Source organism: Acinetobacter sp. TW_SC_4, from assembly GCF_054861205.1.
Map to the genome: position 1 here is coordinate 403,700 of NZ_CM142174.1, position 461,373 is coordinate 865,072.

At 43.1% G+C, this 461,373-nt stretch carries 414 protein-coding genes, 10 tRNA genes, 6 rRNA genes, 1 other RNA gene and 9 pseudogenes (2 of these 440 only partly in view); 264 read left to right on the plus strand and 176 right to left on the minus strand.

What is annotated here, in order from left to right:
* A protein-coding gene (gene serA, locus ACWM1W_RS01865) for a phosphoglycerate dehydrogenase (RefSeq protein ID WP_005233651.1) crosses the window boundary here: on the minus strand, positions 1 to 66 show its 5' portion. Its footprint begins 1,167 nt before the window's first position; the window shows 66 of its 1,233 coding nt (coding positions 1-66); the start codon lies at positions 64 to 66; the stop codon falls past the left edge of the window.
* Between the two features lie 354 nt (positions 67 to 420).
* Here serA and ACWM1W_RS01870 point away from each other — a divergent pair, with 354 nt between their 5' ends.
* The 4 genes from ACWM1W_RS01870 to craA all read left to right on the plus strand — a co-directional run bounded on the left by ACWM1W_RS01870 (position 421) and on the right by craA (position 4,797).
* Positions 421 to 1,830, plus strand: coding sequence for an FAD-binding oxidoreductase (locus ACWM1W_RS01870; RefSeq protein WP_125279697.1), 1,410 nt, complete (start codon positions 421 to 423; stop codon positions 1,828 to 1,830).
* A 142-nt stretch (positions 1,831 to 1,972) separates the two neighbouring features.
* Positions 1,973 to 2,350: a hypothetical protein gene (locus ACWM1W_RS01875; RefSeq protein ID WP_461603296.1), complete on the plus strand. Its 378-nt coding sequence runs from the start codon at positions 1,973 to 1,975 to the stop codon at positions 2,348 to 2,350.
* Between the two features lie 74 nt (positions 2,351 to 2,424).
* Complete coding sequence (locus tag ACWM1W_RS01880) at positions 2,425 to 3,465, plus strand: hypothetical protein (protein WP_312156963.1); 1,041 nt, start codon at positions 2,425 to 2,427, stop codon at positions 3,463 to 3,465.
* Between the two features lie 102 nt (positions 3,466 to 3,567).
* Complete coding sequence (gene craA, locus ACWM1W_RS01885) at positions 3,568 to 4,797, plus strand: chloramphenicol efflux MFS transporter CraA (RefSeq protein WP_461603297.1); 1,230 nt, start codon at positions 3,568 to 3,570, stop codon at positions 4,795 to 4,797.
* 211 nt (positions 4,798 to 5,008) lie between these two features.
* On the opposite strand, the gene ACWM1W_RS01890 is transcribed toward craA, so the two are convergent.
* The 5 genes from ACWM1W_RS01890 to ACWM1W_RS01910 form a co-directional block, all read right to left on the minus strand.
* Positions 5,009 to 5,305 carry a DUF3817 domain-containing protein gene (locus ACWM1W_RS01890; RefSeq protein ID WP_004787034.1) on the minus strand — a complete coding sequence of 99 codons (297 nt, stop codon included), beginning with the start codon at positions 5,303 to 5,305 and terminating at the stop codon, positions 5,009 to 5,011.
* 126 nt (positions 5,306 to 5,431) lie between these two features.
* The gene (yccS, locus tag ACWM1W_RS01895; protein WP_461603298.1) at positions 5,432 to 7,597 is read right to left on the minus strand and encodes a YccS family putative transporter; all 2,166 of its coding nucleotides are present in this window, start codon (positions 7,595 to 7,597) and stop codon (positions 5,432 to 5,434) included.
* 142 nt (positions 7,598 to 7,739) lie between these two features.
* Positions 7,740 to 8,282, minus strand: coding sequence for a superoxide dismutase family protein (sodC, locus tag ACWM1W_RS01900; RefSeq protein WP_034701498.1), 543 nt, complete (start codon positions 8,280 to 8,282; stop codon positions 7,740 to 7,742).
* A gap of 110 nt (positions 8,283 to 8,392) precedes the next feature.
* Entirely contained in the window at positions 8,393 to 9,541 is a 1,149-nt protein-coding gene (locus tag ACWM1W_RS01905; RefSeq protein WP_180130844.1) for an AI-2E family transporter, read from the minus strand.
* Between the two features lie 132 nt (positions 9,542 to 9,673).
* The gene (locus tag ACWM1W_RS01910; protein WP_034169692.1) at positions 9,674 to 10,318 is read right to left on the minus strand and encodes a ParA family protein; all 645 of its coding nucleotides are present in this window, start codon (positions 10,316 to 10,318) and stop codon (positions 9,674 to 9,676) included.
* Between the two features lie 123 nt (positions 10,319 to 10,441).
* Between ACWM1W_RS01910 and ACWM1W_RS01915 the strand changes: the two genes are divergently transcribed.
* Together ACWM1W_RS01915 and ACWM1W_RS01920 are read left to right on the plus strand one after the other, a co-directional pair.
* The gene (locus ACWM1W_RS01915) at positions 10,442 to 10,909 is read left to right on the plus strand and encodes a Holliday junction resolvase-like protein (RefSeq protein WP_004787020.1); all 468 of its coding nucleotides are present in this window, start codon (positions 10,442 to 10,444) and stop codon (positions 10,907 to 10,909) included.
* Positions 10,910 to 10,935: 26 nt separating this feature from the next.
* Complete coding sequence (locus tag ACWM1W_RS01920) at positions 10,936 to 11,520, plus strand: hypothetical protein (protein WP_005233669.1); 585 nt, start codon at positions 10,936 to 10,938, stop codon at positions 11,518 to 11,520.
* Here ACWM1W_RS01920 and ACWM1W_RS01925 read toward each other — a convergent pair.
* A complete protein-coding gene (locus ACWM1W_RS01925; RefSeq protein WP_005233670.1) occupies positions 11,517 to 12,143 on the minus strand; it encodes a class I SAM-dependent methyltransferase in 627 nt (208 codons plus the stop codon). The genes ACWM1W_RS01920 and ACWM1W_RS01925 overlap by 4 nt on opposite strands.
* 180 nt (positions 12,144 to 12,323) lie before the next feature.
* Between ACWM1W_RS01925 and ACWM1W_RS01930 the strand changes: the two genes are divergently transcribed.
* A complete protein-coding gene (locus ACWM1W_RS01930) occupies positions 12,324 to 12,887 on the plus strand; it encodes a hypothetical protein (RefSeq protein ID WP_312087667.1) in 564 nt (187 codons plus the stop codon).
* A 222-nt stretch (positions 12,888 to 13,109) separates the two neighbouring features.
* On the opposite strand, the gene ACWM1W_RS01935 is transcribed toward ACWM1W_RS01930, so the two are convergent.
* The gene (locus tag ACWM1W_RS01935; protein ID WP_034701514.1) at positions 13,110 to 13,442 is read right to left on the minus strand and encodes a HopJ type III effector protein; all 333 of its coding nucleotides are present in this window, start codon (positions 13,440 to 13,442) and stop codon (positions 13,110 to 13,112) included.
* A 166-nt stretch (positions 13,443 to 13,608) separates the two neighbouring features.
* Between ACWM1W_RS01935 and crcB the strand changes: the two genes are divergently transcribed.
* On the plus strand, positions 13,609 to 13,989 hold the full coding sequence (gene crcB, locus ACWM1W_RS01940; RefSeq protein WP_005233680.1) for a fluoride efflux transporter CrcB: 381 nt from the start codon (positions 13,609 to 13,611) through the stop codon (positions 13,987 to 13,989).
* Between the two features lie 76 nt (positions 13,990 to 14,065).
* Here crcB and ACWM1W_RS01945 read toward each other — a convergent pair whose 3' ends face one another.
* Together ACWM1W_RS01945 and ACWM1W_RS01950 are read right to left on the minus strand one after the other, a co-directional pair.
* Positions 14,066 to 14,317, minus strand: coding sequence for a type B 50S ribosomal protein L31 (locus ACWM1W_RS01945; RefSeq protein ID WP_004787006.1), 252 nt, complete (start codon positions 14,315 to 14,317; stop codon positions 14,066 to 14,068).
* Between the two features lie 97 nt (positions 14,318 to 14,414).
* On the minus strand, positions 14,415 to 15,713 hold the full coding sequence (locus ACWM1W_RS01950) for an ABC1 kinase family protein (RefSeq protein ID WP_262735928.1): 1,299 nt from the start codon (positions 15,711 to 15,713) through the stop codon (positions 14,415 to 14,417).
* Positions 15,714 to 16,001: 288 nt separating this feature from the next.
* Between ACWM1W_RS01950 and ACWM1W_RS01955 the strand changes: the two genes are divergently transcribed.
* Positions 16,002 to 16,208, plus strand: coding sequence for a DUF1737 domain-containing protein (locus ACWM1W_RS01955; RefSeq protein WP_034169804.1), 207 nt, complete (start codon positions 16,002 to 16,004; stop codon positions 16,206 to 16,208).
* Between the two features lie 30 nt (positions 16,209 to 16,238).
* Here the strand turns inward: ACWM1W_RS01955 and ACWM1W_RS01960 are convergent, their stop codons facing one another.
* Both ACWM1W_RS01960 and ACWM1W_RS01965 read right to left on the minus strand, forming a co-directional pair.
* Positions 16,239 to 17,537, minus strand: coding sequence for an MATE family efflux transporter (locus tag ACWM1W_RS01960; RefSeq protein ID WP_375725898.1), 1,299 nt, complete (start codon positions 17,535 to 17,537; stop codon positions 16,239 to 16,241).
* Between the two features lie 100 nt (positions 17,538 to 17,637).
* Entirely contained in the window at positions 17,638 to 18,096 is a 459-nt protein-coding gene (locus tag ACWM1W_RS01965) for a DMT family transporter (protein ID WP_375725894.1), read from the minus strand.
* A gap of 126 nt (positions 18,097 to 18,222) precedes the next feature.
* Here ACWM1W_RS01965 and hemW point away from each other — a divergent pair, with 126 nt between their 5' ends.
* Positions 18,223 to 19,377 (plus strand): radical SAM family heme chaperone HemW, encoded by a 1,155-nt coding sequence (gene hemW / locus ACWM1W_RS01970; protein WP_375725893.1) that lies wholly within the window; start codon positions 18,223 to 18,225, stop codon positions 19,375 to 19,377.
* Between the two features lie 168 nt (positions 19,378 to 19,545).
* Here the strand turns inward: hemW and ACWM1W_RS01975 are convergent, their stop codons facing one another.
* The 6 genes from ACWM1W_RS01975 to hemF form a co-directional block, all read right to left on the minus strand.
* Positions 19,546 to 19,767 (minus strand): hypothetical protein, encoded by a 222-nt coding sequence (locus tag ACWM1W_RS01975; RefSeq protein ID WP_375725892.1) that lies wholly within the window; start codon positions 19,765 to 19,767, stop codon positions 19,546 to 19,548.
* Positions 19,768 to 20,148: 381 nt separating this feature from the next.
* Complete coding sequence (locus ACWM1W_RS01980; RefSeq protein ID WP_004786992.1) at positions 20,149 to 20,358, minus strand: cold-shock protein; 210 nt, start codon at positions 20,356 to 20,358, stop codon at positions 20,149 to 20,151.
* 359 nt (positions 20,359 to 20,717) lie between these two features.
* Positions 20,718 to 22,541, minus strand: a complete 1,824-nt coding sequence (locus ACWM1W_RS01985) for an acyl-CoA dehydrogenase C-terminal domain-containing protein (protein WP_005233691.1) — start codon at positions 22,539 to 22,541, stop codon at positions 20,718 to 20,720.
* Between the two features lie 386 nt (positions 22,542 to 22,927).
* Entirely contained in the window at positions 22,928 to 23,716 is a 789-nt protein-coding gene (gene aroE, locus ACWM1W_RS01990; RefSeq protein WP_375725891.1) for a shikimate dehydrogenase, read from the minus strand.
* A gap of 98 nt (positions 23,717 to 23,814) precedes the next feature.
* Positions 23,815 to 24,021, minus strand: a complete 207-nt coding sequence (locus tag ACWM1W_RS01995) for a hypothetical protein (RefSeq protein ID WP_005233693.1) — start codon at positions 24,019 to 24,021, stop codon at positions 23,815 to 23,817.
* 150 nt (positions 24,022 to 24,171) lie between these two features.
* A complete protein-coding gene (gene hemF, locus ACWM1W_RS02000) occupies positions 24,172 to 25,119 on the minus strand; it encodes an oxygen-dependent coproporphyrinogen oxidase (RefSeq protein ID WP_175966167.1) in 948 nt (315 codons plus the stop codon).
* 242 nt (positions 25,120 to 25,361) lie between these two features.
* Between hemF and hemN the strand changes: the two genes are divergently transcribed.
* Positions 25,362 to 26,735 carry an oxygen-independent coproporphyrinogen III oxidase gene (gene hemN / locus ACWM1W_RS02005; protein ID WP_034169681.1) on the plus strand — a complete coding sequence of 458 codons (1,374 nt, stop codon included), beginning with the start codon at positions 25,362 to 25,364 and terminating at the stop codon, positions 26,733 to 26,735.
* A gap of 120 nt (positions 26,736 to 26,855) precedes the next feature.
* On the opposite strand, the gene ribA is transcribed toward hemN, so the two are convergent.
* Positions 26,856 to 27,458, minus strand: a complete 603-nt coding sequence (gene ribA / locus ACWM1W_RS02010; protein ID WP_034169680.1) for a GTP cyclohydrolase II — start codon at positions 27,456 to 27,458, stop codon at positions 26,856 to 26,858.
* Positions 27,459 to 27,769: 311 nt separating this feature from the next.
* Here ribA and dxs point away from each other — a divergent pair, with 311 nt between their 5' ends.
* The 8 genes from dxs (at position 27,770) to ACWM1W_RS02050 (ending at position 36,599) form a co-directional block, all read left to right on the plus strand.
* Positions 27,770 to 29,680: a 1-deoxy-D-xylulose-5-phosphate synthase gene (dxs, locus tag ACWM1W_RS02015; RefSeq protein ID WP_375725890.1), complete on the plus strand. Its 1,911-nt coding sequence runs from the start codon at positions 27,770 to 27,772 to the stop codon at positions 29,678 to 29,680.
* 114 nt (positions 29,681 to 29,794) lie between these two features.
* The gene (locus ACWM1W_RS02020; protein ID WP_034169679.1) at positions 29,795 to 30,625 is read left to right on the plus strand and encodes an inositol monophosphatase family protein; all 831 of its coding nucleotides are present in this window, start codon (positions 29,795 to 29,797) and stop codon (positions 30,623 to 30,625) included.
* Between the two features lie 529 nt (positions 30,626 to 31,154).
* Positions 31,155 to 32,963 carry a DEAD/DEAH box helicase gene (locus tag ACWM1W_RS02025; RefSeq protein WP_375725889.1) on the plus strand — a complete coding sequence of 603 codons (1,809 nt, stop codon included), beginning with the start codon at positions 31,155 to 31,157 and terminating at the stop codon, positions 32,961 to 32,963.
* A gap of 407 nt (positions 32,964 to 33,370) precedes the next feature.
* Positions 33,371 to 34,189 (plus strand): ABC transporter ATP-binding protein, encoded by an 819-nt coding sequence (locus ACWM1W_RS02030; protein WP_034169677.1) that lies wholly within the window; start codon positions 33,371 to 33,373, stop codon positions 34,187 to 34,189.
* Positions 34,186 to 34,965, plus strand: coding sequence for a lipid asymmetry maintenance ABC transporter permease subunit MlaE (gene mlaE / locus ACWM1W_RS02035; protein ID WP_214001882.1), 780 nt, complete (start codon positions 34,186 to 34,188; stop codon positions 34,963 to 34,965). Before ACWM1W_RS02030 ends, mlaE begins: the two co-directional genes overlap by 4 nt.
* Complete coding sequence (gene mlaD / locus ACWM1W_RS02040; RefSeq protein ID WP_375725888.1) at positions 34,965 to 35,642, plus strand: outer membrane lipid asymmetry maintenance protein MlaD; 678 nt, start codon at positions 34,965 to 34,967, stop codon at positions 35,640 to 35,642. The genes mlaE and mlaD overlap by 1 nt, the downstream gene beginning before the upstream one ends.
* Before the next feature lie 18 nt (positions 35,643 to 35,660).
* On the plus strand, positions 35,661 to 36,296 hold the full coding sequence (locus tag ACWM1W_RS02045) for an MlaC/ttg2D family ABC transporter substrate-binding protein (RefSeq protein WP_004786965.1): 636 nt from the start codon (positions 35,661 to 35,663) through the stop codon (positions 36,294 to 36,296).
* A 12-nt stretch (positions 36,297 to 36,308) separates the two neighbouring features.
* Positions 36,309 to 36,599 carry an STAS domain-containing protein gene (locus ACWM1W_RS02050; protein WP_375725887.1) on the plus strand — a complete coding sequence of 97 codons (291 nt, stop codon included), beginning with the start codon at positions 36,309 to 36,311 and terminating at the stop codon, positions 36,597 to 36,599.
* Between the two features lie 345 nt (positions 36,600 to 36,944).
* Here the strand turns inward: ACWM1W_RS02050 and ACWM1W_RS02055 are convergent, their stop codons facing one another.
* Entirely contained in the window at positions 36,945 to 37,958 is a 1,014-nt protein-coding gene (locus ACWM1W_RS02055; RefSeq protein WP_004786961.1) for a CorA family divalent cation transporter, read from the minus strand.
* 152 nt (positions 37,959 to 38,110) lie between these two features.
* Here ACWM1W_RS02055 and ACWM1W_RS02060 point away from each other — a divergent pair, with 152 nt between their 5' ends.
* The gene (locus ACWM1W_RS02060; RefSeq protein WP_034169802.1) at positions 38,111 to 38,701 is read left to right on the plus strand and encodes an LOG family protein; all 591 of its coding nucleotides are present in this window, start codon (positions 38,111 to 38,113) and stop codon (positions 38,699 to 38,701) included.
* 28 nt (positions 38,702 to 38,729) lie between these two features.
* Positions 38,730 to 39,131, plus strand: a complete 402-nt coding sequence (locus ACWM1W_RS02065) for an NUDIX hydrolase (RefSeq protein WP_034169674.1) — start codon at positions 38,730 to 38,732, stop codon at positions 39,129 to 39,131.
* Position 39,132: 1 nt separating this feature from the next.
* On the opposite strand, the gene ACWM1W_RS02070 is transcribed toward ACWM1W_RS02065, so the two are convergent.
* Both ACWM1W_RS02070 and recG read right to left on the minus strand, forming a co-directional pair.
* The gene (locus ACWM1W_RS02070; protein ID WP_034169673.1) at positions 39,133 to 39,768 is read right to left on the minus strand and encodes a ComF family protein; all 636 of its coding nucleotides are present in this window, start codon (positions 39,766 to 39,768) and stop codon (positions 39,133 to 39,135) included.
* Positions 39,755 to 41,800 (minus strand): ATP-dependent DNA helicase RecG, encoded by a 2,046-nt coding sequence (gene recG / locus ACWM1W_RS02075; RefSeq protein ID WP_375725886.1) that lies wholly within the window; start codon positions 41,798 to 41,800, stop codon positions 39,755 to 39,757. The genes ACWM1W_RS02070 and recG overlap by 14 nt, the downstream gene beginning before the upstream one ends.
* A gap of 33 nt (positions 41,801 to 41,833) precedes the next feature.
* Between recG and ACWM1W_RS02080 the strand changes: the two genes are divergently transcribed.
* Positions 41,834 to 42,646 (plus strand): NAD-dependent epimerase/dehydratase family protein, encoded by an 813-nt coding sequence (locus ACWM1W_RS02080; RefSeq protein ID WP_375725885.1) that lies wholly within the window; start codon positions 41,834 to 41,836, stop codon positions 42,644 to 42,646.
* A gap of 161 nt (positions 42,647 to 42,807) precedes the next feature.
* On the opposite strand, the gene plsB is transcribed toward ACWM1W_RS02080, so the two are convergent.
* A complete protein-coding gene (plsB, locus tag ACWM1W_RS02085) occupies positions 42,808 to 45,375 on the minus strand; it encodes a glycerol-3-phosphate 1-O-acyltransferase PlsB (RefSeq protein WP_375725884.1) in 2,568 nt (855 codons plus the stop codon).
* Positions 45,376 to 45,657: 282 nt separating this feature from the next.
* On the opposite strand from plsB, the gene ACWM1W_RS02090 reads away from it, so the two are divergent.
* Both ACWM1W_RS02090 and ACWM1W_RS02095 read left to right on the plus strand, forming a co-directional pair.
* Positions 45,658 to 46,530 carry an acyl-CoA thioesterase gene (locus ACWM1W_RS02090; protein WP_004786947.1) on the plus strand — a complete coding sequence of 291 codons (873 nt, stop codon included), beginning with the start codon at positions 45,658 to 45,660 and terminating at the stop codon, positions 46,528 to 46,530.
* A 142-nt stretch (positions 46,531 to 46,672) separates the two neighbouring features.
* Positions 46,673 to 47,911, plus strand: a complete 1,239-nt coding sequence (locus ACWM1W_RS02095; protein ID WP_375725897.1) for a dicarboxylate/amino acid:cation symporter — start codon at positions 46,673 to 46,675, stop codon at positions 47,909 to 47,911.
* Here ACWM1W_RS02095 and ACWM1W_RS02100 read toward each other — a convergent pair.
* The 7 genes and pseudogenes from ACWM1W_RS02100 to ACWM1W_RS02130 all read right to left on the minus strand — a co-directional run bounded on the left by ACWM1W_RS02100 (position 47,908) and on the right by ACWM1W_RS02130 (position 55,153).
* Positions 47,908 to 48,342: pseudogene (locus tag ACWM1W_RS02100) on the minus strand (VOC family protein). The gene ACWM1W_RS02095 and the pseudogene ACWM1W_RS02100 sit on opposite strands and share 4 nt — an antisense overlap.
* A gap of 97 nt (positions 48,343 to 48,439) precedes the next feature.
* Complete coding sequence (locus ACWM1W_RS02105) at positions 48,440 to 49,384, minus strand: metal-dependent hydrolase (protein ID WP_375725883.1); 945 nt, start codon at positions 49,382 to 49,384, stop codon at positions 48,440 to 48,442.
* A gap of 102 nt (positions 49,385 to 49,486) precedes the next feature.
* Complete coding sequence (yihA, locus tag ACWM1W_RS02110) at positions 49,487 to 50,398, minus strand: ribosome biogenesis GTP-binding protein YihA/YsxC (protein ID WP_375725882.1); 912 nt, start codon at positions 50,396 to 50,398, stop codon at positions 49,487 to 49,489.
* A gap of 93 nt (positions 50,399 to 50,491) precedes the next feature.
* Positions 50,492 to 50,932 (minus strand): RrF2 family transcriptional regulator, encoded by a 441-nt coding sequence (locus ACWM1W_RS02115; RefSeq protein ID WP_175966140.1) that lies wholly within the window; start codon positions 50,930 to 50,932, stop codon positions 50,492 to 50,494.
* 88 nt (positions 50,933 to 51,020) lie between these two features.
* Positions 51,021 to 52,229 (minus strand): NO-inducible flavohemoprotein, encoded by a 1,209-nt coding sequence (gene hmpA / locus ACWM1W_RS02120; protein WP_005233731.1) that lies wholly within the window; start codon positions 52,227 to 52,229, stop codon positions 51,021 to 51,023.
* A 152-nt stretch (positions 52,230 to 52,381) separates the two neighbouring features.
* Positions 52,382 to 53,932 (minus strand): helicase HerA-like domain-containing protein, encoded by a 1,551-nt coding sequence (locus ACWM1W_RS02125; RefSeq protein ID WP_375725881.1) that lies wholly within the window; start codon positions 53,930 to 53,932, stop codon positions 52,382 to 52,384.
* 18 nt (positions 53,933 to 53,950) lie between these two features.
* Entirely contained in the window at positions 53,951 to 55,153 is a 1,203-nt protein-coding gene (locus ACWM1W_RS02130) for a PLP-dependent transferase (protein ID WP_375725880.1), read from the minus strand.
* A gap of 162 nt (positions 55,154 to 55,315) precedes the next feature.
* On the opposite strand from ACWM1W_RS02130, the gene ACWM1W_RS02135 reads away from it, so the two are divergent.
* From ACWM1W_RS02135 to ACWM1W_RS02280, 30 genes and pseudogenes are all read left to right on the plus strand, one after another.
* Positions 55,316 to 56,050 carry a type 1 glutamine amidotransferase gene (locus tag ACWM1W_RS02135; protein WP_034169664.1) on the plus strand — a complete coding sequence of 245 codons (735 nt, stop codon included), beginning with the start codon at positions 55,316 to 55,318 and terminating at the stop codon, positions 56,048 to 56,050.
* Between the two features lie 274 nt (positions 56,051 to 56,324).
* The gene (rpsJ, locus tag ACWM1W_RS02140) at positions 56,325 to 56,636 is read left to right on the plus strand and encodes a 30S ribosomal protein S10 (RefSeq protein WP_000070912.1); all 312 of its coding nucleotides are present in this window, start codon (positions 56,325 to 56,327) and stop codon (positions 56,634 to 56,636) included.
* 60 nt (positions 56,637 to 56,696) lie between these two features.
* Positions 56,697 to 57,335, plus strand: a complete 639-nt coding sequence (rplC, locus tag ACWM1W_RS02145; RefSeq protein WP_005233737.1) for a 50S ribosomal protein L3 — start codon at positions 56,697 to 56,699, stop codon at positions 57,333 to 57,335.
* Positions 57,336 to 57,346: 11 nt separating this feature from the next.
* The gene (gene rplD / locus ACWM1W_RS02150) at positions 57,347 to 57,949 is read left to right on the plus strand and encodes a 50S ribosomal protein L4 (protein WP_004786925.1); all 603 of its coding nucleotides are present in this window, start codon (positions 57,347 to 57,349) and stop codon (positions 57,947 to 57,949) included.
* Positions 57,946 to 58,266, plus strand: a complete 321-nt coding sequence (rplW, locus tag ACWM1W_RS02155; protein WP_004786923.1) for a 50S ribosomal protein L23 — start codon at positions 57,946 to 57,948, stop codon at positions 58,264 to 58,266. The genes rplD and rplW overlap by 4 nt, the downstream gene beginning before the upstream one ends.
* Positions 58,267 to 58,277: 11 nt before the next feature.
* A complete protein-coding gene (rplB, locus tag ACWM1W_RS02160) occupies positions 58,278 to 59,102 on the plus strand; it encodes a 50S ribosomal protein L2 (protein ID WP_005233738.1) in 825 nt (274 codons plus the stop codon).
* Between the two features lie 19 nt (positions 59,103 to 59,121).
* Positions 59,122 to 59,397: a 30S ribosomal protein S19 gene (rpsS, locus tag ACWM1W_RS02165; RefSeq protein WP_004673001.1), complete on the plus strand. Its 276-nt coding sequence runs from the start codon at positions 59,122 to 59,124 to the stop codon at positions 59,395 to 59,397.
* Between the two features lie 11 nt (positions 59,398 to 59,408).
* Positions 59,409 to 59,738, plus strand: coding sequence for a 50S ribosomal protein L22 (gene rplV / locus ACWM1W_RS02170; RefSeq protein ID WP_001982638.1), 330 nt, complete (start codon positions 59,409 to 59,411; stop codon positions 59,736 to 59,738).
* Between the two features lies 1 nt (position 59,739).
* Positions 59,740 to 60,556, plus strand: a pseudogene (gene rpsC / locus ACWM1W_RS02175) (30S ribosomal protein S3).
* A complete protein-coding gene (gene rplP / locus ACWM1W_RS02180) occupies positions 60,496 to 60,909 on the plus strand; it encodes a 50S ribosomal protein L16 (RefSeq protein ID WP_004786917.1) in 414 nt (137 codons plus the stop codon). The pseudogene rpsC and the gene rplP overlap by 61 nt, the downstream one beginning before the upstream one ends.
* The gene (rpmC, locus tag ACWM1W_RS02185; protein WP_004786915.1) at positions 60,909 to 61,106 is read left to right on the plus strand and encodes a 50S ribosomal protein L29; all 198 of its coding nucleotides are present in this window, start codon (positions 60,909 to 60,911) and stop codon (positions 61,104 to 61,106) included. Before rplP ends, rpmC begins: the two co-directional genes overlap by 1 nt.
* A complete protein-coding gene (gene rpsQ, locus ACWM1W_RS02190) occupies positions 61,103 to 61,360 on the plus strand; it encodes a 30S ribosomal protein S17 (RefSeq protein ID WP_004786913.1) in 258 nt (85 codons plus the stop codon). The genes rpmC and rpsQ overlap by 4 nt, the downstream gene beginning before the upstream one ends.
* A gap of 91 nt (positions 61,361 to 61,451) precedes the next feature.
* Positions 61,452 to 61,820: a 50S ribosomal protein L14 gene (gene rplN / locus ACWM1W_RS02195; protein WP_001982634.1), complete on the plus strand. Its 369-nt coding sequence runs from the start codon at positions 61,452 to 61,454 to the stop codon at positions 61,818 to 61,820.
* Between the two features lie 9 nt (positions 61,821 to 61,829).
* Positions 61,830 to 62,147, plus strand: a complete 318-nt coding sequence (rplX, locus tag ACWM1W_RS02200) for a 50S ribosomal protein L24 (RefSeq protein ID WP_004786911.1) — start codon at positions 61,830 to 61,832, stop codon at positions 62,145 to 62,147.
* Between the two features lie 16 nt (positions 62,148 to 62,163).
* A complete protein-coding gene (gene rplE / locus ACWM1W_RS02205; RefSeq protein WP_004786908.1) occupies positions 62,164 to 62,700 on the plus strand; it encodes a 50S ribosomal protein L5 in 537 nt (178 codons plus the stop codon).
* Between the two features lie 9 nt (positions 62,701 to 62,709).
* Entirely contained in the window at positions 62,710 to 63,015 is a 306-nt protein-coding gene (gene rpsN / locus ACWM1W_RS02210) for a 30S ribosomal protein S14 (protein WP_004786907.1), read from the plus strand.
* Positions 63,016 to 63,027: 12 nt separating this feature from the next.
* The gene (gene rpsH, locus ACWM1W_RS02215) at positions 63,028 to 63,423 is read left to right on the plus strand and encodes a 30S ribosomal protein S8 (protein ID WP_004786905.1); all 396 of its coding nucleotides are present in this window, start codon (positions 63,028 to 63,030) and stop codon (positions 63,421 to 63,423) included.
* Positions 63,424 to 63,436: 13 nt separating this feature from the next.
* The gene (gene rplF, locus ACWM1W_RS02220; RefSeq protein ID WP_004786903.1) at positions 63,437 to 63,970 is read left to right on the plus strand and encodes a 50S ribosomal protein L6; all 534 of its coding nucleotides are present in this window, start codon (positions 63,437 to 63,439) and stop codon (positions 63,968 to 63,970) included.
* A 14-nt stretch (positions 63,971 to 63,984) separates the two neighbouring features.
* Positions 63,985 to 64,335 (plus strand): 50S ribosomal protein L18, encoded by a 351-nt coding sequence (gene rplR, locus ACWM1W_RS02225; RefSeq protein ID WP_004281497.1) that lies wholly within the window; start codon positions 63,985 to 63,987, stop codon positions 64,333 to 64,335.
* Between the two features lie 2 nt (positions 64,336 to 64,337).
* Complete coding sequence (rpsE, locus tag ACWM1W_RS02230; protein ID WP_004786901.1) at positions 64,338 to 64,835, plus strand: 30S ribosomal protein S5; 498 nt, start codon at positions 64,338 to 64,340, stop codon at positions 64,833 to 64,835.
* A gap of 6 nt (positions 64,836 to 64,841) precedes the next feature.
* The gene (rpmD, locus tag ACWM1W_RS02235; protein ID WP_004786899.1) at positions 64,842 to 65,018 is read left to right on the plus strand and encodes a 50S ribosomal protein L30; all 177 of its coding nucleotides are present in this window, start codon (positions 64,842 to 64,844) and stop codon (positions 65,016 to 65,018) included.
* Between the two features lie 3 nt (positions 65,019 to 65,021).
* On the plus strand, positions 65,022 to 65,462 hold the full coding sequence (gene rplO, locus ACWM1W_RS02240) for a 50S ribosomal protein L15 (RefSeq protein WP_448765095.1): 441 nt from the start codon (positions 65,022 to 65,024) through the stop codon (positions 65,460 to 65,462).
* Between the two features lie 45 nt (positions 65,463 to 65,507).
* Positions 65,508 to 66,827 carry a preprotein translocase subunit SecY gene (gene secY / locus ACWM1W_RS02245; RefSeq protein ID WP_171505548.1) on the plus strand — a complete coding sequence of 440 codons (1,320 nt, stop codon included), beginning with the start codon at positions 65,508 to 65,510 and terminating at the stop codon, positions 66,825 to 66,827.
* 20 nt (positions 66,828 to 66,847) lie between these two features.
* Complete coding sequence (rpmJ, locus tag ACWM1W_RS02250; protein ID WP_000867907.1) at positions 66,848 to 66,964, plus strand: 50S ribosomal protein L36; 117 nt, start codon at positions 66,848 to 66,850, stop codon at positions 66,962 to 66,964.
* Positions 66,965 to 67,071: 107 nt separating this feature from the next.
* Positions 67,072 to 67,428 carry a 30S ribosomal protein S13 gene (gene rpsM / locus ACWM1W_RS02255; protein WP_004786893.1) on the plus strand — a complete coding sequence of 119 codons (357 nt, stop codon included), beginning with the start codon at positions 67,072 to 67,074 and terminating at the stop codon, positions 67,426 to 67,428.
* Positions 67,429 to 67,447: 19 nt separating this feature from the next.
* A complete protein-coding gene (rpsK, locus tag ACWM1W_RS02260; RefSeq protein WP_001040166.1) occupies positions 67,448 to 67,834 on the plus strand; it encodes a 30S ribosomal protein S11 in 387 nt (128 codons plus the stop codon).
* 12 nt (positions 67,835 to 67,846) lie between these two features.
* Positions 67,847 to 68,473, plus strand: a complete 627-nt coding sequence (rpsD, locus tag ACWM1W_RS02265; protein ID WP_004786890.1) for a 30S ribosomal protein S4 — start codon at positions 67,847 to 67,849, stop codon at positions 68,471 to 68,473.
* 16 nt (positions 68,474 to 68,489) lie between these two features.
* Positions 68,490 to 69,497 carry a DNA-directed RNA polymerase subunit alpha gene (locus ACWM1W_RS02270; RefSeq protein WP_004786889.1) on the plus strand — a complete coding sequence of 336 codons (1,008 nt, stop codon included), beginning with the start codon at positions 68,490 to 68,492 and terminating at the stop codon, positions 69,495 to 69,497.
* 18 nt (positions 69,498 to 69,515) lie between these two features.
* Positions 69,516 to 69,881: a 50S ribosomal protein L17 gene (rplQ, locus tag ACWM1W_RS02275; RefSeq protein ID WP_004786886.1), complete on the plus strand. Its 366-nt coding sequence runs from the start codon at positions 69,516 to 69,518 to the stop codon at positions 69,879 to 69,881.
* A 207-nt stretch (positions 69,882 to 70,088) separates the two neighbouring features.
* On the plus strand, positions 70,089 to 71,579 hold the full coding sequence (locus ACWM1W_RS02280) for a flavin-containing monooxygenase (protein WP_159122625.1): 1,491 nt from the start codon (positions 70,089 to 70,091) through the stop codon (positions 71,577 to 71,579).
* 53 nt (positions 71,580 to 71,632) lie between these two features.
* Here ACWM1W_RS02280 and ACWM1W_RS02285 read toward each other — a convergent pair whose 3' ends face one another.
* Positions 71,633 to 72,805: an acyl-CoA dehydrogenase family protein gene (locus tag ACWM1W_RS02285; RefSeq protein ID WP_313397526.1), complete on the minus strand. Its 1,173-nt coding sequence runs from the start codon at positions 72,803 to 72,805 to the stop codon at positions 71,633 to 71,635.
* 182 nt (positions 72,806 to 72,987) lie between these two features.
* On the opposite strand from ACWM1W_RS02285, the gene ACWM1W_RS02290 reads away from it, so the two are divergent.
* The 5 genes from ACWM1W_RS02290 (at position 72,988) to ACWM1W_RS02310 (ending at position 78,317) form a co-directional block, all read left to right on the plus strand.
* Positions 72,988 to 73,245, plus strand: coding sequence for an FAD assembly factor SdhE (locus ACWM1W_RS02290; RefSeq protein ID WP_005233752.1), 258 nt, complete (start codon positions 72,988 to 72,990; stop codon positions 73,243 to 73,245).
* Entirely contained in the window at positions 73,238 to 73,624 is a 387-nt protein-coding gene (locus tag ACWM1W_RS02295) for a hypothetical protein (protein WP_375725879.1), read from the plus strand. The genes ACWM1W_RS02290 and ACWM1W_RS02295 overlap by 8 nt, the downstream gene beginning before the upstream one ends.
* Before the next feature lie 547 nt (positions 73,625 to 74,171).
* Positions 74,172 to 75,212, plus strand: a complete 1,041-nt coding sequence (locus ACWM1W_RS02300; RefSeq protein WP_034169657.1) for a hypothetical protein — start codon at positions 74,172 to 74,174, stop codon at positions 75,210 to 75,212.
* A 72-nt stretch (positions 75,213 to 75,284) separates the two neighbouring features.
* On the plus strand, positions 75,285 to 75,857 hold the full coding sequence (gene rrtA / locus ACWM1W_RS02305; RefSeq protein ID WP_005233757.1) for a rhombosortase: 573 nt from the start codon (positions 75,285 to 75,287) through the stop codon (positions 75,855 to 75,857).
* A 177-nt stretch (positions 75,858 to 76,034) separates the two neighbouring features.
* Entirely contained in the window at positions 76,035 to 78,317 is a 2,283-nt protein-coding gene (locus ACWM1W_RS02310; RefSeq protein WP_034169656.1) for a TRAP transporter large permease subunit, read from the plus strand.
* Between the two features lie 48 nt (positions 78,318 to 78,365).
* Here ACWM1W_RS02310 and ACWM1W_RS02315 read toward each other — a convergent pair whose 3' ends face one another.
* The 6 genes from ACWM1W_RS02315 to rnr form a co-directional block, all read right to left on the minus strand.
* Positions 78,366 to 79,241: a DMT family transporter gene (locus tag ACWM1W_RS02315; protein WP_034169655.1), complete on the minus strand. Its 876-nt coding sequence runs from the start codon at positions 79,239 to 79,241 to the stop codon at positions 78,366 to 78,368.
* A gap of 60 nt (positions 79,242 to 79,301) precedes the next feature.
* Positions 79,302 to 79,721: a hypothetical protein gene (locus tag ACWM1W_RS02320; protein ID WP_034169654.1), complete on the minus strand. Its 420-nt coding sequence runs from the start codon at positions 79,719 to 79,721 to the stop codon at positions 79,302 to 79,304.
* A 14-nt stretch (positions 79,722 to 79,735) separates the two neighbouring features.
* Positions 79,736 to 79,948, minus strand: a complete 213-nt coding sequence (locus tag ACWM1W_RS02325) for a YheV family putative zinc ribbon protein (protein ID WP_171064841.1) — start codon at positions 79,946 to 79,948, stop codon at positions 79,736 to 79,738.
* A gap of 40 nt (positions 79,949 to 79,988) precedes the next feature.
* Entirely contained in the window at positions 79,989 to 82,028 is a 2,040-nt protein-coding gene (locus ACWM1W_RS02330; RefSeq protein ID WP_375725878.1) for a M3 family metallopeptidase, read from the minus strand.
* An 83-nt stretch (positions 82,029 to 82,111) separates the two neighbouring features.
* Positions 82,112 to 82,390 (minus strand): hypothetical protein, encoded by a 279-nt coding sequence (locus ACWM1W_RS02335; protein ID WP_375725877.1) that lies wholly within the window; start codon positions 82,388 to 82,390, stop codon positions 82,112 to 82,114.
* Positions 82,391 to 82,771: 381 nt separating this feature from the next.
* Positions 82,772 to 85,219, minus strand: a complete 2,448-nt coding sequence (rnr, locus tag ACWM1W_RS02340; RefSeq protein ID WP_375725876.1) for a ribonuclease R — start codon at positions 85,217 to 85,219, stop codon at positions 82,772 to 82,774.
* Between the two features lie 260 nt (positions 85,220 to 85,479).
* Between rnr and ACWM1W_RS02345 the strand changes: the two genes are divergently transcribed.
* The 5 genes and pseudogenes from ACWM1W_RS02345 (at position 85,480) to ACWM1W_RS02365 (ending at position 86,815) form a co-directional block, all read left to right on the plus strand.
* Positions 85,480 to 85,569 (plus strand) — tRNA-Ser (locus ACWM1W_RS02345).
* Between the two features lie 13 nt (positions 85,570 to 85,582).
* A tRNA-Arg gene (locus tag ACWM1W_RS02350) sits at positions 85,583 to 85,659 on the plus strand.
* A 49-nt stretch (positions 85,660 to 85,708) separates the two neighbouring features.
* Positions 85,709 to 85,785, plus strand: a tRNA-Arg gene (locus tag ACWM1W_RS02355).
* Between the two features lie 117 nt (positions 85,786 to 85,902).
* Positions 85,903 to 86,508: pseudogene (locus ACWM1W_RS02360) on the plus strand (dihydrofolate reductase family protein).
* Between the two features lie 230 nt (positions 86,509 to 86,738).
* Positions 86,739 to 86,815, plus strand: a tRNA-Arg gene (locus ACWM1W_RS02365).
* Between the two features lie 101 nt (positions 86,816 to 86,916).
* Here ACWM1W_RS02365 and ACWM1W_RS02370 read toward each other — a convergent pair.
* The gene (locus ACWM1W_RS02370) at positions 86,917 to 88,218 is read right to left on the minus strand and encodes an SRPBCC family protein (RefSeq protein WP_375725875.1); all 1,302 of its coding nucleotides are present in this window, start codon (positions 88,216 to 88,218) and stop codon (positions 86,917 to 86,919) included.
* Positions 88,219 to 88,378: 160 nt separating this feature from the next.
* On the opposite strand from ACWM1W_RS02370, the gene ACWM1W_RS02375 reads away from it, so the two are divergent.
* The 3 genes from ACWM1W_RS02375 to ACWM1W_RS02385 all read left to right on the plus strand — a co-directional run bounded on the left by ACWM1W_RS02375 (position 88,379) and on the right by ACWM1W_RS02385 (position 90,744).
* Positions 88,379 to 88,876 (plus strand): YcxB family protein, encoded by a 498-nt coding sequence (locus ACWM1W_RS02375; protein ID WP_125279712.1) that lies wholly within the window; start codon positions 88,379 to 88,381, stop codon positions 88,874 to 88,876.
* A gap of 26 nt (positions 88,877 to 88,902) precedes the next feature.
* Positions 88,903 to 89,544 carry a fumarylacetoacetate hydrolase family protein gene (locus ACWM1W_RS02380; RefSeq protein ID WP_312309041.1) on the plus strand — a complete coding sequence of 214 codons (642 nt, stop codon included), beginning with the start codon at positions 88,903 to 88,905 and terminating at the stop codon, positions 89,542 to 89,544.
* Positions 89,545 to 89,805: 261 nt separating this feature from the next.
* A complete protein-coding gene (locus ACWM1W_RS02385; protein ID WP_034171606.1) occupies positions 89,806 to 90,744 on the plus strand; it encodes a DMT family transporter in 939 nt (312 codons plus the stop codon).
* Positions 90,745 to 90,871: 127 nt separating this feature from the next.
* Here ACWM1W_RS02385 and ACWM1W_RS02390 read toward each other — a convergent pair whose 3' ends face one another.
* Positions 90,872 to 92,119 (minus strand): YihY family inner membrane protein, encoded by a 1,248-nt coding sequence (locus tag ACWM1W_RS02390; protein WP_034171607.1) that lies wholly within the window; start codon positions 92,117 to 92,119, stop codon positions 90,872 to 90,874.
* A 113-nt stretch (positions 92,120 to 92,232) separates the two neighbouring features.
* Here ACWM1W_RS02390 and wrbA point away from each other — a divergent pair, with 113 nt between their 5' ends.
* Positions 92,233 to 92,829 carry an NAD(P)H:quinone oxidoreductase gene (gene wrbA / locus ACWM1W_RS02395; RefSeq protein WP_005233787.1) on the plus strand — a complete coding sequence of 199 codons (597 nt, stop codon included), beginning with the start codon at positions 92,233 to 92,235 and terminating at the stop codon, positions 92,827 to 92,829.
* 186 nt (positions 92,830 to 93,015) lie between these two features.
* Here wrbA and ACWM1W_RS02400 read toward each other — a convergent pair.
* The 4 genes and pseudogenes from ACWM1W_RS02400 to ACWM1W_RS02415 all read right to left on the minus strand — a co-directional run.
* Positions 93,016 to 93,369: pseudogene (locus ACWM1W_RS02400) on the minus strand (hypothetical protein); the annotation flags it as partial.
* Positions 93,370 to 93,764: 395 nt separating this feature from the next.
* The gene (locus ACWM1W_RS02405) at positions 93,765 to 94,340 is read right to left on the minus strand and encodes a xanthine phosphoribosyltransferase (protein WP_005233791.1); all 576 of its coding nucleotides are present in this window, start codon (positions 94,338 to 94,340) and stop codon (positions 93,765 to 93,767) included.
* Positions 94,341 to 94,431: 91 nt separating this feature from the next.
* Positions 94,432 to 95,091: a DUF3108 domain-containing protein gene (locus ACWM1W_RS02410; RefSeq protein WP_373686180.1), complete on the minus strand. Its 660-nt coding sequence runs from the start codon at positions 95,089 to 95,091 to the stop codon at positions 94,432 to 94,434.
* A 207-nt stretch (positions 95,092 to 95,298) separates the two neighbouring features.
* Complete coding sequence (locus ACWM1W_RS02415; RefSeq protein ID WP_034171610.1) at positions 95,299 to 95,985, minus strand: hypothetical protein; 687 nt, start codon at positions 95,983 to 95,985, stop codon at positions 95,299 to 95,301.
* A gap of 262 nt (positions 95,986 to 96,247) precedes the next feature.
* On the opposite strand from ACWM1W_RS02415, the gene ACWM1W_RS02420 reads away from it, so the two are divergent.
* On the plus strand, positions 96,248 to 97,105 hold the full coding sequence (locus ACWM1W_RS02420; protein ID WP_171248485.1) for an energy transducer TonB: 858 nt from the start codon (positions 96,248 to 96,250) through the stop codon (positions 97,103 to 97,105).
* Here the strand turns inward: ACWM1W_RS02420 and ACWM1W_RS02425 are convergent.
* From ACWM1W_RS02425 to miaB, 5 genes are all read right to left on the minus strand, one after another.
* Positions 97,102 to 97,503 carry a hypothetical protein gene (locus ACWM1W_RS02425; protein WP_034171612.1) on the minus strand — a complete coding sequence of 134 codons (402 nt, stop codon included), beginning with the start codon at positions 97,501 to 97,503 and terminating at the stop codon, positions 97,102 to 97,104. The genes ACWM1W_RS02420 and ACWM1W_RS02425 overlap by 4 nt on opposite strands.
* Positions 97,504 to 97,723: 220 nt before the next feature.
* Entirely contained in the window at positions 97,724 to 97,960 is a 237-nt protein-coding gene (locus tag ACWM1W_RS02430) for an antibiotic biosynthesis monooxygenase family protein (RefSeq protein WP_052209109.1), read from the minus strand.
* Between the two features lie 92 nt (positions 97,961 to 98,052).
* The gene (gene ybeY, locus ACWM1W_RS02435; protein WP_034171613.1) at positions 98,053 to 98,535 is read right to left on the minus strand and encodes an rRNA maturation RNase YbeY; all 483 of its coding nucleotides are present in this window, start codon (positions 98,533 to 98,535) and stop codon (positions 98,053 to 98,055) included.
* Between the two features lie 34 nt (positions 98,536 to 98,569).
* Entirely contained in the window at positions 98,570 to 99,646 is a 1,077-nt protein-coding gene (locus ACWM1W_RS02440; RefSeq protein ID WP_034171614.1) for a PhoH family protein, read from the minus strand.
* 38 nt (positions 99,647 to 99,684) lie between these two features.
* On the minus strand, positions 99,685 to 101,142 hold the full coding sequence (miaB, locus tag ACWM1W_RS02445; RefSeq protein ID WP_005233804.1) for a tRNA (N6-isopentenyl adenosine(37)-C2)-methylthiotransferase MiaB: 1,458 nt from the start codon (positions 101,140 to 101,142) through the stop codon (positions 99,685 to 99,687).
* Positions 101,143 to 101,477: 335 nt separating this feature from the next.
* On the opposite strand from miaB, the gene ACWM1W_RS02450 reads away from it, so the two are divergent.
* From ACWM1W_RS02450 to ACWM1W_RS02475, 6 genes are all read left to right on the plus strand, one after another.
* Complete coding sequence (locus tag ACWM1W_RS02450; RefSeq protein WP_375725896.1) at positions 101,478 to 103,412, plus strand: lytic transglycosylase domain-containing protein; 1,935 nt, start codon at positions 101,478 to 101,480, stop codon at positions 103,410 to 103,412.
* A 34-nt stretch (positions 103,413 to 103,446) separates the two neighbouring features.
* On the plus strand, positions 103,447 to 104,085 hold the full coding sequence (locus ACWM1W_RS02455) for a ribonuclease T2 family protein (protein ID WP_171248487.1): 639 nt from the start codon (positions 103,447 to 103,449) through the stop codon (positions 104,083 to 104,085).
* Positions 104,086 to 104,257: 172 nt separating this feature from the next.
* On the plus strand, positions 104,258 to 105,244 hold the full coding sequence (locus ACWM1W_RS02460; RefSeq protein WP_004786815.1) for a malate dehydrogenase: 987 nt from the start codon (positions 104,258 to 104,260) through the stop codon (positions 105,242 to 105,244).
* Between the two features lie 176 nt (positions 105,245 to 105,420).
* On the plus strand, positions 105,421 to 105,699 hold the full coding sequence (locus ACWM1W_RS02465) for a DUF2789 family protein (RefSeq protein ID WP_005233810.1): 279 nt from the start codon (positions 105,421 to 105,423) through the stop codon (positions 105,697 to 105,699).
* 46 nt (positions 105,700 to 105,745) lie between these two features.
* A complete protein-coding gene (locus tag ACWM1W_RS02470; protein ID WP_005233812.1) occupies positions 105,746 to 106,009 on the plus strand; it encodes a DUF2789 family protein in 264 nt (87 codons plus the stop codon).
* Positions 106,010 to 106,125: 116 nt separating this feature from the next.
* The gene (locus ACWM1W_RS02475; protein WP_004786809.1) at positions 106,126 to 106,383 is read left to right on the plus strand and encodes a DUF2789 family protein; all 258 of its coding nucleotides are present in this window, start codon (positions 106,126 to 106,128) and stop codon (positions 106,381 to 106,383) included.
* Positions 106,384 to 106,454: 71 nt separating this feature from the next.
* Here ACWM1W_RS02475 and ACWM1W_RS02480 read toward each other — a convergent pair whose 3' ends face one another.
* Positions 106,455 to 106,982, minus strand: a complete 528-nt coding sequence (locus tag ACWM1W_RS02480) for a hypothetical protein (RefSeq protein ID WP_005233815.1) — start codon at positions 106,980 to 106,982, stop codon at positions 106,455 to 106,457.
* A gap of 71 nt (positions 106,983 to 107,053) precedes the next feature.
* Complete coding sequence (locus ACWM1W_RS02485) at positions 107,054 to 107,656, minus strand: 2OG-Fe(II) oxygenase (RefSeq protein WP_034171617.1); 603 nt, start codon at positions 107,654 to 107,656, stop codon at positions 107,054 to 107,056.
* A 113-nt stretch (positions 107,657 to 107,769) separates the two neighbouring features.
* On the opposite strand from ACWM1W_RS02485, the gene ACWM1W_RS02490 reads away from it, so the two are divergent.
* The 8 genes from ACWM1W_RS02490 to rrf (ACWM1W_RS02525) all read left to right on the plus strand — a co-directional run bounded on the left by ACWM1W_RS02490 (position 107,770) and on the right by rrf (ACWM1W_RS02525) (position 116,457).
* A complete protein-coding gene (locus tag ACWM1W_RS02490; RefSeq protein ID WP_004786802.1) occupies positions 107,770 to 108,627 on the plus strand; it encodes a 23S rRNA (adenine(2030)-N(6))-methyltransferase RlmJ in 858 nt (285 codons plus the stop codon).
* Between the two features lie 37 nt (positions 108,628 to 108,664).
* Positions 108,665 to 109,486 (plus strand): CDP-diacylglycerol--serine O-phosphatidyltransferase, encoded by an 822-nt coding sequence (gene pssA / locus ACWM1W_RS02495; RefSeq protein ID WP_375725874.1) that lies wholly within the window; start codon positions 108,665 to 108,667, stop codon positions 109,484 to 109,486.
* 24 nt (positions 109,487 to 109,510) lie between these two features.
* Positions 109,511 to 110,590 carry a DUF6670 family protein gene (locus ACWM1W_RS02500; protein WP_448765322.1) on the plus strand — a complete coding sequence of 360 codons (1,080 nt, stop codon included), beginning with the start codon at positions 109,511 to 109,513 and terminating at the stop codon, positions 110,588 to 110,590.
* A gap of 438 nt (positions 110,591 to 111,028) precedes the next feature.
* Positions 111,029 to 112,566: ribosomal RNA gene (locus ACWM1W_RS02505) — 16S ribosomal RNA — on the plus strand.
* Between the two features lie 61 nt (positions 112,567 to 112,627).
* Positions 112,628 to 112,704 (plus strand) — tRNA-Ile (locus ACWM1W_RS02510).
* Positions 112,705 to 112,765: 61 nt separating this feature from the next.
* A tRNA-Ala gene (locus tag ACWM1W_RS02515) sits at positions 112,766 to 112,841 on the plus strand.
* 379 nt (positions 112,842 to 113,220) lie between these two features.
* Positions 113,221 to 116,112: ribosomal RNA gene (locus ACWM1W_RS02520) — 23S ribosomal RNA — on the plus strand.
* A gap of 230 nt (positions 116,113 to 116,342) precedes the next feature.
* Positions 116,343 to 116,457: ribosomal RNA gene (gene rrf / locus ACWM1W_RS02525) — 5S ribosomal RNA — on the plus strand.
* The 16S, 23S and 5S rRNA genes sit together here with 2 tRNA genes alongside, the layout of an rRNA operon.
* A 226-nt stretch (positions 116,458 to 116,683) precedes the next feature.
* Here the strand turns inward: rrf (ACWM1W_RS02525) and ACWM1W_RS02530 are convergent.
* Entirely contained in the window at positions 116,684 to 118,060 is a 1,377-nt protein-coding gene (locus ACWM1W_RS02530) for a dihydrolipoyl dehydrogenase (protein WP_375726059.1), read from the minus strand.
* 172 nt (positions 118,061 to 118,232) lie between these two features.
* Between ACWM1W_RS02530 and ACWM1W_RS02535 the strand changes: the two genes are divergently transcribed.
* Positions 118,233 to 126,380: an alpha-2-macroglobulin family protein gene (locus ACWM1W_RS02535; protein ID WP_375726058.1), complete on the plus strand. Its 8,148-nt coding sequence runs from the start codon at positions 118,233 to 118,235 to the stop codon at positions 126,378 to 126,380.
* A gap of 224 nt (positions 126,381 to 126,604) precedes the next feature.
* Here ACWM1W_RS02535 and ACWM1W_RS02540 read toward each other — a convergent pair whose 3' ends face one another.
* A complete protein-coding gene (locus tag ACWM1W_RS02540) occupies positions 126,605 to 126,940 on the minus strand; it encodes a protein tyrosine phosphatase family protein (protein ID WP_004783676.1) in 336 nt (111 codons plus the stop codon).
* 125 nt (positions 126,941 to 127,065) lie between these two features.
* On the opposite strand from ACWM1W_RS02540, the gene ACWM1W_RS02545 reads away from it, so the two are divergent.
* From ACWM1W_RS02545 to ACWM1W_RS02555, 3 genes are all read left to right on the plus strand, one after another.
* Positions 127,066 to 127,962, plus strand: a complete 897-nt coding sequence (locus tag ACWM1W_RS02545) for an alpha/beta hydrolase (RefSeq protein WP_375726057.1) — start codon at positions 127,066 to 127,068, stop codon at positions 127,960 to 127,962.
* Positions 127,963 to 128,397 carry a thioredoxin TrxC gene (trxC, locus tag ACWM1W_RS02550; RefSeq protein ID WP_262736446.1) on the plus strand — a complete coding sequence of 145 codons (435 nt, stop codon included), beginning with the start codon at positions 127,963 to 127,965 and terminating at the stop codon, positions 128,395 to 128,397.
* A 75-nt stretch (positions 128,398 to 128,472) separates the two neighbouring features.
* Positions 128,473 to 128,844 carry an acyl-CoA thioesterase gene (locus ACWM1W_RS02555; RefSeq protein ID WP_171523022.1) on the plus strand — a complete coding sequence of 124 codons (372 nt, stop codon included), beginning with the start codon at positions 128,473 to 128,475 and terminating at the stop codon, positions 128,842 to 128,844.
* A 57-nt stretch (positions 128,845 to 128,901) separates the two neighbouring features.
* Here ACWM1W_RS02555 and ACWM1W_RS02560 read toward each other — a convergent pair whose 3' ends face one another.
* On the minus strand, positions 128,902 to 129,405 hold the full coding sequence (locus tag ACWM1W_RS02560; protein ID WP_005233834.1) for a DUF4442 domain-containing protein: 504 nt from the start codon (positions 129,403 to 129,405) through the stop codon (positions 128,902 to 128,904).
* Between the two features lie 27 nt (positions 129,406 to 129,432).
* Positions 129,433 to 129,921 (minus strand): YajQ family cyclic di-GMP-binding protein, encoded by a 489-nt coding sequence (locus ACWM1W_RS02565; RefSeq protein ID WP_004783667.1) that lies wholly within the window; start codon positions 129,919 to 129,921, stop codon positions 129,433 to 129,435.
* Between the two features lie 91 nt (positions 129,922 to 130,012).
* Here ACWM1W_RS02565 and ACWM1W_RS02570 point away from each other — a divergent pair, with 91 nt between their 5' ends.
* The gene (locus ACWM1W_RS02570) at positions 130,013 to 130,327 is read left to right on the plus strand and encodes a rhodanese-like domain-containing protein (RefSeq protein WP_005233835.1); all 315 of its coding nucleotides are present in this window, start codon (positions 130,013 to 130,015) and stop codon (positions 130,325 to 130,327) included.
* Positions 130,328 to 130,475: 148 nt separating this feature from the next.
* Here ACWM1W_RS02570 and mnmC read toward each other — a convergent pair whose 3' ends face one another.
* The 4 genes from mnmC to ACWM1W_RS02590 are packed head-to-tail and all read right to left on the minus strand — an operon-like array spanning position 130,476 to position 133,889.
* The gene (mnmC, locus tag ACWM1W_RS02575) at positions 130,476 to 132,383 is read right to left on the minus strand and encodes a bifunctional tRNA (5-methylaminomethyl-2-thiouridine)(34)-methyltransferase MnmC2/FAD-dependent 5-carboxymethylaminomethyl-2-thiouridine(34) oxidoreductase MnmC1 (protein WP_375726056.1); all 1,908 of its coding nucleotides are present in this window, start codon (positions 132,381 to 132,383) and stop codon (positions 130,476 to 130,478) included.
* A gap of 39 nt (positions 132,384 to 132,422) precedes the next feature.
* Positions 132,423 to 132,941 (minus strand): hypothetical protein, encoded by a 519-nt coding sequence (locus ACWM1W_RS02580; RefSeq protein WP_312087085.1) that lies wholly within the window; start codon positions 132,939 to 132,941, stop codon positions 132,423 to 132,425.
* 5 nt (positions 132,942 to 132,946) lie between these two features.
* A complete protein-coding gene (locus ACWM1W_RS02585) occupies positions 132,947 to 133,249 on the minus strand; it encodes a YciI family protein (RefSeq protein WP_261635327.1) in 303 nt (100 codons plus the stop codon).
* 28 nt (positions 133,250 to 133,277) lie between these two features.
* Positions 133,278 to 133,889: a septation protein IspZ gene (locus tag ACWM1W_RS02590; protein ID WP_375726055.1), complete on the minus strand. Its 612-nt coding sequence runs from the start codon at positions 133,887 to 133,889 to the stop codon at positions 133,278 to 133,280.
* A gap of 44 nt (positions 133,890 to 133,933) precedes the next feature.
* Between ACWM1W_RS02590 and ACWM1W_RS02595 the strand changes: the two genes are divergently transcribed.
* Positions 133,934 to 134,785 carry a PHP domain-containing protein gene (locus tag ACWM1W_RS02595; RefSeq protein ID WP_375726054.1) on the plus strand — a complete coding sequence of 284 codons (852 nt, stop codon included), beginning with the start codon at positions 133,934 to 133,936 and terminating at the stop codon, positions 134,783 to 134,785.
* Positions 134,786 to 134,863: 78 nt separating this feature from the next.
* Here the strand turns inward: ACWM1W_RS02595 and ACWM1W_RS02600 are convergent, their stop codons facing one another.
* Both ACWM1W_RS02600 and radC read right to left on the minus strand, forming a co-directional pair.
* Entirely contained in the window at positions 134,864 to 135,775 is a 912-nt protein-coding gene (locus ACWM1W_RS02600; RefSeq protein WP_461603299.1) for a bestrophin family protein, read from the minus strand.
* A gap of 71 nt (positions 135,776 to 135,846) precedes the next feature.
* Entirely contained in the window at positions 135,847 to 136,542 is a 696-nt protein-coding gene (gene radC, locus ACWM1W_RS02605) for a RadC family protein (protein WP_341256334.1), read from the minus strand.
* A 113-nt stretch (positions 136,543 to 136,655) separates the two neighbouring features.
* Here radC and coaBC point away from each other — a divergent pair, with 113 nt between their 5' ends.
* Together coaBC and ACWM1W_RS02615 are read left to right on the plus strand one after the other, a co-directional pair.
* The gene (coaBC, locus tag ACWM1W_RS02610) at positions 136,656 to 137,930 is read left to right on the plus strand and encodes a bifunctional phosphopantothenoylcysteine decarboxylase/phosphopantothenate--cysteine ligase CoaBC (RefSeq protein ID WP_375726053.1); all 1,275 of its coding nucleotides are present in this window, start codon (positions 136,656 to 136,658) and stop codon (positions 137,928 to 137,930) included.
* Between the two features lie 222 nt (positions 137,931 to 138,152).
* Positions 138,153 to 138,665, plus strand: coding sequence for a hypothetical protein (locus ACWM1W_RS02615; protein WP_375726052.1), 513 nt, complete (start codon positions 138,153 to 138,155; stop codon positions 138,663 to 138,665).
* 49 nt (positions 138,666 to 138,714) lie between these two features.
* On the opposite strand, the gene dusA is transcribed toward ACWM1W_RS02615, so the two are convergent.
* Positions 138,715 to 139,737 (minus strand): tRNA dihydrouridine(20/20a) synthase DusA, encoded by a 1,023-nt coding sequence (gene dusA / locus ACWM1W_RS02620; RefSeq protein WP_286739147.1) that lies wholly within the window; start codon positions 139,735 to 139,737, stop codon positions 138,715 to 138,717.
* A 295-nt stretch (positions 139,738 to 140,032) separates the two neighbouring features.
* On the opposite strand from dusA, the gene ACWM1W_RS02625 reads away from it, so the two are divergent.
* Positions 140,033 to 140,677 carry a HEPN domain-containing protein gene (locus tag ACWM1W_RS02625; RefSeq protein ID WP_286739149.1) on the plus strand — a complete coding sequence of 215 codons (645 nt, stop codon included), beginning with the start codon at positions 140,033 to 140,035 and terminating at the stop codon, positions 140,675 to 140,677.
* A 6-nt stretch (positions 140,678 to 140,683) separates the two neighbouring features.
* Here ACWM1W_RS02625 and ACWM1W_RS02630 read toward each other — a convergent pair whose 3' ends face one another.
* On the minus strand, positions 140,684 to 141,871 hold the full coding sequence (locus ACWM1W_RS02630) for an MFS transporter (RefSeq protein WP_375726051.1): 1,188 nt from the start codon (positions 141,869 to 141,871) through the stop codon (positions 140,684 to 140,686).
* 968 nt (positions 141,872 to 142,839) lie between these two features.
* Here ACWM1W_RS02630 and ACWM1W_RS02635 point away from each other — a divergent pair.
* The 3 genes from ACWM1W_RS02635 to ACWM1W_RS02645 are packed head-to-tail and all read left to right on the plus strand — an operon-like array spanning position 142,840 to position 145,751.
* Positions 142,840 to 143,967, plus strand: a complete 1,128-nt coding sequence (locus ACWM1W_RS02635) for a Re/Si-specific NAD(P)(+) transhydrogenase subunit alpha (RefSeq protein ID WP_375726050.1) — start codon at positions 142,840 to 142,842, stop codon at positions 143,965 to 143,967.
* Between the two features lie 11 nt (positions 143,968 to 143,978).
* Positions 143,979 to 144,302: a proton-translocating transhydrogenase family protein gene (locus ACWM1W_RS02640; protein ID WP_004783638.1), complete on the plus strand. Its 324-nt coding sequence runs from the start codon at positions 143,979 to 143,981 to the stop codon at positions 144,300 to 144,302.
* Positions 144,303 to 144,305: 3 nt separating this feature from the next.
* Positions 144,306 to 145,751: an NAD(P)(+) transhydrogenase (Re/Si-specific) subunit beta gene (locus ACWM1W_RS02645; protein WP_375726049.1), complete on the plus strand. Its 1,446-nt coding sequence runs from the start codon at positions 144,306 to 144,308 to the stop codon at positions 145,749 to 145,751.
* A gap of 319 nt (positions 145,752 to 146,070) precedes the next feature.
* Here ACWM1W_RS02645 and rsfS read toward each other — a convergent pair whose 3' ends face one another.
* The 5 genes from rsfS to ACWM1W_RS02670 form a co-directional block, all read right to left on the minus strand.
* Positions 146,071 to 146,472: a ribosome silencing factor gene (gene rsfS, locus ACWM1W_RS02650; RefSeq protein ID WP_004783634.1), complete on the minus strand. Its 402-nt coding sequence runs from the start codon at positions 146,470 to 146,472 to the stop codon at positions 146,071 to 146,073.
* 81 nt (positions 146,473 to 146,553) lie between these two features.
* Positions 146,554 to 147,342, minus strand: a complete 789-nt coding sequence (locus tag ACWM1W_RS02655; protein ID WP_375726048.1) for a hydroxypyruvate isomerase family protein — start codon at positions 147,340 to 147,342, stop codon at positions 146,554 to 146,556.
* Positions 147,343 to 147,382: 40 nt separating this feature from the next.
* Positions 147,383 to 148,249 carry an NAD(P)-dependent oxidoreductase gene (locus ACWM1W_RS02660; protein WP_375726047.1) on the minus strand — a complete coding sequence of 289 codons (867 nt, stop codon included), beginning with the start codon at positions 148,247 to 148,249 and terminating at the stop codon, positions 147,383 to 147,385.
* Between the two features lie 36 nt (positions 148,250 to 148,285).
* Positions 148,286 to 149,074 carry a crotonase/enoyl-CoA hydratase family protein gene (locus tag ACWM1W_RS02665; RefSeq protein WP_005233879.1) on the minus strand — a complete coding sequence of 263 codons (789 nt, stop codon included), beginning with the start codon at positions 149,072 to 149,074 and terminating at the stop codon, positions 148,286 to 148,288.
* A 102-nt stretch (positions 149,075 to 149,176) separates the two neighbouring features.
* On the minus strand, positions 149,177 to 151,984 hold the full coding sequence (locus tag ACWM1W_RS02670) for a GacS-like sensor histidine kinase (RefSeq protein WP_005233882.1): 2,808 nt from the start codon (positions 151,982 to 151,984) through the stop codon (positions 149,177 to 149,179).
* A 331-nt stretch (positions 151,985 to 152,315) separates the two neighbouring features.
* On the opposite strand from ACWM1W_RS02670, the gene cysM reads away from it, so the two are divergent.
* From cysM to ACWM1W_RS02695, 5 genes are all read left to right on the plus strand, one after another.
* On the plus strand, positions 152,316 to 153,245 hold the full coding sequence (cysM, locus tag ACWM1W_RS02675; RefSeq protein WP_034170845.1) for a cysteine synthase CysM: 930 nt from the start codon (positions 152,316 to 152,318) through the stop codon (positions 153,243 to 153,245).
* A gap of 17 nt (positions 153,246 to 153,262) precedes the next feature.
* The gene (locus ACWM1W_RS02680) at positions 153,263 to 154,081 is read left to right on the plus strand and encodes a 3'-5' exonuclease (protein ID WP_034170844.1); all 819 of its coding nucleotides are present in this window, start codon (positions 153,263 to 153,265) and stop codon (positions 154,079 to 154,081) included.
* A 6-nt stretch (positions 154,082 to 154,087) separates the two neighbouring features.
* Positions 154,088 to 155,464, plus strand: a complete 1,377-nt coding sequence (gene rlmD / locus ACWM1W_RS02685) for a 23S rRNA (uracil(1939)-C(5))-methyltransferase RlmD (protein ID WP_375726046.1) — start codon at positions 154,088 to 154,090, stop codon at positions 155,462 to 155,464.
* A 44-nt stretch (positions 155,465 to 155,508) separates the two neighbouring features.
* Complete coding sequence (locus ACWM1W_RS02690; RefSeq protein ID WP_034170842.1) at positions 155,509 to 157,818, plus strand: RelA/SpoT family protein; 2,310 nt, start codon at positions 155,509 to 155,511, stop codon at positions 157,816 to 157,818.
* Positions 157,819 to 157,911: 93 nt separating this feature from the next.
* Positions 157,912 to 158,556: a hypothetical protein gene (locus ACWM1W_RS02695; RefSeq protein ID WP_375726045.1), complete on the plus strand. Its 645-nt coding sequence runs from the start codon at positions 157,912 to 157,914 to the stop codon at positions 158,554 to 158,556.
* A gap of 60 nt (positions 158,557 to 158,616) precedes the next feature.
* Here the strand turns inward: ACWM1W_RS02695 and secF are convergent, their stop codons facing one another.
* From secF to queA, 8 genes and pseudogenes are all read right to left on the minus strand, one after another.
* Complete coding sequence (gene secF / locus ACWM1W_RS02700) at positions 158,617 to 159,591, minus strand: protein translocase subunit SecF (RefSeq protein WP_171248464.1); 975 nt, start codon at positions 159,589 to 159,591, stop codon at positions 158,617 to 158,619.
* A gap of 7 nt (positions 159,592 to 159,598) precedes the next feature.
* A complete protein-coding gene (secD, locus tag ACWM1W_RS02705) occupies positions 159,599 to 161,497 on the minus strand; it encodes a protein translocase subunit SecD (RefSeq protein WP_034170839.1) in 1,899 nt (632 codons plus the stop codon).
* A 52-nt stretch (positions 161,498 to 161,549) separates the two neighbouring features.
* A complete protein-coding gene (yajC, locus tag ACWM1W_RS02710) occupies positions 161,550 to 161,879 on the minus strand; it encodes a preprotein translocase subunit YajC (protein ID WP_004783613.1) in 330 nt (109 codons plus the stop codon).
* A 100-nt stretch (positions 161,880 to 161,979) separates the two neighbouring features.
* Positions 161,980 to 163,110, minus strand: a complete 1,131-nt coding sequence (gene tgt / locus ACWM1W_RS02715; protein ID WP_375726044.1) for a tRNA guanosine(34) transglycosylase Tgt — start codon at positions 163,108 to 163,110, stop codon at positions 161,980 to 161,982.
* 122 nt (positions 163,111 to 163,232) lie between these two features.
* A pseudogene (locus ACWM1W_RS02720) lies at positions 163,233 to 164,086 on the minus strand (DUF4303 domain-containing protein).
* Positions 164,087 to 164,196: 110 nt separating this feature from the next.
* Entirely contained in the window at positions 164,197 to 164,766 is a 570-nt protein-coding gene (locus ACWM1W_RS02725) for a LemA family protein (RefSeq protein ID WP_034170837.1), read from the minus strand.
* A gap of 25 nt (positions 164,767 to 164,791) precedes the next feature.
* Positions 164,792 to 165,817, minus strand: a complete 1,026-nt coding sequence (locus ACWM1W_RS02730) for a hypothetical protein (protein WP_375726043.1) — start codon at positions 165,815 to 165,817, stop codon at positions 164,792 to 164,794.
* Positions 165,818 to 165,835: 18 nt separating this feature from the next.
* Entirely contained in the window at positions 165,836 to 166,870 is a 1,035-nt protein-coding gene (gene queA / locus ACWM1W_RS02735) for a tRNA preQ1(34) S-adenosylmethionine ribosyltransferase-isomerase QueA (protein WP_375726042.1), read from the minus strand.
* A 167-nt stretch (positions 166,871 to 167,037) separates the two neighbouring features.
* Here queA and ACWM1W_RS02740 point away from each other — a divergent pair.
* Positions 167,038 to 167,124, plus strand: a tRNA-Leu gene (locus ACWM1W_RS02740).
* A 278-nt stretch (positions 167,125 to 167,402) separates the two neighbouring features.
* On the opposite strand, the gene ACWM1W_RS02745 is transcribed toward ACWM1W_RS02740, so the two are convergent.
* On the minus strand, positions 167,403 to 169,046 hold the full coding sequence (locus ACWM1W_RS02745; protein WP_375726041.1) for an acyl-CoA synthetase: 1,644 nt from the start codon (positions 169,044 to 169,046) through the stop codon (positions 167,403 to 167,405).
* Between the two features lie 307 nt (positions 169,047 to 169,353).
* On the opposite strand from ACWM1W_RS02745, the pseudogene ACWM1W_RS02750 reads away from it, so the two are divergent.
* The 4 genes and pseudogenes from ACWM1W_RS02750 (at position 169,354) to infC (ending at position 174,457) form a co-directional block, all read left to right on the plus strand.
* A pseudogene (locus ACWM1W_RS02750) lies at positions 169,354 to 170,570 on the plus strand (D-arabinono-1,4-lactone oxidase).
* A gap of 12 nt (positions 170,571 to 170,582) precedes the next feature.
* The gene (locus ACWM1W_RS02755; protein ID WP_375726040.1) at positions 170,583 to 171,752 is read left to right on the plus strand and encodes an alanine racemase; all 1,170 of its coding nucleotides are present in this window, start codon (positions 170,583 to 170,585) and stop codon (positions 171,750 to 171,752) included.
* 228 nt (positions 171,753 to 171,980) lie between these two features.
* Positions 171,981 to 173,903 carry a threonine--tRNA ligase gene (thrS, locus tag ACWM1W_RS02760; RefSeq protein ID WP_004783592.1) on the plus strand — a complete coding sequence of 641 codons (1,923 nt, stop codon included), beginning with the start codon at positions 171,981 to 171,983 and terminating at the stop codon, positions 173,901 to 173,903.
* 5 nt (positions 173,904 to 173,908) lie between these two features.
* Entirely contained in the window at positions 173,909 to 174,457 is a 549-nt protein-coding gene (gene infC, locus ACWM1W_RS02765; RefSeq protein WP_081402664.1) for a translation initiation factor IF-3, read from the plus strand.
* Between the two features lie 61 nt (positions 174,458 to 174,518).
* Here infC and ACWM1W_RS02770 read toward each other — a convergent pair whose 3' ends face one another.
* The 3 genes from ACWM1W_RS02770 to ACWM1W_RS02780 form a co-directional block, all read right to left on the minus strand.
* Positions 174,519 to 174,878: an SPFH domain-containing protein gene (locus ACWM1W_RS02770; protein WP_373687226.1), complete on the minus strand. Its 360-nt coding sequence runs from the start codon at positions 174,876 to 174,878 to the stop codon at positions 174,519 to 174,521.
* A gap of 262 nt (positions 174,879 to 175,140) precedes the next feature.
* Positions 175,141 to 175,692 (minus strand): hypothetical protein, encoded by a 552-nt coding sequence (locus tag ACWM1W_RS02775; protein WP_375726039.1) that lies wholly within the window; start codon positions 175,690 to 175,692, stop codon positions 175,141 to 175,143.
* Between the two features lie 99 nt (positions 175,693 to 175,791).
* Positions 175,792 to 176,256 (minus strand): Hsp20 family protein, encoded by a 465-nt coding sequence (locus tag ACWM1W_RS02780; protein ID WP_004783582.1) that lies wholly within the window; start codon positions 176,254 to 176,256, stop codon positions 175,792 to 175,794.
* 310 nt (positions 176,257 to 176,566) lie between these two features.
* Here ACWM1W_RS02780 and ACWM1W_RS02785 point away from each other — a divergent pair, with 310 nt between their 5' ends.
* The 3 genes from ACWM1W_RS02785 (at position 176,567) to ACWM1W_RS02795 (ending at position 177,980) form a co-directional block, all read left to right on the plus strand.
* Positions 176,567 to 177,187, plus strand: coding sequence for a glutathione S-transferase N-terminal domain-containing protein (locus ACWM1W_RS02785; RefSeq protein ID WP_004783581.1), 621 nt, complete (start codon positions 176,567 to 176,569; stop codon positions 177,185 to 177,187).
* A 72-nt stretch (positions 177,188 to 177,259) separates the two neighbouring features.
* Positions 177,260 to 177,550 (plus strand): hypothetical protein, encoded by a 291-nt coding sequence (locus tag ACWM1W_RS02790; RefSeq protein WP_159123055.1) that lies wholly within the window; start codon positions 177,260 to 177,262, stop codon positions 177,548 to 177,550.
* Between the two features lie 7 nt (positions 177,551 to 177,557).
* Positions 177,558 to 177,980 carry a YqaA family protein gene (locus ACWM1W_RS02795; RefSeq protein WP_104425758.1) on the plus strand — a complete coding sequence of 141 codons (423 nt, stop codon included), beginning with the start codon at positions 177,558 to 177,560 and terminating at the stop codon, positions 177,978 to 177,980.
* Positions 177,981 to 178,071: 91 nt separating this feature from the next.
* On the opposite strand, the gene ACWM1W_RS02800 is transcribed toward ACWM1W_RS02795, so the two are convergent.
* Positions 178,072 to 179,325, minus strand: a complete 1,254-nt coding sequence (locus tag ACWM1W_RS02800) for an MFS transporter (RefSeq protein WP_448765250.1) — start codon at positions 179,323 to 179,325, stop codon at positions 178,072 to 178,074.
* 230 nt (positions 179,326 to 179,555) lie between these two features.
* Between ACWM1W_RS02800 and rpmI the strand changes: the two genes are divergently transcribed.
* Together rpmI and rplT are read left to right on the plus strand one after the other, a co-directional pair.
* On the plus strand, positions 179,556 to 179,750 hold the full coding sequence (gene rpmI, locus ACWM1W_RS02805) for a 50S ribosomal protein L35 (protein ID WP_004278281.1): 195 nt from the start codon (positions 179,556 to 179,558) through the stop codon (positions 179,748 to 179,750).
* A gap of 11 nt (positions 179,751 to 179,761) precedes the next feature.
* Positions 179,762 to 180,121: a 50S ribosomal protein L20 gene (gene rplT, locus ACWM1W_RS02810; RefSeq protein WP_004647525.1), complete on the plus strand. Its 360-nt coding sequence runs from the start codon at positions 179,762 to 179,764 to the stop codon at positions 180,119 to 180,121.
* 157 nt (positions 180,122 to 180,278) lie between these two features.
* Here rplT and ACWM1W_RS02815 read toward each other — a convergent pair whose 3' ends face one another.
* Positions 180,279 to 181,307: a hypothetical protein gene (locus ACWM1W_RS02815; RefSeq protein ID WP_375726037.1), complete on the minus strand. Its 1,029-nt coding sequence runs from the start codon at positions 181,305 to 181,307 to the stop codon at positions 180,279 to 180,281.
* 160 nt (positions 181,308 to 181,467) lie between these two features.
* On the opposite strand from ACWM1W_RS02815, the gene pheS reads away from it, so the two are divergent.
* From pheS to ACWM1W_RS02830, 3 genes are all read left to right on the plus strand, one after another.
* Complete coding sequence (gene pheS, locus ACWM1W_RS02820; protein ID WP_005233932.1) at positions 181,468 to 182,448, plus strand: phenylalanine--tRNA ligase subunit alpha; 981 nt, start codon at positions 181,468 to 181,470, stop codon at positions 182,446 to 182,448.
* A gap of 131 nt (positions 182,449 to 182,579) precedes the next feature.
* Positions 182,580 to 184,961: a phenylalanine--tRNA ligase subunit beta gene (gene pheT / locus ACWM1W_RS02825; protein WP_375726035.1), complete on the plus strand. Its 2,382-nt coding sequence runs from the start codon at positions 182,580 to 182,582 to the stop codon at positions 184,959 to 184,961.
* Positions 184,958 to 185,254 (plus strand): integration host factor subunit alpha, encoded by a 297-nt coding sequence (locus ACWM1W_RS02830; protein ID WP_004783565.1) that lies wholly within the window; start codon positions 184,958 to 184,960, stop codon positions 185,252 to 185,254. Before pheT ends, ACWM1W_RS02830 begins: the two co-directional genes overlap by 4 nt.
* 87 nt (positions 185,255 to 185,341) lie before the next feature.
* Here the strand turns inward: ACWM1W_RS02830 and ACWM1W_RS02835 are convergent, their stop codons facing one another.
* The 3 genes from ACWM1W_RS02835 to trxA all read right to left on the minus strand — a co-directional run bounded on the left by ACWM1W_RS02835 (position 185,342) and on the right by trxA (position 187,958).
* Positions 185,342 to 185,638: a hypothetical protein gene (locus ACWM1W_RS02835; protein WP_180014356.1), complete on the minus strand. Its 297-nt coding sequence runs from the start codon at positions 185,636 to 185,638 to the stop codon at positions 185,342 to 185,344.
* Positions 185,639 to 186,041: 403 nt separating this feature from the next.
* Positions 186,042 to 187,310 carry a transcription termination factor Rho gene (rho, locus tag ACWM1W_RS02840; protein WP_004783562.1) on the minus strand — a complete coding sequence of 423 codons (1,269 nt, stop codon included), beginning with the start codon at positions 187,308 to 187,310 and terminating at the stop codon, positions 186,042 to 186,044.
* Positions 187,311 to 187,631: 321 nt separating this feature from the next.
* Positions 187,632 to 187,958, minus strand: coding sequence for a thioredoxin (gene trxA, locus ACWM1W_RS02845; protein ID WP_034170825.1), 327 nt, complete (start codon positions 187,956 to 187,958; stop codon positions 187,632 to 187,634).
* A gap of 261 nt (positions 187,959 to 188,219) precedes the next feature.
* Between trxA and ppx the strand changes: the two genes are divergently transcribed.
* From ppx to ACWM1W_RS02870, 5 genes are read left to right on the plus strand one after another with little or no spacing between them, the layout of a single operon-like run.
* Entirely contained in the window at positions 188,220 to 189,740 is a 1,521-nt protein-coding gene (gene ppx / locus ACWM1W_RS02850; protein ID WP_375726034.1) for an exopolyphosphatase, read from the plus strand.
* A 30-nt stretch (positions 189,741 to 189,770) separates the two neighbouring features.
* On the plus strand, positions 189,771 to 190,595 hold the full coding sequence (locus ACWM1W_RS02855; RefSeq protein WP_004783557.1) for an acetyl-CoA carboxylase carboxyltransferase subunit alpha: 825 nt from the start codon (positions 189,771 to 189,773) through the stop codon (positions 190,593 to 190,595).
* Entirely contained in the window at positions 190,532 to 191,905 is a 1,374-nt protein-coding gene (gene tilS, locus ACWM1W_RS02860) for a tRNA lysidine(34) synthetase TilS (RefSeq protein WP_081402662.1), read from the plus strand. The genes ACWM1W_RS02855 and tilS overlap by 64 nt, the downstream gene beginning before the upstream one ends.
* 2 nt (positions 191,906 to 191,907) lie before the next feature.
* A complete protein-coding gene (gene proC, locus ACWM1W_RS02865; protein WP_180033841.1) occupies positions 191,908 to 192,738 on the plus strand; it encodes a pyrroline-5-carboxylate reductase in 831 nt (276 codons plus the stop codon).
* 32 nt (positions 192,739 to 192,770) lie between these two features.
* On the plus strand, positions 192,771 to 193,340 hold the full coding sequence (locus tag ACWM1W_RS02870; RefSeq protein ID WP_004783550.1) for a YggT family protein: 570 nt from the start codon (positions 192,771 to 192,773) through the stop codon (positions 193,338 to 193,340).
* A 51-nt stretch (positions 193,341 to 193,391) separates the two neighbouring features.
* Here ACWM1W_RS02870 and ACWM1W_RS02875 read toward each other — a convergent pair whose 3' ends face one another.
* On the minus strand, positions 193,392 to 194,543 hold the full coding sequence (locus ACWM1W_RS02875) for an IS4-like element ISAbe18 family transposase (protein ID WP_004646736.1): 1,152 nt from the start codon (positions 194,541 to 194,543) through the stop codon (positions 193,392 to 193,394).
* 225 nt (positions 194,544 to 194,768) lie between these two features.
* Positions 194,769 to 197,534, minus strand: coding sequence for a DNA polymerase I (gene polA / locus ACWM1W_RS02880; protein ID WP_375726033.1), 2,766 nt, complete (start codon positions 197,532 to 197,534; stop codon positions 194,769 to 194,771).
* A 161-nt stretch (positions 197,535 to 197,695) separates the two neighbouring features.
* Here polA and ACWM1W_RS02885 point away from each other — a divergent pair, with 161 nt between their 5' ends.
* Complete coding sequence (locus tag ACWM1W_RS02885) at positions 197,696 to 200,401, plus strand: DUF2339 domain-containing protein (RefSeq protein WP_375726032.1); 2,706 nt, start codon at positions 197,696 to 197,698, stop codon at positions 200,399 to 200,401.
* Between the two features lie 150 nt (positions 200,402 to 200,551).
* Here ACWM1W_RS02885 and ACWM1W_RS02890 read toward each other — a convergent pair whose 3' ends face one another.
* Together ACWM1W_RS02890 and ACWM1W_RS02895 are read right to left on the minus strand one after the other, a co-directional pair.
* Entirely contained in the window at positions 200,552 to 201,475 is a 924-nt protein-coding gene (locus ACWM1W_RS02890) for a mechanosensitive ion channel family protein (protein ID WP_005233958.1), read from the minus strand.
* A 9-nt stretch (positions 201,476 to 201,484) separates the two neighbouring features.
* Positions 201,485 to 202,306, minus strand: a complete 822-nt coding sequence (locus ACWM1W_RS02895) for a hypothetical protein (RefSeq protein WP_005233965.1) — start codon at positions 202,304 to 202,306, stop codon at positions 201,485 to 201,487.
* A 102-nt stretch (positions 202,307 to 202,408) separates the two neighbouring features.
* Between ACWM1W_RS02895 and gspE the strand changes: the two genes are divergently transcribed.
* Positions 202,409 to 203,896, plus strand: a complete 1,488-nt coding sequence (gspE, locus tag ACWM1W_RS02900; RefSeq protein ID WP_180002879.1) for a type II secretion system ATPase GspE — start codon at positions 202,409 to 202,411, stop codon at positions 203,894 to 203,896.
* Between the two features lie 172 nt (positions 203,897 to 204,068).
* Here the strand turns inward: gspE and ACWM1W_RS02905 are convergent, their stop codons facing one another.
* The 5 genes from ACWM1W_RS02905 to ACWM1W_RS02925 all read right to left on the minus strand — a co-directional run bounded on the left by ACWM1W_RS02905 (position 204,069) and on the right by ACWM1W_RS02925 (position 208,081).
* On the minus strand, positions 204,069 to 204,494 hold the full coding sequence (locus ACWM1W_RS02905) for an organic hydroperoxide resistance protein (RefSeq protein WP_159123044.1): 426 nt from the start codon (positions 204,492 to 204,494) through the stop codon (positions 204,069 to 204,071).
* A gap of 118 nt (positions 204,495 to 204,612) precedes the next feature.
* Positions 204,613 to 205,440 (minus strand): carbon-nitrogen hydrolase family protein, encoded by an 828-nt coding sequence (locus ACWM1W_RS02910; RefSeq protein WP_375726031.1) that lies wholly within the window; start codon positions 205,438 to 205,440, stop codon positions 204,613 to 204,615.
* A 20-nt stretch (positions 205,441 to 205,460) separates the two neighbouring features.
* Positions 205,461 to 205,979: an anti-anti-sigma factor GigB gene (gene gigB / locus ACWM1W_RS02915; RefSeq protein WP_375726030.1), complete on the minus strand. Its 519-nt coding sequence runs from the start codon at positions 205,977 to 205,979 to the stop codon at positions 205,461 to 205,463.
* A 112-nt stretch (positions 205,980 to 206,091) separates the two neighbouring features.
* Positions 206,092 to 207,060, minus strand: coding sequence for an RsbU family protein phosphatase GigA (gene gigA / locus ACWM1W_RS02920; protein WP_313400623.1), 969 nt, complete (start codon positions 207,058 to 207,060; stop codon positions 206,092 to 206,094).
* 103 nt (positions 207,061 to 207,163) lie between these two features.
* A complete protein-coding gene (locus tag ACWM1W_RS02925; protein ID WP_034170814.1) occupies positions 207,164 to 208,081 on the minus strand; it encodes an MlaA family lipoprotein in 918 nt (305 codons plus the stop codon).
* Positions 208,082 to 208,628: 547 nt separating this feature from the next.
* On the opposite strand from ACWM1W_RS02925, the gene ACWM1W_RS02930 reads away from it, so the two are divergent.
* The 12 genes from ACWM1W_RS02930 (at position 208,629) to hisC (ending at position 221,340) form a co-directional block, all read left to right on the plus strand.
* Positions 208,629 to 210,166 (plus strand): 16S ribosomal RNA (locus ACWM1W_RS02930).
* A 61-nt stretch (positions 210,167 to 210,227) separates the two neighbouring features.
* Positions 210,228 to 210,304 (plus strand) — tRNA-Ile (locus ACWM1W_RS02935).
* A 61-nt stretch (positions 210,305 to 210,365) separates the two neighbouring features.
* Positions 210,366 to 210,441: transfer RNA gene (locus tag ACWM1W_RS02940), tRNA-Ala, on the plus strand.
* 379 nt (positions 210,442 to 210,820) lie between these two features.
* Positions 210,821 to 213,712 (plus strand): 23S ribosomal RNA (locus tag ACWM1W_RS02945).
* Positions 213,713 to 213,942: 230 nt separating this feature from the next.
* Positions 213,943 to 214,057 (plus strand): 5S ribosomal RNA (gene rrf / locus ACWM1W_RS02950).
* A 267-nt stretch (positions 214,058 to 214,324) separates the two neighbouring features.
* Positions 214,325 to 215,770 carry an RNA polymerase factor sigma-54 gene (locus ACWM1W_RS02955; protein WP_034170606.1) on the plus strand — a complete coding sequence of 482 codons (1,446 nt, stop codon included), beginning with the start codon at positions 214,325 to 214,327 and terminating at the stop codon, positions 215,768 to 215,770.
* Between the two features lie 185 nt (positions 215,771 to 215,955).
* Complete coding sequence (gene hpf, locus ACWM1W_RS02960; protein WP_004783414.1) at positions 215,956 to 216,288, plus strand: ribosome hibernation-promoting factor, HPF/YfiA family; 333 nt, start codon at positions 215,956 to 215,958, stop codon at positions 216,286 to 216,288.
* 135 nt (positions 216,289 to 216,423) lie between these two features.
* Positions 216,424 to 216,675, plus strand: coding sequence for a BolA family iron metabolism protein IbaG (gene ibaG, locus ACWM1W_RS02965; protein WP_004783413.1), 252 nt, complete (start codon positions 216,424 to 216,426; stop codon positions 216,673 to 216,675).
* Between the two features lie 7 nt (positions 216,676 to 216,682).
* Positions 216,683 to 217,939 carry a UDP-N-acetylglucosamine 1-carboxyvinyltransferase gene (gene murA / locus ACWM1W_RS02970; protein WP_214001566.1) on the plus strand — a complete coding sequence of 419 codons (1,257 nt, stop codon included), beginning with the start codon at positions 216,683 to 216,685 and terminating at the stop codon, positions 217,937 to 217,939.
* On the plus strand, positions 217,939 to 218,640 hold the full coding sequence (hisG, locus tag ACWM1W_RS02975; protein WP_005234128.1) for an ATP phosphoribosyltransferase: 702 nt from the start codon (positions 217,939 to 217,941) through the stop codon (positions 218,638 to 218,640). Before murA ends, hisG begins: the two co-directional genes overlap by 1 nt.
* Before the next feature lie 188 nt (positions 218,641 to 218,828).
* On the plus strand, positions 218,829 to 220,130 hold the full coding sequence (hisD, locus tag ACWM1W_RS02980) for a histidinol dehydrogenase (RefSeq protein ID WP_214001565.1): 1,302 nt from the start codon (positions 218,829 to 218,831) through the stop codon (positions 220,128 to 220,130).
* 118 nt (positions 220,131 to 220,248) lie between these two features.
* On the plus strand, positions 220,249 to 221,340 hold the full coding sequence (gene hisC / locus ACWM1W_RS02985) for a histidinol-phosphate transaminase (protein ID WP_214001564.1): 1,092 nt from the start codon (positions 220,249 to 220,251) through the stop codon (positions 221,338 to 221,340).
* A 132-nt stretch (positions 221,341 to 221,472) separates the two neighbouring features.
* On the opposite strand, the gene ACWM1W_RS02990 is transcribed toward hisC, so the two are convergent.
* A complete protein-coding gene (locus ACWM1W_RS02990) occupies positions 221,473 to 222,804 on the minus strand; it encodes an anthranilate synthase component I family protein (RefSeq protein ID WP_104426576.1) in 1,332 nt (443 codons plus the stop codon).
* A gap of 260 nt (positions 222,805 to 223,064) precedes the next feature.
* Here ACWM1W_RS02990 and filA point away from each other — a divergent pair, with 260 nt between their 5' ends.
* From filA to filF, 6 genes are all read left to right on the plus strand, one after another.
* Positions 223,065 to 224,132: a putative pilus system protein FilA gene (filA, locus tag ACWM1W_RS02995; protein WP_214001562.1), complete on the plus strand. Its 1,068-nt coding sequence runs from the start codon at positions 223,065 to 223,067 to the stop codon at positions 224,130 to 224,132.
* Positions 224,133 to 224,321: 189 nt separating this feature from the next.
* Positions 224,322 to 225,155 carry a putative pilus system C39 family peptidase FilB gene (gene filB, locus ACWM1W_RS03000; protein ID WP_005234137.1) on the plus strand — a complete coding sequence of 278 codons (834 nt, stop codon included), beginning with the start codon at positions 224,322 to 224,324 and terminating at the stop codon, positions 225,153 to 225,155.
* 38 nt (positions 225,156 to 225,193) lie between these two features.
* The gene (gene filC / locus ACWM1W_RS03005; protein ID WP_214001560.1) at positions 225,194 to 226,399 is read left to right on the plus strand and encodes a putative pilus system protein FilC; all 1,206 of its coding nucleotides are present in this window, start codon (positions 225,194 to 225,196) and stop codon (positions 226,397 to 226,399) included.
* 12 nt (positions 226,400 to 226,411) lie between these two features.
* Positions 226,412 to 228,076, plus strand: a complete 1,665-nt coding sequence (gene filD, locus ACWM1W_RS03010) for a putative pilus system OmpP1/FadL family transporter FilD (RefSeq protein ID WP_375725900.1) — start codon at positions 226,412 to 226,414, stop codon at positions 228,074 to 228,076.
* Between the two features lie 7 nt (positions 228,077 to 228,083).
* The gene (filE, locus tag ACWM1W_RS03015; protein WP_461603300.1) at positions 228,084 to 229,358 is read left to right on the plus strand and encodes a putative pilus assembly protein FilE; all 1,275 of its coding nucleotides are present in this window, start codon (positions 228,084 to 228,086) and stop codon (positions 229,356 to 229,358) included.
* 21 nt (positions 229,359 to 229,379) lie between these two features.
* Positions 229,380 to 231,308: a putative pilus system protein FilF gene (gene filF, locus ACWM1W_RS03020; protein ID WP_375725902.1), complete on the plus strand. Its 1,929-nt coding sequence runs from the start codon at positions 229,380 to 229,382 to the stop codon at positions 231,306 to 231,308.
* Between the two features lie 45 nt (positions 231,309 to 231,353).
* Here the strand turns inward: filF and ACWM1W_RS03025 are convergent, their stop codons facing one another.
* Positions 231,354 to 231,902 carry an NUDIX hydrolase gene (locus ACWM1W_RS03025; protein WP_122959126.1) on the minus strand — a complete coding sequence of 183 codons (549 nt, stop codon included), beginning with the start codon at positions 231,900 to 231,902 and terminating at the stop codon, positions 231,354 to 231,356.
* 123 nt (positions 231,903 to 232,025) lie between these two features.
* Here ACWM1W_RS03025 and ACWM1W_RS03030 point away from each other — a divergent pair, with 123 nt between their 5' ends.
* From ACWM1W_RS03030 to ACWM1W_RS03070, 9 genes and pseudogenes are all read left to right on the plus strand, one after another.
* A complete protein-coding gene (locus tag ACWM1W_RS03030; protein WP_004783401.1) occupies positions 232,026 to 232,640 on the plus strand; it encodes a CoA pyrophosphatase in 615 nt (204 codons plus the stop codon).
* Positions 232,641 to 232,654: 14 nt separating this feature from the next.
* Positions 232,655 to 233,185: a gamma carbonic anhydrase family protein gene (locus tag ACWM1W_RS03035; RefSeq protein WP_034170616.1), complete on the plus strand. Its 531-nt coding sequence runs from the start codon at positions 232,655 to 232,657 to the stop codon at positions 233,183 to 233,185.
* Positions 233,186 to 233,325: 140 nt separating this feature from the next.
* A complete protein-coding gene (gene tsaB, locus ACWM1W_RS03040; RefSeq protein ID WP_034170617.1) occupies positions 233,326 to 233,991 on the plus strand; it encodes a tRNA (adenosine(37)-N6)-threonylcarbamoyltransferase complex dimerization subunit type 1 TsaB in 666 nt (221 codons plus the stop codon).
* A gap of 16 nt (positions 233,992 to 234,007) precedes the next feature.
* Positions 234,008 to 234,832: an undecaprenyl-diphosphate phosphatase gene (locus tag ACWM1W_RS03045; protein ID WP_034170618.1), complete on the plus strand. Its 825-nt coding sequence runs from the start codon at positions 234,008 to 234,010 to the stop codon at positions 234,830 to 234,832.
* On the plus strand, positions 234,826 to 235,644 hold the full coding sequence (locus ACWM1W_RS03050) for a class I SAM-dependent methyltransferase (protein WP_034170619.1): 819 nt from the start codon (positions 234,826 to 234,828) through the stop codon (positions 235,642 to 235,644). Before ACWM1W_RS03045 ends, ACWM1W_RS03050 begins: the two co-directional genes overlap by 7 nt.
* A gap of 124 nt (positions 235,645 to 235,768) precedes the next feature.
* The gene (locus ACWM1W_RS03055) at positions 235,769 to 237,169 is read left to right on the plus strand and encodes a C13 family peptidase (protein WP_034170620.1); all 1,401 of its coding nucleotides are present in this window, start codon (positions 235,769 to 235,771) and stop codon (positions 237,167 to 237,169) included.
* 39 nt (positions 237,170 to 237,208) lie between these two features.
* The gene (gene fghA, locus ACWM1W_RS03060) at positions 237,209 to 238,045 is read left to right on the plus strand and encodes an S-formylglutathione hydrolase (RefSeq protein ID WP_375725903.1); all 837 of its coding nucleotides are present in this window, start codon (positions 237,209 to 237,211) and stop codon (positions 238,043 to 238,045) included.
* 160 nt (positions 238,046 to 238,205) lie between these two features.
* Positions 238,206 to 238,458: pseudogene (locus tag ACWM1W_RS03065) on the plus strand (DUF898 family protein); the annotation flags it as partial.
* A complete protein-coding gene (locus ACWM1W_RS03070; RefSeq protein WP_375725904.1) occupies positions 238,418 to 239,416 on the plus strand; it encodes a M48 family metallopeptidase in 999 nt (332 codons plus the stop codon). The pseudogene ACWM1W_RS03065 and the gene ACWM1W_RS03070, both read left to right, overlap by 41 nt.
* Positions 239,417 to 239,460: 44 nt before the next feature.
* Here the strand turns inward: ACWM1W_RS03070 and ACWM1W_RS03075 are convergent, their stop codons facing one another.
* The gene (locus tag ACWM1W_RS03075) at positions 239,461 to 239,739 is read right to left on the minus strand and encodes a DUF2218 domain-containing protein (RefSeq protein ID WP_034170623.1); all 279 of its coding nucleotides are present in this window, start codon (positions 239,737 to 239,739) and stop codon (positions 239,461 to 239,463) included.
* Between the two features lie 168 nt (positions 239,740 to 239,907).
* Here ACWM1W_RS03075 and rpe point away from each other — a divergent pair, with 168 nt between their 5' ends.
* From rpe to ACWM1W_RS03095, 4 genes are all read left to right on the plus strand, one after another.
* Complete coding sequence (gene rpe, locus ACWM1W_RS03080) at positions 239,908 to 240,594, plus strand: ribulose-phosphate 3-epimerase (protein WP_034170624.1); 687 nt, start codon at positions 239,908 to 239,910, stop codon at positions 240,592 to 240,594.
* Between the two features lie 626 nt (positions 240,595 to 241,220).
* Complete coding sequence (gene sugE / locus ACWM1W_RS03085; RefSeq protein ID WP_034170625.1) at positions 241,221 to 241,538, plus strand: quaternary ammonium compound efflux SMR transporter SugE; 318 nt, start codon at positions 241,221 to 241,223, stop codon at positions 241,536 to 241,538.
* A gap of 69 nt (positions 241,539 to 241,607) precedes the next feature.
* A complete protein-coding gene (locus ACWM1W_RS03090; protein WP_034170626.1) occupies positions 241,608 to 242,090 on the plus strand; it encodes a methylated-DNA--[protein]-cysteine S-methyltransferase in 483 nt (160 codons plus the stop codon).
* Positions 242,091 to 242,123: 33 nt separating this feature from the next.
* Positions 242,124 to 242,798: a nuclease-related domain-containing protein gene (locus ACWM1W_RS03095; RefSeq protein ID WP_034170627.1), complete on the plus strand. Its 675-nt coding sequence runs from the start codon at positions 242,124 to 242,126 to the stop codon at positions 242,796 to 242,798.
* A 20-nt stretch (positions 242,799 to 242,818) separates the two neighbouring features.
* Here ACWM1W_RS03095 and ACWM1W_RS03100 read toward each other — a convergent pair whose 3' ends face one another.
* From ACWM1W_RS03100 to paaZ, 3 genes are all read right to left on the minus strand, one after another.
* The gene (locus ACWM1W_RS03100; protein WP_286964111.1) at positions 242,819 to 243,754 is read right to left on the minus strand and encodes a tRNA dihydrouridine synthase; all 936 of its coding nucleotides are present in this window, start codon (positions 243,752 to 243,754) and stop codon (positions 242,819 to 242,821) included.
* Positions 243,755 to 243,952: 198 nt separating this feature from the next.
* Positions 243,953 to 245,392 carry a spinster family MFS transporter gene (locus ACWM1W_RS03105; protein WP_375725905.1) on the minus strand — a complete coding sequence of 480 codons (1,440 nt, stop codon included), beginning with the start codon at positions 245,390 to 245,392 and terminating at the stop codon, positions 243,953 to 243,955.
* Positions 245,393 to 245,597: 205 nt separating this feature from the next.
* Positions 245,598 to 247,709, minus strand: coding sequence for a phenylacetic acid degradation bifunctional protein PaaZ (gene paaZ / locus ACWM1W_RS03110; RefSeq protein ID WP_375725906.1), 2,112 nt, complete (start codon positions 247,707 to 247,709; stop codon positions 245,598 to 245,600).
* Positions 247,710 to 247,971: 262 nt separating this feature from the next.
* Here paaZ and paaA point away from each other — a divergent pair, with 262 nt between their 5' ends.
* The 11 genes from paaA (at position 247,972) to ACWM1W_RS03165 (ending at position 258,081) form a co-directional block, all read left to right on the plus strand.
* Positions 247,972 to 248,916, plus strand: coding sequence for a 1,2-phenylacetyl-CoA epoxidase subunit PaaA (gene paaA / locus ACWM1W_RS03115; RefSeq protein ID WP_375725907.1), 945 nt, complete (start codon positions 247,972 to 247,974; stop codon positions 248,914 to 248,916).
* A 28-nt stretch (positions 248,917 to 248,944) separates the two neighbouring features.
* Positions 248,945 to 249,232: a 1,2-phenylacetyl-CoA epoxidase subunit PaaB gene (gene paaB, locus ACWM1W_RS03120; RefSeq protein ID WP_005234219.1), complete on the plus strand. Its 288-nt coding sequence runs from the start codon at positions 248,945 to 248,947 to the stop codon at positions 249,230 to 249,232.
* Positions 249,233 to 249,248: 16 nt separating this feature from the next.
* Entirely contained in the window at positions 249,249 to 250,004 is a 756-nt protein-coding gene (gene paaC, locus ACWM1W_RS03125) for a 1,2-phenylacetyl-CoA epoxidase subunit PaaC (protein WP_375725908.1), read from the plus strand.
* Positions 250,005 to 250,032: 28 nt separating this feature from the next.
* A complete protein-coding gene (paaD, locus tag ACWM1W_RS03130) occupies positions 250,033 to 250,533 on the plus strand; it encodes a 1,2-phenylacetyl-CoA epoxidase subunit PaaD (protein ID WP_034170633.1) in 501 nt (166 codons plus the stop codon).
* Between the two features lie 65 nt (positions 250,534 to 250,598).
* Positions 250,599 to 251,657: a 1,2-phenylacetyl-CoA epoxidase subunit PaaE gene (gene paaE, locus ACWM1W_RS03135; RefSeq protein ID WP_375725909.1), complete on the plus strand. Its 1,059-nt coding sequence runs from the start codon at positions 250,599 to 250,601 to the stop codon at positions 251,655 to 251,657.
* Between the two features lie 64 nt (positions 251,658 to 251,721).
* Positions 251,722 to 252,513: a 2-(1,2-epoxy-1,2-dihydrophenyl)acetyl-CoA isomerase PaaG gene (gene paaG, locus ACWM1W_RS03140; RefSeq protein WP_034170635.1), complete on the plus strand. Its 792-nt coding sequence runs from the start codon at positions 251,722 to 251,724 to the stop codon at positions 252,511 to 252,513.
* Between the two features lie 442 nt (positions 252,514 to 252,955).
* Positions 252,956 to 254,167: a 3-oxoadipyl-CoA thiolase gene (pcaF, locus tag ACWM1W_RS03145; RefSeq protein WP_034170636.1), complete on the plus strand. Its 1,212-nt coding sequence runs from the start codon at positions 252,956 to 252,958 to the stop codon at positions 254,165 to 254,167.
* Positions 254,168 to 254,225: 58 nt separating this feature from the next.
* A complete protein-coding gene (paaK, locus tag ACWM1W_RS03150; RefSeq protein ID WP_034170637.1) occupies positions 254,226 to 255,518 on the plus strand; it encodes a phenylacetate--CoA ligase PaaK in 1,293 nt (430 codons plus the stop codon).
* Positions 255,519 to 255,578: 60 nt separating this feature from the next.
* Positions 255,579 to 256,520 carry a phenylacetic acid degradation operon negative regulatory protein PaaX gene (paaX, locus tag ACWM1W_RS03155; RefSeq protein WP_375725910.1) on the plus strand — a complete coding sequence of 314 codons (942 nt, stop codon included), beginning with the start codon at positions 255,579 to 255,581 and terminating at the stop codon, positions 256,518 to 256,520.
* A 41-nt stretch (positions 256,521 to 256,561) separates the two neighbouring features.
* Positions 256,562 to 257,161 carry a carbonic anhydrase gene (locus ACWM1W_RS03160; protein WP_034170639.1) on the plus strand — a complete coding sequence of 200 codons (600 nt, stop codon included), beginning with the start codon at positions 256,562 to 256,564 and terminating at the stop codon, positions 257,159 to 257,161.
* Between the two features lie 140 nt (positions 257,162 to 257,301).
* Positions 257,302 to 258,081, plus strand: a complete 780-nt coding sequence (locus tag ACWM1W_RS03165) for a class I SAM-dependent methyltransferase (RefSeq protein WP_034170640.1) — start codon at positions 257,302 to 257,304, stop codon at positions 258,079 to 258,081.
* Positions 258,082 to 258,133: 52 nt separating this feature from the next.
* Here the strand turns inward: ACWM1W_RS03165 and ACWM1W_RS03170 are convergent, their stop codons facing one another.
* On the minus strand, positions 258,134 to 258,943 hold the full coding sequence (locus ACWM1W_RS03170) for a cytochrome C assembly family protein (protein ID WP_034170641.1): 810 nt from the start codon (positions 258,941 to 258,943) through the stop codon (positions 258,134 to 258,136).
* A 138-nt stretch (positions 258,944 to 259,081) separates the two neighbouring features.
* On the opposite strand from ACWM1W_RS03170, the gene ffh reads away from it, so the two are divergent.
* The 3 genes from ffh to ACWM1W_RS03185 all read left to right on the plus strand — a co-directional run bounded on the left by ffh (position 259,082) and on the right by ACWM1W_RS03185 (position 261,981).
* Complete coding sequence (ffh, locus tag ACWM1W_RS03175; RefSeq protein ID WP_004783356.1) at positions 259,082 to 260,488, plus strand: signal recognition particle protein; 1,407 nt, start codon at positions 259,082 to 259,084, stop codon at positions 260,486 to 260,488.
* A gap of 174 nt (positions 260,489 to 260,662) precedes the next feature.
* Positions 260,663 to 261,238 carry an RBBP9/YdeN family alpha/beta hydrolase gene (locus ACWM1W_RS03180; RefSeq protein ID WP_034170642.1) on the plus strand — a complete coding sequence of 192 codons (576 nt, stop codon included), beginning with the start codon at positions 260,663 to 260,665 and terminating at the stop codon, positions 261,236 to 261,238.
* A 137-nt stretch (positions 261,239 to 261,375) separates the two neighbouring features.
* Entirely contained in the window at positions 261,376 to 261,981 is a 606-nt protein-coding gene (locus tag ACWM1W_RS03185; protein ID WP_034170643.1) for an RBBP9/YdeN family alpha/beta hydrolase, read from the plus strand.
* On the opposite strand, the gene ACWM1W_RS03190 is transcribed toward ACWM1W_RS03185, so the two are convergent.
* On the minus strand, positions 261,935 to 262,675 hold the full coding sequence (locus ACWM1W_RS03190) for a type III pantothenate kinase (RefSeq protein ID WP_375725911.1): 741 nt from the start codon (positions 262,673 to 262,675) through the stop codon (positions 261,935 to 261,937). The two genes, ACWM1W_RS03185 and ACWM1W_RS03190, sit on opposite strands and share 47 nt — an antisense overlap.
* Positions 262,676 to 262,689: 14 nt before the next feature.
* The gene (locus tag ACWM1W_RS03195) at positions 262,690 to 263,445 is read right to left on the minus strand and encodes a biotin--[acetyl-CoA-carboxylase] ligase (protein ID WP_104426563.1); all 756 of its coding nucleotides are present in this window, start codon (positions 263,443 to 263,445) and stop codon (positions 262,690 to 262,692) included.
* Positions 263,446 to 263,472: 27 nt separating this feature from the next.
* Here ACWM1W_RS03195 and ACWM1W_RS03200 point away from each other — a divergent pair, with 27 nt between their 5' ends.
* The 6 genes from ACWM1W_RS03200 (at position 263,473) to rlmF (ending at position 272,920) form a co-directional block, all read left to right on the plus strand.
* Positions 263,473 to 264,276: a sulfite exporter TauE/SafE family protein gene (locus ACWM1W_RS03200; RefSeq protein ID WP_375725912.1), complete on the plus strand. Its 804-nt coding sequence runs from the start codon at positions 263,473 to 263,475 to the stop codon at positions 264,274 to 264,276.
* Between the two features lie 194 nt (positions 264,277 to 264,470).
* Positions 264,471 to 265,166 (plus strand): GntR family transcriptional regulator, encoded by a 696-nt coding sequence (locus ACWM1W_RS03205; protein ID WP_005234246.1) that lies wholly within the window; start codon positions 264,471 to 264,473, stop codon positions 265,164 to 265,166.
* Positions 265,167 to 265,177: 11 nt separating this feature from the next.
* Complete coding sequence (smc, locus tag ACWM1W_RS03210; RefSeq protein ID WP_375725934.1) at positions 265,178 to 268,630, plus strand: chromosome segregation protein SMC; 3,453 nt, start codon at positions 265,178 to 265,180, stop codon at positions 268,628 to 268,630.
* A 1-nt stretch (position 268,631) separates the two neighbouring features.
* Complete coding sequence (locus ACWM1W_RS03215) at positions 268,632 to 269,639, plus strand: cell division protein ZipA C-terminal FtsZ-binding domain-containing protein (protein ID WP_104426560.1); 1,008 nt, start codon at positions 268,632 to 268,634, stop codon at positions 269,637 to 269,639.
* A gap of 96 nt (positions 269,640 to 269,735) precedes the next feature.
* Positions 269,736 to 271,775: an NAD-dependent DNA ligase LigA gene (ligA, locus tag ACWM1W_RS03220; protein WP_375725913.1), complete on the plus strand. Its 2,040-nt coding sequence runs from the start codon at positions 269,736 to 269,738 to the stop codon at positions 271,773 to 271,775.
* 170 nt (positions 271,776 to 271,945) lie between these two features.
* A complete protein-coding gene (gene rlmF / locus ACWM1W_RS03225; protein ID WP_375725914.1) occupies positions 271,946 to 272,920 on the plus strand; it encodes a 23S rRNA (adenine(1618)-N(6))-methyltransferase RlmF in 975 nt (324 codons plus the stop codon).
* Between the two features lie 152 nt (positions 272,921 to 273,072).
* Here rlmF and ACWM1W_RS03230 read toward each other — a convergent pair whose 3' ends face one another.
* Together ACWM1W_RS03230 and ACWM1W_RS03235 are read right to left on the minus strand one after the other, a co-directional pair.
* Positions 273,073 to 274,047, minus strand: coding sequence for an IS110 family RNA-guided transposase (locus ACWM1W_RS03230; protein WP_032051443.1), 975 nt, complete (start codon positions 274,045 to 274,047; stop codon positions 273,073 to 273,075).
* A gap of 231 nt (positions 274,048 to 274,278) precedes the next feature.
* The gene (locus ACWM1W_RS03235) at positions 274,279 to 275,346 is read right to left on the minus strand and encodes an SDR family oxidoreductase (RefSeq protein ID WP_375725915.1); all 1,068 of its coding nucleotides are present in this window, start codon (positions 275,344 to 275,346) and stop codon (positions 274,279 to 274,281) included.
* A gap of 338 nt (positions 275,347 to 275,684) precedes the next feature.
* On the opposite strand from ACWM1W_RS03235, the gene ftn reads away from it, so the two are divergent.
* Positions 275,685 to 276,149, plus strand: coding sequence for a heteropolymeric bacterioferritin subunit Ftn (gene ftn / locus ACWM1W_RS03240; protein ID WP_004783337.1), 465 nt, complete (start codon positions 275,685 to 275,687; stop codon positions 276,147 to 276,149).
* A gap of 54 nt (positions 276,150 to 276,203) precedes the next feature.
* Here ftn and ACWM1W_RS03245 read toward each other — a convergent pair whose 3' ends face one another.
* From ACWM1W_RS03245 to ACWM1W_RS03265, 5 genes are all read right to left on the minus strand, one after another.
* A complete protein-coding gene (locus ACWM1W_RS03245) occupies positions 276,204 to 276,623 on the minus strand; it encodes an ExbD/TolR family protein (RefSeq protein WP_004783336.1) in 420 nt (139 codons plus the stop codon).
* Positions 276,624 to 276,643: 20 nt separating this feature from the next.
* Complete coding sequence (locus tag ACWM1W_RS03250) at positions 276,644 to 277,069, minus strand: ExbD/TolR family protein (RefSeq protein ID WP_005234255.1); 426 nt, start codon at positions 277,067 to 277,069, stop codon at positions 276,644 to 276,646.
* Positions 277,070 to 277,084: 15 nt separating this feature from the next.
* Positions 277,085 to 277,969, minus strand: coding sequence for a MotA/TolQ/ExbB proton channel family protein (locus ACWM1W_RS03255; RefSeq protein ID WP_208462115.1), 885 nt, complete (start codon positions 277,967 to 277,969; stop codon positions 277,085 to 277,087).
* 39 nt (positions 277,970 to 278,008) lie between these two features.
* Complete coding sequence (locus tag ACWM1W_RS03260) at positions 278,009 to 278,713, minus strand: energy transducer TonB (protein WP_180012860.1); 705 nt, start codon at positions 278,711 to 278,713, stop codon at positions 278,009 to 278,011.
* Positions 278,714 to 278,862: 149 nt separating this feature from the next.
* Positions 278,863 to 281,526, minus strand: coding sequence for a TonB-dependent receptor (locus ACWM1W_RS03265; RefSeq protein ID WP_208462116.1), 2,664 nt, complete (start codon positions 281,524 to 281,526; stop codon positions 278,863 to 278,865).
* A 725-nt stretch (positions 281,527 to 282,251) separates the two neighbouring features.
* Between ACWM1W_RS03265 and ACWM1W_RS03270 the strand changes: the two genes are divergently transcribed.
* The 6 genes from ACWM1W_RS03270 to ACWM1W_RS03295 are packed head-to-tail and all read left to right on the plus strand — an operon-like array spanning position 282,252 to position 291,707.
* Positions 282,252 to 284,009, plus strand: coding sequence for an ABC transporter substrate-binding protein (locus ACWM1W_RS03270; protein WP_262735709.1), 1,758 nt, complete (start codon positions 282,252 to 282,254; stop codon positions 284,007 to 284,009).
* A gap of 22 nt (positions 284,010 to 284,031) precedes the next feature.
* Positions 284,032 to 285,834, plus strand: a complete 1,803-nt coding sequence (locus ACWM1W_RS03275) for an ABC transporter substrate-binding protein (protein WP_180011934.1) — start codon at positions 284,032 to 284,034, stop codon at positions 285,832 to 285,834.
* Positions 285,835 to 285,853: 19 nt separating this feature from the next.
* Complete coding sequence (locus ACWM1W_RS03280) at positions 285,854 to 287,857, plus strand: M3 family metallopeptidase (protein ID WP_262477289.1); 2,004 nt, start codon at positions 285,854 to 285,856, stop codon at positions 287,855 to 287,857.
* A gap of 17 nt (positions 287,858 to 287,874) precedes the next feature.
* Positions 287,875 to 288,813 (plus strand): ABC transporter permease, encoded by a 939-nt coding sequence (locus ACWM1W_RS03285; protein ID WP_004783323.1) that lies wholly within the window; start codon positions 287,875 to 287,877, stop codon positions 288,811 to 288,813.
* 7 nt (positions 288,814 to 288,820) lie between these two features.
* The gene (locus ACWM1W_RS03290) at positions 288,821 to 289,969 is read left to right on the plus strand and encodes an ABC transporter permease (protein ID WP_262477288.1); all 1,149 of its coding nucleotides are present in this window, start codon (positions 288,821 to 288,823) and stop codon (positions 289,967 to 289,969) included.
* A 10-nt stretch (positions 289,970 to 289,979) separates the two neighbouring features.
* Positions 289,980 to 291,707 carry an ABC transporter ATP-binding protein gene (locus ACWM1W_RS03295; RefSeq protein WP_262477287.1) on the plus strand — a complete coding sequence of 576 codons (1,728 nt, stop codon included), beginning with the start codon at positions 289,980 to 289,982 and terminating at the stop codon, positions 291,705 to 291,707.
* 199 nt (positions 291,708 to 291,906) lie between these two features.
* Here the strand turns inward: ACWM1W_RS03295 and rluB are convergent, their stop codons facing one another.
* Genes rluB through ACWM1W_RS03310 form a run of 3 tightly spaced genes read right to left on the minus strand, consistent with a single transcriptional unit; the run spans position 291,907 to position 294,374 of the window.
* Positions 291,907 to 292,950 (minus strand): 23S rRNA pseudouridine(2605) synthase RluB, encoded by a 1,044-nt coding sequence (gene rluB / locus ACWM1W_RS03300; protein WP_004783318.1) that lies wholly within the window; start codon positions 292,948 to 292,950, stop codon positions 291,907 to 291,909.
* A gap of 42 nt (positions 292,951 to 292,992) precedes the next feature.
* Entirely contained in the window at positions 292,993 to 293,583 is a 591-nt protein-coding gene (gene scpB / locus ACWM1W_RS03305; protein WP_005234269.1) for an SMC-Scp complex subunit ScpB, read from the minus strand.
* Positions 293,580 to 294,374 (minus strand): segregation and condensation protein A, encoded by a 795-nt coding sequence (locus ACWM1W_RS03310; RefSeq protein ID WP_262477286.1) that lies wholly within the window; start codon positions 294,372 to 294,374, stop codon positions 293,580 to 293,582. The genes scpB and ACWM1W_RS03310 overlap by 4 nt, the downstream gene beginning before the upstream one ends.
* Positions 294,375 to 294,821: 447 nt before the next feature.
* On the opposite strand from ACWM1W_RS03310, the gene ACWM1W_RS03315 reads away from it, so the two are divergent.
* Positions 294,822 to 295,385 (plus strand): hypothetical protein, encoded by a 564-nt coding sequence (locus ACWM1W_RS03315; protein WP_004783312.1) that lies wholly within the window; start codon positions 294,822 to 294,824, stop codon positions 295,383 to 295,385.
* Positions 295,386 to 295,411: 26 nt separating this feature from the next.
* Here the strand turns inward: ACWM1W_RS03315 and ACWM1W_RS03320 are convergent, their stop codons facing one another.
* The 3 genes from ACWM1W_RS03320 to ACWM1W_RS03330 all read right to left on the minus strand — a co-directional run bounded on the left by ACWM1W_RS03320 (position 295,412) and on the right by ACWM1W_RS03330 (position 297,087).
* Positions 295,412 to 295,684, minus strand: a complete 273-nt coding sequence (locus ACWM1W_RS03320; RefSeq protein WP_262477285.1) for a hypothetical protein — start codon at positions 295,682 to 295,684, stop codon at positions 295,412 to 295,414.
* Positions 295,685 to 295,722: 38 nt separating this feature from the next.
* Positions 295,723 to 296,340 (minus strand): L-threonylcarbamoyladenylate synthase, encoded by a 618-nt coding sequence (locus ACWM1W_RS03325; RefSeq protein ID WP_004783309.1) that lies wholly within the window; start codon positions 296,338 to 296,340, stop codon positions 295,723 to 295,725.
* Positions 296,341 to 296,424: 84 nt separating this feature from the next.
* Entirely contained in the window at positions 296,425 to 297,087 is a 663-nt protein-coding gene (locus tag ACWM1W_RS03330; RefSeq protein WP_262477284.1) for an elongation factor P hydroxylase, read from the minus strand.
* Positions 297,088 to 297,186: 99 nt separating this feature from the next.
* Here ACWM1W_RS03330 and ACWM1W_RS03335 point away from each other — a divergent pair, with 99 nt between their 5' ends.
* The 6 genes from ACWM1W_RS03335 (at position 297,187) to lysM (ending at position 300,983) form a co-directional block, all read left to right on the plus strand.
* A complete protein-coding gene (locus ACWM1W_RS03335) occupies positions 297,187 to 297,744 on the plus strand; it encodes a YceD family protein (RefSeq protein ID WP_004783305.1) in 558 nt (185 codons plus the stop codon).
* A 77-nt stretch (positions 297,745 to 297,821) separates the two neighbouring features.
* Entirely contained in the window at positions 297,822 to 298,004 is a 183-nt protein-coding gene (rpmF, locus tag ACWM1W_RS03340; RefSeq protein ID WP_004783304.1) for a 50S ribosomal protein L32, read from the plus strand.
* Between the two features lie 246 nt (positions 298,005 to 298,250).
* On the plus strand, positions 298,251 to 299,237 hold the full coding sequence (fabD, locus tag ACWM1W_RS03345; RefSeq protein WP_262477283.1) for an ACP S-malonyltransferase: 987 nt from the start codon (positions 298,251 to 298,253) through the stop codon (positions 299,235 to 299,237).
* Positions 299,234 to 299,968: a 3-oxoacyl-ACP reductase FabG gene (gene fabG, locus ACWM1W_RS03350; protein ID WP_004783301.1), complete on the plus strand. Its 735-nt coding sequence runs from the start codon at positions 299,234 to 299,236 to the stop codon at positions 299,966 to 299,968. The genes fabD and fabG overlap by 4 nt, the downstream gene beginning before the upstream one ends.
* Before the next feature lie 86 nt (positions 299,969 to 300,054).
* Complete coding sequence (gene acpP, locus ACWM1W_RS03355) at positions 300,055 to 300,291, plus strand: acyl carrier protein (protein WP_004783299.1); 237 nt, start codon at positions 300,055 to 300,057, stop codon at positions 300,289 to 300,291.
* Positions 300,292 to 300,473: 182 nt separating this feature from the next.
* On the plus strand, positions 300,474 to 300,983 hold the full coding sequence (gene lysM / locus ACWM1W_RS03360; RefSeq protein WP_262477281.1) for a peptidoglycan-binding protein LysM: 510 nt from the start codon (positions 300,474 to 300,476) through the stop codon (positions 300,981 to 300,983).
* Positions 300,984 to 301,108: 125 nt separating this feature from the next.
* On the opposite strand, the gene ACWM1W_RS03365 is transcribed toward lysM, so the two are convergent.
* Positions 301,109 to 301,576: an Lrp/AsnC ligand binding domain-containing protein gene (locus ACWM1W_RS03365; protein ID WP_214001527.1), complete on the minus strand. Its 468-nt coding sequence runs from the start codon at positions 301,574 to 301,576 to the stop codon at positions 301,109 to 301,111.
* A 140-nt stretch (positions 301,577 to 301,716) separates the two neighbouring features.
* On the opposite strand from ACWM1W_RS03365, the gene ACWM1W_RS03370 reads away from it, so the two are divergent.
* The 4 genes from ACWM1W_RS03370 (at position 301,717) to ACWM1W_RS03385 (ending at position 306,117) form a co-directional block, all read left to right on the plus strand.
* Complete coding sequence (locus tag ACWM1W_RS03370; RefSeq protein WP_005234282.1) at positions 301,717 to 302,976, plus strand: D-amino acid dehydrogenase; 1,260 nt, start codon at positions 301,717 to 301,719, stop codon at positions 302,974 to 302,976.
* 35 nt (positions 302,977 to 303,011) lie between these two features.
* Positions 303,012 to 304,142 carry an alanine racemase gene (alr, locus tag ACWM1W_RS03375; RefSeq protein ID WP_375725929.1) on the plus strand — a complete coding sequence of 377 codons (1,131 nt, stop codon included), beginning with the start codon at positions 303,012 to 303,014 and terminating at the stop codon, positions 304,140 to 304,142.
* 20 nt (positions 304,143 to 304,162) lie between these two features.
* Positions 304,163 to 304,525, plus strand: coding sequence for a RidA family protein (locus ACWM1W_RS03380; protein WP_005234286.1), 363 nt, complete (start codon positions 304,163 to 304,165; stop codon positions 304,523 to 304,525).
* A 152-nt stretch (positions 304,526 to 304,677) separates the two neighbouring features.
* A complete protein-coding gene (locus ACWM1W_RS03385) occupies positions 304,678 to 306,117 on the plus strand; it encodes an amino acid permease (protein WP_375725930.1) in 1,440 nt (479 codons plus the stop codon).
* A gap of 55 nt (positions 306,118 to 306,172) precedes the next feature.
* On the opposite strand, the gene ACWM1W_RS03390 is transcribed toward ACWM1W_RS03385, so the two are convergent.
* Entirely contained in the window at positions 306,173 to 306,625 is a 453-nt protein-coding gene (locus ACWM1W_RS03390; protein ID WP_004783286.1) for a CopD family protein, read from the minus strand.
* Positions 306,626 to 306,648: 23 nt separating this feature from the next.
* Positions 306,649 to 307,878: a beta-ketoacyl synthase N-terminal-like domain-containing protein gene (locus ACWM1W_RS03395; RefSeq protein ID WP_034170676.1), complete on the minus strand. Its 1,230-nt coding sequence runs from the start codon at positions 307,876 to 307,878 to the stop codon at positions 306,649 to 306,651.
* A gap of 275 nt (positions 307,879 to 308,153) precedes the next feature.
* Between ACWM1W_RS03395 and ACWM1W_RS03400 the strand changes: the two genes are divergently transcribed.
* The 7 genes from ACWM1W_RS03400 (at position 308,154) to rimI (ending at position 316,074) form a co-directional block, all read left to right on the plus strand.
* The gene (locus ACWM1W_RS03400) at positions 308,154 to 309,659 is read left to right on the plus strand and encodes an EcsC family protein (RefSeq protein ID WP_375725931.1); all 1,506 of its coding nucleotides are present in this window, start codon (positions 308,154 to 308,156) and stop codon (positions 309,657 to 309,659) included.
* A 151-nt stretch (positions 309,660 to 309,810) separates the two neighbouring features.
* Entirely contained in the window at positions 309,811 to 310,185 is a 375-nt protein-coding gene (rpsL, locus tag ACWM1W_RS03405; protein WP_004783283.1) for a 30S ribosomal protein S12, read from the plus strand.
* A gap of 180 nt (positions 310,186 to 310,365) precedes the next feature.
* A complete protein-coding gene (gene rpsG, locus ACWM1W_RS03410; protein ID WP_004783282.1) occupies positions 310,366 to 310,836 on the plus strand; it encodes a 30S ribosomal protein S7 in 471 nt (156 codons plus the stop codon).
* Positions 310,837 to 310,966: 130 nt separating this feature from the next.
* Positions 310,967 to 313,102: an elongation factor G gene (fusA, locus tag ACWM1W_RS03415; RefSeq protein ID WP_034170678.1), complete on the plus strand. Its 2,136-nt coding sequence runs from the start codon at positions 310,967 to 310,969 to the stop codon at positions 313,100 to 313,102.
* A gap of 93 nt (positions 313,103 to 313,195) precedes the next feature.
* The gene (gene tuf, locus ACWM1W_RS03420) at positions 313,196 to 314,386 is read left to right on the plus strand and encodes an elongation factor Tu (protein ID WP_004781663.1); all 1,191 of its coding nucleotides are present in this window, start codon (positions 313,196 to 313,198) and stop codon (positions 314,384 to 314,386) included.
* A 234-nt stretch (positions 314,387 to 314,620) separates the two neighbouring features.
* Complete coding sequence (locus ACWM1W_RS03425) at positions 314,621 to 315,502, plus strand: metal-dependent hydrolase (RefSeq protein ID WP_375725932.1); 882 nt, start codon at positions 314,621 to 314,623, stop codon at positions 315,500 to 315,502.
* Positions 315,503 to 315,615: 113 nt separating this feature from the next.
* Positions 315,616 to 316,074, plus strand: a complete 459-nt coding sequence (gene rimI / locus ACWM1W_RS03430) for a ribosomal protein S18-alanine N-acetyltransferase (RefSeq protein WP_375725933.1) — start codon at positions 315,616 to 315,618, stop codon at positions 316,072 to 316,074.
* A 32-nt stretch (positions 316,075 to 316,106) separates the two neighbouring features.
* Here the strand turns inward: rimI and ACWM1W_RS03435 are convergent, their stop codons facing one another.
* The 4 genes from ACWM1W_RS03435 to trxB all read right to left on the minus strand — a co-directional run bounded on the left by ACWM1W_RS03435 (position 316,107) and on the right by trxB (position 319,572).
* Entirely contained in the window at positions 316,107 to 316,853 is a 747-nt protein-coding gene (locus ACWM1W_RS03435) for an IS5 family transposase (protein WP_261634917.1), read from the minus strand.
* Between the two features lie 107 nt (positions 316,854 to 316,960).
* A complete protein-coding gene (locus ACWM1W_RS03440) occupies positions 316,961 to 317,776 on the minus strand; it encodes an arginyltransferase (RefSeq protein ID WP_312319011.1) in 816 nt (271 codons plus the stop codon).
* A gap of 21 nt (positions 317,777 to 317,797) precedes the next feature.
* Positions 317,798 to 318,529, minus strand: coding sequence for a leucyl/phenylalanyl-tRNA--protein transferase (aat, locus tag ACWM1W_RS03445; protein WP_180031891.1), 732 nt, complete (start codon positions 318,527 to 318,529; stop codon positions 317,798 to 317,800).
* An 83-nt stretch (positions 318,530 to 318,612) separates the two neighbouring features.
* Positions 318,613 to 319,572 carry a thioredoxin-disulfide reductase gene (trxB, locus tag ACWM1W_RS03450; protein WP_375725761.1) on the minus strand — a complete coding sequence of 320 codons (960 nt, stop codon included), beginning with the start codon at positions 319,570 to 319,572 and terminating at the stop codon, positions 318,613 to 318,615.
* 238 nt (positions 319,573 to 319,810) lie between these two features.
* Between trxB and ACWM1W_RS03455 the strand changes: the two genes are divergently transcribed.
* Positions 319,811 to 322,855, plus strand: a complete 3,045-nt coding sequence (locus ACWM1W_RS03455) for a DNA translocase FtsK (RefSeq protein ID WP_312308581.1) — start codon at positions 319,811 to 319,813, stop codon at positions 322,853 to 322,855.
* A 60-nt stretch (positions 322,856 to 322,915) separates the two neighbouring features.
* Here the strand turns inward: ACWM1W_RS03455 and ACWM1W_RS03460 are convergent, their stop codons facing one another.
* From ACWM1W_RS03460 to ACWM1W_RS03485, 6 genes are all read right to left on the minus strand, one after another.
* Positions 322,916 to 323,203, minus strand: coding sequence for a PA4642 family protein (locus ACWM1W_RS03460; RefSeq protein WP_004783267.1), 288 nt, complete (start codon positions 323,201 to 323,203; stop codon positions 322,916 to 322,918).
* A gap of 245 nt (positions 323,204 to 323,448) precedes the next feature.
* Complete coding sequence (gene minE, locus ACWM1W_RS03465; RefSeq protein WP_004783265.1) at positions 323,449 to 323,721, minus strand: cell division topological specificity factor MinE; 273 nt, start codon at positions 323,719 to 323,721, stop codon at positions 323,449 to 323,451.
* A gap of 2 nt (positions 323,722 to 323,723) precedes the next feature.
* The gene (gene minD, locus ACWM1W_RS03470; RefSeq protein ID WP_004646120.1) at positions 323,724 to 324,536 is read right to left on the minus strand and encodes a septum site-determining protein MinD; all 813 of its coding nucleotides are present in this window, start codon (positions 324,534 to 324,536) and stop codon (positions 323,724 to 323,726) included.
* A 66-nt stretch (positions 324,537 to 324,602) separates the two neighbouring features.
* Complete coding sequence (minC, locus tag ACWM1W_RS03475; RefSeq protein WP_104426556.1) at positions 324,603 to 325,316, minus strand: septum site-determining protein MinC; 714 nt, start codon at positions 325,314 to 325,316, stop codon at positions 324,603 to 324,605.
* A 159-nt stretch (positions 325,317 to 325,475) separates the two neighbouring features.
* The gene (locus tag ACWM1W_RS03480) at positions 325,476 to 326,540 is read right to left on the minus strand and encodes a preprotein translocase subunit SecA (protein ID WP_175966840.1); all 1,065 of its coding nucleotides are present in this window, start codon (positions 326,538 to 326,540) and stop codon (positions 325,476 to 325,478) included.
* Between the two features lie 2 nt (positions 326,541 to 326,542).
* Positions 326,543 to 327,484: an acyltransferase gene (locus ACWM1W_RS03485; protein WP_175966841.1), complete on the minus strand. Its 942-nt coding sequence runs from the start codon at positions 327,482 to 327,484 to the stop codon at positions 326,543 to 326,545.
* A 253-nt stretch (positions 327,485 to 327,737) separates the two neighbouring features.
* Between ACWM1W_RS03485 and ACWM1W_RS03490 the strand changes: the two genes are divergently transcribed.
* The 9 genes from ACWM1W_RS03490 (at position 327,738) to ACWM1W_RS03530 (ending at position 337,297) form a co-directional block, all read left to right on the plus strand.
* Positions 327,738 to 328,391: an OmpA family protein gene (locus ACWM1W_RS03490; protein ID WP_375725762.1), complete on the plus strand. Its 654-nt coding sequence runs from the start codon at positions 327,738 to 327,740 to the stop codon at positions 328,389 to 328,391.
* A gap of 135 nt (positions 328,392 to 328,526) precedes the next feature.
* The gene (rep, locus tag ACWM1W_RS03495; RefSeq protein ID WP_375725763.1) at positions 328,527 to 330,566 is read left to right on the plus strand and encodes a DNA helicase Rep; all 2,040 of its coding nucleotides are present in this window, start codon (positions 328,527 to 328,529) and stop codon (positions 330,564 to 330,566) included.
* Positions 330,567 to 330,631: 65 nt separating this feature from the next.
* The gene (gene dut / locus ACWM1W_RS03500; RefSeq protein ID WP_104426552.1) at positions 330,632 to 331,084 is read left to right on the plus strand and encodes a dUTP diphosphatase; all 453 of its coding nucleotides are present in this window, start codon (positions 330,632 to 330,634) and stop codon (positions 331,082 to 331,084) included.
* A 419-nt stretch (positions 331,085 to 331,503) separates the two neighbouring features.
* Positions 331,504 to 332,922, plus strand: coding sequence for a phosphomannomutase/phosphoglucomutase (locus tag ACWM1W_RS03505; protein ID WP_375725764.1), 1,419 nt, complete (start codon positions 331,504 to 331,506; stop codon positions 332,920 to 332,922).
* Between the two features lie 10 nt (positions 332,923 to 332,932).
* Positions 332,933 to 333,841 (plus strand): acetylglutamate kinase, encoded by a 909-nt coding sequence (gene argB, locus ACWM1W_RS03510; RefSeq protein ID WP_375725765.1) that lies wholly within the window; start codon positions 332,933 to 332,935, stop codon positions 333,839 to 333,841.
* Positions 333,842 to 334,110: 269 nt separating this feature from the next.
* Positions 334,111 to 334,959, plus strand: a complete 849-nt coding sequence (locus ACWM1W_RS03515; protein WP_375725784.1) for a class II glutamine amidotransferase — start codon at positions 334,111 to 334,113, stop codon at positions 334,957 to 334,959.
* Between the two features lie 295 nt (positions 334,960 to 335,254).
* Positions 335,255 to 335,710: a bacteriohemerythrin gene (locus ACWM1W_RS03520; RefSeq protein WP_175966845.1), complete on the plus strand. Its 456-nt coding sequence runs from the start codon at positions 335,255 to 335,257 to the stop codon at positions 335,708 to 335,710.
* Positions 335,711 to 335,888: 178 nt separating this feature from the next.
* Complete coding sequence (locus ACWM1W_RS03525) at positions 335,889 to 336,968, plus strand: hypothetical protein (protein WP_313398870.1); 1,080 nt, start codon at positions 335,889 to 335,891, stop codon at positions 336,966 to 336,968.
* Complete coding sequence (locus ACWM1W_RS03530; RefSeq protein WP_375725766.1) at positions 336,968 to 337,297, plus strand: RnfH family protein; 330 nt, start codon at positions 336,968 to 336,970, stop codon at positions 337,295 to 337,297. Before ACWM1W_RS03525 ends, ACWM1W_RS03530 begins: the two co-directional genes overlap by 1 nt.
* Before the next feature lie 103 nt (positions 337,298 to 337,400).
* On the opposite strand, the gene ACWM1W_RS03535 is transcribed toward ACWM1W_RS03530, so the two are convergent.
* Positions 337,401 to 337,799 (minus strand): outer membrane protein assembly factor BamE, encoded by a 399-nt coding sequence (locus ACWM1W_RS03535; protein ID WP_004783238.1) that lies wholly within the window; start codon positions 337,797 to 337,799, stop codon positions 337,401 to 337,403.
* 112 nt (positions 337,800 to 337,911) lie between these two features.
* Here ACWM1W_RS03535 and fur point away from each other — a divergent pair, with 112 nt between their 5' ends.
* Positions 337,912 to 338,349 (plus strand): ferric iron uptake transcriptional regulator, encoded by a 438-nt coding sequence (fur, locus tag ACWM1W_RS03540; protein WP_004783237.1) that lies wholly within the window; start codon positions 337,912 to 337,914, stop codon positions 338,347 to 338,349.
* Between the two features lie 66 nt (positions 338,350 to 338,415).
* Here the strand turns inward: fur and ACWM1W_RS03545 are convergent, their stop codons facing one another.
* Both ACWM1W_RS03545 and ACWM1W_RS03550 read right to left on the minus strand, forming a co-directional pair.
* On the minus strand, positions 338,416 to 339,537 hold the full coding sequence (locus ACWM1W_RS03545; protein WP_004783234.1) for a PilT/PilU family type 4a pilus ATPase: 1,122 nt from the start codon (positions 339,535 to 339,537) through the stop codon (positions 338,416 to 338,418).
* A gap of 27 nt (positions 339,538 to 339,564) precedes the next feature.
* Positions 339,565 to 340,602: a type IV pilus twitching motility protein PilT gene (locus tag ACWM1W_RS03550; RefSeq protein WP_004783232.1), complete on the minus strand. Its 1,038-nt coding sequence runs from the start codon at positions 340,600 to 340,602 to the stop codon at positions 339,565 to 339,567.
* Between the two features lie 123 nt (positions 340,603 to 340,725).
* On the opposite strand from ACWM1W_RS03550, the gene ACWM1W_RS03555 reads away from it, so the two are divergent.
* Positions 340,726 to 341,415, plus strand: a complete 690-nt coding sequence (locus ACWM1W_RS03555) for a YggS family pyridoxal phosphate-dependent enzyme (protein WP_005234319.1) — start codon at positions 340,726 to 340,728, stop codon at positions 341,413 to 341,415.
* Positions 341,416 to 341,446: 31 nt separating this feature from the next.
* Here ACWM1W_RS03555 and ACWM1W_RS03560 read toward each other — a convergent pair whose 3' ends face one another.
* From ACWM1W_RS03560 to ACWM1W_RS03570, 3 genes are read right to left on the minus strand one after another with little or no spacing between them, the layout of a single operon-like run.
* Positions 341,447 to 342,553 (minus strand): acyltransferase family protein, encoded by a 1,107-nt coding sequence (locus ACWM1W_RS03560; RefSeq protein ID WP_375725767.1) that lies wholly within the window; start codon positions 342,551 to 342,553, stop codon positions 341,447 to 341,449.
* 3 nt (positions 342,554 to 342,556) lie between these two features.
* Complete coding sequence (locus ACWM1W_RS03565) at positions 342,557 to 346,168, minus strand: AAA family ATPase (RefSeq protein ID WP_375725768.1); 3,612 nt, start codon at positions 346,166 to 346,168, stop codon at positions 342,557 to 342,559.
* Positions 346,169 to 346,176: 8 nt separating this feature from the next.
* Positions 346,177 to 347,430 (minus strand): exonuclease SbcCD subunit D, encoded by a 1,254-nt coding sequence (locus tag ACWM1W_RS03570; RefSeq protein ID WP_375725769.1) that lies wholly within the window; start codon positions 347,428 to 347,430, stop codon positions 346,177 to 346,179.
* 627 nt (positions 347,431 to 348,057) lie between these two features.
* Here ACWM1W_RS03570 and ACWM1W_RS03575 point away from each other — a divergent pair.
* Both ACWM1W_RS03575 and ACWM1W_RS03580 read left to right on the plus strand, forming a co-directional pair.
* Positions 348,058 to 348,504 carry an ABZJ_00895 family protein gene (locus ACWM1W_RS03575; RefSeq protein WP_375725770.1) on the plus strand — a complete coding sequence of 149 codons (447 nt, stop codon included), beginning with the start codon at positions 348,058 to 348,060 and terminating at the stop codon, positions 348,502 to 348,504.
* Between the two features lie 120 nt (positions 348,505 to 348,624).
* Complete coding sequence (locus ACWM1W_RS03580; RefSeq protein ID WP_375725771.1) at positions 348,625 to 349,530, plus strand: TIGR01777 family oxidoreductase; 906 nt, start codon at positions 348,625 to 348,627, stop codon at positions 349,528 to 349,530.
* Here ACWM1W_RS03580 and thiO read toward each other — a convergent pair.
* The gene (gene thiO, locus ACWM1W_RS03585; RefSeq protein ID WP_313398216.1) at positions 349,519 to 350,640 is read right to left on the minus strand and encodes a glycine oxidase ThiO; all 1,122 of its coding nucleotides are present in this window, start codon (positions 350,638 to 350,640) and stop codon (positions 349,519 to 349,521) included. The two genes, ACWM1W_RS03580 and thiO, sit on opposite strands and share 12 nt — an antisense overlap.
* A gap of 20 nt (positions 350,641 to 350,660) precedes the next feature.
* Entirely contained in the window at positions 350,661 to 351,674 is a 1,014-nt protein-coding gene (hemB, locus tag ACWM1W_RS03590; RefSeq protein ID WP_034171477.1) for a porphobilinogen synthase, read from the minus strand.
* A 105-nt stretch (positions 351,675 to 351,779) separates the two neighbouring features.
* On the opposite strand from hemB, the gene ACWM1W_RS03595 reads away from it, so the two are divergent.
* From ACWM1W_RS03595 to ACWM1W_RS03605, 3 genes are all read left to right on the plus strand, one after another.
* Complete coding sequence (locus ACWM1W_RS03595; RefSeq protein ID WP_034703122.1) at positions 351,780 to 352,277, plus strand: thioesterase family protein; 498 nt, start codon at positions 351,780 to 351,782, stop codon at positions 352,275 to 352,277.
* A 266-nt stretch (positions 352,278 to 352,543) separates the two neighbouring features.
* Positions 352,544 to 353,689 carry an HlyD family secretion protein gene (locus tag ACWM1W_RS03600; protein ID WP_313398220.1) on the plus strand — a complete coding sequence of 382 codons (1,146 nt, stop codon included), beginning with the start codon at positions 352,544 to 352,546 and terminating at the stop codon, positions 353,687 to 353,689.
* A gap of 6 nt (positions 353,690 to 353,695) precedes the next feature.
* Positions 353,696 to 355,222 (plus strand): DHA2 family efflux MFS transporter permease subunit, encoded by a 1,527-nt coding sequence (locus ACWM1W_RS03605; protein WP_180031914.1) that lies wholly within the window; start codon positions 353,696 to 353,698, stop codon positions 355,220 to 355,222.
* Between the two features lie 50 nt (positions 355,223 to 355,272).
* Here the strand turns inward: ACWM1W_RS03605 and glpK are convergent, their stop codons facing one another.
* The gene (glpK, locus tag ACWM1W_RS03610) at positions 355,273 to 356,757 is read right to left on the minus strand and encodes a glycerol kinase GlpK (RefSeq protein ID WP_375725772.1); all 1,485 of its coding nucleotides are present in this window, start codon (positions 356,755 to 356,757) and stop codon (positions 355,273 to 355,275) included.
* A gap of 129 nt (positions 356,758 to 356,886) precedes the next feature.
* Between glpK and ssrA the strand changes: the two genes are divergently transcribed.
* Positions 356,887 to 357,246, plus strand: a transfer-messenger RNA (tmRNA) gene (ssrA, locus tag ACWM1W_RS03615).
* A 419-nt stretch (positions 357,247 to 357,665) separates the two neighbouring features.
* Here the strand turns inward: ssrA and ACWM1W_RS03620 are convergent.
* From ACWM1W_RS03620 to fahA, 5 genes are read right to left on the minus strand one after another with little or no spacing between them, the layout of a single operon-like run.
* Positions 357,666 to 358,313, minus strand: a complete 648-nt coding sequence (locus ACWM1W_RS03620; RefSeq protein WP_375725773.1) for a CoA transferase subunit B — start codon at positions 358,311 to 358,313, stop codon at positions 357,666 to 357,668.
* Between the two features lie 2 nt (positions 358,314 to 358,315).
* Complete coding sequence (locus tag ACWM1W_RS03625; RefSeq protein ID WP_461603301.1) at positions 358,316 to 359,017, minus strand: CoA transferase subunit A; 702 nt, start codon at positions 359,015 to 359,017, stop codon at positions 358,316 to 358,318.
* Positions 359,018 to 359,038: 21 nt separating this feature from the next.
* A complete protein-coding gene (locus tag ACWM1W_RS03630; protein WP_004783206.1) occupies positions 359,039 to 359,614 on the minus strand; it encodes a VOC family protein in 576 nt (191 codons plus the stop codon).
* A gap of 20 nt (positions 359,615 to 359,634) precedes the next feature.
* Positions 359,635 to 360,273 carry a maleylacetoacetate isomerase gene (gene maiA / locus ACWM1W_RS03635; protein ID WP_214001502.1) on the minus strand — a complete coding sequence of 213 codons (639 nt, stop codon included), beginning with the start codon at positions 360,271 to 360,273 and terminating at the stop codon, positions 359,635 to 359,637.
* Between the two features lie 20 nt (positions 360,274 to 360,293).
* On the minus strand, positions 360,294 to 361,577 hold the full coding sequence (gene fahA / locus ACWM1W_RS03640) for a fumarylacetoacetase (RefSeq protein ID WP_375725774.1): 1,284 nt from the start codon (positions 361,575 to 361,577) through the stop codon (positions 360,294 to 360,296).
* Positions 361,578 to 361,765: 188 nt separating this feature from the next.
* Between fahA and ACWM1W_RS03645 the strand changes: the two genes are divergently transcribed.
* The gene (locus ACWM1W_RS03645) at positions 361,766 to 362,587 is read left to right on the plus strand and encodes an IclR family transcriptional regulator (RefSeq protein ID WP_214001500.1); all 822 of its coding nucleotides are present in this window, start codon (positions 361,766 to 361,768) and stop codon (positions 362,585 to 362,587) included.
* Positions 362,588 to 362,821: 234 nt separating this feature from the next.
* Here ACWM1W_RS03645 and ACWM1W_RS03650 read toward each other — a convergent pair whose 3' ends face one another.
* The 4 genes and pseudogenes from ACWM1W_RS03650 to ACWM1W_RS03665 form a co-directional block, all read right to left on the minus strand.
* A complete protein-coding gene (locus ACWM1W_RS03650; RefSeq protein ID WP_214001499.1) occupies positions 362,822 to 364,048 on the minus strand; it encodes an amino acid aminotransferase in 1,227 nt (408 codons plus the stop codon).
* A 29-nt stretch (positions 364,049 to 364,077) separates the two neighbouring features.
* A complete protein-coding gene (locus tag ACWM1W_RS03655; RefSeq protein ID WP_214001498.1) occupies positions 364,078 to 365,478 on the minus strand; it encodes an amino acid permease in 1,401 nt (466 codons plus the stop codon).
* A gap of 170 nt (positions 365,479 to 365,648) precedes the next feature.
* Positions 365,649 to 366,710 (minus strand): 4-hydroxyphenylpyruvate dioxygenase, encoded by a 1,062-nt coding sequence (gene hppD, locus ACWM1W_RS03660; RefSeq protein WP_375725775.1) that lies wholly within the window; start codon positions 366,708 to 366,710, stop codon positions 365,649 to 365,651.
* Between the two features lie 469 nt (positions 366,711 to 367,179).
* A pseudogene (locus ACWM1W_RS03665) lies at positions 367,180 to 367,369 on the minus strand (hypothetical protein); the annotation flags it as partial.
* A 279-nt stretch (positions 367,370 to 367,648) separates the two neighbouring features.
* Between ACWM1W_RS03665 and ACWM1W_RS03670 the strand changes: the two are divergent.
* The 15 genes from ACWM1W_RS03670 (at position 367,649) to ACWM1W_RS03740 (ending at position 385,168) form a co-directional block, all read left to right on the plus strand.
* Entirely contained in the window at positions 367,649 to 368,131 is a 483-nt protein-coding gene (locus tag ACWM1W_RS03670; RefSeq protein WP_214001497.1) for a VOC family protein, read from the plus strand.
* 331 nt (positions 368,132 to 368,462) lie between these two features.
* Positions 368,463 to 369,164, plus strand: a complete 702-nt coding sequence (locus ACWM1W_RS03675) for a VIT1/CCC1 transporter family protein (protein ID WP_214001496.1) — start codon at positions 368,463 to 368,465, stop codon at positions 369,162 to 369,164.
* Between the two features lie 531 nt (positions 369,165 to 369,695).
* Positions 369,696 to 371,036 carry an MFS transporter gene (locus ACWM1W_RS03680; protein WP_005234426.1) on the plus strand — a complete coding sequence of 447 codons (1,341 nt, stop codon included), beginning with the start codon at positions 369,696 to 369,698 and terminating at the stop codon, positions 371,034 to 371,036.
* Between the two features lie 40 nt (positions 371,037 to 371,076).
* Positions 371,077 to 373,623 (plus strand): nitrite reductase large subunit NirB, encoded by a 2,547-nt coding sequence (gene nirB, locus ACWM1W_RS03685; RefSeq protein WP_214001495.1) that lies wholly within the window; start codon positions 371,077 to 371,079, stop codon positions 373,621 to 373,623.
* A 24-nt stretch (positions 373,624 to 373,647) separates the two neighbouring features.
* The gene (gene nirD / locus ACWM1W_RS03690) at positions 373,648 to 375,258 is read left to right on the plus strand and encodes a nitrite reductase small subunit NirD (RefSeq protein WP_214001494.1); all 1,611 of its coding nucleotides are present in this window, start codon (positions 373,648 to 373,650) and stop codon (positions 375,256 to 375,258) included.
* A 185-nt stretch (positions 375,259 to 375,443) separates the two neighbouring features.
* Positions 375,444 to 378,224 carry a nitrate reductase gene (locus ACWM1W_RS03695; protein ID WP_214001493.1) on the plus strand — a complete coding sequence of 927 codons (2,781 nt, stop codon included), beginning with the start codon at positions 375,444 to 375,446 and terminating at the stop codon, positions 378,222 to 378,224.
* Positions 378,221 to 378,859 carry a molybdenum cofactor guanylyltransferase gene (gene mobA, locus ACWM1W_RS03700; protein ID WP_214001492.1) on the plus strand — a complete coding sequence of 213 codons (639 nt, stop codon included), beginning with the start codon at positions 378,221 to 378,223 and terminating at the stop codon, positions 378,857 to 378,859. The genes ACWM1W_RS03695 and mobA overlap by 4 nt, the downstream gene beginning before the upstream one ends.
* Before the next feature lie 135 nt (positions 378,860 to 378,994).
* Entirely contained in the window at positions 378,995 to 380,047 is a 1,053-nt protein-coding gene (gene moaA, locus ACWM1W_RS03705) for a GTP 3',8-cyclase MoaA (protein WP_214001491.1), read from the plus strand.
* A gap of 1 nt (position 380,048) precedes the next feature.
* Positions 380,049 to 380,300, plus strand: a complete 252-nt coding sequence (locus tag ACWM1W_RS03710; RefSeq protein WP_034170381.1) for a MoaD/ThiS family protein — start codon at positions 380,049 to 380,051, stop codon at positions 380,298 to 380,300.
* Between the two features lies 1 nt (position 380,301).
* On the plus strand, positions 380,302 to 380,841 hold the full coding sequence (locus tag ACWM1W_RS03715; protein ID WP_214001490.1) for a molybdenum cofactor biosynthesis protein MoaE: 540 nt from the start codon (positions 380,302 to 380,304) through the stop codon (positions 380,839 to 380,841).
* Positions 380,842 to 380,886: 45 nt separating this feature from the next.
* On the plus strand, positions 380,887 to 381,810 hold the full coding sequence (moaCB, locus tag ACWM1W_RS03720) for a bifunctional molybdenum cofactor biosynthesis protein MoaC/MoaB (protein WP_214001489.1): 924 nt from the start codon (positions 380,887 to 380,889) through the stop codon (positions 381,808 to 381,810).
* Positions 381,810 to 383,039: a molybdopterin molybdotransferase MoeA gene (locus ACWM1W_RS03725; RefSeq protein WP_214001488.1), complete on the plus strand. Its 1,230-nt coding sequence runs from the start codon at positions 381,810 to 381,812 to the stop codon at positions 383,037 to 383,039. The genes moaCB and ACWM1W_RS03725 overlap by 1 nt, the downstream gene beginning before the upstream one ends.
* A gap of 14 nt (positions 383,040 to 383,053) precedes the next feature.
* Positions 383,054 to 383,815: a molybdate ABC transporter substrate-binding protein gene (modA, locus tag ACWM1W_RS03730; RefSeq protein WP_214001487.1), complete on the plus strand. Its 762-nt coding sequence runs from the start codon at positions 383,054 to 383,056 to the stop codon at positions 383,813 to 383,815.
* Positions 383,816 to 383,841: 26 nt separating this feature from the next.
* Positions 383,842 to 384,525 (plus strand): molybdate ABC transporter permease subunit, encoded by a 684-nt coding sequence (modB, locus tag ACWM1W_RS03735; RefSeq protein ID WP_214001486.1) that lies wholly within the window; start codon positions 383,842 to 383,844, stop codon positions 384,523 to 384,525.
* A 1-nt stretch (position 384,526) separates the two neighbouring features.
* Positions 384,527 to 385,168 (plus strand): ATP-binding cassette domain-containing protein, encoded by a 642-nt coding sequence (locus tag ACWM1W_RS03740; RefSeq protein WP_005234447.1) that lies wholly within the window; start codon positions 384,527 to 384,529, stop codon positions 385,166 to 385,168.
* Here the strand turns inward: ACWM1W_RS03740 and ACWM1W_RS03745 are convergent.
* The 3 genes from ACWM1W_RS03745 to ACWM1W_RS03755 form a co-directional block, all read right to left on the minus strand.
* Positions 385,158 to 387,710 (minus strand): bifunctional diguanylate cyclase/phosphodiesterase, encoded by a 2,553-nt coding sequence (locus ACWM1W_RS03745; protein ID WP_034170387.1) that lies wholly within the window; start codon positions 387,708 to 387,710, stop codon positions 385,158 to 385,160. The two genes, ACWM1W_RS03740 and ACWM1W_RS03745, sit on opposite strands and share 11 nt — an antisense overlap.
* A 150-nt stretch (positions 387,711 to 387,860) precedes the next feature.
* Positions 387,861 to 389,447: a sensor domain-containing diguanylate cyclase gene (locus ACWM1W_RS03750; RefSeq protein ID WP_214001485.1), complete on the minus strand. Its 1,587-nt coding sequence runs from the start codon at positions 389,445 to 389,447 to the stop codon at positions 387,861 to 387,863.
* Positions 389,448 to 389,951: 504 nt separating this feature from the next.
* A complete protein-coding gene (locus ACWM1W_RS03755; RefSeq protein WP_375725777.1) occupies positions 389,952 to 390,449 on the minus strand; it encodes a Dps family protein in 498 nt (165 codons plus the stop codon).
* A 664-nt stretch (positions 390,450 to 391,113) separates the two neighbouring features.
* On the opposite strand from ACWM1W_RS03755, the gene katE reads away from it, so the two are divergent.
* From katE to ACWM1W_RS03790, 7 genes are all read left to right on the plus strand, one after another.
* Entirely contained in the window at positions 391,114 to 393,237 is a 2,124-nt protein-coding gene (gene katE, locus ACWM1W_RS03760) for a catalase HPII (RefSeq protein WP_214001484.1), read from the plus strand.
* Positions 393,238 to 393,294: 57 nt separating this feature from the next.
* Positions 393,295 to 393,504, plus strand: coding sequence for a hypothetical protein (locus ACWM1W_RS03765; RefSeq protein ID WP_214001483.1), 210 nt, complete (start codon positions 393,295 to 393,297; stop codon positions 393,502 to 393,504).
* A 51-nt stretch (positions 393,505 to 393,555) separates the two neighbouring features.
* Positions 393,556 to 394,539 (plus strand): acyl-CoA dehydrogenase, encoded by a 984-nt coding sequence (locus ACWM1W_RS03770; RefSeq protein WP_214001482.1) that lies wholly within the window; start codon positions 393,556 to 393,558, stop codon positions 394,537 to 394,539.
* Positions 394,527 to 395,312 (plus strand): PIG-L deacetylase family protein, encoded by a 786-nt coding sequence (locus ACWM1W_RS03775; protein WP_214001481.1) that lies wholly within the window; start codon positions 394,527 to 394,529, stop codon positions 395,310 to 395,312. The genes ACWM1W_RS03770 and ACWM1W_RS03775 overlap by 13 nt, the downstream gene beginning before the upstream one ends.
* The gene (locus tag ACWM1W_RS03780; protein ID WP_214001480.1) at positions 395,302 to 395,916 is read left to right on the plus strand and encodes a class I SAM-dependent DNA methyltransferase; all 615 of its coding nucleotides are present in this window, start codon (positions 395,302 to 395,304) and stop codon (positions 395,914 to 395,916) included. The genes ACWM1W_RS03775 and ACWM1W_RS03780 overlap by 11 nt, the downstream gene beginning before the upstream one ends.
* Positions 395,913 to 396,626, plus strand: coding sequence for a glycosyltransferase family 2 protein (locus ACWM1W_RS03785; protein WP_214001479.1), 714 nt, complete (start codon positions 395,913 to 395,915; stop codon positions 396,624 to 396,626). The genes ACWM1W_RS03780 and ACWM1W_RS03785 overlap by 4 nt, the downstream gene beginning before the upstream one ends.
* A 204-nt stretch (positions 396,627 to 396,830) precedes the next feature.
* A complete protein-coding gene (locus ACWM1W_RS03790) occupies positions 396,831 to 398,078 on the plus strand; it encodes an MFS transporter (RefSeq protein ID WP_034170395.1) in 1,248 nt (415 codons plus the stop codon).
* Between the two features lie 30 nt (positions 398,079 to 398,108).
* On the opposite strand, the gene ACWM1W_RS03795 is transcribed toward ACWM1W_RS03790, so the two are convergent.
* The 3 genes from ACWM1W_RS03795 to ACWM1W_RS03805 all read right to left on the minus strand — a co-directional run bounded on the left by ACWM1W_RS03795 (position 398,109) and on the right by ACWM1W_RS03805 (position 401,140).
* Positions 398,109 to 399,542 (minus strand): alpha,alpha-trehalose-phosphate synthase (UDP-forming), encoded by a 1,434-nt coding sequence (locus tag ACWM1W_RS03795; RefSeq protein ID WP_375725779.1) that lies wholly within the window; start codon positions 399,540 to 399,542, stop codon positions 398,109 to 398,111.
* Positions 399,535 to 400,377 (minus strand): trehalose-phosphatase, encoded by an 843-nt coding sequence (gene otsB / locus ACWM1W_RS03800; RefSeq protein WP_214002320.1) that lies wholly within the window; start codon positions 400,375 to 400,377, stop codon positions 399,535 to 399,537. The genes ACWM1W_RS03795 and otsB overlap by 8 nt, the downstream gene beginning before the upstream one ends.
* 568 nt (positions 400,378 to 400,945) lie before the next feature.
* A complete protein-coding gene (locus tag ACWM1W_RS03805; RefSeq protein ID WP_004783113.1) occupies positions 400,946 to 401,140 on the minus strand; it encodes a hypothetical protein in 195 nt (64 codons plus the stop codon).
* Between the two features lie 559 nt (positions 401,141 to 401,699).
* Between ACWM1W_RS03805 and sbmA the strand changes: the two genes are divergently transcribed.
* From sbmA to ACWM1W_RS03830, 5 genes are all read left to right on the plus strand, one after another.
* On the plus strand, positions 401,700 to 402,848 hold the full coding sequence (gene sbmA, locus ACWM1W_RS03810; protein ID WP_375725785.1) for a peptide antibiotic transporter SbmA: 1,149 nt from the start codon (positions 401,700 to 401,702) through the stop codon (positions 402,846 to 402,848).
* A gap of 617 nt (positions 402,849 to 403,465) precedes the next feature.
* A complete protein-coding gene (locus ACWM1W_RS03815) occupies positions 403,466 to 404,449 on the plus strand; it encodes a hypothetical protein (protein ID WP_214001476.1) in 984 nt (327 codons plus the stop codon).
* A gap of 412 nt (positions 404,450 to 404,861) precedes the next feature.
* Positions 404,862 to 406,901, plus strand: coding sequence for a M13 family metallopeptidase (locus ACWM1W_RS03820; protein WP_461603302.1), 2,040 nt, complete (start codon positions 404,862 to 404,864; stop codon positions 406,899 to 406,901).
* 193 nt (positions 406,902 to 407,094) lie between these two features.
* On the plus strand, positions 407,095 to 409,143 hold the full coding sequence (locus ACWM1W_RS03825) for a M13 family metallopeptidase (RefSeq protein ID WP_375725780.1): 2,049 nt from the start codon (positions 407,095 to 407,097) through the stop codon (positions 409,141 to 409,143).
* Between the two features lie 155 nt (positions 409,144 to 409,298).
* Positions 409,299 to 409,793, plus strand: a complete 495-nt coding sequence (locus ACWM1W_RS03830; protein WP_214001473.1) for a hypothetical protein — start codon at positions 409,299 to 409,301, stop codon at positions 409,791 to 409,793.
* A 42-nt stretch (positions 409,794 to 409,835) separates the two neighbouring features.
* On the opposite strand, the gene yddG is transcribed toward ACWM1W_RS03830, so the two are convergent.
* The 7 genes from yddG to gatC all read right to left on the minus strand — a co-directional run bounded on the left by yddG (position 409,836) and on the right by gatC (position 416,122).
* Positions 409,836 to 410,771, minus strand: a complete 936-nt coding sequence (gene yddG, locus ACWM1W_RS03835) for an aromatic amino acid DMT transporter YddG (protein ID WP_214001472.1) — start codon at positions 410,769 to 410,771, stop codon at positions 409,836 to 409,838.
* A gap of 579 nt (positions 410,772 to 411,350) precedes the next feature.
* Positions 411,351 to 411,632 (minus strand): nucleotidyltransferase domain-containing protein, encoded by a 282-nt coding sequence (locus ACWM1W_RS03840; protein WP_214001471.1) that lies wholly within the window; start codon positions 411,630 to 411,632, stop codon positions 411,351 to 411,353.
* Positions 411,633 to 412,259 carry a hypothetical protein gene (locus ACWM1W_RS03845; RefSeq protein WP_214001470.1) on the minus strand — a complete coding sequence of 209 codons (627 nt, stop codon included), beginning with the start codon at positions 412,257 to 412,259 and terminating at the stop codon, positions 411,633 to 411,635.
* A gap of 3 nt (positions 412,260 to 412,262) precedes the next feature.
* The gene (locus ACWM1W_RS03850) at positions 412,263 to 412,742 is read right to left on the minus strand and encodes a hypothetical protein (RefSeq protein WP_214001469.1); all 480 of its coding nucleotides are present in this window, start codon (positions 412,740 to 412,742) and stop codon (positions 412,263 to 412,265) included.
* Positions 412,743 to 412,801: 59 nt separating this feature from the next.
* On the minus strand, positions 412,802 to 414,277 hold the full coding sequence (gene gatB, locus ACWM1W_RS03855) for an Asp-tRNA(Asn)/Glu-tRNA(Gln) amidotransferase subunit GatB (protein WP_214001468.1): 1,476 nt from the start codon (positions 414,275 to 414,277) through the stop codon (positions 412,802 to 412,804).
* Complete coding sequence (gene gatA, locus ACWM1W_RS03860) at positions 414,277 to 415,755, minus strand: Asp-tRNA(Asn)/Glu-tRNA(Gln) amidotransferase subunit GatA (RefSeq protein WP_004783101.1); 1,479 nt, start codon at positions 415,753 to 415,755, stop codon at positions 414,277 to 414,279. The genes gatB and gatA overlap by 1 nt, the downstream gene beginning before the upstream one ends.
* A gap of 52 nt (positions 415,756 to 415,807) precedes the next feature.
* On the minus strand, positions 415,808 to 416,122 hold the full coding sequence (gene gatC, locus ACWM1W_RS03865; protein WP_214001467.1) for an Asp-tRNA(Asn)/Glu-tRNA(Gln) amidotransferase subunit GatC: 315 nt from the start codon (positions 416,120 to 416,122) through the stop codon (positions 415,808 to 415,810).
* A gap of 133 nt (positions 416,123 to 416,255) precedes the next feature.
* Here gatC and ACWM1W_RS03870 point away from each other — a divergent pair, with 133 nt between their 5' ends.
* The 6 genes from ACWM1W_RS03870 (at position 416,256) to ACWM1W_RS03895 (ending at position 421,008) form a co-directional block, all read left to right on the plus strand.
* Positions 416,256 to 417,302, plus strand: a complete 1,047-nt coding sequence (locus tag ACWM1W_RS03870; protein ID WP_005234480.1) for a rod shape-determining protein — start codon at positions 416,256 to 416,258, stop codon at positions 417,300 to 417,302.
* Between the two features lie 16 nt (positions 417,303 to 417,318).
* Entirely contained in the window at positions 417,319 to 418,176 is an 858-nt protein-coding gene (mreC, locus tag ACWM1W_RS03875; RefSeq protein ID WP_214001466.1) for a rod shape-determining protein MreC, read from the plus strand.
* Complete coding sequence (mreD, locus tag ACWM1W_RS03880; RefSeq protein ID WP_005234482.1) at positions 418,163 to 418,654, plus strand: rod shape-determining protein MreD; 492 nt, start codon at positions 418,163 to 418,165, stop codon at positions 418,652 to 418,654. The genes mreC and mreD overlap by 14 nt, the downstream gene beginning before the upstream one ends.
* Positions 418,642 to 419,208 (plus strand): Maf family nucleotide pyrophosphatase, encoded by a 567-nt coding sequence (locus ACWM1W_RS03885; protein ID WP_034170447.1) that lies wholly within the window; start codon positions 418,642 to 418,644, stop codon positions 419,206 to 419,208. The genes mreD and ACWM1W_RS03885 overlap by 13 nt, the downstream gene beginning before the upstream one ends.
* A 39-nt stretch (positions 419,209 to 419,247) precedes the next feature.
* Entirely contained in the window at positions 419,248 to 420,702 is a 1,455-nt protein-coding gene (rng, locus tag ACWM1W_RS03890) for a ribonuclease G (protein WP_175966990.1), read from the plus strand.
* A 132-nt stretch (positions 420,703 to 420,834) separates the two neighbouring features.
* Positions 420,835 to 421,008, plus strand: a complete 174-nt coding sequence (locus ACWM1W_RS03895) for a PA1571 family protein (protein ID WP_004783090.1) — start codon at positions 420,835 to 420,837, stop codon at positions 421,006 to 421,008.
* A gap of 157 nt (positions 421,009 to 421,165) precedes the next feature.
* Here the strand turns inward: ACWM1W_RS03895 and ACWM1W_RS03900 are convergent, their stop codons facing one another.
* Together ACWM1W_RS03900 and ACWM1W_RS03905 are read right to left on the minus strand one after the other, a co-directional pair.
* Complete coding sequence (locus ACWM1W_RS03900; RefSeq protein ID WP_375725782.1) at positions 421,166 to 422,557, minus strand: WS/DGAT/MGAT family O-acyltransferase; 1,392 nt, start codon at positions 422,555 to 422,557, stop codon at positions 421,166 to 421,168.
* A 172-nt stretch (positions 422,558 to 422,729) separates the two neighbouring features.
* On the minus strand, positions 422,730 to 423,464 hold the full coding sequence (locus ACWM1W_RS03905; protein WP_333617080.1) for a phosphoadenylyl-sulfate reductase: 735 nt from the start codon (positions 423,462 to 423,464) through the stop codon (positions 422,730 to 422,732).
* Between the two features lie 208 nt (positions 423,465 to 423,672).
* On the opposite strand from ACWM1W_RS03905, the gene thrH reads away from it, so the two are divergent.
* Complete coding sequence (gene thrH, locus ACWM1W_RS03910; RefSeq protein ID WP_461603303.1) at positions 423,673 to 424,290, plus strand: bifunctional phosphoserine phosphatase/homoserine phosphotransferase ThrH; 618 nt, start codon at positions 423,673 to 423,675, stop codon at positions 424,288 to 424,290.
* 72 nt (positions 424,291 to 424,362) lie between these two features.
* Here the strand turns inward: thrH and ACWM1W_RS03915 are convergent, their stop codons facing one another.
* The 4 genes from ACWM1W_RS03915 to ACWM1W_RS03930 form a co-directional block, all read right to left on the minus strand.
* Positions 424,363 to 425,499 carry an OmpP1/FadL family transporter gene (locus tag ACWM1W_RS03915; RefSeq protein ID WP_111810535.1) on the minus strand — a complete coding sequence of 379 codons (1,137 nt, stop codon included), beginning with the start codon at positions 425,497 to 425,499 and terminating at the stop codon, positions 424,363 to 424,365.
* Between the two features lie 310 nt (positions 425,500 to 425,809).
* Positions 425,810 to 427,114, minus strand: coding sequence for an OmpP1/FadL family transporter (locus ACWM1W_RS03920; RefSeq protein ID WP_008305644.1), 1,305 nt, complete (start codon positions 427,112 to 427,114; stop codon positions 425,810 to 425,812).
* A 347-nt stretch (positions 427,115 to 427,461) separates the two neighbouring features.
* A tRNA-Arg gene (locus ACWM1W_RS03925) sits at positions 427,462 to 427,534 on the minus strand.
* A 91-nt stretch (positions 427,535 to 427,625) separates the two neighbouring features.
* Positions 427,626 to 428,978, minus strand: a complete 1,353-nt coding sequence (locus ACWM1W_RS03930) for an amino acid permease (protein ID WP_461603304.1) — start codon at positions 428,976 to 428,978, stop codon at positions 427,626 to 427,628.
* A 332-nt stretch (positions 428,979 to 429,310) separates the two neighbouring features.
* On the opposite strand from ACWM1W_RS03930, the gene prpF reads away from it, so the two are divergent.
* Entirely contained in the window at positions 429,311 to 430,501 is a 1,191-nt protein-coding gene (gene prpF / locus ACWM1W_RS03935; protein WP_214001462.1) for a 2-methylaconitate cis-trans isomerase PrpF, read from the plus strand.
* Between the two features lie 228 nt (positions 430,502 to 430,729).
* Positions 430,730 to 431,638, plus strand: coding sequence for a polyprenyl synthetase family protein (locus tag ACWM1W_RS03940; RefSeq protein WP_214001461.1), 909 nt, complete (start codon positions 430,730 to 430,732; stop codon positions 431,636 to 431,638).
* Positions 431,639 to 431,722: 84 nt separating this feature from the next.
* Here ACWM1W_RS03940 and putP read toward each other — a convergent pair whose 3' ends face one another.
* The 5 genes from putP to ACWM1W_RS03965 form a co-directional block, all read right to left on the minus strand.
* Positions 431,723 to 433,234: a sodium/proline symporter PutP gene (gene putP / locus ACWM1W_RS03945; protein ID WP_214001460.1), complete on the minus strand. Its 1,512-nt coding sequence runs from the start codon at positions 433,232 to 433,234 to the stop codon at positions 431,723 to 431,725.
* A gap of 213 nt (positions 433,235 to 433,447) precedes the next feature.
* Complete coding sequence (locus ACWM1W_RS03950; RefSeq protein ID WP_005234507.1) at positions 433,448 to 434,299, minus strand: SPFH domain-containing protein; 852 nt, start codon at positions 434,297 to 434,299, stop codon at positions 433,448 to 433,450.
* Between the two features lie 3 nt (positions 434,300 to 434,302).
* Complete coding sequence (locus ACWM1W_RS03955) at positions 434,303 to 434,785, minus strand: NfeD family protein (RefSeq protein ID WP_004783073.1); 483 nt, start codon at positions 434,783 to 434,785, stop codon at positions 434,303 to 434,305.
* Between the two features lie 101 nt (positions 434,786 to 434,886).
* Positions 434,887 to 435,804 carry a patatin-like phospholipase family protein gene (locus tag ACWM1W_RS03960; protein ID WP_208462518.1) on the minus strand — a complete coding sequence of 306 codons (918 nt, stop codon included), beginning with the start codon at positions 435,802 to 435,804 and terminating at the stop codon, positions 434,887 to 434,889.
* A gap of 64 nt (positions 435,805 to 435,868) precedes the next feature.
* Positions 435,869 to 436,498: a 1-acyl-sn-glycerol-3-phosphate acyltransferase gene (locus tag ACWM1W_RS03965; protein ID WP_208462517.1), complete on the minus strand. Its 630-nt coding sequence runs from the start codon at positions 436,496 to 436,498 to the stop codon at positions 435,869 to 435,871.
* Positions 436,499 to 436,631: 133 nt separating this feature from the next.
* Between ACWM1W_RS03965 and ACWM1W_RS03970 the strand changes: the two genes are divergently transcribed.
* The 3 genes from ACWM1W_RS03970 (at position 436,632) to ACWM1W_RS03980 (ending at position 440,004) form a co-directional block, all read left to right on the plus strand.
* Positions 436,632 to 437,873 (plus strand): MFS transporter, encoded by a 1,242-nt coding sequence (locus ACWM1W_RS03970; protein ID WP_208462516.1) that lies wholly within the window; start codon positions 436,632 to 436,634, stop codon positions 437,871 to 437,873.
* Between the two features lie 136 nt (positions 437,874 to 438,009).
* Entirely contained in the window at positions 438,010 to 439,167 is a 1,158-nt protein-coding gene (locus ACWM1W_RS03975) for a porin (protein WP_175967008.1), read from the plus strand.
* A gap of 135 nt (positions 439,168 to 439,302) precedes the next feature.
* Positions 439,303 to 440,004: an HAD family hydrolase gene (locus ACWM1W_RS03980; RefSeq protein WP_208462515.1), complete on the plus strand. Its 702-nt coding sequence runs from the start codon at positions 439,303 to 439,305 to the stop codon at positions 440,002 to 440,004.
* Here the strand turns inward: ACWM1W_RS03980 and ACWM1W_RS03985 are convergent.
* Positions 440,001 to 440,678, minus strand: a complete 678-nt coding sequence (locus ACWM1W_RS03985; RefSeq protein ID WP_034170417.1) for a DUF421 domain-containing protein — start codon at positions 440,676 to 440,678, stop codon at positions 440,001 to 440,003. The two genes, ACWM1W_RS03980 and ACWM1W_RS03985, sit on opposite strands and share 4 nt — an antisense overlap.
* A 478-nt stretch (positions 440,679 to 441,156) precedes the next feature.
* Here ACWM1W_RS03985 and ACWM1W_RS03990 point away from each other — a divergent pair, with 478 nt between their 5' ends.
* Together ACWM1W_RS03990 and ACWM1W_RS03995 are read left to right on the plus strand one after the other, a co-directional pair.
* Positions 441,157 to 441,843 carry a carbonic anhydrase gene (locus ACWM1W_RS03990; RefSeq protein WP_208462527.1) on the plus strand — a complete coding sequence of 229 codons (687 nt, stop codon included), beginning with the start codon at positions 441,157 to 441,159 and terminating at the stop codon, positions 441,841 to 441,843.
* Positions 441,844 to 441,986: 143 nt separating this feature from the next.
* Positions 441,987 to 443,030, plus strand: a complete 1,044-nt coding sequence (locus ACWM1W_RS03995; RefSeq protein ID WP_208462526.1) for a molecular chaperone DnaJ — start codon at positions 441,987 to 441,989, stop codon at positions 443,028 to 443,030.
* Positions 443,031 to 443,185: 155 nt separating this feature from the next.
* On the opposite strand, the gene ACWM1W_RS04000 is transcribed toward ACWM1W_RS03995, so the two are convergent.
* A complete protein-coding gene (locus ACWM1W_RS04000) occupies positions 443,186 to 443,719 on the minus strand; it encodes a hypothetical protein (protein ID WP_214001459.1) in 534 nt (177 codons plus the stop codon).
* Between the two features lie 63 nt (positions 443,720 to 443,782).
* On the opposite strand from ACWM1W_RS04000, the gene ACWM1W_RS04005 reads away from it, so the two are divergent.
* Positions 443,783 to 444,529 (plus strand): IS5 family transposase, encoded by a 747-nt coding sequence (locus tag ACWM1W_RS04005; RefSeq protein WP_004782810.1) that lies wholly within the window; start codon positions 443,783 to 443,785, stop codon positions 444,527 to 444,529.
* Positions 444,530 to 444,551: 22 nt separating this feature from the next.
* On the opposite strand, the gene ACWM1W_RS04010 is transcribed toward ACWM1W_RS04005, so the two are convergent.
* Both ACWM1W_RS04010 and ACWM1W_RS04015 read right to left on the minus strand, forming a co-directional pair.
* Positions 444,552 to 446,321 (minus strand): KAP family P-loop NTPase fold protein, encoded by a 1,770-nt coding sequence (locus tag ACWM1W_RS04010; protein ID WP_448765317.1) that lies wholly within the window; start codon positions 446,319 to 446,321, stop codon positions 444,552 to 444,554.
* Between the two features lie 115 nt (positions 446,322 to 446,436).
* The gene (locus ACWM1W_RS04015; RefSeq protein ID WP_214001456.1) at positions 446,437 to 449,331 is read right to left on the minus strand and encodes a valine--tRNA ligase; all 2,895 of its coding nucleotides are present in this window, start codon (positions 449,329 to 449,331) and stop codon (positions 446,437 to 446,439) included.
* A gap of 175 nt (positions 449,332 to 449,506) precedes the next feature.
* Between ACWM1W_RS04015 and ACWM1W_RS04020 the strand changes: the two genes are divergently transcribed.
* The 3 genes from ACWM1W_RS04020 to ACWM1W_RS04030 all read left to right on the plus strand — a co-directional run bounded on the left by ACWM1W_RS04020 (position 449,507) and on the right by ACWM1W_RS04030 (position 452,549).
* Positions 449,507 to 450,202 (plus strand): hypothetical protein, encoded by a 696-nt coding sequence (locus ACWM1W_RS04020; RefSeq protein WP_214001455.1) that lies wholly within the window; start codon positions 449,507 to 449,509, stop codon positions 450,200 to 450,202.
* A complete protein-coding gene (locus ACWM1W_RS04025; RefSeq protein ID WP_214001454.1) occupies positions 450,202 to 451,008 on the plus strand; it encodes an SDR family oxidoreductase in 807 nt (268 codons plus the stop codon). Before ACWM1W_RS04020 ends, ACWM1W_RS04025 begins: the two co-directional genes overlap by 1 nt.
* Before the next feature lie 266 nt (positions 451,009 to 451,274).
* Complete coding sequence (locus ACWM1W_RS04030) at positions 451,275 to 452,549, plus strand: glutaminase (RefSeq protein WP_175967024.1); 1,275 nt, start codon at positions 451,275 to 451,277, stop codon at positions 452,547 to 452,549.
* A gap of 120 nt (positions 452,550 to 452,669) precedes the next feature.
* Here the strand turns inward: ACWM1W_RS04030 and dhaK are convergent, their stop codons facing one another.
* Positions 452,670 to 454,400 (minus strand): dihydroxyacetone kinase subunit DhaK, encoded by a 1,731-nt coding sequence (dhaK, locus tag ACWM1W_RS04035; RefSeq protein WP_214001453.1) that lies wholly within the window; start codon positions 454,398 to 454,400, stop codon positions 452,670 to 452,672.
* Positions 454,401 to 454,663: 263 nt separating this feature from the next.
* Here dhaK and ACWM1W_RS04040 point away from each other — a divergent pair.
* The 3 genes and pseudogenes from ACWM1W_RS04040 to ACWM1W_RS04050 form a co-directional block, all read left to right on the plus strand.
* Positions 454,664 to 454,882, plus strand: a pseudogene (locus tag ACWM1W_RS04040) (endonuclease domain-containing protein); the annotation flags it as partial.
* 114 nt (positions 454,883 to 454,996) lie between these two features.
* Entirely contained in the window at positions 454,997 to 456,544 is a 1,548-nt protein-coding gene (locus ACWM1W_RS04045; RefSeq protein ID WP_375725710.1) for a hypothetical protein, read from the plus strand.
* Positions 456,545 to 456,565: 21 nt separating this feature from the next.
* Complete coding sequence (locus ACWM1W_RS04050; RefSeq protein ID WP_461603305.1) at positions 456,566 to 456,808, plus strand: hypothetical protein; 243 nt, start codon at positions 456,566 to 456,568, stop codon at positions 456,806 to 456,808.
* Positions 456,809 to 456,859: 51 nt separating this feature from the next.
* Here the strand turns inward: ACWM1W_RS04050 and metH are convergent, their stop codons facing one another.
* On the minus strand, positions 456,860 to 460,546 hold the full coding sequence (metH, locus tag ACWM1W_RS04055) for a methionine synthase (RefSeq protein ID WP_208462453.1): 3,687 nt from the start codon (positions 460,544 to 460,546) through the stop codon (positions 456,860 to 456,862).
* 516 nt (positions 460,547 to 461,062) lie between these two features.
* Between metH and ACWM1W_RS04060 the strand changes: the two genes are divergently transcribed.
* Positions 461,063 to 461,373, plus strand: the 5' end (the start) of a protein-coding gene (locus ACWM1W_RS04060) for an inorganic phosphate transporter (protein WP_104426473.1). Its footprint extends 1,309 nt past the window's final position; the window shows 311 of its 1,620 coding nt (coding positions 1-311); the start codon lies at positions 461,063 to 461,065; the stop codon falls past the right edge of the window.

The window sequence follows — 461,373 nt, forward strand, 5'->3', positions numbered from 1 at the left end:
CTGGTGAACGCCTTCTAACAATAGAAAACGGATTTTATCTTTAGGTAGAGATAGATGTTGGCTCATTACGGCTCCGCTACAAAGGCCAAATTTAGTCGCCGTATAATAGCACAGGAATGGGGCGGTTATACATTTCCTTGATGACTACAATATCAGCTATTTTTGCAAGTGATAGTAGTGAAAATGATAGAACTGGTTGAATTAAACTATCATTTTCAAAGGTATATTATCAAAATTGTCATTTTTTAAGGGAAAGCCCCAAAAATAGCTTATAATATTGCGCCATGCTGTTTAAGCTGCCAGTTTTGGTGCTTTAATCATCATGTTTCGCCTGCTTTGTATACAGGTTTTAATGCCTGAAAAATATACAAATAAACTGGCGAGGTCTCTCTTGTTTAATTCATGCTAGGTCTGCAAACGATGAATGCTCCAGTCGCTTTAACCCCAGAGTTATTGACCCAATTGACTGCAATTGTGGGTGAAAACCGTATTAAAACTGATGCGGACAGCCTCCAGAATTGGGGTCGTGATCATACCAAACACTTTGATCCAAACCCATCGGTCATCGTTTTCCCATCTTCGACTGAACAGGTTCAAGCAATTGTGAAGCTTGCCAATCAGTTCAATGTTGCAGTGACTCCATCAGGTGGTCGTACTGGTCTTTCTGCAGGTGCTGTCGCTGCGAATGGCGAGATTGTGGTGAGCATGGACAAGATGAACCAGATTCTGGAATTCTTCCCGGCAGACCGTATGGTGCGCGTACAGGCAGGTGTGGTGACTGAACAGTTGCAAAACTATGCTGAAGAGCAGGGCATGTATTACCCGGTTGATTTTGCCTCTTCTGGTTCAAGCCAGATCGGCGGGAACATCGGAACCAATGCTGGCGGGATTAAAGTGATCAAATACGGCATGACCCGTAACTGGGTGCTTGGCCTGACTGTGGTGACTGGTAAAGGTGATGTACTGCGTCTAAACAAAGGCATGATCAAGAACGCGACTGGTTATGCGTTACAACATCTGTTTATCGGTGGTGAAGGTACCTTAGGGTTAGTCACTGAAGCAGAAATCAAACTTGAGCGTCAGCCACACGACCTGCAAGTGCTGGTACTGGGTGTACCTGATTTTGATGCGATCATGCCAGTATTGCATGCCTTCCAGGCGAAAATCGACCTGACTGCATTCGAGTTCTTCGGTGAGCTGGCAATGCAAAAAGTACTGGCCAATGGTCACGTACAGCGTCCATTTGAAACTGAATGTCCATTCTATGTATTGCTTGAGTTTGAAGCGCCGTTTGAGCCGATTATGGACAAGGCGATGGAAATCTTCGAGCACTGTATGGAACAGGGCTGGGTGCTGGATGGCGTGATGAGCCAAAGTCTTGAGCAAGTACACAGCTTATGGCGTCTACGTGAAGACATCTCTGAGTCAATCGCTCCATTCATTCCATATAAAAATGACATCTCTGTACTAATCACTCACGTACCGGCATTCATTAAAGAAATCGATGCGATCGTGAATGAAAACTACCCAGACTTCGAAATCTGCTGGTTTGGTCATATCGGTGACGGTAACCTGCACTTGAATATCCTGAAACCGGCTGACCTGACCAAAGATGAATTCTTTGCGAAATGCCAAGTCGTGAACAAGTACGTATTTGATACTGTGAAAAAATATGACGGTTCAATTTCTGCGGAACATGGCGTGGGTATGACCAAGAAACCTTATCTTGAATACACCCGTTCAGCTGAAGAAATCGAATACATGAAAGCCTTGAAAAAAGTGTTCGATCCAAATGGCATCATGAACCCAGGCAAACTATTTGATCTTTAATCGGAATAGATTTACAAAAGCGCATCGAAAGGTGCGCTTTTTTTATTGCTCTGTAACTGGGCTTACAGAGTCTAAATAGCGTTAAGCTGAAAAGCCCGGCATGATAATTTCTGCATAATAAAGATAATCTGGGTTAAACAATATGTTACGGTTATTGGCGGTTACAATTTTAGGTCTGGGTGTGATGACATCAGGTTGTACAACCACCCAGAAAGTGATTACAAAAGTGCAGTCTTCTTCAGATACACCTTTGGATCAGGTACTTAAAATGAGGCCTGACCTGCGTGAAGAACTGGCAACAGTCGAGATTCGTCAGTTCTTTAATCGTGTTGAGTCACCGACGGTTGGACAGGTGAAAGTGACTGAAACAGGTTTGATGGATGATTCGGTCAGATCGATTCAGACCATTTATCATTTTAGGAAAGAAGAGAAAAACTGGAAAATGCACAATACTGAAAAGCTCTATCAGTGTATACGTGGTTCAAATACCAAAACTTTCCAGAAAGCAGTCTGTCCATAATAATGTTTGATCTTTAAACAAAACTTCGTTAAAAGCGTATCTTCAGGATGCGCTTTTTTGCTTTTTGGGGCGATATGAAAAACGATATTAATATAGAAACTGTGCTTAGTAATATAAGTTATGAACTACAAAAATTATTTGATTCTGCCCCATACAATACTTTTGATTACTTAGATTTAGTACAGCTTCTTATTCTCTATAGATTTGAGGAGTTTTCTAAACGGCTAGAACAGCATACCGATTTATTAGAGTCTTTACTAACTAGATTAAAATACGCGAATCCTCATTTCAATTTAGATGAAGTCTTTGAAGCAGAAAGAACTGCAAGAAAAGTATTAGGGGTATTTGATAGCCAGTATAAATTCGCTGATACTGATGAATTAGATTTCCCTTTAAATATAGATAAAGATAATTTAGAAAGAAGCTATAGAAAAATAAACAGACAACTATTTGATATACATAAAGAACAATTAAGAATTTCTTTTAATAATGAAGATGTTTTGAAATTACAGAGTGAAGCTAATCAATTAGTTGAAGAGTTAAGAGTAAAGAAGTATTTATTAAATCAGGATATAGACGATAAAAATAATAGCTTAATTAAAAAATTATATGATGAAATTCATGAGGAAGAAGTTTCGATAGCAAACAAATATAGAAATTGGGCTTTAGGTATTTTTGCAATTATTGGAACAATATTGATATTGGGTTTTCTTAACATCTCTATCCAAAATTGGAATCATTTAAGAGATAGTACCTATATTCATATTCCACTTGGTTGGGAAAGTCTAATCAAAACATTGATGCTTTTTAGCTTAACTACACCTGCTTGGTACTTAGCTCGTGAATCTTCTAAACATCGTAAAGTGGCATATAAAGCCAGAATGTTGGGAACTGAACTCGCTTCTTTCCCACTTTATGCCCGTGAATTTAAAGATGAGGATCGTTTAGAACTTCGGAAACATTTAGCAGATCGTTTCTTTGGACAGGAACTTTATAACGATTCGAAAGCTGATTCAAATTCTGATAATTCGTTGGAACAAGTCAAATTACTGACAGAGGCAAATAAAGTTTTAGCTGAATCTTTAAAAATGAAGAAATCGGTTGAGAGTAGTTAAAGTTCAAAATACTTTAAATCCGATCTCTGCTAAAATTATTTCTTTCTATTTTAGATAAAGTTCGGTCTGCTATTAATGGACAGACTGGCAATAACAACTCCCATGCAAAACGCCCAAACCCACAAACTGACCCGTGCCACACTGATGTTTCCTCTGGCACTGGTGCTGTTTGAATTCTCCGTCTATATCTGTAATGACCTGATCCAGCCGGCCATGTTGGCCATTACCCGTGATTTTGGCGTAAGCAGTTCCTGGGCACCATCTTCCATGTCCTTTTTCCTGTTAGGTGGGGCATTTGTTGCCGCAATTTTAGGACCCTTATCAGACCGATTAGGCCGTAAAAAAGTCCTGCTCGGTGGCGTAGCTTTTTTTGTAATCTGCTGTCTGGCGATTTTACTCACACCGAATATTCAAAGCTTTCTGTTCCTGCGCTTTTTACAAGGTTTTGGCTTGTCCTTTATTGCTGCTGTGGGTTATGCTGCGATTCAGGAAAGTTTTGAAGAACGCGATGCCATTAAAGTCATGGCACTTATGGCCAATGTCTCCTTGCTGGCACCACTTTTAGGGCCAGTAGTCGGTGCCTTTATGATTGACCATGTCTCATGGCACTGGGGTTTTATCGGCATCGCCTGTCTGGCATTTCTGAGCTGGTTTGGACTGAAAGCGAAAATGCCGAATCCGAACATCAGTATTCCCAAACAGCCACTCGGCTATATTATCGATGACTTTAAACAGGTCCTGAAAAATAAGCGTTTTGTGATTATGACCATGGCATTGCCACTGGTGAGCTTGCCATTGATGTTATGGATTGCCTTATCTCCCGTGATTCTGGTTGAAGAACTAGGCTTGAGCAGCATGCAATATGGCCTGGCTCAGTTTCCGGTATTGGGTGGCCTGATTCTGGGCAATATCATTCTGCTAAAAATTATCGACAAGATGCCGCTCGGTAAAACAGTGATGCTGGGTGTGCCATTGATGTTGTTTGGAACCATTTTGCTTTTAGTGGGAATGCTGATTCCGGATTATTTTCTGCATTGCCTGATTATCGGTACCACTTGCATCAGTCTGGGAGAGGGGATCAGCTTCTCGGTATTGTACCGTTTTGCGCTGATGTCATCTGAAGTGTCTAAAGGCACGGTTGCGGCAACGGTATCTATCTTGATGATGCTAAGTTTCTTTATCGTGATTGAAGTAGTCAGAATTGCTTATGAAGCTTTTGATCTTTGGGCTTATTGCGGTGCCTCGTTTATTTTAATTGCACTCTGGTTTAGCTTGCCACGTATGCAGCTGAAACAGGTGATGCTGGAAAGAAAAGGGCGAGGGGAGTTTTAGAAGAATTTCTTCCTTTTAAATGTTTAATCGAATGAAGCTATTTACTTGATGTGCCTCAAATAAATGTATTGTATGTTCTCTCCCTATGGGAGAGAGTTAGAGAGAGGGAAATATTAATAAAATAACCTCACCTTTGCGCAGCAGGGCTGCTCATCTCCTAAAAGGAGAGGGAACGTCCATTATTGATTTAATAATGATTAGAATCCAAAAGCTAAGCTTCAGCCGGCTGCTCCAACTTCTTTAATTTCATATCAAAAATAAATGGCCCAAACGGCAGAATCGAAGCGATCAAACCCAGAATAAACATACTCAGAGACCATTTCTGTTTTTCACAGACCGCAAATAACACCACAAGAAAAAGCACAAAAAGTACGCCATGACCCATGCCGATATATTTCACCAGAATCGGGTTATCCATCATGTACTTGACCGGCATGGCAATAAATAACAGCAGCAGAAATGAAATACCTTCAAGCAATCCAACCAGACGTAAAGTTTTAATATTCACGCGCGCTCACTCTTCTATGTTCTATTCAATCAGGCTTGAGTGTACCCAATCTGCCGATTTAAGCAAAAGAAATTTATAAAATAAAATGAATTATTTTAAATACTTATATCCTAGTACTCCGCTTGGTTATTTGATTTCAACTGCCAGTAATTGCTGTCTTAGAGACAATAATTCAGGCAAGGTTTCCAGTAACAGACTGATCTGTTTAAGTACCAGCGGCAGGTGGGTGGAAATATGTTCCTGCTGACTCAGTTGCCGGATTTCTGCCAATTGGCCTTGAATGTCCTGCTGCGGTACATTTTCAGGATTTGATAGGGCAGAGGTTAAGGTCTGCTGACAGGCAGAGAGCAGTTGCAGAATTTGCGGATCAGATACCTGTTCGCGATGGCTACCCAATGCGGAAATATAACTGAGCTGACTGTGACTATAAACCAGATAACGGAAGGCATTGCGAATCAGCACCGGATCTGGATTTGGTTCGGTACTCAGACTGGAAATCATATTGGAAAGGTCAATCTGGGCATTGTGGGCCAAACGACGTGCTGTCCGATAAGCAATGCTGTTATTTTTGCCATGCTGATATTGCTCCAGAATAGCCAGTAAATAGTTCAGCGTCGCTTGGGAGGATTTTTTGATATTGCTGGAAATATTACGGAAATTCCAATCCGGCCAGATACAACTGACCGCCAGCCAGGCAATTAGACAGCCAATTAGGGTATCGATAATTCTCGGCAGAATGACAGCATAGCCTGCGCCTTTCAGATTAAAAATCAGCAGTACTACTAGGGTGGCCATTAATGTAGCCATAGCATATTTCTTGGAGCGCAAATAGAAAAAGCTGACACCAAAAATCACCGTAAGCAGCAACTGGCCTTCAATACTTGGTACAAAATACAGGATTGGAATTCCTAGAATGACGCCGAGCAATGTACCCAAAGTTCGCAGTTTTAAACGGCTTTTGGTAGCGAAATAACTGATCTGGCATACAAACAGACTGGTCAGCAATATCCAGTAGCCATTTTTGGCAAAGGGCAATAGAGAAATGGCATAGCCAACCAGAAAGACCAAAGCGATCCGCACCGCATGGCGAAACAGCGCTGATTGTGGTCTCAAATGGGGTTTTAATTTCAGCCAGAAATCTGCGGGTCCACGCAGGTCATCATCAAACAGGCTGGAATCATCAAAATGTTTTGGATAATCCGGACGGTAAATGGCTTGTCCATCCTGCAAATGTTGCAGCTGTTCATGCACACTCAGCAGATTGCTCAGAATGAGCTGTAAGTTTTTCACTTCAATATTCTGGGGGTGCTGCGCAATCCAATCCTGCATGGAAGCTTCTAATGCTTTGAGTGCCAGCTGATGCTGTTCAGGAAGCTGATAAGTTTCGTTGCGTAGTACACATGCAGCCAATTGCTGGCAAGCAAGTGCCTGCAAGTGAATATTTTTCTGAATCCGAAAGATCAGATCGGTACGGCTAAAATGCTGGTGAATCTCCTCATAATGCAGATAGTTGGCAGTCGCCTGCTCATGGATATCTTGAGTCAGAAAATAAAGATTCAGCCAGTAAATAGTTTTATGATTTGGACGCGAGGCTTTGAGTCGGGTCAGTAAAGAGTCTTTGGTACGGTTAAAGCTTTCAATGACTTGGGTATTTTTTAAGGAAAGTTCGTAGAGCAGCGGCTCAACATTATTCTGATTATCGGGATCAAATAATTTAGCTTTGGTCGATAGCAGCTCCGCCATCTGTTGCAGGTTGATGGACAGATTTTCCTGAACCTGTAAAGTTGGACGAATCAGATAAAACAGAATCGAAGTCAGGCCATACCACAGCACCCCAACTACAAAATACAGCGGCTGCTCATACCAGTGTCCATATTCTCCCAAGCCAAACATGGTGTAAATGGACAGCAATACAGTGCCAAAAGAAATGGTGGCATAACGCTGTCCCAAAGCCCCCATCAAGATAAATACGGCACTAGAAAGTGATAACCACAGTGCAAACCAGATTTTATAGGGATGCAGAAATTCCAGCATACTACTGACTGCAAAAAACAGCAGCATGACCAGCCCCAGATTGCGCAGCCTTAAACTTAAACGGTCATCAAAATCGGTCAGAGCAGTGGCAATTGCCCCTAAAGTGACCGGAACAATCAAAGTCTCATAGCCGAGAAGTTTTAGGCCAAAAGTTGTCCCTGAAAGCACAATAAACATCTGCAAACAGTAAGTTATCAAGGCACTGGACTGAAAAGGCAACAGGGCTTTTTTAAGTATGTGATGAAGAGGATGCAACATGGAATCTGAGCTATTCACAAGAATATGATCCGTGGTATTTGACTGCCGGTTTTAAATGCAATTTAAGCGCCAATTTCAAAAGAAATGTCTACTAAAAAACGGGCAAGAAGCCCGTTTTTGAATGCTAATAATCTGTAATAAATCAGATCACGCCGCACGCAATACGTTCACCGCCTCCGCCTAATGGTTGCGGTTCATCTGAATAGTTATCACCGCCTGCATGGACCATGATGGCACGACCCTGAACATCTGCCAGTTTCAGGCGTGGCGCAAGCAGAGTCACACGTGCTGTACCATCAGTGTTTACTTTAAGGGCTGGTAAGTCACCCAGATGACCCGTCATGGGTGTGCCATGATGAGGTGCCTGATTCGGGTTGTAGTGACTGCCGGCAGCAAGTGCAGCACCTGGTTTGCCATCTTTTTCACCCGGTGCACATGAACCATTTTCATGAATGTGGAAACCACGCTCACCCGCAGGAAGCTGTTTCAGATTAGTACGAATCACCAAGCCCGCCGGACTGTCACTCAATAATACGGTACCAATCGATTCACCGACGCCCTGTGCAGAGACTGCATTCAGGGTCACGGCTTTAACATTTTCAGTCGAAGTAGAGGTTGAAGCGCAACCGGTAAAAAGTGCGGCACTGACTGCGCACAAAGCTGTAAGTTTAAACAATGAAGACATAATTATCACACCTTGATCTTTATTCTGCTTTTCGGAATCTATTGAAACAGAGCAAGACCAAAAGCACTATGGAAAATCAGTACTTAAATGTTTTAATTTGTTTAAGCCGGTCAGTCTGGTGATTTCGGTGTCTTGTTACGGCGCAGACGGAATTTTTTCTTCGGTTCAACCTCATGCGCCATAGTGGCTTTAGGCATCATCAAAGGTTCATTCAGGTTGCTTTCATGTAGCCATTCACGCCAGATGGCCAGTAGTACGGCCAGAATCACCGGTCCAATAAAGACACCAACCAGACCAAAGCTGGCAATACCACCTAAGACACCAAACATGATCAGCAGGAATGGAATTTGTGTTGCACCTGAAATGACCAGTGGACGAATCACATTATCTGCCGTACTCACAATACAGACACCCCAGATCATGACTCCTACGGCTTCAATGGTTTGACCTTGCGAGAACAGCCATAGCGAAACTGCACCATAAGCAACAGGAGGGCCAAAAGGAATTAAAGCAAAGATAAAGGTAATAATGGTCAGTACCATTGGGTTCGGTACGCCAGCCACAAAGTAGCTGATACCTGCCAGTAAAGACTGGGCAATCGCCGTTAAACCTACCCCATAGACCACCGCACGTGTGGTATCTGAAATTGTCGCCAGATAATGATGAATACGTGGACCGACTACCATCTCAAAGGCTTTACGCACCTGATTCAGAATGGTATGACCATCACGGTAGAAGAAGAATAACGACAGTACGGCAAAACACAGCTTAAAGACATTTTTACTAATTTCATTCAGCACGACTTTGCCGTAATTCAGATGACCCTGAATCCAGACCGAAATAGTTTGTGCAATGCTATTTGGATCGGCATTAATCTCATTCAGGGTACGGGTAATTTCTTTACCCACAAGTGGCAGGCCGCGAATAAAATCTGGAACGCTGAGATGACCTGAGAATACCTGTTTCTGCAATTCAAAATACAGGTTCCGGCCTTCGTGTTGCAGCATAAAAATGGCAAAGATAAAAGGCAAACCAAATACCAGAATCACACCCAGAATCATAATGGTCGCACTCAGTGTCGGCCGATTGCCACTCATTCTTAAGATCGACTGATACAGCGGCCAGGTCATGTACGCAATAATGGCTGCCCAAACTACAGGAATGATGAAATACTTGAGTATGTGGAAACTCAGAAAAATCAGAATGAAAAACAGTCCAAATAATAAGACTTTTTGTAGTGTGGGCGCGTATTGTTGCACTGAATTTAGAAGCTCATTTTTTTAGGTCATGTCAGGCATATTAACTGAAAAAAAAGCGATCGAAAACGATAGTACAGGAAGTAGTACGATTATTTTCATAAGAATAAAAAGAAGAGGCTAACAATAACGGAACTAGAACCATTGGCTTGGATCGTCAATAATGGCATTCAATAAAGGTTGCCATTGATCCTGTAATTCCCGGTACATCTTCTGCTGTTTGTCAAAAATAGACAGGCCTTGCATGGCCAGCCGGCTATAGGGTGCACGTTCAGAAATCCAGGCAACCGGTTGCTGATCAATTTTATTGAAAAACTGCTGAATGTCCTGATTGCTGGCTGCATTAAGTTTGGTGCGGTTGGCGAGGAGCAGAATTTCAACCTTGCCTTTACGGATGCGTTTAATGTCCTGCAAATGCTTGAGAAAACGGCGCGTAGAATCAATATCAAAAAATGAAGGCTGCAGCGGGGTAATGATGGCATCTGCTTCACTGATTAACTGCTCGGCATGATCTTCATTCAGCGCTCCGGGTGCATCGATGATCAGATATTCCAAGTTTTTAGGCGCATCCCCAATCGATTTGGCATTTCGCCAGTCCAGACTCTGAATCGGCGCTGCATCTTTCGGGCGATGTTTCAACCATTGCAAGGTCGATTTCTGGCTGTCCGCATCGGCCAGAGCAACTCTATAACCCTTTTGTGCCAGGGCAGCTGCCAAGCTAATTGCAGTAATGGTTTTACCACAGCCGCCTTTCTGATTTGCAACTAAAATAGTTTTCATGACCTTGGATGATTTAATTCTGCTCCCGCCTAGCATATCATTCTTTGCAGGCTTACTGGATGGCAGACACTTTCAACTTCAGTCGAAAGTAGGCAGCAAAATAAAGCAGATTAGGAAGATTGAATGTCCATTGGAATGGCTATGCTGATTGGTGCCTGTATTGGAGTGGTTTTAACTACCCTGATTCTGGGCCAGACGCGAAATGGTCGAATTAAAGCAGAATATGAACAATATATTGCCGAGCTGGAGTTGGAACATCAGCAAGCTTTAGTTGCTGCACAAAAACGCAGTGTGAATACCAGTCGTGCGGTACTCAAAGGCAAAATGGCCGAGCAGTTGGCACCGATCATGCCAGAGTTTCAATATCTGCCTAGTGATGCCAAATTTTTAGGTGATCCGGTGGATTATGTGGTCTTTGATGGTTATACCGATTTCCGTGATGGTGAAGGGCTGGCTGAAGATATTGAAGTGGTGTTGATTGATATTAAAAGTGGGGGTGCACGTCTGACCAAAGGCCAGATGGCAATTGCTCAAGCCATTCAGGAAGGGCGGGTACGTTTTGAAACCATCCGGATTGATTTTGAAGACTGAAGGACAGCAAGCTTCAACTCTACACTATGGATAAACTGATTATTGCCGCAGCACTGTTTGCGCTTGGACTATGGATCTGGTCGGAATACTTTCGGGCGATTCCGAATCTGGAGCAGGCCGGAGTACTCAAAAATTTTCAGGTAGAATCGATTGAGCCGCATCAGGCTGAATATCGCGTACTGGCTAAACAGTATTATGGGCCTGAGCGGCGTACCATTCATCCAGCCAGTCCAGTGGTGGGAAGCTTTAATGATCTGGCCTATGTCAGCAATATTGATCTGTTACTGGCCGCACCGAAAGTATCCAGTACTGTATTTAAACCATTCAAGCTTGAGCAGGACAGGCGTTGTTTCAATATGACCGCTACAGACGCACAGGCCAATCCTGCGAACATTCAACCTCATTTGCTGAACCTGAGTGTGATTGCCGCCAGCGAAGTTGTTGCCAATAAGATTCGCCGTTTAAAAGCAGATCAGCGGATCTGGCTGCAAGGGGACTGGGTACAGGTCAAATCAGCGACCAGCCAGCAAGAATTTCAGGTTGGAATAGGCAATCCAAGGTCAGCCCAATGCCGTCTGTTTAGAATAACTGATTTAAAAGTGCTGGATTAAAGCGGTTTATGTACTCGTGCCAGCAGCATACGCTGACCAATCTTTGGAATACCTTCTACATCGATATAATGAACTTCATCCAGTTCAAACCCAGCCTCTAAAAGAGCGGTTTCAATATCCCGGTTGAGATGACAGCCATCTGCCACTTTCTTCTGAATCGGGGTGAGTAAATGCTGCAAGCGCTGAATGTTGAGATGCTCTCGGTTTAATACATGCTCAACTAGATGAAAATGGCCGCCTGGCTTCAGAACCCGGTAAATTTCATGCAGACTTTGATGCAGATCTGGAATACTGCATAAGGTCCAGGTTGATACGATATTTTCCAGACTATTTTCTGCGAAAGGCAGAGCTTCTGCACGGGCCTGAATCTGTTCGACTGCAAAAGGGCTTTGACTGATGCGCTGCTCAGCCAGTTTAAAAATGTCCGGGTTAGGTTCTAGCGCATAGACTTTATCTACGGCCTGATAAAAAGGCAGATTCAGCCCTGTACCGAAGCCAATTTCCAGAACTTCACCTGTAATAGGCAATAATAATTCGCGGCGTAAATCCATCAGGGATGGGGTCTGCATAACCTGATTCAGCAGATGCGGAAAAATATGTTGTTGATAGAATTTATACAGCATGGTCGCATTCAAATGATTCTTAGACAGGCTTAGATTAACCGAAAATAATCAGATTAGCTAAAGCTCTCCGCTCACCAAAATTGATCAACTTGTTACTAATTTCAACTATTTATTCACTAAAAAAATCGTACTATCAGACAAGATATTTTTGAAAAAATTTGATGAAATAAAGACAGAATTATGTTCAAACATCTTCGATACTATGCTTTGGCGGCCAGTCTTTTACTACCGCTTTATGGTCATACTTCTGTAGACCATAATGTTGCCAAAGGACTGCCACCGATGGCCAAAGACCAATCCATTTCAGTCTTGCAGCCGTTTAAAGGTGATTTCCGTATTTTGGGATCAAAAATTTATACCGACGACGAGCAGGCCAAGTTCTCTCCAATCGATTATGCGGTGAGTTGGGGGCTGTTTGCGCAACCTGAAATTGCCCGCCACATTACGGTCAATCAGTATAACCGTTATCTGAACTGGAAAATGGATCGCGTGCCAGTACCTATTGAACAGGCCAAACAGATGGTATCCAATATGCACATCATTCCTGCTAATCCACAAATTGCCAAAGCGATTAAACAGGTAAAACGTGGTGATCTGGTGCGTTTACAAGGTGAGCTGGTGGAAGTGCATGATAAAGATCTCGTCTGGAAATCTTCTTTAACCCCAACCGATACCGGTGATGGTGCTTGTGAAGTGTTTCGGGTCAGCTCAATCAAGTGGATTGAGAAAGTAGGTAAAGGTTAAAACTGGAAAACTTTTAAAGCTTTCTAAAAGGGTGGCCTAGGGTGCTTCTGGGTGACCAGGCTTTCTTGATATTTAATTTATTTTTAGCCTCAGAGTTTTTCATTTTTAAATTGAACTACTTCTTCAAAAAAAATTTAATCTTAAATATGAATGTCATCTTGTTCTGTTATTTTGATATAAAAAACCGCCAGAAATAGGCGGTTTTTTATATTAAAGACATGCTTATTTGGCAGCTAGAGCTTCACCTTCAAAGGCAATGCCATCCCAGCCATTTTGCATGAACTGGCGGATATTCTGGTGATCCGTTGCTTCTGGTGTGGCCAGTACAGCCGCATAGTGTTCTGCAAACAGGCTCAAGGTTTGTGCCTGATCTAGGCCATTCAATTTGGCAAATGAAAATACTTTGGCACTGCCTTGGTTTTCAGTGGCAGCATTAGCCTGTTGACCATTTTTAAAAGCAGTGGGTGTATGAGCATAGCGCGCATCGATATATGCAATCACATCTGCAAATTTAGCTTCGCCCGCAGCCAATTGAGCCATTAATTCCTGAGCCATGTGGATTCCTTCTAGACTTAAATCAATTTGAATGGCGTCGAATATACCAATTTTTTGGCAAAGATCCATGTTCATTCTGCAATTTTAGGTGCATGATGTTATTCATTATTCTCGTCCCACATGGTGGCTGACGAAAGATTTAAGATCGAATAAAGACGGAGTAGACATGAACTGGCTTTTGGTGGCAATGGGCGGCGCGATTGGGGCAACACTGCGTTATGGAACAGGAATGTTGATTGCCAAGCCACAGATGCTATTTCCGTGGCCGACCTGGTGGATCAATATTATAGGTTGCCTGTGTGCCGGGATTTTCTTTGCCTTTAGCCAGAAATACAGTTTCCTGCAAACCGAAGCACGGCTATTTTTGATGGTAGGTATCCTGGGTGGCTTTACGACTTTCTCCAGTTTTGGTCTAGAAACTTTTCAGCTGCTTAAGCAGGGTGCAGTCACGATTGCCCTAAGTTATGTGATCTCTAGTGTGATTGTCGGAGTATTTATGCTGGGGGTGGGCTTTTATTTAACCCAGCTGACTTTGGCACAAGCATAAAAAAGTCAGGAAATTGGAGGTAATTTCCTGACATAAACCACGATTTAAATTGAGAGAAAAATCGGAGGTTTTAAGTTTAACCACGTTTAAAACGGGCAAAACGTTTGTTAAAGCTCGCTACGCGACCTTCATTACTGGTTTGACGTTGCTCACCGGTATAAAACGGATGTGAAGCACTCGAAATATCCAGGGTGACATAAGGATAGGTCTTACCTTCATATTCCTTGGTCTGGCTAGAAGTCATGGTGCTGCCAATCACGAAGTAGGCATCAGCATTAGTGTCATGAAATAAAACTTCTCGATATTCGGGATGAATGTCTGGACGCATCGTAATATTCCTCTTGTAATTTAAGAGTAATGTTATAATGTAACATTTGATATTTCAAGTGAAGTAGGGTTACAGCTTGTAAGCTTATTACTGTAACCTAACTGCGACTTGGCACAATTTCCTCAAATACATCACTCAAATTATCATGTACTTTCAAATGAATCAGGTTCCAGTATTGTCCGGAAATAGTACGGTTTACCATCAGGGTATCTGGCGAAGGTTTGAATACATCCCAATATTTCAGAGAAGGTTTGAGCAATTCCATTCCATCATGATGTGCTGAGTTTTCAGCAAAATCATAATTGGTAGTTAAAGGACGCATCAGTACTTCTAGCCATTGCTCATACAGATCGGCCGGGAATTTTCCGGTCTCTGTCAGGGTATGCAGGGCATCTAGTTGCTGTTCAATGGTCGAAATATCCTTGTCACGAGCTGCATGGATCAATTCCTTGAAATGACTAATGATCTCGGTAGAAAGGGTTTTAACACCGCCGTAATCGTAAATAATCACCGAGCCATCTTCACGGAAGGCGAAATTCCCTGGATGCGGATCACAGTGGAAACGTTTCAGATAGAAAATTTCCTGACCAATCGCACGGAATAAACGACGGCCTAGGGCATTACGGGTTTCTAGCGGCCATTGGCTGGCCGTTTCCATACTCTCACCCTGTTCCAAGCTTAGGGTCAGAATATGGCGGGAAGAATATTCACTAAATACTTTAGGAATCACAATTTGATGATCGAGCGATTCATGAAAGGCACGCGCCACTTCCAGATTCTGAGCCTCAATTTCATAATTGAGTTCATTGTCCAGACTATGCTGGATTTCCTTAAATAGCTGATCCTGCAATTTGCGGTCAATTTTCAGTACACCCATCAAACGCAAAGCGAGACGAACCTGTTTCAGGTCACTTTCACAGGCTTCTTCCACTCCTGGATATTGCACCTTGACCACAACCTGCTGGCCATCGGGTAGAGTCGCTTTATGTACCTGTCCGATCGAGGCTGCAGCAAAAGGCTGCTCATCAAACTGCTGGAATAGATCCTGCAAAGATTTGCCTAATTCTTTTTCGACCTGTGACTGGATCTCTTTAAATGGCATTGGTGGAGCCTGACGCTGCAATTTGGAAATGGCTCGAGCAACTTCAGGTGGGAAAATATCTTTATATTGCGAGGCAATCTGGCCGACTTTCATCACCGCACCTTTCATTTCCCCCAAGGTATCAGCAATCTGTACTCCAATATCCTGAAATAATTTACTGCGTGCAGCATTTTTCTGCTCTTCATCTGCAGTTAAATTTTTAATCGAATTGGATAGGGTTTTACTTGCAATACTTGCGGTCATTCCAGCCAATTTCATAAAGCGGCGACCAGGCGTTCGAGCCGTTTTTGCCATGCGAGATTCCTCAAAATCACCATTTTTATGGGTGTATTTGATCATAGGTGACAAACTATAAATTGCCTATATTTAATTGTAGATGTTATGTTGCAAAGCTTCTCAAAGTGTTCATATTTGCTTGATATTGTTCACTTGATTTATGCAATTTTTAAACCATTTTGTCGTCTGTACGGCAGTTTTTGAATCAATTATTTAATTATTCTGAAGAGAGCAAAGCACGATTTTTAAGTTCCTTTCCATGATGAAAGGCTTAAAATAATGGCACCTCAAGATCAAGAAATTTCAATGAAAGTCTATCGATATTTTACTGGCAAAGATGATGTGAATTTTTGTGCCCGTGTGACCAAGGCACTCAATGAAGGCTATGAACTTTATGGTGCACCGACCATGACCTTTAATGGAACAGATGTCATTGTCGGGCAAGTGGTGATTAAGGAAGTGTCAGATGAGTCCGAGATTCCACAGGGATTAAAAGATGCATTAAATCAGTAATTCAATGCATCTTTTTAAATAATAAGAGGATTAGGCACGCTGGCTTAAACGTTTGTTATTGCCATAAAGCCGTGCCAGCAATAAAACACAGGCCACGCTCAGACCGACAATCAGACCAACCCAGACGCCTGCCGCCCCCATATCTCCAAAACGGGACAAATAAACCCCCACCGGGAAGGCAATCACCCAATAGGCAATCATGGTGATCCACATTGGGCCTTTGGTATCCTGCATACCGCGTAAGCAGCCTGCAGCACTGATCTGCCAGGCATCCATCAGCTGATAGGCCACTGCAAAGAGCACCAGATAAAGCGCGATCTGGGTCACCATCGGGTCAGAAGTATAGAGCGCTACGATTTCACTACGGAACACCCAAAGCATCAGCATGATCAGCAGAGCTAGAATCGTCGCGGTCATCAGACCTAAACCTTGTACTCTACGCATGGCATCCCAGTTCTGTTCACCATAGTAAGTTCCCACCCGAATGGTCAGCGCAATAGCCAGAGACATCGGAATCATGAATAATTGTGAGGTAACAGAAATAGCAATCTGGTGAGCGGCCACAATGGTTTCACCTAATGGACTCAAGACAATCGCTGCGGTACTAAAAATACTCACTTCAAAGAAAATTGCCAGTCCGATCGGAAAGCCCAGCTTTAAAATCCGTTTCAGCCAATATCCGTTCAGCTTTTCCCAATGACTAAATGGCTGACTGCTTTGATAGACCCGATTTTTAAAAATATACAGTGCCAGACTCATTAACATGAGCCATTGCAGAATTGCTGTAGCAAAACCACAACCGGCACTGCCCAGTGCCGGAATAGGGCCAACTCCATACATAAAAATGAAGTTTAATGGAACCAGAAGCAGTAGCGCCATGAGGCTAATGGCAGTGACCGGACGCGGGTAACCAATGGCCTCAGAATAGCCGCGTAAAGCCGCATACATAGTCACAGCAGGCATACCAAAACCGATCGCATGCAGGAAGAGGCCAGCTTTAGGTTGCAGGCTTTCTGGGACACCTAGTAAAGGTAAAGTGAGGGGCAAAACTTGTAAAACCAGACCCGCAATCACCCCCAGGATGAATGCGACCCATAATGATTGCCGCGCAATTGTAGCGATTTTTTCAGGTGTACGTGCGCCTTTGGCTTCCGCCACTAAAGGTGTGGTGGCGATCATGATACCGCTAAAAAGCAGCATGACTGGAATCCATAGCCCGACACCAACTGCAATCGCTGCCAGGTCAGTCGGTGAGAGACGCCCGGCCATAATCGTATCAATCAGGCCCAAACCTGCCTGGGAAAATTGTGTGACCAGAATGGGCAACATCAGATGGAACAGCTGTTTTAATTCATAACGACGGGTTGCGGCTGTCAAAACATTAGACACAAAAATTACTCATTAGTGATCATGTGCTTAGAGATAAGGTTTAGCGTTGTAAAGTGAGAAGCACACCAATAAAAATCACCACGCCACCTAAAAGACGTTGCCAGTTCACCGGCATTTTTTCATTGCCCAGCAGACCAAACTGATCGACGATCATGGACATCACCATCTGACCAAAAATAATCATTCCGGTCAGTGTCAGGAAGCCCATTTTAGGTGCAGCATAAATGCTCATGCTGATCGCATAAACACCTAAAAATCCACCTAACCAGAGATACCAGGGAACTGCCATCAGCTCCTGTAAGCCTGGTTTGGGATGTGACTGAAACAGCACGATGCCGGCAAGTACTATTGTACCAATCAAAAAGGAAAAAAATGCAGCTTGAATAGGAGAATATAAATATTCTTTTAATTTGGTATTAATAGCCGTCTGTAAGGTCAGCAAGACCCCGATTGCAAAGACCAAAGGCAATAAAATAAGGAGCTGGGAGGGTATTTTCATAATTTTAACTATCTAATTCTATTTAAATTTTTAGGCATTAGGCGATGGCGATTTTAATTTTAGCAGTGTTGTTGCCGAGTCATGTTAAAATTACGCTAGATCTTGTAGTTGTTTTTGAGTAGTTCTTTGGCTGAATTGAATCCTGCACTTATTCCCTTATCCCTGTATATCCATATGCCGTGGTGTGTACGTAAATGTCCGTATTGTGACTTTAATTCGCATGCCGTACCTGATGGAAAACTCTCTTTGGACCTGGAGCGGGAATATCTGCATGCGCTGGTAGAGGACTTTAAAACTCAGGTTGATTTTGCCCAAGGCCGTTCGATTCATAGTGTATTTATCGGTGGGGGAACGCCGTCACTGATCTCTGCTGCAGGTTATCAGTGGTTATTTACAGAACTAAAAGTACTGATTCCTTTTGAAGAGAATTGTGAAATCACACTGGAAGCCAATCCAGGTACAGTGGAACATGATCCATTTGCTGGCTATTTAGCAGCTGGTATTAATCGTCTTTCGATAGGCGTGCAAAGTTTTAATACCGAGCATCTGAAAAAGCTGGGCCGAATTCATAGCAATGAAGATGCGATCTCGGCGATTGGCCTGGCGCGTGACGCAGGATTTCAGCGGATTAATGTCGACTTGATGCATGGCTTGCCTGAACAGACACTGGAGCAGGCACTCAATGACCTGAAACTGGCGGTCGAGAATGGTGCTACGCATATTTCCTGGTATCAGTTAACCATTGAGCCAAATACCGTATTTTTCCGTACTCAGCCGATTTTACCGGTCGATGAAGTACTAGAAGAGATTCAGGAACAGGGCGAGGCTTATTTAAAAGCCAATGGCTTTATCAATTATGAAGTCTCTGCTTGGCGTAAAGAATTACCCTCGGCACATAATCTGAATTACTGGCAATTTGGTGATTATCTGGCCATTGGAGCAGGGGCGCATGGCAAAGTGACTCAATCGGATGGTGTTTACCGTTTCCAGAAAACCCGTTTGCCTAAAGACTATTTAGGCAAAGTGCCAGCCGAACATTTGCAGTTTAAGCGCATCGAAGCGGCAGATATGCCGTTTGAATTTATGATGAATGCCTTACGTTTAAATGATGGTGTGGAAGCGAAGCTTTATCTTGAGCGAACAGGCTATAGTCTGGATACACTGGATGAATTGCTGACTTCATTGCGCCAACGTCAATTAATGGTAGAAGATACAGAACGTCTGGCATGTACTGAGCAAGGTCACATCTTTTTAAACTCTGTGCTGGAAGAGTTTCTTTAATTGCCTAATCTATCCGAATAATTAATCCAGTTTAAAAAGAAAAAGCCCGATGAGTTACATCGGGCTTTTTCTTCTCTCTCCACTATGCATTTAAGCCATTCGGATTAACGATACTTAGGCGGTAACTTGTGATGCAGGCCATTGTGATGATTTTTGTTGAAGAAGCCTTTATGGATCTTTCTTGCCAAACTTATCATGAGGATCATGCTGGTTAAAATGCGCTTTAGGAGGTGCTTTATGGAAGCCAGCTTTATGCGGCATTGGTTTCTTATCAAAATGATGCGCTGCTAGCGTTGGATGACGATGGTCCGGTCCAGGAGTGGCCATTGCTGACATGGTAGCTGTTGTTGCGATCAAGCCAATCATTAAAGAAGAAACTAGTTTTTTCATGATCATACTCATATTTATTCAATGAGTTCATCATAGGAGTCAGCGATGTAGGGGAGATGGAGCCATAGACAACACTTTTGTAAATTTCAGAATTTCTTTCAATTTTGCATTTAAATAACTAATAAATAATAAATTTTATTAAAAATTCTGTATTTTTATGGGCAATTTTTGATTTTAAAATCATCAAAATTCTTCTCCGTTTCTTCATGTTTTAAAGTGAGTGAAATCAGATGAAGAAATTTAGGACAAGATGATGAATGAAAAGCGAATATAATATTTAATTATCTTTTAAATTTAATTAATTGATCTGGAAACTAAAATTAGTCAATTTAAGTTACAAAAAAAGCACTCTAATGAGTGCTTTTTTTCATCTTCGCAATATTAGATTGCAGTGATGTTAGTCGCTGTAGGACCTTTTTGGCCTTGAGCTACGCTGAAAGAAACCTTTTGGCCTTCAGCTAAAGTTTTGAAACCTGAACCTTGGATTTCGCTGAAGTGAGCGAAAACGTCTGGACCATTGTCTTGTTGAATGAAGCCAAAACCTTTAGTTTCGTTGAACCACTTTACTGTACCGGTAACTGTGTTAGACATAATATAACCTATTGAATCTTATGGATTTATAGTCAAAATTTCAGATGACTAGCTGTAACTTTGAAAAATAAAAAGGATGGAGCTTATTGATCTTTAAAACGAAGGTTTATGACTAAAACTGCGATACTTAAAAGAAGACTAACCAAAACAAGAATTTTTCTAGTTATCGCCATCATACCCTGTATTTATAGATATTCAAGTAAATTATATGGATTATTTAATAGACGTCTGAAAATTATAGATATAAATTTGTGTAGTTTGTGTACGCAGCAGATTTTTCTTTGTATCCAGTCATCATTTTGACATATGAAAAAGAGCGCCGTAGCGCTCTTTTTAAAGCTAAAACCTAAACTTTTGACTTAGTAATCAAAACTGAAGTGTTCTGCTGCCAGTGAAGTCATGGTTTTGGATGGATTCACCATTGCTTCAGCATGGCCTTGGGCACGTGGCAATAAACGCTCAAAGTAGAAATCAGCAGTTTTAATTTTCGCTTTGTAGAACTCTGGAACTTCTGCACCATCACCAGCAACCAGTTTCGCTGAAGCCACTGCAGCTTGTTGTGCCCAGAAGTAAGCCATCATTACATAGCCTGAGAACATCAGGAAGTCCACAGAAGCAGAGGATACGATGTCACGGTCTTTACGTGCTGCCAGCATGATACGTACAGTTAACGCATTCCACTGTGCACATAGCTTGGTCAGGTCCCAGGCAAAACGGCGCATGTATTTATTGCGTGCATGCTGTCCACAGAATTTCAGAATTTCAGCGGTGTAATCACGAATCACTTTACCTTTAGAGGTTAGCAGGACCTTACGACCAATCAGGTCAAGTGCCTGAACGCCAGTCGTTCCTTCGTACAGGGTAGAGATACGTGAGTCACGAACGATTTGCTCCATGCCCCATTCTTTGATGTAACCATGACCACCAAATACTTGCATACCGTGGTTCGCTGCTTCATAACCCATTTCAGTCAGGAAGCCTTTCAGAATAGGGGTATAGAAACCTAAGTGATCATCCTGCTGTTCAAATTCAGCAGTATCACCACGCAGCAGGGCATCATTCATGTTATCTGCGATTTTTGCTGCATGATAGATCATGGCACGACCACCTTCAGCAATCGCTTTCTGGGTCAACAGCATACGGCGCACATCGGCATGGTGGATGATCGCATCCGCCACTTTTTCCGGATCTTTTTTACCAGACAGGGCACGCATCGACATACGTTCTTTGGCATATGGCAATGCACCCTGGAACGATAATTCTGCATGACAGATACCTTGAATTGCGGTACCAATACGCGCGGTATTCATGAAGGTAAACATGGCATGCAAGCCTTTGTTTGGCTCGCCAATTAAATAACCCACTGCATTATCAAAGTTCAGTACAGCGGTTGCAGAGGCACGGATCCCCATCTTGTGTTCAATCGAACCACAGTTCACGGCATTACGTTCACCAATGCCGCCATCTTCAGTGGCAATGAATTTCGGTACGATAAACAGGGAAATGCCTTTGGTGCCTTGTGGTGCATCTGGAAGACGTGCCAAAACGATGTGTACGATGTTTTCAGTTAAATCGTGTTCACCCGCAGAAATGAAGATTTTAGTACCAGAAATCGCATAAGTACCATCAGCTTGTGGTTCTGCTTTAGTTTTTACCTGACCCAGATCGGTACCGCATTGTGGCTCAGTCAGGCACATGGTTCCTGACCAGGTACCTGCAACCAGATGCGGTAAATAGGTATTTTTCTGTTCATCAGTACCATACTGGATGATGGTATTGATACAGCCCACGCTCAAACCCGGATACATCTGGAAAGACCAGTTTGCCGTACCCATCATTTCTGATTTAATCAGGTTTAAAGACATCGGCAGATTTTGACCGCCAAATTCTTCAGGATAAGACAGACCTTGCCAGCCACCTTGCACGAACTGATCATAAGCTTCCTTGAAGCCTTTCGGTGTGCGCACTTCGCCATTTTCAAAGTGACAGCCTTCTGCATCGCCAGTCTGGTTCAACGGAGAAAGTACATTTTCACAGAAATCTGCCGCACCTTCTAGGATCATGTCTACCGTATCTGCATCGGCATATTCGCCATTTGACAGTTCTTGGTAATGTGCAGGGTAATCAAGCACTTCATTCATTAAGAAACGAATATCACGTAAAGGAGCTTTATATGCTGGCATGCGTTTAATCCTGATTAAAATAGTTTTGGATTATCTGTATCGATTCTATGATTATTCACATTGGGGATAAAAAAACATTGATAAAGACAACAAATAAAAATGTCAGAAAAGCGAATCGAGAAGATCAGACAAGTTTAAAGATTAAATAAAGGAACTCTCCATCTTTAAATAAGACACTTATATTTAAAAGTGCTTATCTGTCTGGACTTTAATCAATATTTAGGGAGATTGTCTAGGGGTGTTTTTGTATGAATTGTACACGAATGTTAAGGTCTAATCATTGGATAAATCATGTCATTAAATCCAATTTAATTTTATTGTTTTTAATGAAAGGAAAAGAGTGAACGAATTAATAACTAACCCGTTCACCTCAAAAATATTCAGAATTAAAGAAAATCTTTCAGCTCAGGTTTTACCCCGTTCCAGATATAAAAAGATTCAATAGCCTGACCGACCAGCATGCCGAAACCCTCAGAAGTAGGGACGCCACGGGCTTGAGCTTGATCCAGAAAAGTGGACCGTTTGCCATAGGCCATTTCATAGGCATGTTTAAACTGTAGAGCTTCAGGTAGTACCAGCGCATCACCACTAAGACTGGCAGAAGTCGCATTAATTACAATATCAAACTCACCGGCTAAATCAGTTAAGGCAATGGCTTGCAGTTCTGCTTGTGGAACAGCGTCTTTTAGATCGGCAACCAGTTGTTCTGCACGTGACAAAGTACGGTTAGCAATAACAATCTTCTTCACACCGGCCTGTACCAATGGATAGATAACACCGCGGGTCGCGCCACCAGCACCAATAATCAGGATATCGGTATTTTCCAGAGTCCAGTCAAGAGCACGAATAGCCTCCACTAAGCCTTGTCCGTCAGTATTGTCACCATGCAGAATGCCATCTTTCATCCATAGGGTATTCACGGCTTTGGCGATTTTGGCACGTTCGGTAAGGACCTGGCATTGGGCAAAGGCCTTTTCTTTGAAGGGCATAGTCACATTCATGCCAATACCGCCCTGAGCAAAAAATTCCTGGATATTGGCTGTGAAACCATCCAGTGGGGCAAGGCGTTTGGTATAGGTCAGATCGACCCCGGTTTTAGCAGCGAAAGCCTGATGTAGTTCAGGAGAGCGTGATTGTTCGATGGGGTTGCCAATAACGGCAAATTGCTTGCTCATTTCACCATGTCCATGTGCGGAAATGGCCATTAATATACGTGAAAATGCAGGAGGGCTAAAGCCTGTCAGCAGTGAAAAGCAGGCTGGAGTTTAAAGGTTTAGGAACTACAGATTTCAATAATATGTTCGACAAAAAGCAAGGCCATACTAAAGAGGGTTCCGGCAATCGTGAGGACACTCACAAAAATGGCAACTACATCTAGAATCAGATTATGACTGATGACAGCGGTACTAATCGCACTAATACCAAGCGCCAGAAATAGCCAAAAGGCCAATGTAGCAGGATTAAGGTGAAGCTTAAACATTGTTATTTTTACCTAGCAGAATTTATCTTTATCAGAGTCGAGATCTAGGAGTAGATCCTGAAATATCTTTCTGAGTTGCAGTATAGAGGATTTATCCATTAAAAAAGCCCTCGATCTGAGGGCAATTTGTATTTAAATATTTTGATTGCTTTATTTAGTTTTTAATTCTGTTAACCAGTCATGCGGTTTAAGGTAGTAATCGGTCAAGCGTTTTTCTGGTGATCCTTCAGCCCATTCCGGGCGGTATAACCAGCCGGTAAGAGGCGGCAGGCTCACTAGAATCGATTCAATCCGGCCACCCGTCTGCAGGCCAAACAGTGTGCCACGGTCATATACCAGATTGTATTCCACATAACGGCCACGACGGTACAGCTGGAAATCACGTTGTGCTTCAGTATAAGACTTGTCTTGGTTACGCTGGAAAATTGGCAGAATTGCTTCGAGATAACCATTGCCTACAGCCTGTATATACTGAAAACAGGTTTCAAAATCCCATTGATTCAGGTCATCAAAGAATAGGCCACCGACACCGCGCTGCTCATCACGGTGTTTTAGATAGAAATAATCATCACACCATTTTTTATGTTCTGGATAAACCTCTTCGCCAAAAGGCGCACAGAGATCATGCGCGGTCTGGTGCCATGACAGCACATCTTCATCATTTGGATAGAAAGGGGTGAGGTCAAAACCGCCACCAAACCACCAGATCGGATCCTGACCTTCTTTTTCCGCCACAAATAAACGTACATTGGCATGTGAGGTCGGGACATTCGGATTTTTAGGATGGATGACTAATGATACACCCATGGCTTGGGCTTTAGCTCCTGCTATATTCGGATGGCGTTCAGTGGCAGAAGCGGGTAGTTTGGAAATATTGATGTGAGAGAACATCACACCGCCTTTTTCAATTACCGTACCATTTTGCAGTACGCGTGAACGGCCACCGCCACCTTCAGGACGTTCCCAGTCATCAATTACAAATTCAGCTGTGCCGCCACCGGCACGTTCCTGCTGTTCCAGCGCGGCACAAATCCGGGCTTGCAGGTCGAGGAGAAAATCGCGAACGCGTTGAATATCTGCAGAGGTGGGATGCTGCATCAGAACCCTCATAGGGAAATAAAAAGACTGATAACATCAAAGCATAAAATGGCCTAAAAATTAAGGTGTTTTTCTGGATGCTCACCATCTGTAACAACATTCAACCTAATGTTTTAGAGCAATTTGCTTCAGCTCAAATCCGACCAGACTACTAGGTTGAATTCTTTTTTTGAGCTCCGCACAATAACCTCAACAGCGCTCTATGCAGCGCATTAACCTGGCTAATAAGGTGGTAGGCATTCATGACTGTGCAGGCAAATTCTCTCATTCAAAAATATAATGTCCCCGGTCCCCGCTACACCAGTTATCCAACTGTCCCTTATTGGGAAGAGTCAGGATTTTCACTAGAGCTCTGGAAGCAGACACTAAAACGTTCTTTTCAGGAGTCGAATGCGACTGAAGGCATTAGCCTGTATATCCATCTGCCATTTTGTGAAAGTTTATGCACCTTTTGTGGCTGTCATAAACGGGTGACCAAACGTCATGAAGTCGAGCAGCCTTATATACAAGCTGTGCTGAAAGAATGGGAGCTGTATTATGAGTTATTAGAAGAAAAACCCATCATCAAAGAAATTCATCTCGGCGGTGGGACACCAACGTTCTTTTCAATTGAACATTTAACCCAGCTCATTCAAGGTATTTTGTCCAAAGCCGAGATTGCAGCAGAACATGAATTCAGCTTCGAAGGTCACCCAAACAATACCACGCGTGAGCATTTGCAAGGCTTGTATGACCTGGGCTTTCGTCGGGTGAGTTATGGCGTGCAGGATTATAATGAAACTGTACAAAAAGCCATTCACCGGATTCAACCTTATGAAAATGTTAAACAGGTGACTGAATGGGCAAGAGAAATTGGTTATGAATCGATTTCGCATGATCTGGTTTTTGGTCTGCCATTTCAAAGCCTGGAGGATGTCTTAAATACCATTGATCAGACCAATTCTCTATTACCAGACCGTCTGGCTTTATATAGCTATGCACATGTGCCTTGGATTAAAGGGAATGGCCAGCGCGGTTTTAAAGATGCGGATGTACCGAAAGATGAGATCAAGCGTCAGTGCTATGAAGAAGGTAAGAAAAAGCTCCTGGCGCATGGTTATCATGAAATTGGTATGGATCATTTTGCGCTAGAAAAAGACAGCATGTACCAGTCTTTTCAGGCTGGAACTTTGCACCGCAATTTTATGGGTTATACCGCGTCTAAAACTCAGGTGATGATCGGACTCGGAATTTCTTCGATTAGTGATAGCTGGTATAGCTTTGCGCAGAATGTGAAAACTATTGAAGAATATTATGAACTGCTAGAGCAGAATCAGATTCCAGTGGTGAAAGGGCATATTCTGAATCAGGGAGATCTGATTATTCGCAAACATATCCTGAACCTGATGTGTAGCTTTACCACCTCTTGGGCAAAACCTGACATGCAGTTTGCTGAAATTAATGAAGTTCTAAAGCAGCTTGAGGAAATGCAGCAGGATCAGCTGATCAAAATTGAAGACTCTTCAGTCACGATTTTGGAGAAAGGGAAACCATTTGTACGCAATATTTGCATGGCTTTTGATTTACGTTTAAAGCGTCGCATGCCAGAGAACCGGATTTTCTCAATGACGATTTAAGAATCCCTCTTAGGATCTTAAAAATCCCTCCAAACCTCCCTTTATAAAAGAGAGGCTTCCCTATACTTATATAAAAGGAAATTTCCCCTCTTTGAAAAAGAGGGGCAGGGGGAGATTCTTTTAAAAATCTTCCTTCTGATACATATGCGCCATGCGTTCATGCTTGGTTTTGAGGTATTGCTCATTGAATGGATTCAGACCGACAGTGAGTGGTACACGGTCCACTACATTAATACCTTGCCCTTTCAGTGCATCAATTTTTAAAGGGTTATTGGTGATCAGGCGGACGGCTTTTACACCTAGGTGATCCAGCATGATGCTGCACATATCATATTGACGTGCATCTGCAGGTAAATTCAGCATCAGATTGGCATCGACCGTATCATGCCCCTGGTCTTGCAAGGCGTATGCACGGATTTTATTGGTCAGGCCAATTCCGCGTCCTTCCTGACGTAAATAGAGAATGACACCGCGACCCACTTCATTAATCAGTTTTTGTGTTGCCTGGAGTTGAGGGCCACAGTCGCATTTTAATGAAGCAAAGGCATCACCGGTTAAACATTCAGAATGTACACGCACCAGCACAGGTTCATCACTTGGTTCTTCGAGGCCTTTGGAGAGCGCGACATGTTCTTCGCCAGTCTTAGGGTCTTGAAAAACAGTAATTTTAAATTCACCATGAGCGGTCGGTAATCTTGAAGTTGCGACAAATTCGATAGGCACAGCTGAACCCGTAAAATCCTAATAAAGTAGCTAAAGTATAGCGTAATGCTTAAACATTAGTAGAATTGCTCAGCTGAATTTATGAAGAACATTTTCTTTTTTGTAGAAAGCGAACGATAATAGTTGATAAATAGTAAGATTATTCAGGATAATCGTAGCCTGCAAATTTTTCACCCCGACGAGATCGCTGTTTAATATTGCATCGCTAGAAGCGTAGTTGAATTGAAGCTGCTACAATTCAACTATATGATCGGTTATTCCCCATTGACCTAGCTTAAGATTTTGCCAGGCTTTAGAAGGCTTTGCCATATATGCTGTATACAGAAATACCAACTCAACGCCCTGTAACACCGTTGCTTGATGCGATCGATCATCCTGAGCAACTGCGTGCACTCGAGCAAAGCCAGCTCACACAAGTGGCGGATGAGTTACGTCAATTCATTTTGTATGCTGCGGGTCAGAGTGGTGGACACTTTGGGGCCAATCTGGGTGTGATTGAGCTTACTGTCGCTTTACATTACTGCTTTAATACGCCACATGATCGCCTGATCTGGGATGTGGGTCATCAGGCTTATCCGCATAAGGCGTTGACCGGACGTCGTGAACAGCTCACTACAATCCGTGCAAAAGATGGTCTGGCCGCATTTCCGGCGCGTGAAGAATCCGAATTTGATACTTTTGGGGTAGGGCATTCATCTACCGCAATTTCTGCTGGCCTCGGCATGGCTTTGGCACGCCGTTATCAGAACAATCCGTGTGAAGTCGTATCAATCATTGGTGATGGGGCCATGACCGCAGGTATGGCTTTTGAAGCTATGAATGATGCTGTGGCACATCAGGCTGACCTGATGGTGGTTCTGAACGACAATGATATGTCGATTTCATGTAGTACTGGCGGTTTTGCCAAGCATCTCGCTGCAATCTGGGAACGTGGCGAATTCGTCAACGTAACTGAAGATGGTGAGGCTTATGTACAGCCGCACCCGGAATGGCTGTATAACTCGCGTTTACATCAAGCTGCAACTGATGCCGCAGATAACCTGTTTAAAGCCATTGGTTTTGATTATTTTGGTCCTTATGATGGCCATGATGTTAAACAGCTGGTACACGTTTTTAAAGCTTTGAAAAAACGTAAAGGCCCACGTCTGATCCACATCTATACCAAAAAAGGTAAGGGCTTTGCGCCAGCAGAATGTGATCAGATTAAATATCACGCGATTAGCAAACTCAATGTAGTTGCAGCCCCTAATCCAGCACCCAAATATTCAGATGTATTTGGACAATGGTTATGTGATGAAGCAGCACAAGACAAACGTTTATTGGCAATTACTCCAGCGATGTGTGAAGGTTCGGGCATGGTGCAGTTTGCCAAAGAATATCCAGAGCGTTTCTTTGATGTTGCTATTGCTGAGCAGCATGCAGTAACGCTTGCCGCTGGTATGGCTTGTGAAGGTTTAAAACCGGTCGTCGCAATCTATTCAACTTTCCTGCAACGTGGTTATGACCAGTTGGTGCATGACGTGGCACTGCAAAATCTGGATGTGACGTTTGGGATCGACCGTGCCGGTCTGGTCGGTGAAGATGGCCCAACGCATGCCGGTGCTTATGACTATGCTTATATGCGTACCATTCCGAATCTGGTGATCATGGCACCAAAAGATGAGAATGAATGCCGTCAGATGTTGCATACGGCTTATCTGTATCATGGTCCGGCAGCAGTGCGTTATCCGCGCGGGAATGGACTGGGTGTGGAAATCCAGAAAACCATGACCGAGATGCAGATCGGTCAGGCAGAATTGTTGCTCAGTCTGAACGAACAATATGATGAATATGTTTCGATTCTAGCATTCGGTAGTCGAGTTCAAGCTGCAGTTGAAGCTGCTCAAGTATTTGCCAGCAAGCATGATGTGGGTGTACGCGTGGTAAATATGCGTTTCATCAAACCACTGGATACCAAAATGTTAAACCAACTGGCCCTTTCAACCAGCCTGTTTGTTACTGTTGAAGAACATGCAGTCATGGGCGGCGCAGGAAGTGCAGTGAATGAGTATCTGGCTGAAGCTCAAATTGTTAAACCCATCCTGAATCTAGGTTTAGCGGATAGCTTTATGGCACAAGCAACACATAGTCAAATGTTGCAACAGGCAGGACTTGATAGCCAAGGCATTGAAAAATCAATCAATGAAGCCTGGTCAAAGCTAGGTCAAAGCGTCCTGTTATAAACTCTTAAAAAGTTTCGACACATTTTTTCCCAAAAAGCCCGGATATTTGCTAAAATATGCGGGCTTTTATGCATTATTCTTTATCAGTATCTTCAAATTTGTAGTGGGTGTTCAATGGAACCTATGGTGGTGATGGCTGCGCGTGCGGCTCAATTAGTTGGTCAAGAGCTTTTAAAAGCGCATCAAAATCGTCATAAACTCGATCTGCAAGTCGAAGAAAAAGGCATTGATGGTCCGGTAACGCGTGTAGATCGTTATCTGGAACAGTTGACCATCGATACTCTACGTAAAAGCTATAAAAATCACAGTTTCCTTGGTGAAGAATTTGGTCTGCAAGAAGGTAAAGGTCACGACGCTGATTGGTGTTGGGTGATTGATCCACTTGATGGCACACTAAACTTTATCAACGGTTTTCCGCATTTCTGTATCTCTATCGCAGTTCAGCACAAAGGTATAACTCAGCACGGTGTTATTTATGACCCTGTGAAAGATGAGCTATTCTCTGCGAGCCGTGGTCGTGGTGCGATGCTGAACCAGCGCCGTATCCGTGTAAATGTTAAAGACAGTCTGAACAATACTTTCCTGGCAGTTGGTCATGCTTACCGTACTAAACGTAATGGTGAAGTAGTCTCTCATGCCAAGAATCATTTTGATGCATTGCTCAATGTGACTGAAGCAGGTGCACAATTCCGTCGTGGGGGTTCAGCTGCCTTGGATCTGGCTTATGTCGCTGCTGGTCGTCTTGATGGTTACTTCGAGCTTGGCTTGAAACCTTGGGATATTGCAGCAGGCGAGTTAATCGTGAAAGAAGCGGGCGGTACTGTGGTTGATGCGCGTGGTGGTAGCGATTCTATGGAAAATGGTCAAGTTTTGGCTTGTTCAATGAAAATGCTGAAACCTCTTATGCAAGCAGTTGTTCCTGCTTGGGGTGACGCAGCGAAATAATCGGGTTTAACGCCGTAAATCGAATATTAAAAAGGTATCTCTCGGGATGCCTTTTTTATTTTTTGAAAATAATTACCTGATAAATATCTTCATATTTAGATGATCCACAGCCTTGATAAAAAGAAAATTGACCAGCTGGAGAATTAATTACATTTCTTTTCTTGTTTAAGTCTTAGAAATTGATGAAGAAATTAGCAGTTAAACAAAATAATCTGAAAAGCGGATGACTTTATGAATAATCCTGCTATAATCTGCGCACGCACTTAATTTCTGTTCGTTACCTGAACATTTCTCTTATTATCATTGTGTATGCGCGTGCGGTCCAAAGAGAGGACGATATCTCGCGCCCCAATCGCTAAAGCGATTCCTTCAGGTTATGCCGTAATCATGCGTGCGTTATATCACATCGTCGTTACTCGGATCGCCGCTGAATCATCTCTTTTCAGCGTTTAATTGCTGTACCGCTTTTTGTCGATGTCCATTTGACTTTATTTTTAATGGAGCACCCAATTTCCGGGTGGAATACTCTATGAGCAAAACTTTTGCTGAATTTTCTTTGCATGAATCGTTACAACAAGCCCTTCAAGGCTTAGGTTTTACTACTCCGACTCCTGTACAAGAACAATCTATCCCTGCTGCACTAGAAGGTAAAGACCTTTTAGTATCTAGCCAGACAGGTTCGGGTAAAACCGCTGCGTTCCTTCTCCCAACTTTGAACGCACTTGCTAACCAAGATACTTTCGTACCATTTAAAGAACGTATGAAAGAGGTGACTCAACCAACTATTTTGGTGATTTCACCAACTCGTGAATTGGCACAACAAGTATGCCAAGACGCGATCGCATTTGTACGTCACATGAAAGGTGTTCGTATTGCTGCAATTATGGGTGGTATGCCTTTTGGTAAACAAATCCAGCAGTTAAAAGGTGCACAGGTTGTGGTAGCAACTCCAGGCCGTTTACTTGACCTTGTTAACCGTCGTCAAATCAAACTTGACAAAGTTGACTCGCTGATCGTCGACGAAGCTGACCGCATGCTAGACCTTGGCTTCTCTGAAGACCTAGAAGCAATCGGTGACTTGGCTGCAAACCGTAAACAAACACTGATGTTCTCTGCAACTTTCGCTCCACGTATCATTACCCTTGCTGAACGCATGATGAATGAGCCAGAGCGTATTGCAATTGAAACTGGTCACTCTACCAACACGGACATTACCCAGACTTTACACTGGACTGATGGCTTTGAGCACAAGAAAAAACTTCTTACTCACTGGTTAAACGAAGAAGATGTTGATCAGGCAGTGGTCTTTGCTTCTACTCAAGAAGATACAGATATGCTGGCTGAAGAACTTGCTGAAGCAGGTTTGTCCGTTGTTGCTCTACATGGTGCGATGCCACAAACCGTTCGTAATCGTCGTCTGCGCAGCATCCGTGAAGGTCGTGCAAAAATCCTGGTTGCAACTGACGTTGCAGCACGTGGTCTTGATGTACCGACAATCTCTCACGTGATCAACTTTGGTCTTCCTATGAAGAACGAAGACTATGTACACCGTATTGGTCGTACAGGTCGTGCGGGCCGTACTGGTAAAGCAATTACTTTAGCGACTTATCGTGAACGCGGTAAAATCCGTGCACTAGAAGATTTTCTTGAAGCTCGTCTAAATGTATCTGAAATTGAAGGTCTTGAGCCATCTCCACCTCCTGCACGCGGTAGCCGTGATGGCGCTGGTCGCGGTCGTGGCGGTCGTCGTGATGGTGGTCGTGGCTTCGGTGGTGGTCGTCGTTTCGAAGGCGAGAGCAACTTCAAACGTCGTGAAGGCGGTGATGACCGTCCACGTCGTAGCTTCGATGACAAACCTCGTGGCGAACGTCCTGCATTCGGTGGCGAAGATCGTCCACGTCGTGACTTCAACAGCGATCGTCCACGTCGTGAAGGTGGTTTCGGTGATCGTCCACGTCGTGACTTCAATGAAGACCGTCCACGTCGCGAGTTTAACAATGATCGTCCACGTCGTGACTTTAGTGACCGTCCTCGTTTTGAAGGTAATGATGACAACCGCGGTAACCGTGTAGATTACAAACCACGTCGTGAAGGTTCATTTGGTGACCGTCCAAAACGTGATTTCGGTGATCGTCCTGCTCCACGCCGTGAAGGTGGTTTCGGTGATCGTCCAAAACGTGATTTCGGTGATCGTCCAGCACGTCGCGAAGGTGGTTTTGGTGATCGTCCAGCGCGTTCATTCGGTGATGACCGTCCAGCGCGTCGCAACTTTGATGACAAGCCACGTGGCGAGCGTTCATTCGGTGAAGATCGTCCACGTCGTAAATTCAATGACTAATTGAATAACGTCTGAAAAAAAAACCAGCCTGAGTGCTGGTTTTTTTATGCATTGATTTTTTGTTTTTTCAGCATAAAATGCCTACTTCATCAACTTTTTCTGGGTTTATGATGATCGGTAATCTGAAAGCGTCTTTTTATAGTCTTTCATATTATTGAGAGGTACATGTCCTACATTGCAGTAACTCTGCTTTTATGCAATCTGATTTATTATGTATATCATTTTTTAAATGGATCATAGTCTGTTAAAATCGCGTCGAAATAAAATTTTTGATTACTAGAAATATATGGCCAGGCATGGAGCATTATGTTTTCCATGAACTTGACCCTTCATTTTCAAATGCTAACATGTTGAACTTCGTTCTTTTGTCATATGCATGCTGAAAAAATGCAGGAATAAACTCAGCTATGAAAAATCAAACAGCGCAGGATCCTCCGTCTTTGATTGAAGTCAAGAATTTGAGTTTCAAGCGGGGTGAGCGTGTAATTTATGACGATGTCAGTTTAAACATTCGTCGTGGACAGATTACTGCCATTATGGGACCTTCCGGAACTGGTAAAACCACTTTATTAAGATTGATCGGTGGGCAACTGACGCCTGAACAGGGTCAGGTTTTACTGGACGGTAAAGATATTGCCAAGATGTCCCGTTCTGAGCTTTTTTCTGCACGTGCACGTATGGGCATGCTGTTCCAAAGTGGTGCTCTGTTTACCGACATGAGCGTCTATGAAAATGTTGCCTTTCCGATTCGTGCGCATACCAAATTGCCTGAACATCTGATTGCTGAAATCGTGGCTTTGAAACTCGAATCAGTAGGACTGCGTGGGGCAGAGCAGATGATGCCTTCAGAGCTGTCTGGCGGGATGAATCGTCGTGTCGCATTGGCTCGTGCGATTGCACTGGACCCAGAGCTGATCATGTACGATGAGCCTTTTGCCGGGCAGGATCCGATTGTCATGGGAGTTTTGACCCGACTGATCCGCTCTCTACGTGAAGCATTGGATTTAACAACCATTATTGTTTCGCATGATGTAGCAGAGACTTTATCGATTGCTGATTACATCTATGTGGTCGCAGAAGGCAAAATCCAGGGTGAGGGCACAGCAGAGGAATTGAAAAATCATCCTTCAGCCTTTGTGCAACAGTTCCTAACCGGTTCGGTTGAAGGCCCGGTAGATTATCAGTTTAGTCATCAGGCTTATTTAAGTGATGAGGTACGTTCATGAATGCCATTGCTGCCTTAGGTAGACGCGTTATTGAACGTGTTCAGGGGATTGGTGTTGCAACACTGATGCTGTTGCAGATTCTCTTTTCCATGCCGACCTGGCTTGGAGTAAAGCTGTTTGTTTATCAGATGTATCGGGTCGGGGTGCTATCACTCTTGATCATTGCGGTATCTGGCCTGTTTATTGGTTCAGTACTCGGTTTGCAGATGTATACCATCCTGTCGACATTTGGTAGTGAAGCGATGCTTGGTACTGCAGTGGCTTTAACCCTGTTACGTGAATTGGCACCTGTGGTTGCTGCCTTACTGTTCGCGGGTCGTGCCGGTTCTGCTTTAACCGCCGAAATTGGTCTGATGAAAGCGACCGAGCAATTGTCCAGTATGGAAATGATCGGGGTTGATCCCTTAAAACGGGTGATTTCACCACGCCTTTGGGCCGGTATTTTTAGCTTGCCCATGCTCTCAGTGATCTTTGCTGCGGTCGGGATTATGGGCGGAAAAATGGTAGGTGTTGATTTTCTGGGTGCTGATGAAGGGGCATATTGGAGTGGCATGGAAAGTACCGTGCAATTCTATAAAGATGTCCTGAATGGCACCATTATCAAGAGTTTTGTTTTTGCATTAATTTGTACCTGGATTGCGGTTTATCAGGGTTATGCCTGTGAACCAACATCAGAAGGTATCGCAACTTCTACAACACGTACGGTTGTCTATTCTTCGCTGTGCGTATTAGGTTTTGATTTCGTGTTGACTGCGGTCATGTTCGGAGGTATTTAATGAAATCACGTACTAGTGAGCTGGCCGTTGGTGTTTTTGTCATTCTTTTCGGGATCGCCCTGTTCTTCTTGGCGATGCGTGTCAGCGGTCTGGTAGGCACCAATATTTCTGATAGCTATCAGATGACAGCGACTTTTGAAAATGTAAATGGCATCAAACCACGCGCTAAAGTTGCTTTAAGTGGGGTGAAAGTCGGTCAGGTCGATAAAATTACACTTGATCCGGTGACCCGTTTAGCCACAGTCCATATCACACTGGATGGCTCTTTGACATCCTTTAATGCCGAGCAGCTCAAGCAGGTTCAGCAGGAAGCCCTCGAAGAGTTACGTTATAGTTCAGACTATACCGCAGCCGATCCTGCACAACAAAAATCAATGGAAAAACAACTATTAGACAACATGAAATCCATCACCAATATTGATGAAGATGCTTACATTATGGTAGCAACAAATGGTTTATTGGGTGAAAAGTATCTGAAAATTATTCCAGGTGGCGGTCTGACTTACTTGAAACGTGGTGAGCAGATTGCGAACACTCAAGGGACCATGGAAATTGAAGATTTAGTGACGAAATTTATTACCGGCGGTGCCGGAAAATCGTCAGATAGTCAGGAAAGTGCCTCAGAAGAAGCTGCATTTTCAGAAACAACAGATGCAGAACCTGCATTTGTTGAATAACAGATTGAGGAGATTTGAGTGAAGACTTTAGTAAAACAAACGCTTGCTGCAAGCATTCTTTCAACAATGGTTGCTGGTACAGTGTTTGCTGCACCGTCTGAAGCCCCACCTGCTTTTATTAAAAGAGTTGCAGACAATTTGATTGATCGTCTTAAAACCGATCATGCCAAATTGCAGAATAATCCTGCGCTTGTGAAAACGATTGTCCGTCAGAACCTTGACCCGTATATCGATTCACAATCGTTTACCCGGATTGTGATGGGGACTTATGCGACCAATCAGTATAGTACTGCGGCGCAGCGTGCACAGTTTGAAAAAAACTTCCGTGAAACCCTGATTGAAAATTATGGTACGGCTTTCTCTAAGTTCAGTAACCAGACTTACAGCGTTCGTCCTTACAAGGCGACTAACAGCAAAAATCCTGTGGTGACCATCGACTTTAATAACAAAGGCGAGAAAATTCCGGTTGCTTTCCAGCTGGTTGATAAAGGTTCACAATGGAAAATCCGTAACATCAATGTGTCTGGTATTGACCTAGGTCTGCAGTTCCGTAACCAGTTTGCGGCTACAGTAAAACGTAATGGTGGTAACCTAGATAAAGCCATTGCTAACTTCAAGCCAGATGCTGAAGCGGCGATTGACAAGAAAAAATAAGATAGGTGAGCTGTGATTCAATTCAATAATCAGGAACTGCAGGTTTCAGGCAAGATTGACGCTGACAATGCGCAGAGCTATTACTTAGATGGTCTGCGCGTCATTCAGTCACAGGACAAGTTTCCTATGGTAGTTAATCTGGCTGGACTTGAGCAGGGTAGTACTTTGGCTTTGGCAGTTCTGGTGCGCTGGTTGCGCCAAACTCCACAAGCACGAGGACTACAGTTTAAAGCGGTTCCTGAGAAAATGATGAAGATCATTCAGGCCTGTCATTTGCAGGATGATCTACAGATCATTCAGTAAATAAAAAAGCACCGAAAGGTGCTTTTTTATTGCCGGTATATTTTAAAAAAGTTCCTCTCTTTCTCAAAGGGAGCTTAGGAGGGATTAGTTAATTAACCTCTCCCTAACCCTCTCCTGAAAGGAGAGGGGACTTGTATTTTAAAAAAGTGGAGAAATGGGCCTGGACTCGAACTTTAAGCAAATATTGGAAGTCTTTTCTCTCTGAGCGAGATTTAAAGCACTGCCTTAAATCTAAGCACAAGAGAGTTAGAGAGGGTTAATTCTGACCTCACCCTTGAGCAGCAGTACTGCACATCACCTGAAAAGAGAGGGAAATTCCTCCCTTAGGAGAAATTAGGAGGGATTCTAAATCCACTTCTTCCATCTAAAGTAAATAAGAGGCCCAATCAAAAAGCCCATAATAATAATGCTCACCATCACAAAGCTCATCGAACCTTGAGCGAAGGGTAAGACATCAGTGTTCATCCCGTAAATACTGGCAATCAGCATGGGTGGCGCAAGCATACTCGGTAAAATCGAGAAGCGACGGATCGTATCATTCTGTTCAGTGTTAATGAATCCGGACGTGGTATCCAGCAAGAAGCGGACTTTCTGGAACAGGAAGGCATCATGCTCGACCAGTGAGCGGACGTCTTCACTGAGTTCCCGAATATCCGCATCATAAATATGACTGCCTAAGGCTCGTGGACGTGACAGGAAGGTAAGTACCCGTCGTAAATCGATCAGACACAGCTGAGCTTTTCCGAGCATATCTTCCAGTTGGGCCAGACGGGTAATCATGTCATCCAGATCGAGGATCTGCTCACGATGCCGGTTATTCAGAACTTCAGTTGAGTATTTTTCCAGATCCTTATGTACATCTTCCAGAATATCCGCTAGCTCATCCAGTTTGGCTTCGAGTAAACCGAGCAGAATCCAGGTCGGATCTTTATAGTCAATATCATAATCATTGCGACGTGCACGGGCACGAAAGGCCCGGAAAGCTACCAGCTTTTCACCACGCAGGGTAAAGAGCCGGTCTTTATGTAAAATGAAAGCGACTGTCTGAACTGTCGCGAGGATGCTGGCATCATCCTCATGTTCACTTTCGACCTGATAATTTTTATTTTTCGTTAAGAAATAGGTACTGATGTGCAAAATACCGTCATCATCACGGTAAAATCGGGCACTCGAAGAAATATCTTCCAGAGACTTTAAAGTGGGCAGGTTTTGCTCATAGGCATCCAGAATCCATTGCTGTTCTTCCTGTGAAGGCGCAATTAAATCTATCCAAACCAGTTCCGGATGCAGGTCGAAATCACCATTGATGGTGGCATCTTCTAGGCTACCGCGCTCTGTGGCGTAAAAGGCTTCAAGCATGCTGTCTTTTCTCCCTTGCGCAGTATGTTAATCTAAATGCGTGTATTTTAGACAAGGAATTGAATAAAAACACTGATTGTGCAGTTATTTTTGAAAAAAAACTCTCAGGCGCTGCCTGCGTACTATATACCGGCAATGCAATGGTGAAAATGATGAATTCTATCGCAATTTTCTGTGGCTCAGCGCTAGGTTCTGAACCTAGTTATAAACAAATTGCTGAAAAGGTAGGCCAAACCCTGGCAAAAAGACAGCAAACACTAATTTATGGTGGGGGTCGTTCCGGATTAATGGGCATTGTAGCAGATAGTGCCTTAGCTGCAGGGGGCGAGGTCATTGGTGTCATTCCAAGACCCTTGGTAAATCGCGAGCTGGCACATCCGCATATTACGAAGTTGTATGTGGTCGATAATATGCATGAGCGTAAGACCAAAATGTCAGAACTCTCCGATGGTTTTATTGCCATTCCAGGTGGGGCTGGAACGCTCGAGGAAATTTTTGAGCAGTGGACTTGGGCTCAACTCGGGATTCATAAAAAACCTTGTGCTTTTCTTAATGTCGATGGCTTTTATGATGATCTGGTTAAATTCATTCAGATGACCACAGACAAAGGTTTTACCAAGCCACGTTTTACTGAAGCTTTGATTGTGAGTGATGACTTCGAAGAAATTTTGCAGAAATTTCAAGATTACCAGCCGCCTGAAGCAAAATGGGGTATGGTCGATCAGGAAGATCTCGTAAAATAGGGATTTCCTATTTGATCGTTCCGAATTCATGAAAATTATTACCGTTGCAGCTGCCATTATTTTGAATTCTGATCAGCAGCTGCTGGTGGTTCGTAAGAAAAATACTGACTGTTTCATGCAAGTCGGTGGCAAGTTGGAACCGGATGAAGCACCTGAACGCACCCTGCTACGTGAAATTCAGGAAGAAATTGGCTGTCAGGCTGAGATTCAGCAATTCATTGGGCGTTTTGAGACACAAACTGCCAACGAACCGGATCATCAACTGGTCAGTTATGTTTATCTGGTGCAATTAGATGGCGAGCCACATATTGAGGCTGAGATTGCCGAAATGAAATGGGTGGACCTGAATCAGAAAGATGTGAAACTTGCACCATTGACTACAGAAATTGTCATACCCTGGGTTAAAAAGAACTTATTGGTACAAGCCTGATTTAAAGTTTGGCTCCTGCCAGACAAGCGGCGTAAATCTGCTGGCAGCCCAGTTTTTCCAGTTGCTGGCTTAAAGCTCGAATCGAGCTGCCAGTCGTAACCACATCATCGATAATCAGAACCTTACGATAACGAACTTTTGAAGAGGTAGTGACCCTGAATTGGGCTTCAATGTCTTCGATACGTTCCAGACGGCTTAAGCCTTTTTGTGAATGTTGCTTGAGTCGTTCAATGGGCTGCCAGACAGGAACTTGTAAGTGTTTGGCAACATGCTTGGCCAGTAATAGGGATTGATTATAGCCACGTTCGACCAGCCGTTCGGTTGAAATCGGCATAGGAACCACTGCACTGATTTTAGGAAATTTTAAGGTCAGTAATGCACCTGCCAATAAAGGTTCCAGATGCAGCTTTTGTTCATATTTAAATAATTGAATCAGGCGATCCATTGGGTAGGCATAGTCACAAGCCACTTGAAACTGCATTTCCTGACGCTGAATGGTCTGATGTGCCCAAGGTAACTGTTGCCAGCAATCCTGACAGACAGAATGCAGGTTTTGATAATCTGTCTGGCACAGCTGACAAGGCTGTAAACGATTCAGCCAGAGTTTACCCTGTTGTAAAAGCTTAAACATAGGCATAGCGTGGAGCCTCAGGTAGCCAGCGTTTTAATAATCCATCCGCCTGTTTCGGATAATCTTTTAGCATCTGCTGGGCGACATAATGGGCCTGATTCAACAAGTGATCATCACGTTCCAGCTTGGCTACACGGAAACCCATATCACCGGTCTGTTTGGTACCCAGTAATTCACCTGGACCACGTAATTCCAGATCTTTCTCGGCAATGATAAATCCATCATTGGTTTCACGCATGATGCGCAGACGTTCCTGACCATTTTGGGACAATGGATTTTTGTAAAGGAGGGCACAGAAACTGGCTTTGGCACCCCGGCCAACCCGACCACGCAGCTGATGTAGTTGTGACAGGCCGAGACGCTCGGCATTTTCAATCACCATAATGGAGGCATTCGGGACATCAACACCGACTTCGATCACAGTTGTAGCAATGAGTAGCTGTAGTTTATTGTCTTTGAATTCCTGCATGACTGCCTGTTTTTCATCGGCTTTCATCTTGCCATGTACCAGACCGATATTCAGTTCAGGAAAGCGTTCCTTAATTTCGGCAAAGGTTGCTTCTGCAGCTTGGGCATCCAGTGTTTCAGATTGCTCTACCAAGGTACATACCCAATAAGCTTGCTTACCTTCAGCACAATTCGTGGCAATCCGTTGCAGAACCTCTTCTCGCCGATCTAACGGAATAGTCACAGTCTGGATCGGAGTACGGCCCGGTGGGAGTTCATCAATAATCGAAGTATCCAGATCCCCATAGGCTGACATGGCAAGCGTGCGTGGAATCGGGGTCGCGGTCATCACCAGTTGATGCGGCGACATGCCATCCAAGCCTTTATTTCTCAAGGCTAAGCGTTGATCGACCCCAAAACGATGCTGCTCATCAATAATCACTAAGCCCAGTTTGGCAAACTCGACATTTTCCTGAAACAGGGCATGTGTGCCCACCACCAGATCCGCGCTGCCATCACGGATCACTTGCTCTGCTGTAGCACGCGCTTTACCTTTCTGTTTCCCGGAAAGCCAGGCGACATTTAAACCGAGTGGTTCGAACCAGCGCTTGAAGTTGAGGTAATGCTGTTCGGCCAGAATTTCAGTGGGTGCCATCAGCGCGACTTGCCAGCCTTCTTCTAGGGCATGACAGGCTGCTACGCCGGCAACCAAGGTTTTTCCTGCACCCACATCACCCTGCACCAGACGTAGCATTGGTTTATTCTGCTTCAGGTCTTTAGCAATTTCTTTGGATACACGTTTTTGTGCACCGGTCATTTCGAAAGGTAAACCGGCCAAAAGCTGTTTGGCATAGGTTTTACTCGGGGAAAATGAAGGGGCTTCAATCTGCTGAATAAAGGCACGCCGAGTCAGTAAACTGATTTGATGCGCCACCAGTTCCTCAAAAATCAGACGCTGCTGTGCTGGATGTGAGCCTTGAGTGAGCTGCAACATATTGGCATCCAACGGCGGATGATGAATATATTCCAATGCCTGCTTCAGGCCATAACCATTGCTAAATTTTTGTGGCAACAGTTCAGGCAAGTCATCACTATGCAGTTCTAGTGCCTGTTTAATATATTCCCGCAGCTTGGGCTGAGTCAGTCCTTCGGTTGCCGGATAGATCGAGGTGAGTTGGGTATGAGGCAGAGGTGTATGTTCAGTAATCACTTGCAGCTCTGGATGATACATTTCCAGGCCACGGGCACCGACTCGCACTTCACCAAAGACTCTTAAACGGTTACCGAGCTTGCAGCGATCGGTAATGCCTTTATAAATATGATAAAAGCGCAAGGTTACTTTGCCAGAATCATCATCCAGTAACACCGCCATGGACTTGCGTTTACCGGGAGGGAAATCAACCCCTTTCACGACACCTTCCAGCAAATAGCTGCGTCCCACTGTCAATTGATTCATGGGAATGATCGTGCTACGGTCTTCATAGTCACGTGGTAGATGAAAAAGCAAATCATCAGTATTAAAGATATTTAGTTTTTCGAGTAAAGCAGCGGCGGCATTGCCAACGCCTTGTAACTGATGGACTGCAGCCATGTCCCCTCAACCAGGTCTGTGATTCGGTGTCGAATGCATATTTTATTTATTGGTTATGGTAAAACATCCGAGCGGGTAGCTAAACAATTATTTGAGCAAGGTCATCAAATTAGCACAATTAGCCAAAGTCCCAAAACAGATTCATTCGCAACTCATCTGATTCAGGATGTGCACACTCTGGATTTAAGTGTAGTCGCTCCGATAGATTGGGTCTATGTGTTACTCAGTCCCAAACAGAGTGGTGTCGAAGCCTATCAGCACATTTATCTGGATTCGGTTCAGCCAATCGTCACTGCCTTGAAATTCCATCCGGTAAAAAGAATTGTGGTGGTGTCATCAACCCGGGTTTATGGACAGAATGCAGGTGAAAGCGTGGATGATGAAACTGAAATTTATCCGAATGATGTTCAAGGTGAAATTCTGCATCAGATGGAACAGGTATATCTCGCGGCTTATCCTGAACAATGCACCATTATCCGCCCAAGTGGGATTTATGGGGCTTCTGTGGCACGTATGCAGAAAATGGCAGCATCAATGACCAGCTATCCAAATCTGCATTGGTCGAATCGGATTCATATTGAAGACTTATCACGTTTTCTAGCTCAGATGATTCACGTGGAACATCCTGATTCTTCATATATTTTGACCAATAATCAGCCAAGACTTCTGCATGAAGTCCTGCAATGGTTTCAGCAGCAGATGGGCGTACCTATATTGAAAGTGGAAAGTGACAGGGTGACGGGTAAAAAGCTGTATGCCACAAGAATTGAAAAGATGGGATTTGAATTACAATATCCAGATTGTTTTCAGGATTATTTAGAGTTGATGAATAAGACTGATTTATAAATTTGGAAGTTCCTCCTTCCTCTGGGAGGAGGTTAGGAGGAGGGTTTTTTAAATCACCTCTCTCTAACCATCTCCTAAAAGGAGAGGGAATATCTATTATTTTTATTAATTCTCAAGCAAAAAAAGAGAGGCAAAAACCTCTCTTTTCCTTTACTTAAGCTTTACTTTTTCTTGCGTTTCGCACGTTTCTTGGCTTGTTCAGCCGCAACTGCATCTAATGCTTCTTTCAGCTCTTCATCGGTAAAGGACGTGATGTGATGCAGCATTTGCAGCTTCACTTCATCCAGTACCAGATCTGCATACTGCGCAACATTGGTCAGCTGCTCATCATAGACAATGGCATTGTCTTCGTTGGTACATATATAGCCTTTTTGCGTCAAAACTTTGATAAAGCTTTGGAATAAGGCTTTATCAAAGAATTCTGGTGAGTTGAATTCATATAGTACAGAAAGGCGTTGCCCCACCAGATGACTCAGTTCTTCCACCTGACGGGTCGAAATGTTGCCTGGTCCACGCTGAGTGATTAAAGCCAGTGTCATATAGTAACGCTCCAGACTTTGGGTCACTGGAGCAGCCAGAACTTCAAGCTGGTGATGCGCTTCAGTATTTGGTGCTGGTGCTACCAGATTTTCACCATCTTCACTGATCAGGTTGGTTGCAAGTAAAGCATCGATATATGCGTCAACGTGTTGCTGAATTTCGTCTTCTTTCCATTTTAGGAACAGCTCGGCTTTCAGGAACGGATAGAGCGTACTGCTGGCATTAATCGCATCTTCACGACGAATCATGCCGTTGTGTTCTACCAGTGCTGCAACCAGGGAAGGCAGTACAAAACTATGCACGATGTTATTACGGAAATAGGTCAGCAATACAGCCTGATTATCTTCAATCGCAATAATATCGCCCAGAACATGTTTCACCCGTTTGATCAGCTTGAGCTTCATTGCATAGGCAATAATCTCTTTACCTGAAAGTGAGGTAATTTGCATACGCTCATCATAAGGTAAAGCCACCAGCAGATTACGGTAGGTATCCAGCTGCTTGATACAGATTTCTTCGTCCAGGGTATGTTTCGGTGTTGCCAATAAAATGAGTGACAGCAGTGAAACCGGATTCACCACGACTGCACGGTTGATATTTTCCAGAATGGCTTGAGCAGAACTATTGACTGCATCAGATACCGGCTGCGGAATCGGATCATCATTCTTTTCAATTTTGATATGTTCTGCACCATGCTGTTTCAGGATGTCATCCAGAAATACTGGTTCACCGAAATTCAGATGGACCTTGCCAAAAATACGTTCAATTTTGCGCAAGGTTTTCAGGATACCGAAAATAGATTCTGCTTCTTTCGGCTTGCCGTTCATCTCACCGACATAAGTACCACCTTCCATCAGGCGTTCATAGCCGATATAAGTCGGAACAAAGACAATTGGCTTGGCCTTGCCACGTAAATGACCATGTATTGTCATCGCCAGCATGCCGGTTTTCGGTGGCAGCAGACGACCAGTACGTGAACGGCCACCTTCGATAAAGTATTCCAGTGGAGTATTACGCGACAGCACGCTATACAGATACTCTTTAAATACAGTGGTATAAAGTGCATTACCGCGGAAGGTACGACGGATAAAGAAAGCACCACCACCCCGTAAGATTTGACCCACAAATGGCATGTTCAGGTTATCGCCTGCCGCAATATAAGGCACCATTAGGCCACGGCGATAGATTACGTAAGACAATAATAAATAGTCGATATGACTGCGGTGACATGGCGTATAGACAATTTCATAATCTTTGGCCAGTTCACGCACGGTACTGAAATTATGCACTTCAACACCGTCATAGAGCTGGGTCCATAAACGGGTCAAGGCTTTATCGGCGAAGCGCACGGTAGAATGAGAATAGTCCGATACAATTTCATTCAGATAGCCAATCGCACGACGTTCTGCTTCCAGCATACTGATTTTGCTACGGATACTTTCGTTACGAATAGCCGCCTGTACATCCGGAGATTTAATCAGGCCATGCATCACATTACGGCGATCTGACAGGTCAGGGCCGAGAATCACTTCACGCTGTGCATCTAGATAATCATTTAGTCGGCTAACAATATAGGTCGCTGGCGCTGAATTTGGATACGTTTCTTTGGCAAAGTCCATGAGGGCGCGTAAAGATTGCGGCTCATGAAACTCCAGATAAGACTGGCGGCCATGCAGACCGATATTCACCAGCTGTTTGACTCGGCTTGGTGTTGACCAGGTATCGGTAAATAAAAGCTTGAACCAGGAATCTTCTTTTTCAGGATCACGACCCCAGAGCACAGTGACCGGTACTAGTTCCACGTCTAGTTCAGGATTTTTTTCGAGTACTTCAATCAGACGTAACAGACGTGGTGGAAAGGCATGTGGTGGTGAGCTAAGCAGATTATTCTCATCATGGTACTGCAGGAACAGCACTGAAGCCTTTTCCTTGCTGTCACCAATCTGTAGAGGATCGAGCGCAGGTGGCATATTTAAACGGCGAGTTTCTGCATCAACTACCAGCGCATTACTGCGTGAATGATTCTGCAAGATATAGCAGACAATTTTCTGCTGCGCTGCCGGAATCTGGTCAGTAGTAGGAGTTGTCACTTCACTTGGTACTTTCCCAAGAACATGCGGGGTGACCACAAGATCAAGTAGCTTACTTGAAAGCTTGCGATACATTTGACCAAAGCCACTCTTGGACATAGTTACTCCTAATTTTACTGACCAAAACTACAGAATTTCTGAGGGAATTTATTTTGATTGATTATAAAAACAAACAATATGTCATTTTCTGACAAATTCAATCGAAGTGGTTCAATTTTAGCGCGAAAGCAGATGTTTTTCCTAGTAAGTTGCAAGAGTAGTTGACAGAACAGTCAATCAATCTTTAGAAGATTGCTTGGATTTTATGGCAGAATATTCAGAATAAATTGTATAGATTTATTTCTACACTTTTGGATCTTGCCAATATCACACAGGTTGCTTATGAATGCCTTAACACAGGAACTGGTCGAGCTGCTCAGTTTAGAAAAGTTAGAAGAAAATATTTTCCGGGGAATTAGCCGTAATCTGGTAGGCAAGCGCGTATTTGGTGGGCAGGTCTTGGGGCAGGCTCTACGTGCTGCGTCTTATACTACAGATCGTCCTGCGCATTCATTGCATGCCTATTTCCTGTTTGGTGGCGATGTCAATGCACCGATCATTTATGAAGTAGACCGTATCCGTGATGGCAAAAGTTTCGTCAGTCGTCAGGTTCGCGCCATTCAGCATGGCCGTACCATTTTCATGTGTATGGTTTCTTTTGCGCATCAGGAAGAAGGCCTGAACTATCAGATTTCAGAACCTGAATATCCACCGGCAGAAAGCCTGAAAAATGAAGCAGAACTCACCCGGCAGATTATTGAATTTATTCCGGAAAATGTACGTGCGTCTTTCATGCGTGACCGTCATGTCGAGATTCGTCCTGTAATGCCGGTGAACCCATTCCAGCCGCAACCGGAAGCGCCGAATTATGCGCACTATATCCGTACTCATGGAAAGATTGCTGCAGAAGTGGATGAGATTTCCCTGCATCAGGCGATTGCTGCTTTCTATTCGGACTTTACCTTAATGACCACGGCACTACGTCCGCATGGTTTGAGTTATCTGTCTCCAAGCTTGCAATGTGCCAGTATTGACCATGCCATGTATTTCCATAAACCGTTCCGGGTAGATGAATGGATGTTATACGACATGGATGCTACTCAAAGTGCCAGTTCGCGTGGTCTGAACTTTGGCCGCATGTGGCAAAATGGTGAGCTGGTCTGTAGCACCACACAAGAAGGCTTGATCCGTTTACGTGAAATTGAAACCCAGTAAAGCGGACTTTTAATCTAAATAAAGCCGGATCCCAGATCCGGCTTTATGTTTTTTAAGCATGGCTCTTTATAAAAAATTACTCGATTCTCCAGTATTTGCATGGCATATTGCCCTTAAGATCAATATTAAAAATGCATGTAAAATGAGCTTAAATACGCAGATTTTAATTGCCGCCGTATTGGGGGTACTGTTTGGATTTTTACTGACTTTATTTCCACAAAGCACATTTTTTAATGTCGGCCTATACGGGATTGGAATTGCCAGCAGCCTTTTTATTGGCCTGCTGAAAATGATTTTGATTCCTCTGATTTTTACTTCAATCGTGGTTGGGGTCTCTAATCTGCGGGCGGGGGGACAGCTGAGTCGAACCTGGAAAATTACTTTGCTGTGTTGTGTGACCACCACCTCATTGGCACTGATTCTTGGCCTCACTTGTGCACATCTGTTTGATGTAGGGAGAGGTGTGGATGTGGTGATGTTTCAGGATGCCATGGCTCAGCATCAAACGCCTGATACTTTAACGCCCTCTTCTTTCTTTACTAATTTTATTCAGAATACCCTGATCAACCCCTTTAAGGCCTTTGCTGATGGCAATGTCTTGGCCGTTGTGATTTTTGCTCTGTTTATCGGTGTGGCGCTGGTCGCAGGTGGAGACAGCTTCCGTACTGTGCGTAAGCTCAGTCACCAGCTTTTTGACATCATGATGTTGATGATTGGCTGGATCATGAAACTGGCACCGATTGGGATTTTTGCATTACTCGCCAAGTTAATTGCCACTGAAGATATTTCAGTACTGAGCCGTCTGGCCGAGTTTGCGGCAGTGGTGACAGGTACCACAATTTTTCATGGGATAGTGGTGTTGCCGTTATTGCTATGGATCTTCGGAAAAATGAATCCACTGACCTTTTTTAAAGGCACCCGTAGTGCATTAATTACCGCCTTTGCCACCAGTTCCAGTTCGGCAACCATGCCGATTTCTTTAAAGTGCGCGCAGGAAAATCTAGGCGTACGTCCGCAAACAGCCGGTTTTGTGATTCCACTTGGCACGCAGCTGAATATGGATGGAACAGCACTTTATGAAGCAGCCGCAGCTTTGTTTATTGCCAATCTGATGGGGCTGGATCTAACCTTAGGTCAGCAGCTGGTGGTTTGTGCCACGGCAATGATTGCGTCCCTAGGTGCACCGGGCATTCCAAGCGCCGGCATGGTCACCATGATCATGGTGCTGCAATCGGTGGGGCTGCCTGCTGAAGCGATTGCGATTTTACTTCCGATTGACCGTCTGCTGGATACTGTACGTACTGTGGTCAATGTACAGGGCGATATGATGATTAGTGTGGTGGTAGATCGACATACCCGCGAGCCTGAAGTGCCAGTTTAATCTTTGTCTAATTCAGCTTTATCTAAGTCTGGATTCCAGACAATTTCCCAGAGATGACCATTGGGATCCTGAAAATAACCTGCATATCCGCCATAAAAAGTCGTGTGTGCAGGTTTAATAATTTTAGCACCGGCACGTTCTGCCTGTGCCATTGCTTGATCGACTTATAAGGGACTATAAACATTATGTCCCAGAGTCATTTGAGTCGGACAGATTGGACTCGGCTCCAGACCGGTATCTTGCTGGATACTACGCTGTGGCCATAAGGCAAGCTTAAGACCAGGTTGTAACTGAATAAAAGCCACCGTGCCATATTCAAACTCTTCACCCATAATGCCTTCACTGGGAAAACCCAGTCCGTCATGGTAAAAGCGTAATGAAGCTTCCAGATCGAGCACACCGAGGGTAATCACAGAAATCCGTGCTTGCATAACTCCCTCCTGATTATGATTGCTATATTTCTATCTTAGGACAAATAAAAAGCAGGGAAGAGATCCCTGCTGTTAGAAATTGTAATAACAGGCAAGCTTAAGCGACTTTGAGAGTAGCACGTTTGGCTGCCTGTGAATGGTTGAGATAATGCAGCGCATCATCGGTACTGCCTTCATGCACCGGATCATACCAGGGCATTAAGTAGCCGAGCTGTTGGGATACTAACCACAGTGGATTTGGCAACAGGCGGTTATCTAACTGGGAAATACGTAACCATTCTTTCCAAATCCAGGGTTTATATATGGCAGGTTTAAGTGGTTTAAAGCGTGGATCCTGTGCCATTAAATGTGCAGCACCATCCACCCAAAGGCCAATTACACCAATAATGACCACCACACTTAGATAATAACGGGCAATATAGCCGCCACCTAGGTGACGATATAAATCAAAAGCCACACTACGATGTTCGATTTCTTCAGCACCATGCCATTTCACCAGATCCAGCATATTCGGATCAGCACCCAAACGTTCCCATTCAGTATTGTAGAGTGCGTATTTACCCAAAACGCAGGTCATGTGTTCTATCGTCGCAATGATACCGAGACGGAACAGATCCCATTGGTGTTCTAAGAGTTTAGGAATTTTGAAACCGAATGGCTGATCGGCGAGCAGCTTGTTAAATAGGAAATGCATGATGTCCAGATTGCGCTGGATATCAATCTGACGTTCAGATAAATATTCTTTATTGGCCGAATTATGTGCCTGGGCATGCATGGCTTCCTGACGGATAAACGCCTGCACATCATGCTTTAATTTTTCGTCAGTGATCTGGGGGAGGACTTTGTTATATAAACGGCAGAACCAGAGTTCACCCGCGGGTAGAATATTATTAATTTCATTGACGAAGTAACTGGCAAAGGGCTGATCAGGAATCCAGTCGACTGGAGTGTCTTGCCATTCAAAGCTGACTTTGCGAGGCTGGATAAAATAGGAAATGGAAGAGCCAATTCTTGTTGTTTTGAAGCGCGAAAGTAAAGACATGGTGTGAATCCATCACTGCTTGATCAAGACAGTATGAAAAAAATATCCCGAATTGCAGCAGGCAATACGGGACATTCTTTTATCCGATGAAACACATTCGGCTTATTTTTGTGGATCCTGTTCGACAATCTTTGTTGGATCTGCTTCTAGAGGCGCGTCCAGATCATTCAGTTCACTGGCAGTGACTTCATGAGCGCTGTTGGTTTCATCTTCTAATAATTCAATTGGTTCATCAGCTTCGTTTAAACCATGCATTGAAGCTTCAGGAATGCTGTCCAGATCAAATTCAGGTGCTTGATTCAAAGTGAAGTTTAAACGGCCGCCCATCACACTGGCCAGTTCTTCCAAACCTTGCTTGTTTAGAGAAGAGAATAGTTGAATCGAGAAATCCAGCTTCATCTTTTTCAGTTTGGCTTTCACTTCTTGTAGCGCTTTCGAAGCGGGGCCACGGTTCAGCTTGTCGGCTTTGGTTAACAGGACATGTACGAATAATTTACGTGAATACGCCCATTCCAGCATCATCACATCAAAGTGTTGTAGCGGATGACGGATATCCATTAGCAGCACTAAACCTTGCAGGCTCTTACGGTGAATCAAATAGTTTTCCAGTTCTTTCTGCCAGACAATTTTCATGGCTTCTGGGACCGCTGCATAGCCATAACCCGGTAAATCGACCAAACGCTGATCCGGATTGCCAAGGCTAAAGAAGTTGATCATCTGGGTACGGCCTGGTTTTTTGGACGCACGGGCCAACTGTTTCTGATTGGTCAGGGCATTGATGGCACTCGATTTACCTGCATTAGAGCGGCCAGCAAAAGCCACTTCATAACCGGTATCTTCTACACACAAGCTCAGCTTGGGTGCACTCATCAGGAACTCAGCTTTGCGTAACCAGTTGAGGGCTTGTACCGAATATTCAGTAATGGCTGGATCGACCTTTTTTTCATAGCTGATCTTTTGCTTTGGGGCATTTGATGCCTTACTGTTTTTCGACTTTCCTCTGCTGTGATGCATGACTCAACTTCAATGACTAATTATACAAGAAGCTATTATAAAGGAAGTCGGGCGGGCAAGCGAACTTTAGAATTGTTCAATAGAATAAGGGTATTAGAGATTGATCAGACTAATCGGTGACTGGATACTAAAATGTTCCTTAGTCGGTTCAACGACATCACCCAGAATATATTGATCCAGAATGGTATAGAACTGCTCCACAGCCTGATCCAGAATGCCTTTTAATCCGCAATTGGTACGTAATATACAAGGTGGATCATTACATTCTACAATCTGGTTATCACGTTGTAGAATACGCACAATCTGTCCTAGCTGAACTTTCAGGGCAGCTGGATTAAGACGGATTCCACCCCCTTTACCGCGAGAGGTAATGAGCCAGTCCTGTTTTGCCATAAAGTAGACGATTTTCATGGCATGGTTCTGTGAAATCTGTAAGCGCTCCGCCAGCTCGGCAATTGTATAAGGCAGATCACGAGGTTGTGCAACATACATCAGTATGCGCAGCGCATAGTCAGTAAATTTATTCAGTTGCATGATAATACTGATGTTTTTGATGAAAAAATTAGGGTTAGTCTAGCATACCAGACTAACCCTCTGTTTTTATTTTAAGCTGAAGAAGCAGTTAGTGGCGTACACCACCTGTGCCAAAGGCTTCGCTATGAATGTTCTCAGCAGGAATTCCGCGAGCGACAAGTGCCTTTTGCTGTTCAGCCATAAATGGCATTGGGCCACAGAGATAGTAGTCTGCATTGGCTGGTAATAATGCGCTATCTACAGTGCTTAAGTCCAGTCGACCGGCAACATCATAATCCTCGCCCAGTTTATCGCTTGGGTGCGGGAATTCATAAGCAGTCATTGTGCTTAAACGTGGGTATTTGGCTTTCAGGTCATGAATATGCTGTTTCATTGCATGAACCTGTTTGCTACGGCAGGCATGGATAAAAGTCACAGGCTGTGGCATGTCCAGAGTCACCAGCTGGTTTAGCATGGCCACCATTGGAGTTAGACCTACACCGCCACTGATGAACACATTACGTTTGTTCGGATCGATCAGGTAGAAGTTACCTGTTGGTGCAGAGACTTCAATTTCTGAACCTTCTGGCAGGCTGTGTAGGGTATTGGATACCCAGCCTGGAACCATGTCGCCTTTCTGGTCTTCACGTTTCACCGAGATACGCAGGTAATCCGCTTGTGGGCAAGTCGATAGAGTATATTGGCGTGGCTGTTTTAGGTTCAGCTCAGGCACGAATACACGTACTGAAATGTATTGGCCGGCTTCATATTTTGGTAATGGACCGCCGTCAACTGGAGTCAGGTAGAACGAAGTGATTTCATCACTTTCCACGACTTTCTTGGCAATCTTGAAGTTGCGCCAGCCTAACCAGCTACCTTTAGTCTGTTCATGCTGGTCGTAAATCGCTTTTTCAGTTGCAATAAACAGATCCGCCAGTTGACCGTATGCTGCAGCCCAAGCATCAATCAGTGGATCATCCATAGAAATGTTCAGCACTTCACTGATCGAATATAAAAGGTTTTCCCCAACAATACCGTAGTCCGGTGCCTTAATATTTAAGCTCACGTGCTTGTGTGCGATCAGCTCAACCACAGGTAACAGCACAGATGGATCTTCGATATTTTCAGCATAAGCCAGAACCGCACCTGCCAAGGCTTGTGCTTGAGCTCCACTGCGTTGATGTCCCATGTTAAAGGTTTCTTTCAAATCAGGATTATTGCCTAGCATGCGGTTATAGAAATAACCGGTCAGGGCTACCCCATTTTCACGAAGTACAGGAACAGTGGCTTTTACAAGGTCAATTTGCTGTGGAGTCATAGCTGATCTCTCATGGCTGTTATTTATAAGATGTATTTAAAATACATCTTATAAAATGCTTTTACAATATAGTAAAAGCATAAAACCATAAAAAAGTTATGGGATATAAAAATATCCCATAAAAATGATGTTTTCGATCGGAGAAAGGAGGGTTATTTACGCCCGAAGAGGGAACCTAATAGACCACGCACAATTTTCTGGCCGGTACTACCACCAAGACTACGTGCTGCACTTTTAGCAAAGGTACCCACAATATCCTGAGTAAGTTTTTCACGTTGCTTAGCTGTACGTTCAGCTTCTTTTTGCTGTTCACGTGCCAAACGTTCCTGTTCCTTGGCTTGCTGTTTAGCTAGAACTTCCTGTTCTTTGGCTTGCTGCTTGGCAAGTTCCGCGGCTTGAGCCTGCTGCTGACGTTCCAGTACTTTTTGCTGTAGTATCTCATGCGCACTGTCACGGTCAACTTCCTGCTCATAAATACCAGCCACGATGCTTTGTTGCATCAGTGCCTTACGTTCTTCTGGTGTAATCGGGCTAAAAGAGGAATGTGGGGGCATGATCCAGCCACGTTCAACAATCTGCGGAGTCCCTTTTTCATCCAGACAGCTAATCAGCGCTTCACCCATAGCAAGTTCAGTAATCGCTTCCTGCACTTTAAATTCTGGATTGGCACGGAAGGTATCTGCCGCCGCTTTGACTGCCTTCTGGTCTTTAGGCGTAAAAGCGCGTAAAGCATGCTGAATGCGGTTGCCGAGTTGCCCTAATACGCTTTCAGGTAAGTCGAGTGGATTCTGGGTGACAAAGTAAATCCCGACACCTTTGGAGCGGATCAGACGCACCACCTGTTCAATCTTTTCCTGAAGGGCAGGGCTGGCATTATCAAAGAGTAGGTGGGCTTCATCAAAGAAGAACACCAGTTTCGGTTTGTTTAGATCACCCACTTCTGGTAACTGTTCAAATAACTCTGACAGCATCCATAGCAGGAAAGTGGCGTACAACTTCGGTGTGTTCATCAGCTTGTCGGCAGCCAGCAGATTGATATTACCGCGACCTTGGCTATCCGTTTGCAGGAAATCCATCAGGTCTAATGCCGGCTCACCAAAAAATTTATCCCCACCCTGATCAGCAAGCGCGAGCAGGTTGCGTTGAATCGCACCGAGACTGGCAGGTGAAAGATTGCCATATTCCACTTTAAAGTCTGCAGCATGTTCACTGACATAACTCAGCATGGCTTTCAGGTCTTTAAGGTCGATCAGTAACAGGCCCTGATCATCGGCAATCCGGAAGACTGCTGAGAGAACACCTTCTTGTGTGTCATTCAGGTTCAGGATGCGGGCAAGCAGAAGCGGCCCAATTTCAGAAATGGTAGTGCGGATCGGATGGCCCTGTTCGCCAAACAGATCCCAGAACACGACCGGCGAAGCTTCAAAAGGAAGTGAGTCAATATTCAGGCTTTTAATGCGTTCATCAAACTTAGGATTGCTTTCCCCCGGCTTGGCCAGGCTGGAAACATCGCCTTTGGCATCGGCAAGGAACACGGGTACACCAATGCGGGAAAAACTTTCTGCCAAAACTTTCAAAGTTACCGTTTTGCCGGTTCCGGTCGCGCCGGCAATTAGTCCGTGACGGTTGACAAGCTGTGAGTGCAGTACAATATCTTGCGTGGTATCACTGGTTTTTTTAGCAATAATGATTAGTGTGCCCATAAATTTTCCTATTGTTATTTATTCATTTTTAAGTTTTTTCATTTCTTGTAGTGCATGCTGAATATCTTCAATCAGATCTTCGGGATGTTCCAGACCAATACAGAAACGAACCAGAAAACCTTCTTTCAAATGTGAATGTTCAAGCACACGCATTTCTTTTAAGTTATATAGCATGACCAGACTGACAGGACCACCCCAGCTAAAGCCAAGCTTAAACAGTTGTAAGCTGTCACAGAAATTGCGAATATCTTGCAGCTTGTAGTTATTGTCAAAAATCACGCTGACCAGTCCGGCGCTGTGTTCTTGCTTGCAAATTTCTTTCCAGTATTCATGACCTGCGTTGTCAGCATCAGCCGGATGTAAGACCTGAACAAATTCTGGTTGCTGTTTGAGCCAGTCTAATAAGGTTAAACAGCTTTGTGATTGATGTTCATATCGGAGTTGCATCGATGCCAGACTACGTTGTACCTGAGCGACATCATCACCTGATACTGAAATACCCTGAATGGCATGCGCACGGAACAATTTATGGTGCAGTTCTTTATCGCGGGTCACTACTGAACCCATCAGGATATCACCGCCACCACTTGGATATTTAGTCAGGGCATGCACGGTCATATCGATACTTAAATGATCGTCACCAAAATCAAATGCATTAAAGGCAAGGCCTGCACCCCAGGTATTATCCAGCGCAGTGAGGATGTTGTTCGCTTGGGCCTTCTTGACCAAGCGACTCAAATCGGGAAATTCTAAAGTCACGGAACCTGCTGCTTCCAGCCAAAGCAGTTTGGCTTTTTTCGAGGGCTGAAAAGTATCTGCATCTATCGCATTATAGACTTTGACCTGAATACCATAGCGGGTTTCCAGATTGCGTAGATGTTCCATGTTTGGACCATAGATATTATCCGCAACCCACACTTCATCGCCCTGGCTTAAAAAACAAGAATTCACGAGATTAATCGCGGATAAACCACTCGGTGCCAGCAAACAATATTGACCACCTTCGATCTGGGCAATGCTATCGCCTAAGGTAAATGTCGTCGGTGTACCATGCGTGCCATAGCTATAGTCATAGTCATCAGTCCAATGGCGATTAAATAGGGCATCGGTGTTGTTAAAGACAATGGTGGATGCACGAAACAAGGGAGGTTGAATACTCGAAATGTATTGCGGGGCCTTTCGTGGTGCATGAATCAGCGCTGTTTGAGGATTTTTTTTCACGTGAATGCTCTTAAATGTAATCAAATATTGCTTTAGCTTAAGAGAATCTCATTATTGCTGCTAGTTATGTTGTGAAATGTTGAAAAAACAGACATTGCTAAAAAGTTGGCTTCATTTTTGCAAAACCTAAAATCAGAGAGCTACAACAAAAGGTTTAGGCGCATGAAGTCGCAGTTAAAAGTACATTATTTTCAGCATATTGCTGGCGAGGGCTTTGGTAGTTGTATTGATTTTTTAAAGCAGCATAAGGCGCAAATTACTGCGACTGAATTCTTTGCTTTACCCGTCGATCGTCCACTTGATATAGAAGCTTTACCAGCAGTTGAAGAAGTTGATTTGTTGATCATCATGGGAGGCACCATGAGCGTCAATGATGAAGCAAATTATCCATGGCTCAAGATCGAAAAACGCTGGTTACGCCGTTATCTTTCTCAAGGCAAGCCGACAATTGGTCTATGTTTAGGTGGGCAGTTGATTGCCAATGCCTTGGGTGCGGCCGTCAGCCGTAACCAGGAACAGGAGCTAGGCTGGACCACGGTACGCAAAGTCGCACATGTACCAGAGGATTGTTTTGTTTTACCTGAACAGTTTGAAATCATGCAATGGCATAGTGAAACTTTTGAACTTCCTAAGGGAGCGATTCATCTGGCAGAAAATGAAGCCTGTCGTAATCAGATGTATCAACTCGGCAAGAATGTCTTGGGTTTCCAGTTTCATCCGGAAATTACCCCGGAAACTTTAAAGCTGTTTTTGGAAAATGAAGAAGAAATTTCACAATTTTCTGGAAAATACGTACAGGACATTCAACAACTGAAAAGAACAACCAAAAATAATTTTATTCAAGGAAATCAAATATTAAACCAAGCCATTCAATATGTTTTGGAAAAAACGGCCTAGTGGGTAAAAAATAAACAATTGATTTCCCGAATAAATTGAAATACAGCAAGAAAAACCGTAAAAGGGATTTGCTTATGCAATAAACAATGGCTATAATAAGCGACCCTTCAATAGGAAGGGGGTTAACTGCGAAGAAAGTAGTTAACTATCGTTACAGTCGTGGCATCGATCACGACCTTAGTGATATTTCACTGCTCTTGACACTTGCCTTTAAATAGTGGGGTGAGATGCGTCAAGAGTGATTCTTTATATATTTGGCTTGGAGTTAACTGGTATGTCTAACCAGAGAATTCGTATCCGTCTTAAGTCTTTTGATCACCGTCTTATTGATCAATCAGCTCAAGAAATCGTAGAAACAGCAAAACGTACTGGCGCACAAGTTTGTGGTCCAATTCCAATGCCTACACGCATTGAACGTTTTAACGTTTTAACATCACCACACGTTAACAAAGATGCGCGTGACCAATACGAGATCCGCACTTACAAACGTTTGATCGACATCGTTCAACCTACAGACAAAACTGTAGATGCATTGATGAAGTTAGATCTTGCAGCTGGTGTTGATGTTCAGATCGCATTGGGTTAAGGCTTTCGGGTTAATTAACGCTCTAAGTTAATTAGGCCGCTTTTTTAGAGGTTTATGCACATGGCTATTGGTTTAGTCGGTCGCAAGTGCGGTATGACACGTATCTTTACAGATGCTGGTGTTTCTGTGCCTGTTACAGTGATTGAGGTTGATCCTAACCGCATCACTCAAATCAAAACGCTTGAAACTGATGGTTATCAAGCGATTCAAATCACTACTGGTGAACGTCGCGAATCTCGCGTAACTAACGCTCAGAAAGGTCACTTCGCGAAAGCTGGTGTTGCTGCTGGTCGTCTGGTTCAAGAATTCCGCGTTTCAGAAGCTGAGCTTGAAGGTCGTGAAGTTGGCGCTACTATCGGTGTAGATCTGTTCACAGTTGGTCAAATCGTTGATGTAACTGGTCAGTCTAAAGGTAAAGGTTTCCAAGGTGGTGTTAAGCGTTGGAACTTCCGTACTCAAGACGCTACTCACGGTAACTCTGTTTCTCACCGTGTTCTAGGTTCTACAGGTCAAAACCAGACTCCTGGTCGCGTGTTCAAAGGCAAAAAAATGGCTGGCCATTTAGGTGCTGAACGCGTAACTGTACAGGGTCTTGAAATTGTATCTATCGACGCAGAACGTTCAGTTCTAGTGGTTAAAGGTGCGATTCCTGGCGCTACTGGTGGCGACGTAACTGTTCGTCCTACGATCAAGGCCTGAGGGGAAATAACGTGAATTTAAATACTGTTTCCGGCTCTGCTGTTGAATTATCAGAAGTTGCGTTCGGTCGTGAATTTAATGAAGCTCTTGTACACCAAGTTGTTACAGCTTACTTAGCTGGTGGTCGTCAAGGTTCTAAAGCTCAGAAATCACGTGCAGACGTTTCTGGCGGTGGTAAAAAACCATTCCGTCAAAAAGGTACTGGCCGCGCTCGTGCTGGTTCTATTCGTAGCCCAATCTGGGTTGGCGGTGGTAAAACTTTTGCTGCTCGTCCACAAGACTGGTCTCAAAAAGTAAACCGTAAGATGTACCGCGGTGCTATGCAATGCATCTTGGCTGAACTTGTTCGTCAAGATCGCTTAGTTCTAGTTGAAGAGTTTGCTGTTGCAGCTCCAAAAACTAAAGAATTGCTTGCAAAACTTAACGACTTGAATGCTACTCGTGCATTGATCGTTACTGATGCTGTTGATGAGAACTTGTATCTAGCTGCTCGTAACCTTCCACACGTTGATGTGGTTGATGCGACTGCAATCGATCCTGTTAGCTTGATCGCGTTCGATAAAGTTGTTATGTCTGTAGCTGCTGCTAAGAAAATTGAGGTAGAACTCGGATGAACAACGAACGTTTATATCAAGTCCTGCAAGGACCTGTTTTCTCAGAAAAAGCACAAGTTTTAGGTGAAACTGCGGGTGTTCAAGTATTTAAAGTTGCACTTGATGCAAACAAACTTGAAATCAAAAAAGCAGTTGAACAATTGTTTGGTGTAGAAGTTGTTAAAGTTAACACTACGATCACTAAAGGTAAAACTAAACGCTTTGGTAAAACATTAGGACGTCGTTCTGATGTTAAAAAAGCATACGTCACCCTGAAAGCTGGCCAAGATGTTGAAATGGCTGACTTGGGCGATGCCGCTGAAAGCGCAGCGGAATAAGGACGAAAACTATGCCTATTCAAAAATGTAAGCCAACGTCTCCAGGACGTCGCTTTGTAGAGAAAGTGGTTCATGATCACCTTCACAAAGGCGCGCCTTATGCTCCACTAGTTGAAGCTAAAAAACGTACTGGCGGCCGTAATAACAACGGTCACATTACGACTCGTCACGTTGGTGGCGGTCACAAACAACACTACCGTTTAATCGACTTCAAACGTAACAAAGACGGCATTCCAGCTGTAGTTGAGCGTATTGAATACGATCCAAACCGTACTGCGCACATTGCGTTGTTGAAGTATGCTGACGGTGAACGTCGCTACATCATCGCGCCTAAAGGTTTACGCGCTGGTGATTCAGTTCAATCTGGTAACGATGCTCCAATCCGTCCAGGTAACTGCTTGCCACTTCGCAACATGCCTATCGGTTCTACTCTTCACAACATCGAACTTAAAATCGGTAAAGGCGCGCAGTTAGCTCGTTCAGCTGGTACTTCTGTTCAGTTGTTGGGTCGTGACGGTTCTTACGCTATCGTTCGTCTTCGTTCAGGCGAGATGCGTAAAATTCATGTTGAATGCCGCGCTGTGTTAGGTGAAGTATCTAACTCAGAAAGCAACCTTCGCTCACTAGGTAAAGCTGGTGCATCACGCTGGCGTGGTGTTCGTCCTACCGTTCGTGGTATGGCGATGAACCCAGTTGATCACCCACACGGTGGTGGTGAAGGGCGTAACAAAGGTATTCAACCTGTAAGCCCATGGGGTCAAAAAGCTAAAGGGTACAAAACACGTACCAATAAGCGTACGACTAAGATGATTATTCGCGACCGTCGCGTTAAGTAACAAGTAAAGGAATCTGACAATGCCTCGTTCTCTGAAAAAAGGCCCATTCGTCGATGCGCACTTGTTCGCTAAGGTTGAAGCGGCTATCGCGGCTAATAACCGTAAGCCGATCAAAACTTGGTCGCGTCGTTCGATGATCCTCCCGGATTTTGTTGGTTTAACAATTTCTGTACACAATGGCCGTAACCATGTTCCAGTGATCATCTCTGAACATATGGTTGGACACAAGCTTGGTGAATTTGCACCGACTCGTACCTACCGTGGTCACGGTGTTGACAAGAAATCTAAACGTTAATAGGTGCTATGATGGAAGTAACTGCTAAATTACGCGGTGCCGCTATCTCGGCACAAAAAGCTCGTTTGGTTGCAGATCTTATCCGCGGCAAATCTGTTGCGCACGCCCTTAACATCTTAAACTTCAGCAACAAAAAAGCTGCAGTATTGGTTAAGAAAGCGTTGGAATCTGCAATTGCAAACGCTGAACATAATAACAGTTTAGATGTAGACGACCTTAAAGTTTCTACGATCTACGTTGATGAAGGCATGAGCCTGAAACGTATTATGCCACGTGCTAAAGGCCGTGCAGATCGTATTACTAAGCGTACTTGTCACATCACCGTTAAGGTAGGGGTTTGATATGGGTCAGAAGGTTCATCCAATCGGTATCCGCCTAGGTGTTGTGAAACGTCATAACGCTAACTGGTATGCGAGTCCGAAACAATACGCTGAATACTTGCTTAAAGATTTGCAAGTTCGTGAGTTTTTAACTAAAAAACTTAAGAATGCAATGATCAGCAATATTCTTATCGAACGTCCAACAGGCGCTGCTAAAGTAACTATTAGCACTGCTCGTCCTGGTATCGTAATCGGTAAAAAAGGCGAAGACATTGAGAAATTACAACGCGAATTAACATCTATTATGGGTGTTCCTGCGCAAGTAAGTATCAACGAAATTGATCGTCCAGACTTAGATGCGCGTCTAGTTGCTGAAGCTATCGCTTCTCAATTGGAAAAACGTGTAATGTTCCGTCGTGCTATGAAGCGTGCGGTTCAAAACACTATGCGTGCTGGTGCGAAAGGTATCAAAGTAGAAGTTTCAGGCCGTTTAGGTGGTGCTGAGATTGCTCGTACTGAATGGTATCGTGAAGGTCGTGTACCTCTACATACTCTTCGTGCAGATATCGACTACGCGACTATGCGTGCTGAGACTACTTACGGTACGATTGGTGTTAAAGTTTGGATCTTCCGTGGTGAGATCTTGGGTGGCATGAAACAAGTCATGAACCCAGCTCCAGCTGAAGAACGTCCAGCTAAACGCGGTCGCGGTCGTGGTGAAGGTCAAGAGCGTCGTGGTCGTCGCAATGATCGTTCTGCTGAAAAAGGAGAATAATCCATGTTGCAACCTAAACGTACTAAATTCCGTAAGGTGCAAAAAGGCCGTAACACTGGTCTAGCTCACCGCGGTAGCTCAGTATCTTTTGGTACTATCGCACTTAAATCAATTGAACGTGGTCAAATGACTGCACGTCAAATTGAAGCAGCGCGTCGTACAATTAGCCGTCGTATTAAACGTGGTGGTAAAATCTTTATCCGTGTATTCCCGGACAAGCCAATTACTTCTAAACCACTTGAAGTGCGTATGGGTAAAGGTAAAGGTTCTGTGGAATACTGGGTTTGCCAAATCAAACCAGGTAAAGTCTTGTACGAAATTGATGGTGTTAACGAAGACCTAGCTCGCGAAGCGTTCACGCTTGCTGCTGCTAAACTTCCGTTTAAAACCACTATCGTGACTCGGACGGTAATGTAATGAAAACTAAAGATCTACGTGAAAAGTCGGTAGAAGAGTTGACAGCTTTGCTTGATGAGCAACAGCTAAACCAATTCCGTCTTCGTATGGCGAAAGCAACTGGTCAATTGGGTAAATCGCACGAAGTGCAATTGACTCGCAAGACTATTGCTCGTATCAAGACCCTCCTTACCGAAAAACAGGGGAACGGACAATGAGTGAAAATACAGTCCGCACGTTAACAGGCAAAGTAGTAAGCGACAAGATGGAGAAATCTATCGTTGTTCTTATCGAACGCCGTGTTCAACACCCGTTGTATGGCAAATCAATCCGCCGTTCAACAAAATTACATGCTCATGATGAGAACAACACAGCTAAAGTTGGCGACGTTGTAACCATTAAAGAAAGCCGCCCAATGTCTAAAACTAAGTCATGGACTTTAGTTGAAGTTGTTGAAGCAGCTGCTGAGTAATTAACGTTCTTGTTGCATCATCGGTCAATTTCGAGTACTCTTTGAGCCTTTCGAAATTGTGACCGGTGATGCTCGGTTTTGGAGTAGGGCAATGATTCAGACCGAAACTATGCTCGACGTAGCAGACAACAGTGGTGCTCGCCGCGTACAATGTATTAAAGTACTTGGTGGTTCACATCGTCGTTATGCTTCTGTTGGCGACATTATTAAAGTTACTGTAAAAGAAGCAATTCCACGCGCACGTGTTAAAAAAGGTGACGTGATGAATGCAGTAGTTGTACGTACAAAATTCGGTATCCGTCGTCCAGACGGTTCAGTGATTCGTTTCGACGATAACGCTGCTGTAATTTTGAACAACAACAAAGCGCCGATTGCAACTCGTATTTTCGGACCAGTGACTCGTGAACTTCGTACTGAACAGTTCATGAAAATTATTTCATTGGCTCCTGAAGTTCTATAAGAGGCGATCATGGCTAAGATTAAAAAAGGCGATCAAGTAATTGTGATCGCAGGTAAAGAAAAAGGCAAACAGGGTACTGTTCTGTCTGTTTCTAATGACCGCGTTAAGGTTGAAGGCCTTAACTTGGTGAAGAAGCATCAAAAGCCGAACCGTGTTACTGGCGCTGAAGGCGGCATCGTAACTCAAGAAGCTTCGCTTCACATTTCAAACGTGGCAATTTTTAATGCTACAACCCAAAAGGCTGACCGTGTTGGTTACCAAACGATTGATGGCGTGAAAACTCGCGTATTCAAATCTAATGGTGAATCAGTGGCGGTAGCGAAGTAATAGGTTGAAAAAGGCAATGGCCAGACTTAAAGCACGTTACAACGACGAACTTAAAGCTCAATTAAAAGAACAATTGGGAATTAAGAATGTGATGGAGATCCCTCGCATCACTAAAATCACTATCAACATGGGTGTTGGTGCAGCTTCTGCTGACAAGAAACTCCTTGATGGTGCTCTTTCTGATATGCAAGCTATCGCTGGTCAAAAACCAGTTCTTACGTTAGCTCGTAAATCTATCGCTGGTTTCAAAATCCGTGATGGTTGGCCGATTGGTTGTAAAGTTACTTTACGCGGCGAACGTATGTACGAATTCTTAGACCGTCTGATCTCGATTGCGATTCCTCGTATCCGTGACTTCCGTGGTTTCTCTGCGAAATCATTTGATGGTCGTGGTAACTACTCAATGGGTCTTAAAGAACAGATCATGTTCCCTGAGATCGATTTTGACAAGATTGACCGTATTCGTGGTATGGACATTACCATCACTACGACTGCTCGCACCGATGACGAAGGCCGTGCGCTAATGCGTGCATTCGGCTTCCCGTTCAAATAAGAGGTCGAAATGGCTAAGAAAAGTATGATTAATCGCGAATTGAAACGCGAAGCTACTGTTGCTAAATACGCTGCAAAACGTGCTGAATTAAAAGCAATTATTGCAAACGTAAATGCTTCAGATGAAGAACGTTTCGATGCGATGATGAAATTACAGGCATTACCACGTAATGCATCTCCAGTACGTCTACGTAACCGTTGTGGTTTAACTGGTCGTCCTCATGGTTACTTCCGTAAGTTCGGCTTAAGCCGTAACATGGTACGCGATAAAGTAATGCAAGGTGATGTACCTGGCGTTGTTAAGGCAAGCTGGTAAGGAGCACTATAAATGAGTATGCAAGATACCGTTGCCGACATGCTAACACGTGTTCGTAACGCACAAATGGCAAAGAAACAAACTGTTTCTATGCCTAATTCTAAGTTGAAAGTTGCGATTGCTAACGTACTTCAACAAGAAGGTTATATTTCAAACGTAGAAGTTGCTGAAGTTGAAGGCAAAGCAACTCTTACTTTGACTTTAAAATATTTTGAAGGCAAGCCAGTTATCGAAACTGTGAAACGCGTAAGCCGTCCAGGTCTACGTCAGTATCGCGGTAAAGATGCACTTCCAAGCGTTAAGCAAGGTTTAGGTATTGCAATTGTTTCTACAAGCAAAGGCATCATGACTGATCGCGCTGCACGTGCTGCAGGCGTTGGTGGTGAAGTTATTGCTTTTGTTTCTTAATAGGTGATTCCTCATGTCTCGTGTGGCTAAAGCCCCAGTAACTGTACCTAACGGTGTAACAGTTACTCAGAACGGCCGGCAGGTCGAAGTGAAAGGCAGCAAAGGTACATTGTCTTTCAACCTGCATGCGCTGGTCGAGCTAAAACAGGAAGACGGTACTCTAGTTATTGCTCCTAAAGCTGAATCTAAAGACGCTTGGATGCAAGCTGGTACTGCTCGCGCTGTGCTTAACAACCTTGTAAAAGGTGTAAGCGAAGGTTTCGAACGTAAGTTACAACTTATCGGTGTTGGTTATAAAGCTGCGGTTAAAGGTAACGTTGTTAACCTTAACCTTGGTTTCTCTCACCCGATCGACTATACGCTTCCTGAAGGTGTAACTGCTGAAACTCCAACTGCAACTGAAATCGTACTTAAATCTGCTGATAAAGCAGTTCTAGGTCAAGTCGCTGCAGATATCCGTGGTTACCGTCCACCAGAGCCTTATAAAGGTAAAGGTGTTCGTTATTCTGACGAAGTTGTACTTCGTAAAGAAGCTAAGAAGAAATAAGGCGCGAGGTTCTTATGAACGAAAAGAAACAATCCCGTTTGCGTCGTGCGAAAAGCACACGCTTGCACATCCGTGCATTGGGTGCGACTCGTTTGTGTGTAAACCGCACTCCGCGTCACATCTATGCTCAAGTTATCTCAGCAGATGGTGGCAAAGTATTAGCGCAAGCTTCTACTCTAGACGCTACTTTACGTGCGGGTACTACTGGTAACGTTGAAGCAGCTCAAAAAGTAGGTGCTTTAATCGCAGAACGCGCTAAAGCAGCTGGTGTTACTAAAGTTGCATTTGACCGTTCTGGTTTCAAATATCATGGTCGTATCAAAGCCTTGGCTGATGCTGCCCGTGAAAACGGCTTGGAGTTCTAATCATGGCTAAAGTTGAACAAAACGAAGGTCTTGTTGAAAAGCTGGTTGCCGTTGATCGTGTAGCCAAAGTTGTTAAGGGTGGTCGTATCTTCTCTTTCACAGCATTAACTGTTGTGGGTGATGGTAATGGTCGCGTAGGTTTTGGTCGTGGTAAAGCGCGTGAAGTTCCAGCTGCTATTTCTAAAGCACTTGAAGCTGCTCGTCGTAACATGATTACTGTTGACCTTGTTGATGGTACTGTTCAGCACCCTATCAATGCTCGTCACGGTGCAAGCCGCGTTTACATGCAACCTGCTTCTGAAGGTACTGGTGTAATTGCTGGTGGCGCGATGCGTGCAGTTTTAGAAGCTGTTGGCGTACGTAACGTATTAACTAAATGTTATGGCTCTACAAACGCTGCTAACGTAGTAAACGCGACTTTTAACGGTTTGCGTGATATGACTTCTCCTGAGAAAGTTGCTGCGAAACGTGGTTTAACAGTAGAACAAATTCAAGGGTAATCAATCATGAAAACGATTAAAGTTACCCAGACTAAATCTGCATCGCACCGCTTGAAAAATCACAAGCTGAGCCTGAAAGGTTTAGGTCTGCGTCGTATTGGTCATACTGTAGAAGTGCAAGATACGCCTTCTAACCGTGGTATGATCAACCAAGTCTACTATATGGTTAGTGTAGAGGAATAAGCCATGACTCTGCGTTTAAATACAATTGCACCTGCAGAAGGTGCTAAGCGTGACAACCTTCGTCTAGGCCGTGGTATCGGTTCTGGCGTTGGTAAGACTGGTGGTCGTGGTATCAAAGGTCAAAACTCACGTAAGAGCGGTGGTACTCGTCCAGGTTTCGAAGGTGGTCAAACTGCACTTTATCGTCGTTTGCCTAAATTCGGTTTCACTAGCCAATTGGCTTTGAAAACTGCTGAAGTACGTTTATCTGAGCTTGCTAAAGTTGAAGGCGACATCGTGTCTCTTGAAACTTTAAAAGCTGCGAACGTTGTACGTAAAGACATGACTCGTGCTCGTATCGTACTTTCTGGTGAAATTACTCGTGCATTCACTGTACAAGATGTTGCATTGACTAAAGGCGCTAAAGCTGCTGTTGAAGCTGCTGGCGGTAAAGTCGAGGAGTAATCCCCAGTGTCTATGACTCCTAGTTCTTCAGGTCATGTCAACATGATGAAAGGCCAACCATTTCATGTGAAATACCGTGAAATTATTCGTCGAATGATGTTTCTCATTGGTGCGTTGTTGGTGTTTCGACTAGGAGCGCATATTCCAGTACCAGGGATTAATAATGCCGCGCTAGAAAATCTGTTTAATGCAAACCAAGGTACCATCCTTGGTTTGTTTAACATGTTTTCGGGTGGTGCATTAGAGCGAATGTCGATTCTTGCTTTAGGGATCATGCCATACATCTCTGCATCGATTATTGTGCAGTTAATGTCTACAGTGGTTCCATCGCTCGAAGCTTTGAAAAAAGAAGGCGAGCAGGGCAAACGTAAGATTAACCAATACACACGACAAGGCACGCTGTTCCTTGCACTTGTGCAAGCAATTGGTATGTGTGCTGGCCTGATCAGCCAGGGAATTACCCTAACCTCTGGTCTGGCTTTTTATGTTCCTGCAGTAACCTCTTTGGTTGCGGGGACCATGTTCTTGATGTGGCTGGGTGAACAAATTACCGAGCGTGGGGTAGGTAATGGTATTTCCATGATCATCTTCGCAGGTATCGTTGCAGGATTGCCGACTTTAGTTATGCAGTCTCTAACTTCAGTTGATAATGGCCAGTCTAGTCTAATTGGACTAGCAATTTTTGGTCTGTTATCGATTGCTGTACTAGCAGCGATTGTGTTTATCGAGAAGGCGCAACGTCGTATTCCGGTGAACTATGCTCAAAAGCAGCAGGGACGTCGTGTATTTACTGCACAGCAAACACATTTGCCATTAAAAATTAATATGGCGGGTGTAATTCCGGCAATTTTTGCCAGCTCTTTACTTTTGTTCCCAGCGAGCTTAGGTCAATGGGTTGGTAGTTCGGATCCAAGTGCAGGAATTATCAAGCGTAGTCTACAAGACTTGGCATTGGTGTTATCGCCTGGTCAGCCGTTGTATTTGGTGCTCTTTGGTGCGTTAATTATCTTTTTCTGTTACTTCTATACAGCACTGGTATTTAGTCCTAAAGAAGTGTCAGAGAACTTGAAACGCAGCGGAGCTTACGTGCCTGGTATTCGTCCAGGTGAGCAAACTGCTCGTTACTTAGATCATATTCTCAATCGTTTGACCTTTATTGGCGCGATATACATCACTGTCATCTGTTTAATGCCGATGATTCTGCAAAGCTCTTTTGGTATTCCATTTAGCTTAGGCGGAACATCGTTGCTGATCGTGGTAGTGGTGGTGATGGACTTTATGGCTCAGCTTCAAGCACATCTCACCTCGCACCAGTATGACAATCAAACGTTAATGAGAAAAACGACTGCTCATCCTAAGGGATAAGCGCACTTAGAGGTTTCATCATGAAAGTACAAGCTTCTGTAAAGAAAATTTGTGGTAGCTGTAAAGTTATCCGTCGTAATGGGGTTATCCGCGTAATTTGTAGCGCAGAACCTCGTCATAAGCAGCGTCAAGGTTAATCTGATCAAGACCTGTTGATTTCAGTAGGCGAATTGGGTTATTATCCGCCCCTCAAGATTTTTGTGGGGCGGTTGATTATCTCTACTGCCTTTTTGGAGAAAATTGAATGGCTCGTATTGCCGGTGTAAACATTCCGGATAACAAGCATGCTGTTATCTCTCTAACGTACATCTTTGGTATTGGTCGCCACACTGCTAAGTCAATCTTAGCTGCTGCGGGTATCCCAACTACTACTAAGATCCGTGAATTAGATGACGCTCAGCTTGATGCGATTCGTGCAGAAATTGCCAAGGTTCCGACCGAAGGTGATTTACGTCGCGAAATTTCCATGAACATTAAACGTTTAATGGATTTAGGCTGCTACCGCGGTCTTCGTCATCGTCGCAGCTTGCCTGTCCGTGGTCAACGCACCAAAACTAACGCACGTACCCGTAAAGGTCCGCGCAAACCAATTAAGAAATAAGATTTCTGGAAGCTAAAAGATGGCTAAAGATACTCGCACACGCAAGAAGGTCACTCGTACCGTCTCTGAAGGTGTTGCACACATTCACGCTTCTTTTAATAACACCATTGTGACTATTACCGATCGTCAAGGTAATGCACTGGCTTGGGCCACTTCAGGTGGACAAGGCTTCCGTGGATCACGTAAATCAACTCCGTTTGCTGCTCAGGTAGCTGCTGAAGTTGCTGGTAAAGCAGCTTTAGATTACGGTTTGAAAAACTTGGACGTCCTTGTGAAAGGTCCTGGTCCAGGTCGTGAGTCTGCGGTTCGTGCATTAGGTGCAGTGGGTTATAAAATTAACAGCATTACCGATGTGACTCCAATCCCTCACAACGGTTGCCGTCCACCTAAAAAACGTCGCGTGTAAGGAGAAACATTCATGGCTCGTTATATTGGTCCAAAATGCAAACTCTCTCGCCGCGAAGGGACAGACCTGCAATTAAAATCTGGCGTTAAACCATTTGACGTCAAAACTAAAAAACACGCTAAAGCTCCTGGTCAACATGGTGGAGCTCGTGGCGGTAAACAATCTGAGTACTCACTACAATTACGTGAAAAACAAAAAGTACGTCGTATGTACGGTGTTTTAGAGCGTCAATTTAGTAACTACTACAAAGAAGCTGCTCGTGTTAAAGGCGCAACTGGTGAAAACCTGTTGAAATTGCTCGAAAGCCGTCTTGATAACGTTGTTTATCGCATGGGTTTTGGTTCTACACGTGCAGAAGCTCGTCAGTTAGTATCTCACCGTTCAATCACTTTAAATGGCCGCCGCGTTAACATCGCGTCTATCCAAGTTAAAGCTGGTGACGTGATTGCAGTTCACGAAGGCGCTAAACAACAATTACGTATCAAAAACGCAATTGAATTAGCTGCTCAACGTGGCATTCCTTCTTGGATGGAAGTAGATCATTCTAAACTAGAAGGTACGTTCAAAGCTGCACCGGATCGTTCTGATTTACCTGCTGAAATCAACGAAAGCTTGATTGTAGAATTGTATTCTAAATAATCCTTGAGGTAGCAATATGACGCGTACTGCAAATGAGTTTCTAACTCCGCAAGCGATCAAGGTCGAAGCGGCAAGCGGGACCTCGGCAAAAGTTATTCTAGAACCCTTAGAGCGTGGCTTTGGTCATACTCTGGGCAATGCTTTACGTCGCATCCTTCTTTCTTCTTTACCTGGCGCTGCTGTGGTAGAAGTTGAGATTGAAGGTGTTGAGCACGAGTACAGTACTTTGGAAGGCTTGCAGCAGGACATCGTCGAGCTCTTGCTGAACCTAAAAGGATTGTCTATTAAGCTGTTCGATCAAAATGAAGCTTATTTAACATTAGAGAAACAAGGTCCAGGCGACGTAACTGCGGCTGACCTTCGTTTACCTCATAATGTTGAAGTGGTTAACCCTGAACACTTGATCGGCACATTAAGTGCATCAGGCAATCTTAAGATGCGCCTGAAAGTGGCTCAAGGCCGTGGCTATGAGACTTCTGACTCACGTTTCCCAGAAGGCGAGACTCGCCCAGTGGGTCGTTTACAGTTAGATGCATCTTACAGCCCGATCAAACGTGTGTCTTACACAGTGGAAAACGCTCGTGTAGAACAACGTACTGACCTTGATAAACTGGTCATTGATCTTGAAACCAACGGTACAGTTGATCCTGAAGAAGCAATCCGCAAAGCGGCAACAATCTTGCAACAACAAATTGCAATCTTTGTTGATCTTCAGAAAGATCAAGCTCCTGTGGCTCAAGAACCTCGTGAAGAAGTTGATCCAATTTTGCTTCGTCCAGTAGATGATCTAGAGCTAACTGTTCGTTCTGCTAACTGTTTGAAAGCAGAAAACATTTACTACATTGGTGATCTTGTACAGCGTACTGAGGTTGAGTTACTTAAAACTCCTAACCTTGGTAAAAAATCGCTTACTGAGATCAAAGATGTTCTGGCTTCCAAAGGCTTACAACTCGGCATGCGTTTAGAGAACTGGCCACCAGCTAGTCTCCGTATGGACGATCGTTTCGCCTATCGTAGCCGTTAATTAAGTAGGACTATCACCATGCGTCATCGTAATAGTGGTGTGAAATTAGGCCGTACAAGCAGTCATCGTAAAGCGATGTTCCAAAACATGGCTAACTCTTTGTTCGAGCACGAGTTGATCAAAACAACTGTGCCTAAAGCAAAAGAATTACGTCGTGTTGCTGAGCCTTTAATCACTTTAGCTAAAGTCGATACAGTAGCAAACCGTCGTTTGGCGTTTGCTCGTACTCGTTCAGCTGCAACTGTTGGTAAATTATTTACCGTTCTTGGCCCTCGTTACAAAGAGCGTAACGGCGGTTATCTACGTGTTCTTAAAGCGGGCTTCCGTGCAGGTGATGCTGCACCGATGGCTTACGTTGAGCTAGTAGATCGCGAAGTTAACTAATTTCGTGTAGAGCAGCAAACGTTGTTCGAAAAGGTCGGTTGAATAAACCGGCCTTTTTTATTGTCTTGCATTTACCCATTATCAGGCAGTTTAGAAATTTGTCCTGAAAAGATAAGAAAATAATCACTTTTATTCAAACTTGACATTGTGTATTGTCAATTTTGTGATTTAATAAAATATATGACAATGCTCAGGTAAAAGAAGAATATGGAAAAGCAAGTTGATATTTTAATTGTAGGCGCGGGGATCTCGGGAATTGGTCTGGCGGCCCATCTTTCTAAACATAGTCCTCAACGCTCATTCGAAATTATTGAACGTCGCGAAAGCTTTGGCGGTACGTGGGACCTGTTTAAATATCCTGGTATCCGTTCAGATTCGGACATGTCGACTTTTGGCTTCAACTTTAAGCCTTGGAAAAAAGAAAGTGTATTGGCTTCTGGCTCGGCAATTAAAAATTATCTTGCAGAAGTGGTTCAGGAATTTAACTTGAGCTCAAAAATTCATTTTCAACATCGCGTCGTTAGTGCCAATTATGATTCAGCGACACGTAAATGGTCAGTCGTAGCTGAAAACGCTCAGGGCAAAAAGCAGACCTGGATCGCTAACTTTGTTCTTGGCTGTACGGGTTACTACAATTATGATCAAGGCTTCCAGCCGGAATTCCCGCATCAGGAAGCATTCAAAGGTACATTTATTCACCCGCAGCATTGGCCTGAAAATCTGGACTATAGCGGAAAAAAAGTAGTGATTATTGGCAGTGGTGCGACAGCAATAACATTAGTTCCAGCCATGGTGAAAGGCGGTGCAGGGCATGTGACCATGTTACAACGCTCTCCCACCTATATCGCCTCAGTTCCTTCGATCGACATGATTTACTCAAAAATGCGTAAATTATTGCCAGAAGATGTGGCTTATAAGCTGACCCGTGCGCGTAATATTGGCATGCAGCGTGGTATCTATGCACTCGCACAAAAACAGCCAAAACTACTGAAAACCTTATTATTGAAATCTGTACAGTTTCAGTTGAAAGGGAAAGTGGATATGAAACACTTTACCCCGAATTATGAACCTTGGGATCAGCGCCTATGTGTAGTGCCAGATGGGGATTTATTCAAAATCCTGCGTGAAGGTCATGCATCTGTAGAAACAGATCATATCGAGAAATTTACTGAAACTGGGATTCAGCTGAAATCAGGTAAATATCTGGATGCGGATATTATTGTGTCTGCTACTGGTTTAAATATTCAGATTCTGGGTGGTATTCAGGCCACGATGGATGGCAAGCCTTTGGATACGTCGAAGCATATGCTGTATCAAGGGGTCATGCTCAGTGATGTGCCAAATATGGCGCTGATTATTGGTTATATCAATGCTTCCTGGACCTTGAAAGTGGATATTGCCGCAGAATATATCTGCCGTCTGCTCAATTATATGGATCAGCATGGTTATGATGAAGTGATTCCAGAAGGGGATGCTACGGAATTACTTGAAGATACGGTGATGGGTAGTTTAACTTCAGGCTATATTGCCCGTGCCGCAGATGTGATGCCGAAACAGGGTAAGCATGCACCTTGGAAAGTATCTAATAACTACTTGGCAGACCGTAAAGAGCTTAAAACGGCATCTTTTGAAGATGGAGTATTGAAATTCAAATCGAAATCCAGTGCTGTGCCAGCCAAGCCAAGATTGGTGTCTTAAGTATAGACATAGATAAAAGGAGTACCTGATGTACTCCTTTTTCATATTTCAAATTAGAGTGATCTGGAAATCAGTTCCTTCATGATTTCATTGGTTCCTGCATAAATGCGGTTCGCGCGATTATCCAGATACGCTCGTGCAATCGGATATTCTAGTATATAGCCATAACCGCCATGCAGTTGCAGGCATTCATCAACCACTTTGCTATACAGTTCAGAAATTTTGCATTTAGCAGCTGCGGCAGCATCAATTCCCAATTCCTGAGTAAGCTGTAGTTGCATACAACGGTCCAGATAAGCCCGACAAATTTCAATTTCGGTACGCAGTTCTGCCAGTTTAAAACGGGTATTTTGAAAAGCGCTGATCGGTTTGCCAAAGGCTTGACGTTCTTTGGTGTATTTCACTGTATGTGCGAATGCCGCTTCTGCCCCTGCCTGACATATGATGGCCACAATTAACCGTTCCCAAGCCAGTTCTTTCATCAGCATCATAAAACCCATGTCTTCCTGACCTAGCAGGTTTTCTTTAGGCACACGGACATTGTCAAAGAACAGTTCACAGGTATCCTGACCTTTCATGCCGATTTTATTTAAGGGTTTACCTTTACTAAATCCTGCACGATCTGCTTCGACCATAATTAAGGAAAGGTTAGCAGAGCCTTTCTCGCTATGGCCCGTTTTACATACCACAATTGCCATATCACAAAGATAGCCATTGGTAATGAAGATTTTAGATCCATTAATCACATACTCTCCACCCTCTAATACCGCACTAGTACGTACTGCCTGCAGATCTGAGCCAGTTCCGGGTTCGGTCATCGCAATTGCTGTGACCACTTCACCTGTTGCCATTTTCGGGAGCCATTGTTGCTTTTGTGCTTCATTGCCAAAGTTCAGAATATAATTGGCCACGATATCGGAGTGCAGTGAAAATCCTGTCGCAGAGTCGCCTGCATAGGCCTGTTCCTCAATCAGAATCATACTATAGAGACGATCTACGTCAGAACCGCCATAAGCTTCAGGCATCGTGGCACAGAGAAGGCCAAGTTCACCGGCTTTATTCCAGAGCTCACGATCGATATGCTGTTGCTGTTCATATTTTTCTGTATGAGGAGTCACTTCCTTTTCATAAAATTTACGGACCGTCTCCCGAAAGGCTTCATGTTCATCATTGAAAAGTTGACGTGGCAGCATGCTGGCCAATGGACGGATCGCGCTCGAATGCATCTTATAATTCCCTTATTGTGATGTTTTATTTAACTTAAGATAGAGCAGACGAGGGAGCAATGAGCTGAATGTTCAAATCTGGGGAATCTGCTGATGCTTTTGGTCATTTGTATGAAATACCTCGAAATTCAGCAATGGCTTAAGGTAAACTACTCAGGTTTGTAACGAGTTGGGAAAATTCGATGACTGATGACATCACCTTAGAAGAGCGCAAAGTGATTTATCGCGCGCGTCGTGGCTTGAAAGAGATCGATGTATATTTTGATCCCTACGTGAAAAACTATTATCTCAATGCTGATCCCTTCGAAAAACAGATGTTTGCTGAGCTGGTTGCACAGGAAGATCCGGACCTGCTGGACTGGTTTATGGAAGTGTCAGAACCCCCACGCCCTGAATTAAAAGATTTTATCAAGAAACTTAAATTTTACGTTCATGGATAATCGCTGTTTCAGGCTGAAACGCAGTAAGTGTGCACTGGTGTTTCAGCTTTTTATTTTTGCTGTATTGATGTTCCTGCTGTATCAGTTATTGCCTGTGACAATTTGGCTGGTTTGCGGCGTCATCGGTCTGGTCATTTACCAGTTGTTTTATCGTAAGACACCGCACATTGAGCAGTTTGAATATCTGGATGGACGTGAATGGTCACTGACTACAGCTGCACAAGGCACACGGCGAGTATTGATCAGTCACGTGATTGATCACCAAGCTTATATCGTGGTGTATTTCCAGCATGCAAAAGCACGTCCGTTGCTCATCTGGTGTGATCAGTTACCTTTTAAACAATGGAAGTCTTTGAAAGTTTTAACAAAAATACTTTAATTGTCCGACAAATGAGATTCCGAAATTTTAAATAAATTGATTAAAAATAAATATTTATACGCTAATCCCGCTTAAATTGTCAGACAAAAAAATTATATTTCTCTGTAAAAACAATGAATTGTCTGACAATTTTTCAGCTGCTTTTTTTATAAGCAGGTACATTTAACTCACCAACAGCGAACACAGGAGATCATGATGGAATTTCCAATGTGGATGTTTTTGATCGTTGCGATTGTGATGGCCCTAGTCATAGGACGGCTGGGAACGGTGCTGAAGGACAGATTTTCACCTAAATAACAGAATTAAGCTCGAGAACCTATTTTCTTCTCGACTTGCCAAGTTGATAAGTAGCATGTGCTGAACCGTCGCAATGCTACTTTTTTTTTGCCCAAAATTTGGGATTTTATCTACTACAGTCAATTGAAGCTGGGCGATTTAATGGCAAAGTGTCTGGTCTAAATTAGAGTAAATACTCTTTTATTCGCTATATGCTTCTGATATGTTTAGCAGAATAATGGACATAATCACAATTATAGAGGACAGGAAAATGTCGAGCGTCCGAAAAATATGCCAAGGTATGGCGACCATTGCAATAACAACAACAGTTCTAACAGGATGTTCTCAGGTCATTAAAACCGGTGCCAATGTGGCGCTGGGTTTCACTGAAAAGCATATTGTTCCACCAATCCTGGCGATGGATGATGCCGAGATGGTGTGTAATTCCGGGAATTCTTTAACACCGGCCATCATGTCGACTAAAGAAATGGGGGCTGATCCGACTCGTGTCGCAGTACTGATGTATTCTGCAGCCGGAATTTGTGCCGAGCAGAAAGCACTGGATGCAGAGCTACGGTATCTGCGTGCTTCTAAAGTCAACCAGGTGACTGAAGCTCAGGATGCGCGGATTGAGCAGAAACGCTGGGCTGCATTGGCTGCACAACGCCAGTACACGGGTTATCAGTTATTTCAGACCCGTTATGAGAAAAAATATAAAAAAGCGCTGGGTGAAGACTGTCCACGCATGAACAGTGATATTGAACAGACAGTTTATCTGCTGGGCATGCTGAGTGGCTTGCAAGCCATGACCAATGACATTAACTCGGGTGGGGCCGTACAAGTACCTAAAGATATTGCGGCTGTGGTTGAGCGTGGCATGACCTGTCTGGATAATACCAAATTCTGGGGCGCGCCAAATGCAACCCGTGCTGTCATCTGGACTTTATTGCCAGGGGCAGGTGATGGGAAACCTGATCCTTACCAAACTCTGAAACAGTCAGTACAAATTGGTGAGCAAAAAGGTGTACGTTTATCACATGCCTTATATGCTGTAGCCGCACAGGCCAGTGGGGATGATGCCAAAATTCGTGATGCATTAAGAACTTTTGATCAGGCACGTAGTGATGAAAAACCGGTCAATCCTCAGTTCAAGCTGATCGACAGTATGGCTGCCATTATGGTGAATGGTATTTCTGACCGTTACTGGACTGAAAATACCGGTATTCGTAGTGCAGATGATGGCATGCAGACCTTCTGGGATGAAACAGATAATTCCTCAGAACTGGATGATCTGTTTAGCGCTGACCTATAATTTAATCAAAAATCAAGTGAATGATGCTCATAGGGGTCATTTTCAATATGCTGAAAGGAGTTCAAGGAGCCGATGCAAGATCAACATCTTCGACGAAAAATTATTTTTCTGGCGGCTTTTGTCTCTCTTTCAGCGAGTTTGCAAATCTTTAACGATGCTTTCATCTACTGGCAGGAAAGCCTGCTCGGAGAATTCTGGCGGCTCTGGACTGCGCACTGGGTGCATGTCGGCTGGGCCCATTATTTTCTGAATATTCTTGCCTTTATCTGTTTGCCTTTCATTTTTCCCCGTGCATCTGTGTGGCATTTCGTCTCAATCCTTTTGATTCTGCCACCGTTGATCAGCCTGAGTTTTTATTTTTTCCTGCCAAATATTGAAGCATATGCAGGACTATCCGGGGTATTACATGGGGCCTATGTCGCAGTCGCCTGTGTGCATCTGCTTTATCAACGTGAACGTGGATTTGCCGTACTGGTATTATTTTTAATCTTTGCCAAACTAATTTGGGAAAATACCATTGGAAATCAGGAAACTGCACAACTTATTGGCAGTCCGGTACTGGTCGAAGCGCATTTGTTAGGGGTGATCTGGGGAGTGGTAGTCGCATTGCTCTATATCTTGGGTAACTATGTTGGGGATAGCTGAAACTGTTGGCAGAAAAGACAAAAAGAAAAGATAAATTGTCATTTTTATTCTGCTGATTTTCATGCAGAGTCAAAACAGCAAATAATAATACTGACCCTTGTAAAGGAATTTTCGGGGCAGACAGAAAGACCAGCGCTTAAAAGAATGTAAGGCGCGAAAACAAGAATAGGAAAATACATGTACAACGATAATCAAAACAGATCAGGATTAGGTCTGTTACGTTATATCTGGACAGAGTGGATCTCGACCTTTGTCGTGCTCATCTTGCTCTTACTGACCTTAGTGATTGGAACCGGGGAAATGATTCATGGTCAGTTACTGCGTATGGGCGAGCGTCTGTATGGTGATCCGGCGACAGGCATGCAATATTCGTTTTTGCGTGCTGAACCGAAAGCACCACAATGTGATCGTAATATTAATGTCGATCAAAAAGTTCAGGAGCAGATAAAAGCAGATGCCGCCGATGAATATGCCGATTTCTTCGGTGTACGTTCTGAAGCGGATGTGCGTGCTGCAGTTATGCAGGCACAACAGGTCTGTGAAGAGTCCTACCAGTTCTATGACAAGGCGATGACGCATATTGAAGCGCATCCAAGTATTCGCGCTTATCGCAGTTTTGAAACCTCATTCTTTGGCATTTTCAAGTTTGGGACTGAAAACCGTGCCTTACTGTTGATTATCATGGTGGTATTTGCTGCAATCAGTGCGACATTAAAAACCCATCATATCGGTCTACGTAGCCTAGCCACCCGTATCGATTTCAAAGTCTATTCCGTGGCGATGCTGATCGCGAACAGTTTCCTAGTCTATTCTTCCTATAGCCAATATATGTCGGTGCTGAATTCTGGGGTGCCGATGGGAGACATGAAGTATGTCTACTGGCTATGGATGATTCTCTTTGGAACATTGACCCTGATCAGTTTGTACCAAGTCATTAAGCCACCTCAGGCGACCCGAGAAGGGGGTAGTTTCGGACTGGCTTTCTTAAGCGTGCCACTGTATGCCTATATGGCCATCAGTACCGGGTTTAACTTTGTCTTCTTGATGGATTACCCGATGGGTCAGGGCATCTATCTGGGGCAACTGGTTGAATTTTCGAGCATCTTCCTGAATCTAGCCTTATTTATCTGGGCCGGTATGTTGCTGAAACAAACCCGTGTCGTAGACATGTTCCTGAATATCCTGCGTCCATGGAATCTGGCTCCAGAAACCTTGACCTGGTTAATCCTGCTGGCAGCTGCATTACCTACTGCTTATACCGGTGCATCCGGGATCTTCGTGATTGCTGCCGGTGCGATTATCTATAAGGAAGTTTGGAATGCCGGTGGTCGCCGTCAGTTTGCCTTGGCAGCAACCGCCATGTCGGGTTCACTCGGTGTGGTATTACGTCCATGTCTATTAATTGTTGTGGTGGCTTCATTGAACAAGGAAGTGACGACAGATATGCTGTATCACTACGGTGTCTACGTCTTCTTGCTCAGTTCAACATTGTTCCTGATCATTTCGCTATTCTTTGCTGAAAGCAAGTTCCGTATTGCTGCGCCTGGTCTGGCTGCACCACAGTCTGCACGTGCCTTTGTAAACGTGATTCCTTATATCGTGATTTTCATCCTGATCTGGCTGTTCTACAAATATGCCTTGTCTACAGATCTGAATGAATTTACGGCACCTGTCATGATGCCAGTCATTCTGTTGATGATCGTGCTATTTGATAAGTTACGTCATGAGCCTGCACCATTACCGCCAATGGGACATTGGGATGAAACCTTAACTACCACCTTAGGTTCAGCAAATACGCCTGCAATGGCGACCGCGGGTACAGCCATGAATGCTGAATATCGTGAAGCAGAGCATATTGAGCAGCAGGGCAGTGAGCTGGCTGTAGACCATGGTGTAAAACGTTCGACTGTTGGTGAAAGCTTGCGTCAAGTCGGCTTCTGGAAATCATTACACATTTCGACCAGTGAAACGGTTGGACACATTGGTGCGCTGGTGATCCTGATGGCACTGTCTGTCAGTGTGGGTGGCCTGCTGGAACGTATGGAAATTATGGAAGCGTTCCCGACAGATATCAGCAGTACCATTCTGGTGATTTCCATGATTGTTGGCCTGATGGTGTTCGTTGGCATGATTATGGACCCATTCGGCGCAGTGATCCTAATTTCAGCAACGGTTGCACCAGTCGCCTATCAGTATGGAATTCATCCGGTGCACTTCTGGATGATTACCTTGATTGGTTTCGAGCTGGGTTATGTGACACCACCAGTTGCCCTGAACCATCTGTTAGCAAGGCAATCCATTGGTGATGCGGAGGTGGCCGAGGCGGATGCAGAAGTTCGACATAAGTCCTTCTATTACCGTTACGAGCGCTGGATTTTACCGATGATCGTGTTACTGCCAGCGATGCTGATCATTGCCTATGTACCTTATGTATTTAAACTCTTCGGCTGGTATCAGTAATTTAAGCAAATAAAAAAAGCACTTTCGGGTGCTTTTTTTATTGTGGCCTTAACGCAGCCTAAACTTATTTTGTAAAGCAGGACTACACAGTAAAATCCCACAAAAAATCAGCCCTAGTCCGAGCAGACTATAGAGATCCGGAACTTCCTGCCAGAATATAAAACCCCATAAGCCAGCAAAAAAAATCGCAATATAGTTCACTGGCCCAATCTGACCAGCAGGTGCCAGTTTATAAGCATTGGATAGAAATAACTGGCTGGTATTTGCTAATAAACCGGCTGCAATTAAATAACCGAGTTCAGTCAGAGTATAAGGACGCCAATGCAAGAACATTGGAACCATGGAAATCAGGGTGCCGATCAGACAGAAATAAAACACAATCCGTTCTGGTGGTTCGGTCTGAGTTAGTGCGCGAACCGTGACAAAAGCCATAGCAGCCAGGAAGCTGGCACTCAAGCCAATCACAGACATCAGGTTAAATAAACCGGAATCAGGCTTAGCCACGCACAACACGCCAATAAAACCGATCGCAGCAGCCAGTAACATGCTTTGAGTGACTTTTTCTTTTAGGAACAGCCAGGCAATCAGTGGAATAAAAATCGGTGAAGAATAGGTGAAGACCATGGCATTGGAGAGCTTTAAATGTGCAATGGCATAGAAAAAGCCATACATCGCTGTCAGACCTGCGACAGAACGCCAGGTGTGCATCCAGAGTTTTTCAGTTTTAAAAAAGCTAATGCCTTTATTAAAGATTAATGGCAGAAAGATAAACAGGCCGACAAAATTCCGGAAAAATACCACCGTGGCATTGTCAACCGTGTGTGAGGCGAAGCGGATACAGACGCCCATGACTGAAAACAGAAAAGCGGAACAGGTCAGAAAGACAATTGCCTTAACCAGATGCGAGGGAGAGGCTACACTCATGGGGGAACTTAGCTAGAAAATCTGTGGATATTCTAGCTGAAAATCCCTAACTCATTCTGACTATTGTGCCAGTTGTGCTTCGAGTAACTTGATTTGTTCCTCTTTGAGTTTAATCAGCTCATCCGCATCACTATGCTGTTGCTTCAGGCTTTTTTCCTGCTCATTGAGCTGTTGCTGGATATCTTCCAGTTTGGCAATTTCTTCTTTCGCCAAAGTGGCATTTTCAGTGACTTCTTCTCTTATAATAGAGGCATCGACCAAGACATTTTCAGAAGTAGGCACAATTTCTTCCGGTTCAGGTTCTGCTTTAGGTGCGGCTTGTGTCACCGGTGCATGCATCAAGTCACCCTGATGTGCCGGTAATGTTTCATTTTGTGTGAGAAAAAACTGTGTAATTATTAAAACGGCAATAATCACAACAATTAATCCGCTCACTATTCCCCATAAAAGTTTAGGATTTTGTCGATGATCTAGAGTCATTTAGGTTCCCGAAATTATTCTTTTGGCTGACGGGGTTTAAACTGAATCACACCAATTTCATCCGGAACGGCTGGTGACTCAGGTTCCTCGATATGGGTAGGACGGTTTTCTTCATACCCACATTCGATACATTCAATCCATTCAGCTTCACCAGAGGTCAGCATAACGATCCGATCTAACGCCTGACATTTAGGACATTTTGCGCCTGCAATGAAACGACGTTTGATAGCCATCATACTCACCCTGTGATTTACTTAAAAACGTAGTTTAAGCGTTTTTAGAGCGGTTCGTCCAACCTTGATGACGTAACAAAGCATCTATTTTTGGCTCGCGTCCGCGGAAATTGATAAATGCGTCAAGTGCTGTATCTTTTCCGCCAACTGCTAGAATTTTTTGTCTAAACTGCTTTCCGGTTTCAGTGTTAAAAATTCCTTCTTCTTCGAAGCGATCGAAGGCATCACTGGCCAAAACTTCTGCCCATTTATAAGAATAATAGCCCGCTGAATATCCACCCGCGAAGATATGACTGAAGCTGTGCTGGAACCGGTTATATGGTGTAGTGGGTAAAACGGCGTATTTTTCACGAATCTCGTTCAAGGTTGCCTGAATCTGTTCAGCATTCAATGCCGGATTGGCACGATGAATGCTCAGGTCGAATAAAGCAAATTCCAGCTGACGCAAAGTTTGCATACCGGACTGGAAGAAACGGGCATCCAGTAAGGCTTTTAACAAGTGAGCAGGTAAGACTTCCTTGGTTTCGATATGTTCGCTAAGCAGGTTTAAACTGTCCTGATCCCAAGCCCAGAATTCCATAAATTGGCTTGGTAGCTCAACAGCATCCCAATCCACGCCGTGTGTACCAGCCACAGCAATATTGTCCACTTCTGTCAGCATATGATGCAGACCGTGACCAAACTCATGGAACAGGGTAATCACTTCATCATGAGTCAGTAGTGCAGGGCGGTTACCGACTGGTGGAGTAAAGTTTGCCACCATATAACAGATCGGTTTTTGCAGACCCTCAGCGGTTTGCATGCGTGACCGGAAGCCGCTCATCCAGGCACCGCCACGTTTGCCCTGACGCGCATAGAGGTCAAAATAGAAACCGCCAATCACTTCGCCTTGGTCTTCCAGTTCAAAATAACGTACATCTGGATGCCAGACTGGCGCTTCACGTTCAACTACCTGAATGTCATATAAACGTTTCAGGATACTGAACAGACCTTGCAAGATTTTTGGAGCCGGGAAATAGGGTTTCAGCGATTCCTGAGACAGATTAAACTGCTGCATTTTCAGCTTTTCAGAATAGTAACTGCTGTCCCAAGGTTTTAAGTCAGTAATACCATCTTCAGCAGCGATGGCTTTCAGTTCAGCCACTTCCTGTTCAGCAGGCGCACGGGCATGTTCTGCCAGATCACGCAGGAATTCATCCACAGCTTCGACATTTGGTGCCATTTTGCTGGCCAGTGAATATTCGGCATAGTTATTAAAGCCTAATAGCGCTGCCATTTCCTGACGTAGTTTCAGGATCTCTTCCATGATGGCAGTATTGTCAAATTCAGTCTGTTCGGACTGATCTGACGCGCGCGTGGTATAGGCTTTATAGAGTTCTTCACGCAGGCCACGATCTTCGGCATGAGTCATAATTGCTAGATAAGACGGGAAGTCTAATGTAGCAACCGGCTGATCCAGTTCACGTTGCTGGCCATATTGTTTTAACAGTTCAATATTACTTTCAGACAGCCCCGCTAATTCTTCTTCCTTAAGCGGTCTGAAATAGGCTTGAGTTGCATCCAGTACATGATTGGAGAAATCTGAGGAAAGTTGTGATAAACGTGCAGAAATTTCTGCATAGCGTTTTTTTGCTTCACCCTCTAGTGCTACGCCTGACAATTTAAAGTCACGTAGCGCCAGTTTAATTGCACTTTGCTGAGCTTCCGGTAATTCATTAAAAACTGGTGCATCCTGTACATGTTGATAGGTTTGATACAGGGCCGTATGCTGACCTAGCTGGGTATAGTAATCACTTAGACCCGGTAATAATGCCTGATAGACATCACGGGTTTCACTATTATTCATGACTGCGTTCAGATGCGACAAAACGCCCCAGGACTCGCTCATATTATTTTCTAGCGTATCAACCTGTTTTAGGACCGCAAGTTGTTCCTGGACAGTATCAGGTGTCTGGGTCAGTTCATTTAGAAATTGCAAACCTTGCTGAATGCAGTTTTCAATTTTTTGCTTAAGGTCTGCCAGCGTAATCTGATCGAATTGTGGAACGGGTAAAGTTGCTTTTTCTAATGTCATGTCGTTTCTGCCGAAGTCATTTCCTATGTTAAATCTAGATGTAGGGCTTATTGGCAGGGAAATCAAGCATACGACGGTATTAATTATTCGATTTTAGGCTGGATCTTGATTCGTTCAATCTCATGCACAATGCTGCCCAAAGTACTTGTTGTAAGCTTAAACTGTAGTTCAACGGATTTATTTTGATAAAGCAGAAACTCAGAAGCAGATAACTCCATAACTGGTAAATGTCTATATTCTGTATCAAAGGAATGGGAGATATGATTTCGAACACCTTTGAATTTCACAGCCTGAGTAGTAATTGAAATACTGTTAGTTTCGCCTTTTAGCTTCGTATAAAGATAGGGTGGATACGTGGTCAAATTAATCCAAAGTGCTGAGATCATGACCGAAGGAAAGATAAAAAGACTATAAAATTTGGGGCGCTTTCTGAAATTACGCCAATGATAAGGTGGAAACCATAAACCATGCTGTTTGAGTCTTAAAAAATACAACAATATTCCAATACATATGACACAGCTTATAATCAATGCAAAATAATTCATAAGTGGTGTTGCTACGAAATTAAAATACTTGAGTGCAAAAAAGTCACTGAAGATCAAAATTGTAAAAATCAGAATCGCATAGATATGCAAATGTTGTTTATTATTTGATGCAATAAGCATGATATTTTTTTAATCTTTATTTAACTGAATTATAAAATAAAAAGAGCGCTGTAGCGCTCTTTTTATGATCATCAAACATTATTCAGTCTTGGCTTTTGCATTCGACTTTTTCTTTTTGATCTTGGCTTTTTTCTTTACTTTATCTTTAACCTTTGCTTCAGACTTTCCTGCAGATTTTTTAGCAGGTTTTTTACTGTAGGAACTGGGCTTGAATTTGTCTTTTTTGCGTCGTATGGGCTGTTCTCCATCATCACTGGGCTGGGCTTTTTGCGTACGCTCATGATTATTGAAGACTTCCTCTTTTGCTTCCAGACGTGGTGCAGGTTTTTTTTCTGCGACACGTGGAGCACGGGCGCGAATTGGACGACCCGCATGAGTCAGTTGCTGGATCAGTTCAAAGTCAATTTTACGTTCTTCCAGATTGACTCCAGCGACCTTGATCTTCACTTCATCGCCCAAACCAAAGATCTGACCACGGTTCTGGCCGACCAGACTCTGGCTGCTTTGATCAAAGACAAAGAAGTCATCGCCCAACTGGCTGACATGCACCATACCATCGACATAGAGGTCTTTCAGCGTGACAAATAAACCAAATTCAGCCGTTGCACTGATAATGCCAACAAACTCTTCACCTAAATGCTGCTGCATATAGTGACATTTCAGCCAGGTCGTTACAGAGCGGGAGGCTTCATCAGCACGGCGTTCTGTTGCTGAGAAATGCTCACCGGCATCATCTAAAGAGGCACCTGAAATTGGATATGGCTTTTTACTCAGATGGGCTTTGATAGCACGATGTAATAACAGATCTGGGTAACGGCGAATTGGAGAGGTGAAGTGCGTATACGCTTCATAAGCTAGACCAAAATGACCAGCATTGTCGGCACCGTAATAGGCCTGCATCATGGAGCGTAATAATACGGCATGAATACTTGGCGCATCAATCCGGTCTTTGGTCGCTTCAATGACTGCCTGATAATCGGCCTGGGTTGGCTGTTCCGGGAATGGCAGACCCAGCAGTTTCACGAAATCACGAACTTTCTGGATACGCGAAAACTCAGGTGGTTGATGCACCCGGTACAGCATCGGTATTTCATTTTCCAATGCATATTCAGCTGCTGCAACGTTGGCCAGCAACATACATTCTTCAATCAGCTTATGCGCATCATTACGGGTACGTGGCAGAATTTCATTAATACCACCCAGCTCATCGAAAGTCATATAGGTTTCAATGGTTTCGAATTCCATTGCATTACGTTCAGCACGTAAGCCTTTTAGAATCTGATACAACTGGAACAGTGTATTCAGTGATTTACGTACACTACGATCTTCAGTAATCGCTGTACTGTCACCTTCAAAATACTTCGCGACCTGGTCATAAGTCAGACGTGCTTTGGAATGCATCACCGAAGGATAGAATTCATACCCGGTCACTCGGCCAGCACGTGACAGTTTCAGGTCACAGACCATGCACAGACGATCGACATTCGGATTTAATGAACACAGGCCATTAGAGAGTGCTTCAGGCAACATTGGTAAAACGAAGTGTGGGAAATACACGGATGTTCCACGTTCTTGAGCTTCATCATCCAATGGTTTACCCGGACGTACATAATGACTCACATCAGCAATTGCAACGACCACACGATAGCCACCGCCCGGACGTTTTTCTGCATAGACTGCATCATCAAAGTCACGTGCATCTTCACCATCAATAGTGACAAGCGCTAAATCACGTAGATCGACACGGCCGTCACGGTCTTTGGCAGAAGGCTCTTTAAAACTTTCCGCTTCTTTCAAGACTTCTTCCGGGAATTCATATGGCAGGCCATATTCCAGAATCGTCTGTGGAATGATGATTTCGGTATCGGCTTTGTCTGCCATCGACTGCACAATATGACCAGTCGCAAATTCTTCTTTGGTTGGGTAGGTATCAATCGCCACGCGGATCGAATCGCCGACTTTGACCTTGGCATGCTCGATCAGCTCTTTTTCTAGAGTAATAGGCTGATGTGCATTTGGATTGGCTGGCTGAACAAAGTATTCACCTTCATATTCAGACACTTTACCAATGATCTGTTTGACGCGGTGCTGCAAGACCTCGGTAATAAAGCCCCAAGCCTTGCCTTTGCGGTCTACTGAGGTCTGGCGGACTTTGACACGGTCACCGTTAAAGACCTGACGCAATTCACGCTCAGGTAAAAGCAGGTCATCTTCACCTGAAATATTGGCTGTGCCGCTTCCCTTGGAGTTGATATATACCGTTGCTTCATGCTCAGGCTGTTCCGCCGCAATCTGGAACTTGTAACCGTCTTTCATCAATTGCCCGTCACGTACCATCGCAATCAGACGATGGCTCAGAGCATCAATACTTTTTTGATCGGCAATTTCAAAATATTCCACCAGGTCGGCATGGGACAGGGCAGTTTTTTCTTCTATAGTTTCGAGAATCAGGGTACGGCTTGGAATAGGGTTGTCATAACGTTCGGCTTCAGCTTTTGCTTCAGGATCGACCCAATTTTTCATCATATCTTTAAAGTGTCCTTGGAGATAGGTTTAGCATAAGTCATGTTAGTGCAGACTGCACGTAAATGATTGCAATAATCTGTTTAAGTTTTCGATTTTTGGCTAATTTTAGATAACTGGAAAATTATCGGGTTTTTCAGGACTTAAATGACTAAAAACAGGGAAATTGTTTAAAAAGTATTTAAACGAGCAAAAATATGCAGTTTTTTTTCAAGCTGTGCTTGCAGTGCTATGCCGAAATTTGTATTATGGCGGCACGTTACGGTGAGATGGGTGAGTGGCTGAAACCACGTCCCTGCTAAGGACGCATACGGGTAACTGTATCGAGGGTTCGAATCCCTCTCTCACCGCCACTTTACTTATGTCGCGCTCATAGCTCAGCTGGATAGAGCACTTGGCTACGAACTAAGGGGTCGGGAGTTCGAATCTCTCTGAGCGCACCAATAAGTAAACCGGAAAATAACGTAGTCTAATAAAGACGACACAAGTTACGCGCTCATAGCTCAGCTGGATAGAGCACTTGGCTACGAACTAAGGGGTCGGGAGTTCGAATCTCTCTGAGCGCACCAACTTGAACAATGAACCGCACATGTTGCGGTTTTTTTGTGCCTAAAATTTACAGAATCCGCCTCAAACACATGCTAAAAATAAATCCTAGATGACTCAATAATAATAAGGGCAGCGTGATGAGAAAAATCATTGTCCAGGAATTTCTGACTCTAGACGGTGTAATGCAGGCACCCGGCGGTCCGGAAGAAGATACATCGGGTGGCTTTCAATATGGTGGCTGGGTGGCGCCGTATTTTAGTGCTGAACCCGATTCAGCATTTGATCACATCATGCAAAAATGGATGTAGTCTACCGATATTTTGATTGGTAAGAATACCTTTCAGATTTTTGGACCTTACTGGCCGAAGCATGCTGAAGACTGGCCAGGAATTAATGAAGTAAATAAATATGTGCTATCCACCAGTTTGGATCACTCGGACTGGCAAAATACGATCTTTCTAAAAAGTATTGATGAAATCGTTAACCTGAAGGCTTCAGGGGAGGGAAATATCCGGGTGTATGGCAGTGCCGCAGTGGCACAGGCACTTTTTAAGCATGATCTTGTGGATGAACTCTATCTAATGACCTTTCCTGTAATATTGGGCAAAGGAAAACGTCTATTTGCTGAAGACTCTATGCCAGCAGCATTTGCACTGACAGATCATCAAGTTACCTCAAATGGCGTGGTATTGAGCTGTTATCAGTGGGCAGGCGAGGTTAAAACTGGTCTGGTTGGGGAGTAGCTCCATTAGGCTGTGAACAAATGAATATGAGGCAATTAAAAATCAATTTGGTCGATTCTAGAATTTGCCAAGTCTGAGTTATTGTTTTTAACTCTAAATCCGCAGGAATTTTCATCAAAAAAACTGAAATATTGCAGTATCGTTTAATTACTGTACGTTCGGTTATGATTTTATTAAAAAACACTTAACAAGTGCTGAAAATTCTATATAATGCACCTCATCAAGACGTCGCGCTCATAGCTCAGCTGGATAGAGCACTTGGCTACGAACTAAGGGGTCGGGAGTTCGAATCTCTCTGAGCGCACCAATCTTGATAAAGAATTCTGAAAAAACCGCACATTGGTGCGGTTTTTTTACGTCTGTATTTTTTTAATTTTTCATATAAAAAACCAATAATTAGAAATAAACTTAAAATTTCAATTTCTGCTGTATCTTCAAGGCGTAGACGGTATTGCCACCAACAGCAGGCAACATGTCATGATAGGGAAGGCTGCGCATGGCTTTCAGTAAAAAAGGCGCCTGATCATGAATTTTCATGGAACTGGTAATCTGGAATAGCGTTCCCTGAGATTGAGGCAAAAGCTTCATTCCACCTCGTACAAATTTTAAATCTCCGCCATTGGCATAGAACTGGTTTTGTAAGGTATTTGGCTGTTCAAGACGCATTTTAAAATTAAAGGGAATCTGAATGACGCCCAAGCCGACTGATACCTTGTATTTAGCATCAATACTTTGCGGGTTGACTGGATTCAGTTCCACTTTTTTGATTTGTCGTCGAAAGAGTTTCTGGCTGGCCTGAGCCGATAACCAGGGCTGCAGCTTCTCAGTCGGATGCGAGAAATATTGATAGGTGGTACTGAATCTTAAATTTTCTGAACTTTTAACCGCCTTAACCTGATAATTGGGCAAAATAAAGCTGACAGGTTGTCCTGATTTTTGACTAAGCTGGGCAATTTTCTGAGTCTGCTGATTGCTGAGCTGAACTTGGGGTACTGCCGTATTTAAAGCTAGGGCTGCAGGATTTTTAAAACGCTGCTGTAAGGCTTCAAGCAGAAAGGCATTGGTACCGGCAGGAATGCCGAGTTTGGCTTCCGGCAGGGCATTTAGAATCTTGCTAAACAGAAAACCTTGTGGCTGGTTTAGATCGCCCCATTGCGTCACTGTCACTAAGGTTTTATTGGAACCCAGTGCAAACCATTCCAGCTTTCCGGCCCCATAGGGAATTGGCGCATCCAGAATTAGTGTGCTGATACTGTTATTTTCCAGATGATGCTGCATCACCACAGTTTCTTTAAAGTTTAAGACTGGGATTGGGGTAGGAATATGCACCTGATATTTGACTTGTTGAATGCTCCCTTGCTGTTCAATTACTTTGGCGGATTTTAAAGTCGGAAACAGGTCGACATAATTTGAATATTGTTGTAGTAATTTTTCGACTTGTGCTTCGGATGCAGACAAGACTACAGCCGCACTGTAAAACTGGGATTTGCTACTAGAAGCTGTTTTAAAAGTCGGTAGATGGGTTTTGCCGGCGGGATGCGCATAAATCAGGATACGCTCGCCAGTGAGTTCGGCCAGTTGCTGAGAATTGCCTTGAAATACATCAAGACTGCTTGGCAGATTAGGGGTCCATGGCGTTATTTTTGCGAAAGCCGGTGAGATTGCAAATAAGGTGCTACTCATCAGCAAATAGGGGATCAATCCTTTCATCCAATATCCTATTGTGTGTTTTTTGTTTTAATGAGGATTTATTTAAAACTAAATTTAGTTATTTCCAAAGCAAAGTTATGTAATTGATAGCATAAGCCATGAGTTTTAAGCATATTTTGATATAGTATGGGTCAGGATTTTATATTTTTGATGTAATGCTATGACTGAGTCAGCACCGACTTTATCCACCCGTTATTATCTCACTCTAGAAGAATCTCAGGATGGATTTGCCCTGGCCACTTTTGGCAAAAAACAAATTTCACGCTTTCTGACGCCTTTGGTCAGCATCGGGATTATTATCTGGGGCTTTTCAATGGGCCTGAATGGGGTTGGTCGTTATTATGTGGCTTTGGGTGCCTTCTTCCTGATTCTGCAGGGCATCATGCGCTACTGGTTCCTGCCGATGATGTTTAAGCGCCAGTTTGTGAAATATCAGTTTGGAAAAAGTGAACAGGGCATTGACCTGTTTCAGGACTATGCAGAAATTTTCAATAACGGGCGTAGCAAGGTCGTGCATTATAATGAAGTACAAAGTTTTGCCATCGGCAAGCTGACCTATATGCTGGAACTGAAAAACCGTACAGTGGTGATTGTGCCAAAACGTGCCTTTAAAGATGGTACTGAGCAAAGCATTTTCGAAAATACCTTCAAGAAATAAGACAGATCAAGAACAGGAAAGAGATCATGAGTATACGTCCATCGAAAATTGTTTGTGTCGGTCGCAGTTATGCTGACCATGCCAAAGAGCTTGGAAATGCGGTACCTGATCGTCCTGTACTGTTTATCAAGCCACCGAGTGCTTTGACATCACTGGATGCTGGTATTGAATGGAATCCGGACTGGGGTAACTGTCATTATGAGTGTGAACTAAGTTTGCGTATTGACCGTACCTTAAGCAAGGAAAATGATCCTGCCAAAGTTTTGCAGGCAATTGGCGCTGTGACTTTAGGTCTGGATCTGACCTTACGTGATCTGCAGGATGACCTGAAGAAAAAAGGTCAACCTTGGGAACGGGCCAAAGCTTTTGATGGTTCTTGTATACTTGCTGACTGGGTGTCAGTAGGCGATGTGATTGCTGACTGGAAAGATGTGCACTATACGCTGGAGATCAATGATGAGCTGCGTCAAAAAGGCGATACAGCTTTATTGATTTTTGATATTGCAACTTTATTGGCAGACATTAGTCAAGTATTTACACTTGAAGAAGGCGATGTGGTCATGACCGGTACACCAGCAGGGGTGGCTGCCTTGCAATCGGGTGATCAATTGAAAATGACCCTAAAAGGCCAAAATCAGGATTATGTCTGGACGACATTTGTAAAGTAAGACCGGATTTTTGAGATCAAGGAGCCGAAGGGCTCCTTTATTTTGCTTAGAAAAGTGTAATGAGCAAGGGATAATTTATCAAATTGATCAGACGCGGTTGCCATTCGGTTTCTAGATATAGATTGGGTAGTGTCTAAATCGTTTTTTATGCATCCCCATTCTTAACTGAATCACCCCCTCATTGATCTGTTTTGAAGTATATCTTCTACTTCTAACATTTTTAGTATGTAGCGGCTCAAATCGAGAACAGGACTATATTTTTTGAATCATCGTCAGGCACTAGATGTCAAAGCATCTGCCATTATGTTTGTACTATGTATGTTGTGGGGTTTGCAGCAGGTCGTGCTGAAATGGGCGGCCAGTGATATTTCTGCCCTGATGCAAATTGCATTACGTTCAGCCTTATCTGTATTTATGGTTTACCCTTTAATTCAGCAGAGTGTGCGCCGTCAGCTTTGGAGTGCACGATACTTGTCTGCGGGTTTACTGGTGGGTGTGCTGTTTGCCGCTGAATTTTATCTGGTGGGTGAGGCACTGCGTTATACCTCAGCTTCGCATACCATTGTCTTGCTCTATACTGCACCGATTTTTGTGGCTTTAGGCTTGCATTGGAAACTGCCGGCGGAACGTTTGTCTCATGTGCAATGGGGAGGAATTTTTCTTGCCTTTAGTGGTATTGTGGTGAGTTTCCTGCTGCGCCCGCAGACAGGATCTGCTTTACAATCTCATGCCTTATGGGGGGATTTTCTGGCATTACTGGCTGGTGTATTCTGGGCAGCCACGACCGTAAGTGTGCGTCTTAGCCGGCTGGCTGAAGCGCCTGCAACCCAAACTTTATTCTATCAATTGCTGATCGCTGGTATGGTGTTGTTGCCTTTGTCCTTTTTGACTGGGCAAGCCAGTATTCAATGGACAACTTTGTCGATTTCCAGCCTGATTTTTCATACGGTGGTGATTTCCTTTGCCAGTTATCTGATCTGGTTCTGGATGCTAAAACACTACCTGGCTTCACGTTTAGGGGTGTTTTCCTTTTTAACACCAGTATTTGGCATGCTGTTTGGCGTATTGATTCTAAATGAGCATATTGAGATCAACTTTATTGTTGGTACTTGTATGGTAATGCTAGGCGTGATTCTGGTGAGTTTACAAGGATGGTTAAAGAAGCCTGAGCCTCAGATCAAGACTCAAACCTCTATATAAAAACCCGGTCAATGAAAATGACGACACCTGGTTTTTGGATTATAGCTTTAATGAAAGCAAGGATGATTATCCGCTGAAAATCAAATCAATCTACTTAAAAAAATCCTCTCAAAAGAGAGGATTGAATTTATTTACTGCGGAACAGTTCTGATAATGGAAAATTGAGTTTTTCTTCCAGAAATTGATCAGTTTCATTCAGTTTGGGTGAGAATTTTTGCATCCAGAAATCATCGGTATGTACAGCAGTCAGATGCTGTTTGCGCGGCAATGGATAAGGAAGCTGTAGATAAAAATTCCAGAAGCTGACCTGATCTAGATCGCGTACCAGCACATATTCATTATCATCCGTGCGTTTAATCAGATTCTGTTTTTCAAACATGCTGACATAGCTTGGCCAGCGTCCAATTTCATCCCGTCCTAAAACTTCTAGTGCCTGGGCTTCGCTGACACTTTCACCAGTTTTCTGCTTTTTATAAAATAGTTCTAATAGATCCAGCAACATGACAATAGGATGACGCTTATTGTCCTGTCCAGATTCGAATGCAGTCAGGGCATAACTGATTTCCACGCCCAACAATACAATAATCCAGGACAGGTAAATCCAGAGCAGGAAAATAGGAACTGCTGCGAAAGCGCCGTAAACAATTTCATAACTGGTAAAGTTTGACATCAAAAAGCCAAACAGGTTTTTTAATAGCTCAAATACGATGGCACTAAACAGGCCGGCAATTAAAGCAGACTTGAGCGGTACACTTCGATTAGGAATAGTCCAGTTCAGAATAAAAAAGCCAAGCACGGTCAGAGAAAAGGAAATTACCGAGAGAATAAAGGCGCCATCCAGTTCATAACCGGCAAAGTTATTACTGAGAATATTCATGGAGGCCAAAGTAGAAGAAATCACAAAGGCGCTGCCCAGCAAAATTGGACCAAGTGAAATTATGGTCCAGTAACGCATAAAACCGATAATGCCACCGCGGGTTTCAGTCACACGCCAGATCCGGTTAAAGACCGTTTCGATGCTACTGAGCATCAGTACTGTGGTGATGAATAAGAAAAGAATACCGATAATAGTTAAATTGCTGGACTTCTCCGTGAAGGCATTGAGCGCTTTATCGAAAGCGATGGTCGTTTTAGGTAAAAAGTTACTATAAATCAGCTGTTGGAGCTGTTGTCTTGCCGGTTCCAATGCTTTGATTGAGGAGATAATGACCAAAAAAACGGTCAGCATCGGGACTACCGCAAACAGGGTGGTATAGGTCAGTGAACCTGCCTGCTCACGACACCGGTCAGCCTCAAAACGCCGTAGTACAAATAAAATAAATTGAAACCAGTGTTTTTCATAAAAAGGTAACTTCTTTAAATATTCAACGATCATGCGCTTTCAATCTCAATTTTTTTATTCATCATGAATTTTCATTCTTCAGCTTACCCAAAAAAGTTGCGAAATACCGTATAGTTTTATTTTTTTAAGTAATGAATAAGAACTTTATGCAACCTTATGTCCTTGTTTTATATTACAGCAAATATGGCTCAACCAAAGAAATGGCACATCTGATTGCGAATGGTGTTGAAGCAGCAGGGATGGCTGTAAAAATTCGTACTGTTCCGAATATTGCGACGGTGGTGAAAGAAGCAGAACCGAGTATTCCGGCAGAAGGCGATATCTACTGTACTTTAGATGATCTTGCCCAGTGTTCAGCTTTGGCATTAGGTTCACCTACCCGGTTTGGAAATATGGCTTCAGAAATGAAATACTTTTGGGACCAGACCACCAGCTTATGGCTGAATGGTGCTTTGCATGGTAAGCCAGCCTGTGTTTTTACCGCGTCAGGCTCAATGCATGGCGGACAGGAAAGTACTTTACTGACGATGCTACCGCCATTGTTTCATCATGGCATGATGATCATGGGATTAAGCAATGCGACACCAGCTTTGTCTAATACTAAAAGTGGTGGCACGCCTTATGGCGCAAGTCATGTTAGTGGCCCACGACATGACCAAGGCTTAAGCCAGGATGAGAAAATTTTGTGTGAAGTACAGGGTAAACGTCTGGCCGAAGTTGCTTTAAAACTCTATCAGGCTTAAGAAATTAATTAAAAAAGGAAATGAAGAATCAGCTTCATTTCCTTGATTTTATTAATCTTCTTTTTGATCTTTTTGATCTTTTTGATCTTTTTGATCTTTTTGATCTTTTTGATCTTTTTGATCTTTTTGATCTTTTTGATCTTTTTGATCTTTTTGATCTTTTTGATCTTTTTGATCTTTTTGATCTTTTTGACTGAATCTGTGTTTGCAATTCAGACACTGATAATCCAGAAACAGATTACGATCTACTGAAACGCCTGCTTTTTTACCTAAGAAGTTTCCGACCACGCCCCCAGTAATGCCTACGCTGATTGCGCCTACGAAGGTTCCAACCGTGCCGCCTACAATTACCCCTAAAGGACCTGCGACTGTACCAATGGCAGCGCCAATTGAAGCGCCAGAGGCTGCGCCACCCACTGTACCGGCCGTGGCACCGGCTGAGGTCATTAAAATACCACCAATTTTTTTCAAATTCTTTTCGTGATCACGTAGCTCAATTTCCGTTGAACCACATTTAGGACATTGCATAGGATTTTCCATCAGCGATTAGTATTTATTCATTTTAAGCAAATGTGTGACATGGGATCTTACTTAGACCAGTAGCTATCCAACACATCCGGCTTAACAGTATGTCGGTTCTGAATATTGAAGTCAGGAACATTCCATACCAATTTGATTCTAGTGGAATTTTATTCAGAGAAGTTTAGCTGAGTTGTAAATACATGCATTTTCCACTTTTATAATTTTTTGCTGGATAAGACGATTAATATGTAGGGTTAAGGTATCAATGCACTTTTTTATGGGTTTAGGCGGGCATTTTTTGTCTAAAGGGTGATGAATCTAAGGTAGATTATATTTGTTCTTAGCTAACCGAAATTAAAAAAATCCAATAAAGAAGAGTGCCGAAGCACCCTTTAAAATATTCATTTGTAAACTTAATCGCGAACAAATTCGACAGTACCATTTGCCAAAGATTTCACACGCGCTAATGATTCAACGCGGTAACCTTTTTCAAGTAACAGGTCACGGCCTGGCTGGAATGATTTTTCAATCACAATTCCGATCCCTACCACTTCAGCATTCGCCTGATGAATCAAGTCAGCAAGACCAAGTGCTGCCTGACCATTTGCCAGGAAGTCATCGATTACTAAAACTTTATCAGTTGAGCTGATGTGTTTGTTTGAAATGGCAATCGTGCTTTCAGTCTGTTTGGTAAATGAAAATACTTTAGAACGGTATAAATCATCTTTTAAAGTGAGAGACTGGTATTTACGTGCAAAAATCACTGGAACACCAAGCTCTAAGCCTGCCATGACTGCAGGTGCAATACCCGATGCTTCAATGGTAATAATTTTGGTAATACCAGCATCTTTAAACAGACGCGCAAATTCCTGACCAATTTGCTGCATCATGATTGGATCAATTTGGTGATTTAAGAAAGAGTCAACTTTCAAAACTTCTTCAGATAGAACGATACCTTCGGCTAAGATTTTCTGTTCTAGTGCGTGCACGGGAGAATCCTCAAGAGCAGGTGCTTTTTAAAGCAAAAGCGTATTGTAAAAAGCACCCAAAAAAAATCAAGCGAAATTCACCAAAAAAACCTTAGTTCGTTTTACCGTTATAGCCGGTCAGCAGTAAACCGTAAGAGGTTTTCTTATCGACATGCGATACTTTAACTGGTAAGTAGTCCAGTTTCGGTGCTAACCAGAAAGTAGTTTCACGGCCTGGTTTGTTGTGCTTAATCACTACTTTAATGGTACTAAATGAACCATATTTGGTGCTTACCGTTTCTGTACCTTGTTTGACGAATTTACGGCCTTCCACCTCTTTGGCATCAGCAATGTAGTAATTCGATTTTAATCCACCATTTTTCAGGTCTTCACGAATCTGCAATTCAGCATTTAGCTCATCCAGTACATCTGCTCTCCAGGCAAAAGAACGTTTTTCATCATCCTTCTTGGTACTGATCGTTTTGCTAGAAGGATTAAAGTTAATACTCATGGTGTTGCTATGCACCAGAATCTTACTGGTACGGCTGAAACTGCTTGAACCAATCTTGCCATTATTAAAAGTGAAACGGCTGGTTTCAGTTGCTGAAGCTACACCACCTGCTTTAGCTGCAAAAACATAGGTCCAGTTATTACCAGATTTGCTCAAGGTACGGGTAGCAGAACCCATATTTTTTCCATTGTAGCTAAACTGATAATTGGCTTGGAAAGGCGCCATGGCGAAGGTCTGGGTGGATAAACCAGTAAGTACCATTGCGGTAGTCAAGCCTGCAGTCACACCTAAAGTTTTGAATACAGTTTTCGCCATAACAAATTGTCCTGTGTAATTTCAGATAAAATTGATCACTTTCCACTTTTTATTATTTGGTCAAAATGTGGAAAATGAAGGGAGATTTTCAATAAAAATGTATATTTCATGTAGTTGCTGGCGTATTTGTTTAGGTATTGAATTACACACAGTTTAAGTCGGTTCTTTCTGTTTGATCGGTGTAACTTTATTGTCATCCATGTCGTCTTCATCCCATTTCTCTTCTTTTTCCTGAGAAAGCTTTCTGAACAGGGCTGCAAGATTCACATTACCGATCACGACCAGTTCAGCTTCACGAAGTACTGCATGGTTCACATGAACCTTACCAAGTGTCTCAATCACCGAGCGGTTTTTACTTAACCAGCGATTCAGATCCAGATGCAATAAATCATCTTTTACTTTAATGACGCCGAGTTTTTCCAGAATCATGCCAAGAGGATCCTTATTCAGCACGCGCTGATAGAAAAACAGGGCAAATCGTACCCCTAGTTTATAAAAGACATTTGGGTATTTGGCTTCGATCAACTGGGTATCACTGATCTGTTCAAATACGATGAGCTGCGTATTCTTATTCAGCTCCATTTGCACCAGTTTTAAATCAACCGATAAGGTCACGTTCAGACCTTTATAGTCCAGCGTGGCATAGAGTCGTAACCAGTCATCATGCAGATCGGCATGCAGATCTTTCAGCATGGAAACATTGTCAGTGACAAAACGTTGAAATGTCGCATTCAGGAAAACTTGAGACAAAGGGAATTCGCGTTCATCCTCAATAAATCCTTCCGCCTTTTGATACGCCTGGCGAAGTTTATTAGAAATATTGGAAATTAGCGTTTGCATCTTTAAGCATCCTGGCAACTATATGTTTTAATTCGAAGTGTATCTTGTCGAATTGTATAAAAAATACAAGAGTTTCAGCTTGCAGTTTAGCAAAATAAATAGCACCATTTTTAGGGTTTTAGTTATGTAACGTTGAAGATTTGATAGGTTTGGCATTTTTAAAAGAAAAATGCAAAGCTGTTTATTTTTTAATTTTTAAAAATGCTGTTTGAGGGATGAACTCAAGTCTGGGTTCGTAGCGATGAGATCAACCATGATATTAATGCCTCTGGTCAAAGCCTGGTGGAAAGATCCAATTTTTAATAGCGCCGTATTTGTAGCTGTTATTTTGCATGTGATTTTTCTCACGCTGAAATTTGGTATGCCACAAGATCAGGAGAGCATGACTAAAGAAATTGCAGTCAGTATTCGTCAAACTGATGAAAAAATTGAGCATGCAGATTTTCTGGCTCAAACTGACCAGCAAGGTTCAGGTAAATTTCGTGAAGTACATCGTATGTCGAGCGATATGCCTGCACCGTTGATGGAGCAAAAGACCGGAGAAGAGCAGCAAGAAAGTCCGGACATGTTGCAACAGCAGCGCGAATTAAGCTTTGAAGAAAAAGTACTGATGACGACTTTAAGCTGGCAAAAACAGGCAGAAGAAAATCAGCGCAAAAAAATGCAGGAACAGTTACAAAGTCAGTTTCAGGCCAAAGCCGCTATGGTAGCCAGTCTTGAAGCCCAATATCTGCAACGACAACAAAACTTCAGTCGTCAGCAAAAAATTAAAACCGTAGATGGTATCCAGTCCAAACAGGATGTCTCTGCTGCTTATCTGGAAAAATTCCGTCAAAAAGTGGAGTTCTATGGTAACCGCTATTATCCAGACGCGGCCAAACAGCAGAATCTGGCAGGAGAGGTGCGTTTGATGGTGATCTTAAACCAGAACGGCGGAATCCGTGCAATTCGCTTAATTGACAGTTCAGGGCATAGCTTGCTAGATGAAGCTGCAAAATCTTCAGTACGCAAGGCAGCACCGTTCGGAGCATTTGATGCCAAGATGTCGGATATTTCCGAGTTACGAATCATTCGAACCTGGCGTTTTGATCCGGCTGAAGCGGAGTTTGAGGTGCGTTAATCCGGGCGCTTCGCCTGTATATAACTACCTTGCTGAGTTCCATCGTCCCAGACTACATTTAAATGGTTTTCATCTATGGCTAGATATTTGGGAAATATCATTAAGTCTTGGTACTTTGGATCTGCTTTTAAGCCAATGCATTCTTTATTCTGCCACCATGTTCCTTCGGCAAATTGATCCAGAGCACCATAGGCCAGATACCATTTAAAGGTACCATCTGCTTGCAGAAGCAACTCCGAACCTAATTCCATAACTCCATTCAAATAATAATGGCCTGACCATGAGCTTTGGTTCTGTTGAAATTTAATTTTTGGGCACATGGGAATTGAGTGGGCATAAAGTAGTGAACACAGCCAGGGAGAGAAAATAAGTAATGCAGTCGAGAACAATCTTTTCATTACGTTCTCCTAAAATTTTTGAAGCACAGTTCTTCGTTAAAGTTCATTATGTGCTTATGGATTTCTGGAAGAAATCATGAATGCGTAAGCAGATATTTTTTAAAACTCTGTATCTAAGAACAGATCAAGAAAAAAATAAATAAGGATCGATGAGTATTTAATTTAAATGTACATCATAGCGCCGTAAAACTTCACAGACTTCCATGCTGAAATATGTATATCAGCTATTTTTCCCTAGCTCTTGAGCAGCCTGATGTTCAGCATCTGCATGCCAGGCGCGAATATCATGAAGACTGTTCCAGTAAGAAAGCGCAATTTCCTGAGTACCTTCGGTTAAGGCTTCAAAATACTGGCACTGAAATTGTGAAAGGGCTCTTTCTCTCATTCGCTGGGCTGTTTCAAAATAATACTGATCTAATTCTTTAATTTGCGCTTTGAAAATCACGACATATTGCATAGTGGTTTTTATTTTATTTCTTAAATTGAGCTTATTATGAAGTGAATAAAATGAAAAAAGCGAGCCTTGGCCCGCTTTTTAATTGTTGAATTTTAATCTCTTTCCAGATAGGGATTAGCAATACCCAGTTTATCCAGAATCTCGATTTCAATGCCTTCCATTTCTTCAGCATCTTCCTCTGACGTTTCATGGTCATAACCCATCAGATGCAAAGTGCCATGTACCAGCATATGGGTGAAATGGATCAATGGAGCTTTGTCCTGTTCAGCAGCTTCACGCAGCACTACTGGAATACAAATCACCAGATCACCGATCGGGAAAGCATCCAGAACCTGTGCCATTTCATCTGGAAGTTCACTTGGAAAAGACAGGACATTGGTCGGTTTATCCTTGCCGCGATATTCCAGATTGAGTTTATGACTTTCGTCATTATCGACACAGGCAATGCCAATTTCACAATCACTTTGGGTACCGATATGGCGCAAAGTGGTTTCTACAACTTTTTTAATATAGGCACGTTTCAGCACCAGTTCTGGTGACTGAAAGTCCTGTTGCAGGGAGAGACTAAGTTTCAACGTGAATCCTTAAAAATTAAATAACAATGCAGCGTTAATGCTGTGCATCAGCCGCAGCATCATTCTCGGCTATCAAGGCTTCCTGACGGGCTTTACGCTCAGCACGAGCCTCAGCGCTTAAACGCTGCTGTTCACTGTCCCAGCCTTCGTAGGCTTCAACAATTTTCTGAACCAGCTGGTGACGCACGACGTCACGAGAATGGAAACGGGTAATATGAATCTCAGGGATTTTATCAATCACACGTAAGGCATGTGCCAGACCAGACTGCTGACCACGTGGTAAATCCACTTGAGTCACATCACCAGTAATCACTGCACGTGAACCAAACCCTAAACGGGTCAGGAACATCTTCATCTGTTCAGGTGTGGTGTTCTGGGCTTCATCCAGAATCACAAAAGAATGATTCAGGGTGCGACCACGCATATAGGCGAGCGGTGCAACTTCAATAATCTGACGTTCGATCAGCTTGGCCACTTTTTCAAAGCCGAGCATTTCATACAGGGCATCATAAAGGGGACGCAAATACGGGTCGATCTTCTGGGTTAAATCCCCCGGCAGGAAGCCGAGTTTCTCACCTGCTTCAACTGCAGGACGAACCAGTAGGATACGCTGGATTTCATTACGCTCCAGCATATCTACAGCGGCTGCAACGGCGAGATAGGTTTTACCAGTACCCGCAGGACCAATACCAAAGGAAATATCACTTTGCAGAATACGCTGTACATAACGTTTCTGGTTGGCACCGCGCGGATTGATTCGGCCTTTTCGAGTCTGCAGCCAGACATTGTCCAGACCGGTATGTTCCTGTCCTTCTAGGTTCTCCTGGAGTTCACGATCGGTCTGGCTACCTTGAATCATCATATGCAAAGTATCTGCACTGATCTGCTGGCTATGTTCAGATTCTTCATGAAGACGTTGCAAGAGCATTTCGGCTCTCTCAACGGCATCGATTCCACCATCGATAAAGAAACTTTCACCTCGGTGGGAAATTTTGACGTCTAAACGTTGTTCAATTTGTTTCAAATGACCGTTATAGGCACCTAAGACGGCTTGTAAATGGTCCATCGAAATTCCAGGAAAAGCTACTGTACGTCGGATCGTTGCAGTCAAGAGTGTTCCTTTTAGAAGTGTACGTTATATGCTCTACATTACGCCACGTCAGGCTCAAGATTCAAGAGCTCACCGTAAACTAAATTTAAAGTTTTAATTTCGGTAATTTCGATCTCTGCAAAACGTCCTACCCACGATGCATCGCCAATAAAGGTGACATAACGGGTGTTGTCTGCTGTACCGACCAGAACGTTCGGATCTTTATCAGAAACTTTCTCAACCAGTACGCGCTGGACTGTACCGAGCATGGCATCTGTTTTACGAATACTGGACTGTTTAATCCAGTCCTGAACTTTGGCCAAGCGTTCTTTTTTCACCTGTTCAGGTGTCGTATCTTCCAGCTCTGCGGCAGGGGTGCCCGGACGTTTGGAATAAACAAAACTATAAGAATGGTCGAAATCCAGATCCTGAATAAACTGATAGGTTTCTTCGAAGTTCTCATCGGTTTCGCCCGGGAAGCCGATAATAAAGTCTGAAGATAAATGCATGTCTGGGCGAACTTTACGTAACTTTTCAATTTTCTCGATATACACATCAATGGTGTGGTTACGTTTCATCGCCTGCAATACGTCATTGGAACCGCTTTGTACCGGCAGATGCAGATGCGACACCATCTGTGGCAGGTCACGGTAGCACTGGATCAAATCATCATTGAATTCCAGTGGATGCGAGGTGGTATAACGAATACGACCAATACCCGGAATTTCTGCAACCAAGCGTAACAGATCGGCAAAAGTACAGATTTTACCGTCGAAGGTTTCACCGCGATAGCCATTTACGTTTTGACCGAGCAGCGAAATCTCACGCACGCCTTTTTCTGCCAAGCCAGCAATTTCTGCCAGAACGTCATCCAGTGGACGAGACACTTCTTCGCCACGTGTATATGGAACTACACAGAAAGAACAGTATTTTGAACAGCCTTCCATGATCGAAACAAAGGCTTTATAACCTTCAACACGTGGTTCAGGCAGGAAGTCAAATTTTTCGATGTCCGGGAACGAAATATCCACCAGCTTGATTTTTTCTTTTTTCGGTTTTTCGACCTGCTCAAAATGCTGGTCCAGCATTTGCGGTAAACGGTGCAGAGTTTGCGGACCAAAAATCATGTCTACATAATTGGCACGTTTCTGGATATTGTCACCTTCCTGAGAAGCCACACATCCACCGACACCAATAATCAGATCCGGATTTTTTTCTTTCAGCTTGCGCCAGCGGCCCAATTCTGAGAATACTTTTTCTTGTGCCTTTTCACGGATCGAGCAGGTATTCATCAGCAGAATATCCGCTTCTTTAGGATCGGTGGTCAGCACATAGCCATGGGAATCGCCCAGCAGATCTGCCATACGGTGACTGTCATACTCATTCATCTGACACCCTTGCGTTTCGATATACAGTTTTTTAACTGAATCGTCGATGGCTGGGGTGTGCGCTGGCTGGGTAACAGTGTTTTCTGAGGCAGCTGGGGCACCATTCGGAATGAAGGTTTGAACCGTCATGTAGGCTCCTACAAGGTAATACGTCGAAAGAGTGAACGAATAATCCGCTTGCATAGACAAACGGGTAAATAAAAATTCAATTCACGTTCTGAAATCTTTTAAAAGGCGCATATTTTAGCAGGAAAGTCGCTTAAACTTATAGCCTAAAATGCGGCTGGGAAAATATTGATTTATGGACAAAAAGTGTCTGAAAATTAATATTGTCTAATCATAAGGTTACATAAGTGAACAATACAGTGGGTTATAATTTTTCGGCTAACTCTTATGATAGGCAATAGGGGCGGGGCGAAAAATCGATGATAGAAGGCAAATTGATGTTTAAACACACTAAAAATATGAAGAAATATTATAAATTACTAAGCTTGAGTGTGGCGTGTCTGTGTTCAATGAGTGCGCAGGCAGCAGAAGAACAATTTAATGATGCCTTACGCGCGGCAAATACTGGAAATATCGGACAATTACAACAATATCAGTCTGCCATGCAAAATGATGCCTTGGGCTATTATCCTGAATACTGGATTCTGAACCAGAACCTTGGCTCCCAACCTGCCAGTCAAATTATCAGTTTCGCCCAACGCTATCCTCAATCGGCTATGGCAGAAAAACTTGCAGCCGATTATGTCGAAGAAAAAGTCAAAATGGCTGACTTTGCCACTGCACAACCTGTACTACAATATGTCACCAATGCCGATCCAGCTGAAGCCTGTGCAGTTGCGCAAGTCCGTGCCAAAAGTGGCGATCAGCTGGTCTATGCTGAATTTAAAGATGTCTGGCTGACCACCAATTCTCAACCTGAGTCTTGTACGGGCTTAGGACGAATGATGCTATCCAGTCCTCTAATGACCAATGAAGACCGCCAGCAGCGTTTGTGGGTGCAATTACGTGCTGGTCAGTCTGGACAGGCAATTGCCACTGCACAAGGTTTAGGGCTTAACCTGTCTCTAGCTCAGCTCAATACAATTCAGGCCAATCCAACCAATTACTTATGGTCAGCCCCTAAAAGTACTGCCACTGATCATGCCTATCTGATTTATGCGTTGGGGCGTCTGGCAGACAGTGATCTCGATTCAGCAATGTCCATTGTAAAACGTACTGCTGAAGGTACGCCGGTACAAGTACAAAAAACACTATTCAGAACTGTTGGTTATATTGGCGGCACTACGGTAATGAAAAATAATTTTAACCGTGAAGTGCTGAACTATCTGGATGCCAGCTATGGTTTGCCATTTAGTCCAGAAGAAGCCGAAATTTATGCCCGTCAGGCGATTCGTTTTAGTGCCTGGGAAAGTCTGATTCGTGCCATTGATGCAATGAGTGTGAACCAGAAACAGGAAGACCGCTGGCAATACTGGCTGGCACGTGCCAGTGAACAGCGCACAGATCGCGCTTCAAAACAGGCAGCAGAAAGTATCTATAAAAAACTGGCGGTCGGTGAGGATTATCATAACCTGCTAGCGCGAGATAGATTAGGCCAATTAACGGCTTCTACACCGAATTCAGCACAGCCATCCAGTCAGGCCATGCAACGCCTGAACCAGGATATCCATTTCCGCCGTGCCTTTGCCTTACGTAATATTAATGCACCAGAGAATTATATTAACCGTGAATGGAACTGGGCAGTGCGTCAGGCTTATTTAAGAAAAGATGACGATTTACTGTTGGCAGCAGCCAAACGCGCGATGGATATGGGGTGGTATGACCGTGCCATTTATGCAGCGGATCGTACTGCGGACAAGCATAATTACAATTATCGTTATCCAATGCCACATCAGAATTATGTGGTGAGCCATAGCCGTAATGCCGGCATTGATGCTGCCTGGGCTTATGGTTTGATGCGTCAGGAAAGCCGGTTTAATACCGGCGCACGCTCTCATGTAGGCGCTGGTGGTTTGATGCAGATCATGCCGGACACCGCCAAACTGGTCGCTCGTCAAATGGGTGAGACCTATAACCCGGCAGCCTTAACTGATATGAACACCAATATCCGTTACGGAACTTACTATTTATCAACAATTCAGCGTCAATTGAGCAATAGTCCAGTACTGGCTACAGCAGGTTATAATGCCGGCCCGAACCGTGCCCGCCGTTGGCAACCCGAATTCCAAAGTATTGCTGCGGATCAATATACCGAAACCATTCCTTTACTGGAAACGCGAGATTATGTGAAACATGTCATGACGAACGCGACATATTACGGTATTTTATTGGGACAGGGCGCACAATCGGTCGGTAAGCGTATGCAAGCCATTCCGTTACGTAATACACCATAGTATTCAAAAAATCTAAGGGAAGGATAGTTTGTTGATCAAGGGAATAAGGGGTGCTCAAATTTCTGCTGGATGGGCTGCGCTTTTATTTTTAGCAGCAAGTCCAGCTGCCTTTGCATTGCCAACGGGTTACGTCATGGACATCCAGATGGTACCGGCACTTTGCAGTCTGGATTCGGCCTACAGTAAAAAAAGAAAATGTCTTGAAGGTTATTCCCTAAATATTTCTGGTCTCTATCCTCAAACCACATCGACACATTGCACTACTACCAGTTCTGCGAAGTTACCGCCTTTGCAGGCTAAAGTGGTGGCCCGTATCATGCCGGATGAAAATACCCGCGCATTGCTATGGCATAATATTGGCGGCTGTATTCCGATGAATGCTACACAGTATTTTCGTACGGTGATCAATCATGCTGATCGTCTGAAAGTTCCTGAAGAACTCACCGAGCAGGAAAGTCATACCGTTTCCATTGATATGCTGCGTTCCAAATTTCTGAAAATCAATCCGCAACTGCCTTCAACAGCATTGCGCTTTAACTGTCATCAGACCCGCGCATCCAGCCTGCTGACCTCGATTCAGGTCTGCTATAACGCCAATGGGGGCTATAAAGGCTGTCCTGCAAACATTATTAATACATGTCCAAAAACTGTTACAATAAAAGGGACATACTAAGCCTTTTAGTCAAATTAATTTATATTTCCTATCATACTTTTGTTGAAATCCATTCTCTTTTACATGCATCTCGAAGAAGATTGGAGTACAATCTTTGCCGTTTATGATTATTAAGATTAGATAGAACAGCTATTTAATCATTATGACGATCCTCTCAATTGGAGATAATTACATGAAGCAACCTGTTCGCGTTGCCGTTACTGGCGCTGCTGGTCAAATTGGTTACAGCCTATTATTCCGTATCGCAAGCGGTGAAATGCTTGGTAAAGACCAACCAGTTATTCTTCAATTATTAGAAATTCCTGTTGAGAAAGCTCAGCAAGCGCTTAAAGGCGTAATGATGGAACTAGACGACTGTGCTTTCCCATTATTGGCGGGCATGATCGGTACTGATGATCCTAAAGTAGCTTTCAAAGATGCAGACTATGCTCTATTAGTTGGTTCACGTCCACGTGGTCCTGGTATGGAACGTGCTGACCTTCTTAAAGTAAACGGCGAAATCTTCATTGGTCAAGGCCAAGCATTGAACGAAGTTGCTAGCCGTGACGTTAAAGTTCTTGTTGTAGGTAACCCTGCAAACACTAACGCTTACATCGCAATGAAATCTGCTCCAGATCTTCCAGCGAAAAACTTCACAGCAATGTTGCGTCTTGACCACAACCGTGCATTAACTCAACTTGCTCAAAAAGCAGGTGTTGCAGTTTCTGACATCGAAAACATGACTGTTTGGGGTAACCACTCTCCAACTATGTATGCTGACTACCGTTTTGCTAACGTAAACGGCGAAAGCTTGAAAGACAAAATCAACGATGCAGCTTGGAACAAAGACGTATTCCTTCCAACTGTTGGTAAACGTGGTGCTGCGATCATCGAAGCACGTGGTCTGTCTTCTGCTGCTTCTGCTGCGAACGCTGCAATCGACCATATGCGCGATTGGGCTCTTGGCACAAACGGCAAATGGGTAACTATGGGTATTCCTTCTGACGGTTCTTATGGTATCCCTGAAGGCGTAATGTTCGGTTTCCCTGTAACTACTGAAAACGGTGAATACAAAATCGTTCAAGGTCTTGAAATCGACGAATTCAGCCGTGAACGTATCAATGTTACACTGAACGAGCTTGAAGAAGAGCGCGCTGCAGTTGCTGACATGATCAAATAATTTAATCTTTTAAGATTAAGTTAAAAAAGCACTCCATTTGGGGTGCTTTTTTACTGCTATTTCTACAAAATTTAAAGAACAAAAAATAACATCTTGTGAAGGAGGGACAACTGAACTTTGCGAGTAGCTCATCTAGTTTAATAAGAAGAATCATCAACAAAAGAGGAGGTACTGAGATGTTAGAGCAGCGACCTACCATGGAACTTTTTTTTGAGCAACTCGGCTTGGATTCAAGCCCGGAAGCAATCGATGAATTTATTAAAACCCATCAGATTGGGATGGATGTCCCCTTACATAAAGCTCCTTTCTGGACCAAAAACCAACATGATTTTCTGATTGGCCACTGGAAAGAAGATGATGACTGGGCAATTTTCGTAGATGTACTCAATGAGCAATTGCATATTGAGGCAGAAGGGAGTGGTTCTTGTGATCTGCCTTCTTCTAAGCATCAATAATATTTTCAAATCAATGAACTGATTATTTTTATGATGGAGTGAACGAATGGTATTAGAACAGCAAGTGACTTTAGAATTATTATTTGAGCAATTAGGCTTGCCTGCTGATGAAGCATCAATTGATGAATTTACCAAAAATCATCAGCTACCATCAGACGTGATTTTGCCGGATGCAGATTTCTGGAATGAGGGGCAAAGCGCTTTTCTTCGCGAACACTGGCATCAGGATGATGAATGGATCGTAATCATTGATAAACTGAACCAGCTTTTACATGTTGAAAGTGATAAAGAAGGCCCTGAAAGCAATTAAAGTTTCTTTATACAAAAAGACACAACAAAACCTAGTCCTTTGACTAGGTTTTTTTTATCTTATCTTATAAGTTAGTCCTATAAATAACTACAATATATCTGATATAAGGAGGGCATATGCTCGGGAAGAACCAACCATCCTTAGAAATGTTATTTTCTCAACTCGGCCTAGCTAACAGCCCGGCGGCCATCGAGCTTTATGTGCGTACTCATCAGCTACCTGCCCATATGTCATTGCATGAAGCACCTTTCTGGAATAAGGCGCAGCGTTCGTTGCTAATTAGTCATCTGGTACAAGATGATGACTGGGCAATCTGGATTGATGAACTGAATCAGCAATTGCATCTGGATGCAGATCGACGCCGTTTGGCTTGAGTAAATTAAATTAATTCATAAAAAATGCCTCATCAATATGAGGCATTTTTATAAGAACAGATTTCGTTTTTCTAATGCATACGGCTACGCAGAATCTGAATAAACCATTCCAGTTGACGATATTCATCAAATGCCGGATGCTGGCCTACCAGTTCATGGTCAAAATGGGCCGTTTTGCTGTATTTATTTAACCAGTGACGAGTCATGGCAGGTTCTTTCTTACTAGCAGATGCATAAGCTAAGAAGAAATAAATATCCGCATGCTCATAATTGGTCATTGGTTTTAGAATCTGCTGGGTAATGAGCGCATAACGATCTTCTTTGGTCAGCTCAAAGTAGATCATATAGGCTTTGGCCAGATGCAAAGACAGATTGATATACAAATCAAGTGGCATTTCTTCAAATTCAATCCGGCCTTGCTCCAGCAGAACAATCGCTTCTTGCAGGAAATGAACCTGCTCCTGACGTAACTGGCTGATGGTCACCAGTTGCAGACGAAGATCAGCCCGTTCAAGCGCCAACTCAGGCGTATTGCCATTTAAAAATAGCTGATCTGTTTCACCAATGCGTGCAATGATCTCTTTGGGGGTTGGTCGCATGAACGCAGTCCTCATATCTCAATGATTGCTATATGAGGCTGAAAATTGAAATTTAAAGCGTGGAAAAAAGATTAGAGCAAATGGGTATCACTTCTTAGCCAGGCAGTGATTGATAAACGCTGGTGTTTGGCTTTTAAAACTTCATGCATTAAATCACTTTGGAAGAAGGCAATACGGTTTGGCTTAGGCTGGATAATATGCCATTGATCATTTTTATCCTGCAAATGTAGTTCGCCGCCCCAGTTATCTTGCCAATCATCATGTAAATAATAAACCGCAGAAATCATCCGGCCATTCTTGCCTTGAGGATTATCGCGATGCAGGGCATAGAACTCACCTGCGTTATAGCAGGCAAAATGGGCTTCCACATTTTTAATGCCGAGGAAGAAAGCGCGGTTCAGCTCATGACCTAAGGCCTGTAAGGTTTGCACATGCTGGTTAGAAATTTCCAGATCTTCATTGAGCCAGAGAATGTGATCACTGCGGATATTGCTAACTACGCCATTCTGAATGGCTGCATCACGAAAGCGTTCCAGATTGCTGGTACATTCAGCAATCAGCTGTTCAACATAGGATGGGGCATAAGCATTGTCGATCATGCTAAAACCATGCTGATCTAGATCATCAAGAATCTGATCAACTGGCCAGGTTGCCGGGAGTTGAACTGCTTCCATAGAAACTCACCTAGAAGGGTAAATTGGGGTTGCGCTATTCTATGTAAGAATCGGGTCTGAACGAAACTATTTTTCATGTTAAAATAGCGGTTGATATTAGGAATTAATGAAACATGAATTACCGTCACCATTACCATGCTGGCAACTTTGCCGATGTCATGAAGCATGTATTGCTGCTTCAATTATTGACTCGACTCAATGCAAAAGATAAACCATATCGCTATGTGGATACACATGGTGGTGCAGGTAAATATGATTTATCCACCTCTGAAGCACAAAAGTCAGGGGAATTCCTGAACGGTATTCATCGCCTGATTAAGCTGGATGATTCGGTCAAGCGTAATGCACCAGAAGGTGTACAACAATATTTAAAAATTGTTGAGAAAATGCGTGAAAACTTTGGTAAAGGTGCATATCCGGGTTCACCCTGGTTTGCGCTGGAAGGCATGCGTGAAATTGACAAGGCCACCATTTTTGAAATGCAGCGTGATGTGTTTCAGCAGCTACGTCATAACATTTTCGATAAACGTGCCGGTCTGCATGAGCGTGATGCGTATGAAGGCTTGCTCGCAGTCATTCCACCGAAAGAAAAACGTGGTCTGGTCATGATCGATCCGCCTTATGAGTTGGAGCGTAAAGACTTCCCTCAATTGGTTGAATTATTGGTTGCTGCTTATAAAAAATGGCCGACAGGCGTATTTGCAGTTTGGTACCCAATTAAAGACCGTGCCATGATTGAGCGTTTCGAGAAGAAAATGTTCAAGACCGGGATTCGCCGTCAGTTGGTATGTGAAATCTGTGTATGGCCGGATGATACGCCGGTGGGTTTAAATGGTTGTGGTTTACTGGTGATTAACCCACCTTGGAAGTTCTCTGAAGATGCAGACGAAGCGCTGCAATGGTTATTCCCGCATTTGCGTATGCAAGAAAATGGCGGTCATGCTGCAGTTCGTTGGTTAGTAGGCGAATAATATTTTAAAGATCGGGTCATAGTTAGGATCGACAAGAATGACAAGTACAAATAAGCCGGAACACGAATCTTCTGAAGATTTGCCATTTGATGGCATCACCTTCGAGGTGGAAGAGGTAGAGCATACCCAGGAAGGGCAAAGAGTTAAGCGTCGAGGTATCTATCTATGGCCTAATTTGATTACAACCGCTGCGTTGTTATCAGGCTTTTACTCGATTATTGCCAGCATGAATGGCGAGTTTCAGCAAGCTATTTATGCGATTTTCTTGGCGGCTTTGTTTGATGGTCTCGATGGTCGTGTGGCAAGAGCGATTGGGGCACAAAGTCCATTCGGTGAACAGTTTGACTCACTATCCGATATGCTGGCATTTGGGGTGGCACCGGCTATTTTGATGTATAGCTGGGGATTAAGTGACTTAGGCCGTATCGGGCTGGCGGCATGTTTTGTCTATACCGCATGTGCGGCTTTCCGTCTGGCACGCTTTAATGTTCAGATTGGCGTAGTGGATAAGCGGTACTTTATTGGCGTTGCGAGTCCATTAGCAGCCGTCATTATTATTTCACTGGTTTGGGTGGGATTGGATTTCCCGGCTGTGTTTGATATTCGTGACTTTACTGTACAAATCGTTAATGCTGCGATTATTGTAATCGTGGGCTTGTTGATGATTTCTAATATCAAATACTATTCATTTAAAACTGTAGAGCGTAGACGAGTACCGTTTTTCGTGTTGCCAATCGCAGTGTTTATCTTTGCAGCGATGACTTATAATATTCCAGTGGGGATTCTCTTGATCTCCGTCATCTATGCCTTGTCTGGTTTCCTTACAACCTTTATGGCAAAAAGACAGAGTACCTTATAATAATATAAAAATAAGGAGTTTGAGATGCAGTTTCTTCAAGATTTTCTAGATCGTTCGAAACAGCTGAATCAGACTCCTGCTGTTTCCCCGCATAATCTTGCCTATCATGGGCCAAACCAGAAATATAAAATTATTCATCAAGGTTTGACACTTCCTGATCTGCCTGCCCCCCTTCATTATCTTAACTTTTTGAGTATCATCGGTCAGCCTAATGCACCGATGTTGGCAAACCCGAGTGCTATTCAAACCAATGCACTGGATACAGTCACAGTAATCTGTAGTACCAGTCCGCATATGGCAGGACAATTAAATTGCTATTCAATCAAAAAGGATTGCAAGTTTCAGTATGGCCTGTTTCAGTTTCTGGATCGTGAAAAACTGACAGGCGACTTTCCGCATTTTCGTTTACAGCGTTTTGATTCTGAACTGAGCTTTGATCTCAGCATCCATACGACCAATCTGATTTCACACTTCACCCAAATGCGCTTTGCACTGGCTGATCATTGGTCTTTGCTCTGTTATTGTCAGGGTACCTTACATTATAAAGATCAGAAATATCTTATTGAGAGCTTAGGCAGTTTTGAGTTCGCACGAAGCTTTAATTTTCCCTATTTACCTTTAGCCTTTCTGACTTATCAGATTATTAACCTGAGTGAAGGACGACAATTATTGCTGGCACAAATTCGGGATAGTTTGAACAGCATTGTGCAGTCACGAATTTATCTGCGTGACCTGAAAAATATGACCAGTCAAATGTTCGATCAAAAAGTCTATTTCAAGGTGCATCGGGTTTATCCGAGTGTGACTACCCCAAATGGGCAAAAGATGTATCTACCGCGTGAGTTTGAATGGTGCTATGAAGATGGCAAAGGAACACAGATCTGGTTGCAAGGACAAAGCCGGGGAGATTTCAAATTTGGTCTGGCTGCGGGTTATGTTGGAAGCTTTAATTACGAAGTCAGAATTAATGGCAAGACTGAGTATGGAGAAGGAGGCTATTGTAAATATATAGATTGCCGCTCCTTGCGCTTTCAGGAACACGATAAAAAAGAGAAATTATTAAGTACATTGGCCAATCCTGTACCTTTAATGCTCAAAAAATAGGGAAAATCGGCATTTTTGTAGAAATAATAATCAACTGAAGTATTTTCTTAAAAATAGGGGTTGCGCTTGTTTGGGATTGGTCTATAATGCACATCCATCGGCGGTGATGAAGATTAAAACTTCTGATAAAACAGTAACTTAGCATGAAATAGTTAAGTTGGGTTTTAGAAAGGGGGGTTAAAAATAATTTTCATTACTGGTTGACTTTCTAGAGATAGAGAGTAATATAGCCGACCTAGCTTGCTACTGACGAAGTAGTAAGAAGATCATTAAGAGATTATGAAGAACAACTTGTGTGGATTTTTACTGGTTGATTGATCGAAATTATTTTCATTGATTGATTGGTTTGAATTACTCGAAGTTTATTTGAGCGAAATTTAAGTCAGGAAATTGATGAGCCAAGTTTAAGAGTTTTACTTATAAAACTCGAAATGATTTTAACTGAAGAGTTTGATCATGGCTCAGATTGAACGCTGGCGGCAGGCTTAACACATGCAAGTCGAGCGGGGATAGGGTGCTTGCACCTGATTCCTAGCGGCGGACGGGTGAGTAATGCTTAGGAATCTGCCTATTAGTGGGGGACAACGTTCCGAAAGGGACGCTAATACCGCATACGTCCTACGGGAGAAAGCAGGGGATCTTCGGACCTTGCGCTAATAGATGAGCCTAAGTCGGATTAGCTAGTTGGTGGGGTAAAGGCCTACCAAGGCGACGATCTGTAGCGGGTCTGAGAGGATGATCCGCCACACTGGGACTGAGACACGGCCCAGACTCCTACGGGAGGCAGCAGTGGGGAATATTGGACAATGGGGGGAACCCTGATCCAGCCATGCCGCGTGTGTGAAGAAGGCCTTTTGGTTGTAAAGCACTTTAAGCGAGGAGGAGGCTTACCTGGTTAATACCTGGGATAAGTGGACGTTACTCGCAGAATAAGCACCGGCTAACTCTGTGCCAGCAGCCGCGGTAATACAGAGGGTGCAAGCGTTAATCGGATTTACTGGGCGTAAAGCGCGCGTAGGTGGCTAATTAAGTCAAATGTGAAATCCCCGAGCTTAACTTGGGAATTGCATTCGATACTGGTTAGCTAGAGTATGGGAGAGGATGGTAGAATTCCAGGTGTAGCGGTGAAATGCGTAGAGATCTGGAGGAATACCGATGGCGAAGGCAGCCATCTGGCCTAATACTGACACTGAGGTGCGAAAGCATGGGGAGCAAACAGGATTAGATACCCTGGTAGTCCATGCCGTAAACGATGTCTACTAGCCGTTGGGGCCCTTGAGGCTTTAGTGGCGCAGCTAACGCGATAAGTAGACCGCCTGGGGAGTACGGTCGCAAGACTAAAACTCAAATGAATTGACGGGGGCCCGCACAAGCGGTGGAGCATGTGGTTTAATTCGATGCAACGCGAAGAACCTTACCTGGCCTTGACATACAGAGAACTTTCCAGAGATGGATTGGTGCCTTCGGGAACTCTGATACAGGTGCTGCATGGCTGTCGTCAGCTCGTGTCGTGAGATGTTGGGTTAAGTCCCGCAACGAGCGCAACCCTTTTCCTTATTTGCCAGCACTTTGGGTGGGAACTTTAAGGATACTGCCAGTGACAAACTGGAGGAAGGCGGGGACGACGTCAAGTCATCATGGCCCTTACGGCCAGGGCTACACACGTGCTACAATGGTCGGTACAAAGGGTTGCTACTGCGCGAGCAGATGCTAATCTCAAAAAGCCGATCGTAGTCCGGATCGCAGTCTGCAACTCGACTGCGTGAAGTCGGAATCGCTAGTAATCGCGGATCAGAATGCCGCGGTGAATACGTTCCCGGGCCTTGTACACACCGCCCGTCACACCATGGGAGTTTGTTGCACCAGAAGTAGCTAGCCTAACTGCAAAGAGGGCGGTTACCACGGTGTGGCCGATGACTGGGGTGAAGTCGTAACAAGGTAGCCGTAGGGGAACCTGCGGCTGGATCACCTCCTTAACGAAAGATTGACGATTGGTAAGAATCCACAACAAGTTGTTCTTCATGACGATGTATCTGAGGGTCTGTAGCTCAGTTGGTTAGAGCACACGCTTGATAAGCGTGGGGTCACAAGTTCAAGTCTTGTCAGACCCACCACTAACGACAAGCAAGCAATTGCAGAGTGAAGAAATCAGAGACATTGACTTATTGATAAGCTGGGGACTTAGCTTAGTTGGTAGAGCGCCTGCTTTGCACGCAGGAGGTCAGGAGTTCGACTCTCCTAGTCTCCACCACTCATTGCGATGCAATGAGTTAAACATTAAGCAAACGGTTTGATAGCTTATAGAGCTTAGTAAGAAAGCGGCGTATAATGCGCGGCATTGTTATTAATCTCTGTGATTTATCACAGTAATGCAGTCCGACGAGGATGCATTAAATCATTAACAGAATATATTTGAGTTGAAATAATTTGTTCATACTCATACAAGAGCGGAAACAGGAGATCGCAAGATTGATTGTTGAAGTGATTGAATGAGAACTAGCGAAATTAACTGAATCAAGCGTTTTGGTATATGAATCTAATTGAAGCTGTACAGTGATTAAGTTCACAAGATCGCAAACAACTACGTTGCTACACTGACTTGTAGGTGTAACGACTGTTTGGGGTTGTATAGTCAAGTAATTAAGTGCATGTGGTGGATGCCTTGGCAGTCAGAGGCGAAGAAAGACGTGATAGCCTGCGAAAAGCTCCGGGGAGGCGGCAAATATCCTGTGATCCGGAGATGTCTGAATGGGGAAACCCACCGGCTATAAGGTCGGTATCATAAACTGAATACATAGGTTTATGAGGCGAACGCGGAGAAGTGAAACATCTCAGTATCCGTAGGAAAAGAAATCAATTGAGATTCCCTCAGTAGCGGCGAGCGAAAGGGGAACAGCCCATTAAGTCATATCAGTTTTAGTGGAATGCTCTGGGAAGTGCAACCATAGTGGGTGATAGTCCTGTACACGAAAGGGCTGATATGATGATGTCGAGTAGGGCGAGGCACGTGAAACCTTGTCTGAATATAGGGGGACCATCCTCTAAGGCTAAATACTCCTGACTGACCGATAGTGAACCAGTACCGTGAGGGAAAGGCGAAAAGAACCCCTGTGAGGGGAGTGAAATAGATCCTGAAACCGCATGCATACAAGCAGTGGGAGCCACTTTGTGTGGTGACTGCGTACCTTTTGTATAATGGGTCAGCGACTTATATTCAGTAGCGAGGTTAACCGCATAGGGGAGCCGTAGAGAAATCGAGTCTTAATAGGGCGTTTAGTTGCTGGGTATAGACCCGAAACCGGGTGATCTATCCATGAGCAGGTTGAAGGTTGGGTAACACTAACTGGAGGACCGAACCCACTGTCGTTGAAAAGCCAGGGGATGACTTGTGGATAGGGGTGAAAGGCTAATCAAACTCGGTGATAGCTGGTTCTCCCCGAAAGCTATTTAGGTAGCGCCTCGGACGAATACCATTGGGGGTAGAGCACTGTTTCGGCTAGGGGGTCATCCCGACTTACCAAACCGATGCAAACTCCGAATACCAATGAGTACTATCCGGGAGACAGACTGCGGGTGCTAACGTCCGTAGTCAAGAGGAAAACAATCCAGACCGCCAGCTAAGGTCCCTAAATCATAGTTAAGTGGGAAACGATGTGGGAAGGCATAGACAGCTAGGAGGTTGGCTTAGAAGCAGCCACCCTTTAAAGAAAGCGTAATAGCTCACTAGTCGAGTCGGCCTGCGCGGAAGATGTAACGGGGCTAAAACTATGTACCGAAGCTGCGGATTTGCAATTTATTGCAAGTGGTAGGGGAGCGTTCTGTAAGCCGATGAAGGTGGATTGAGAAGTCTGCTGGAGGTATCAGAAGTGCGAATGCTGACGTGAGTAACGACAAAACGGGTGAAAAACCCGTTCGCTGAAAGACCAAGGGTTCCAGTCCAACGTTAATCGGGGCTGGGTGAGTCGACCCCTAAGGCGAGGCCGAGAGGCGTAGTCGATGGGAAATTGGTTAATATTCCAATACTTCAGTGTAATGCGATGAGAGGACGGAGAAGGTTAAGTCAGCCTGGCGTTGGTTGTCCAGGTGGAAGACAGTAGGCATGCATCTTAGGCAAATCCGGGGTGCTCTATGCTGAGAGTTGATAGCAAGCCAGTTTACTGGTGAAGTGGCTGATACCATACTTCCAGGAAAAGTCTCTAAGCTTCAGTTACACTGGAATCGTACCCGAAACCGACACAGGTGGTCAGGTCGAGTAGACCAAAGCGCTTGAGAGAACTCTGCTGAAGGAACTAGGCAAAATGGTACCGTAACTTCGGGAGAAGGTACGCTGCCGGCGGTGATAGGACTTGCTCCTTGAGCTGTTGGCAGCCTCAGAAACCAGGCCGCTGCAACTGTTTATTAAAAACATAGCACTCTGCAAACACGAAAGTGGACGTATAGGGTGTGATGCCTGCCCGGTGCTGGAAGGTTAATTGATGGGGTTAGCGTAAGCGAAGCTCTTGATCGAAGCCCCAGTAAACGGCGGCCGTAACTATAACGGTCCTAAGGTAGCGAAATTCCTTGTCGGGTAAGTTCCGACCTGCACGAATGGCATAATGATGGCGGCGCTGTCTCCAGCAGAGGCTCAGTGAAATCGAATTCGCCGTGAAGATGCGGTGTACCCGCGGCTAGACGGAAAGACCCCGTGAACCTTTACTGCAGCTTGACATTGAACTTTGATCTTACTTGTGTAGGATAGGTGGGAGGCTTTGAAGTGGTGACGCTAGTTGCCATGGAGCCGTCCTTGAAATACCACCCTGGTAATATTGAGGTTCTAACTCTGCTCCCTGATCGGGAGCGAGGACCATGTCTGGTGGGTAGTTTGACTGGGGCGGTCTCCTCCTAAAGAGTAACGGAGGAGTACGAAGGTGCGCTCAGCGTGGTCGGAAATCACGCGTAGAGTATAAAGGCAAAAGCGCGCTTAACTGCGAGACCCACAAGTCGAGCAGGTACGAAAGTAGGTCTTAGTGATCCGGTGGTTCTGTATGGAAGGGCCATCGCTCAACGGATAAAAGGTACTCTGGGGATAACAGGCTGATACCGCCCAAGAGTTCATATCGACGGCGGTGTTTGGCACCTCGATGTCGGCTCATCTCATCCTGGGGCTGAAGCAGGTCCCAAGGGTATGGCTGTTCGCCATTTAAAGAGGTACGCGAGCTGGGTTTAGAACGTCGTGAGACAGTTCGGTCCCTATCTACCGTGGGCGCTGGAAATTTGAGAGGATCTGCTCCTAGTACGAGAGGACCAGAGTGGACGAACCTCTGGTGTACCGGTTGTGACGCCAGTCGCATCGCCGGGTAGCTATGTTCGGAAGGGATAACCGCTGAAAGCATCTAAGCGGGAAGCCTACCTCAAGATAAGATTTCCCCGAGACTTTATGTCTCCTAAAGAGCCGTTGAAGACTACGACGTTGATAGGTTGGATGTGGAAGCATAGCGATATGTGAAGCTGACCAATACTAATTGCTCGTGAGGCTTGACTATACAACACCCAAGCAGTTGTATATAAAGCGTCAATTGATTTCATATTGATCTAACGATCAGACGAAAACTTGATTTAGTTAAGCTAATCGAACAAATGAGAGTATAATTAAGCACTGCTTAGTTCTACTCGCAAGAACTCAGATATTCTGTTAATAACTCATTTGGAAAAAGCATTGGCATACACTGAAAAGTGAGACATAAGACCAAAGCAAGTATCCATAAACAGTTGTGCTGGCGACCATAGCAAGAGTGAACCACCTGATCCCTTCCCGAACTCAGAAGTGAAACCTCTTAGCGCTGATGGTAGTGTGGGGTTTCCCATGTGAGAGTAAGTCATCGCCAGCTCATTATTCCTAAAAAGCCCTCTGCTTACGCAGGGGGCTTTTTTTTATGCGTGGGGTTTAAATAGTTACAACTTTTTCTATTGATATTTTCTGATCTAAAAAATGAGTTAAGGAGTAATAAGGAGCAGCCAAAACTTCAGAGCTATTAGCTGCACCATATTGTTTGAAGTAATTAAATTTTATCTATTAATACTTCTTTAATATATTTAAGAATTTTCAATTATTTCCTATTGATCAAGCTGACGACGAGCATGTTTAAATGCTGTTCTTAGTCCTTCTTCTAAAGTCGGATGATAGTAAGGTTTTGCCAGAATCTGATGAATATCTTGCTCTGCATCAATCATCCAGGCTAGCATGTGTGCTAGATGTTCGGCTTGAGGGCAGAATAATTCAGCACCTAATAATTTTCCTGACTTTTTATCTATATATACTTCAGCTCCGCCTTTATTTTCTGCAAGGATTAATGCGCGTCCCTGTCTTTCGTAAGAAACAAAACCTCTAATATATTCCGTATTTTTCTCTTCTAGCTGTTTGAAACTTTGACCAATAATCGCCATTTCTGGTTGGCTAAATACGATTGCCAAAGGAGTTAGGGTAGAAATAGGTTGAACATCTGGAAAATTTAAGCAGTTTTGGACTACTTCTTTACCATTGTGAGCAGCTTCATGTTGAATTGGGGCATCAGGGGCTGCATCTCCAACAATAAAAATAGGGAAATTTGCTAATTGCTTGGTTTTTTTATTAATAGGTAGCTTTTTAACCTCTTGAAATTCAGAATTAATTTTTTCCAAATCTAATCGATCTAAATTAGAACTACGTCCAGTGGCTAAGAGTACATAATCTACTTCAATACTTTGCTTTTGATCATTCTCTATATAGTCAATTTTTACCTGATCATTAAGGAGTTTGACTTGATTTGGTAGGGTTTTAAATTTGATATCCAGCTCGTTATTTAGTTGCTCTCTAACCAAAGCTTGTAAAGTTGGACTGGTGAGTGCACCTATTTTCTGACTACGAGCAAACATAGTAGTACGTACCCCTAAACGTTGCATGGCTTGAACCAATTCAATTGCAATGACGCCACTACCAATCACTGCTAAGGATTTAGGTAAATGTGAAAGCTCAAAGATTTCATCAGAAGTCAGGAGTTTATCGCCTAGTTCATTTTTTAAGGTGCCATCAAAATTTGGTCGAGAGCCTACTGCAATAATAAAACTTTTAGCTTGATAAGATTTTCCCTCTACTTGGACTGTTTGAGCATTAGTAAATTTGGCATGCCCTGATACTTTATGAGTTGAATCCCATTGTTCTACTTCTTTTAAAGTGGCCCGAATATAATGATCACGAAGCTTATGTAAGCGCTCCATAACAACTGAAGTATTTATTACTGCCTCATGTTTTAATCCGAAATTTTCTGCAGTTTTAATCTCATGCATACGATTAGCAGAAGAAATTAGAAGCTTGCTCGGCATACAGCCTACACGAGCACATGTAGTCTCCCATGAACCAGCATTAATAATTAAAATATTTTGGGTATATTTAATAGCTTCTTTATAAGCACTAATTCCTGCTGTGCCTGCACCGATAATAATAATGTCATACATAAATTGCTTACCAATTCTCAGAACATGAATATTTATATGCATGATTTACAATGTTTCTGATGTAAATTATGTAACTAGATTGCTTATTTTTGATATTTTGAGTAAATTTTGTGTAAAAGCCAGAAGATTAACTTTTATGGCAGCTTAACTATTATATGCAGTGGGAAAAAACATGAGTTTGTTTATAAATTTAAAAAAATTAGGGGTTAACACGACTGTTTTAGCAACATCGATTTCTTTAGTTGCATGTGGCGGGGGGGGGAGTGACGGTTACTATAATAATGACAATAATAGTCAACCAAATACAGGAGGAAATAATGGAGGCGGCAATGAATCTACAGATAATACAGCTCAAGTTCCAGAAAGCTTGAATATTAATTTGCAAGATTCGAGTGGCCAAAATATTGTTCAGGTTGTAGATAATTCAACTGTACAAATTGCTGTTCAGGTCTTAAATGCAGATAAAGGTGGAATTTCTAGCAAAAATGTACGATTAGCGATTAATGATTCAGATAAATTAGGTGTAACAAGTAAAAGTTCCTTAGTTGCTACAGCTGAAGATGGTATTGCTATTTTTGAGCTTAAAATTCCTTCAATTAATATTGAATCTGGTAAAGTACAATTAACTGCAACTGTAGATGGCACACAAGTTAAACAGGTATATACCCTTAATATTAAAAAATCTAGTGTAATTGTTAGTGATTATACTCTAGATGTGCCACAAGGCCTTACGATTGATTTACCAAATGGGACAGTTGAATTTTTTGTCCAAGTGACTGATCCAAAAGGTGGTTCTAAGTCAGGACAAACCGTTGAATTGTCTTTACCTGCTGAGTTACAAGGATTGTTTGTAATTAGCAACGGATCATCTGTACAGACAGATAGTGAAGGTAAAGCAAATTTTAAACTTGTAGCAAATAAAAATTTAACTGCGGCACAAATTCAACAGCTTGTAGATACATCTAAAACACTAAACTTTAAACTCATTGATGAGCATCGTGCAGAAAAGCAAGCAACTACGTCTCTAACATTTAAAGATATTGCAACAATTGTCGATAAACTTGAAATTATTAAGCCTGATGCACCGATTGCTGCAAAAAATGGCGAAGCACGTATTCGTGTATATGCCAAAAATTCCAATAAACAAGATTTAGCAGGTAAAAAAGTTCGCCTGGAGACCAATCAATCTGGTCGTGGTGTGACCTTGGATAAAACTGAAGCCATTACAAATGCACAAGGTTATGCGGAATTTATCCTAAAAAGTAATTCTGATACACCACTTGCTTTGAAGGATGAAGGGATTGAACTTAAAGCAACTTTCCTAGAGAACCCTGAGAAATTCGCGACCATTACTGTTGATGTCATTACTGCAGATGATAGTGCAACCGATCAAGAAGCTATTCAACGTCTAGAAATCGCTTCATCTTATAAAATCAATGCAATGTCTGACAGTGTTGAAATTAAGGTCAAAGCGATTGCGAACAATGGACATGCTGCGAAAAAAGGTAAAATCAAACTTACCTTGAATAGCGAAGCTGTAGCAAATGCTGTTAAGTTAGAAGGCAGTAGTGATGGTGTTAACTTTGATTTAAATGAAAGTCAGTCTGTCGGCGCAGAGGGTTATGTCACTTTCAGAATTAAAACACCAGCATCGCAAACAGCAGCAGCTGTAGAAGCATTAAAGGCTTCAGGGATCACAGCGACGTTTACAACAGATAACGGTATTAGCAATAATATTAAAATTGTTGTTGAAGATAAGGCTGTTGCAACTGAAGCAGTTAAGTATCTCTTAATTGATCCAATTAATGAAAACTTTGATCCTACCAAGAACCAAGACATTACAATTAAAGTAAAAGCAATTGGTGAAAAAGGTGGCCCTCTTAAAGATGAAAAAGTATCAATTAAATCTTTACTTTCAGATGATCAGCTGAATAAGTTGAGTTTAAGTTTAAGTACAGCTGCTGAAGTTTTAACAGATGCAAATGGTTATGCAGAGTTTGTTTATAAGTATCAATATAATAAATCTGCAGAACAGCAAGCGTTAGCTAAGCAAGGGATTACTTTTACATCCACGGCATTATCTAATCAAAAGACTCAAACGATTAAAGTTAACTTCAATACAAAGAGTGTCAGTGACAAAGTCAGCCTTGATTACTTTACTTTAGATACTGATGGTTTAGCTCAAATTGCACTTAATCAACAAACTGAAATTGTAGTACGTACGCAAGCCTTTGGTGTTGATGGTGGAGTTCTTGCTAATCAAGAATTAGCTATTGGTATTGATGAAACTGCGATGTCAAATGGTGTTTCATATGCCACGGCAACTAAGCTTGTATCGGATGCACAAGGTAAAGTTGAATTTAAATTAAAAGTTGCAGCACGTAATTTGACTGAATTAAATACCTTGATTGAAAAAGGACTAACTGTTGCAGTAGTGTCTTATCGTAATGATGGTTCTAAGCATTCAGTTACTCGTAAAATTGATTTAGTTTCAAACTCGATTATTGACACTGGAACGAGTCAAGTGGATTACCTCATGGTAGATCCAATCTTAACCCGCTTTGACTATACGCAAAATCAAGAAATTACCGTTCGTGTAAAAGCATTAGATGTCAATGGAAGCCCATTAGCAAAAGAAAAAATTCAGTTAAAATCTGCCCTAACTAATCAGCAGATGCAGCAGTTAGGCTTAAGTTTTACGACCCAAGCAGAACAAATCACTGATGCATTAGGTTATGCAACGTTTAAACTTAGTTACCAGTATAACGAAACGCATGAACAAGAAGAACTTGCGAAAAAAGGTCTTACTTTCAATGCTTTGGCAAATGGTAAGGTCAGTAATATTCGCATTAACTTTAAGGCTCCGAGCGATAGTATCGACTTAAGTTTCTTTACTGTCGATACAGATGGACAAGCCTTAATTTCGACCACTACAGATACACCGATCAAGATCCGTGTCAAGGCAATGGGTACAGATGGTAAGGTTTTAGCTAACCAACGTATTAGTATTGGTATTGATAATACTGCAGTTTCAAATGGCGTAACGTATGCGACCTCTAATAACCTAGTTACAGATGCATTAGGTAATGCTGAGTTCGTTTTAAATGCGAAACCAAAGAATAAAGATGAACTGAATGCGTTGCTTGCGAGTGGTGTAACAGTCGCTGTTAAAGCAACTGCAAAAGATGGTTCTGAATATACAACGCTAAGAACGATTAAGCTTATTGAGCAAGAGCAAGCATCGCAAGTATCTTCACTACTAATCGATCCGTTACAAGCAGCATATGACTATACAAAAGACCAAACAATTCAAGTACGCGTGAAAGCGATTGGTCAAGCTGGTCAGTCTTTACGTAATGAAAAAGTGAGCTTAACGACAGCCCTTAGTGCACAAGAGTTAGCTGATCTGAATTTAAGTCTTGTTGGCGATGCGACGAAACTGACTGATGATTATGGTTACGTGACATTCACATTTGACTATAAATACAATGCACAGTCTCCTGCACAAAAGAAACTGCTAAATGGTTTTGAAATTAAAGCAACTGCTAATGGAAAGACGAATAATACGATTATTAACTTTAAAGCACCTGCAAATGAACAAGAAATCAATCTTGATTATTTAGTGGTATCTACAGGTGGTCGTGCAGTTATCTCAACCGATAAACCAACAGAAGTGACGATTACAGCAACTGCATTGGCAACAAATGGTCAGGCATTAAAAGACCAGACTGTGAAAATTGAATTGAATGAAACAGAAACCAATAGTGGTATTTCATTTAATTCTGCGACAGAAGTTGTGACCAATGCACAAGGACAAGCCACATTTAAAGTCAACATTGCACCAGAAAATGCATCTGAATTAGAGGCATTGCTTGCATCTGGTTTGAATGTTCGTTTATCTGCACAGCGTGTAGATGGTTCTGCATACAAAGTATCAAGAAAAGTTGAACTTTATAAGTCAGAAGCAGAAGCACCAAGTGAAGTTGATTACCTGATCATTGATCCAATTAGTGTTTATGACTACAGTAAAAATCATACCATTGCGGTACGAGTGAAGGCGATTGGTGAAGATGGTAGCGCATTACGTAATGAAAAAATCACATTGCGTCCTGAAAACATCTCAGGTGCAGAATTAGCGAAACTCAATTTGAGTTTAAATGGTGCTGCTGAGCAATATACCGATGATCAAGGCTATGCTGTCTTCGAATTTAGCTATAACTACGATGCAAAATCTACAGAGCAAAAAACCCTTGCATTGAAAGGTGTAGCGTTATTGGCGACTGCAAATGGTAAAGAGCAGCGCACAGTTATTAACTTTGCGGAAACTCAAACTAATACGCTTGATTATCTTGTCATTGATATGATTGGTAAAGCTGTCATTGATACGGATGTAGAAACTAAAGTTGTATTATCAGTGCTTGCAAAAGGTACTGATGGTTCAGTTTTGGCAAATCAAAATGTTCAGATTGAATTGACCAATGAAAATGGTATTAATCTTCTTACAGCTTCATCAGTAGCAACTGATGCAGAAGGTTATGCAAAATTTGAATTCAGTGTGCATCCAAAGAACCAACAGGAATTAGAAGCATTATTGACAAATGGCGTAACAGTAAAAGTCTCATCTGCAGTTGCTGATGGATCTGTTCGTCAAGCTCAACGTAAAGTTGAATTAGTACAAGCCGAAGAGCAAGTTGAATCTAAAGTTGAGACTTTAGTTATTGATCCAATCTCAAATTCATTTGACTATACTCAAGATCATACGATTCAAGTACGCGTTAAAGCATTAGATGCTGCTGGCAGTACGCTGAAAAATGAAAAAGTTGCAATCACAACTGATATTCAAGCGAAATTAGCACAACTCAACTTTAGTTTAGATGGAGCAGCTGAACAGTTTACTGGTGATGACGGCTATGCGACATTTGTATTTGAATATAAATATGCAGAATCTACAGTACAGCGTGAGATCTTAAATGGTGTAACTGTTACTGCAACTGCAAATGGAAAAACACAGACGACAAAATTGAACTTTAGAGAGTCTTTAACTTCAGAAGCATTAGATTATATTTCTATTGATACAAATGGTTATGCTGCGATTGAAGAAAACGTACAAACTGATATTACTGTTAAGGTACGTGCAATCAATGTGGGTGGTAAAGCACTTGCTAATCAAGATGTAACGATCAGCTATAATGAACAAGCACATAATAATGGTGTTTATTTACTTGATCCAACAGGTGCGAATGTTGGTGCACAAACCTTTACGCAAAAAACGGATGCTGATGGATATGTAACCTTTACCTTTAAGGCATTGCCACGTAATAAAGCGGAAGTGCAAAAGCTGATTGATGATGTGACTGGTGATTTACAGGTTACATTAACAGCTAAACGTGCTGATGGTTCGAATTATGAAGCTTATCGCCGTATTGACTTAAGAGCTCCTGTTGTTGAGTCTACACCTGCAGAAGTTTTAATTGATCCAATTCTGCAAGCATTTGATTATTCAAAAGATCAAAAAATCATTATTCCAGTAAAAGCGTTATCTGCTGATAAGGGTGCTTTACAGGGTGCAAAAGTTACGATTGATACACCGGATTTAACCCTAGCGCAGTTAAAAACAGCACAATTCACTTTAACAGGTGAAGCAACTAAGCTTACTGATGCCAATGGTTACGCTTATTTTGAGTTTGAATATAAAGCAGCAAGTACTCAAGAGCAGATTAAGCTGGTGAGTCCAGGTGTTCGTATCACGGCGACCACCAGCAATGGTAAAGCTGCTGTTCAAACCTTGAACTTTAAATCGCCAAATGCCGGGCAGATTCTAGATTACTTTACCTTAGATGCATCTGATTATGTTGTTACATTGGGTGTGAATACACCTAAGACGATTCAGGTGACAATTAATGCGAAAGATACACAAGGTAATGCACTTGCAAATCAAGTCGTGTCACTAGGTTTAAATGAAGCTGCTTTAAGTAATGGTGTAAGTTTCAACACGCCATCTCAAGTCATGACAGATGACAAAGGTCTTGCAACATTTAGAGTGACACTCAATCCTCAAAGTGATACAGAAATTGAAAACTTGGCTGCAAATGATCTTGAATTTACAGCAACTGCACGACGTGCGGATGGTTCTGAATATACGCTGGTTCGTAAAATTGAGTTAGATAAAGCTAAGGTTATTTTACCTGAATTAGCGAATCTTATCTTTACGACAGTAGATGATAAGCCATTAGATACAATTTCTGTTCTTGGTGGTGAAACACGCGTCAAAATTAAAGCAGTTGATAAAGCTGGTAATACAATTCCAAACACGCCTATCGCAGTTGCACTATCTAGTTTAACTTCTAGTCGTGTGACATTAAGCAATGTACCAACTCAAACTAACAGTAAGGGTGAAGCTGAATTTACGGTTACCGTTTCTGAGGGCGCATATGATGCTAGTTTGATCAAAAATGGTATTGTCTTTGCAGTAGTTGGTACGAACTTAAATAATGGCGATCGTTTACAGCAAACAAGTGTAATTGGTATCACCGCTCCAGCAAATGCTTTAAATCCGCGTTTAACCTCAGATGTAAAAACAGTGACAGCTGGGCAAACAATTAAAGTGTATGCAGCTGTTAAAGATGAAATGGGGATTAATACTGCTAATGGTACACCAATGCAATTAACTCTGAATCCAGAAGCGATAGCTGCAGGTATTAAGCTGAGTGCTGAAGGAGTGGTGATACAAGGAAACGGTTCAGTTCCTATTGACTTGATTGTGCCAAAAGGTATTACAAAAACAGTATTAAGCTCTATTATGGTTACGGGTACTATTCGTGATCCACGTGGTAATAAACTTCAGACGGATCTGACTTTTACTGTTCAAGATATTAGTAATCCTTATCACTTGACGATAGATAGCAGTCGAGTATCTTTATCATCATCAGGTGATAGTGCATTTGTAACAGTTAAACTTCTTGATGCGAATCAAGGTGGGGTTGCCAATGAAACTGTAACTTTAGCGATTAATGACCCACGTAATGCTACGAGTATTAATGGTTCTTCACAAATTACAACAAATGAGTTTGGTGAAGCTGTATTTGAAGTATCAATGAAATCATTACAGGGAATATTATCAACTCCTGTTCTACCAATTGAATTAACAGCAACACATACCACTGCAACAGGTGCTATAGTAACTCAACCTGGTAGTATTCAAGTCCATTCACCAACAGTTCTAGCACCAACATTAGATTTAAAAATCAAGTCATCTAAAGATAAATTGAATCTAAGAGGCGATAGTGTTGAAGTGTCTGTATTAGTAGTAGACTTAGAAGGATCAAGTCAAACTGGAAAAGCAGTAACTTTAACAATCCCAGCATACAGTCAAAATGGTGCTTATATTCGTGGTGCATCAACTGTAGAAAGTGATGAGAATGGTTGGGCAAAATTTACAATTGTTATTGATGAAAGCTTGCGTGATCGAAACTATGACTTTGCTACTGCTGACCTACGTGTAGAGGCTATTGTTAAGGATGAACAAAATACAGAACGACGTGTACCTCATCGTATTGATGTTGTAAATTCAGAAGTGCCAGTAACTGTTGGTTCTATTGCTGTTAACTTTAACCCAACAGAGATTACATCAACAGCTAATGGGGTTTATTATCAAAAAGAAGGTTCTGTTCAATTAGTTGATGTTGATGGTAAACCTGTTGCAAATCAGGATGTTGTTCTGGATGTTCGTCCAACTTCTTATGTCATCGGTGAATGGATGTTTGGTATTCAAAAAAATCCATGGAAAGTCGTGACTAAACCTGTTTTAGATGCAAGTGGTAATCCTCTAACTAATCCTGATGGGACACCTAAGACAGAAGATGTAAAAGAATTGGATGCAGTTTATCCATTCACAAACTTGAAAGGTTGGATTAAACCAAATGACTATTACTATCCACTGTTGAATTTTACACCGTCACAGACATTAATGCAGAATTTGACAACTACATGTCCAATTAATGCAAATACTTCAACTTGGGCAGCTAATGGTCAGGCATTACGTGTGGTTCGCTTCCTAGGTGGGACAGCAAATAATAGTACAACTCATCCATATACTGCGACCTATCGTACAGATAGCACGGGTAGATTTGATTTCATTATTGAATATCCGAAAGCTAATGCACAATGGGTATCTGTAGAGGTTGGTGCGAAAACAACACTTGCACATACACCAACGAGAGGCTATACAACATTAACATTACCAAGTTTAGCTAGTGATTATGCGACTGATGGAAGTTATGCTCCGAACCGTGTAAGTCCATATACGACTTGTATTAATTGATCTAACTAAAAAAACAGCGCTTCGGCGCTGTTTTTTTTTATAGGAGCTAAAATTCAAAAAATTAAATAGAAGTTCCCACACTGACACCCACAGTAGGCTTAAAATTAATTGAACTACAACCCATCAATGCAAGACTGCAACATATAACCAGTAAGAATTTATACATACGCCGATCTCTGAAACTAAAAGGAGATGTTGACTAAAAGTACATTTCCCCAAATACCTTAGTCATCCAGCAAGTCCATCTGTTTCGCCAGCTGATATAAATTATTGGAGCGATTTCCTGTACGGCAGAACATCAAGATCGGTTTTGGTAATTCGTTATAATGGTTGGCAAAGGTGCGCACATCAAGCTCGGTAATCTGGCCAGCAACTACTGGCTGGAAGACATAATCCAGACCTGCACTACGAGCAGCCTCCTCAATTTGTACGCTGGTTGGCTGTTCAGGGCCACCTTCCATATCCGGACGGTTATTGATAATTGATTTAAAACCTTTTTCAACTACTTGAGAGATATGTTCAGGACCAATTTGGCCAGCAAAGCCTACATTTTCGCTCATGATGTCACTCCATTATGTCATTTATCTTGATATGCTTTATGATAGCATTAAGCTGAAAACATGATGGCCTAGTTCTGAAAAATTTATAAACGATTACAACTATAAAATAACGCAATGGAGCGCGTATGTACGCCTATACAGTCGAACCACTGTATGTCAAGAGCGGTCAGGAAGTGATTGCTGCGGATTTCTATCGTCCTCAACAGATTGACAAACCAGCTGTGATCCTGATGGCTCATGGCCTGGCTGCTTTACGTCATTTTAAACTGGTGCAATATGCCCAACGTTTTGCCAGTGCAGGTTATGCGGTGGTTCTGTTTGATTATCGCTATTGGGGAGGCAGTACCGGGCGTCCGCGTGAATTGGTGTCGATCGGTGCTCAGCTTGAAGACTGGCGTACCATGATCCAGCATTTGCAGGCACGTAAATCGATTGATGCTAAACGGATTGTGTTATGGGGAACAGCATTGGGTGGCGGGCATGTACTGACATTGGCCGCAGAACTAAAAAATATTCAGGCGGTAATGGTACAGGTCCCCTTTGTTGATGGTGCAGAAAGTGCAAAGCTTTATCCTTTGCAGCAATTGCCTAAAGCCCTGAAGATTTCCAGTCAAGATTATATGGGAGCAAAGGTCGGAATGGCGCCCAAGACCTTGCTGGTGGTTGATCGTAATGAACTCTGTTTTATGCCGACACAAGACAGTTATGAAGGGTATCTATCCATTGTGAATCCAGATTATTACTGGAGTGGCCATATCCCAGCCCGGGTATTCTTTAAATTGATGCGTTACCGTCCTATTCAGCAAGTCCGCAAAATCACTATTCCTGTCCTGTTTATCGCAGCAAAACAAGACAGCCTGATTCCCATTGAAGCTAGCCGGGAAACCGCAACCAATATTGCACCATTTGTACAATATCATGAGTGGAATATGCGGCATTTTGATATTTATCATGGTGAATGGTTTGAAAAAGCAGTCTCGACCCAATTAGAATTCTTACATCAACATATTGGAGTGCGCTAGATGATCATTGTATGCCCGAATTGCCAAGCTAAAAATCGTGTGCCAGAAGAAAAATTAACGGCCGATCCAGCATGTGGTCAGTGTCATCAGGCTTTGGTTCCACTGGCGCCGATTGAGCTAAATGAACAGAACTTTAGTCAGTTTGTCACCCATAGTGATCTTCCCATCCTGATTGATCTATGGGCAGACTGGTGTGGTCCATGTAAAATGATGGCACCGCATTTTGCTGCTGTAGCAAGAGAAAATCCACGGGTGGTATTTGCTAAAATTGATACCGAAGCCAATCCGCGATTAAGTTCAGCATTTAATGTGCGTAGTATTCCGACGCTGGTTTTGATGAATAAAACCAATGAAATTGCTAGAATAAGCGGTGCATTACGTTCAAGCGAACTACAAAAGTGGCTTGATCAGCAGTTAAATAATGCTCAATCCTAATTTAAAAAGCCTGGAGTTCAAGTGACAGATTCTCATATTAAACCAGAGGGAGTACTTTCCCTGCAGACGATTGCAATGCCTGCGGATACCAACTGGAGTGGAGATGTATTTGGTGGCTGGATTGTTTCACAAATGGACTTGGCGGGAGCAATTCATGCAGAGCGCTTTAGTAAAGGACGCTGTGCAACGATTTCGATTAACCAGATGACCTTCCTGGTTCCTGTGAAAGTCGGCGATGTCATTAGCTGCTATACCAAAATTCTAAAAGTTGGTAATACCTCAATCCAGATGCAAATCGAAGTATGGGACAGTCATGATAACTCACGTGCACCTGTACGCGTGACTGAAGGGGTATTTACCTTTGTCGCAGTGGATGTCAAAGGCAATAAACGTCCAATTCCGGATGAAGCAAAACAGAAATTTGCAGAATCTCAGCAGAACTCATAATTCATTAAATAAAAAATCCCAGATATATGATCTGGGATTTTTTTGTCTGTATTGAAATTAGGCTGGCTTCAATTGATTCTTGGCAATCCAGGCCCAGAGCATCTCGCATTGAATCGGTGCTTCACCAGATTCATCAGTTACGATTACTTGTACTAGCGTTTCACCTTTTTCTGAACTCTGCATGAGTTCTTGTTGTTCAGGAGTTAAAGTAGCTACTGCAGTCATGGCGCCTTTAGTTGGACGCTTAAAGTCTACTTTTAGGCTTTTAATCAAAACCACTGCGCTGTCAGGTACATTCATTGCAGTCACAAAGCCGGTTGCTGTTTCTGCCAACAGTGCCATGGCACAGGCATGAATCTGACCGATATGGTTCTGCATGGCCTTATGATTGGCCATACTCACCACAACTTTGGATGCACTGACTTCCTGATAGCGAATCTTGGCAGAGCCAACCATTGGAACCACTCGGCCAAAGGTCTTACTCAATAAAGCAGTACGCATACCTTGCGGTAATCTTGATGTCGCTTTGACCAGTTTGGTCAGTCGGTTGCTCTTTGTCATAATTCTATCTACAGACGTTGAGATATCTTAGTCTTTAAAGTTGTTGAACTGTAAAGGCAGACCGAATTGTTGTTCTTTCAGGAATGCCATCACTTGTTGCAAGGTATCGCGTTTTTTATCAGTCACACGAATCTTGTCGCCCTGAATAGAAGATTGCACTTTAATACCGCTTTCTTTAATGGCCTTATTAATTTTTTTTGCTGTATCTGAGTCAAGGCCATCTTTAAGCTTGATCACTTGAACTACATTTTTGCCTGAAGCGGTCATTTTTTGTGGATCTAGTGCCTGAATATCCACTTTACGCTTGAAGAAATGGTTTTCCAGCATGGTATACACTTGCTCACATTGGAAATCACTTTCTGTGCTAATTTTAATTTCCTTGTTTTTTTCATTCAGTTCAATAGAAACATCCTGTCCACGGAAATCGAAGCGGGTTGCAATCTCTTTTTGGGTATTTTGAACTGCATGATTTACTTCAAAAATTTCTAATTCAGAAACAATATCGAAAGAAGGCATAGTTTAGACCTTTACAAAGGGAAAGAATATCTGAGATGCTAGGGATGTTTTCTTCATTTGCCAAGTGTTGTTTACATCAAAGGAGTGCGCAATGATCCGTAAACAAGAAATTACAACATTTGAGTTCCCAGAAAATGCTGTAATCTGGGATGTACGAGATGCAAGTGCTTATGCTGAAGCACACGTGAAAGGGGCGGTCAATCAGCCCATTAACGATCTTTCAGCAGATAGCCTGACTCAGGTGTCAGCGGATCAACCGATTTACATTTTATGTGGTGGTGGGAGTAAAGCTCCGCGTGCAGCTGAAAAATTAGAAGGTTTTGACAGCTCACGTGAATATGTCATCCTGATGGGTGGTACTCGTGCTGCTCGTGATGCAGGTATGCCACTGGAACAAGGCGCATAATTGACCTTGTGAAAAAAAGCGCCGTCAGGCGCTTTTTTGTTGTCTAGATTTCTTCAAAGCCCCTTTTTTTAAAGAGGGGGTTAAACTCTTTCTAAAATCTCTCCCTTGCGGAACAGTGTTCCTCTCCCTTTATTAAAGGGAAGGCTCTTTAATCTTGAGGCTTAAAATAAGGCTTCTTGGCTTTTACCTTCTTTTGAAAACGTGTCACGTCGAGTTTCTTTACCAAGTTCGAAGGTGCGGGACAGGCTTCTCCTAAAATCTGGGCAGCCAGAATTTCACTACACAGTGGTGCAAACAGAAAACCTTTAGAGCCGAGACCTGCAAAACTGTAAATCTCTTCATCTGCTTTCATTTTTCCGAGTAAAGGAAAATAATCCTGACTCTGTGCGCGTACCGCTGCTCGACCTTGCCAGGTTTCGGTAGAGGGTAATAACTGTGCATATTCAGGAAAGACACTGTGGATAAGTTCATAATTATGCACATGATCTTCTATTAAGACTTCTGCATCATCCCGGCCTGGATAGAATGAAGCACCCAAAATCAGTTGTTCGAGATTGAGCTGCATACAGTAACCGCCGTAACTATAGGCTGTATCCTGATTTAAGGGCTGATCTTGATTATTGACCCAGCTGACCTGTCCGCGAATCGGTTTCAGGACTGGATAATTTTCAAAAAATTGCTGGGTATCACGTGCAGTACATACAATGATGTGATCAAACTTGCCTAAGGATTGCTGATCTGCAAATAGCTCAGGTTGTTCAGCAGCCTCAATATGACTAATTTGGGCTTGTTTATACTGAATAAGAGGATGCTGCAAAATTTCATCACGCAGTTGATGGGGTGAAACTGCGCCCGCTGCTAATAGTTTTAAAGCTGGAAATTCAGTTTGAATCTCTTGGTCTGCTGCACTTTGAGCAGCAAGAATGTCTGCGGGATATTCATCTACCAATCCTAAAAGCTGTTCAGGATTTTTTAAGGCAAGCTGATTGACCTGAATTGAGCGAAAAGCTTTAAATTTCTGATAATGATTTAAGGCATGCTGCCAGGCCACCGTCATCAGATGTTCAGCACTTTGCTCAACTGGACACAGTTTAGGATTAAGCAGGGCAAGGGGATTACCGGAACCGCCTGAAAGAGGCGCTGACTGGTCGTAAATCGTGACTTGATGACCACGCTGAGCGAATGCCAATGCCGTACTTAAACCTGCGATTCCAGCGCCAATCACAGCGATTTGACGAGGTCTGGTAGGACTCTCTAGATCTGGTTCAGTTTTTTTTTGAGCAATTTCCAGCTCTAAAGCCGTTTCACTGTCTTTATTTTCTTCAACAGGATTCCAGATCGCTTTCAGCATCTCACGTTTATGGCCAAATCCACGTGGACGGGAAATGGAGATTCCATGTCGTTTTAAACCACGCTTTAAGACACCCGCAACACTGAAAGAAGCAAAAGTTGTTCCGATCTCGGATAAACGCACAATGTTATTTAAAACATTTTCTTCCCACATGTCTGGATTACATGATGGTGCGAAGCCATCCAGAAACCAGGCGTTAACAGGTGCAGTTTTTTCAATGACAGGAAAGACATCATGTGCATCTCCCAGCCACAGATCCAGACTGAAACGCTCTTCAGGAAAGCTGAGACGATGACAACCGGCAATCGGCATTGGATATTGGGAAATGAGTTGATCTGCTAGTGGTTTCAATTCTGGCCAAGCATTTAAGGCGCGAACTAGATCTGCTTTAGAAAGCGGAAATTTTTCTACTGAAATTGCATGCAGATGACTTTGATTATCTGGACGAAGCTGTTGCCACAGCTGCCACAAAGCCAGAATATTTAAACCCGTACCAAAACCCGTTTCACCGACACAGAAATATGCAAAAGATTTTAAATCGGCCAGGCGGGTACTAAGGTCATTACCATTTAAAAAGACATGCCGGGTTTCCAGCAATCCATTGTCTTTGGAAAAATACACATCACCAAATTGCTTGGACACAGGCACATCAATGCCATCCACTAATTGCCAATCCAGATCGGCAGTTTGAATTGCATACGACAAAACGGGTACAACCTTAAAGATATTTGGAAGGTTTATAGATTACCACTGACGGCGACGTTTGGTATAAACATAGCTCGCAATCAAAAAGCCAAGTAATACACCGACTGCCAAAGTTGCAGCACCGTAGAGAAACATCTGGGCACTACGTTCACTTTGCAGGACCTGTACCTGAACCCCGAGATTGTCGTTCTTGAGCTGCAATTCCTGATTTTGTGACAGGGCTTCCAGATTGGCTTTTTCCAGTTGCTGTAGACGCGTTGCCTGATCTTTGACTAAAGCTTTGACTTTGGCATCTTGCTGGGCTTTCTGCTTGGCAATTTCTTCTGCAGTGAGCGGCTTTTTCTCAGTCGGCTGAACAGTCTGAACAGTTGTCGCAACTGCTGGAATAATTCCAGCCTGCTGTGCAGAAGTGCCCTGAGCAGGTGCTTGCGTGGTAACAGCTTGAACAAGAGTAGCTGCTGGCTGTGTAGCCGGGGCAGCTGGAGCAGAAACTTCAACAGCCCAGGCAGAAGGAATCATGAAACAAAAGCCAATGAAACTGGCGGTAACAGCGCGCATGAACCTTATCCTTTAGGAAATGCTTTGTTAAATGGTTTCACATCAATATGCGCGTATACACCTTCTTTCAGGAATGGCTCATCCTGTAACCATGCATCCAGTGCTTCACGACTGTCAAAATCAACGATGATGGTACTGCCATAAAAACCGGCTTGTGGATTGGCTGGATCTTTAGGCATGGCACCTGCAACAATCAGACGGCCTTCAGTATCTAACTGTTCCAGACGTGCAAGATGTTGTGGACGAATCGCAAGGCGTTTTTCAACTGTACCTTCCTGGTCGGTACAGCTAACGACGAATAATGGCATGATGACTCTCTATCGTTTGTAGTTGGACTTATTCAGCTGTTCTAAAGTATTTGCGCAATACAATAAACTGAATAATGATAAAGGAAAACATCACAATCATGTCACCGAATGCAGTAAATTCGCCCCAATATTTTCCATCCATCCATAAATAAGCGAAGAAAGTATGCAGAAATGACATAAGGGTAAACATACCGACCCAGGCATAGTTTAATTTAAGCCAGCCTTTGGCACTCAAATTGAATACCGGTCCAAACAGACGCTGGATGAGTGGCTTCTTATCTTTGCTAAACCATGGCGATAATAGGAAAACGCCGGCAAAGACCAGATTCAGTAATACAGCTTTAAGACGGATATAGAAATCGTCGCTGAGCATCAGGGTAATACCACCGAAGATCACCGTCATAAACAGAACGATCCATTGCTGTTTGTCCAGGCGGAATTTTTGCATGACAAATAACGCACCATAAACCGCCAGCATGGAAATGATCAGACCCGTAGTTGCAACGAGAATATTGTTATTGTCGACACCCCCCGCAGAACCGATCAATTGTAAAAGTTGATGGTCAGTGTCTTTTGGATCTACAGTTTTATATAAATAAAAGAAAATAATGAGTGGCACAAAGTCTAAAAGTGCTTTCATGTTAGAGTATCTAAATCTGATCAAATAAATGTCATAGTATAGAGATGCACGGCGTAGATTTACATACACATAGTAATATTTCTGATGGAACTTTGAGTCCTCAGCAATTAGTCGAAGCGGCTGCGGACAAACTTATCCATACTTTGGCCCTCACTGATCATGACACCATGGATGGTTTAGTGCTGGCTGAAGAAGCTGCCAAAAATCATGAGATTAAGATAATTTCTGGAGTCGAGATTTCCAGCCAGTGGTCACGTCCAACGACCAAGAAAAATTATGGCGTACATATTGTGGCACTCAATGTTCAGAATCCTGAGCCGTTACAAAAAGCCCTCAATCAGCAGAAGATCATTCGTGCCGAACGCTCTAAACAGATCTGTGATCTTCTGGTTCCTTTAATAGGTCAGGATATTTATGCTGACGTGATTGCCAAAGTTGACAATATTCCTGATCGGGTTACCCGAACCCATATTGCCAAAACGCTGGTAGAAAAAGGCATTGTGACCCGTCCACAGCAGGCCTTTGATAAGTACATCAAGGAAGGTAAAAAGGCTTATGTCAAATTTGATGGTCTGGGTCTGGAAGAAACCATTCAGGTCATACATGACAGCGGTGGCTTTGCCGTGCTAGCTCATCCAACCCGTTATGACTTATCAGCCACCAATATTCGCTATCTTCTCGAGATCTTCGCCAAGTTTGGTGGAGATGCGGTGGAGCTACCGCCAGCCATTGATCCAAGTTCAACCCGTCAGATGGTCGACCGGATGATTGCAGAACAAGGTTTGAAAGTTTCGATCGGAAGTGATTTTCATGGCGACAATATGCCTTGGGTTAAACTGGGCCAAGTCCCAAGCCTAAAACCAGGGCAGATCGGGATCTGGGAGAGTTTTGTTTAATGCGTTAAGCAGTAGTCGCAACACTGCTACCCATTCCAACGTGAAGGAATTCTCTCTTTGAATAAGAGAGGTAAGCTATTAAAGCAAATTATTATCTTGAGCCTGAATCGGTGGTGGTGTCGGTTTACCTAAGGTTCCTAAGAGTTCAATTTCAATAGTACGAACCATAGAATCAAGTGGTAAGTCATTGCTTTGTGTACCAAAAGGCTCTTCAATTTCTGAGCTTAAAGCATCCAGTCCTAGGAAGGTATAAGCGAGAATGCCGACCAGAAAAGGGGTGAATAAACCTAAGGTTGCACCAAGGCTAAACGGCAGAATAAAACAGAAGAAATAAACAGTACGATTCAACAGAACTGAATAAGCAAAAGGTAAAGGAGTCGTCGCAATCCGGTCACAACCCGTCTGCACAATACTGAGTTCTGCGACATGATTACTCATCTGCATATAAATGATGTCAGAGATTTCACCTTCTTTGAGAGCCTGCATCAGCTCCCACTGGATCAGACTTAAAGTATATTGCGGGGCATTGGCCTGTTGATAAAGCTGGGTAATCGCCTGCTGGCTCATTCCACTGGTTTCCACCAGCTCAGTCGGATTGGCTGTCTGATGGCGTAAACGGTCACGCAGGACATTTGCGAAAACGATGACATGCTGAATCACACGTTCACGACGACCTTGGGACAACATCCGGCAGTCACGGTCAAAATGACGTGCATTGGCAATCAGAATACCCCAGAGTTTACGTGCTTCCCACCAACGGTCGTAACAGGCAGTATTTTTAAATCCGAGAAAGATAGACAGTACTACGCCGATGAGGGTAAAGCCAACGAGAGGGAGTTCTGGAAAATGAAAGTAACCTACACGTGAAAAACCACCAATAATGGCTGAAATCAGCATGACCACGCCTAAAGGAGGTAGAACCTTAGGTAAAATCGTTCCTCGCCAGGAAAATAATAATTTAAAAACGTCCTGCTGGTCACGTACGATCATTTATTGGAATCATCACAATTTTTTTCATGATCTTCTTGAGTTGTAGCTGCTTTGTCAAGTGCTATTCCCCCTTAGGCTTCAGGTTTGATGAGTTGCTGCTCAGCAAAGGAAAAACTGCCTTCCAGAGCAATAATACAATGATCAATTAAACGGATATCGACCAGTCGACATGCCTGTTGAATCTGGCGGGTCAGATACAGGTCAGCCTTAGAAGGAGTGGCTTGGCCCAAGGGATGATTATGCGCAATCACAATTGAAGTTGCCTGTTGGGTAATGGCATACCTGAGCAACTGATTAATTGAAATATCACATGCATTCACAGAGCCATAAAACAGCTTTTTAAATGCAATTTTCCTTAAACTGGCGTCCAGACACAGGACCGCGAACACTTCCTGATTTTCACCCAATAATTCGAAACGTAAATAATCCCGCAGTCTTTTTGAATTACTTAGTTCTAAGGCATCCTGTTTAAGATGCTCGGCAGTATAACGCCGTCCTAATTCTTTAACCGCCATCAGTTGGGTATATTTGCTGATACCCATACCATGAAACTGACTGACTTCCTGTAAGGGTGCATCGAGTAAAGCAGTTAAATGGCCAAAATGTTGAATCAGTAGCCGGGCTAATTCTACGGCTGAATGCTGTTGTGAACCTGATCGGAGAAAAATGGCCAGCAGTTCCGCATCAGATAAACTTTCTGCCCCAAATTGAATTAAACGTTCCCGCGGCCGTTCCAGTTCAGGCCAGTTTTTGATTGAAAATTGCATAGTTATTAGACTTATTTATTATGAATTATGAATTTTCCCTGAAGCTGATCTCTTGGGAATGCAATTATTTAATGCTATTGTGAGCCCCACTGCAACAGAAAGGTAAGCTGTTCGTGAGCTTTGATCTAAGTGTAATTCCTCATAAAAATATCATTTTAGCAGTCACTGGCGGTATTGCTGCCTATAAAAGTGCCATTCTGGTTAGACGTCTGAAAGATGCCGGGTTTAATGTGCGGGTTGTCATGACTCAAGGCGCACAGGCTTTCATTACTCCTTTGACCTTTCAAGCTTTGTCAGGCAATCCGGTACATACCGAGTTGCTGGATCCTGAAGCAGAAGCGGGCATGGGGCATATCGAGCTGGCACGTTGGGCTGATCTGTTGTTGGTAGCGCCAGCCAGTTGCGACACGCTGGCAAAATTTGCTGCAGGTCTTGCAGATGATTTGCTCAGCACTTTGTATCTGGCTACCAATGCACCGGTCTGGGTAGCACCAGCGATGAACCAGCAGATGTGGGCTGCCAAAGCGACACAGCGTAATCTGGCGACTTTGATTGAAGATGGCGTACATGTGATTATGCCGAATGCCGGTTCGCAAGCCTGTGGTGATGTAGGCCTGGGACGTATGCCGGAACCGGAAGATCTGGCACGTCAGGTCACTGAGTATTTTCATAAGGCACAGCGCGCGTTTGCAGAAAAATTTGGCATGCTGGCGGGCAAGCAAGTCACGATTACGGCTGGTCCGACCCGTGAAGCGATTGATCCGGTACGTTATATTTCCAACCATAGTACCGGGAAAATGGGTTTTGCATTGGCAGCAGCCTGTTATGCAGCTGGAGCGAATGTGACCCTGATCGCTGGTCCAGTGAGCCTACATACACCGAATGGCGTCAAACGTAAAAATGTTTCTTCTGCAGTACAAATGCTGAATGAAAGCATGCAAATGCTGGAGCAGGGCTGTGACATCTTCATTGCGACCGCTGCAGTAGCTGATTATCGTGTCGCACAGATAGCTGAGCATAAGATCAAAAAAGCAGGCGATGAGCTGAATGTTGCTTTAATAAAGAACCCAGATATTGTGGCGACCATCGCACAGCAGGAAAAACGTCCATTTATGGTGGGCTTTGCTGCAGAAACCCGTAATATTGAAGAATATGCAGCGGGCAAACTGGTAGCGAAAAAACTGGATATGATTGCTTGTAATGATGTTTCGCGTGCGGATATTGGTTTTGCATCCGATGAAAATGCCATGACGGTATTCTTTGCCGAACACTATCATCTGGATAAGCGTGATCTGGACAAAGCTTCTAAACAGGAAATCGCCCAGCAGTTGGTTGAAGCGATCCATGATGCCTTGCACCATGATCCTGCTGCAGAAGATGATTTTTAAGTTTTCAATGACGGTTAAAGCCCTGACTGATTCAGGGCTTTTTTATAGGATTTTTTACAATGGAGTTAAAAAACCAGTACAACATAAAAATAAAAACGACTTTATATACTAAGGATTTATTTATTCATTTATTTAAAAAAAGTATAAAATGGATCACAGAATAATCCAAAGATGAAAAGTTTTACACATCTGTAAAGCAGTGAAAGCACATAAGGGGGCGGGATGAAAAAAATCATAATGATATTGATGATCGCCTGTCTGGCTGGATGCAGCTATTTTGTATCGATTGATGAACTGGCCAAAAATATTCAAGGACAAATGCAGCAAGAATTTAATGCCAATCCGAATTATCAGCATTATCGTTTGACTGTGGTAAATGTAAAAATCCGCCATCGCAAAGGCAATGAGTTTGAAGCAGTTTCACATCTGAATTATCAGGGAAATGAATATCCCATTAATGTCAAAATTTCAAAGGTCAATGGTGGTTATAGCTGGGCAATTGAAGATGATGCTTTTGCCTTTATCGATGAAATCGAGATTGAGAAATATCGTCAGCAGCTGGATCGTGAACTGGAACAACTGGCTTCATCACTCGATGATCTAGAACCTGTGAATGAACCTACCAGCATTGAGTTAGGGCCAGATGTCCGTTCAGTTACAGAACCTGTCCTGCAAGCGGATTCCTATGATGAAGAACCGATTCCGGTCGGAAATATTACGGCCTATACCCACTAATTTTTATTTTAGGTCATCAAAAAGCACCGGATCTCGGTGCTTTTTGATTTTAAGGCTGAACTTGATGTTCACGCAGATAATCTTCAGTACGCTGCATGGCTTCCTGAATATTCAATAATGCTGTTTCTACATCTTTTAGCGTTTTGGCATTGCCACCACTTAAAGCCTGACGCCATTTACGTGCACCTGGCAAGTTCTGAAATAAACCTAAAATATGACGGGTAATAATCGACAATGGTGCACCTTCAGCCATACGTTGGGCAATATAAGGCAGCATTTGTTGCATGATTTCAAAACGGTCTGGTGCTTCGAGATTCCATAGTTGACCCAGCTCAGCTAACAGGTACGGGTTGTGATAGGCTTCGCGGCCAATCATCACGCCATCGACATGCTTGAGATGTTCAAGCGTTTCTGCGTAGGTTTTAATCCCGCCATTAATTTCAATGGTCAGTTTTGGACGGTCCTGCTTCAGACGGTAAACATCTTCATAGCGCAGTGGCGGGATTTCACGGTTTTCTTTAGGTGAAAGACCTTGGAGTAAAGCAATTCGCGCGTGCACGATAAAATTATCGCAACCGGTTTTGGCGACCGTATCCACAAAATGCAGCATTTCTTCATAAGAATGCATGTCATCAATACCAATGCGGTGTTTCACACTCACCGGAATATCAACGGCATTACGCATTGCATCAATACATTCTGCGACCAGATCAGGTTCGGCCATCAGGCAGGCACCGATTTTATTATTTTGTACCCGGTCACTCGGACAGCCGACATTCAGGTTAACTTCATTGTAACCCCAGTCCTGAGCCATTTTAGTACAAGTTGCCAGATCTTGAGGATTGGAACCGCCGAGCTGTAACACAATCGGATATTCTTCTTTATTGAAGTCCAGATGGCGTTTAGCATCGCCATGAATGATGGCACCTGTCGTCACCATTTCGGTATATAAAATGACATTTGGATTAAACAGGCGCGCAAAGAAACGATAATCTTTGGTGGTCCAGTCCATCATCGGCGCAACACTGATGCGAGGTTGAAGTTTGTTTTCAATGGTGCTGAGATCAGTCATTCAAAATCACGCCTTAAATGAAATGGAAGAGTAATAGCAGTACAAGAATGAGCAGGAATTGCTGGAAATCTGCTCAAAAAAAGCAGTACTGTAAAAAGAGGGCGTAATACTAGCATAAAATTTGCATGATCAAAGGCTGAACTGCATGAGGATCTATAACTGTTATTCCAATAAAGATATTTAACAAGAGAAATTGTGGGAATTGAAAAAATAAACTCCCAGTCATTCGGCAATGCTATATTCTGAGATATTTAAGATTAAGATAAAGAAAACGAGATAAATAAGGAGAATAACGATGCTCATGTTGGAGGAGATTTATAAAAGCAAAAAACCTCAACATTCAGACTATTTTAATTTACGGATTCAACGGGGACTTAGTTGGTTTAAAAAAGCATTAGAGCTGGATGAGGAACTAGAGTTTAAGTTTATTAGCCTGTGGATCAGTTTTAATTCGATTTATGCACAAGAAACAGAGGTTCGTCAGGATCAACAAAGCCTGCATCAATTTCTGGAAACCCTCTGTCAAAAAGATGTGGAACAAAAACTTCAGCATATTGTCTGGGAGAAATACAACCAGCCAATTTCTGCACTGCTGGATAGCCCTTATACCGATCAAGGTTTCTGGGATTATCGCCATCATAAAGTCAGTCTGGAAAGCTGCCGTGAAGCATTAGACCAGCAAAAGCAGAAAATACAAAAGGCTGTACAGGAACGAAATTTAAGTGAAATTTTATTGGTGATTTTTAACCGTCTTTCCACCTTGCATTATCAGCTTATGCAGGGCGGTGTGACTTATCAGAGCTCGTTTAACGTCAAGCAACTTCAAGACAGCTGTCGGGTTCTGGCCGGGTTACTGCCCACTTTTATCTGCATCCTTTTGGAAAATGCAGCGACTTGGGATTCGGGTAAACCTTATTACCCAGTCGTACAAGTCAGTTAAATTTGTTTAAGCTTTTGCTCGATGCTGCTGCCATTGATCAATTAGTGCAAACAGGGTGGCGCATAGTGCCAAGCCAAGTCCAAACAGACAGGTCATGCTCCAGCCACCATGATGCCAGGCATAAACCCCCAAGGCAGAACCACAGGCCCCACCAATAAAATACAGCGTCATGTAAATAGAGTTCAGGCGTGATTTGGCATCCGGGCGCAAGCGGAAAATCACGTTCTGATTACAGCTATGAGTAATCGCCAGGCCTAAGTTAATCAGGGCATAACCTAGAATATAACTGAGCAGGGACACGCCACCAAAATATAAAAATAGCCAGCTTCCTGCCAAAATTGAACAGCCAATCCAGGTTAGGATGTTGATATAGCCACGATCCGCCCATTTGCCAATAACCTGAGTCGACAGCGCACCAAAAACACCAACTAGTGTTACTAGGCCCACCATCACATCAGAAAGATGAAAAGGTTTCTGGGTCAGCAGCAGGGCAATGGTTGAAAACAGCATGCTCATGGCTGCAAAGGCACATGCACCAATCAGGGAGCGTAAGCCCAGTCGCGGTTCCTCACGCAGTAGCATACCCATGGATTTAAAAATTGCTGCATAGCTGATACGCATACGCGGCATGCTGGGCAATTGTCCTTTTAAGTAAAAGCCCAAAACCAGCAGTGCCATACTACTGAGCGCATAAATGGTTTTCCAGTGAAACAGGTCTGAAAGAAGTCCGGCAATACTGGTCGACAATAAGATACCGACTAATAAGCCACTCATAAGAAAACCGACCACTTCTCCGGTTTTTTCAGGTCGGACAGCCATCGTAGCTAATGGAATCAGAATCTGGGCAGCAACAGAAAATAGCCCGGCAATAATAGTGCCCACCCAGAGCATCGGCAGGTTGACTGCTGTGGCACAGATCAGCAAGCCTAATGCGGCACCAAACATCAAAAAAGGAATGAGTCTGGACTTATTCAGCATGTCTCCCAAAGGCACAATAAACAGCAGGCCCAAGGCATAAGACACCTGCGCAAAGGTCACGGTCAGCGCCACTTGGGATTCTGGTACCTGATAATATTGCTGAATCGAGGAGATAAGCGGTTGGCAATAATAGTTTGCACCTGCACATAAACCACATGCGATCGCCATCAGCCATAACAGAGATTTATTTTGACTGATATCGAGAGGAGGAGTCATGGCAAGTACCTTAAGCTCAGGGAGAATTTTTATAAAGAACATCAAAGATGATGCATAGGTTGCAGGCACTATAGGCGAAAACCCGTCAGGATAAAAGTAGAAAAATAGTGCAAAGTGCTCAAACTCATAGAAGAGAAATGCCACAAAAAAGTACTTTTCTGGATTGATAAGAGATGAAAATTCGCTAGAAATTTAACTTTTTCACTTGAGAAAATGGACTTGGAAGCGCTTTGTATTAAGTCATCTTATTTAAGACTAAGTGACAGAGATCAATCTGAATCAGTGATTGCCCAAAATTGGTGCAAAATGAAGAATTTGTAAATCTGACAGTGGACTGAGTATTAATATAATAAATGTTGAAGAATATTTTTTTCTCTTATTTTAGGTAAATCTTAAGACTTGAGCTTAATAAGTCAAATAAGGGAATCCCCAATCAATTTTTTCATCATCAATTCATATTTTTTATGAGTGAAAAATGAAAAAGTTATAAGAAAACAGTATTTTTAGGTCTTAAAAATGAATAGTTGAAAGTAGATTAAATTTGTCAAAAAGGTCAAAAACAGAAAACTGCCCTAGAAAAGTGCCTTAATTTAGGCTTTATCAGTTCATTTAAAATAAACATTTGCTTAACAAGAAAAATGAAATATCTGTCAGAATGATCAATGTAACAAAATAAAACAAAAAGTAATCTAATAAAAAATAACCAGGAAAACACTCATCGTTCAAGAGAATGAATATCGTTTATAAATTCAGCAAATCAAAATAATCAGGCTTAACTAATAAATGGTATATGACAGCATCATTTTTATGAATCATCAGTTCAAAATATGGGTATTTATTAAATAAATAATAGGTAGTAATTTCTAGAAGTTTAATTAGAATCCAAAAATTCAACAAAAACACATCCTGAGGGGAAGCACCGTAAATCACGGTGTTTACTTAAGAAAAAATTAGCTTGAGGGACGCTCATGCAGATTGGAATTCCAGCCGAAACTGTCGTCGGTGAAAATCGCGTCGCTGCGACGCCTGAGACAGTAAAGAAATTGATCAGCGCTGGTCATAGTGTGGTGATCGAACGTGGAGCAGGTGTTAAAGCTGCCTACATCGACAGTGCCTATGAGCAAGTTGGTGCCAAAATTACGGATGATGCCTACACCGGTAGCCAGATAGTTTTGAAAGTTCGTGCACCGAAAGGTGAGGAAATTCAAAAGCTGTCAGCCAACGCCACGGTTGTAGCGATGTTTGACCCATACCGCAATACCGAGCTTGACCAGTTCGCGGCACAGAATGTGTCTGCATTTGCTCTTGAGCTTTTACCACGTACTTTGTCACGTGCGCAAAACATGGACGTATTGTCTTCGCAAGCGAACCTTGCAGGTTATAAATCAGTGCTTTTAGCTGCTGCTGAATATCAGCGCATGTTCCCGATGCTGATGACAGCGGCAGGTACGGTAAAACCGGCTCGTGTCGTGATCATGGGTGTCGGGGTAGCAGGCCTTCAAGCAATTGCAACAGCGAAACGTCTGGGTGCAGTCGTAGAAGCAACTGACCTTCGTCCGACTGCCAAAGATCAGGTTGAGTCTTTGGGTGGTAAATGGCTAGACGTACCGATGTCTCCTGAAGAGCAGGCACGTGCTGATGAAGCAGCTAAAAACGGTTATGGCTGGATGCCAGGTGAACAGTACATCAAAGACCAGGCAGCGATTGTCGATAAAGCGGTATCGAATGCCGATATCGTGATTACCACTGCATTGTTACCAGGTCGTGATGCACCACGCTTAATCCGCGCTGAAACCGTAGCCAAGATGAAACCAGGCTCAGTGATTCTGGATATGGCAGTGGAATCAGGCGGTAACGTGGAAGGTTCTAAGTGCGGTGAAACTGTTGTGACTGAAAATGGTGTGAAGATTCTGGGTGTGCCAAATATTCCATCAACGGTATCGACTGAAGCGTCAGCGCTTTATGCACGTAACGTCTATAACTTTGTTGAAACACTTTTTGATGCAGACAAGAACTTTGTCCTGAATCAAGAAGATGAAATTCAAAAAGCCCTACTTGTTACTCACGGCGGCCAAGTGCTGTTAAAACGTGGTTAAGGAGCAGACTCATGGTTGAAACAATTACGATTTTCGTCCTGGCCATCTTCGTGGGTTACTACGTGGTTTGGGGGGTAACACCAGCACTACATACGCCATTGATGGCGGTGACCAATGCCTTGTCTTCGATCATTATCGTGGGCGCAATGATTCAAACTGTTGGCTTGCCAATGGTGGGCGTTGAAGGCAGCGTGGATTTCCAGACCATTAACGTGGTGAGTGTACTGGGGGCAATCGCAGTATTTCTGGCGAGCATTAATATTTTCGGTGGCTTTGCCGTGACTGCACGTATGCTGGAAATGTTCAAACCTAAGCAAAAGAAAAAAGAGGGTTAAACCATGGAATTTATTCGAGAGTATGCGGATTGGTTCTACCTGATTGGCGCCGTTCTTTTTATCTTAACGCTACGTGGTTTGTCTGGCCCTAAAACTGCAATTGCAGGTAACCGTTACGGTATGATCGCAATGGCGATTGCTGTAGTGACCACATTCTTTGTTGCTGAAAATCCAGTAGTCTGGATGATTCTTGCAGCCATGGCGGCGGGTGCAGTGGTGGGTATTGCGCGTGCACGTACTGTACCAATGACCCAGATGCCAGAAACTGTGGCACTTATGCACTCACTGGTGGGTCTGGCTGCAGTATTGATTGCAGTTGCAGCAATTATCCATAACAACAAGCTGGTTGAATTGGGTCCGGACCTGTTGGCTGCAAATGGTGTGACTTTCCATGAAATGAGCAAGGTTCACCTGTTTGAACTGTTTGTGGGCTGTTTTGTGGGGGCGATTACCTTTACTGCTTCTGTATTTGCATACGGTAAGCTGGCTGCAAAGAAATGGGCAAAAACCATTTCAGGTGGCTGGGTAAAACCGATTCAGGCATTGATCTTTGTCGCAATGCTGGCAGCAGGGATTCACTTCTTCCTGACAGGTAGCATGACATCTTTCTGGGCAATGACTGGTCTTGCACTGGCATTTGGCTGGGTATGGATTGCACCAGTAGGCGGTGGCGATATGCCGGTTGTGGTTTCGCTATTGAACTCATTCTCAGGCTGGGCAGCAGCAGGGATTGGTTTCACACTCGAAAACAACATGCTGATCGTTGCAGGTTCGCTGGTTGGTTCTTCAGGTGCGATTCTGTCTTACATCATGTGTAAAGCGATGAACCGTTCAATCATCAACGTATTATTTGGTGGTGCAATGGGTGGTGCAGCTGCGCCGACAGCAGCTGCGGGTGCACAAGTGCAACGTAATTACCGTTCAGGTTCTGCAGATGATGCTGGCTTCTTAATGTCAAATGCAGACAGCGTTGTCATTGTACCGGGTTATGGTATGGCACAAGGCCGTGCACAAAACGCAGTAAAAGAGCTGGCAAACTTGCTGAAAGAGCAGGGCGTGACTGTACGTTTTGCGATTCACCCGGTTGCTGGTCGTATGCCGGGTCATATGAACGTATTGCTTGCAGAAGCTGACGTTCCTTATGAAGACATTCTGGAAATGGACGAGATCAACTCGGACTTCCCGGCAACTGACGTAGTACTGGTCATTGGTGCAAACGACGTTGTAAACCCGGCTGCAAAAGACGATCCGAACTCACCGATCTACGGCATGCCAATTCTGGAAGCTCATAAGGCGCGTACCATTATGGTCATCAAGCGTTCTATGGCGACCGGTTATGCAGGTCTGGACAATGACCTGTTCTATAACGACAAGACTATGATGATTTTCGGTGATGCGAAGAAAGTTGTGGAAGATATGACCAAAGCGATTAATGGTACAGGTCACTAAGACTTTCCATTCACTGGATCATCTAAAATCCCCCTTTCAAAAGGGGGATTTTTCCATTTAAATTATAGATAAATTCTCCCTCCTATATAAAAGATGAATTGGGAAGATTTACAAAATAAAATTAGCTACGGTGTTTTATTTTTAGAAAATTGGCCCGGATAAAATTGCAACAAAACGTTTAAAAAATAGGCTGAATGATTAAATCTGATCGCAAAACGAATTTATTAAAGTTACTGCTCCATAAATTTCTTTTTCGATTCAAGTTAAACAATATAAAAAAAGCGACCTACCTAGGTCGCTTTTTTTGAATATTCGATATTTATGCTACAGAATCTGCAGGATTGCGCCATAGGCTTTCTAGGTCATAGAATTTACGCGCTGTAGGCAGCATGCAGTGCACTACAACAAAACCTAGATCAATCAGGATCCATTCTGCATCACGTTCGCCTTCGATACCAAGCGGACGGAAACCTGCTTTACGTGCTTCTTCAGCAACATTATCTGCAAGTGATTTGATATGACGGGTTGATGTACCGCTTGCAATCACCATGGCATCTGCCACGTTACTGATACTAGCAACATCAAGCTGAACAACTTCTTTAGCCTTTACATCTTCGAGGGCTGCATGTACAACTTTCAAGCATGCGTTTACTGCTTGTGCATGAGAATTCATAGTGTGATCGTGAGAATTAGAAGCGCTGGGCGATGGTTCTAAATTCATAGGGAGTATAATTTCCTAACAATTATGCATGATCTAATATAGCGGTTTTAGCCCAAAATTTCAAATGCACCTTCCGTCGCTTTAGTCATACTCCGGGAAGAACTGTTCTTTCCAGCCAAAGGATTCTTCCGAAGTCCCCAGAGGTTTATATTCGGCTGCGACATAACCATTGTATTGGCTATTCTCTAACCATTGAAAAATCTCATAATATGGAATGGAAGCCGTATTTGGTTGATGACGCCCCGGGCAGTCTGCAAACTGAATATGACCAATCTCTGCAATATTTTCTTTTAAGGCTTCAAGTACATCTTCACCCATCATGGCCATATGATAACAGTCATATTGCATTTTTAAGGCAGGATGATTGACAGCTTCTAGCATCTCCTGAGCTTGAGCTACATTTTGAATCAGAAAGCGTGGCATATCCTGACCATTGATCATTTCAAAGACTGGCTGAATCTGATAATCAGAGAGCATGGAGCAGGCAATTTTCAGATTACTCGCCAAGGTGTTCAGGCAAGGAAGCAGGTCACAATCCAGTGGCTGTTTGCCGGCCAGAATATTGACACTCGGCACATTCAGAGCAGTCGCATATTGAATGGCTTGCTCTATGGCATGACGAAACTCGATTTCCTGTCCAGGGATACCGGCCAGACCGTGTCCACCTTGCATCAGATCACCAGCAGGCACATTAATCAGGCAGATATCAAGATCATGTAACTGAAGCTGCTGCTGAATCTGCTCAATACTCAGTTCATAGGGGAACTGGATTTCCACATGCTTAAAACCGTGCGCATGAGCCAAGGCAAAACGTTCTAAGAGCGGTACTTCCGTGAAAATCATGGAGAGGTTAACGGCGAGTTTGGTCATGGGCTTTTCCTTGCTCAAGTCAGAATATTGAAATGTAATATTAGCGGTCTACGTGCTTGATAATAGTGGCTAGATCGGCTTCAGCAAATCCGTCTTGCTGATGGGTTTTGAGTTGAGACAGGGCTTGGCTGGCCACAGGAATATCCAAAGATAAAGTAGCTGCCAGTTGCACAGCATTGTTCAGGTCTTTAGACAATGTCTGCACTTTCCATTGCACGGGTTCAAACGTCTGGCTGGCCATACGTGGGGCTAGAATTTGAAAAGGCTTGGAGTCAGCAAAACCACCGGCTAATGCTAGTGCAAGCAGGGCAGTATCCACACCGGCACGATCAGCCAAAGCCACTGCCTCAGCTATCAAGGTGCTATTCGCTGCCACAATCAGCTGATTACAGATTTTAGTCGCCTGACCGGTTCCAGTATCACCCATGCGAGTGACACGTTGTGAAAGCACCTTATAGATTGGATCAAGTGCGGTAATAGTTTCTGCATCACCGCCAGCGAACATCACTAGCGTGCCTTGTTCTGCACCGACTGTACCGCCAGATACAGGAGAGTCAATCCAAGTGGCTTGTTTAGCTTGGGCTTGTTTAGCCAGAGTTTTAGTTTGATGTACGGAAAGACTGGAAAAATCGACAATGATCTGACCAGCCACCAGATAGGGCTGAATCTGCTCAAAGACCGATTGCACCGCAGCATCATCTGCCAGACAGGTCAGAATAACGGGATAATCTGCAATTTGATCTAGATATAGCGGAGTGGCTCCCAGTGCAAGCAATGGATCGCAGGCACTGGCCGTGCGGTTCCAGACTGCAACTTGGAAACCAGCTTTCAGCAGTCGGGTTGCCATGCGGCTACCCATGAGTCCCATACCTAAAAAGGCAATTTTGCTATCACGATCGAATTGCATCTTATCTCTCATCTTTTGATTTTGCTTCAGCCATAATTATCGATATTGACGTGGTACAAACTGCACGTCTGGATTTTTATCCTTCTTGCGTGCCAGTTGGCTGTTTTTACCGAGTAACAGTTTAAGCTGCCAGATTTTTTCCATACGCAGTGACTTATTGGGTTTATGTTCCATCGCATCCAGCACAAATTTAGAGGCCATCAAGGCATCTGGAGAGCGTTGTAACATTTCTTCAGCCAAAGCCTGTGCTTTTGCTAATGGCTGCTCATCGACATGGGTGATCAGACCAATTTCTTTGGCATAGGCACCTTCAAAAATACGTGCGGTTAAAGTCAGCTCTTTGGCCAAATCAATCCCGATCAGACCTTTGAGAGAACGCGTTAGCCCCATATCTGGTACTAGACCCCAACGAGTTTCCATAATTGACATTTTGGTCGCAGGATGGGCGATTCGGATATCCGCAGCCAACGCAAGTTGCATACCTGCACCAAAGCAGAAACCTTCAATGGCTGCAATGACGGGTACAGGCAGTTCCTGCCAGACCAGAAAAGCTTTCTGAAATAAGCTCTGTCCAGGACGAATCAGTTCCCAGGCCGCATAGGCCCGATTTTTAGGATTATTTAAATCGGCCAAGTCAATGCCGGCACTAAAGACCTGCGCTTCACCGGTTAAAATGACACACCGCACCGACTTGTCTTTTTTAATCCGGTTCGCAATCTGCACCAGTTCACGCAGCAGGGCAAAGCTCATGGCATTACGTTTATCTGGACGGCTGAGAGTAACCGTGGCAATTCCATTATTTTTTTCAAAGCGTACAAGTGACATGGTATTCATCCTTAATTTTTCTGTAAGCGAGCATAGCATGAGCAATCTGTGCTTGCATGACAGTGCAGTCATACAGATATGAGTAAGTAAAACAGTAATTTTTTAACCACTATGCTTGTTTAAAATTTGCTGAGCTGCCTGTTCTACCTGCTCAATCACTGCTTTCAGTTCATCCAGATATTTCAGTACTTCCTGAACAAAACTGTCATCGGCCTTACGGCGTTCCTTACGCAAGGTCGAGACAAACTGCTCAAAACTTCCGGTAACTTTTTGCAGAGTCGGTGTGCCGACATAACGGGTAGCCCCATAGAGACGGTGCAAAACATGTTCCAGCTGCGGAAAATCTTCCAGCTCAATTAATTGCTCAATTTCATCCAGCTCTTTTTCAAAACTGTCGACCAGCATGCTAAGCAGATCGACTGCCAGATCTTCTTTATTGGCTGCCAGTTGCAAGCTTTGTTGCCAATCCAGAATATTCGGATCCAGCGCATCAATGACATTGGCACGTTCCAGCACTGGAATCTTTTTAAAACTTTCAGTCGTCCACTGCGTCAGGATTTGCACGATCTGATCAATCTGAATAGGCTTGGTGACATAATCATCCATACCATTTTGTAACAGTTTTTGCTTCTCGTCGGAAAGGGCATGTGCTGTCAGGGCAATAATCGGCAGACGCTGATGATTTTCAAAAGTTGATTCCAGTGAACGGATTGCACGGGTGGTATCGATACCGGACATCACTGGCATCTGGATATCCATAAATATCAGATCAAAAGATGGCAGACCCTGTTCATAACGGCTCTGGATGATATCAATCGCTTCCTGTCCGCTAATGGCTTTGGTTGTGGTGACATTCAGTTCGGCTAGCAAGGCCTCCAGAACAATCAGGTTCGGCAGATGGTCATCAACGGCAAGGATATGCAGTCCCTGGCCATTAAAGTCTTCATGCTGTTCCTGATCAAAGACGGGTTGATTGCCGAGTAGCTGAATCAGGGCACTACGACTGAGTGGCTGATGCAGAGCACGGGCACGATGATCATTCAGCATGTTCGGATCAAGCTGCATTTGATAACCATACACAGCCAGATGTCCCTGATAGCGAGAACGAATTTCTGTCAGTAAGGCTTGGCTATCACCACTATGGTCAACAATCAGCCAGGTATTCTCGATATTTTGTAAATGGTTCAGACGGCTAAACAGATCCAGAATGGATGTCGATTCAATATGTTTAACGTGATAATTTTCCAGATAATGTCTTAATACATTCGCTGTTGCCGGATGGGCGAGATAAGACACAACCGTCAGATCACTGAAATCCGGGTGCTCATGGATAATATCTTCATCCACCGGGAATTGGGCGGTAAACCAGAAGGTTGAGCCTTTTTCTGTTGGAGCACGTTCCTGATTATCTTCAAATCCGATTTGACCATGCATCAAGTGGACCAGTTGTTTGGAAATGGCCAGGCCTAAACCTGTACCGCCGAATTGGCGGGTGACCGAGGTATCGCCTTGCGAGAAGGATTCAAACAGTTTTTTACGGTCAGTTCCGCTCAGGCCAATGCCGCTATCCTGAACACTGAAATGCAGCAGACATTGCCCAATATCATCGTGCTCCATGCGTGCCCGAACAATGATTTCGCCGTCTGGAGTAAACTTGATCGCATTAGAAATCAGGTTGGTCAGAATCTGCTTAAAGCGTAGTACATCACCAATCACATGTTTCGGTACATTGTCTGCAAAATAGAACGCCATATCGATATGCTTCTGTGCAGCCAGTGGCGAGAGCATGTCCATCACATCAAAGATAGCTTCTTCCAGATCAAAAGGTGCAGTTTCCAGTTCCAGTTTGCCAGCATCAATCTTGGAGAAATCCAGTACATCATTGATCAGGGCCAGCAAATGTGCAGAAGATTTGCGGATGGTCTGCAAATACAGGCTTTGCTCATTGCTAAGATTGCCTTGACGCAGCAGCAGGTGAATAAAACCATCAATACTGTTTAAGGGTGTGCGTAATTCATGGGAAATATTGGCCAGAAATACCGACTTGGCCTGGTTGGCCGAAATCGCCTGGTCACGTGCCTGACGATAAGTAATATTTTGAACTTCTAAAGTATCTAGAGTACGGCGCAAATCATCTTCGGTCTGTTCGGTATGCTCGCGCAATTCCAGAAAACTGAAATGTAGACGTTTCACCACATTGGCAATATCACGCTGCAAAAGACGCAGTTCACCGGTACTGTTAATCACCATATGCTGATCTAGGGTGTCGGCATTCAGGCGTTGCAGCTGCATGCGAATCTCATACATCGGCGCAATCCAGCGACGTGAATAGAAATTCAGACATAACAACAAGAGCAATAAGGTCAATAAGCCGGTCGCAATCAAAACGATCAAGACCCGGTAGCGGGCAATTTCTAAGGGCTGATTGTCCAGTTCGATCGCCAGCCAGCCTGCATTCATGCCATTTTCATTTACTTTGACTGCATAAATATGATTGTTTTTATCTAAGATCGGGCCAACAAAATTGCCATCTTTTTTAAAGTCAGGCCAAGGCGCCTGTTCCTGAAAACCAATGCCGAGTTTACTTTTGCCATTTTCATCCAGAATAGCCGCACGAACCAGATGCTTTTCATTCAGCATATTTTGCATGGCATCATGAGCCTGCTCATATTGCCATGGGTACAGGCTCAAAATGTCCAGCGCATATTCAGACGTGGCCTGAAAACGGGTCAAAATCGCAATGGCCATCTGCTTTTGCTGGGCACGAGCGGCATTGGAAGTCTCTGAAATGACCAGAGCAGCGCCGACACAGGCCAGAATAGTAATGGGTACAAAAATCAGTGCAATCAGCTGTCCATAAGCATGATTTAAGTGTAGGCGTTTAAACAGCTTTTTGTTGATATTTGACATGATTCAAGCAGTATTTTCCTTATGCTTTGCATATTAGCATGCTTTAAATCTACTGTTAAAATTTCAGCATTATTTTTATAAAGCTCCAGATTAAGGCAGAAAATAAGAACCATTGCGCTGAACAGTCATTATGGGTGTTTGAGCAAATTCTTTCAGGAGGCGAGGTGAGCTAAGTCACTATCATGATTAAAGAGTTTTATCAAGCTAAAACAGGACGAATTGGCCATGCCGATCGTGATTTATACAGTTTTATGCAAAAGCACTGCTATAAATGGGTGCAGGGAAATGCATTTTTTCATACAATAGCCGCACCTCGATATAGGTGCAAATAATGAGTAATACCACCCCTGATTTTCAAGCAGACGAATTTTTACTGGACCATTATGTAGGCAAAACGCCACTGGTGCGTTTGCAGCGTCTGGCTAGTCACACTCAAGCCACAGTACTCGCAAAACTCGAAGGAAATAATCCGGCAGGCTCGGTCAAGGACCGTCCGGCGTATAACATGATCATGCAGGCGGAAAAGCGCGGACAGATCAAACCGGGTGATACCTTGATTGAGGCGACCAGCGGAAATACAGGGATTGCATTGGCGATGGTTGCGGCCATGCGCGGTTACAAAATGCAGCTGATTATGCCGAATAACATGAGTCAGGAACGTAAGGACGCGATGCGTGCTTATGGCGCTGAACTGATTGAAGTGACTAAAGAGCAGGGCATGGAAGGTGCGCGTGATCTGGCCTTGCAAATGCAGGCTGATGGTAAAGGTTTGGTGTTAAACCAGTTTGGTAACCCGGACAATGTCGAAGCACATTACCTGACCACAGGTCCTGAAATCTGGCAGCAAACTGGCGGCAAGATTACGCACTTTGTCAGCTCAATGGGTACTACAGGTACGATCATGGGCGTATCTAAATATTTGAAAGAAATGAATCCGGATATTCAGATTGTGGGCCTACAACCATCTGATGGTTCTAGCATTGCCGGTATCCGTCGCTGGCCACAAGAATATTTGCCAACGATTTTCGATCGTAGTCGTATCGACCATATTATCGATATTCCACAGATTGAAGCGGAACGTACTATGCGTAAACTGGCACAAAAAGAAGGTATCAGTGCCGGTACATCTTCTGGCGGTGCAGTTTGGGCATCCATCAAGCTCGCAGAAGAAAATCCGGATGCAGTAATTGTATGTATTATCTGTGACCGTGGTGACCGTTACCTGTCTACAGGCTTGTTCTCTGTACAAGACCCTAAATAATTTTTGAGAAATCTTTTATGCGCCTGCCTGTTTTAACTTTCGATATTGAAACCCAAACCGATCTTAAATCAGGCGCGCATCTGTTTGGTCTGGATCTGCCCGAGGCTGATCTGGATCAGGCCCTGACCAAATTACGCCGTCAGGAATCAGGCTCGGACTTTCAGCGTCTGCCACTGCATGAGATTGTCTGTATTTCCGGTTTATGGATGGATGAACAGGGCATGCGCCTGTTTTCTTTCAGCCGTGAACAGTACAGCGAAGCAGAGATTTTAAAAAAATTCTTATCCATTTTTGACAAGCGTCATCCGACGCTAGTCAGTTGGAATGGCTCACAATTTGACTTGCCGGTTATTCTTTATCGGGCCATGTATCATGGCTTATCTGCCCCAAGTCTGTTCGATCAGGGCGAAATCGATACGCAAAAGCGTTATAATAACTACCAGAATCGTTACCATCAGCGTCACGTCGATTTGATGGATGTCATGGCCATGTTTCATGCCCGTCATTTTCAGAAACTGGATGATGTTGCTCATTTATTGGGTTATCCAGGCAAGCGTGGTGATGGTGGCTATCATGTACCTGAATATGTACGTAACCAGCAATGGAACGCACTCACCAGCTATTGCGAAGGTGATGTGCTCAATACTTGGTTGGTCTATATTCGCTGGCTGTTGCTAAAGGGCCAATTGATGTTGCCTGATTATCAGCATCTGGTGCAGAGTACGATTCAATACCTGCATACCCAGCCGCAACATGCAGATTTTTTATCAGTCTGGCGTGAAACCTCACAAAGAACTGAATTTACCCGTTTTGATTTTCCCATCTCCACATCCTAGGTTTTCATGAAACGTCGAGCACAACCACGTCCAGCACCGCAATCCGAGTATATTTTTCAGGTGGAATCACTCTCACATGAAGGACGTGGCATCGCTCACTATGGTTCACATCCGGACCATCCGCTTGAAAAGCATGGCAAGAAAGTCTTTATCCGTTATGCCTTGCCAGGTGAAACCGTTCGTGCCCGCATTACCCGTGAAGTCAAAAAACTGGAAGAGGCGGATAGCCTTGAGTTAATCAGTGAGGCTTCCGAGATCAGGGTCAAACCTGTGTGTCCACATTTTGGCATATGCGGTGGCTGTAATATGCAGCATATCCATCCCGATGCGCAGATTGAACTTAAGCAGAATGTTCTGAAATCACATTTGCAGCATTTTGCTGGGATCCAGCCTGAAGAATGGTTGCCACCGCTACGTTCACAACGTGAAGACTACCGTCGTAAAGCCCGGATTGGGGTACGTTATCTGCCTCAAAAAGACAAGCTGGTGGTTGGTTTTCGTGAAAACCAGTCCAATAAGCTGACCTCGATTGACCGCTGCATGATTCTAGATCGTGAGTTTGGATCGGTTACACGTCTTAAACAATTGCTCCAAAGTCTCGATGGTCAGGCAGATATTGGTCATATAGAATTGGCTATGGGTGATCATGACATTGCGTTGCTCATTCGTGAAACCGCAGAATTATCGGTAACAGATGTCAACCGATTGCGTCAATTTACGTTAGAGAAAGGTTGGCAGCTTTATTTGCAGCCTGCAGGCCAAGATTATTTGAAGCGGATTGATGAGCCTGAACAGGCAGCACGCTTACACTATAGTCTTGATGACTTTGATGTGGAATTCGGTTTTAATCCATTGGACTTCACTCAGGTCAATTCAACGATCAATCCGCAGATGGTTCGCTTGGCATGTGATTTGCTTCAATTACAGCAAGGCGAACGCGTTCTGGATCTGTTTTGTGGATTAGGAAACTTTTCTTTGCCACTAGCGCGTTGTGTTGGTGCATCTGGTCGGGTGGTTGCGGTTGAGGGGAGTGAGGAAATGGTGCAACGCGGTGCAGAAAATGCTAACCATAATGGTATTGCACAAGTTTCGTTCTATTCACAAGATTTAACCAAAGATTTTTCGCACCAGTCTTGGGCAAATCAAGGATTTGATGCATTATTAATCGACCCGCCACGTGCTGGAGCAGAAGAAGTTATGCATTATATCCCTCAGTTTGGTGCCAAAAGAATCGTTTATGTGTCATGTAATCCCGCTACGCTTGCAAGAGATGCAGGGCTACTGGTACAACAAGGTTATCAGCTAACCAAAGCCGGTGTGATGGATATGTTTACGCATACCGGACATGTCGAGTCGATTGCCTTTTTCAAAAAAGAAAATTAAATAAACGATCAAAGAGATGATGTATCTAAAAGTAGGAGAAGGGTATGGTCACAGTACGTGAGCAACTGCCTGGGCGGCTCAATGAGTTGTCACAGGAGGCGACTGTAGAACATGCCGAACAAGCACAGCAGGATCTGACTGAATGGTTAGATCGGGTCCGTGGCATATTAGACGGGGCTCCCCTGAAGCAGCTCGAAGAAGTTGCCCGTTTAACCTTAGAAAAAGAGCTACAAAGTACGGTTCAGCATCGCTCTAATACCTTCTATACCGGTATTGAAATGGCGGATATTCTCGCGCATCTCTATGTTGATGAAGATACCTTGTCTGCTGCCATGCTTTACCGCGCAGTACGTGAAGGCGTCATGCCACTGGCAGAAGTGCAGGAAAAATTCGGTGAACAGGTCTACAGCCTGGTCAAAGGCACGCTGTCCATGGGTAAGCTGTCTGAGCTGATTGAAAAAAATAAACGCCTGGAAGACCACTTCAATAATAACCAGCGTGAGCACCTGTCTGGCATTTATAAGATGCTGATTTCGGTAACGGAAGATGTTCGCGTCGTGTTAATCAAGCTGGCAGAACGTACCTATGCACTGCGTGAGCTGGCTAATTCTTCACGTGAACGGCAAGAACGGGTCGCACGAGAAATTCTCACCATTTATTCTCCTTTAGCGCATCGTCTCGGGATTGCCCAGCTGAAATGGGAACTCGAAGATCTAGCCTTCCGCTATCTGGCGCCGGAACGCTATAAAGAAATCGCCTCTTTGCTGAATGAAAAGCGTCTGGAACGCGAACAATATATTCAGTTTGTGATTGATAAGTTGCGTGAAGAGCTGGCAGAACACGGCATTGAAGCTGAAATTAACGGCCGGGTGAAGCACATTTATTCGATCTATCGGAAAATGAAAAGCAAGAGCCTGAGCTTCGACCAGCTGTATGATATCCGTGCACTACGTGTACTGGTGAAAAGTGTGCCTGAGTGTTATCACACGCTCGGGATCGTACATCAATTGTGGCGACATATTCCGCATCAATTTGATGACTATATTACCAATCCGAAAGCCAATGGTTATCGCTCTTTACACACAGCTGTGATTGCGGAAAACAAGTCACTTGAAGTGCAGATTCGTACTTATACGATGCATGAAGAGGCCGAGCTTGGCGTATGCTCGCACTTCAACTATAAGGAAGGTTCGAAAAATACCGATACTTCCTTTAATCATCGTCTGCATTCCCTGCGTGCAGTGATTGAGCATTATCAAGAACGCAATGAAGCCAGTGCGCATAAAGATGAAGAAGAGGAAGTTGAAAATTTTGAACACATTCAAGATTTTGAAGGCTTCGAAAAAATCTATGTGTTCAGCCGTGATGGTGATATTAAAGAGTTGCCACGGGGGTCAACCGTACTCGACTTTGCCTTTCACGTGCACACAGAAGTCGGCAACAAATGCTATGCGGCTCGGGTCAACCAGCGCTATGTGCCTTTAACCTATGCCTTGAAAACCGGGGAACAGGTCGAGATTCTGACCAAGAAAGACCGTGAACCAAATCGGGACTGGTTGGTCAATTCGCTGGGTTATATCAAGACTGCACGCGCCCGTGACAAGTTACGTCATTGGTTCCGTCAGCAAGATCGCAGTAAGAATCTGGAAGTGGGTCGTGAAATTCTGAATAAAGAATTGGCACGTCTGGCAATTCATCCAAAATCAATCGACTTGGGTGATTATTGCAACCATTTCAATGTGAAGAGTGGCGAAGATATTATGATTGGTCTGGTGAATGGTGATATTAGCCTGCATGCTCTGATCAATCAGGTCAATCGCCATATGCATCTGGATCAGGATGAGCCTGAACTGGTGCTGAAACCAGCCTTGAATCCGCGTGCCAGCCATACCTTGTCTGCACATGGTATTCTAATTGATGGTCTGGATAACGTTGAACTGCATGTAGCCCAGTGCTGTCAGCCGGTGCATGGTGAATCGATTGCGGGATATATTACCTTGAATCGCGGTGTAAGCATCCATAAGGTAGCTTGTCCGGATTATGTACGTATGATCAGCCAAGAACCGGAGCGTGCAGTAGAAGCCGACTGGGAAATGCAGCCGACTCGTGGCCAAAGTGTACAGATCGTGGTAGAAGCCTATGACCGTCGTGGCTTGCTGAAAGATCTGACTCAGGTGATTTTCTCGGATCAGATCAATATCCGTCAGGTAAATACCATTTCAGAAGCAGATGGTATTGCCAATATGAAGCTGTTGATCGAAGTCAAAGGTCTGGCTCAACTTTCCAAACTATTGGCCCGTCTTGAACAGCAGCCGGGAATTATCAGTGCACGCCGTCTGGTACAAGGCAACTGATTCTTTTTAGGCATGCTTATAAAAGCCCGCAATTCAATTGCGGGCTTTTTTGTTATAAGGTGTGGTTAAGAGGGAAAAGAGCAAATAATAGACATGAGTGCCACGGAAATATTTGAACTGAGACGAAATAATCTGGCCAAAGTGATTGATCAGTTGATTGATAGCCAGCAGTTTAAAAATGGCAAAGAGATTTGCGAGCATTTTGGTCTGTCTGCAGCCTATATTACCCAGCTATTGAACAGTAAGCGCCAGATTGGAGAAAAGGCTGCACGAGAACTTGAACAGCAACTGGGCTTAGAAAGTTTAATATTGGATCGTGCTGAAGCACCTGTCATTGAAGTAGCACCGAATCCTGTAAAAATGACTTTGTTCCAGATGCAGGTTGTTGAGCAGCAAGCCTTTAAAATGAAAGTTATAGATTCGGCAGAAAATCTTGTATCTTGGTTGAAATTGGAACCTCAGCATTATGCCATTCAGGTCACAGGAAAGTATTATTTTCCGAGCCTAAAAGCAGGCTGGTGGTTGGTCTGTGATGACCAAGCTGATTTACAGCCATCTGGCTTGATTTGTCTTTATTTAATTAATGGACTGCAACTCATTGTGGAGCTGATTTCGGAAAGCCAAGACAGCTATCAGATCCAAAGTCTGGATGAAAGCCGCAAGGTCAGTTTCCAGAAATCTGATGTAGCTAAAATCCATCCTGTCATTGCCATCGTGCCTCCGCAGCAATTTTCTTAAGATAGAAATAATTCAGCCCATCATAAGATGGGCTGAATAGTGAAATTGAAAACGGGCAGCTTATGGAAGCTGATTTTCGTCTTCAAACTCTGGTTTCACCTGAACAATAAAGTCCTGACGATTCAGACCGCGCCACAGGGCGAAGGCTGTACCGATATAGATCGAAGAATAGGTACCGACGAAGACACCTACAAACATCGCAATCGAGAACCATTTCAGGCCAGCACCGCCCATGATCATCATGGCCACTACAACCAGTAATAAAGTCATAGAAGTATGAATGGTACGGCGTAAGGTTTCAGTCAAGGCAATATTGATAATTTCAACAGGTTCGGCACCCCGGATCTTACGGAAGTTCTCACGAATACGGTCAGAGACCACGATGTTATCGTTGAGTGAGAAACCGATGATCGCCAGTACGGCTGCCAAAACAGTAAGGTCAAACGGCCACTGCATCATGGCAAAGATACCAATCGTCACGACGATATCGTGGAACAATGACAGTACCGCACCCATCGCCAGTTTGAACTCAAAGCGGATGGTGACATAGACCAGCATCAACAAGAGGGCAAGGGCAACTGCACCCGCAGAACGCACATACAGCTCGTTACCGACCTGTCCACCGACTACATCGACCTTAGGTACCTGAGCCGCATTGCCTGGCAGCTGAACTGCTGCAGTAACGGCTTTGGTAAGGTCTTCTGCTTCAATATCTTCCTGAACCGGCATACGTACCATCAGGTCACGTTCCGAGCCCAGCGTTTGCACGACCGCATCATCAAAGCCAGCTTTGCTGAGTGCCTGAGTCACATCATCTGGTTTTACTGGATTGGTATAGTTCAGCTCTGCTGATACACCACCGGTAAAGTCCAGACCGAGGTTCAAGCCTTTGGTCGCAATAAAGAAGATGCTGGCAACCGTCAGGATGATAGAGAACACTGCTGCAGGCAATGCAATCTTCATAAACGGAATGATACGTTCATCTTCAGGGCGACCGTATTGTTTCTGATTCAGTTGAGTATTTTCAGTCATCATCGATCTCCTAAATGCTCAACTTTTTCAAGTTACGTTTTTTGCCATAGATGATCTGTACGATCGCACGGGTTACGGTAATCGCCGTAAACATTGAGCAGACAATACCAATCATCAGGGTGACAGCAAAGCCTTTGATCGGACCGGTACCAATTGCGAACAGAATGAACGCTACCAAGAAGGTAGTTAAGTTCGAATCGAAAATGGTGTTATAGGCCCGATCATAACCGGCCACAATTGCCTGTTTCGGCGAGGCGCCCCATTTCATTTCTTCCCGTATCCGCTCACAGATCAATACGTTGGCATCGACCGCCATACCGATGGTAATTACGATACCGGCAATACCCGGCAGGGTGAGGGAAGCACCAATCCATGACATGACAGTCAGAATCATTGCCAGGTTAATGACCAGTGCGAAGTTGGCAATGACACCGAATAGACGGAAGAATACTACCATCCATATTGCAACTAAGATGAAACCGATTTGAGTCGACAATACGCCTTTATCAATATTTTCCTGACCCAGACTTGGACCAATCACACGTTCTTCAACAAAGTACATTGGCGCAGCCAGAGCACCGGCACGTAACATCAAGGCAAGCTCAGAAGCTTCCTGAGGTGAGTCCAGACCGGTAATACGGAATTGAGAACCCAATACTGCCTGAATAGTTGCAGCGTTAATGACCACAGATTCGGTATATGGTGTACGCACTTCAGTTTGTGCACCTGTTGCCGGGTCTTCTACGTAGCTGATCTTTTGCTTGTTCTCGATGAACAGTACCGCCATACGTTTGCCTACGGCATTACGTGTGGCATCTGCCATCAATTTACCGCCAGCGCTGTCCAAAGTAATATTAACTTCAGCACCGCCAGTATCCTGACTAAAGCCAGAAGATGCATTTTGTACACGTTCACCGGTCAAAATACGGTTACGGTTCAGCAATAACTGACGACCACTGTCCAGAGATTTATAAGCAAATGCCTGAGTACCTGCTGGAGCTGTACCACTTAATTGACCAGTATAAGGATCGATGTATTGATCATTCAGATCAGACACTAGACGGAATTCCAGGTTCGCCGTACGACCCAAGACACGTTTTGCTTCAGCAGTATCCTGTACACCCGGTAGTTCAACCACAATACGGTTGCTGCCTTGGGTTTGTACCAGTGCTTCAGCCACACCTAACTCGTTAATACGGTTACGTAAAGTGGTTAAGTTCTGGTTCACCGCATAAGATTCGATTTCCTGCTTACGCGTATCGGTATAGTTGAGGCGTAAAGTCGAACCGGTTTCAGTCGCCACTGCCTGCTGATTGAATTCATTGCCATTACGGCGCAAAAAATCCATGACAGCAGCACGATCATCATTATTGGCAAACTGCACAACAATGGTGTTATTGCTTAAATTCAGACTGTTGAATTTCAAGTTGTTATCACGCAGCTGGCGACGCAGGTCAGTTGCAGAGGTGTCCATGCGCTGTGCAATCGCCTTGTCCATATCCACTTCGAGCAGGAAGTGAACACCACCACGTAAGTCCAGACCCAGTTTCATTGGCTTGGCACCAATTTTCTGTAGCCATTCTGGGGTGGTTGGAGCAAGGTTAAGTGCTACGACGTATTCATCACCTAAACCACGGCGTAAAGCCTCTTTGGCTTTCAGCTGTGATTCACTTGAATCTACACGTAATAAAGCAGCGTTATTACTAAAGCTATTGTCGTGAGTTGCAATATTTTCAGTTGTTAAAATCTGCTCTGCTTTTTGTACGATGCCTGCGTCAATCTGAGTACCGGCTTTGGCACCCGAAATCTGTACAGCAGGTTCATCTGGATACAAACTTGGCAGGGCATATAAAGTACTGACCACCAGGACAACCAGGATCAGCACATATTTCCATGCTGGGTAACGCATTCGTTTTCTTCTTAAAATGAAAAAGTCGTGCGGGGAGCACGACTAATTTTGATTAAATGTTATTTAAAGTGCCTTCAGGCAGAACTGAGATCACACTCGCACGTTGAACTTTGACTTCTACACCGCGGCTCAACTCAACGACTGCGAAATCACCTTCAATTTTAGTGATTTTGCCCATTAAGCCGCCTGCAAAAACGACTTCGCTGCCTACGCCAAGGCTGTCAACCAGAGCACGGTGCTCTTTGGCACGTTTTGATTGAGGGCGCCAGATCAAGAAATAGAAGATTGCAACAAAAACCGCAATCATCAAAAGGTTAGCCATCAAGCTCGGTTGTTGTGCAGCTTCACCTGCAGCGTGAGCAGTCGAAATAAATAGGCTCATTTCATTTTCCTAAAATAAAAAACTGGTGATCAACTTGATAATAAATTGACATATTCTTGCAATTTACCCTGTCTTTTTCCTCAGCGCAAATGCTGAAAGATTAATCTTGTGGACAAGGTGGAACTTCCAGGCCACGACGAGCGTAAAAGTCCTGAACAAATTCATCAAAAGTTCCGTTATCCAGCGCGTTGCGGATATCTTCGGTAAAACGCTGGTAATAACGCAGGTTATGGATGGTACCGAGCATAGAACCCAGCATTTCTCCACATTTCTCTAAATGGAACAGATAGGCGCGGGTAAAGTTCTGACAGGTATAGCAATCGCAATGTAGATCAAGTGGACTTTGATCATGACGATATTGGCTGTTACGGATACGCACCAGACCATCGGTCACGAAATAATGACCGTTACGTGCATTTCGGGTTGGCATGACGCAGTCGAACATGTCTACACCACGGCGGATACCTTCAACGATATCTTCCGGTTTGCCGACACCCATCAGGTAGCGCGGTTTATTTTCCGGCATTTTGTTCGGAAGATAATCCAGCACCTTGATCATCTCTTCTTTCGGCTCACCAACAGACAGACCGCCAATCGCATAACCGTCGAAGTCAATCTCAAGCAGGCCTTTTAAGGATTCATCGCGCAGGTCTTCATACATCCCGCCCTGAATAATCCCGAACAGGGCATTTTTATTGTTGAGTTCATCATGATGATGTTTCTTGCAGCGCTCAGCCCAGCGTAAAGACAGCTGCAAAGATTTTTGCGCTTCTTCATGGGTCGCTGGATAAGGCGTACATTCATCAAAAATCATCACGATATCGGAGTTCAGCGTATGCTGAATTTCCATCGAAATTTCAGGTGAAAGGAAAACTTTTGAACCATCAATCGGGGAGCGGAAGGTCACGCCTTTTTCTTCAATTTTGCGCATTGCACCCAGACTGAAGACTTGGAAGCCACCTGAGTCAGTTAGAATCGGTTTATCCCATTTCATGAAACCGTGCAGGCCACCATGCTGCTTGATGACTTCAAGACCCGGGCGCAGGTACAAGTGGAAAGTATTACCGAGGATAATCTGTGCTTTAATGCCTTCCACATCACGTGGCAACATGCCTTTGACGGTGCCATAAGTACCAACTGGCATAAAGACGGGTGTCTCTACTACGCCATGTTCAAGCGTTAAACGACCACGACGGGCACGACCCGACTGACTTAATTTTTCAAACTTCATAAGAGTTCCAAATCAAGGCGAAAAAACAGTTCGCTGATTACTAATGCGAATTAAAGGGCGCTATTTTCCTTGATTCTGACCTTAAACGCCAGCATTGTAGAGAATTCACTCTGTAATTTTATTTATCGATGAATAGGGGAAATATCAGGTGAAAGAGGTGAATTTGCAGAAAACTGCTGTAAACGCTGCATGATTTCTTCCCGGCTCAAGGCACAGCTACCATCGGGTTCAGCCGCCATGGCAGCAATATGCTGGATCAGTTTTTGGATATAGATATTGCTGTCGATAAAATAAGATTCCAGCGTCAGTAAATAGGCATCCTGCGCTACTTGCAAATAGTCATAAGGCTCTATCGTGAGCATTTGTTCCAGGTCGATCAGGATGTCTTTGTCACTTTGCGAAAGTTTTAAACGCTTATTGACTGTCGATTGAGACAGGGTCTGTCTGGAAGCTAAAAAGTCCCGCAATAAGCGACTGTCAGAATTGAGTTCAAGTGCCGATTGGCATTCACGTTCGGGTTGGGCCGGAACGCCGAGGAAAAAATAATCGAATCTAGATCCAGACCATAAGCTTCAGAAAGTCGATGTTTGGCTTGCTTAAAAGTTTCTAGCAATAAATCCAAGTGAGTAGCAGAAAGTTGTTTTTGCTGGGCTAAGACAGGATGGCCAAAACTATGCTGGGTTTTAAAATACTCTGCCAGCAAAGTTTTAAAAGGCACGAGTTCAGATTGTGAAGAGCTTTGGCTTTTATAGTGCCATTTTCGTACATTCCAGCGATCGCGTTCGGCCAGATATTGCTGTGGATCTTCAGGGTCCTGAAAAATGCTACGTTCTGTGGAAATCGCCAGATCATCCAGCAGTAAAAATTCATCAAAGACCAGAGTACAGGCATAGATTTCATCATCCTGATAGCGGTCATACAGCTGATAAAAGTCCTTGACCAGCATCTGTTGCAAGTGTTCTAAATAATCCAGCATGATTTTTTATTCTTTTTATTGGGTTTTATAAGTGTATTGCTTTATCTCTCACTCTTTCATCATAAACCAATGGATTGCAAATCAAAAACTATAAAATGTAATGATTTTTCTCAGTGGAAATTTGGACGATAGTCAAAGTTCTGACTCACGGTCTGGTCACGGAAAGGGCGTACAGCTTTCTTTTTGAGGAACATGTTATTGATAATATTGTGCGGGAAAATCTGGATCTGGTTATTGAAGAGTTCGACATTGCGGTTGTAGATGGTAATCGCAGCACCGACATTTTCATTCTGTTCTTCAATTTCATTCATCATTTTCAGGTAAATTTCATTTGCTTTCAGTTCAGGGTAGTTTTCAATCACCACATTCAGGCTGCGCATCAGTTCTTTATTCAGGTTTTCAACCCGTTGTAACTGGGCAATATCGGCATCCTGAATATTCAGGCTCATAATGTTCTGGCGCAGTTCAGTGACTTTCTCTAAAGTTCCTTTTTCAAAACTGGAATATTGCTCAACCAGAGGTTGCAGACCATCCAGGATTTTTAGTTTTTGCCGTTCATAACTGGCGACATCGGACCATGCACGAATAGTGGAGTTATGATGGCGCACAATGCTGTTACGAATCATGATAATGGCAATAATGACCAAAAGCGGGATAATGACAAAAACAAAAAATCCCATAAAAGTAATCCCCAGAAAAAAATAATTATTTTAAAAATTGTGTCAGATCAGTATGTAACTTTTCCAACTCTATTAATTTAAACGTTCTGAGATGGCCACGCAATGTGGAAATATCGGTAATTTTATCGTGTTTACTGGATACCTGAAATAAATCATGTGGTCCCAGATAGCAGAGCATATGGCTTTCTGGATGAAACAGTAAATCGCCCTGACGCTGCTCAAAAAAGTCCGCCAGTCGAAGTACAAAACCAGGCGTGAGCAGTTTCGCCATTTGCATCGGATCGCTGCCAAAGAAATTTAATTTCTGGTTGGTGCGAATGTCGCTGCTGTGCCAAGGATAAGCATAAGGATAATGAAATTTCTTTCTGGAGGTAGTCACGGCTAGCCCCTGAATCTGAACATCAAAAACAAATACCCCCCAAAGGTCTTTATGTACCTGGGTCAGTTTGACCGGTTGACCTTCCTTATTGCGTACCTGAACTTCATGCACATAATGATATTGAAAGACCAGAACTTGATGTTGTTGACCATCTTCATCTTCCCAGACAGTGCTGGCATAGCGTGAAATTTCATTACTCAGAGAGCCTTGATTAAATACCGGGAACAGACGTTTTAAATGGCTAATAAAGTGTACGGGATTGAGCGGAATTGAAATATGTTGTGGCTGCTTCTGAAAAGCCAGCTGGTATTTTTTGGCAAGCGCCTCATCTTCCAGATAGCGAATGACTTCATCCAGTGGCTTTCGATGTTCATAGCTGATATAAGCCCAGAATACCAGTAGGCATCCAAAGAAAACACCGATTTGCATCCAGATATTAGCAGGCGCTACAAAAATGCAGCCAATCAGAAAGAGTCCGATTCCGGCCAGAGCAAGCGGTAAATTATTTTCAAATTTTAAGCTAATTGGGTCGTCAGGCCAAAAGCCATCCAATAATTCCTGATGGCTTTTGGCCTGACGACCCAAATCCCAGAGCCGGGCGATATTGCGAAACACAACTTCATTTTTCTTACGTCGAATATGAATGGAATGCTGCACAGACTTGATCGGCATCGGGAGGGTTCCTGCTGATTATTGCGCTTGATCAATCAGCATGGCATCGCCATAACTGAAGAAGCGGTATTTGCTTTCAACCGCGTGCTTGTAAGCATTCAGGATGTTTTCGCGGTTAGATAAAGCCGAAACCAGCATGAGCAGGGTAGATTCCGGTAAATGGAAGTTGGTGATTAGACGATCCACCACTTTGAACTCATAACCCGGATAGATGAAAATTTGAGTATCACCGATCCAGCCTTTCAGTTCACCATCATTGGCCTGAGCCGCACTTTCAGTCGCACGGGTTGCGGTCGTACCCACAGCAATCACTTTATTACCGCGCGCTTTGGTGGCTTTGATCAGCTCCATAGATTCATCCGAAACCTGACACCATTCGCTGTGCATGATGTGATTTTCGATATCATTGGTACGAACCGGCAGGAATGTACCTGCACCGACATGTAAGGTCACAAAGGTTTTCTGAATGCCTTTTTCTTCCAGTTTTTTCAGCAACTCTTCATCAAAATGCAGCGAAGCGGTAGGAGCAGCAACACTGGCCAGTTTAGTTGGATCATTAAAGACAGTCTGATATCGAACCGTATCAATTTCTTCTGCTTCACGATTGAAATAGGGGGGAATTGGCAGTGCGCCGTATTTGTCTAGAACATCTAAAATCGGCTGAGAAAATTCGACAATAAACAGATTTTCATGACGGCCTTGAACAGTGACTTTGACTTCATCTGGACCGATAAATAATTCTGCACCGGCTTTGGGTGTGTTGCTGGCCTTGATATGACAATGCGCAATGAACTGATCCATCATACGCTCAACCAGTACTTCAACTGCACCACCAGAGGCACGTTTACCTTTCAGGCGCGCTTTCATCACTTTGGTATCGTTCAGAACCAGTAAATCGCCTTCATTCAATAAATCCAGAATATCGGTGAACTGGTGATCGTGATATTGGCCTTGTGCATCAAGGTGTAACAGGCGAGAAGCACTACGTTGTTCAAGAGGATAGCGAGCAATCAGCTCATCAGGGAGATCGAAACTAAAATCAGAAAGTTGCATGACAATTTACGATAAAAAAACTGCGGCTAGTATAAACTTTTTTCTTTTTTATGGCGGGAATTGCTCGATTATAAAACAAAAAAATAAGAATTGTTTTAAAATTAGGCAAATGTGTTTTTTCTGCGTTGACAAGTTTTTGAAACAGAGTAATATAGCCGTCATCCACTCCCGAGGTGGTGAAATTGGTAGACGCGGCGGACTCAAAATCCGCTGTCAGAGATGACGTGTCGGTTCGAGTCCGACCCTCGGGACCAAGATTCTGAAAAACCCCAAGCATATTAAGTCTTGGGGTTTTTTATTGCCTAAAAATAAGCATGTGGATGAAAACTTCTTTGATTGATCGCATTCTTTATCTTTAATTTGGTAAGGCATCCCTCAGAATAAGTACCTTAATCAGCACTTTAAATTCAGTTATTTAAATAAATAAATTGTCTTTATTCTGAATAAAAAAAGCCCCATTCACCAAATTTTTCTTTCTCAATATTAAAAAAGAAATTTGAGGAGTAGGGCTGGATGCTAGGGTCTTAATAAATTAAGAAAATTCACCTTGAGAGCGTTCTTTAGCCCAGTCACGCAGGATAAATTTCTGTAATTTCCCGGTTGAGGTTTTTGGAATCTCGGTAATCACTACATCTTTAGGTACTTTAAAACGCGCCAGATGTTGCTTGCAGAATTCGATAATCTCTTCTGCTGTAGCAGTTTGTCCTGCTTTCAGTTCGACAAAGGCACATGGTACTTCCTGCCAGCGTGGATCTGGTTTTGCCACCACGGCTGCCGTGAGAATAGCAGGATGCTGATAGAGCACTTCTTCCACTTCCAGCGATGAAATGTTTTCACCACCTGAAATAATCACGTCCTTAGAGCGGTCGGTAATTTTTGCATAACCATCAGGTTGGCATACTGCCAGATCGCCAGTATGGAACCAGCCACCAGCAAAGGCTTCTGCAGTTGCTTCCGGATTCTTTAAATAACCTTTCATGACGATGTTGCCACGGAACATGATTTCACCCATGGTCTGACCATCATGTGGCACTTCCTGCATGGTGTCAGGATCAAGTACTTTCATGCCATCTTGCAGCGGATATGGTACACCTTGACGAGAATGCAGTTGTGCCTGTTCCTGAATCGACAGGTCTGACCAGCCTGCCTGAGACGCACAGAGCGCAGAAGGGCCGTAGGTCTCAGTTAGACCATAGACGTGAGTCACATTGATACCGATATTGCGCATGCCCTCAATGATTGCAGCAGGAGGTGCAGCACCGGCTACCATCACTTCGACACGATGATCAAACTTGGTCTTTTTCTCTTCAGGAGTATTGATCAGCATAGACAGTACAATTGGTGCACCGCAGAAATAATCCACTTTATGTTCAGCAATGAGTTTAAAGATCAGTTCCGGATCAACCTTGCGTAAGCAGACGTTCGTACCACCATTGGCTGCCATGGTCCAGGCAAAACACCAGCCATTACAGTGGAACAGCGGTAAGGTCCATAAGTAAGTGGCACGCGGCATCATGCCACAAGCAATGATATTACTGGCTGCATTAATATAGGCGCCACGGTGATGGTAAACCACGCCTTTCGGGTTGCCTGTGGTTCCAGAAGTATAGTTCAGGCTAATCGCATTCCATTCATCATCCGGTAAATGCCATTCAAAATTGGTATCGCCTTGAGCCAACCAGTCTTCATATTCAATTTGGCCGATACGGGTGTCTTCCCCCTCGAATTCCTCATCAGCCACGTCAATCACATAAATGTCTTGCTGTGGAACCAATGCCAACGCTTCTGTTGCAACTGCAGAAAATTCTGGATCGACCAGCAGTACTTTAGTCTCAGCATGTTCCAGCATGAACGCCAAAGTTTTGGCATCCAGACGGGTATTTAAAGTATTCAGGACCGCACCCGCCATTGGCACAGCAAAGTGTGCTTCAATCATTGCAGGTACGTTTGGCAATAAAACTGAAACGGTATCATTTTTACCGATGCCTAAATTTTGGAGTTGGTGGGCAAACTGACGGCAACGATTGTATTTTTCACGCCAAGTAATACGACGCTTACCATGAATGATCGCGTTTTGATTCGGATAGATATAAGCCGCGCGATCGAGATAGCGTAAAGGTGACAGCGCTACAAAATTGGCAGGGGTGCGCGGTAATTCATCGTATGCCTTAAGCATTGTAAAACTCCGTTCTATATTTATTTTTCATATCCTGTTAAAAAAGATATGCAATTCTTGGAAGTCTTGCAGTTATGCTTTAGTCGAGTGCGAATGCATAATTTTAAAAATTTAAATAATTGAATATTAATAAAATTATCTTTAAGCACTGATTTTTTTGAACCTATGGGTTCCCATATTTGCCTTTTTAGGTATTTTACTCTAAAAGGGTGTTAAAAATAGCCTTAGCCAAGGAATAATAATGAAAATACAACAGGCGAATGCAAAATGGCGCAACTGGTCGGGAAGCCAGTAAAGTTCTCCTCAAATTTTCGAGCCTAAAGAAATCAATGAATTACAAACTCTGGTGAAGTCACATGCGCAGATTCGTGTGGTGGGTGCAGGACATTCATTCAGTGCGCTAGCCAAAACCGATGAGGTATTGATTCGTCTGGATCATTTCAAAGGCGTGATAGATGCAAATGAAGCGACAGCTCAATGTACTGTACAGGCAGGTACGCATCTATATGAACTGGGTGAATATCTGGTTCCTCTTAATCAGGCTTTGATCAACCAAGGGGATATCGATCAGCAAAGTCTGGCGGGTGCAATCTCGACCGGTACACATGGCACGGGAATTGATTTACCGTGTCTATCTGCTTTCGTTCAAGGCTTTGAGTTACTGACTGCAGATGGCGAATTATTGTAATGTAATAAGCAGCAAAATACGGAAATTTTTCAGGCGGGGCGGGTGGCACTGGGCAGTCTCGGAATACTCACTAAAATTAACCTGCAAAATCGGCCGCGTTATAAATTAAAAGAACAGATCTGGTTATGTTCGTTAAAAGACATATTTTCCAATATCGATCAATGGAAACATCAGCATCGGCATATTGAGTTTTGGGCTTTCCTGCATGCTGATCAGGTCATGCTGAAAATACTAGATGAAACGGATGAAGTCCTTCAGCCGAGAAAAGAAAGCTGGCCATCAGAAGACAGTTTACTGATGTCATGTTCTGAATTGACACGGTTATTGTCGTCTAAAAATCCTTATCTGCAAAAGCTGCTCGGTGTTTTTGTCCAACCGACCTGTTTTGTGGATTGGTCCAGTCAGATTTTCCCTACACCGCGCAATACCCGATTTAATGAAATGGAATACCAGATTCCTGTCGAACTAGGCTTGCAGTGTCTGGAAGAAGTGCTGCATTGTTTAAGGCAGCATCGTGTGCCGATGCTCTTTCCGATCGAGTTTCGTTATGTCAAAGCGGATGACATTTGGCTCAGTCCATTTTATCAGCGGGATTCAGTTTCAATTTCTATCCATCAGTTTTATAAGCGGGATTATCACGTCATTTTTAATCTAGTGGAACCAATTTTTCAGAAATATCAGGGGCGACCACATTGGGGAAAATTGCATAGCATGCATGCCGCATCACTGCGCGACTTATATCCAAGATGGGATGAATTTATGGCGCTACGTCAGCAGCTGGATCCGCAAAAAAATGGCTGAATCCCTACTTAAAAAAACTGTTTCTGGTTAAGTAACAGGAGTAGAAGATGCGACCAACTTATTTTCAGCAACTGACTCAAGACCTAAAACAGCAGGGTACGGGTACACCACAACTGATTCTGGATTTGGCTCAGTATCAACATAATCTGGATGTTGTGCAGTCGAAGCTCCCTGTGCAGTTAAAGCCACGTCTGGTGGTGAAATCTCTAGCCAGTACCAAGTTGCTTCAATTCGCTAGTGAAAAGCTGAATACCCAATGTTTTACGGTATTTCATCTGCCACATCTTCGGGAAATTATCGGAGCATTTCAGCAAGCGGACATTTTGCTCGGTAAGCCAATGCCGGTTCATGCAGCGCAGCGCTTTTATCAAAGCCTGTTTAGTCAAAAGGGCTTAAATCCTCAAGTAAATATTCAATGGCTGATCGATAGTCAAGCACGCTTGGAGCAGTATCTGCAACTCGCGCAAAGTCTGAATCTCTGCCTGAATGTGAATATTGAAATTGATGTAGGCCTACATCGTGGAGGAGTAAGCAGTCAGGAACAGTTTGTAGCCCCACTCAAGCTGATTCAGCAGCATCCTCTGTATCTAAAATTTTCCGGATTAATGGGCTACGATGCGCATGTAGCCAAACTGCCAAAAATTCTCAAAAGACCTGAAAAAAGTTATCAGCAATCACAGCAGATTTATCAACAATTCAAGCTAACGCTGCAACAGCAATTTCCTGGTTTATGGCATGAAAATCTATGTTTTAATGATGGCGGCGGTCCGACCTTTATGCAGCATTGCCAGCAGAGTGTCTGTAATGATCTAGCTTTTGGTTCCATGCTACTTAAACCCAGTGATTTTGATCTGGCCAATCTCTCTGCTTTAAAATGTGCCTTGTGGATTGCCACACCAATTTTAAAAGTGCTGCCTTATAGCCAGATTCCTGGTCTGGAAGTATTTAATCATCTACCGCATCATTATAAAGCGCTATTCGTTTATGGTGGTTACTGGCAGGCGGACTATTATTTTCCAGAAAAAAGCCAGCCGCATGTTTTATATGGACGTAGTAGCAATCAGGAAATGGTTCTGGTACCGAAATCTTGTGAACTGAAAGTCGATGATTACGTGTTTTTAAGGCCGACCCAAAGTGAAGTCATCATTCCCCAGTTTTCTCAATTATATGTCTATGCTGAAGGGCAATTTGAAGCGTGGCAAACCTTGAGAGAATAAATAATTCTTGAGCGAATAATCAGCTTAACTCATTGCAGCTCAAAAGAACTTTTTGGTGATAAATCCTATTTTTATTAGGGAAAAGGTTTAATCATTGGCCCAAGCCGTGTAAAATTCTAGGCGATTTTTTTATTTATCCACCGTTTTTATCTTTTGAGGTTCTCCCTCGATCATAATCTCGCGGTGACATGCTCCATGGTACGGGGCATCACTCCTTAAGGATTTCATATGCCAATTATCACTTTGCCAAATGGCGATCAAAAACAGTTTGATCACGCCGTATCTGTGATGGAAGTTGCTCAAAGCATCGGTCCTGGTCTAGCAAAAAATACTGTTGCAGGTCGTGTAAACGATCGTCTAGTGGACGCGTGCGATCTGATTACTGAAGACGCAACCTTACAAATCATCACGCCTAAAGATGAAGAAGGTGTCGAAATTATTCGTCACTCTTGCGCACACTTGGTAGGTCATGCCGTTAAGCAATTGTTCCCAGAAGCAAAGATGGTCATTGGTCCAGTCATTGAAGAAGGTTTCTACTATGACATCTGGATGCCACGTCCATTTACTTTAGATGACATGGCTGCGATTGAAGAGCGTATGAAAAAGCTCATCGATCAGGACTATGATGTCGTGAAAAAAATGACCCCGCGTGACGAAGTGATTGCAGAATTCACTGCACGTGGCGAAGAATACAAATTGCGCCTGATCGCAGACATGCCTGAAGAAACTCAAATGGGCCTGTACTACCATCAGGACTATCTGGATATGTGCCGTGGTCCGCACGTACCAAATACCAAATTCTTAAAATCATTCAAGCTGACTAAAATCTCTGGTGCTTATTGGCGCGGTGATGCGAAAAACGAACAGCTGCAACGGATCTATGGTACAGCTTGGGCTGACAAGAAACAGCTCGCAGCTTATATCAAACGTATTGAAGAAGCTGAAAAACGCGATCACCGTAAAATTGGTAAAGCCTTAGACCTGTTTCATATGCAGGAAGAAGCACCAGGTATGGTGTTCTGGCATCCGAACGGCTGGACCATTTATCAAGTGCTTGAACAATACATGCGTAAAGTTCAGCAAGAAAATGGTTACCTTGAAATCCGTACACCACAAGTGGTGGATTTCACGCTTTGGGAAAAATCAGGTCACGCAGCGAACTATGCTGAAAACATGTTTACGACTCATTCAGAGAACCGTAACTATGCCGTGAAACCGATGAACTGTCCTTGTCATGTGCAAGTGTTCAACCAAGGCTTAAAATCTTACCGTGATCTTCCAATCCGTTTAGCGGAGTTTGGTTCATGTCACCGTAACGAGCCGTCAGGTTCTTTACATGGCATTATGCGTGTACGTGGTTTTACCCAAGATGATGCTCATATTTTCTGTACCAAAGAACAAATCGGTACTGAAGTTGCAGACTTTATCAAATTGACACTAGACGTATACAAAGATTTTGGCTTCGAAGAAGTACAAATGAAGTTGTCGACACGTCCTGAAAAACGTGTGGGTGATGATGCACTTTGGGATATGGCAGAAAAATCTTTGGCAGATGCTTTAGATGCTGCTGGCCTGGATTGGGATTTACAACCAGGTGAAGGTGCATTCTACGGTCCGAAGATCGAATTCTCATTGAAAGACTGCTTAGGCCGAATCTGGCAGTGCGGTACCATTCAATGTGACTTCAACCTTCCAGAACGTCTGGATGCCTCTTATGTCACTGAAGATAACGATCGTGATCAGCCTGTAATGTTGCATCGTGCAATTCTTGGCAGTTTCGAACGTTTTATTGGTATACTGATTGAGCACTACGCGGGCTTTATGCCACCTTGGTTATCACCAGTGCAAGCGTGTGTAATGAATATTACTGATGCTCAAGCCGAGGCTTGTGAGTCAGTCGTCGCGAAACTTAAAGAAAACGGAATTCGTGCAATTTCTGACTTGAGAAATGAGAAAATCGGCTTTAAGATTCGTGAACGTACTTTAGAGCGTATTCCTTACTTATTGGTACTTGGGGACCGTGAGGTAGAGGAAGGTACGGTGAATGTCCGTACCCGCTCAGGAAAAAATTTGGGTACTATGTCAATCGACGCTTTCGTTGACTTAGTAAAAGCAGCCGTAGCCGAACGCGGCCGGTACATTGTGGAGTAACAGCGATTAAACAGCCTGACCGTAATCAACAGGGCGGAAAATCAAACCGTCCTGCCTTGAATGATGAAATTCGTGCAAAAGAAGTCCGTCTTGTAGACGAAAATGGTGAGCAAAAAGGTATTGTTAACCTTGCAGAAGCATTGCGCGCAGCTGAAGCTGCCGATCTTGATCTTGTTGAGATCGTAGCCAATGCTGAGCCACCTGTCTGCAAAATCATGGACTTCAACAAGCATTTGTTTGATCTGAAACAAAAGCAGAAAGAAGCGAAGAAAAAACAGCATCAAGTCCAGGTGAAAGAAATCAAGCTACGTCCTGCGACAGATGTAGGTGATTACAACGTAAAACTACGTGCAATCATCAAATTCCTTGAAGAAGGAAACAAGGTAAAAATTACCCTGCGTTTCCGTGGTCGTGAAATGGCTCACCAGCAACTGGGTCTGGCTCAACTGCAAAAAGTTGAAGCAGACGTAGTTGAATATGGTGTAGTTGAACAAGCACCAAAAATGGAAGGTCGTCAAATGGGTATGCTGCTTGGTCCTAAAAAGAAAAAGTAAGCATCTCTTGATGAAAAAAGCCCTGTATTTGCAGGGCTTTTTTATGAGGTAACTTAATCTTTTATTGAGCAGGGTAGGATTTTCCTGCTTCTACAATCGGAATATTGGCCTCAGTGGGTACATAAATTATTTGTTGAATACGACCTTCTCGTAGGGCTTCACCAAATGCACCAATAAATTCCTGCTTGCGATATTCAGGATAATCTTTAGCTGCCTGCCCAACGAGTTTAATGGCTTCTGCACGCAGTTTGGCACTTTCCAGTTCCGCTTTTGCAACTTGCACTTGAATCATTTTGGATTGTTCTGCTTCAGCCAATGCTGCCTGACCATCCATGCCTTGTTTCCAAACTTTATAATGTGGCCAGCCAAACAATAGCAGTAAAATAACAATCAATAAAAAGAACAGCAAGCTCAATAGCATGAAAGGACTCAGGGCGTTGCGACGGACATAATTCATAGTGCACCTACGGCAGATTTTCTTATCTATGGTATTTATTGAATGTTTTATTCTGTTTCAGAAAAAGCATAGCCGAAATTTTATGTAAATCAAATATATGTAGTGATAGGGGAAAGTGCTAACCAGAACACCATTTTTTTAATAACTGCTTTTATCCTTTGAAATCTGATGAGATAAATTTCTTTCAGCTTAACCCATATAATTAAAAGTGTTTTTGAATCAGCCTTTATGATCTTAAATTCCAAGCACTGTACATGGCTTGAATAATTTCCTTAGCTTGCTGACGAGAAAACATCGATAAATGAATCCGGAATAATCTTAAACAGAGCCGGTCGCGCCAACTGGACTGACAAAGAATAAAATCGAGCGTGCCATCTCGCTGATTAATTTGATGAGCGGGAAGTCTGGTTAGCCAGCGTTTGGTACGTGCCTTAATTGAATCATATTGGGGATTGATAAAGCTGTAATGGACGGTTTCACGATATAAACACAGACTGATCTGGTATCCTGCCAAAGTGTAATAAATTGTCCGCGAGGTGATTTTTAGTTTAATGCTATATACCAAGAGCGATAGCATCAGGAAACCTAGCATATAGCCATAAAAGCTTGGAGACTCCTGCCATAAAAATATCAATCCTCGAACAAAACTGGAAGGAGGATCTGGAGTATGAAGGTATAAGGTCATCAAAATTCCAATGGGATAGCAAAGAAGGAGAAGTCCCATATGTTTCATCGTCTGGGCACTTTGATGAAACAGAATAATATCTGATGTGCTCATATTATTATTTTTATAATGAGTGAAAATTGAACACTTTCAAGCTTAAGGATTCTGTCCTAAAAAAGAAAGACCCATTCGGGTCTTTCTTTTGGCAGGTGATTAGCTTTGCTGCTCGTTAGATTCATTTTTTTCAGCTAACAGTTTTTTGCCAATCGGAATCTGACGAGGCAATTTTTCTTCTGGCACATTGCGCTGCAATTCGATTTTCAATAAACCATTTTCAAATTCAGCTTGTTGTACCTCTACATGTTCATCCAGTCTTAAAGACAATTTGAATGAACGGTGCGCGATACCTTTATGTAGGAATTCTACAGTAGTATCTGAATTTTCTTCCACCGCTTTACCGCTAATGGTCAGAACCTGATTTTCCAGATTGATCTCTAGCTGGTCTTCATTGAATCCGGCAGCAGAAACCACAATGCGGTAATTGTTGTCGCCGGTTTTTTCAATGTTGTAATGTGGATAGTTCGGTGCCTCACTTTGCATTGCATAATCAAAAAGGTCATTAAAGCGGTCAAAACCGATACTACGACGGAATAGTGGGCTAAGACTGAAATTGCTCATTGATCTTACCTCCTGATCTCAGAAAAGTTTTTTAAACAACATGCAATTCTTCAATATGAACTCAGTGATTAGAAACAATCTCCTGAATAGATCATTGCTCTATTTCTAATATAGGATTGAGGCGAAGCTTTTCAAGCCTCAAGATTTAAAAATATTTGAACCCATCTTGAGCTAAAAATAATGCTTTGAATTTAGCGATTTTACTGCTGAATCTATAACAAAATATGCGGAAGTAAGGCTTTAAATCATGCTATAACTAGATCAAATTTCAATAATGTCATGTAAAAACGAAAAGGTAACAGGTAATAACATGATTGATCTCTATTATTGGGGAACGCCCAATGGCCATAAAATTACCATCGCATTAGAAGAAATGGGCTTGGAGTATAAAATTTTCCCGATCAATATTCTGGAAAATGACCAGTTTCAACCTGATTTTTTACGTATCTCTCCAAATAACAAAATTCCTGCGATTGTGGATCAGGATGGCCCGCGTGGTGAACCGATTTCAGTCTTTGAATCTGGCGCGATTCTGCAATATTTGGGTCGTAAAACCGGCCTGTTTTATCCGGATGATGAGCAGCAACGTGTTGAAGTTGAGCAATGGCTAATGTGGCAAATGGGTGGCTTGGGTCCAATGCTGGGGCAAAATCATCACTTTAGCCGTTTTGCTCCTGAGCGTATCCCATATGCTACTGATCGTTATGTTAATGAAACCAAGCGTCTATACGGGGTTCTGAACAAACAGCTGATTGGTCAAAAATATGTAGCCGGTGAGTATTCGATTGCGGATATGGCTATTTTGCCATGGGTGTTACGTCATGAATGGCAGCAAATTGATCTGGCAGATTATCCGGAAGTACAGGAATATGTGACACGCCTGACTGCGCGTCCAGCGGTGCAAAGAGCGTTAGCAATACAGGTCAGATAAGTCTGGCCTTTGTGCTAAACTAGATAAAAGTAGATTAAACCACCTTTGGGTGGTTTTTTATTGGGTGAGTATATGAAAGATTTTTTCCTGAACTTTACTAAAATCGTGGAAACGAATCCTCGAATTTACTGGAGTATTATTTTCGGTATCGCAGCTTGTCTGCTGCTGTTCGTTGCTGAAATTGTGCATGTGGATCAGGTGATCAGTGCCTTGAATACCAAAGATCGTCAGATTTTAAATACAGCTCTTGAGCCGATCACCCAGAAATATCAATGGTCACGTATTTTGGTCATGGTTATGGCTATAGTCTGGGCGAATTGGGAATATCTTAAAGCCAAGAAAAAACTGGGTTTAAGCCGTTAGTCTCGGGATGTCCCTGTTTCTGCTCTTTCTTGCCGCTTTTGGTGCAGCCACTTTATTACCGCTGCAGTCGGAAGCGGTTTTGCTGGGTTTATTATGGCAAGGGAGCTATTCGGCGGCCTTGCTCATCATGATCGCAAGTGCTGGAAATATCTTGGGTTCCTGTGTGAACTGGTATCTGGGGTTTAAGATTGAGCAATATAAACATAAAAAATGGTTTCCAGTCTCTGAGCAGCAGATGCTTAAAGCCCAAAGTACCTATCAGAAATACGGCTATTGGTCATTATTGCTGAGCTGGGTGCCGATTATTGGCGATCCAATTACGTTAATTGCTGGCTTGCTCAAGGAAAATTTTGCCCGTTTTATTTTGATAGTCAGTATTGCCAAAATTGGACGTTATTTGTTTGTCTATTGGGCGTATGCGATGTTTTAAAAAAGAGGCGTAAAGCCTCTTTTTATTTGTATTCATCATTAGTGCACAATATTTTCCTGATTGAAAATCCTACGCACATCAGAACTAAAAATTATTTTTCAGTTCCTTTGGTAATATCAATTCCAAACAGATCCTTGGTTCTTGCCCAGCTGATGGACACCACCAGTAGGGTCATGCTGCCACCAAACACTGTAGCCATAATTGTGCCCATATATTTCGCAGCCAGACCGGACTCAAAAGCACCCAGTTCATTACTAGATGAGACAAACATGCCGTTTACTGCAGCAACCCGGCCACGCATATTATCGGGTGGGTAAATCTGTAAAATCGTCTGGCGAATCACTACAGAAATACTGTCACAGGCGCCGGTCATGGCAAGAGCAAACAGAGATAGCCACATCGAGTTAGAAAAGGCGAATAGCAGGGTAAAGACTCCGAATCCTGCGACTGCAAGCAGCATATTACGCCAGGCATGTTGCGTAGGCGGAAAACGGGTCAGGGCAATCATGGTTATCAGTGCGCCAATTGAAGGGGCAGCCCGTAAATACCCCAAACCTTCAGGACCAACCTTTAAAATATCCTCTGCAAAAATCGGTAAGAGGGCAATCACCCTACCAAACAGTACCGAAACCAAATCTAGGGAAATCGACCACAGTACAATTTTGCTGTTCCAGATAAAACGGAAACCATCACCCAGACTATGCAGGATATTTTCAGTTTCAATTTTAGGAAAATCGCGCTTTTGCAATAAGTTAATCAGAACAAAACAGATGCTGACCAGTACTGCGACAGTTAGAAGACTGGTTTCCCGACCCAAAAACGCCAGCATAAAACCACCCAGCATCGGCCCGATGATTACCCCACTTTGCCAGCCAATAGTGGTCCAGGTTGCACCATTGGCATAGAGTGCACGTGGAATCAGAAAAGGTTTCAGTGAAGTTGCTGAAGGATTATAAAAGCCACGAATGGTACCCAGACAGAAAATGACGGCATAAATTCCCCAAGATAATTGACTGGTGCTGAGCTTTCCCAAGCCGTGATAATGAAACAGTGACCAGAGAATGAGCGGCATCGGAATGGCGAAAAATAAACAGATTTTCATAATGGTCTGCTTATTAAAGCGATCCGCGACATATCCACCCCATAAAGAAAGGGAAATAAAAGGAATCGCTTCTGCCAGACCAATTAGTCCTAAGGTCAGCGGGTCTTTGGTAATCTGATATAGAGAATAGGCAACAATAATTTCCTGAATCAGAATGGCTAAAGTCAGGCAAAACTGATTTAAGGTGACAATAGAAAAGTCTCGATAACGGAGTGCGGCAAACGCATCGGGCTGAATGTGCATAAAGAGCTGCAACTGAAAAAATTGACGAATTATAAAGTGATATCGCAAGCAGTATATAAATTCATCATTCAATTCTTATCGTAAAAAATGCTAAGTTTGCAGATTCATCAAGAAAAAAAGACTAGTGCTTTTGTTTTAAGCAAAGATGCATTAGAATATCGGCTCCCTTACCTGCAGGGCGTTCTTGCAATGGTGCAGACGTGCCGAACAGGTGTTCAAAAGAGGTTGTTATGCCTAAGATGAAAACTCGCCGTGGTGCAGCTAAACGCTTCAAAGCGACTGCTAACGGTTTTAAGCGTAAACAAGCGTTCAAACGCCACATTTTGACCAAAAAATCTGCTAAGCGTATTCGTCAATTGCGCGGCTGTGTAATGGTTCACGTAAGTGACGTTGCTTCAGTTCGTCGTATGTGCCCGTACATCTAAGGAGATTATAAATGGCTCGTGTAAAACGTGGTGTACAGGCTCATCGCCGTCACAAAAAAATTCTTGCTCGCGCTAAAGGTTACTATGGTGCTCGTTCACGCGTTTACCGCGTAGCGTTCCAAGCGGTAATCAAAGCTGGTCAATACGCTTACCGTGACCGTCGTCAGAAGAAACGTCAATTCCGTGCTCTATGGATTGCGCGTATCAACGCTGGTGCACGTCAAAACGGTTTATCGTACAGCCGTATGATCGCTGGCTTGAAAAAAGCTCAGGTTATCATCGACCGTCGCGTACTTGCTGACATCGCTATGCATGACGCAGTTGCGTTTGCAGCTCTAGCTTCTAAAGCTAAAGATGCGTTGGCTGCATAAGTCTTTATGACTTAGAAAAAAGACCGCTTTTAGCGGTCTTTTTTATGCTTAAATAAAATCAGTGGGATCTTTGATTTTTTAAATCATTTATTTATTGATTTGGTGGAGATTAAGTCTCCACCAAGCCAAAGTGATTATTTATAGACAATATATTTTATTAAAGCCCGAAATAGTAGCCAATCAAACAGATCACAATCGTGATCAGAATCAGTTTGATCACACTTGAAGCACCGGTTTTATGGTGACTTTGTGGTCGTTCAGCTTTGGAGACTTTGACTGCGCGATCTTCAGTATTCATGCCTGCAAAAGGATCAGGCGCCACTTTAGGAGTGAGTTGTGCAGTTTTATAATGATTGGCCACTTTCACAATGAACTTGGCACTGATTTCATCGATTTTTTGTGCAAAGTGGCGCAGGTTTAATTGCTGCTCCGGATTCAGTACCTGACCATCATCGTTATAAGGGTGTTGAATCTTTGTCTGGATAAAATCACTTAATGCATCCAGACGATACAAGGTCTGATGAGCATAATCAGATGAATAATCCGTTGGGATTAAAGCAAGATGACTCGGATTTTCTGAGTGAGACTGAATCGTTGGGGTAGTACCATAGTAAGGCAATCCAGTATAAGCAGGCTCAGTGAATCCTTGAGCTAAATGGTGTTCAAATAATTCATGTTCAGTATAGGTATGAATATCATCCCAGTTTGGTTGTACCAGATCAGCATCAATTCTTTTAGCCAGTTTACTGTTCAGTTCATAACGCCAGAATACTTCATGACGTAAAGGCGACTGCTGGGCTTCTGGTGCTTCATAATCATTATCAGCGGTATACCATTCAGCCAGCTCCTTACCGATCATCCAGGCGGTTTTACCTTGAGCATGATGACTGATAATCACATGAGCCAAAGGAACCAGTTCGACATTGGCATTAGGATTATTTTCATCTTCCAGCAAGTGTGAAGAATGCAGGCTGATCCTACGAACACCTTGTTTTTTCAGGCCTTCAAGCCAGATTTGAAAGTGCTGTGCCAGTAAATGCTGGGAAATCAGATCACGAAAAGTTAAATGGTACTGATTAAAAATGGAGTGATTCAGCCAGCGGCTGAAACTGAGATCCTGAGTTAAAAACTCATTGCCATAAGTGACGAGGGTCAGTTGCTGTTTCCAAATTTGATCGAGTGCCATAGTGATTTGATCTGATTGATATTATGTTTATCTTATACTTTTTATAATTCATGATGCTATTCTAATTTTCATTAAAAGCGCACTTCATCAACTCGCCTAAAAACTGTTAGAATATGGGGTTTTTTAAAAATATTTCTAACCTGTTGCTTTGAGAGTTACTATGTCACTGGAAGCCCTGACCACTGAAGCGCTCGCTGCGATTGCAGCAGCTCAAGACCTTGCTGCACTTGATCAAGTACGAGTGCAATTTACGGGGAAAAAAAGCCAGCTCGCGGAACAATCTAAGTCGCTGGGGAAAATGGATCCTGAACAACGTAAAGCGTTTGGGGCACAAATTCATGCAGTTCGTGAAGCTATCACGGGTGCTTTGACACAACGTCAGGCTGAACTGCAGAAAGCTGCACTAGAGCAAAAGCTTGCTAGTGAAACAATTGATATTACCTTGCCCGGTCGTGGCCAACAGGTGGGCAGCATCCACCCAGTGACCCAAGTACAAGAACGTATCTGTCAATTCTTTACCAAAGCAGGTTTTACAGTAGCGACTGGTCCAGAAGTTGAAGATGACTATCACAACTTCGAAGCATTGAATATTCCGGGCCATCACCCTGCACGTGCCATGCACGACACTTTCTACTTTGATGTAAACCATTTATTGCGTACGCATACTTCAGGTGTGCAGATTCGTACCATGGAAACCCAGCAGCCACCAATCCGTATTGTGTGTCCAGGCCGTGTATATCGTTGTGACTCTGACCAGACGCATTCACCAATGTTCCATCAGATCGAAGGCCTATACGTTGCTGAAAATACCAGCTTCGCTGAATTGAAAGGTTTATTGGTTAACCTGCTGAATGAATTCTTCGAAAAAGATTTGAAAGTACGTTTCCGTCCGTCTTATTTCCCGTTCACTGAGCCAAGTGCTGAAGTGGATATTATGGATGAACGTGGCAAGTGGTTAGAAGTTTTAGGTTGCGGTATGGTGCATCCAAATGTACTTCGCGCTGCGGGCATTGATCCCGACAAATACAAAGGCTTTGCATTTGGTTTAGGTGTAGAACGTTTTGCAATGTTGCGTTATGGCATTAATGACCTGCGTATGTTCTATCAAAACGATGTGCGTTTCTTACGCCAGTTTGCTTAAAGGATTTAAACCTCTCCCTGACCTCTCCTAAAAGGAGAGGGGGCTGTCCTTATGTGACTCAGGGTTCTCCCCCTTTGTAAAAGGGGGAGTTAGAGGGGGATTTAAAAGATTAATTTATAGGTTTTAAAGAAATGAAAATTAGCGAAAATTGGCTGCGCACATGGGTTAACCCAGCCATCGATAGCGAAAAACTGTCTGACCAGTTGACTATGCTTGGTCTTGAAGTGGATGAAATTGCACCTGCGGCAAAACTGTTTACAGGTGTGGTTGTTGGTGAAGTCCTGACTGTCGAACAGCATCCAGATGCCGACCGTTTACGTGTTACCACTGTAAACATTGGTTCAGGTGAACCTCTACAAATCGTGTGTGGTGCACCTAACGTACGTGCGGGTATGAAAGCACCAGTAGCTACCATCGGTGCAGTATTACCAGGCGATTTTAAAATCAAGAAAGGCAAACTGCGTGGTGTTGAATCTCAAGGCATGCTATGCGGTGCTTCAGAAATCGATCTTGAAGATAAAATCGATGGTTTGTTAGAACTGCCTGCAGATGCACCGGTGGGTGTGAATGTTCGTGAATATTTAGACCTTGATGACAACGTGATTGATATCAGCATCACTCCGAACCGTGGTGACTGTTTCAGCATTCGCGGGATCGCACGTGAAATTGGTGTGATTAACCAGTTGCTGGTAACTCCACCTGAAATTAAAGAAGTAGCTGCAACCATCACCGATCAAAAGCAAGTCGTTGTTGAAACTCAAGGTTGCCCACGTTATTTGGGCCGTATCATCAAAAATGTAAATACCAAAGCACCAACTCCTGAGTGGATGGAACGTGCATTAGTCCGCGCTGGTATCCGTCAGCACAGCATTTTGGTCGATATCACCAACTATGTATTAATGGAACTGGGTCAACCTCTACATGCGTTTGATGGCGGTAAGGTTCAGGGTTCAGTACATGTACGTCAAGCGACTGCAGGTGAAAAGCTTGTTCTATTAAATGAACAGGAAGTTGAACTGCAAGATGATGTGATGGTAATCGCAGATGATGAAAAAGCATTAGCGATTGCAGGGATTATGGGGGGCTTGTCTTCATCAGTAACTGATGAAACCACTGAAATCTTCCTGGAATCAGCATTCTTTGCGCCATTGCATATTGCGGGCCGTGCTCGTCGTTTCGGTCTACATACTGATGCGTCACAACGTTATGAACGTGGTGTCGATTTCGAACTTCCTATGATTGCAATGCATCGTGCTTCTCAGTTGATTGCTGAGCTTGCATGCGGTGAGTTTGGTCCAATCATTGTAGCTGAAAAAACAGAGCTGTTACCAAAACGTGAAGCGATTGAGCTAGAACAAGCTCAAGTCGATCAATTATTAGGTTATACAGTTGAATCAGATTTCATTACAGATGCTTTAACGCGTTTAGGTTGTGAAGTGACTGTAAAAGCTGAAGGCCAGTGGTCAGTGGTTCCTCCATCACACCGTTATGATATGGCAATTTACCAAGACCTGATTGAAGAAGTTGCCCGTATTCACGGTTATGACAATATTCAAATCAGCTTACCGGTCATTGATGTGAAGTTGGCGAAATATGAAGATCAATTCGAACTAACTCAGCTTCGTCAAACAGCCGTGACCTTGGGTTATCAGGAAGCGATCAGCTTCAGTTTTGCTGACCTGAAACTGGAAAAACAGCTGAATCCAGCGGTGAATCCATTGGCTTTGGCGAACCCAATTTCAAGCGATTTGGCAGTGATGCGTTCAACTTTACTGTCTAGCCTGATTCCATGCGTACAGTACAATGTCAACCGTCAGCAGAACCGTGTACGTTTCTTCGAACTCGGTCTGCGTTTTGATTACCAGAATGCGGCTTCGATTCATGATCTAAAACAGATTCCAACTTTTGCCTTGATTGCCACAGGTTCACGTACACCTGAAACTTGGCATGGTAAAGCGCAGCCAATGGATTTCTTTGACTTCAAAGGTGATATTGAGGAAATTCTGGCAGCTGCGCGTCTGAATGTAGAATATGTACGTTCTGAACGTAGCTGGTTACATCCTGGTCAATCTGCTGAAATTCTAGTGAATGGTCAGTCAATTGGCTACTTAGGTCGTTTACATCCCTCACTTGAAGATGAGCTCGATTTGGCGATGACTTGGGTCGCTGAATTAGATCAATCGGCTGTTTTGCAAACTTATGTATCTAATTTTACAGAATTATCACGTTTTCCATCGGTTCGACGTGATATTGCGCTTTTAATTAGTGATAAGATTAATGTTAGCGAAATTCAGGGACTTATCGAAAAAACAGGTGGAGAGCTTCTAGGCTCGACATGGTTGTTCGATGTGTACACTGGACAAGGAGTAGAAGAAGGGAAACGCTCACTGGCATTTGCACTTCTCTGGCAGCATCCAAGCCGTACACTGGAAGATGCTGAAATTAAATCAGGTATGGATAATATCCTTCAGGTGTTGGAAAACACTTACCAAGCGACATTGAGGGCTTCATGACAGCATTAACAAAAGCAGAAATGGCTGATCATTTAAGTGAGCTCACGAGTTTAAACCGTCGTGAAGCTAAACAAATGGTCGAGTTGTTTTTCGACGAGATTAGCCAAGCGCTAATCTCGGGCGAACAAGTAAAATTATCGGGTTTCGGTAACTTTGAGTTGCGTGATAAGCGTCAACGTCCAGGCCGTAATCCGAAAACGGGCGAAGAGATTCCGATCTCTGCACGCCGTGTTGTTACGTTCCGCGCGGGACAGAAGTTCCGTCAACGTGTGGGGAATGAGCAGATCAATTGATCTGCTTTTTTTATATTTAAATTTTTATTTATTACATAAAAAAAGAGAGCCAAAGGCTCTCTTTTTTGTACTGAATAATCGTAAAGATTATTGAGCAGCAGCTGGAGCAGCTTCAGAAGCAGCAGTAGCTTGAGCAGCAGCGTCAGTAGCAACAGCAGCAGCAGCGTCAGCTTCAGCAACAGCAGCAGCGTCAGAAGCAGCAACTTCAGAAGTAGCTTCTACAGCAGCAGCGTCAGCAGCAGCTTCAGCTTCAGAAGCAGCTTCTACAGCTTCAGATGCAGCTTGGTTAGCGTCAGCAGCAGCGTCGTCAGCTTTTTTAGCACAACCAACGAAAGCTAAAGTAGTAGCAACTGCAGCAGCAATAGCGATTTTTTTGAATAACATGGCATCACTCTCTAAAAAATTGAGATTAAAAAAAACCAAAGTCAGGCTGTAATATGCTTTTATTATTCCTAATAGTGTTAGGGACTAACAACGCAGGAGCAGTCTAACTGGTCTGCAAATATGCTATCACTGCGCATTTTTAATTGCTACTAGGGGAACATCAAAAACAGTGAAAAAACGATAAAAATTAAGGGTTTTTTAACAGAAAATAACAATTAATTGAAAGATATAGATTGGAGAAAGGCTTATTAAGCTTATAAAAATTATACAGTTATTTATCTATTTATTTTAATAATCAAAAACTTAAAAATAAGTTTACAAATATCTCAGTACATTGTTTCATTGTGTAACATGCGTCAACCATAAAAAAAGGCCACCTTGAATGATGACCTTTCCGATAATTTTAGTTCGATGCTTTGCGTTTCATCTGATCGAAGAAATCATCATTGGTCTTGGTCTCTTTCATACGATCCAGCAGGAATTCCATCGCAACCAGTTCATCTTGGGTATGCAGGAGTTTGCGTAGAATCCAAACTTTACGCAGTTTGTCTTCGGACATCAAACGTTCTTCACGACGCGTACCCGATTTCTTGATATTCATCGCAGGGAAGACACGTTTTTCTGCAATACGGCGATCCAGCGTGATTTCCTGGTTACCTGTACCTTTGAATTCTTCGTAGATCACTTCATCCATTTTACTGCCGGTTTCAATCAGTGCAGTAGAAATGATTGTAAGAGAACCGCCTTCTTCGATATTACGTGCAGCACCAAAGAAACGTTTAGGACGCTCAAGTGCATGTGCATCTACACCACCGGTCAGTACCTTACCTGATGAAGGAATCACAGTGTTATATGCACGTGCCAGACGGGTAATCGAATCCAACAGAATCACCACATCTTTCTTATGTTCAACCAGACGTTTAGCTTTTTCAATCACCATTTCAGCCACTTGAACGTGACGGGCAGGGGATTCATCAAAGGTAGAGGCGACCACTTCACCACGAACAGTACGTTCCATTTCGGTGACTTCTTCAGGACGTTCGTCAATCAAAAGGACAATCAGGAAGCATTCAGGGTTGTTACGAACAATCGATTGCGCGATGTTCTGTAATAGCATGGTTTTACCAGCTTTTGGTGGTGCTACGATAATCGAACGTTGACCTTTACCAATGGGTGCCACCAGATCGACGACACGTGCAGTTAAATCTTCAGTCGTACCATTACCAAGTTCCATCACTAATTGTTCAGTAGGGAACAATGGAGTTAAGTTTTCGAACAGGATTTTATTACGTGAATTCTCTGGGGTATCGTAGTTAATCTGATTGACTTTAAGCAAAGCAAAATAACGCTCACCCTCTTTAGGCGGACGAATGGTTCCCGTAATGGTGTCACCCGTACGCAGGTTAAAGCGTCGAATTTGTGATGGGCTGACATAGATATCGTCAGGACCTGCCAAATAAGAGCCTGCTGCAGAGCGTAAGAAGCCAAAACCATCTGACAAAATTTCTAGAACGCCATCACCAAAAATCTCTTCGCCATTCATTGCATGGCGTTTTAAGATGGCAAAAATAATGTCTTGCTTACGGTTACGAGCCATACCTTCAAGGCCCATAAACTCGGCAATCTTGATGAGTTCGCCAATCGGTTTTTTCTTGAGTTCGGTTAAATTCATAGGTGGTCAGATAGAATCAAAGTTCTAAGGTATAGGTTAGAAAGGGAGTAACATTCGGCCGCATATAAGCATTCAAACGAAAGCAATTGAATTTGCACAAGAACAATTCAGAGGTCTGTTTGATTGTTTCAAAGAGAAATGTGAAAACAATTTCTATTGCCGAGCGGCATGTTATGTAATGTATCTTGTAAGAAACTGACAGGATTTAGCATCCTTTATCTCTTGAAGTTGAAATATAAGAGAGAAACAGGTTTTTGTCAATTTATAGACGAAAAAAATACGCAACCTTTGGTCGCGTATTTTTAGTTGAACATTTAGTGCTTAGATATTTTGATCAATAAATGCAGTCAATTTAGATTTTGGTACTGCACCGACTTGAGTCGCTACCACTTCACCATTTTTGAACATCAATAAAGCTGGAATGTTACGGATATTGAAGTTCACAGCAGTTTGTTCGCAAGACGTTACGTCAACTTTGACAATTTTCACTTTGCCTTGATATTCATCAGCCAATACTTCAAGTACAGGGGCAATAGCTTTACATGGCGCACACCAGCCAGCCCAGAAATCAACCAGCACAGGAACGTCTGATTGAAGAACGTCTGCTTCGAAGTTTGCGTCAGTAGTGTTTACGATGTTGCCAGACATGGAGTGCTCCAGAATTAATTTTATAAAAATGACTATAATTATTAGTATTACATAGCCATCTTTAACAATGTAGGGGAATCTGTAAATTTTCAAGCTTTAATGTTGTTTTGTCTAATGGATGATCACGATAGTCACCATCGCCTCATACAATTGTCCTATAAATGAAAAAAATAATTACGCGAAATTGTCCTGACAAATGGCTTTTAAATTGCATGGTTGTGAATTACTCTAAGCACAATTCTTAAAAGGTTTATTTCTAGAATGTCTGATTTTTTGATTGATGAAGAATTACTCGCAGCCATCGATATGGGATCAAACAGTTTTCATTTGGCGATTGCCCGGGTGGATCATGGCGAAGTGAAAAAAGTCGCATCAATGTCAGAGAAGGTTCAGCTTGCTGCGGGACTGGATGAAAATAAAAATTTAACTGAAGCCGCACAGCAGCGTGGTTTAGCTTGTCTGGCCCGTTTTGTCGGACGTTTGGGTTCTGTACAACCAAACCGTTTACGGATTGTTGCAACCAATGCATTACGCCAAGCCAAAAATGGTCATGAGTTCATTCAGAAAGCGGCTGAAATTTTACCAAAACCGATTGAAATTATTGCTGGTCGTGAAGAAGCGCGTCTAATTTATCTCGGTGTGTCACATACCATGGCCAATACTGGTCGTCGCCTGGTGGTAGATATCGGTGGGGGGTCGACTGAACTGATTATCGGGGAAGAATTCGAACCCATTCATACCGAATCTGTGCAGATGGGTTGTGTGACTTTTACCAAGAAATTCTTTGCTGATGGTGAAATTACCCATAAAGCCTTTGATAAGGCAGTGACTGCGGCGCGAAAAGAAATTTCAGGCATTGCCAATACGTATAAATCTGCCGGTTGGGATGCGGTGATTGGTTCGAGTGGTACGATTAAGGCTTGCCGTCAGATCTGTGTCAACATGGGCTGGAGCAATGATAAAGAACAGCTCACTCGTGAAGGTCTGGAAAAACTTAAAGACAGATTATTCAAATATAAGCATGTTTCGGACATGGAATTTGAAGGTCTGAAAGATGACCGCCGTGCAGTCTTGCCTGCAGGAATTGCCATTTTATATGCGGTATTTGATGTACTGAATATTCCACATCTGGTCTATTCAGATGGAGCATTACGTGAAGGTGTGATGTATGACCTCTTGGGTCGTTTCAAGCATGAAGATATACGTGATCGTTCAGTCCATGCCTTGATTGGTCGTTATAATGCCGATGCCAAGCAGGCCGAACGTGTAGTGCAGACTGCACAAAAACTGTTTGATGATGTAGCAGGTGATCTTGGCCTATATAGCGAGGACAGTGATTTACTTCGTCGTGCAGCTTATTTGCACGAAATTGGTTTAGCGATCAGTCATAGTGGTTATCACCGCCACGGTGCCTATTTGTTGCAACATTCTGACATTGCCGGTTTTTCGCAGGTAGATCAGAATTATTTGTCACATTTGGTCGCACATCATCGCCGTAAATTGCGCGCTGATGCCAAGCATGATGTGATGAAAGTCGGTGGAACTAAACTTTTACAGCTGTGTTTGCTGTTGCGTCTGGCGGTTTTGGTCAATCACAGTCGTAGTGATGAGATGCTTCCTGCCATTGAACTTAAGGTCAAGAATGCGCAACAATGGCAGCTCAGCATTTCTGGTAATGCCAAACAATGGCCATTATTGATTGCTGAACTGCATGATGAACAGGTGCAGTTTAAAAATTGGGAGATCGAGCTCTCGGTTCAATCTGAACAATTTGTTAATTAATACCTTTATAGGGATGAAAACGGTTGACCTATGAAAAATAAAGCTACCCCATCAAAAGCATGGACGACAGTACAGATTGCTCGTCATCCGGAACGTCCACAATTTCTGGACTACGTAGGTGAAATATTCACTGAATTTGATGCTTTGCATGGCGACCGTCTCTATGGTGATGATGGCGCAATGATCGGTGGTCTGGCACGTTTCGATGGACAACCAGTGATGATCGTGGGTCAGCACCGTGGTCGTAGTACCCGTGAAAAATTACAGCATAATTTTGGAATGAGTAACCCGGAAGGTTACCGTAAAGCTCAGCGTCTGCTCGATATGGCGGAACGTTTTAATCTGCCAGTCTTCACCTTTATTGATACCATGGGTGCATACCCCGGTGTGGGTGCGGAAGAGCGTGGTCAGGCTGAAGCGATTGCATCGAGTTTGGCACAACTTTCTAATCTGAAAGTACCTGTAATTGCCACTGTTCTGGGTGAAGGTGGTTCAGGCGGTGCACTCGGGATTGGCGTGGCAGATCGTGTAGTGATGCTCTCTCACAGTATTTATTCAGTGATTTCACCGGAAGGTTGTGCGTCTATTCTGTGGAAAACTGCAGAAAAAGCGGAACAAGCCAGTGAAGCTTTGGCATTAACTGCTGAAAAATTGCAGAAGATGGGCATTGTTGAATACGTCGTTGATGAAGGTGAAGGTGCACATCTGGATCCGGATGAAGTCATGTACCAACTGAAAGCAGTCCTGAAAGAAGCTTTAAATGAACTGCAAGCAATGGAACCACAAGCACGATGCGAAGCACGTTACCAACGTTTAATGAAGTTTGGCAGCGACAATTTAGGTCTGGCATCTTAAAGCAACTGCAGGGCTTTCCTGCAGAGACAAAATTTCTAATCGGATGTAGTGGCGGCGTGGATTCCATGCTGTTGCTGCATCTGATGTTTTTTTTGTGCCCGGAAAAAATCCGTGCGATCTATGTTGATCATCAATTGCAAAGTATCAGCGGGGAATGGAGCGCTTTTGTCCATCAACAGTGTCAGCAACTAAATATTCCCTGCATCATTCAGCCCGTCCATGTTGCCAGTGGCAATCTGGAATCTCAGGCTCGCCAATCGCGTTACCAAGCTTATTTACAACATCTTCAGCCCGATGAAATTTTGGTCTTAGCCCATCATCAGCAAGATCAAGCAGAAACTTTAATGTTGCGCTTACTTTCTGGTGCAGGGATTGATGGTCTGGCTGCCATGAAAGCGATCGATATACGCCACGATTTAACCATTTGGCGGCCACTGCTGGATATTTCCCGTGAGCAGATTTGCCAATGGGCAGCAGATTTAAACATCCAGAATATTGAAGATCCGACCAATCAGAATACCCATTATGACCGTGCTTGGGCACGTCAGGTGCTATGGCCAGTCTTAAGTCATCGCTATCCGAAAATGCAGTCCGCCTTGGCACGTACCAGTGAACTGATGCAAGATGCGCAAAACATTCTGCAAGAAGTATTGGAGCAAGATCTAAAATTCTGTGGCAACGACGAAATTCTCAATTTATCTCCTCTCTTAAGTTTATCCAAAGCACGACAGCGCCAGTTACTCTCAGTCTGGATGAAAGGTGAGGGACAATATCGTCCCTCTCTGGACATGGTTAAGCGTGTACAGACTGAAGTAATCAAGGCTAAACAGGATACTCAGGCAGCGCTACATTGGTCGGGTTATTACTATGTGCGTTATCAGCAGCAGTTACATCGCCTAAAAGCTGAAGTTTATCTGGCTGATCAACAGCTAAACGTAGCTGAACAGCAGATCATTTTACAGAATAAAGATCAGGTTCATCTTCCTTCTGGTCAATTCGGGATTCAAAGGGCTGAGATAGGATTGTCTCCCACTTTATTAGGACAACCCTTGTATTTACGTCAACGGAAGGGGGGTGAAAAAATTCATCTCTATGGCCGGATGGGGCACTGGCCGCTCAAAAAAGCCATTCAGGAAGCGCAAATATTTCCCTGGACTCGGCATACTATTCAAATATTAAGCACAGATAATGTTATGCTAGGCGTGTTTACACCTAAAGGATTTTGGTTAGCTCAATCTGCATATTGTGAGGCAGGGGGGTGGCTACCCATTTCGGTTTCTTCAACTTTAGAATTCAACGACGAGCATTAAACATGAGTGCAGCTTTAAATTGTAATATTAGTTTTATTGGTGGCGGTAATATGGCTCAAGCTCTGATTGGCGGGCTGATTTCACAGGGGTTGCCAGCAACGCGTATTACAGTTTCTGATCCGGTTGAGAAAGTACGCTCACTTCTTGCAGAAAAAGAAGTCAATGTCACTGATGATAATATTGCTGCTATTAAAGATGCGGATATCGTCCTGTTTGCAGTCAAACCACAGGTTTTAGCTAGTGTGTTAAAACCACTTCAAGGTTTACTTGATGGCAAGCTGGTGATCTCAATTGTCGCTGGTGCCGAGATTGCAACACTATCTGCGCTATTGGGTACTGACCGTATTGTCCGTGTGATGCCAAATACACCCGCATTGGTACAGACTGGTGCACATGGTTTATTTGCCAATGAAGAAGTGGGTAATGATGACCGTGAGCTGGCGAGTCAGGTTTTGGCTTCTACCGGCCTGACAATTTGGGTAAACTCAGAAGCTCAGATTGATGCCGTAACTGCTGTGTCCGGTTCAGGTCCTGCTTATTTCTTCTATATGATGGAAAGCATGATTCGTGCAGGCAAGAATTTAGGTCTGGATGAAAAAGTAGCTACTGCATTGACGTTGCAAACTGCTTTGGGGGCAGCGCAAATGGCGATCACCAGTTCTAATACACCAGCAGAGCTGCGTAAGAATGTCACATCTCCGAATGGTACAACTCAAGCGGCATTGGAAGTATTTGATCGCGCGCAAATTTCTCAGAATATTCAGGCAGCGCTTGCTGCTGCGCAAAAACGTAGTCAGGAACTGGCCCAAGAGCTCAGTGACAATAGCAAATAATCTATCAGTTTAATTTTTAGGAACGTTCAAGTATGGGTGCAAATTCTGCGCTAATTTTTGGCATTATCATTAACGTCGCGATTTTGCTCGTATTCTTCCGCTTTTTAATGCAATTGGCCGCGGTGAGTCCTTATAATCCTGTCGTTCTATCTACTGTCAAAGCGACTAAAATTGTAGATGTTTTTGGGCGTATTTTCCCAACCGCAGGTAAAGGCCGGGTGAATACTGCTGCACTGGCACTTTTAGTCGTGCTGTATTTGCTGAAAATTTTTGGCATCATGTATTTGTCCGGGGGAATGCCAAATGGTCCAATCCATTTGCTTATTCTAACCTTCGTCACCATGATGCAGGATTTGATCCGCTTCTGTCGTTACCTGATTTTTGCAACGATTATTTTGAGCTGGGTGGTGATGTTTACGCAATCCCGCTCACCTTATATTGAAGTGGTTCAGGAACTTGCAGAACCATTATTGGCACCGTTCCGCCGTATCATGCCGAATATGGGAATGATCGATCTGTCTCCAATTCTGGCAATTTTGGCACTGATCGTAATTGAAATGATTATGAACCAGGTGGCAATTGTATTGCTAACCGGTCTTTAATCAGATCCCAAAGAAAAAGGACGCTTAGGCGCATTGCTGTCCCACAATTTTTCACAAGAGGAAGCTCATTTGAGCTTCCTCTTGTTTTATGGGTATTTTATCGGGTGAAAATAAAGCTTTTAAAGTTCTTCTTTCAAACAAATTCACTTGAATTATTCTGAGTAAACGTTGAACTGTCCAACCTGTTTTTCCTAAATGTTGAGCGAAACTCACCAATAAATAGGCGATCATCGCAATCCAGATTTGTGTCTGAATTGCGTTCCTGCTGCGGCCTAGAAACGCTTTTAATTTGAGATTCTGCTTAATCGCCTTAAAGAACAGCTCAACTTTCCAACGATCTTTATAAATCGCCGCAATGGTAGAGGCGGCTAAATGAAAGTTATTGCTGAGAAAGCTAAAGTGCTTGCCACTTTGCTGATCTCTATATTCAATTCTTCTTAACACTGGGGCTTTTCTTTTTAGGGCATGTGCGCTATTCAGCTGAATGGTTTCATCTTTTAGAATACCTTTGGATTCAAGCACTGGATGTTGCTGGATCACCTGATACACAGATTTAGGCCTAAAACGTGTGACAAATCCAATGTTTTGAGCAGTCAGATTTGCATACCATTGGTAATCGACATAGCCTTTATCAAAAACTACAATGCTGCCAGCAGGAAACTGGAATTTGCGGCCTTGTACCATGTCATTTTCTTTGCCATTTTCAACTGCAACAAACTCAGGAATATCATTGCTGTGATTCAATCCTATACTGAGTTTCATGCTGGCTTTTGAGTCGTGAACTTTGGCCCATTCACATAAGGAAAGCGACAGGTCAATATGACTGGCATCCAAGGAATACAAGGGATTCTTAAAGCGAAATTTATGAGCTACTTTTGAGTGTTCATAGTATTTAAGCAACTTGTAAAATAGCTGTTGATACAAGGCAGCAGGCTGCTGCTCATTGATTCGTGCCAGCGTGCTTCGGGGAATAGACTTTGCTCCGAGATGACTTAGCTTTTCCTGTTGGCACTCCAAATTGGATTGAATATCTCTCAGACTTTGCCTACAAGAGAATTGAGACATCAATATGGCAATAAACTGATCCCACCGGGAAGCCGCTCTAAATTTCTGTCCAACATGGTGTACTTTAGCAAGTTGTTCAAAATCCTGTCGCACAACAGGTTTAATTAGCTCATGAAATACGGTATTCTGATGTGACAAAACCTGAGTCCTGGTCGTTAAAGTGTTTGTATGCACTCATATTTTAACTGTTAGGACTCAGGTTTTTTTATTTAAAGCAAACTATGGGACAGCAGTGCGCTTAGGCGTCCTTTTTTTATTTCAAGAAAATTCCCTCTCCTTGTAGGAGAGGGTCAGGGTGAGGTCTATAAATTTAAATAACCTCCATCCCAACCTTCCTCCTAAAAGGAGGAAGGAGCTTTAGTATTAGTGTGCCTCATCCCAGTTCATGCCTTTACCAACTTCCACGACCAAAGGCACAGAAATTTCAATCACGGATTGCATCACTTCAGCCAGTTGAGGTGCCAGTTCATCTGCAATCGCTTCATCGACTTCAAACACCAATTCATCGTGGACTTGTAGCAGCATTTTGGCCTGATCTTTAGGTAGCATTTTATCAACCTCAATCATCGCCATTTTAATGGTGTCTGCAGCCGAACCTTGTAATGGTGCATTAATCGCAGCACGTTCAGCGGCTTTGCGGACCATCATGTTACGGGCATCGATATCAGGTGTGTATAAACGGCGGCCTAGAATGGTTTCAACGAAGCCTTGTTCCAATGCCACCTGACGGGTACGCTGCATATATTCATAAATCCCCGGATAACGACGGAAATACTGTTTGATATATTCCTGGGATTCCTGACGAGTAAAACCTAACTGACGAGTCAGGCCAAATTCAGACATGCCATAGAGCAGACCGAAGTTCACGGCTTTAGCCTGACGACGCTGATCATTGGTTACTTCTTCAAGCGGGATACCCAGAACTTCAGCTGCGGTACGGCGGTGCACGTCCTGTCCATGGTTAAAGGCATCTACTAGCGCATCATCCTGAGATAAATGTGCCATCAGACGCAATTCAATCTGTGAATAATCGGCTGCGAGTAAGACACGGCCTTCAGGCGCAATAAAGGCCTTACGAATCTGACGTCCGATTTCCGCACGAATTGGAATGTTCTGCAGGTTTGGATCAGTAGACGATAAACGGCCGGTTGCAGTCAGTGCCTGATGATAACTGGTATGCACACGATGGGTCTCATTATTGGCCTGCTTGCATAGACCATCGGTATAGGTACTTTTCAGTTTAGACAGACCCCGATACTCCAGAATAAGTTCAGCAATCGGGTGTTCCAGTTTTTCCAGCACACTTTCACTGGTGCTGTACTGACCGGTAGAGGTCTTTTTGCCACCTTTTAGGCCTAGTTTATCAAACAGAACTTCACCGACCTGTTTCGGAGAGCTGACATTAAACGCTTCACCGGCTATTTCCGTGATCTGATTTTCCAGATTCTGCATGGTTTGAGCGAACTCACAACCGAGTTGATCCAGAAAAGCCAGATCCAGTCGGATGCCATTTTCTTCCATACTGGTCAGCACACGGGCTACTGGCATTTCAATATTATGCAGAATATTGACCAGTTCAGGATAAGTCTGCAGCTTTTTGCTGAGTACTTCAAACAGACGATAGGTCACATGTGCATCTTCTGCGGCGTAGTGTGCTGCGGCTTCGATCTCGATTTTATTGAAAGTTTTTTGTTTGGCGCCTTTACCTGCCACCTGTTCATAGGTCGTGGTTAAGTGGCTTAAGTACAGACGAGCCACATCATCCATGCCATGACGGGTGGCAACCGAGTTCAGCACATAAGAAGCCAGCATGGTATCAAAATACCAGCCCGCCAGATGAATGCCGTGATTTTCCAGAACATGCGCATCATATTTCAGGTGGTGGCCAATTTTCTGAATCGCTTCATCTTCTAAAATCGGTTTGATCTGAGCCAGAATTTTTTCACGATTTAGCTGTTCTGGTGCACCTTCATAATCATGTGCCAATGGTACGTAATAGGCATCCTGTGCATCAAAAGCCACCGAAAAACCGACAATCTGTGCAATACGATAATCCAAACTGGTGGTTTCAGTATCAAAAGCAAAGCGTTTTTCAGTATTTAAACGTTCAAACAGCTTGTCCCAATCTTCCTGAGTTAATACAGTATGATATGTCGCTTCTCCAAGCTGATCGTTATCACTGCTCAGTGTCGCTTGCTGCTCATCGGCTTCTTGAGGTTCAGGTACGGCTTTGGCAGTAATCGATTGAGTAGCCTGTTTATAATTACGGTTGTTTGGATTATTCGGATGGTCCAGTGATTGTAGCTGGTTACGGAATTCCAGTTCGGTATACAGATTACGTAAAGCTTCTACATTTGGATCCTGAAGTTTCAGGTCATCATAAGTGAAGCTTAAATCCAGATCGCAAATGATGCTGGCCAATTGATGATCCAGTGCAATGCCATCGGTATTGTCTTTAATATTCTGACCCACTTTACCTTTGATCTTGTCGACATTTTCCAGAATGCCACCAATCGAGCCATATTCATTGAGTAATTTGGCTGCAGTTTTTGCTCCGATCCCAGGCACACCCATAATCCCGTCTGAGGCATCGCCCATCAGGGTCAGGTAGTCAATGATCTGGTTCGGCCATACACCAAACTTTTCAAAAACCCCATCAACATCCATTGGTTTTTCTTTGAAACTGTCTTCCAGGGTCACTTTATCAGTCACCAGCTGTGCCATGTCTTTATCACCAGTTGAAATCAGTACCTGATGACCTAAAGCTTCAGCACGTTTAGCCAGTGTACCAATAATGTCATCGGCTTCCGCACCTGGCAGCATATGCAGGGGAATGCCTAATGCGCGAATCAAGGCATGTAAGTATGGAATTTGCTGTGACAGTTCTTCCGGCATGCTCGGACGGTCACCTTTATAAATAGGTGATAGCTCGTGACGAAAAGTCGGTTCAGGCGTGTCGAAAATCACCGCCATATGGGTTGGCTGGGTACGGCGCATCAGTTTTTGAATAGCAGAAATTGCACCACGAATTGCATTGGTGTGCAGACCGGTTGACGTGGTTAATGGTGGTAGTGCATGAAAGGCACGAAATAAAAAGTAAGAGCCATCGACCAAGACAAATGGTGGCATGTAATCAATTCCTTATTCAAAAAACAGTTTTATTGTACGTGATTTTTACTGCACTCGCAGGGGCAAGTCGGTTTCTACAGCTTAGCGAATATTGGGTGAAGATGAAATAAGCAGTACAAGCTGTTGTATGATGACATGGTTAAGGAACGAGAACGAGAAGAATGACGGCAGGGCAAAATGAATTGCGTATGATCTGGCTGATTAGTCTGGTAATTGTGGGAATAAGTGCATGGTATCTGGAATTGCAGATCGTGACTTATCTCACTGGTCTGGGTTTCCTGATCAGCGTGATACAATTTATCAGTGCCATTGAAGCGCCCATGCGGGATCTGGCAGCACCGACGCAGGTGATTATGTCAGCCAATTCTAAAATACCGCTATATATTTCTTCTATTATCGCCATTGTCGGAGGCGTGACTGAGCTTAACTGGCTCATGGGCATTGGTATTACCGCCTGGATTTTCTTTCTATTACGCTGGCTACAACGTTTGGAACGTAATATTATCCAGTTGCAATCTCGTTACCGATCAGCAGATCAGACACATCCAGAAATCACTCAACCAGATATTCCTTTACCTATTGCTGCTCAAGCTAGTCCAGATCAATCACAATTGCTGGATCAGATCCAACAGTGGATTTTTCGCGGAAATCCAGTTCTCAAAGCTGCGATCGCCATTTTGGTAATCGGAATCATTTTATTACTTCGTTTTGCAACAGAGCACTGGCAGCTGAGCTTGGCGGTAAAATTAGGACTGGTCGCTTTATCTGCTGTTGTTGTGACCGGATTGGGTTATACCCTGATCGCTAAAAACCGCAGTTTCGGTCTGGCACTAGAAGGCTTGGGATTAGGGGCACTATTTCTGACCTTGTTCTTTGCCTATTACAATCTGGTGATTGCCACGTTGCCACTGGCAGCTCTGGTGTTCTTGGTCATTTTGGCAATTACGCTGTACTTAAGCTTGAAACAGGAAAGTATTGAGCTGGCAGTCATGGCCTTATTCATTGCCTATCTGGCGCCGTTTACCTTGCCGACCCGAGATGCTTCTGCGGTTGAGTTCATCAGTTATTATCTGCTGATTAATATCGGCGTGCTGTTACTCAGCAGTTTGCGGCCCTGGAAAATCCTGAACCAGATTGCTTTTCTGGTCACAGTCATAGTAGGTGGAATGTATAGCCTGATTCATGGTCATACATACGAACGTTATACGATGACGACTCTGATTCTGGCACATAGTGCGGTATTCATCTGGCTGGGCTTTCGCTTTAGCCAGTTACTGGCCCGGCAGGATCTTTCCCGTTTTCGTTTAAAACCGGTTCTGGATCTTGCCCTAATTTTCGCTGCACCGATTACCGCCTATATTTTCCTGTATCTGATTCATTTCAATCAGCCTGATCAAAAGCTTTGGCAAGCCGGATTTAGTCTGTTATTTGCCGGGATATTTGCAATCTGTTGGACTTTAGTGCGTCGTAGAGAAAGTATTCAGGTCATTTCCCAAAGTTATCTCAGCTTGATGCTGATCTTTCTGGCTTTGGTTCCACCCATTTTATTGACAGAGCAGTGGAGCGTAGTCGGTTGGGCGGTTGAAGGAGTACTAATTTATCTCTGGGCATTGGAAAAGAATATTCGGGTTGCGCATTATCTGAGTATGGGACTGCTGATCATGGCAGGCTTCAGTAGTGTTTACTATCTGATTGAGCTTAATCCCACACCGCGGGAAATTTTCTGGATTCTCAGCTTCTGTTATGTCGCCGTCGTCTTCCTGAGTCAGCTTAAAGCCAAATATCGCCAGCAGCTGAATAGTTTAAGTATCAGTTTTCTGAGCATTCTCAGTTTTGCTGGAATTTTGATGTTGTTTGCCTTGCTTGAAGATGAATTTGCTCATGAGCAGACCTATATTTATAGTTTATTCAGTCTTGCACTGGGTCATACGGTTCTAAGTGAAATCATACAACGCAAGCATCAGGAATGGTGCTGGTTATTGCCAAAATGGAGCAGTCTTACGCCATTGGTGATCATTGCGATTTTGCTGGCTGTTGATCATAGCGAAAATGGGATTCTGGTTTGGCCAAGTGCTTTGGAGCGTGGAATCTTTGCACTTTCATCATTATTGCTGGCTGCTTTATGGTTAAGACCGGTGAAAGGGATTGATTTATCCAAAGAGTGGATGAGCTTTGGTGTTTTTGCCAGCCTGGCTTTAGCCAGTTTATGCCTAATACCGAGCATGCCTTATCTCAGTATGGTAATTCTGCCTCTTGTATTCTGGTTCTGGTGTTACCGGCAAAAAGAAAATTCAGAGTGGCGCTTACTCTGGCAGAGTAAAAACTGCTTAGTGTTAATGGGAGCTTGGTTAATATGCTCACAGCTGTTTAACCAGCAAGCTTTCCAATATTACTGGCTGCCTCTATTCAATCCATTTGATCTGATCAGTCTGGCCATGCTTGCCAGTTTCCTATGGATGCTGTTGCAGCAGATTCGGGCAGGACACGATCGCGGTATGATGTCGGTACTGATGGTGCTAAGCCTGTTATGGCTGTCGAGCTATATTGTATTACGGGCTCTACATATCTATCTGCAAATACCATTTAATAGTCTGGAATTATGGAGCAATGCTACGGTGCAGCTAAGCTTGACGATTCTTTGGGTATTGTTGGCTTGGGCAACCATGTGGACGGCTACGCTAAAAAGGCTTAAACCAATGTGGATTTTAGGAGGCAGTATTCTGGTGATCGTCAGCTTGAAGCTGGTGTTATTCGACCTGTCTCATACCGGTACACTGACACGTGTGATTTCATTCTTGCTGGCCGGTGGGGTCATGCTACTGATTGCGTATATAGCACCAATGCCGGATGGAGAGAAAAGGGTTTGAATCTAAATTACTCGATTTGAGCGTTAATTTAATCTCCCCAAACCCTGAACGAGCTTAAAGCACAGCTTTAAGCGATATGTAAAAGAAAGACAGGCTTTTTATGACAGTTCCTCCCTTAGTAAAGGGAGGTGAGGAGGGATTTAGAAAAAGTTATTTTAAATCCGGCTCTCTCTTCAGCTCCTTCTCATTGGCATATTGATCAACGTCTTCATTTTCCAGTGGGCGAGCCAGTGGATGATCAACAAAGCCCATTTTCGGTACCGGAATTTCAATCTGGTTATCGAGAAAGCCATTTCGAATCCGTTCCTGCATTTCATCACGGACTTTCAGATAATTTTCCTGCTGACACCAAATCGCAAACAAAAGTTCAATCGAAGATTCACGGAAGGCGGTGACTGTGACTGCAGGCTTTGGATCGGCCAGAACCAGCGGATATTTATTGGCAACATCAAGCAGTACTTCACGCACCTTGATGATGTCTTCATGAAAATTAATAGCCAAGGTAATCGGAATACGCCGGATTGGAAACTTGGACAGGTTGTGTACCGGAGCCCGAATCAGTTGTTCGTTCGGCAAACGTATATAGATATTATCTTGAGTAAGCAGTTTAACCGAGAGCAGATCAATCGAAATCACTTCACCTTCAACGGTATGTCCACGAATCAGTGTAATCTGAATGGTATCACCGACCTCAAAAGATCCTTCACCAATCAGGAAGATACCGCTGATCAGGTTGGATGCAGAGGTTTGAGAAGCGAAACCCAAAGCCACAGTTAAAATACCCGCTGCACCGAGGAAAACACTGAGTTTAAAGCCGGCTTCCTTCAAACTCGCCATCACAAACAACAGGAAAATAAAGTAGAAAATCCCGCGGCGCCAGACCATTTGCTGATGCGCATTAAAGCGTATACCGATAGTACGGATAAAAGCATTCGAGAAAAAACGTGCGATCAGGAAACCAATAAAACACAGCACAACCGCGACGACAATTTCAGTCAGGCGATCCGTATTAATATTGGTAAATACTCCCTTGAGACTGTTGGTGACTTCGGTTGGAATATTCGAATTTGGCATCACACGCTCTTAGAAAAATGAATCAAACATATTAAATAAATTTCCCGCTGGATCACGCGGTGGGTGTAAATAATCCACTTCACCCGCATTGGGCGGGGTACGGTTTTCCACCCGGATCCGGGGGGGGCGATCCAGACCTTCATGCAGAACCTTAATCTGCGAGGTCCATAAACGTTCAGTGCTGGCACTATAAAAGAGAGGCAATGCAGGTACTGGAACATTCATCCGATCGAAACGCAGTTGCTGCTGACTGGTATTATGAAATTCAATCGGGGTCACAGCACGGAATGCACGAGGACGTAATTGTTGGAGCTCGGTTCTTCCGTCAACTGCGGTAGCATAGCAAATTTCACCGGAACGATGATTGGGTCCAAACCAGGTGTCTTTCGGTAAAATCACTGGAAGATCAAAAATCGGTTCACGTTGACCTTCGACAAAACCGGCAATCCATAGCGGGGTGCTGATATAGAGGGTTCCACGTTGTCCAGCCGGAATATAAATCGGATCAACCGGTTTAATTACTACGGAGCGATTCGCCAGACGCGGCATAAGCTGTAACTTGCTTTGGGTAGATTTGAACATATAGCGTTCAATTTTCACCGGTTTCGGAAATGCAAACAGTGGATCATTAATCTGATGCCATTGCTGTTCATAATCGTACTGCACCGTCGGACGATAATATTCCAGTCGCCATTCCTGCAAACCTCTGGTCAAACGAAACAGCAGAGAGCCAAATTGCCAAGCCTTGGACTCGTTAATTTCAAAACTTTGCTCTCCCCACCATTGAATTCTGGGAGACTGCAGGTTTAATTCCTCTTGATCTTGCGGCAATGTTGGCATCCTTTCTTACTAAATCTTTGAAAACATACTTCACGCTGTCATATGCTTAGAGTACACTCAATTTAAATTTTTTCATCATTATTATAATCTGCGATGCAAGTACTGAAACAATTACAAATCCCGTATAGCTTTGCGAAACGTCATGGTGTGCTATTGCGTTATGAGGGAGATCAGGCTTTTATTGTCCGTCGTGACAATACATCTATGCTTGCATTACAGGAAGCACGCCGTTTGCTGGGTCATCCGGCTCAGTATCAACATTGTACAGAACAAGAATTCAATCAGTTACTCAGTTCCAGTTTTGCCGGCGATAGTGGTGAGTCACAGCAGGTCGCGGCTGGTCTGGAAGATCACCCGGATTTATTAAGCCTTGCTGATTCGGTCCCTGAAGCCGAAGATCTGATGGATCAGGAGGATGATGCGCCTATTGTCCGTCTGATCAATGCCTTGTTGTCTGAAGCAATCCGTGTTGGCGCCTCAGATATTCATGTGGAATCCTTCGAAAAACGACTTTCTGTACGCTTGCGTGTCGATGGGCAACTACGTGAAATTGTGCAGCCGCGTCGTGAGCTGGCACCATTACTGGTATCACGGATCAAGGTCATGGCCAAGCTGGATATTGCGGAAAAACGGATTCCTCAGGATGGCCGTATTTCCTTGCGTCTGGCAGGTCGCGAAGTCGATGTTCGTGTTTCGACCTTGCCATCTTCTTATGGTGAGCGGGTGGTGATGCGTTTGCTGGATAAGCAGGCTGGCCGTCTGAATATGACTCATCTGGGCTTGATGAATAACGATTATGATCGACTCAAGACCCTGGTGCATCGTCCTCATGGTATTATTCTGGTGACTGGACCTACCGGTTCGGGTAAGACCACCACCTTATATGCAGCACTCTCTGATCTAAATGATGGTTCCAAAAATATTCTGACAGCTGAAGATCCAGTGGAATATCAGTTAGAAGGGATTGGTCAGACTCAGGTAAATACCAAAGTCGATATGACCTTTGCCCGTGCCTTAAAAGCCATGTTACGTCAGGATCCAGATGTGGTGATGGTGGGGGAAATCCGTGATCTGGAAACTGCAGAAATTGCAGTTCAGGCATCATTGACTGGTCACCTGGTATTATCAACACTACATACCAATACTGCGATTGGTGCAGTGACGCGTTTAAAAGATATGGGAATTGAGCCATTCTTACTATCCAGCTCTTTAATTGGCGTAGTTGCTCAGCGTCTGGTGCGTACCTTATGTCCACATTGTGCGACCTGGAAGGATGCAGATGCATTTGAGCAAAATCTGTTTGAACATATTGAGCATCCACAGGATTTAAGATTACCTCAACCGCACGGTTGTGAACGCTGTGGGAATACCGGCTTTAGTGGACGTACTGCCATTTATGAAATTGTACCGGTTGATGAACATATGCGCCGTCTGATTCATGGCAATGCGGCTGAATATGAGCTGGAAACCTATGCACGTCAGCAATCAGGTTCAATTCGCGATGATGGTTTACGTAAAGTGCTGGCTGGTAAAACCACGATTGAAGAAGTTCTGCGTGTAACCAATGAGGCGGCAGAGTAAATTTTTATTCGATGGGATAGGAAGGCACTGTTTTCTTAAATAAATATCTCAAATGATCATTTTCTATTAAATAGCATAAAGCAATTTTGATCAAAATTTTATAAGAATGATCAGCTCTATCCTGAAATGACTTCTGATTTTTCAGGATAGAGAGTCAAATATTTATTTAGACTTAGGTGATGACATTCAAAGTAACATCAATATTGTTACGGGTTGCATTTGAATAAGGACAAACGATGTGTGCGGCATCGACCAGCTTTTGAGCTTCTTCCTGTTCCATGCCTTCTAAATGAACATTTAAAGTCACTTCAATACCAAAACCGGTAGGAATCGGACCAATGCCAACTTCACCCTCAATATAGGCATCTTTGCTAATATTGATTTTATCCCGGTTGGCAACAAACTTCATGGCACCTAAAAAACAGGCTGAATAACCTGCAGCGAACAATTGTTCAGGATTGGTTCCGCCACCTGGGCCACCCATTTCCTTAGGCACTGCCAGTTTTACATCCAGAATCTGATCGTCAGAGGTTGCACGGCCATCTCGACCGCCTGTAGCTTTGGCACGTGCGGTATATACTGCTTTTTCTAATGACATGAGAGTATTTCCTGCTTGTTCTTTTATGGAACTTCTATGCTCCATAATTTCTAGGGAAGAATAAGCAGGGATTTTGTTAATTTATGCAAGCGAATGAGAATGCAGTAGAAAGTCTGACTTAAGAAAATTGTAATAACTTGTGATGCTGCATGAGTGGCATAGACTCACGCACTTTGGCCTGCTCAGTCAAATCAAAATCAACCGTAATAATCTGTGCGCCTTCCGCATGCACCATATCGAGAAGTTGACCACGGCTGTTTGTGGCAGCGGCATGTCCCCAAGTTTGACGTTTTTCACCATGCCAACCCTGTTGAGCAGCACCGAGAACTGTGCATTGGGTATCCATAGCACGTGCTTGCAATAATAATTGCCAGTGCATTTGGCCAGTGGTGTAAGTAAAGGCAGATGGCGCAGTTAAAATATTCGCGCCTTGGCCACGTAAATGAAGCGCGAGTTCAGGGAAACGCAGGTCATAGCAGACCATCATACCGATATTGCCAAAAGGCGTTTTCGCAACAACAATATCGGTACCTGGTTCAAAAAATTGGGATTCCTGATAGCCACCAACAGCATCACCGACCTGTACATCAAAGAGGTGAATCTTGTCATAGCGGGCTTCAGTTTTTTCTGGGCTAATACATAGACTTACGGTTCGAACCCGGTCATCTTCAATAATCGAACCATCAGGACGATAAGGACAGGGTAATGTCCCCGCGATAATCCAGATCTGATATTGATGAGCCAGCTGTTCCAGACGTTGTTGAATGCTCTCGAACTGAGCAGCGGTTTCGCGCTGTTTACCAGCAGCAAAACAGACGAAATTTTCAGGAAAGACAATAATTTCAGCGCCTTGTGCTTTACTTTGTTGAATTAATGATTCGATGGTCATGAAATTTTGCTCAATTTCATTCTGGGAATTCATTTGTGCAACAGAAAGTAAAGTCATAGGGATTCCTTATTGTGTGTTCATACCTTTTGTTCAGACAATTGATCTAGATTATCTTGTTCTTTTTGCAACTGTTTGACCAAGGGCTCAAACATATTCTGGTTGCTCTGATTCAACCGCATTAAAGTCTTGTGTGCATCCAGAACAGTTTTCAGCATCGCTTGATGCGTCACATGTTCTTCCATCAGTTTACGCGTACATACATTTGAATCACCGCAGTAATCCAAAATGACAAAAACCTGCCCCAAGCCCATACTGTTGGCCAGAGTCGTGATATCAGAGTTCGTCGACAACATCACCGCCTGGATCTTATGGAGCTGCTTAAGTTTAAGTCCTAATTTTGCTAGGACACCCAGTACAGTGCTGTCAATAAAGCTGGTTTCAGTCAGATCAACAATTGCGCCAACAACGTTGTCCTGCTGCTCAAGTTTGTTCAGTAATTTGTCTAGACTAATACAAGATTGGGCCCGCACTTCGCCGATAAGCTTAAAAATATGCGTTCCATTCAAGCTTGCATATTCAACATGACCTGTTGACATATAAATGCCATTTGCAGAGAAGGATATTAAATTATCCCATAGGGTCTATAGATACTCAAGTAGCTGAAAGTCGCAATCAAATTAAGTGCTTATAAAGCTTGTGATTATACTGCTATTTCACTCTTATAAAGCTGAGAATGGCAATATCATCGGCAACATGTTCGGGTGCTTCGAAGGATTCGTTTTGTAAGTGATGCAATAATTGGGAAAATTGTTCATTCAGACCGCCGCTAAACGGCTCCAATGCCCCATCTGAACAGATAATGAAACGTGCATTGCGGCTGAGGTTATACTCATTTTCTTCTACCTCAAGGTCTTCAGTGAGGCCAAGAGGGAAGCTGCTGGATGACAGGATTTTTGGTTCTTGATTCGGTTCAAAGATAATCGGAGGAGGGTAGTGACCAGCACTGGACCATTTCAAGACATGGGTTTCCAGGTTCAGAATTCCGGCAATCATGGTGATATGCTTTTCGATATTTTCCTGAACCAACATCCCGTTTAGTTTCTTGATTAGCTCACGAGGCGTTTTCGAACGTCCATGGAAAGCCGCCATCCAGGACGTTAGTAAACTGCTGGTAACGCCATGACCAGAAACATCCGCAAGATAAAAAATGACTTCTTTATCGCTGATTTTCCAGTAATCGTACCAATCGCCAGATAGATAGGCAGAAGGCTGAAAATAGGTTTCAACCGCATAATTGGTTAATTCAATTTCATTCGGCAGCAAACGTTTTTGTAGCTCTGCCGCAGAAGGAAGATCACGACTATCCTGATTACGCTTATATTGCGCATCAATTTTTTGTAATGCGATATCGGGTTGTTCAGGCAGTTTATTCCAGATCCAGCCTGCCAAAGCGCCTTGTTCCCAAGCTTGTGCCAAGGCTGTTCCTTCATTTTCCAGCGCTAATACTACAGTCGGAAGGTTCCACTTATATTTCAGATAATCATGTACATCTGCAATAGCAATAATCGTTGCATCGTACAACTCGTGATCTTCCAGCTTGATTACTTGAACGTGCGGAAGCTTCTCAAGCACTTGATCTAAATAAGGAATATCACGGGTAGGTTGAATGAAATACATAGACAGGTAGTTCGATCCTGGAATGAGTTATAAGATGTACTATAACAAGCAAATGATTGCTAGCGAACAGTTTCCGCTAGCAAATCATCATTGAGCTTAGGTTTCAAAGGTCATCACTAGAAGATTCAGTCTCATTTTCATCGAGAGATTCATCTTCAAGATTTTCATCATCGAAGTCATCTTCAAGGAATAAAGATTCCTGTTCCAGACCTTTTTTCTGGGCAATCATATAATTGGTGCGCTGCAAATAAATATCGCGAATTTGTGCATAACGATCACCTGTTAACACACCTTCAATATCAAGTAATTCTGCACGATTATCAATTGCACGCCAGAATTGATCACCCCAATACAAGCCTTCATCATCTTCAAGAATATATTTCTGTGGACGGGTCTGGCTATCGACTGCCATACCGAAAGTATCACGCACAGAACTTGGGCCTAGGAACGGTAACATCACATAAGGGCCAGAAGGTACACCATAATAACCTAGTGTGATCCCGAACTTTTCATCTTCATGATCCAATCCCAGACGACGGGCAGGATCTGCCAGACCTAAAGTAGTTAAGGTATTAATGGTAAAACGGCCCAAAGATTTTGCCGCACGAGCAGGACGGCCCTGAATCAACTGGTTTACCGCATTCCATGGTTCACCCAAATTGCTACGGAACTGGGTGTAGCTGCCACGAACATCTTGAGGAACCTTTTTCTGATACTGAACCGCAATGGGGCGAACGACTGCCTGATCGATTGCATCATTAAATTGATACACCTTTCTATTCCAGCTCTGAAAAGGATCTTTAACTTCTTCAGCCTGTGCAGCACTAGCATCGACTTTTAGCTGAGTTTGCAGGTGACTCACCTTGGAAGATATTTTTTCTCTGAGTGGAACCGTATCAGTAGTAGTAGAAGATTCAGTTTCTATTTCAGTCTGTTCAGCCTGAGTAGTGTCTTCAGCAAAAATTAATGGGCTAGAGGCCAAAGAAAATAAGCATAAAGATAAATAAATAGAGCGATGCATAAGGAAACCCCAAAGCCTTGTTCTGAGTATAGTGGCGTTGTTTAACCCGGAATAATAAACTGTATTACTAGGAATAGGCGTAATTTAAGCAAAATTGTATAATAAATGGATAAAAACTTCATAAAAGACTAAAAATTAGACATGCGGTAAGATTTATTTAAAAAAGTTGTTGCAAGGCATCTGAAATACTGTAGAATGCACATCCATCGGCGGTGATGAAGATTAAAACTTCTGATAAAACAGTAACTTAGCATGAAATAGTTAAGTTGGGTTTTAGAAAGGGGGGTTAAAAATAATTTTCATTACTGGTTGACTTTCTAGAGATAGAGAGTAATATAGCCGACCTAGCTTGCTACTGACGAAGTAGTAAGAAGATCATTAAGAGATTATGAAGAACAACTTGTGTGGATTTTTACTGGTTGATTGATCGAAATTATTTTCATTGATTGATTGGTTTGAATTACTCGAAGTTTATTTGAGCGAAATTTAAGTCAGGAAATTGATGAGCCAAGTTTAAGAGTTTTACTTATAAAACTCGAAATGATTTTAACTGAAGAGTTTGATCATGGCTCAGATTGAACGCTGGCGGCAGGCTTAACACATGCAAGTCGAGCGGGGATAGGGTGCTTGCACCTGATTCCTAGCGGCGGACGGGTGAGTAATGCTTAGGAATCTGCCTATTAGTGGGGGACAACGTTCCGAAAGGGACGCTAATACCGCATACGTCCTACGGGAGAAAGCAGGGGATCTTCGGACCTTGCGCTAATAGATGAGCCTAAGTCGGATTAGCTAGTTGGTGGGGTAAAGGCCTACCAAGGCGACGATCTGTAGCGGGTCTGAGAGGATGATCCGCCACACTGGGACTGAGACACGGCCCAGACTCCTACGGGAGGCAGCAGTGGGGAATATTGGACAATGGGGGGAACCCTGATCCAGCCATGCCGCGTGTGTGAAGAAGGCCTTTTGGTTGTAAAGCACTTTAAGCGAGGAGGAGGCTTACCTGGTTAATACCTGGGATAAGTGGACGTTACTCGCAGAATAAGCACCGGCTAACTCTGTGCCAGCAGCCGCGGTAATACAGAGGGTGCAAGCGTTAATCGGATTTACTGGGCGTAAAGCGCGCGTAGGTGGCTAATTAAGTCAAATGTGAAATCCCCGAGCTTAACTTGGGAATTGCATTCGATACTGGTTAGCTAGAGTATGGGAGAGGATGGTAGAATTCCAGGTGTAGCGGTGAAATGCGTAGAGATCTGGAGGAATACCGATGGCGAAGGCAGCCATCTGGCCTAATACTGACACTGAGGTGCGAAAGCATGGGGAGCAAACAGGATTAGATACCCTGGTAGTCCATGCCGTAAACGATGTCTACTAGCCGTTGGGGCCCTTGAGGCTTTAGTGGCGCAGCTAACGCGATAAGTAGACCGCCTGGGGAGTACGGTCGCAAGACTAAAACTCAAATGAATTGACGGGGGCCCGCACAAGCGGTGGAGCATGTGGTTTAATTCGATGCAACGCGAAGAACCTTACCTGGCCTTGACATACAGAGAACTTTCCAGAGATGGATTGGTGCCTTCGGGAACTCTGATACAGGTGCTGCATGGCTGTCGTCAGCTCGTGTCGTGAGATGTTGGGTTAAGTCCCGCAACGAGCGCAACCCTTTTCCTTATTTGCCAGCACTTTGGGTGGGAACTTTAAGGATACTGCCAGTGACAAACTGGAGGAAGGCGGGGACGACGTCAAGTCATCATGGCCCTTACGGCCAGGGCTACACACGTGCTACAATGGTCGGTACAAAGGGTTGCTACTGCGCGAGCAGATGCTAATCTCAAAAAGCCGATCGTAGTCCGGATCGCAGTCTGCAACTCGACTGCGTGAAGTCGGAATCGCTAGTAATCGCGGATCAGAATGCCGCGGTGAATACGTTCCCGGGCCTTGTACACACCGCCCGTCACACCATGGGAGTTTGTTGCACCAGAAGTAGCTAGCCTAACTGCAAAGAGGGCGGTTACCACGGTGTGGCCGATGACTGGGGTGAAGTCGTAACAAGGTAGCCGTAGGGGAACCTGCGGCTGGATCACCTCCTTAACGAAAGATTGACGATTGGTAAGAATCCACAACAAGTTGTTCTTCATGACGATGTATCTGAGGGTCTGTAGCTCAGTTGGTTAGAGCACACGCTTGATAAGCGTGGGGTCACAAGTTCAAGTCTTGTCAGACCCACCACTAACGACAAGCAAGCAATTGCAGAGTGAAGAAATCAGAGACATTGACTTATTGATAAGCTGGGGACTTAGCTTAGTTGGTAGAGCGCCTGCTTTGCACGCAGGAGGTCAGGAGTTCGACTCTCCTAGTCTCCACCACTCATTGCGATGCAATGAGTTAAACATTAAGCAAACGGTTTGATAGCTTATAGAGCTTAGTAAGAAAGCGGCGTATAATACGCGGCATTGTTATTAAGCTCTGTGATTTATCACAGTAATGCAGTCCGACGAGGATGCATTAAATCATTAACAGAATATATTTGAGTTGAAATAATTTGTTCATACTCATACAAGAGCGGAAACAAGAGATCGCAAGATTGATTGTTGAAGTGATTGAATGAGAACTAGCGAAATTAACTGAATCAAGCGTTTTGGTATATGAATCTAATTGAAGCTGTACAGTGATTAAGTTCACAAGATCGCAAACAACTACGTTGCTACACTGACTTGTAGGTGTAACGACTGTTTGGGGTTGTATAGTCAAGTAATTAAGTGCATGTGGTGGATGCCTTGGCAGTCAGAGGCGAAGAAAGACGTGATAGCCTGCGAAAAGCTCCGGGGAGGCGGCAAATATCCTGTGATCCGGAGATGTCTGAATGGGGAAACCCACCGGCTATAAGGTCGGTATCATAAACTGAATACATAGGTTTATGAGGCGAACGCGGAGAAGTGAAACATCTCAGTATCCGTAGGAAAAGAAATCAATTGAGATTCCCTCAGTAGCGGCGAGCGAAAGGGGAACAGCCCATTAAGTCATATCAGTTTTAGTGGAATGCTCTGGGAAGTGCAACCATAGTGGGTGATAGTCCTGTACACGAAAGGGCTGATATGATGATGTCGAGTAGGGCGAGGCACGTGAAACCTTGTCTGAATATAGGGGGACCATCCTCTAAGGCTAAATACTCCTGACTGACCGATAGTGAACCAGTACCGTGAGGGAAAGGCGAAAAGAACCCCTGTGAGGGGAGTGAAATAGATCCTGAAACCGCATGCATACAAGCAGTGGGAGCCACTTTGTGTGGTGACTGCGTACCTTTTGTATAATGGGTCAGCGACTTATATTCAGTAGCGAGGTTAACCGAATAGGGGAGCCGTAGAGAAATCGAGTCTTAATAGGGCGTATAGTTGCTGGGTATAGACCCGAAACCGGGTGATCTATCCATGAGCAGGTTGAAGGTTGGGTAACACTAACTGGAGGACCGAACCCACTGTCGTTGAAAAGCCAGGGGATGACTTGTGGATAGGGGTGAAAGGCTAATCAAACTCGGTGATAGCTGGTTCTCCCCGAAAGCTATTTAGGTAGCGCCTCGGACGAATACCATTGGGGGTAGAGCACTGTTTCGGCTAGGGGGTCATCCCGACTTACCAAACCGATGCAAACTCCGAATACCAATGAGTACTATCCGGGAGACAGACTGCGGGTGCTAACGTCCGTAGTCAAGAGGAAAACAATCCAGACCGCCAGCTAAGGTCCCTAAATCATAGTTAAGTGGGAAACGATGTGGGAAGGCATAGACAGCTAGGAGGTTGGCTTAGAAGCAGCCACCCTTTAAAGAAAGCGTAATAGCTCACTAGTCGAGTCGGCCTGCGCGGAAGATGTAACGGGGCTAAAACTATGTACCGAAGCTGCGGATTTGCAATTTATTGCAAGTGGTAGGGGAGCGTTCTGTAAGCCGATGAAGGTGGATTGAGAAGTCTGCTGGAGGTATCAGAAGTGCGAATGCTGACGTGAGTAACGACAAAACGGGTGAAAAACCCGTTCGCTGAAAGACCAAGGGTTCCAGTCCAACGTTAATCGGGGCTGGGTGAGTCGACCCCTAAGGCGAGGCCGAGAGGCGTAGTCGATGGGAAATTGGTTAATATTCCAATACTTCAGTGTAATGCGATGAGAGGACGGAGAAGGTTAAGTCAGCCTGGCGTTGGTTGTCCAGGTGGAAGACAGTAGGCATGCATCTTAGGCAAATCCGGGGTGCTCTATGCTGAGAGTTGATAGCAAGCCAGTTTACTGGTGAAGTGGCTGATACCATACTTCCAGGAAAAGTCTCTAAGCTTCAGTTACACTGGAATCGTACCCGAAACCGACACAGGTGGTCAGGTCGAGTAGACCAAAGCGCTTGAGAGAACTCTGCTGAAGGAACTAGGCAAAATGGTACCGTAACTTCGGGAGAAGGTACGCTGCCGGCGGTGATAGGACTTGCTCCTTGAGCTGTTGGCAGCCTCAGAAACCAGGCCGCTGCAACTGTTTATTAAAAACATAGCACTCTGCAAACACGAAAGTGGACGTATAGGGTGTGATGCCTGCCCGGTGCTGGAAGGTTAATTGATGGGGTTAGCGTAAGCGAAGCTCTTGATCGAAGCCCCAGTAAACGGCGGCCGTAACTATAACGGTCCTAAGGTAGCGAAATTCCTTGTCGGGTAAGTTCCGACCTGCACGAATGGCATAATGATGGCGGCGCTGTCTCCAGCAGAGGCTCAGTGAAATCGAATTCGCCGTGAAGATGCGGTGTACCCGCGGCTAGACGGAAAGACCCCGTGAACCTTTACTGCAGCTTGACATTGAACTTTGATCTTACTTGTGTAGGATAGGTGGGAGGCTTTGAAGTGGTGACGCTAGTTGCCATGGAGCCGTCCTTGAAATACCACCCTGGTAATATTGAGGTTCTAACTCTGCTCCCTGATCGGGAGCGAGGACCATGTCTGGTGGGTAGTTTGACTGGGGCGGTCTCCTCCTAAAGAGTAACGGAGGAGTACGAAGGTGCGCTCAGCGTGGTCGGAAATCACGCGTAGAGTATAAAGGCAAAAGCGCGCTTAACTGCGAGACCCACAAGTCGAGCAGGTACGAAAGTAGGTCTTAGTGATCCGGTGGTTCTGTATGGAAGGGCCATCGCTCAACGGATAAAAGGTACTCTGGGGATAACAGGCTGATACCGCCCAAGAGTTCATATCGACGGCGGTGTTTGGCACCTCGATGTCGGCTCATCTCATCCTGGGGCTGAAGCAGGTCCCAAGGGTATGGCTGTTCGCCATTTAAAGAGGTACGCGAGCTGGGTTTAGAACGTCGTGAGACAGTTCGGTCCCTATCTACCGTGGGCGCTGGAAATTTGAGAGGATCTGCTCCTAGTACGAGAGGACCAGAGTGGACGAACCTCTGGTGTACCGGTTGTGACGCCAGTCGCATCGCCGGGTAGCTATGTTCGGAAGGGATAACCGCTGAAAGCATCTAAGCGGGAAGCCTACCTCAAGATAAGATTTCCCCGAGACTTTATGTCTCCTAAAGAGCCGTTGAAGACTACGACGTTGATAGGTTGGATGTGGAAGCATAGCGATATGTGAAGCTGACCAATACTAATTGCTCGTGAGGCTTGACTATACAACACCCAAGCAGTTGTATATAAAGCGTCAATTGATTTCATATTGATCTAACGATCAGACGAAAACTTGATTTAGTTAAGCTAATCGAACAAATGAGAGTATAATTAAGCACTGCTTAGTTCTACTCGCAAGAACTCAGATATTCTGTTAATAACTCATTTGGAAAAAGCATTGGCATACACTGAAAAGTGAGACATAAGACCAAAGCAAGTATCCATAAACAGTTGTGCTGGCGACCATAGCAAGAGTGAACCACCTGATCCCTTCCCGAACTCAGAAGTGAAACCTCTTAGCGCTGATGGTAGTGTGGGGTCTCCCATGTGAGAGTAAGTCATCGCCAGCTCATTATTCCTAAAAAGCCCTCTGCTCACGCAGAGGGCTTTTTTTATGCCTGGATTTAAAAAATTAAATCAAATTATATTAATTTACAAATTGGTTAACTACTATTTAATAAAAATAAGTGATTAATAATGCTTATAAAATTATATAAAAATGAAGTTAAAGTTCATGAAATCATTATAGTTTTGTGTGTTTTTTTATCAAACTATGTTATAAAAGTTAAAACGGCATGAAAATTGCTTATAAAACGAGATTTTTATTAGGGGGTCATATGAAACTATCAGTGGGATTACGAATTGCCAACTCGCTGTCATTAACTCCACAGTTACAACAAGCAATCCGCTTATTACAATTATCCAGTCTGGAACTAGAGCAAGAAATCCAGCTACAACTTGATAGTAATCCTTTGTTAGAAAAAGTTGAAGAGCAAATCAGTGTTGAAAGTCTTTCTACTGTTGATGCGGGTCAAAAGGATTTAACTAATGAACTTAATGCAGACCATCTTCCGGACGATCTCCCTGTAGATACCGACTGGGATGATGTCTATACTCATCAACCTACAAGTCTGGGTGCAGCAGAGTTCGAAGAGCGGGAAGACAATCGTCAAAGCCAGCAAAGCCTACAAGAATATATGCTCGAGCAGATCAATCTGCTGCACTTTTCTCGCATTGATCAGCTGATTGCCTACTGCATTATTGATTCTCTAGATGAAAAGGGTTTTCTGGATGCAGAAATTTCTGAGATTACTGCATCAGTACAGCATCTTTTATCTTCCATGGATTATGAGGAAGAAATCGAAGAGGATGAAGTACTCGTTGTTCTCAAGCATGTTCAGCGTCTTGATCCGATAGGAGTGGGTTCTAGAAATCTCGCTGAGTGTTTATTGATTCAGCTGGATAGCCTACCAGTTAATACCCCTTGTCGTAATGATGCGGTCAAATTGCTGCAACATTATGAGTTGCTGATTACCAATGAATTACCAAAACTCATTAAACAAACTGGCTTAAATCAGGAACAATTGCGCTGTGCCGTTGATTTACTGAAAACTCTTAAGCCATATCCGGGACAGGAGTTTGAAAGTAAGGAATCTGATTATCAGATCCCGGATGTCGTGGTAATGAAAAAGAATGACTGCTGGCAGGTGACGTTGAATCCTGATGTGATGCCAAAGTTAAGACTAAATTCTTTTTATACCAATATGATTCGTCGTGCTGATCAAAGTGAAGATAATCAATACCTGCGTAATCAGATGTTGGAAGCGAAAAACTTTATTAAAAGTATTGATGAACGACATAAAACTTTATTGAAAGTAGCGACCTGTATTGTTGAACATCAGAAAAGCTTTTTAGAGATTGGTCCTGAAGGTATGAAGCCTCTGGTTTTACGGGATATTGCTGAAGAAGTGGAACTACATGAATCAACTGTATCTCGTGTAACAACTAACAAATATATGCTGACCCCACGTGGTTTATTCGAACTGAAATACTTCTTCTCGAGTCATGTGGGAACAACTTCTGGGGGAGAGGCTTCATCTACTGCAATCCGTGCTAAAATTAAGAAAATGATTGCTGAAGAAAATGCACGTAAGCCTTTATCTGACAATGCAATTGCCAATCTTTTGAAAGAAGAGGGGATTGATGTAGCACGACGTACGGTCGCGAAATATCGTGAATCGTTACATATTCCTTCCTCTTCTGAGCGAAAAGTCTTGATCTAGTTTTTGAAATTTGATTATTCTAGAGATTCATTATGACATCGTAATGAATCTTTTTTTCTTTTGAGGAATGGTAAAAATGATCTGAATAAATGCTTTAAATCACGATTTTGCTTGAGCAAGTTGTTGTATTATTTTCATTTTTAACTGTGACTCTTCTGATCCTAACGAAGGTGAGGGATAGAACTATGCAAATAACAATTCGTGGACATCATTTATCAATTACGCCAGCGATTGAAGAAACTATAAAAACGAAATTTTCACAGATGACCAAACATCTGGATCAGGTGAACAGCATGCAGGTTAAGCTTTCCAAAGATCATCAGATTGATAAGCGCTCAAAAAGAGGTAGTAGTAACCATATCGCAGAAGCGATTGTCCGTTTACCGGGTATTGAGTTTTTTGCCCATGCCAATGCTGATGACATGTATACCTCGATTAAAATTTTGACGGAAAAATTAAAAAAACAGATTGACCGATATCGCGAAATGCAGCTGAATCATCAGAGTTTAGCCATTTAAGCGACCAAATGGGGAAAAAGAGGTTTTTAAAAGCCTCTTTTTTTATATATATAATGTATGTGACTAATGAATTATTTTTTACATTTATAGTAAAATGACTCGTTTTACACCCTTAGTCCTATAAGAGGTCTTGTGATGAATAATGAACAGCTCGCTGAAATTTTAAAAGCCGCTTTTCCTGAGGCGGATGTTGCTGTGAGTGGTCAGGGCGGAAAATTCGATCTCCGTATTGTGGATGATCAGTTTGAAGGTAAACGTCCGGTTGCACGTCAACAAGCTGTTTATGCTCCTCTCAATTCCCATATTGCCAGTGGTGCAGTGCATGCTGTGACCATTCGTGCATTGACCAAAGAAGAATGGCGTAAAGCAAGCTTATTTGGAGCTTAATCAATTAATGGATAAATTCTTAATTCAGGGCGGTATTAAGCTCGACGGTGAAGTGCGTATTTCTGGTGCAAAAAATGCAGCGCTTCCATTATTAGCAGCAATGATTCTTGCTGATACGCCAATCATACTTAGAAATGTTCCAAATTTAAAAGATGTAAATACCTTGGTGAAGCTGATTGCAGGTCTTGGGATCACGATTAGCTATGAAGGCGATACAGTTATTGCAGATACCTCTACCTTAGATAACCAGTTTGCCCCTTATGAACTCGTAAAGACCATGCGTGCTTCTATTTTGGTGCTTGGTCCTCTCTTGGCGCGCTACGGTAGTGCAAAAGTATCTTTACCAGGTGGATGTGCGATTGGGTCTCGTCCAGTCGATCAGCATTTGAAAGCATTAGAAGCTTTGGGTGCCGAGATTGAGGTTGAGGCCGGCTATGTCCATGCCAAAGTCGATGGTCGTCTGAAAGGCGGTGAAGTTGTCTTTGATATGGTGACTGTAGGTGGTACTGAAAATATTTTGATGGCTGCAGTATTGGCGGATGGTGTGACCACGATTCGCAATGCGGCGCGCGAACCTGAAATTACCGATCTTGCTCAAATGCTGATCAAGATGGGTGCGAAAATTGAAGGTCTGGATACCGATACCCTAGTGGTTACCGGTGTAGAAAGCCTGCATGGCTGTGAATATGCAGTGGTTGCCGACCGTATTGAAACCGGTTCTTATCTGGCTGCTGCAGCTATTACGGGTGGTCGTGTTAAAACCACACATACAGATCCGGCTTTAATGGAAGCTGTACTGGATAAGTTTGAGGAAATGGGTGCAGAAGTCACTCGTGGGGACGACTGGATTGAACTGGATATGATGGGCAAACGTCCGAAAGCGGTGAGCTTCCGTACCTTGCCACATCCAGATTTCCCAACAGATATGCAAGCCCAGTTAATGGCAGTCAATGCCATTGGCCGTGGATTTGCCACAATTTCTGAAACTATTTTTGAAAACCGTTTTATGCATGTCCCTGAGTTGTCACGTATGGGTGCCAATATTCAGGTAGAAGGCAATGATGCGGTGGTGACAGGAGTAGAAAAACTTTCTGCTGCGCCTGTTATGGCAACCGATTTACGTGCCTCATTCTCGTTGGTGTTAGCAGCATTGGCGGCAGAAGGCGAAACATTGATTGACCGTATTTATCATATTGATCGCGGTTATGAAAATGTAGAACAAAAGTTGCAAGGTTTAGGCGCCCAAATTAAGCGAGTAAGTTAATGAGTGATATGAGAAACGATGATCCAAACTTTGACGTAATGGGCAATTTTGATCATGGTTTAACGTTAGCATTAAGCAAGGGCCGTATCTTAAAAGAAACTTTACCTCTGCTTGAAACAGCAGGGATTAACCTGCTGGAAGATCCGGATAAATCACGTAAGCTGATTTTTCCAACCACGCATAAACAGGTGCGTATCCTGATTTTACGTGCTTCTGATGTGCCGACTTATGTTGAAAATGGCGCGGCAGATATCGGTGTTGCAGGTAAAGATGTGTTGATGGAACATGGCGCGCAAAATGTCTATGAACCATTAGATCTGAAAATTGCCAACTGTAAATTGATGACAGCAGGTAAAGTCGGCATGGAGCGTCCGAAAGGCCGTTTAAAAATTGCGACTAAATATGTGAATCTGACCCGTCAATACTATGCGAGCCTCGGTGAACAGGTTGATGTGATCAAGCTTTATGGTTCAATGGAGCTTGCACCACTGGTGGGTTTAGGTGATTACATTGTTGACGTGGTCGATACAGGCAATACACTGCGTGCCAATGGTCTTGAACCACTTGAAGAAATTTGCAAAGTCTCTTCACGTCTGATTGTGAACAAAGCCAGCTTTAAACGTAAGCAGGCATTGCTGAATCCGATTCTTGCTCAGCTTGAGCAAGCAGTTGAAGCACGAGAACAGGCGAAAAAAGCTTAAATTTAAGCTTTATCAAAGACCGTCCACTTTGGGCGGTTTTTTTATTGCTGATTATAAATATAAGAAGCTCAATGCTTTCATCAATTTTATCAAAAGCTATTTCCAATAAAACTCATAGCACAAGTCTGTTCTAGCTACCGACAAAGTCTATGAAAACAGGTAAACTAAAGCCTTCGAATTCAAACCTTATGGGTAAATTGATGCGACGTTTATCGACACAAGATCAAAACTTCAAGCAGGCGTTTGCTGACTTGTTGGCTTTTGAAACCGTGAATGATCCTGAACTTTTAAAAACTGTAGACCAAATCATTGCTGACGTACGTCAGCATGGTGATGCTCATGTTCTTAAATTGACTCAGCAGTTCGATCGACATCCAGCGCATCAATTTTCAGATTTAGAACTGACCCAAGAGCAACTTAAAGCAGCCTTTGAAGGCTTGACGACGGAAGTGCGTGAAGCTTTAGAATTGGCTGCAAACCGCATTCGCGAATTCCATCAGGCACAAAAACAGGATGGTTGGACGTATGTCGACGCTCTAGGTAATACCTTGGGTCAGAAAGTGACGCCATTGGATCGCGTAGGGATCTATGTACCAGGTGGCTTGGCTTCATATCCATCTTCGGTGTTAATGAATGCTGTTCCTGCACATGTGGCAGGTGTAGGTGAAATTGTTATGGTGGTGCCTGCTCCAAATGGTGAACTGAACCCATTAGTCTTGGCTGCTGCCTATCTGGCTGGCGTACACCGTGTATTTACCATTGGTGGCGCACAAGCAGTTGCTGCATTGGCCTATGGTACAGAAACCATTCCACGTGTCGATAAAATCACTGGTCCAGGTAACCGTTTTGTGGCTGCGGCAAAACGTGCAGTATTTGGTCAGGTCGGTATCGACATGATTGCTGGTCCTTCAGAAATTCTGGTCTATGCAGAAGGGCAGAACAATGCCAAATGGTTAGCGATGGATTTGTTATCTCAAGCTGAGCATGACACTGTTGCTCAAGCTGTATTTATTACGCCTGATGAACAGCTTCTCAATGAAGTAGAACAAGCAATTGAAGAACATTTGCAAGCTCTACCAAAAGCAGAAATTGCCCGCACTTCAATTGCCAATCGTGGTGCATTAGTGCTTGTGAAAGATCGTACTGAAGGTATTGAGCTAATTAACCAGGTGGCACCTGAACATTTAATGCTGTGTCTGGATGAAGCACAGCAAATGGCTGAAGAGATCCGACATGCGGGTGCAATCTTCATGGGACGTTATACGCCTGAAGCGATTGGTGACTATTGTGCAGGTCCAAACCATGTATTACCAACATCGGGTACAGCACGTTTCTCATCGCCATTGGGTGTCTATGATTTCCAGAAACGTTCAAGCCTGATTATGTGTTCTGAAGATGGTGTGAAAACCCTTGCGAAAACTGCAGATGTTCTGGCACAGCAGGAAAATCTGGATGCGCATGCACGCTCAGCACGTTATCGCTATCAGTAATTAAATACTTATATTGAATAAAAGATATTTCTCTCCCTTTGTGAGAGGTTAGGTAAGGGGAATTATTTAACCTCTCCCTAACCTTCTCCTAAAAGGAGAGGGAATTTGAGAATAGACAATGTCGAATATCACCACAGATCAAATGCGTTTTTGGAGTCCTGAAGTCCGTGAGTTAGAGCCTTACGTTCCAGGCGAACAGCCCAAAATTCAAAACCTTTTAAAATTAAATACCAATGAAAATCCGTATCCACCATCACCGAAAGTCGTGGAAGCGGTGCAAAAAGTTTTAGCCAATGGCGCAGATGTTTTACGTCTTTATCCAGATCCAGATGCATCTGAATTGAAACATGCCATAGCTAAACAGCAAAATGTTACTGTTGAAAATATCTTTGTGGGTAATGGTTCTGATGAAGTCTTGGCACATATCTTTAAAGCCTTCTTTATTCAGGAACAGCCACTGCTTTATCCAGATATTACCTATAGCTTCTATCCGGTTTATAGTCAGTTCTTTGGTGTCAAAACCAAAATCTTGCCACTCAATGAAAATTTCGAAATTATTGTAGATGATTATAAACAGCCAAATGGCGGTATTATCATCACTAATCCGAATGCGCCAACCAGTATTGCGCTTGGTTTGTCTGCCATTGAAGAAATTCTGCAAGCGAATCCAGATTCAGTAGTCGTCATTGATGAAGCCTATGTAGATTTTGGTGCTGAATCTGCAGTGAGTTTGATTGAAAAATACGAGAATTTAGTAGTCTGCCAAACGACTTCAAAATCCCGCTCTTTAGCAGGCTTACGTGTCGGTTTTGCGATTGCCCAGCCCCATCTGATCGCAGCGCTTGAAGCGGTAAAAAACAGCTTTAACTCTTATCCAATGGATCGTTTTGCGATTGCGGCTGCAGTCGCTTCATTCGAAGATCAGAAATACTTTGAAGCACAAAATGCTAAAGTCATTGCCAGTCGTGAAAAACTGGTTAATCAGTTGAATGAGCTTGGTTTCAAAGTCTTGCCATCAAGTGCGAACTTTATTTTTGCTTCACTACCATCAAAAGATGCAGGTGAGTTAGCGGCTGAATTACGGGAATGCGGCATTATCGTACGTTATTTTAATAAACCTCGTATCAATCAATTTTTACGTATTACCATTGGTACAGATGAGCAGAATCAACGTTTAGTAGATACATTGAAGAATGATATTTTAACTTAATTAAATCCACCCTAACCCTCCTTTGATAAAGGAGGGAACCTTTTTCTTTTTAAAGAGAGAGAATCCCCTCTTTTACAAAGAGGGGTTAGGGGAGATTTATAGAAAAGCGGCTCAACCGAGTCGCTTTTTTATTTATTTAGGTTTATACCAGGTATTGAGTAAATCCAGCATGGCATCAACCTTATCAAAACATTCCTGATATTCCGCATCACAGTCAGAAGAAATCGTAATTCCGCCACCAGCCCAAAGTGAAACCTCATCCTGATATTTCTGAATTGAGCGAATCAGAATATTCCAGCTTCCTGTTCCATCAAAATTAAAATAACCTAATGAACCACAATACGCTCCACGTGGAGCACCTTCTAACTCTTCAATAATTTGCATGGCGCGAATCTTTGGTGCACCGGTAATTGATCCACCTGGAAGTGCAGACAGCAATACATTAAAAGGATGCACACCTTCTTTTAAGGTCGCTTCGACTTCGCTGACCATATGATGTACCTGATTAAATGACTCAATATTGAATAGTTTAGGTGTCTTGACTGAACCTGTTTCTGCATAAACACTGAGGTCATTGCGTAGTAAATCTACAATCATGACATTTTCAGCCTGATCCTTCTTTGAGTCTTTTAATCGTTGTTTGGATTGCTCATCAAGCACCGGATCAGCAAAACGTGGCATGGTACCTTTAATCGGTTTGGTGACAATTTTTCGATGTGCTTCAAAGTCAATAAACAGTTCAGGTGAACAGCTCAATAATTCAAAATTACCAATACGAAGATAGCCCGCATATGGCGCATTGGTTAATGTCCAGAAAGCATGTGCAGTTCCTAATAATGAACCTTCAGCAAGTGCTGTAAATTCTTGGGTTAAGTTAATCTGGTAACAATCACCGGCTAGAATATAATCCTGAATATCCTGAAATGCCTGTGCATAGCGAGATTTATCCCAACGTGGGCTGCAAAGAGTTTTTAATTGAAACCTCGGTTGTATAGGTGATTGATTTAATAGATTTTGAAGATGATTGAAAATATCTGCTGCTTGCGGATCATGGCTATAGAATACCCATTGATCAGCTTCAAACTTAATATAAGAATCAAACTGACCGATAAATAGGCCAGGTTGAGGCCGCTGCGGGTATTGGGTATGCTGTTGAGCAGCGTAATCATAGCCAATAAACCCAACATAACCCCCAGAAAATTCATTCGCTTTAATATCTGGAGTTTGCTCAAGCTCTAAGATGAGTTTAGCTATATCAGCCTGATATTGCTCGATATCCACTCTCTTAAATGCCTGAATTTGTCCATCCTGCACCATAAAATATTTCTGTGCACAGCAGGCAATAAAAGGCTGTCCATTATTATTTAAATATATCAGGTGATCTAAGGGACTTAATGCATGCAATAGATCTTTAAGCTGAAGAGATGCAAAACTTAAAGGACAATGGTAAGGAGCTTCGTTCATTCAGTAGCGCATATTCCGATATGACCCGGTATTTTATATCAAGAATAGGAAAAAATATTTCTAAATCATCAAATACCGTTTGTCGGTAAGCTCAATATTGCGACCAACGACAGTTGATCAAAATATGACTCGACGTTAAGTTAAGTGGGCGAGCAAAATTACTCAAGGAAAGATGCTTTGCGTTGTCAGAAAATAAAAAACACAACGTCAGCACTGAGTGATTCACAACCAAAAAAATAGTACTCTTGGGAGAGTAAACAATGAAAAAATTCACAAAATTGGCTTTAGCTGCTTCAGTTGCTTTTAGTGCAAACGCAATGGCGATGCAATCACTGGACGATGCATCTCTAAGCGCGACTACAGGTCAGGACGGTTTGAAAATCGGTATCGGTATTTCAAAAATTGAAATTGAAAAACTATTTATCCATGATAATGATGGTTTAGCTGAAGATTCTACTGCAAAAGCGGGTGTTATTGAAATTTATAATAATGATGGAGCTGTTCTTCGCCCTGGAGAGGCTGCTAATGGTATTGTGGGGGGTACTGGTGAAGCAGGTGCGATCTATATCAAAGCGAATGGTAAGGGTAGAACAGCAACTAATGGTATCGTAATTGGTGCAAACTACGATGACAATGGTGCGTATTTACTAGCTTCACGTAACCTTGCAGATTTAACCATTGACTCAGATGCTGGTGCTGGTAACCCGTTTATCAACATTGCCGCTGAAGTATCTGGTTTAGATATTAACATCGGTGAAATTGGGGTTGTGGGATCAGCTTCATCTCTTACAGATTATGAAAGTGGTTTAGCTTCAGCTACTAGTATTCGCCGTGGTGGTGCTGGTAAGGAAAATGCGATTTTATCTGGCCTATCATTTAAAACAGGTCCAATGTCTGCCAATATTCAATTAGGTGCTGCTCCACAGGGTGCAATGATTAAGTTGAATGCAACAATGACTGGCGGCTTAACAATTACAGATTTGGGTATTTTCGATAATTCAACGACTGGTGGACAAGTTGCTGCAGGTGTAAACACCTCAGGCCCAGGTGAAATCTTCATTGAAAGCATCAAGTTAACCGATGCTGGTACTAAAGATTTGACATTGAACCAAAGCATCAGTGTATTTGGCGAATCAACTGCAAACGATGGTTTCATTCGTATTGTGAGTACAAGTGGTGCACATGATAACTATGTGAAAGGTATTCACCTAGGTAGCCAAAATGCAGCATCAATTGGTGATATGGAAATCCAAGGTCTGCAAACTTACTTTAGCCCGGGACCTAACCAATATGCAAAAGGTGCAATTATTACCATTTCTGGTCACTAATTCTTACCTTAAAAAAGCGCGTGTTTACACGCGCTTTTTTTATGACTACAACATCTATCTAAAAAAATAAAAAAAGACTGTATTTTTTTGAAAAAGAAGGTATCTTTCTAGTTACAGGGAAGTAGAGTGAAGACTCTATAAAAAGAAAAATTAGGCACATCATGCCAATGATAAGAAAAGTAAAAAAATATGTTAGAGATTGCATTGGGCTCGGCATTGATGTATTACGCTGCCAAAGAAGCTCTGGATATTAAAAAACAGCCACCAGGCGCTGTTCACTATACTGAAGTTCTTGATTCAAGAAATGATTCTTTCGTACGTATGCACCGCGAACATGTGGAAGTCAAACCTGCACTGTTAGACCAGTTTCAGGGAATTGTGCGTCAGGCTTATGATTATAGTTGTGGTTCAGCAGCACTTACGACTTTATTAAATGGCTATGTAGGTACTCGGCTGGATGAGCAGCAAGTCATGAATGGCCTAATGAAATTTGGTGAAACGGATAAAATCATCGAACGTCGTAGCTTTTCCCTTCTTGATATGAAGCGTTTTGTTGCTGCCTTAGGCCTGGAAAGTGGTGGCTATCGCGGAGAATTTGAAGATCTGGTTAAACAGGGACAACCCGCCATTGTTCCTATTTCCTATGCAGGATTTAAACATTTTGTCGTGTACAAAGCTTATAAAAATGGACGGGTGTATGTTGCCGATCCAGCACTGGGTAATATCAGTTTTGATGAACAGCGATTTAAGGAAGTTTGGGAAAACAATACTTTATATTTAATTAATGTCCCTGAACAATATCGAAAAAACTTTTTGGCATTAAAAGATTCGGATATGCGTCATGTCGAAGATGCAACCATTAACCGCTATGCTTTAGTTGATATGCAGTATCCACAGTTCTATATGGATAAAATTGCCGATAAAGCATCGACTATCCGTATGGATCGTAACCGTAATGTAGATTCAGAAAAATTTGGGGAATATCAATATAATTTTCTCAGACTTTATTACAAGAATAAATAAAACGAAAAGATGGCTATAGAAAAATTAAAAATGGTGAAATGGATATGAACAGTAAATGGATGAACAAGACATTCTTGGCGCTCAGCATTCAGATGGTTATGGGAGTGGCATGGGCTGCGGATGAGCCTGAACTGGGTGAGTATGAAACGGTTGAGGAAGAAGTAGTCGAGACTGCTGCATCCATTGATATTCAGCCTGAACCAGCAGCAATTCAAGCTGTAGCAGAGCCTGAACTGGGAGAATATGAAACCGTTCAGGAAGAAGCTGTTGTTGAAACAGCTGCACCTGTTGAAGCTCCAGCCACTCAAGCAGTAGATGCATCTCAAGCCTTACAGAAAAAAGAAGGAGATGCTACTCAGGAAGCAAGTCTAGAAGAAGTATTTACTTCAAATGAGCGTCAATACTCACTTATTAAACAAGGCGAAATTTCATCCTATTACGATATTGATTATACCTATTATCGAGATACACAACTCGATATGGAAATGGCACAGGGCCAGCTGTATCAGCTCCGTGTTCAGGAAAATGCAACACATAGCCTGACCAATACTTTCACTTTTCAGTACGGGGTGAAAGATAATCTGACCTTAACAGCTTCCTTACCTTTGGTGGCTAAAACAGATTTATTAAAAGATACCTCTACAGCAGGATTAGGGGATATTAGTCTAGGTGCACGTTGGGAGCCATTCCCTTTAAAAGCAGGTCGTTTACCACTTATTTTATTTGCCAATTTGTCGACTAAAACAGGTGATAGCCCATATGAAATTAATGCAGCAAAAGATCTGGCTGCAGGTAAAGGATATTACTCAGCCGGTGTGGGGGCGAGTACACGTAAATATATTGACCCGGTGGTGCTGTTTGCCTCAGTTTCTGCAAATTATGGGTTTAAGGAATCTGGCTTAGATCAGCGTCGCGGTACACGAATTATTGAAGAGTTTGAACCAGGTATTAGTGGTGGTTTTGCTTTCGGTTTCGCTTATTCATTTAACTATGATGTTTCCATGACTATGTCATATCAGCAAAGCTTTAATACTGGTGCCGAATTTAAGTATCACACGGGTGAAAGCTATTCAGCCGCTGATCAGACTAGCTCGACTTTTGCGATTTCTTTAGGGGTGCGTGTATCCCCAGAAACCATTGTAAATGGTACGGTCGGATTGGGGCTGACCGAAGATGCACCAGATGTTTCACTGGGACTTTCATTCCCACTTGATATTTTAGGTTTCGGTAAGAAATTCAGTTAATAGGGGTGTCGTATGAAAAACATTCGACTTAGCCCGTTATTAACAGGAATTATTCTTGCGGGCTGTTCAAGTTATACCTTTGCACAATTAGGGACCAACCTTTCTGTTGACCTGCGTGCATTGTCTATGGGGAACGCGGTTACTGCAGATCCGCCAGGAGTGAATGCAATTCACTTTAACCCGGCTGCATTGGCTAAGATTGAGGGCTTACAGACCGAACAGCAAATTATTGTTGCGAACTTTGATATTCAGCGTGAATTTACTGTTCCTGCTGGATATAACGTTTTTGGTTATTCAGATGATCCAATGGTCTGTAATGATGGGCCTGAAGTATCTTCTGATTTATGTACAGATTTTAAAGGTCTGGTTAAGGGTGATGTAGAGTATGTCAGCCTCTACGTACCTATTCTGAAAAAAATGGTGGATTTGGGGGAAGGCCTCCCAATGGCAGCACCTACCATGGGGGTCTCTTATAAACCACCAGGTTCTAAAGCAACTTATGCAACTGCAGTCTATGCACCACTAGTTGCAGGTTTTGGCCATGAAGATGGTAATCCGGCCAATTTTATGGGACAACAGGTTGCTTTAGAGCGGATTACATATTTATCTCCATCCATTGGTTATGAAGTCAATGACCAGCTTTCGATTGGTGCTTCAATCGGGATGTCTTATCAAGCCATTGCCATGAAAACAGATTTACGTTTTCCCAATGAGTTGATTGGCATGTTACGTATGATTGATGAAGTCGTATGTACACCATTTAAAGAAAATTCTGACATTATTACTGACATATTGTTGCTTGGGATCTGTAATGCTGATGAAGGAATGAACCCATTTGGTAAATTTGGCCAAATGCAACTTTCATTAGAACAAAATTTAAGTCCAAGCTATAACCTAGGTGTTCTATGGGAACCAACTGAAGATTTCAGTTTTGGTATGGTTTACCAGAGTGCTGCCAAAATGCGCTTAAAAGGTAAATATCATATCGATAATGCCAAAGCACCACAGGAAATGATTAAAGGTCTGATGACCTCCCCAACTGGCCAGATTTTAGCTGCAATTCTTGGTTTTCCAAATTATATCCCTTCAAGTGAATCGGGTCTGGTTTCCATGGATTTCGAATACCCAGCTCACTTTCAGGCGGGGATTAAATATAAGGTAATGCCAGATCTACAAGTCAATTTTGATATTGGCTGGACAGATTATGCTGCTTGGGACCAATTCAAGTTTGAGTTCGACCGTACCCTGTCTGCCTTGAAGATTGCCAAACTGTTATCTGCCAATGTAACGGAATCTTCACTTGCATTACCGCTTAGGTTTGAGTCGCCATGGAACTTCGGGATTGGAGTAGAGTATTCAGCAACTGACCGACTAAAACTTCGTGCTGGTTATGAACCACGTACCAGTGCCATTCCAAAAGATAAACGCAATACCATGGTACCGATTAATGGTGCACAGCTATTTGGTTTAGGAGTGGGCTACCGTTTTGACGCAGATACGGATCTGGATCTATCTATTGGTTTCTTACGCAGTAAAGATAATATTCCAGCAAATACCAGTAGCCTAGCGAACCAGACCGGGGTAAATAACCTGTTACTGAATCCATATGCAGGCTTGAATGTCAAAACAGATACCAAGATCACAATTTTAGGTTTGAACTATCGCACCCATTGGTAAGGAAGAAATGATCAGAACAGGGAACTTAGGGATAAAAATGGTACTGGCATTAAGTCTGGTACCATGGTCTTTTTATACAAATGCCAGAGAGTTTATTACGATCATTGGGCCCGATGGGCGACCATTAGTTGTGCCACGTCAAAATAATGAGCAGAAAGAAACAACAAAAAACCAAGCGGCCACTACTCCGAAAAAATTAGTTACACCCGTTACATCTACTGCACAGGATCTGAAAAAATCCGAGCCAAAGATAGTCGAAAAAAGTGTGGCAACAGTTCAGCAAAAAAATAATATGGTTGTACAACCAGTACAACCAGTACAACCAGTACAACCAGTACAACCAGTACAACCAGTACAACCAGTACAACCAGTACAACCAGTACAACCAGTACAACCAGTACAACCAGTACAACCAGTACAACCAGTACAACCAGTACAACCAGTACAACCAGTACAACCAGTACAACCAGTACAACCAACTAAACACGTTGAGTCTAAATTACCGCAATACTTACCACCAGTGACACAGCCTCAAACCTCTGAACCTGTCATTCAGGCAGTACCTGATCCTGTTCAAAAACAGGGTTTCAGTCAGATTGAAGGGGTGGAATATGTGGATAGTGAATATCTGGAAAATAAAGAATTTAATCTGGAAGGTAAAAAACGTTTCTACAGTATGCCTGAAGGGATAGTTGATAAAAATATTGGGTCAACACGTGTACAGACGATTGAGCGTGAAAAAGGAGTGGGACAGTCGATTATAAAATCCTTGTTTCAACAACCTGCTGTAGATTCTGGTCCAGTCGTACTGGCCCAAACCTACTACCGTATTTCTCAGCCTGAATCTGTAGAAAGCTTAGGTAAGCAGTGTTTTAAAGATAAAAAAGTTAAGAATGCGAAAGAGATTAGTGCAGGTAAATCCATTAATCTGTGGCCACGGGCACCACTGAAATCAGATGAGTTTGATTATGAAATTGTGAAGCTAAAATCTGATATTAAAAATATTCAGATTCAGTCTTATGCTTCCCGTCAGAACAATCCTGCCTATTACTGGCCATTTGTTGTATTTCTGGATGAACGAGGCTGTGTTTTAGAAGGGGCGGGCGGTTTCAAAAATCAGGAAGCACAAGCCAATATTATTCAACATGAGAAGATACAGGGAATTATTCAGATTCCTGCGCAAAGCCAATATATATTAATGACCCCACTCGCTTCAGCCATAGATGTTGAAGACAAGATGCTGACAAATTATGGACAACTAAAACTAGTCGCCATTCGATAAGGACGATTCGAGTAGAATAAGATGAAAAATAAAATATTATATCCATTTGCTTTCACTGCTTTATTTGCCGCCCTCAGCGGATGCGGAGGTGAAAGTGCGAATGTTATACCAGAACAAAATGATGAAGCCACCACGAATGGTTCCTGCTCTGCTACTGCAACGAATTGTCTGGAATGGGGGCTTGAATATCCAATTGATGGTCTTAACTTTAATTGTAGTGGTGATAAAGAAAATACCTTCATTACTTTATTTGACCAAAATGATGGGGTGGCGTCAGGCACTTGTCAAAAAGCAGATAGTATCGAATTTTATCTAAAAAGTTTTAGTGATACCAAAATCAAATTGGGTACTGTCAAGCTCTCTGAATATATGAACCTCAGTACATCGAGCCAATTACCCCGACTAAGTGTACTTGATATTGCCAAGGGAATTACCGGTCGTAACATTGCCAGAATCGAACAGACAGATCCAACCGTACAGGTGGCGATGAAACTGGTGAAAATCTGGCAGACCTTGGCACTGGAAAAAGGCCGTATCTATAATCCGACGGATGTACAGCCCTTGTATATCACAGAGGATATGCGAAAGAATCTGGGCAAAATTAATAATAAAGATATCAGCCTGACAGATGCAAATTTGGCAGAAACCCTTAAACCTTTTATTGATATTAGCCAGATTAGTGATGATCAGGCCTTTGAAGTCGTAAAAAAACTGGCCAATATTGCCAGTGCAGCAGTATATCAACCGGAATTTTCTCTGTTCTCAACTTCAGGCATTATTAGTAGTAACTTGACTGGTTCTGATGGTCTGGCGGGTTGTAATAAATCTGTATGTGACATTAAAGATAAAACGACTAAATATTTATTTGGACATTTTATCCTGATTACAGACCGCCAGGGTTATACCTTCGGCAGTGGACTACAGTGGCGTGACACTCAGCTAAAACTGGGCTCCAATAATCTGGGATCTTTGGGTGGCATTAATGCGGAATTGATCCGTAAAATCAAACCACAGCAAATTACTGCAGTACCGCAAACCAGCTGGATTAGCCCTGCCACGAGAATGCTTTCATCAAATGCACCATATAAAATGAATGTGGCCAACAACAGCAATCCATTAGAAATTTACCAAGGTCGTTTGCTGAGCGATTATGTGATTGCCGGTAAAGAAGCATTTTATAAGATGGCTACAGGTAAAACTGAACTCAGCGATGCTGATCGTGCCAGTCTTGGCTTATGGCGTTTTAATGCCGATGATGACAACTATAGTGGCTCAATTGATCTTTATAAAATTTTCCCGATCAGCTATCTGGATCGTCAAGTTTTTAGAACAGCTGAAAATGTAGAGCCAGGTGAAGAATATATTTTCCCAATGTATGGCAACATGGAGTTTAAATTTAGCGAAAACTCAATTAGTCCTGTTACAGTGGGTGTTGTGATTGATAGTAATGGTGATGTGCGTACCAATATGCAGTCCGCAAGCAATCTTGCAACTGATAGCATTAATGGTTGCCAGGGAGATATTTTGCCGGCTGGACTTAAAGACAATAACGGCGTTCAACAATATCGTCTCGGTACCTTAGGCCGTGCATTTATAGATGAAAAAACAGTATCTATGCGACTGGTCTTCGCTGATCCTGTATTTGGTTCATTAAATGGTGCCCTAGTAGGTATGAACTCCACTATTCAGGCTTCAACCAATACAGATGATAAGATTGTGATTGGTGGGGCATTACTCAATTTATCTAATGTACTGAATGGAACCAGTCGTGTGGGCTTTACCAACTCAGCTGGAGAAAGCGTAGGTTGGGCGAATACTTATGCCAGCTTCCAGAAAGTTTATAATAACAATAATACTGATGAAACGACGCAGGAGACCAATCTGGCCAAGCTAAGTGGTGGAAGTATTTCATTTAAATTAGCGGATTGTTATAGCATCAAAACAAAATAATGAAAAAAGCCCATCATTTGATGGGCTTTTTTATAAAAAGACATTTTAACCTGTGTGATCCAAACGAGTACCCAAGGTCTCTAGGTGCATCGGGAAATTATTGGTTTTACGGTCTTCAAAATAATGACGAAGCGTATGCTCTACACTCGGGAAAGCCAGTTCACTCCAGGGAATTTCATCTTCGTTAAATAAACGTGCTTCAATGGTTTCTTCACCTGCACCAAATTTTCCATCAATCAGTTGAGATTTGAACAGGACATAAATCTGGCCAATCCGCGGAATATTGTACATGCAGTACAGCTGTTCAATATCCACTTCAGCTTCGGCTTCTTCACGGGTTTCACGAGCTGCGCCCTGTTCCATGGTTTCAAACAGTTCCATATAGCCGGCAGGTAGGGTCCACAGTCCATAACGTGGTTCAATTGCACGGCGGCAGAGCAGGACTTTATCTTCCCAGAGCACCAATGCACCGCAAATCACTTTTGGATTAATGTAATGAATATATCCGCATGTAGTACAAACCTTGCGAACCTTCTGATCGCCTAAAGGAATTTTCTCTGTTGTTTTATGTCCACAGTTCACACAGAAGTTCATATTCATCATCAATGATAACAGTAAGGTCAGGATAACTGAAAAATCAAAATTTGGCATCATTTCTATCCCGCCAAATCAAAAATCAGCTATGATGAAATTATAGTCGCATAGGGAGCTGAATGAATGGATGAGCTGGGATTAATACAACGCTTGCAGAAACATTTACGATTTTCCAAACGGATTCAAACTGCACAGGCTGCTGTATTAATTGCGATCACAGATGAAGCTGATCCCAAAGTTTTGCTGACACGCCGTTCAGCTTATATGAATAATCATGCAGGGGAAGTCTCTTTTCCAGGTGGTAAACGCGACCCTCAAGATACCAGTAATATTGTAGTGGCTTTGAGAGAGGCGTATGAGGAAACGGCGCTTAATCCATTTGATGTGCATCTGATCGGGGATCTCCCGATGCAAAAGGCACGTAACGGGATGCTGGTTAAGCCTGTGGTCGGTTTAATTCCGCCTACCATTCAACTCATTCCTCAGCCGACAGAAATTGACCGGATTTTCTTTGCTTCCTTACAGCATTTGCTGGAAGCTCAGCCCATGCCTTATGAAGTACGGTTTGCCCAGCAGTCCCTATATTTCCCAAGTATGCGGGTGGAAAATGAGATTGTCTGGGGACTGACCGCACGTATGCTGATTTCACTATTTCAGTACGGGCTGGACTATAAAAAAGATTGGCCATTTTTACTTAATTCACCTGCGTTTAAACGCTCAAAATTTTTTAACCGTTGAACAGGATTTCAGCCATGTTATATCAATTTCAGGGACATTCACCAAAAGTAACGCATCAGCCATGGGATGGTTGGGTGGCACCTACAGCGACAGTCATTGGACAGGTCGAATTGGGCAAGCAGGTGAGTGTCTGGTTTGGTGCCGTCGTTCGCGCCGATAACAGCAAAATCCGTTTAGGTGACTTCACCAATGTTCAGGAAAATGCAGTGCTACATACCGATGCTGGCATTGAAATGAACATCGGGAATTATGTGACCATTGGTCATCAGGCCATGCTGCATGGTTGCACCATTGGCGATAATAGCCTGATTGGAATTCAAGCAGTGATCTTAAATCATGCCGTGATTGGCAAGAATTGTATTATTGGTGCCAATGCCCTGATTCCAGAAGGGAAAGTAATTCCTGATAATTCGGTGGTGATGGGCTCACCAGGCAAAGTCGTGAAAACTTTAGATGATGCCAGTATTCAAAAACTGAAAATGAGTGCCATGCACTATGCTGAGCATTTCCAGAAATTTCAGGATATGGAAGAAGTACAGCTTTAGGCTGTTATCTGAATAATGTCCTCAGTTAAGCCTAGAATTTTCTAGGCATTTTTGTATCTGGCTTGGGAAAATCTCGCCTAGAAGATATGAGTGGAGTATTATATTCGACGTTTTTTATATTCTCTGAATTAAGGTTGTGCATGAAAGTGCTGGCATTGGAAACTGCCAATGAGCAGTGTTCCGTCTCTGTGATCGATGATACTCAAGAACTATTTTTTCAGCTTGATGCGCGCGCCAAGGCACAAACGCAAACCATTCTTCCAATGATTGAACAAGGTCTCAATGATTTAGGCTGGGCTGTGTTTGATTTGACAGCGATTGCCTTTAGTCGTGGCCCGGGATCGTTTAGTGGTGTTCGTATCAATGCGGCTGTAACTCAAGCTTTGGCTTGGTCAAATGATCTGCCTGTAATTCCGGTATCCACTTTACAGGCTTTGGCGCAAGCGGCATATCGTTTGCATGGTTTAACTGCAGTAACTGCAGTACTGGATGCACGGATGAATGAAGTCTATGTCGCCAGTTATCAGTTAGATGCTCAAGGGATTATGCAGGCTGTTGATGAAGAACAGCTTTTGAGTTATGAACAAGGTGCTGAAGCAGTTAAATTTACTGTGGTGGGTTCAGGTGCCAATCTAGTTCAAGAAACAGCATCCGAATATAAAAATGTCAGTGCAACAGCACAGGATATTGCCATGATTGCGCGTGCAGCAGCAAAAACAGAAAATTGGGTCAGTGCAGAATTGGCACTTCCGGTATATTTACGTGATAACGCATGGAAAAAAATTCCAGAACAAGGCAAAGCATAATTAATCAGGATTAAGCATGGATCTTTTACTGCTGCTGAAAGCAGCAATTATGGGTATTATTGAAGGTATTACCGAGTTTTTGCCTATTTCCAGTACTGGGCATCTGATTTTGGCTTCAGAATTAATGAATTTCTGGACCAAAGAAAAAAGCGATGTTTTTGTCGTCGCAATTCAGATGGGGGCAATTGCCGCGGTTATTTATGAATATTGGGCACGGCTTTGGGGTGCAGCAACTGGGATCGTAAGTGGTGAACCGCAAGGACGCCGTTTAGGGATTGGCCTGATTCTGGCCTCTATTCCCATTGTGCTGATTGGCCTGACCCTAGGGCAAACCGTAAAAGAGCTGCTATTCAATAATATTGCGATTGCCATTGGCTTGATCGTTGGTGGTCTGATCATTATCTGGATTGAAAAGAATCCACCTAAGGTGCGTGCCCAGGAAGTTGAAGATCTGACCGTAAAAGATGCGATCTGGATTGGTCTGATTCAGGTCTTATCCCTAATACCCGGAACTTCACGTTCAGGTGCGACCATTATTGGGGCGATGTTCCTTGGCGTATCACGTAAGGCTGCAACTGAATTTTCATTCTTCTTGGGGATTCCGGTCATTATCGGTGCAGGCCTGCTCGATCTTTATCAAAGCTATGATGTTTACAGTACCACAGAAGACTGGACAGTTCTGGCAGTCGGTATCATCGTATCGTTCATCTCGGCACTTTTATTAATCCGTGCCTTGGTAGCCTATGTGGCAAAACGTGATTTCATGGTTTTTGCCTGGTATCGCATTGCCTCAGGTTTACTGATTTTATTATTTGCCTTTACAGGTTGGAGATTATGGTAAGCACGATTCGCTTATATACCGAATCTGAGTATCAAGAGAAAGCACAGCACTTCGAGGCTGTGCTTTCTTCTCGTGATGTAGAGGTTAGCATTGAGGTTATTGAAAAGCTGAATGCACGTTTCTTGCGTTTACATCCCGAACTGGCGCTGTGTGTTGATGCTGACGGCCTATGGCTCTGTGCCAATGGCATGAAAATGCAACCAGATTGGCAAGCAGAAGTAGGGCGCTTAAAACGTGCCTCTTTAAAATCGGAAATGATTGCTCGTGCTTGTAATTTGGGAGAAAAGCCGACTCTTGTCGATGCGACAGCTGGTCTAGGTCATGACAGTCTGTTGATGGCACATTTGGGTGCTCAGGTCACCTTGGTCGAACGACATCCTATTTTATTTACCCTGCTTGAAGACAGTCATCACCGAGCGAAAAAGGATACTTTTCTAAGTTCGGTGGTTAAGCGGATTCATCTGGTTTTTTCAGATTCTGCAGACTATCTGAAATCACAGGCTGAGCAGAATGCGGTCGTCGATGTGGTTTATCTGGACCCGATGTTTCCACAACGTGACCAGAACCAGCAGGCACCGAAAAAGCAGGCACAGGTGAAAAAACAAATGCAGTTATTACATCTGCTTTTACCTGAAGATGGTGAAATGGATCTGGGAGATAATCTCTTAGAATTGGCACAAAAAATTGGCAAGCGGGTGGTGGTGAAACGTCCTCGTTTGGCCGTATTTTTAGCTGGAAAAGAGCCAAATCATCAATGGTCTGGTGATGCTTGCCGTTTTGATGCCTATTTTCAGCATGAACTGGTTACTTAATATGAGAATTGCTTCAAAATAGATCAAGGATTTGTTATATATTTAAAAATTGGCATTGATAAAACTTATATCAAGCATAAACTTATTAGGCACATTAGCGAGCCACTCATCTCCCTGAAATCATATGATCGACTTTAAACCCTCCATCAATTTTTGGCACGATTTTAAAAGCAACCAAATTGCCGGGATGTGGTTATTTCTGGGATCTCGGCGTTCGCTGCAACTGGTGCGTCCCTCTATTCTACAACTGGTGTTCTGGGGCATTTTGGGCGGCTGTGCTAATAGCCTGTTTAGCTGGCTCAGTTCCGGCCGCATGGGAGATTTTAACTCTCAAGGTCTGATCAGTTATGCACTTTGGCCCTTTATTGCCTTGATTGTCGGGATTTTCTTGTCCCAACGGGTGAATAATCCTCGTCTGATGCTGGTACCTGCATTACTCTGGCTAGTGCTGGATACACATATCATGCTGTTCCAGAGCCTGATCCAGTATCTGGGGGATCTGGATTATCTACCCTATATTTTCTACGCCTATATTCCGACCCTATTTGTCATGCTGTTTGTCTGGCAAAGTCTGGCTGTGGTCTGGGTAATTTCACGTGAATTAAAATGGCCGTGGTGGGAACGGGCACTGATTATGCTGGCCACCCTGTTTACTTTGGTGGTGTGGCAGATTTCGGTGAAAGATCAGCCCATCTGGAAAGTTGAAGAAATTCCACCAAGTTTTGCTGAAGATGCTTTCTATACTCAGCCGATCTTGCTGAACAAGGCACTAGATGCAATTGAATATGGCGAATTTGCACAATCGCACTGGTACTTCATGGGCGTCGCTGGCGCCAGTTATCAGGATGTGTTCTATTCAGAAATAGAGCGGATTAAAAAGCAGTTTGATACCCGATTTGGGACTTTCGGCCGTTCGATTATGCTGGTAAATCATCCAGCAACACGGACTGAAATTCCGCTTGCTTCTAAAACCAGCATGGAACTGGCCTTGCGTCGTATTGGTCAGCAGATGAACCGGGAAAGTGATGTGCTGTTTCTGTATATGACCTCACATGGCTTGCCAAATGAATTTGAAATGGAAAATGCACCGCTAGACCTGGCATCAGTTGATCCAAAATGGTTGCGTGATACTTTGGATGCCTCAGGTGTGCGCTGGCGAGTGATTGTTATTTCTGCCTGTTTCTCAGGTAGTTTCGCTTCGGCTTTGCAGAATGATAATACCTTGATCATTACTGCTTCTGCTGCTGACCGTCAGTCATTCGGTTGTTCGAACGAAGCTGACTATACTTATTTCGGTCGTGCTTTCTTTGATGAGGCCATGCGTGAAAATAACAGTCTGAAAGCCTCTTTTGAGCAGGCCAAGACTACAGTGGCTAAATGGGAAGCAGCTCAGGGATTTGAACCGTCAGAACCACAATGGGTGATTGGCAAAAACATGGAATTGATGTTGCCACAACTAGAACAGCGTCTTTTCCCTCCAGCGACGACCACTTCAGCATCTCCGTCTGTCGCTTTGGCTCCATAAACCAATCTACAACTTTAGAAAATAGAAAAAGGAATGATGATGGAACTGGTACAGAATAATCGAAGCTTTGAGGGTGAACAGCGGATTTATAGCTTTGAGTCTAAAATATTAAAAAAACCAACCAGATTTGGCATCTTCCTGCCGCCACAAGCTCTGGAAGGCCAAAATTGCCCGGCTTTATTCTATTTAGCTGGCCTGACCTGTACTGAAGAGACTTTTGCAATCAAGGCACATGCCCAGCGTCTGGCTGTCCAGCTTGGCCTGATTCTGATTACACCAGACACTTCACCACGTGGAGATGATGTTGCCAAAGGGGATCACTGGGATATCGGGCAGGGCGCTGGCTTTTATATCAATGCCACTCAAGCACCGTGGGCTGAACATTATCAGATGGAAAGCTTTATCGTCGATGAGTTGTATGAACTGGTGTGTGAAGAGTTTGTAGTGCAGGCAGATAAGATCGGGATTTTCGGTCATTCCATGGGTGGACATGGTGCTTTAACTTTGGCTTTTAAATACCCGGAAAAATTCTGTTCAGTTTCAGCATTCGCACCGATTTGTGCACCAAGCCAATGTCCATGGGGTGAAAAAGCATTCTCAAATTATCTGGGCGAAAACCGTGAAGAATGGTTGAAGCATGATGCAACTGCGCTGGTTCAGGAAAAAGGTGCACTATTTAGCGATATCCTGATTGATCAGGGTTTTTCTGATCAGTTCTATAGCCAGCTGAATCCGGCGTTATTTCAGCAAGCTTGTGATGCCGTGAACCAGAAATTAACCTTACGTGAACATCAGGGTTATGATCATGGTTACTATTTTATTCAAAGCTTTGTAGATGACCACCTACAATTCCATGCCGTGCAATTAAATCCATAAGCCAAGCAGCAAAAGCGAAGCAAATTTAAAAGTACAATGAAACTCCAAGAATAGGTCATATTTTTGGAGTTTTTTATATGAATATCAAATAAATATAATAAAAATGACATATAAGTTGCTATTCAAAAATCAGGTAGAACCAGTTGCAGTTAAGAACACGATGCACAATAAGCCTGAACCAGAGATTGGACAGCCATCACCTTCACTAGAAAAACACAGCTTCAAATTTCATGGTAGTGCCACTGAATATTTTGGAATCTGGATGGTGAATCTGATGTTAACCATCATTACGCTTACTTTGTATAGCCCTTGGGCAAAGGCACGCCGTATCCGCTATTTCTACGGTAATACCCAATTGTTAAAAACATCGCTTTGACTTCATTGCCATGCCAAGCCGATATTGGCGGGGTCGGGGGGCGTAAACCGATTATCGAACTGCCTGAAGATCGCCGGATTGAATTTTTGACCAAAGCACCGCATTGGCTGAAGATTAAATCCAAAGAAATCTATCATGCCATATGGAAATTTGAACGTTCTCCACTCCTGATTTTCTTCTCGATGATTATCGTGATATGTGCGGTAATTTTTATTCTTAAATTGGGGATTCCTCATACCGCCCAGCAGCTCGCTCAATTACTTCCCGAACAGACCTTGATCGAGGTAGGAAATCAAACTGAGCAGAAATTAATTGAGCAAACTGAGTCATCCAAGCTCTCCGCAGAGCATCAAGCACGTCTAAAAAAATTGTACGAACAAAAAATTGCGGTAGGGCAACCTGCAAAGATTATTTTCCGTCAAGGTGGAGAAACTATGGGGCTTAATGCAGCAGCGATTCCAAACAATACTATTATTGTTACCGATGAACTGGTCAAGCTCAGCGGTGCAGATGAAGAAGTCCTTGCAGTACTGGCACATGAACAAGGTCATCTGGTGCAAAAACATAGTATGCAAAAAGTGATTTCCAACTTGAGTGCAGCAGGATTATTTGCCTTGGTAACGGGAGATTTAAGTGATGTGGTGGCGGCATCTATAGCGGTACTCGCCGATGCGGGATATTCACAGGCGCTTGAACTTGCTGCGGATGATTATGCCATGCAACATTTGCATCAACAGCAGATCTCCAGTATTCATTTGTCGAACTTTTTGCAGCGGGTGAAAAATGCCAGAATACTGGCAGAGGAATCACAAACCTTAAAAATGAAAAATTTCACTCTCAATATCGATGGAAAAGACCGGCACCTGACAGAAACTGAACTGAAATGGATTCGCCTGATCGGGAAGTTTAAAAAATATCTGGAATCACATCCCGAACTGGATAAAAGAATTAAACGGATTCATGCTTTTAATGAACAGGCGAATCATCATTTTTAGCTTCTGATCATTATTATGCTTTGATTATCAAGGATTTTTAGTGCTTATCTTTGCCAGTCGACAGTCAGATTTTCCTGTCCCATACGGATCAGATGATCCAGCACTACATTTTCAAGTTTATTCAGGTCAGTGGAATCAGCATTGCTCTGAATCATTACGGTAAGATGATCTGCCTCGGGTGTCAGACTCACTTCTGCACTTGGAAAATGAATCAGGAAATTTTGTTCGGTTTCATCAATATTAAATTTATGTTTCCAGTGATTGGCCAGGCGTTTGGCAATTCGTGAAGCTTGTTGCATCTGGATATGGGCAATACTTTTCATCAGTTTTCTACACTATTCATCATTATCCTGTACTTTAAACCAAGCGGTGATGCTGGCATAAGCCTCAAAGCGTTACACAGCGTTTTAATCTTGCAACATCGAATCACAGTAGCCGGAGCGGATTTGATATAATGGGAAAAATCCAATTTCACTTAGCCAGGTCCTTTCATGTCCAAGCCTTATTTAATTGCACCTTCTATTTTGTCTGCCGACTTTGCCCGTTTAGGTGAAGAAGTTGAAAATGTACTTCAGGCCGGTGCAGACGTTGTGCATTTCGATGTTATGGATAATCACTATGTACCCAATTTAACCTTTGGCGCAGGTGTATGTAAGGCACTGAAAAAATATGGTATTCAGGCACCTATTGATGTGCATCTCATGGTGAAACCTGTAGATCGCATGATTGGTGACTTTCTGGAAGCAGGCGCAGATATTATTACGTTTCATCCGGAAGCATCTGATCATATTGACCGTTCTTTACAGTTGATCAAATCGGGTGGTGCTAAAGCCGGTCTGGTATTTAATCCAGCGACACCATTGCATTATCTGGATTATGTACTGGATAAGGTTGATCAGGTATTGCTAATGAGTGTGAACCCTGGCTTTGGTGGACAGAAATTCATTCCAATGACTTTGGATAAATTACGTCAGGCGCGCAAGATCATTGATGCTTCAGGTCGTGATATCCGCTTAGAAGTAGATGGCGGTGTGGGACCAGCAAATATTCGTGAAATTGCAGAAGCTGGTGCAGATATGTTTGTGGCCGGTTCAGCGATTTTTGGCAAGCCGGATTATAAAGCTGTGATTGATGAAATGCGTAGTGAGCTGGCTAAAGTCGGTCAAATCCAGCTTTAATCTCTAAAATGTTTAAGGTGCATAAATCTGTGGATAACTTTATGGATAAGTGTGTAGATATCTATGTTGATAACCATATGGATATGTTGCATATTTTGTAATCGTTTGTACCTTGATTGATTGTATCTTAGACAAAATTTGTATAAAAAGAACTCAATTGGAGTTCTTTTTACATATGTCAGCCCTTGATTTTAGTGGTCGTTTATTCATCAAAGGTTAATAATCAAGCCAAACAAAAAGTGATCAATAGGTCTTAGGTTTGTGTTTCATTGTGTAAGATCTCCACGCTATTTTTAAATTTAATTCATGTGCATAACTTAACAATATGGATTTATCCCTTGTTTGTTTTTCTTACTCAAGTTTCTGTAATGCCATAACACGATGTCCCATGTTGGCGTTCCTTAAGATAGGCTGAAATCTTCAGGTTGTCCTGAGCATTTGAGTAAGACATGGTTAATTTAATTCTCTTTCAGTCAAATTTTGTAAATGGCAGGTTGGTTTAACCGTTTGCTTTATAAAATGTCTATTTTTTAGGGGGAACGACCTCCCTTGTTGATTAAGTTTATAAAATTCAACAAGAAAAATCGTCAGGACGGCCTGACCCTGTTAATTAGGAGGAAGGCGATATGGCCTGGATTATACTTGTATTCGCTGGGCTATTTGAGATTGTCTGGGCCTATTCTATGAAGCTCTCAGAGGGTTTTACCAAACTCACGCCGAGTATTTTTACGATTGTTTTTATGGTGCTCAGTTTTGTATTGTTGGCCTATGCCATGCGTACTTTGCCTTTAGGGACTGCCTATACCATCTGGACGGGCATTGGCGCAGTTGGCTCATTTCTGGTCGGTGTTATAGTTTTAGGTGAACCTGCTTCTGCTATGCGTATGCTGGCTGCGGTGCTGATTATTTCCGGACTTGTTTTGATGAAATTATCCTCCTCCTAAGAGCTGTTGAGCAGTTCTGATTTCGAGTAAAATAAAAACTGGCAAGCTTGATTCTGTAGGAGTAGGGCCATGCAACTCAGTTATATTTATATGGACTCGCCTGTAGGGCAGTTGCAGCTGGTCGCCAATGAAACGGCGCTGGTAGCTGTACTCTGGGATTGTGAAAAACCGAATCGGGTCAGGTTGGCAACTCTGGTTGAAGATCCACAGCATCCCGTATTGATAGAAGCTCGGCGTCAGCTTCAGGAATATTTTGCCGGTCAGCGCAATGTTTTTGAGTTGCCTTTGGACTTTGCTGGTACAGATTTCCAGAAAAAAGTCTGGCAGGCTTTGCTGAATATTCCTTATGGACAGACCCGAAGTTACCGGGAAATCGCTGAACAGGTCGGTAATGTTAAAGCAGTACGCGCCGTGGGTGCTGCCAATGGTAAAAACCCGATCTCGATTATTGCACCTTGTCATCGGGTGATTGGCAGTAGCGGTAAGTTGGTAGGCTTTGCAGGCGGTCTGGATAAAAAAGAAATTCTGTTAAATATTGAGAGAACCCATTAAGATCAAAATCATAAAATTAATGAAAATTAAAATATGGACCTGTTCGCAACACAAATCTTAGGCCAACTCTGGTCCAGTTTATGGTGGGTTCTTCTACTTTTTATTGGTTTAATCGTATTTAAGTTATTTAAACCATTTTTAAAAGGGAAGCTGGGAGAATTCGCTGTTGCCACGCATGTCAAACTTTATCTGAAAGGCCCTGAGTATCAATTATTAAATGATTTGACTCTTCCGGATGGAGACTGGGGTACAACCCAAATTGATCACCTTTTATTAAGTCCTTATGGCCTGTTTGTGATTGAAACCAAAAACTATAAAGGCTGGATCTTTGGTGGCGAGCGACAAAAGACTTGGACGCAAAAACTTTATAAAAATAGCTATAAATTTCAAAATCCGATTCATCAGAATTATAAGCACATCAAAGTTCTGGAGCAGTTGCTGGCTGATATTATCGAGCCAGACCAGCTGCATTCTGTGATTGTATTTATGCCAGATGCGGTATTCAAAACCCCAATGCCAAATTATGTATTTCGAGGCGCAGGTTGGACAGATTATGTAAAAAGCTTTAATCAGCGAGTTATTTCTGATACCAAGATTAAACGTATCCAGATTCGTTTGGAGAAGGAAGTACTAGAAAAATCCTGGAAAACCAACCGTGAACATGTCGCAAATTTAAACAGGCGGCAATCCGAACAGAAAAGCCTTTGAATCATTCAAAGGCTTTTTTCTTAATTTTTCGAGGTTTTTAACTTTTCAGTAATTTCAACCAGCTGTTTAATCCGTTTGACCTCATCCCAGAGTGCTTTGGCTTCAGGATAATGCTTGGACATCATCCCCAGCCATTGTTTGTAACGGCCGACCATATTCATTTCCTTTTTATAGGAACCATTCAGGAAACGGATTTGCAGTTCAAGCAGCTCATTCCAGGTGATGAGCGGCTCATCAGAATTCTGGCGAATACATTGGGTCAGATCAGGTGTAGTGACTGCACCACGGCCAATCATCAGGTCTTCACAGCCTGATTCTAGCTGACATTGCTTTGCATCGGCATTGGTCCAGATTTCACCATTGGCAATGACATTAATTTTTAAGGCTTCACGGATCGGTTGCAGTTGGTCCCAAAAGGCTGGCGGAGTATAGCCATCGGCCTTGGTCCGCGCATGAACAGTGACCCAGGCCGCTCCAGCATCTTCAATGGCATGCGCATTTTCCATCATGAAGTTGCGATCCATATAACCCAGACGCATTTTCGCCGAAACCGGGATATGTGCGGGCACTGCATCACGAACAGCTTTGACCAATTCATAAACGACTTCAGGTTCATCTAGTAGTACTGAACCACCACGGTGACGGTTTACGGTTTTGGCTGGACAGCCGAAATTCATGTCAATTGCAGGCGCGCCCATAGCAGCGACTTTCACTGCATTGGCTGCCAGCATTTCCGGGTTATTTCCCAGAAATTGTACATGCACTGGCGTACCGGTAGCAGTTTTGCCCTCATTTAACAGTTCAGGGCAGTAGGTGTGATAGATATGATCTGGCAGCACCGAATCCGTGACACGAATAAACTCGGTTACACACCAGTCGAAGCTCCCGACGGATGTCAGTACATCACGCATAATCGGGTCAGTTAAGCCTTCCATGGGTGCAAGAACAAGTTTCAACGGTCAACACCTGTTAATTCGAAAAACGGTGTTATACGGCTTTTTGGTGGGAAAGTCCAGGCAGTTTAATTTTCATATGAATTGCAGAAAAAGATTAATCCTGAATGAGTACTTATTGAACTTTTGCTATCTAAATAAAAAAACCTTAAATCGGCTGATTTAAGGTCTGGATTTAAATCCTAAAAATCTAAGATTGTCTTAATCGACCAGTTTTTCGACTTTCATACTTTCACGATAATACTGACAGCCTTTATACAGCAGGAATACACCAATTAGGCCGGCTATCGCATTGACGATAGAAATCGAATTACCCACCATTAAGGTATTTTCATAATAACGGTCAGTAATCAGCGCCACCGCAGTTGTACCCACACCGAGTGCAATCAGGTTGGAAATTAGCAGGAATTTTGCTGATACCTGAGAGCGCAACTGGTTCGGTGTCAGCATCTGGGTAGCAGCGGCTGATGCCGGAATCGGGAAGGTGGAGAAGAACATCGCGACAAAGATCAATGCGAATGAAAGCTGCATATTGTTGACCTGAGTAAACAGCACACTTGGAATGATCAGGGCAGCACAGCCAATTGCACCGGCACGGATCGCTGCATCGCTATAGCCACGTTTAGAAAAGAAGTCGATGAGCCAGCCACAGAATAGAGCACCTGAAGTATTTGCGACAAGAATAATACTTCCAAGGATATATCCAGTCTGGCTTGCATCTAGACCAAAGTGACGCATGTAGTAGGCTGGTGCCCAGCCGAGCAGGGAATACAGCATCATGGTGTAGAAAGAGAAGCCAATAAAATGACAGAAGAAAGTTTTTTTATGGGTTTTGATAAAACCAATCGAATTCTTAAAAGATGCTTTAACTGCTACACCATTCACATCCATTTTGAGGCCTTTACGTTCTGGTTCACGTACGGTCAGAATCATCAGTAAGGCCAGTAATACACCCGGTAAACCGACAATCATAAAGGTCAGTTGCCAGGTTTTGATCTCACCAATTACCGGTAAAGTAATGAAGCTGACATCCTTGAGCAGACCAATCACATAACCACCGATTAGGAACGCCAGTCCTGAACCGATAAAAGCGCCAATAGCATATACGCCTAGCGCACGGCCCAGTTTATGTTTAGGAAACAGATCCGCCACGATTGAGTAAAAAGCAGGAGAAAGTGCGGCTTCACCTGCACCGACACTGAGGCGAGCTAGGAACATCTGGATAAAGTTTTTGCTTAGGCCGCAGGCTGCAGTTGCCAGACTCCAGAAAGCGATCCCGACCGAAATAATTTTCACACGGGATTTTTTATCGGCTAGTGCGGCAATTGGTACGCCCATAAATGCATAGAACAGAGAAAAGGCCAGCCCTTGTAACAGGCTGAACTGGGTATCACTCAGCATTAGGTCAGCCTTAATCGGTTCAATCATCAGGGATAAAATCTGACGGTCTACGAAAGACAGAATATAGGCCACCATACAAATAATCACCACATACCATTGGTAGCTGCTACGTTCTGGAGCTGCTGGTGGAATTTCTGTAGCTACCTGTTCAGGGATAGGCGTAGTAATTTTTAGATGAGAATCGAGTGGTTGGACGTCATTGTCAACCTTGTCTATGACCATTGTTTTTTCATTCATCATGCAACATCCTGTGCAAGTTATAGTGATTGGTTTATTTGATACAAATTTAATTATTTTTATTTTTCAAATGTATCAATTAATCTAATCTAGGAGTAATTTGCACAGCCGTCAATATGCCTGGATTAAAAAGATACAATTATTTTTAAATAAATAAAAAAGGGAATCAAATGGATTCCCTTTTGCTTTAAGTATCTGAAAATAGTGCTTAAGCGGCTTTTTCTACTAAGGTCAGAATGTCATAAGTCGCGACCAGTTCATTGCGTTGGTTTTTCACTTTGATGTCCCAGACCACGACACCATGCGGTTTCTGCTCATCACGCAATGGCTTAGGTGTTTTCTGTTTACAGGTCAGTTCTACCTGAATGGTATCACCAATTTTCACTGGTTCCACAAAGCGCAGGTTATCCATACCGTAGTTAGCAATGACAGGACCCGGAGCGGCATCAACAAACAGGCCAGCAGCGGCAGAAACAATGAAGTAACCATGCGCGACGCGTTCACCGAACAGGGATTCTGCAGCCGCAATCTTGTCCATATGTGCATAGAAATAATCACCACTCAAGCCACCAAAGTTGACAATATCAGCTTCAGTAATGGTACGGCGTGCAGTCAGCAGGCGCTCACCGATCCGCAGTTCGTCGAAAGATTTCTTGAATGGATGCACACGGTCTTCAAATACCTCCGCACCCGCGGTCCAGCTATGACCGACCTGAGTCAGCGCATTTGGTGAGCCTTGAATAGCAGTACGCTGCATATAGTGTTTCACTGCACGCAGGCCGCCGAGTTCCTCACCACCGCCAGCACGCCCCGGACCACCATGCACTAACAATGGGAGTGGTGAACCATGACCGGTACTTTCCTTGGCGCTCTCACGGTCCAGAATATGCACACGACCATGCCAAGGCGCGATCTTGCTGAGTAGCTGTTCAATATTTTCATCATGGTTACGCACAATTGAAGCAACCAGACTTCCTTCACCACGAGCTACTAATGTTGCCAGTTGTGACAAGTCACTATACGGCATCAGTGTAACTACTGGGCCAAAGGCTTCGATATTGTGAATCTGCTGGGCCTGAACTGGATCTTTACATAACAGCACTGTTGGTGGATAGAAAGCAGATTTTTCTGGGTGTGCGACCTGGATGCTAAAATCCTGGCGTAGGTGGCTACCCATGATGATTTCAGCTTCCTGTGCCAGTTGTTCTACCTTAGCAGCAACATCATGCTTCTGTTTAACGCTGGCCAGAGCACCCATGGTTACGCCGTCCTGTGCAGGATCACCGATGACTACTTTCTGTAGTTTTTCAGTCAGGCGTTGCTGTACAGTATCGAGTAATGCTGCTGGCACAAAGGCACGACGAATTGCAGTACATTTTTGTCCGGCCTTGGTCGTCATTTCACGGAAGACTTCACGCACAAACAAGTCAATGGTTTCATCGTTGGCTTGCTGGGTCAGGATGGCGCTGTTCACCGAATCGGCTTCCATGCTGAATGGAATGGAGTGGGCATTCAGGTGTGGATGTGCACGTAGTTTCTGCCCGGTAGCAGCCGAGCCTGTGAAGGTTACTGTATCCTGTGCATTCAGGTGATCAAACAGGTTGTAAGTCTGTCCGCAGATCAGCTGCAGAGCACCTTCTGGCAGTAAATTACTGGCTAAAATGTCTTTAACCACTGTATGTGTCAGTTCTGCGCCTTCTGTTGCCGGTTTAACAATACATGGCACACCGGCTAGTAGAGTAGGTGCAATTTTTTCCAGCATGCCCCAGATCGGGAAGTTAAATGCATTGATATGCACTGCTACACCGGCTTTTGGGTTCAGGATATGTTTGGCACCAAAGCTGCCCTGTTTGGATAGGGGAATCCAGGCATCTTCAACCAGTGCAGTTTCATCGCTGAGTTCACGGCGAACCAGACTTGAATAGGCAAACAGGGTGCCGATCCCACCTTCAATATCAATCCAGGCATCTTTACGGGTACAGCCAGTTGCGGCTGCCAGGCGGTAATAATCTTCCTTACGTTCCAGTAAATATTGTGCCACCTGTTTCAGGGCATTGGCACGCTGGTGGAAAGTCCAGTGGGCAATGGCAGCACCTTTCTGTTTGGCATATTGCACTACGTTATGCATGTCGATGCCGTGGCTGCTGACCTGATAAATCGCTTCACCACTAATGGCATGATAGACCGTACGCAAGTCATTTTGTGCGCTATGTTCACCACCTAAAACCAGTGAACTCAATACTTTAACTTTAGTTGAATAATGCGCCTGTGTGTCGTCCTGAAGATCCGTGCTCTGGGTAGTGCTGTCCAGTTCCAACATTGTATAACTCCATTTATGATACGTTGTTGAGTTTATTTTTGCTTTTGATGTTTCATAAATTGCAATCAAAAAGCTTAAATGTCAATCATAATCCGCAAACAAAAAAGTAACTTTCATGTAATTAAAAATCTAAAAATATTAAAAACAATAACTTAGTTTAAAATGCTTTTTAAAAATATATGATACTCAAAAAATAGTATTGATTTTATGTTTGTATCGTTTTAATTTGAGTGTATCAGCACTTGGGATAAGTGAGACAAACATGAATAAGCAACAACAAACATTCGATCAGAAGATAGAGCAGGACATTTCTATTGAAGCGAAGGACTGGATGCCGGATGCCTATAGAAAGACCCTGATCCGCCAGATTGGCCAGCATGGGCATTCAGAAGTGATTGGCATGCTGCCAGAAGGTAACTGGATTACCCGCGCACCGACTTTGAAACGTAAAGCGGTATTGCTGGCTAAAGTGCAAGATGAAGCAGGACATGGCCTGTACCTCTACAGTGCAGCAGAAACGCTTGGTGCAGACCGTGATGACATGATGGAAAAGTTAATTGCTGGCCGCATGAAATATTCATCCATTTTTAACTATCCAACCCTGACCTGGGCAGATGTGGCTGCGATTGGCTGGCTGGTAGATGGGGCGGCAATCGTCAATCAGGTGGCACTGTGTCGTACATCTTATGGTCCTTATGCACGTGCCATGGTGCGTATCTGTAAAGAAGAAAGTTTCCACCAGCGTCAAGGCTTTGAGGCCATGATGCAATTGGCACAAGGTACGCCAGAACAGAAACAGATGGCACAGGATGCAGTGAACCGTTTCTGGTGGCCGGCACTGATGATGTTTGGTCCAAGTGATGGCAATTCTCCAAACAGTGCTCAAAGCATGCAGTGGAAAATCAAATTATTCAGTAATGATGCATTGCGTCAGAAATTCGTCGACAACACCGTACCGCAAGTATTGCAGCTTGGCCTGACTGTGCCGGACCCAGATCTGAAGTTTAATGAAGAAACAGGCCACTATGAATTTGGCGAAGTGAACTGGGATGAGTTCTTTGATGTACTGGCAGGCAAAGGTCCATGTAACCATGAACGTATCGAAGCACGTCGCAAGGCTTGGGAAGAGGGCAAATGGGTGCGTGAATCAGCAGCAATTTATGCCAGCAAGCAACAACAGCAGTCAGATCAACGAAAAATCGCTTAAGGCAACGGAATAGCACAAGGATATGAAAATGAACAAGAATAACTGGTCTTTATACGAAGTATTTATTCGCAGCAAACAGGGTCTGAGCCACCGTCATGTCGGCAGCCTGCGCGCTCCTGATGATGAAATTGCCCTGCAAAATGCCCGTGATGTCTATACCCGCCGCAATGAAGGGATAAGTATCTGGGTAGTGAAATCTGAATTGATTACCTCATCTCAACCAGATGAAAAACCAGAGTTTTTTGATCCTTCGCTGAACAAGGTCTACCGTCATCCGACCTTCTATCACATTCCAGATGGCATCGAGCACATGTAAGGTGGAGGGCAGAGCAATGACGAATCAGGTATTAGCACAATTTTTACTGCATGTTGGCGACAGCCAGCTCATCCTTTCACACCGTCTGGCAGAGTGGTGCGGTCATACACCGGAGCTGGAACTGGATATTGCACTGGCAAATATCGGCTTGGACTTACTGGGTCAGGCACGTACAGCACTGAGTCTTGCCGGTGAAATTGAAGGACTGGGCCGTGATGAAGACAAACTGGCTTATTTCCGTACCGAGCGTGAATACCGCAATTTGCTGTTGAGTGAACAGCCAAATGGTGATTTTGGTCAAACCATCGTGCGTCAGTGGTTGATGGATCATTACCATGCTTTGCTGTTTGCAACAATCAGCAATAGCAGGAATGAAAACATTTCTTCATTCGCCATCAAGTCGCTGAAAGAGGTGAAATACCATTTGCGTTTTTCAACCTCATGGATGGAACGCCTGAGCTTAGGTACTGCAGAAGCACATGAAAAAATCCAGCATGGTCTGAACCAGCTATGGCGTTTTACTGAAGAGCTGTTCAGCCTGACTGCAGATGAACGTCAGCTGGTAGATGCTCACCTGATTCCTGATCTGGAGCTGCTGAAACCGAAATGGCTGGAAACTATATCTGCCGAGCTGCAACGTTTTGAACTCAACCTGCCAGAAAGCGGTGCTTACCGTAATGGCGCTAAGCAGGGACTTCATACCGAACATCTGGGTTATGTATTGGCGGAACTGCAATATATGCAGCGCAGCTATCCAGGCATGAACTGGTAAATCCAACACATCACAGGGAGTGAGTGGCATGAACCTGATCAGACATGTAGAAGACCAATGCTGGGAGGTCCTAGCACAGGTTTCCGATCCGGAAATCCCGGTCCTGTCGGTCCTTGACCTGGGCATGATTCGTGGGGTGGAGATCAACCCGCAGGATGAAATCATCGTCCGATTGACGCCTACTTACAGTGGCTGTCCGGCAACCGATCTGCTTAAGGCGGAAATCACCCAGGCATTTGCAGCACATGAGCTGACGCCGGTCAAAGTCGTGGTTGATCTGTCAGAAGCCTGGACCACCGACTGGATGAGTGAGGAAGGCAAACAGAAACTGCAACAATACGGTATTGCTCCACCCAAAGGTGGTTCAAACAGCTGCGGTACCCATGTCGCACTTAGTGATGGTATCCAGTGTCCACATTGTCATAGCCAGCACACCCGATTACTCAGTGAATTCAGTTCAACCGCTTGCAAGGCGCTGTACAAATGTCAGGAATGCCTGGAGCCGTTTGATTATTTTAAATGTATTTAAGGGCTTAAGCGCACAAGCCATAACAATAAAGCGTGAGATCGCCACAGCTTAAGAAGGATTTTGAAATGAGCCAGTTTATTCCGTTAACCATCAAATCGATTCAGCCTCAGACTGAACAGGCAATTTGCATTGCTTTTGAACTGAGTCCAGAACATGCCGATAGTTTTCAGTATCAGCCGGGCCAACACCTGACCATCCGTCACATGACAGAACAGGAAGAATTGCGCCGTTGCTATTCGATCTGTAGTGATACTGATGAAGACATGAGTATCGCGATCAAGAAAATTGATCAGGGCCAGTTCTCGACCTGGGCGAATGAAAACCTGAAAGTCGGCGATGTACTAGAAGTGATGCCACCACAAGGCGTGTTTTTCCAGAAAGCGGCCAAGGCTGGTGGCAAACACTATCTGGGCTTTGCTGCAGGCAGTGGCATTACGCCAATCCTGTCTATTGTCAAAGCAATTTTGAACCGTCAGAAAGATGCCACTTTTACCTTGGTTTATGGTAACCGTTCCTGGAAACAGACCATGTTCTCTGAACAGATCATGGATCTGAAAGACCGTTTTAAAGAGCGTCTACAGCTGATCAATATTTTCTCGCGAGAATTGAATGACAGCGAGATTTTTAATGGTCGTATTGATGCAGAAAAACTGCAGCAGCTGTTTCAGGCAGGCCTGATTCCAGCAGAAACCGATCACTGTTTTGCCTGTGGTCCTGAAGAAATGATGAATGCGGTCGAAACCGTATTGCCAACCCTCGGGATTGAACGTAGCAAAATTCACACCGAACGCTTTAATACCGGGACTGCACCAAAAGCCTCTACACAGCAGATCGAAAGCCGTACTGAGGAAAAGGTCAACATCGTTCTGGATGGTCGTGAGCTGATCATTGAAGTATCCAAGCAGGATGACAGCATTCTGGATGCGGCTTTACGTGCTGGTGCAGATCTGCCTTATGCCTGCAAGGGCGGGGTATGCGCAACCTGTAAATGTAAGGTGCTGCAAGGTGAAGTGGAAATGGCGATCAACTATAGCTTGGAAGAAGAAGAAATCCAGAAAGGTTATGTGCTGAGCTGCCAGGCGCGTCCAACCACTCAAAATGTTCGTCTCAGTTTCGACGAGTAAAGATTTTAAATTAAGCACCATGCAGATAAATGCATGAACGAAATAGAAACTTAAAAGGTGTGCAATGGATTACCAAACAATTATTGTCGAAGAAAAAAATGCAGTGGGCTATCTGACTTTTAACCGTCCAAAACAGCTCAACAGTTTTAATGAAACCATGCATCAGGAAGTATCTTCTGTCGTAAAACGCTGGGCGCAAGATTCAGCAATTCGCGCTGTGGTAATTTCTGCAGAAGGTCGTGGTTTCTGCGCCGGTCAGGACCTGAACGATCGTGTGGTTGATCCAAATGCTAATGCGCCAGATCTGGGGCTATCGATTGAAAAATACTACAATCCGCTGATTAAACTGATTACTGAAATGCCGAAACCAGTCATCTGTGCTGTAAATGGTGTGGCAGCAGGTGCAGGTGCAAATATCGCATTAGCGTGTGACATCGTAGTAGCTGCCAAATCTGCTTCATTTATTCAGGCTTTCTGCCGTCTTGGTCTGGTGCCAGATTCAGGGGGTACCTGGTTCCTGCCACGTCTGGTTGGCCGTGCCCAAGCGATGGGTCTGGCGATGCTGGGTGACAAAATCTCGGCTGAACGTGCACTGCAACTCGGCATGATCTGGCAGGTAGTTGAAGATGATCAGTTAAAAGCAGAAGCTGAAAAAATGGCTGCACATCTGGCGACTCAGCCGACTTATGGTCTATCTCTGATCAAAAAAGCGATTCATGCCGCCGCAGACAATAATCTGGATGAGCAACTGATTCTAGAGCGCGATCTGCAACGTCTGGCGGGCCGTTCCAGTGATTATCGTGAGGGCGTTCAGGCCTTTATGCAAAAACGAACACCACAATATAAGGGCTGCTAAATCTGCCGGAGATGGATTTGACTCGGCTCAAAGTTGTGCGATTTTTTCCCTTCAGTTATCGCTTAGCAACTTGGTCGAGTTGAATTATTCCTGACAGGTATGAATATGATACCTATTTGGTCTGATGGTTAGCTAGGTCCTATGTTATATGTAGTATTACCCTGATAGTAAATGAAATCTTAAAAAATAGATTTATGCACTATTTTTATAGTCAAGCTATTGATATGTAATTTGTTTTTTATTTTGTTTATTCAGATAAATGATTTGGGTGAGTAAATAGAATTTAATATGACACAAATTTACAAATATTAAAAAATATGTATCGTATTTTTGGTGAAGAGTGATACATCCTGGTATATATTTAATTAATTAGACAGCGCTAGGACAGGCGCAACAAGGATCGCCAACAGACTAAGGGATGGCGAGCTAAGGAACAAGAACGATGGAACATGTTTATATTTTTGACGGTATTCGTACCCCAATTGGTCGTTATGCAGGTGATTTGAGTAGTATTCGTGCCGATGACCTTGCTGCTTTATCGATCCAGTATTTAAAACAGCAGCATCCTAATCTGCCGTGGGCAGAAATCGATGAGGTGATTTTAGGCTGTGCCAATCAGGCCGGTGAAGATAATCGTAATGTCGCGCGTATGGCAGCACTTTTAGCGGGTTTGCCGGAAAGTGTGCCTGCCATTACTGTAAATCGTCTCTGTGCTTCCGGTCTGGATGCTGTCGGTCTGGCAGCACGTGCAATTAAATCGGGTGAAGCGCAATTTGTAGTGGCCGGTGGGGTAGAATCCATGAGCCGTGCACCATTTGTGCAATCCAAGCCCACCACAGCATTTAGCCGTACTCCGGAAATTTATGACACCACCATTGGCTGGCGTTTTATCAATCCAAAATTCAAGGCAGGTTTCGGCGTAGATAGCATGCCGGAAACGGCAGAAAACGTAGCTGAAAAATATCAGATTAATCGTGAAGATCAGGATTTGTTTGCTTATCGCAGCCAGAAAAAAACTGCACAGGCACAGCAGAATGGCATTTTTCAGGCAGAAATCCTGCCAGTAGAAATCAAAGGTGCTAAAGGTTCTACTCAGGTGATTGCTGAAGATGAGCATCCACGTGCTAATACTACCTTAGAAAAATTGGCTTCTTTAAAAGCACCATTTCGCAAGGAAGGTGGTTCGGTAACTGCGGGTAATGCGTCTGGTGTCAATGACGGTGCAGCCTGTGTGCTACTGGGTAATAAATATTTCGCAGAACAATATGGGCTGAAACCGCTAGCACGGGTGGTAGGAATCGCCAGTGCAGGAGTAGAACCACGTTATATGGGTATCGGTCCAGTGCCCGCAGTGCAGAAAGTATTAAAACAGACAAACTTAAGTCTGGAACAGATGGATGTGATCGAACTAAATGAAGCCTTTGCCGCACAGGCGCTTGCAGTGCTACGTGAGCTAGGCCTTCAGGATGATGATTCGCGAGTCAATCCAAACGGTGGTGCTATTGCCCTTGGCCATCCACTCGGAATGAGCGGTACGCGACTAGTGATTACCGCCATGAAAGAATTACAACGTAAGCAAGGAAAATATGCCCTTTGTACCATGTGTGTCGGTGTTGGACAGGGTGTCGCACTGATTCTGGAAAATGTGGCTTAAGGACTGAATCAAAAGAGAAATCATCAGCAGTCAGGATGACTGCAGCAGGAGCAAGAATATGAATAACAAGGCAATGGAACAAATTGAAACCGCTTCAGTAGATGAATTACGTGGCCTGCAATTGGAACGTATGAAAAAAACACTACAGCATGCTTATCAGAACAGTACGGTTTACAAGAAAAAGTTTGATGAAGCCGGTGTCCATCCGGATGATCTGAAATCACTGGACGATCTGGCAAAATTCCCGTTTACCACCAAGCAGGATCTGCGCGAAAACTATCCATTTGGCATGTTTGCTGTGCCTCAGGAGCAGATTGTCCGTGTACATGCTTCTTCAGGGACCACAGGTCAGCCGACTGTAGTCGGTTATACCCAGAATGACATTAACACTTGGTCAGATGTGGTGGCACGCTCGTTACGTGTAGCCGGACTCAGCAATAAGGATACGATTCAGGTGTCTTATGGCTATGGGCTATTTACTGGCGGTCTAGGGGCACATTATGGTGTAGAACGTCTGGGCGCCACCGTAATCCCAATGTCAGGTGGCCAAACTGACAAGCAGGCCCAGCTGATTCATGATTTCAAGCCAACGGCTTTAATGGTCACGCCATCTTACTGTCTGAATATTATTGAGTGTCTAGAGAAAAAATTCGGGACTGCCAAGGATTGTTCGATCAAGACCGGGATCTTTGGTGCAGAGCCATGGACCAATGAAATGCGTCGTGAAATCGAAGAACGACTGGGTATTGATGCGCTAGATATTTATGGCCTTTCTGAAGTCATGGGACCAGGTGTGGCGATGGAATGTCTAGAATCCAAAGATGGTCCAACGATTTGGGAAGATCACTTCTATCCTGAAATTATCCATCCGGAAACTGGTGAAGTATTACCTGACGGTGAGCTGGGAGAGCTGGTATTTACCACCATTACTAAAGAGGGTATGCCGGTAATTCGTTACCGTACTCGTGATCTGACACGCTTATTGCCAGGTACAGCGCGTACCATGCGTCGTATGGACAAGATTGTCGGTCGCAGTGATGACATGATGATTATTCGTGGTGTGAATGTGTTCCCATCACAAATTGAAGAGCAAATCCTGCATATTCCGCAGCTTATTCCAAATTATCAGATTCAGATCTGCAAGCAGGGTCATCTGGATACATTGCATATTCGTACCGAAATGCGTAAAGATAATGCTATAAATATGACACGCCAATTGGCAAATCAGCTGAAAGTACAAATCAAGACCATGGTCGGGATTAGTGTCAGTGTGGAAGTTTTACCGGAAGGTAGCTTGCCACGTTCTGAAGGTAAGGCTCAGCGGGTGTTTGATATCCGAAAGTCCGCTTAAATACGTCCGGATGACAGGCTCAGGTCTGTCATCCGGCTTTGACAAGGTAAATTGAACATAATGAATCCGAAATTAAAACAAGTAATTGATGATTTCATTCAGAATGAGACCCTCAGTGGAACCTCATTGGTAATGACGATTTTTGGTGACAGTATTTATCACCGTGGGGGAGTCATTAGTCTTGCCAGCCTGATTCAGCTGATGGATGTATTTGGCTTCAATGAGCGTTCTGTGCGTACTGCCGTATTCCGTCTGGTACAAAATGGCTGGCTGAGTTCAGAAAAGATTGGCCGCACCAGTTATTACCGGATTACCGAAAGCAGCCGTCAGCGTTTTATTACCGCAGACCAGAAAATTTATAGTTTCCAGCATAATGAATGGGATCAGAAATGGGATCTGGTTCTGCTCAGTTCAGTTGAACTAGAAAATAAACAAACGCTAAAAAAAGAACTGGAATGGTTAGGCTTTGCCAATATCGCGACCAATGTCATGGCCTATCCGGGGTGTGATCAGCAGAAACTGCAAAACCTGTTACTGAATAACAAGATGACCGATCAGGTCGTAGTGTTTCATGCTGAAACTTTACAGCTTTGGCAGGAATCTTATCCAACCATTAAACGCATGGTTGATACTAACTGGCCAATCCCGGAACTGCATCAGCGTTATGAAAAATTTATTAGCGATTTCCGCGAGTTTTTCTATCTGGTGGAAAATGAAGAGGAACTGGATCCAGTACAAGCCTTTCAGATTCGTATCCTGCTGATCCATCAATATCGCCGTATTTTACTGAAAGACCCGAATCTGCCATTTGAACTGTTGCCAACAGACTGGTTGTCACTGATTGCGCGCAACCTGAGTACCAATCTATATCAGGCAGTATTTGCAGCAGGAGATGAGTTTTTCCTGGAGACTGCCCGGACAGCGGAAGGTTTTATGCCACCTGCACATCCACAATTTTATAAACGTTTTGGTGGCTTAAAGCAGCCGGAATTGACTTTTTAATATTTAAAAGATCATGAACCTAGTAGCTCAAGGAGGAGTCTATGCCATGTTATGCGATTGATGGGGTTATTCCTGTCGTCAGCCCTAAAGCTTATGTCCATCCTACGGCTGTGCTGATCGGTGATGTGATCATTGAAGCCGGAGTTTATATTGGTCCGTTCGCTTCGTTGCGTGCCGATTTTGGCCGGATTCATATCCAGAAAAATGCCAATGTACAGGATTCCTGTACCATTCATGGATTTCCGGACAGTGTGACCTTGGTTGAAGAATATGGCCATGTTGGTCATGGTGCCATTCTGCATGGCTGCGTGGTACGAAAAAATGCCTTGATCGGTATGAACAGTGTAATTCTGGATGAGGCCGAAATCGGGGAGAATGTCATTGTTGGGGCCAACAGTACAGTTAAGGCTAAATTCAAAGTGCCAGCAAATAATCTGGTACTTGGCAGTCCGGCAAAAGTCATCCGTCCTTTAGAAGAAAAAGAAATTGCCTGGAAAAGCCATGGCACCGAGCAATATATCCAGCTCACTACACGTTGCCTGAATACCATGCAGGAAGTAGAAGCTTTAACCGAAAATTCCGCAGAGCGACGTAGTTATCAGAACTTTAAAGCGGATTATCAAATCAAGCAAAATAGTTAAACTAGCTGATTTTTAAAAAATTTAGATAATTAAAATACGCTAATTTTTTAGTTTTAAACTTATTGGAAATGAAACCAAATTACTATTGTCGCCTTTCCGGATCGAGTTAAGCTGTGAGAAAACAGGTCAGGAAAGTGCAGATGGAAAGTCGGGAATTTAAAGACCATTTCTCCCAGCAGTCCCAAGATTATGCCTTGTTTCGCCCGCATTATCCGGATGTTTTGGGAAAGATATTGGCAGAATTGGCACCGAGTACGAAAGTAGCTTTAGATGTTGGCTGTGGCTCAGGACAGTTTTCAGGGGTTTTGGCACATTATTTTGATCAGGTGATTGCCATTGATGCGAGTAGTGAACAAATCGCACAGGCCCAACCTCATCCGAAAATTCAATATCATCAGGCCTTAGCAGAAGAAATCCCATGTGTTGACCAGAGTGTGGATCTGATTTCAGTTGCACAGGCTGCACATTGGCTGGATCTGGACAAGTTCTATGCGGAAGTTCGCCGTATTGCAAAACCCAATGCTATTCTGGCTCTTATTAGTTATGGGGTATTCAGTGTCGATGAAGAACATCTGAATCATTATTTCAGACATTTTTATGAAGTGACCATTGCGCCCTATTGGGCACCTGAACGCCGCCATGTTGATGAAGGATACAAAAATCTGCCATTCCCATTTCATGAAATTGCTGTACAGCTGCCGGTATTACAAGTCGAATGGAATTTTTACCAACTGATAGGCTATATGAGTACTTGGTCAGCCGTAAAAGCAGCCACCCAGGCACTCGGACATAATCCGCTGAATGTACTGGCAGATGCCTTATTGTCAGAATGGGAAGACCCAGAATTGCCCCGGGTAGTGAGCTGGCCGCTATCGCTACGAGTGGGAAGGATAAATCCAGATCAAGAAAAGGATAATTAAATAAAAAGCCCAGTCTTAGCTGGGCTTTTTATAATATTAAAGATCAATCAGCTTATTTGTTTAACAGCATTTCCAGTACAAATTTGGAACCGATAAAACCGAGCGCCAGCAGACCAAACCCAAGCAGGGTAAAACGAACTGCTTTCTGGCCACGCCAGCCAAATTTCCAGTGTCCAATCAGTAATGCACCATAAACCAGCCAGGACACAATACTAAAGGCAGTCTTATGGGCCAGATGTTGGGCAAAGAAATTATCGATGGTAAAGAAGCCGAAACCCAATGCTAGTGTCAATAGAATGAAACCAGTCATCAGCATATCGAACAATAAAGATTCCATATCCTGATAGGACGGCAATAGATTCACCCAAACCCGACGTTTCTGTTTTTTCTTCAGTTCGCGGTCCTGAAACCGCAAAATCACGGCCTGAATCGTCGCCATCAATAACACAGCGTAAGCGGACAAGGATAGGATAATATGAATATCCAGACCTAGGGAATTTTGTGCAATAACTTTCGCTGGTTGGGTAAAGCTGAAACCGAGAATCAGGCCAGTCGCAGCGACGGGAATACCAATCAGGTTTAATGCAATAATCGGCCGATAGGTACTATAAATGATGCTTAGCAGCAACATTAGCGCTGAAGTAAAGGAAAGTAAGGCAAATACATCATAATTCATCCCCATCGGGGTATACATGTCACCTGATAAAACCAAAGCATGGAGTACCAGTCCGACTAAAGCTGTTAAGCCGACAAACCATTGATTTGGAGTACGTTTAGCCATTAAATGAATGAACAGATACCAAAAAGAGGAGGTATAAGCGATTAATGCTAAGATCGTGTAAACCAAGGGTAGGCTAAGCATGTCAAACCTTTTTAAGGGTGATGAATATTCATTTATATAAATTCAGTGCGAACTACAGTATCCTATAGCATTCTATGCATAAATTTTCTATTTTAAGAAACAATTTTTTGCTACTGGCTATTTTAAGCGGATTTTGCAATGTTTGATACCTTAACAGAACGACTCACGCAGAGTTTAAGAAATGTTACTGGCTCAGGGCAGCTAACCGAAGACAATATTAAAGATACGTTACGTGAAGTACGTATGGCACTTCTTGAAGCCGACGTTGCGTTACCTGTAACTCGTGAATTTATCGCGAAAGTTAAGGAAGAAGCATTAGGCCAGGAAGTGATGACTCAGTTATCACCAGGGCAAGCTTTCGTCAAAATCGTTTATGACGAATTGACCAAAATGATGGGCGAGGCCAATGAAAGCCTTGACCTTGCAGCGAAACCACCGGTGGTGGTACTGCTTGCCGGTTTGCAGGGTGCGGGTAAAACCACGACTGCAGCCAAACTTGCACGCTTCCTGCAAGAACGTCAAAAGAAAAAAGTGGCTATGGTGTCTGCCGACGTTTATCGTCCGGCCGCGATCAAGCAGTTACAGACAGTGGCTGGCGAAGTTGGCGCGATTTTCCTTGAATCGAGTGCTACTGAAAAGCCAATCAGCATCGTCAATCGTGCAATTGAACAGGCAAAAATCCAGTTTGCTGATGTGTTGATTGTCGATACCGCAGGTCGTCTGCATATCGATGACGACATGATGGAAGAAATTAAAGAGCTGCATGCAGCGATTAATCCGACTGAAACCCTGTTCGTGGTCGATGCCATGACTGGTCAAGATGCGGCGAATACAGCCAAAGCATTTAACGATGCGCTTCCTTTGACGGGTGTGATCCTGACTAAAACCGATGGTGATGCGCGCGGTGGTGCAGCACTGTCTGTTCGTGCGATTACTGGCAAGCCAATCAAGTTCCTCGGTATGGGCGAAAAACTGGATGCGCTGGAACCTTTCCATCCGGAACGTGTGGCACAGCGTATTCTGGGTATGGGTGACGTCCTTTCTTTGGTCGAAGAAGTTGAACGCAAAATCGACAAAGAAAAAGCCGAGAAAATGGCGAAGAAATTGCAGAAAGGCGGTAGCTTCAACTTTGAAGATATGCTGATGCAATTCGAGCAGATGAACAAGATGGGCGGCATGATGGGCTTCTTGGACAAACTTCCAGGCATGAGCAATTCAGGTATTCAAGACGCAATTGCGCAGGCGAATCCTGAAAAGCAAGTGAAGAAAATGGAAGCGATTATTCAGTCGATGACCATTAAGGAACGCCGTAACCCTGACCTGATGAATCCAAGCCGTAAAAAGCGTATTGCAGCAGGTTGCGGTATGGAAGTGTCAGAAGTCAACAAGCTGATCAAGCAGCATGCGCAAATGGCGAAGATGATGAAGAAATTTGCCAATCCGTCTGGTATGGCAAAAATGATGAAATCACTGAGCGGTCTGCAAAAACAGTTTGGTGGCGGCGGTGGTATGGGTCCACTGTTCGGCGGCAACGACAAAAAATAACTGTTTTAAGTAAGAAAGGCGCGTATAGCGCCTTTTTTTATTGTCTGTATTTTCTTTTATATCCAGTTTAAACAAAACAACATTTGCTTACCCAAATTTCCAGAAAAATCAGGCAGACTCGAAAACATTCGAAATAAAATAATACAGATAAAATAATACAGAAGGATGTATCTAATGACTCAAGTGATTGTGGTGCACGGCTATACCGCAAGTCCTGAAGAAAACTGGTTTCCATGGATTCAGGAAAAAGCCCAGCAGGAACATGTCAGCTTGAAAGTACTCAGACTTGACCCGTCAACTACGCCAAAACTGGAGGTCTGGGAACAGCAAATGCGTGAACAGATTGATGGGATTGACGAAAATAGTATTTTTATTGCGCATAGTCTGGGTTGTCTGGCTGCATTACATTATTTAAGTCGCGAATTAAAAAATCAGAGAATCAGGCAACTGGTTTTGGTGGCCGGTTTTAATGGCAGACTGGGACGTCTGGAAGAAGTTAATCCTTTCATTGACGCGGCTGAAGTGGATTTTGAGTTACTGAAACGTCAGATTGATGAACGTGTGGTGATTTATTCGGAAGGTGACGATCGGGTTCAGCCTGACTTTAGCCTGGAGCAGGCGGAAAGTCTGGATGCAATCGTAGTCTGTGCTGAGCATCAAGGGCATTTCATTAATTCACAGGGCTGTACTGAACTGCCGGAAGTCTGGCGAGTGATTCAGCCTTATCTGATCCAATCTTCCACTGAATAGGGAGGATGATGAATAGATTGGTTCAATGATGGCAGGATGAAGTTGAATAAGGAATATTGAATTTCATCCGCTAATAAATAATTAAAAACTTAACTTTTGTCGGAGCATTTTGCTCTTAATATAATAAGTACAATGCTATGAAAAATATAACGAAGAAAGTCTATATCGTGCCTGATTATCAGGCGACCTCAAATGACCACTGGTATCCGTGGTTAAGCCGGCAGATCAAAGACGCAGGGTTCGAGGCCAAACGGATCATGCTGGCCAACCCTTTTCAACCTGATCTGGAAGAATGGCAGCACAACCTGAAACTGCAGATTCCGCCTCTGGATGAGCATAGTTTCATTGTTGCGCATGGCTTGGGTGGCTTAAGTGCTCTAAAGTTTCTTGAAGAACACTATAGCCGTACACAATTGAAAATTGGCGGGCTCATGTTAGTCGCAGCTTTTGATACACCACTGGTGGCTTGGTCAGAACTGAATAAAATGGTGCAGGCAGTAAAGTTAGATCTGAACAATCTATCACATGGTGCCAAACGCTTTGTAATGCTGCTTTCCAGCAATGATCCTTATGTACCTGCACCGATTTCACTGCGTTTGGGCCATAGCCTGAATGCACAGATTTTTGAAATCAAAAATGCAGGGCACTTTAACAAGCTGGATGGCTATGCAGATTTTTCAAAGTTACTCGAGCTCCTCAAACTGTGTCTGGCAAATGATCTGCAAAATGCTGCAGGCCTTTAAGTAATAAGTCTGGTTCAATCACGGGCTGAAACCGTTCGAGATGCTGGGCAAAGAGTGCAGCATCTCCACCAGTCAGGATCAGCTGTGCCGGAAAATCTTGCAGTACTTTTTCAATGGTGCTGAGCAGACCGAATAAAATGCCATGATGCACGGCATCAATGGTATTGCGTCCAGCACTGAGTTCCTCGAAAGCTGCATCTGGGATTTTAATGCCTTTGGTATTCTGGATCAGGGAATCGCGTTGTAAATACAGATTCGGCAGGATATAACCGCCGAGATGTTTTTGACCTTGGGCTAGATCAATGGTCAGGGCAGTCCCGCAGCTGATGACACAGTAGTTTTGGTCGGCTGACTTGGCAACGGCCAGCACCTGCAACCAGCGGTCAATCCCAAGCTGTGAAGGATCATCATAGCCACAGATCAAACCGGCATAGCGTGCCTGTACCGTGGCAAAAACTACAGGAATGTTCAGGCAGGTCAAAATCGATTGAATACGGACATTATTCGCTTTGTCCAGTACTGAAGAAATTCCGACCTGATGCAAGCCTAAACTCTTAAAGTGCTGAATCAAGCCAAGAAGTAAGTCGGCAGGGGATTGCAAATGCATTTCCGCGGCATGTTCAATGATCTGGTTCTGCTCCGTAATCCAGTATTTGAGCCGTGTATTGCCGATATCCAACCATAGTTTTTTCATTGAATGATGCCTGTTCAGCCGCCGTTTTTGAGACGGAGTTGCCCCTGATAAAATGTTTGTGTCCCTGCATCCGTTTCGATAATAACGGCACCATCATCCTGAATGCCGAGGAAAGTTCCGGAATATTGGCCTTGAATATCGGTAAATTCAACTGTTTGCTGGAAAAATGCGGTATATTGGTTAAACCGTGCCGGCAGATTCTGACTGCCATAATTAAACCATTCACCCGCTTGCTGAATAGCCAGATACAACTCGGCAATCAGATCCACGCGTGAAGCATGCTGTAGTCCCAATTCAGTCAGAGAAGTCACCTGCTGGTCTGGAACGCTTTCCGTGAGTGGACTGATATTGATCCCGACGCCGACCACCACCTGTTGGGTCGAAATCGGTTCAATCAGAATGCCGCCCCATTTCCCTTGCAGGCTGTACAGGTCATTGGGCCATTTTACCTGCAAGTCCAGTCCTTTTAGACTTGGCATTTGCAGGATATTTAATGCAATTTCCAGCGCCAGACGACCATCGATTGCTTTTTGTGTATGCAGCAATGTGCTTAAATAGATGTTCCCCTCAGGAGAAATCCACTGACGTTGACGCTGTCCACGTCCTTGGGTTTGCACGCGGCTACACACCAGTACCTGTTGTACCCCTTTGGTTGCTAGTTCCCGGACATCGTCATTGGTCGATGTGGTAATGGGCTTGATCAGCAGCACTTCAGGGAGTTGGCCTGCTTGACTTAAACGTTGCTGCAGTTCGCGAGTTTCTACATCCATTTGAATCTAAACGTGGTAAATGTCGTTATGGAGTTAATCATATATTTATTGATTGGTGCAATTGCAGGATTTGCCGCAGGCCTGTTTGGCGTTGGTGGTGGCCTGATTATCGTGCCAATCCTGTACATTGTTTTTATCCAGCTCCAGTACGATCCAAGCGTGATTATGCATATGGCAGTCGGAACTTCTCTGGCCACGATTATTGTGACCTCAATTAGTTCGGTGATGGCACATCATCAGAGAGGGGCTGTGTTATGGGAGGTAGTGCGTAATTTGGCACCCGGCCTGGTCATTGGCTCATTCTTAGGAGCTGGAATTGCAGATTATTTATCGGGCCAAGGTCTGCAATTGCTGATTGGCTTCTTTGCAGTCTGGATTGCATTCAGAATGTTTAGAGGCGCACATTATCAGGTTGATCCGAATCAGAAATTGCCTTCAGCCGCATTACAGCTGGCAGCGGGTGGCGGCATTGGCGTGGCATCGGCCATATTCGGGATCGGTGGCGGCAGTTTGACTGTGCCTTTCCTGAATCGTTGTGGTGTCGTCATCCAGAAAGCGGTAGCCACTTCTGCTGCCTGCGGTTTGCCGATCGCGGTGGCCGGTGCCTTAGGTTTCATCTGGTTTGGTCAGAAAGCTGAAGTCGAAGTGCCAAATACGATTGGTTATATTCATATTTATGCATTTATTGGTATTAGTGTGATGAGTTTTATTACTGCAAAATTTGGTGCAAAAGTGGCGCATTTATTATCACCAGTTCTATTAAAAAAATGTTTTGCGGCCTTACTGACTACAGTTGGTCTGTATTTTATCTATCAAGGCTTTACTGCCTGAACTACTCATTTTTTATCAGCTAAATTTTTTGAGGAGAATAGGTCACTATTCTCCTTTTTCTTTGACTGGGTTGGCTGTATAGACACAAGATTGTCTGACAATGTCAAAGTATTTTCTGCAAAAAAGCCGTTTAATAACTGAAAAGTCATCCAGAATGACTGCACTTGCATCAATAAAAATAAGACAGGAACAGTATGCAACAACAAGAAGCACACAGTTTGTCTGAACAGATTGCCAAGCATATCAGTGAACAGATTATCCGGGGTGAACTGGTTGAAGGCGAACGCATCCAGGAACTCAGAATTGCATCGGAGCTTGACGTCAGTCGGGGATCAGTCCGAGAAGCCTTGCTCTTGCTTGAACGTACCCAGTTGATTGAAATCTTCCCGCGTCGCGGCGCTATTGTCTCGGAAATGTCGGCCATGCAGGTTCGTGCCCTGTTTGACCTGACCTCTTTATTGCTGGGGCAGATGGTACATCGTATGGCAGAGACCTGGCGCAGTCATGAGGCAGAGCGCATTCAGCTATTATTAGAACAATTGGAAGCCGAAACCCGCCAAGGCCATACCGAAAAGTTTTATGATTTGATCTTTCAGGGAATGGCCCAGCAACAGGAGATGGTCGGTAATCTTTACCTGATGCGCTACTATCAGGAACTGCTGCCATCTTTACGCCGTAGCTATTTTCTGACCCTGAATATTTCAAGACGTGAGCTACAGGAATCTTTTGAATTATTTAAACTGGTGACGGAAGCGATTTTAATTCGTAAATCCCATCAGGCGACGTTATTTATGGAAGATTTTTGTCGACACTTGCGCAACCTTGTGTTGGAATCTCTGACACGGATGAAACAAATTGAACTCGCGTGGGCCAGACGCTCACGACGTTAAATCAGGACACTATGCGTTTAAGCAGTTTAAAACTTTCAGGCTTCAAATCTTTTGCAGACAGTACCACCTTACACTTCAAGGATAACCGGACTGCAGTGGTGGGACCCAATGGTTGTGGTAAATCAAATGTGATTGATGCCATACGCTGGGTAATGGGTGAGTCCAGTGCGCGCCAACTACGTGGTGGCAGCATGCAGGATGTGATTTTTACCGGAACAGCCAAGCGCAAACCGGTGGGCATCGCCAGTGTAGAACTGCGCTTTGATAATACCTATGGCAAGCTGGGCGGTGCGTATAATGCCTATAATGAGCTGGCAGTACGTCGTCAGGTTAACCGTGATGGCAAGTCTGAATATTTCCTGAATGGCACCAAATGCCGACGTCGTGATATTACCGATATTTTTCTGGGGACCGGTCTGGGGCCGCGTTCTTATGCGATTATTGAACAGGGCATGATTAACCGTCTGGTGGATGCCAAGCCGGAAGAAATGCGAGTCTTTATTGAAGAAGCTGCCGGTGTTTCCCGTTATCAGGCACGTCGCCGCGAGACCATGCTGCATCTGGATCACACGACGCAGAACATGTCGCGTCTGGAAGATATTGCCTCAGAGTTAAAGTCTCAGCTTAAAACCTTAAAACGCCAGTCAGAAACTGCGATTCAATATAAGGAACTGGAAGGCCAGATCCGTACCATCAAGATCGAAATCCTGTCATTTCAGTGTGAGCAAAGCCAGCGTTTGCAAGAAGAGTATACTGTGCAGATGAATACACTGGGCGAGAATTTTAAGCTGGTACGTTCTGAATTGACCACTGTTGAGCATGATCTGGGAGCCACCAGTGAATTGTTTCAGCGCCTGATTCAACAGTCCACACCGCTACAAACTGAATGGCAACAGGCTGAGAAAAAGCTCAGCGAACTGGAAATGACCTTGCAGCAAAAGCAGTCCTTATTGCAGCAGAACTCGACCAGTCTGGTCAAGCTGGAAGAACAAAAAGCGCAAACCAAAGAACGTTTACAGCTGATTGAATTGCAACTGGACACCCTGCATCAACAACTCGAAGATCAGACTGCACAATTGCAGCAGCAGGAAGGTCAAAGTCAGGAACAAAACCAGGGTCTGACTGATCTGAAATCCCAGCAAGGCACAATTGCTGCCCAGTTTGCTCAAATTAAAACCCAGGTTGAGCAACAGCAACAACGTAAACAGCAAATGCTGGCGCAAAGTGAACAGCTGGCTAAAAATATTGTCCGGATTGAACAGCAAAAAGAAACCTTGCAACAGCAGGCAGCACAAATTCAGCAGCAGGCGCAGCAAGATGAGCTGGAACAGTATCAGGCTGATAGAGCTGAAACTGAACAGCAAATCACTGGCTTTGAGACTCAGCTCAAAACACTGAAAACTGAGCTTGAGCAGCTACAGGCAGAACGGGCAGGTCAGCAGCAATTGCTCATACAGATGAAATCAGAAATTCAGGTACTGCATTCAGAACGGAAAAACCTGAGCCAGTTACTGACCAAAGCCAATCCAAACGCCAAAGCGGATGCGGTGCAGTTAATGCAGGTGTTGAAGCTGAATCCACAGGCCAAAACTCATGCCAGCCTGATTGAAAAGTTCCTGGCGAAATGGCTTTCTGCACAAGTATTAGAAGAAAATGAGCATTTTCTGGAAAATAGTGCACGCCAGCTCAAAGCTCAGACGACCCAGGATAATATTCAGATCGCTGAACTCCCTTGTTTAGCAGACTGGATTGAAGCGCCTCAATATTCACTCTGGCAACAGGTGGCCGTAGCTGAGAACTTTAAACAGGCACTTGGTTTACAAACTCAGCTGAGAGCAGGTCAGTCGATCTTAAGTCTGGATGGCTATCATGTCGGCCCAGATTGGGTAATTGCCTTGGACTATGATGAAGACAGTCAGGCGGGACAAGGGGCACTGAGTCATCTTATTCGTCTGGATGAAATTGAGCAGCAACTGACTCAGCTTGAACCGAAATTCGCAGATTTAGAGCAACAGCTTCCTGAACTCACTGCTCAAGTAAAAGCTTTGCAAAGCCAGATTCAGAGCATCAATGAGCAGCAGAAGCAGGCACAAGAGCAGTTACAACAGCTTGATCTGAACATTGCCAAAGTCCAAAGTGCGACACAGGCCTTTGCGGTACAAAAACAGCAACTGCAGAACCAGTTACAGCAACTGGATGAGCAGCTGGAAGAAGATGCGATGCAGAAAGATGATCTGGAAATTGATCTGCATGCACTAAATCTGAAACTGGAACAGGCACTGCCCAATTACAAGACCTTGCAATTTCAGCTGGAAGAACTTAATGCTCAACTTGAAGACTCACAGCTAGCCACTCAGCAGGCGCAGCAGGAATTAGAAGTACTGCGCCGTCAAACAGTACAAAGCCAGCAGCAGGCTGAACTGCTAGAAAAAGACCAGCTGTTTTTAAAAGAACAATATCAGCAGATTATTGCGCAAATAGAGCAAGCTAAAAAGTTTGTTGATCCGGTACAGCTGGAATTGCCAGCTTTACAGAGCCAGTTTAATGAACAGGCGCTGATTACGGAAAAACTGCAAAAGACCTGGGCAGACTGGCAGATCGAGCTGAATCAGATCCAGAGCAAGCAGCAGCATCTGACTGAGCAGCGCCATACTTTCCAACAGCAAGATGAACAATTGCGTACTGAACTGGAAGCGAAACGTCTGGCCTGGCAGGCAGCAAAATCCGATTTACAGCATTATTCAGAACAACTGAAAGAATTGAATAGTGAAGTAATTTCAGGGCTGAATATTGATGTAAAAGCACATCAGGCCAAACTGGAAAAAGCACAGGCTCAATTCGATAAACTGGGTGCAGTGAATCTGGCAGCTTCTGAAGAGTATGAAGAAGTTTCGAAACGCTATGACGAACTCAGCCATCAGATTCAGGACCTGGAAAATACCGTTGAACAGCTGCAGGCAGCAATGAAAAGTATTGATCAGGAAACCCGCAAGCTGTTTATGAATACCTTTGATCAGGTCAATGCCGAGCTACAAAACCTGTTCCCGAAAGTATTTGAGGGCGGTGAAGCGAGTTTAAGTCTTGAAGATGGATGGCAATCGGGTGTAAAACTGATGGCTCGCCCACCGGGCAAGCGCAACAGCTCACTGGCATTGCTTTCTGGTGGTGAAAAGGCTTTAACCGCATTAGCACTGGTCTTTGCAATTTTTCGCCTAAATCCGGCACCATTCTGTGTATTGGACGAAGTGGATGCACCGCTGGACGATGCCAATGTGGGACGTTTTTGTAATTTAGTCAAAGAGCTTTCTGAACAAGTGCAATTTATTTATATTACCCATAACAAACTTGCAATGATGATGGCGACTGATCTTTTAGGTGTAACCATGCCTGAACCGGGAACCTCAAAATTAGTGACAGTAAATTTGGAACAGGCAAAAGAATACGGCTTAGCTGCGGAGGTATAACATGGAAATCACCACAATTATCGGGATTGTTATTGCAATTGTGATTATGCTATTCGGCATAAGACTGATCTTGAAAAAACCTGCGGAGGCTGTACCGTCACTGGATGCGGATCTGCATATTGATCCTGACAGCCAGACTCCGGTTATTCCAAGGCATGTACGATCTCAACTGTCTAAAACAGAAAGTCCGGCAGCTGCACGTGTGGAACCGAGTCTGAATGAAGAAGTGGTAAACAATATTGCACCTGCGGAAGAACAACAAGAAGCAGCCAAAGTAGAGCCAACTTTGACTGAAACCGCCCAGCCCGAAACCAAAGCAGCAAGTTCACTCGATACACCGGTGGTTGCAGAGGAAGCAGAACCGGAAGTAACCAAAGCTGAAGAAACCACAACATCTGCTGAACAAGAAAATAAGCCTGAAACAGTAGAAGTAGCAGAAACAGAAAAAGAGCCTAAAGCAGCTGAATTTAGCCTAAATAGCAATATCGAGAAAGCTGAAATTTCTGACTTCAATGATGAAAGTAGTATTCTGGATGCACATCTACATGAGCAAAAAATTGTGGATGAAGAATGTTCGCTGGCTAATGCTGAAACGATTATTTCTTTGCATGTTTATCCACAGGGCCGTGCTCTTTCAGGTGAAAAAACCTTAAAAGTTTTACTGAAATATGGCCTGCGTTATGGTGAGCTGGCATGTTTCCATCGTTATAGTGAAGATGGCTCGAAACTGCTATTTTCAGTATTGCGTATGGCAGATACCGGTATGGAAGGTTTTGACTTAGAAACTCTGTCGACTGAAGAAGTCAAAGGTTTGGCATTCTTCCTGGCTTTACCGCATAGTGATGTACAGAATGCCTTCGATACCATGGACAGCATTTCACGTCTGATTGCGCGTGAAGTGGATGGTCTGGTTTATGATCAGAACCAGCAGGAAATGACCCCACAATTACGTGAATTCTGGCGTCATCAGGCGATTGATTATCGTGCTGGACAGACTGCAGAAGTTTAATATTCCAATATTGAATCTGCAGAATCCGATTTTTATAATAGCGAAAAGCTGAATATTGTATAGGGCGGATTTTCCGCCCTTTTTTATGGTGAAATTATGACCCAAGATGCCACTGTCATTGCGCAAATGCGTCAATTGATTCAACTGATTGCCAAGCATAATCATGCTTATTATGTGATGGATCAACCTACGATTGAAGACAGTGAATATGATCAGCTCTTTCATCAGCTCAAAGCTTTAGAAGAACAATATCCACATTTACAACAGCCAGACACACCGACAGTTAAAGTAGGCGGTCAGGCACTTTCCAAATTTCTGACCGTAACGCATGCGGTGCCAATGCTGTCTTTAGGCAACGTGTTTAATCAGGATGATCTGTTTGCTTTCGCACGCCGTATTGAAGAGCGTTTACCCAATCAAAAGATTGAATACGATGTTGAGCTGAAATTTGACGGTCTGGCAATTTCCCTCTGGTATGAACATGGCGTACTGGTTCGTGGTGTCACTCGCGGTGATGGGGAAACTGGCGAAGATATTACCCAGAATGTCAAAACCATTCGTAACCTGCCGAAATTTCTGTCTCCAGTGAATGGCGTGATTCCAGAATTACTGGAAGTACGAGGCGAAGTGCTGATGCCGAAATCCGGCTTTGAACGTCTGAATGCGGCCAATGCAGCGAAAGGCGAAAAAACTTTTGCCAATCCACGTAACGCTGCGGCCGGCAGTTTACGCCAGCTTGATCCGAATATTGCAGCTTCTAGGCCTTTGGCTTTCTATGCTTATGGAATTGCCCAGTGTGTACCACATCATGGTCAAACCACAATGTCAGGCAGTCTGGAATGGCTACAGCAATTTGGCTTTGCTGTTGGTGAGCGGCATTTTATCTGCAGTAGCATCCAGGAAGTGCAAAAAGTTTACGAGCAGATCATTGAAGAACGTTCAAAGCTTAGTGTCGAAATCGATGGTATGGTCATTAAGGTCAATGACCTGAAACAGCAACAAAAACTGGGTTTCTTGAGCCGTGAACCACGTTGGGCAACCGCTTATAAATTCCCGGCAGTGGCGGCATTGACCACCGTTGAAAATATTGACTGGCAAGTGGGCCGTACCGGAACGTTGACCCCTGTGGCACGTTTAAATCCGGTTGCCGTGGGCGGTGTGACGGTTTCCAATGTGACCCTGCATAATATTGGTGAAATTCACCGTCTGGATGTAAGAATCGGGGATACCGTCAGTGTCTATCGTAGTGGTGACGTGATTCCTAAGGTTGAAAAAGTCTGGCCAGAATTTCGTCCTGCCGATGCGGTAGAAGTGTATTTACCAGAAAACTGTCCGGTGTGTGGTTCCCCTGTAGTGATGCCAGAAGGTGAAGCACTGGCACGCTGTTCAGGTGAGTTGTATTGTGCTGCACAACGTATTGAAACCATCCGTCATTTTGTGTCACGTAAGGCAATGGATATCGAAGGCTTAGGTGATCGTTGGGTGGAGTCGCTATTACATTTAAACTTGCTGAAAGATGTGGCAGATATCTATCACCTGCATGAGCATCGTGATCAGCTGCTACAGATTGAAAAAATGGGCGAGAAATCTGTTCAGAACTTGATTGATTCTATCGAGAACAGTAAGAAAACGACATTGGCTGCTTTCATTTATGCATTAGGTATTCGTGGTGTCGGTGAAACCACAGCACGTATGCTGGCCAATACTTTCCAGACGCTGGATGCTTTACGTCGTGCTGATCTTGATGCGCTAAAGAAAACCCCAGATGTCGGTGATATTACGGCTGAATGGATTCTGGATTTCTTCCAAGCACCGCATAACCTGGAAGTACTGGATCGTCTGCTGGCAGCGGGTATTCACTGGGATGCACCAATTGCACCAACACGTCAGCCACTCAATGGCGAAAGCTGGGTTGTAACTGGAACTTTAAGCTCTATGGGGCGTGATGAAGCAACTCAATTGCTGCAAGCCTTAGGCGCACGTGTGAGTGGCAGTGTGTCGAGTAAAACCAAATGTGTGGTTGCAGGTGAGAAAGCTGGTTCGAAGCTGGCTAAGGCAGAAAAGCTTGGCGTGCCAGTATTAAATGAAGAACAGTTTATTACCTTAATGAAAGAGCATGGTCAACTTTCTGCTTAATCGATCTTAGGCAGGAATTAAAAAAGACATCCAAGGATGTCTTTTTTAATGGCTTGATTGGGTTGGGCTCGTCATGATGAACTGAATTCACGTACAATATCGATCTATTGACAGGTATAGAGCCTGTCTCATCAGATGATTCTGTTCTCCCGTTGATGATTGGCATACACATGGCGCAAGCAAAGAAAACTTTTCCGCAACAAAAATCGGAATTACATGTACGAAATCTGCATCGCAGTCGTTACGATTTCCCTCAGTTAATGAAGACTTGTCCGGAACTTGCACCTTTTGTTAGCCTAAATAAATATAATGATCTTTCAGTCAACTTTTCTGATCCACACGCTGTGAAAATGCTCAATAAAGCATTGCTGAAACATTTTTATGGCATTCAATATTGGGATATTTCTCAAGATTTTCTTTGTCCGCCTATTCCGGGTAGAGCCGACTATATCCACTATCTGGCTGACTTGTTGAGTACCAATCATCAAGGTCAGATTCCAACAGGACCTGCAGTTCAAGTCTTAGATATTGGGGTGGGCGCGAACTGTATTTATCCAATCATTGGTCATCGTAGCTATGGTTGGAAATTTGTTGGCTCAGACATTCATCCTGCATCGGTTAAAAGTGCTCAATTTATTGTGGAGGCAAATCCAAATCTCAGAAAGGGGATTCAGATTCGATTGCAAAAGACACCGAGCAATATTTTCAAAGGTGTGCTTAAACCTTCAGATCGTTTTGATTTGACCCTGTGTAACCCACCATTTCATGCCTCGCAAGATGAAGCAAATGCCACAGCAACGCAAAAATTACGCAAACTTGGCAAGCCGGTTGATCGGACGAAGGTGGTGTTAAACTTTGGCGGACAAAAGAACGAGCTCTGGTGTGACGGTGGAGAAGAACGCTTTGTTTGCCAGATGGTACAAGAGAGCACACAATTTGCTGAGCAATGTCTTTGGTTTAGTACACTGGTTTCTAAGAGAACCACATTGCCTATGCTGTTAAATACCTTGCGTAAGTGCGGTGCAGTGGATGTAAAAACCATTAAAATGACGCAGGGGCAAAAAGAGAGTCGTTTTGTGGCTTGGACTTTTCTAGATGCAAAGCAACAGCAAGCGTGGAAAAATGCGCGTTGGACTTCTGCTTAGCTTATTTTTAGGCAGGAATGGTGAGCTTGTAAGCACATAAGTCGGTGTGTTAGCCCAAATTTAATCTGACAGACACCATAAAAAGTCGGTCACTGTCAGATCAGGTTTGAGATACCGTCTGAAACGTCAAGTAAATGATTGAGAATTCATGCTCAATAATCTGCTTGATAAGGCTGTTGGTGTTTGAGCACACCATAACAAAGATGAATCAACTTCCTCATCGCGGCTCCAATCGCTATCATCTTGGTTTTACCATTCGCCAATAAACGTTCATTCATTGCCCTGATGTGAGGGTTATGCCGAGTTGCGACAATGGCTGCCATATATAAACCAGCACGTATTTTGGAAGAGCCCGCTTTGGATAAACGGCTTCTGCCATGAATGGAACTACCCGATTGCTTTTGAATGGGGACCAAACCGACAAAGGCAGCCGCTTGACTAGCCCTTTCAAAAGTATGGCTGCGCAAGAAACTGAGCATTAATAAACTGGTTCGATCTGCAATGGCTGGAATACTGCTGAGCAGTTCTTTATCATTTTTTAAATCAGGATTCTGATTAATGTGATCATCAATTTGCTGGTCGATACCCTGAATGTGTTTGTTTAACTGTTCAATACTCTTGTGGATAGACTGAAGTACAGGTTCCATCGTGAAGGTCGACTCTGCTTTTTCCAAACGATTCTTTTCACGTTGTAAATCTTCACAAAGAATAGCTCTTCTATCCAGCAAAGCATTCAGCAATTGAATATGTTTAGGTAAAGGTTGCCAAAAATGTAGATCGGCAGTCATCGCAAATCGAGCTAGGACCTCACTATCCACCTTGTCTGTTTTATTCAGCTTAGACATACTCTGAGCAAAATATCGAGCTCTGGCAGGATTGGTTACACAGACTTGATAGCCCGCATCAAATAAATATTTAACCAAGAGTTCATGATAAATAGATGTTGCTTCCATTAAAATAATGGTCTGCGTAGAAGTTGCAGCATGCTGCTTTAGCCAGGTTTGAAGTTGCTCAAAACCTTTTGGTGTATTTGAAAAAGTTTTGGTTTTCTTTTTATTTGCAGAATTTTCTAAAATTAAACAGCAATCAATTTTAGCTTTAGCAACATCAATACCAAGATAAAACATAATCTTTACCTGCTTTATTTATCCAATTATTGTTTTAGCATAACCACCGTCTTTTCTTGTGAATGCAGCATCAAAGTGCTTAGTTACCGTCCAGAGTTGTGCAAGTGGTTAGGGCAAATTACAGGTTTTATCTCAAACTCAAACTTTATGTTTTGCTAGTACACGAAACTCTGCAATTTGCAATATAGTGATAGCTAATCACTATGAATGGTAAGATACAAGCTAGTACCATTAAGGAATATATTTTTTCACCACAGCATCATCTAGTAGCTGCTGGAAGTGCTCGACTAAACTTTCTTTCACCGGACGATATTGTATGCCCAGTTCATCTTTACTTTTCTGGGCATTGAAATAAATTGGAATCCCCATATTTTTTTCTACGAATTCACGGCTGAATCCGGCAAATGGCCCAAACAGTTTAAATGCTGCTTTCGGTAACTGGTTTCGTGGAAAGGGGAATTTTGAACCAAATGCTTCACGCAGAATTTTACCCATTTCCAGCAGGCTCAACGTTTCGCCAGAAACAATATAGCGCCCCTGTGCTTTGGGACTAAAGGCAGCACGAATATGTGCTTCAGCAACATCCTGAACATCCACCACACCATTCCACATCGGTGGAACGCCGAGTAAAGTCATGCCATTGGCAAACTGTCGCAGAACTTCCACACTGCCTGATTGAGTATTAGGCGTTAAGGATTCCCCAAAGACCAGTGCCGGATTGATACAGATCAGGTCCCAGCGATCCTGCGCTTCCGCCATTTCCCAAGCTTTGCGTTCTGCCATGACTTTGGAATACGGATAAGGCTGATGGGTTTCTGAACTGGTGGTATTCCAGTGAGATTCATCAAAACTGGTGTGCTCGGTTTGCAAAATATCAATCGCATCGCCATATGTTGAGGCAATACTTGAGGTGACAATCACACGTTTGACAGATTCAGTTTTATTGACACTATTCAGCACATTTTGCGTACCCAGAATTGCTGGTTCAATAATGTCTTTAAGCGCATCCTTATAATTGGTGACCACAAAAGGTGAGGCCATATGAAAGACAATTTCACAACCTTCCATGGCTGTATCAAAAGAACCGGGCTTGAGCAGGTTGGCTTCAAACAGCTTTAGGATCCCCGGGCTGCTGTCTGCAATTTGTTCTAGGTGCGTATAACTCTGGGTTTTATTCAGATCACGTACAGTGGCATGTACGGTATAACCTTGTTTCAAAAGTTTCTGGATGACCCAACTGGCGATATAGCCAGATGCGCCGGTGACCAGAACAGGTGCTGTGCTATGTTGTAATGTCATATTTAAACCGTTGTTGTTTTAACTTCTTTCATCGTAGGCACAATTATGCATGAACCAGGCCAAACAGGTGAGTCCAAAATAAAAATAAGCAACAAGATAAGTGCTTATTAATATTTACAAAAATTAACGTTTGAATATTCCAGCTTGCTGGATTGAATAAAAACGGAACGAAAAATGCAAGATGTTGTTTTATAAATGGGATTTGGCCGAACAGAGAGCGTAAATGCAAGTGCTTCTCATTTTAATTATATAAAAATCAGACATTTACCATAATTTTGCTTTTGCAAATCAAAAATCTTTTCTCCATAATAGGATGATAAAAGCAGGGAGTAATTCAAATGCGCGGTAATCCAGAAGTCGTAGATTATTTAAATATGCTGATCGGTGGCGAACTGGCTGCTCGTGATCAATACCTGATTCACTCTCGTATGTATGAAGATTGGGGTCTGACTAAAATCTTTGAACGCATCGACCATGAAATGCAGGAAGAAGCACAGCATGCAGATGCCCTGATCCGTCGTGTCCTGTTCCTTGAAGGTACACCAAATATGCAGCGTGATGACATCGAAGTTGGTGAAGATGTGGTGACCTGCCTGAAAGCTGACCTGAAGCTTGAGTATCATGTCCGTGAAAAGCTGGCTCAAGGGGTAAAACTTTGTGAAGAGAAGGGCGATTATGTGACCCGTGACATGCTGCGCCAGCAAATGTCAGATACGGAAGAAGATCATACTTACTGGTTAGAAAAACAGTTACGTTTGATCGAGCTGATTGGTCTGCAAAACTATATCCAGTCGCAAATGTAAGATATTGAATAATCAAAAAACCCAGCAGATGCTGGGTTTTTTGATTCTGTAGAGTTAAGAATTGTTGTTACTGACAATTCCGATTTTTTTCACTTCCAGACGCTGAGCCGCAGCCATCACCATAGCGATATGCTTGTATTCAGTTGCACGATCAGCCTTGATCTTAATCTGATCCTGATCGGCTTTTTGCGCCACGGTCTTGAATAAGGCTTCTAGCGCTTGGGCATTCGCCACCGGCTGATCATTCCAGAAGATCTGGCCCTGAGCATCAAGACGCAAATTCACAATCTCTGGCGGTTTTTCCTCAGTCGGTGGTGGTGTACCATTCGGCAGGTTGATATTAATCGAATTATTCGGCAACGGAATAGTGATAATAAACATAATCAGCAAGACCAGCATGACATCAATCAATGGTGTCATGTTGACGTCCAGCATTACATCATCATCCTGATTTGAGCCAACATTCATTCCCATAACTGGATTCTCCCTCAATCTTAAGGTGAAGCGGGCGGGGTCGTGACAAATGCAATCTTGCCAATACCTGCTTGCTGGGTAGTACTGATGACCTGATCAATCGCTTCAAAAGCTGTTCTTTGATCACCGCGAATATGCACCTCAGGCTGAGGACGTTTCTGGGCTTCTGCCTGTAAACGGGTCAGTAAAATTGCCTTGTCCGGAATATAGGATTCATTCCAGAAGATATCGCCATTTTTATTGACTGCCAGCTGGATATTTTCCGGCTTGGTTTCATACGGGACATTACGTTCTTCAGGCAGATCGACCGGTACGGTATGAATTGCAACCGGTACTGTAATCAGAAAGATAATCAGCAGTACCAGCATCACATCAACCAGAGGCGTGGTATTAATGGTACCAATGACCTCATCATCGCTGTCGTTTGAATTGACCATCATTCCCATGGTTGACCCCCATTTTTATTTTGTGTCGCGGTGAACAGGATTGTTTGAGCTGATTTCGCCGCTCAGTAATACAGCATGCAGGTCAGAACCGAAGGTACGAACTTCTTCCATCACCGCTTTATTACGGCGAGTTAACCAGTTGTAGCCAAGTACTGCAGGAACTGCCACTGCCAGACCGATTGCAGTCATGATCAGTGCTTCACCGACCGGACCAGCAACTTTATCGATTGATGCCTGACCGGAAATACCAATTGCAGTCAAGGCATGGTAAATGCCCCAAACGGTACCAAACAGACCTACGAAAGGTGCAGTAGAACCGACTGTAGCAAGGAATGCCAGACCGCCACTCAGATGGCTTTGAATCTTGTCGACTGCGCGTGAAATAGAAATCGTAACCCAGGTATTAAAGTCAATACGCTCAAGTAAAGTACCGCCATGGTTTTTAGTTGACTTGATGCCTTTTTCAGCGATAAAACGATATACGCTGGCTTCATCCAGATTTTGCGCTGCATTGTCCAATGAAGAAGATTCCCAGAACTGATGTTCTGCTTCTTTGGCCTGTTTGCGTATCTTGCCTTGTTGCAAGCATTTAGTGATCATGATGTACCAGGTACCGATTGACATGATCACCAGAATGAACAGGGTCACTTTAGACACCATGTCACCTTCTTTCCACATGGCTTCCAGACCATAAGGGTTGCTGGCAGGTTTTTCAGCTGCAGCAGGTGCTGGCGGTGTAGGCTCAGCGACAGTCGCAGGAGTTGTGGTTGCCGTTTCAGTGACTGTCGTTGCAGGTGTAGGGGATTCTTCAGCAAATACGGTTTGCAAAGGTAGTAAAGTACTTGCCGCAATGACACTTGCAGCAGTGATATTTTTTAAAGTGTGTCGTGCGTTTTTCATAATGAATCTCCTCATTTTGTTTTTAATCTGTTGTCTGGATCAGTCCAAGATAAATTCGTAGGGAATGTCGTACCAAGATTCTTGTGGTTCACCATTTTTCATTGCAGGTTTAAAGGTACATAAGCTGAAAGCCTTAGAGGCTGCACGGTCGAGTGAACGGCTGCCACTGGATTTTTTTACTTTGGCCTCTTTCACTTTGCCGTCGGTATTCACAAAGACAGAGATCAGCACATTACCTTGCTCTTCCTTCATTGATGCATCACGTGGATATTCCGGACTCTTACAGCCAGCTTCGCCTTGAGATACACCGCGTGTAACACCAGTTGGTTGCGGTGGAGCAGCAGGCGCTGCTGCAACAACTGGGGCTGGTGCAGCCACCGGACTTGGGGATGGTGTTGCTGCAGCTACAGGTGTTGGTTCTGCAACCGGTTGAGTGACTGTTGGTGTAGGCTGTGTTTTCTGTACTGGAACCACTTTTTCTACCGGTTTAACCTCAGGAACCTGTGCCACTTTTTCTACAATTTTAGGTGGCTCAGGTGGGGTTTCTTTCGGTGGTTCTGGTTCTGGTGGTTTAATATCCTGAATAATCATCAATTCAACCGGTTCTTCTGACGGTTTGATGATGTCTTTTGCCATACCTGCCATTAGCACCAGGCCCACCAGGATATGCAAGAAAATCACGACACCAATTCCAGTCAACTTTTTGGCGGAGCTTTTTTCTATGTCTTCAAACGTTGTGCTCATCATGACTCCTGGAATTTAAGACAAACAGGAAATAGTGCACTGATGAGAAAATTGTTTTTGGTTACAGGCTGCATTATTTTTTGTTTGGCTAAAATTAAATGGGGAAAACCGCAAACACCGCTTGGCAGCAGTGTTTGCGAAGTAATTAATTAAAAGAATTTATAGGTACCACGTAAGAAGTAAGCGCGGCCTGTTGGATCGCTATAACGTGGGTCATAACCGTATTGGAAGTTATCCATTACGTCAGAGGCAGGTGGTTCTGCATCGAACATATTTTTAATACCGGCAGTTAGCTCCAGATTTTTAAATCCTTTGTAAGTACCAGAAATGTTGTATACGGTGTAGTCAGCAACATCGCGTTCTTCTGAATAGTCTTCATAACCACGAACGAACTGTTGTTCAAACACCATTCTCCAGTTTTCATAAGACCAGTTCACGTTTGCAGTATGTTTCCAGCGAACCACTGCTGGGTCATCATAAACACCGACATAACCTTCCCACTCGCCGCCTGGTTCACTTTGGTAATCCATTTTGATCACATAAGTACCGTCAATACCAAAACCGAAGCGGCCAGTTGCCGTCATTGGAGAAAGATAGTTCAAACTCAAATCAATACCTTGAGTTTTCAAGCCACCGGAGTTAATCAAGTTAGTTGAGATATGATCGATACGACCTTCTGCATTACGAACAAAGTATTGAGCATATTTTTCTGGATCACCAAAAATTGATGCTTCACCAATCGTTCCAACTAGGTTTTCAATTTCGATATTGTAGTAATCGGCAGTGAAAACTAAGTTTTTGATCGGTTCAAAGACAAAACCAGCCATGTAAGATGTTGACTCTTCTGGACCTAGTTCAGAATTGCCGCCTTGAGTACGGATAAACTGGGTATTACATTCAGTTTGGTATCTGGTTTCAGTTGGTGTACCACCCGGGCAAAGAACCGGGTCATCATATCTTGCACCAGTCCAGGTTCTGACCGAAGGAGCATTGACTTCATATAAGCTTGGTGCACGGAAACCGGTACTGTAAGAAGTACGGAACATGAGTTCTTTAACTGGTTCCCAGCGTAAGGCCACTTTAGGATTAAAGGTGTCACCAAAATCGCTATAGTCATCATAACGAGCAGCCAACTGTAATTCCAGGTTGGTCAATAAAGGTACTTGGAATTCAGTGAATACTGCGCTAATGTCACGATCGCCTGAGCTTTTTGGTTTATTTGGATCAATACCACTGCCTGGAACTTGAGCAACAATTTCAGAATTTACAGTTGCTTCCCAGTCTTGTTTGGAGAAACTGCCACCGAGTGCAAAACCGACATCACCTGCAGGCAGTGTGTAGATTGGACGACTCACGGTAAAGTCAATTGTAGTGGATTCTAAAGATGCCTGATTGGTATCGCCTTTGACATCAAAAGTGTTCCATAAGCCGGCATTGGCTGCTGCTTGTGGGCCAAATGGGTTTAAAGTTCCATTATCAAGTGCAGCCTGAACTCTACTGCGGTTTAAATAACCACTTACGAAACTGTCAGTCGCATCACTTTTTGCATAAGTAACACCACCATTCATATCCCAACCGTATGCTTCACCTTCAATCCCTGCAAAGATACGGTTCGATTCGTTAATTGACTTAGAAACACGGTTACCGCCTTGTGAACGTAGATACAATTGTAATGTGTTAGTCGCCAAGCCATCAACTGCTGGAGTAATACCTTTGCCAGGGTAATATTGACTGGCATAAGGCAAGGTCACACTACGACTATAAACATCAGGCGCAATTGAAGTGGTTACTTCATCACGTGCATAGATATACTCACCAATCGCATTAAAGTTATCTGACAATTTGAAAGTTGCGCGACCTAACGCAGAAAGATTCTCTTGTTCAGGCACAATACCAATAACAGTTTGGGTATTTAAATAACAGAAACCATCTTCAGCAACAGTATCTTTGGTATTTAAGCAATTATCCCCATAAGGGTTACCCAAAATACCTGTGATAGGATCGTAGAAGTTTGCAGGGAAAGCATTTGCTGAACTGCCATCAATTCCTAATTCAGGAAGTACCCCACCACGGCGGCTGACTTTACGGTCTTTTGCCCAAATCGTATCTTGTTTTCGGTAATCGATCACACCGTAGACATTAAAACCTTGTTCATCTAGATCGCCATATCCCCCAAAAATCGAAACGTCAATTTTTTCGCCGCCTTTTTCTTCAGGAATTTGACCACCTAAAGTAATGCCCACGCCTTCATATTGCTTTTTCGTAATAAAGTTGATTACACCACCCACTGCATCTGCACCATAGACTGCAGATGCGCCGTCACGTAAGACTTCAATGCGCTCTACCAATGCGAGAGGGATGTTGTTTAAGTTGGTTGAATCGGTACCAAATGCACTGCTTGCAACACGGCGACCATTAATTAAAACTAAAGTTTTATCCGAACCAAGACCACGTAAATTTGCTGTTGAACCACTGGTATTACTGGCACCGACATTTTGTGCTGTGACATAACTTGCTTGGTTGGCACTGACTTTCATCAATGCTTCTTCTACAGTGGTTACCCCCTGATTCACCAGATCTTCACCTTTAATAATCGTGATTGGTGAGGCGCTTTGTGCGGCTACACCTTTAATAGATGATCCAGTAACTCGCACTTTCTCTACCTTGGTAGGTTGTGCAGCGGAGTTTTCTGGTTCATCTGCTGCATGTGCCAGCGAAAGACACATCATACTTAAGCTGAGTGCGCTTAACTTGAGTAGTCTTTTGCTGACGGTTGGAGCCCCCATAGATCCGACCAATTTATTTTTTTTCATCGTAAATTTCACCCTTTTGTTATGTGAAGTAGTGCTGGGTTGATCTAAGCAAGGCGAATGCCAACTTATAAAATTTTATATTTTTATATTTTTAAGTAATTGAAAAATATTGATTTAATTGAATTAGGTTTGAATTTATCGAGCGATATTGAAGAAAAATTAAGAAGTCTGTGTATCGAATCTGAAGAAAGAAGGAAGTGAGACCCCTGTGAAAGCAATAAATAAATATTTAATGAATAAGAAAGTAGTCCAAAAATAAGAGGGAAATTGAATAAAGTTTAATCATGGTGCATAATTTTTACATAAAATATACAATATTTTTTTAAAATAAAATATTTATAATACAAGTGCTTGTGTTTATTTATTGTTTACCTAAAGGTATACAATAGTGCAATAAGATGAAACAGGGTTGAGTTATTTTTGTGCGAAATGAACTTTAGTGAGAATTTTAAGGATAAAAATTTAATTAATGATTCATGGAAAATATTATGTTATTCATAATGTTTTAAATAATTAATAAAAATAAACTTTTTTCAGTTAAAAACAGGAAGAAATCCCTATTTTTTGCAAGGATGGCATGAAATTCGCTTTGTTCAGTTTATTCCATCTGTCCAGCTTTGACCCATCCATTGAAGCAAATATGGGATGATGTATTTAAAACTTCCTATAGCAATAAAACTTCAAGATAAAGAATAGGTACAAATTTGAAATCAGCACTTTTTAGCATGACGATTTTGGCCTTAGCTATGAGCTCGGGGCAAACTGCCTGGGCAAAATCATCTGCACATCCGGATAAAGTTTTAAACCTGGCTTTCGAAGCACCTGATGATGGTTTTGATATGGTCAAAACCTATAATTTTTATAGTGGTAGCGTTGCTGAGGCCATTTTCGAGCCTTTGTTGCGTTATGACTATCTGGCCCGGCCTGCAATTTTGGCCCCAAATACCGCCGAGTCTTTACCCGTGGTTGAACAGGATGGCAAAGTTTATACCTTTAAAATCAAGCCAGGAATTTATTTCAGTGGTGATCCAGCCTTTCAGGGCAAAAAGCGTGAACTGGTTGCCCGGGATTATATTTATTCCATGCAAAGGGTGATGGATCCGAAAAACCATTCGCCTTCTTTTTCCTTTATTGAAGGCAAAATTCTTGGCGCAGATCAAGTCATCCAGCAGGCCAAAAAAACGGACAAATTTAACTATGATGCTCCGATTGCCGGTTTAAAAGCTCTAGATAAATATACTTTACAAATTACCCTGACCCGTTCAGACCTGAACTTTCCTTATATTCTGGCTTATGTCGCTTTTGCTGGTACTGCACGCGAAGTCATCGAACATTATGGCGATCGGGTAGGTCAGCACCCAGTCGGAACAGGGGCATACCAATTACACAAATATGTGCCGCGTAGCCGCATTGAGTTAACCGCTAACCCAAATTATCGCGGTTTTGTCTGGAACTTTAAGGGGGATGGTTCAGAGTGGGATCAACGGATTGTCAAGGCCATGCAAGGCAAGCAGATGCCACAAATTGGCAAGGTCAAAATCAGTATTATTGAAGAAGAGCAATCACGCTGGCTGGCCTTAAAATCTGGACAATTAGACTATGACAAACTGACTGCAAGCGGTGCTGAACAGGCACTGGAAAATAAGCAGCTGAAAAGTGAATACAAGAAAAAAGGCATCCTGCATTATCCGAATAAAGAACCAGAAATCACCTATACCATCATGAACATGCGTGATCCAATGATTGGTGGGAACTCACTGGAAAAAGTAGCATTACGCCGTGCCATTGCTTTGTCCTATAACCAGAAAGAAGCCATCCAGCAGCTATACAAGGGCCATGCGGTTAAAGCTGAAATGATTCTTCCTGAAGGCGTAGGCGGATATAACCCGAATTATAGAAGCAGCATTGCCTACAACCCATTGCTTGCCAATAAACTGCTCGATCGCTTTGGCTACAAGAAAGGCGCCGACGGTTACCGTACCTTGCCTGATGGCAAACCATTGGTTCTGAAAATGAACTCGACTAGCTCAAGCTCTTCCGTTATTTCTGCGGAGCTATGGAAAAAGAACCTGGATGCAATCGGGGTAAAAGTTGAATTTAAAGTCAGTAACTTTGCCGACAATTTAAAAGAAGCCACTCAATGCAAACATATGATGTGGGGTGGCGCCTGGATTGCAGATTATCCGGAAGGGGAAAACTTTGCCCAGTTGCTGTATGGCCCAAATGCCCAGCAAGGTAACCTGAGCTGCTATACCTCTAAAGCCTATGACGCGCTGTATCAAACTGCGATGAAACTGCCGCCTCAGCAACGCACTCCATATTATGAGCAGATGAACCGCCAGATGGAGGCCGATAATCCATGGATTTTGCACAATACCCGGGTACGTAACTGGCTGATTCACCCACAGGTACAGGGCTTTAAGGCACATCCGGTGACTAGAGCAGTTTGGCAATATCTGGATATTGAACCTGTTAAAAAATAACTTGAGAAGATTAAGAACCAGTATGAATGTGAATACAAACGCTTTAAAAAAGCTGGCCAGTGGGGTCTTAGTGGCCAGTTTAATGATGGCAGGTGCTGCACCCACATGGGCTGCCAATCCCGCCAATCCGAATAAAGTCTTAAAAACAGTCTTTCCCGCGGCTGAAACCGGTTTCGATCCCGGTTATATCCATGACCGTTATTCGGCCAAGATTAACTCGGCGATTTTCGAAACCTTATATACCTATGATTATCTGGCCTCCCCAGCGAAACTGGTGCCATTGACTGCGGTAGATATGCCTCAAGTCAGTGCAGACGGTTTGACTTATACCATTAAAGTTAAAAAGGGCATTTACTTTGCGGATGATCCGGTCTTTGGCGGTAAAAAACGTGAATTAACCGCCTACGACTATGCCTATTCTCTAAAGCGTCTCTTAGATCCAAAACTTAATTCACCAAATAGCTGGTTGCTGGATGGTCGGATCAAAGGGCTGGAAGCATGGACAGCCATGGCGAAAAAAAATGGCAAAGTCTATGAAAATCCATTTGAAGGTATTCAGACTCCAGATCGCTATACCTTGGTACTCAAGCTGAATAATCCGGATCAGAACTTTCCGATGTTGCTGGCCCACGGTCCAGCTGCCGCAGTTGCACGCGAAGTCATTGAAAAGTATAAAGACAAAGCTGGCTGGGTAATGAGTAAGCCGGTCGGTACAGGGCCTTATGTACTTAGTCGCTGGACACCGGGATCACGCATTATCTTAAAGCCAAATCCGGCTTACCGTGGTTTTGTCTGGAATTATAAAGCCAATAGTGCAGAAGACCAGGCGATTGTCAGTGCGATGCAGGGCAAAAAAATGCCTCAAATCGGCACCATTGATGTGCGTGTCATTGAAGAAGCCCAATCACGGATGTTGTCATTCAAGAAAAATGAACTGGATCTGGTGGAAATCGACGGCGATCTGGTCGTGCAGGCATTGGATGGTGACAAGTTAAAACCTGAGCTGGTCAAGCAAGGCATCAAGCTGTCACGCATGTTGGAGCCATCGATTAACTACCATTATTGGAATATGCAAGATCCGGTAGTAGGTGGCTTTACGCCAGAAAAAATTGCCTTACGTCGTGCGATGGCAATGGCTTTTTCTGTTGAAAATATGATTAGCGTATTACTAAAAGGAGATGGTGCAAAACTACACATGCCTATTCCGCCAGGAGTTGCAGGCTATTCACCCGCTTATAAAACCAGTACGCCATATTCGGTCAAGGCAGCCAATATGTTGCTGGATCGCTATAACTATAAGATCGGTGCGGATGGCTGGAGGAGAACTCCTGAAGGCAAACCTCTGGTGATTGAACTGATTACGGCCAATACCAGTCGTGGTCAGCAACAGGGCGAATTCTGGAAAAAGACCTTAGATAATATTCATATCAAACTGACCAGTAAGGCCATGCCATTTGCTGAAGGCATTAAGCTGGAAAAGCAATGTAAAACCATGTTTAAAAGCTCTGCATGGATTGCCGACTATCCGGATGCTGACAACTTCATGCAGTTGTTCTATGGCAAAAACGTCAATGTCACCAATAATGCCTGTTTCAAGCATGCGGAATATGACCGTTTATATGAACAGAGTCAGAGCATGCCACCGGGTCCTGAACGGGATCTGGTTTATCGCAAAATGACCCGTATTCTAGAGGTCAATATGCCAACCATGATGCTGTATAGCACCTACCGTAATGCATTAGCGCAACCTCATGTTATTGGACACAAGTCCCATCCGATTCTGTCTACAGAATGGATGTATATCGATATTGATACTAAAAAGTAAGAAAAAGCTGGAGATGATGATGACATTAAAACACTTGAAATTTACCACACTCTGTCTGGCGATGATCGGGGGATCTCAAACCGTCATGGCAGAGACCCAAACCCAGCTTTTGCCTTTATTCAAGGCTGCAGAAATTCCGGCATTGTGCGATGCCAATCTGGATAAAATGCAAAAAGATATCCAGAAATTTGAAAGCCAGAAAATCAAAAATAAGGCTGAAGCCCGTCCTTATCTGGCAGCTTGGGATACATTGCAGGCATCGATTGGTGATTTTGTTTCACCTATCGGTTTATATAGTAATGTCGATCCTGATCCGGCCTTGCGTCAGGCAGCAGATGACTGTGAGCTGAAAATCAGTAAATACCTGACTTCCATGTATCAGAGTCCAAAACTGTATGCCCAGTTCAAGAAACTGAAAGCCACAGATCCGGTCGATGAGAAATTCCTGAAAGATATTCTGAATCAATTTGAAAAAACCGGGGTACAACTCAGCGCAGAGAAGCAGAAGCGTCTGAAGGAAATTATTGAAGAAAGTACCAAACTGGGGCAGGACTATTCCAAGAATGTACGTGATAATCCTGAAAAAGTTGAATTCACTGCTGCAGAACTGAAAGGTTTACCTGCGAGCTATATCGCCGGTTTAAAGAAAAATGAAAAGGGCAATTATCTGCTCGGCTTCGACTATCCGGAATATCAGCCATTTATGGAGCTGGCAGAGAGTGATGAAGCACGTAAACGTTATCAGACTGCCTATACCCGTCGCGGTACCGATAAAAATCTCGAATATATGAAAAAGGCCATTGATCTGCGTTATGAACTGGCCCAGCTGTTTGATAAAGATAGCTATGCGTATGTTGCCCTAAAAGATCGCATGGCCAAAACCCCAGAAGCAGTCAATAGTTTTCTGGATGAGGTCTATGCCAAAGTTGCGCCATTAGAAAAGCAGGATGTTGAAGAATTGCGTCAGTTCAAGGCAGAAACCTTAAAAATTCCGCTGGAAAAAGCAGAGATTGAGCGCTGGAGCCAAGGCTACTGGAGTGAAAAACTGCGTCAGGCCAAATATAAGGTGGATCAGGAAAAACTGCGTGATTATTTCCCGACTGAAGCGGCGCAAAAATGGTTATTTGCCATATCTTCCGATTTATATGGGATTGAATTCAAGCCGGTAAAAGTCAAAGCCTGGCACGATGAAGTTGAATACTATGCCGTGCATGACAAAGCCACCGGTGAGTTTATGGGCGGACTTTATGTCGATAAATATCCACGTGAAGGCAAATATGGCCATGCTGCAGTCTGGGGCGTTTATGGTGGCAGCCGTTTAAATCATCGCCGTCCGGTCTCTGTTTTGGTGACTAACTTCAACCGTAAAGGTCTGAACAGTAATGAACTGGAAACCTTTGTGCATGAAATGGGTCATGCGCTGCACGGAATTTTATCGAAAACCCGTTATACCGAGCAGTCAGGCACATCGGTAGAGCGTGACTTTGTTGAAGCACCTTCACAAATGTATGAAGAGTGGGCGCGCCGTTTCGAGACTTTATCTAAAGTAGCGGATTACTGTGAACCTGCTTGTCCGCGTGTCGATGAAGCCATGACCGAACGCTTAAAGAACGTAAAAAATTATGGTCGCGGCCTGCATTATGCCCGTCAGACTTTATATGCTCAGTACGACATGGCCCTGCACGGTAAAGATGCGAAAAGTATTGATCCATTAAAACTCTGGCAGGATATGGAAAGTAAAACTGCGTTGGGCTCTGTTCCAGGTCAGCAATTCCCGGGTCAGTTCGGACATTTGATGGGTGGCTATCAGGCGGGTTATTACAGCTATATGTGGTCTGAAGTGCTGGCACTCGATATGTTGTCTGCTTATGGTGACCATCTGATGGATCCAAAAGTCGGCATGCACTATCGCGAGACTGTACTGGCACAAGGCGGACAAAAGCCGGGCGATCAGATGGTTAAGGATTTTCTGGGCCGTGATCCGGACAGCAAAGCTTTCTTTAATGAAATTTCAGGACATTAAGTCAAGGAAGGAAAGCGATGCTGGCATATATTATTCGAAGGATTTGGCAAATGATCCCCACCATGCTGGGGGTGATTCTGCTGATATTCCTGTTATTTAACTGGGTCGGGGGAGATCCGGCCTATATCCTGGCCGGTAAAATGGCCAATGCTGAGCAGATTGAAAATATCCGCCAGCAGCTCGGGGTCGATCAACCTTATTACGTACAACTGTGGATTTTCATCCAGCAGATTTTGACCTTTGATTATGGCGTGAGCTGGAGTACCGGTGAGTCGGTATCCCAGATTATTACCACGCGTTTGGGGCCATCACTGACCATTTTGATTCCACTCACGATTCTGCAAACGATTGTTTCAATCATTCTGGCGCTCGGGGTGGCTTCAGTGCGTGGTTCGCTGACTGACCGTATGATCATGATGCTGTGTACTATTGGTATGTCGATCAGTATTCTGGTCTATATCATCGTATTCCAGTACGTCTTGGCTTATGAACTGAGCTGGTTCCCGGTACAGGGCTGGAGCGATAACTTTACTGAAAACTTATTCAAATATGCACTATTGCCAGTATTAATCATGCTGGTGGTGAGTATTGCACCGACTTTACGTCTCTACCGTAGTTTTGTTCTGGATGAAGTCAATCAGGATTATGTCCGCACCGCACGTGCCAAAGGTCTGGGCGAAAGCCGTATTCTGGGCGTGCATGTACTGCGCAATGCTTCGATTCCAATCATTACTGATGTCATGGCGGGACTTCCGGCTTTACTGATCGGTGCTTTCCTGATTGAACGTTTCTTCGGTATTCCTGGCATTGGCCGTGAAGTAATTATCGCAGTTGAGCGTTCTGACTTTCCGGTGATTAAAGCGATTACGGTCTATGTTGCGGCTGCGACCATGTTATTTAACCTGATTGCCGATCTGATCTATAAATGGGTCGATCCACGTGTACAGTTGAAGTAGGTGAATTATGCTGAGTGCGATATTTAAAAAAGAGCAACATGCTTCAGCAGTACCTGAGTCTGCTTCAACCGGATTATGGCAGCTGGCGTTGCGTCGTCTGAAACGTGACCGCATTGCGATGTTCTCCCTATTTGTGGTGCTGTTTTATCTGCTGATGCTTCTGCTTTCCATGACCGGTATGATTGCCAAGGACTGGAATAAGGAAGTGGCGGTGAGTTATGCACCCCCAAGTTTTATCTATACACCGTCTGTACCTGGAGCTGCAGGTGAAGATCAAAGTACTGAATCTACCGTAGTGCCAGTTAATCCAGTTGATCCTTTAAAAGATGTGATTGCTGAACTGGAAGCAGAAATTGCTACTGAACAGGGTGCAGGTGCGATTGATTATTATGGTGTAGTCGATCCACTGGCTGAAGATATGAAAGCCATTGATCAGGAATTAGGTGGTCAGTTACTGGATCAGAGTAGTGAGCTTAAACAGAGCCTGTTCTTTGGCGCAGATAAATGGGGTCAGGATGTACTACTGAAAACCATTAAAGGTGCAGAAACTTCGATCTTGGTTGGCCTGATTGCTGCGCTGGTTGCGGTGGTGATTGGTACGGTACTGGGGGCGATTGCTGGCTATTTCGGTGGCTGGGTCGACGATGTGCTGAACTGGTTCTACAATATTTTTACTTCGATTCCTTATCTGTTGCTGGTGTTAGCGATTGCAGCAGTACTGCAACAAAAAGGGGTTTTATCGATTATCCTGATTTTGGGTCTGACCGGCTGGACCGGGGTGTTTCGTTTAGTTCGTGCTGAATATATGAAGCATACTGCACGTGAATATGTACTGGCAGCGAAAGCCATTGGGGTAAGCAATATGCGCCGTATCTTCGTGCATATTTTTCCGAATGTCAGTCATATCGCTTTGGTTCAAATGTCCATTCTTGCAGTGGCCTTTATCAAGTCCGAAGTCATTCTCAGCTTCTTAGGCTTTGGCGTACCGATTGGTGTGGTGTCATGGGGTAGTATGCTGAATGAAGCGCAAAGCGAGCTGATTTTAGGCAAATGGTGGCAGTTGACTGCGGCATCGGTGGCGATGGCGGTACTGGTGACAGCTTTCTCAATGTTTACTGATGCATTACGTGATGCATTAGATCCAAAACTGAAATAGGAGCGCAGCGATGTCTGAAATGAATCCAAGCACAGCACCCGCGTTACTTCGCGTAGATAACTTACGTGTCAGTTTTAAAGGTGAAAATAAACAATATGTGGAAACGGTCAAAGGAATTTCATTTGAAATTCCGGCCAATACCACAGTGGCATTAGTTGGTGAATCCGGAAGTGGTAAATCTGTGACTTCATTAGCGGTGATGGGACTATTAGCACCTGAGAACTCGAAGGTCGCTGAAGACAGCCAGATCCTGTTTGAAGGGCGTGATTTGCTAAAACTCAAGTCGAGTGAAATGCGTCAGATCTGCGGCAAAGAAATTGCCATGATCTTCCAGGAACCAATGTCCTCATTGAATCCAGTGTTTACCGTGGGCATGCAGATCTCGGAAATTCTACGCCTGCATTTGGGCATGAATAAAAAACAGGCCCGTCAAAGAACGCTGGAACTTTTGCAGGAAGTCGGTATTCCTTCACCGGAAAGCAAGATTGATGCTTATCCGAGTCAGTTATCTGGTGGACAGCAGCAACGGGTCATGATTGCCATGGCCATTGCCTGTGAACCGAAACTCTTGATTGCTGATGAACCAACGACGGCATTAGATGTGACTATCCAGAAACAGATTCTGGACCTGCTTGAATCCTTGCGTCAGCGCCGTCAAATGTCGATGTTATTCATCAGTCATGACCTGGCGGTAGTTGGTGAAATTGCGGATCAGGTCATTGTAATGCGTTATGGCGAGATTCGTGAGCAAGGTTCGGTGACAGAAGTCCTGAACAATCCTCAGGATATTTATACCCAAGCCTTGTTGCATTGCCGTCCACAGCTATCGCACCGTCCTTTGCGTTTGCCGGTGATTAGCGACTTTATGAAACAGGATAGTCTGGCGCATGACCTGCATGCGAACGCTCCGCTACAACAGGAGCGTTCTCGTGGTTTAAAAGGTAATGAGGAGATTATTCTGGATGTGCGCGATCTGAAAAAATCTTTCTATAGCCGTAAAGGCCTATTTGGCAAAGATGAATTTCAGGCCGTGAAAGGGGTATCTTTTCAGCTGGCTAAAGGTAAAACCTTGGGGTTGGTTGGTGAATCAGGTTCTGGTAAAACCACGATTGGTTTACTCTTGATGCGACTGCAACAAGCTACAGGCGGCAAGGCATTGTTTCAGGGCAAAGATATCTTGTCGATGACGGAAAAAGAGTTTACGGCCTATCAACGTAAAATCCAGATCATTTTCCAGAATCCGTATGCTTCGCTAAATCCGCGTTTTACCGTGGGACAAATCCTGATGGAGCCGATGCAGATTCATCATATCGGCAAGGATGACGCAGAACGTAAACAGATGGCACTCGATTTACTGGAAAGGGTCAGCTTACCGGCTCAGGCCTTCTATCGTTATCCACATGAGTTTTCAGGTGGTCAGCGTCAGCGGATCGCGATTGCACGTTGTCTAACTTTAAAGCCTGAGATTCTGATCTGTGATGAATCGGTGTCAGCACTGGATGTATCCGTACAGGCACAGGTGTTGAATCTATTGCAGGATTTGCAGGATGAATTTGGTCTGAGTTATATCTTTATTTCACACGATTTATCAGTCGTGAAATATATTTCTGATCAGATCATGGTGCTAAATCATGGTGATTTGGTGGAAATTGCCAACTCAGATGATCTGTATCAATCTCCACAGCATGATTATACCAAGCGTCTGCTAAGTGCGATTCCACAGGGTATTCCGCAGTAACTTGCTAAAGTACGAAATAAAAAATGTCCACATTGCTGGGCATTTTTTATGACGGGAATTCACTTTTAGGAAATAGGAAAGAGATACTCACCTTTTATATCGGGTTCTATTGAGAAGACTAGGGATAGATAAAATTGAGTCATTATTATTGTTCTTGCAAAAAAAAGAGCCACCGAAGTGACTCTCTCTTATTCAAAGCTTAGAACTTTTTAAAGCCTTTATTCGCACCATATAAACCGCGTGGTGCATTGCCTTCACGATTTTCGCGGCGACCAAACTGGTTGTCTTCACGGTTGTCACGACGTGCAAACTGGGTGCCATTCTGGTTTTCACGACGACCAAAGCCCTGATCATCGCGACGTTCACGATTGTTGTATTGCGGCTGCTGCTCATCGGTATCACGGCGTTGCTGACGCAGGTAACCACCACGGCGCGCTGCCATTGGTTTTTCCTGCATACGTTCGTTACGACGTTTCGCCATACCAAATAAGCCGGTACCTTGACGCGGTTTCAGCTCAACTGATTTGGTCAGGTTATCGATATCCTGTTTATCCAGTTCAATCCAGCGACCTGTACGAAGTTCACGTGGCAGAATCACGGTACCGTAACGAGTACGTAATAAACGGCTGACTTTCAGGCCTTGTGATTCAAAGATACGACGAACCTCACGGTTACGACCTTCTTTCACGACAACTTGATACCAACGGTTGATCCCGTCACCACCCAGTTCAGAGAATGATTCAAACTTCGCAGGACCATCATCTAGCACCACGCCTTTCAGCATGTTGTTTTTCAGTTGTGGAGTCACTTCACCCATGACACGAACCGCATATTCACGTTCGATTTCATTGGATGGGTGCATTAAACGATTCGCTAGTTCACCGTCATTTGTAAACAGCAACAGACCGGTCGAGTTAATATCCAGACGGCCGACCATGACCCAGCGATCGCCTTGAATTGATGGCAGGTTGTCAAATACTGTTGGACGCTGTTCAGGATCGTTACGTGAACAGATTTCGCCTTCTGGCTTGTAATAAATCAGGACACGACGACGGATTTCGTCTTCGATCTGGAACTGCACTTTACGACCATCGATGCGAAGCTCATCACCTGGTTCGATTCGTTCACCCACTTGGGCAATCTGCCCATTCACACTCACACGACCTGCGGCAATGACTTCTTCCATATAACGGCGAGAACCCAAACCAACACGTGCAAGCACCTTTTGCAACTTTTCACTCATGACAGCATAACCTTAGAAATAATTATTCAACAGTTCACCTATTTATGACTTCGGTGCATTCGCATCGAGCGCCATAAAAGCTTCCTTGGCATCCTGCAGGGGAGGCAATTGGCCTAAAGAATTTAAGCCAAACGCATTTAAAAATTGTGGCGTTGTCACTAACAACGCAGGTCTTCCAGGGAGTTCACGAAAGCCAGATTCTTTAATCCAGTTCCAGTCAAACAGTGTACGCAAAATCTGACTGTTATTCGTGACACCACGAATTTGTTCAATATCAGCTCGGGTCACTGGCTGATGATAAGCAATCACCGCAAGCATCTCCAGTAATGAAGGTGACAGGCGTGTCGGTCGCTCAGGCCAGGTCTGTGCAATAATATTACGATATTTTACACGCACTTGAAAACGGTAACCTTGCACAGTTTCAACCAGTTCAATAGAACGGCCATGCATCAACATGGAAAGCTGCTGTAAATACTGGCGCAGCTCCTGCTTACTATAGCGATCTTGAAATGCTTCTTTCAGTCGAGCTAAGGAAACCGGGGAATCACTGGCAAAAATAATCGCTTCCAGTTGCATCAGAATTTCATGCAGATTATCTTCCGCAGACAAGGAGATATTGTGTTCTGTGTTCATGCGTGTGCTCCTTGAATTGCGAGCGGTGCCTCAATGCCTGAGGCAATAATTTGAATTTTTTGTTGGCGGGTAAGTTCTAGCACGGCCATAAAGGTCACGACTACACCCATGCGTCCCTGACTTGGCTTGAGTAAGTTATCAAAAGACAAGACTTCACCGGATTCTAGACAGCTTTCAATATAGGCAATCCGTTCTTCCAGTAAAACAGGCTCCTGTTGCACCTGATGAATGACCGGTTCAGGACGGTTAAAGACGCAAAGCAAGGCATCACGCAGCAGATCAGCACTATGGCCTTCATTGGGCTGGATAAACTCGCCTAAGTGAACATTGGTCTCAAAGGTATCACGTTCCAGAATCGTCATCTGACCCAGACGTTCTGCAGCTTGCTTAATCCGTAAATAATTTTCCAGACGCTCAATCAAGTCCTGTTTTGGATCCTGTTCAACCGCAGCCACGCTTTTCGGTTTAGGCAGTAATAACCGGGATTTGAGATCAGCCAGTAAAGCAGCCATCACCATATAATCCGCGGTTAGTTCAATATTCAGGGATTTCATCGCATCCATATAGGACAGATATTGGGAGGCAATCGGCGCGATATCAACCTGTAACAGGTCAAAACCATTTTTCTGGATCAGGTAGATTAAAAAGTCGAGGGGGCCTTCAAAATGTTCTAACAGAATTTCAAACGCTGCTGGAGGAATATACAGATCCTCTGGAATCGTATTTTGCCATTCATCCAGAACCCGGATGTTTGGAGCAGATTCCATAGCGTTATGGGGCATTTGAGTCATTACAATTATAAGCCACGCGAATTTTCAAAGGCATGAAATGGCTTATTCCCCGAGCTGTTGTCAGGAGAAAAAGCACATAATTTAGTAGTTGGCATTGTACTGGAAAATTGTCGTTAAATAAAATAGATATGCATTCAAATGCAAAAAAACCATATTTATTTTAGGAGAAATTTTATTTTTTTAATTCGATAAAATGCACAAGTCTGATATTAAACAGCATATTAGCTAAAATTAAATGCAATATAGCCTGGGTGGCTTAAGAAACTGTAACTTCATATAGAAAATTTTTAAAAGATTTTCAGCACCTATTAAATAGTGAATGTGTGAAAGCTCATCAGGGAACATGTGATAAAAATAAGAAAAAACAGTTATCTATCGCCTAAAAAATAAACTAATATAGCCAAAAATATTAATAAATAACAAACATAGATCAGGTTAATTATAAAAATGCCAATCATACTTGTGTTAATCGGCGTCATCGGCTTAGGTGTATTCTGGGGCTATCCTCAATACCAGCTCATGCAGCTTGAAAATGAAATGCGTACCAATCTGAAGTCTGGCGGCTTTTCCAGCTTTGTTGAGCAGGCTAAACCAGTGATGCAGGCCATGAAACTGGATTTTAGCGTACTGGATCAATATCCCCATATTCGTTTCTATATGCGTAATACACTTTATACAGGTAAAGATTTACCCGACGGTGTTACTGCAATGGTCAAAACCATGAGCTGTAATTCTATTGATTCTTTTAGGACTATGGAATCCAAAGCCCGGACTGCGTTATTGAATGTGCTTGAAGAGGATCAAATCACTTTTCATGTTTCAGTCAAAAACAGGTTTGGTGCTGAACTTGCAACTCATCAGCAAAAGCTGTCGGAATGTCCAAACTTCTTGCAGTTAAAACATTATAAAGAAGGTGATCCGTTACCCCCAAAGTCAAGTTTGAATAATCAGGTTCCTTCAGTTGCACCAGCGGTCAGTGCATCTACTCAGGATCGTGCGGCGAGCTATTAAATCCTGGCATGCGTGATCAGGTTATTTTAATTCTGCTCTCGCAATACATATTCAATGACACGTTGGCAGGTATCTGCCAGACAAACATTGTTCGTTGAATAAACTTGTAGAAGTTTTCTTGCCATCGCGACATCAAGAAAGTATGAGTATTCAATATTGTTGATATTCAGATCTAATTCCGGCTTGGAATTTTTATCGATAGATATTGCCTTGGATTCCAGTGTCCGAGGCAATTCGGCATAGATTAGATGATCGGCAGGAAATTCATTCAGGTTCAGGAGGATATAAAACAGATCCATTTTATTTTCTTCTGAGACTTCATTAGAAGCAGCTTTATTTATTCAAAAGCACTGACATCACCGACACCACGACGGATCACCTCAGGCTGATCTCCTGATAAATCCACAATAGAAGTCGTACTTAATGTGCCCAATCCACTGTCGATAAACACATCAATACGCTTACCGAGTTGCATCTCAATGTCATAAGGATCATCTAAAGGATCCGTCTGATCTGGCAAGATGAGTGTGGAAGTTAGCAGCGGTTCGCCCAGTTCTTGAAGCAGCATCTGACACACAGGATTGGTAGGGATACGCAAACCAATGGTTTTTTTCTTCGGATGCATTAAACGTTTAGGCACTTCGCTGGTTGCCGGAAGAATAAATGTGGTCACAGCAGGTGTATTATTTTTCAGCAAACGATAGACGGCATTGTCGACTTTGGCATAAGTCGCAAGATCGGATAAGTCACAGCAGATAATGGCATATTGGTGCTTAGGTCCCAGACCACGAATCTGCGCGATTCGCTCCATCGCATGTTTATTCCCAATCTGGCAGCCGATCGCATAGGCTGCATCGGTCGGATAAACCACAACATCACCGGCACGAATACGTTCTACCGCCTGACTGATCAGACGAGCTTGCGGATTATCCGGGTGTACACGTAAATGCAGCATAAATATTCCTCCCAACCTACCTTAAACTTATTATGAAATGCCTTTGTATAAAGTAACAATGACAAACAGGTAGATTTGTGTAATTTAATCAAGCATTTCACGTTGAAATTCATCAGATTGTAAACTTTTGCCTGCACGGATGCAGACACAGATACAATCAATGAAGCGTTTGGCATCACGTGGCAGTTTGGCTTCACCACTAAAATAGCGTTGCACCTGGGTATAGACATTATCTTTAAAGCTGGAACCATCGCCACCATCACCGGTTAAATTATCCAGAGACACACGGAACCTACGGCCAAATGCTTTGGAGAACATCCATTCAATCGCTTGTGGCTTGATTTCGACCTGCTCAAATAATGCCTGCTGTTCCTTGGTGCGGCCATCTGGCGCATACCAGTAGCCCAGATCTGGCAGCAGACGGCGCTTGTCACCGGCAATAGTCCAGTGACTGATTTCATGCAGAGCACTATTAAAGAAGCCATGCGCAAACTGGATCCGGGCAGGGCTATCTTTTGTTGCCGGGAAATACTCCGGTTCAAAATCACCACGGACTAAAGTGACATTTAGGTGGGAAAACCAGTGATTAAAGTGTAAGATGAGCCAATCAACCTGTTCCGCTTCTGAGGATAAATTCGCCCACGGTAAGCGTTGCACTTGCTGTAGTGAGCTGTCAGAATCGGAGGTTGAAAGTGTGCTAACGAGTGATGAAACATTCACTTCTGTTTGCGGCTGCAACAGATGCATGACTGAAATTACCCAATTGGTCTGTCTAAAAATAAGTACAAAATTGTATCTTAATCTTTGACAGAGTTCTGATGAATTTGTAGAATTGCCGCCTTAATTATGTCAGCAAATACCTTTCCGGCACAGATTGAGCCGTTTAAATGGGCTGAACAGGGCTTTAAATGGTCAGGTCAACTGCCTTTATCTCGCTTTGTTCGTATTGCTCGTGAAGCTGTTGGATCAATTGATGATCAATTGATTAACATAGACTGTAAGCTATCAATGGATGCCTATCATCGCATTGCATGGTTGGATGGTCATGTTGAAACGAAAGTTCCAATGGAATGCCAGCGTTGTCTGGAGACCGTTGAAATCGAACTCGTTTCAGATTTTCATCTAGCTCTGGTGGATGATGAGTCACTGATAGAGCGCTTGGATGAGGATGCTGATTTCATCGTCTTAGGTGAAAGTGAAGCAACGACGAAGGGTTCATATGATGCACCTGCCACCGCTGACTTACTCGCACTGATAGAAGATGAATTGTTATTGTTGATGCCGCTGTCTCCTAAGCATGACGTTTGTGAGCATAAGCATCAACCTGCCGCAGAAGAAGTTGTTGAAGAAAAACGGGATAATCCGTTTGAAGTTTTGGCAGCTTTGAAGGGTAAACTTAACTAATTTTTGTGTTATACTCATGCGTATAAGACAATCGAATTTGTTCTGATCCATTTTTTCGATATTTGTAAGGAGCCATCATGGCCGTTCAGCAAAACCGTAAAAGTCGCTCTCGCCGTGACATGCGCCGTTCACATGACGCTTTAACTGAGAATGCATTAACTGTAGACCAAACTACTGGTGAAACTCATCGTCGTCACCACGTATCTAAAGATGGTATCTACCGTGGTCGTCAATTATTCGCTAAAGCATCTGCTGAATAATTGATGATGTATTAAGCGTTAAAGCTTAGTAGAAAAAATGGGAGCGTTAAGCTCCCTTTTTTTATGCCTGATTTTATCTTCGGGTTTTGCGGTCATCATGTGAAGTCGCGGTTTTTGTTGTATTTGGCAATTACCCAAGCCAAAATTACGTGTTAAATTGCGCTCCACAATGGGTAAGGTGATCTGATCGGCCAATTTTTAGGTCTAAGAAAAGATTCGCACCTCTTGAATGAAAGGATTTTATTTATGTCTGCTAAACAACTCGAACAAGCAGCTCAAGCAACTAAAACTGCATTTGTGTTCCCAGGTCAGGGTTCACAAAAAGTCGGCATGCTCGCTGAACTTGCAGAACAGTTTAGTGGTATCCGCGATACATTTGCTGAAGCATCTGAAGCGGTGGGTTTTGATCTGTGGCAGATTGCACAGACGGGTGAAGGTCTGGATCAAACCGAATTTACTCAACCGGTACTATTAACAGCATCCATCGCTTTATGGCGTGTATGGTTAGAGCTGGGTGGAGTAGCACCAAAATATATGGCGGGCCATTCACTCGGTGAATACAGCGCGTTAGTTGCAGCGGGTGCTTTAAGTCTGGGTGATGCAGTCAAGCTGGTGAACCTGCGTGGTAAGTTGATGCAAACTGCTGTACCTCAAGGCGTAGGTGCAATGGCGGCGATTCTGGGTCTGGATGATGCCAAAGTGATCGAGCTTTGTGCACAAGCAACAGTAGCAGGCGAAGGTTCAGTTGAAGCAGCCAACTATAATGCTCAGGGGCAAGTCGTAGTTGCTGGTAATAAAGAACGTGTAGAAGCCGTGATGGCACTGGCCAAAGAAAATGGCGGTAAAGCGATTGCACTACCAGTTTCAGTTCCTTCACATTGTTCACTGATGAAACCTGCCGCTGAGCAGTTCGCAACAGCTTTGGAACAAACTGCCATTGAGATGCCACGCATACCTGTATTACAAAATGTAGGCGCAAAAGCAGCTGCGGACGTGACTGAACTTCGTCAGGCTTTGACTGAGCAGCTGTATGAGTCAGTACAATGGACTAAAACACTACAATTCCTTCAAGATGAAGGCATTGAGTACATTGTAGAATGTGGCCCAGGTAATGTACTGGCCAATATGGCAAAACGTTTACCGAATATCGAAAAAGCACTTCCATTAGATACTCAATCTCGTCTGGAAGATGCGTTGAACACCGTATTGGTGGCAGAAGGGAAAATTGCATGACACAGGAACGTAAAGTTGCCTTGGTGACAGGTGCAAGCCGCGGCATTGGTGCTGCAATTGCACAACAATTAATTCAAGACGGTTATTTTGTCGTAGGTACTGCGACTTCTGAAGCGGGTGCAGAGAAACTTAACGCACAATTTGCTGAAAATGGTGCCGGTAAAGTTCTAGATGTACGTGATGGTGCTGCGATTGATGCACTGGTCAGCGATATTGAGCAAAACTATGGTCCTGTGCTGGTACTGGTGAATAATGCCGGTATTACCAAAGACAACCTGTTGTTACGCATGTCGGAAGACGACTGGGATGATATTTTAAACATCCATCTGAAAGCCGTTTATCGTTTATCTAAACGTGTGCTGAAAGGTATGACTAAGGCACGTTTCGGCCGTATCATTAATATCAGTTCTGTGGTGGCGCATTTTGCTAACCCAGGTCAGGCGAACTATTCAGCTGCCAAAGCAGGTATTGAGGCATTTGGTCGCAGTCTGGCTAAAGAAATGGGTAGTCGTCAGATTACTGTCAATGCTGTTGCACCAGGCTTTATCGCGACTGAAATGACTGAACAGTTAAGTGAAGAAATTCGCAAGAAAATGAGTGATCAAGTGGCTTTAAACCGTTTAGGTGATCCACAAGATATCGCGAATGCCGTAAGTTTCCTGGCATCGGACAAAGCCAGTTACATTACAGGTACAGTCATTCACGTTAATGGTGGTTTATACATGAGCTAAACGGCACATGTATTAACTTTCCAAATTTTATAGATTCAATTAAACTAACGGCATTAAAAACGCCACAAGCAATGAGGAGAATTCCTGTGAGCGATATCGAACAACGCGTTAAACAAGCGGTTGCAGAACAACTTGGTATCAAAGTCGAAGAGATTAAAAACGAAGCATCTTTCATGGATGACTTAGGTGCTGACTCTCTAGACCTAGTTGAACTTGTTATGTCTTTCGAAAATGACTTCGACATCACTATTCCTGATGAAGATTCTAACGAAATCACAACTGTTCAATCTGCTATTGACTATGTTACTAAAAAACTTGGTTAATGCTGATTTTCAGCTTTGCTGAACCTAAAGACCACCGCAAGGTGGTTTTTTTGTGCCTGTAGAATAGATATAGGGTGATTTTACAATCGATAACCTTTTGCTTACCAATGACTAACTTTGTATCTGCTGCTTTCCTTGTACAAATAAGAATGATCTGATGAATAACAAGAATGGAGTCCACTATGGGTCTTTTTGATTTTGTAAAAGGCATTGGTAAAAAGAACACTGCAGCTGCGGAGCCACAACAAACACCGGCAGCAACTCAACAGGCACCTGCCGCTGCACCTAAAGCAGCATCGGCTGAACCTTCTGCACAGGAAATAGCGAACAAATTATTAGGCCATGTTAAAAGCCTAGGACTGCCAATTACAGGATTGTCGATCAGCTATAACTCAACCTCAGATCTGGCAACCGTACGCGGACAGGTACAAAGTCAGGCGGATCGTGAAAAGATTATTTTAGCGGTAGGAAATGTTGATCATGTCGCTAAAGTGGATGACCAGCTGACTGTAGCGAATCCGGAACCTGAAAGTAAGTTCTATACGGTTAAATCGGGTGATACCTTATCTAAAATTTCGAAAGAAATTTATGGTGATGCCAACCAGTACAACAAGATTTTCGAGGCAAATCGCCCTTTACTGAAAAATGCGGATGATATTTTTCCGGGTCAGGTACTACGTATTCCTGCCTAGTTTTAGATAATCATCAATATAAGTTAATAAAATTTTATTTTAAACTTATCTAATTCAGATAAACGGTTCACAACAAAGCCCCTTATGGGGTTTTGTTGTATCTACCACTTGAACCCTTGTCAGAATTAGATTCTTACATCCAGATATGAACTTTCCTTTACTTCTTCCATAACCACATAACTATGTGAGGAAGCAGAAGAGGGGAGCTTTTTTAATAAATCCCCAAGCAGACGCCGGTAAGCACTCATTTCCTTTAGGCGTGCTTTCACCAGATAATCAAAATCTCCCGAGATCAGATGACATTCCAGCACTTCAGGAATTTCGCTTAAGTCACGCGCGACCTGTTCAAATACATCACCGGATTTGGCAGAAAGTTTGATTTCCAGAAACACTAACAGGTTCTTTTCCAGCTTTTCCGGATTGAGCCGGGCATGGTAACCCATGATGATCCCATCCCGTTCCAGTCGCTTGACCCGCTCGGAACAAGGTGTGGTGGAGAGGTTGACTCGGGAGGCAAGTTCACTAATGGCAATGCGTCCATCACGCTGCAGGATATCTAAAATCATGCGATCAATGCGGTCTAATTTACGCATCTATTATTCCCTTAATTTTTAAAAATGACGCGAAAAATCTAGTGAATTTGCTGAATATATCAGTTTAAAACAGTGAAATTCACTATTGATCCAAAAATATACTGGTGAAATAAACTATAAATGTCATTGAGGGTAATGTCATGCGCGTAATTGTATTAGGTGGTGGTGTCATTGGTGTAACAAGCGCCTACTATCTTGCGCAGCAGGGAGCAGAAGTGACTGTCCTTGACCGTCAGGCAGGTCCGGCCGAAGAAACCAGTTTTGGCAATGCGGGCCAGATTTCTCCTGGTTATTCGACACCATGGGCAGCACCTGGCATTCCATTTAAAGCAGTGAAATGGATGTTCCAGCATCATGCGCCATTGGCGATTAATGTCGATGGTAGTCTGTGGCAGTTACAGTGGATGGCTCAGATGCTGAAAAACTGTAATGCTCAGCATTATGCAGTGAATAAAGAACGTATGGTGCGGGTCGCTGAATATAGCCGTGACTGTTTACGTAATCTACGTCGTGATATCGGCATCTCTTATGAAAACCGTTCTAAAGGAACGTTGCAGATTTTCCGTAAGGAAGCACAGCTCGATGCAGTGCAACGTGATATCGAAGTGCTGAAAGAAACCGGCGTGGATTTTGAGTTGCTGGATCGTGAGCAGCTAGCCAAAGTTGAACCGGCACTGGCAGAAGCTAAAGATAAACTGGTGGGTGGTTTGCATCTGCCAAATGATGAAACCGGTGATTGCTACCTGTTTACCAATGCACTGGCCAATTACGCCAAAGGCATGGGCGTACAATTCAAGTTTAACCAGCATGTTGAAAAACTGCTATTTGAAGGCGACCAGATTAAAGGTGTACTGGTCAATGGTCAGGTGTTGACCGCAGATAGATATGTACTGGCTTTCGGCAGCTATTCCCGTGATTTTCTGAAGCCGTTACACCTGGATCTGCCGGTATATCCAGTCAAAGGTTATTCATTGACCATTCCAATTGTGGATCAGACTCATGCACCACAATCGACTGTGCTGGATGAAACTTACAAGATTGCATTGACTCGTTTTGATCAGCGTATCCGTGTCGGTGGTATGGCAGAGCTAACAGGCTTTAATTTGGGCCTGAATGAGGATCGCCGTGCAACCTTGGAAATGGTCACTCGTGACCTGTTCCCGGGTGGTGACATGGCGCAGGCCAGTTTCTGGACCGGCTTACGTCCAATGACTCCAGATAGCACACCAATTATTGGACCGACACGCTTTAACAATCTGTTCCTGAATACCGGACACGGTACGCTGGGCTGGACCATGGCATGTGGCTCAGGAAAGCTGATCAGTGATTTGGTACTGGGTCAAGCACCTGAAATTAGTACTGAAGGCTTGTCGCTGAATCGTTATCAGCAGGTTGCTTAAGCTTTTAAGGATTATCAGTTTCAGGGAAGAAATTTATGCCACGTCCAATACACGCGGTTATTCATCAACAGGCATTGCAACATAACCTGCAAGTTGCACGTTCCTGCGCACCTCAAAGTCAGGTCTTTGCAGTAGTTAAAGCTGATGCCTATGGGCACGGCATAGAGCGGGTTTATGCCGCATTAAAAAGTGCCGATGGTTTTGCCTTTCTGGATCTTATTGAAGGAAAGCGTTTGCGTGCCTTGGGCTGTGACAAGCCCTTATTGTTGCTGGAAGGCATTTTTGGCCTTGAGGATTTATTCGACTGCGCCAAGTATGAGATGGGTTTTGCAATTCATGCCCAGCATCAACTGGAATGGTTAAAAACCTTTGTCCAATTACAGCCAGACGTACAGTTTGATGTCTTTTTAAAAATGAATAGCGGAATGAACCGGCTCGGTTTTTTACCTGAGCAGTATTCTTCCGCTTTTCAGGAATTAAAAAATATTCAGCAAGTACGCTCTATCAGTCATATGACACATTTTTCCGATGCGGATGGCCAGCGTTTTGGATTGGATGGCATTGAGCATCAAAATCTGATTTTTAGCCAGACCATTCAGGGGCTTGAGGCTAAAACCTCACTCAGTAATAGTGCGGCCATTCTACGCCATCATCAAAGCTCGCATTCCGATATTGTACGTAGCGGCATCATGCTTTACGGCAGTTCACCTGACTATCCCACCCATACGATTGATCACTGGAACTTAAAGCCGACCATGACTCTGCGTAGCGAACTGATCGCAATTCAGCAGGTTCGGGCAGGAGACAGCATCGGTTATGGCTCTACTTTTATAGTTGGGCAGGATATGCAGATTGGAATTGTGGCCTGTGGTTATGCGGATGGTTATCAGCGAATCACACAAACTGGAACACCGGTTTTGGTAGATGGGATTCGAACCCAAACGATTGGTCGCGTCAGTATGGATATGCTGGCGGTTGATCTGGATTCTGTCCCGGATGCACAGATTGGTAGCGAAGTTGTGCTGTGGGGACAATCCATTCACGGCACAGTATTACCGATTGATGAAGTAGCCGCGGGTTCGGGTACGGTTGGCTATGAGCTGATGTGTGCCATCACCCAACGTGTGCCCGTGCAGATTGAAAGTTTAAGATTAAACAAATATTAGAAATAAGAGAGGATAAAATTATGACGGAACATATAGATATTCAGCGTTTGAACAGCAATCAGGTGATGAGTGCTGTCACCATTCACAATCAAACCGTGTATTTATCAGGGCAGGTGCCGGATAGCATCAGTCTGGATATTCATGGTCAAACACGTGAAGTGCTCATGAAGATTGATCAACTCCTTAAACTGGCAGGTACAGACAAAAGCCGTCTGTTATCTGCACAGCTCTTTGTTAAAAACCTGGAAGACTTTCAAACCGTCAATGCGCTCTGGATTGAATGGCTCGAGGGATGTGGTACACCAGCACGCGCAACCATTCAGGCGGATCTGGTAAATCCCGCCTGGTTAATTGAAATTGCAGTGATTGCAGCGCTCCCTTAAGTTGTTTCAGATTTTTATATCTCCCAACTTGATTTTGTAAGCATATCAGGCCTGATCATTTAATCCATTAAATGAAACTGCATCTGCAATCAGGATTTCAGGAAGAAATCCGATCAGATGAGCGAGGGCCTGATGTGAAAAAGGAACCGAATATGAATACAGCCTCTTCTAAAGATGATGCATCCTCATCTCCCCATGAATTACAACGTAAGCTCTCTAACCGCCATTTGCAGTTAATTGCCATTGGTGGTGCCATTGGTACAGGCCTGTTTATGGGTTCTGGTAAAACGATTGCACTGGCAGGGCCTTCAATCTTGTTTATCTACATGATTATTGGAGCCATGTTCTTTTTCCTGATGCGTGCATTAGGGGAAATCCTGTTATCCAATTTGCACTATAAATCCTTCATTGATATGGCGCATGACCTGATTGGTCCGGGGGCTGGCTATTATATTGGCTGGTCGTACTGGCTGGGCTGGATTCTGGTCGGCATTGCTGACTTAGCGGCAATTATCAATTATCTAAATTTCTGGCTGCCGCCCGACATGACCTTTACACCCATGGGGCAGGCCATGATCAGTGCTGGCTGTGTATTGCTGGTACTAGGAATTAACCTGCTGACCGTGAAGCTGTTTGGTGAAATCGAGTTCTGGTTCGCCCTGATTAAAATCTTGGCGATTTTGGGCCTGATTGCGATTGGCGGATATATGATCTTCAGCGACTTCCAGGCACCAAGTGGTTCGACTGCCAGCCTGACCAATGTCTGGGCCTATGATGGTATGTTCCCTAAGGGCACAATGGGCTTTCTGGCTGGTTTTCAGATTGCAATGTTTGCTTTCGTAGGTGTAGAGCTGCTGGGTACGATGGCGGCTGAAACCAAGGATCCGGAAAAGAACTTGCCTAAAGCAGTGAATGCGATTCCTACACGGATCATCTTGTTCTATGTATTGTCTCTGCTGGTGATTATGTCTGTAACGCCGTGGGTAGAAATTCCTGCTGATCAAAGTCCTTTTGTGACTCTTTTCTTGCATGCGGGTATTCCCGTATCAGCCATTATCATGAATCTGGTGGTGCTGTCTTCTGTAATGTCTTCCATGAACAGTGGCGTGTTCTCTACCAGCCGGATGCTGTTTGGTCTGGCACGTGATGGTCAGGCACCCCAGGCTTTGGCTGAGCTTTCAAGTCGTGCAGTTCCGGCTAAAGGTCTGTTATTTTCCTGTGCCTTTATTATGGCGGGTGCAGCTTTCCAGTATTTTGTGCCGAACACGATGGAAGCCTTTACGCTGGCCAGCTCACTCTGTGTGATTCTGTTTATCAGTATCTGGGGACTGATTATGGTGTGTTATATCCGTTACCGTAAACAGCAACCTGAAAAACATGCCACTTCGACCTTCAAAATGCCAGGCGGAATCTGGATGTCCTATCTGGTGCTGATCTTCTTGTTTTTTGCCTTAGTTATTTTAAGTCTGGAAGCAGATACCATGAAAGCACTGATGATTAGTCCGCTTTGGTTGGCGATTCTGTTCGCCACCTATCATACTTTGTATAAACCACGTCTTCGTAAACGTCAGCAACTTCTCTCCGGAGAATAAAGTGCAGACATAAAAAATCCCCGATCAATCGGGGATTTTTTAATTTTAGGGAATTTTAGAAAGTAGGTTTTACCACCACTAAAATCACCACAGCAAATAAAATCAGCGTTGGCATTTCATTAAAGAAGCGCCAGAACTTGTGTGACTTGTAATGGGCATTTTCCATCAGTTTCTTACGATAATAACCACATACCAAATGGTAAATGACTAGCAAGCCAACCAGGCCGACTTTCAGATAGAACCATAAGGCTTCATGGTAATGACGCGTTGCATCACCCCAATCGACTAGAAAGTGTGCTGTGATCAGCGTGGCGACCATGGCTGGCCACATGATTCCGCGATACAGCTTGCGTTCCATAATTTCAAAGCGTTGATGACTTACGACATCTTCACTCATGGCATGGTAGACATAAAGCCGTGGCAGATAGAACAAAGCAGCGAACCAGCAAACCACAGCAATAATATGTAATGCTTTTACCCACAAGAAAGCATCAGAAGGAGCATCCATCAAGTCACCCTAAAATGGGCGGCTTAGCCTTCCCATTTTTTGAAAACGAGACAAGCATTTACGCCGCCGAAACCGAAACTGTTACTCATCACAGTATTCAATTTTGCGTCACGTTTTTCAAGTACGATATCAAATGGTTTTGCGCCTTCATCCAGTTCGGTCACGTTGATGTTTGGTGCAATAAAGTCATTTTGCATCATCAGGATAGAGTAGATCGCTTCCTGTACACCTGCAGCACCCAGGCTGTGACCTGTCATAGATTTAGTCGAGCTGAGTGGAGGAACCTGACCTTCACCGAAGGCACGTGCCATGGCTTTAAGTTCAGTAACATCACCTGCTGGAGTAGAAGTACCATGTGTATTCACATAGTCAATTTTATCTACGCCATGCTGTTTGGCTTCTTCTAGAGCCATCAGGATACAGCGTGTTGCACCTTCGCCAGATGGAGCAACCATGTCAGCGCCATCCGAATTGGCTGCATAAGCCACAACTTCAGCCAGAATATTCGCACCACGTGCCTGAGCATGTTCTAGAGACTCAAGTACCACGAAACCGCCACCGCCAGCAATCACGAAACCGTCACGGTCTACTGAATATGGACGAGAAGCTGTTTCAGGAGTGTCGTTGTATTTAGAGCACAATGCACCCATCGCATCGAATAGCAGGCTTTGAGACCAGTGATCTTCTTCACCACCACCGGCAAGCATTAGATCCTGTTTACCCAGTTGGATCAGGTTGTAAGCATAACCAATGGCATCGGCAGAAGTTGCACAAGCACTAGTAATCGAGTGTGCAATCCCTTGTAATTTAAATGCCACACCGACGTTCGCAGTAATGGTATTTGACATGTTGCGTGGGACGAAGAATGGACCGACTTTGCGTGCGCCTTTTTCTTCCAGCAATTTTGTCATTTCTACTACAGATGCTGTCGAGTTGCCGCCTGAACCACCGGCAATACCATAACGTGGATTATTCGCCAGATCTTCCTGTTTTAAGCCAGCATGTTCAACAGCAGCCACCGCAGCATTGTAGGCATACATCGCACAAACGCCCATAAAGCGTTTCAGCTTACGGTCAATACCATCAAAATCCTGTTCAGCAGCAGCGCTAACATGGCTCTTGAAATTCAGTTCAGCATAAGTCGGATTAAAACGTGTTCCTGAAATCCCGTTTTGTAAAGAGTGATTCACATCCTCTAATGTATTACCAATGCACGAGTTAATACCCATACCAGTGATGACAACACGTTTCATCTACAGATCCTTATAGTTTATCTCTGGGGCAGCGGGAGATATCTGGCGTTGATAAGACAGCAAAATATAGCGCTAACCCCTATTTCACAATGCAGAACATCATAGCAGAAAGATTTTTGAAATCTTATGGCAAATGTTATGCCGTGTGACAGTAGGTTGAATTTATAAAGTACTGTGTAGAGCTTTTACTAAATGAAACAGAATAAGGTTGAGATAAATGCTGACTACACCTAGTATTTATACCAAATACAAGCACGTGCATGCTGAGGTAAAAAATGGTAAATGCTAATAATAAACAATCTAATGGTCTGATTTCGAATGCCTTTGGAGTGGCGAAAAAGTTCAGTTCAACAGGTTTGGAACTGCTAAATCATGTTGCACCAGATTCTGTGACTAAAACCTTCAATACTGATCATGCTGTTGATGGCTCGGCAAAAGTCAAAAGCCCTTTTGCTTCAAAAAAATATGAAAACCCCAAAGACATGCTACGCGAACATCTTCCAAATGTTTCCCGTCAGTTGCTGGGCCGTCGTTTTAATACCGTGAATAATGTCGCGCATTTTGTTTCTCCCCAGCTGGCCGACAAAGTATCTGACTACTTTTATAATCACCTGAATCAGTTCAGCAACCAGATGAGTTCGGTTGATGCCATCCTGAATGAAGCTGGGGCGAAGGATCTGGAAGAACTAACTCAGGACACTACGCGTTCACAACGCATTTCTCAGGCGTTTGCCGAGCAAAATAAATGGATGGCGACGGTACAAGGCGCTGTAAGTGGCATCACTGGCGTATTGGGAACCGCGATTGATATTCCAGCTTCTTTGCTGATGGCACTGCGTACAATTTATCAAGTGGGACGCTCTTATGGTTTTGACCTGAGCAAGGAAGACGATCAGGAAATCGTACAGCATATCTTTAGACAGATTGATCTCAGTCTGATTGCAGAAAAACAGGCGCTGTTGATGGGGCTTAAAGCGCTGAGCAGTACTTTGAAAACACATGACCTTTCCCAGTTGCAGACTATGCTTGGATCAAGCAATGATGTGGAAACACTGAAAAAATGGCTCAGCAATCAGGATGGTAGCATGAAGTGGGAATGGATGAACCATTTCCCGAAACTGTCTTTATTAGAGCAGTTAACCAAACTGACTCCATTGGCGAGTGCAGGGATTGGCGCAGTCTATAGTCATCGCTTTGTGAATGATGTGAACCAGAAAGCACAAGAAGTATTCTCTCATGCCCGTCAGTATCTACAGCAGCATCAGGATCTAGGTTTGTCGCCATATGCTGCCTATGAAAAAGCCGTTGACCTGCTCCAGCAGGCGACCCCGAAGCTGATGGAAAATCTTGATCATTCAGCCGCTGATAAAGATAAGCCAATTCTGGATAAAGAAATCCCAATTGAAGGCAATCAAACTATCAAGCAAGTCAAACTGGTTAAGAAAGATCAGGAAAGCTTGAGTCCGGAAGAAGCTGAAGTGAAAAAAGATGAAAAGGTCAGTGAAGGTCTGGATGAATTGACCGATAAACTGGTTGAACACGCCGATGCTAAACAGGAACAAAAACCGGCTATTCCAAAAGATTCTTTTGATGCAGATGCAGCACTGGAAGAAGAGCTCGGCTTGCAGGAAAATGACACAGAAATGTTACAGGCAGCCGCTGAAGAAGAGACGGATACAAACAAGCCTGAAAACTCCGAGACTGCAGACAAACAAACGCAAGCTGAGGAAACTACGGAAGATGTTGCAAAAAATGCTGCCACGAAATCGAAAAATAAGTGATTTTCGCCATAAAATAAACGCTTAAAGTCGAGATGCGATCGTATTTTGCCTGACTCCGGCATATTGACCGATTTTGCATCTTGACATACAATTGCATGCCCTCAAAAAGTAGTATTTTTTTGGGGCTTTTTATTAACGGGAGAATTGCCACATGGCAACAACAAATCAGTTGATCCGTAAGGGTCGTACGACTTTAGTTGAAAAATCTAAAGTTCCTGCGTTGAAGGCTTGTCCACAGCGCCGTGGTGTTTGTACACGTGTTTACACAACTACACCTAAAAAACCTAACTCAGCAATGCGTAAAGTTTGCCGTGTTCGCTTAACTTCAGGTTTCGAAGTTTCTAGCTACATCGGTGGTGAAGGCCATAACCTACAAGAGCACAGTGTTGTTCTTATCCGTGGTGGTCGTGTTAAAGACTTACCAGGTGTGCGTTACCATACCGTTCGTGGTTCTTTAGACTGTGCTGGTGTTAAAGATCGTAACCAAGCTCGTTCTAAATACGGTACTAAACGTCCTAAGAAATAATCTTTTGAGATTAAGTTCTTATTTCGCTAGAACTGCAATCCTTTATCGTCTCGCTTGTCTGATTTCTGCATTTAATTTTGTGAAAATTCAAGCGACGTGTAGTAAGGCCAGCGAATGCACACGACACTTTGTGCTACTGCTGGATTAACCTGAAGTGTCATATTTATAGGTAGTTTTAAAATGCCAAGACGTCGCGTAGTCGCTGCTCGTGAAATCCTTCCGGATCCTAAGTTCAGCAGCCAAACAATCGCTAAATTCATGAACCACGTAATGCAAGATGGTAAAAAATCTATTGCTGAAAGTATCGTTTACGGTGCTTTAGACCGCGTTCAAGAAAAATCTAAAGTAGACCCAGTTGAATTTTTCGAGACTACTCTTGAAAAAGTTCGTCCTATGGTCGAAGTAAAAGCACGCCGTGTTGGTGGTGCTACATACCAGGTACCTATGGAAGTGCGCCCATCCCGTCGTACTGCCTTGGCTATGCGTTGGTTAGTAGATGCTGCTGCTAAGCGTTCTGAAAAAACTATGGCTTTACGTCTTGCTGGCGAGTTGCTTGATGCAGCTGAAGGTAAAGGCGCAGCGGTTAAAAAACGTGAAGATGTGCACCGTATGGCTGAAGCCAACAAAGCATTCTCTCACTACCGTTTCTAAGCAAATAAAACAGGCCCTTATCAGGACGGTGATGATATGGGTTTCACCCAATTGTCATCAAAGCGCTTTAAGTTGCTAGCAACTTAAAGCGTCCTGTTTTAAACAACAAAATTTAGGAATGCAAGAGATCATGGCTCGTCAAACCCCAATTTCTCGTTACCGTAACATTGGTATCTCTGCTCACATTGATGCGGGTAAAACCACAACTACTGAACGTATCTTGTTCTACACAGGTGTATCTCACAAAATTGGTGAAGTACATGATGGTGCAGCAACAATGGACTGGATGGAGCAAGAGCAAGAACGTGGTATTACCATTACTTCTGCTGCTACCACTACATTCTGGTCAGGTATGTCTAAGCAGTTCCCAGAACACCGTATCAACGTAATTGATACCCCGGGACACGTTGACTTCACAATCGAAGTTGAGCGTTCTATGCGTGTTCTTGATGGTGCATGTATGGTTTACTGTGCGGTAGGTGGTGTACAACCTCAGTCTGAAACTGTATGGCGTCAAGCTAACAAATACCAAGTGCCTCGTTTAGCATTCGTGAACAAGATGGACCGTACTGGTGCAAACTTCTTCCGTGTTGTTGAACAAATGAAAACACGTCTTGGTGCGCACCCTGTACCTGTAGTAATCCCTGTTGGCGCTGAAGAAAACTTCCAAGGCGTTATCGACCTGATCGAAATGAAAGCGATCATTTGGGACGAAGCTTCACAAGGTATGAAGTTCGAGTACGGTGATATCCCTGCTGATCTTCAAGAAACTGCTGAAGAATGGCGTACAAACATGGTTGAAGCTGCTGCTGAGGCTTCTGAAGAGTTAATGGATGAATACCTGAACAACGGTGATTTGACTAAAGAGCAAATCGTTGCTGGTCTTCGTGTTCAAACATTGGCTTGTGAAATTCAACCAATGCTTTGTGGTACAGCGTTCAAAAACAAAGGTGTTCAACGTATGTTGGACGCAGTAATTGAATTCTTGCCGTCTCCTACTGAAGTTAAAGCAATCGAAGGTATCCTTGACGACAAAGCTGAAACTAAAGCTGTTCGTGAAGCATCTGACGAAGCTCCGTTCTCTGCGCTTGCGTTCAAAATCATGAACGACAAATTCGTAGGTAACTTAACTTTCGTACGTGTTTATTCTGGTGTTCTTAAACAAGGTGACTCTGTTTATAACCCAGTGAAATCTAAACGTGAACGTATCGGCCGTATCGTCCAAATGCACGCGAACGATCGTCAAGACGTTGAAGAAATCCGTGCTGGTGACATCGCTGCGTGTGTAGGTCTTAAAGACGTAACTACTGGTGATACACTATGTGATGAGAAAAACATCATCACTCTAGAACGTATGGAATTCCCAGAGCCAGTAATTGCATTGGCTGTTGAACCAAAAACTAAAGCTGACCAAGAAAAAATGTCTATCGCTTTAGGTCGTTTGGCTAAGGAAGATCCATCATTCCGCGTTCGTACTGACGAAGAATCTGGTCAAACAATTATTGCTGGTATGGGTGAGCTTCACCTTGACATCATCGTTGACCGTATGAAACGTGAATTCAACGTTGAAGCGAACATTGGTAAACCAATGGTTGCTTACCGCGAAACAATCAAAAAGACTGTTGAGCAAGAAGGTAAGTTCGTACGTCAAACTGGTGGTAAAGGTAAATTCGGTCACGTATACGTACGTTTAGAACCGCTTGATCCTGAAGCTGGTAAAGAATACGAATTCGCTGAAGAAGTTGTAGGTGGTGTGGTACCTAAAGAATTCTTCGGTGCAGTTGACAAAGGTATCCAAGAACGTATGAAGAATGGTGTCCTTGCTGGTTATCCAGTAGTTGGCATCAAAGCGACATTGTTCGACGGTTCTTACCATGATGTCGACTCTGACGAATTATCGTTCAAGATGGCTGGTTCTTATGCCTTCCGTGACGGTTTCATGAAAGCAGATCCTGTTCTTCTTGAACCTATCATGAAAGTTGAAGTAGAAACTCCAGAAGACTACATGGGCGATATCATGGGTGACTTAAACCGTCGTCGTGGTATGGTTCAGGGTATGGACGATTTACCTGGTGGTACTAAAGCAATTAAAGCTGAAGTTCCACTTGCTGAGATGTTTGGTTACGCAACTCATATGCGTTCTATGTCTCAAGGTCGTGCGACTTACTCTATGGAATTTGCTAAATATGCTGAAACTCCACGTAACGTGGCTGACGGCATCATTTCTAAGTTCCAGTCTGGCGGTAAAAAAGGTGACGACGAGTAATCTTTCGATTACTATAAGCCCAAACTAATTCATAGTTAAAAACCAAGCGCTCATGCAGTGATCCTGCATGAGCAGTTCAAAAAGGAAGATCTCATGGCTAAGGCTAAGTTCGAACGTAATAAACCACACGTTAACGTGGGCACAATCGGTCACGTTGACCATGGTAAAACAACTTTAACAGCTGCGATTGCAACTGTATGTGCTAAAAAATTCGGTGGTGAAGCGAAAGACTACGCTGCAATCGACTCTGCACCAGAAGAAAAAGCACGTGGTATTACAATTAATACTTCACACGTAGAATACGATTCTCCAACTCGTCACTACGCTCACGTAGACTGCCCGGGCCACGCCGATTATGTTAAAAACATGATTACTGGTGCTGCTCAGATGGACGGCGCGATCCTTGTATGTGCTGCGACTGACGGTCCAATGCCACAAACTCGTGAACACATCCTGCTTTCTCGTCAGGTAGGTGTACCTTACATCGTTGTATTCTTGAATAAATGCGACCTTGTAGACGACGAAGAGCTTCTTGAGCTGGTTGAAATGGAAGTTCGTGAACTTCTTTCTACTTACGACTTCCCAGGTGATGACACTCCTGTAATCCGTGGTTCAGCACTTGCTGCACTTAACGGTGAAGCTGGTCAATACGGTGAAGACGCAGTTGTAGCTCTTGTTGAAGCGCTTGACTCTTACATCCCAGAACCAGAACGTGCAATCGACCAAGCATTCTTGATGCCAATCGAAGACGTATTCTCAATTTCTGGTCGTGGTACAGTTGTAACTGGCCGTGTTGAAACTGGTATCATCAAAGTTGGTGAAGAAGTTGAAATCGTGGGTATCAAAGACACAGTTAAGACTACTGTAACTGGCGTTGAAATGTTCCGTAAACTTCTTGATGAAGGTCGTGCTGGTGAGAACTGTGGTATCTTGCTTCGTGGTACTAAACGTGAAGACGTACAACGTGGTCAAGTACTTGCTAAACCAGGTTCTATCAAACCGCACACTAAATTCGATGCAGAAGTATACGTACTTTCTAAAGACGAAGGTGGTCGTCACACTCCATTCCTTAACGGTTACCGTCCACAGTTCTACTTCCGTACAACTGACGTAACTGGCGCGATTTCTTTGAAAGAAGGCGTTGAAATGGTTATGCCTGGTGACAACGTAGAAATGTCAGTAGAACTAATCCACCCAATCGCAATGGACCCAGGTCTACGTTTTGCGATCCGTGAAGGTGGTCGTACAGTTGGTGCTGGTGTAGTTGCTAAAGTAACTGCATAATCGCTGATTGTGTAAAAAAAGCGTCCCTTTGGGACGCTTTTTTTATATCTGTAAATTTAACTTATTTATTTTCAAGCATATTTAAATTGTCTAACAATATATTTACAAGCTGTCCTTAAGTGATATTTCACTGACCTTATCTGCCCTTATGTGAAAAATTCAACGCAGTAATATAACTATAAGAATTTTAATAATTAGATTTCAGCTCTATATAGAATTGATGGGAGTAAGTGTATGAATGCTCAAGTGAAAATTACCAACCGTGCAGGCGCAAGTTTTCCGGTACGTCGTATGAGTTTTGATTTTGATCAAGTGCCAGAGTGCTGGATGAATGGTTTAGCAGGACTGACTCACTTTATGACTGCACTCTCTGCATTATTCCCGGCAGGCGAAAAATTCTTTATTGATTCTGTTCGCGCTGTACGTCAGCATCCAGCAATTAAAGACAATGAAGCATTGCAAAAAGAAATTTCTGCCTTTATTGGTCAGGAAGCCATGCATACCCAGGAACATGTTGGCTTTAATGCCTCAGCGCAACGCCATGGCCATGACGTTGATACGCTAGATCATTATACTGACCGAGTCATTCAAACTGCACGCAAAATCTTTGCGGCAGTCGGTAAGCCAGTTGGTATTACCCAGGAAATGGTCGACCTCACTGCTACGACTGCACTAGAACATTTTACTGCGACCATTGCATCTCAGTTACTGACCAATCAGCATATTCAGGAACTGATGAAAGATGACACCATGAAAACCATGTGGCTCTGGCATGCAATTGAAGAGAATGAACATAAGGCCGTGGCCTATGATGTATTCGAAGGTGTTTTCGGTAAAGGTTTAAAATCTTATCTACTGCGTACCACTTCACTGGTTGCGGCGATGGTCACGCTATTCTTTGTACAAAGCTACTTCGTATTGCGTTTATTGAAAGAAGACCGTCAGTTAAGCCTTCAATCTTTAAAAGAAATCTATACTTATGGTTATAGTCCATCTAAAGGAATTATTACCGGTATGGGCAAAGAAATGTTGATGTACTTTAAACCTGGTTTTCATCCAAATGATCATGACACCCATAGCTTATTGCAAAGCTGGAAACAAAAACTGGGCCTTTAATTTGAAACTAGATTAAAAGACTGAAGAGCAACCTAAGTTGCTCATTTTTTTGCTCGATTTTTTAAATAAAGTTTTTATAATGCGGAGGTTAATTCTAGATAAGATGAACGAAGATGATTCGTTTGATGCAAGCTGCGGATGTACCAGCCGTTGCCAAGATTGAAACCAAAGTACAATCCCATCCCTGGACCTTTAAACAATTTGAAGATGCTGTTACTGCCTATCAAAGCACTGTGATTGAGCAGACAGGGCAGGTCGTAGGGTTCTGCATTTTACAGCCAGTATTGGATGAAGCCAATTTATTACTGATGGCGATTGATCCTGCGCAACAGGGTAAGGGATTGGGTTATCAGCTATTAGATGAATCCATCCAGTTGTTGAAAAATAATCCGGTACAGATCTTTCTGGAAGTACGTGAAAGCAATACTGCTGCGATTAAATTGTATGAAAAAACCGGTTTTCATCAGATTGACCTGCGCAAGAACTATTATCCGAATACGAATGGCACTCGGGAACATGCCATTATCATGGTGAAGTCCTGTACTGACGATTTTGCCAGCTTGTTTAAATAGGGTCTGTTGACATTTACTGTTCATAATTAAACCTATAAAGGTAGCCATAAAAATATACAGGCTAAGGCAACAGAACTTTGATAATTTCTTTTGAGCTTGTCATATCGAGTAGCTATTCCTCTAAATTGCTTTAATCTACAAAACATATTTTCAACTAAATGCCTGATTTTATATAAATACCAGTCCATATGATCATTGTTCGATTGGCTATTTATTTTCTTTGGTATATTCGCTTTTGTCCCTGTTTTTCTGATCTGTTCACGCAGTGGTTCTGAATCATAGCCTTTATCTGCGCAGACCACTTTTGTCTCTTTTAAGTCTAATGTTGATATTAAATCAGGTGCAACTTTGACGTCATGTGTGGTTCCATCGGTAATCATGAAATCAACAGGATTGCCATTTGCATCAACAATCAAATGTATTTTTGAGGAGTTTCCTCCTACACTTTTAGAAATGGATTGATTCGCTATACCGGCAGAATGTTGATGAGCACGTACGTGAGAGCCATCAATAAAAATCCACTCCATATCGGGGCATGATGCTAATAATTTGAATAATCTAAGCAACTTACCACTGCTTGACCAACGATTAAAACGTTTGAAAATAGAGTTTGATTGACCGAAATAGGAAGGAATATCTCGCCACGGACAGCCTGTTCTAATTCTATAGAGAATAGCTTCAATAAAATTACGTAAGTTTGAGTTGTGATGAATAGATAAATTACGCAAAATAGTTTTCAACTTTTGCCAGTGTTGATCTGTCAGCATGGTACGAGGCATAGCGAATAGTAAAATTGGGTTTGGCGATTTGATTTTACTACTTCGCTATTTTTTAAGCTAAAAGTGTCAACACACCCTAATATTCCGGCTCTTATTTGACGACTAACTTACTTGATGATGGGATTATTCCATCCGCTAGGCAAAGTCGTCATCAAGGAGTTTCCCAGATGTTCAATCTCCACCGGGGTAAGGGTGCGGTTTAATCGGCGCCATTGCCCGTCGATCAATAATTCAAGTGGCAAGTATTGAGACTTGTAGTTCATTTTGGCTGAATGTGGAACCCAGTAGCCTAGATAGACAAACTGCAAACCAAGTTTTTGAGTGTGTTCAATCTGTTTCAGAATTGCAAAGGCACCAAGAGAGCGGCGGTTTTTATCAGGATCAAAGAAAGTATACACCGCTGAAACGCCATCATCGAGCAGGTCACAAGTCGATACACTGATCAGACGGTCATCTTTCCATAATTCCAGAAAGAAACTGTCGGTACAGCTTTGCAGTAAAAACTTTTCGAACTGGTCACGGCTAGGTGGATACATATCACCATCTGCATGGCGTTCATTAATATAACGTTCATAGAGGGCATAATGTATATCTGTGGCCTGTTCAGGATGGGTAATTTTAACCGTCAAATCCTGATTACGTTTCCAGGCTTTTTTTTGCGAGCTGTTCATTTGGAATCCATGAACAGGAATACGTGAAGATAAACATTGACGGCACAGGTGGCATTCAGGCCGATAGACAAAATCACCACTACGACGGAAGCCGGTACGAGAAAGCTCGGACAGCGTCACTACATCAATACGGTGCGCTGGATCAAGAAAAACCATGCGCGCGGACTTGTTCGGCAGATAGCTACAGTCATGCGGCGGAGTAATATAATACTGTAAATCGTTCAGCAGGGACTGTGGTTGATAAGAGTTCATAACAAGTGCCCTCTGTTATTTTCATTCACTTAATCGCGCAGACTGCGCTATTGTTTTACTTGAAAATACACCGTCTTGATACTTTTTCCAATTGATCGCAGGCTGTTTTATCACATCCTGTAACGATTTAAGATATGTATGGCGAGAAATTGTACAGGCACCTAGACTCATCAAGTGATCATTCACCAATTGACAGTCAATCCAGGGCAACTGATTTTCTCTGCCAATCAGCATTAATGTATAGAAAGCCATTTTAGAAACATCGGTTTGGGTACTAAACATGGATTCACCAAAGCAGCCCTTGCCGATAGTCACCCCATAGAGTCCACCTACTACGCGATCTTCATCCCAAACCTCAATACTATAACCATAACCTGCATCAAACATGTCGCAATAACCTTGAATGATCTCTTCACTAATCCAGGTCTCATCTGCATAAGCGCGAGGCAATGAGCAGGAACGGATCACTCTTTCAAAAGCATGATTCACCGTAATTTTATAATCCTGCTTTTTCATGCTTCGAAGTAGCGATTTGCTTGGATGATAATCCTCTGGCCGGATAATGCAGCGTGGTTCCGGACTCCACCAACAGATCGGATCACCTTCAGAAAACCAGGGAAACAGACCATGGGTATAGGCCTCATACAAAGTAGAAGGGGAGAGGTCTGCACCGATACAAATCAGGCCTTCGCCTTCAAGATCCGCTTCTTCAGGATTGGGGAAAATGTACTGTGAAGGAGGAAGAAGATGCATGCAGAATCCTGATCTTGTAATAGACTGTTTTTATCATACATAAAAAAACCGCCCATGATGGACGGTCTTTTTATTTTCGCTGCTTAGTCTAATTTGCCCATGGCATCAAGATATTTTTCTGCATCCAGTGCCGCCATACAGCCTGAACCTGCAGAAGTAATCGCCTGACGATAGATACTGTCTGCAATATCGCCTGCAGCAAATACACCTGGGATAGAAGTTTGAGTGGCATTGCCCGCGGTACCGCTTTGCACCTGAATATAGCCATCACGCAGTTCTAGCTGGCCTTCAAACATGGTGCTATTTGGTTTATGACCAATAGCAACAAACAGACCCGAAACTTCAACATCCTGAGTTGAATCATCTTGAGTAGATTTTAAACGCACCGCAGTGACGCCAGTGGTATCACCCAACACTTCTTCTACCTGATGATTCCAGATAATACTGATTTTGTCTTCTTTTTCTTTTTCAAAAAGATGGTCTTGCAGGATTTTTTCAGAACGTAGCGTGTCACGACGATGGACCAGAGTCACATGGGAAGCGATGTTAGAGAGATATAACGCTTCTTCAACAGCGGTATTACCACCGCCTACAACCATCACTTTTTGTTCTTTATAGAAGAAACCGTCACAGGTTGCACACGCGCTTACGCCTTGACCCATAAATGCAGCTTCTGATTCCAGACCCAGGTATTGCGCAGTTGCGCCAGTACAAATGATCAGGGCATCACAAGTAAATTCTTCCATATCACCTTTGAGAACGAATGGACGAACGTTAAGGTCAACTTCATTGATATGATCATAGACAATTTCAGTACCAAAACGTTCTGCATGAGCCTGCATACGTTCCATTAAAGCTGGACCAGTCAGACCTTCAGGATCACCAGGCCAGTTATCTACTTCAGTCGTTGTGGTTAATTGACCACCCAGTTGCAGACCTGCAATCAGAGTCGGTTTTAAGTTTGCACGCGCTGCATAGACTGCTGCGCTATAGCCAGCAGGGCCAGAACCTAAAATAATCAGTCGTGAGTGACGTGCGCTCATTCGCTGTATCCTTTTTTATTTAGAAATTTATTGAATTATACGTGAAACTGTATAACAGTGGTGTGAGATTAAAGTCGATATTATTGATCATCGAAATCGATTTAGGCTATATAGAAGAAGTACACAATAATGCATCTTTTTTGATGCAACAGGTGCATAATATGCATTTTATTGCGACGCTTTTTTTGAAGCATACCAGCAAAAGAATATTCATGAAGAATTGGTTACAGGACAGTATATGACAGCGGTGTCGAGTGCCTATGCACAGCGCTTAGTAATGACATTATTTTTAGTCTCATTTGGGATTTATCTGTTTCTTGCAACAGTGACCTATACGCCATTTGATCCGGGGTGGATGCATATCTCTAGTGATACGCAGACAGTTTCAAATGCGAGTGGGGTTGCGGGGGCCTGGATTTCAGACCTGTTATTTGGCTTTCTCGGCTGGGCAAGCCTGCTGATCCCTGTTTATCTGTTTATGGAAGCAATCCAGGTCTGGTGGCCGCGCAGCTTCCTGAACCGTCCATTCCGTTATGCTGCCCAATTCTTCCTGTTATTGACCACATCAGCATTGCTGTTTCTATTCTGGCAAGTTCCAGCTGATACGCTGGACAATTCTTCAGGCGGCATTATTGGCTATGAGCTGGGCCAAAGTCTTGAACAATTACTAACTGTCTATGGCGCAGCTTTTTTCTTGCTTGTGCTTTGGGTGGTTCTGTTTACCTTGGCATTTGGTGTGAAATGGAACAAGACCTGGAGCAGTCTCAAGGCAACGCCTGCTTATCTGCAAGACCTGTTCTACCGTAATGTGCCAGAAGGTATGTCGGATTTTGACCGTACTGCACCTGTTATTAAAAAAGAAGCAGTAAAAACAGCTGCCAAAAAAGTGACAGTACCAGTCACTGCCGCACCTGAACATAATCTGGTAGAAGTCGATCCTGTAGTTCGCGATCATGTCGCTGAGCGCCTGTTTGAGGATTTTGCAGATAAAGAATCGCACCAGCCTCACCACTATGAAGAAGATATCTCTGAACCTGTACAGGCATCAGTTACAGAACCTGTTCAGGAAGCACCGCGAACAGCAGAGCCGGATCGTGTGGTGGCAACAGGAGAGGTGTGGCGTGTGTTACATTCCAATGAAGACCAGCGTCACAAGCAGGATATCGATGCTTTACTTAAAGCTGCAGAAGAAGAGCAGGCCGAATTTTCTCCTGACGCATTTGCAGCTACACCAACAAATCACAGTGCTCATGAAGTGACATCATCCGCTACAGCTAAGAATAATCTGGACTGGGATGATGATGAAATTTTTGATGAGTTATTGGCAGCAGTTCCGCAAGGTAAAACCGCAACGGATGTGCATAGCCCGTTCAATTCAGCAGCAGCTGAAAAATCCCTCAGAATTGTAGAAGATGCTGGAACGGTCAGTTCCACTGCTGCTCCGCTCGTGGCTGCACATGCGATTAAAAATACCAGCCTGGAAGCGGACTTTGATGATCTGGATGACTTGCTGGTTGAAGCTGATGAGCCAAAACCCGCACCTGTACGTGCATCAAGCTATGCCCAGTCTTCTGCTTTTGTTCAGGCACCGATTCAGCGTGTAGAGACAACAGCTCAAACCGCAGCGACTAATGCAGCAGTTCGGGAAGCATTGTCCAAAGAAGAATTTATTGAAGCTTGGCATGAAACTGCCGGTAAGCCTCAGGATGAAGACGAGTTTGACTTCGATGCGCCACTGACGGATGCCGCTGGTCGTCCAATGTCACGTGCTATGCAGGTCGCTGAGCGCCGTAAAGACCTGTCACCATTGCCGGGTCTGGAATTGCTGGATAAAGTTGATCCGAACAAAAAAGTGAATTTCACTGAAGAGCAATTATCCCGTTTATCAGAACTTCTGGAAATCAAACTTCAGGAATTTAACGTTAAAGCCAAAGTAGTCGAAGCTCAACCAGGTCCAGTCGTGACACGTTTTGAACTAGACCTTGCACCTGGTGTGAAAGCTTCCAAAGTCACTAATATTTCACGTGACTTGGCCCGTTCGATGTCAATGGCTTCAGTACGTGTAGTCGAAGTTATTCCAGGTAAGCCTTATATCGGTATTGAAGTTCCGAACAGCAGCCGTGAAATGGTGCGTTTGATTGAACTGGTACAGATTCCAAAATTCAATGATCCCGATGGCATTTTGTCGATGGCCATGGGTAAGGATATTTCAGGCAATCCGGTAATTACTGAACTGGGTAAAGCACCGCATATGCTGGTAGCAGGGACTACAGGTTCTGGTAAATCGGTGGCGGTTAACTCGATGATTCTATCGATGCTATTAAAATACACACCTGATCAGTTACGCTTGATTCTGATCGATCCAAAACAGCTTGAATTGGCCAACTATAACGATATTCCACATCTGTTAACGCCAGTCGTGACTGATATGAAAGATGCGGTCAGTGCCTTGAACTGGTGTGTGAATGAAATGGAACGCCGTTATAAGCTGATGTCCTTCCTGAAAATTCGTAAGCTCAGTGATTATAACCGTAAGGTGGAAGAGGCGCTTGCCAATGGTGAAGAGCTATTTGATCCAACCTGGAAAGCCAGTGAGTCTGTGGCAGGGGAGCGTGCGCCACGTCTGACACCACTACCTTCAATTGTGATCGTAGCGGACGAGTTCGCAGATATGATCATGCAGGTCGGTAAGAAAGCTGAAGAAATGATTACCCGTCTGGCACAGAAATCCCGTGCTGCTGGTATTCACCTGTTACTGGCCACTCAGCGTCCATCGGTAGATGTCATCACCGGTCTGATTAAGGCGAATATTCCAACACGTGTCGCACTTCGTGTGAACTCGAAAATTGACTCACGTACCATTCTAGATGCAGGTGGTGCAGAAGACCTGCTAGGTCATGGTGATATGCTGTTCCTTGGCCCGGGTAAAATTGAGCCTGAGCGCGTACACGGTGCCTTTATTGCCGATGATGAGGTGAACCGGATCTGCGATGCATGGCGTGAACGTGGTGCACCAAACTATGTGGATGAGATCCTGACTCCATTTGATGAAGAACCGTCTAGTCGCGGCTTTGAGGATGGTGGAGATGGTGGATCAGATCGAGATGCGCTGTATGACCAGTGTGTGGCTTTTGTTTTGGAAACACGCAAAGCATCAACTTCATCTTTGCAGCGTAAATTCAGTCTAGGTTATAACCGTGCTGCACGGATCATTGACCAGATGGAAGAAAATGGCATTGTCAGCTCAATGGGTGCCAATGGTAAGCGTGAGATTTTGGTTTAAATCCAGAATCTCGAGTGATAAAAAAGCCTGCTTAAAGCAGGCTTTTTTATGCATTTCAATTTATGCAAATTTTTCTAATACTGCCAGGAACTCGGCACTTTGACGTGGATAAGTGGCAATCACGTCATGAATGCGCTGTCCTTCTGGATTGGTGGCGTTAAGATCGCGACCGTCTGCGACAAATTTGGTTAACAGGCGCTCATAGTCAAAAGGACGCATATGCTTGAATGCATGATAAAGCACATGAAAATCTGCATTGACGCCTGCAGGAGGAAGCTGATTCAGGTAGGCATATACACGCTCATCTGACCATTCTTCGTTAAAGGTCGCTGGTTGAGATAATGCCATCGCAATCTCCTTGATGTAATTCTTCGGCATGAAAAAAGGCAAAATATGAGTTCGCAAGAGGCAAAGTCTTATCATGCACTTTGTCCATTCGAAGTATCACTTCACGTTTTGAGACTAGATAAAATAATAATTACTATCAAATCTACGCGAAGCAAAGCTTCTTGTCTTGCACCTCAACAAAGCGGTGCTTTGTTGAGGCTCATATTTTGCCTTGAATCAATTTACTTGACTAATCAAAATTCAGATTATCGCTCTTCAGGTAAATTGATATTCATTTCAAGCATTTCAATATTTGCTTCAGAACGTACCTGCATCTGAATGTGCTGTTCATCAACTCCGCGGACGTAGCGATTGACCACTTGCATGATTTCTGTCTTCATCTGGTCAATTTTATCCTGACTCAAACGGCGCCCCAAACCCTGTTCAGAAGCAACAATGACTTTCAAACGGTCTTTTGCGGTTTGTGCGCTTGATGGTTTATCCTCGCTACTAAAAAGTTTACTCCAGAATCCAGCCATGTTTACGCTCCAAATAATCGTGCTAACCAGCCCTTAGGTTTTACCTCAATATGACGGTAAGGACGCTCTTCACCAAGGAAACGCGCCACCAGGTCATCATAAGCCTGACCCGCTGAAGCCTCAGTAAAAAGAATCACTGGCTTACCTTCGTTTGATGCTTGTAAAACGCTTGGACACTCAGGAATAACACCTAGGGTCGGTACACGTAAAATATCCTTAGAAATATCGTCAATCGTCAGCATTTCCTGTTTATCGGCACGTTCCGGATTGAAACGGGTAATACACAGATGCTTACGGATGCGACCTTCGTTTTGTTCTACTTTTTTTGTTTTGCTATCGAGCATACCAATGATACGGTCAGAGTCACGGACTGAAGAAATTTCAGGGTTGGTCACAATGATCGCTTCATCCGCATGGTACATGGCCAGAATGGCACCACGCTCGATACCGGCAGGTGAATCACAAATAATATAGTCAAATTCCTGCGAAAGCTCATCCATTACACGTGCTACACCCTCATCGGTTAAGGCATCTTTATCACGTGTTTGGGAAGCAGGTAAAATATATAAATTCTCAATATCTTTATCGCGAATCAGTGCTTGTTGTAATCGTGCTTCGTTATTTAAAACATTCACAAAATCATAAACTACACGGCGTTCACAGCCCATAATCAAATCAAGGTTACGTAAACCTACATCAAAATCAATAACAACAGTTTTGTGACCACGTAGGGCTAAACCTGTTGCAAAAGATGCACTTGTTGTAGTTTTACCTACACCACCTTTGCCTGATGTTACGACAACAATTTTCGCCACCGAATCCACTCCTGTTATGGTTCAAATCCCCTGTTTAAAATGGGGTTTTTGGTGTTTATTTATACATTAAAATTGTAGAGCTTCAAATACAAGCTCATGTTGATCATTCAAGTAAATATGCACTGATTTTTTGACCACATGCGGAGGAATGTCATCCGCTACGCAATAGGTGCCTGCGATCGAAACCAGTTCTGCTTCGAGGCTATGACAGAAAATACGTGCCGCCGTATTGCCACCGACACCTGCAATGACACGACCACGCACGCTGCCATAGACATGAATATTGCCTGAAGCAATCACTTCTGACCCACTGTTGATACCGGCATTGATAATAATGTCGCCATTATACTGCACGATACATTGGCCAGTACGCAGAATTTCATCATGATATGAAGTGATATGCGCAACGATCGGGGCAGCAGGCGCTTGATCATCATTCACCGCTGTAGGTTCTGGTTTAACTTCCACGACCTGTTCTTTGGTGGCTTTAATTTCCTCTAACTGGCGATCAGGTGGCAGTACCGGGAACTGAATGGCGCGCGCCTGATCTCCAAGTAAGCCTTCAGTAACAGCCATAGGCTGTACATCCAGACTGATTAACAGTTGAATCAGCGCAATGAGTTCCTGTTCAACTGAACTTTCAATTACCGCCAATGTGCCTGGCGGAAATGCTGCTTGTAATTTTGGGCTAAGTTGCTGGCGGATTGCATCATGATCATTGGTATCTAGGCTAATGCGTATCGCATTGACCATTCTGCCTTTTATCCGTATGTCAGCCATAATTCTTCCTTAAATACTTCTGACGTGCTGGTTTTGTGTCGAAGCAATGTTGTAAATAGTGCAAATCCTAGAACAAATTTCGTTAATTCTCTAGCGATCCAAGTTATTTTTTTATACGAATAGAATCGGCTTATCTTAGCCGATTCCACAAATGAAAACTCATCTATCTATTGAGCCCTGATTTTGCTCATGTTCTTCTAAAATCTGTTGCCACTGTTTGACTTTCACCTGTTTTCGGATTGCTTCAAGTGTTTCAAAAACAGCCGATTCGACCAATTTATCAATATGTGGATTATGTTCAATCTGAATCTGGCTGATTTTATCTGAAATTAGGGTAAAAGTCGGATTTTCTTTTTGACCTGTGTGGGTAAATGGTTCAATTAGTCCTTGCGTAATATTTTCTCCCAGGCGTTGACCAATACTTTGAATTTGCTGTTCAATCCGGCTGCCCACAATTGGAATCAAACGTAATAATTGGGTCAGTTCTGGAGTATCTTCAATCGCCTGATTGACTACTTGCCCTACATTTTTAGCGATCATGGAACGTTGTGATTGTAATTCCTTGCCCAAAGATTCTTGCAAGATATCTGCCAAAGCAATGGCCAGTAATTTACGGTGATGTTCCACCAAATCATCAATTAACTGTTTATGTGATGTGCTCGTGGTCAGTTCACGCTTGATACCATCCAGTACGGTAAGTACCACCCGGCTGGAAAGCTCTTCCATCAGCATGTTGTAATAAAAGTTACCTTGGCGATACCAGCGGTTGGGAATTACTTTATAACCATGACTATGCAGGTTGTAGCCAATAGCAACCGCACGTAGCAGGCGCAGAAAACGTAGCTGAGGGATAATGGATAAAATTTCATACCAGTGTACAAAAGGGAAGAACCACCAGCGTCGATGATGACGCAGGACAATTGCGATGACCCAGCGTGCCAGTAATTCACAAACCAAGAAAGTGGTAAACCAACCCTCTGTAATGATGACCCAAGGGCGTAAATCACTTTTATAAAACTGCAAGATTTCCGGTAAACGAATGAAGTCAAACAACCACTGCCCAAAATCGCTCATCAGAATGGCATTGGCACTGAGACAGAACAGATTGATGATGATTAAAACCATCATGAAAATGTCGTAAATCAGTGCAATTTTCCAGCCCCATGTTCCTTTACGAACAAATTTAAATGAGCTGGACATAATGTCCGGATTGTCGCTCTTCATAATTACTCGGTTACAGATCCGACTGGGGCTCGGGCAAAGTTCTGCTTCATTTGTGCGATGAGCTGATCTTTTTCAGTCCAGATTTGATCAATCCATTTTTGAAAACGTGCACGATATTCAGCATCATCTTCATAATTGCCGCCCAGTACCCAGTCAGGAATATCAATTTTTCTTAAATTTACCGCAATACGTGGCACTTCACCTAACCAAAATTCACCATAGCTCGGAATACCATCAAGATAAACAATGGTCATGTCGACCAGCGCATCAATTTTATCGCCGAGAATACTGAGCGCCAATGCCAGACCACCGGCTTTAGGTTTCAGTAAATGTGTATAGGGAGACTGCTGCTGATCATGCTTTTCTTGGGTAAAGCGGGTGCCTTCCAGATAATTTAACAGGGTAAAAGGCTGACTGATCAGCTGTTCACAGGATTTACGTGCCTCTTCCATATCCCGATATTTCAGCGCAGGATTTTTAGCAATCTGTTCCTTGCTATGCCGTTTCATCATTGGAAAACCCAAAATTTTAAAGGCCTGACCAACAAAAGGAATAAAAATAAGTTCCCATTTGGTAAAGAAGCGCGTCAGGGGCATACGGGTCAGACCGAAGTATTGATTGACAGTAGTATCGACCCAGCTCTGATGATTACAGGTCATCAAATAACGGCCCTGCATATTCAAATCCAGTGATTCATCTACGCTGATTTGCCATTGCGTGTTTTTCAGCACATGCTCAATCAGCCAGTTGTTGACCCCTAACCAGCTGTTGGTAATCTTGATATTGGTTTCATCCACTTTTGCGGATTTTTTAAAAATTTTGGTTAAACCCAAGGCCAGCACCGGGGGGCCATGAAAAAAAGTACTACCAGTCATGACTGAAGTGACCGTCAGGCCACGTGCCAGTTTTTTTAAAGTCGGTTGCTTGTTGCTATTCGATGACATATCCAAACAGTCCCCACAGATTAATCGCTCAAATTTTTTCATATTTTGAGTAATATAGAGACAGTTAGGCAAATAAAAAAGCCTGAACAGGAAACTATGAAGATATTGTGACGAACTACTTTGATTTAGTTACATATAAACATTACAAAATATTACTAAACGATTTATTATTAACAAAAATTCAATGGTTAGCCCATTCAATTTAAATCATTATCTCGTTTATACAACAAAGCATACAACAAGGAGTCATGCGATGCGTGCACTAGTCATTTCAGCAGCTGTAGCAGGGGCCGTAGCACTTACAGGTTGTCAATCAACTGGCAGTAACATCGGTGGTGTGGAATATGATAAAGCGGCTCTAGGTACTTTAACTGGTGCTGCAGCTGGCTACGGCGTTTCTAAAAGTAATGCCAATACTAGCCGTCAAAACAACCGTGCAGCAGCAATTGGTGCTGTGGTAGGTGGTGCAGCGGGTGTCTATCTGGATAATAAAGAGAAAAAATTACGTCAAGCAACAGCGGGTACTGGCGTAGACGTTAACCGTAATGCAGATGGTTCGATTAACCTTGTAATGCCTGGTGCGATTACATTTGACACTAACAAGTCAAACATCAAACCAAACTTCTATGCAACATTGAATAAAGTTGCTCAAGTTCTAACTGAAGACAGCCAAAGCGGTATTTTGGTAACTGGTTATACAGACAGCACTGGTAATGACTCAATCAACATTCCATTGTCTCAAGCACGTGCACAATCTGTTGCGAACTACCTTGCTGGTCAAGGCGTAGCACGTACTCGTATTAATGCACAAGGTCTTGGTTCAGCGAACCCGATCGCAGACAACTCAACTGCGGCTGGTAAAGAACAAAACCGTCGTGTAGAAATTGCAGTATATGCCGTTCAGTAATCACTGATTTTGCAGAAAAACCACCTTCGGGTGGTTTTTTTATGTTTGAAAGATGACGCAGGAAAATGAATTTTCAATTAGGCATCTGGGCATGAGATGACTATAATCGGAGCCGAATCTAGAAGAGGAAGCCATATGTCACTCGCCAGCCAGTTAAATGACAAGCAACTTGAAGCCATGAAATATACTCAAGGACCCTTGTTAGTACTTGCCGGAGCGGGCTCAGGCAAGACCTCGGTAATTACAAGAAAAATCGCGTACTTGATCAAGCATTGTGGTATTCCGGCCCACCGGATCACGGCAATGACCTTTACCAACAAGGCGGCACGTGAAATGAAAGAGCGTGTCACCAAATTGCTGACCCGAGAAGAAGCCAAGGGCCTTTCAGTCTCGACCTTCCATACTTTTGGTCTGAACCTATTACGTTTAGAGCTGAAACACACACCGCTAAAAAATAATTTCTCGATTCTGGATGCCGATGACTGTAAGCGGATTCTGATGGATCTGATGCATCGCGATAACTTATCTGGTGCTGAAAGCAAAGAACTGATTGCCAAAGCGATGAAGATGATTTCCGACTGGAAAAACGATCTGATTCCGCCAGAACAGGCTCACACAACTTGTGAAACTCCAGAAGATATTCAGTTTGCGCATTTATACCAGCTCTATGAGCGAAATCTGCGTGCCTATAACGCTGTTGATTTTGATGACCTGATTGTGATGCCAACGCGTCTACTACAGGAAAATGCTGAAGTCCGGGATAAATGGCAGAACCGTGTACGTTATTTGCTGGTTGACGAATATCAGGATACCAATACTGCACAGTATATTCTGGTAAAATTATTGGTCGGGGTCATGGGCCAGTTCACCGCGGTAGGCGATGATGATCAGTCGATTTACGCCTGGCGCGGCGCTAAGCCAGAAAATATGGCGCTGTTACAACAGGATTTCCCGAATTTGAAAGTGATCAAGCTGGAACAGAACTATCGTTCTACCAGTCGTATTCTGAAAGCTGCCAATACCGTGATTGGCAACAATCCACATATCTTTGATAAAAAGCTTTGGTCAGATAAAGGTCACGGTGAAGTGATTCGGGTCATCACTTGTCGTAATGATGACGATGAAGCAGAACGCGTAGTCAAAGACCTGATCACGCATAAGCTGATGAATGGTAAAAATTGGAAAGATTACGCGATTCTGTATCGTGGTAATTTCCAGGCACGTATTTTGGAAACCCAGCTGCGCCAGATGCAGATTCCTTACAAGCTTTCTGGTGGTCAGTCCTTCTTTGCGCGTGCAGAGATCAAGGACATCATGAGTTACTTGCGCTTGATCATTAACCCAGAAGATGACAGCGCTTTCCTGCGAATTATTAACACGCCGAAACGTGCCATTGGCCCGGTAACGCTGGAAAAACTCGGTCTGTTTGCTCAGGAAAATAATCTGTCTCTACTGTCAGCAGCAGGCGATCAACGTCTAACCATGGTCATTCCAAAGAAAGCAACGACACAACTGGCAGAATTTTCAGATTTTATTAATAACTTTACCCGTAACTTGCTGGAAGATGATGAGCCGGTACCGATCATCCGTCAGATGATGGTGGAAGCAGGCTATATCGACTATATCAAGGAATCCGCAGCGACGCCAGCACAGGAAAAAACCAAACTCGATAATATTGAAGTGCTGTATAGCAGTATTCAGAGTCTGATCAATCGTGCAGAAGATGTCGATGAAAAGAATATCGAAAGTGTCATCCGTAAGATGGTGCTCCTCGATATGCTGGAACAGCAGCAGGAAGAAGAAGATACCGATAAGGTCAACCTTCTGACCTTACATGCATCTAAAGGACTGGAATTCCCGTATGTCTATCTGATCGGCCTGGAAGAAGAAATTCTGCCGCATAAAAACTCGATTGCTGCGGAAACAATCGAAGAAGAACGGCGTTTAATGTACGTGGGGATTACCCGTGCGCGTCAGGGCTTGACTATTACCTTGGCTGAGCAACGTAAGGCGGGTGGGCAGATGAAACAGATGACCCCAAGCCGCTTCCTGGATGAGCTTCCAGAAGATGAGCTGGAATGGTTGGGCCGTAAGAAAAAACTGGCTGGTAATATTGATCCAAAACAGCAGGCTCAGCATTATCTGGATAATTTACGTGCCTTGATTAAACGCTAAAAGTAACAGAACACTACGATTTTGATTCTTTAAATTTTTTGATATTAAACAACAGGAATAAATACATGAAAGTTCAGGTGAAAGTCCTTGATTCACGTCTGGGTCAAGAATGGCCATTGCCGACTTATGCAACGACTGGCTCAGCAGGACTCGATCTTCGTGCATGTGTCAACGAAACGACTGTAATTGAACCAGGTCAAACAGTTTTAGTAAAAACTGGTTTGGCAATTTATATTGAAGATCCAGCATTTGCTGGCTTGATCTTGCCACGTTCTGGTTTAGGCCATAAACATGGAATCGTTTTAGGTAACCTGGTTGGCTTGATCGATTCGGATTACCAAGGCGAGCTGATGGTCTCTGTATGGAACCGTAGTGAAACTGCATTTAGCCTGGAACCTGGTGAGCGTTTAGCCCAATATGTATTAGTACCTGTGGTACAGGCCGAATTTGATCTGGTGAATGAATTTGAAGCAACCGAGCGTGGCGCAGGTGGTTTCGGTCATACTGGTAAAAACTAAAATTAAAAGATGACTTAACTTGGATGTTCTGGGTTAAGTCATCTTTTTTTAGAGTTTTAATCATAAAAATAATAAAAAAATGACAGAGCTATTTAATAAACTTTATTCTTGAATTTTATTCTAATGAAAAATATTTAAATAAATTTTTAGTATCATTTAAATAGAAAAATAAAATCATTCAGAATTTAAGAAAATAGATGATAAATAATGCAAGAAGTCATTTTTAGTCAGGTTTATTTATTTTACTAGTTATACAAATTAAATACATAAAAGATTAATAATTATACTTTTATAATTGATTGTCACATTCAATTCATATAAAAATACAGAGTCTTAAAACAAAAACAAATGTTTAAAGTCATGATGATTGCTTAATCATTATTTTATCTCCTTATATTCAACATTGAAAAGAACAGTTTATGGGATCCATGAATCAACCCTTTCCGGCTCACATTTTTCGTGCCTACGATATCCGGGGTAAAGTCAGTTTACTCAGTACAGGTGTGATTGATGCTATTGCGCATGGTCTGGCTCAGCAATATCAAGCTGCGGGGCAGACTCGGGTTGCGATTGGCTATGATGCCCGCATCAGCAGTCCGGCTTTTGCTGAAACCATTCGCCGTATTTTTCAGGACTATGCTATTGAAGCTGCCATTATCGGCTGTTGTTCCAGTCCGATGTTGTATTACACAGCGCGTCAGTTTGATGGTAATGGTGTGATGGTCACGGCCAGCCATAATCCTAAAGAAGATAATGGAATTAAATGGATTATTGTAGGGGAGCCGCCTTGTCCCGAGATGATTCAGCAGGTCGCACAAAAAGCAAAACTTCATGTAAATAGTTCTTTATCGTGTTTGAATGATTTGCCTCACCAAATTATTCCCGAATTTTGTCTGCAATATCAGCAGGAAATGCTTGAAGATATTCAGCTGAAGCACCCATTTAAAGTGGTGTTGGATGGCCTGAACGGTTCAGCAGGACGCTGTGCCAATTTGATACTCCAAAAACTAGGTTGTGAAGTTACCGCCTTACGTTGTGAAGCCAATGGGCATTTTCCTGATCATGCACCTGATCCCTCTCAGGAAGCACATTTGCAAACCTTACGTCAGGTCATCCTGCAACAGCAGGCTGATTTGGGTATTGCCCTAGATGGTGATGGGGACCGGTTGGTACTGGTGGATGAGCAGGGTGTCATTATTAGTGCTGATCAGCTTCTCTGTTTATTCGCAGAAATTTGTATGACTGGCACAGAAGCATGTCAGTTTATTTATGACGTTAAATGTTCAACCCTGATTCGCGATACAGTTCAACGCCTGGGCGGAAAACCGGTGATGATTCGTACTGGCAGCTCATTCCTGCGTAAATATCTGGCGCAGTCCCAGCATCAGGCCATTTTTGGTGGTGAATATGCGGGGCATTATGTTTTTAATGACGGACGTGGCTGGGGCTATGATGATGGCCTTTATGCGGCGCTTCGGGTCATGGAATATCTGGATCAGAAAGGTATGACTTTAAGTGAAGCCTTACGTGCTTATCCAAAACGTCAAGGAACTGAAGACTTATATATTTCTACTCATCAGGTGCAGCCTGTTGAGCTTTTAAACTTTGTTGAGCAGCAATCTACGCAATTAAATGCACGAATCAGTAAAATTGACGGGATACGTCTTGATTTTGATGATGGTTTTGGCATCATTCGAGCATCCAATACGGGTGAATATTTCACGGTGCGCTTTGATGCCAATGATGCACAAGGCCTGAATGAAATTCGACATCTGTTTGTATCCATATTGCGTGACCGTTATCCACAGATCGCTCAAGACATTTTAGATGCTCAATAAGGAGAGGCGAATGCCAAATCAGCATACAGGCATCGACAAAGCACAAATTTTGACTGAAGCTTTGCCGTATATCCAACGCTTTGCGGGTAAAACCCTGGTGGTAAAATACGGTGGCAACGCGATGACGGATCCTGAGCTGGAAAGCTCTTTTGCACGTGATATCGTTTTATTAAAAACCGTGGGTTTGAACCCGATTGTGGTACACGGCGGTGGTCCACAAGTCGATTCTATGCTGAAACAGCTAGGTCGTGAATCTGACCGCATTGACGGTATGCGTGTGACAGATCCGGCAACTATGGAAGTGGTTGAGATGGTTCTGGGCGGTAGCGTAAACAAATCGATCGTGAACCTGATCAACAAACATGGTGGCCGTGCAATTGGCCTAACCGGTAAAGATGGTAACCTGTTACGTGCCAAAAAGCTGTTAATGGAAAAAACGGTTGAAGACGGTTCAATCCAGAAAGTAGACCTGGGTATGGTCGGTGAAGTGATGGGTGTAAAAACTGACGTACTGGAAATGTTTACCAACAGTGATTTCATTCCAGTGATTGCACCACTCGGTGTCGATGAAGAAGGCAATACTTATAACATCAATGCCGATCTGGTCGCGGGTAAAGTGGCAGAAGCATTAGGGGCAGAAAAACTGATTCTTCTGACGAATATTACCGGTGTGCTGGACGAAAATAAAAATCTGCTGACCGGTTTAACGACCCAAGAAGTTGATCGTCTGATCGAAACAGGTGTGATCTATGGTGGTATGATTCCTAAAGTCGGCTGTGCGCTTGATGCAGTAAAAGGCGGCGTGATCAGTGCACATATCGTGGATGGTCGCGTACCACATGCCAGCTTGTTAGAAATCTTTACTGATCATGGTGTGGGAACTTTAATTACCAATCGTTCTAATCCACATCGTCCATAAAGATAAATTGAATATCAAAGAGTCTCACTTGAGGCTCTTTTTTATTTCTTTTATTTTTAAGATTTTGATCACTAGAAATATTAAAGTTAAATTTAAGATATTCATTTTTAAACTGAGCTTTGAAGCTGAAACTCTTTTTGCTAAATTAAATATAAAAAAATAGTTTATTAGCATTTTTAGCGCATAGCATTGCAATGATCGAGATTTGAAAAGGCTCAGCCTGTGATGCACAATAACCTTAAGAATACTCTGTGACCTGAATGAAGATTATGTGCCAGCTACTGGGAATGAATTGTGCGACACCAACAGATATTACCTTTTCATTTCGAGGTTTTTCTCAGCGGGCGGGGATTACCTCAGATCATTCTGATGGTTTTGGAATTGCTTTCTTTGAAGATAAGGCTTGCCGATTATTTGTTGATAATCAGTCAGCTGTTGAATCACCGATTGCAGAACTGGTGCGCAATTATCCGATCAAATCCCGTAATGTGATTGCGCATATCCGTAAGGCGACGCAAGGCAAAATTAATCTGGAAAATTCGCATCCGTTTAGCCGTGAATTATGGGGACGACAATGGATCTTTGCTCATAATGGTGATTTAAAAGATTTTTTACCTGAACTTTCGGGACGTTTTACGCCAGTCGGTAACACTGACAGTGAGCGTGCTTTCTGTTATTTGCTGGATCAGCTGGTGAAATGTTTTGGTTATGATGAACCAAAACTGGATCAGGTTTTTGATTTGCTGGCTGATATTTCTCCATTCATTGCAGAGCATGGCACTTTTAATTTCTGTCTGTCCAATGGTCAGGCATTATTTACCTATGCAACGACTAAACTGCATTGGCTGGTGCGTGAATATCCATTTAAGCCAGCCCAACTGATTGATATCGAAGTTGAAGTAGATTTTAGTCAGGTCACCACGCCTGAAGATCGGGTCGCTGTGATTACTACGGAACCGCTAACGCAGAATGAAGAATGGACAGCATTTCAAGAAGGTGAAATGATTTTGTTCAGAGATGGGGCCAAATATCGTTCTCAATTGACACATGTCGCCCGTCTGGAAAGAGAGCGTCTGGATCCTTCGCTAAAACGGGTGACTAAAGCAGATTTATATTAAATCTGGTTAAAATCCGATATTAAAAAACAGGACATCGCTCCTGTTTTTTTTGAATTTGATATTTATTTTATAGTGAAATCATTAAAATAAATAAACCATGAAATATAAAATCGATCAAAAAATACTTTATTCTTGTGGTCGGGTTTAAAATATAATTGATTGGATAAACAAGGATTTACATTAATTAAATAGAAAATAAGCTGAAAACCAACCGATTTACTTCATTTTTATTTAAATCAATTAGATATATGATCTTTTTCAAGCGATAAATCATTAATATCAATAGGTGGTCGTAATGAAAATGAAATGGGTTCCAGATTATAATACTGGTATCGATGTGATTGACGATCAGCACAAACGAATTCTCGATTATATCAATGAGATTGATGGAGTTGATGCCAATACCGATCGTGCTCGTATTAAACAGATTCTAGAAAATATTATTGATTATACCCAGTCGCATTTTACCTTTGAAGAATCACTTCAGGAAGAAGCGGGTTATAAATATCGTGTGCCACATAAACGTGTGCATGACCTATTTATTAAAAAGATTGAATCTTATCGTGACCGTTTTGAATTGGGCCAATCTATTGAAGCGGAATTACATGAAGTATTATCTAAATGGCTGATCAATCATATTCAGCACGATGATGCGGATTATGTCGGTGCAGTAAAAGAAAATATGATGGGAATTATTAAAGATAAGGAAAAGAAAAAGGGTAAAAACTGGTTTGCCCGTTTCTTCTCATAACTCGATTCTTCTTAAAATAAAGACAAATCGGGAAAATAAAAAATAAAGCTTAATAACAAAAATAAAGCTTAATAATAAATTTGCGCAGCAAATCACGGGCATGGTGGTTTGCTTTTTTGTTTTTGATTTTCATCGCCTCACAAGGCAAAATAGCGCTAGATTTTTATAGGAATACATCATGCAGGACAATGCTATGTCAAAATGGTTATCGCCTCTGATGGCTTTCTGTTTATCCTTCCTTATCATTGCGACACTCGCACCGATAACAGGTATTCAGATTGACCGTCAGCTTGATTTCTGGATGTTGTGGTTAGCGACCATGCTAATACTGGCTCTTCCAGTCTGTTATCTGGAAATTGCTCTGGCGAAACGCTCAAAAACCACTGCACTACAGGCATTGTCGAGCCTTACTCGTGAAGCTGATAGTTCTCAGCGCTGGCGGATCGTCGGCTGGCTGGCAGTTGTATTTATTCCATTCCTTGCGGGTGCAATGCTCAATTATGCTTCTAATGTGATTGCAGTTGCCAATCTTGATGTTCAGCAGCCAGTGATTTTTGCGGTGCTGGCAATTGCTGCATTTGTATTGTCGCTGATACCACGTTTAATTCTGGTTGGAATTACCACGATCGGCGTACTTGCATCTTTGATTATGGCGAATGTGATGGGAACTGAATTACCGGCTTGGCAGGTAACACCCGTCCAATTCGTAGAGTGGGGCAATGCCACTGTATTGGCTTTGGTAGCAAGTGGTCTAGGTATGGGACTGTATTGGCAATCAAGTCTGGCTGTCGTAAAACAGCAGGATGTTGCAACTAAAACAGCCGTACCGATTTGGGTGGCGCAGCTATTAGCGATCATCGCCTTTGGTTTCTTTGCAGTGAAAGCTGAAATCCCTGCATTTGCTTTAATCGTAGCCATTGTCGCGGCCGCTGCTTTGCTTACGCAAATGGCACGTGAGCAGTTACAGCAACGTCAAATGAATATCATCATTCAGTGGGCGATTGTGATCGCTGCTACCTTGGTCTGGTTAATTCCAAATGTTGCTCCAATTTTCAATAATCTGCTGATTCTTTGGGGATTGGTGATCAGTCTGATTTATGCCTTGTTTGCTGGCTGGATCATGAAGATTAGTCATTTGCGTAAATCGATGAACTTCAGTTCAGAAGCGGTGTATAATATCTGGCGTATCGCAGTACGTATCGTCTTGCCAGTTTCAATTATTCTGGCCATTGTTGCTGTACTAGGACAATTTTTCTGATGACTGAGGCAATGATCTGGGTGGCCTATGCTACCTTGGAACAACAGTTTCATATTGCCGTACCTTTCCAGCCCGACATGACCGCATTGGATGCAATTGAGCAAAGCGGAATCCGTGCACATGTGGAATTGCCTGAACCTCTGAGTCTGGGTATTTTTGGCGTTAAGCTACAGGATCACACCCAGCCATTGGCAGTAGGGGATCGGGTAGAGATTTATCGTGCTTTAACCATTAATCCCAAGGATATTCGCCGTAAACGCGCTGAAAAGAATCCGGTGGGCCGTTATCCCAAAGGTAACCGTTTCAAGCAAAATAAACGTTCCGATTAGTGGAATGTGGCTTTATTGAACAGATGGTCTGATTATTTGATAAATCAATCTATTTAATTAAAAAAACCCCTGATCATACAGGGGTTTTTTTATGCAAAACCGATTATAGTGGTGGAGCATTTAAGATCGCTTCTTTGGAACCTGGTAGACCTGGCTGAGATTCTGGAATGGTTTCCAGACCTTCAATACGTTCTACGATACCAGACTGATTAAAGTAAATTTTTAGATGCTGGCCTTGGGCTGCTGGGATCTTGGCTTTTTTAGCATAGGTTCCTGGGGTATAGTTGTAGATGTAGTCCCAGCGTAGCGGATTGAGCGGATCAGATACTGTTGGACTACCGAGCAGGAAACGCACCTGTTGGTGGCTCATTCCTACCTGAATTTTAGAGGCTTGTGCTTGAGTTAAAGGTGTTCCTTGAGGAATATCAACTTTGTACACACCTAATGTCGAACAGCCGACAAGCAATGAAGTGACGAATAACGTCAGCATGATTTTTTGCATTTTGCTACACTATCCCAAATTAATTATGATGCATTTGATCCAAGGATAGATCATACTGCATCTAAACTTTGTTGCCTATTCCAACTTTGATTTTGTTGAGAGACCTTTTTACATGCCTATTTCAAACCAAGATTTACGAAAAGCTGGACTGAAAGTTACCCTTCCACGAATTAAAATATTAGAACTATTAGAAAACTCTAGACGGCATCACCTTAGCGCTGAAGACATTTATAAGACTTTACTCGAACAAGGGGAAGATGTGGGTCTTGCAACTGTGTATCGTGTGTTAACACAATTTGAGGCAGCAGGGATTATCGAACGTCATAATTTTGAAAATAATCACTCAGTTTTTGAAATTATGCAGGAAGATCATCACGATCACTTGGTTTGTCAAAATTGCAACAAAGTCGTTGAATTTACAAATGATGTTATTGAACATGAACAGCACGAAGTTGCGAAGAAATTTGGTTTTGCATTGACTGGTCATTCACTTAATCTTTACGGTTATTGTGACGCGCCTGAATGTCAGGAAGCTTACCGTAAGAAATAATTCAGCTTTCGGCTGAAATAAAAACAGGCTTTATTAAAAGCCTGTTTTTTTATGCTTGGAAAATGATCAGGTTTGACCGTCAAAAGTAATATTGGAATGCGCACGTAATAAATGCTCTCCACCTTCTTCTGACAGTTTGATTTGCAGACGCAGGTCGTTTGGTGAGTCAGCATGTTTTAGTGCATCTTTATAGCTAATCTGCTTGGCCTTATACAGGTCATATAATGCCTGGTCGAAGGTTTGCATGCCCAGTTCACGTGAACGTTTCATCAGATCCTTGATCTCATGCACATCACCTTTACGGATCAGATCCGCAATCAATGGCGAATTGATCAGGATTTCAATCGCTGCACGGCGGCCATTACCATCAATAGTAGGAATCAGTTGCTGTGCCACAATGGCTTTCATGTTGAGGGACAGATCCATAAACAGCTGGCTGTGACGGTCGGCTTCGAAGAAGTGAATGATACGGTCGATGGCCTGGTTGGCGTTGTTGGCGTGCAGGGTCGCAAAAACTAGGTGACCGGTTTCCGCAAAGGCAATCGCATAGTCCATGGTTTCGCGAGAACGGATCTCACCGATCAGAATCACGTCTGGTGCCTGACGCAGGGTATTTTTCAATGCCACTTCAAAGGAGTCAGTATCAATGCCGACTTCGCGTTGGGTAATGATACAGCCCTTATGCTGGTGCACAAATTCGATCGGGTCTTCAATGGTAATGATATGACCTTTGGAATTTTCATTACGGTAGCCAATCAAAGAGGCGAGGGAAGTCGATTTACCGGTACCGGTTGCACCCACAAAAATAATGATGCCGCGTTTGGTCATCGCCAGTTCTTTTAGAATAGGCGGTAACTTCAGCTCATCCATGGTCGGAATGACGGTTTCAATACGGCGCAGTACCATGCCTGGCTGATCGCGTTGCTGGAATGCGCTGACACGGAAACGTGCCGATTTGTCCGGATTGCTGATGGCGAAGTTACACTCACGTGTGTCAGCAAATTCCTTGCGCTGCTTCTCGGTCATGATTGAGTTAAGTAGCTGCCCCACAGCCGCGCCCGGCAATTTCACCGAGCCAATCGGTACAATCTGACCGTTAATCTTGATAGAGGGTTCAACATCGGCTGTAATGAACAGATCCGAGGCCTTTTTCTCTACCATATAGTTGAGTAAGCCGTTAAAGTCCATGATAAAACCCCAAAAAATTAATTATTTTTATAAGAATGATTCAGGCTGTTTTGCTGCAGTACGGGCAACTTGCGGACTGATAATACCTTTCGATACCAGCGTTTTCAGGCTTTGATCCAGCGTGGTCATGCCATAGTTAGCACCGGTTTGAATCGCAGAGTACATCTGTGCTACTTTGTTTTCACGGATTAGGTTACGGATGGCTGGAATACCGATCATGATTTCGTGTGCAGCCACACGACCACCCCCATTTTTCTTCAACAGGGTTTGTGAAATAACGGCTTGCAGCGATTCAGACAACATGGCACGGACCATGTCTTTTTCTTCAGCAGGGAACACGTCAATCACACGGTCAATGGTTTTTGCCGCTGAGGTGGTATGCAGGGTGCCGAAGACCAAGTGACCGGTTTCTGCAGCAGTCAATGCCAGACGGATGGTTTCAAGGTCACGCATCTCACCGACCAGAATAATATCCGGGTCTTCACGTAATGCAGAACGTAATGCTTCATTAAATCCATGCGTGTCACGATGCACTTCACGCTGGTTGATCAGACATTTTTTTGATTGGTGTACAAATTCGATTGGATCTTCGACTGTCAGGATATGGTCATAGCGATTGTCATTGATATAATCCAGCATCGCTGCAAGCGTCGTTGATTTACCCGAACCGGTTGGTCCTGTCACCAGTACAATACCACGTGGATATTCACAGATATCTTTAAAGATCTGGCCCATACCTAGATCTTCAATGGTCAGTACTTTAGATGGAATAGTACGGAATACTGCGCCTGCACCGCGGTTCTGGTTAAATGCGTTCACACGGAAACGGGCCACGCCTGGAACTTCAAATGAGAAGTCAGTTTCCAGATTTTCTTCATAATCACGGCGTTGCTTGTCGTTCATGATGTCGTACACCAGTTTGTGTACTTCTTTATGTTCCAGTGCAGGCAGGTTGATGCGGCGTACTTCCCCGTCCACACGAATCATAGGTGGCAAGCCTGCTGATAAGTGTAAATCCGACGCACCATTTTTAGCAGAAAAGGCTAACAGTTCTGTAATATCCATAAGGTCCCCGAGTTCATTAAAATGTTATTTATTTTGCTAGAATAATAAGGCTTTCCCACAGCTTAACCAACACTTAGTTGATGAGCAAGGGAAAAAAATCCGCATGAAATGAGAACCCCATCAATGAATATGCTGCAACAGTCACGAAATCAGGTTTTAGCTCAGATCCAGTCCGCCTGCGCTCTGGCGGGGCGTGAGCCGGATTCGGTGCAACTTCTGGCCGTCTCCAAAACCCAGCCTAGTCCTGTGCTGGCAGAAATGTATCAGGCTGGTCAGCGTGCCTTTGGTGAAAACTATTTACAGGAAGCCCTAGAAAAAATCACGGCACTCAAAGACCTGGATATTGAGTGGCATTTTATCGGTCATGTGCAGCGCAACAAAACCAAACATCTGGCAGAAAATTTTGCCTGGGTGCATGGGGTGGATCGTCTGATTATTGCTGAACGTTTATCTAATCAGCGTAGTGATTCTCAAGCTGCGCTTAATATCTGTCTGCAAGTCAATATTGATGGGCAGGATACTAAGGACGGTTGTCAGCCTGAGGAAGTAGCAAAACTAGTGACACAGGTCAGTCAATTACCGAATTTGCGCTTACGTGGTTTGATGGTGATTCCTGCGCCAGATAATACCCAAGCCTTTGCGGATGCCAAAGCCTTGTTCGAAGAGGTCAAAAGCCAACATGCAAAACCTGAAGACTGGGATACTTTAAGTATGGGAATGTCTGCCGACATGACTGAGGCGATTGCAGCAGGTTCTACCATGGTACGTGTGGGAACTGCCTTGTTTGGCGCACGTCCTAAAAAAGCGGACTGATTTGTACTGACAATTGAGTTTTGGGAAAGCGTTATTGCAGAGTAGTTGATAACGCTTTTTTTCTTTGGGGTTCCAGCCATTGGGCCATAAGCCAGGCAAAGAAAATTAAGCTGCACATGCTCATAAATAAGGATAAAACGGCACCCTCAAGACCATGATCAAGCGTTGCAGGAAAGCAGCCTAGAATAAAAAGCAGTAAAGGGAAATGAGTGACATAAAGTGTATAGGAGAAATTTGCAGACTGAGGCCAAACTGGTTGATATTGGCTTTGTTGATGTTGCAGCTGCACAATCCAGCAGACAAAGGCGAGCCCCATACACAGGTTAAACGGCACAAAATAATTTACACGATATAAGTCAGCCTGTTCAATGACATGAAACTGGTAAGCATCCGCACAGGCAATTATAAACGCCAAGCCAAAGAGCACTAATTTAACGAGTTGTAGTCGACTCAAAAAACGCAGCTGGATCTGCCGGAATGAACTGGCAAAGGCAACTAGCCAGAGCAGAAAATAAAACAGAAACTGAAAGTTCAGTATGGAAAGCCCTAGAAGCAAGATAAAAAAGCCGATTTTAGCAATTGCAGAATCTTTTAAAAAAGGCAGAAATCCGGCCAGCACATAAAACCAGACTTCAAAGCTCAGGCTCCAGAGCGGTGCATTGGCAGATACCGTCGGTGTAATAAAGCCATTGAGAAAGAATAAAGAACCCAGAAAATCCTGAGTATCAATGTTATAGTCAGTCCGAATCATCATGCCAAAACTGTTCTGGAACTCATGACTATGTGAAGCAAAAAATGTAGGTGCTAGTGCATATAAAATCAGACTGAAAACGGATGCAAACAGAAAGGGCGGTAAAATGCGGCGATAACGTTGCCGTATATACTGCCGCAGATTAAAATTTTCATGTTTTTGGATGTTGTTCTGAATCGAAGTCCCGATTAAATAGCCACTGAGCACAAAAAAGATCATCACAGCAGCCTGACCTAATAGACGTACCCAGGAATATAGACTCAGATCAAAAGGCGCGATAAAAGCCTGAAAACTATGACTGAATAACACCACAATAGCATTGATACCCCGCAAGCTCTCGAGCTGTAAGCTGAAATAGGGCGAGAGCTTGTTCGGGGTAGAGTTCATGCTTTAACCTATAATTTGAATAGTACTGGCACCGGCACCGACCGGTTTCACCTGAATCTGAACCGGAATCCGTTCATGCATCTCCTGTACATGTGAAATCAGCACCACTTTACGGCCCTGACTCTGTAAATGATCTAAAGCATTCATGACCATATGTAAGGAAGCCGGGTCTAAAGTACCAAAACCTTCATCAATAAATAGCGATTCCAGCTTCATAGAGCCGGAAGCCATATTGGCAATCGCTAAGGCCAGAGCCAGAGAGACCAGGAAAGTTTCACCGCCAGAGAGTGACAGGACAGGACGTACTTCACTGTTCATATCCAGATCGATAATCGCCAGACTTAAACTGTCTGGAATCCGGTACAGCTGATAACGCGGCGCCAGGGGCTGTAATTGCTGATTGGCATATTCGACCAGAATATCTAGATGATGTTCCTGCGCGATTTTCTGGAATTTGGTGCCTTCCTTATGGCCGATCAGGTCATAGATCCGGCCCCAACGATATTCTTCAGCTTTGACCTGTTCAATCTGATGCTGGTAACGTTGTAAGGTCGATTGGTTATTGGCATGTATTCTTAATTTGGTGGCTACTTCATTACAGGCATTTTCCTGTTCAGCTTTTTCCTGTGCCAGACTACTTAAGCGCAGTTCAACTTCTTCAAAGCTAAGTTCAGGCTTGGACTTCAAATGATGCTGATATTGTTCTTCCAGAATGTCCCAAGCCGTTTTGGCATTTTCAACCGCCTGATGTTGTGCCTGTAATTGCTGGCGAATTTGCTGATGCTGTTGCAAGTCAATATCCAGGCAATGCTGGATATGCTCGGCATCAAATTCAGGATGTGTATTTTGCCAGTCTCGAATAGATTGCTGGCATTGCCTAATCTGCTGTTCTAGTTGCTGAATCTGGGTGATGAAACTCTGTTTTTTCAGTTCAGCTTGTTGCAAATGCTGATCATGCTGCTGGGTCATCAGACTCTGTGCCCGTAGCTGTTCATCCAACGCTTGTTGTTGTTGCTCCAGATGGTCACGCCATTCCTGTGCTTTAGGATAAATCTGTCCGGCATGGGTGAGGGTCAGATGGTTGAGCTGTTCACGTAGTGCTTTGCCCATATTCAGCGCCGTATTCATCTTTTGCTGTAACTGAGCATCATATTGTTGATGCAGGCTGAGCTGATCACGTGCCTTTTCAATTTGCTGATTTAAGCTTTGCATGTGAGTCTCCAAGGTTTTGAATTCCTGAGACTGTTTCTGACGTCGTTGCAGTTGTTGAGATAACTGCTGACAGCTTGATGAGGCATCAGTAATCCAGGATTTCTGCAAGGACTCAGGCAGTAGATTAAGAACCGGCTGAATCATTTGTTCTAACTGTGAATGCTGCTGCATGCTAAAACGTAGCTGATCCAGCTGTTGCTGTTGCTGGCGCCATTGTTTCCAGTCACTTTGCTGATTTTGCAGGGTTTGTGCTAGCTGCTGTTGTTCTTGTTGAAGTTGAAGCACATGCTGGCCAAGCTGTTGCTGCAAATGATCTGTACTCTGGCTTAAATCCAACAGCAAATCAAATTGCTGAAGATCCTGATTCAACTGAACCTTCTGCTGTTGTAGTGTCGTACTAAGCTGACTGCTGCGTTGCTGATGTTGCTCAATTAAGGTTTGCAGTTGAGATTGCTGGATTTGTACTTGCTGATATGCCTGAGTCAGTTGCTGTAGTTTTTTCTGAGCTTCCTGAAGCTGCTGATCATGTAGTTGTTGCAAAGCATTTTCTAGCAGTTTCTGATGCTGTACAAAAGGATGCTCATGACTACCACAGACCATACAAGGCTCATTTGGTTTCAGCTGTGCACGTAATTCCTGCACACTTTGTGCCTGAAATAAACGTTGCTGAGCCAGTACTTGTTGCAATTGTTCAAAGGCCTGTTCTGCTTCCTGACGTTGTTGCTGTAATTGAACAAGTTCAGCTTCTAATTGCTTTAAGCGGTCATGATAGCTTTCTAACTCGCGATTCAATTGCAGGCTTTCAGTTTCTAAGCCAGCCATTTGCTGTACGGTTCGCATTAAAGCTTCAAGCTTCGAATGCTGGGTACTGAGTTGCTGTTGTTGGATCTGGAACTGTTGGACTTGCTGTTCAAGCTGGTCCAGATGAGTATAGCGCTGAGTGAATTCCTGCAAGCTGGCAGATAAAGCCTGTTGCTGCTGTTCCAGTTCAGTGCGGCTGGATTGGAAAAGTGCTGAGTGCTGCCGCATGAATTTCTGATGCAGTTCCTGATAATCCTGCAAGCGTTGTAAGGTTGCTTGTGGCTCGTCATCAAAAACTGCTAAGAAGCTGTGTTGTTCCAGTTGCTTTTGAATCTGATGGTACTGAGTCTGAACCTGTTGTAAACGTTGCTCAGTCTGCACCAGCTGATTCTCAACAGGCTGAATCTGCTGGGTTCTATAGGTCTGCTGTTCGGCTAAAAGCTGCTTATACTGCTCGCCAATCGACAGCATTTCATGATCCAGCTTGAGTCCCTGATCCAGATAAGGTTTGATCTTCTGGAACTCTTGTTGCTGCTGTTGTTGCTGTTGCTGAATATGCTGCAACTTGCGCTGCTCACTATCACGCTGCTGCTGAACGGACGTGAATTCGGCAACAAAGTTTTGCTGCTCAGTCAGTAAATGGCTACGCTGTTTCTGAAACTGCTGTTGCTGGACAAACTGTTCCCGAATCTGCTGAAACTGATCCAGTTGATCTAATAACTGTTTTTGCGGTGTCATTTTCTGTGCAGCATCCAGCTGAACCGTATAGATTTCTTTTTTGGCCTGAATTTCAGTATAGAGATAATGCTGCTGGCGATGCCATTTCAGGTCATTTTCCAGTATCTTTTCACTCTGATTTAGATGCTCAACCACCTGTTTTAAAGTCGTGTGTTGCTGCTGTAGGGCAGCAATATCTTCTTCAGATAATAGTTCCAGATGACCGATTAATTTTTCCAGATCAGCGCGTTTTTGCTTCACCTCACTGTGTTTTTCAAAGGCCTTCTGGCTGACCAGACTGAAAATCTGAGAATTGGTCAGATACTCCAACAGATCGGCACGTTCATTATCTTTGGCTTTCAGAAAAGCGCCAACTTCGGACTGTGCCAATAAAACTGCACGAGTAAATTGCTCAAAACTCAAGCCAACCAGTTTTTCAATCAGCGGCGTGCATTCAGAAATCTTCTGGTTTAGAACCCGTTGATCATCCAGACAGGTAATGGCACGATCGACCTTTAAATTACCATCCACTTTCTGCCGGGCACGACGAATTTCCCAGCGTGCCGTATAGCGTTTCTGGTCTAGGGCAATAAATTCAAGCTCGGCAAAACCCTGTACGCAGCCACGGCGCAGAATATTTTTGGAGTCCTTGATTGAGACATCCTGACCACCTGCATCTTTCAGGCTACCTGTGGCGCCTTTTAAACGTGGAATTTCGTTATACAGCGCCAGACACATGGCATCGAGCAGGGTAGATTTACCAGCACCGGTTTTTCCGGTAATCGCAATCAGTCCGGCATGCGCCAGTGGATTCGATTCAAAATCAATATGATGCGTACCAGCGAGAGAGGCGAGGTTATTTAGGCTCAGACGGATAATTTTCATGGCTGATCCTAAGCTTGTTGTTTTTGTGCAAGTTCATGTTGGGCTTCGACCAGTAACTGCTGAAAATCTTGCTGCACTGAATGATCCTGGCTATAGCCCATTTTTTCCCAGATATTGAAAAACAGTGATTCAGGGGTTGGAGGTGCCAAGTCAATTTTAGAGCTATCGGCCTGATCTTCTGCTTGTCGTTGATAAATCCGGCTAATGCGTAGCAGACGATAACGATTTGGCGGCAGTGCCTGTTCAATCTGCTGACGTAAATCTACTGGTGGCGGTGCATCAGTAGTGTATTCAATTTCCAGAAAATGTCGTGCTGCCAGATGCTCAATTTCCCCAGTCGGCAGTGCTTTTACTTTGCTGAGCAGATTTTCCAGATTTTCCCGAATTCTAAATAGCTCGACAGTACGAGGAACTTTCAGCGCTTCAAACTGAAAACGCTGTTCAGCATTTTGTTCAGGATCGATTCTGACTTCAACAACCTGATGCGAATAGTTGATCTCACTAAAGGATAGGGGAATTGGGGAGCCACTATAGCGGATATGTGGTTGACCGACTTTTTGTGGTTTGTGCAGATGTCCCAGAGCGACATAGTCAATGACTTCATCAAATAGCGCCGTTGAGAGAGCTTCTTCATTGCCGACAATAATGGGGCGTTCGGAATCGGAAGTTTCTCCACCTTGCATATGTGCATGTGACATAAGAATCAGTGCCTGATGTGGCTGCTTACGTGCTTTGGCTTCGGCAATCAACTGTTGGTGCAGATAGCTGATGGCATTCTGGCTATTATGGGTATGTTCATTAATACCGGTAATTTCGGCGCTACGTAAATAAGGCAGGGTTAGGCACCAGGCAATAATCTCTTGCTGCTGGTCATAAATTGGAACCAGCAAACGATCCAGATCAAGAGCATTGTCCGCAGTCCGGCCGACAATACCCACCGCTTTGGCATTGAATTTGGTCAATAAAGGCTGAACCTGCTCAATCCGGTAACCTGAATCATGGTTGCCGGCAATCATCAGGGTTTGCATATGCGGTGCCAGTTCATGGGCATCGGCAAGGAATTGATAAAGTTGTCTTTGGGCACTGGAAGCGGGATTGATGACATCAAAAATATCACCGGCAATCAGTAGAGCATGTGGCTGTTTTTCCTTGATTTGTTCAAGGAGCCAATTCAGGAATTGTGCATGTTCAAATTCACGGTCATGGTTATGGAAAAACTGTCCCAAATGCCAATCAGAAGTATGTAGAAAATGAACTGCCATGTATACCCACCTTTATTTTTGCCTTCCTACTATAGAAAAAAGCCCAGCTAAAAATCTACTTGAAAAAAATATTTTGATCTATTTCATTGCTACACTTCATTGAAACTATTTTCAGCGTAGTTTTGAATATAAGAATAATACTTGTGAAATCAATAAAATATGATGTTTATATATAAAGTATTGAATACAGCGTTTTTATTTTAAATCTTACTTCAGGCAATTTCATAACATCTGAATAGCAGAACCAATATTTTTATAAAAATTGCTAAAAACAGACTTGAAAAACTACAGGCAATCATTATTTTATGCTGCATAAGAAGCTAATAAAGATTGGCAGGCGAATTGTTAAAAACGGTTCGTCCAAAAAATAAAAACCGACGATTCGAGTGATGATGAAATCGTCGGTCAAAGATTTGTGTATAGTGAAAATTTTGGCTGCTATTCAAAATTTTCTAAAACACTGGACTTATTGCTTTAGCAAAGAGAACGAAAATTTGTGGATGCCAGTCCAAATTTCCGAACCTTGTACCCTATATAACGTCAGCATCTCGCTTTAGGTTGACAATAAAATGAAAAAAAAATTAATTTTTTTTATACTAGTTGATTAATTGTCCTTGAGTCCTGCTAATGGTGTCTCTAACTCGCTATTTTCTCTGGTTTTTCTTCCTATGCTTTATTTTTACCTGCATTTGCGGGGTTGTGGCGGCGTTAATGCCGACTGGCATGGGCGCAGTATTAACCATTGTGCCTTATCTGGTAGCGATGATCTGGGTACTGTTTAATTTTTTAAAAAAGGAACAACGGGCGCCAACCCAAGCAGAACGTAAAAAATTCATCTTAGGATTCAGTCTGATTTACTGGGGCTATAATCTGGTATTTTTAATTCTAGGGATTGCTATTGCGACGCGTTCCAATCCGAATGCCTGGCAGGACTTTTTACTATATCTGCAACAGCCTCAATTTATGAGTATTGTCGTGATCATGTTCCTGCTCATCGCGATTCCGCTTTATCTGCTGACCTACTGGTTTTATGGCAAACAGGCACAGCGTATGGCAGCAAAAATGTTTGGCTAGGATTTCCTGCTCTTTATATCAAAATTGTTGAGATTAAATTCAAAATGCTAAATCAGGCTGATAGAAAATCAGAAGTGACGTATAATTTGAGCAATACAATAATAATGGCTCAGAATAACCATGTATAAACCTGTAGTCCTCATGACAGGCGCCAGCGGTTTTATTGGCAGCCATCTGGTGAAATTTTTACTGGCTCGTGATTATGCGGTAATCGGCCTGACCCGGCAGAAAAAATTGCGAGAAGAGCATCCTGATTTTCACTGGATTAATGATCTGGAAGAATTGAAAAATCATCAGATTGACTATGTGATTAATCTGGCTGGTGAAAGTATCGGGCAGGGTCGCTGGACAGCCGCACGCAAAAAGAAATTGCTGGATAGTCGGTTAAATACCACCAAGAAGTTATATGACTATCTAGAAAAAAATCAGATCAAACCCAAACGTATTATTTCGACTTCAGCGATCGGCTACTACGGAATCGATCCGCAAGAACGCTGGGATACAGTGTGTACTGAACAAAGTCCGCCACAATCCATTTTTATGTCAGAACTGTGTGAGAAATGGGAAAAACTGGCCTTGTCTTATACGGGGCAGGACACCAAAATTGTTCGCTTTGCTGTAGTGTTTGGCCAAGGTGGCGGGATTCTTCCGCAGATGTTATTGCCAATTAAGCTGAATATGTTTGGCCGGATTGGCCACGGGCGTCAGCCGGTGACCTGGGTACATTTACAGGATGTCATGCGGGCGATCGAATTCCTGATGCAGCAGTCGACCCAGCAACAGGTATTTAATGTGGTGGCACCTGAAAAAGTCAGTCAGGCGCAGTTTGCCCGGATCGCAGCACAGGTGCTGAAACGAAAACCTTTATTACCGTTACCAGCATGTAGTATGAAAATGATGCTGGGTGAACAGTCACAACTGATTCTGAATGGTCAATATGTTCAGCCCAAAGCTTTGCAGGAAGCTGGATTTGAATTTAGCTATCCGACACTGAAAGAAGCCTTGATTGAAATTTTAAACCGTTAAAGAGTGTGGCTGTAAACGCTGTACCGGATTATAAGGCTGTGGATTTACGATGGTAGGTTGCTCCAGGATTAACTGAGACAGCAATTTTCCAGAAGCAGCACCCATACATAAGCCATTACGGAACTGGCCAAAATTGGTCCAGAGATTGTTTAGATGCGGAATTTTGCCGATATAGGGAATGCCATCTGGTGAGCTTGGGCGTAGACCAGCCCACTGTTTCACAATCGGAAAAGCTGCCAGTTCCGGCACCATTTCCAAGCAAGCAGCTAAAATATCCTGACGAATTTCAGCAGAAGACGAGGTATCAAAACCGACCTGACGCATGCTGGAACCACACAGCACATGCCCATCACGACGTGGAATCAGGTACATGACCTTGTTCATGCACATGGTTGGCAGCCAGTTTTCTGGCGTTTTAAAGAGCAACATCTGGCCTTGAACCGGATGAACTGGAATGTCCAGACCGAGCTGTTCAGACCAGCGTGCAGACCATGCACCGGTGGCAATGACGAACTGATCTGCTTTAAAGCTCAGGCCATTTTTAGTGGAAACACTGTGTACATGATCTTGCTGGATATTTAGCTGAGTAATATTGCAATGCTCTTGCCAAGTGACACGCGGATGCTGTTTAAGGTAAGCAATAATGGACTGTAACAGTCGCGGATTGCGGATATTGGAAAGTTCTGGAAAATAGATCGCCTGTTTAAATTTCGGATCTACTTTGGAATTGATTTGCTGGATTTGAGGCTGATTCAGATATTCTGCATGTTGCTGTGGATCCTGATATTGCTCGGCATAGCGCAGTCCGATTTCAAAATCCGTTTCATCAAAAATCAGCATACCGGTTTCATGGATCTGGAAATCAATCCCGGTAATCGGTTGCAGTTTCTGGTTCCAGGCTTGATACAGCGGTTTGGCATAGCGGGCAAGAGCATTAACGGCATCGGGATAACGCCAGGGATACATTGGGGAGAGGATACCGCCTCCGGCCCAAGAGGCTGCCTGTCCAGCCGCTTGCTGATCAAAAATCGTAATAGAACATCCCTGTTCAAGCAATTCCAGAGCTGACATCAAGCCGGTGATGCCTGCTCCGATAATGGCGATATGCATTGCGCCAAGGTCCTTCTATTTTATTTCATGTCTTTCAGTTTGAGCGCCGCTTCTTCCGCAAAGTAGGTCCAGATACCATCTGCACCGGCACGGCGGCAGCACATCAGGGACTCTAGAATTACACTATCAGATAACCAGCCATTCTGAATTGCAGCAGCCAGCATGGCATATTCACCACTAACCTGATAAATAAAGGTGGGTATACCGAAGGTATCTTTGACTTCACGAACCACATCCAGATACGGCATTCCCGGTTTAACAATCACCATATCTGCACCTTCTTGGATATCCAGTGCAATTTCATGCAATGCTTCGGCACGGTTACCGAAATCCATTTGGTAATTGTATTTATTGCCGCCTTTTAGGTTGCTAGCCGAACCGACAGCATCACGGAATGGACCGTAGAAGCTAGACGCATATTTGGCTGAATAAGCCATAATAGAGGTATAGATATGGCCATTCTGTTCAAAGGCCTGACGAATTGCACCGATGCGGCCATCCATCATGTCACTTGGCGCTACAATATCAGCACCGGCTTCGGCATGACTTAAAGTTTGCTTGATGAGTGCTTCAACCGTTTCATCATTCAGGACATAGCCGGTTTCATCAATGATGCCGTCCTGGCCATGCGTGGTATAAGGGTCTAGCGCGCCGTCGGTAATCAGTACCATTTCCGGTAATTCTTTTTTCAGCAGACGAACGGTCTTCTGTACCAGACCATCTTCATGCCAAGCGGCTTCTGCAGTCAGGCTTTTATCTTCTTGGGGTGTAACCGGGAACAGCGCCAGCTTATTGACACCTAGTTCGAGCAAACGTTCTGATTTTTTTAACAACAAGTCAGCAGACAGGCGCTGCACATTTGGCATACTTGGAATGTCTTGGGTCTGGTTTTGTCCCGGAAGCACAAATACTGGATAAATCAAGTGATCAGCACTGAGATGGGTTTCACGTACCATAGAACGTAAATGCTCATTTTTACGAATACGACGCATGCGAGTTGCAGGAAACGCGGGACGATTGAACGTATAGGTCATAAAAATCTCAGTAATCAGTATTAAACTAGGCCCCTATTGTAACCCTATCTGAATTTTTTGGGCATAAATTAGCGGTTTTTTATTGTTGTAGCTTCGGGCAGACTTATGACTAAGACAGAAAGAAATTGGACAGGTAATATACATTTAGGTGCAAAAGTGGATATTGAAGTGGTCTTAAACCAGTTGGTACACGCTTTTAATACCTCTCCTTTTTTTAAGCATAATGGCATGACCATGCGGGTGGTCGATGGTCAGATCGAAGCATATGTTGAAATGCAGGATTTCATGATTGGCAATGTGGCTTTTCAGATTCTGCATGGCGGTCTTGCAGCGACCATACTCGACAGTATTGGCGGAATTGTGGCGATGGGTGAGCTGTATAAGAAAGCCGAACCGGAAACCATTGCCGATACGATTAAAAAGGTATCACGTCTGGCGACGGTAGATATGCGCGTGGATTATCTGGCACCCGGTCGTGGTAAATATTTTATTGCCCGTGCAGAAACCTTACGTTTGGGGCGTAAGGGCTGCACCATGCGCATGACCATGGTCAACGATGATGACAAGCCGATTGCCACAGCGATTGCTTCATATGCCTATTAATTAAGTTTATCTCCTCGATCCTGGCTCATTCTGGGCCCGAACTAAGCTCTTATTCCTGGAATAGGGGCTTAGTTTTTTAAACTTCCGAGTAATATTTTTTTGCATATTTTCTAATTTTTATTATTAGAATGCATGAAAATTAAATTAATACGGCTTTCTCATTTTACCCATTGATCAATAAACGGGATATGAATCTATTATACATTCATGTCAGTGCTGGTCAGTGTGGCTGCGTGACCAAGTCTGTTGGATTTAGGAAAAAATCAATGACAGATGTACAAGACACCCTGCCAGAAAACGCATCTGATGCAACTTCGGATCAAGCTTTAAAAAATAAACGTAAAAAGGCCCTGAGTATTGTTGCCATCCTTATGGTGATTACACTGGTGCTGTTTCTGGTGTGGAAATTCTTTCTGAACAATTCAGTCAGTACTGAAAATGCCTATGTGGGTGCTGAAACGGCTTCTATCACGTCTATGGTGAGTGGCCAGGTCGCTGAAGTATTGGTGCATGATACCCAAGCGGTCAAACAGGGCGATATCCTGGCCAGAATTGATGACCGTGATGCCAAAATTGCAGTGGCTCAGGCACGTGCGGAATTAACCAAAGCCAAGCGCCAGTACAAACAGACTGCGGCCAATAGCGGGGCTTTAAGCTCACAGATTGGGGTGAGTGATGATGCAATTCGCAGTGCTGAAGCTCAGCTAGCTCAGGCTCAGGCAGCCTTGCATAAAGCACGAGATGAATATACGCGTCGTGAAAAACTCAGTGCGAGCGGTGCAGTGTCTAAAGAAGAACTCAGTACCGCACAATCTGCATTGGATACTGCCAAAGCAGGCGTAGCTTCTGCTGAAGCGGGGCTGGCACAAGCAAGATCCAGTCAGAGAGCCGCACAAAGCAATTTAGCGGCGAATGAAGCCTTGATTCAAGGTGCGAATGAAAACTCAACGCCTGATGTATTAGTCACTGAAGCCAAACTGAAACAGGCCGAGCTGGATCTAGAACGTACTGTCATTAAAGCACCTTTTGATGGAGTGGTTTCACGCCGTTCCATTCAGGTGGGTCAACGTGTTGCGCCTGGTACAATGCTAATGATGGTCGTACCAGTAGATCAGCTCTATGTTGATGCCAATTTCAAAGAAAGCCAGCTGGAAAACGTCCGTGTCGGGCAGAAAGCTGAACTGACGTCTGATTTGTATGGTAAATCGGTGAAGTATCACGGCACTGTGGTGGGTTTCTCTGGCGGTACAGGTTCAGCGTTTGCTCTGATTCCGGCTCAGAATGCCACAGGCAACTGGATTAAGGTGGTACAGCGTTTGCCAGTCCGTATTCAGCTGGATCCGAAAGAACTGGCCGAGCATCCACTACGTGTGGGTCTGTCGATGGAAGCTGAAATCCACTTTAAGAAGTAATTCCCGATGAATAAATATGTTCCATATGGGAATCTGACCGGCGGCAAGCTGATGCTGGCGGCCTTTGTGCTGGCATTGGCCAATTTCATGGTCGTGCTGGACATGACCATTGCCAATGTCTCGGTGCCGCATATTACCGGTAGTCTGGCAGTGTCCAGCTCGCAAGGCACCTGGGTCATTACGTCTTATGCAGTTGCAGAAGCGATCTGTGTACCTTTGACGGGATGGCTGGCGGGTCGCTTTGGTAGTGTTCGACTCTTTGGTGTCTGCTTGCTCGGCTTTACCATTTTTTCAATTCTGTGCGGGATTTCAACCAGTCTGGAAATGCTGGTATTTTGCCGGATCGGGCAGGGACTGTTTGGCGGTCCAATCATGCCGCTGAGCCAGACTCTATTACTACGCATCTTCCCACCTGAAAAACAATCCCAAGCGATGGGCATGTGGGCGATGACCACCGTTGTCGGTCCAATTCTTGGTCCAATTCTCGGTGGTACCATCAGTGATAATCTGTCCTGGCACTGGATTTTCTTTATCAATATTCCGGTAGGTCTATTCTGCGGTCTGGCTGCATTGAAGCTATTAAAACCAGCTGAAACTGAAACCAATGCCTTGAAGATTGATAAAGGTGGTTTGTTCTTACTGATTCTTTGGATTGGTGCGCTGCAATTAATGTTAGATCTCGGTCATGAACATGACTGGTTTAGCAGCTCCTTTATCGGAACCTTGGCGGTGCTTGCCATAGTTGGTTTAATCATTTTTACCATCTGGGAACTGACTGAACGGCATCCGATCGTAGATATCCGGATCTTCCGATATCGCGGGTTTACCTTTGCTGTACTGTCATTGGCATTTGCCTTCGGTGCCTTCTTTTCCAGTATTGTACTGATTCCACAGTGGGTGCAGATTAATCTGGGTTATACGGCCACCTGGGCAGGTTATCTAACCGCGACTATGGGTTTTGGTAGCCTATTGATGTCACCGATTGTGGCGAAGATGGCGACCAAATATGACCAGCGCATTCTGGCGAGTTTCGGTTTGACCTTGCTTGCCGTTGTGACTTTGATGCGGGCATTCTGGACTACGGATGCGGATTTTATGGCATTGGCCTGGCCACAGATTCTGCAAGGTTTTGCGGTGCCATTCTTCTTCATTCCACTCTCCAATATGGCGTTGGCCTCAGTACAGCCTCAGGAAATGGCATCAGCAGCAGGCTTAATGAACTTTTTGCGGACTATGGCTGGAGCGATCGGGGCTTCAATTGCAGTCACGATCTGGGATGATCATAGTAAAGTGGCACGCAGTGAGCTGGTCGGTAAGCTGAATGTCGAGGAAACCCAGAATACCTTGATGGCTCAGGGCATGAGTTCGGATAGTGCCTTGGGTTATATTTCAAGTCTGGTGGATAAAGAAGCATTAACCCTGTCAGCTAATCACCTGTTTTTAATACTGGCGATGGTCTTTGTTTTTGCCGCCTTAATCGTCTGGCTGGCACCACGACCAAAAGCGGGTGTGGGTGGAATGCCATCACATTAATATTTTCCAAAATAAAAAAACCGCTAACTATTTAGCGGTTTTTTTCGATCTTATAAATCTGATTTGGCCCGTTTTAAGGCATTTTGCCATTTGGCCAAATGGGCTTCACGTTCATCGGACTGCATTTTCGGTTCAAAGGCGCGATCTAGCTGCCAGGATTGAGAAATTTCATTTAAATTAGAAAATACCCCTGACTTTAAACCTGCCATCGCTGCTGCACCCCAAGCGGTGGATTCCAGCATTTTTGGACGCAAGACAGGCACATTCAGCAAGTCAGCTTGGAACTGCATCAACATATCATTACAACTGGCACCGCCATCGACGCGTAGCTCTTTTAGAGGATGAGCAATATCGGATTGCATGGCCGTCAGTACATCGGAGACCTGAAAAGCAATGGACTCCAGTGTAGCTCGGGCAATATGAGCTTTATTGGTTCCACGCGACATGCCACACAGCAGGGCACGCGCTTCACTATCCCAATGCGGTGCGCCCAGTCCGGTAAAAGCAGGAACTAAGACCACGCCGTCGGTATCTTTAACTTTACAGGCCAACTTCTCTATATCACTGCTCTTCTGAATGATGCCAAGCCCATCACGTAGCCATTGCACCACAGCACCGGCCATAAAAACGCTACCTTCCAGGGCATAACTGGTCTGTTCCTGTGCCTGCCAGGCGAGGGTAGAAAGTAATTTGTTCTGGCTGAGCTGAATATCATGACCGGTATTGAACAGCATAAAACAGCCGGTGCCATAGGTATTTTTTGCCATACCGGGTTCGAAGCAAGACTGGCCAAATAAGGCAGATTGCTGATCACCCAGAATACCGGTAATGGGAATCGTAGCCCCTAATAAACCCGGTGCCGTATCTGCAATATGACAATCAGAACTGATGATTCGTGGCAGAACTGAAGCGGGGATATTAAACAGGTCGAGTAGTTCGTCATCCCAGCGTTGAGTTTGCAGATTCATCAACATGGTGCGGGAAGCATTACTCGCTTCAATAATATGCTCAGCACCTTGAGTCAGGTTCCAGATCAGCCAGCTATCAATGTTGCCAAAAGCCACATGACCTTGCTCTGCGAGTGTACGTAAGCCATCAATATTTTCTAATAACCAGACCAGTTTCCCGGCACTAAAATAGGGATCAATCCGTAATCCGGTTTTTCGTTGTACCTGATCCATCTGGCCTTGCTGAATGAGCAAATTACACCAGTCTGTTGCACGACGATCCTGCCAGATAATCGCTGGCGCAAGAGGTTTGCCATTACGACGATCCCATACCACAGTCGTTTCACGCTGGTTGGTCAGGCCAATCGCTTTAATGTCTTTCGCCAGAATCCGGGCAGTGGCTAATGCCTGTTGAACTACTGCAATCTGCGAGCTCCAGATTTCCTGTGCATCCTGTTCGACCCAACCGGAGTGTGGGGTCTGGATATGGGTTTCGCGTTGAGCTGTTGCCTGAATCTGTCCGTGCTCATTAAAGATGATTGCACGGCTAGACGTCGTTCCCTGATCGAGTGCCAATAAATAGCTCATAATTTTTTAAATGTTGACTTGAATTATGAAATATTAGCGCAATTATGTAATCAGGCGCATTCAAAAGTGTATTTGTGTAGAAAATGCATCGTATTTTTTGCCAGTTATGCTATGATGAGCTTGTACTTTGGGGATGTTCTTGGCTTCGACGCCGATGATGAAACTCATAGATGCATGCCGAGAGCGCATTTTCTCTCGTAAATCAAATTTGCATTTTAATAGTCGCAAACGACGAAACTTACGCTCTAGCAGCCTAAGGGCTGCTTGTCCGCATCTCTGAATACTTGTGGTTAGAGATCCCGACTGAAGCGAACGCACACAAGTCCGTATAGAGTCAAGCCTCGGGGCTTTATACCAAATTTAGAGGATCGCACCTTGAACCCTGTTCGTCGGGTCTCTTGGTGTTAAAATAATAGACGATATCTAAGCATGTAGTATTCTCGAGCGTAGTGTTGGCGGACGCGGGTTCAACTCCCGCCATCTCCACCAAAATTCTTGTTATAAAAAAGCCACTTATATTAAGTGGCTTTTTTATTGAGTATTTTTTCTACTAATTAAAATTTTGTTATCATTATTATCTTTAGTGATCAATTTAAATATAAATAGGTATGAGAGTAGTTCTGAATCTTAAATTTTATAAGTTTTATTGAGCTTAATAAAAAAACAATAAACCGAAAAAAATAGTTTTTCTGCAAACTTATTTGAATAGAAATAAAGATAATTTTATTTGATCCAATAAGGTGAATTACATTCATAAGATTTTATTGTGATTTTTAAAATTATACAGCAAGAGTTTGAATATTATAGAAAAATATTATTTATCTTCAGTGTAATTACGATGCTAAAGCAATATTTTCAGAAGATAATCAAAGCAGCTTTTGCTGCTTTGATTATTCAGTAGAAGCAGATCAGGCAGCCTCAAGTCTATCCGTAATCAGCTCAACTCCAGTCGCAGCTTTAATCTGCTCCAGCGTGACATCTTGAGCCAGTTCTACCAGAACCACTCCGCGTGAAGTAATATCTATAACACCGAGATCACTGATGATCCGGTTGACCACACCTTTACCTGTTAGCGGCAAAGTACATTGAGGAATGATTTTCGAGGTACCATCTTTAGCCGTGTGTTCCATTAGGACTACGACTTTCTGCACACCGGCTACCAGATCCATGGCACCGCCCATACCTTTGACTTTCTTGCCTGGAATCATCCAGTTTGCCAGATCACCCTTTTCGGAAACTTCCATTGCCCCCAGAATCGCAATATTGACATGTCCACCGCGAATCATGGCAAAGGAATCCGCACTGGAAAAGAAGGCAGCACCTTTACGGGCAGTCACTGTCTGTTTACCTGCATTAATTAGATCTGCATCAACGGTTTCTACAGTTGGAAATTCATCAATGCCTAACAGGCCATTTTCAGACTGGAGCCAGACGTTGATATCATCCGGAATATGGTTGGCCACCAGTGTTGGTAAACCGATACCAAGATTGACATAGAACCCATCTTCCAGTTCCTGTGCTGCACGTTGAGCCATTTGATTTCGAGTCCAAGCCATGATTATGCTCCCGCCTTTAAGGTCATCTGTTCAATGCGTTTTTCTGGTGAAGCATTAACGACAATTCGATTCACATAGATTCCAGGCAGATGGATATCATCGGGATCAAGTTCACCAATCTCTACGATTTGTTCAACTTCAGCCACAGTGATTTTCCCGGCCATGGCACATTCGGGATTGAAATTACGTGCAGTTTTACGGAAGACCAGGTTGCCGGCCTTATCTGCTTTATAGGCTTTGACCAGTGCCACATCTACGGTTAATGACTTTTCCAGGATAAATTCTTTACCCTCAAATTCACGGACTTCTTTGCCTTCAGCAACCAATGTGCCGACACCGGTTTGGGTGTAGAAAGCAGGAATTCCAGCACCACCCGCACGCAGTTTTTCTGCCAGTGTACCTTGTGGCGTCAGCTCTACTTCCAGCTCACCATTCAGATATTGGCGCTCAAATTCCTTGTTCTCACCGACATAAGAAGAAATCATTTTTTTGATCTGCTTGGTTTGCAGCAATTTGCCCAAACCAAAATCATCCACACCTGCATTATTGGAAATACAGGTGAGACCAGTGACACCGGTATGTTTTAAAGCTTCAATAAGCGCTTCAGGAATACCGCATAAACCAAATCCGCCAACGGCGAGCGTTTGATGATCTGCCACGATATCCGCTAAAGCTTCCTGAGCATTGGCAACGACTTTATTCATCAGAAATCCTTTTCTTAAAATTCAAGCGTCCATCTTGGCTTCGCGAGCGCTATGGTCTAATTCATCTGCATGCAGGAAGTGCGTATGTGATGGTGCACGTTTGGTTTTGCTCCATTGTTCCAGCATGTCATACTTCATTTCTTCGGTAATCATGGCAATTTTCTGAGGTGCTTTTTCATCATCATATGCCAGTTCCAGACGGTGACCATTTGGATCAAAGAAGTAAATCGAATGGAAAATGCCGTGATTGGTAATGCCCAGTACATCTACGCCATTGGCTTCCAGATGCTCTTTAGCTTGAACCAGTGCTTGGCGATCCTTCACTTTTAAGGCGATATGCTGCACCCATTTTGGGGTATTTTCATCGCGACCCATTTCCGGTTGGGTAGGCAGTTCAAAGAAGGCCAACACATTGCCATTGCCTGCATCTAAAAACAGATGCATATAGGGGTCGAAAGCTTTGGTAGACGGGACATGATCCTCGGCAAAAGCCAGAATAAAGTCCATGTTCAGATTCTTTTTATACCATTCCACGGTTTCTTTGGCATCTTTACAGCGGTAGGCGACATGGTGAATTTTTTCGATTTGAATAGTCATGTTTATATCCTTATATATTCTTATGCTGCATCGGGCTGGGCTTCAGGTGCAGCCTTTTGAAAAGCGTCCAGTGAATTGCAATGGGCATAAATCGATTCAATTTTTGGAAAATCTGAAAGAGCGATGTTGAAACGTTTAGCGTTATACACTTGTGGAATCAGACAGCAATCTGCAAGGCTCGGTTGATCTCCAAAACAGAATTGGCCATTTGAATGTGTTAGTTGAGCTTCGAGTGTTTTTAAACCGGTGATGACCCAGTGTCTGTACCATTCAGTTTTCTGTTCATCGCTGGCATTCAGAATTTTAGTCAGGTACTGAAGCACACGCAGATTGTTGAGTGGATGAATGTCACAGGCAATGTTCAGGCTAAAGGCCCGGATCAGCGCACGCTGTTGCAAATCCTTGGGCAACAGGCTGTTTTTTGGAAATTTTTCTTCCAGATATTCAATCATGCTGAGCGACTGGGTCAGCGTGAAATCATCTTCAATTAAGGCAGGCACCAGTTCACCTGGATTGACCTGACGAAATGTTTCACTATGCTGTTCGCCGCCATTGTTCACCAGATGAACTGGAATATGTTCTGCTTCGAGTCCTTTCAGGTTGAGCGCAATACGAACCCGGTAAGCGGCTGAACTACGAAAATAGGTATACAGTTGCATGGCTATGATTTCACCCCGAACTATTCAGTAAAATCGAAATCAATCGCTGGCAGGATTTTGCCGCTCACAGCACCGAAACCGATACGCAGGCCATCTTTTTCACAATGACCTTTCATGATCACGGTATCGCCGTCCTGAATGAACGTACGCTGTTCACCATTCGACAAAGTCAGTGGCTTGGTGGCATTCCAGGTAATTTCCAGTAATGAACCATAAGAATTTGGCGTAGGACCGGAAATTGTGCCTGAACCCATCAGATCACCGACCTGAACATTACAGCCGGCAATGGTGTGATGAGCCAGTTGCTGTGCCATTGACCAGTACATATATTTGAAATTGGTCTCACAGATCACATCAGCCTGGTCTGAATTTTCAGGCTGAATTTCAACGGACAGGTTAATGTCATAGCTATTACTGCTGTTATCTTCACGCAGATAAGCCAGAGGTTTTGGCTCTTGAGCAGGTGAACTGGTTTTAAATGGTTCAATCGCTTCCATGGTTACGATCCATGGCGAGATCGAAGAGGCAAAAGTCTTGGCGTTAAATGGACCTAGCGGCACATATTCCCATTGTTGCAAGTCACGTGCAGACCAGTCATTGAATAGCACCATACCAAAAATATGGTCCCAGGCATTTTCAATCGCAATGGGCTCGCCTAAGTTATTTGGCTTGCCGATGATAAAGCCGGTTTCCAGTTCAAAGTCGAGTTTGCGACATGCCGAAAATACTGGGCGATCAGAATCCGGTAATTTGATCTGTCCAGATGGACGCACGATCTTTGTACCGCTGATAATTACGGAGCTGGCACGACCGTTATAACCGACTGGAAGTTCTGACCAGTTGGCTAACAGAGCATTTTTCGGATCGCGGAACATACAGCCGACATTGGTGGCATGCTCTTTCGATGAATAGAAATCGGTATAGCCTGGAATATACACCGGCAGATGCATTGTGACGTCTGACTGTTTCAAGAAAATCAGATCACGGAGTTCCTGATTGTCACGTAATTCGGCATGATCGGCTGAGAGTAACTTTTGTAATTCCGTACGTACTTTAGACCAGTTGGCTTTACCCGACTCAATAAAGGCATTCAAGGTTGGCTGATTAAAAAATTGCTGATCTTGTTCCAGCTTTAAATAACCCTTTGCTTCCAATACCGCCAGGTCAACTACCCATTCTCCAAGTGCCACCCCGGCACGCGGTTGGGCGTTTTGCGCATCACTGAAAATACCGTAAGGCAGGTTTTCTAAAGGGAAATCTGAATCAGGAGCGATGTCGACAAATGACTTTAAACGTGTCGTCATAAATAGGGATCCTTTCCGTGGAAAATTTAAGTGCTATACAGAATCATACTTATATTTTTAAATTACGCAATAAATAATTTGATTATGAATAATGTAAATTTGTTAAAATGCAGTTATGATTTCAATAGGGAATCAGATTTGGCTAAGCAAGATTTTTGATTTCAGTAGTACAATGACTTGATAGAACCATGAAAATTAATGCGTATATGCAGGATGAAACGATGAGCGTTGAGGAAGAAAAATTACAGGGAGGGGTGCAGTCTCTAGAAGTAGGATTAACTGTACTCGATGCATTGACCGAACATAATGCACCGATGATGTTAAAAGAGCTGTCAGAAGTCCTGTCCATGCATCCTGCAAAAGTGCATCGCTATGTGGTCAGTCTGATACGTAAAGGGTATGCCCAGCAGCTCAGTGACGGGCGTTATAGTCTGGGTGAGCGAGCTCATGCATTTGGCGTCAATGCCTTAAAACGTACCGATATGCTGGAATTAACCCAGAAATATATTATGCAGATTCAGCAGCATTTAAATTGCAGTATTCATGTCAGCAAATGGTTCGCCGATGGTGCTGTCGTGGTTCAGTCGCTTGAATCCAACCATGTATTTAATATTATTACCCGGGTCGGCTCGCGTATGCCTTTGCTGAAGTCAGCAACTGGTCGTTTACATGCTTGCCTCCAGCCAGAATACATCATCAAGCCTCTGCTGGAAAAAGAGTGGGCGAGTAGCGCGAAAGCAGGTCAATATCCTGCGAACTGGGAAGAATTCTTGCAGCTTAAAGAGAAAATCCTGCAGCAGGGCTATGCGTCCGTAACCGGTGATATGATGGCGGGCATCCATGCAGTGGCGATTCCGGTGTATAACTTTAGCCGACAGCTTGACCATGTGATTACCTGTATTGGCACCGAAGACCAGTTGCCAGCAGACCAGATGCAAGAAGCTATTGATTATCTGCTTGGGATTCAAAAACAGATTGATGCCTTGTTTAATCCACAGGTGGCTGTCTAATACTTTCTTCTATTACATATAATTTATAGTCATTACATAGATCCAGTCCTGATTGGGTACTGGATCTTTTTTATATCCAGCTTTTGATCGCTAAATAGAATTAAAAATGATTTTATTTTTGCAATACAAAACTAAGATGATCACTCGCTTTTAATTTAAAAAAAGAATAAAGCAAGATCCATAAAAAAGCCTTCCAATATTAGAATTAGAAGGCTTCTAACAACTTAATTATTTCTAAGCAATCAACGGTTCAGCTTCATTTTGCATTTTGATCACCGCAGCCATCGACTCTGCAACATAATCAATATTGCTGAGGTTCAGACCCGCTGTACACATCCGGCCACTACGGACCAGATAAATACCGTAATGCTGTTTTAACAGATCCACTTGCTCAGCAGTTAAGCCGGTATAGCTGAACATGCCTTGTTGCTGGGTCAGGTAGCTGAAATCAAGTTCTGGTAGTGCCTGAGACAATTTTTCTTTGAGTAAGCCTCGCATACGTAAAATACGCTGGCGCATTTCTTCAACTTCAGCCTGCCATTGCTGAAACAGTTCAGGATTATTTAACACCTGACTGACCAATAGCGCACCATTGGCCGCTGGACTTGAATAAATCCGGCGAACTGTAGCTTTTAACTGGCCTAAAACATTTTGTGCGCTTGTAGCGTCATCACAGACAAAACTTAAGCTACCAATACGTTCTCCATATAAAGAGAAGATTTTGGAAAATGAATGGCTGACGATAAAGTTCATTCTGGCTTGATCAAGTGCACGAATGGCATAGGCATCCTGTTCCAGACCCTGACCGAAACCTTGATATGCCATATCCAGGAACGGAATTAAGGATTGAGCCTTTAATACTTCAATGACTTGATCCCACTCATGCGGCTGTAAGTCTGCCCCGGTCGGGTTATGACAACATGGATGTAATAACACAATACTTTGAGCGGGCAGCTGTTTTAAGCAATCCAGCATCGCCGGTACATTAACGGCATTGGTTTCTGCATCATAATAAGGATAGAAATGGGTCTGAATACCAGCGCCATTAAAGATGGCAATATGGTTTTCCCAAGTCGGCTGGCTCACCCAGATTTCAGATTCTGGAAAATATTTTTTCAAAAAGTCAGCGCCGACTTTTAGCGCACCTGAGCCGCCCAAGGTCTGAATCGTGACTACACGGCCTTGCTCGCGGGCAGGGCTGGAAGTTCCAAAAATTAATTCCTGTGCAGCCTGGTTAAAGCTGTTCAGACCATCCATCGGCAAGTAAACACGAACTTTATTATAGTCAGGGGTCAGGTAAGTATAGGCTTTTTGCACTGAGTCTAGCTGCGGCACGATATTATCTTCGTTGTAATACAGGCCGATGCTTAAGTTAACTTTGTTATTGCGCTGATCTTTGTTGAATTCTTCCATTAAAGAGAGAATCGGATCGCCGGCATAAGTATCAATATGTTGAAACATGAATCTATCCTAATCTAATCAATAAGCGATTACGCTTCTGGTAATGTGCTAATTTTGCTGTTGTCTAACATAGCCGTCTGAGATTCCTGTTTGCGCTTAAAGAAGTAGGCAACCGAGAGAATACCAATCCAGACTGGAATCATGATGACAGCAACACGCATATCCGGGGTGCTGCTCATAATCAGCAGAATACCGCCCATAAATGCGATACATAAATAGTTGGTAAATGGATAAGCCACACTTGGAAAATCGGTTCTAGTCTGCGTACGATTCATTGAGGTCTTGAATTTCAAATGAGTATAGGAAATAACAAGCCAGTTAATCACGATGGCAGCAACCACCAGCATCATCAATATGCTAAAGGCTTTTTCCGGTACCAGATAATTTAATAAAACGCACATCAAGGTGAAAAACGCTGAAACCATCACCGCATTCACAGGGATGCCACGCTGATTAATCTTGCTTAGGAACCTCGGCGCATTACCTTGCTGGGCTAAGCCTAACAGCATACGGCTGGTACAGTAGTTAGTACTGTTATATACCGAAACCGCTGCGGTTAACACCACAAAATTCAAAACTCCGGCAACCGTTTGACTGCCTAAAGAATCAAAAATCAACACAAATGGACTACCACCTTGCGCCATCATATTCCAAGGGTAAAGCGATAAAATCACTACCAGACTCAGGATATAAAATAACAGGACACGGTAGACAATTTGATTGACTGCTTTAGGTAAGGTCTTTTTCGGGTTATCGGTTTCAGCGGCTGCGATCCCGACCAGTTCAATGCCGCCAAAAGCAAACATGATCATGGCCATCGCCATAATCAGGCCCATAATTCCATTCGGGAAAAAGCCACCAAGTTGCCATAAATTTTCCAGACTGGAGTGGCTATGACCGCTACCGCTGGCAAGCAGGTAACTGCCGAACGCAATCATGGCAATAATTGCACCAACTTTAATGATCGCCAGCCAGAACTCCATTTCACCGAATAATTTCACGTGAAGCAAATTAATGATATTGATGAAAATGAAGAAGCCGAGGGCAGAGACCCAGGTCGGAATTTCTGGCCACCAGTAATGGATATAAAGACCGACGGCACTTAATTCGGCCATACAGACCAGAATATTCAGTACCCAGTAATTCCAGCCCGACATAAATCCGGCAAATTTGCCCCAGTATTTATAAGCAAAATGACTAAAAGAACCGCTCACAGGTTCATGTACAATCATTTCACCCAGCTGGCGCATCATTAAGAAGGCAATCAAGCCTGCAATGGCATAACCTAAAATAACAGAAGGCCCAGCAAGCTTGATCGTTTGTGAAATTCCAAGAAACAGTCCGGTACCAATTGAACCACCGAGTGCGATGAGCTGAATATGCCGGTTACTTAAACCTTTTTTCAGGTTTCCTTGTTCAATGTGCTGCATTTTTATTCATCATCCATGTGAGATTAAGTGCTGAACTATGATGTGCTTTATTATTTTTATGCCGTCATCGATGCAGAATCTTAAGTGTTATATGAGCGTATACGTTGAAACAGAGGCAACCATACCGGTGCATATGAGACTACATAGACACCGGTATGGTTTTAAAAAGGTCAGGCTTTAGAAATGTCTAAAACACCACGTTTGATCTGATCACGTTCAATGGATTCAAATAAGGCCTTAAAGTTCCCTTCACCGAAACCATCGTCATCTTTGCGCTGGATAAACTCAAAGAACACTGGACCAATCATATTTTCAGAGAAAATCTGTAACAGCAGGCGTTTATTACCGTCTTTGGTATTGCCATCTAGCAGGATGCCGCGTTTTTGCAGTTCATCTGCCGGTTCACCATGATTTGGCAAGCGCTCATCCAGCATTTCATAATAGGTGCTTGGCGGTGGTGTCATAAACTTGGTACCTAGAGCTTTCAGCTTGTCCCAGGTTTCCAGAAGGTCATCACAAATAAAGGCAATATGCTGAATGCCTTCACCATTAAATTCATTTAAGAATTCAGCAATCTGACCATTACCTTTATCTGAATCTTCATTCAGTGGAATACGGATCTTGCCGTCTGGCGCAGTCAGGGCTTTAGAAGTTAGGCCAGTGTATTCACCTTTAATATCGAAATAGCGGATTTCCTGAAAATTGAAAATCTTTTCATAGAAATCTGACCAGTACTGCATACGGCCTTTATACACATTATGGGTTAAATGATCGATTTCATTTAAACCTGTACCCAGTGGACGGGATGGAACGTTATCAAAGAAAATAAAATCATTCTGGTAAATGTCACAATCCACCAGGAAGATTGGAGAACCGCCAATGCCTTTAATCGCCGGAATGTTCAGCTCCATCGGACCGATTTTGTTATAAATTGGCTCGGCACCTATTTCAATGGCTTTTTGAAAGGCTTTCGCAGCATTCTTGGTACGAAAGCCCATTGCGCAGGCAGAAGGACCATGCTCTTTATAAAAATATGCTGCATATGATTCAGGCTGATAATTCAGAATGATATTAATATTGCCTTGGCGCCATAAATAGACGTTTTTCGATTTATGCTTCGCCACTTTTGTGAATCCGATGGTTTGAAAAACAGGATCCAGCTGGCCATCTTCAGATACAAATTCAATAAATTCGAATCCACACAGTTCTAATGGATTGGCTAATTCACTCATACAACATCCTCATTTTTTAGAAGCAATCCTATTGCTTATCTTTTACTGTCTGTTCAGGCTCTACGGAGGTATGACTGCCGTTTTATATTGAGAAGACAAATCCGTTTGCCTGACTTCTTTGATTTGTTGAACTGCATCGATTCCTGATGCACACAAGAAAAAGAAGGAATTTAACTCATCATACTGGATCTTGAATATTATTCAATACGTAATTTAATTACGTAATAAATAATTTAGTAAAATATGAGGTTAATTTATAACATAAATTAATGTTATTCATAAAAAATATTTTTTAGATAATTCCAAGAAATTAACGCACTGGAAATGTAGCTTTTTGTAAGGCTAAGTCGTCTTAAACGAGCTATTTTGCAAGGCTTGCTGAGCTCAGGTTTTTAGGAAAAGAACCTGAAAAATTGAAATATGCAGACATTAGTTTTAAATTAATTTTTCACAAAGAAAGAAAAAACCCTTAAAGGATTGAGGGCCTTACTGTGGGGAAGGAATTTAATCTGTCAGTTTTTTCACGTCTATACTTTTCACGATAGATACAGGCAGCCTTTATACAGTAGGAAAACGCCAATTACCCCGGCTACCGCATTGACGATAGAAATGGAGTTCTCGACCATTAAGGTATTTTTAAAGTAGCGATCTGTAATCAGCACAAATGAAAAATCAAGGCATATGGTCGACTTGGACATCGACAACTTTATAAACATTTTAGTGGCCTAGATCAGCTGCAAAGCACTTTATAAAATCTGCAGCAGATCAAGAAGTACCTGTTATTACAATTCGAAGAATAAAAACACAATAAAGAAACTGGCCTTTTGCCAGCTTAGGTCGAATATAGAACGCACAAATAAATTAGTTTAGCCACTCAAAAGCGTAAAGCAGGGCTAAACAAATGCGTTATCTCTTAATCTCTACGCAGAGGTGAGATCATGAATATTGCAAAAAATACCATCTGCCTTTGGTACGATCACGATGCTAAAGAGGCTGCACGGTTTTATGCAGAAACCTTTCCAGACTCGTCAGTAGGAGCAATAGTCCTTGCCCCTGGAGATTATCCGTCAGGAAAAGAGGGAGATGTCATTACAGTCAATTTTACGGTCCTGGGTATTCCATGTATTGGTTTAAATGGTGGACCAGAATTTAAGCATAATGAAGCTTTTTCCTTTCAAGTGGCCACACAAGATCAGGAAGAAACGGACCGATACTGGAATGCGATTGTGAACAATAATGGGCAGGAAAGTGAATGCGGCTGGTGTAAGGATAAATGGGGAGTTTCCTGGCAAATCATCCCTAAAGCTTTACTTGAAGCATCATACAGTTCAAACCATGGTGTTGCTAAAAGAGCCTTTGATGCCATGATGACCATGAAGAAAATTGATGTCGCTGCAATTGAAGCTGCCATCCGAGGTTAAGAAGTGGTATTGATATCAATTATTTGATGCAATGCATTTGATTTAAGCTTTTGACCTTATTACTTATCTAAAGTGAAAGGTCATTGATAATAATCAGAAGTTCATTCTTTAAGGTATAGCCAGTGAGTTGTTTATTGCGACCGCTGGCTAAAACCCATTTAAACATCCTCGATAAGTAATTTCTATTTTTCAAAAATAAGTAAATAAAACTCGAAGCTATCTCTGAAAGTGAAGACTTATATTTGAAATATTTGGCTTAAAGTAAGATGATAAAATAATGAGTGACTAAAATTTAAAATCTTATTTCATCCGCTAGAAGAACGAGAAAGACATGCCTCATTCCCATCATCATGAAAAACACTATATACAACGTTCTGGCTGGTTGCGTGCCGCAGTGCTCGGTGCCAATGATGGAATTATTTCCGTGACCAGTCTGGTTGTTGGGATGGCAGCCAGTGGCGCTTCTTCACAAACACTTTTGATTGCTTGTGTTGCTGGCCTGATTTCTGGTGCAGCCTCGATGGCAGCTGGGGAATATATTTCGGTTAAGTCGCAACAGGATATTGAAAAAAATGATCTCGCCATGGAAGAGCGGGAATTAAATCTGCATCCCGTACTTGAATTAAAAGAGCTAAAAAATATTTATATCAAGCGAGGTTTAGAAGCTGATCTGGCCGAAGAAGTGGCAAAACAGCTTACTGCACATAATGCCTTGGATGCGCATGCACGTGATGAGATTGGAATTCTGGAACAGACAGCTGCCCGGCCCTTTACGGCAGCATTTTCTTCAGCATCAGCATTTACGGTAGGTTCTTTATTTCCATTGGTATCCATTTTAGTTCTGCCTTCACATTTGCTAGATCAGGGCGTCATGCTGGTGGGAGTGCTTAGTCTGGGAATTATGGGAGCATTAGCCAGCTATGCAGGCGGTGGCAGTATGTGGAAAGGCGCACTGCGTGTCATGATTTGGGGCATCGTTGCTATGTTATTCAGTTTCTGGATTGGCTCTCTATTTAATGTTGCTAGTACGTAATTATTTAAAAAATATGGAATAAATTTTTATTAATCTAGATATATCCAAAATTTAATTGAAGTAGATAATTTGAAATTAAAATTTTCCAAATTTAATTGTATTAGACACATTTAGATGCTTAATTAGCTAACTCATTTAAAAAATTTAGGTTTTAACGATAAGTTTTTCTTTAATTAAAAATATCTAGTTTGATTATGTTCTTCCTTGCACTAAAGCTGTGCCAAATAGTGCAGTGAAGTGGCAATTTTAAAATCCAGATATAAATATGCTAAGAAAAATAAGAGAGAGCTTGGTTCGAAGTCACTATAATTTAGAAAAAATATAAAAGTACTTTTAGATAAATAATATAAATACAAATACTTATTTATAGAATTATTTTATTGGCACGCTTTGTGCTTAATAGAATCTGAGTCAAAGACGACTCTAAAGAAATTTGTAAGACGGCCAATGACGTCCGTTCTGATCGCATCTGGTGTGCAGCGATTCGCATAGCAGATAAGCCTATACGTTCAGTTCTGGAAGGAGATGGTGATGTCTTCAAATTTATATGAAAAGAAAGCAACAAAAATAAGCCTTTTGAATTTCAGCAGCGCAGCAATGAGAGCCTTCCATATGAGTTGGCTCGCGTTTTTTGTCTGCTTCTTTGCCTGGTTCGCCTGTGCACCGCTGATGCCTGTGATCGCGGGTGAATTCAGCTTAACCAAAGATCAAATCGCCAATATCAATATTGCAGCAGTCGCGATCACCATTCTGGTTCGACTGATTGTCGGTCCGCTATGTGACAAATATGGTCCACGGAAAACCTATACCGCCTTACTCGTACTCGGCAGTATCCCGGTCTTTGGTGTGGCCTCTGCGAATAGCTATGAATCCTTTCTGTTTTTCCGCTTACTGATTGGCGCCATTGGTGCCAGTTTCGTCATTACCCAATATCACACCAGCATCATGTTTGCGCCGAATGTCGTGGGTACTGCAAATGCTGCATCAGCAGGTTGGGGAAATGCCGGTGGCGGTGCGACTCAAGCCTTGATGCCATTACTTCTGGCTGCGCTGGTGCTGTTCGGTGTTGAACAGGCGATGGGCTGGAGAATTGCCTTAATTGTTCCAGGCCTGATGATGCTGATCGTCGGTGCATTGTACTGGAAATTCACCCAAGACTGTCCACAAGGCAACTTTAAAGAACTGCGTGCAGCAGGAATTCAGGTTGGTAGCGAGAAAAAAGGTGGCATGGCAATTCTGATGCATGCGGCCCGTAACTACCGTGTCTGGATTTTATTTGGCGCTTATGCGGCCTGTTTCGGTATCGAAATCTTCATTCATAACATCGTAGCCATGTACTACGTAGAAAACTTCAGCTTTGGTTTAAAAGAAGCAGGTATGACGGCCGGTATCTTCGGTCTGCTAGCACTGTTTGCCCGTGCACTGGGTGGCATTGTTTCAGATAAAGTCGCCATCAAAAAAGGCCTGGACGGACGTACCAAAGTGCTGTTTGCCATGATCTTGATGGAAGGCTTATTCCTGATTTTATTCTCGCAAATGAACAGTGCCATGCTGGCCATCATCACAATGACTGTCTTCGCATTATTTACCCACATGGCATGTGGTGCAACGTATGCGCTGGTGCCATTTATTGACCGGGATGCTTTAGGGGGTGTGGCTGGCATTATCGGTGCAGGCGGTAACGTGGGTGCGGTCGCAGCAGGATTCTTACTTAAAGGCATGCTGGATATTCAAACCTGTCTGATGGCACTTGGCGGCCTGGTCGTGATTGCAGCAAGTTTTGTTCTGATGATTCGCTTCTCGGTTGAGCATAAAGCCAAAGAGCAAAAGCTGTATGAAGAAGCTGTCCTTGAACGAAACAACCTGGCTTAAAACATAAGATACAAGATTTAGAAAATTTAGGAGAAGGAATATGAAACTGGTAATGATTGGCCATGGCATGGTAGGACACAAATTTATTGAATCTGTGCTTGAGCATGCGGGTGATGAGGTTGAAATCACGATTCTGGCAGAAGAGCCGCGTCTGGCTTATGACCGTGTACATTTAACTGAATATTTCACTGGAAAATCAGCCAAGGATTTAACCCTTTGCCGTAATGACTTTGCAGATGCGTATGGAATTGATTTGCGTTTGAGTACCAAAGCGACTGCAATCGATACTGTTAATAAAACAGTCATCACTAATCATGGCGATGTGATTGCTTATGACAAACTGGTTTTAGCTACCGGCTCCTATGCTTTTGTTCCACCAATTCCAGGCAACGACCGTGAAAACTGCTTTGTTTACCGTACCATTGAAGATCTGGATGCAATCCGGGCAGCGAGCCTGAATGCCAAAAACGGTGTCGTGATTGGTGGTGGTTTGCTGGGTCTGGAAGCGGCAAAAGCGCTGCGTGACCTGAATCTGGAAACGCATGTGGTCGAATTCGCACCACGCCTGATGGCAGTACAGATTGATGATCTTGGTGGCAAAGTATTACGCAGCAAAATCGAAGATCTGGGCGTAAAAGTCCATACTCAAAAAGCAACTTCGTCTATTGAAGATGGTGTCAATGCCAAGCATGTGATGAAGTTTGGTGATGGTGCTGAACTGGAAACCGACATCATCCTGTTCTCTGCAGGGATTCGTCCACGTGATGAATTGGCACGTCAAAGCGGGCTGGCGATTGGTGAGCGCGGCGGGATCATGATCAATGATTATTGCCAGACTTCGAACCTAGACATTTACGCGATTGGTGAATGTGCGCTGTGGAATAACAAGATTTTTGGTCTGGTTGCGCCAGGCTATGACATGGCACGTATTGCTGCGAAACATGTACTGCAAGAAGAGTGTGCAGCATTTGCTGGCGCAGACATGAGCACCAAGTTGAAACTGATGGGTGTTGATGTTGCATCAGTGGGTGATGCACATGCCATGACACCAGGTTCACTGAGCTACTTCTATGCCGATGAAGCGGCACAGATCTACAAGAAAATTGTAGTCAATGCAGAAAAAACCAAACTGCTCGGTGCAGTGCTGGTGGGTTGTGCCAAAGAATATAACGATCTGCTACAAATGATGCTGAATGGTCTGGAAATCCCAGAAAATCCGGAAAGCCTGATCATGCCGGGGTTTGATCAAGCGACTGCAAAAGCGGGTGGTAGCGGTGTAGATCTGCTTCCAGACAGCGCGACGATTTGTTCATGTAATAACGTATCTAAAGCGGATATCTGTTCAGCGATTGCCGATGGTTCAACTTCTCTCGGCGCTCTGAAAAAATGCACCAAAGCCGCAACGGCTTGTGGTGGCTGTGCACCGCTAGTGACGCAAGTTCTGAAATCTGAGTTACAACGTCAAGGCGTTACCGTAAACAATCATCTCTGCGAACACTTCGCTTATTCACGCCAAGAGCTGTATCACCTGGTACGTGTTAACGAGATCAAAACTTTTGATGACCTAATCCATCAACATGGTCATGGTATGGGCTGTGATATCTGTAAACCGACTGTGGCAAATATATTGGCATCTTGCTGGAACGACTTTGTTCTGAAACCAAGCCATGCCGGCCTGCAAGACAGTAACGACTACTACCTCGGTAATATTCAAAAAGATGGTACTTACTCTGTCGTTCCTCGTATGGCAGGTGGTGAAGTCACTCCAGATGGTTTAATCGTCATTGGTCAAATTGCTAAAGAATATGGTCTGTACACCAAACTGACTGGGGGCCAGCGTGTCGATATGTTTGGTGCGCAGCTACATCAATTACCAGAAATCTGGGAAAAACTGATCAATGCCGGTTTTGAATCGGGGCATGCTTACGGTAAATCACTACGTACGGTGAAATCTTGCGTGGGTAGCACTTGGTGCCGCTATGGTGTAGATGATTCTGTTGGTTTGGCAATCTTCCTGGAAAATCGTTACAAAGGTCTGCGTTCTCCACACAAACTAAAAATGGCCGTGTCTGGTTGCACCCGTGAATGTGCCGAAGCACAAAGCAAAGACGTCGGTGTGATTGCCACTGAAAAAGGCTGGAACCTGTATGTCTGCGGTAACGGTGGTATGAAACCGCGTCATGCTGAACTGCTGGCATCAGATCTGGATACACAAACTTTAGTCCGCTATATCGACCGTTTCTTCATGTTCTATATCCAGACGGCTGATCGTCTGCAACGTACTTCGGTATGGCGTGACAACCTTGAAGGCGGCCTGGATTACCTGAAAGATGTCGTTGTGAATGACTCATTGGGTCTGGCAACAGAACTCGAGCGTCGTATGGAGCATGTAGTGGGCACTTATCAGGATGAATGGCGTACTGCAGTTGAAGATCCAGAAGTCCGTAAACGTTTCAAAACCTTTATTAATGCCAAGGCTGAACAGCAAAACGATCCGCACGTTCAATTTACTGAAGTGCGTGGTCAGATCCGTCCAAAAACTGAAGCTGAACGCAATGCGAGCCGTATTCCGGTAGTTGAAGCCTGATTCAAAGAATAAAGGAGCAAGAATATGACAATGTTTAAAGATATGAATGAACTGAATTGGGTTGAAGTGTGTGCACTGGATGACATCGTGCCTAATACTGGCGTTGCAGCCTTGGTGGAAGATCAGCAAATTGCGATATTCCGTGTGGGTTCAGAAAAGCGTGTTTATGCACTCAGTAACCAGGATCCATTTAGTAAAGCATTTGTGATGTCGCGCGGCATCATTGGTGATCTGCAAGGCGAGCGTGTTGTCGCTTCACCAATTTACAAGCAGCATTTCAGTCTGGCGACTGGGCGCTGTCTGGAAGATAAAGATCAAAAACTGCTGGTATTTCCAAACAAAATTGAAAATGGCAAGGTATTCATTAGCCCAGTGCCACAAAAAACCTATATTACCAACAACGGTGTTTCACCGGAAAAAATGAAACTGGTACTGGTTGGTAATGGTCTGGCAGGCATGCGTTGTCTGGAGGACCTGCTGGATATGGCACCAGACCGTTATGAAATTACTGTGATTGGTGAAGAGCCGTGGGGTAACTACAACCGCATCATGCTGTCGCCAGTGCTTTCTGGCGAGAAAACCATTGATGACATCATGCTGCATCCGCATGCATGGTATGCCGACAAAGGTATTCGTCTGATTGCAGGTGATCCTGCGATTCGTATCGACCGTCCGCGTAAGCAGGTTTATACCGAAAAAGGCGAAGTGATCAGTTATGACCGTTTGATTCTAGCGACAGGTTCCAAGCCATTCGTTCCGCCAATTCCAGGTAGCGACTTAAAAGGCGTACTCAGCTTCCGCGACATTTATGATGTCAACAATATGCTGGACTACTGCAAAACCAAGAAAAATGCGGTCGTCATCGGCGGTGGCTTACTGGGCCTAGAAGCTGCTTATGGCCTGAAACAGCAAGGCATGAATGTCACAGTATTGCATCTGATGGATCGCATTATGGATCGTCAGCTGGACAGCAAAGCCAGCCAGATGCTGAAAACAGCGATTGAGCAGAAAGGTATCAATATTCTGACTGAAGCGAATACCGAATGTCTGATTGGTGAAGACGGTCATGTGACCCAAGTGAAACTCAAAGATGGCACCGTGCTGGCTGCCGATCTGGTGGTGTTTGCTGTGGGTATTCGTCCAAATATCGCATTGGCGCAAAGTGCCGGTCTGCGTTGTAACCGCGGTGTGCTGGTGAATGACACTATGCAGACTTTTGACCCAAGTATTTATGCGGTGGGTGAATGTATCGAGCAACGTGGTCAAACCTTTGGTCTGGTTGAACCACTTTGGGGCCAGGCGTTCATTTGTGCATCACATCTAGCCGAGCATGGAAGCCTGACCTTTAAAGCGCCAACCGTTCCGACTCAGCTGAAAGTGAGTGGTTGTGACGTGTTCTCGGCAGGTGACTTCGAACCAAAAGATGATTTTGAAGATATCGTGCTGAATGACGAGAAACGTCAGATCTATAAACGCATTATTATTCAAAAAGATAAAGTCATTGGTGCAGTGCTGTTTGGTGATACAGAGGACGGTGCCTGGTATGCCGAACTGATTGCAGATCAGACACCGATCACTTCGATTCGAAATAAACTGCTGTTTGGTCGGGATTTTGCATTAAAGAAAGCAGGGTAATCTATCACATAAATCTTCCCTAACCCCTCTTTAAAAAGAGGGGAATCTCCCTCCTTTAACAAAGGAGGGTTGGGGAGGATTAAAGCTTTTGAGACCAAGAAAAAATTTAAATCAAACCTGTAAAAGCTAGACATTTTAGATTTGGCGAGATAAGTGAATTTAGATGATTAAGGAGCACAGCAGCAATGAATAGTATCCCAGTAGTGGAACTGCATAGCTCCACAGAACTAAAAACTAAAACCACACAGACCACTTGCCCATATTGTGGCGTGGGTTGTGGTGTGACTGCACATGTAACGCCGACCACATCAGGCCCGAAAGTGACTGTTGAAGGCGATGTCAACCATCCTTCTAATTACGGCAAGTTATGCATCAAAGGCAGTAATCTGGCAGATACTTTAGGACTGGGAACCCGTTTACTGCAGCCAATGCTGGGTCGTAAAGATCAGCGTGAAGTTACCAGTTGGGATACTGCAGTTTCTTCCATTGCCAATAAATTCCAGCAATGCATCGATCAATATGGCCGAGACAGTATTGCATTTTATGTCTCAGGTCAGTTGCTGACCGAAGATTATTATGTGGTGAATAAATTCGTCAAAGGTTATCTCGGTACGGCGAATATTGATACCAATTCACGCCTGTGTATGTCTTCAGCTGTTGCTGCACATAAACGAGCTTTTGGTGAAGATCTGGTTCCAGCCAGCTACGAAGATTTTGAACATACCGATATGGTGGTACTGGTCGGTTCCAATACCGCTTGGTGCCATCCAGTGCTGTATCAGCGCATTATGAAAGCCAAGGAACAACGTGACCTGTTTGTAGTCGTGGTTGATCCACGCTTTACCAGTACCTGCGAAGCAGCAGATTTGCATCTACCAATTCTGCCGGGTCAGGATGTGGCGCTGTTTAATGGCTTATTACAGTACTTGCATCAGCATGGTTACGTCGATAATGCATTTGTTGCCGCACATACCCAAGGGCTGGAACAGGTTTTAGCGAGTAGTTCTACTGAAGCTTCGATTGAGGATGTGGCTGCACGTACCGGTATTTCTGCAGTTAAACTCACTCAATTCTTTGAAAAATTTTCCCAGACAGACAAAGTAATAACGTTGTTCTCCATGGGCGTAAACCAGTCATCACGTGGCGTCGATAAAGCCAACAGTATTATTAACTGTCATTTACTCACCGGTAAAATTGGTAAGCTCGGTGCAGCGCCATTTTCCATGACCGGTCAGCCAAATGCCATGGGTGGCCGTGAAGTCGGTGGCCTAGCCAATATGTTGGCTGCACATCTGGATTTAGAAAATCCGGGACATCAGCAGCTGGTACAAAATTTCTGGCAAAGCCCGTATATTGCTAAACAAGCAGGACTGAAAGCAGTCGATTTATTCCAGGCCGTTGAAAGCGGCAAGATCAAGGCGATCTGGATTATGGCCACCAATCCGGTGGTCAGCTTGCCAGATGCAGATCAGGTCAAGCGTGCTCTGGATAAATGTGAATTCGTAGTGGTCTCTGATATCTGTCAGGATACGGATACTACTCAATATGCTGATGTATTACTTCCAGCTTTAGGCTGGGGCGAAAAAGATGGAACCGTCACCAATTCGGAACGCCGTATTTCAAGGCAACATGCCTTTTTAGATGCGCCGGGTGAAGCCAAAGCTGACTGGTGGGCGATTGCACAGGTGGCGAAGCAAATGGGCTTCAGAGGGTTTGATTTTCACAATAGTCATGAAATTTTTAAAGAGCATGCCGAGCTCTCTGCCTATCAGAATGTAGAAATTTCCGAAGGTCTAGAAACCCCATATTTCCGTTATTTTAATCTGCAAGGCTTAAGCAATTTAACCGCAGAAGAATATGAGCAACTGGAACCAGTGCAATGGCCGGTTTGGGGTAAACAGCAACCTGCTCAATCTGTAGGAAGATTATTTGCCCAAGGCCAGTTCAGTCATGCTGATGGTAAAGCAAGATTTATTGCAATTTCAGCGGTCAATCCGGTTCATCAAACCTCTAGCGAATATCCTTTAATTTTGAATACTGGCCGGATTCGTGACCAATGGCATACTATGAGCCGTACCGGTTTATCGGCGAATTTGAGTACGCACCGTGCCGAACCTTACTGTGAAATTCACCCGAATGATGCACTAAAATACGGGATTCAGGATGGTGAATTGGTTGAGGTGAAATCGCAGTGGGGCAATTGTGTCTTGCGTGCGACTATTAGTGACAATATCCGCCGTGGACAGGTCTTTGCCCCGATTCACTGGAATGATCAGGTCGCATCCGATGCCCGGATTGGCAAGGTGGTGAATCCGGTAGTGGATGCTATTTCGGGTGAGCCAGAATTCAAGCATACTCCGGTTATCATCCATCCATTTTATAGCCAGTGGCAAGGCGTATTTTATGTGCGTCAAGGCTTTGAAAAAATCGTACAGCCGTCGATTGAAGCCACCGTGTGGTGGACTAAAATCACTACCAGCAAGGCAATACGTTATGAACTGGCAGACCGGAAGAAATTTAGCTACACCACTGAGCATTTAAAAGAATTATTGCCATTTCAGGATGAAAGTTTTGAATGGCTGAATCTTGAAGATCAGACCGCCCACATCAGTCATAGCGTGATACTCCAGGATGGTCATGTGATTGCCAGTCTATATATTGCACCGAAGGCCTTATTGCCGGACCGCGACTGGGTGGCAAGTCTGTTTAAACGTGAACGTTTAAGTGCTATGCACCGTAAAGCCTTACTTGCTGGACAGCCGATGTCGATGGCAAATAATGAAGGTCCACTGGTGTGTAGCTGTTTTAAAGTCGGTAAAAACCGCATCATTGAAACCATTAAAACTAAAAATATTACGGATGAAAAACAGGTGACCGCATGTTTAAAAGCCGGAGGGAATTGTGGTTCGTGTTTACCTGAAATCCGTGGCCTGATTAAAACATGTCAATTGGAGACGGTAGAATGAAAAAAGGAGCCGAGAGAGAAAATAATAAAACAGCCTATCCACGTACTGATCTGGTAATTCTGGCGGGTGGACAGGCAAGACGCATGAATGGCATCAATAAACTGTTGCAGAAATTCGATGACCAGATTCAGCTGATCAAGATTCACCAACAGCTGAAATCGAATGTTGCACAGGTCTGGATTAACAGCCATCGCGACTATTCCATTTACCAGAAACTTATTCCCAGTGTTCATTATTATCAAGATGATGAGCCGGGCTTTCATGGGCCGTTAATGGGCATGAAAAGTGCCTGGTCGCATGTACAGTCGGATTATGTGCTATTTGTCCCTTGTGACCTAACTTATATTCCTTCCAGAGTATTGCTCAAGTTACACCAGGCTCTAGCCAAAAACAGCCTGGCTGAAGTGGCCTATGTGGAAATTAACGGCAAGCCACTTTATCCATTTTGTCTGGTCAAACGCAGCAGTCTGGCAACCTTGAATTTATATCTTGAACAGGAACAGCGCAGCCTTAAACACTGTTTTGCTGATTTGCACGCACAAGTGGCACGTTTTAAAAATCGTGCGCTATTTTTTCACAGTATTAACTCGCTGGATGAACTGCAACAGTATCAACAGCTCAAATTTCTGCACTAAAAACTGAATATTTTACTTTTGGCACAAAGTTGGAACACTTATTGCAAATCTAATTATTACGAGATTGGGCGATTTGAATTTCGCGCACCGCATATGTGCAATGACCCACCCAATGCCTGAAGATGGATGTTCAACATGAATATGATGACACAGCTTAAAAATGATGCCTTGTTTGTCGATCAATTCGGTCGTGGCAAGCGCAAGCTAAGGATTTCAGTGACCGATCGCTGTAATTTTAAATGTGTTTATTGTATGCCTGAACATCCAGAATGGATGAAAAAACACGATCTGCTCAGTTTTGAAGAGCTGTATCAGTTTTGCGATTTTATGGTGCGTCATGGTATCCAGTATATCCGCATTACCGGTGGTGAGCCTTTAATGCGTCAGGGCGTAGTGCATTTTGTTGAACAACTGCAAGCGTTGAAAAAGCTGGGATTACAACGTATTTCCATGACCACCAATGCGCATTACTTAAAACAATATGCACAAGCCTTAAAGCAGGCAGGACTGGATGACCTGAATATCAGCCTGGACAGTCTGGATGCTGATCAGTTTAAGCAGCTAACTCAAAAAGATTTGGCACCTGTGCTGGAAGGAATTCAGGCAGCACAAGCCGCTGGATTACCGATTAAGATCAATACCGTATTGATGCAGGGTATCAATGATAATCAGATCCTGCCATTAGCGCGCTGGTCAGTTCAGCAAAATATTGTCCTGCGCTTTATCGAATTTATGCCACTTGATGGTGATCACAATTGGTCTACTGAGCATGTAGTCAGTGAACAATACATTTTAGAAACTTTGGCAACTGAATTTACGCTCACTCAAAAAACTAATAATGCTTCCCAATCAGCTTCGGAACCCGCACGCCAGTATCTGATTGATGGCCATCCGATTGGAATTATCTCAACTATTACCAATTCTTTTTGTGGCAGCTGCGACCGCTTGCGATTGACTGCACAAGGTGAATTTTACAATTGCTTGTTTGCACCTCAAGGCTTGAATCTTAAAAATGAAATCAAATCACTAAATTCATCTACCGCTCTAAGTGAGTTGAATTTGTATGGCGCTTTATCCCGATATATCTGGAACAAAGAACAGGGCTTTCACGCCATAGAGCAGCGCTTAAAAAATCAAAGTATGAATCAAAACAGCCGCAAAATTAGTATGCACATGATAGGAGGTTAAGATGTCACAGATCAGAATCAGAATTGAAGCCTTCGGTGCGGTAGAACGACAGTTACCGCAAGATCTCGAAATTATTTGTAAATCTCAAAGTACCGTATCTGAGGTTTTGAATCAGGTGGGACAAGATTATCCAGATGCATTTGGCATGATTGAACGCTGTGCCTGTGCCATCGGTGAAGACATCATTTCACGTCAGACACCTCTTCATGCTGACAGTACTTTGGTGCTGTTATCACCTGTAGCAGGAGGCTGAAATGAGCGAATTCAAGCAATTTTCTAGGATTCAGGATACTGCTTTAAATCTAGAAAGTCTTGATCCGATCCAGTCTTTTCCTGAATGTGGTGGAGTCGGCGTATTTATCGGAACGGTACGCAATCACCATGAAGGTAAAGCGGTCAAGGCACTGAAATATACGGCCTATGCACCTGTTGCAGAAAAAATGATTCGCCAGATTGAACAGGAAATCCAGGCCAAATACGGCGTGTCCTATGTGCGGGTGATTCATCGAATTGGGGCACTAGATATTGGTGAAAAAGCCATTATCGCGATTGCTTATGCTGCACATCGAGGTGAAGCTTTTGCCGCTTGTGAGGAAGCAGTGGAGCGGGTTAAACATGAAGTGCCAGTCTGGAAAGAAGAGTTTTATATGGATGGCAGCAGTCAATATGTTGAGGGGTGTTGTATCCGTAAAGATGTAGAACCTGCTCACACGCATCTTCATTCAGATGAGATACATCAACATTGCCATCATGCCAAAGAGAATACACCATTCATCTATCAATGGCCGATATAACTCAGAACAGAAACACGTTTTAAGAAGAAATGAAAGGAACATGCAATGAAAAATGTCGGGATGAAAGCAGAAAGTTATCGGACTGCAGTAGCTACAGGGATTCTGCATGCACCGCCACATTGCATTGAATTATTACGGAATGGCAATACGGAAAAGGGTGATGCACTAAAGACAGCTCGCATTGCCGGGATTTTAGGGGCTAAACGAACCGATGAACTGATTCCACTTTGTCATCCCTTACCAATTTATCGTGCAGATGTGGAGTATGAGCTGTGTGATGCGCATGTCGAAATTATTGCCACAGTAGAGACTATTGGTCCAACTGGTGTGGAAATGGAAGCCTTGACTGCCGTTAGTCTGGCTGGATTGACCCTTTACGATATGCTCAAACCACATTGTGAACCGGAAGATCTATGTCTGGATCAATGTAAATTACAAAAGAAAAAAGGCGGTAAATCGCATTTTACCCGTGTCTTAAAAGAAGCCTTGCCAGCATCCATCATTGTGCTTTCAGATACAGTCGCTGCCGGTAAAAAACCGGATACAGCAGGGCAAAATGTCCTAGAAATATTACAAGAAGCCAATTTTGAAAATATTGCCTATCAAGTGATTCCAGATGATCCTGAACAGTTATTGGCACTAGTTGAACAGCAAAAAAATGACTATCCATTGATCCTGACTGTGGGTGGAACAGGCCTAGGTCCTAAAGATCTAACGGTTGAAACTTTACAGCCCTTACTGAAACGGGAAATTCCTGGACTCATGGAAGCTTCACGCAGTTTCGGCCAGAAACGAACGCCGTATGCGGCTTTAAGTCGTGGCGTTGCTGGCTATATTGATAACAGTTTGGTAATGACTTTACCGGGCAGCCGACAAGGGGCAAAAGAATCTTTAATTGCTGTACTACCAGCGTTGGTACATTTATTTGATATGCAAAAAAATATTCCACATCAAGGCGGTTATCAATAATGTCTGGATGCGGAGCAGAACATGGTCTGATTACAGTAGATCAGGCTTTAGAATTAATTTTGCAGCATACTCAAGTATTAGCAACTGAACGATTGAAGTTGAATCAGGCCTTAAATCGTTATCTGGCAGAAGATATTTATTCTGGGATTAATCTACCATTATTTTCGCAAAGTGCCGTAGATGGTTATGCACTGTGTACCCAATCTGTAATTGAACCAGAACGAGAATTCCACCTGATTGGTGAAATTCGGGCGGGACAACAGGGTGAACTGCAACTTCAGGATAGTCAGACCGTCAGGATTTTTACCGGCGCTAAAATTCCCCTCGGGACTACTACGGTCGCACGTCAGGAAATCGTTCAAGCGATCGATTTATCCAGAATCAAAATTACGGAACAGCTTAAAGTTCATGCCGATATTCGCGATGTGGGCGAAGAAATTTCAGTCGGGCAATTATTAGCCAATAAAGGTCAGCAGCTGTCAATCGGTGCAATTGCTTCTTTAAGCATGGCGGGGATCAATACTGTTGAGGTTCTTCAATATCCTAAAGTGGCTGTAGTTATTACAGGTGATGAAGTTGCTGAAAGTATAGAAGACTTTGTAGCGGGTAAAATCTTTGATGCCAACGGTCCCTTGATTGAAGCTTGGTTTCAGCAAGTCGGGCAGCAGGTTGAAATTTTTCATGTTGCAGATACTCAGGCGGCAGTACGGAATCTCATTCAAGAATTATCAGCAAGCCATGACCTGATTTTAACCACGGGTGGGGTATCTGTCGGAGATTATGATTTCATTCGGCCTGTAGCACTAAATTTAGGTTTCGAACAGATATTCTGGAAAGTAAAACAGAAGCCGGGCAAGCCGATGTTCTTTGCTCAGTTACAGCGCGATGATAGTTCACATTGTTATCTGCTGGGTTTACCGGGAAATCCCGCAGCAGTGTATGTGGGCATGCAGATATACACCGCAACTTTATTAAATGCCTTACAAGGACACAAATCTCAGCCGAACTGGTTTAATGCTGTACTCACCCATGATCTAAAAATGGATGCCAGAGAGCGCTTTTTAAGAATGTCCGCCAGTTTTGAGCAGTCGGTTTTACGAGTTAAAAGTCTGCCCAAACAGCAATCACATATGCTGAGCAATCTCATGCAGGCCAATTGTCTGGTTCGCATTCCTGCGGGAGCAGTTTTATCTGAAGGACAGATTGTGCGCGGTTTATTTATTCATTAAGGAACCGAATAATCATGAAAAAATTCCTGTTTTTCTCGGTCTGCCTAGCCTCTATATTTTCAGCTGCACATGCAGATACTGTCAAAATTTATGCCGCAGCCAGTCTGACCAATGCCATCAGCGATATTGAAAAAATTTATGAAAAGCAACATCCTAAAACAGATGTTGTAGCGGTATTTGGTGCATCTTCTGCTTTAGCCAAGCAGATCGAAGCAGGAGCCAGTAGTGATCTATACTTTTCAGCTGATCAGGATTGGATGAATTATCTGGTACAAAAGAAACTGATAAATTCCAGTTCAGTTCATCCCATCTTGTTAAATCAGTTGGTGGCCATTAGTCCCAAACATCTGACTATTCATTTTAAACCCCAATCCAATTTTGATTTTGCCCAATCTTTTAAAGGTTATGTATGTACCGGGCAAATGGAGTCAGTGCCTGCCGGGAAATATGCCAAGCAAAGTCTGACCAAACTGAACTGGTTAAATGGCTTGAAAGGACGAATTGTTGGAACAGATGATGTACGCTCGACTTTGGCTTTTGTCGAACGAGGTGAATGTGAAGTTGGGATTGTCTATAAAACTGATGCTTTGATCAGCCAAAAAGTGAAAATCATTGGTACTTTCCCAGCAAACTCACATAGTCCGATTGTCTATCCTTTAGCTTTAACACGGCAAGGCGCACAGAATAAAGAAGCAGTGCAATTTGAAAAATTTATACAAAAAAGCGTGCAGGCCAAAGCCATCTTTCAAAAATATGGATTTAGGCTGAATCCCTAGACAATGACTGGAGAAATAACTGCAAGATGTTAAATCCAGAAGAACTCAGTGCGCTCTACCTGTCTGCCAAGGTGGCCAGCTTTGCGACCTTATTCTGTTTACCTTTTGCAGTAGCATTGGCTTGGGTTTTGGCCAGATATGAATTTCGGCTTAAGTTTGTGGTCGAAGCATGTTTGCAATTGCCTATGGTGCTGCCACCTGTGGTCTTGGGTTATCTGCTTCTGGTGCTGTTTGGCAATCAAGGCATGATTGGTCAATATTTCAATACACTCGGACTGCAACTGGCATTTAACTGGAAAGGGGCGTTATTGGCCTCGATGATTGTCGCATTCCCATTGATGGTGCAACCGATTCGTCTGTCTTTTCAGCTTATGAATCAGCAACTCGAACACATCGCAGGTTCATTGGGCGCAGCACCGTGGAAAGTATTTTGGAGTATCAATTTACCTCTGGCGATTCCCGGTATGCTGATGGGCAGCATCTTGTGTTTTAGCCGCAGTCTGGGTGAGTTTGGCGCCACCATTACTTTTGTGGGAAATATTCCGGATGAAACCCGCACTATTCCCATCGCAATTTACTCCTTACTGCAACAACCAAATGGTGAAGAAATGGCGATGCGTCTGGTGACATTGTCTATTTTCTTGGCATTTACTGCCTTAATTGCCAATTATTTTATTTTGCAAAACTATCAACGGAAATTGGGAGGCTGAAATGTTGAAATGTGATTTTCAATATCAACAAGCCGATTTCGGGTTGAATATTAAACTGGAAATGTCGCAGCAACTATTAGGGATTGTCGGTACATCTGGAAGTGGAAAAAGTACTTTACTCAAAAATATTGTCGGACTATTAAAACCTGACCAAGGATATATTCAGTTTAATCAGCAGGACTTAATCAATACAGAAAAGAAAATTAATATTCCAATGCATCAGCGCAAGATTGCATTAGTTTTCCAGAATGCTTTGCTGTTTCCACATATGAACGTGCAGCAGAACCTATGCTATGCAGAAAAACTGGTATCTAGAGAAAATCGAAAATTCCAGTTTGAAGACATCGTAGAATTATTAGAATTAAAACCTTTAATATATCGTAGAGCACACCAGCTCTCAGGTGGAGAAGCGCAGCGCGTTTCTATTGGCCGAGCATTACTGTCTTCACCGAATCTTTTATTGCTGGATGAACCTTTAACAGGCCTGGATCAGCAGTTAAAACAACAGATTTTACCTTTTCTAAAACGGATGAAAGATGAGTTAAATCTACCCATGATTTATGTGACCCATCATTTAGAAGAGTTAGCTTACTTAGAAGCTGAAACTGTACAGTTCAAACAGGGCATATTAATCAGGAACTGATTAACTCCAGCTGATTGAGCCGGGCAGGTTTTGCATAATAAAAACCTTGCAGATAATCACAATGATGCGATTTTAAACACTCAGCCTGTTCAGGATTTTCAATTCCTTCCGCAACAACTTCCAGATCCAGCTTATGTGCTAGGGTAATCATAGCTTCAATAATTGCCTCATCTCGTAGATTGCCGGGTAAATGCTGGACAAAGCTGCGATCCAATTTGATCTCATCAATCGGTAAGCTACGTAAATAACTTAAACTCGAATAACCAGTGCCAAAGTCATCTACCGACACTTTAATACCCAAAGCCCGGACATTTTTTAAGATCTCAATCGACTTATCACCGCTAGCAATCAACATACTTTCAGTTACTTCCAGTTTTAGTAACTCATGTGGGAATTCAATTTCTGCTAATAATTGCTGTAGATCGCTTAGGAATCCGCTTCTTTTAAACTGTAAAGGAGATAGATTGATGGCAACCGAAATTTGAGTCTCATGCTGCATATTCCAGGCTTTGACTTCCTCACAAGCCTGTCTAAGTACCCATTCGCCGATCGAGACGATTTGACCGGTCCTTTCTGCAAAAGGAATAAAATCGGCAGGAGAAATAAAGCCTTTTTCTGGGTGTTGCCAGCGGATCAAAGCTTCCAGACATTTAACCTTGCCCGTTTCACTGTCCAGAATTGGCTGATAAAACAGTTTAAACTGCTGTTCATGCAGAGCGACCATTAATTCATGACGAAGCTGTACATAATCTACCTTCGGTAAAGGCTCTTTTGTGAAATTATACCAGTGCCAGGTATTACCCCCTTCGGCATTGGCGTCACGCATGGCATCTTTAGCAGCATTGATAAACTGCTTAACACATTTAATGTCTGGATCAGCATCAGCCACACCAATACTGGCACTCAGGTGAATATCATAGCCATCCACATGGAAAGGTTGAGATAATCCGGCGATGATTTCTTCGGCACGTACAGCGACTTGCTTGAGATCAGTCATTTGAGTTAATAAAATTGCAAACTCATCTCCTGAAAATCTGGAAATCACATCTTCAGGCTGCAGATTTTGACTCAGACGATTGCCCACCAGTTTTAAAATTTTATCGCCAATATCATGACCGAGGCTTTGATTCAAAGGTTCAAAATCATCCAGATCCAGATATAAAAGCACCAGATTTGCAGAACCTGTCTGAGCTAAATGCAGTTTTTCCTGTATCACTTTTTCAAACAGCTTATTGTTAATAAAGCCGGTTAAATGGTCATGTGATTCCTGATAAGCGATTAGTTCTTGCTGGGCAACATGCTGACTCACATCCTGTTGAATAGCAATAAAATGAGTGCATTTATGATTTTCATCAAAGACCGGGCCGAGATTCAGCTTGTTCCAGAACCAGTGTCCATCCTTACGATAATTTTTCAGGACAATCTTGATTTCAGATTTATTCTGAATGGCTTCGCTGATTTGCTGGACGCTTTCCGCTGAAGTATCGGGTCCCTGCAAGATGCGGCAATTTTTCCCTTTGAGTTCTTCCAGACTATAACCGGTAATCTGCTCAAAGGCCGGATTAACATATTCAATAGGCTGGTCATTTTCTGCCGAAGTTAAAATAATGCCATGCGGATTTGCATCGACACTACGTTTCATTAAGCGCAGCATTTCATTGTTTTGATAGCGTTCAGTAATGTCGCGTGCCACGCTAAAGATACCGACAATTTCCTCATTCACTTTAATTGGCAAAAAAGTTAAATCGAGCCAGTATTTCTGTCCTGCCGAGTTATGTGCCTGAACTTCAAGATGTCCAGTCAAGCCATGCTTGGCCTGCTCAAAGGCTTCTAAGGCAAGAGGGCGATGTTCAGGTTCAATAAAATGATCAATTTTAGTTCCGATATGCGATTTAACACCAACTTCGTTAAAAAACTTGGTGGCCAGATTGGCATCTACAATATTGCCATCCAGATTGTGCTCAAAAATTGCATCGGGATGAAAAGAGAAAAATGACTGATATTTATCTTTGAGTTGATTTCGTTTTTTGCGTTCTTCATACAGCTCAAAGGTTAAGGCGATCAGCGAAGCTGCATATTGCAGCAGGTCAATTTCATTGGGAGTAGGAGACTTGATCGAACGATAATACGTACCAAAAGAGCCAAAAAGTTTGCCACTCCCATGGGCAATTGGTACGGACCAGCAGGCTCTTAAACCATTTTGTTTAACCAGATCTTTATATGCGACCCAGTTTGGATCATTGAGTAAATCCTCACAGACCACTAAACGACGATGATATGCAGCTGCACCACAAGCGCCTACATTCGGACCGATTTTTAGATCCTTTAAAGCGGCTATATATTCTCTGGAAAAATAGGCTGGTTCTTTTATTAAATTAAGCGTTTGTTCCTGTTCCGAATACAACATGACAGATACCAACGCATCCGGAATTTTATCCCCTAACCATGCGGTAATCGCATCTATGATATCCTCTAAGGCAGCAGCTTGACCAATCAGATTAAAAATCTCTTGGCTGGTGCCTCCATTATAAAAAGAAGTCATATTGTATCCTTAAGTATAAACCTCTATATAAACCTAGAAGTATTAGAGAAATTATACTGTTTTTTGGAATTAAAGATCTAAACGCTATAACACAATAACAAAATAATATATTTAAATTATCTACTTAATAACTGTATAAAAATATTATTACTAGGCACTTTTTTCACCTGTCACCACACGATTTCTCCCTAAATGTTTGGCTTGATATAAATTTGTATCTGCTTGTTTTAAAACTTCTTTAATATCAGAAGAAGTTAAAGGCCAGTGTGCAATACCAAGTGAGGCAGTCACTACACCAACTTCTAGTAAATAAGTCGATGCCAGTTTGTGCCTTAATCTTTCAGCAATTTTAGTGGCTTGTGAAATCTCTTTAACTGGCGCAAGAATAATAAACTCTTCACCGCCGACCCGACAGCAAATATCCTGTTCACGAAAACTTTCCCGAATGAATCCGGCAACTTTGGTTAATACCACATCACCCATATCATGCCCATGACGATCATTAATTTTCTTGAAATAGTCAATATCTAAAACCACCACAGCAAAATAAATTTTATTGCTAATCAAATCATTTAAAAATAGTTCAAAGCCACGGCGATTATAAAAGCCGGTTAAAGGATCGGTTAAAGTGTCCTGTTTAAGTTCTTCGATTTCCTGATTAAAAACGTTTACGCTAGATAATAGGGACTTCTTGAATTTAAAAACTTCAAAATACCAAGGCTTAATATGATTAATCTTTTCAGTGATACCTGGATCATTCAAATGACTTGCCATTTTGGCAAGATCATTTAATGGAGAGGTAATAAATTTTGAAATACGCCAGATGATTAAAAAGATAATAATATAGATAACAAAAATTGTGCCAATCACTTTGTAGGCAAGAAGACGGGCTTGGGCGAATAAATCTTCTGTAGGCTGCTGAAACACCACGGTCCAGTTAGTCGTAGGAATTTTTGCAAAACTTACTAGTTCGCTAACTCCCATATCGTTGTTTAATTTTATTTTTCCTGAGCTATGAGACTCCATATAAGCTAAACCGGTATTGTGTTGGAATGTTTTTCCAATTTTCTCTCTTTCTGGATGATAAATAATTTTATCTTCTTTATCAAAAACATATAAATAGCTATTTTTATAACCATAATTTTCGCTTAAAAGTGTCTTTAATAAGGATTCTTCATGTAAATAGATAAACCCTGCAATAAAGCCTTGGTATTTATTATTCTGATCAAAGATGGGAAAACTAACCAGGACGACTAGATTACCTTTTAATGAATAATATGGTGAGGAAATATAAGGCTTCTTTGATTCGAGTGATTTGCTAAAGCCCAAAGACCGGATAATCGCAACTTTATCTAATTTCAAGGTTTCAGGTGCATATTCGATGACATGACCATCTGCATCGCTGATCAAAACACTGCTAAAAGAATTAGATTGTTGAATCAATCTGTTTAATTCAGTTTTTAATAACTGCTCATTATGAAAGCCATTATTAATAATATTGGCACTGAGACTTAAATCATTAAATATATTTTTAAAATATAAATCAGAAATAGAAGCAACTTTAGCTGCATACTCATAATTAGTTGCAAGAGAATTATTAATCAGTTGCTGTCGGTGAATTACATTGCTCACAATCAATGTAATTGAAAAAAGAATCACCAGACTCACAAGTAAAAGGATTAAAATCAATTTACGTAAATTAAGTTTGAGTGAAATGAGCAACTTTTGAACACTCATAACTTAATCCCTTAAATCTTTCAGAAATACAAAATGTATACAATATATTTCAATAATTATATTATGTGATGTGGTTCTCTATTTTAGATGAATAATATTCAGTTTGTAAGCATTTTTGAAGCTTAATCTGTTGCTTATTTTGTAAGCAGAAATGGTGTGGTCCATTTTTTCAATATATTTAAAAGATATGGAAAAAGACTAAGATCAAAAAAATAATAAAATACTGATTTAGTAAAAATTATATTTTTATAATATAAGAAAATTTTACTTAAAAGCTAAATTTTCTATCTAACCTAATATAATTAAATAGATAATAAATAAAGATTTATTGATTAAAAATAATCTTTTAAAAGGTAAATATTTATTTTTCAAAGCCTTCACTATAGGGTGAAAGGTGGGATAAATAAGTGCTCAAAAGGATATCAATTAAATTTGAACACTTATTCATTTTAGGAAAAGCTAATTTTCTGATTTTACAGTTGTTTTCTCAATGAGAAAAATTAATTACTCTAAAGTACTTCTTAACATCCAGGCTGTTTTTTCATGCACATCAAGACGTTGCGTGATTAAATCTGCAGTCGGTTGATCGTTGACTGCATCAACAACTTCAAAAAGATTGCGTGCGGTACGAGCTACCGTTTCATGAGCATTTACCAATAAACGCAACATTTCTTGGGCATCTGGTACACCTTCTACTTCTTTAATAGCAGTCAGCTTAACAAATTGCTGGTAAGTGCCGGGTGCGGCAAAGCCTAAGGCCCGGATACGTTCTGCAATCAGATCAAGAGCATTCCACTGTTCGGTATATTGGGTCATAAACATGCTGTGCAGACTATTGAACTGTGGTCCGGTGACATTCCAGTGAAAGTTGTGGGTCATTAAATAGAGGGTATAGCTGTCTGCCAATAATTTAGATAGACCTTCGACGATTTTGGCACGGTCTTCGTAAGAAATACCAATATCAATTTTCATAGCTTTAGCATTTTTTTCTGAAGAGCCCATGTTTTACTCCTTAACAATTTTGTAGAGAGATATCTTTTAAAATAGAAGTTTGCCAGTCATGGCTGAAAAGATAGGAAATCTTGGCAACATGACTTTTTATATGAAATAGATTTTTGCCACTATTTATATGTGGAAATAATTTAAGTACTTCTGAGTTATATAGTTTATAGGACGGGCAAAGATATAAGTTTAGGCGTTCTGTATAGCCTGGTGACAGGATTGTAACTGTATAAAGAAATTAATTTTACCTTATAAAACTCAAATGTCTGGATCAGTTTTTTTAAAAAATTGTTTTCACTTTTAGATGATTAAGCCTTTATTTCATGATTTTATCTTTTAGTAAAAACTATCAGCTTTAAATTTTTCGAACTTTGTGATCGTTACTCGGTAAAAAAACTGTGTAGTTAAGAAAAATAACAGAACTGTGCCTTTATTAAACAAGCCACTACAAAGACTCAGCAATGTATTCGTCAAATCTCGTTATGTTAGGGATACAGACGAAATCAATAAAAAGATTTTCATACTCAGCAACAGCTCACCATATACAGATAAAAGTGGAACTTTATTTTTCTGTAAAAACGGCAAGATGTTGAATAAAACTCAAGCGAATTTGAGATAGGCAAAAAAAGACTTTACTAAACTCAAGATCAGCAAGGAAAATGTCATGAAAATTAAGGCGAACAGTCCAGCCACAGGTAAAAATGGTTTAGATAAGCAGAATACCAATAAAAAAAGTGAGCAGCTTGATGCATATCGTAGCGACTCAACCGAACAGACACTGACTACCAACCAAGGTGTCAAGATTTCGGATAACCAGAACAGTCTAAAAGCGGGCGTTCGTGGGGCAACTTTAATGGAGGATTTTATTCTCCGTGAAAAGATTACCCATTTTGATCATGAGCGTATTCCAGAGCGAATTGTGCATGCACGTGGTGTTGGGGCACATGGTTTTTTTGAAGCTTATCCAGGCAATGAAAAATGGACTAAAGCCGGGTTTCTAACCAATACCGGTGCTCAGACTCCAGTCTTTGTTCGATTCTCTACAGTACAAGGTCCTCGCGGTTCAGCAGATACGGTACGTGATATTCGTGGTTTTGCGACCAAGTTTTATACGGATGAGGGTAACTTTGACCTAGTAGCCAACGATGCGCCAGTGTTCTTTATTCAGGATGGCATCAAGTTCCCTGATTTTGTCCATGCGCTGAAACCTGAACCACAAACCGAGATTCCATCAGGTGCGTCAGCACATGATACTTTCTGGGACTTTGTCTCTCTTGTACCTGAATCTGCACATGCGGTGATGTGGGCAATGTCGGATCGTGCAATTCCACGTAATTTACGATCTATTCAAGGTTTTGGTGTGCATACCTTCCGTTTAATTAATGCTGAAAATAAAGCTGTTTTTGTGAAGTTCCACTGGACGCCTAAACAAGGTCTGACACAGCTGGTATGGGATGAAGCGCAAAAACTGGCAGGTAAGGATCCGGATTTCCATCGTCGTGACCTATATGAAGCAATTGCTTCAGGTAATTACCCGGAATGGGAATTAGGTGTACAGATCGTTCCTGAAGAAGATGAAATGAAATTTGATTTTGACTTGCTGGATGCAACCAAAATCATTCCGGAAGAACTGGTTCCAGTGACTCCAATTGGCCGTATGGTGTTGAACCGTAATGTTGATTATTTCTTTGGTGAAACTGAGCAGGTAGCCTTCTGTCCAGGGCATGTTGTACCAGGCATTGACTTTACCAACGACCCGCTACTACAGGCACGACTGTTCTCTTATACTGATACTCAGCTGAGCCGCTTGGGTGGTCCAAACTTCCATCAGATTCCAATTAATAAGCCGGTTTGCCCATTCCATAACAATCAGCGTGATGGTTTGCATCAACGTCTTATTCACACCGGACAGGCCAACTACGAACCAAACTCGATTGATGACAACTGGCCAGCTGAAGCACCAGGTGCGACTCAGGCAGGTGGTTTCGAAAGCTATCAGGAACGTATTGACGGTCATAAAATCCGCCAGCGTAGTGAGTCCTTTAACGATCACTTCACTCATGCCCGTTTATTCTATCAAAGCCAGGCACCGCATGAGCAGAAGCATATTATTGATGCCTATGTCTTCGAACTGAGTAAAGTACAGCGCCAAAATATCCGTGAACGTGAAGTGCTTGAAGTGCTGTGCAATATTGACTTGACGCTGGCTCAACAAGTCGCGGATCAATTGGGTATTGAAATCCCAGCTGAGAAAAAAGCTGCAAAACTGCCTGATGTAATGATTTCTAAGCGTCTGTCTTTTGAAGCGTTTAAACCTGCCGATATTAAGGCACGTAAAATCGCGATTCTGGCACATGACAAAGCCAATGAAGCCAGTATTAAAGCTGTACAGGCTTGGGCTGAATCAGAGAGTGCTGTGGCTGATGTGTTAACACCTCGTCCAGGACCAGTTCTGAGCCAGCAAGGTACAGTGATCTCATCTGATGGTATGCAGAAAGCTGAACCGTCGATTGCCTATGATGCTGTAGTCATTGTGGATGGTGATAACTATGAGATGGTGCTGAAAGATGGTATCGCGACTCACTATCTGCTTGAAGCTTATAAGCACCTGAAACCGATTGTCTTCCTGGGAGATAAAGGTCAGCTGATTGAAGACTTAAAACTGATCAGCGATGAAGGTACCTTGGCAAATTCTCAATTCGATACCGTGCAAGAAACCTTTAAGACCTTGATCATGAATCATCGTGTTTGGGCGCGTGAATTGATCTCAGAAACAATTCCTGCATAAATACCATGAGAATAGAAGCTTCGGCTTCTATTCTCTATTTCAAGGAATAAAACTTTTATGGCGAGACCAGATCCTAAAAAATTACTGGCACAGATGCAAAATGCGCAATGGAGCAGGGAACAGGATATTTATCTGATCGAACATAACCATTTACCTATGAGTCAACTTAGAGAAAAATTGCCTTTTAGTGAAGAAGAAATTATGGCACGCCGTAAGGTACTAGGACTGATGACCCGTTTAAAACAGATGAAAAGACTTTTTCCTTAACTGGCTTTCATCAAATGACCACAATATCGATATTTTTGAGGAAGCACTTTTATGGACCTCAGTTCAATATTAGAAAGATTTAAAAATTCATCATTAGAACCTAAAGAAAATATTCAAACGACTTTGAAGGAACTGGTGCAACTTTCGGATCAGGTTCCTTTTCCTGCATCAGGGGAAACTTTAAAACGCTGGCAAATTTTAAGCCAGATCTCGGCAACCAATTTAAGTCTGGGCAAAATATTTGAGTCGCATCTGGATGCAATTGCGATTCTGCATGAATTAAATATTCCGGCACATCCTCATCAGCTTTGGGCAGTCTGGGCAGCAGAAGGCGGGCCTCAACCATTGCAGCTGAATGAAGATAAGCTGACTGGCATTAAGACCTGGTGTTCCGCTTCTAGCTGGGTAGAGACAGGCTTACTGACTTATCGGGATGAACAAAATCACTCTCAATTGCTAATTATAGATATGCAGCAGCCTGGTATTCAGCATGATTATACTGTCTGGCAAGCTGTGGGAATGCAGCATACATCCACTGCACAACTAGAATTTAATCAGGTTCCTGTCAAAAAAGTCGCTGATCCACATGCATATCTGGATCGGGTAGGATTCTGGCATGGAGCAGCAGGCGTTGCTGCTTGCTGGTATGGTGCGACAGTAGCTCTTGCTGAATATCTGCAGCAGGAACAGTTAAGAAAACCGCATATGTATAAAGCCATGTATCTGGGTGAAATCAGCCGTGATCTTTTAGCTACTCAGGCTTTGTTTTATCGGGTTGCAGAATTGATTGACCAGCAACCTAAATTTCCTCATCAACTTCAGATTCAGGCTTTGCGCGCGCAGGTTGAAGCCACTGCATTAAATGTACTGAACCAGGTTGGAAAAGCGCTTGGCGCAGCGCCTTATTGTACCAATTTTTATTTTGCCCAGCTCGCAGTAGATCTACCGGTATTTATCCGTCAAAGCCATGCTGCCTTTGATCTTGAGCGTATTGGAGAGCTAAGCGCACAGGAGGAAAAACTATGGGCACTTTAAAACATGAGATTGTCGAAGATCGTGTGATCCATGGGGAAGGGACACGGGTAGAAGACTGGCGTAACTGCGAAATATTACAGCAGATGCCAGAATTCGATATTTCCAGTGTAATTCCTGTAGATGCCAGAGTCTGTATTGTGGCACCGCATCCGGATGATGAAATTCTGGGATGTGGTGGACTGATGCAACGTTTGGATAAACTCGGCTATAAGATTGTACTGTTTGCAGTAACTAATGGTACGGCCAGCCATCCCGGTTCGAGTCTGTATACGCCAGAAGAACTGAACCAAATTCGTCCAGCAGAAACGCGTCAGGCTCTGGAAGAATTGTCCTTAGAACAGCCGGTTCTTCGGATTGCTTTGGATATTCAGGATGGAAAAGTGGCCGAGCAGCGAGGTTTGCTCAAACAGCAATTGCATTCGTATTTGCAGCCTAATGATATATTGGTTACGACTTTTGTTCATGATGGGCATCCAGACCATGAAATAACCGGTCAGGTCGTCCAGCAGCTCGCGACTGAGTTACAGTTACCTTATATTCAAGTTTTAATTTGGGCATGGCACTGGGCCACACCAGGAGACACTCGAATTCCGTGGGCTGTTGCGCACAAACTCAGGCTGACAGATGAAGAATTAAAATGTAAAGCCCGAGCTGCACGATGTTTCAAGAGTCAGATTGAGAATGACCCGACGACAGAACAGGCACCGATTGTCCCTGAACATGCACTGGAGCGTGTTTTACAGCCATGGGAGGTTTATCTGTATGAACAGTAAATCAACTTATGATCATGCCTATTTTGATGCTTTATATGCGCTGAATCAGGGAGATCCATGGCATTATGAACAGCGCTGGTATGAACAGCGTAAACGTCAGATTTGTAAAGCGCTCTTGCCCAAACTGCATTTTGAATCTGCCATAGAAGTCGGTTGTAGTAATGGCATGCTAAGTCAGGAACTAGCTCCTCATACCGGAGAACTCATCTGTCTGGATGCCAATACGACAGCGATCCGGCTGGCGCAACAACGTCTGCAAGATTATTCTCATGTCAATTTTGTCCAAGGCATTGTTCCGGAAGACTTGCCAGAGCGTAAGTTCCAGCTAATTGTACTGAGTGAGGTTTTATATTATCTGGATCAGGCCGCTTTAGAAAAATTGACCCACTGGCTGCAGCACGCCCTTGATGCAGAAGGCTGTATTCTGGCTTGTCACTGGCGGGCACCGATTTCAGGTTTTAGCTTTACTGGTGATGATACTCATGACCATCTAAATACTCACCTGCCTTATAAAAAATGTTCACAACTTCAGGAACCTGATTTTCTGGTTGATGTCTGGATAAATAGCCCACAGTCTGTGGCAGAGCAAGAGGGCCTTAAATGAATAAAATTGGTGTGGTCATTCCTGCCTGTAATGAAGAAGCCTATATAGAACGTTGCCTGCTGGTCTTAAAAAAAGCACAATTTGAATTTTATCAATACCTTGGTTCATCTGGAAATATTCCCGAGATTAAGATTTTAGTTGTCTTAGACAGTTGTACCGATCAAACCGCGATCAAAACCGTGCAACTGGGGGTAGAAGTCATTAGTTGTGACTTTCGTTCGGTGGGTAAGACCCGTCATTTAGGAATTCAAAAAGTAATTGAACAAGGATGCGACTGGATCTGTTGTACCGATGCGGATTCATATGTTCAGGAGGACTGGTTCAAGGTCATGTGGCAGCACCAACCCACTGACGCAATTTGTGGGGTCGTTGAAGTGGACGAATGGAAAAATTTTAGCCTGGAAGCCCGATTGAAATATTTAGGTCACTATCAGGACAAAATGGATCATCGGCATATTCATGGTGCAAACTTATGTTTTAAAACAAGTATATATAATAATTTTGATGGGTTTAACCAGTTAGATTGTCATGAAGATGTCGACTTTGTTCGCCGTTTACAACAGGCAGGAGTCAATATTACCTGGTCCAATCAATTAAGGGTAACAACCAGTAGTCGGCTACAGTCAAAAGTTGCTGAAGGTTTCGCCTGTTTTTTACAAAATCTTGAGTTACAGGAAGCAATGAAAAAACCGATCAGCATATACAAATAAAACTATAAAATTATAAATTTTATACAATCAATTACTTGTAAAAAATTTAAAAATTCATTTCTAAGAGCTATTTCATTTAGAAAAATTCTGTTTATAATTCACACAAATTAAGCCCTGCTACTTATATTTTTCAGCTATAAGTCCGCGGGGTTTTTCTATGGATGATCGGTAATGGATGCCTGAGCTCTTTCTTTTGGAATGACAATGTTAAATTCACAGCTAATTTCTCGTCTTCAGTCTCCATCACCGTATCTCTGGCAGAAAATCGCCACTGCACTGTGTTTTTTTAGTCTAGGTTTTAGTACAGCTGCCTGGGCACCATTAATTCCTTATGCGCAGCAGCGCTTATTGCTGAACCATGCTGACTTTGGTTTACTTTTGCTATGTGCCGGAGTTGGCTCAATGCTGGCCATGCCATTGGCAGGTCGTATGGCGAGCAAGTTTGGTTGCCGTACAGTACTGGCTGTTATTCTGGCTGCATTTCTGTTCATCTTGCCAGCGCTAGCGATTAGTCCTACCAGCTTGATGATGGCAATTACCCTGTTTTTCTTTGGCGCCAGTGCTGGTGCTTTGGGGGTAACCGTAAATATTCAGGCTGCCCAGATTGAAAAACTCATGGATAAAAGCTTGATGTCGGGTTTCCATGGCGTATGTAGCTTGGGTGGTCTGGTTGGTGTATTGGGCATGACCACGTTAATGGGATTTGGTCTGGCACCTTTAACTGGCGCACTGGTTGTAAGTGTAATGTTGCTTGCGATTGCGATGCTGGCAATTCCATTTTGCTTGGGTGGTCAGTCATCAACTACAGAAGAAACTAATACAACTACAGCAAAACCTGCGAAAAAAGCGCTACCAACATTCGCAATTTTAGGTATTGGCCTGATCTGTTTTGTATCCTTCCTGTCTGAAGGTGCAGCGATGGACTGGAGCGGTATTTATCTGGCAACCCAGTTTAACGTACCTGCAGCGCATACCGGTCTGGCTTATAGTTTCTTTGCTGGCTTGATGGTGCTTGGACGTTTTAGCGGTCATCTCATCATTCAAAGCTTGGGTGAAAAAACTACTATCTTACTAAGTGCTTTGCTGGCTGCAGCAGGCCTATTTATGGTGATCTTTGCACCAGTATGGCAAGTCGTTTTAACTGGTTATGCGATCTTGGGTCTAGGTAGCGCCAACATCGTTCCGTTAATGTTCTCTCGTGCAGGCCGCCAAAAATCTATGGCTTCTCATGTAGCATTATCTTATGTATCGGTATTTGCTTATACCGGTTCATTGATCGGGCCAGCGCTGGTAGGTTTCGGTAGTGAAATTATCGGCTTACGTTTAGTGTTCACAGTCATCGCAGTTGCTTTAATGAGCATTGTAGTCCTGAACCATCTGACTGCCGGTCACAAAGAATCAGAAAAAGCAGAAGGTCTTATTGCCGGCCTAGACCACAAAACACCAGCATAAAGCTGGTGTTTTTTTATGGGCTTTCAGACCTTAGGCATGCATATTGAACTGGGTCGAAATGCCTTTGGCCACTGGTCGATAAATTCGCAAGCTTTGTGATTTTTTCAGATCAGACAGGAACTGATCACGCCAGCGAATGATATCGAAATTCTTCAAGCCTTGCTGTAAATAGCGGTAACGTTCCAAACGTTCCGACTTAGGCATACGCAAGGCTCTTTTCAAGGCTTTGGCCATACTGTCCTGATCATAAGGATCGACTAGTAAGGCTTCTTTCATTTGCTCGGCAGCCCCGGCATATTTAGACAGAATCAATACCCCTGGATCCAATGGATCTTGCGCAGCAATATATTCCTTAGCCACCAGATTCATCCCGTCACGGATTGAATTCACCCAGCAAATATCTGCCTTACGGTAAAGCTGCATCAGGGCTTCATGACCCAAAGTGTCATAGCTACAGTCAAAAGGTAGCCAGTTTGCATTGCCATGCTGATGATTTAAATTCTGCACTGCGGCCTGGAACTGTTCATAAAGTTTTTTATAGCTGTTCACATCCAGTCGGCATGGGCAGGCAATCTGTAATTGCTGGAACTGATTTTTAAATTCAGGCTGTTCATCCAGTAACTCCTGGAATGCATGAATTTTCTCCAGCAGCCCTTTACTGTAGTCAATCCGGTCAACCGAAATAATAGTCTTATGGGCATGTACTTTATCCAGATCAAAGGGCAGGTCAGTGACTTGACTCTCAGCAGCCTGCTTCTGAAGCTGCGCCGGATGTACACCGATTGGATAAGCCTTCACATAAATCCGTTTAGACTGATAACTCAGGATTTCATCATTGCGATGCTGAATATTTAATACCTGTTCCAGGAAATCAATACAGTTGGCCTGATCGCGTGGAGTCTGCAGACCAATGACATCAAAATCTGCCAGATGTCGGGCCAGTTCCTGATAAGGAGGCAGCGTTTGCCAAAGTTTCAGTTCTGGGAAAGGAATGTGCAGGAAGAATCCAATCCGGTTGCGCATGCCTAATTTACGACAGTAATGCGCCACACTCAGGAAATGATAATCATGAATCCAGATGATGTCATGCGGTGAAGCCACCTGTTTCAGGTGTTTGGCAAAACGCAAATTGACATCTTTATAGGTTTTAAAATCCTGTGGCTGATATTCAACACGTTGATGCTGGTCATGCATTAATGGCCATAAGGCATTATTAGAAAAACCACAATAATAACCCTGGTACTGGGCTTCGCTCAGTGCACTGATATGATATTCCACATTCTGATGTTTCAGAATCTGAAATTTCTGTTCCTTGTTCTGGTCAACTCTGGAGCCATTCCATCCAACCCAGATACCGCCTATATCATGCAATGCATCCTGCAATGCAACAGCCAATCCACCAGCCTTCATACTTTCTGGGTTAGGTAGATTCACACGGTTTGATAACACAATGAGTTTAGACATGTGATTTCTCCAATGGTTGTTGTTCTTGTACTTCAATTACATTTAAAAATTCTTTCAGGAAGGCCTGAACTTGAGAGACGTTCTCCAGTCTGTACCGTGCTAGGGTCTGGCCAAGGCCTACTTTGATTGAGCAGCCGTGAAGGGCATTGATGACCTTGAATCCGGCTTCATCGGTCAGGTCATCACCAATAAACATGTGATAATGATCAGTGAGATGGTATTGCTGAATAATCTGTTGAATCGCTGAACCTTTATTGGCGCCTTTGGGCACCAGTTCAAAAACATACTTGCCAGCTTTTAACTCAAAGTCGGAAAACTGGTTGAGACATTCCAGCGCAAAAGCATGTACGCGATCTTCTAGTTGAGGATGTTCACGAAAATGTAGCGCAACAGAATAATCTTTAACCTCGATCCGCAAATCAGGGATTTGAACTGCCTGTTCCTGAATATATTGTTTTAGGGCTTGTAGCTGCGGCTTATTTAAAGAGATTAATGTCTTTAAATCAGCTTGATAGATTAATTCCAGACCATGTGATCCAGCGATATTCCATTGCAGAGGGTGAATAAGTTTTTGTGCTTGTAAAATCGAACGACCAGTAACTAATATCAGCTGAATATATTGTTGTAAATTTTTCAATATATTTATAATTTCAGGATGAATTATACTTTTATCTGGATCTGGGTGAAATTCAGAGATTGTTCCGTCAATATCAAGAAATAAAACAACCTGATTTGAGTCCATATTCAGGTTGCAATCATTTAAAATCATCTTTGGCGATATATAAGATGAGCTAGATGAATCTTCTAAATTTTGTTCCCTATGCATGTCTGACATAAATCCACCTAAGTACATGATATAAAGTAGATTAAAAATTAGAGTTAAACTGTGTGATTTTTAATCTAATTATTTTTATAACATATTCTATTTTTCAAAATGGCGTTAGGCGCAGAAAAGAAACACTTTTGACATGTAAAGTTACTTTGTAAAATTTGGAAATATTCAGTAGGAAAGATTGATATTCTTTGTATATTTGTAAAATAATTTTTCAGTGATTTTTAATATATTAATAATGATATTTAAGGTTGTGCATATTAAGTGATTGAGTAATTTTGAGTGCTATAAATAAGACTCTTTTGATTATTTAATGTGAAAAATGGTTTTGATTTATATTTTTAGAAATTAATTCATCAGCTTTCTATTAAATAATAGGCATTAAATTAGAAATATTTGAAAACACATTTAATATAAAATAGAAATATAGCGCAGCCTATTAATTTTTTATTAAAGCCGGTTTTGAAAGGAAGTATAAATTATAAAATCTTGGTGCTACATAGAAGAGTTAGGGTTATATCGTTGAGAGACTAGGTGTAGACATAACCCCATAAAGAGGAGAGCAGAGTGCTTATAGCTCTCTCCAAACATCGTTCTCATCTTTCAATGGAATAGTAAAGTTAAAGTCATCATCATTACTAACTAAAAGGCTGGTAGGCGTTTGCATCACAACTTTTAAAACAGTACCAGCTTCAAAAATAATCGGGTGACAGTTTTCCTTTTCCAAGGTCACTGGCTTAAGTAATTCAATCACAGAACTTTCCATATTTTTATTCCCAAATATTGATACTTCGCTGTTTTTTAATCTTAACATGATTTTTGCAAATTTAACTAATTTTTGAAAAACCGAGACATAAGTCAACAAGTCGATCAGTTTTTTCTTAAAAAGCGCTTAATCCAGTAAATTAAAGAGCTAAAGATTAAGATTTAACTTTCAAACGATTTGTGTTTCTTAAACTCGAACATTTTTAGTCCATTTACCGACGAAAAGAAGAGAAAAAGACAAACGGCGTCAAATAGTCAATCTAGCGCAATATCTACTTGTCACTTTTTGACAGGCCAGTCATGATCTCCTTCATTCTATTGCATACGTTATGCGCTACTATTAAAGCAAGAATCATATAATCTGATATTAATTTGGCTTTAGCGATTTTGTGTTTGTATGTAATTTTTTACATTGAATTGCAAATTTATGCTGCAGTTCGTTGAAAGTCTGAAAATAAGAATAAACTGTGCGTCATTTGGATGATCCGTACATCTATAAGGAGAATTAAGCCCCAATGTTTAAGTCATTTTTTCCACAACCAGTGTGATTTTTTAGTAGTCTGGTACTGTGGTTTCTGATCAATCTTGGCCTTTGGCATAGTGGTGGATCAGGCTGGGGTGTCTATTTAGGTATGACTGAAGGTTATCATGATCTTAAAATGCCGATAGGAATCAGCCGTTTCTGGGCGCCAAAATTTCTCTGGTTCTATCTCTGGTTTTTTGTAAGTACCGCGATATTCGCTACCTTCTGGTATTTTAAAACGAAACATCCCTGGCAGCGCTGGTCCGTGTGGGGCTCGGCCTTTATCCTGTTCAATATCTGGTTTGGGGTGCAGGTTAATGTCGTCTTAAATGAATGGTATAGCCCGTTCTATGACCAGATCCAGAATATGCTCACCCAAGGGGGCGGAGATGTCAGCCTATTATATCAAGGTGCATTGACCTTTATTTATATTGCCATGGTCTATGTCACGCTGGCGGTGTTTAATCTGTTCTTTGTCAGTCATTATGTATTCCGCTGGCGTACGGCGATGAATGACTACTATACGGCGTATTGGGAAAAGTTACGTCATATTGAAGGGGCGTCACAACGTATTCAGGAAGATACCATGCGTTTTGCCAAAACTACGGAACAGCTGAGTGTCTCACTTATTGAATCTCTGATGCTATTAATGGCTTTCCTGCCAATCCTGTATGAGTTATCGAGTCATGTAAAAGTATTGCCGATTGTCGGTGAAATACCGCATGCATTAATGTGGGCGTCGATCGGATGGGCAGTTCTGGGTACCGTGATTTTAATGATTGTCGGAATGAAACTCCCTGGACTGGAATTCAATAATCAGAAAGTTGAAGCGGCTTATCGTAAAGAGCTGGTTTATGGTGAAGATTATGCTGATCGTGCTCACCCGCTTACCTTGCAAGAACTGTTTAGCCGGGTACGTAAGAATTATTTCCGTTTGTATTTCCACTATGCCTATTTCAATATGGTTCGTATCTGGTATCTACAACTGGACAATATTTACGGATTATTTATTTTGTTTCCAAGTATTGCCGCGGGTGCGATTACACTCGGTTTGATGATGCAGATCCTGAATGTTTTCGGTAAGGTTCGTGAGTCTTTCCAGTATCTGATTTTATCCTGGCCTACGATTATTGAATTGCTCTCCATCTATAAACGTTTGAAAGCATTTGAATCCCATCTCGATTAATTTTTTCTTATATTCATAGACAATTTTAAAAGCCAGACCAGCATAGGTTTGGCTTTTTTATTGATTAATTTTTATTCAACATCAAATTGAAAATTACGATCTGCAGAAGTACAAAAAATAGGATGAGTGGTACCCAAACATCCCAATATTAGGGTATTCAAGCTATTTTTTCATGTCTAGAATTTTAAAAGCCAGCCAGGGTGGTGTTTAATTTCCAATAATATGGCGTATAAAAACAATTAGTGTACGTAAAGGAAATTATTCAAATTATAATCTCATTCAGACAGCGATAGAGAGCATAATTGCCGTTATTGTCCATGATAATAATATCTCTAATTTTTGTTGAATGAGTAACCGGAGAACTGATCTGTTTCTTCGGTTTTTTTAATATCTTTTTTCTACTGCTTCATCTTTCAATTGATGAGTAATCCAGCGTATTTATTGATATTGAAGAATGTTAATTTGATCAATTTATTTGGCTTTAAGCTCGATGAATTAGGCACTCTATTTCCCATTTTTAGTGATAGTTCTCACTATATTTTTATATTTATCAATCTGTTGAGATTGTTGTTTTAGCATATTTGCTATATGTTATAGAGGCCTGGGGGAGATAAGCAGTGAAGCTAAAATTAATAATTCCAACAATATGTGTAGCAAGTCTGGCTGGATGTAACAGTATTCAGCAAATGAAATCAGATATGCAGCATCCTTATGCAAGTCCTCAAGAACTGATCGTTAAAAGAAACCTGAATCAAGCTGACGGTTCGGCAAAAGAATATGTTTATTCATGGGAAAAATCCAAGCAGCATTTAGAGCCACAATCCCTCTATCCACGAACCACTTTAAGCCAGTACTGTCATGAACAGGGCGGCAAGTTTTCTCTGTTATACAAAAGCCAGTTAGCTTCAGTAAAAGATTCTGCCCAGAAGAACCGTTTAAGCAAAAACCGTTATGTCACCCAAGGCATTGGTGCCTATCAATGTACAATGCCTCAAGGGCAAAACTGGATTGTTTCTATTGAGCCGATTGCTGAACGTCAGCTAGATAAGAATAATACTACCCGTGTAGTCCGGATCTTGAGCAAACTTCAAAGCCCAGCTGAAGCGCGTCATTTCTATCAGGGCCATAAGACTACGACTAAGTCTAATAAAACTGTCGAGAAGAATGCAGCCAAAACCTCAGTCAAAGATGAGAAAAAGGAATCAGATAAAAAAGAAGCCGATAAGAAAGAAATAAAAATACCTGCTGTTGAACCGACAGTGGTTGCTGTCCCTGCTGCTCGTACAACTAGTATCGAAACGCCACAACAGCAACAGATGAAATTGTATGTAGCTGCACGTCGTGATATCAATAGCGGTAAGAACCTGAACAATGCCTGCAATAATGCCCAGCGTGCCTATAACTATGGCAAATTACAGGGTACAGAAGGAACACGTGTCTATACTGAATCGGGCATGTTAGTGGCACGCTGTTTAAGCAGTATTCCAGTCTATGCTAACCGTATTCCAAATTCCAAGGTTCAGGCTAAACGAGTACTGCAGAATCTGGCCATCAACTATAACCATACTGGGGCGAAGAATCAGTTGAGACAGTTAAAATAAGTCTATTATTTTCACATACAGTTTGATCATTTATTTAGCAGAGTAGATGCACATGAAAAGTCATCTACTTTAAGGATTGGTGATATTGAAAAAAGTATTTCTTAAGCATAGGCGAACTTAAAAATAATATTTTTCTTTTGAATACCAATGATAGAAGATAAATAGTTATCCTATTGATAGGAATAAAAATTAATTAGTATTAGGTTGCAAATCGAACCTTATTTCAGAGTGAATCTCCCATCGCCATCTCAGATTTTCTCTTCTATATCTCCTGTTAAATACAAGCTAATTCAACGGCATATTCTAGAAATTATTGGTATATCTTTTGCTTAAAAATTTTCAGTTTTGTGCTTATGGAATGAGCAAGAAAAACTAATTGATTTTTAACATACACAATAATGAGATTTATCGCTTGAGAAAACATATTTTAAGTCATTTGATTCTTGTGGGTGCATTTCTACATTCGTCTGTGAGTTATGCAGTGAGTACAACTTCATTAAAATCGGCAATTGATCTGAATGCGATTGATCGGACGGTTGATCCAAAGCAGGATTTTTATCAATTCGTGAATGGAAACTGGCTGAAAACCGCAAAGATTCCAGAAGATCAGGCATTGTCGGGTGCATTTGCTGAAGTGAGTATGAAATCAACCCAGCAGTTATTTAACATTTTTAATGAGCTGGCTAAAAAACAGTATCCGCAAGGTAGCAATGAACAAAAGGTCGCAGATCTCTATGCCTGTTATATGGATACCGATCGGCTGGAACAACTTGGGCTTGAGGCATTGCAACAAGACCTGCAGCGGATTGAAAGTATCAAGACCAAAAAAGATCTGGCAGAGTTTTTTGCCTATGCGGAAAAAATCAATCTGAATTTGCCCTTCTCTACCCGTTTTTATCAGGACCGTAAAGCTTCTTCCAAGGCTATGATGTATGTAGGGCAAGGTGGCTTGGGAATGCCTGACCGTGATTTTTATTTGAGTCAGCAGCCTCGACAACAGGGAATTCGCAATACTTATCTGCTTTATATCGCCAATACCCTGAATTTTGCCGGTCAGCCTAAGCCGATTGAAGATGCTCGCACTATCCTGGCTTTGGAAAAGGCACTGGCAAAAATTAGCTGGTCCGCTGTGGAGCTACGCAATGATGAGGTGAGAACCTATCTCGTTGAGACTAAAAATATCATTAACTATATGCCTTCTTTTGACTGGATGAATTATTTCTCAGAACTGGGCTTAAAAGGTGCAAGAAAAGAGGTTGCGATCTCGCAGATTAATTATTTGCGTCAGCTGGATCAGTTATGGAAGGTCGTTCCAATTGAAACCTGGCAAACCTATTTGAAATTCAACCTGATCAATAGTTATTCACCATTTTTAACAGAAGTTTTTCAAAATCATCATTTTGAATTTTATGACAAAACGCTAGAGGGTGTACAAGCACGTTCTCCACGGAATGAGTCTGCCTTGAAGCTAACTAATGGTATTTTAGGCAATGTGCTTGGCAAGCTTTATGTAGAAAAGCACTTTAATGAAAGCCAGCGCCCGGCCATGCTGGAAATGGTAGAAAACGTCCGTAAAGCCTTTCATCTGAAATTGGATCAGGCGGACTGGATGGGTTCGGATACCAAAAAACAAGTACGGCATAAACTGGACAGCATCAATATCAAAATCGGTTATCCGAAAACATGGCGGGATTATTCAGCCCTAGAGATTCGTAAAGATGATCTGATTGGTAATATTCAGCGGACCCGGCTGTTCAATTACCAGCGTGAACTGGATCAGGTGGGAGAGCCGATTGATCCAGAAGCCTGGCACATGTCGCCACAAACAGCCAATGCTTATTATAACGTCAAGCTCAATGAAATCGTATTACCTGCGGCCATCTGGCAGGCGCCATTTTATTATGATGATAGTCATGATCCTGCAGTGAATTATGGTGCTATAGGGGCTGTTATCGCACATGAAATTAGTCATGGTTTTGACGATAGAGGAAGCCGCTTTGATGCCAAAGGTAAGGGTGAAGAAACCTGGAACGAGCGCGACCGTAAAAAATTCAATGAACGCACCAAAGCCTTAGTCGAGCAATATAAACAATACGAAGCTTTTCCAGGGCATAAGGTGAATGCGGAATTAAATAAAAGTGAAAATATCTCTGACAACCTGGGCTTAGGGATCGCTCATATGGCTTACAAGTTATCGCTCAAGGGTCAGCCAGCACCTATCATTGATGGCTTTAGTGGAGATCAGCGTTTTTATATAGGCTGGGCACAAGTCTGGCGTAGTAAAAGTAATCCTGAATATCTGTTGAATAGCCTAAACCTTGCCAGCCATGCACCTGGTCATGTGCGTGGCAATGGCGCTGTCCGCAATCAGCAAAGTTTCTATGAAGCTTTTGAGATTAAAGAAGGGGACAAGATGTATTTATCACCTGAAAAACGAATCTCCATCTGGTAACAGGTTTTAAAAAACAGGTTTATTTATCTGAAAAGAGATAGGTCTATTTTTTTATCTAAACGACCAGCAGGCAGAGCCAACACCAGTTTAAAAATTGGCATATATGCTGCTTGTAAAGATTTAAGTGTTTGATTATTAGGTCAACACGTATTGATAAATTTAACTGCGCAGTGAAGCGCGAGGATAGCAAGCTTTGAAAATTTTTCTAAAAACCGCATTGGTAAGTGCTTTATTAGCCGTTTCCTCTGCAAATTATGCTTCAGATCAAACCGCTATTGCAGCACTTGGCTCGGGGATTCACCTTCAACATTTTGATAAAAAAATCGCACCACAACAGGACTTCTATCAGCATGTAAACGGGCACTGGTTAGAGCATGAGGAAATTCCAGCTGATATGCCAAACTGGGGTGCATTCACAATTTTGCGTGAAAATTCGACCCAGCAATTACATGACATTGTAGAAGAGCTGGCGAAAACCAAATCGGAATATGGCAGCAATGAGCAGAAAGTGGGGAGTTTGTATGCCAGCTTTATGGACATGGAAACTTTAAATGCAAAAGGTATCCAGCCGCTAAAAGCAGATATCGCCAAAATTGAGGCCATGAAAAGCAAGAAAGATTTTACTTTGTTGCTTGCAGACTATGCAAAAAACCGTGTCAGCACGCCTTTTGAGTTTGGCGTGATGCCTGACTTGAAAAAGTCTGATCAAATGGCGGTGTTTTTGGGTCAAAGTGGTTTAGGTTTACCGGATCGTGATTACTATTTAAAAGACGATGAAAAACTGAAAAGTGCCCGTGAAACTTATGTTAAACACATTGCTAAGCTGTTGACGCTATCGGGTGAAACAGAGGCAGAAGCGGCTGCACATGCACAATCTATTCTGAAGTTAGAAACTGAAATTGCCAAAATTCAGTGGGATAACGTGCAGAACCGTAATCTCGAAAAAATGTATAACGTCTATACATTAAAAGACGTCAAAAGCCTGGTGCCAGAATTTGACTGGAAAACCTATTTTAAAGCGACGGGTTTAGACAAAAAAACCAAAACCGTAATTGTGGCGCAAAAAAGTTATTTTGAAGATTTAAACAAGATTTTAAGCAGCACACCCCTCGATGTATGGCAAACCTATTTCAAATTCCATCTGATTGATGGTGCTGCACCTTACTTAAGTCAGGAATTTGCTGATGCAAACTTTGAAATGTACAGCAAAACCTTACGCGGTGTGACCGAGCAACGGGCACGCTGGAAACGTGGGGTTGATATGACCAATGCGGTACTCGGTGAAAGTCTGGCACAAGTCTATGTCGCAAAACATTTCCAGCCTGAACAGAAACAGCGCATGGAAAAACTGGTAGAAAACCTGTTGCTGGCATTTGAACAGAATCTGGAAAAACTGGACTGGATGGGCGCGGAAACCAAAGCACAGGCACACCGTAAGCTGAAAAGCTTTAGAGTGAAAATCGGCTATCCAAATAAATGGCGTGACTACAGCAAGCTGGAAATTAAAGATGGCGACCTGATTGGTAATCTGCGTCGTACCAACAGTTTCAATTATGACATCGCGCTGGATAAACTGGGCAAACCGGTTGACCGTGAAGAATGGCATATGCTGCCGCAAACGGTAAATGCTTACTACAATCCGATGGGCAATGAAATTGTTTTCCCTGCTGCGATTTTACAGCCGCCATTCTTTGATATGAATGCCGATGATGCCGTGAACTATGGGGCAATCGGGGCAGTAATTGGACATGAAATCAGTCATGGCTTTGATGATCAGGGCAGCCGCTTTGATGCAGATGGCAACATGAAAAACTGGTGGACCGAAGAAGACGATAAAAAATTCAAGGAAAAAACCAAAGCTCTGGTTGAGCAATACAATGCCTATGAAGCGATACCGGGCTATCATGTCAATGGTGAACTGACCTTAGGTGAAAATATTGCCGATAACTCAGGTCTGGCGATTGCCTATGAAGCTTATAAATTGTCTCTTAATGGCAAACCTGCACCGGTGATTGATGGATATACTGGAGATCAGCGTTTCTATATTGGCTGGACGCAGGCATGGCGTGCCAAAGTTCGTCCAGAACTGGCATTGCAGCTATTAAAAACAGACCCGCATTCACCAGCAGCCATTCGTGGTCGTGCCACTTTACTTAACCAGAAACCTTTCTATGAAGCCTTTAGCGTCAAGCAAGAAGATCCAATGTATCTGGAAGAAGATAAACGGGTAAAAATCTGGTAAGTCTGATTTCCTTATTCGGTTCCAAAAGTCCTGACTGATGTCGGGACTTTTTATCTCTCTCAGGTTACAGAGTTCTACAGGTTTTCTAATCTTTTACATGCTACAAAGAAACTGCATTGTTCAAGCAGTTTGAACGGGTGAAAAAGGAAAGGAATATGGGGTTCAAAGCTTTATCGGGTCTTCGGGCAGTCTTCATGACCGCAGCATTGCTGGGTACAACTCAGATTGTGACAGCCGGTCCAACGGTTGATCAGCTTAGTGACTGTTTGATGAAATCGACGACAGCCACTGATAAAACCACAGTCTTGCAATGGACCTTTGTGGCATTGGGTAATCATCCCGATCTGAAAGCTTTTAGCAATGTAACTGCAACTCAAAAGGAAACGCTCGACAGAAATTTAGCGATGGTTTTACAGCGGATTCTGGTTGAGCAATGTCCAACCCAAACCAAAGCGGTGATTCAGGCTGAAGGAGTACAAGCAGTGGGTGAAAGTTTCCAGGAGCTTGGGCAGGTCACAGGTGAGGAAATACTGAAAAATCCGGAAATCAAAAGTCAGCTGAATGGTGTACTCAAATATATCGATATGAGCAAACTGGTCACGACGTTTTTGACCCCTGACGTGTGGAATAGATTAGGCCTCACCCGTTAATGGATTGCAGATGCAGGCAAACTTAAACCGCAAAAATGTGGTTTAAGTTTTATAAAGCTTGCCTGGAAACAGTCGACCTCGAATTTCATCCCAGTTGGTCGACAGCCAGCAAATAAATGAACCTAAGGTAACCATCATCGTGCCGATCCAAAAGGTGTGGGATAGACTGGTATTCAGTACCCACATGGAAATGACAGACGAAAAAATCGGGCTAAAATAAGACAATGCGACCAGCATCGCGATATTGCCCTGGTTAATCCCGATATTCCAGGCTGCATAACCCAAGCCAGTTACGACTGACACCAGCAACATATACAGCATGATATTCAAGTCAATATTAAGAAGTTGTGGTAGTTGTTCGGGATCTAACAGCAGCGTCTTGCTCCAGAGAACCACACTTACCATCGCGAAAAAGAACACGATCGGGTTATGTCCTTGGCTGTATTTTTTGGTAAATACACAATATAGCGACCATAAACTCGCCCCAATAAATGCCAATATATAACTGGTCGGATTGGCTTGTATATTGTGAATGACGGTTGCTAAATGAATATCGCCGTTACCCGTCTGGATATAAAAAATACCTGCCAGACTAATACTGAGCCCCACCACTACTAAGCTGTGAAATTTTAGTTCATGAAATAAAATCAGCATGGCGATGGTCATACTGGGCCACAGATAATTCACTAAACTAATTTCAATGGCTTGCTGTGCAGTTTGTGCAAGTGCTACGGCATAGGCAAAGCAGATTTCATACACCAGAAATAATGCAGCTGCACTCAGCAGATAAAATTTGGGTATGGTTTTGAGTTTGGGAACGCCAAAAACAGCCAGTAAGAGCAGGGTGCTTAAGCTATACATCATGAGTACAGCTAGGTCAGGTCCAATACTAAAACTGATTTTTTTGAGCAATCCTACGATAGATGACCACTGTAAAATAGCACTTAAGCCAATCAGCGTAGCGAGGTTTTTCGACATGATAAGGGCGGGATGGGAGAATGTGCAGATTGTATTCCTGTTGAGTGATTTTCAATATGGGACAGACACAATTTTATGATCAAATTCAAAAAAATCGTTAATAACCGCTTTATGATTTGAATATCCCGATCATGAGTTTAATGATCCAGAAAATGGGCGTGAAAATTAGCTCGATACCATCGGAAAGATTAGCAATTTTGCTTTCTCTGGCTGTGTGCCTCCGTGGTTTGATGGGTTTGCGTCGTCTTGACTGATATGCGCCAATGATGAATACAAGAATGATCAGGATAATGCTGAGTAAGATAATGTAATTTGACATGTTTTTATTTTTCTTCGGTTTGTTTTTGATTTTATAGTATGTTTTAAATCCTCTCCCTAGCCCTCATCCTTTCTTAGGCTTCGTTTTAAAAGCAATGCTTTAAAACTCGCTCAGGAGAGGGAACACCGCGTATCATTTTAATCACATGACAAAGTCTCCCTTTCTTAAAGGGAGATTTAGAGGGATTAGCTAACTTTGGTAAGTTCTAAGTCTTCAAGTTTGGCGATGGAGGATACTTTTTTGATGGCCATGTTTTAATATTAAATATTATTTTTAGGGAAAATTTGCTGAGCATTGGTTTGACTAATAAAATTAAAATATCTTTCTTCTTCTTGTGTCATAAAATTTAGATCTAAAGGAGTATGTTGAAAATGTCTTGAAAAGATTTCCCTTAATTTTTTTACATCTTCATAAGTTCTATAAACTACAAGAAAATCAAGGTCAGCCCAATTGCTACTCTTCAAGTAGGAGCCGAATAAATAGATATCACAATCAATCTCTAATATTTGAAGCTCATTAATTAAATTTGAAATTTCGAGCATTTATGACTTTGGATTTGCTAAAAATGAAAAAAGAGCAGCCCACAATCCAATTTTTACTTCCTGACCACGGTAGGTGTAGTCTTTCCAATGAGCATTTGGATTTGCTGCAAGAACAAAGTCAAATGGTGCATAAAGCTCATAAATTTCATTTATTCTTTCTTGTGTAATAGCATATTCATTAATAAATACAAAGGTGATATCTCGACCATTACGACGTTTAACGGAAACTTTTCGGTTAGAAGTGAGTTCATAGCTTTTAACATTAAAATTCTTTCCTAAATTCTCCATAACGTATTCAGAATCTTTGTTAATGAAATTTGGATAAGCAGTTTCTGTATCACTCAACAGCCTAAATAAGTCACCACCCGTGCCAAAACTAATATTATTTTGTTTTAATAATCTAATAGCCTCTTCATCTAGGAAAAAATTTTTCTTATTGCACAGTAAAAAATCAAACTTATAAGTGTTTAAGAGGGTTTGAAGCATTTTGCCTGTTAATTTCTCAGTAAAGTTTGAAAGAGATGAAAGTTCAGGTCGATTATCTTTCGTGGTTATTTTAATGAGATTACCTTCTTTATTAACGGTTTCAACATTATCGTGAGCTTTTAAACTGTCTAACCAAGTCATGTTTTAGTCCTTGAAAATTTTAACTACATCTTTTGGGAATCTTCTATTTGGTAAATAACCTGATTCGTGACATGATTTAAAATCGTTGACATGATCTTCATATTGATGATATAAGTCCCGTTCTTCATGCGTCATTAATAATAAATTTTCAGAGCATATAGCTCTGATTTTTTGATGATTAGGCAACATTATTTCTTTAACTTTTTTTCGCCATTCTTCTGTTGCATTACCCTCTAAGTCGTAAAAGGCATCGTTATCATCATGTGGGCCATATTCAATAAAAATTTGATAATTGCGTTCCCAAATAGGTTTGAGTTGATTATAAAGTCTTGTCCTTTGAGCAGCACGTCTATTTTTAAACTTTTTATACCCCAGAGCTATTAGTGGTAAAATAATTGCACTTACAAAAAATATGATTAGGGTGATCAACCAACCGCTCAATCCAACATTCGCAATATGTTCTTCAGTCAATATTTTATCCATAAAAAACCCCGCATTAAGCGAGGTTTTTATAACACGAAATCAATTGATTAGCGAATAAATCAGCCAATCAATTTTTTCATTAATTCATTCACTTGAGCAGGGTTCGCCTTACCACGTGATGCTTTCATCACTTGACCAACCAGGCCGTTGAAAGCTTTCTCTTTACCAGATTTATACTCTTCAACCATCTTCTCATTGGTAGCAAGCACCTCCTTAATAATTGCTTCAATCGCGCCTGTATCAGTTTCCTGTTTCAAGCCTTTTTCCGCAATAATCTCGTCCGCAGTTTTGCCTTCTTCCCACATAAAGCCGAACACTTGTTTCGCGATCTTACCGCTGATGGTATTGTCCACAATACGTGCGATCATGCCACCCAGTTTCTCACTTGACACAGGAGAGTCAGCAAGCTCTAGACCAGCTTTGTTTAGAGCACCTGAGAATTCGCCCATCACCCAGTTTGCAGTAATCTTACCTTGTGCAGCGCCACCAGCAGCCTTAACGACTTCTTCGTAAAATTCTGACATTTCACGGGTCAGTGTCAGTACGTGAGCATCGTATTCAGTAACACCAAAGTCAGCCACGAAACGCGCACGACGTGCAGCAGGCAGCTCAGGCATTTGCGCTTTAATCGCTTCGATTTGCGCATCTGGAATTACCACAGGCAACAAGTCTGGATCTGGGAAGTAGCGGTAATCGTTCGCTTCTTCTTTAGAACGCATTGACCGGGTTTCCATCTTCACAGGGTCGAACAGACGAGTTTCCTGGTCGATGGTGCCGTCCCATTCCAGAATTTCCATTTGACGTTCAATTTCAACATTGATCGCCTGTTCAATGAAACGGAATGAGTTCAGGTTTTTCAACTCACAACGTGTACCGAACGGTTGACCCGGACGACGTAAAGATACGTTACAGTCGGCACGGAACGAACCTTCTGCCATGTTGCCGTCAGAAATACCTAACCAGCGTACCAGTGTGTGAATCGCCTTGATGTAAGCCACGGCTTCTTCAACAGAACGCATATCCGGTTCAGATACGATTTCTAGAAGCGGCGTACCGGCACGGTTCAAGTCGATGCCTGACATGCCTTCAAACTGGTCATGGATTGATTTACCTGCATCTTCCTCAAGGTGCGCACGAGTCACGCCAATGCGTTTAACCGTGCCATCTTCAAGCTGGATGTCGATATGACCCAAGCCCACAATCGGATTGTCCATCTGGCTGATCTGGTAGCCTTTTGGAGAATCCGGGTAGAAGTAGTTTTTACGTGCAAATACAGAAGCCTGATCGATATACGCATCGATCCCCAGACCAAAGCGAATCGCAAGATCAACGACTTCTTTGTTCAGTACTGGCAATACGCCCGGCATCGCAAGGTCTACAAGGCTCGCCTGAGTGTTTGGATCATTACCAAATTCAGTTGATGAACCAGAGAAGATTTTAGATTTAGTCGCAAGCTGAGTGTGAATCTCGATACCAATAACGACTTCCCAACCATCAATCAGGTTAGATTTTGGTTTAGCAGCGTTTTTAGCCATTATGCATTCTCCTCAGCAATTGCAGCGCGTTTAGTATGCCAATCAGTTGCTTGTTGATACTGGTGTACCACAGACAACAATTGAGATTCTGACCAGTAGTTACCAATTAGCTGTAAACCAACTGGCAAGTTGTCTTTATCAAAACCAACAGGCGCGTTAATCGCAGGAAGACCTGCAAGGTTCACCGCGATGGTGTAGATGTCACCCAAGTACATTTCAACCGGAGAAAGGTTTGCACCGATACGGTATGCAGTAGTCGGTGCAGAAGGCGCAGCAATAACGTCTACAGATTCAAATGCTTTGAGGAAGTCTTGCTGGATTAAACGACGTACTTTCTGTGCTTTCACATAATAAGCATCGTAATAGCCCGCAGACAGGGCATAAGTACCAATCAGGATACGACGCTGAACTTCAGCACCAAAACCTTCTGAACGAGAACGTTTGTAAAGGTCGAGAAGATCTTTTGGCTCTTCACAACGGTAGCCATAACGTACGCCGTCATAACGAGACAGGTTAGAAGATGCTTCAGCAGGTGCGATCAGGTAGTAGGTTGGAACATAAGCTTCAGTCATGTTGAGATCAATCTCAACCAGAGTTGCGCCCATTTCTTCCAGTTTTTTCAGTGATTCTTCAACGCGTGCTTTCACGTCTGCATCCAGACCTTCAACATTGAAGTACTGTTTTGGAATACCAATGCGCAGACCTTTTACAGAAGTACCGTTCAGGTTAGCAACGTAGTCATCAACATCTTTGTCCATTGATGTTGAATCTTTAGCATCGTGACCGGCCATCACATTCATCAGGTAAGCACAGTCTTCAGCCGAACGTGCCATTGGGCCGCCTTGGTCTAGAGATGATGCATACGCGATCATACCAAAACGTGATACACGGCCATAAGTCGGTTTTAGACCAGTCAGACCACAAAAAGATGCTGGTTGACGGATTGAACCACCGGTATCCGTACCGGTTGCAAAAGGTGCTAGATCAGCAGCCACAACCGCAGCAGAACCACCTGAAGAACCGCCTGGAACGTGATCTAGTGCCCAAGGGTTTTTGGTCGCGCCAAAATAAGAAGACTCGGAAGTTGAACCCATGGCAAATTCATCCATGTTCACTTTACCAAGTGTGACTAAGCCCGCAGCTTTACCTTTCGCTACAACGGTCGCGTCGTAAGGAGAGATAAAATTGTCCAGCATTTTAGAACCGGCAGTGGTTTTAATGCCTTGGGTACAGAAGATATCTTTATGCGCAATGGGCACGCCAGTCAGGGCAGTGGCATTGCCGGCTTTGATTGCAGCATCGGCAGCATCAGCTTGAGCCAATGCCTGTTCAGCAGTCACGGTCACATAAGCCTTGACCTGTGCATCAATTTTTTCGATGCGTTTTAAATAGTGTTGAGTCAATTCGCGGGATGAAAATTGAGCATTTGCCAAACCTTCAGTCAGTTCACGAATGGATAAGCGATGTAAATCTGTCATGAGAAATAATTCTTTACGTTTAATTTAATAAAAAGAATGAACTGGGTAGTAATTACTCAATCACGCGTGGGACGAGATACAAACCGTCCTGTACAGCAGGTGCAACTGCTTGGTATTCCTCACGATGATTGCTTTCCGACACGACATCTTCACGTAAAGGCTGTGGGTGGTCGAAAGGGCTTTTCAGTGGTTCAACACCTTCAGTATCGATGCCTTTCAGCGTTTCCATCATGCCTAAAATTTTATTTAAACTTTGAGCATATTCAGCAGATTGCGTATCATTAAGAGATAACCTTGCGAGGTTGGCAATAGCTGAAACTGTTTCTGCATTTAAATCTGCAGAAGACTGTGCATCCGATGTAGACATAATATTACCTAATCAGTATTAAAAAAAATTCAAATTATCATGCGTTATGATAAGCGATTGACTTGTCCAAATCATCACATTTAGTTAAAGTGGCCACCTTGCGTCCATATAAAGTTTAACTGAGAACGTCCCCGTGATTCTAAAACGACTAATAGGCTTGTTTTCGCCAGATCTCGCTATTGATTTAGGTACTGCAAATACACTTATTTATGCGCCAGGACGAGGCATTATATTAAATGAACCGACGGTTGTAGCCATCCGTCACAGTGGTTCACATAAAATTGTTGCTGCCGTAGGTCTTGACGCGAAACAAATGCTTGGTCGTACCCCAGCAAATATTTCTGCAATCCGTCCGATGAAAGACGGCGTGATTGCGGATTTCGAAGTGACCGAAACCATGTTAAATCAGTTCATTGGTAAGGTACACGAAAAACGTTTATTCCCGCCAGCGCCACGCGTGGTGGTTTGCGTGCCATGTAAATCGACACTGGTTGAACGCCGTGCGATCCGTGAAGCAGTTTATAATGCGGGTGCACGTGAAGTACGTCTGATTGAAGAACCGATGGCTGCTGCAATTGGTGCAGGCATGCCGGTTGAGCAGGCATGTGGTTCGATGGTTGTCGATGTGGGCGGCGGTACAACTGAGATTGCAGTAATTTCATTGCAGGGCTGTGTATATGCAGACTCGCTGCGTATTGGCGGTGATGTATTTGATGAACAGATCATCAACTACGTACGTAAGGCACATGGTTGCGTGATCGGTGAAACCACAGCTGAAGTGATCAAAAAAGAAGTTGGCATGGCACTTCCAGATGAAGGTGCAAAACCGCTGGAAATTGAAGTTCGTGGCCGTAACTTGGCTGAAGGTGTGCCTCGCGCGATTGTGGTGAACTCGGATGAAGTCACTCAAGCGATCTCTGATCCACTACAAAACATCGTGTCTGCTGTGAAATCTGCATTGGAACAAACACCTCCTGAACTGTCTTCTGACATCGCTGAACGCGGGATCGTGTTGACCGGTGGTGGTGCATTGCTGCGTAACCTGGACAAGCTACTTGCTAAAGAAACAGGTCTGCCTGTTGTGGTTGCTGAAGATCCACTGTCTTGCGTGACTCGTGGTGGTGGTAAGGTACTCGAATTCTTCGACAATCCAAATCATGACATGTTATTTGTAGGCTAAGACAAGGATTCGGCGGGTGCAAGCACATCTGTTTTCTCGACAACCGCCATCTTTTCGCTCTTTTATCATTGCACTGATAACATGTCTGGTGGTGCTGTTCTTTGACTGGCGCATGCCACATGTTGTTCAACCTGCAAGGGATGTCTTGTACGCGGCCTATAATCCCATTTATGCCGTGGCCAGCTATCCGGTACTCTCGCGAGAATGGCTGAATCAACAAACCAAATCTGAAGCACAACTGCGTCGTGAAAATACCGCGATGCGGGCTGAGCTATTGCAGGCGCAAGTTCGCCTACAAAAAATTGCAGAGCTTTCTGCAGAAAATACCCGTTTGCGCGGTCTTTTAGATACTTCTCTGATTCTTGATGGACGTATGGAAATTGCTGAGGTGATTGGTACCGATGCTGATCCGCTACGCCATATCATCGTGATCAACCGTGGTTCCAATAACAAGCTGAAAGTCGGTCAGACCGTACTGGATGACATGGGGATTATGGGACAGATTATTGATGTCTATCCGCATAGTAGCCGGGTTATGCTGCTCTCTGATAAAGAACACTCCTTGTCGGTACGTCTGGAACATACTGGCATGCGTGCCATTGTCTCGGGAACCGGGGATCTGGGACGCCTGAAAATGGAATATGTACCGACCAGTGCCAACATCAAAGTCGGTGAAAAAGTCTATAGCTCGGGTTTGGGACAGCATTTCCCGGCAGGCTATCTGGTCGGCACCGTCTCTAAAGTACAACGTCATAATTCAGGTGAATTTGCCCAGATTGATGTGGTTCCGGCAGCGCAGCTGGCTGGTGGTCATCATGTAGTGGTGTTATTTTCCGATTCTTTAGCGATGGAGCAGCCACATGTCGATCGCTAAACTGAAACCAAGAACCCATCGGGATCCCTTGTTGCCGATCATGATTTCGGTAATTTTTGCCTCGGTTCTGGTGGTCTATCCTTTATCTTATTCGCTCTCTGGCTGGCGCCCGCAGTTTATGCTGATGATCATGCTGTTCTGGGTGTTGTGTCAGCCGACCTGGTGTGGAATCTGGTTTGCATTTGCTACCGGGATATTCATTGATTTACTGCTTGATGCGCCTTTAGGTCTAAATGCACTTAGCTTTATCATCATTGCTTTTGTGGCACGTTTCCTGACCCGTGAGCGCCGTATTCTGACCTTTGCTAATTTATGGGTAATTACGGCAATTGCGATTCTGGCACATTTGATGATTATCTTCTTTGCCCAGATTTCGACCGGCGTACAATTCTCATTTGCACGACATTGGATTCCCATGCTGACTAGTGTCATCATATGGCCAGTGCTTTATTACTTTTTGAGAAAATGGCGCATTTAATCCTCGCTTCCAGCTCACCCCGACGCCGTGAACTTTTGCAGCAACTCGGGCTGAACTTTGAGATCTGTAGCCCAGATGTAGACGAATCTGTACTGGAAAATGAGTCCATTGCAGCCTATGTCGAACGTCTGGCGCAAGTCAAAGCGGAAGCGGTGGCCAAGCTGTTCCCGGATGCCATTATTATTGCTGCGGATACCAGTTTAGGTGTGAATAATGAGATTTTGGGGAAACCTGAATCCAAACAGCATGCCTTTAAAATGTGGGAAAAAATTTCAGGGAGATGGCATGATGTGTATACTGGAGTGTGCGTCCGCACAAAAGAAGAAAAATACAGTATAGTAGTTCGTACACAGGTTGAATTTCAGCCACTAAATAGCCATGATATGGAAAGTTACTGGGCAACAGGTGAGCCGCTTGGGAAAGCAGGCGCCTATGCAATACAGGGAATTGCAGCGCGTTATATTCCAAGAATAGAAGGTAGTTATTCGAATGTAGTGGGCTTGCCACTATATGAAACAGTACAGTTATTGCAGACGGTTAAGGCACTAAATTAACTGCTGAAAAAGAATTCTTATAATGTTTTGAGTGTTGTTATGTCTGACGAGTTGTTGATTAACGTCACACCGATGGAATGTCGGGTGGCGTTGATTGAAAACGGCACGGTGAATGAACTGTTTGTCGAGCGTACGGCCAAGCGCGGATTGGTCGGGAATATCTATAAAGGGAAAGTGGTCCGGGTCTTGCCAGGCATGCAGGCCGCTTTTGTTGATATTGGCCTGTCCAGAACGGCATTTTTGCATATCAATGACATGGTCTGGCCACGTAACCAGCCAACGCCGAATGTATTCGAGCTGTTGCAGCCGGGTCTGATTCTCACCGTTCAGGTGATGAAAGACATGCTCGGCACCAAGGGCGCACGTCTATCTACTGATCTTTCTATTCCTTCACGTTATTTGGTCCTGATGCCATATGGCAATCATATTGGTGTATCGCAGCGGATTGAATCCGAAGATGAACGCAATCGTTTACGCTCGATCATTGAGCGTATTCAGGCAGAACACAAGCTGCCAGGTTCCGTGATTGTCCGTACTGCTGCGGATGGCATTGAAGAGGAAGCCATTGCTCAGGATATGGCTTACTTAGCTAAACTATGGGAATACATCCAGCGCAAACAAAAAGTCATCGCAGTGCCTTCATTAATTTTTGAAGAGCTGCCTTTGCCACAGCGTGTCATTCGTGACTTGGCCAATGAAGAAACCGAAAAGATCTATATCGATTCACGTGAAATTCACGGCAAGCTGAAAGAGTTTGTGGATGAGTTCGTGCCGAATATGAAAGACCGTTTGCTACATTATCCGGGCGAGCGACCAATTTTCGATTTGTACAATGTCGAAGAAGATCTGCAAAAGGCTCTACAAACCCGTGTAGCACTGAAGTCCGGTGGTTATCTGATGATTGACCAGACTGAAGCCATGACCACAATTGACGTCAATACCGGTTCTTATGTGGGCGGTCGCTCGCTGGAAGATACGGTGTTTAAAACCAATATGGAAGCCACACAGGTCATTGCACGTCAGCTACGTCTGCGTAATCTGGGCGGTATTATTATCATCGACTTCATTGACATGCAGGAAGCCCAACATCGTGAAGAAGTGATGAACCAGTTTATGAAAATGCTGGAACGTGATCATGCCAAAACCAAGATCACCCAGGTGTCTGAACTGGGGCTAGTAGAGATGACGCGTAAGCGTACCCGTGAGTCTTTGGAACACTTGTTATGCGAGTCCTGTCCGACCTGTCAGGGACGTGGATATGTGAAAACAGCAGAATCAGTGTGTTACGAAATCTTTCGGGAAATCCTGCGCTATGCTCGCGCTTATGAATCACAGAGTGGCTTTACTGTCGTTGCCCATCCAGCAGTGATTGATCGGCTGTTGACTGCAGAAGCCCCAGCTGTGGCGGATCTGGAACACTTTATTAATCGTGTAATTAAATTCCAGGTCGAAAACTTATATACGCAAGAGCAATACGATATCATTCTCAGCTGAAATTGTAACAGAATATCGTTAAACACTTGTTACATCTGAAATTTTACATCTCTACTGATATTTACAATACTAGAAACATCAAATTAGCCAAAGCCTTTCTCCCAGTTTTAGGCTTAGCAAAAGGAGTCTATGATGAGTATGAGTAAAGTCGTAATCAATAAAAGCTTGAAACACGTATTAGAACCAAAGGCTGTGCATGCAGGATATATTGTGGATGAACGCGGGAATGAAGTTCAGATTACAGCTTCTATGATTCGCTCTGTTTGCCATCAGTTATTAAAACAGTGTCGTACTATTAAAAGTTAATTAAACCAAAATAGATTGCAGTTATATGAATTTCATTCAAACTGTAAAAGGAATAAAATCAAGGGGCTTAAATTGCCCCTTTGTTTTTCAATAAATAATTGGCAAAAGTGCTCACACACTTTTTAGTAGTCCATTGCCAGATTTTATTCGTCCGCGGCTAACTGACCGCTTTCAACTTTGGGACGGGTTCACCATCCACAATCCGTTCGAAGCGCTGAATTTCTTCTTCAAGATGAGTCAACAGATTCTGCATTTTGGGTAGAGCATTACGGCAAGCGGTAAGACCTACTTCAAGCTTGTCCATATAACTGGTCATTGTGATATTCAGTGCTTGTCCATCCAGTACAATTGAAGCCGGATATAAGGCTTCCAAACGTGCGCCATTCCAATACAGAGGTTCCTGAGGACCAGGGACATTTGAAATGATCACGTTAAATGCCTGACGTTTTGGCATTAAGCCAGATGCAATATTGAATCCTGCAAGACCATAGACAAAGGCACTATAGTTCAAAATTTGATTGGCATTCATGCGCTTAAAGCGCTCTTTAGCACTGAGTACACTGCGACGTACCGTTTTTAAGCGTTCTAAAGGATCATCCTTATGCGTGCCGAGATTCGCCAGAATCATGGTAATACGGTTGGAAACATCGGAATCATCGCTACGTACGGAAGCCGGCACCATCGCAATCAATGGTTTTTTCGGCAAAGCATTTTGTGTGAGTAAATATTCGCGTAAGGCACCTGAACAGATCGCCAGCACAATATCATTAATGGTTACACCTAAAGCTTTGGAAATATGACGCAGACGTGAGAACTCAAAAGATTGGGCTGCGAAACGACGTGAGGTACTAACACGCTGATTTAATATCGAACTTGGCGCCTGAAAGCTGGATACATAATCCGGATTACGCCCCATATCTTTCAGTACGGTTTGCGATAATTCATAAGCCACTCGTGGTGTACATTCCAGCTGTCCTTTAATCGCCTGTAGCACATTCTTCATGCGGCTGACTTTCGGCGCTTTCAGACGTTTTGCTCGTGGGCCTTCTACACACCAAGGTGGCACAATACTTTTCGCATGTGGATCATGAGAAAGTGATTTTTCTACCAGACGCATGCCTGCAATACCATCTACCATCGCATGGTGAATCTTGAAGTACATGGCAAAACGGTTGCCTTCAATGCCTTCAATGCCTTCAATAATATGACAGGTCCAAAGCGGTTTAGCGCGGTCAATCAGTGCACTATGTTCTTGGGAAATATAAGTCAGCAGCTCGCGGATACGCCCAGGTTTCGGTAAGGCAATATGACGAAAATGATGATCTAAATCAAATTCTTCATCTTCATCCCAGAATAAACCGTTTAAATAGTTATTAAATGGAGGAATCGGTGAGGATTTGGAATTACGAATATCAGTCACCAGATCCTGGATAAAAGAGGCTGGTGCATTGTCAGGAATTTGAAACAAAAATAACCCGCCTACATGCATAGGCTGCTGCCGTTTCTCTAAAGACAAAAAAATAAAGTCAATCGGATGTAATGGACGCATAGCGTAGATTGCCTCACTGCATTTTCTTCAGCTGCTCATGTATAAGCAACCTTGTTAGAATTATTGGTATCACATTACAAAGTATAGCGATTTTGTCGCATAAAGGTACTGATTTTTCTGTAGCCGATTGGTTCACAAAAAAACCACCCGACGAACGGATGGTTTTTTAAGATTATTTTTTCAAGTTGCCGGCATGTAAGCCACATTCTTTATGGGTGGCTTCTTCCCACCACCAGCGACCTTCACGTTCATGCTGATTTGGTAGCACAGGACGGGTACAAGGTTCACAGCCAATGGAAATAAAACCTTTTTCATGTAGTGGATTGTATGGAATTTCCATCATACGGATATAATTCCACACATCCGCACTAGACCAGTTGGCAAGGGGATTATATTTAATCAGCTGTTTGCCTGGACCAGAAAAACCTTCATCAGATTGAACCACCGGAATGTCATTACGTGTTCCCGGGCTTTGGTCTTTACGCTGACCGGTAATCCAGCCATCTAAAGTTGCCAGTTTTTTGCGTAAAGGTTGCACCTTGCGGATTCCGCAACATTCCTGATGGCCGTCACGGTAGAAACTGAACAAACCTTTTTCAGTCGTCAGTTGTTGAATCGCATCTGTTTCCGGGAAACAGATTTCGATATCAATATTATAGTGCTGGCGAACTTTTTCAATAAATTGATAAGTCTCAGCATGCAGACGCCCTGTATCCAGGCTAAATACCCGGAAAGGTTTACCTAAATGCGATGCCATATCAATCAGTACAACATCTTCTGCACCAGAAAATGAAATTGCAATTTCGCCTTCCTGGTCGAGAGCAAGCGCTAAAATTTCACTTGGTGATTTATCTGCATATTCAGATGCGAGCGCATCTACCATAGCAATAGTGGGGATTTTGGTCATATGAGTCCTGGCGACATAGGCTTGGAAATGACGTGGCCTATATGAATTTATTTCAGATTTATTCTATTTTAATAGAAATGCCCAAAGCTACTTATCACTAAAAAATAAATACTTATGAAAAAAACAGATTTAAAAAAGAACAGTGCAAAATCTTTTTCTTCAGCTATGATAGGGCAAAATTTTTTCAATACAACTGAGGGGATGCTTCATGGAAGTCGTATGTCTAGATCTAGAGGGCGTTTTGGTTCCAGAAATCTGGATCAATTTTGCTAAAAAAACAGGTATTAAAGAGCTCGAAGCAACGACACGTGATATTCCTGACTACGATGTGTTGATGACTCAGCGTTTAAATATTCTAAAACAGCATGGCTTGGGCCTAAATGATATCCAAGCCGTGATTGCGGATATGGGGCCATTTCCTGGCGCGAAAGAGTTTGTAGAGTGGGTGAGCACACACTTCCAATTGATTATTCTTTCAGACACGTTCTATGAGTTTGCACACCCGTTGATGAAGCAGTTGGGTTGGCCAACCATTTTCTGCCATAAGCTAGAATCAGATGAAAATGGCATGATTACTGCGTATAAACTGCGTCAACCAGACCAAAAACGTCAAGCTGTTAAAGCCTTACACGGTTTAAATTTCCGCGTAATTGCTGCAGGCGATTCATATAACGATACAACGATGTTGGGTGAAGCGGACAAAGGTTTCTTGTTTGATGCACCTGAAAATGTGATTGCAGAATTCCCACAATTCCCTGCAATTCATGGTTATGCAGCATTAAAAGAAGCAATTCGGGGTGCTTCGGTACGTTATATTCCTGCTTAATCTGAAGCTGAATACAATAAAGGGCATCATTTGATGCCCTTTGTTTTTATGCGATATTAACAGTGCATTGATTTAGAAGCGGTAGCCGATTTTTAGACCATAACCCAAAGCATAGTTGTCTTCAAATTCACCAACGTCTGTTGTACCCGTACGTGCAGTGGCATCACCCAACCAGAAGTATTTTACGCCAGCTTGAATAAAATAGTTTTCTGCTGGGCTATATTGACCACCTAAGCCAACGCTCCAATAACCTTCTGTTGGACCTAAAGTGGTGACCGGGTTACCCGCACCAGAGTCATAACCTACAGAAGCAGAACCAGACCAATGACTATTAAACTTGCGACCCACGCCTACGGTTGCAGACCATTGATCATCTGAATAGTCAATAAGGTTATTGCCAGAAGCTGAATTTAAAAACTTTGGTGTGACCGCAAATTGATCCCAATGTACCCAACGGATATTGGCAAAAGCTAAAGTGTTGGCTGCAACACCTGTTTGAAAATCAATGTTTACTGATTGTGGGGTTATGGCATCAAGTTGTGATTCTACATTTAACATTGGCATTAACTTGTGTGTCTCTACCGATTTAGCTTTATGCTTGATTTCGGAGCGATAAGTTACTGATGTTTTAAGTGCGATTTCAGGGATTTGATAAGCAAAGCCTGCGAGCCAACCAAAAGCCTCTTCTTCATGTATTTTAATGTCATAGCCACTTAAAACTTTAGTTGGGTCTTTAGGTGATATATAGGCTTGACCACGTAGGGAGATATCTGCTTCAACAGTTTGCCAAACAGGACCTGCGTAGAAATTCCAGTTTTCTGTAGGTTGGTAACCAATTAAAGCTGAAAGATTGTGTGTTTCTACTTCTACTTGGGTTGCTTCACCATTCGCACCAAAAACTGGATTATTTGAAGGGTAGAGAGATTCGGCGCCAAATGGTTGGTCATATAAAAGACCTATAGAAATGTGTTCAGTTGCTTGTACTTTAATTGCAGCAGAAGGGAAATAATAATCTTCTGCCATATCGTTAACTTTCAATTGATTAGATTGAACTTTGGGATCTAAAATTGAAATACCTGCTTCTGCATAATTACCCAGTTGTAAAAATGCAGCAATAGACTGACCAGAACGGTCTAAACCAGCAGCAAGCGCAGGTGTAAGTGGGAGAGTACTAAGTAAAATAGCCGAATAAATTCTATTGAGCTTCATGGTCGTTCCCTGATGCTTTATGTAACAAAAAGTGCAGGAAAAGTAACACATTTGAAAAAAGAGTAAATGCTCAACTTCGCAGAATAAATGAACTGAATAAGTTATAAATAGCAGTTGATTAGAGTAAAAGAACTATTTTTAGGTCTTAAGTAAATGAATTTTATTAAATAATTTTTTTAGGGTGATGTTTGGGTAAATATGAGTTTAATTGCTTTAAGTTTGAACATTTGGTTAACACTTGTATAAAAACGAGTGGGTTTTAAGTGCAAAAAAGCCACCCCGAAGAGTGGCTCCTTTGAAAACTAAGGGATTAGAAGCGGTAACCAATTTTTAAGCCGTATGCCCATGCATCGTTGTCTTCAAATTCTGCAACTTGAGCATTTTGAGCATTGCCAGGAACAGAATATGAACCAGAATGTGCTGTAGCATCACCCAACATAAAGTATTTCACGCCACCTGCAATAAAGTAGTTTGGAGCAGGGCTAAATTGTAAACCTAAGCCTACGTTCCAGTAGCCTTCAGTAGGGCCAAATGTTGATACAGGGTTACCTGCACCTGTGTCGTAACCTACAGATACATTACCAGCCCATTGTTCACTGAATTTACGACCTACACCTACTGTTGCAGAAATTTGATCATCAGAATAGTCGAGTAAGTTAAAGCCTTTCGTGTAAGCACCACCAGTTAATGCTGTTGATGCAGCTTCTGCGCCTTTACCGAACGCGTATGGACGGATTGAAAAATCTTTCCAATTAACCCAGCGTACATTTGCGAATGCTACGGTATTAGCCATGATACCTGTTTGTAAATCTAAATTAATAGATTGAGGTGTGGTAATCTCAGTTTCGCCAAGACCATTGTTCATATTGATTACTGTACCTGGATTTGTTCCCAATGCAGCAATAGAGCTTTCGTCAACAGTTAACTCATGTTTAATTTCTGAGCGATATGTTACAGATGCTTTTAAAGCAATTTCTGGAATTTGGTATGCAAAACCTGCTAACCAACCAACTGCTGAGTCTTCACCAATATTTGCGTTGTAACCACCAAAATTATTTGTTCCACTGTAAGCGTAACCACGTAATTGGACATTACCTTTTACTGTTTGATAGACTCCACCACCATAGAAGTTCCAATTTTCAGTAGGTTGAAAACCTAGAATAACGCTAATATTTTGTGTATCTACTTCTGCTGATGTTGATTCATTTCCGTCATGGAATAAACCTGCGCCACCTAAAGCTGCTGAACCTGTGTCGCCAGTTGAATAAGTAACATCAGCGCCAAATGGTTGGTCGTAAATTAAACCAAAAGAAAAATTATCGTTTAATTGTAATTTTAGTGCTGCAGACGGGAAGTAGTAGTCACCTGCCATATCATCAACGCTGGTATTTTGTAGGCCTACTGCTGCTGGTGGAACTGCTGCTGAAGGCGTATAACCATTTTTTACTTTGCCAGAAACATTCGGATCTAAAACAGAAATACCTGCTTCAAAGTAGTTACCCGGTTGTAAGAATGCAGCCATAGATTGACCAGAACGATCCATACCTGCAGCAAAAGCACCTGTCATTGGTACAGTTGCTAAAATCATTGCTGTGCTTAGTGCTTTTAATTTCATTATACATTTCCCTTGAGGTACAAATTTGGGTATTTAAAACGTTTTTTCGGTATTAGCTTGGTATTGTTTTTGGAGTCATTCCTATGCCTTCAATGGCTGATTTGTTACTCCATGTGACAAAAATAACACAATATAAAAAAGAGTAAATGCTCTAGTTTGAATGAGTAGTTCAAAAAAACATCAAATTAGAGTAAAAATACTAATTGAAAAGTAATGTAAGGATATAAGTTTTTGAAATTTAAAAATTTAATTAGAAATAGAGAGATAGTAAAAAAAATGAAAAAAATATAGATTTATTGAATTATTGCTTAAATTTTTTGTTAATTAGTTCACATATTTGAAATATGTGCGCCCTGCGGGACTCGAACCCACGTCGGTCGCTTAGGAGGCAACTGCTCTATCCAGTTAAGCTAAGGGCGCAAAACGATCCCTAATCTACTCCAAAAAAGACGAAAAAAAAAGTTATTGCCGAAGCAATAACTTTAAAAAATAGTCAATTAAAACTTTTTAATTAATTTTTGGTCTTGAGCAGTTTAAACAGGATAAACATGATCACGACCCAAATCGGAAGCATGTATACAGATTCCTGGAAGCCCTGAGTCCACATAATGTAAAGAATAGTCGCAATAAAGCCTAATACAAGTATGTTACTTGCTGGAGACCAAAGTGCTGGAAATTTGGTTTTTTCCCCAACTTTTTTCATTGCCTGAATAAACTTGAAATGTGTCAGTGAAATCATTGCCCAGTTCAAGACCAAGGCACCTACCACCACATAGATCAGATGGCTTAAAGCATCTTCTGGTACAAAGTAGTTCAACAGTACGCAGCCAAAAATCAAAGCAGCAGAGAAGAGTACTGCAGGAATTGGCGTACCTTGTTTATTTACTTTCAGGAAGAGCTTCGGTGCATTGCCTTGTTTGGCCAGACCGTAAAGCATGCGGCTATTGGCATACATACCACTGTTATATACAGACAGTGCAGCAGTTAGAATAATGAAGTTTAGCAGGTGGGCTGCCCAGTCAATACCCAATTGGCTGAAGATCATCACAAACGGGCTTTTATCTAGACCACCCAGTTCCAGCTGGTTCCAAGGCACTAAAGACAACAGAATGGTCAACGCACCTACATAGAACACCAGAATACGGAATACAACCTGATTAATCGCTTTTGGAATAGTTTTTTCTGGATTTTCAGCTTCCGCTGCCGCCATCCCGATCAGTTCAATACCACCGAAGGCAAACATCAGGAAGGCCAGCATATAGAATAAGCCTTCAAAGCCATTCGGGAAGAAACCACCCGCAGTCCAAAGGTTGCTGAAAGAAGCACCTGAAGATGCATCAGCAGTCAGGATCAGATAGAGACCAAAGACAATCATGGAAATGACCGCAGTCACTTTTACAATGGATAGCCAGAATTCTGATTCACCGTAGAATTTTACATTGCCGAGATTGACTAGCGTAATTACGATGAAGAAAAACAGGACTGAGGTCCAAGCTGGAATATGAGGCCACCAGTAATTAATATATTTTGCAACGGCGGTGAGCTCGGTCATGGCTACCAGGATATATAAGATCCAGTAGTTCCAACCCGCAAGGAAACCAGGGAATTTACCCCAATATTTATAAGCAAAATGGCTGAATGAACCTGCTACAGGTTCATGAACAATCATCTCACCCAATTGACGCATGATTAAGAATGCAATTAAGCCACCAATGGCATAGCCAAGAATAATAGAAGGACCCGCAGATTGGATCACCTGTGCGGAACCTAAGAATAAGCCTGTGCCAATTGCACCGCCCATGGCGATCAACTGAATATGACGGTTCTTTAAGCCACGCTGAAGTTGTGAAGACTCGTTATTCAAAGTGTTCAGCCCGACAATGTAAGAAATAGGTATAAAGATTGTAATGGAACAAAGATAAGAAGCCTAGAGCACCCGTCTGGATGAAATATTATTATCGTATTTATAAAAAAAATTATAAAAATAAATAGAATAAAAGATATGTGAATCAATATATTAATTTTATTGAAAATGTAACTGATGAGTTTGCTGTTTTTTTTAACTCGACACAAATGCTGTTTTTTTATACTTAGGTCGGGCAAGGCAACTACTTGGCTTTAAACCGATTATACTCGTCTCACAAATATTCAATAATTTTGATCAGAATAAAGACAAGCCAGAGGAAAAAAGTATTCATGAGTTTCGCTGCCCAAATCAAAATCCCAGCCACTTATATGCGCGGAGGCACCAGTAAAGGGGTGTTCTTTAAACTGGACGATTTACCTGATGCTGCACAACAGGCAGGCCGGATTCGGGACCAGTTATTATTAAGAGTGATCGGCAGCCCGGATCCATATGGCAAGCAGATTGATGGGATGGGCGGTGCCAGTTCAAGTACCAGCAAAACTGTGATTTTGTCTAAAAGTCAGCAAGAAAATCATGAGGTAGATTATCTATTTGGTCAGGTATCGATTGATCGACCTTTTGTGGACTGGAGTGGTAATTGTGGCAATCTGACTGCAGCAGTTGGGGCATTTGCGATCTCCAATGGTCTAGTCGATCCTGCACGTATTCCTGAAAATGGGCTGTGTACGGTCCGAATCTGGCAGGCAAATATTCAGAAAACCATTATTGCCCATGTACCGATGCAGAATGGTCAGGTTCAGGAACTAGGCGATTTTGAACTGGATGGCGTAACTTTTCCTGCAGCCGAAGTGCAGATTGAGTTTTTGGATCCAGCCGATGATGATGCCGAGGGCGGTTCAATGTTTCCGACTGGAAATTTAACCGATACGCTGGAAGTACCGAATATTGGCAGCTTTGAAGTGACGATGATTAATGCCGGGATCCCGACAGTTTTTTTAAAAGCAGAAGACCTGGGCTATAACGGTACCGAGTTACAGGACCATATCAACAATGATGCAGCTGCCTTGGTGAAGTTTGAAACCATCCGAGCTTATGCTGCTCAACAGATGGGTCTGATTCAGGACATTAGTGAAGCTGTTACACGTCAGCATACGCCAAAGATCGCTTTTGTGGCTCCGCCAAAGACTTATACCTCCTCTAGTGGTAAGGAAGTCACTGAAGCAGATAGCGATATTCTGGTCCGTGCCTTATCGATGGGTAAATTGCATCATGCCATGATGGGGACAGCGGCTGTAGCGATTGGGACAGCGGCAGCAATTCCGGGAACCTTGGTCAATCGTGTTGCAGGTGGCGGAGAGCGTGAATCAGTTCGCTTTGGTCATCCTTCAGGTACCTTAAGAGTGGGTGCGCAAGCAGTGCAGGAAAACGGGGAATGGAAAGTGAAAAAAGCCATTATGAGTCGTAGTGCTCGTGTGCTAATGGAAGGTTGGGTGCGTGTCCCTGAAGATGTTCTCTCTTAAAATTATTCCTTGAGAAAATTAGCCTAAGTAAAACCATCAGTTCTATGGTGGTTTTTTTATTAGAGAAGATATCTCTGATTTGATTATTTTCAGTCACAATACAGAATTATGAGACAACATTTGGATTTAAGACTGAAAATTCAAAGCAATTCTAGGTACAATGCCTGATAACAGACAGGCACTTATAAACTGTCATTTTATTATTCTGGCTACGTATTCGAGGCGAATGTGTCATCTATCACTGACGTATCAACCCATGCACTAACTCAAGCACAACAACGGATTCAACACGATTTAATGACTGCTTTGGAAGCCTTTTCCATTCCGGAACCGTTAAAGTCGGCAGTACATCATGCCGTAATGCTAGGAGGAAAGCGGGTACGTCCAGCACTCTGTTATGCCACTGCCGCGTTAAAACCAAATCAGAATAGTGCTGCGGTACGCCGTGCTGCAGTTGCGATCGAATTTATTCATTGCTATTCGCTAGCACATGATGATCTGCCATGTATGGACAATGACTTGTTACGTCGTGGTCAGCCAACCTGTCATGCTGCTTTTGGTGAGGATACGGCTCTTCTGGCGGGTGATATTTTGCAATCTATGGCGTTTGAAATTCTGGGTAGCCGTCTGTTTGATCAGGGGCCTGCAGTAGAGCCAGCGATTGTCTTGAAGCAAATGCAGATTCTGGCTACTGCTTCCTCGAAAATGGTCAATGGTCAGGTACTGGATTTACAAGCCGAAGGCAAAAAAATTGATCGGGAAGCATTGGAAACCATTCACCGTAATAAAACCGGTGCTCTGATCAGTGCAGCGATTATGATGGCAGCGGTAACCATCTTTGAAGGGACTGATCTGGCCATTCCAAAACTGCGTGAATTCGGGCAAGCGATTGGTCTAGCTTTCCAGGTACAGGACGATATTTTGGATATTATTTCTGATACAGAAGTGCTGGGTAAAACGGCGGGCAAGGATGAACAAGTGGAGAAGTCAACTTATCCTGCATTGATGGGTTTAGAGCAAGCCCAAGACTATGCACAGCAGTTACATGATCAGGCGATGACTGCACTGAATCATTTTGAAGGGCAAGCCGATGACCTGATGCAGATTACCCAGTTCCTGCTGACACGTAAAAGCTGATTTGAATAAACTAATCTTCCTGAAATCAGCTGAAAACGAGCATAAAAAAGAGGACTTAAAGTCCTCTTTTTCTTTTATATTAAATTATTTGCTTTCATTATACAGACGTTCTGCCTGTTCAAAGCGTGTTGTAATTTCAGCTGTTGGTGCTTTGCCGAGTAGACTCACAACTACAATCGCAATCCATGAACAGATAAAGCCTGGAATAATTTCATAGATACCGGCTGGGATAAAACCAAGACCTGTTCCACCAATAGTATTTTTCCACAGAATCACCATACATGCACCAACGATCATACCTGCCAAAGCACCATTCAAGGTCATACGTTTCCAGAACAGAGACAGAATAATCAATGGACCAAAAGCAGCCCCAAAACCAGCCCAGGCATACGCTACCAGCCCCAGCACTTTAGATTCAGGATTACCAGCCATCCAGATCGCCAGTAAAGCAATGAGAAGCACCATCAAACGACCGACCCAAACCAGCTCTTTTTGTGAGGCATTTTTACGCAGGAAGGATTTATAAAAGTCTTCAGTCAGGGTACTTGAACACACCAGTAACTGACAACTCAATGTACTCATCACAGCAGCGAGAATGGCTGCAAGAACCACGCCAGCAATCCATGGATTAAACAGGATTTTAGTCAGTTCCATAAATACGGTTTCAGGATTGGTATTCACCACAGTAGCGAGTTCCGGATGTTGCTGAAAGTAGGCAATACCAAAGAAACCTGCAGCTACTGCGCCACCTAGACAAAGTGTCATCCAGGTCATCCCGATACGGCGTGCATTCGGAATCGACTTCACTGAATCGGCGGCCATAAAACGTACTAAAATATGCGGCTGACCAAAATAACCCAAACCCCATGCCATTAAGGACAGGATTGCGATGGTACTTAGATCACCGACCAGGTTCATGGCCTGTGGGCGTGCGGCTTCCAAAGCGAGCGTAACTTGTGACATATCTGAAAAAGTCAGAATGGTTACGATTGGCGTAAGGAGCAGGGCAAAGATCATCAGGGTTGCCTGAATAGTATCCGTCCAGCTGACTGCCAGAAAGCCGCCAATAAACACATAACTGATGGTTGCAATCGCACTGATCCAGAGCGCTGTACTATAAGACATGTCGAACATGCTTTCGAACAGACGCGCCCCTGCCACCATGCCTGAAGCACAATAAATTGCAAAGAAAATCAGAATGACAAATGCAGAAACCACACGCAGTACTTTTTTCTGATCGTTAAAACGGTTCGAGAAATAGTCCGGTAGGGTCAGGGCATTGTGCTGGACTTCGGTATGAACCCGTAAACGGCCCGCAACTAGCAGCCAGTTCAGCCATGCACCGATAATCAGACCAATCGCAATCCACATTTCAGACAGGCCTGAAAGATAAATTGCGCCCGGCAAGCCCATCAGCAGCCAGCCACTCATGTCGGAAGCCCCTGCAGAAAGTGCAGTTACGAAACTACCTAAACGTCGGCCCCCTAAGATGTAATCAGAAAAGTTGTTTGTCGCACGGTATGCCATCAGGCCAATCACGACCATGCCGACAATATAAAAAAGAAAGGTAATTAAGGTTGGATTTAGGGAGCTCATACGGTATCCATTTTTAAGTTGGACAGTAGATCGAAACAAGGATTGTGACAGATGCGAAAGACTTTAATCCGAAAGCCAAGCAACATCGAATCCAGAGGATTTCAAAAATAAACGCGAAATTTAACCATAAATTCACAATCTTTGCTGAGATTTTCTTATTTTGAAAGAAAATAGGCAACCAATTGGCTGCCTATTGTGAAGTATCTCTGAAATTTAGTGACGTCCCATCACACCGCGAATGGTATTCAGCACATCGGCAGGCAAGACCACAGTCTTGGCATTTGGAGACTTGGCCATATCCTGCATGGCTTTGACATATTGTTCACCCAACAGATAGGCCACAGGAATTTCCTTATCGCCAATAGCCTGACTCACCATATCAATTGCACGCTGTGAAGATTCTGCCAGTACGACTTGCGCTTCTGCATCACGACGTGAGGCTTCCAGACGACCATCAGCTTCCAGAATGGCGGCCTGTTTTTCACCGTCTGCTTTAGTGACAGTTGCACGACGTTGACGCTCTGCCGCTGCCTGTTCTTCCATCGCCGTCTGCATAGTTACAGAAGGTTTAATGTCCTGAATTTCAACCGTCTTTAAGGTGATACCCCAGTCTGAAATATCATCAGAAATGCTGGACTTTAAACGCGCCTTGATATGATCACGTGAAGATAAAGCATCATCCAGATCCATTTCACCCACGATTGAACGTAGCGAAGTTTGTACCAGGTTCTGAATTGCCCATGAGTAGTTCTCAATCCCGTATACCGCTTTTTCTGGAGTTGTCAGGTTGATATAAGCTACCGCATTCATCAGCAAGACGGCGTTATCACGGGTAATTACTTCCTGCGAAGGAATATCCAGAACAATATCTTTGGTGGTGACTTTATAAGCCACTTCATCTACATAAGGAATGACAAAATTCAGGCCAGGATTGAGTGTGGTGTGATATTTACCCAGACGTTGCACGATCCATTTATAGCCTTGTGGAACAATCCGTACACCTTTAAAAATGGTAATCGCAACAAAGGCCAAGAACGCAATAACAATGATAGTGCCAGCAGACATAATTTATTCACCTTTTTCGTTTTGATATTGAGTGCTGTGGGGCTGTACAACCAGGTCATTTCCCAGAATATCGACAACACGGACACGATCTCCAACCTGAACTTTATCCAGAGCGCGACAATCCCATTCATCCGAGCCTAAAACAGGCAGCGGAAAACGGACCCGGATCTGATCCTGTTCAAGATCGGTCTGGATCACCATGCCAATTTGGCCAATAGTGGCTTCGCGCGACAGGCCGGCTTTGGTCTTGTCGATAGAAAGCGGCTTGATAAACTTGAACCAGAGCAAGGTACAAAGAACAGACAGGATGATCCAGGTCAGGATCTGGGTGGTCAGTCCCATCATCGGGAACATCCAGTACAGAATGCCAACCATAATGGCACCAATCCCGAACCAGAGGGCAGCAAAAGCGGGCAGTAGTAATTCTGAAAGAATAAGAAGTATTCCCAATACAAACCAGTGCCAAGGTTCAAGAACTAATTCCATATCGTGACCTATAGTGCTAAGTATTTAATTAATCATCATCTTTATATGATTTAATTCCAATGTAGCAGATGCGGCAGCAGATGAATATAAAAAAGTTCTGATTAAAATTTTGCCGGTCGTGCAGGCTTGAATGCAGCCGGAGATTGCCTAAAATCACTGATGGCTTTTTCAATTGAACGGATTTTTAGTTGCGCGGCTTTTTCACCTTCGAGAATAGTTTCATTGCTGGCTTTTAAATCCAGCGTACCGATATGACCTACTTTAGGCTGGATTACGATATTGGCTTGGTTGAGTTCTTCATTGATACTTTGCTGACCCATAATATTAATCGTCTGGTCCAGTACGCCCCACATGTTGAGCGCTTTATTGCTGTCCGGACGTGCGGAAATATCCACGGCAATAACAATATCAGCTCCCATATCCTTAGCAGTTTTTACCGGAATCGGGCTAACCAGACCTCCATCGACATATTTTGTACCGCCAATTACAGCGGGTACAAAGACATTCGGAATACTGCAAGAGGCACGAACAGCTTGTCCGGCATTGCCTTTGATAAAGTCAGCTTTACGGCCATTACCCAGGCGGGTTGCCACCGCTGCGAAGCGAATCGGGAACTGTTCAATTGGTTTATTCGCCACATTTTTATTGACGAAATCCTGCAGTTTCTGTCCGGCAATAATTCCTTGGCGGTTCAGGGTTAAATCACGAATATCGGATTCTTTAAAGTTCAAGGCGATTTGCTGCAACTGAAAGGGAGATTTGCCGCTGGCATATAGACTGCCTACGAAACTCCCGGCACTGGTTCCAGTAACAATCTTCGGTTTGATGCCATGCGATTCGAGGACTTTAAGTACCCCGATATGGGCAAAGCCTTTGGCACCGCCACCACCGAGAGCAATAGCTACCACAGGTTCACGAGCCTGAAGAGGAGTAGAGGGTGCTGGGGTTTTAGTAGCTTTATCACATGCTGCAAGGCTTAAGCCCAAGCAGCCAATCAGAGCATAACGGGCTAATTTCATTATAAAAAACTGGCGATTAAATCAACAAAATTCAGGCTATCACATCAAAAAAAGCCAGTTTTGCCTAGTCTTTTTTCAAAAGCTTTTGTAACGGCTTGGCGACCCAATCCGGATTTTTGGCCGAAAATTTACCTTCATAATGCTTATAGATCTGTTCCAGATCATATTCATAATCACCTGTCAGGTGATATACACCGAGGATATGAATGGTCTTGATGTCATAGTCAAAGGAAAACATTACGATCGGTAAATTGGCTGCCTTGGCAATGTGGTAGAAACCGCTGCGGATTTTTTTTGGCGCCTTGCGAGAACCTTCCGGTGCCATACCTACCCAGATCCGGTCTGTCTTATTAATTACGTCAACAATTTGTCGGGTGTGACCTTGCGGTGTATCACGTACTACAGGAACCACACCGATCCATTCCAGAATAGGTTTAAGTGGAGTACGAAACAGGCTGTCTTTACCAAAAATCGTAATCTGAATATCCAGACCAAGTAGGGCATTAAAACCTAGCCAGGCATCGATATTCGAGGTATGTGGGGAAATAATTGCCACTGCTTTAGGCAGGTTAGGGAACTCGCCTTTGAGCTGCCAGCCCTGAGCCAGAAATAGCTGTTTAAACAGGGTTTGGCTCAATTTACCTCCGCGACAGGGAACCAATGGAGGGAGTTTGGGAAAGCGTGTTTTACTCATCGATGTCTCATCCTGAAACTTATTTTTCTTTGTTTTTGATCATATTAGACTGTTGTAAAATCCGGATCATTGGCAAAATGTATAGCGATGATGGACGCTTTTAGCATTTTTACCTTAAGGACCTGCGCTGAATATGCGGAATGCTTATATTTTATTGTTTTCCCTATATTGGGCACAGGGGCTTCCGGTCGGGTTTATGACCCATGCCTTACCGGTCATTCTGCGGGCTGAAGGCGTATCTCTGGCACATATTGGTGGCTTTGGCTTGCTCATGCTGCCATGGTCGATAAAAATCTTCTGGGCACCTTTAGTTGATCGACATGGATCAAAATCTCGAGGCCATTATCGAAGTTGGATTATCCCTTTGCAATGGCTTTCCGTCTCTGTACTGATTGGACTGTCCTTCTTGCCGATCCAAGCCTTAAACCAGCCGCTGTATCTGCTGATCTTTTTTATCACGTTGTTAGTGATGAATGGGATTGGTGCTACTCAGGATATTGCCACGGATGGACTGGCAGTCAATATTTTAAAAAATGAACAGCAACACTGGGGTAATACCTTTCAGGTGATTGGTTCCCGCTTGGGCTTTATTGTTGGAGGCGGGGCAATCCTGTGGTTACTCGACTTTTTGCATTGGCAGATGACCTTTTTACTGCTGGCAGTTCTGGTCTTTCTGAATACTTTACCGGTGTTATGGTTTAAAGAGCCGAATCACCAAAAGATGATTTCTTCATCATCTGAAAAATTACCTGCTCGGACTAGAATTAAAGCTTATTTTCAATATTTTTTAGCTGATTCTACCTTGGCGACATGGCTGCTGGTTTTACTAACCTTTAAAGTGGCGGATGGTCTGTCTGGGCCATTATTAAAACCTTTGATGGTCGATTTGGGACTGAGTTTTGGTCAGATTGGTATTTGTGTCACCATGCTCGGCGCTTTTGCAGCGTTGATTGGCGCAGGGCTAGCAGGCTGGTGTTTGAAATACTGGTCGCGCAGTTGGAGTTTAATGATTTTCTCTATTCTGAAAATACTTAGTCTAATCGCTTATGCTTGGCTGGCTGCACGATATGAAGCCCAGAACAAAGTAGAAAACTGGATCATTTATCTTATCAATGCTGCTGAAGATATGGTATCGGCCATGCTCTTAGTGGTTATGCTGACCTTGGTAATGCAATACAGTCGCAAGCATGTGGCGGGGACTGATTTCACCTTTCAGGTCGCCTTGATGGCTACTATAAGCGGGGGACTTTATAGCCTGAGCGGGCTACTAGGGGATGTTTTAGGTTACCAAAACTATCTAAATTTGATCGTAATTATCGCGATTTTTTGCCTGATTCCTATTTTCCGATGGATGAAAGTAGCGAAAAATATTTAAAATCTCTTATGAATAAGTAAGTTAATTGACTCTCCACCTAAAGTATTAAAAAGAATATATAAATATTTTTTTAATAATTTTGTAATATAGGCGTCGTGTGTATTATTTGTAACAAAATAAGTTAAAGGATTTTTTAATGAAAACTAAGTTAGCAACAGCAATCGCACTCAGCCTTTTAGCGGGGACTACATTTGCAGCACCAACTTTCTATGGTGAAATCGATCTTTCTCTAGATCATGTACAAGCAGATAATAAAAATGGCGTAGAAGATCGTCATATTACTGACCTGAACTCTAATAACTCATTCTTGGGTTTAAAAGGGGACGAAAAATTAACTGATCGTTTAAGCGCGTTATACCAAGCTGAATTCACATTCTATAGTGATGAAGGTTCAAACAGCAGCAATGACGTATTCGTACCGCGTAATATTCTCATTGGTTTAAAAGATGAGAAATTAGGTGCGTTAAAAGTCGGTAAGATTGATACGCCTGTAAAACAGCTTTCTGCTGTAGTTGATACTTTCAACAACTATGTAGCAAACAATGCTGACGTACACGGCATCATGGCGGGTGAAAACCGTATTGATAATACGCTTGTTTACGAAACCCCAGCATTTAAAGTAGGTGAAGGTAAACTTGAAGGTAAACTGCAGCTTGCAACTGGTGAAGGTAACGACACTATAAACTCAACTAAAGGTGGTTATACTGTCGCTGGTCGTGGTTTAGGTGATTCTTGGTCTTCTTCATTAGTATATAGCGATAAAACATTTGTCGCAGGTCTAGGCTATGACAAAGCGATTCCTTCTCGTTTCTTAGGTCGTGGTTTCCTAAATGCCGACAATACAGCTCCTCGTTTAGGCCAAGATGTTACAGCAAGCCGTAATGTTGTTGCAGAAGCAAATACAGTTCGTGCAATTGGTCGTGTCAACTTAGAGAATGGTCTATCACTTCGTGCATTGTATCAAACTTCTGATATTGAAAATGCTTCTGCTAGTCCAGCAGCAAACCAAGCCGCAGCAGCAACTATCGACGATGCGCAAGCATGGTTAATTGGTGCAGAATATAACCTGCCAAATGCTAAAAAATGGACAGTAAAAGGCCAATATAGCTATAGCGATGTGACTTTCAACAATGCAAGTTCAGACTTTGAAGCTAAGCAATTTCTTGCTGGCGTGGACTACGCTTTATCTAAACAAGTTAAAGTGTACGGTACGGCAGGCTACCTGACTATTGAACAAGGTTCTGATGAAGACAATCAGTTACTTGTAGGTACAGGCTTCGAATACAAGTTCTAATTTTAGAGCAAAAAAAGCGGTGCTTCGGCATCGCTTTTTTTATGCCTGAAACAACAAAACTTAGCAATTTTAGGTCTAATCCTGAAAGTTCCCAGCTGTTACCATGACAGAAAATCCTCTATTCCTTTTTAAATTATGATCATTCAAGCAGTTCTATTCGATCTCGACAATACCTTGACGCACCGTGACCTGACGACACAGGCCTATAGCCGTTATCTGGCAGAGTATTATGCTTCGGCACTAGCACAGGTTGAACTTGAGAAAATTATTGAGATTGTGCGACGCATAGACAATGGCGGTTATCCGAAAAAGGAATTGCTGACTCATGGCAGTATTGGCGCTTCAGCTGCATATGCATTGTTGCAGGAATTGTCCTGGCTGACACCACCAGATCTAAATGAATTGGCGCAGTTCTGGTTCAGTCAGTTTGGACGTTTCGCTGTAGAGATGCCGCAAGCAGGACAAGTATTAAAACAGCTTAAAACTGAAGGTTATCGCTTGGCCATTGTATCCAATGGCGGACATGAGACCCGATTAAATACCATTCGTGGTTTAGGTATTGCAGATTATTTTGATGAGATTATCAGTTCAGGATTGGTCGGCTTTAATAAACCGCAACCGGAAATTTTCCAGATTACCGCAGAGCGTTTAGGCGTACAGCCAGAGAAGTGTCTATATATTGGTGATCATCCTGTTAATGATGTTCAAGGTGCAACAGCCGCAGGTATGCATGCTTTATGGATGCAAGGTTTTCATCCGGATGCCGAGTATATTCAATACAAGATTCAGCAACTACCAGAAATCTTTGACCATTTGCAGCGACTTAAGCAACTCTAAGTAATCCGGTGGCTATTCATGGCTTTTGCCCATTGGTGAGAATGGCAGCGCGGACAAGTCTGCGCTGCTTCTTCTAAATGCTGGACTTGACCGCAATAGATACAGGCATAAAGCTCTTCTGGCTTGACTTCTTTGACTATGCAGCAGGATTTAGGGAAAAGCGGGAGCCCATGCCGAACATCATCTGGATGGAAATATAGAATACTGAATTTACCATCTGTTTCCAGTAAACCTAAGCGCACCTGACCCAAATGTTCAATGCCTTGCTGACGCATCTCAGCAAAGAATTCATCATGAGACATTTTGCCTTTTTTAATTTCATCAATGACCAGTAAACCATCTTCCACAATATGAATCGGTTTGCCTTCAAGCAGGTCTTCAAACCATTGAAATTTCATCATGAGCCAGGTGGTCAGACGATACAGGAAAATGATCACCGACATGATCAAAGCCGCCTGGATCAGAGGAAGATCTTCTGTAAACATCGGATCGCCGGCAATGGAACCCAAGGCAAGAATGATGGTGACTTCAAAGATCGAAAGTTGTCGTACCCCACGTTTACCTGTCAGCCGTAGAAACAGGATAATCATCGCGTACATCACTACACAGCGCAGCAAAATCTCTGTGGCAAATTCCCAGGTCGTATCATTTATAAATATGGTGGCCCAGTCCATTGTTATTATTCCAGATCATTCTTTGTTCCGAGTCTAGCAATCTCGGCTGTTATTCTACTGCTGTAATTGTGTAAGTTTTTGAATAAAAATAAATTATGTTTTTTGAATGTGATCGATATAAGTAAAAGATATAGCGATTTTGAGAAAATAAGATAGATATTTCATGTAAATATTGATTGATTATTCAATAGATTAAATTTGAACCAGTTCACATTTTACTCTGTGTGACTTTTAATCAGCATAAATAATATCCTGCTGAAATATATCAAGATAAAATCTGAGCAATTTCCTTGGAATAATGAGAACTATTTAATGATTTGTAATCAAATAACTTGATACTTATAAATTTCTGTATGTTGTGCCCTGAAAAATATAGCGATTAGATCAAGCTAAAAATCTGTTTTTTAAATTAAAAAAATTGATTTTGACTTCCAAGAAAGGATGTATTGTGAGAAAGATATTCACGCTTTTAACGGTTATGGGCTTAAGTACAGCGGTATTTGCAGATGCAGACTGGAACTATACGCAGCCTGAACAATGGTCGACTCTGAACCAGAAATATTCAGCCTGTAATGGATTGAACCAGTCACCGATCAATATTGAGCGAACAGTCAAAGCTGAATTGGAACCGCTCAAGTTTAGCTATAACACCATGATTCATGCGATTGAAAATAAGGGTCATACCGTTCAAGTAGACTTTGCTCAAGGCGGAGAATTGCAGCTGGATGGTGAAACTTTTGTGCTGAAACAGTTTCATCTGCATAGCCCAAGTGAGAACCTGATTAAGGGCAAGAGCTATCCTCTAGAGATTCATTTTGTCCATGCCAATGCTCAAGGGGAACTTGCTGTAGTGGCGATGATGTTTGAGCAGGGTAGAGAAAATCCGATGCTTAAACGTATGTGGAACCGCTTGCCGAAAAAGCAAGGTGAAAAAGTCGTCTTAAAGACTCCGCAACCTGTAAATGAGATGTTGCCTAAGAATCTGGATTATTATCGCTTTAGTGGTTCGCTGACCACACCACCATGTTCTGAAGGTGTGCGCTGGTTAATTCTGAAAGAAATCCAGCAGGCCTCTGCGACACAGATTTCAGAATTTTCCAAGTTAATGGGCCATCCAAATAACCGTCCAGTGCAGTCTTTAAATGGCCGTGTTGTACTGGAATAATAAAGATCCGCGTAAAAAAAGCAGACTTAGTTCTGCTTTTTTTAATTCTGATACAAATTTCAATAGCCTAAGGTGAAAAGAACTTTGTGGCGAATGCTGAAAGAATTAATATAGATAAGATTTCCTTGGGTCTTTCTGCTGCCATGCTCTTTGACTTAAAAACCATGATCCAACCATTCACAGCGCTTTCGCCACAGCAGAAGAAGCTGGATCGTTTGATTGATAAAATCGAACAGCAGAAGTTGGAGTTAAAAAAATGGCAACAGGCTGAAGAAGACCTACAGCAATATACGCATAAAACTTTCATGCCGGTCTATCATGAATTGCATGGTGTTCTGTTTGAGCAGCTCGAACAGCTCTGGACGCATTTACAGGAAACAGATTTTACCAAGGCCGAGTTGATAGTGCTGGATGAGAAGATTCAATACCTGGCAGATTATCTGCAAGATTCTCAGGCAATGTCAGCGCAAGAAACCAATAAGGTGAATGAAATCTTCGCCTATTATCAGCAACGCGCTGAACATGCTCAATTCAGGAAAAGCCAAAAAAAGACTAATGAACTAGAAAGATTCTTTAAGAATGAAAATGTCCCAGATCCGGCAGATGCTGAGGGATTTGAAGAATGGGCTTCTGATCATTTTCAGCAAATCCGCGAGCAGGCCAAACTAAAACGCCAGCAGGAAAAGCAGGAACAGGCAGCCGCAATGGCAGAGCAGTCAGTGAAATCGGTATATTTAAAGATTGCTGCGGCGATTCACCCTGACCGTGAAGTGAATGATGTCAAAAAAATCAAGAAAACTGAATTATTGCAACGTGCCAATGAGGCCTATGCAGAACAGGATTTGTTTGCCTTACTAAAAATGCAGCTTCAGATTGAGCAAGATCGAGATCCTTCGCAAAAGAGTTTAAGTGCAGAGCAACTCAAGTTTTATCAACTGGCTTTGGATGCGCAGAGCCAGAAGTTACAAGAACAGATTGATACCTTGCTCCATAGATTGGTCTGGTCATCGAAAACCAGAATTGCAGTGAAAAAGGCGAAAGGCAAGGTTCAAATTGCTGACCTGTATAAGCAGATTGATGAAGATACTGCCACTATAAAACAGCAGATTAAAGTAGAAAAAGAACGCCTGATGTATATCAAAAAGGTGAGCGGCTTGGAGATGTTTTTAAGGCATGGGATGCTTTAACTTAATTTGAGTTACCTCTCCCTAACCCTCACTTGCGCTTCATTTTAAAGCAGTGCTTTAAAACTTGCTCAGGAGAGGGAACTCTATTGTGGAATCCACGTAGGTACTAAATCAAATGATACTCCCTCTCCCTATGGAAAGCATTGGGGGAGAGGTTAGTCATCCCAATCATCATCTCTTCCATTAGCTTTATTTTCAAATCCTTTTTTGAGCATTTTGATTAAGTCTTTTTCCTCTTCTGAAAGCGTAGAAAGATCAGCAGAGTTGACTATGTGTGATATCCGAGGAATGTTTAAGAAATTTGTTACAGTGTCAGCTTTAATATATCTTTTGATATGAGGCTTAGTATAAGAACTTCCATAAGATCTAGTAGTTTGGATCATCGTCTTAAGTATCTTTAAAATACCTTGAATATCCTGAGTTTGGGCTTCAAACCAATTAAGAGTATCAGAAGAATTCCCCCACTCTTTCCAACGATACATGAGTGAAAGGAATGATGAATTTTTTGATAGAGCTTCAGGATTTGAATTAGAAAATTGATTTAATTTATTAGTAAAATCTATTTTGAGCTGTTCAAAATCAGAGTCTTCTAATAATGTCTCACGATCTTTAGCTCTACTCTGATCTTCTGCAATCAAAATATCTTCAATGATTGAAAAATTAGAATTTTGTTTAGGGTGTGTTGACACTTTTAGCTTAAAAAATAGCGAAGTAGTAAAATCAAATCGCCAAACCCAATTTTACTATTCGCTATGCCTCGTACCATGCTGACAGATCAACACTGGCAAAAGTTGAAAACTATTTTGCGTAATTTATCTATTCATCACAACTCAAACTTACGTAATTTTATTGAAGCTATTCTCTATAGAATTAGAACAGGCTGTCCGTGGCGAGATATTCCTTCCTATTTCGGTCAATCAAACTCTATTTTCAAACGTTTTAATCGTTGGTCAAGCAGTGGTAAGTTACTTAGATTATTCAAATTATTAGCATCATGCCCCGATATGGAGTGGATTTTTATTGATGGCTCTCACGTACGTGCTCATCAACATTCTGCCGGTATAGCGAATCAATCCATTTCTAAAAGTGTAGGAGGAAACTCCTCAAAAATACATTTGATTGTTGATGCAAATGGCAATCCTGTTGATTTCATGATTACCGATGGAACCACACATGACGTCAAAGTTGCACCTGATTTAATATCAACATTAGACTTAAAAGAGACAAAAGTGGTCTGCGCAGATAAAGGCTATGATTCAGAACCACTGCGTGAACAGATCAGAAAAACAGGGACAAAAGCGAATATACCAAAGAAAATAAATAGCCAATCGAACAATGATCATATGGACTGGTATTTATATAAAATCAGGCATTTAGTTGAAAATATGTTTTGTAGATTAAAGCAATTTAGAGGAATAGCTACTCGATATGACAAGCTCAAAAGAAATTATCAAAGTGCTGTTGCCTTAGCCTGTATATTTTTATGGCTACCTTTATAGGTTTAATTATGAACAGTAAATGTCAACAGACCCTAATATAATCTTTTAAAATTTTAGCTCGTAAATGTATATCTTGTATCTCTTCTAAACACCAAGAACATAATCTGAACAAATAAGTTTGTGCTGAAAACCCTAAAAATTTATTTGATTCCCTATTGATTTCATCGCCAGCATCTAATAATGCATAAATGTATGCATTATAGTTTTCTTGAGGTACTTGTTTGCTATATGCTTCGAATTTTGATAGAAAATCTTCCGCTAAATTTCTTGCATCTAGGGCAAGAATTTTGTCTTTAAGTTTTTCTCTATCATTGGTTAGTTCTAGGAAATTTATAAAGTCTGACGTAGAAAAATCTTCGCTATCAAAACTGAGTTTGAAATATTTATCAAAATGATCTTTATGGCACACTCTGAGTTGAGTAAACCATTCTTGATATGAACTATGATCATAATAATAGTTGCTGATAATCCACTGAGTAGTAGGAAAGAGGCTTTTCAAAATACCTTCGACAGATTCTCTATTTTTCTCAGATGCACTCTTTATAATATCTTCAATAATACGTAAATACTTTACTTTTTTTGTTTGATTGTCGCTTGAGACAGAACGCAAAGTTGTAAAAGCTTCTTTAGAGTTGGAAAGTTTGCTATAAACATTCGGCTCAAATACTCTTAAGCATTCAATGGCTATCAAATCTATTGGATCTGCTTCAAAAATCTGATTATTTTTAAAAAGATTGAAGTTAAAGCAAAGGGTAGAATTGAACCTATAAACATTTCTTAGATTATTAAAATAGTTTTTTAAACCTTTGTGATAAATCTCAGCCCATCTTTCTTGGTCAAATCTTTTGTCAGCATCAGTGTGACTATTTATCACATTGTTTAATAGATTAAATAAAACTTCGTGGACTTGTTTTAATTGAATTTGTGGAATTGTAAAAGGGATCTGAATAATTTTTTCTAGATAGTTTTGACCAGATTGTGTATTGTCAGTGAGTTTTTTTTCTACAATATCTTTCTGAAATAAAAGCAAAAATATTACATTAGGAAAATCAGTATTTGCTTTAATTAATTGAAAGATCATTCGCAACTCTACGGTTGTTAAACGATCAATATCATCCATAACGATTAAAAGAGGAGTCGTCCTATCCTTTAAAGCAGTAATTAATTCCTCACGAATTTCTGCTAAGTTTTTTTCATTTAATTTAGATTTTTTTTCGTAGTTTTCTGAAAGTTTCCCTAACAATTCGCTCCCTTTTTCTGTGGCTGGTAAGACTAAAGCTATAAAAGAGGTAATCGTTGCAATGAGTATTGGTAATTGTGTATTGTCAGTAAAGTAACTGCTAATTATACCTGTACTTAAAATTGAAGTTACAAGAAGAGGTAGTGCTAAATTAGCACCCTTGAGAAAAGTGTGTGCCGTAGATAAATGATTCCCATATTTCGCAAATATATTTGCCAAATTTTGATCTTCTTTAGATGAATCCTTTCTTCCAATAGATTTTGATATCTCGTCAAAAAACGCCTGAACAATCTTCTCTTGAGCTGACCATTCCCACGGTGAAAACTCTATAATTGTTGGTGAATTAGCTTGTTCTCTAGAATATGATAATGCCATATTTTTAATAGATGATTTTCCTGAACCCCAGTCTCCATGTAAGGCAATAACTAGACTTTCATCACCTTTCCATTGAGAAATAGCATCACTCAAGTTTTTTGCAAAATCGGCTCGACCTAATACGTCTTGTTCTATGTTTTTAATTGGTCTATCAGCAGAAAATGCGTATTTATCCATATTTGTCATGTTGATGCATTTATAAAGTTTTAATCTAATAATTCTATCAAATATCATTATGATTTTAATAAAAAATCCCCTCACTAAGAGGGGATTTTAGAATCAAACTACAGCATCAAAGTGCCGCAATCTGCTCCATATTCGCTTTAATCTTCGCTAACTGGTCAGCAAACTCAGCAAGTTTCACTTTTTCGCCTTCAACCACCGCCGCAGGTGCTTTCGCGACAAAACCTTCATTGCCAAGTTTAGTGGCAATCTGGTCATGTTGCTTTTGAACCTTGTCTAAGTCTTTTTGTAGACGACCTAATTCCGCTTTAGGATCAATCAAGCCCTTCATTGGAACATATACAGATACGTGACCAACAACTGAAGATGAAGATAACGGTGGTTGTTCGCCATCAGCTAGGAAAGTGATGCTTTCAACTTTCGCCAATGCCTTGAACAAGGCTTCGATACGAGTAATCTGTGCTTTTTCAGCTTCAGTGGTGTTCTGAAGAAGAACTGGTAACAGACGCGCATTACCTAAGCCCATCTCACCACGGATGTTACGTACAGCACCGATCAAACCTTGTAGCCATTGCATGTCTGCTTCAGCCTGTTCGTTGATCTTCGCTTCATCTGCAACAGGGTATTGAGCCAGCATGATAGTCTCGCCAGAGATCCCCAGTTTAGGAGCAAGCGTTTGCCAGATTTCTTCAGTCAGATACGGCATGATTGGGTGAGCAAGACGTAAAGACGCTTCCATCACAGCCAATAATACGCGACGAACTTCAGCTTTACGCTCTTCAGATACGTTTTCATCATTCAGAACCGGTTTGGTCAGCTCGACATACCAGTCACAGTATTCATTCCAGATAAATTCATAGATCGCTTGAGCAGCAAGATCAAGACGGTAAGTCGCGAATGCTTGCTGAACCGCTTGTTCTGCTTTTTGCAGACGGCTTACGATCCATTGTTCAGGCAATTCCCACAGATCAGGACGTGCAGTTTGACCAACAGTTTGACCTTCGACGTTCATCATCACGAAACGGGTACCGTTCCAGATTTTGTTGGCGAAGTTACGGTAACCTTCCACACGTTTCATGTCGAATTTGATATCACGGCCAGTGTTGGCAAGGGCACAGAAAGTGAAACGAACCGCATCCGTACCGTAAGCCTGAATACCTTCAGGGAATTCTTTACGGGTAGATTTCTCAATCTTCGCAGCCTGTTTTGGATTCATCAGACCGAAAGTACGTTTTTGTACCAAGGTTTCCAGATCAACACCGTCAATCAGGTCTAATGGGTCAAGTACGTTACCCTTAGACTTAGACATCTTCTGACCTTCGCCATCACGTACCAGACCGTGTACATACACAGTTTTGAATGGTACTTGTGGTGTGCCATCTTCATTTTTCATGAAGTGCATGGTCAGCATGATCATACGTGCAACCCAGAAGAAGATGATGTCAAAACCTGTCACTAATACATCTGTTGGGTGGAATGTATTTAAGAAGTAGTTTTCTTTGTCTTTTGCTTCATCGCCAGTCCAACCTAAAGTTGAGAATGTCCAAAGACCTGAAGAGAACCAGGTATCCAGTACATCTTCATCCTGTTTCAATTGAACATCGGCAGGGATGTTGTTTTTCGCACGAACTTCAGCTTCGTCACGACCAACATATACGTTGCCTTCAGCATCGTACCAAGCAGGGATACGGTGACCCCACCACAATTGACGCGAGATACACCAGTCTTGGATGTTGTTCATCCACGCCATGTACATATTGCTGTACTGTTCAGGAACGAATTTGATGCGACCGTCTTGAACCGCTTCAATCGCTGGTTTCGCCAGTGGCGCGATTTTCACATACCATTGGTCAGTCAGTAATGGCTCAACGATCACGCCTGAACGGTCCCCGCGAGGTGGTTTCAGGGTGTAAGGTTGGATTTGATCTAACCAGCCTTCAGCTTCAGCTTGAGCTACCAGCTTTTTACGCGCTTCAAAACGCTCTAAACCGATGTAGTCTGCAGGAGCAGGAATGGTTTTAGAAATCTGCTCGCCCGCTTTTTCGATATATTCAAACTCAGCCAGAACTTCGGCATTTTTGTTAAAGATATTGATGATTGGCAGGTTGCAGCGTTTACCTACTTCATAGTCATTGAAGTCGTGCGCAGGCGTAATTTTCACACAGCCTGTACCGAATTCTTTTTCAACATATTCGTCAGCAACGATGGCAACTGTACGGCCAGTAATTGGCAATACAATATTTTTGCCGACAAGATGTGCATAACGCTCATCTTCAGGGTTGACCGCAACCGCAGTATCACCGAGTAATGTTTCTGGACGAGTGGTGGCAACGACAATATGGTCTTTGCCATCTTGAGTGCGAAGCGATTTATCTTCAAAGAAATATTTGAAGTGCCACAATGAGCTTTGTTCTTCTTTATCAGATTCTACCTCAAGGTCGGACAGGGCAGTTTGCAATTTAGGATCCCAGTTCACCAGACGTTTACCGCGGTAAATCAGGCCTTCTTCATGCAGTTTCACGAACACTTCTTTAACGGCATTGGATAAACCTTCATCCATGGTAAAGCGTTCACGTGACCAGTCTACTGAAGATCCCAGACGACGGATTTGACGGGTAATGTTACCGCCAGACTGTTCTTTCCATTCCCAAACTTTTTCGATGAACTTTTCACGGCCCAGATCATGACGGCTTACGCCTTGAGCACCTAACTGACGCTCAACAACCATCTGGGTTGCAATACCCGCATGGTCAGTACCTGGCTGCCATAAGGTATTTTTGCCTGACATACGATTATAACGAGTCAAGGCATCCATGATGGCATTGTTAAAACCATGACCCATGTGCAAGCTACCAGTGACGTTTGGCGGCGGAATCATGATACAGAATGATTCACCTTTTTGAGACGGCTTGAAGTAACCGCGCTCTTCCCAGGTTTGGTACCATTTTTTCTCGATCTCGGTCGGATCGTAGGTCGTAGCAATATTTTGCGCTGAATCAGTCATAGTCTAAACAGATCAAAAGTGGATAAAAAATTGCATCTATTGTAGCAAAAAAATCAAGCCATGCGGCAGCTTAACCAAAAGCAAACTTTCGCCAATTGGCAGTTGCCTGAACTCAACGTATGATAGGTTGATAAAAACGCGACTCATCGCAGACGATTAAAAAAAGGATAACAAGATGAGCTATAGCATTTCTCTCAAAATTCACCCCGATACCCATCAACGCTTTAAAGACCTGCATTCCCGATTTAATGCTGGCGAAGAGGAAAGTCTGGCCAAACTGCTCGGTGAAAATCTGGCCGATATTGCCTGTGAAATTATTGACCAGATTTTTGGTCGTGTGGTGCAACTCTCTAGCTCCCCAGATCAGGAATCTGAAAAAGTCATTCAACAGATTTTAGAAACCACACGCAAATATATGCCGTGGTCGGTTTCTTTTTTTGGTAATGATCGGTTGATTCCCATGGTGAACTATCTGTACAAGATGACCCATGAAAATGAGGACGGATATTTTGTTCGCTATCCGGTAGAACGCATGCTGATCACGGAACTGCTAGGCTGCGTAGAACAAATGAAAGGTGGCAATAATCAGTATGTCTCACCGGCATTGAAAGCTTTTATTCAGGTGGTGGATCAGGGCGTGACGCATCTGGTGCGTGAACCGAAAAAGATGCTCAAATTTAATGTGGTGGTGGATAAAACATTGAATGGTGTGATTCACCTGACCACACAACTGGGTTATAAACGTTTTGATAAAGTCGGTAGCCTCTATGATGCGGATACCATGAGTTATTATTTTGAGCAGTTGCTGGCATTTCTGGAAGATGAAATGCCGCCAGGCACATATTCATATAAAGAGGGTGACAGGATTTAATGACAAAACTAGAAAATTTACAGGGAAAAGTCGTCTGGATTACCGGAGCATCTTCAGGAATTGGTAAGGCACTGGCCGAAGAATGTGCTGCACAAGGTGCGCAGATAGTATTGACCGCACGACGTTTGGAAGAACTGGAAAAAGTCCGTGCAGGACTGGTGAAACCTGATCAACACATCTCAATCGTAGCCGATATTACTGATGAAAATCAGGTACGCACGGCTTATGAACAGGTGCTGAGTGAGAAAGGCCGCATTGATTGGCTAATCAATAATGCTGGACTCAGTCAGCGTGCCCTGATTCAGGAAACCACCATGCAGACTGAACGCGCCATTATGGAAGTTGATTATTTCTCTCAGGTGTTTTTGACCAAAACGGTTTTACCGACGTTTTTAAAACAGAAATCTGGCCGGATTGCCTTTATTTCCAGTGTGGCCGGTCTACTTGGAACTCAATATCGGGCGTCTTATTCAGCAGCCAAAGGCGCGATTCATATGTGGGCCAACAGCCTGCGCGCTGAAATGGCAGATCAGGGTATTCAGGTATCCGTGATTTTCCCGGGCTTTATTAAAACCAATGTATCTTTTAACGCCTTAAATGGGGAAGGTAAACCTCAGGCCAAGCAGGATGAAGCAATTGAAAACGGTCTGGAACCGGCTGATTTTGCCCGTCAGACTGTAGAAGCATTGAAACGTGGCGAAGAATATATCGTGGTGGGTGGCTCTAAAGAAAAACTAGGTGTTTTAGTTTCACGTCTATCGCCAAAAGTGTTGTATAAGATGATTCGCAAAACTAAGGTGAAATAATCTGCTTGAAAGATCAAGCTGGTTGTCATCGGTTACAGGTTTATTGCTTGATAGAAATAGACCTGTAATCTGAAAATAATGTGCTCATCTTTATGATTTATCTATTTTAAGATTCCTTATTTAGTCTAGTTAAGTCTTCTATTTTTTCTATCTCTTTTGCCCATATCCCATTTTCACAACACAAAACTGCATAAAAGTAGCAAAACCGCCTTCAGTATTCAGTTTTAATAAAAATGATATAAAATATTGAGATGGGAGCATTTGCCATGAAAACGCCGGTACCGGATTACTTGAACCATGTGCTTTCTGCTTGCCATGATAATAAAAAAGGCGCACTGGCAGATTACATTCCTGAACTCGCGTCGGTTAATCCTGACAAGCTCGGACTTGCGTTATCGACCGTAGATGGAACCATCTATTCTGCTGGAGATGATGACGTTGAATTTACCATGCAGTCGCTTTCCAAGCCTTTTGCTTATGCGCTAGCCATTAAAGAAATTGGACTGGCAAAGGTACTTGAAAAAGTCGGCGTAGAACCGTCAGGTGAGGCTTTCAATCAGATTTCGTTGGAAAAAGAACGCAATATTCCTAAAAACCCTATGATTAATTCTGGTGCGATTACCACACATTCTTTGATTCCTGCCAAGAAAACGGTATCACGTGCTGAACAGTTACGCCGTTTTCTTAGTGGACTGGCAGGACGGGAATTGTCTTTTGATGAGCAAGTTTATAATTCGGAAATTAAAACAGCTTTTCGTAACATGTCGATTGGTTACATGCTGCGTACTGTTGGTGTGCTGGATGAAGATCCTAAAGAAATCGTGCATGGCTATATCAAGCAATGCGCCATTAAAGTCACCGTCAAAGATCTGGCCGTGATCACCAGTATCTTGGCTAATGGTGGTGTGCATCCCAAGACAGGAAAACGTATGCTGGATCGGGCTTTAGTCCGGCAATTACTCAGTGTCATGCTGACCTGCGGTATGTACGATGCTGCAGGTGACTGGCTGACGACAGTTGGTATTCCAGCCAAGAGCGGCGTGGCAGGGGGCATTATTGGAGTGCTGCCAGGGCAAGTGGGAATTGCGGTATTTTCCCCAAAAATTGATGAGCATGGTAATAGTGTACGTGGTGTGAAAATTTTTGAAAATCTGTCGCACGATATGGGACTGCATCTCATGGAAGGTACGCCGTCAGCACAGACCATTTTGCAAAGTCGTTACACAGTGGGGAAAAAGAATAACGTCGTGGTTTATGAACTGCGTGGCGTATTGCAGTTTACCGAGTCTGAAATGCTGCTACGGATCTTGCAGGATGAACCTGAAGGTAAAAGTACCATTATTCTCGATTTGACCAATCTCACTTTGATACATGATGTGGGTGCCCGAATGCTATTTGAAGGTGTCGAGCGTTTAAAACAGGATGGACATAAAGTGCTGGTTGTAGACTCAGAAGGTTTGCTGGATAAAGATCAATTAAAGGGTAGAAAAAGGGTGGTGGTGACGGAGGAGTTGGAGAAGTTTTTGGAGAGATTTAAATAAAGGAATGGAATTCCCCTAAATCCCCCTTTTACAAAGGGGGGACTCCATATGGATCAAATAACAATATTAAATTCGCGTGGTTCCTCTCTTTTCTAAAGGGAGGTTAGGAGGGATTTTTAATTATTTAATATGCTCAGCAATATCAGTAAAGATCACACCTAAACCATGCGCACCAGCATCCGGATAACCCAGGCTACGATCACCCACCGTACCGGCACGGCCCATACGCGCTACGATCTCTTTGGTGGATTCTGCACCTTGAACTGCCGCTTGAGCACCTAGAACAAAGTTTTCTTTAAAAGTCTTGTCAGTATTGGCAGACCAAGAATCTGCACATGGAGCCAGAGCATCAATCAGGGTTTTGTCACCAACCACAGCACCACGACCAAATGAACGCTCACCAGTCACTTGAATACCTTTGACCGCAGCTTGCAGCATCTCGGCAAAATCCGCCACGCTTAGAGTTTGTTTACCTTGAATGGCTTTACTTGCTGAACGGAAGGCAGATCCCCAGATTGGACCTGAAGCGCCACCACAATGTTCCATGATGATCATGGAGCAGTTCAGCAGGAAATCATCCATCTGTTCAGCCTGAACCAGTTCATGCCACTGGCGTTTGAGTTGTTTAAAGCCTTTAGCCACACTCATACCAAAGTCACCGTCACCTGCATGGGCATCCAGTTCACAGAAAGGCACTTCATTTTTAATGATGCAGACACTCATCACATCCACAACATAGCGCATGTTCTCGATAGTGAACTGTTCATTGGCAATCACAGCATGTTCAGGATGTGTTTCAACATCTGTATTCACTGTACGGGTAGCCGTTTGACCTTTGGCTGCAAACTCAAATGGCAGTACAGGTGAACCATCCATTTTAAAAGCAGGCGTATTGGCTTCTGCATCCAGATAAGTTTTTAGTTCATCATCCACAGCTAGTAGGGAAACTGATGCACCGGCCATGTCGATACTGGTCATGTAGTTGCCGACAAAGGTACGGTAAATTTTGATGCCTTTACTTGCCAGATGTTCACATACATCGTTATTGAACACATACAATTCTTGCAGTGGAGTCGTGCCAAAGCCATTTACCAGAACAGCCACTTCAGTTAGGTCAGGACGATCCAGAAATAGGTCATCGACAATACGTTGCGCCAGTTCTTTAGACGGCAGGATTTTTTCACGACGGATCCCCGGTTCACCGTGGATACCCACGCCGTATTCCATTTCATCTTCAGCTAAAATGAACGTTGGTGTGCCTTTGGCTGGAACGGTACAAGAGGTAAAGGCAAAACCAAGGCTAATCACATTATTCGCAGCTTTTTGTGCCAGTTCTTTAACACGTGCTAGTTCATACCCTTTAGAGGCAGCAGCACCGGCAATCTTATGCACGAAGATTGTACCGGCAACACCACGACGACCGACAGTGTATAAGCTGTCTTTTACTGCGATGTCATCAGCGACTTTTACGTAATCAACTTTGATGCCATCTTCAGTCGCTAAGGCAGCACCATTCTGGAAGTTCATCATATCGCCAGAATAGTTTTTAATAATCATCAACACGCCTTTGTCAGTCGCCACTTGCTGCAAGGCTTTATAGACCTGAATTTGTGAAGGTGAAGCGAATACATCACCGCATACGGCAGCATCGAGCATGCCTTTACCCACAAAGCCGGCATGAGCAGGTTCATGGCCGCTACCCCCACCACTGATCAGGGCGACATTTTGGTGTTTTTCTTTTCGGGAAATAATTTTATAAGATTCATTAAATGCCAGTTCTGGATGTGCCAAGATAAAGCCTTTGCACATTTCGACAACGATGTTTTCAGCACCGTTCATGAGTTTCTTCATTGCAACACCAATAGTCATTGATTTGGGAGATAAATTTATTGGTCTATTATTCATGAAAGTGATGAATTTTGCAGACTTAAAAGTGTAAAAGCGGATGATTTAGGATTGATGGGTTAGAAAAGGGGCGCATATTTGATAAATTAAATCCCTCCCAACCTCCCTTTTTCAAAGGGAGGGGCTGTCACGTAATTTATTTGTTTCTGTGGAGTCCCCCTCTTTGAAAAAGAGGGACGAGGGGAGATTAAAAATAAAAGAGAATAAAAATGACGCCCTACAATAAAAACTTAAAACAAGCCTCGCGGGATTTACGCAATAACATGACGGATGCTGAAAAGTTGTTATGGTCACGTCTACGTCATAAGCAAATTTTAGACTTGCAATTTTATCGGCAAAAACCAATTTTGAATTACATCGTAGATTTTTACTGTCCTGCTGCTAATTTGGTGGTTGAATGTGATGGTAGTCAAATTTTTTTGAAAGAGTAAGTAGAAAGATTAGGAAAGTAATAAGAGGGATCTTAAGTAGTAATTAAAAAAATTGTGTAAATTATTGAGTTGTATTACATTAATTTTCATTGCTTTTTTTGTGATTATGTTATGGATTTTGTTGAAAAGAAATTTAAAATTTTTAAAAACTTTGCCATGCTATTGAGATTCTATCAACAAAATTATGGCGAATATAAGAATAGAGAAAAAGATTTCAAGGAAAAGGAAGTTATAGCTAATTATGATGAATCGTTTAATACATTAAAAAATGAAAATTCATTATTCATAGTTGAATTAGAAACTGAACAATCCAAAAAAGAAAAAGAGTATAGAGAGCTACAAGAAGAATTAAGTAATATCAAACTTAATTTATTAAAAACTAAGCATGAGATGATGCTTGAAAAACTCAAAAATATAGCTATTGAGTATGGGCAAGATAGTAGCGAATATTATCATCTGAAACTTGAGGTTCACTCTTTAGGCTTGGACTTAAAGCATTATGAAGAAATCAAATATAATATTAGTAAATTAAAAGGGGAGTTAATAAGATTTGATGATACTCTAAAATTTCATAAAGTGCTTATCTTGTTTGCTTCATTGGTATATACAAGCATTTTATATAATGAAAGATTTATCGTAAAAGAAGAATTTATTAGAATTAATTCTGAGTTTAATTTTGAAGATAGTGCTGCAATCTTAAATCTAATGTTTCTTTTGGAAGCATTCTATTATGATGGAATGAATAAAGAATTAAACTACCAATATATTGAGAAATTTATTTCTAGAATTTTAACTTTAGATTATTTTTTAACTATTTTAGTTATTTCAAGTGATTCCTTAAAATTCCCTTATAATCGATTTATTGATTATAATTTGGGTCAAATTATAAGGGTTAGAACTGATAAGAGAAAAGAAAGAGATGAGTTAAGATGTAGTTATAATGAATTTCTAAGTTTAATAGTTTTTCAACAGTTAATTTTGTATATATTAAATAACTTAAATGTTAAATTTGATGGGTTACATGAAAGAAAAGTAGCACATTATACTAGACTGGATGTAGGATTTAGATTAGTCACTAAATCTTCCCAAATGCGACTTAATTCAACAGATTTTATGAATGATCCAAGTGAAGGTAGAATTCTTTCTCAATTTTTTAATTTAAAAAGAATTGAATCTGAAAATCCTCATAGTCATGTTTTTCTTTCTTGCTTCACTTTTAATCATAATTCTTTAAATCAATTTAGATTATATGGTAATACTTCAGATGTAGAATGTTCTGGAATGAGTATAGTATATAGTTCAGATTTTTTTGAAGATGCATTTTCTAATTTATTAGATTTTGATATTCATAAAATTGGTTACTCAAAACTCCCATTATTTAGATGTATATATCTAGATTCTTTCTCTGGATTTTTTGAGGTGGCGAAAAGAAACAAATTTACTTTTTATCAAGAGTACAAGAATAAGAAATTAGCTACCAAAATGTGGAACTCTTATTCGGAGAAAATTAATAAAATTGAATCTAGTATTGATTTTTCATTTGATCGAATGAGAGATATTTTAAATTTTTTAGAAAAAACTGAAAATTTAAAAATCATAATGATGATTAATAATATATTGAAACCATTAAACTTTCTGATTAAACATTTTTCATTTTAAGAAGAGCAAGAGTGCAGGATGATGAAAATTGAAGAAATATCAGATGATAGTGTGATATATGATAGTTTAAATAATAAAAGTTATATTGAATATCAAGTAGATTGTAATGAAAAGATAAAAAATATTTATTTAGGTGAAAAAGCTAAAAATAATCATACTTATTTAATTAAAGAGATAATAAAATCAGGGTGTCAGTTGCCAACAATAAGAGTTTCAGATAATCCATTTAGATCCTTTAAAGATAATGTTATATATGGAAAATAATTAAAAATCCCCTCACTTGAGGGGAATTTTTTAATCTAAACTAGAGAATCCTTAAACCACAGAATCATCCAAATTCGGCGCTAACCAGCGTTTCGCTTCATCCAAGGTCCAACCTTTACGCTTCGCATAATCTTCTAGCTGATCGCCAGAGATTTTACCCACGTTAAAGTATTCAGTTTCAGGGTTTGCATAATAGAAACCGCTCACTGATGAAGGTGGCCACATCGCAAAGCTAGAAGTCAGGTAAGTACCAATCTTCTCAGTAGTACCTAACCAGTCGAACAATGGTGCTTTTTCAGAATGTTCAGGACAAGCAGGGTAGCCCGGTGCAGGACGGATGCCGACATACTTCTCTTTGATCAATTCATCATTGTCCAGAGTTTCGTCAGCCTGATAGCCCCAGAACTCTTTACGGATCCGCTGGTGCAGATGCTCAGCAAAAGCTTCGGCAAAACGGTCACCTAAGGCTTGAACCATAATCGCATTATAGTCATCACCTTTGGCTTTATATTCCTGAGACAGCTCTTCCGCACCGAAGATCGAAACGGTAAAGCCGCCAAGGTAATCCTGAGCTACATCTTTCGGTGCAATAAAGTCAGCCAAAGAGTAATTCGCTTTACCAGTGACTTTGTCAGACTGCTGACGTAAGTGCTCGAAGGTATGCGTTACATTGCCAGCTTCATCAGTCACAGCAACCGTATCTGAACCGGTACGATTTGCAGGGTAGATACTGAACGTTGCACGCGCATCGAAACGTTTATTGTCGATAATATCTTTCAACATTGCTTGTGCTTGTGCATACAGATCACGTGCTGCTTCACCAACGACTTCATCTTCAAGGATTTTCGGGAATTTGCCTGCAAGACTCCATGAGATAAAGAACGGCGTCCAGTCAAAGTATTCCACCAAGGTTTCTAAAGGATAGTTGGTGAACGTCTGTGAACCAATGAAGTTTGGTTTAAATGGTGCATTCTTGTCGAAGTCAATTTTAAAACCATTTTCAACCGATTCAGCATAAGACAGCTTCGCAGCTTTCGGCTGTTTGTTGGCAAGACGGGTACGGATTTTTTCATAATCCGCTGCATAGTCTGCTGCCAGTTTTGGCTTCATTTCCGCAGATAGCAGTTGAGTTGCCACACCTACAGCACGAGATGCATCAGCTGTGTAGTACACGCCATCATTCTGGTATTGAGGGGCAATTTTCACAGCAGTATGTGCTTTAGAAGTCGTCGCGCCACCAATCATCAATGGAATGTTAAAGCCTTTACGCTGCATTTCTTTGGCAACAAACACCATCTCGTCTAGTGAAGGGGTGATCAGGCCAGACAAACCAATGATGTCAACTTTTTCATCAATCGCAGTTTGTAGAATTTTTTCACATGGCACCATGACACCAAGATCGACCACGTCATAACCGTTACAGCCCAGTACCACGCCAACGATATTCTTACCGATGTCATGTACGTCGCCTTTTACGGTCGCCACCAGGATTTTACCTTTGGCTTCGCCTTGAGTTTTTTCTGCTTCGATGTACGGGTTCAACCAAGCCACGGCCTGTTTCATCACACGTGCAGATTTCACCACCTGTGGCAGGAACATTTTACCGGCACCGAACAGGTCACCGACCACGTTCATACCGGCCATTAATGGGCCTTCGATCACATCGAGGGGACGAACGGCTTTCAGACGAGCTTCTTCAGTATCCTGGTCAATATAAGTGGTAATACCTTTGACCAGTGCATATTCAAGACGTTTTTCAACCGGTTCATTACGCCATTCAAGACTTTCTTCAGCTTTTTGTGCACCACCTTGACCACGATATTTTTCAGCAATTTCCAGCAATTTTTCAGTTGCTTCGTTACCGCTTTCACCCTGGTTACGGTTCAGGATGACATCTTCAACGGCTGCTTTCAGTTCTTTGTCGATGTCATCATAAATCGCCAGCTGACCAGCATTCACGATACCCATGGTTAAGCCTTGCTGGATACCGTAGTACAGGAATACCGCATGGATCGCTTCACGTACCGGCTCATTCCCACGGAAGGAGAAGGATACGTTTGAGATACCACCAGAGATCATCGCATTTGGCAGGTTCTGTTTGATCCAGCCAGTCGCTTCGATGAAATCAACTGCGTAGTTGTTATGTTCTTCAATACCGGTTGCTACCGCAAACACGTTCGGGTCAAAGATGATATCTTCAGACGGGAAGCCAACCTCATTCACCAGCACGTCATAAGAACGCTTACAGATTTCTTTTTTGCGTTCCGCAGTATCAGCCTGACCATTTTCATCAAATGCCATCACGATCACCGCAGCACCGTACTGACGGCAGAGGCGGGCACGTTCTACAAACTCGTCATAACCTTCTTTCAGGGAAATCGAGTTAACAACTGCTTTACCTTGGACGCATTTCAGACCAGCTTCAATGATTTCCCATTTAGATGAGTCAATCATGATTGGCACACGAGAGATATCAGGTTCAGATGCGACCAGATTCAGGAAGTGCACCATCGCACCTTCTGAATCCAACATGCCTTCATCCATGTTGATGTCGATGATCTGTGCACCGGCTTCAACCTGTTGACGCGCAACATCTAAAGCTTCGGCAAAGTTCTCTTCTTTGATCAGACGCAGGAATTTTTTCGAACCAGTGACGTTGGTACGTTCACCGACGTTAACGAACAATGAATCTTTAGTGATGTTAAATGGTTCCAAACCACTTAAACGGCATGCAGGCTCAATTTCTGGCACTTTACGCGGCGCAATACCTTCAACGGCTTGAGCAATCGCACGGATGTGATCTGGTGTCGTACCACAACAACCACCAGTGATGTTGATCAGACCACTTTCCGCAAATTCTTTAATGAAAGCTGCAGTTTCTTCTGGAGTTTCATCATAACCACCGAAAGCATTTGGTAAGCCGGCATTCGGATGTGCTGAAACAAAGGTATCAGCAACGTCAGATACAGTTTTTACGTGTGGACGCATGGCATCTGCACCTAGAGCACAGTTAAAACCAATCGAAATTGGTTCTGCATGACGCATCGAGTTCCAGAACGCTTCTGCAGTTTGACCAGTCAGGGTACGACCAGACGCATCGGTAATCGTACCGGAAATCATGATTGGCAATTCAGTGCCAAGTTCTTTAAACACTTCCTGCACTGCAAAGATCGCAGCTTTGGCATTTAAAGTATCGAACACAGTTTCGATCAGGATGATATCGACACCACCCTCAATCAAGGCCTTGGTTGATTCGATGTAATTCACTTTCAATTCGTCAAAAGTGATATTACGGAAGGCAGGGTCATTTACATTTGGAGAAATAGAAGTGGTTCGTGATGTCGGTCCAATCACACCTGCAACAAAACGTGGTTTTTCCGGCGTTGAATATTTTGCACAAGCTTCTTTAGCCAGACGCGCCGCTTCACGGTTGATCTCAGGAACCAGATCTTCCATGTGATAGTCAGACATTGAAACACGGGTACCATTAAAGGTATTGGTTTCAATAATATCGGCACCAGCTTCAAGATATGCTTCATGAATGCCTTGAATAATCTGAGGCTGAGTCAGCACAAGTAAGTCGTTATTGCCTTTAAGGTCGTATGCCCAATCAGCAAAACGCTCACCACGATAATCGGCTTCTTCCAATTTATGGCGTTGGATCATGGTACCCATCGCACCATCGATAATTAAAATTCTCTTGGCAAGAAGTTCTTTTAGGGTGGCAAGTGTGGACATTCAAACTTTCTCAGTAAGCATCAAAAACGGCAATAATCTTAACAGATTAGTGCGCAGTTTTCTGTAACGCTTATACAGAATGCTGGATATGCTTGATATGAAAATTTGATAAAGAAACTCAAGCCGGTATAGAAAGTTGAAAACAGATGGAAATCTGGAAATTAAAGTTCTTGATAAAAGCGTGCGACTGGAAAATAAAATGTAAGCAGCTTTCATCAGAGTGTCATATAACAAAGCTAATCTTTAATCAAATATGACAGGCTCGGAAATATGACAGCCGGGTAGGAATGATCAGATATATTGCAAAACATGAATAAAGCTGGGCGATTCAAGCGTTTTATTTTTAATAAATAATTGATTATATTTGTATATTTTTAAAATTTAGAGCATGTGGTTACAGGATAAACGGCAACGAGAAAGTCTAAAAAACTGGTTTATATGACAGCACTTTGTCATATAATTGTCACAATTTAATTGAACAATATGGGGATTCTTGAATCCTCTATTCCTGCTTGCATGAATTCTAATCAAACTCCCTTAGGTTCAGCACAACAGTCGCCTTCTGATAAGCCGGCCAATGTTCATGTGCCAACACCGAAATTTTTTATGCCGGTGTTTCTGACTCTAATTATCTCCACGCTGATCTATATCGGCTTCCAATTGACCTCAGATTTAGCTCATATTCCACCGATCGGTCTGTATTCAATGATTCTTTTAGGCACGGCGTTATTCATTGCGCTGGGCTTTGAATTCGTCAACGGTTTCCACGACACGGCCAATGCGGTTGCCACCGTGATTTATACCAATGCATTATCTGCACCGGTTGC

Bases quoted from the DNA above. Each gene is read 5' to 3' on its own strand.
- ACWM1W_RS01870 (WP_125279697.1), top strand. From the start codon at position 421: ATGAATGCTCCAGTCGCTTTAACCCCAGAGTTATTGACCCAATTGACT.
- ACWM1W_RS01875 (WP_461603296.1), top strand. From the start codon at position 1,973: ATGTTACGGTTATTGGCGGTTACAATTTTAGGTCTGGGTGTGATGACA.
- ACWM1W_RS01880 (WP_312156963.1), top strand. From the start codon at position 2,425: ATGAAAAACGATATTAATATAGAAACTGTGCTTAGTAATATAAGTTAT.
- craA (WP_461603297.1), top strand. From the start codon at position 3,568: ATGCAAAACGCCCAAACCCACAAACTGACCCGTGCCACACTGATGTTT.
- yccS (WP_461603298.1), bottom strand. From the start codon at position 7,597: ATGTTGCATCCTCTTCATCACATACTTAAAAAAGCCCTGTTGCCTTTT.
- sodC (WP_034701498.1), bottom strand. From the start codon at position 8,282: ATGTCTTCATTGTTTAAACTTACAGCTTTGTGCGCAGTCAGTGCCGCA.
- ACWM1W_RS01910 (WP_034169692.1), bottom strand. From the start codon at position 10,318: ATGAAAACTATTTTAGTTGCAAATCAGAAAGGCGGCTGTGGTAAAACC.
- ACWM1W_RS01915 (WP_004787020.1), top strand. From the start codon at position 10,442: ATGTCCATTGGAATGGCTATGCTGATTGGTGCCTGTATTGGAGTGGTT.
- ACWM1W_RS01920 (WP_005233669.1), top strand. From the start codon at position 10,936: ATGGATAAACTGATTATTGCCGCAGCACTGTTTGCGCTTGGACTATGG.
- ACWM1W_RS01925 (WP_005233670.1), bottom strand. From the start codon at position 12,143: ATGCTGTATAAATTCTATCAACAACATATTTTTCCGCATCTGCTGAAT.
- ACWM1W_RS01930 (WP_312087667.1), top strand. From the start codon at position 12,324: ATGTTCAAACATCTTCGATACTATGCTTTGGCGGCCAGTCTTTTACTA.
- ACWM1W_RS01935 (WP_034701514.1), bottom strand. From the start codon at position 13,442: ATGGCTCAGGAATTAATGGCTCAATTGGCTGCGGGCGAAGCTAAATTT.
- crcB (WP_005233680.1), top strand. From the start codon at position 13,609: ATGAACTGGCTTTTGGTGGCAATGGGCGGCGCGATTGGGGCAACACTG.
- ACWM1W_RS01945 (WP_004787006.1), bottom strand. From the start codon at position 14,317: ATGCGTCCAGACATTCATCCCGAATATCGAGAAGTTTTATTTCATGAC.
- ACWM1W_RS01950 (WP_262735928.1), bottom strand. From the start codon at position 15,713: ATGGCAAAAACGGCTCGAACGCCTGGTCGCCGCTTTATGAAATTGGCT.
- ACWM1W_RS01955 (WP_034169804.1), top strand. From the start codon at position 16,002: ATGAAAGTCTATCGATATTTTACTGGCAAAGATGATGTGAATTTTTGT.
- ACWM1W_RS01960 (WP_375725898.1), bottom strand. From the start codon at position 17,537: ATGTTGCCCATTCTGGTCACACAATTTTCCCAGGCAGGTTTGGGCCTG.
- ACWM1W_RS01965 (WP_375725894.1), bottom strand. From the start codon at position 18,096: ATGAAAATACCCTCCCAGCTCCTTATTTTATTGCCTTTGGTCTTTGCA.
- ACWM1W_RS01975 (WP_375725892.1), bottom strand. From the start codon at position 19,767: ATGAAAAAACTAGTTTCTTCTTTAATGATTGGCTTGATCGCAACAACA.
- ACWM1W_RS01980 (WP_004786992.1), bottom strand. From the start codon at position 20,358: ATGTCTAACACAGTTACCGGTACAGTAAAGTGGTTCAACGAAACTAAA.
- ACWM1W_RS01985 (WP_005233691.1), bottom strand. From the start codon at position 22,541: ATGCCAGCATATAAAGCTCCTTTACGTGATATTCGTTTCTTAATGAAT.
- aroE (WP_375725891.1), bottom strand. From the start codon at position 23,716: ATGAGCAAGCAATTTGCCGTTATTGGCAACCCCATCGAACAATCACGC.
- ACWM1W_RS01995 (WP_005233693.1), bottom strand. From the start codon at position 24,021: ATGTTTAAGCTTCACCTTAATCCTGCTACATTGGCCTTTTGGCTATTT.
- hemF (WP_175966167.1), bottom strand. From the start codon at position 25,119: ATGCAGCATCCCACCTCTGCAGATATTCAACGCGTTCGCGATTTTCTC.
- hemN (WP_034169681.1), top strand. From the start codon at position 25,362: ATGACTGTGCAGGCAAATTCTCTCATTCAAAAATATAATGTCCCCGGT.
- dxs (WP_375725890.1), top strand. From the start codon at position 27,770: ATGCTGTATACAGAAATACCAACTCAACGCCCTGTAACACCGTTGCTT.
- ACWM1W_RS02020 (WP_034169679.1), top strand. From the start codon at position 29,795: ATGGAACCTATGGTGGTGATGGCTGCGCGTGCGGCTCAATTAGTTGGT.
- ACWM1W_RS02025 (WP_375725889.1), top strand. From the start codon at position 31,155: ATGAGCAAAACTTTTGCTGAATTTTCTTTGCATGAATCGTTACAACAA.
- ACWM1W_RS02030 (WP_034169677.1), top strand. From the start codon at position 33,371: ATGAAAAATCAAACAGCGCAGGATCCTCCGTCTTTGATTGAAGTCAAG.
- mlaE (WP_214001882.1), top strand. From the start codon at position 34,186: ATGAATGCCATTGCTGCCTTAGGTAGACGCGTTATTGAACGTGTTCAG.
- mlaD (WP_375725888.1), top strand. From the start codon at position 34,965: ATGAAATCACGTACTAGTGAGCTGGCCGTTGGTGTTTTTGTCATTCTT.
- ACWM1W_RS02055 (WP_004786961.1), bottom strand. From the start codon at position 37,958: ATGCTTGAAGCCTTTTACGCCACAGAGCGCGGTAGCCTAGAAGATGCC.
- ACWM1W_RS02060 (WP_034169802.1), top strand. From the start codon at position 38,111: ATGAATTCTATCGCAATTTTCTGTGGCTCAGCGCTAGGTTCTGAACCT.
- ACWM1W_RS02065 (WP_034169674.1), top strand. From the start codon at position 38,730: ATGAAAATTATTACCGTTGCAGCTGCCATTATTTTGAATTCTGATCAG.
- ACWM1W_RS02070 (WP_034169673.1), bottom strand. From the start codon at position 39,768: ATGCCTATGTTTAAGCTTTTACAACAGGGTAAACTCTGGCTGAATCGT.
- recG (WP_375725886.1), bottom strand. From the start codon at position 41,800: ATGGCTGCAGTCCATCAGTTACAAGGCGTTGGCAATGCCGCCGCTGCT.
- ACWM1W_RS02080 (WP_375725885.1), top strand. From the start codon at position 41,834: ATGCATATTTTATTTATTGGTTATGGTAAAACATCCGAGCGGGTAGCT.
- plsB (WP_375725884.1), bottom strand. From the start codon at position 45,375: ATGTCCAAGAGTGGCTTTGGTCAAATGTATCGCAAGCTTTCAAGTAAG.
- ACWM1W_RS02090 (WP_004786947.1), top strand. From the start codon at position 45,658: ATGAATGCCTTAACACAGGAACTGGTCGAGCTGCTCAGTTTAGAAAAG.
- ACWM1W_RS02095 (WP_375725897.1), top strand. From the start codon at position 46,673: ATGAGCTTAAATACGCAGATTTTAATTGCCGCCGTATTGGGGGTACTG.
- ACWM1W_RS02105 (WP_375725883.1), bottom strand. From the start codon at position 49,384: ATGTCTTTACTTTCGCGCTTCAAAACAACAAGAATTGGCTCTTCCATT.
- yihA (WP_375725882.1), bottom strand. From the start codon at position 50,398: ATGCATCACAGCAGAGGAAAGTCGAAAAACAGTAAGGCATCAAATGCC.
- ACWM1W_RS02115 (WP_175966140.1), bottom strand. From the start codon at position 50,932: ATGCAACTGAATAAATTTACTGACTATGCGCTGCGCATACTGATGTAT.
- hmpA (WP_005233731.1), bottom strand. From the start codon at position 52,229: ATGACTCCACAGCAAATTGACCTTGTAAAAGCCACTGTTCCTGTACTT.
- ACWM1W_RS02125 (WP_375725881.1), bottom strand. From the start codon at position 53,932: ATGGGCACACTAATCATTATTGCTAAAAAAACCAGTGATACCACGCAA.
- ACWM1W_RS02135 (WP_034169664.1), top strand. From the start codon at position 55,316: ATGAAGTCGCAGTTAAAAGTACATTATTTTCAGCATATTGCTGGCGAG.
- rpsJ (WP_000070912.1), top strand. From the start codon at position 56,325: ATGTCTAACCAGAGAATTCGTATCCGTCTTAAGTCTTTTGATCACCGT.
- rplC (WP_005233737.1), top strand. From the start codon at position 56,697: ATGGCTATTGGTTTAGTCGGTCGCAAGTGCGGTATGACACGTATCTTT.
- rplW (WP_004786923.1), top strand. From the start codon at position 57,946: ATGAACAACGAACGTTTATATCAAGTCCTGCAAGGACCTGTTTTCTCA.
- rplB (WP_005233738.1), top strand. From the start codon at position 58,278: ATGCCTATTCAAAAATGTAAGCCAACGTCTCCAGGACGTCGCTTTGTA.
- rpsS (WP_004673001.1), top strand. From the start codon at position 59,122: ATGCCTCGTTCTCTGAAAAAAGGCCCATTCGTCGATGCGCACTTGTTC.
- rplV (WP_001982638.1), top strand. From the start codon at position 59,409: ATGGAAGTAACTGCTAAATTACGCGGTGCCGCTATCTCGGCACAAAAA.
- rplP (WP_004786917.1), top strand. From the start codon at position 60,496: ATGTTGCAACCTAAACGTACTAAATTCCGTAAGGTGCAAAAAGGCCGT.
- rpmC (WP_004786915.1), top strand. From the start codon at position 60,909: ATGAAAACTAAAGATCTACGTGAAAAGTCGGTAGAAGAGTTGACAGCT.
- rpsQ (WP_004786913.1), top strand. From the start codon at position 61,103: ATGAGTGAAAATACAGTCCGCACGTTAACAGGCAAAGTAGTAAGCGAC.
- rplN (WP_001982634.1), top strand. From the start codon at position 61,452: ATGATTCAGACCGAAACTATGCTCGACGTAGCAGACAACAGTGGTGCT.
- rplX (WP_004786911.1), top strand. From the start codon at position 61,830: ATGGCTAAGATTAAAAAAGGCGATCAAGTAATTGTGATCGCAGGTAAA.
- rplE (WP_004786908.1), top strand. From the start codon at position 62,164: ATGGCCAGACTTAAAGCACGTTACAACGACGAACTTAAAGCTCAATTA.
- rpsN (WP_004786907.1), top strand. From the start codon at position 62,710: ATGGCTAAGAAAAGTATGATTAATCGCGAATTGAAACGCGAAGCTACT.
- rpsH (WP_004786905.1), top strand. From the start codon at position 63,028: ATGAGTATGCAAGATACCGTTGCCGACATGCTAACACGTGTTCGTAAC.
- rplF (WP_004786903.1), top strand. From the start codon at position 63,437: ATGTCTCGTGTGGCTAAAGCCCCAGTAACTGTACCTAACGGTGTAACA.
- rplR (WP_004281497.1), top strand. From the start codon at position 63,985: ATGAACGAAAAGAAACAATCCCGTTTGCGTCGTGCGAAAAGCACACGC.
- rpsE (WP_004786901.1), top strand. From the start codon at position 64,338: ATGGCTAAAGTTGAACAAAACGAAGGTCTTGTTGAAAAGCTGGTTGCC.
- rpmD (WP_004786899.1), top strand. From the start codon at position 64,842: ATGAAAACGATTAAAGTTACCCAGACTAAATCTGCATCGCACCGCTTG.
- rplO (WP_448765095.1), top strand. From the start codon at position 65,022: ATGACTCTGCGTTTAAATACAATTGCACCTGCAGAAGGTGCTAAGCGT.
- secY (WP_171505548.1), top strand. From the start codon at position 65,508: ATGAAAGGCCAACCATTTCATGTGAAATACCGTGAAATTATTCGTCGA.
- rpmJ (WP_000867907.1), top strand. From the start codon at position 66,848: ATGAAAGTACAAGCTTCTGTAAAGAAAATTTGTGGTAGCTGTAAAGTT.
- rpsM (WP_004786893.1), top strand. From the start codon at position 67,072: ATGGCTCGTATTGCCGGTGTAAACATTCCGGATAACAAGCATGCTGTT.
- rpsK (WP_001040166.1), top strand. From the start codon at position 67,448: ATGGCTAAAGATACTCGCACACGCAAGAAGGTCACTCGTACCGTCTCT.
- rpsD (WP_004786890.1), top strand. From the start codon at position 67,847: ATGGCTCGTTATATTGGTCCAAAATGCAAACTCTCTCGCCGCGAAGGG.
- ACWM1W_RS02270 (WP_004786889.1), top strand. From the start codon at position 68,490: ATGACGCGTACTGCAAATGAGTTTCTAACTCCGCAAGCGATCAAGGTC.
- rplQ (WP_004786886.1), top strand. From the start codon at position 69,516: ATGCGTCATCGTAATAGTGGTGTGAAATTAGGCCGTACAAGCAGTCAT.
- ACWM1W_RS02280 (WP_159122625.1), top strand. From the start codon at position 70,089: ATGGAAAAGCAAGTTGATATTTTAATTGTAGGCGCGGGGATCTCGGGA.
- ACWM1W_RS02285 (WP_313397526.1), bottom strand. From the start codon at position 72,805: ATGCATTCGAGCGCGATCCGTCCATTGGCCAGCATGCTGCCACGTCAA.
- ACWM1W_RS02290 (WP_005233752.1), top strand. From the start codon at position 72,988: ATGACTGATGACATCACCTTAGAAGAGCGCAAAGTGATTTATCGCGCG.
- ACWM1W_RS02295 (WP_375725879.1), top strand. From the start codon at position 73,238: ATGGATAATCGCTGTTTCAGGCTGAAACGCAGTAAGTGTGCACTGGTG.
- ACWM1W_RS02300 (WP_034169657.1), top strand. From the start codon at position 74,172: ATGTCGAGCGTCCGAAAAATATGCCAAGGTATGGCGACCATTGCAATA.
- rrtA (WP_005233757.1), top strand. From the start codon at position 75,285: ATGCAAGATCAACATCTTCGACGAAAAATTATTTTTCTGGCGGCTTTT.
- ACWM1W_RS02310 (WP_034169656.1), top strand. From the start codon at position 76,035: ATGTACAACGATAATCAAAACAGATCAGGATTAGGTCTGTTACGTTAT.
- ACWM1W_RS02315 (WP_034169655.1), bottom strand. From the start codon at position 79,241: ATGAGTGTAGCCTCTCCCTCGCATCTGGTTAAGGCAATTGTCTTTCTG.
- ACWM1W_RS02320 (WP_034169654.1), bottom strand. From the start codon at position 79,721: ATGACTCTAGATCATCGACAAAATCCTAAACTTTTATGGGGAATAGTG.
- ACWM1W_RS02330 (WP_375725878.1), bottom strand. From the start codon at position 82,028: ATGACATTAGAAAAAGCAACTTTACCCGTTCCACAATTCGATCAGATT.
- rnr (WP_375725876.1), bottom strand. From the start codon at position 85,219: ATGATGAAAAATTGGGTCGATCCTGAAGCAAAAGCTGAAGCCGAACGT.
- ACWM1W_RS02370 (WP_375725875.1), bottom strand. From the start codon at position 88,218: ATGAAAGGATTGATCCCCTATTTGCTGATGAGTAGCACCTTATTTGCA.
- ACWM1W_RS02375 (WP_125279712.1), top strand. From the start codon at position 88,379: ATGACTGAGTCAGCACCGACTTTATCCACCCGTTATTATCTCACTCTA.
- ACWM1W_RS02380 (WP_312309041.1), top strand. From the start codon at position 88,903: ATGAGTATACGTCCATCGAAAATTGTTTGTGTCGGTCGCAGTTATGCT.
- ACWM1W_RS02390 (WP_034171607.1), bottom strand. From the start codon at position 92,119: ATGATCGTTGAATATTTAAAGAAGTTACCTTTTTATGAAAAACACTGG.
- wrbA (WP_005233787.1), top strand. From the start codon at position 92,233: ATGCAACCTTATGTCCTTGTTTTATATTACAGCAAATATGGCTCAACC.
- ACWM1W_RS02410 (WP_373686180.1), bottom strand. From the start codon at position 95,091: ATGGTACTTACTGGTTTATCCACCCAGACCTTCGCCATGGCGCCTTTC.
- ACWM1W_RS02415 (WP_034171610.1), bottom strand. From the start codon at position 95,985: ATGCAAACGCTAATTTCCAATATTTCTAATAAACTTCGCCAGGCGTAT.
- ACWM1W_RS02420 (WP_171248485.1), top strand. From the start codon at position 96,248: ATGCCTCTGGTCAAAGCCTGGTGGAAAGATCCAATTTTTAATAGCGCC.
- ACWM1W_RS02425 (WP_034171612.1), bottom strand. From the start codon at position 97,503: ATGAAAAGATTGTTCTCGACTGCATTACTTATTTTCTCTCCCTGGCTG.
- ACWM1W_RS02430 (WP_052209109.1), bottom strand. From the start codon at position 97,960: ATGCAATATGTCGTGATTTTCAAAGCGCAAATTAAAGAATTAGATCAG.
- miaB (WP_005233804.1), bottom strand. From the start codon at position 101,142: ATGACGGTTCAAACCTTCATTCCGAATGGTGCCCCAGCTGCCTCAGAA.
- ACWM1W_RS02450 (WP_375725896.1), top strand. From the start codon at position 101,478: ATGAAGAAATATTATAAATTACTAAGCTTGAGTGTGGCGTGTCTGTGT.
- ACWM1W_RS02460 (WP_004786815.1), top strand. From the start codon at position 104,258: ATGAAGCAACCTGTTCGCGTTGCCGTTACTGGCGCTGCTGGTCAAATT.
- ACWM1W_RS02465 (WP_005233810.1), top strand. From the start codon at position 105,421: ATGTTAGAGCAGCGACCTACCATGGAACTTTTTTTTGAGCAACTCGGC.
- ACWM1W_RS02470 (WP_005233812.1), top strand. From the start codon at position 105,746: ATGGTATTAGAACAGCAAGTGACTTTAGAATTATTATTTGAGCAATTA.
- ACWM1W_RS02475 (WP_004786809.1), top strand. From the start codon at position 106,126: ATGCTCGGGAAGAACCAACCATCCTTAGAAATGTTATTTTCTCAACTC.
- ACWM1W_RS02480 (WP_005233815.1), bottom strand. From the start codon at position 106,982: ATGCGACCAACCCCCAAAGAGATCATTGCACGCATTGGTGAAACAGAT.
- ACWM1W_RS02485 (WP_034171617.1), bottom strand. From the start codon at position 107,656: ATGGAAGCAGTTCAACTCCCGGCAACCTGGCCAGTTGATCAGATTCTT.
- ACWM1W_RS02490 (WP_004786802.1), top strand. From the start codon at position 107,770: ATGAATTACCGTCACCATTACCATGCTGGCAACTTTGCCGATGTCATG.
- pssA (WP_375725874.1), top strand. From the start codon at position 108,665: ATGACAAGTACAAATAAGCCGGAACACGAATCTTCTGAAGATTTGCCA.
- ACWM1W_RS02500 (WP_448765322.1), top strand. From the start codon at position 109,511: ATGCAGTTTCTTCAAGATTTTCTAGATCGTTCGAAACAGCTGAATCAG.
- ACWM1W_RS02530 (WP_375726059.1), bottom strand. From the start codon at position 118,060: ATGTATGACATTATTATTATCGGTGCAGGCACAGCAGGAATTAGTGCT.
- ACWM1W_RS02535 (WP_375726058.1), top strand. From the start codon at position 118,233: ATGAGTTTGTTTATAAATTTAAAAAAATTAGGGGTTAACACGACTGTT.
- ACWM1W_RS02540 (WP_004783676.1), bottom strand. From the start codon at position 126,940: ATGAGCGAAAATGTAGGCTTTGCTGGCCAAATTGGTCCTGAACATATC.
- ACWM1W_RS02545 (WP_375726057.1), top strand. From the start codon at position 127,066: ATGTACGCCTATACAGTCGAACCACTGTATGTCAAGAGCGGTCAGGAA.
- trxC (WP_262736446.1), top strand. From the start codon at position 127,963: ATGATCATTGTATGCCCGAATTGCCAAGCTAAAAATCGTGTGCCAGAA.
- ACWM1W_RS02555 (WP_171523022.1), top strand. From the start codon at position 128,473: ATGCCTGCGGATACCAACTGGAGTGGAGATGTATTTGGTGGCTGGATT.
- ACWM1W_RS02560 (WP_005233834.1), bottom strand. From the start codon at position 129,405: ATGACAAAGAGCAACCGACTGACCAAACTGGTCAAAGCGACATCAAGA.
- ACWM1W_RS02565 (WP_004783667.1), bottom strand. From the start codon at position 129,921: ATGCCTTCTTTCGATATTGTTTCTGAATTAGAAATTTTTGAAGTAAAT.
- ACWM1W_RS02570 (WP_005233835.1), top strand. From the start codon at position 130,013: ATGATCCGTAAACAAGAAATTACAACATTTGAGTTCCCAGAAAATGCT.
- ACWM1W_RS02580 (WP_312087085.1), bottom strand. From the start codon at position 132,941: ATGCGCGCTGTTACCGCCAGTTTCATTGGCTTTTGTTTCATGATTCCT.
- ACWM1W_RS02585 (WP_261635327.1), bottom strand. From the start codon at position 133,249: ATGCCATTATTCGTCGTTAGCTGTACCGACCAGGAAGGTACAGTTGAA.
- ACWM1W_RS02590 (WP_375726055.1), bottom strand. From the start codon at position 133,889: ATGAAAGCACTTTTAGACTTTGTGCCACTCATTATTTTCTTTTATTTA.
- ACWM1W_RS02595 (WP_375726054.1), top strand. From the start codon at position 133,934: ATGCACGGCGTAGATTTACATACACATAGTAATATTTCTGATGGAACT.
- ACWM1W_RS02600 (WP_461603299.1), bottom strand. From the start codon at position 135,775: ATGATCGTACGTGACCAGCAGGACGTTTTTAAATTATTATTTTCCTGG.
- radC (WP_341256334.1), bottom strand. From the start codon at position 136,542: ATGCAATTTTCAATCAAAAACTGGCCTGAACTGGAACGGCCGCGGGAA.
- ACWM1W_RS02615 (WP_375726052.1), top strand. From the start codon at position 138,153: ATGAAAAAAATCATAATGATATTGATGATCGCCTGTCTGGCTGGATGC.
- dusA (WP_286739147.1), bottom strand. From the start codon at position 139,737: ATGACTGATCTCAGCACCATTGAAAACAAACTTCAACCTCGCATCAGT.
- ACWM1W_RS02625 (WP_286739149.1), top strand. From the start codon at position 140,033: ATGCTCATGTTGGAGGAGATTTATAAAAGCAAAAAACCTCAACATTCA.
- ACWM1W_RS02630 (WP_375726051.1), bottom strand. From the start codon at position 141,871: ATGACTCCTCCTCTCGATATCAGTCAAAATAAATCTCTGTTATGGCTG.
- ACWM1W_RS02635 (WP_375726050.1), top strand. From the start codon at position 142,840: ATGCAGATTGGAATTCCAGCCGAAACTGTCGTCGGTGAAAATCGCGTC.
- ACWM1W_RS02640 (WP_004783638.1), top strand. From the start codon at position 143,979: ATGGTTGAAACAATTACGATTTTCGTCCTGGCCATCTTCGTGGGTTAC.
- ACWM1W_RS02645 (WP_375726049.1), top strand. From the start codon at position 144,306: ATGGAATTTATTCGAGAGTATGCGGATTGGTTCTACCTGATTGGCGCC.
- rsfS (WP_004783634.1), bottom strand. From the start codon at position 146,472: ATGAATTTAGAACCATCGCCCAGCGCTTCTAATTCTCACGATCACACT.
- ACWM1W_RS02655 (WP_375726048.1), bottom strand. From the start codon at position 147,342: ATGACCAAACTCGCCGTTAACCTCTCCATGATTTTCACGGAAGTACCG.
- ACWM1W_RS02660 (WP_375726047.1), bottom strand. From the start codon at position 148,249: ATGCAATTCGATCGTGATAGCAAAATTGCCTTTTTAGGTATGGGACTC.
- ACWM1W_RS02665 (WP_005233879.1), bottom strand. From the start codon at position 149,074: ATGTCACTTGTACGCTTTGAAAAAAATAATGGAATTGCCACGGTTACT.
- ACWM1W_RS02670 (WP_005233882.1), bottom strand. From the start codon at position 151,984: ATGTCAAATATCAACAAAAAGCTGTTTAAACGCCTACACTTAAATCAT.
- cysM (WP_034170845.1), top strand. From the start codon at position 152,316: ATGAGTAATACCACCCCTGATTTTCAAGCAGACGAATTTTTACTGGAC.
- ACWM1W_RS02680 (WP_034170844.1), top strand. From the start codon at position 153,263: ATGCGCCTGCCTGTTTTAACTTTCGATATTGAAACCCAAACCGATCTT.
- rlmD (WP_375726046.1), top strand. From the start codon at position 154,088: ATGAAACGTCGAGCACAACCACGTCCAGCACCGCAATCCGAGTATATT.
- ACWM1W_RS02690 (WP_034170842.1), top strand. From the start codon at position 155,509: ATGGTCACAGTACGTGAGCAACTGCCTGGGCGGCTCAATGAGTTGTCA.
- ACWM1W_RS02695 (WP_375726045.1), top strand. From the start codon at position 157,912: ATGAGTGCCACGGAAATATTTGAACTGAGACGAAATAATCTGGCCAAA.
- secF (WP_171248464.1), bottom strand. From the start codon at position 159,591: ATGATGACTGAAAATACTCAACTGAATCAGAAACAATACGGTCGCCCT.
- secD (WP_034170839.1), bottom strand. From the start codon at position 161,497: ATGCGTTACCCAGCATGGAAATATGTGCTGATCCTGGTTGTCCTGGTG.
- yajC (WP_004783613.1), bottom strand. From the start codon at position 161,879: ATGAGCCTATTTATTTCGACTGCTCACGCTGCAGGTGAAGCTGCACAA.
- tgt (WP_375726044.1), bottom strand. From the start codon at position 163,110: ATGAAGTTTGAAAAATTAAGTCAGTCGGGTCGTGCCCGTCGTGGTCGT.
- ACWM1W_RS02725 (WP_034170837.1), bottom strand. From the start codon at position 164,766: ATGGGATTTTTTGTTTTTGTCATTATCCCGCTTTTGGTCATTATTGCC.
- ACWM1W_RS02730 (WP_375726043.1), bottom strand. From the start codon at position 165,817: ATGCCGATCAAGTCTGTGCAGCATTCCATTCATATTCGACGTAAGAAA.
- queA (WP_375726042.1), bottom strand. From the start codon at position 166,870: ATGCAACTTTCTGATTTTAGTTTCGATCTCCCTGATGAGCTGATTGCT.
- ACWM1W_RS02745 (WP_375726041.1), bottom strand. From the start codon at position 169,046: ATGCTTAAGGCATACGATGAATTACCGCGCACCCCTGCCAATTTTGTA.
- ACWM1W_RS02755 (WP_375726040.1), top strand. From the start codon at position 170,583: ATGCGACCAACTTATTTTCAGCAACTGACTCAAGACCTAAAACAGCAG.
- thrS (WP_004783592.1), top strand. From the start codon at position 171,981: ATGCCAATTATCACTTTGCCAAATGGCGATCAAAAACAGTTTGATCAC.
- ACWM1W_RS02770 (WP_373687226.1), bottom strand. From the start codon at position 174,878: ATGCTATTGAGCTTGCTGTTCTTTTTATTGATTGTTATTTTACTGCTA.
- ACWM1W_RS02775 (WP_375726039.1), bottom strand. From the start codon at position 175,692: ATGAGCACATCAGATATTATTCTGTTTCATCAAAGTGCCCAGACGATG.
- ACWM1W_RS02780 (WP_004783582.1), bottom strand. From the start codon at position 176,256: ATGAGCAATTTCAGTCTTAGCCCACTATTCCGTCGTAGTATCGGTTTT.
- ACWM1W_RS02785 (WP_004783581.1), top strand. From the start codon at position 176,567: ATGATTGATCTCTATTATTGGGGAACGCCCAATGGCCATAAAATTACC.
- ACWM1W_RS02790 (WP_159123055.1), top strand. From the start codon at position 177,260: ATGAAAGATTTTTTCCTGAACTTTACTAAAATCGTGGAAACGAATCCT.
- ACWM1W_RS02795 (WP_104425758.1), top strand. From the start codon at position 177,558: ATGTCCCTGTTTCTGCTCTTTCTTGCCGCTTTTGGTGCAGCCACTTTA.
- ACWM1W_RS02800 (WP_448765250.1), bottom strand. From the start codon at position 179,325: ATGCACATTCAGCCCGATGCGTTTGCCGCACTCCGTTATCGAGACTTT.
- rpmI (WP_004278281.1), top strand. From the start codon at position 179,556: ATGCCTAAGATGAAAACTCGCCGTGGTGCAGCTAAACGCTTCAAAGCG.
- rplT (WP_004647525.1), top strand. From the start codon at position 179,762: ATGGCTCGTGTAAAACGTGGTGTACAGGCTCATCGCCGTCACAAAAAA.
- ACWM1W_RS02815 (WP_375726037.1), bottom strand. From the start codon at position 181,307: ATGGCACTCGATCAAATTTGGAAACAGCAACTGACCCTCGTCACTTAT.
- pheS (WP_005233932.1), top strand. From the start codon at position 181,468: ATGTCACTGGAAGCCCTGACCACTGAAGCGCTCGCTGCGATTGCAGCA.
- pheT (WP_375726035.1), top strand. From the start codon at position 182,580: ATGAAAATTAGCGAAAATTGGCTGCGCACATGGGTTAACCCAGCCATC.
- ACWM1W_RS02830 (WP_004783565.1), top strand. From the start codon at position 184,958: ATGACAGCATTAACAAAAGCAGAAATGGCTGATCATTTAAGTGAGCTC.
- ACWM1W_RS02835 (WP_180014356.1), bottom strand. From the start codon at position 185,638: ATGTTATTCAAAAAAATCGCTATTGCTGCTGCAGTTGCTACTACTTTA.
- rho (WP_004783562.1), bottom strand. From the start codon at position 187,310: ATGAATTTAACCGAACTCAAGAAAAAACCGATTGGCGAACTCATCAAG.
- trxA (WP_034170825.1), bottom strand. From the start codon at position 187,958: ATGTCTGGCAACATCGTAAACACTACTGACGCAAACTTCGAAGCAGAC.
- ppx (WP_375726034.1), top strand. From the start codon at position 188,220: ATGTCTGATTTTTTGATTGATGAAGAATTACTCGCAGCCATCGATATG.
- ACWM1W_RS02855 (WP_004783557.1), top strand. From the start codon at position 189,771: ATGAAAAATAAAGCTACCCCATCAAAAGCATGGACGACAGTACAGATT.
- tilS (WP_081402662.1), top strand. From the start codon at position 190,532: ATGCGAAGCACGTTACCAACGTTTAATGAAGTTTGGCAGCGACAATTT.
- proC (WP_180033841.1), top strand. From the start codon at position 191,908: ATGAGTGCAGCTTTAAATTGTAATATTAGTTTTATTGGTGGCGGTAAT.
- ACWM1W_RS02870 (WP_004783550.1), top strand. From the start codon at position 192,771: ATGGGTGCAAATTCTGCGCTAATTTTTGGCATTATCATTAACGTCGCG.
- polA (WP_375726033.1), bottom strand. From the start codon at position 197,534: ATGCCACCATTTGTCTTGGTCGATGGCTCTTACTTTTTATTTCGTGCC.
- ACWM1W_RS02885 (WP_375726032.1), top strand. From the start codon at position 197,696: ATGACGGCAGGGCAAAATGAATTGCGTATGATCTGGCTGATTAGTCTG.
- ACWM1W_RS02890 (WP_005233958.1), bottom strand. From the start codon at position 201,475: ATGCCAAATTCGAATATTCCAACCGAAGTCACCAACAGTCTCAAGGGA.
- gspE (WP_180002879.1), top strand. From the start codon at position 202,409: ATGCAAGTACTGAAACAATTACAAATCCCGTATAGCTTTGCGAAACGT.
- ACWM1W_RS02905 (WP_159123044.1), bottom strand. From the start codon at position 204,494: ATGTCATTAGAAAAAGCAGTATATACCGCACGTGCCAAAGCTACAGGC.
- ACWM1W_RS02910 (WP_375726031.1), bottom strand. From the start codon at position 205,440: ATGACTTTACTTTCTGTTGCACAAATGAATTCCCAGAATGAAATTGAG.
- gigB (WP_375726030.1), bottom strand. From the start codon at position 205,979: ATGTCAACAGGTCATGTTGAATATGCAAGCTTGAATGGAACGCATATT.
- gigA (WP_313400623.1), bottom strand. From the start codon at position 207,060: ATGTATTTCATTCAACCTACCCGTGATATTCCTTATTTAGATCAAGTG.
- ACWM1W_RS02925 (WP_034170814.1), bottom strand. From the start codon at position 208,081: ATGCATCGCTCTATTTATTTATCTTTATGCTTATTTTCTTTGGCCTCT.
- ACWM1W_RS02955 (WP_034170606.1), top strand. From the start codon at position 214,325: ATGAAACTATCAGTGGGATTACGAATTGCCAACTCGCTGTCATTAACT.
- hpf (WP_004783414.1), top strand. From the start codon at position 215,956: ATGCAAATAACAATTCGTGGACATCATTTATCAATTACGCCAGCGATT.
- ibaG (WP_004783413.1), top strand. From the start codon at position 216,424: ATGAATAATGAACAGCTCGCTGAAATTTTAAAAGCCGCTTTTCCTGAG.
- murA (WP_214001566.1), top strand. From the start codon at position 216,683: ATGGATAAATTCTTAATTCAGGGCGGTATTAAGCTCGACGGTGAAGTG.
- hisG (WP_005234128.1), top strand. From the start codon at position 217,939: ATGAGTGATATGAGAAACGATGATCCAAACTTTGACGTAATGGGCAAT.
- hisD (WP_214001565.1), top strand. From the start codon at position 218,829: ATGGGTAAATTGATGCGACGTTTATCGACACAAGATCAAAACTTCAAG.
- hisC (WP_214001564.1), top strand. From the start codon at position 220,249: ATGTCGAATATCACCACAGATCAAATGCGTTTTTGGAGTCCTGAAGTC.
- ACWM1W_RS02990 (WP_104426576.1), bottom strand. From the start codon at position 222,804: ATGAACGAAGCTCCTTACCATTGTCCTTTAAGTTTTGCATCTCTTCAG.
- filA (WP_214001562.1), top strand. From the start codon at position 223,065: ATGAAAAAATTCACAAAATTGGCTTTAGCTGCTTCAGTTGCTTTTAGT.
- filB (WP_005234137.1), top strand. From the start codon at position 224,322: ATGTTAGAGATTGCATTGGGCTCGGCATTGATGTATTACGCTGCCAAA.
- filC (WP_214001560.1), top strand. From the start codon at position 225,194: ATGGATATGAACAGTAAATGGATGAACAAGACATTCTTGGCGCTCAGC.
- filD (WP_375725900.1), top strand. From the start codon at position 226,412: ATGAAAAACATTCGACTTAGCCCGTTATTAACAGGAATTATTCTTGCG.
- filE (WP_461603300.1), top strand. From the start codon at position 228,084: ATGATCAGAACAGGGAACTTAGGGATAAAAATGGTACTGGCATTAAGT.
- filF (WP_375725902.1), top strand. From the start codon at position 229,380: ATGAAAAATAAAATATTATATCCATTTGCTTTCACTGCTTTATTTGCC.
- ACWM1W_RS03025 (WP_122959126.1), bottom strand. From the start codon at position 231,902: ATGAACTTCTGTGTGAACTGTGGACATAAAACAACAGAGAAAATTCCT.
- ACWM1W_RS03030 (WP_004783401.1), top strand. From the start codon at position 232,026: ATGGATGAGCTGGGATTAATACAACGCTTGCAGAAACATTTACGATTT.
- ACWM1W_RS03035 (WP_034170616.1), top strand. From the start codon at position 232,655: ATGTTATATCAATTTCAGGGACATTCACCAAAAGTAACGCATCAGCCA.
- tsaB (WP_034170617.1), top strand. From the start codon at position 233,326: ATGAAAGTGCTGGCATTGGAAACTGCCAATGAGCAGTGTTCCGTCTCT.
- ACWM1W_RS03045 (WP_034170618.1), top strand. From the start codon at position 234,008: ATGGATCTTTTACTGCTGCTGAAAGCAGCAATTATGGGTATTATTGAA.
- ACWM1W_RS03050 (WP_034170619.1), top strand. From the start codon at position 234,826: ATGGTAAGCACGATTCGCTTATATACCGAATCTGAGTATCAAGAGAAA.
- ACWM1W_RS03055 (WP_034170620.1), top strand. From the start codon at position 235,769: ATGATCGACTTTAAACCCTCCATCAATTTTTGGCACGATTTTAAAAGC.
- fghA (WP_375725903.1), top strand. From the start codon at position 237,209: ATGGAACTGGTACAGAATAATCGAAGCTTTGAGGGTGAACAGCGGATT.
- ACWM1W_RS03075 (WP_034170623.1), bottom strand. From the start codon at position 239,739: ATGAAAAGTATTGCCCATATCCAGATGCAACAAGCTTCACGAATTGCC.
- rpe (WP_034170624.1), top strand. From the start codon at position 239,908: ATGTCCAAGCCTTATTTAATTGCACCTTCTATTTTGTCTGCCGACTTT.
- sugE (WP_034170625.1), top strand. From the start codon at position 241,221: ATGGCCTGGATTATACTTGTATTCGCTGGGCTATTTGAGATTGTCTGG.
- ACWM1W_RS03090 (WP_034170626.1), top strand. From the start codon at position 241,608: ATGCAACTCAGTTATATTTATATGGACTCGCCTGTAGGGCAGTTGCAG.
- ACWM1W_RS03095 (WP_034170627.1), top strand. From the start codon at position 242,124: ATGGACCTGTTCGCAACACAAATCTTAGGCCAACTCTGGTCCAGTTTA.
- ACWM1W_RS03105 (WP_375725905.1), bottom strand. From the start codon at position 245,392: ATGATGAATGAAAAAACAATGGTCATAGACAAGGTTGACAATGACGTC.
- paaZ (WP_375725906.1), bottom strand. From the start codon at position 247,709: ATGTTGGAACTGGACAGCACTACCCAGAGCACGGATCTTCAGGACGAC.
- paaA (WP_375725907.1), top strand. From the start codon at position 247,972: ATGAATAAGCAACAACAAACATTCGATCAGAAGATAGAGCAGGACATT.
- paaB (WP_005234219.1), top strand. From the start codon at position 248,945: ATGAACAAGAATAACTGGTCTTTATACGAAGTATTTATTCGCAGCAAA.
- paaC (WP_375725908.1), top strand. From the start codon at position 249,249: ATGACGAATCAGGTATTAGCACAATTTTTACTGCATGTTGGCGACAGC.
- paaD (WP_034170633.1), top strand. From the start codon at position 250,033: ATGAACCTGATCAGACATGTAGAAGACCAATGCTGGGAGGTCCTAGCA.
- paaE (WP_375725909.1), top strand. From the start codon at position 250,599: ATGAGCCAGTTTATTCCGTTAACCATCAAATCGATTCAGCCTCAGACT.
- paaG (WP_034170635.1), top strand. From the start codon at position 251,722: ATGGATTACCAAACAATTATTGTCGAAGAAAAAAATGCAGTGGGCTAT.
- pcaF (WP_034170636.1), top strand. From the start codon at position 252,956: ATGGAACATGTTTATATTTTTGACGGTATTCGTACCCCAATTGGTCGT.
- paaK (WP_034170637.1), top strand. From the start codon at position 254,226: ATGAATAACAAGGCAATGGAACAAATTGAAACCGCTTCAGTAGATGAA.
- paaX (WP_375725910.1), top strand. From the start codon at position 255,579: ATGAATCCGAAATTAAAACAAGTAATTGATGATTTCATTCAGAATGAG.
- ACWM1W_RS03160 (WP_034170639.1), top strand. From the start codon at position 256,562: ATGCCATGTTATGCGATTGATGGGGTTATTCCTGTCGTCAGCCCTAAA.
- ACWM1W_RS03165 (WP_034170640.1), top strand. From the start codon at position 257,302: ATGGAAAGTCGGGAATTTAAAGACCATTTCTCCCAGCAGTCCCAAGAT.
- ACWM1W_RS03170 (WP_034170641.1), bottom strand. From the start codon at position 258,943: ATGCTTAGCCTACCCTTGGTTTACACGATCTTAGCATTAATCGCTTAT.
- ffh (WP_004783356.1), top strand. From the start codon at position 259,082: ATGTTTGATACCTTAACAGAACGACTCACGCAGAGTTTAAGAAATGTT.
- ACWM1W_RS03180 (WP_034170642.1), top strand. From the start codon at position 260,663: ATGACTCAAGTGATTGTGGTGCACGGCTATACCGCAAGTCCTGAAGAA.
- ACWM1W_RS03185 (WP_034170643.1), top strand. From the start codon at position 261,376: ATGAAAAATATAACGAAGAAAGTCTATATCGTGCCTGATTATCAGGCG.
- ACWM1W_RS03190 (WP_375725911.1), bottom strand. From the start codon at position 262,675: ATGAAAAAACTATGGTTGGATATCGGCAATACACGGCTCAAATACTGG.
- ACWM1W_RS03195 (WP_104426563.1), bottom strand. From the start codon at position 263,445: ATGGATGTAGAAACTCGCGAACTGCAGCAACGTTTAAGTCAAGCAGGC.
- ACWM1W_RS03200 (WP_375725912.1), top strand. From the start codon at position 263,473: ATGGAGTTAATCATATATTTATTGATTGGTGCAATTGCAGGATTTGCC.
- ACWM1W_RS03205 (WP_005234246.1), top strand. From the start codon at position 264,471: ATGCAACAACAAGAAGCACACAGTTTGTCTGAACAGATTGCCAAGCAT.
- smc (WP_375725934.1), top strand. From the start codon at position 265,178: ATGCGTTTAAGCAGTTTAAAACTTTCAGGCTTCAAATCTTTTGCAGAC.
- ACWM1W_RS03215 (WP_104426560.1), top strand. From the start codon at position 268,632: ATGGAAATCACCACAATTATCGGGATTGTTATTGCAATTGTGATTATG.
- ligA (WP_375725913.1), top strand. From the start codon at position 269,736: ATGACCCAAGATGCCACTGTCATTGCGCAAATGCGTCAATTGATTCAA.
- rlmF (WP_375725914.1), top strand. From the start codon at position 271,946: ATGGCGCAAGCAAAGAAAACTTTTCCGCAACAAAAATCGGAATTACAT.
- ACWM1W_RS03230 (WP_032051443.1), bottom strand. From the start codon at position 274,047: ATGTTTTATCTTGGTATTGATGTTGCTAAAGCTAAAATTGATTGCTGT.
- ACWM1W_RS03235 (WP_375725915.1), bottom strand. From the start codon at position 275,346: ATGACATTACAACATAGCACAGCACCTGTTCTGGTCACCGGCGCATCT.
- ftn (WP_004783337.1), top strand. From the start codon at position 275,685: ATGCGCGGTAATCCAGAAGTCGTAGATTATTTAAATATGCTGATCGGT.
- ACWM1W_RS03245 (WP_004783336.1), bottom strand. From the start codon at position 276,623: ATGGGAATGAATGTTGGCTCAAATCAGGATGATGATGTAATGCTGGAC.
- ACWM1W_RS03250 (WP_005234255.1), bottom strand. From the start codon at position 277,069: ATGGGAATGATGGTCAATTCAAACGACAGCGATGATGAGGTCATTGGT.
- ACWM1W_RS03255 (WP_208462115.1), bottom strand. From the start codon at position 277,969: ATGAAAAACGCACGACACACTTTAAAAAATATCACTGCTGCAAGTGTC.
- ACWM1W_RS03260 (WP_180012860.1), bottom strand. From the start codon at position 278,713: ATGAGCACAACGTTTGAAGACATAGAAAAAAGCTCCGCCAAAAAGTTG.
- ACWM1W_RS03265 (WP_208462116.1), bottom strand. From the start codon at position 281,526: ATGAAAAAAAATAAATTGGTCGGATCTATGGGGGCTCCAACCGTCAGC.
- ACWM1W_RS03270 (WP_262735709.1), top strand. From the start codon at position 282,252: ATGACGATTTTGGCCTTAGCTATGAGCTCGGGGCAAACTGCCTGGGCA.
- ACWM1W_RS03275 (WP_180011934.1), top strand. From the start codon at position 284,032: ATGAATGTGAATACAAACGCTTTAAAAAAGCTGGCCAGTGGGGTCTTA.
- ACWM1W_RS03280 (WP_262477289.1), top strand. From the start codon at position 285,854: ATGACATTAAAACACTTGAAATTTACCACACTCTGTCTGGCGATGATC.
- ACWM1W_RS03285 (WP_004783323.1), top strand. From the start codon at position 287,875: ATGCTGGCATATATTATTCGAAGGATTTGGCAAATGATCCCCACCATG.
- ACWM1W_RS03290 (WP_262477288.1), top strand. From the start codon at position 288,821: ATGCTGAGTGCGATATTTAAAAAAGAGCAACATGCTTCAGCAGTACCT.
- ACWM1W_RS03295 (WP_262477287.1), top strand. From the start codon at position 289,980: ATGTCTGAAATGAATCCAAGCACAGCACCCGCGTTACTTCGCGTAGAT.
- rluB (WP_004783318.1), bottom strand. From the start codon at position 292,950: ATGAGTGAAAAGTTGCAAAAGGTGCTTGCACGTGTTGGTTTGGGTTCT.
- scpB (WP_005234269.1), bottom strand. From the start codon at position 293,583: ATGAACACAGAACACAATATCTCCTTGTCTGCGGAAGATAATCTGCAT.
- ACWM1W_RS03310 (WP_262477286.1), bottom strand. From the start codon at position 294,374: ATGACTCAAATGCCCCATAACGCTATGGAATCTGCTCCAAACATCCGG.
- ACWM1W_RS03315 (WP_004783312.1), top strand. From the start codon at position 294,822: ATGCCAATCATACTTGTGTTAATCGGCGTCATCGGCTTAGGTGTATTC.
- ACWM1W_RS03320 (WP_262477285.1), bottom strand. From the start codon at position 295,684: ATGGATCTGTTTTATATCCTCCTGAACCTGAATGAATTTCCTGCCGAT.
- ACWM1W_RS03325 (WP_004783309.1), bottom strand. From the start codon at position 296,340: ATGCTGCATTTACGTGTACACCCGGATAATCCGCAAGCTCGTCTGATC.
- ACWM1W_RS03330 (WP_262477284.1), bottom strand. From the start codon at position 297,087: ATGCATCTGTTGCAGCCGCAAACAGAAGTGAATGTTTCATCACTCGTT.
- ACWM1W_RS03335 (WP_004783305.1), top strand. From the start codon at position 297,187: ATGTCAGCAAATACCTTTCCGGCACAGATTGAGCCGTTTAAATGGGCT.
- rpmF (WP_004783304.1), top strand. From the start codon at position 297,822: ATGGCCGTTCAGCAAAACCGTAAAAGTCGCTCTCGCCGTGACATGCGC.
- fabD (WP_262477283.1), top strand. From the start codon at position 298,251: ATGTCTGCTAAACAACTCGAACAAGCAGCTCAAGCAACTAAAACTGCA.
- fabG (WP_004783301.1), top strand. From the start codon at position 299,234: ATGACACAGGAACGTAAAGTTGCCTTGGTGACAGGTGCAAGCCGCGGC.
- lysM (WP_262477281.1), top strand. From the start codon at position 300,474: ATGGGTCTTTTTGATTTTGTAAAAGGCATTGGTAAAAAGAACACTGCA.
- ACWM1W_RS03365 (WP_214001527.1), bottom strand. From the start codon at position 301,576: ATGCGTAAATTAGACCGCATTGATCGCATGATTTTAGATATCCTGCAG.
- ACWM1W_RS03370 (WP_005234282.1), top strand. From the start codon at position 301,717: ATGCGCGTAATTGTATTAGGTGGTGGTGTCATTGGTGTAACAAGCGCC.
- alr (WP_375725929.1), top strand. From the start codon at position 303,012: ATGCCACGTCCAATACACGCGGTTATTCATCAACAGGCATTGCAACAT.
- ACWM1W_RS03380 (WP_005234286.1), top strand. From the start codon at position 304,163: ATGACGGAACATATAGATATTCAGCGTTTGAACAGCAATCAGGTGATG.
- ACWM1W_RS03385 (WP_375725930.1), top strand. From the start codon at position 304,678: ATGAATACAGCCTCTTCTAAAGATGATGCATCCTCATCTCCCCATGAA.
- ACWM1W_RS03390 (WP_004783286.1), bottom strand. From the start codon at position 306,625: ATGGATGCTCCTTCTGATGCTTTCTTGTGGGTAAAAGCATTACATATT.
- ACWM1W_RS03395 (WP_034170676.1), bottom strand. From the start codon at position 307,878: ATGAAACGTGTTGTCATCACTGGTATGGGTATTAACTCGTGCATTGGT.
- ACWM1W_RS03400 (WP_375725931.1), top strand. From the start codon at position 308,154: ATGGTAAATGCTAATAATAAACAATCTAATGGTCTGATTTCGAATGCC.
- rpsL (WP_004783283.1), top strand. From the start codon at position 309,811: ATGGCAACAACAAATCAGTTGATCCGTAAGGGTCGTACGACTTTAGTT.
- rpsG (WP_004783282.1), top strand. From the start codon at position 310,366: ATGCCAAGACGTCGCGTAGTCGCTGCTCGTGAAATCCTTCCGGATCCT.
- fusA (WP_034170678.1), top strand. From the start codon at position 310,967: ATGGCTCGTCAAACCCCAATTTCTCGTTACCGTAACATTGGTATCTCT.
- tuf (WP_004781663.1), top strand. From the start codon at position 313,196: ATGGCTAAGGCTAAGTTCGAACGTAATAAACCACACGTTAACGTGGGC.
- ACWM1W_RS03425 (WP_375725932.1), top strand. From the start codon at position 314,621: ATGAATGCTCAAGTGAAAATTACCAACCGTGCAGGCGCAAGTTTTCCG.
- rimI (WP_375725933.1), top strand. From the start codon at position 315,616: ATGATTCGTTTGATGCAAGCTGCGGATGTACCAGCCGTTGCCAAGATT.
- ACWM1W_RS03435 (WP_261634917.1), bottom strand. From the start codon at position 316,853: ATGCCTCGTACCATGCTGACAGATCAACACTGGCAAAAGTTGAAAACT.
- ACWM1W_RS03440 (WP_312319011.1), bottom strand. From the start codon at position 317,776: ATGAACTCTTATCAACCACAGTCCCTGCTGAACGATTTACAGTATTAT.
- aat (WP_180031891.1), bottom strand. From the start codon at position 318,529: ATGCATCTTCTTCCTCCTTCACAGTACATTTTCCCCAATCCTGAAGAA.
- trxB (WP_375725761.1), bottom strand. From the start codon at position 319,572: ATGAGCGCACGTCACTCACGACTGATTATTTTAGGTTCTGGCCCTGCT.
- ACWM1W_RS03455 (WP_312308581.1), top strand. From the start codon at position 319,811: ATGACAGCGGTGTCGAGTGCCTATGCACAGCGCTTAGTAATGACATTA.
- ACWM1W_RS03460 (WP_004783267.1), bottom strand. From the start codon at position 323,203: ATGGCATTATCTCAACCAGCGACCTTTAACGAAGAATGGTCAGATGAG.
- minE (WP_004783265.1), bottom strand. From the start codon at position 323,721: ATGGCTGGATTCTGGAGTAAACTTTTTAGTAGCGAGGATAAACCATCA.
- minC (WP_104426556.1), bottom strand. From the start codon at position 325,316: ATGGCTGACATACGGATAAAAGGCAGAATGGTCAATGCGATACGCATT.
- ACWM1W_RS03480 (WP_175966840.1), bottom strand. From the start codon at position 326,540: ATGAAGAGCGACAATCCGGACATTATGTCCAGCTCATTTAAATTTGTT.
- ACWM1W_RS03485 (WP_175966841.1), bottom strand. From the start codon at position 327,484: ATGTCATCGAATAGCAACAAGCAACCGACTTTAAAAAAACTGGCACGT.
- ACWM1W_RS03490 (WP_375725762.1), top strand. From the start codon at position 327,738: ATGCGTGCACTAGTCATTTCAGCAGCTGTAGCAGGGGCCGTAGCACTT.
- rep (WP_375725763.1), top strand. From the start codon at position 328,527: ATGTCACTCGCCAGCCAGTTAAATGACAAGCAACTTGAAGCCATGAAA.
- dut (WP_104426552.1), top strand. From the start codon at position 330,632: ATGAAAGTTCAGGTGAAAGTCCTTGATTCACGTCTGGGTCAAGAATGG.
- ACWM1W_RS03505 (WP_375725764.1), top strand. From the start codon at position 331,504: ATGGGATCCATGAATCAACCCTTTCCGGCTCACATTTTTCGTGCCTAC.
- argB (WP_375725765.1), top strand. From the start codon at position 332,933: ATGCCAAATCAGCATACAGGCATCGACAAAGCACAAATTTTGACTGAA.
- ACWM1W_RS03515 (WP_375725784.1), top strand. From the start codon at position 334,111: ATGTGCCAGCTACTGGGAATGAATTGTGCGACACCAACAGATATTACC.
- ACWM1W_RS03520 (WP_175966845.1), top strand. From the start codon at position 335,255: ATGAAAATGAAATGGGTTCCAGATTATAATACTGGTATCGATGTGATT.
- ACWM1W_RS03525 (WP_313398870.1), top strand. From the start codon at position 335,889: ATGCAGGACAATGCTATGTCAAAATGGTTATCGCCTCTGATGGCTTTC.
- ACWM1W_RS03530 (WP_375725766.1), top strand. From the start codon at position 336,968: ATGACTGAGGCAATGATCTGGGTGGCCTATGCTACCTTGGAACAACAG.
- ACWM1W_RS03535 (WP_004783238.1), bottom strand. From the start codon at position 337,799: ATGCAAAAAATCATGCTGACGTTATTCGTCACTTCATTGCTTGTCGGC.
- fur (WP_004783237.1), top strand. From the start codon at position 337,912: ATGCCTATTTCAAACCAAGATTTACGAAAAGCTGGACTGAAAGTTACC.
- ACWM1W_RS03545 (WP_004783234.1), bottom strand. From the start codon at position 339,537: ATGGACTTTAACGGCTTACTCAACTATATGGTAGAGAAAAAGGCCTCG.
- ACWM1W_RS03550 (WP_004783232.1), bottom strand. From the start codon at position 340,602: ATGGATATTACAGAACTGTTAGCCTTTTCTGCTAAAAATGGTGCGTCG.
- ACWM1W_RS03555 (WP_005234319.1), top strand. From the start codon at position 340,726: ATGAATATGCTGCAACAGTCACGAAATCAGGTTTTAGCTCAGATCCAG.
- ACWM1W_RS03560 (WP_375725767.1), bottom strand. From the start codon at position 342,553: ATGAACTCTACCCCGAACAAGCTCTCGCCCTATTTCAGCTTACAGCTC.
- ACWM1W_RS03565 (WP_375725768.1), bottom strand. From the start codon at position 346,168: ATGAAAATTATCCGTCTGAGCCTAAATAACCTCGCCTCTCTCGCTGGT.
- ACWM1W_RS03570 (WP_375725769.1), bottom strand. From the start codon at position 347,430: ATGGCAGTTCATTTTCTACATACTTCTGATTGGCATTTGGGACAGTTT.
- ACWM1W_RS03575 (WP_375725770.1), top strand. From the start codon at position 348,058: ATGGTGTCTCTAACTCGCTATTTTCTCTGGTTTTTCTTCCTATGCTTT.
- ACWM1W_RS03580 (WP_375725771.1), top strand. From the start codon at position 348,625: ATGTATAAACCTGTAGTCCTCATGACAGGCGCCAGCGGTTTTATTGGC.
- thiO (WP_313398216.1), bottom strand. From the start codon at position 350,640: ATGCATATCGCCATTATCGGAGCAGGCATCACCGGCTTGATGTCAGCT.
- hemB (WP_034171477.1), bottom strand. From the start codon at position 351,674: ATGACCTATACGTTCAATCGTCCCGCGTTTCCTGCAACTCGCATGCGT.
- ACWM1W_RS03595 (WP_034703122.1), top strand. From the start codon at position 351,780: ATGACTAAGACAGAAAGAAATTGGACAGGTAATATACATTTAGGTGCA.
- ACWM1W_RS03600 (WP_313398220.1), top strand. From the start codon at position 352,544: ATGACAGATGTACAAGACACCCTGCCAGAAAACGCATCTGATGCAACT.
- ACWM1W_RS03605 (WP_180031914.1), top strand. From the start codon at position 353,696: ATGAATAAATATGTTCCATATGGGAATCTGACCGGCGGCAAGCTGATG.
- glpK (WP_375725772.1), bottom strand. From the start codon at position 356,757: ATGAGCTATTTATTGGCACTCGATCAGGGAACGACGTCTAGCCGTGCA.
- ACWM1W_RS03620 (WP_375725773.1), bottom strand. From the start codon at position 358,313: ATGGCTTGGACTCGAAATCAAATGGCTCAACGTGCAGCACAGGAACTG.
- ACWM1W_RS03625 (WP_461603301.1), bottom strand. From the start codon at position 359,017: ATGAATAAAGTCGTTGCCAATGCTCAGGAAGCTTTAGCGGATATCGTG.
- ACWM1W_RS03630 (WP_004783206.1), bottom strand. From the start codon at position 359,614: ATGACTATTCAAATCGAAAAAATTCACCATGTCGCCTACCGCTGTAAA.
- maiA (WP_214001502.1), bottom strand. From the start codon at position 360,273: ATGCAACTGTATACCTATTTTCGTAGTTCAGCCGCTTACCGGGTTCGT.
- fahA (WP_375725774.1), bottom strand. From the start codon at position 361,577: ATGACGACACGTTTAAAGTCATTTGTCGACATCGCTCCTGATTCAGAT.
- ACWM1W_RS03645 (WP_214001500.1), top strand. From the start codon at position 361,766: ATGAAAATTAATGCGTATATGCAGGATGAAACGATGAGCGTTGAGGAA.
- ACWM1W_RS03650 (WP_214001499.1), bottom strand. From the start codon at position 364,048: ATGTTTCAACATATTGATACTTATGCCGGCGATCCGATTCTCTCTTTA.
- ACWM1W_RS03655 (WP_214001498.1), bottom strand. From the start codon at position 365,478: ATGCAGCACATTGAACAAGGAAACCTGAAAAAAGGTTTAAGTAACCGG.
- hppD (WP_375725775.1), bottom strand. From the start codon at position 366,710: ATGAGTGAATTAGCCAATCCATTAGAACTGTGTGGATTCGAATTTATT.
- ACWM1W_RS03670 (WP_214001497.1), top strand. From the start codon at position 367,649: ATGAATATTGCAAAAAATACCATCTGCCTTTGGTACGATCACGATGCT.
- ACWM1W_RS03675 (WP_214001496.1), top strand. From the start codon at position 368,463: ATGCCTCATTCCCATCATCATGAAAAACACTATATACAACGTTCTGGC.
- ACWM1W_RS03680 (WP_005234426.1), top strand. From the start codon at position 369,696: ATGTCTTCAAATTTATATGAAAAGAAAGCAACAAAAATAAGCCTTTTG.
- nirB (WP_214001495.1), top strand. From the start codon at position 371,077: ATGAAACTGGTAATGATTGGCCATGGCATGGTAGGACACAAATTTATT.
- nirD (WP_214001494.1), top strand. From the start codon at position 373,648: ATGACAATGTTTAAAGATATGAATGAACTGAATTGGGTTGAAGTGTGT.
- ACWM1W_RS03695 (WP_214001493.1), top strand. From the start codon at position 375,444: ATGAATAGTATCCCAGTAGTGGAACTGCATAGCTCCACAGAACTAAAA.
- mobA (WP_214001492.1), top strand. From the start codon at position 378,221: ATGAAAAAAGGAGCCGAGAGAGAAAATAATAAAACAGCCTATCCACGT.
- moaA (WP_214001491.1), top strand. From the start codon at position 378,995: ATGAATATGATGACACAGCTTAAAAATGATGCCTTGTTTGTCGATCAA.
- ACWM1W_RS03710 (WP_034170381.1), top strand. From the start codon at position 380,049: ATGTCACAGATCAGAATCAGAATTGAAGCCTTCGGTGCGGTAGAACGA.
- ACWM1W_RS03715 (WP_214001490.1), top strand. From the start codon at position 380,302: ATGAGCGAATTCAAGCAATTTTCTAGGATTCAGGATACTGCTTTAAAT.
- moaCB (WP_214001489.1), top strand. From the start codon at position 380,887: ATGAAAAATGTCGGGATGAAAGCAGAAAGTTATCGGACTGCAGTAGCT.
- ACWM1W_RS03725 (WP_214001488.1), top strand. From the start codon at position 381,810: ATGTCTGGATGCGGAGCAGAACATGGTCTGATTACAGTAGATCAGGCT.
- modA (WP_214001487.1), top strand. From the start codon at position 383,054: ATGAAAAAATTCCTGTTTTTCTCGGTCTGCCTAGCCTCTATATTTTCA.
- modB (WP_214001486.1), top strand. From the start codon at position 383,842: ATGTTAAATCCAGAAGAACTCAGTGCGCTCTACCTGTCTGCCAAGGTG.
- ACWM1W_RS03740 (WP_005234447.1), top strand. From the start codon at position 384,527: ATGTTGAAATGTGATTTTCAATATCAACAAGCCGATTTCGGGTTGAAT.
- ACWM1W_RS03745 (WP_034170387.1), bottom strand. From the start codon at position 387,710: ATGACTTCTTTTTATAATGGAGGCACCAGCCAAGAGATTTTTAATCTG.
- ACWM1W_RS03750 (WP_214001485.1), bottom strand. From the start codon at position 389,447: ATGAGTGTTCAAAAGTTGCTCATTTCACTCAAACTTAATTTACGTAAA.
- ACWM1W_RS03755 (WP_375725777.1), bottom strand. From the start codon at position 390,449: ATGGGCTCTTCAGAAAAAAATGCTAAAGCTATGAAAATTGATATTGGT.
- katE (WP_214001484.1), top strand. From the start codon at position 391,114: ATGAAAATTAAGGCGAACAGTCCAGCCACAGGTAAAAATGGTTTAGAT.
- ACWM1W_RS03765 (WP_214001483.1), top strand. From the start codon at position 393,295: ATGGCGAGACCAGATCCTAAAAAATTACTGGCACAGATGCAAAATGCG.
- ACWM1W_RS03770 (WP_214001482.1), top strand. From the start codon at position 393,556: ATGGACCTCAGTTCAATATTAGAAAGATTTAAAAATTCATCATTAGAA.
- ACWM1W_RS03775 (WP_214001481.1), top strand. From the start codon at position 394,527: ATGGGCACTTTAAAACATGAGATTGTCGAAGATCGTGTGATCCATGGG.
- ACWM1W_RS03780 (WP_214001480.1), top strand. From the start codon at position 395,302: ATGAACAGTAAATCAACTTATGATCATGCCTATTTTGATGCTTTATAT.
- ACWM1W_RS03785 (WP_214001479.1), top strand. From the start codon at position 395,913: ATGAATAAAATTGGTGTGGTCATTCCTGCCTGTAATGAAGAAGCCTAT.
- ACWM1W_RS03790 (WP_034170395.1), top strand. From the start codon at position 396,831: ATGTTAAATTCACAGCTAATTTCTCGTCTTCAGTCTCCATCACCGTAT.
- ACWM1W_RS03795 (WP_375725779.1), bottom strand. From the start codon at position 399,542: ATGTCTAAACTCATTGTGTTATCAAACCGTGTGAATCTACCTAACCCA.
- otsB (WP_214002320.1), bottom strand. From the start codon at position 400,377: ATGTCAGACATGCATAGGGAACAAAATTTAGAAGATTCATCTAGCTCA.
- ACWM1W_RS03805 (WP_004783113.1), bottom strand. From the start codon at position 401,140: ATGGAAAGTTCTGTGATTGAATTACTTAAGCCAGTGACCTTGGAAAAG.
- ACWM1W_RS03830 (WP_214001473.1), top strand. From the start codon at position 409,299: ATGGGGTTCAAAGCTTTATCGGGTCTTCGGGCAGTCTTCATGACCGCA.
- yddG (WP_214001472.1), bottom strand. From the start codon at position 410,771: ATGTCGAAAAACCTCGCTACGCTGATTGGCTTAAGTGCTATTTTACAG.
- ACWM1W_RS03840 (WP_214001471.1), bottom strand. From the start codon at position 411,632: ATGCTCGAAATTTCAAATTTAATTAATGAGCTTCAAATATTAGAGATT.
- ACWM1W_RS03845 (WP_214001470.1), bottom strand. From the start codon at position 412,259: ATGACTTGGTTAGACAGTTTAAAAGCTCACGATAATGTTGAAACCGTT.
- ACWM1W_RS03850 (WP_214001469.1), bottom strand. From the start codon at position 412,742: ATGGATAAAATATTGACTGAAGAACATATTGCGAATGTTGGATTGAGC.
- gatB (WP_214001468.1), bottom strand. From the start codon at position 414,277: ATGGCTAAAAACGCTGCTAAACCAAAATCTAACCTGATTGATGGTTGG.
- gatA (WP_004783101.1), bottom strand. From the start codon at position 415,755: ATGACAGATTTACATCGCTTATCCATTCGTGAACTGACTGAAGGTTTG.
- gatC (WP_214001467.1), bottom strand. From the start codon at position 416,122: ATGTCTACATCGGATGCACAGTCTTCTGCAGATTTAAATGCAGAAACA.
- mreD (WP_005234482.1), top strand. From the start codon at position 418,163: ATGTCGATCGCTAAACTGAAACCAAGAACCCATCGGGATCCCTTGTTG.
- ACWM1W_RS03885 (WP_034170447.1), top strand. From the start codon at position 418,642: ATGGCGCATTTAATCCTCGCTTCCAGCTCACCCCGACGCCGTGAACTT.
- rng (WP_175966990.1), top strand. From the start codon at position 419,248: ATGTCTGACGAGTTGTTGATTAACGTCACACCGATGGAATGTCGGGTG.
- ACWM1W_RS03895 (WP_004783090.1), top strand. From the start codon at position 420,835: ATGAGTATGAGTAAAGTCGTAATCAATAAAAGCTTGAAACACGTATTA.
- ACWM1W_RS03900 (WP_375725782.1), bottom strand. From the start codon at position 422,557: ATGCGTCCATTACATCCGATTGACTTTATTTTTTTGTCTTTAGAGAAA.
- ACWM1W_RS03905 (WP_333617080.1), bottom strand. From the start codon at position 423,464: ATGACCAAAATCCCCACTATTGCTATGGTAGATGCGCTCGCATCTGAA.
- thrH (WP_461603303.1), top strand. From the start codon at position 423,673: ATGGAAGTCGTATGTCTAGATCTAGAGGGCGTTTTGGTTCCAGAAATC.
- ACWM1W_RS03915 (WP_111810535.1), bottom strand. From the start codon at position 425,499: ATGAAGCTCAATAGAATTTATTCGGCTATTTTACTTAGTACTCTCCCA.
- ACWM1W_RS03920 (WP_008305644.1), bottom strand. From the start codon at position 427,114: ATGAAATTAAAAGCACTAAGCACAGCAATGATTTTAGCAACTGTACCA.
- prpF (WP_214001462.1), top strand. From the start codon at position 429,311: ATGAGTTTCGCTGCCCAAATCAAAATCCCAGCCACTTATATGCGCGGA.
- putP (WP_214001460.1), bottom strand. From the start codon at position 433,234: ATGAGCTCCCTAAATCCAACCTTAATTACCTTTCTTTTTTATATTGTC.
- ACWM1W_RS03950 (WP_005234507.1), bottom strand. From the start codon at position 434,299: ATGTCTGCTGGCACTATCATTGTTATTGCGTTCTTGGCCTTTGTTGCG.
- ACWM1W_RS03955 (WP_004783073.1), bottom strand. From the start codon at position 434,785: ATGGAATTAGTTCTTGAACCTTGGCACTGGTTTGTATTGGGAATACTT.
- ACWM1W_RS03960 (WP_208462518.1), bottom strand. From the start codon at position 435,804: ATGAAATTAGCCCGTTATGCTCTGATTGGCTGCTTGGGCTTAAGCCTT.
- ACWM1W_RS03965 (WP_208462517.1), bottom strand. From the start codon at position 436,498: ATGAGTAAAACACGCTTTCCCAAACTCCCTCCATTGGTTCCCTGTCGC.
- ACWM1W_RS03970 (WP_208462516.1), top strand. From the start codon at position 436,632: ATGCGGAATGCTTATATTTTATTGTTTTCCCTATATTGGGCACAGGGG.
- ACWM1W_RS03975 (WP_175967008.1), top strand. From the start codon at position 438,010: ATGAAAACTAAGTTAGCAACAGCAATCGCACTCAGCCTTTTAGCGGGG.
- ACWM1W_RS03980 (WP_208462515.1), top strand. From the start codon at position 439,303: ATGATCATTCAAGCAGTTCTATTCGATCTCGACAATACCTTGACGCAC.
- ACWM1W_RS03985 (WP_034170417.1), bottom strand. From the start codon at position 440,678: ATGGACTGGGCCACCATATTTATAAATGATACGACCTGGGAATTTGCC.
- ACWM1W_RS03990 (WP_208462527.1), top strand. From the start codon at position 441,157: ATGGGCTTAAGTACAGCGGTATTTGCAGATGCAGACTGGAACTATACG.
- ACWM1W_RS03995 (WP_208462526.1), top strand. From the start codon at position 441,987: ATGCTCTTTGACTTAAAAACCATGATCCAACCATTCACAGCGCTTTCG.
- ACWM1W_RS04005 (WP_004782810.1), top strand. From the start codon at position 443,783: ATGCCTCGTACCATGCTGACAGATCAACACTGGCAAAAGTTGAAAACT.
- ACWM1W_RS04010 (WP_448765317.1), bottom strand. From the start codon at position 446,321: ATGGATAAATACGCATTTTCTGCTGATAGACCAATTAAAAACATAGAA.
- ACWM1W_RS04015 (WP_214001456.1), bottom strand. From the start codon at position 449,331: ATGACTGATTCAGCGCAAAATATTGCTACGACCTACGATCCGACCGAG.
- ACWM1W_RS04020 (WP_214001455.1), top strand. From the start codon at position 449,507: ATGAGCTATAGCATTTCTCTCAAAATTCACCCCGATACCCATCAACGC.
- ACWM1W_RS04025 (WP_214001454.1), top strand. From the start codon at position 450,202: ATGACAAAACTAGAAAATTTACAGGGAAAAGTCGTCTGGATTACCGGA.
- ACWM1W_RS04030 (WP_175967024.1), top strand. From the start codon at position 451,275: ATGAAAACGCCGGTACCGGATTACTTGAACCATGTGCTTTCTGCTTGC.
- dhaK (WP_214001453.1), bottom strand. From the start codon at position 454,400: ATGAAGAAACTCATGAACGGTGCTGAAAACATCGTTGTCGAAATGTGC.
- ACWM1W_RS04045 (WP_375725710.1), top strand. From the start codon at position 454,997: ATGGATTTTGTTGAAAAGAAATTTAAAATTTTTAAAAACTTTGCCATG.
- ACWM1W_RS04050 (WP_461603305.1), top strand. From the start codon at position 456,566: ATGAAAATTGAAGAAATATCAGATGATAGTGTGATATATGATAGTTTA.
- metH (WP_208462453.1), bottom strand. From the start codon at position 460,546: ATGTCCACACTTGCCACCCTAAAAGAACTTCTTGCCAAGAGAATTTTA.